Raw genomic sequence first — 353,198 nt, forward strand, 5'->3', positions numbered from 1 at the left:
CGGCAGCTGGTGACCTTGCCCAGCGTCTGCAGGCGGACGGTGTGCCCAGTCATGTCAGCTCAGACCTCCCAGTTCGCGTGCAGCTCGACCGGCCCGCGGAAGCCCCAGCCCCAGAAGTCGATCTCCTTGGTCTCGTCCCGCTCGAGGTTGGGGATGCTCTCGAAGAGCTCCTCGAGCCCGATCCGGCACACCTCGCTGGCGAAGTAGATGCCCGCACAGCCGTGCTTGCCGGCGCCGAAGGCCATGTGCGGGACGGGCGCGCGGTCGAGGTCGTAGTCCGACGGCGCGTCGTAGGCGTTCGCGTCGTGGTTGGCCGAGCCGTAGGACAGCATCACGACCGAGCCGGCCGGCAGGAAGGTGCCGGCGACAGTGGTGTCGACCTTGTTGACCCGGGCGACGGCCGACCAGATGGGCGAGGTCCAGCGCAGGCTCTCGGTGATGGCCCGGCGGATCAGCTTGGGGTCGTCGACGACCCGCTCGAACTGGTCGGGTCGGGTCCAGAGGCCGGCGATGGTCGAGGCCATCGCGTGCCCCGGCTCCTGCATGGCGCCGAGCAGGAAGACGAACACGGTCGGGTAGATCTTCTCCCGGTCCCGTGTCTGGCCCTCGGGCATGCCGTCGTGCAGCCAGTGGGACAGGGCGCTGTCGTCCGGCTCGACGGTCCACTTGTCCAGCAGCGGGTCGAGCACCGCCCGGATCTCGGCGCGCGCCTCGTCACCGGGGATGAAGCCGTCCGGGTTGGCGAACTCGCCGTTCTCGTCCACCGCCGCGTTGGTGAACGAGACGTTCAGCTTGTGGAACCACTCCCGCAGCTTGTCCGAGCTGACCGACTGCAGGCCCATGAGGTCACCCAGGGCGCGGACGCTCACCGGCTCGCAGAACTGGGCCACCAGGTCGGCGTGCCCGTCGTTCTCGAAGGCCTCCACGTACCGCTTGGCGATGGGGCGGACGAGCCTGTCGACGTACCGGTCGACCTCGCTGGGCTGCAGCGCCGGGTCGACCATCCCGCGGAGCTCGTCGTGCTCGGGGCCGTTGACGTTGAGCACCGCGGGGTGTCCGAAGGTGCGGCCGCCGGCCGGGCTGATCACGCCGTCCCAGATGTCGCTCTGCGACCCGATCTCCTGGCAGGCCGCCCTCGTCGAGGCGATGTGGAGGCCGAGCGCGGGGACGAAGGCCACCGGGGCCTCCTTGCGCAGCCGCTCGTAGAACGGGTACGGGTCCTTCTCGAGCTCGGCCATGGTGATCTCGGCGATCCAGGCGGGCGTCTCGGTCACTGCGGTCACGCGGGGGTTCCTCCTCGTACGTCGGCGTCGGTGCCGATGGGGTGGGGGTGGTGGGCCGTCGGCCCCGTGCAGGGCTGCGGCCTCCGGTCGCTGGGTGACCGGAGGCCGCAGCAGAACGGTCGGTCAGGCGCGCTCGAGCTCGAAGTCGTAGGTGGACTTCAGCGTGCCGTCGCCCTGGTCCTGGGGGTCGAGCACCAGCTCGGGCTTGACCGCTTCGGCGACGTCGCTCTCCAGGTACTCGCCACCCTGGAAGTACAGCTGGGTGGTGATCGGCCGGTGTCCGGGCGCGCGCACGATCAGGTGCAGGTGCGCCGGACGCCACGGGTGCCAGCCGGCGGCGGTGATCAGCTTGCCGGTCGGTCCGTCGGTCGGGATCTGGTACGGCGCGGGCTGGATCGTGCGGATCTCGAACCGGCCCTCCTCGTCGGTGGTGACGACGCCCCGCAGGTTGCCCTCGGGCAGGTGGGGGGCGAAGCCGGAGTAGTAGCCCTCGCTGTCGGCCTGCCAGATGTCGACCTCGGCGCCGCCCAGCGGGGTGCCGTCGACGTCGCGGACCTGGCCGGCGAAGACCAGCGGCGTCCCCTTCTCGTCGTCCCGCATCGGGAGCGTGGCCTTCGCGGGCAGCGGCTTCGCGTCCGGCAGGTAGTAGGGGCCGAGGATCGTGCCCTTGCTGCCCAGTTGGGCCTGTGAGGTGACGTCCTCGACGACGTGCTCGACGAAGACGTCGAGGAACAGCGGCCATTCGCCGCCCTCGCCGACCTCGATCAGCCACGCCTTGGCGGCCTGGAACTCCGGATAGGTCACCTTCTGCTCGCGGATCGCGTTGTGGACGCCTTCCAGGACGCTCCGGACGACGGCGCTGACGCGCTCGGGTGAGACGTCGGCGACCTCCTTCTGGACCGATCGGAACGCCTGGGTGGCGTTGGCGCCGGAACCGGCGGCGGTGGGGCTGTGCTCGACAGTGGTCACGGATCGCTCCTCGTTGAGTGGGTGCGGGCCGCTGAGCCCGCGGGGGTGGGCGGAGGGGGTCAGCGGCGGTTGCGGAAGTAGGAGACGTCGTCGTTGCCGATGAGGTCGGGCACCGTCCAGCCGTCGAGGTCGTACTCGGAGAGGCATTGCTCGGCCAGGCCCTTCATGGCGCCGGTGGTGCCCTGGGCCTCGGCGGCGAAGAGGAGTTCGGCCTTCACGCCCTCGTGGTTGCCGGAGTAGTTGCGCTCGTACAGCTCGTGCCGGCCGCCGAACTCGGTACCGACCGAGTCCCAGAGCGCCTTCATGAGCTTGACGCGGTCGACGGCCTCGATGCCGTTGGAGCCGCGCACGTACTTGTCCAGATAGGGCCGGATCTCGGGGGTCTTGAAGTCCAGCGAGTGCGAGTTCAGGTAGATCAGCCCGCTGGCGACGTCGGACTCGATGATCTCCTTCACCCGCGGATAGCCCTGGATCATGAACATCCGGTAGGTGAGGCCGTAGTCGAGCTTGGGCAGCATGGTGCCGCCGACCCACTCGTCGGGGTTGTGGATCATGGCGTCGCTCAGCGCCCAGAAGATGTTCCGCCAGCCGATGACCTCGCCGACGCGGGTCTGCACGCCGCGGAAGTCCTTGCTGCCGGTGATCTCCAGCGCCTTGAGCAGCAGGCCCGCGATGAAGTCGAGCTTGACGGCGAGGCGGGTGCAGCCGTGCAGGGTGAAGCGGGGGAGGAACCCGGACGCTGGGAAGAACCCGTTGATCTTCTCCACGTCGCCGTAGAGGAAGACGTTCTCCCACGGCACCAGGACCTTGTCGAAGATGAAGATCGTGTCGTTCTCGTCCATCCGGCTCGACAGCGGATAGTCGAACGGACTGCCCATCACCGCGGCCTGCTGGGTGTACGAGGCGCGGCAGATCAGCTTCACGCCCGGTGCGTCCATCGGCACCGTGCAGATGAGCGAGTACTCCTTCTTCTTGATCGGGAGTCCGTAGTGGGCGATGAAGTTGTAGTTGGTGATCGCCGAGCCGGTGGCCACGACCTTGGCCCCGGACACGATCAGTCCGGCGTCGGTCTCCTTCTCCACCTTCATGAAGACGTCGCCGACCTCGTCCGGCGGGAGGTTCCTGTCCACCGGCGGGTTGATGATCGCGTGGTTCCAGTAGAGGACCTTCTCCTGCGATTCCTTGTACCAGCGCTTCGCGTTGTCCTCGTAGGGCGCGTAGAACTCGCTGTTCGCGCCCAGGGTGCCGAGGAAGGCGGCCTTGTAGTCGGGGGCCCGGCCCATCCAGCCGTAGGACATCCGGGCCCAGGTCGCGATCGCCTCGCGGTCGGCGACCATGTCCTCGACCGAGTGCGGTGCGCGGAAGAACGGGTGGGTGACGCCGCCGCTCCCGGTGTCGGTCGGCGTCGTCACCTTGTCCTTGACGGCGGGGTCGTGCATCGAGTCGTAGAGCCGCGCGGTCATGCGGATCGGGTTGCGGAAGGCCGGGTGCGTGGTGACGTCCTCGACCCGCTCGCCGTAGATCCAGACCTCGCGGTCGTCGCGGAGGCTCTCGATGTACTCGTCGCCGGTCATGGGCCGGGTGGCCGTGGGGGCGTCCAGATCCGGGACGCCGTCGGCGGCACTGGTGGGGCCAACGACTTCGCGCTCTTGCTCGAGTGTCACGGGAGAACCCTTCTTCGTCGGTGGAGTCGGGTGACGCGGTGGTGCAGGGGCCGCGCGGAGCTCAGGAGGCGGCGCGGTGCTCGTGGGAGTGCAGCGGGGTGAAGGTGGTCGAGGCGTCGAACCACCCCAGCTCCGGGCAGTCCATGGACCCGGCCCAGTGGATGCCGGTCGCCGGGGCGGCCAGCTCGCGGAAGCGGCCGCTGAAGAAGACGAGGGGCTCCTCGTCGGCGACCTGGAGGTCGGCGACCTCGCCGATGACGATCAGGTGGTCGCCACCGTCATAGGTGCGCCAGGGCCGGCACGAGATGGTCGCCGCATTGCCCACGAGAACGGGGGCGGTCGGACCCTCGGCCCATTCCGGCTCCGGGGACTGCGGCCGGCCCGCGAAGTGCCACGCCGTGTCCAGCTGCGCCGAGGACAGGACGTTGACCGCGAACGGCGCGTCCTCCAGGTAGCCGCAGGCCTTCGACTGCCGGGTGAGCGTCACCTGGCACAGGGCCGGTTCGAGGGAGACGGCGGTGAACGCGTTGACGGTGGCCCCGTGGGGGAGGCCGTCGTCCTTGGCACAGGTGACCACGGTGACGCCGGTGGCGAAGCGGCCGAAGGCGTTGCGGATCGTTCGTGGGTCGAGCATCGGGGGATCTCCTCGTCGAGGTCGCCGGCCGTGCCTGCAGGTTGTCTACTGCCCGCTATGCGTACAATCTGATCGCAGCGCGTGCATGCAGTGTGCTGTGCGTCACCTGGCGCGTCAACCCCTCCGGTGCAGGAAGATGAGGCCGATGGCCATCGCAGACGACTCCACCGGCGAGTCCCCCCAGGTCGACCGCGATCACGTGCAGAGCCTGGAGCGTGGGATCGCCGTCCTGCTCGCCTTCGACGAGGAGCATCCCGAGCCGACGCTGGCCGAGCTGGCGCAGATCACCGGCTTCTCCCGCCCGGCGGTGCGGCGCTTCCTGATCACGCTGGAGCGGATGGGGTACGTGCGCGGGTCCGGGGGCCGCTGGTCGCTGACCCCGCGTGTGCTCGCGATCGGCCAGCACTACACGGCCTCGCACGCCCTCATCGAGCTGGCCCAGCCGCACCTGCTGCGCCTGGCGGAGGAGACCCACGAGTCGGCCTCGCTGGCGACGCTGGACGGCGACGACGTCGTCTACGTCGCCCGCGTGCCGGTGCGCCGGATCATGAGCATCAACGTCTCGGTGGGCACCCGTGTGCCGGCGCACGCGACGTCGATGGGCCGGGTGCTGCTGGCCTGGGCGCCCGTACCCGTGGTCGATTCGGTGCTCAACCGGCGGCCCCTGCGGCCGATCACTCCGCGGACGGTGACCGATCCGTCCGCCCTGCGCGCCGAGCTCGCCCGCGTCCGGGCCGACGGCTGGAGCATCGTCGACGAGGAGCTCGAGCTAGGCCTGCTGTCAGCGTCGGCCCCGGTGCGCGACCGCACCGGCCAGGTGGTCGCCGCGCTGGCATCCTCCACCTCCGCGGGCCGGTCGAGCCGCGGCGAGCTGGAGCGGAACGTCGTCCCGCTGCTGGTGGAGACCGCCGAGCGGATCACCGCCGACCTCGGCCGGCGCTGACGGCGGGGCCTGGCGACATGGCCGGATCTCGCCGGAAGGGGACGGCGGTGAGCGGGCCGCACGGCCCCGCCGCGATGGCTCATCTCGGAAGGGAACCCACGCAGACCTCGGTGGGCGTCGAAGCCGTGGCCGAGCCGCCCGCGGCGTGGGCACACCCCATGAATGGTGTGGCACACACGGTGTCACTGCTGAACGTCGGCTCCCCACGGTCCTCTACGCGGACGGTCGTCTCGGCGCGAAGATCAGCACGGCGGTCCGGGCGTCGTGGAGGTCGGAGCGACGCCCGCAGAGGCGTGTGCAAACCCGCGTCGATTCGTGTGCAACTCGAACGGGTCATCGCCATTCGTGGGCATGGACCTGCGGGTTTGCTTTTCGCCAGGCTCCCACTCCTTGACCAGGCCGTTTTCCCACCGGGAGAGCCGCCTGAGTCGTGGTGGTGCCGGCATGGGGGCCACTGGGGCAGCGTGGCGCGTTCGTGGTCAGCGATCGCGCCAACGCGCGGCTCGATCCAACGCCGCAAGACTGCGGTTGGATCGACCGAACGAGCGGCGAAGGTCTCCAGGTCGATGCACGCCTTGGGGCCGTACGCGATTCCCACGCCCCGTTGCACCATCGTCACGACCGAGTGCCAGTCGGTGACTTCGAGCCGGACGTCGCGATGCAGTCCCCGCTCCTCGACCCTCCTCCACGACGGCGAGGAAGTGCTCGAGCTGCCTCAGCTCCACGGCAGGACAGGTCGACGGAGGACGGCCACCGGAGACGGAGACGCCTGCGGATTCGCTGACCATCGTCGACCCGCACGATGAGTGACCGGCGGCCGCGGTCGACCGGCAGGCACGCCCTTCGCGGGGTGCTCGCCAGGGGTGCGTCCGCCGGTCACGCCCCGAGCATCGACGGCCAGCGCCTGCCGCGGTATGGGCGAAGTGTCACGATCAGCTGGACGGGGCGTCCGTCCTGCGCAGCAGATGGATGAGCTGCTGCTGCGATCCGACGCGCAGTTTGCGGAACACGGCCGAGAGATGGTTGCGCACCGTGCTGGGGCTCAGGAACAGCGACTCGGCGATCGCCGGCACCCGGTCACCGTTCATCAGCCGCATCACGATCTCCAACTCGCGCCCGGACAGCCGGCCCAGCCCCGGATCCGCAGGCAGTTCCGCGGCCATCCGTGACGCGGTGGCCGACCGCAGGACCTCGTCGAACTGCCACAACGCTTGTTTCATGCCCAGCGCGGAGGTCAGCGCGTCGGCGGATTCCTCGTCCACCAACGCGAAGGCGAAGCTCGGTGAGGGCTCCATCGGCAGCAGCAGCAGCAGCAGCAGCAGCTGGCAGCGGCTCGCGCGGAAGCCGAACAGCTGCGGGCGCACCGAGAGGCTCGTGCCCAGGCCGGTGTCGGCACCGCGCGCCAGCGCCTGCAACAGCGGCCGCGCATCGGGCGTATCGATAAGCCTGAACAGTGACTGGCCCACCACGTCTGCCGCTCGGTGGTCCAGCAGCGCGGCGACGTCCGTGCTGACGCGATCCACCGTCAGATGCGCATCGGTCGAGCCGACGACCGCCTCGGCGGTCGCTCCCTCCGGTCGCCGCAGCGCCTCTCCGATGGCCGCGGGGTCGGGCAGCAGTTTCGCGAGCGCGAACCTGCGTCTCTCCTGTCCGTCCACCACGCGGATCCACACGGTCACCGGGACCGTCCGGTCGCCGTGGTGAATGGTGCGCCGCGCCTCGTAGCCGTCCAGGCGCCCGGACACCATCAGGTCGAGCGCGCCGGTCGGCTCGTCGGCGGCGAAGTCCTCGAGGCTTCGGTCCACCGGCGAACCGCCGTCCGGGCACAACAGGCGTTCGGCCACACCGCTCGCGGCCAGGATCTGCTCGGACGGCACCGCGAGCAGCAACGAAGGCAACGGGCAGTTCGTCACCACGTCGAGCACCGCCTCGGGCGGTCCATCGCCGGCTGCGGGGAGCGACGGCCGTCTGCCGTCGGATCGGTGCACGACGACCACCTTTCGCGGGACGTCCCCTGCAGCATGGCACCTAGTCCGGACCAGCGGTGCCCGGCGTCGCGGCGGCGGGAAACGATCGTCTTGGTGCAGCAGCAGGCAGGGGAGACCCCGGCACCGTGGACAGCGAGGGTATGCACGAAGGGCTCGTCGCGGAGACGGCGATCAGAAACTCGCTGGTTGCAGTTGCGGTTGCAGTTGACGTCGTTCGCGGTTGTCCCCGGGTGGTCACGGCAGTCCGAACGTCCAGGTCAATGGCATTACGGAACCGCAGTGAACCGACCTGAACGCGAACATGACGGCCTGGCAGTGTGGGTCTGGGTTCGAGTCCCCTCAGCTCCACCCCGTTGACCAGGGCGTTCCTCCACCGGAGTGACGCCCTGAGTCGCTGCTGACATCCGTCCTTGACTGCCTCGCCACTTCTAACCATGTCAAGGACCGCCAGGAAGGCGTCGGCCCTCTCCGGGCAGATGGAACGGCCGGCAAGCCTGCCTCTCAACCAGGAGCAGCGCGGGACGGGACACCTACCCGGGCGAGTGTCCGGAGCATGGGCGGCCGGTGCCCGGCGACCTTCTCCAGCTGCTGCTGCAGCGCCCCATTGGGCGCCGCTCGGTGGCGTGGGCCGGGCGGGTTAGTCGCCGGTAGCGAGTTTCTGCAAGAGGCGCTGCAGGCTGGGGTGCAGTGCGGGGCGCCCCCGGAGCGACCGGTCTGATGCCCGCGGGAACGGCAGGTGGTCCGGCTCCGATGGGCGGGCGAGCAGGTATCCACTGGCGCTGTCCACGCCGAGGGCGCTCAGCGCCGCCAGTTGTGCTTCGGTCTCGACGCCCTCGGCGATGACGTGAGCGCCGGTGGCGTGAGCGAGGGTGACGATGCCGGCGAGTACGGCCTCGCCGCGGGCGGTCAACACGTCGGTGACGAACGACCGGTCGATCTTGATGACGTCGACCGGGAACTTGCTGAGCCGCGCGAGCGAGCTGTAGCCGGTGCCGAAGTCGTCGATGGCGACGTGCACCCCGAGGTTGCGGATGTCGCACAGGGCCTGGGTGAGGCTGTCTCTGTCGGCCAGTGTCGACTCGGTCACCTCGATGCCGAGGTGGAAGCCGGGCAGACCCACCCGGTTGAGGTGGGCGGCGATGCTGTCGGCCAGCCCCCGGTGGGCCAGTTGCTGTGGAGAGACGTTGATCCAGACACGCAGATCCGGAATGTGGGCCCAGCGCGCCGCCTGCTCGACGGCGCGTGCCAGCACCCACTCGCCGAGCTGGTGGATCAGGCCGGAGTCCTCGGCGACGGGGATGAAGTCCAGTGGCGGAATGAGGCCTCGTGTCGGGTGCTGCCAGCGGACCAGGGCCTCGACGTGGTTGATGCGCTCGCACCGCAGGTCGAAAGCCGGCTGGTAGACGAGGAACAAGTCGTCCCACTCGAGAGCCAGCCGCAGGTCGTGCTCGGTCTGCATCCGGCGCACCGTCTCCAGGTGCATCTGCTCGTCGAACCAGGCGGCCTGGTCCCTACCGGCGGCCTTCGCGCGGTAGACGGCGGCGTCGGCCTGCTGCAGCAGGTCGTCCAGGTCCGCCGCATCGTCGGTACGGGCGAGGCCGATGCTGACGGTGACGGTCAGCTGTGAACAGGATTCGATCGGTTGCCGGGCGACGGCGAGGATTTCCTCGGCCCTCCGGGTCGCCTCCTCGGGGGAGGCGTCGAAGAGGACGACCGCTTGGGCGTCGCCGCCGAATCGGCACACCAGGTCGGTCGGGCCTGCGAGTTCGTGCAGTCGTTGCCCGAAGGCGGTGAGCACTCGGTCGCCGACGCCGTGACCCAGGCTGTCGTTGACCAGCTTGAACTGGTCGAGGTCGATCAGCAGGACGGTGATCTGGGCCGTCGGCCACAGGGCCAGGTAGGCCTCGACCTGCTGCCGGAGACCGGCGCGGTTCAGCAGGCCGGTGAGGTCGTCATGGGTGGCCTGGTGTGCGAGGTCCAGCTGAGCCTGCTCGGCCACCTGACGCGCGGCCCGCTCGGCGTCGAGCGCCCGTTCCCGCTCCTGCTCCATGTTGTGTCGGTCGGTGATGTCGCGGAAGTAGACGCCCAGCCCTCCCCGGCGCAGCGGAAACACCCGTGTCTCGGACCAGAGGTTGGCGGCGCGGTAGAAGGCCTCGACCGTCAGAGGCCGTCTGCTGCGGGCGGTCTCGCGATAGGCGTCCTCGATCGGGGTGCCGAGCAGGTCGGGGAACCGCTCCCAGACGTTCCGCCCGACGACCTCGTCGCGGCGGACGTTCAGCCGCGCCTCGGCCTGCGCGTTGATGTAGGTGATCACCCAGTCCGGGTCCACCCCGATGTACATGTCGCTGAACGACTCAAGAATGTCGATCACTTCCAGCGCGGCCCGTCGCGACTCGGCCAGCGACTCGTAGGCACTGGTGAGCGGAGTAGGTGCCGCCGTGTCGGACATGCTCCCGCCATCGACGCCCTACTCGCGTCGCTGTAGCTGCACTGCCCCGTAGGAGTGACGAGAGGCCAAGGGGCGCGGTTTCCGCCGGCCCGCGGTACCGCCGAGTCCGGACGCGTCGTTCTTGCGGCGGCTCGCGCAGCCGTGAACTGGGCGGTGCCGGTAGCCCAACGCTGTCGGGAGCGACGCCATGACCTCATCGGCCCTGCCGGGTCATGCCGCTTCCTGCCCCGTTCGGAGCAGTCCTCCCGCGTAGATGCCGCGGGATTCCGGTCCCTGCCGGGCAAATGCATGACTGGCAGTGGGAGAGGAAACGGGGGCGGGACGCCTGCCGCCTACCGGTGCCCGAGCCCGGAGGGGTTGGAGACCGTCCCATCGGTCGCCGTCTCGTGCGGAAAGCATGGCGCCTTGCGCAGCAGAATCGGCGGAGGTGACTCGACGGGCCCTCGTTCGTCGGCCCACGCCCCTCTGCCGCTCGGAGTCACGTGCCGGCGAGCGCTCAGGCCGTGCCTTACGCGTGCCTTAAGCACCGGCCAAAGCCGGTGGTCAGCGGTCAACAGGGGGCAGCACCGTTAAGGCACGGAAGGGGCGGGACTGCCCCGCTGAGCTGCGCAGACAGGCATACGAGCTGGTCAGAACGTGGAGCGGGTGACCGGGATCGAACCGGCATGGCCAGCTTGGAAGGCTGGGGCTCTACCATTGAGCTACACCCGCGGAACGGTCGGAGAGAACGTGCGGGGGACCCCGTACTCTCCGCGAGAAGACCCACCAGATCGAGATGAGCGGGGCTTCCGGTCCGGCATGAGGGTAGCGCCCTCGTGACCCGAGGGCCGCAGGGGCGCCCGACGAGGCCCCGGATCCGCCCCCTACGTCCTGGTCTCGACGCCGACGTGGGCCGGCGAAGGGTCAGCCCGTCCCGTGCGGGAGCCCAACGGGCGGGCCCAGGCCGGCGACCGCCTCGACCAGCGGGACGGGCAGGTCGGCGTCCGGATCGCCGTTCCCCGTCGGGCCGCCCGCGGCGATCCAGTCCGCCAGGGCCTCGGCCCGCGGTGCCTCGTGGACGCCGGCGAGCCAGACCGTGCCGCCGCACCCCCCGGTCGCGCCGTCGCGGTGGGCGACCACGGCCACGGCGGCCAACGCGCAGGGGCCGAGGCAGCCGGCCGTGACGAGGACGCCCCCTGGGCTGCGGCGCACGGTCTCCTGTAGCTCGGCGACGCCGTCCTGCGTCCCGGCCAGCGCCCGCAGCGCGGAACACCGGTGCCCGACGCAGAGTGCCAGCAGCGGCCCGCCGGGGTCCCCGGCGGCCGGCGGTGGCTCGGCGCCTCGGCCCGTCACCGGAGCAGTCCTCGTTCGGCGGCCTTGCGGAGGCGGGCCGGGACGAGCTGCTCCACCCCGTCGACCCGGACCCGGACGAGCGGGACCGGCGTGGCCTTCCACTGCGCGCGGCGGGAGCGGGTCCTGGACCGCGACGTGCGCCGCTTGGGGACCGCCATCGGTCAGCCCCTCCGGCGGGCGCCGTAGCGCTGGTTGAAGCGCTCGACCCGGCCCGCGGTGTCGAGGACCCGCTGGTTGCCGGTCCAGAAGGGGTGCGAGGCCGCGCTGATGTCGACCACCACCAGCGGCAGGGTCTCGCCGTCCAGCTCGATGGTCTGGTCGGTGACCGCGGTGGACCGGGTGCGGTAGGTGGCGCCGCTGGCGGCGTCCCGGAAGACGACCGTGCGGTACTCCGGGTGGATGCCTGCGCGCATCAGGAGCGCTCCTCTCGGTTGGTCGCGGACGTGCTGCTGTCGTCGGCGGGGCCGGAGGCCTCGCACGGGTCCTCGTGCCAGCTGCCGAACGGGTCCCGGTACCGGCGCCACGCCTCGGGGCCGGCGGCCCACTCCTCGTCGGTCAGGACGGCGGCGTGCAGGGCGGCGGTGATCGCCAGGACCGGCTGCCGGTGGGTGAGGACGACCAGTTCGGTGTGCCGGTCGCCGTGGACGGGATCCCAGCGCAGCGCGGCGGACACCCGGCGCTGCGGGTCGACCGCCGACCAGGCCTCGTCGTCCAGCGTGGCCAGCCAGGGCCCGGCGTCCCCCATGCGGAGCCCGGGACCGGCGGACTCCAGCCACACCGCCCGGTCGTGCTGGCTGGCCAGCCACAGCCGGCCGCGGCTGCTCACCACCCCGTCGAGGAGGACGTCGAGCGCGTCGTGCAGCCGCCCGGGGTGCAGCGGCCGGTCGGGGCTGAAGCGGACCAGCTGCACGCCGCAGTCCTCGCCGCGCGGAGGCTCGCCCGCCAGCAGTGGATCGTGGGCGGAGGAGACCCGCCCGCGGCGGGCCGCCGGTCCCACGGCCGCCAGCAACCGGTCCGGGTGCAGGCGCAGGTCGGCGCGCGGCGCCGAGGGGACGAGCCGGTCGAGGACGGCGTCGAGCCGGGCACCGGCCCAGGCGTCGGCCGGCGGGCCGGCCAGCACGACGGCGTCGGCGCAGGCCACCTGTGCCAGGGCGACCTGGGCCAGCGTGCGCTCGTCGTCCGGTGTGGCGGCGAGCCCCCGGTCGCCGAGGTCGTCGCCGCTCGTGACGTCGTCCAGCCAGCTCGCCGCCTCGACCACCGCGAGGACGCCGTCCACCCGGACCCGGTCCCCGGCCGTCTCCGGCAGGCCGCGCGGCTCCTCGTCCAGCACGACGTCCCCGACGGCCCAGCAGAGGTGCTCGGTCTCGAGCGCGGGGTCCAGGTGCAGCACCACCCGGCTCACGTCGTCCCGGCGGGCGAGCCTGCGCAGCAGCGGCAGCAGGTCCAGCCGCAGCGTGCAGGACAGGCAGCCGTGCGCCAGTTCCACCGCGGTGGACCGTTCGACGACGCCGGTGCCGGTGCGCTCCCGCTCGGACCGCAGGACGACGCCCTCGCCCAGCCGGCTGACGTCGTGGTGGACGACCACGGTGCCGGGCCGGTCCAGGAACCTCGTGCCGACCTGGGCGCACAGGCGCCGGTGGAGGCCGGTGACGAGCACCAGGGGCGTGCGGTGGTCGGTCATGCCGTCAGCCTAGACGCAAACGACAATCGTTTCCATCTAGCGCCCAAAGATCACGAGCAGGGCCGGTGCCGGGGGAGGGGCGCGTCGCTCCCCGTCGCGCAGGCGCGATCATGGGGGAGTGGCCAGGGTGACCCGTCAACGCGATGCCGTCCGCACGATCTTCTCCAGGCTCAACGGCTTCCACAGCATCCAGGACGTGCACGCGCGGCTGCGCGAAGCCGGCGACGCGGTCGGGCTGACGACGGTCTACCGGGCGGTGCAGTCCCTCGCGGAGGACGGCGAGCTGGACTCCATCCGGACCGACTCCGGCGAGGCCCTCTACCGCCGGTGCAGCACCGAGCACCACCACCACCTCGTCTGCCGGGTGTGCGGACGCACCGTCGAGGTGGCGGGTCCGGCGGTGGAGCGGTGGGCGGGGCGGGTGGCCGAGGAGCACGGCTTCGCCGACCCCAGCCACACCGTGGAGATCTTCGGCACCTGCGCGGACTGCCACCGGGCCTCCCCGGAGCCGGACAGCGGGCGGGACGTCCGGCCCGGGGGAGGGGACTGACCCGGTCGCGGTCAGCGGGACCCGGGCACCCCGGCCGGCTCCGGCGTCAGCGACACCTCCCGGTCGCAGACGGCCCGGGCCAGGGCGCGGTCGTGGGTCACGAGCACCAGCCCGCACCCGGCCCGGTCGACCTGGTCCGTCAGGCAGCCGATCGTTTCCTGCTGGGTCGCCAGGTCCAGGCGCGAGGTCGGCTCGTCGGCGAAGAGCAGCAGCGGGTCCAGCAGCATCGCCCGGATGATCGCCAGCCGCTGCAGCTCGCCCCCGGACACCTGACCGGGGCGGCGCCGCAGCAAGGGCTCGCCGAGCCGCATCGCCGTCATGAGGTCCTCCAGGCGGCCGGGCTCCGGCCGGTGCCGGTGCAGGAGGTCCCGCAGGCCGGTGCCGATCGGGACCCGGGCGGGGAACGCCACGGCGGGGTCCTGGTAGAGCTTCTGCAGCCGGCCGCGAGCCAGCTCGGGTGCGTGCCGCACGCTGCCGCTGTCCGGCGCGAGCAGCCGGAGCAGCACGCCGCCGAGGGTGGTCTTGCCCGAGCCGCTGGGGCCGGTGAGCGCCAGGCGGTCGCCGCCGCGGATGGTCAGCGAGACGTCCGCGAACACGCTCCTGCCGTCGAAGCCCTTGCCCACGCCGTCGGCCGACACCAGCACGGGGGCGCCACCCGGGGACCCACCGGACCGGGGGCGTGCCGTCCACCGGCCGGGCTCGGCGGCCAGCAGCCGGCGGGTGTACGGGTGGGCCGGCCGGTCGAGCACCTCCTCCGCCGGTCCGCGCTCCACCACGCCGGCGTCGCGCATGACGAGGACGTCGCCGCCGAGCCGGCGCGCCAGGTCCAGGTCGTGGGTGATCGTCAGCAGCACCCCGCCGCCCTCGAGGTGGCGGCGCAGCAGGGCGGCGAGCGCGTCGCGGGCCGCGTCGTCCAGGCCCTTGGAGGGCTCGTCGGCGATGAGCACGCCGGCGCCGCCGATGGTCGCGGCGGCGAAGGCCACCCGCTGCGCCATGCCGCCGGACAGGGTGTGCGGGTGGGCCCGGGCCCAGCCACCGAGCCCGAGCGCGGCGAGCAGCTCGGCCGCGCGGCGCCGTCCCCCGCGCCGGTCGGAGCGGAAGCCGGGCGCGCCCTCGGCGACCTGCTCCCCGACGCGCATGGTCGGGTCCAGCGCCAGCACCGGCTCCTGCGGCAGCAGCGCCATGCGCCGTCCCCACAGGTGCCGGCGGTTCCCCCGCTCGGCCACGTCGTAGCCGGTGTCGTCCAGCCGCAGCCGCCCGCGGGCCTCCAGCTCGGGGGCGAGCGTGCCCATGACCGCGTGCGCGAGCAGCGACTTGCCCGAGCCGCTCTCGCCGACGATCGTCACGGCCCGGCCGGGCGGCAGACCGACGTCCGCGACGTCGACGAGCGGCCGCCCCGCCGAGGTCACCACGAGCTCCTCGACGTGCACGCTCACGAGCCGCCCTCCCTGCCGCGCAGGCCCAGCAGGCCGAGGAGGACGGCGACCAGGACCAGGACGGGGGCCAGGGACATCCACGGCGCCTCGTCGTAGAAGGGGAAGGCCTCGGTGACCATCTGGCCCAGCTCCGGGGTGGGCGGCGCGACGCCCACGCTGACGAACCCGAGGGTCGACAGCGCCAGGACCGACGTCCCGAGACCGAAGGTGGCCATCGTGGTCAGCAGCGGAGCGAGGTCCGGCCACAGGTGCCGGCGCAGCACGTGCACCGGTCCCAGGCCCAGCAGGCCCGCGGCCTCGACGGCCGGGCCGCCCAGCAGGACGGCGCTGCGGGCTCGGACGACCCGGAAGTACTCGACCCACTGGGCCAGCGCGAGGCCCGCGTAGAGGGGCCACAGGCCGCCGTCCGCGATCGCCGAGGCGACCAGGACGACGAGCAGGGCCGGCAGCGCGACGAACGCCTCCGACAGCCCGTGCAGCACGGTGTCGACGACCCCGCCGCGCCACGCCGCCAGGACGCCGGCGAGCGTGCCGACGAGGGCGGCGGTCGCGACGCAGGCCAGCGCCATGAGCAGCGACAGCCGGGTGGCGTGCGCGAGCCGGGACACGACGCTGCGGCCCAGGTGGTCGCGCCCCAGCGGCTCGGCGAGGCCGGGCGGCTGGAGGAAGCGGGACAGGTCCTGCGCCACCGGGTCCGGCCACACCCAGGGCCCGGCCACGGCGAAGAGCACCAGCAGCACCAGGACCGCCGCGGCGCACCGCTGGGTGCCCGACAGCCGTCCGACCGCCATCCGGGGGAGCGGAGGGCTGGCCGCCAGCGCGCTGCTCACGGGACCACCTCGCGGCGGCGGGGACGGGGGTCCAGCGCCAGCCCGGCCAGGTCGACCACGGTGTTCACCAGGACGACGAGCAGCGCGAGCGCCACCGCGGCCGCCTGGAGGACCGGGACGTCGCGCCAGAAGATGGCGTGCACCAGGGCGTGCCCGAGGCCCGGCCAGGCGAACAGGCTCTCGACGACGACGACGCCCTCGACGAGCAGCACCGCCTGCACCCCGAGGTAGGCGACCAGGGTCAGGCCGGCGTTGCGCAGCACGTGCCGGACCAGGACGGCGCGCCGGCGGAGCCCCTTGGTCTCGGCGAACGCGACGAACGCCGACCCGCCGATCTGCGCCACCGTGTCCCGCGTGACCCGCGCGAACAGCCCGGAGAGGCCGACGGCGAGCGTGGCCGCGGGCAGCACGACGCTCGACGCCGACCCGTGGCCGACCGCCGGCAGCCAGCCCAGGTGGACGGAGAACACGACGATCAGCAGCAGGCCGAGCAGGAACGGTGGCAGCGCCCGAGCGCCGGCGACCCACACCGTCGTCAGCCGGTCGAGCAGGCCACCGGGACGCCGGGCCGCCGCCGTGCCGACAGCGCCGCCGACGACGACGGCGAGCAGCAGCGCGACCGCCGCCAGTTGCAGGCTGCTCGCGACCGGCAGCGCCAGCTCCGCGCCCACGTCGCGGCCGGTCACCAGGGACGTGCCGAGGTCCAGGCGCAGCAGGTCGGCCCACCAGCGCAGCAGCTGCTGCCAGGCCGGTGCGTCCAGTCCCAGTTCCGCGCGCACGGCGTCGGCCGTCGCGGCGGTCACCCCGTCGTAGCCGTACCGGCCGGCGGCGATGCGCATGGCGACGTCCCCCGGCAGGGTCTGCACGACGGCGAAGCAGGCGGTCGACACCAGCACCGTGACCGAGACCGCCTGCACGCAGCGCTGGGCCAGCACGCGGCGGATGGCGGCGCGGCGCGCCAGGCGGCCCGGCCGCGCCCCGTCCCCGGCCGGCCCGGCCCCACCCGCCGACCCGACCTGCCGGGCCGCCGCTCGGAGCGGCACGCTCGTCACGAGGACCAGCTCAGCTCGTCCAGCCGCCACGACCGCTCCAGCGGGTCGAGCGTGAAGCCCTCGACGCGGTCGCTGACCACGGCGCTCTGCCGGTACCAGGCCACGGGGATGACGGGGAGCTGGGCCTGCAGGATGCCGGCGACCGCCTCCCGTCCGGCGTCCGCCGTCGCGCCGTCCGCGCCGCCGGCCAGGTCGGCGAGGGTCGAGGTGAGCGCCCGGTCGCTCCAGCCCATCGCGCCCCAGTCGGCCCCCTCGGGGCGGAAGTCGCCGAGCAGGGTCACGAGCGGGTCGGGGACCAGGGCGAAGTTGCGGGCGTACAGGGCGAGTTCCAGGGTGCCGTCCTGGTGCCCGGCGGGGATGTCGCTGGAGTTGCCGACCTGCACCTCGACCGCGACGCCCAGCTCCCCGAGCGCGTCCTGCACGGCCGTCGCGAGGACGGGCAGTTCCGGCCGGTCCGGGAACGTGCGCAGCGACACCTCGAACCGCTCGCCGTCGCGGGTCAGCACCCCGTCCGGGCCGGGCGTCCAGCCGGCCTCCGCGAGCAGCTCGCGGGCGGTCCGGGGGTCGTGCTCGAGCGCCGGCAGGCTCTCGTCGTGCCACTCCCGCAGCGACGGCGGGAACAGCTGGGTGGCGGCCATCTCGGGGTCGCGCAGCAGGGCCGCGGCCATCGCCTCGCGGTCCAGGCCGGCGCTGAGCGCCTGCCGCACCCGCACGTCACCGAGGACCTCGTGCCCGGCGTCGACCTTGAGCAGGATGCTCCGCGGCAGCGTCACCGAGGCGATCTGCACGCCGTCCGCCCCCTCGACCCGCTGACGGCTCACCGGGTCGATGCCGAAGGTGACGTCGGCCTGCCCGCTCTCGGCCATCAGCGCGCGGGACTCCGCACGGCCGACCGCCTGGTAGGAGATCCGTTCCACGTCGGGGCGGTCCCCGGTCCAGCCGTCGGAGGCCACGACGTCGATGACCGACGGCAGCTCGACCCGCTCGACGCGGTAGGGGCCCGAACCGATGACCTCCTCGACCCGGCCGTCCGCCCCGAACGAGGCCGGCGCGAGGACCTGCGTGCTGGTGTGGGCGAGCACCGCCGGCAACGGCGCGTACGGCCGGTCCAGCTCGATCCGGACGCCGCCGGGCTCGGCGGTCACCGCGCGCACCGGTGCGCCGGCCAGCGGGGAGGCCGGCTCGTCCCGCGCGGCGTCCAGGGCGGCCGTCACGGCCTCGGGGGTCACCTCGCTGCCGTCGTGGAAGACGGCGTCCGGCCGGAGGGTGAAGGTCCACGCGGTCCCGCCGTCCGACTCCTCCCACGCCGTCGCCAGGCCGGGCTCGAGACGGCCGTCTCCGTCGGCCTCGACCAGCGTCTCGGCGACCCCGAGCCGGGTGAAGAAGCCCTCGCTGGTCGCCGGGTCGAGGCCGTGCATCTCGAACGGGCCCACCACTCTCAGCACGTCCGCGTCCTGCGCCGGCCCGTCCGCTCCCGACGTCCCGGTGCAGCCGACCAGCAGCGCCGAGAGCACCGCCGAGCCCGTGAGCACCGACCTGTTGCCCGCCATCTCTCTCCTCCCGAAGGGTCCGCGCAGGCTAACAACAATGAAAACCGTTTTCAGATAGTGGGGTCGGCGGCACGCCTCCGGGCCGGGTGCCGGGGGGTGGGTCGGGCCGTCTCCGGACCCCGTGCGTCGGCGACCTCCCGCGGGCAGGCCGGCCGTCGGCGGCCCGCGTCGCGCCGACCGTTGTGGGGCGACACCTAGACTCGAGCCGCCACGGGGTGTGGCGCAGCTTGGTAGCGCACCCGCTTTGGGAGCGGGGGGCCGCAGGTTCAAATCCTGTCACCCCGACCGCCGTCGCGGCCCCGTCCCGCCGGACCGGCGCCTCCCCGGCTGTCTCTAGACTCGGGGGTCGATCCGGCGTCGTCCATCCTGCCCGGCGCCCCATCCCGTCTGTCGATCGAGGAGCACTGCCGCTGTGAAGAGCACCATCGAGGAACTGGGCCCCACGCGGGTCCGGATGGCGATCGAGGTGCCGTGGGGGGACCTGGACCACGCCTTCGGTGAGGTCTACAAGGAACTCGGCAAGCAGGTCCGCGTGCCCGGCTTCCGCCCCGGCAAGGTGCCCAACCGGGTCCTCGACCAGCGCATCGGCCGCCCGCTCGTGCTCGAGCAGGTCGTCCAGCACGCCATCCCCGAGGTCTACTCCGAGGTCGTGCGCGAGAACCAGGTCCGCGTCCTGGGCCAGCCCGACATCGAGGTGACCCGCCTCGACGACAACGACACCCTCGCCTTCACCGCCGAGGTCGACGTCGCGCCCAAGGTCGAGCTGCCCTCCCTCGACGAGCTCGCGGTCACCGTCGACGACGTCGAGGTCACCGACGAGGAGATCGACCAGCAGATCTCGGTCATGCGCGAGCGCTTCGGCATGCTCACCAACGTCGACCGGGCCGCCGAGGACGGCGACTTCGTCTCCATCGACCTCGAGGCCAGGCTCGGCGACGAGGTCCTCGAGGACGGCTCGACCACCGGCATGTCCTACGAGGTCGGCTCCGGCAACCTCATGGACGGCCTCGACGACGCCGTCCGCGGGCTGTCGGCCGAGGAGTCCACGACCTTCCAGACCGCGCTCCAGCAGGGCCCCAACGCCGGGGAGACGGCCGACGTCACCGTCACCGTCCGCTCGGTGAAGACCAAGGAGCTGCCGGAGCTGGACGACGAGTTCGCCTCCACCGCGAGTGAGTTCGACACCCTCGAGGAGCTGCGCGAGGACGTCCGCACCCGGCTGGCGCGCACCAAGGTGCTGCAGCAGGGCGCGCAGGCCCGCGACAAGCTGGTCGAGCACCTGCTGGAGACCGTCGAGGTGCCGATCCCGGAGAACCTGGTCGAGCGCGAGATCGAGTGGCGCAACCGGGCCATGCAGAACGAGCTGCAGCAGGCCGGGATGGACTGGGACAGCTTCCTGCAGATGTCCGGGGTCGAGAGCCAGGAGGCCTACGACGCCGACCAGCGCAAGAACATCGAGGAGGCGGTGCGCACCCAGTTCCTCCTGGACGCCGTCGCCGACGCCCGTGAGGTCACCGTCGACAACGAGGACCTCTCGGCGCAGATCATGGCCCAGGCCCAGCGCAACCGGATGAGCCCGGAGCAGTACGCCCAGCAGCTGCAGCAGGGCGGCAACATCGCCGAGTTCGTCGCCGACGTCCGCCGCACCAAGACCCTCGCCCAGCTGCTCGAGCAGACGACGATCACCGACGCCTCCGGCAACGTCGTCGACCTCGAGGCCCTGCGCCCGAAGACGGTGCAGGCCCCGGCCACGGCCGGGGACGACGCCGAGGACGACGTGACGGCCGCGGAGGACGACACCTCCACGGACGGCGCCGCCGAGGAGGCCCCGGACGCCGAGGTCGCCAACGCGGCCGCCGTCGAGGCCACCGAGGGCGCCACCACCGACACCGAGGACGTCACCAAGAGCTGAGCAAGGCCCCCGCCGCACGACCGACGCCGTCCCGCCCCACGCCCCGGGGAGGGGCGGCGTCGGTCGTCCGGGACCCGGCGCAGGGCCCACCCCGCTGCGCCGACGGCGAACACCCCCCGCGTCGGGACTGCCCCCTCCGGCGCGCGCGTTAGGGTCGTCGTAGGCCCGGACCGGCTCCGTGGGCACCGCTCCACCACGGCGTCCCGGCGCCGGCACCACTCCCGCCCAGCCAGACCGACTGCCCGACAGTCCAACGGAGGTCACCGCACCCGTGAGCACCAACCCGAACCCGGTGAGCGCGCCGCTGATGCGTGCCGCGGCCGGGGGGATGAACCTCAACGACTCGGTCTACGAGCGCCTGCTCCGCGAGCGCATCATCTTCCTCGGCAGCCAGGTCGACGACGTCATCGCCAACCAGCTCGCCGCCCAGATGCTGCTGCTGTCGGCGGAAGACCCCAAGCAGGACATCCACCTCTACATCAACTCGCCCGGTGGCTCCGTCAGCGCCGGCATGGCCATCTACGACACGATGCAGTTCATCGACTGCGATGTCGCCACCTACGGCATGGGCCTGGCCGCCTCGATGGGCCAGTTCCTGCTGACGGCCGGCACCGCGGGCAAGCGCTACGCCCTGCCGCACGCGCGGATCATGATGCACCAGCCGTCGGCCGGCGTCGGCGGCACCGCGGCCGACATCGCGATCCAGGCCGACCTGTTCCGCCGGACGAAGACCGAGCTCAACGAGCTGCAGGCGCAGCACACCGGTCAGACCGTCGAGCAGATCGAGAAGGACTCCGACCGCGACCGCTGGTTCACGGCGCAGGAGGCCCTCGAGTACGGGATGGTCGACCACGTGGTCAGCCGCGCGACGATGACCGACTCCACCAACCCGGTCGCCGACAACTGAGTCCGGAGGGACTGACGATGAGCTTCCAGATGCCCTCCAGCCGATACATCCTGCCCTCCTTCGTGGAGCGCACGAGCTACGGCATGAAGGAGTCCAACCCGTACAACAAGCTCTTCGAGGAGCGCATCATCTTCCTCGGGGTGCAGATCGACGACGCCTCGGCCAACGACGTGATGGCCCAGCTCATCACGCTCGAGTCGGCCGACCCGGACCGCGACATCACCATCTACATCAACTCGCCCGGTGGCTCCTTCACCTCGCTGATGGCCATCTACGACACGATGATGTTCGTCCGGCCCGACATCCAGACCGTGTGCATGGGCCAGGCCGCCTCGGCCGCCGCCGTCCTGCTCGCCGCCGGCACCCCCGGCAAGCGGCTCGCGCTGCCCTACTCCCGCGTGCTGATCCACCAGCCCTCGGGCGAGGCCGGCGGCCAGGTCTCCGACCTGGAGATCCACGCGGCGGAGATCGAGCGGGTCCGCAAGCAGATGGAGGAGATCCTGGCGCGGCACACCGGCCGGACGGCCGACCAGGTCCGTGCCGACATCGACCGGGACAAGATCCTGACCGCCGAGGAGGCCAAGGCCTACGGCATCGTCGACGAGGTCATCCAGAGCCGGAAGCTCAACGCGCTCCCGGGCTGACGCCCCATTCGGGACGGGTCGAGTGCGCGCGTGTCGGGCGCTCGACCCGTACCGTCGGGGGACGCGGGACGAATGAGGACCAGGCACCTCCGCGACCGGGCGAGTCATCGCCCTCCGAGGCCGGTGCCGGCAGGTACGGTCGGCGAACGTCCGATCCCCGGCCCGAGGTGCCGGGTGGAGGGCCTCGCCGACGAGCGGGGCCGAGCACGGGACACACGCACCAGTTCACAGGCAGGCACCTGATCCGGGAGCCTGATTCCCCCGAGGTGGAGGTCAGCAGGTGGCACGAATCGGTGAGAGCGGTGACCTGCTCAAGTGCTCGTTCTGCGGGAAGAGCCAGAAGCAGGTCAAGAAGCTCATCGCTGGCCCCGGGGTCTACATCTGCGACGAGTGCATCGACCTCTGCAACGAGATCATCGAGGAAGAGCTCTCGGAGTCGTCGGACCTGAAGTTCGACGAGCTGCCGAAGCCCAAGGAGATCCACGACTTCCTCGAGCAGTACGTCATCGGCCAGGACAAGGCCAAGCGTGCGCTCTCCGTCGCGGTCTACAACCACTACAAGCGGGTGCAGGCCGGCGGCGCGGGCAGCCGCGACGACTCCGTCGAGCTGGCCAAGTCCAACATCCTGCTGATGGGCCCGACCGGCTGCGGCAAGACCCACCTCGCGCAGACCCTGGCCCGGATGCTCAACGTCCCCTTCGCGATCGCCGACGCGACCGCCCTCACCGAGGCCGGCTACGTCGGGGAGGACGTCGAGAACATCCTGCTCAAGCTGATCCAGGCCGCCGACTACGACGTCAAGCGGGCCGAGACCGGCATCATCTACATCGACGAGGTCGACAAGATCGCCCGCAAGAGCGAGAACCCGTCGATCACCCGCGACGTCTCCGGCGAGGGCGTGCAGCAGGCGCTGCTGAAGATCCTCGAGGGGACGACGGCGTCGGTGCCCCCGCAGGGCGGTCGCAAGCACCCGCACCAGGAGTTCATCCAGATCGACACGACGAACGTGCTGTTCATCGTGGGCGGCGCCTTCGCCGGGCTGGAGAAGATCATCGAGCAGCGGGCCGGCAAGCAGGGCATCGGCTTCGGCTCGGAGATCCGCAGCAAGAAGGAGATCGACGAGGCCAACGCCTTCGCCGAGGTCATGCCCGAGGACCTGCTGAAGTTCGGCATGATCCCCGAGTTCATCGGCCGGCTCCCGGTGATCACCAGCGTCGAGAAGCTCGACCGCGACGCGCTGATGAACATCCTCACCGAGCCGAAGAACGCCCTGGTGCGCCAGTACCGGCGGCTGTTCGAGCTCGACGGGGTGGAGCTGGACTTCACCGACGACGCGCTCGAGTCGATCGCCGACCAGGCCATCCTCCGCGGCACCGGCGCCCGCGGCCTCCGCGCGATCATGGAGGAGGTGCTGCAGTCGGTGATGTACGACGTCCCCAGCCGGGACGACGTCGCCTCCGTGGTGATCACCCGGGAGGTCGTGCTGGAGCACGTCAACCCGACGATCGTGCCCCGCAAGCCCAACCGCGCCCCCCGCGAGAAGTCGGCCTAGCCCGTCGCACCGTCTGCGAGCCCGTCCCCTCCCCGGGGGCGGGCTCGCTGCGTTCCTGGCCCCCGGTGATGTGCACCTGTGGTGCGTTCGGGTGCCGCAGGTGCACCGGAAGCGCACATCACCTGAGGGCGAGCAGCGCCTCCCGCGCTCGGCAGACGCGCAGGATCTCGCGGCGACAGGCATCTGGCTCCCGCGTGAGCCGCCGGTAGCTGAAGCGCAGCACCACCCACCCCAGCGCAGCCAGGGCCACGTCCCGCCGGGTGTCGCGTTCCCGCGCCTCCGCACTGCCGTGGAAGGCAGCGCCGTCCAGCTCGACGGCCACCCTGAGCTCGGGCAGCGCGGCGTCCAGGTGGACGACCCCGGTGGGCAGGACGACGCGGTGCTGCTGGACGAAGGGCGGCATCCCCGGTCCCCGCAGGACCTCGCGCACGCCCCAGATCTCCAGCTCGCTCTGGCAACCCTGCTCGACGAGACCAGCCAGCGTCACGAGCTCTCGGTTGCCCGGCAGCGCCGGCCGGCGGGCTGCCTCGGTGCGCAGCTGCGCCACGCTCACCCGACGATCGCGGAGCGTCTCGATCACAGCGGCTCGTACCCGCTCCACGGTGCGGCGGGAACCGGACCGGCCGTGCGCCCAGCCCCACGTGTCGACGAGCGCCCGGGGGAGCGGCGTGACGGGGAGGGGGCCGAGCCGGTCGGTGACGAGGTCCTGCACCCGGTGGACGACGAGGCCCGGACTGCGCAGCGCGCGGCGGCCGGCCCGGACCGACACGTGCACCGAACCGACGTCCTCGACGACCCGCCACGCAGCCAGGGCCGAGCCGTGGCTGAGCGTCCCGCCGGTGGCGAGCACGCCGGCGAGTGCGCGGGTCGGCCACTCGTCCCAGCACCTCGGCGCGACGAGCACGCCCCGGTGCGGCCGCAGCAACCGGCCGTCGGCGACCCAACGGCCGACGGTGTGCCGGTCGACCAGCCCGGCCAGCTCGGATGTGCGGGCGACACCGTGGGGACCGAGCAGGGCGAGGAGGTCAGGTGCCACCCCGCCACCGTGGGTCTCGCGCCGGCCGAATGGGATCGGCGCACTGGTGCTGTGGAGCGCCGGCGCGCCTGTGGAGGCCGGGGTGATGTGCAGTTGTGGTGCATCCCGGGCTCAGACCGCGCCACGACCGCACAGCACCGCGCAGGCGGGGTCAGGACTCCGCGGGCGGGGCGAGGACGACGTCGACGGTGAGCTCGCCGTCGCTGCTGGGCACGATCGACAGCGAGCGGATGCGCCCGGCGTCGACCAGGTCGTCCCGCGCCGCCTCGACCAGCTCGGGCGAGGGCGCGGCCACGGTCGCCGACTCCACGTCGGCCCGCATGGACTGCTTGGCCTCCGACTTCGCCTTGCGCACCGCGGACAGCGCCTCGGCCGTGGCCGTGAGGACCACCCACTGCCCGTCGGCCGGAAGCTCGGCGGTCGTGGGCCAGGGGGCCTGGTGGATGGACCCGCTCTGCCACCAGGACCACACCTCCTCGGTGACGAACGGCAGCACCGGCGCCAGCAGGCGCAGCTGCACCGAGAGGGCCAGCGCGAGCGCGGCCTGGGCGGACTCCGCCTCGGGGCCGGTGCGGTACGCCCGCGACTTGACCAGCTCGACGTAGTCGTCGCAGAACGACCAGAAGAACTCCTCGGTCAGCTCCAGGGCCTTCGTGTAGTTGTAGGCCTCCATCGCCGCGGTGGCGTCGTCGACGACCGCGGCGAGCTCGTCGAAGAGCCCCTTGTCGATCGCCTGGGTGATCCGGCCGGCCGCCGTCGACAGGTCCACCGTCCCCGCGCCCAGTCCCAGCACGAACTTGCCGACGTTGAGGACCTTCATGGCCAGCCGGCGGCCGACCTTCATCTGCGCCTCGTCGAACGGCGAGTCCGCGCCCGGCCGGGCACCGGCGGCCCGCCAGCGCACCGCGTCGGTGCCGTAGCGCTCGAGCACGTCGATCGGCGTGACGACGTTCCCCTTCGACTTCGACATCTTCTTGCGGTCGGGGTCGACGACGAAGCCGGAGATCGTGGCGTGCGTCCACGGCACCGTGCCGTGCTCGAAGTGCGAGCGGACGACGGTGGAGAACAGCCAGGTGCGGATGATGTCGTGGGCCTGCGGGCGCTGGTCCATCGGGAAGACGTGCGCGAACAGCTCCGGGTCGGTGTCCCAGCCCGAGGCCACCTGCGGCGACAGCGACGACGTCGCCCAGGTGTCCATGACGTCGGGGTCGCCGATGAAGCCGCCGGGCTCCCCGCGCTGGTCCTCGGTGAAGCCGTCGGGCACGTCGGACGACGGGTCGACCGGCAGCGCCGACTCGGGGGCGAGCAGCGGCTCGTCGAACACCGGCTCGCCCGCGGGGTCCAGCCGGTACCAGACCGGGAACGGGACGCCGAAGAACCGCTGTCGGCTGATCAGCCAGTCGCCGTTGAGGCCCTCGACCCAGTTCTCGTAGCGGTGCCGCATGTGCTCGGGCACCCACTGGATCTCCCGACCGCGGGCGATCAGCGCGTCCCGCAGCTCGGGGGACCGGCCGCCGTTGCGGATGTACCACTGCCGCGTGGTGACGATCTCCAGCGGCCGCTCGCCCTTCTCGAAGAACTTCACCGGGTGGGTGATCGGCTTCGGCTCGCCCTCGAGGTCGCCGGACTCGCGCAGCATCTCAACGATCCGCTGCTGCGCGCTGAACACCGTCTTCCCGGCCAGCTCCGCGTAGGTCTCCGCCGGGACGCCGGACGGCGCGTCGGGCAGCAGCCGGCCGTCCCAGCCGACGATCGCGCGGGTGGGCAGCTGCAGCTCGCGCCACCAGGTGACGTCGTTGAGGTCGCCGAAGGTGCAGATCATCGCGATGCCCGAGCCCTTGTCCGGCTCGGCGAGGCGGTGCGCGACCACCGGCACCTCGACGTCGAACAGCGGCGTCCGCACCGTCGTCCCGAACAGCGGCTGGTACCGCTCGTCGTCGGGGTGGGCGACCAGCGCCACGCAGGCCGGGATCAGCTCGGGCCGGGTGGTCTCGATGAAGACGAGGCCGTCGGGCGAGTGGAACGAGATCCGGTGGTAGGCGCCCGGGCGCTCGCGGTCCTCGAGCTCGGCCTGCGCGACCGCCGTCCGGAAGGTGACGTCCCAGAGGGTCGGCGCCTCCTGGGCGTAGGCCTCGCCGCGGGCGAGGTTGTGCAGGAAGGCGCGCTGGGCGGTGGCGCGGGAGGTCTCGGAGATCGTCCGGTAGACGTTGGTCCAGTCCACCGACAGGCCCACCCGCCGCCACAGCTGCTCGTAGGCGGCCTCGTCCTCCTCGGTGAGCTGCATGCACAGCTCCACGAAGTTGCGCCGCGAGACCGGCACCTGCTCCTTGCCCGGCTCGGCCGGGGGCTGGAACCCCTCGTCGTAGGGGAGCGACGGGTCGCAGCGGACGCCGTAGTAGTTCTGCACCCGGCGCTCGGTGGGCAGGCCGTTGTCGTCCCAGCCCATCGGGTAGTAGACGTGCTTGCCGCGCATCCGCTGGTAGCGGGCGACGATGTCGGTGTGCGTGTAGCTGAACACGTGCCCGACGTGCAGCGACCCGCTCGCGGTCGGCGGCGGGGTGTCGATCGAGTACGTCTGCTCCCGCGGCGCCGACAGCGCGGCCGCGCGGTCGAAGGCGTAGGTGTCGGCCTCCGCCCAGCGGGCGGCCCACTTCTCCTCGAGCCCGTCCAGCGACGGCTTCTCCGGTACGCCGACCGACGCTCCCGGCGCCACGTCCATGGGTGCCTGCGGCACGGGGGCGTCCGGGGTGCGGGTGTCGGTGACCATGTACCTGAGTCTAGGAAGTGGGCGGCTGGCATCCTGGAGAGGATGAGCAGCGACCTGACCCGCGTCGAGGATGAGCTGCTGGCCCGCTGGCCGGAGACCCGCCTGGAGCCCTCGCTGGGCCGCATCTCCGCCCTGGTCGACCTGCTGGGCTCCCCGCACCGCGCCTACCCCGTCGTCCACGTGGCGGGCACCAACGGCAAGACGACGACGGCGCGGATGGTCGACGAGCTGCTGCGCGGCTTCGGCCTGCGGGTGGGCCGCTTCACCAGCCCGCACCTGCAGTCGGTGCGGGAGCGGATCGTGCTCGACGGCGAGCCGGTGAGCGCCGAGCGGTTCGTCGAGACCTACGACGACATCGCCCCCTACGTGCAGATGGTCGACGCCGCCGGCGAGCACCCGATGAGCTTCTTCGAGGTCATGGTCGGCATGGCCTACGCGACCTTCGCCGAGGCGCCGGTGGACGTCGCCGTCGTCGAGGTCGGCATGGGCGGCACCTGGGACGCCACCAACGTCGCCGACGCGCGGGTCGCCGTCGTCACGCCCGTGGCGCTGGACCACGCCGAGTACCTCGGGCCGGACGTCGGCACGATCGCCGGCGAGAAGGCCGGGATCGTCAAGCGCGACTCCGTCGCGGTGCTCGCCCGCCAGCAGCCGGCGGCCCTCGACGCGCTGGTCCGCCGCGCGGTCGAGGTGGAGGCCGTGGTGGCCCGCGAGGGCACCGAGTTCGGCGTGCTCGACCGGCGGGTCGCCGTCGGCGGTCAGCAGCTGCGGCTGCAGGGCCTGGGTGGCGAGTACGAGGAGCTGTTCCTCCCGCTCTTCGGCGCCCACCAGGCGCAGAACGCCGCCACCGCGCTCGCCGCCGTCGAGGCGTTCCTCGGCGCGGGCGCGGCCACCGGGCCGATCGACCAGGAGACCGTGCGCGCCGCGTTCGCCGCCGTCCGCTCGCCGGGCCGGCTGGAGCGCGTGCGCACCAGCCCGACGGTCCTGGTCGACGCCGCGCACAACCCCGCCGGCATGGCAGCGACCGTCGACGCGGTCCGCGAGTCCTTCGACTTCACCCGGCTGGTCGGGGTCGTCGGCGTCGTCCACGGCAAGGACGTCGCCGGGATGCTTGCCGCGCTGGAGGAGGTCTGCGCCGAACTGGTGGTCACCCAGAACGGCTCGCCGCGCGCGATGCCCGCCGACGAGCTGGGCGCGCTGGCCGTGGACGTCTTCGGTGCCGACCGGGTCAGCGTCTCGCCCCGGCTCCCCGAGGCCCTCACCGAGGCGATCGAGCTGGCCGAGGCCGGTCCGGACGACGCGCTCGGCGGCTCCGGCGTGCTGGTCACCGGCAGCGTCGTCACGGCGGGGGAGGCCCGCACCCTCATGGGCGGGACGCGGGCGTGACCGCCCCGGACCCGCAGCGGGCCGCGCGGGCGCTGCGCGGGTCCGCGGCCGCCGTGCTGGTGCTCGAGGGCATCGCCGTGCTGTTCGTGCCGCGGGGCATCGCGCAGACCGAGGAGGGGCTGGACGGCGTCCGGCTCACGCTGCTGCTCGTGCTGGCCGTCGTCCTCGTGCTGGCCAGCGGGCTGCAACGCCGTCCGCAGGGACTGCTGGTCGCCACCGCGCTGCAGGTGCCGCTGCTGCTGACCGGGCTGATCAACGGTGCGATGTGGATCGTCGGCGGCGTGTTCGTGCTCATCTGGCTGTACCTGCTGCAGATCCGCAAGGAGCTGCTGGGCTCGACGTTCGGCGACCCCGGTCCCCGGCAGGACGACGACGCCGGTACCGGCGCCGCGTAGGCTCCGCGCTCGTGTCCGAAGCCACCGCAGAACGCACCCTCGTCCTCGTCAAGCCCGACGGCGTCGCCCGTGGCCTGGTCGGCGAGGTGATCTCGCGCCTGGAGGCCAAGGGCCTGCGGCTGGTCGCCGCCGAGCTGCGCACGCTGATCCGCGAGACGGCCGAGACCCACTACGCGGAGCACCGCGAGCGGCCGTTCTTCGGCTCGCTGGTCGAGTTCATCACCAGCGGTCCGCTGATGGCGCTGGTGGTCGAGGGGCCGCGGGCGATCGAGGCGTTCCGCGCACTGGCCGGCGCGACCGACCCGGTGAAGGCCGCGCCCGGCACGATCCGCGGCGACTTCGCCCTCGAGGTGCAGAACAACATCGTCCACGGCTCCGACTCGCCCGAGTCCGCCGAGCGCGAGGTCAAGCTCTTCTTCCCCGACCTGGACTGAGTTCTCCCGACCTAGCGGGAGCCCAACCAGCCGACCAGGCCCACCGTGAGCAGGACGAACCCGGCCAGCAGGCTGCCCCACAGCAGCAGCTGCAGGCCGGTGCTCGGGCCACCGCCCGTGGCATCGAAGTAGTAGCCCGCGGCCGTCAGCCCGACCGCGGCCGCCGCGGTGACCAGGGCGCCGATGAGGCCGAGCGTCCGCGCCCTGCTGCTGTGGTCGCTGGTCATCTCGGTGTCCCGTCCCCGTGCCGATGAGGGAACGGATCCTGTCACCTCGGCGCAGGGAACTCGGCCCGCCGACCCGGCTACCCTGGACCGGTCATGAACGGTGAAACGCTGTACCCCCGCCTCGAACCGCTCCTCGCGCAGGTGCAGAAGCCGATCCAGTACGTCGGCGGTGAGCTGAACGCGCAGGTCAAGCCGTGGGAGGACGTCGCCGTCCACTGGGCGCTGATGTACCCCGACGCCTACGAGGTGGGGCTGCCCAACCAGGGCCTGATGATCCTGTACGAGGTGCTCAACGAGCGCCCCGACGCCCTGGCCGAGCGCACCTACGCCGTCTGGCCCGACCTCGCCGCCCTCATGCGCGAGCACGGCGTCGGCCAGTTCACCGTCGACTCCCACCGCGCGGTCGCCGACTTCGACCTGCTGGGCGTCAGCTTCGCCACCGAGCTCGGCTACACCAACCTGCTCGAGGCCCTCGACCTGGCCGGGGTGCCGCTGCACGCCGTGGACCGCGACGAGACCCACCCGGTCGTCGTGGCCGGCGGGCACGCCGCGTTCAACCCCGAGCCGGTCGCCGACTTCGTCGACTGCGCCGTCCTCGGCGACGGCGAGCAGGTCGTCGGCGACGTCACCGACGTGGTCGCGGCGTGGAAGCAGCAGGGCCGACCCGGCGGCCGCGTCGAGCTGCTGGCCCGCCTGGCCCGGGTCGACGGCGTCTACGTGCCGCGCTTCTACTCGGTCTCCTACGGTCCGGACGGCGCCATCGCGGCCGTGACCCGCACGCGGGACGACGTCCCCGCCCGGGTCGGCAAGCGCACCGTCATGGACCTCGACGAGTGGCCCTACCCGAAGACGCCGCTGGTGCCGCTGGCCGAGTCGGTGCACGAGCGGATGAGCGTGGAGATCTTCCGCGGCTGCACCCGCGGCTGCCGGTTCTGCCAGGCCGGGATGATCACCCGCCCGGTGCGGGAGCGGACCATCACCGGCATCGGCTCGATGGTCGACCAGGGACTGCGCGCCACCGGCTACGAGGAGGTCGGGCTGCTGTCGCTGTCCAGCGCCGACCACTCCGAGATCGGCCAGGTCGCCAAGGAGCTCGCCGACCGCTACGAGGGCACCAACACCGGGCTGTCCCTGCCGAGCACCCGCGTCGACGCGTTCAACGTGACGCTGGCCAACGAGCTGTCCCGCAACGGCCGCCGCTCCGGCCTGACCTTCGCCCCCGAGGGCGGCAGCGAGCGGATCCGCCGGGTGATCAACAAGACGGTGTCCAAGGACGACCTGGTCCGCACGGTGACGACGGCGTACGCCAACGGCTGGACGCAGGTGAAGCTCTACTTCATGTGCGGTCTGCCGACCGAGACCGACGAGGACGTGCTGGAGATCGCGGAGCTCGCGGTCGAGGTGATCCGCGCCGGCCGGGAGGCCAGCGGCCGCAAGGACATCCGCTGCACCGTCTCCATCGGCGGCTTCGTGCCCAAGCCGCACACGCCCTTCCAGTGGGCCGGGCAGGCCAGCGCCGAGACCATCGACTCCCGGCTCAGGCTGCTCCGGCAGGCCATCAACGCCGACCGCCGCATCGGCCGCTCCATCGGCCTGCGGTACCACGACGGCAAGCCCGGCGTGGTCGAGGGCCTGCTCTCCCGGGGCGACCGGCGGGTGGGCCGGGTCATCGAGCAGGTGTGGCGCGAGGGCGGCCGGTTCGACGGCTGGAGCGAGCACTTCTCCTTCGAGCGCTGGACCGCCGCCGCGGCCGCCGAGCTCACCCCGCTCGGCGTCGACCTCGACTGGTACACCACCCGCGAGCGCGGCCAGGACGAGGTCCTGCCCTGGGACCACCTGGACTCCGGGCTGGACAAGGAGTGGCTCTGGGACGACTGGCAGGAGGCGTTGAGCGAGGAGGAGGTCGCCGACTGCCGGTGGACCCCCTGCTACGACTGCGGCGTCTGCCCGACCAACGGCACCGAGATCCAGATCGGACCGACCGGGCGCAGCCTCCTCCCGCTGACCGTCGTCGGTCGCTGATGGCCCGCCAGCCCGACGGGCCGCCCCCGCCGCCCACGGTCCAGAAGCTGCGGCTGCGCTACGCCAAGCGCGGCCCGCTGCGCTTCGCCTCGCACCGCGACCTCGCCCGCGCGCTGGAGCGGGCGCTGCGCCGGGCACGGGTGCCCATGGCCTTCTCCGCGGGCTTCTCCCCGCACCCGAAGGTCTCCTACGTCGGCGCGGCCCCCACCGGGGCGGCCAGCGAGGCCGAGTACCTGGAGATCGGCCTGGCGCAGCGCTGCGACCCCGAGCAGGTCCGCGCCGCGCTGGACGCCTCGCTGCCCCCGGGCATCGACGTCCTCGAGTGCGTGGAGGCCGCCGAGGGCACCGGCTCCCTGGCCGACCGGATCGACGCCGCGGCCTGGCGCGTCGAGCTGCCGGGCGTGTCCCTCGCCGAGCTCGCCCCGGCCGTCGAGGCGCTGCTGGCCGCCGACGTGGTGGTGGTCGAGAAGCGCACCAAGAACGGCCTCCGGGACGTCGACGCGCGGGCCGCCGTGGTCGCCGCGTCGGCGGCCGAGGAGGCAGGTTGTGCCATACTGCACATGGTCGTCCGGCAGGTGACGCCCGCCGTTCGACCCGACGACGTGTTGGCCGCGCTGGTCGCCGTCGCCGACCTGCGCCCGCCGTCGCCCACCCGGGCCGTGCGTGAGGCGCAGGGCCGGCTCGACGACAGCGGCGCCGTGGCCGACCCACTCGGCCCGGACCGTGTCGCGGGCGCCCGCTGCCAGGGGGAGCCCGCCGCGGTCTGACCGGTGGGGCCGGGGGCCGCACGCCGTCGCGCGGCACGGCTGCCAGACGTGACGCACCCCGAGATCTCGTACCACCGCAGGACCCGCACCACCCGGCGCCCGGCCGCGGCTACCGCCGCCCGGGAGCTGGACCACAGACTTCGCGAGCCGAGCCTGCCGCCGCACCCGGCGCGGGCCCGGCCCGTCCGACACCGTGCTCCTGCGCGGCCGCCAGTCCTCTGCGATGGGCGCCCGGGAGCACCACACAGGAGGCGAGCCACCCGTGGCCGACCAGACAGACGACAGCACCACCACCCCGGCCGACGAGGGCCTCGACCCGGCGGCCCTGCCCGAGGGCGGCGCCCCGGCCGCCGAGGAGCTGCTCCAGGAGGCCGAGGCCGGCGAGGACGACGACGCCGGCGAGCAGGCGGCCGCCGAGGAGGGGCCCCCGGCCGGCGAGGCGGCCGCCGCGACCCCCGAGCCGGAGCCCGAGCCCGACGAGGCCCCGGTCTCCCCGTTCGGCGCCCAGTTCAGCTCCCCGGAGCCCACCGCGGTCATCGCCCGGCCCCGCCGCCGGGCCACCCGCCCGGCCGGCGCCGCCGACCCCGGCTCCTACACCCCCGTCGCGCCGGCGGTCCCCGCGCTGCCGGCCTTCGTCAGCTTCGTCGCGCCGACCGAGACCGACGTCCCGACCGCGCCGCGCCGCCGCAGCCGCCGGCCGGAGGCCGAGTCGCCCGGCGTCGAGGAGGCCGAGGTCGAGCCGACCGAGGACCTCGACGAGGAGGTCCCGGCGCCCCGGTCCCGGCGCAGCCGCTCCCGCCGCCGCGCCGCCAGCGAGGAGGCCCCTGCGGCAGCCGAGGACGCCGACACCGCCGAGTCCGACGAGGACCGGTCCGACGAGGACGGGACCGACGCCGAGGACACCGACGACAACGGGTCCGCGGCCAGCCGGCGCCGCCGCCGGGGCCGCCGCGGCCGGGGTCGCGGGCGCAGCGGCGAGGACGCCGCCGACACCGAGGACGAGGACTCGACCGACGAGGAGTCCGGCGACGAGCAGGACGCCGACGAGGACGCCGACGCCGACAGCGGCGAGGACACCGCCGAGGGCGACGAGGACGAGGGCGGCTCGAGCACCCGTCGCCGGCGCCGCCGCCGTCGTCGCGGGACCAGCGCGGAGAACGGGGACGCCGCCGCCGAGACCGACGACGACCGTCCCGAACGGGCCGGCCGCAACGGCCGCACCACCAGCGACGACGACGTCCGGGGCGTCACCGGCTCCACCCGGCTGGAGGCCAAGCGCCAGCGCCGCCGCGACGGCCGGGACAACGGCCGCCGTAGGGCGCCGATCCTCACCGAGAGCGAGTTCCTCGCCCGGCGCGAGGCGGTCGACCGCAAGATGGTCATCCGGCAGCGGGGCGAGCGCACGCAGATCGCCGTCCTCGAGGACGACGTGCTCGTCGAGCACTACGTGACCCAGGCCCAGGCGACGTCCTTCGCCGGCAACGTCTACCTCGGCCGGGTGCAGAACGTGCTGCCCAGCATGGAGGCGGCCTTCATCGACATCGGCAAGGGCCGCAACGCCGTCCTCTACGCCGGCGAGGTCAACTGGGACGCCGCGGGCCTCTCGGGCAAGCAGCGCTCGATCGAGACCGCCATGAAGTCCGGCGACAAGGTGCTGGTGCAGGTCACCAAGGACCCGATCGGCCACAAGGGCGCCCGGCTGACCCAGCAGGTCAACCTGCCCGGCCGGTTCCTGGTCTACGTGCCCGGCGGCTCGATGACCGGCATCAGCCGCAAGCTGCCCGACACCGAGCGGCAGCGGCTCAAGGACATCCTCAAGAAGATCGTCCCCGAGGACGCCGGCGTCATCATCCGCACCGCGGCCGAGGGTGCGTCGGAGGAGGAGCTGACCCGCGACGTCGCCCGGCTGCAGGCGCAGTGGGACGTCATCCAGAAGAAGGCCGACTCCTCCTCGAACGCCCCGGCGCTGCTCTACGGCGAGCCGGACCTGGCCATCCGGGTCATCCGCGACGTCTTCAACGAGGACTTCAAGGAGCTCGTCGTCCAGGGCGACGACGCCTGGGACACCGTCGAGGCCTACGTCGCGCACGTCTCCCCGGAGCTGGTCGGCCGGCTCTCCCGGTCCACCGGCGAGGGCGACGTCTTCCGCGACCTGCGCATCGACGAGCAGCTGGCCAAGGCGCTGGACCGCAAGGTGTGGCTGCCCTCGGGTGGCTCGCTGGTCATCGACCGCACCGAGGCGATGACCGTCGTCGACGTCAACACCGGCAAGTTCACCGGCTCCGGCGGCAACCTCGAGCAGACCGTCACGCGCAACAACATGGAGGCGGCCGAGGAGATCGTCCGCCAGCTCCGGCTGCGCGACATCGGCGGCATCATCGTCATCGACTTCATCGACATGGTGCTGGAGAGCAACCGCGACCTGGTGCTGCGGCGGCTGACCGAGTGCCTGGGCCGCGACCGCACCAAGCACCAGGTCGCCGAGGTCACCTCGCTCGGCCTGGTGCAGATGACCCGCAAGCGGGTCGGCCAGGGCCTGCTGGAGGTCTTCTCCGAGCCGTGCGAGCACTGCCGCGGCCGCGGCGTCATCGTCAACACCGACCCGGTGGACGAGAAGCGCCGCGGCGGCGGGAACGCCCCGTCCGGCAACGGCGGCGGCAAGCCGCGCGAGCAGCAGCGTGCCGAGAAGGCCCGCGACAACGGCGCCCGCCTGGCCGAGGACGCCGAGCCCGCGGTCGAGGCACCCGGTGAGGACGGGGCCGACGGCGAGGGGCAACGGTCCGGAGGCGGACGGCGCAGCCGCGGCCGGCGCAACCGCGGCCAGTCCGGCGAGGAGCGCGCCGCCGAGGACGCCGCCGTGCTCGCCGCGGCCGGCGGGCGGTCCGAGGACACCGCCGCCGAGGACACCGCCGCCGAGGACACCGCCGCCGAGGACACCGCCGTCGCGGACGCTGTGCCCGACGGGCCGGCCGACGAGCCCGACCAGCCGGACGCCGTGGTCCCGGAGCCGGCGCCCGAGCCCGCCGGCGAGCCCACCCCCCCGGGGCCGGCACCGGCGGACCAGGCGCTCGCCGAGCCGTCGCTCGCCGAGCCGGTGGACCGGGCCCTGTCGACCGGGACCGGGGCCACCGGGCGGGACGACGAGGAGGCCGTGCCCGCCGGTGCGGGCCCGGACGACCCCGGCCCGATGGACGTCGAGCCGGACGACGCCGAGCCGGCCGCGGCCGGAGGTCCGGTGGCGGGGGCCCAGCCGCCGGCCACCGACGACGCTGGCGAGCCCTCGGCGCCGGTCACCCGCCCGCGCCGCCGCCGGGCCGCCAGCCGCCCGGCGGGCCCGCCCGCGTCCTGATCCCCCCTGCAGGAACCCGCCGCGGCCCCGTCCAGGGGACCGCCCTGGGCTCGCGAAGGGTGGGGAGGACGGGGTCCTCCCCTTCCCCCGTTCGACCCGGCTCCGGCCGCTCGGGTACGCTGGTCGGGTTGCACCGCCCCGGTGCCGCGCACCTCCGGGTGCCGCCTGGGAGGCGGGCAGCCCGTCCAGCACCCGGCGCCCGACGTCCGGGCGCATGCAGGACACGACAGAGGCGATCGAGGAGTTCAGTGGTGTACGCAGTCGTCAAGGCCGGTGGCCGGCAGCACAAGGTCGCCGTGGGCGACCGGTTCACGGTCAACCGTCTCGTGGGTGAGGCGGGCGACTCCGTCACCCTCCCGGCCCTGCTCCTGGTCGACGGCGACACCGTCACCAGCGACGCGGAGACCCTGGCCGGGGTGACCGTGACCGGCGAGATCGTCGGCCACGGCAAGGGCCCGAAGATCCGCATCCACAAGTTCAAGAACAAGACCGGCTACCACAAGCGTCAGGGGCACCGTCAGCCCCTCACCGACGTCGTGGTCCGCGACATCACGAAGGGCTGACGCAGACATGGCACACAAGAAGGGCGCCTCGTCCTCCCGCAACGGCCGCGACTCGAACGCGCAGCGCCTCGGCGTCAAGCGCTTCGGGGGCCAGGTCGTGAAGGCCGGCGAGATCATCGTCCGCCAGCGCGGGACCCACTTCCACCCGGGCCTGGGCGTCGGCCGCGGCGGCGACGACACGCTGTTCGCGCTCGAGGCCGGTGCGGTCACCTTCGGCACGCGGCGGGGACGCAAGACCGTCTCCATCTCCGCGGTCGAGGCCTGAGCACTCGAACGAACCGCTTCACGAGCGCACGGGCCTCGGCCCGTGCGCTCGTGGCGTTCCAGGAGTAGCTGACACATGGCCGCTTTCGTCGACCGCGTGGTCGTGCACGTCTCCGCCGGCAACGGCGGGCACGGCGTGGCCTCGATCCACCGGGAGAAGTTCAAGCCGCTCGGCGGCCCCGACGGGGGCAACGGCGGCAACGGCGGGGACGTCGTCCTCGAGGTGGACCCCAGCGTGCACACGCTGCTGGACTTCCACCACCGCCCGCACCAGAAGGCCGGCAACGGCCGGCCCGGCGAGGGCAGCAACCGGCACGGCGCCCGCGGTGCGGACCGCGTCCTGCGGGTCCCCGCCGGCACCGTGGTCAGCACCCCCGACGGCCGGGTGGTCGCCGACCTCGTCGGCGCCGGCACCCGCGTCGTCCTGGCCTCCGGCGGCAAGGGCGGGCTGGGCAACGCCGCGCTGGCCAACTCCCGCCGCAAGGCCCCCGGCTTCGCGCTGCTGGGCGAGCCGGGCGAGGCGTTCGACGCGGTCATCGAGCTGAAGAGCATCGCCGACGTCGGCCTGGTCGGGTTCCCCTCGGCGGGCAAGTCCTCGCTGATCGCGGCCATGTCCGCCGCCCGCCCGAAGATCGCCGACTACCCGTTCACCACGCTGGTGCCCAACCTCGGCGTGGTCCGGGCCGGCGACACCGTCTTCACGATGGCCGACGTCCCCGGGCTGATCCCCGGCGCGTCCGAGGGCCGCGGGCTGGGCCTGGAGTTCCTCCGCCACATCGAGCGCTGCGCCGTCCTGGTGCACGTCGTCGACATGGCCACGATGGAGCCCGGCCGCGACCCCGAGAGCGACATCGAGGCGCTGCAGCACGAGCTGGCCCAGTACCGCGGGGACCTCGTCGACCGGCTGCGGGTCGCCGTCCTCAACAAGGTCGACGTCCCCGACGCGCGCGACCTGGTCGACCTGGTCCGCGAGCCGCTGGAGCAGCGCGGGCTGCGGGTGTTCCCGGTGAGCGCGGCGACCGGCGAGGGGCTGCGCGAGCTCGGCTTCGCGCTGGCCGCGGCCGTCGAGGAGTACCGCGCCGCGCTGCCCGAGCCCGAGCCGGTGCGGGTCACCCTGACCCCGCGGGCGGTCGACGACAGCGGCTTCACCGTCGAGCGCGACCCCGACGAGGGCTCGTTCACCGTGCGCGGCGTCAAGCCCGAGCGCTGGGTCCGCCAGACCGACTTCACCAACGACGAGGCGGTGGGCTTCCTCGCCGACCGGCTCAACCGGCTCGGCGTCGAGGACGCCCTGCAGGAGGCCGGCGCCCAGGAGGGCGACACCATCGTCATCGGCGACGTCGCCTTCGACTTCGTGCCGACGCTGCCGGCCGGCACGCTCAGCGTCGAGGAGTCCGCCGGCCTGGGTGGGCGGGGCACCGATTCCCGCATCGACGCCCCGCACCGGGTCCGCGCCGACGAGCGGCTGGCGGCCAAGAAGGCCCGCCGGGTGCCCTACGAGCTCAGCGAGGCGACGTACTCGGGGACGTGGACCGACGAGGACCTGCCCGACGGGGACGACGACGCATGAGCCCGCGCGCGGAGATCGCCGGCGCGCGCCGGGTCGTGGTCAAGGTCGGCTCGTCGTCGCTGACCAGCCTGCCGGCGGGCCTGGACGAGCAGCGGCTGACCGCGCTGGTCGACGTCCTGGGCGCGGTGCACGCCCAGGGCCGCGAGGTGGTGCTCGTCTCCTCGGGCGCGATCGCCGCCGGGCTGGCCCCGCTCGGGATCCCCGGCCGCCCCCGCGACCTCGCCACCGCCCAGGCCGCGGCCAGCGTCGGCCAGCTGCGGCTGGTGCAGACCTACGCCGACGCCTTCGCCCGGCACGACGTCACCGTCGGCCAGGTGCTGCTCACCGCCGACGACCTCACCCGGCGCAGCCACTACCGCAACGCCCAGCGCACGCTGGAGCGGCTGCTCACCCTCGGCGTCCTGCCGATCGTCAACGAGAACGACACGGTCGCCACCGAGGAGATCCGGTTCGGCGACAACGACCGGCTGGCCGCGCTGGTCGCCCACGTCGCCCGGGCCGACGCGCTGCTGCTGCTCTCCGACGTCGACGGCGTGTACGACGGCGACCCGCGCCAGGGCCCGGCCCAGCTGCTGGACACCGTCCGCGACCCGGCCGACCTCGGCGAGGTCACCCTCGGCACCGCCCGCCGCAACGGGGTGGGCACCGGCGGGATGGCCACCAAGGTGGAGGCCGCGCTGATCGCCGCGCACGCCGGCGTCCCCGTCGTCGTCACCTCCACCGCCCAGGCCGCCGCCGCGCTGGCCGGCGAGCAGGTCGGCACCCGCTTCGCGGTCATGGGGCCCCGGCCCCGTGCCCGCCAGTTCTGGCTGCGCTTCGCCACCCGCCCCCGCGGCCGGCTGGTCCTGGACGAGGGCGCGGTGCACGCGGTGCGCGAGCGGCACGCCTCGCTGCTGCCCGCCGGCATCACCGACGTGGTGGGGGAGTTCCTCGCCGACGACCCGGTCGAGCTGGTCGATCCCGACGGCGTCGTGGTGGCCCGTGGCCTGGTCGCCTACGACGCCCGGGAGCTGCCGCCGCTGCTGGGCCGCAGGACCAGCGAGCTGGACCCGGAGTACCAGCGGGAGATCGTGCACCGCGACGAGATGGTGCTGGTGAGGCGCCCGTCCCTGGGCTGAGAGACTGCACCGCGTGACGATCCGTCCCATCCGCGAGCTCGGTGACCCGGTCCTCCGCACGCCCGCCGACGAGGTGCGCAGCTTCGACAGGGAGCTCGCCGCGCTGGTCCGCGACCTGGAGGACACCGTCGCCGACCCCGGCCGGGCCGGCGTGGCCGCGCCGCAGATCGGCGTCGGGCTGCGGGCGTTCTCCTACAACGTCGACGGCGTCATCGGGCACCTGGTCAACCCGCGCATCGTGGAGCTGTCCGAGGAGACCCAGGACGGCGACGAGGGCTGCCTGTCGATCCCCGGCCTGTGGGCGCCCACCGTGCGGGCGATGCACGCCGTCGTCGAGGGCTTCGACGTGCACGGCGAGCCGGTGCGGCTGGAGGGCACCGGCCTGATGGCCCGCGCCCTGCAGCACGAGGTCGACCACCTCGACGGGAAGGTCTTCCTCGACCGGCTCACCGGCGAGGCCCGCAAGGCGGCCCTTCGGGCACTGCGGGACCGCTGACCGTGAGGGGCTTGCAGCCGGTCGCCCTGAGCGGCGAGCTGGTGGCGCTCGAGCCGCGCAACCGGCGGGTGCCCGACGGGTCGCTGCGGGACACCGCCGTCTCCTCGATCCCCGACACCGGGTGACCCGCCGTCCGCAGCGGCCCGGGGTACCGGCTCGCGCGGCACGCCGGCTGACCGCGCCGTAGCGTGCCCGCCGTGACCGACCTCGCCACCCGCGCCCGCACCCTCCTCGACCTGCACACCGCCCCGGAGATCCTCGTCCTCGCCAACGTGTGGGACGTCGTCTCCGCCCGGGTGGTCGCCGCGACCGACGGCGTGCGTGCCCTGGCGACCGCCAGTCACGGCATCGCCGCCACCTTCGGCTACGAGGACGGCGAGAACATCCCGCTCGACCTGCACCTGGACATGGTCGGCCGGATCGCCGCCGCGGTGGACCTGCCGGTGAGCATGGACATGGAGGCCGGCTACGGCGACGCCGGCGAGACCACCCGCCGGGCGATCGGGCTCGGCGTCGTCGGCGGCAACCTCGAGGACCAGATGAAGCCGCTGGACGAGGCCGTGGCCGCGGTCGAGGCGGTGCTGCGCGCCGGCCGGGACGCCGGCGTCGACTTCGTGCTCAACGCCCGCACCGACACCTTCGTCCGCGCGGCCGAGGGCGCCGACCGCGGCGAGCTCGTCGCGGAGGCGATCCGCCGCGGCCGGGCCTTCCTGGAAGCGGGCGCGCCGGTGGTGTTCGTGCCGCGGCTGGTCGACCGCGAGGAGATCGCCGCGGTGGTCGAGGGACTCGGGCGCGGGAAGCTCACGCTGATCAGCGTGCCCGGCGCCTCGCTGCCCGCCCGCGAGATGCAGGAGCTCGGCGTCGCCCGGGTCTCCACCGGGCCGTTCACCCAGCGGGTCGCGCTGACCGCGCTCCAGTACGCGGCCGCGGAGATGGTCGGCGGCGGCACGCTCCCGGCCGGGACCCGCGCCCTCAACTGAGCCGCGGCGCCACGGCTGGCCGGCCCGGCCATCAGGTCGACACTCGGAGCCATGACGCACGTCGACGTGCAGGAGGCCGAGACCGGGCTGTCCCAGCTCCTCGCCGCGGCCGAGCGCGGCGAGGAGGTCGTGATCGCGCGCGGCGCCGGCCGGTGGTGCGCCTCGTGCCGGTCGACGAACCGGCACCCCGGCCCGTCGGCTTCGTGGCGGGTCAGCTGCCCGAGACCTTCTCCGAACCGATCCCGGACGACGAACTGGCCCGGTGGGAGTGTCCTCCCTGCTGTTCGACACCCACGCCCTCCTCTGGGTCCTGCTCGACCCCGGACGCATCCCGGCCCAGACCCTCGCGACCGTGCGCGCGTCCGGCACCACCGTGTACGTCTCCGCGGCGAGCGCCTGGGAGATCGCCACGAAGCACCGGCTCGGCAGGCCGGAGGGGGCAGCCGCCGTGGTCAGCGGCTACCGGGAGCACCTCGACCGGCTGCGCGCGGAGGAGTTGCCCATCACGGGGCACCACGCGCTCACTGCCGGCTCGCTGCAGTGGTCCTACCGCGACCCCTTCGACCGGGTGATCGTCGCCCAGGCGGTGCTGGAGTCGCTCCCCGTCGTCACCAGTGACACCGCACTCGCGGAGTTCCCGGCGATCCGCACCCTCTGGTGAGCCGTGCGGGCAGGACCGGTGGCGTCCGCGTCGACCCGGGTGGTCAGGTCGGCCTCCCCGGTGCGCCGTCGCGGCGGCCTCGCGCCGCCTGCAGTCGATGGGCGCCCGCGCCCGACAGCCGGTCGAGCGCGGCCTCCCGCCCGGTCACCAGCAGCAGGAGCGCGGCGATCGGCCCTTCCACCGGGAGGCCGGACCCGACCGTCCAGTCGGCGTCGGTCGCGCTCAGCCGGAATCCCTGGAGCCGTCGCCGGGCGCGGAACGGGAAGCCGGTCCCCCAGACCCGCGTGGCGGCCGCGACGGCCGCGGCGACGGGCACCGGCCGGTCACGTCCCAGCGGGACGGCGATGTCCTGCCCGTGCACCAGGACGTCGATGAGCGGCTCGGTCGGGGTGACGAACGGGGCCGTGCGCCGCGAGCCGACCATCGCGCGGAGGCGTCGCGGGTACTCCGCGCGGGGCAGGGAGGCCGCGCGCAGGGCGGTGTCGCGGATCATCCGGTCGAAGCTGCCCCGCGCGCGGACCGCGCCGACGAGCGCGGCCCCCGGCCCCATGTGGGCGAGGGTGAGGTGGGCCGCGACGTCGCCGACCCGCCAGGCGTCGCACAGCGACGGTGCCGCCCACTCGGCGGGGGAGAGCTCGTCGAGCAGGTCGGCCAGGCCGGCGCGCTCCGCGTCGATGGTCCGCCACACCGCGTCGAGGTCCATGACTCCTCCACCCATCGGTACGATGTTCTGACCATTCCGTCAGAGAATCTGACCATCGTCAAGGGGGAACGTGGCCGATCAGGCAGCGGAGCGGCAGAACCTCGGCCTGCTCTGCTTCTACCCGCACCGGGCCCTGGAGTCGCGGCTGCTCGCGGCCCTGGTCGCCGCGGGGTACGACGACATCACCACCGCGCAGGGCCGCATCGCCGCCCGGATCGGCCCCGGTGGCACCCGGCTGACCGCGCTGGCCGAGCAGGCACTGGTGACCAAGCAGACCGCGGGCCACCTCGTCGACCAGCTCGAGAAGGCCGGTTACGTCCGCCGGGTGCCCGACCCCACCGACGCCCGCGCCCGGCTGGTGCAGATGGCCGGGCGCGGACTGGAGGTCGTCGCGGTGGCCCGCCGGGTCGAGGCCGAGGTGGAGGCCGAGTGGACGGCCCACCTGGGCGAGGAGGCCACCGCCCAGCTCCGCGCGGCCCTGGAGCGGCTGCGGGAGATCACCGACCCGTACCGCTGAGCTCAGCGCGCGGTGCAGCAGGCCGCGCAGGTGCCGAAGACCTCCAGCTGGTGCTGGACGTCGGCGAACCCGTGCTCGGCGGCGACGCGGGCGGCCCACCGCTCGACCGGCGGGTCCTCGACCTCGACGGTGCGCCCGCAGGAGCGGCACACCAGGTGGTGGTGGTGCACGGGGGAGCAGCGCCGGTAGCCGGCCTCGCCGTCGCTGCGCAGCACGTCGACCAGGCCGTCGTCCACCAGGGCCTGCAGCGCCCGGTAGACCGTCGCGAGGCCGACCGCGTCGCCCCGCTCGCGCAGGAGCGCGTGCAGCTCCTGCGCGGTGCGGAAGCCGTCGAGCTCGTCGAGCAGGGCCAGCACGGCGCTGCGCTGCCGCGTCTGGCGGCGGGGTGCCTCGGTCACGCGCGTCCCCCCGTCCCCGCCGGCGGCACGTGCTCGCCGTGCTCGTCGTAGTGCACGCCGGTACCGGTGCGGTGCGGCGCGTGCCGGTGGCCGTCGTGGTCGTAGTCGACGTGGTCGCCGTGCGGCACCGCCGGGTGGCCGCACCGGTCGCCGTGCTCGTGCGGGTGCGCGGCGTGCACCTCGGCACGGCGCCGGTGGCGGCGGCGGGCGGTCGCCTCGCGCAGCGCGACCGCCGCCGTGGCCAGCAGGAACAGCGCGATGGCCAGCAGCACGATGGTCCCGCCGGAGGGGGTGCCGGTGTAGTAGGAGGCCGTCGTCCCGGCGACGCTGGTGACCAGCCCGATGCCGCAGGCCAGGTACAGCGTCTGGCGGAAGCTGCGGGCCAGCTGCTGGGCGACCGCGCTCGGCACGATCATCAGCGCGCTGATCAGCAGCAGGCCGACGACGCGCATGGACAGCACGACGGTGGCCGCGACCAGCACGGCGAGGACGACGTTCAGCGCGAGCACCGGCAGGCCGACCGCGCGGGCGTACTCCTCGTCGTCGCTGACGGCGTAGAGCCGCTGGCCGAGCAGCCACACGACGCCCAGCACCACCACGGTGATGACGGCGAAGACCGCGACGTCCCCCGTGGTCGTGGTGGTGATGGCGCCGAACAGGTAGGCGTCGAGGTTGGTCGCCTGGCCGCGGGGGGCCAGGCCGAGCAGCACCACGCCGCCGGCGATGCCGCCGTAGAAGAGGACGGCGAGCGCGACGTCGCCGCTGGTGCGGCCGCGGGCGCGGACCAGCTCGATGAGGACCGCACCCAGCACGGCGGCGACCAGCGCCGTCCCGACCGGTGCGGTGGCGGTGAGGACGCCGACCGCGACGCCGGTGAGCGCCACGTGGCCGAGGCCGTCACCGAGCAGGGAGAGCCGGCGCTGCACCAGGAAGACACCGACCGCCGGGGCGACCAGGCCGACCATCAGCGAGGCCAGCAGCGCCCGCTGCATGAAGCCGTACTCGAGGACCTCCACGCTCACCGCACCCCGTCCGTCGTCACCCGCGGCTGGTCCTGGCGGTACCCGCGCGCCGGTGGCTGTCCCGTGCCCTCGGGGTGGTGGTGCCCACCGGTGACCTCCCCGGCGCCGGCCAGCGGCCCGTCGTAGGCGATCCGCCCGTGGTCGACGACGACCGCGCGGGTGAGCACGCCGGCCAGCGCGGCGGTCTCGTGGGTGACCACCAGCAGCGTGGTGCCGGTGGCCGAGACGTCGGCGAGGACGGCGGCCAGCGCGTCCTGGCTGGCGGCATCGACCCCGGCGGTCGGCTCGTCCATGACCAGCAGCTCGGGCTCGGCGGCCAGTGCGCGGGCGACCAGCACCCGGCGCTGCTGCCCGCCGGACAGCGAGGCGACCGGGTCGTCGAGCCGGTCGGCCAGCCCGACGGCGGCCACCGCGTCTCGCACCGCGGCCCGGTCGGCCGGGCGCAGCCGGCCGACCGGGCCCAGCCGGGCCAGCCGGCCGACGCCGACGACCTCGCGGACGGTGGCCGGCACCGCGCCGCTGACGGTGTGCCGCTGCGGCACGTAGCCGATCCGCCCGCGCTCGCGCGGGCGCCCGACAGGGGCGCCGAGCACCTCGACCTCGCCGCCGAGCACGGTGGCCAGGCCCAGCAGGCCCCGGGCCAGCGTGGTCTTGCCCGACCCGTTGGACCCGAGGACGGCCACCGCCTCGCCCTCGGCCACGGTGAGGTCGACGCCCTGGACGACGGCGGTGTCGCCGTAGCCGATCCGGGCGTCGCGGAGCCTGAGTGCGATCACGCGCCCTCCTCGCTGGCGCTCGTCGGCCGCGTTCCCGGCGATGCCGTGCCCACGCGTGAGCTCGCGAGCTCGCTCACGTGCAGGACTGGCCCTCCTGCAGGGTGGCCAGGTTGGCCCGCATGACCTCGAGGTAGTCACTGCCGGCCGACTCGTCGGTCAGCCCTTCCAGCGGGTCCAGCACGGCCGTCTGCGCGCCGGCCTCGGTGGCCACGGTCTCGGCGACGGCGGGGTCGACCAGGGTCTCGGTGTAGACGGTGGTCACCCCGCGCTCGCGGACCAGCTCGGTGATCTCCGCCTGCGCGGCCGGGCTCGGCTCCGCCGAGGGGCTCAGTCCGCTGATCCCGACCACCTCGAGACCGTAGCGGTCGGCGAGGTAGCCGAACGCGTCGTGGCCGGTGACCAGGGTGTCGACCGCGCAGTCGGCCAGGCCCGCCGACATCTCGGCGTCCAGGGCCTCCAGGTCGGCGCGCAGCGCGGCGGCGTTCTCCTCGTAGGTGGCCGCGCCGTCGGGGTCGGCCTCGGCCAGCCGCTCGGCCAGCGCGTCGCCGACCGAGGCCAGCCGGGTCGGGTCGAGCCAGAAGTGCGGGTCGAGCGCCTCGCCCTCCTCGCCCTCCTCGGCGTGCTCGGCGTGCTCCTCGGCGGTCTCTCCCTCGTGGCCGTGCTCCTCGGCGGTCAGGGAGAGGTCGGCGGCCTGCCCGGCGTCCCACGCGGTGTCGGCGGCCTCGTTCTGCGCGGCCTCGTCCAGCGCGGGCTGGAAGCCCTCCAGGTACACCAGCAGGTCGGCCTCGGAGACGGCGGCGACGTCCTGCGGGGCGAGCTCGAGGTCGTGGGCCTCCGCGCCGGGCGGGGTGAGCGAGGAGACGTCGACCCGGTCCCCGCCGACCCGCTGCGCCGCCCACTCCAGCGGGTAGAAGCCGGCGACGACGGTCAGCCCGTCCCCGCCGCTGCCCGCCGCGGCGGTCCCTCCGGTGCCGCCGCACCCGGCCAGCGCGAGGGCGGCCGCCGAGGCGGTCGCAGCGGTCACGGCACGGGTCGTCCAGGTGTTCATGGGAATCATTCTCACATGTGCGAGTCGGAATCGGGACAGGGGGAGGGCCGGCCCGCCCGCGTACCCTCTCGGGCGTGTCCGACGTCTCCGGCCTGCCGCTGATCGGGGCCGCGGCGCTGCGCGCCCGCGCCGCCGCCCGGGTGCTGCGCACCCTGCCCACCGACACCAAGGACGCCGCGCTGCGCGCCATGGCCGACGCCCTGGTCGAGCGCGCCGACGAGGTGCTCGCCGCCAACGCCGCCGACGTGGAGGCGGCCGAGGCCGACGGCACGTCCCCGGCGATCGTCGACCGGCTGCGGCTGGACCCCGGCCGCATCGCCGGCGTGGCCGACGCGCTGCGCCAGCTGGTCGCGCTGCCCGACCCGGTCGGCGACGTCGTCCGCGGGTCGACGCTGCCCAACGGCCTGCAGCTGCGCCAGGTCCGCGTGCCGCTCGGCGTGGTCGGCATCGTCTACGAGGCGCGGCCGAACGTGACCGTCGACGCGGCCGGCCTGTGCCTGAAGAGCGGCAACGCGGCACTGCTGCGCGGCTCGGCCTCGGCGTTCGGCACCAACACCGCGCTGGTCGCCGTCCTCACCGAGGCCGGGGAGAAGGCCGGGCTGCCGGCCGGCTCGGTCCAGCTGCTGCCGGCCGACCGCGCGTCGGTGGGCGAGCTGCTCAACGCCCGGGGCGTGGTCGACGTGGTGATCCCGCGCGGCGGGGCGTCGCTCATCCAGCGGGTGGTCCGCGAGGCGCGGGTGCCGGTCATCGAGACCGGCGAGGGCAACTGCCACGTCTACGTCGACGCCTCCGCCGACCCCGCGACCGCCGAGGCGATCGTGCTCAACGCCAAGACGCACCGGGTGAGCGTCTGCAACTCCGCCGAGACGCTGCTGGTGCACCGCGACGTGGCGTTCCTGCCGCGACTGCTGTCCGCGCTGGCCGACGCCGGCGTGACGCTGCACGGGGACGACGCCGCGCAGGCCACGCACGACGCCGTCGTCCCGGCCACCGACGAGGACTGGGCGACCGAGTACCTGTCGATGGACATGGCGGTGCGCGTGGTCGACGACCTGCCGGCCGCGCTGGACCACATCGAGCGGTGGGGGAGCGGGCACTCGGAGGCGATCGTCGCCGACTCCGCGCGCGCCATCGCCGACTTCACCGCCGGGGTGGACGCCGCCGCCGTGCTGGTCAACGCCTCGACCCGGTTCACCGACGGCGGGGAGTTCGGCTTCGGCGCCGAGATCGGCATCTCCACGCAGAAGCTGCACGCCCGCGGTCCCCTGGGCCTGCCGGAGCTGACCTCGACCACCTACGTCGTCACCGGCAGCGGCCACACCCGCCGCTGAGCCCCTCGAAGGAGCCGCATGCCCCGCCCGCCGTCGCAGTCCCCGCAGTTCTCCTCGGTCTCCGACGTCGGCAAGCGGCTGGCGGCGGCCGGCTACCTGCCCGACGCGCAGATCTCGACGACGGTCTTCCTCGCCGACCGGCTGGGCAAGCCGCTGCTGGTCGAGGGGCCGGCCGGCACGGGCAAGACCGAGCTGGCCAAGGCCCTGGCCGCGGCCACCGGCTCGGAGCTGATCCGGCTGCAGTGCTACGAGGGCCTGGACGAGGCGCGGGCGCTGTACGAGTGGAACTACAAGAAGCAGCTGCTGCGGATCCAGGCGGCGCAGGGCACCGACGGCGCCGACTGGGACTCCCTGCACGACGACGTCTTCGGGGAGGAGTTCCTGCTCGCCCGGCCGCTGCTGACCGCCATCCGGCGCAGCGAGCCGACCGTGCTGCTCATCGACGAGACCGACAAGGCCGACGTCGAGGTCGAGGGCCTGCTGCTGGAGGTGCTCAGCGACTTCCAGGTCACCATCCCCGAGCTCGGCACGGTCACCGCGGTCCGCCGTCCGATGGTGGTGCTGACCTCCAACGCCACCCGCGAGCTCTCCGAGGCGCTCAAGCGGCGCTGCCTGTACCTGGCGCTTGACTACCCGTCCGCCGAGCGGGAGCGGGAGATCGTGCTGTCCCGGGTGCCCGACCTCGCGCCCGGGCTGGCCGAGCAGCTGGTGCGCACCGTCCGCGCGCTGCGGGCCCTGGAGCTGAAGAAGTCGCCGTCGATCTCCGAGACCCTCGACTGGGCGCAGACCCTGCTCGAACTGGGGCTGGACACCCTCGACGAGCCGGCGGTCCGCTCGACGCTGGGCGTGGTGCTCAAGCACGCCAGCGACCAGGAGCGGGCCGCGGCCGAGCTGCGGCTGAACTGATGACGGCGGGGGTGGGCGGGCCGGCGAGCACCGCCGGGGGCCTGGCCGGCCACCTCGACGGCTTCGTCCGGGCGGTGCGCGACGCCGGCATCCCGGTCGGCATCAGCCAGGCCGTGGACGCCGCGGAGGTGCTCACCGCCGTCGACCTGCTCGACCGGGAGCAGTTGCGGCACGGCCTGGCCGCCGTGCTGCTGCAGCGTGCGGCGCAGCGGCCGGCCTACGACGTGCTGTTCGACCTGTGGTGGCCGCTGTCGGACCGGCCGGTGGCCCCGGGCTCGGCGGACGACGACGCGGTCCCGGGCGAGACCGGTGACTCGACCCTCGACCTGCCCGACGGTGCCGACCTGGCGCAGCTGATGCGCGAGGAGCTGTCCCGGCTGCTGCTCTCCGGCGACGAGGAGGCGCTGCGCCGCTTCGCCCGCGAGGCCGTCGACCAGCTCGGCCGGACCGCACCGGGACCCTCGGGCCAGTCGTACTTCAGCTACCGGGTGATGCGGGCGCTCTCGCCCGACACCCTGGTCGCCCAGCTGCTGGCCGGCCTGCTCGGGGAGGCCGAGCGCGGCGGGCTGGCCGAGCAGGTGGCCCGCCAGACGGTGCGCGAGCGGCTGGCGGCGTTCCGGGCGGCGGTGGAGGCCGAGGTCCGGCGGCGGACGGCGGCCGAGCGCGGGCGGGACAAGGTGGCGAAGAACGCCGTCCGCCCGCTGGCCGACCAGGTCGACTTCCTGCGCGCCCAGGCCGCCGACCTGGCCGAGCTGCGCCGGACCGTCGCCCCCCTGGCGCGGCGGCTGGCCGTGCGGCTCTCGGCCCGGCGGCGGCACGGCCGCGAGGGCCGGCTGGACTTCCGCAGGACCGTCCGCGCCTCGCTGGGCACCGGCGGCGTGCCCGTGGTGACCCACCACCGGCCGCGGACGGTGCACAAGCCGGAGCTCGTGGTGCTCTGCGACGTCAGCGGCTCGGTCGCCGGGTTCAGCCACTTCACGCTGATGCTGACCCAGGCGCTGCGCGAGCACTTCTCCGGCGTCCGCGCGTTCGCCTTCGTCGACTCCACCGACGAGGTGACCCGCTTCTTCCGTCCCGGGGTGGACGTCGCCGACGCGGTCGCGCGGATCGGCCGCGAGGCCGACGTCGTCGGCTTCGACGGGCACAGCGACTACGGGACGGCGTTCGAGGTGTTCGCCGACCGCTGGGCCTCGGCGGTCGGGCCGAAGACGTCGCTGCTGGTGCTCGGCGACGGGCGCACCAACTACCGCCCGCCGGGCCTGCCCGTCCTGGCCGACCTGGTCCGGCGCTCGCGGACCGCGCACTGGCTGAACCCCGAGCCGCGCCGGCTGTGGGGCAGCGGGGACTCCGCGGCCGACCGCTACGGCGAGGTCGTCGACATGGTGGAGTGCCGCAACGCCGCCCAGCTCGCCGACTTCGTCACCACGCTCTGAAGAAGGACCCTCCTGCTCCCCACCACTGGGGCCCCTGCAGGAGGGCCACGGGGTCCGGTCGGCTCCGGATACCCTCGATCGGTGGCGGGACGGCGGGTCGGGGTGATGGGCGGGACGTTCGACCCCGTCCACCACGGGCACCTCGTGGCGGCGAGCGAGGTCGCGGTGCTGTTCGGCCTCGACGAGGTCGTCTTCGTCCCGACCGGCCAGCCGTGGCAGAAGAGCGACCGCGCGGTGTCCCCGGCCGAGGACCGATACCTCATGACGGTCATCGCCACGGCGTCCAACCCGCGATTCTCGGTGAGCCGGGTCGACGTGGACCGCGGGGGGCCCACGTACACGATCGACACGCTCGAGGACCTGAAGCGCCAGCGACCGGACGACGAGCTGTTCTTCATCACCGGCGCGGACGCGCTCTCCCAGATCCTCACCTGGCGCGACGCCGACGCCTGCTTCGCCCTGGCGCACTTCGTCGGCGTGACCCGCCCCGGGTTCGACCTGGGCGCGGCCCACCTGCCCGAGGGCGCGGTCAGCCTGGTCGAGGTGCCGGCGCTGGCGATCAGCTCCAGCGACTGCCGCGGCCGGGTGGGCCGCGGGATGCCGGTCTGGTACCTGGTGCCCGACGGTGTCGTGCAGTACATCGAGAAGCGCGGGCTGTACCGCACTCCCGGCGGTCCCCGCCCCGCCGCCCGCGAGGGCGCCGACCGTGGTCTGCCCGCCGACCGCCCCACGTACGACCGGCCGCCGGCGACCGACGCCGCGACCGCGGGCCCGCCTCCCGAACCACCGACCACCGATCTCCAGGAGGTACCCCGATGACCGCCTCGACCGAGGCGCGGGAGACCGCACTGCTGGCCGCCCAGGCCGCCGCCGACAAGCTGGCGACCGACGTGGCCATCGTCGACGTCAGCGAGCGGCTGGCCATCACCGACGCGTTCGTGCTGGCCTCGGCGCCCAACGAGCGGCAGGTGCAGGCCATCGTCGACGAGGTCGAGGAGCGCCTCCGCGAGCACGGCGTCAAGCCGGTCCGCCGCGAGGGCGTCGCCGAGGCGCGCTGGGTGCTGCTGGACTTCGTCGACGTCGTCGTCCACGTCCAGCACGCCGAGGAGCGCGCCTACTACGCCCTCGAGCGGCTGTGGAAGGACTGCCCGACCATCCCGTTCGTCGACCGCTCCGCCCCTCCGGCCGGTGCGGACGGGGCGGCGGCCCCCGGCACCGCCGGCACGCCGTCGGCCGACGACGCCGGCCCGGCCGGCGCGGACCCCACGCCGGCGCCCGAGCCGTCCGGCGACGGCCCGGGGACGACCGGCAGGTGAGCGACCTCCCGGCGCTGCCGGTGCCCCGGCTCCTCCTGTGGCGGCACGGGCGCACGGAGTGGAACGCCGAGGGGCGCTTCCAGGGCCAGCTGGACCCGCCGCTGGACGAGGTGGGACGCCGCCAGGCCCGCGTCGCCGCCCCGCACCTGGCCGCCCCGCTGCCCGAGGGGACCGTCGTGGTCTCCAGCGACCTGGTCCGGGCGGCCGAGACGGCGGTCGCGCTCACCGACGTCCTCGGCGTGCCGCTGCGACTGGACCCCCGGCTGCGCGAGGTCGGCATGGGCTCCTGGGAGGGGCTGACCCGCCAGGAGGTGGCCGAGCGGCACCCCGACCAGTACGCCGACTGGCTCGCCGGGCGGCCGATCTCCGGTCGTGGCGGTGAGGAATCCGCCGACGTGCCGGTCCGCGCGCTGGCCGCGGTCGCCGAGCTGCCCGAGGCCCCGGCGGCCGTCGTCGTCACCCACGGTGGCACGTCCGCGCGGGTGATCGAGGCGCTGCTGGGGCTCGGCCCCGAGCACCGCCGCGTGTTCGGGCCGCTCGCCAACTGCGCGTGGAGCGAGCTCGCCGAGCAGAGCGGCCGGTGGCGGCTGCTGCGGCACAACACCTCGGCCCCCGAGCTGCCCGACGGCCCGGCTCCGTCGGCCCGCCGTCCGGACGCCGGGGCCAACCCCGAGGAGGGCGCGCCGGCCCCGGCCCAGGACGCCGACGCCCTGTGACCCCGGTCGACGAGCCGCCCCGGCCGCAGCCGGTGGCGGTGGTCACCGACTCGTCGGCCTACCTGCCGGCCCGGCTGGTCGAGCAGTACTCGGTCGAGGTGGTGCCGCTGTACGTCGTCATGGCCGGGCACTCCGGCCGCGAGGGCGACGACATCGGGCCGGCGGACGTCGCCCGCGCGCTCGGCACCCGCGGCCACCACGTCTCGACCTCCCGGCCGACGCCCGGGGACTTCGTCGCCGCCTACCGCCGGCGGCTGGCCGCGGGAGCCGAGCGGATCGTCTCGGTGCACCTGTCCGCCGAGCTCTCCGGGACGGTGGACGCCGCGCGGCTGGCCGCCGCGCAGGTCGGTGAGCACGTCGTGACCGTCGTCGACTCCCGTTCCGCCGCCATGGGCAACGGCTTCGCGGTCCTGGCCGCCGCCCGGGCGGCCGCCCGGGGGGAGGACATGGCGGCGGTGACTGCGGCCGCCCGGGACACCGCCGCCGCGACCCGCACGCTGTTCGTCGTCGACACCCTCGAGCACCTGCGCCGGGGCGGCCGGATCGGGCACGCCGCCTCGATGATCGGCACCGCGCTGTCGGTGAAGCCGGTCCTGCACGTCGCCGACGGCCGGGTGGTGCCCCTGGAGAAGGTGCGCACGTCGGCCCGGGCCCTGGTCCGCCTCGTCCAGCGCGGGGTGGAGGCCGCCGCCGGCCGGCCGGTCATGGTCGCGGTCCACCACCTCGCGGCACCCGAGCGGGCCGAGCGGCTGGCCGCCGATCTCGAGGAGCGCATCCCCGAGCTGCAGGAGTTGTACGTCAGCGAGCTGGGCGCCGCGATCGGCGCGCACGTGGGGCCGGGCGCCGTGGGACTGGTGGTGGCCCCGGCCGGGGCGTCGTCTCCGCCTCCCCCGGAGGCCGGGGAGCGGTAGGCGGTCGAGGGAGAGCACCGCGGCAGCCTGCCCCTCCCGCCCTGCTCGGCCCGTCCCGGTGTCCACAGCCGGGGCGTCCGTCCACAACCCGGCCGGCCACGGCCCGGCCCGGCCCCGGTGTCCCTAGCGTCGCGCCGGTGCGCCTCCCTCCCCGCCGCAGCGACGACGCAGACCTCATCCGGAACCGGCTGCGCACCCTGCTGCACGAGAGCCGCCCCGCCGGCTGGGTGCCCGACGAGCAGCCGGCCGACCCCGGGCCCGACGATCCCGACGACGAGCCCGACGACCACCCGGCCGACGACGGGCTGCCGGCACGCATGGGGCGGCACCGTGCTCCGGGCAGCGCCGTGCGCGTGGCGCCGGGACGGCGCGCGGTGTGGGGGCTGTGGGTCGCCGGTGTGCTCGCTGCACTCGTGGTCGTCGGCAGCACCTGGGCCGGCCGACCCCAGGTGGAACCCGCCCCGGTCGACCCGGCCCCTCCGGCGGCCCCGACCGCCGAGGCCCCCGCGGCCACGCCGTCCGTCGGGGTCGCGGCCGACACCGCCACGACGGTGGTCGTCTCGGTGGTCGGGCTGGTCGCCCGTCCCGGGCTGGTCACCCTGCCGGAGGGATCGCGGGTGGCCGACGCGGTGGCCGCCGCCGGTGGCCTGCTCCCGGACGCCGACCCGGCCTCGGTGAACCTGGCCGCGGTCGTGGCCGACGGCGAGCAGGTGGCGGTCGGCGTGCCCGGCGCGGGCACGGGCGGCGGAGTCGCGGGCGGGACGGCCGGTGCACCCGCGACGGGGCCGGTGGACCTCAACGCGGCCACCGCTGCCGACCTCGACGCGCTGCCCGGTATCGGGCCGGTGCTGGCCCAGCGGATCGTCGAGCACCGCGAGCGCAGCGGCCCCTTCCGCACCGTCGAGCAGTTGGACGACGTCCCGGGCATCGGCCCGACCACCTACGCCGAGCTCGCCGAGCTGGTGACCGTGTGAGCGCCGGGGCCGGACGGTGGTCGTGGGTGGACCTGCGGCTGGCGCCCGCGGCGGCGACGGTGTGGGCCACCACGCTCCTCGCGCCGCTCCTGCCGGTCCCGTTGCTGGCCGGTGCGGTGCCCGCCGCCGCGGTCACCGCGGTCTGGGTGTCCCGGCGCAGCCGCTCACCGGCGGCGGTCGTGCTGGTCGGGGTGCTCGCAGCGCTCGCGGTCACCTCGGCCACCGCCGCGTTGCGCGAGTCGGCACGCGAGGCCTCACCGCTGGTCGCGGCCGCGCAGGACCGGCGCACGGCCCAGCTGGACCTCGAGCTCGACGGCGATCCCACGCCGGTGCGCGGGGTGGGTCCGCCGCGGGTCGTCGTCGAGGCCACGGTCACCGCGATGGACGACGGCGGGACCCGCACCCGGCTGGAGGGCGCCGTGGTGGTGTTCGGGCCCGCTGAGGAGTGGCTCGGGCTGGTGCCGGGCCAGGCGCTGCGGGTCCGGGCATCCCTGTCCCCGGCCGGCGCGGACGAGGGTCTGGTGGCGCGGGTGTCCGCGCGGTCGCCACCGGCGCTGCTGGGCGACGCGCCGTGGGTGCAGCGTGCCGCCGGAGGGCTGCGCGAGGGGTTGCGCGACTCCGCCGTCGAGGTGCTCGGACCGCAGGCGGGCGGGTTGCTCCCCGGCCTCGTCGTCGGGGACACGCGGTCGATGGACCCGGTGCTCGTCGAGGACTTCCGGCGGGCGGGGCTGGCGCACCTGACGGCGGTGTCCGGCGCCAACGTGGCGATCGTGCTGGCCGGGGTGCTGGCGCCGCTGCGCCGCCGGGCGGTCGACCGGCGGGTGCAGGCGCTGGTCGCGGTGGTCGCGCTCGTCGGCTTCGTCGTCCTGGCCCGGCCCAGCGCCAGCGTGCTGCGTGCCGCGGCCATGGGCGCGGTCACGCTGCTGGCGCTGGCCACCGGCCGCTCGCGCGCGGCGCTGCCCGCGCTCGGCGCGGCCGTCGTCGTGCTGCTGCTCGCCGACCCGGGGCTGGCGCGCGACGCCGGATTCGCGCTCTCCGTGGCGGCGACCGCGGCGATCGTGCTGCTCGCGCCCGGCTGGTCGCGGCGGCTGCGCGAGCGGGGCTGGCCGTTGCCGCTGGCCGACGCGGTGGCGGTCGCCGCGGCCGCCGGCCTGGCCACCGCGCCGCTGGTGGCGGGGCTCTCCGGTCTGGTGAGCCCGGTGTCGCTGCCGGCCAACCTGCTCGCCGCACCCGCCGTCGCCCCGGCGACCGTCCTCGGGCTGCTGGCCGCGCTCACCCTGCCGGTCGCGCCACCGCTGGGTGACGCGCTGGTCCGGCTCGCGGGCTGGCCGGTGCGCTGGCTGGTCGTCGTGGCACAGCGGGCGGCGGCGCTGCCCGACGGTGCCACCGGGTGGCCGGCGGGCACGCGGGGCGCGGTGCTGCTGACCGCGCTGCTGCTCCTGGTCGGCTGGCTGCTGTGGCGCTTCCCCCGCGCACGGCCGCTGGCGCTGGCGGCACTGGTCGGCGTCGTCGTGCTCGGCTGGCCGCTGCGCCAGGTCACCCGCGGCTGGCCGCCGGAGCGGACCGTCCTGGTCGCCTGCGACGTCGGCCAGGGCGACGCGCTGGTGGTCCCGACCGGTCCGGGGGAGGGCGTGCTCGTCGACGCCGGGCCCGACGTCGGCCCGGTCGACCGCTGCCTGGACCGGCTCGGCATCGACACGCTGCCCCTGGTGCTCGTCACCCACCTCGACGCCGACCACGCCGGCGGGCTGGCCGGAGCGCTGTCCGGGCGGGAGGTGGGCGTCGTGGCCACCGGCACCCTCTCGCCCGCCGAGGACCGCGCGGTCCGCCTGGACGCCGACGCGCGGCGGGCCGGCGCGGAGCGGGCGGTGCTCGTCCCCGGCGACATACGGACGGTGGGGACCGCGACGATCGAGGTGCTCGCCCCGCCGCCGGAGATCGCCACGGCCGCGGTACCGGCCAACGACCTCTCCCTCGTGGTCCGGGTGACCCAGCGCGGGGTCCGCGTGCTGCTCACCGGTGACCTCAGCGGCGAGGCCGAGGCGCGCATCGTCGCCCGCGGGGTGGACCTGCAGGCCGACGTGCTCAAGGTGCCGCACCACGGCAGTGCCGACGCCGACCGGGGCTTCTTCGCCGCCACCGGCGCGCGGGTGGCGCTGGTCTCGGCCGGGCGGGACAACTCCTACGGGCACCCCACGGCGCGGGTGCTGGCCTGGCTCGCCCAGGAGGGCGCGCGGGTGCACCGCACCGACCGGGAGGGCGACCTGGCCGTGGCGGGGGACGCCGGCGGCTGGGGCGTCGCCGTCCGCGGCCCCGACGACGGCGTGTCCGCCGCGGGCCCGGTCGGCGCGCCCGCGGAGCCGGCGGTGGTCCGCGCGCGTCGACGGGAGCGTCGCTCCCGCGTGACACCATCGCGGTGTGGCCGCAGCACCCCCCGCACCGACCTCCCGCCTGCGTGCCGTGGTCGGCGAGGAGGAGCTGCTCCGCTCGCGCGCCGTGTCCGCCGTGCGCACCGCCGTCCTCGAGCGCCACCCCGACGCCGAGCTGCACGAGCTGCCGGCGCAGGGGCTCCCGGTCGGCCAGCTCGCCGACGTGCTGGCCCCCTCGCTGTTCGGCGGGCACCGCGTGGTCGTCGTGACCGGGGTGCACGAGGCCGCCGGCGCGCTCGTCGACGCGCTCACCGGCTACGCCAGGGAACCCGACCCGGACCTGACGCTCGTCGTCGTCCACAACGGTGGCAAGCGCAACGAGGCGCTGGTCAAGGCCTTCACGGCGGCGGGGGCCGCGGTCGACGACTGCCCGAAGGTCAGCTCGGTGGGCGACCGGATCGCCTTCGTGCGCAACGAGGTGCGGGCCGCCGGCGGCCGGATCACCGCCGACGCCGCGTCCTCGCTGGTCGAGGCGGTCGGCGCGGACCTGCGGCAGCTGTCCTCGGCCGCCTCGCAGCTGGTCTCGGACTTCGGCGGCGCCATCGACGCCGACGCGGTGGCCCGCTTCCACCGCGGGCAGGCCGAGGTCAGCGGCTTCACCGTCGCCGAGCGGGTGCTGGTGGGTGATCGGCAGGGCTCGCTGGAGATGCTGCGCTGGGCGCTGCAGCGGGGCGTCGCGCACGTGCTCATCGCCGACGCGATCGCCGACGGCGTGCGCACGGCGGCCCGGGTCTCCTCGGTCCGCAGCGCCAACCCCGGCGACCTGGCCCGCACGCTGAAGATGCCGCCGTGGAAGGTCAAGAAGGCCCAGTCGCAGGCGCGCGGCTGGAGCATCGAGGGGCTGCAGCAGGCGATCGGTGTGGCCGCCGAGCTCAACGCCGACGTCAAGGGCGCTGCGGCCAGTGCCGACTACGCGCTCGAACGGGCCATCCGCCGGATCGTCGCCATCCGCCGGGAGACCGGTCGCGGCGTCCGCGGCTGAGAGCGGGCCTGCTGCCCCCGCACCCGGCCTCCTCCAGGGGTCCTCGTCCCCCGTCCCACCGTGAACCTGCGGAGGGTGGGCAGGACGAGGTCCTCACCGGGGGGTCCTGCCGTCTGCGGGGGCCCACGGTCCGGGAACGCGACGAGCCCCCGTCCCGCAGGGGGAGGGGGCTCGCCGGACGGCCGCGCGGAGGCGGCCGGAGGTCAGCTGGAGAGGTCGGCCAGCCGCTTGGCCATGCCCGACTTGCGGTTCGCGGCCTGGTTCTTGTGGATGACGCCCTTGCTGGCGGCCTTGTCCAGCGCCTTGCTGGCCGTCTGCAGGGCGGTCGTCGCGGCGGCGGCGTCCCCGGCCTCGGCGGCGGTGCGGAAGCGGCGGACGGCCGTCTTCAGGGCGGACTTGACCGCGACGTTGCGCTGACGCGCCTTCTCGTTGGTCTTGATCCGCTTGAGCTGGGACTTGATGTTCGCCACGCGTGAGCCTCGGGTGTCTCTCGGGAGGGGAGTACTTCTGGACAGTGCGTCCGGACGGCGTGCGTCAGCGGACCGGTCTGCCAAGATACCAGCGTCGCCTGCCCGGCCCCAACCCGCGGGTACGCGCCCGGGCCCGGGCGTGCGCTGGACGGGGCGGCTGGCCGTGGGACGATGGGGGCACTGTGACGACTCCCGCCTACACCGACCCGGCCCGCATCCGGAACTTCTGCATCATCGCCCACATCGACCACGGCAAGTCGACGCTGGCCGACCGGATGCTCGAGGTCACCGGCCTCGTCGAGGGCCGTCACATGCGCGCCCAGTACCTCGACCGCATGGACATCGAGCGCGAGCGCGGCATCACCATCAAGGCCCAGAACGTGCGGCTGCCGTGGACCCCGCGGTCCGGAACGCACACCGGCACCGAGTACGTGCTCGACATGATCGACACCCCGGGCCACGTCGACTTCACCTACGAGGTGTCGCGGTCCCTGGCCGCCTGCGAGGGCGCGGTCCTCCTCGTCGACGCCGCCCAGGGCATCGAGGCGCAGACGCTGGCCAACCTGTACCTGGCGCTGGAGAACGACCTCACCATCATCCCGGTGCTGAACAAGATCGACCTGCCGGCCGCCCAGCCCGAGCGGTACGCCGAGGAGATCGCCCACATCATCGGCTGCGAGCCCGACGACGTCCTGCGGGTCAGCGGCAAGACCGGTGTGGGCGTGCCCGAGCTGCTCGACCGGATCGTCGAGGAGATCCCGGCCCCCACCGGCGAGGCCGAGTCGCCGGCCCGAGCGATGATCTTCGACTCCGTCTACGACATCTACCGCGGCGTCATCACCTACGTCCGCGTCGTCGACGGCCGGATCTCGGCCCGCGACAAGATCAAGATGATGTCGACCGGCGCCACCCACGAGCTGCTGGAGATCGGCGTCATCTCCCCGGAGCCCAAGCCGGTCGAGAGCCTCGGCATCGGCGAGGTCGGCTACTTCATCACCGGCGTCAAGGACGTCCGCCAGTCCCGCGTCGGCGACACCGTCACCCTGCAGCACAAGCCGGCCGCCGAGCCGATCGGCGGCTACAGCGACCCCAAGCCGATGGTCTACTCCGGCCTCTACCCGATCGACGGCAGCGAGTACCCGCTGCTGCGCGAGGCGCTGGACAAGCTGCTGCTCAACGACGCCGCGCTCACCTACGAGCCGGAGACCTCGGCCGCGCTCGGGTTCGGCTTCCGCGTCGGCTTCCTCGGCCTGCTGCACCTGGAGATCGTCCGCGAGCGGCTGGAGCGCGAGGCCGGCATCAGCCTCATCTCCACCGCGCCCAACGTCGTCTACCGGGTGGTCATGGAGGACCGCTCGGAGGTGATCGTGACCAACCCGAGCGACTGGCCCGAGGGCAAGATCGACACGGTCCACGAGCCGATCGTCAACGCCACGATCATCGCGCCCAGCGACTACACCGGCGCGATCATGGAGCTCTGCCAGAGCCGCCGCGGGCAGCTGGGCGGGATGGACTACCTGAGCGAGTCGCGGGTCGAGCTGCGGTACACGCTGCCCCTCGGCGAGATCATCTTCGACTTCTTCGACGCGCTGAAGTCGCGCACCCGCGGCTACGCGAGCCTCGACTACTCCGAGGCCGGCGAGCAGGAGTCGCAGCTGGTGAAGGTCGACATCCTGCTGCAGGGCGAGGCCGTCGACGCGTTCAGCGCGATCGTGCACAAGGACAAGGCCTACAGCTACGGCGTGATGATGGCCGGCAAGCTGCGCGAGCTCATCCCGCGGCAGCAGTTCGAGGTGCCGATCCAGGCCGCCGTCGGCTCCCGGGTCATCGCCCGCGAGACGGTCCGCGCCATCCGCAAGGACGTGCTGGCCAAGTGCTACGGCGGTGACATCACCCGCAAGCGGAAGCTGCTGGAGAAGCAGAAGGAGGGCAAGAAGCGGATGAAGATGGTCGGCCGCGTCGAGGTCCCCCAGGAGGCCTTCGTGGCCGCGCTCTCCACCAACGAGTCGACCGCCTCCGCGAAGAAGTGACGTCCGGACTCGTCACCGCGGTCTGCGTCTCCGGCGCCGACCTGCTGGCGGTGCCCGACCGTCGCCCGAACCGCAGCGGCATCGACAAGCGGCCGGTCGAGGGCCGGGTCGCCGTCCACCCGCTCGGCCTGGACGGCGACGTCCAGGTCAACCGCAAGCACCACGGCGGCGAGGGGCAGGCGGTCTACGCCTACGCGCAGGAGGACGCCGACTGGTGGGCCACCGAGCTGGACCGCGAGCTGCCGGCCGGCCGGTTCGGCGAGAACCTGCGGACGGCGGGCCTGGACCTCACCGGTGCCGTCCTCGGCGAGCGCTGGAGGGTCGGGACGACGCTGCTCGAGGTGAGCGCCAGCCGCACCCCGTGCGCCAACTTCGAGCGGTTCTGGGGCGTGCCGCAGCTGGTCAGGCGGTTCGCCGCGCACGGCGCGACCGGTGCCTACCTGCGGGTGCTCGAGACCGGGGACGTCGGCGCCGGTGACGCGGTCGAGGTCGTCTCCCGCCCCGACCACGGCGTCACCGTCGGCCTGCTGTTCCGGGCGACGACGACCCAGCGGCGCCGGCTGCCCGAGATCGCGCCGGCCCTGGAGCACCTGCCGCTCAAGGACCGGCCGAAGCTCGCGGCCCGGATCGAGCAGCGGCTCGCCGGCGCCTGAACCCTCCGGCGCCGCTCAGTGCAGCCACGGCGCGAAGGACAGGCCCACGACGAGCCGCTCGGGTGACTGCAGCCGGGCGACCGTCTGGCCCCACGGCTCGGTCCGCGCCCCGTGCAGGAGGAGGTGGCCGGCGGCCTCCAGCTCGGCCGCACCGCCGGCCACCGTGGCCTCGTCGGCGAGCTCGAACTCGATGCTGGCCTGCGGTACCGGACGGTCGGCCGGCCAGTCCGGCGTACCGAAGCAGGCCGCTGCGGCCTCGGCGAGCGGCCACACGCCGAAGTGCTTGCTGCCGCCGATGTGCTCGCTGGCCCAGTACTCGCCGTCGAGGCGTTCGAGCGGCAGTCCCAGGGCGTCGACGTAGAGGCGCCGGCTCTCCACCGGGTCCGGTGCGATGACGCTGACGCTGGCGACGAAGAGGATCTCCACGCCGGCACCGTCCCACCGGGGGGTGACAGGGCAGCCCATGCGAGGCCCCGCCGGAGCGCCGCGGTCAGGAGCCCAGCGCCGCGGTGACGTCGGCGCGCAGGACCCGCGGGTCCACGCCGCGGTCGAGCAGCACCTTCGTCGCCAGACCCTCGCCCTCCCGCAGCAGGCCGAGCGCGACGTGCCCGTCGGAGATGCGGTTGGACCGCAGCGCGATCGCCTCGCGCAGCGACAGCTCGAGGACCTTCTTCGCCCCGGCGGTGAACGGGATGTGTGCCGGGCTGCTGCGCCGGCGTCCACCGCCGGGCCGGTCCAGCGCGCCCGGGCCGAAGGTCGCCTCGACGACGTCCCGGACGGCGTCCAGGTCGATGCCGAGCGTGCGCAGGGCGTCGGCGTCCAGCCCGTCGCCGCCGGTGGCGGCGGCGACCGCTCCGGCGACCTCGTCGTGGTCGAGTCCGTGCCGGCGCAGGACGGCGGTCGTCGGGGTGTCCTGGCGCAGCAGCGCGAGCAGCAGGTGCTCGGTGCCGATGTACCCGTGACGGAGGCTGCGGGCCTCGTCCTGGGCGAGGACGACGACCTCGCGGGCCTCGGTCGTGAAGCGTTCGAACACGGTCAGTCCCTCCGCCGGAGCGGCCCACGGCCGCCTGCGTGCTTCTTGTGCACCGCCTGCCGCGTGACGTCGAGCTGCTGGGCGATCTGCTCCCACGTCCAGCCCTGCTCACGGGCGTTCGCCACCTGCAACGCCTCCAGCCGCTCCACCAGCGTGCGGAGCGCGCGGACCGCCTTCAGCCCGACCGCGGGGTCGCGACTGCTGGCGGCGGAGGCCACCTGTGCTGTGTCGGCCATGCCGTCAACTGTGGTTGACGGCATGGCCTCGTGTCAACCGTCGTTGACGCGCGGGGCCGAGTGGGCAGTCGGGGTCGCCGACACGCAACGGCGCGCCGTCGCCGGCGCCGGCAACTGCCCACTCGACGGCCGGAGGGCCCGCCCATCAGGCGACGGCGGCCTCGGTGCCGCCGGTCAGCCGCAGCAGGTCGGCGTACGTGAGGGCGAGCATCGTGTGGTGGTCGCCGCCGCCGGCCCAGAGCAGCGGGTGGGCGGCGAGGTCGACGTCGACCAGCGCGCGCAGCGGGGAGGGGTGGCCGGTGGGGGCCACGCCGCCGACCTCCTGGCCGGTGGCCGCGAGCACGGACTCCGGGGTCGCCCGGCGCACCCGCTGCGCACCGACCAGCGCCGCCACCTTCCCGGTGTCGACGCGGTGCGCCCCGCTGGCGAGCACCAGCAGCGGGGCGCCGTCGGCGTCGAAGACCAGGCTGTTGGCGATCGCGCCGACCGGGCAGCCGAGCGCCTCCGCCGCGGCGGCCGCGGTCGGGACGGGCCGGTCGAGGCGCCGCACCTCGGCGTCGACGCCGGCCTCGCGCAGCGCCGCGACCACCCGGTCGACCGGGCTCACGGCAGCGTGAAGACGATCTTCCCCGCCGTCCGCCCCTCGAGCATCCGCTCGAAGCCCTCCCGCGCCTGGGTCAGCGGCAGCTCGACGTCGATGACCGGGCGGACGCCGGTGGCGGTGCACATCCGCACGAGCGCCTCCAGCTCGTCGCGGGTGCCCATCGTGGAGCCGATGACCGACAGCTGGGTGAAGAAGACCCGGTTGAGCTCGGCGCCGGGGTTGGCGCCGGTGGTCGCGCCGGAGATGACGACGACGCCGCCCGGCTTGAGCGACTTGACGCTGTGGCTCCAGGTCGCCTCGCCGACGGTCTCCATGACGCCGTCCACGCGCTCGGGCAGCCGGGCACCGGTCTCGAACGCCTGGTCCGCACCGAGCTCGAGGGCGGCCTGCCGCTTCTCCTCGCTGCGGCCGGTCACCCACACGCGGAAGCCGGCGGCCTTGCCGAGCGCGACCAGCGCGGTGGCGACGCCGCCGCTGGCGCCCTGCACGAGCACGGTCTGGCCCGGCCGCAGCCCGGACTTCACGAAGAGCATCCGGTAGGCGGTCAGCCAGGCGGTGGGCAGGCAGGCGGCCTCGGCGAAGGAGAGCTCGGCCGGCTTGGGCAGCACGTTGCGCCGGGGGACGGCGACGCGCTCGGCCATCGTGCCCTGGTGCAGCTCCGAGAACAGGGTGCGCTTGGGGTCGAGCGTCTCGTCCCCGATCCAGTCCGGGGTCGCGACGACGCCGTGGACGACGACCTCGTTGCCGTCCTCGTCCAGGCCGGCGGCGTCGGTGCCCAGGATCATCGGCATCCGCTCCTGCGGCAGGCCGACGCCGCGCAGGCTGAACAGGTCGTGGTGGTTCAGCGAGACGGCCTTGACCTGTACCGTCGTCCAGCCGTCGGGCACCTCGGGATCCGGGCGCTCACCGACCTCCAGGACGGAGAGCGGGTCCTTCGGGGCGGGCGTCGAGACGAAGGCAGCGAGCATGCCCGCAAGCTAGCCGAGGTGCCGACCGGCGGCGACGGCAGACCGTGCACGCGGGGGTGGGCGGCGACCCCGGCGTCCGGGACCATGCGGGGGTCAGGGGTCCGGCCGACGGGAGACGGCGATGACCGTGCCGACACCACCGCAGCCCCCGCTCGTCGACGTGCGGAACGCCGAGATGGCCGAGGCCTGGAACGGGGCGGAGGGCGCGGACTGGGCGGTCCACGCCGACCGCTACGACGCGGCGTCGGCGGCCTTCGACCCGGCGCTGGCCGACGGTGCCCGGATCGCCGCGGCCGACCGGGTGCTCGACGTCGGCTGCGGTGCCGGGATCTCGACCCGCGCGGCCGCGCGCGCGGCGTCCGCGGGGCACGCGACCGGCATCGACCTCTCGGCACCCCTGCTCGCCGAGGCCCGCCGGCGCAGTGCCGCCGCCGGGCTGGGCAACACCACGTTCGTCCAGGGCGACGCCCAGGTGCACCCGTTCGAGCCCGGCGCCCACGACGTCGTCGTCAGCCGGTTCGGCGCGATGTTCTTCGGCGACCCGGTGGCGGGCTTCGCCAACCTCGCCCGGGCACTGCGGCCCGGCGGGCGGCTGGCCGTGCTGTCGTGGCAGGCGCTCGCCCGCAACGAGTGGCTGCTGACGATCCGCGGGGCGCTGGCCGCCGGCCGCCCGCTGCCCGAGCCCCCCGGGAACGCCCCCGGCCCCTTCGGCCTCGCCGACCCCGACCACGTCCGCCGCGTCCTGGCCGCCGCGGGGTTCGAGTCGGTCGACCTCGCCGGGATCCCCGGGACCGTCCGGCTGGGTGCCGACCCCGAGGACGCGTTCGGCTTCGTCAGCGGGCTGGGCCTGATCCGGGGGCTGCTCGGCGGGCTGGACGACGACGCCCGCCGGGCGGCGCTCGACGACCTGCGCGACCGGTTGGCCGCGCACGCCACCCCGGACGGCGTGCGGCTGGGTGCGTCCGCCTGGCTCACCACGGCCCGCCGGGTTCCCTGACGGCGCCCCGCCGGCCGAGTGGGCAGTGGTCGTCGGTGACACGCGCGGACGCGCCGTGCGGGACGACCGCAGCTGCTCTCCCGGCAGGCCCGCCCGCTCGACGCCCCCGGCCTCACCTCACGACGACGACGTACTCCTGCCGCGGGACGAACTCCCCGACCACGGGGGCGCCCGGCACCTCGCCGCCGAGCAGCAGCCCGCCGGACGTCTGCGCGTCGGCCAGCAGCAGGGCCTCCTCCTCGGAGACGGCGGACAGGTCGGTGTGCGGCCGCACCCAGTCCAGGTTGCGGCGGGTGCCGCCCGAGACGAAGCCCGCGGCCAGCGCCTCCCGGGCCCCGGACAGGTACGGCACCGCGGCGGCGTCGACCACCGCGGTCACCCCGCTGGCCCGCGCCATCTTGTAGAGGTGGCCGAGCAGGCCGAAGCCGGTGACGTCGGTGCCCGCCCGGATCCCGGCGGCGACCGCGGCGCGGCCGGCGTCCCGGTTGAGCGTCGTCATCGCCGCGACCGCCTCGCCGGACACCTCGCCGGTCGCCTTCATCCGGTTGTTCAGCACGCCGATGCCCAGCGGCTTGGTCAGCGACAGCGGCGTCCCGGCGACGGCGCCGGAGTTGGTGATGACGCGGTCGACGTCGACCACGCCGGTGACCGCCATGCCGTACTTGGGCTCGGGGTCGTCGATGGAGTGCCCGCCGCCGACGTGGCAGCCGGCCTCCTGCGCGGCCTCCAGCCCGCCGCGCAGCACCTCGGCGGCGAGCTCGGCGGGCAGCACGTCGCGCGGCCAGCCCAGCAGGTTGACCGCGACGACCGGGGTGCCGCCCATGGCGTAGACGTCGGAGAGCGCGTTGGTCGCCGCGATCCGGCCGAAGGTGTACGCGTCGTCGACGACCGGCGTGAAGAAGTCGGTGGTCAGCACGATGCCCTGGCCGCCGGCGATGCGGACGACGGCCGCGTCGTCGCCGTCGTCCAGCCCGATGACCAGCTCGGCGGCCGGGTCGGCGGGGCCGGCCGCGGTGAGGCCCGCGACCACGGCCTCCAGCTCGCCGGGCGGGATCTTGCAGGCGCAGCCGCCGCCGTGCGCGTACTGGGTGAGCCGGATCGTCGCTGGCGCGGTCGTCACCGCCCCACCGTAAGCTCCTCCGCGGAGGCGTCAGGGTGTCTGGTGGCCCCCGCGGCCTCTAAAGCCGACGTGGCCGAGCATCTCGGTCAGGCGGGTTCGATTCCCGTCCGCCTCCGCCACCTCCTCCCGCGCCGCGGGCCGCCGTCCCCCGGACGGCGGCCCGCCCGCGGTGACCTGCCCGGTCGGACAGTCGCGCACAACCCGGCGGGGGCCTACGGTTCCTGCGAGGGGACGTGACCCGCGTCACGTCCCCGAGGCGGTGCCGACCGGTCCGTGGTGCCGCTCCTGAGCCCAGGGAGGCCACGCATGACCGCACCACCGGAACCGGTCGGCACCGTCCACGTCGTCGACCCCTCGCCGCTGAACTGGCTGTTCATCACCTGGAACACGATGGAGGAGCCGATCCGCATCGACGAGGCCGGGCGGGTCGTCTACTCGCTCGCCGAGTCCTCGGAGTGGCTCGACGAGCGCACCCTGGAGCTCCAGCTCCGCCGTGGCGTGCGCTTCCAGGACGGCGAGCACTTCACCGCGCACAACATCAAGCAGAACTTCGACGAGATGCAGCGGTGGGCCGCGCCCCACCCGCCGGGCACCTGGCTGAACTTCCCGGCGCCGGAGTCCACCGCCGAGGTCGTGGACGACCACACCCTGCGCTTCTCCTTCCCCGGCCCCGACGGGCTGGCCATCGGCAAGTTCCGCGGCTTCCACATCGCCAGCTCGGCCTTCTGGAACGGCAAGGACGCCCCCGGCTTCGGGTACAAGAAGTTCGGCTCCGGTGAGGGCCACTGGTAGGTGATCGACGAGCCGGGCCCGTGGGGCACCGGTCCGTTCACCCTGGTCCAGGGTGCCTCGTCGATCACCACCCGTCCCGCGATCATGAGCGCGGCGCCCTTCCGGGCGTCCTCGATCATCGAGAGCGAGCAGCGCGACCCGCAGGTCGTGCTGGAGGCCAACCGCGACCACTGGAACCGCGCCGCGCGCGGTCCCCGGATCGAGCGCGCCGTCTTCCGCAACGACCTGACACCCGACGAGGCGCTGCGCCTGGTGTGCGACACCGAGGGCGAGGTCGACATCGTCACCGAGGTGTCCCCGGCCGACGCCCAGCGGGTGCTGGACTCCGCGCACGCACGGCTGGTGGTGTCCGACGCCAACCGGGTGCTGGTCGGCATCCTCAACCGCGGCAGCGACGCGCCGCTGCACGACGTCGAGGTGCGCCGGGCGCTGAACCGGGCCATCGACCGCGAGGCGGTCGTCGACCGGGGCCTGAACGGCTACGCCTCGGTCATCCCGGCCATGACGCCACCGTGGTGCAGCGGGTTCCCGGCGGGGGTGCAGCCGTACGAGCTCGACGCCGCGAGGGCGCGGGAGGCGTTCGCGCAGGCCGGCTGGCCGCCCCGCCGCCCGCTGCGGATCGCCACCCCGGAGTCCTTCGCGGCCATCGCGCACATCCTGGCGGCCGGCATCCGCTCCGCCCTCGACCTCATGGTCGAGGTGGTCGTGGTGCCGCCCGACCAGCTGCCGGCCGGCTCCCGCGCGCTGATCGAGAAGAAGCTCGACCTGCCGTGGGACGTGCTCCTGCACCCGTGGTTCGACCTGTCGTCGGAGGCGCCGCCGGCCGCGGTGCACCGGGAGTTCTTCGGCCTGGACGGCGCCTTCCGCGCCGGCCCACCGGACGACGGCTTCGACGCGCTGTTCGACGAGATGAAGGTGCAGCTGGACGGTGAGGCGCTGGTCGAGGTCGCCGAGCGGATCGACGCCTACGTGCACGACCAGGCGCTCGCACTGTTCATCTGCGCACCGCAGGCGCTGTACGCGGTCAACGAGCACGTCACCTTCTCGCCGTACAAGACCACCTTCGAGCTCGCCGAGGTCACCGTCGACGAGCAGCACTGGTCGGTCAGCGGCGGGCGCTCGGACACCGGCGGCGGGGACCTCGGCGACCGGACCGCCATCCGGCCGACGAGCGGCAAGCCGACCTTCTCGCAGGCCTCGGGGAACGCCTGCTGAACGCCTTGCCGCGGAGCCGGCCCGTCCGGTTCCGCGGCGGCCCCGCCTACCCTCGGCGCCGATGAGTCCCGACCCGCGGCGGCAGGTGCCCCGCACCGACGCGCTGCTCGCCGAGCCGCAGCTGGCCGCCGCCGCCGGCCGGCTGGGCCGCGACCTGGTCAAGGCCGCCGTCCAGGACGTGCAGCGGCGCATCCGGGACGGCGCCCTCGCCCCCGTCGGCGCGGTCGACGCCGTCCTGGGCGCGCTGCCGACGACGGCGAGCAGCCTGCGCCCGGTGCTCAACGCGACCGGCGTCCTGGTGCACACGAACCTGGGTCGCGCGCCGCTGTCCCCGGCTGCCGTCGAGGCGGTCGTCGCCGCCAGCGGCACCACCGACGTGGAGCTCGACCTGGGCACCGGCCGCCGCGGCCCCCGGGGGGAGGCGGCGCTGGCCGCGCTGCGGGACGCCGTCCCCGCCGCAGAGGCCGCACTGGTGGTCAACAACTGCGCCGCGGCGCTCGCCCTGGTCGCCACCGCGCTCGGCGGTGAGCTGGTCATCGCCCGCGGCGAGCTGGTCGAGATCGGCGACGGCTTCCGCATCCCCGAGCTGTTGGAGGCCACCGGCGCCCGGCTGCGCGAGGTGGGGACGACGAACCGCGTCGCGCTCGAGGACTACCGGCGCGCGCTGTCCGAGCACACCGGCGCGGTGCTCAAGGTGCACCCGTCGAACTTCGTCGTCCGCGGGTTCACCCGGGCGGTCGAGGTGGCCGAGCTCGCCGCCGGGCTGGCCGGGACCGGCCTCCCGCTGGTGGCCGACGTCGGCTCGGGGCTGCTGCGCCCGCACCCGGCGCTGCCCGGCGAGCCGGACCTGCAGACCACCCTCGCCGACGGCGCCGACCTGGTGCTGTGCAGCGGGGACAAGCTGCTCGGCGGGCCGCAGGCCGGGCTGGTGCTCGGCCGCGGCGATCTGGTGCAGCGGCTGCGGCGGCACCCGCTCTACCGGGCGTTCCGCGTGGACAAGACGACCCTCGCCGCGCTCGAGGCGACGCTGCGCGGCCCGCAGCCGCCGGTGCAGCAGATGCTCGCCGCCGACCTCGACAGCCTGCGCCGCCGCGCCGCCGCGCTCGCCGCCCGGCTGACCGCCGCCGGGCTCGACGCGGTCGCGGTCGACGCCGAGGCGCGCGTCGGCGGGGGAGGGGCGCCGGAGCACCCGCTGCCCAGCGCCGCGGTCTCGCTGCCCGCGGAGTTCGCGGTGCCGCTGCGCGCCGGCGCGCCGCCGGTGGTCGGGTACCTGGCCGGCGACCGCACCCTGCTCGACCTGCGCAGCCTGCCGCCGTCGGACGACGAGGCGCTGGGGAGCGCGGTGCTGGAGGTGGCCCGCCGGTGGACGTGATCGCGACCGCGGGCCACGTCGACCACGGCAAGTCCACGCTGGTCCGCGCGCTCACCGGCATGGAGCCCGACCGGTGGGAGGAGGAGCGCCGCCGCGGGCTGACCATCGACCTCGGCTTCGCCTGGACGACGCTGCCCTCGGGCCGCCGGCTCGCCGTCGTCGACGTCCCCGGGCACGAGCGGTTCGTCGGCAACATGCTGGCCGGCGTCGGCTCGGTGCCCGCCGCGCTGGTCGTCGTCGCGGCGGACGACGGCTGGTCGGCGCAGACCGCCGAGCACGTCGCCGTCCTCGACGCCCTCGGCGTGCGGCACGCGCTGCTCGCCGTGACCAAGGCCGACCTCGCCGACCCCGCGCCGGTGCTCGCCGACGTGCGCGACCGGCTGGCCGCCACGTCGTTGGGGACCGGGCCGCTCCGCGAGGTTCCCGGGGTGGCGGTCAGCGCCGCCACGGGCGCGGGTGTGCCCGAGGTCGTCGCCGCGCTCGAGGCGCTGCTGGCGGGGCTGCCCGCCCCCGACCGGGACGCGCCGGTGCGGCTGTGGATCGACCGCGCCTTCCCGGTCAAGGGCGCCGGCACGGTGGTCACCGGCACGCTGGCCGCCGGCCGCGTCGGTGCCGGCGACCGGCTGCAACTCGGCGGGCGGGAGGTCGGCGTCCGCGGCGTGCACGCGCTGGGGCAGCCGGTCGAGCGGGCCGAGGCCACCGCACGGGTGGCGCTCAACCTGCGCGGGGTCGCCGTCGAGGACCTGTCCCGCGGCGACGCGCTGCTCACGCCGGGCGCGTTCCGCTCGACCGCCGAGCTCGACGTGACCCTCGCCCGCGCCGTCGAGGACCGGTTGCCCGCCGAAGTCGTCGTGCACGTCGGCTCGGCGGCCGTCCCGGCCCGGCTGCGCCCCCTGGAGGGGGCGGCCGTCCGGCTGCGGCTGGCCACCCCGCTGCCGCTGCGGGTCGGCGACCGGCTGCTGCTGCGCGACCCCGGCGCCCGCCGGGTGCTCGGCGCCGACGTGCGGGACGTCGACCCGCCGGAGCTGCGCCGCCGCGGGGCCGCCCGCCTCCGGGCCGAGGAGCTGGCCGCCCAGCCGACCGGTCCGGCCGGCGCCGCGGCCGAGCTCGCCCGCCGCCGCTTCGTGCGGGCCGCGGACTTCGCCGCGATGGGCTGGCCGACCCCGGACGACGCCACGGCGGTGGGGCCCTGGCTGCTCGCCCCCGGGCTGGTCGAGGAGCTGGCCGGGAAGCTGCCCGCGGTCGTCGCCCGCTACCGGCAGCTGCGCCCGCTGGAACCGGGGCCGCCGGTGGCCGTCGTCCGCCGCGCGCTGGAGCTGCCGGACGACGAGCTGGTGCCGGCCGTCGTCCGTGCTCCGCTGGCCCTGCGCGAGGGCCGGGTGGCCGTCGCGACCGCCGGGCTGCCCGCGTGGGTGCAGCAGGCCGTCGACGCGATCCGCGCCCGGCTGGCCGCCGACCCGTTCGCCGCGCCCGACGCCGACGAGCTGCGCGCCGCGGGGCTCGGGCCGCGGGAGCTCGCGGCGGCCGTCCGCGACGGTCAGCTGGTGAAGGTCGCCGACGGGGTCTACCTGGCCCCCGGGGTCGAGGAGCAGGCGCGGGCCCGGCTGGCCGGCGTCCCGGCGCCGTTCACGCTCAGCCGGGCCCGCTCGGCGTGGGGCACCAGCCGGCGGGTCGCCGTCCCGCTGATGGAGTGGCTGGACGCGCGCGGGGTGACCGAGCGGCTGCCCGACGACACCCGCCGGCTGCGCTGACGACCTCTGTCAGCCGCCCGCCTGGCGCAGGAACACCTCGCGCTCGTCGCTGGCGTCCCCGGCGGGGACGGGGGAGGTGTCGACGCCCTCGACCGTGTCCTCGGGCCGCACGGGGTCGGGCAGGTGGCGGAACCGCTCGCGCCGGTCGTCGGGCTCGCTCATGCCGGGAGGGTCCTCCCGCGGACGGGCCGGGGCAAGGACCCGCCCGGCCGGTCCCGGGTGCTGCCCCGCCCCTCGTCCGGGCCGGGCCGGTCGCCGGCTCCGTGCTGTGGGTCCGGGACGCTCGTGCTCTGCCCACCGTGGTGGGCAGAGCACGAGCGTCCGCGGACCTCAGTCCGCCGCGGGCACCCAGCGGGCCGGGCGCTTCTCCCGGAACGCCGCGATGCCCTCCTGGCCCTCTGCGCTCGCGAAGAACCGTGCGGACAGCTCCAGCAGCTCCTCGGCCGAGCCGCGCAGCCCGCCGGCGCGCAGCAGGCGCTTGGTCTCGGCGAGCGCGGCCGGCGCCCCGGCGGCGAGCGCGGTGACCTGCGCGGCGACCGCGGCGTCCACCTCGTCGTCGGGCACGGCGAGGTCGACCAGCCCGCCGGCGGCCGCGGCGGCGGCGTCGAACACCTCGCCGGTCAGCATCAGCCGGTGCGCCGCGTGCGGCACCATCCGCGGCAGCACGACCGCCGAGATGACCGCCGGCACGATGCCCAGCCGCACCTCGGTGAACGCGAAGGTCGCCGAGCTCGCCGCGACGACGACGTCGCAGGCCGCCGCCAGCCCCACCCCGCCGGCGCGCGCCGGCCCGCGGAGGACGGCGACCACCGGTTTCGGCGAGCGCCACACCGTCTCCAGCAGCTCGGGCAGCTCGCGCACCCCCTGGTCACCGGCCGCGCCGCCGGCGGCCTCGGTGAGGTCCATCCCGGAGCAGAAGACCCGGCCGGTGTGGTCGAGCACGACCACCCGCACCGCGTCGTCGGCCAGCGCGCCGGCCAGCGCCTCGCGCACCTGCGCGCGCATCGCGCGGGACAGCGCGTTGCGGTTGGCGGGGGAGTCCAGCGTGAGGGTCGCGACCCCCCGGGACGTCGAGACCTGCAGCACCGTGTCGTCGCTCACGTGTCCTCCTCGCTGGCGCTCGTCGGCCGCGTTCGCGGCGCTGCTGTGCCCTCATGTGAGCTCGCGAGCTCGCTCACCACCGGGCATCCTGCCCGGCGCGGCACACTGGGGTCAGATGAACACCGTCCTGCCGCTGCTGGAGTCCCCGCCGCGGACCCTGCAGCTCCCCGACTCCGCCCGCGAGGGGCTGACCCGCACGCCCTTCGGGCTCTACGTGCACGTGCCCTTCTGCGCCACCCGCTGCGGCTACTGCGACTTCAACACCTACACCGCGGACGAGCTGGGACCCGGCGCCAGCCGCGCGGAGTACGCCGGCACCGCGATCGCCGAGCTGCGCCAGGCCGCCGAGACCCTCGGCCCGGACCTGCCCACGGTCTCCACCGTCTTCGTCGGCGGCGGCACCCCCACGCTGCTGCCCGCCGACGACCTGGCCGCCGTCCTCGCCGAGGTCCGGCGGCTCTTCCCGGTCGCCGACGGCGTCGAGGTCACGACGGAGGCCAACCCCGAGACGGTGACGCCGGCGTCGCTGGCGACCCTGCGCGCGGCGGGCTTCACCCGGATCAGCCTGGGCATGCAGTCCGCGGCCGAGCACGTGCTCGCCGTCCTCGACCGCCGGCACACCCCCGGCCGGGCCGTCGAGGCCGCGGGCGAGGCGCGCGCGGCCGGGTTCGAGCACGTCAACCTGGACCTGATCTACGGGACGCCGGGGGAGACCGACGCCGACTGGAGCGCCTCGCTGGACGCCGTCCTGGCCGCGCCGGTGGACCACGTCAGCGCCTACGCCCTCATCGTCGAGGAGGGCACCCGGCTGGCCCGCCGCATCGACCGCGGCGAGCTGCCGGTGCCCGACGACGACGTCCTCGCCGACCGCTACGAACAGGCCGACGCCACCCTGCGCGCCGCCGGCTTCGACTGGTACGAGGTGTCGAACTGGGCGACCAGCGGGGCCGCCCGCTGCCGGCACAACGAGCTCTACTGGGCCAACGCCAACTGGTGGGGCGTCGGCCCCGGCGCGCACAGCCACGTCGGCGGGCTGCGCTGGTGGAACGTCAAGCACCCCGCCGCCCACGCCGGCCGGCTGCTGCGCGGGGAGAGCCCGGTGCAGGACACCGAGCTGCTGGACGACGACGACCGCGCGCTGGAGACGGTGATGCTCGGCCTGCGGCTGCGCGAGGGGCTGCCGCTGACCGCGCTGTCGGAGGCCGGCCGCGCCCGCGCCGCCGACGCCGTCGTCCGTGGGCTGCTCGAGCCGGCCGCGCACGCCGCCGGCCGCGCCGTGCTCACCGACCGCGGCCGCCTGCTCGCCGACGCCCTGGTCCGCGACCTGACCGACTGACGCAGCTGCCTTTATCGCGATAATGGCGGCCTCGGGGCTGACGGATGTCAGGTCGGGGTCGCGACGTCCCGCACTACTGCGGGATCGGGCCGGGCCAGAGGCTGGTCCCGTGCCCACCCGAAGCGCTCTGGAGGTCCGCGACCTCACCGTCCGCTACGGCGACACCGTCGCCGTCGGCGGCCTCGACCTGCACCTGCGCACCGGCGAGACCGTCGCACTGCTCGGCCCCAACGGCGCCGGGAAGTCGACGGTGGTCAACGCCGTCCTCGGCCTGGTCCCGTCCACCGGCTCGGTGCTGGTGCTCGGCCGCACGCCCGCCGCGGCCGTCCGGGCCGGCTGCGTCGGCGCCATGCTGCAGCACGGCGGGCTGCCCGGCGAGGCCCGCGTCGGGGAGGTCGTCGAGCTGGTCCGGCGCAGCTTCGGGCGGGCCGGGCGAGCGATGGCGTGGCCGCTGGACGACCTCGTCGTCAACGCCGGCATCGAGGGCCTGCTCGGCCGCCCGGTCGACGCCCTCTCCGGCGGTCAGCGCCAGCGCGTGCTGCTCGCCCTCGCGCTGGCCGGCGGGCCACCGCTGCTGCTGCTCGACGAGCCCACCTCGGCCATGGACGTCGAGGGGCGCCGCGCCTTCTGGACGACGATGCGCCGGCTCGCCGACCGCGGCACCACCGTGGTCTTCGCCACCCACCACCTCGAGGAGGCCGACGCCGTCGCCGACCGCGTGGTCGTGGTCGCCGGCGGGCAGGTCGTCGCCGACGGCACCGCCGCACAGGTGAAGGCCGGCACCTCCGGGCGCACCGTCACCTTCACCGCCGCCGGGGGCGCCTTCGACGGCCTCCCCGGCGTGACCGCGACCGAGCGGTCCGGCGACCGGGTGGTCCTCACCACCGGCGACGTCGAGGCCACCCTCCGCGCGCTGCTGGCCGCCGGCCGGCGGCTGCCCGACCTCGACGTCCGTGGCGCCAGCCTGGAGGAGGCGGTGCTCTCCCTGACCAGCCGTCCCCGCACCCCGATCGGAGCCGACCGATGAGCACCCTGCTCGCCTTCCAGCTGCGCCGGGTCGGGCGCAACCGGCAGTTCCTGTTCTTCACGGTGCTGCTGCCGGCGCTGTTCACCGTCTTCTTCACGGAGGTCTTCGGCGCCCAGGCCGGCACCGGCAGCGCCTACCAGGAGTACGCGACCGGCTCGATGGTCGCGATGATGGCCTACGGCGGGATGGGGGCAGCCCTCGGTGCGACCATCCGGATCTCCTTCGACCGGGCCTCGGGCTGGCTGCGGCAGCTGCGGGTCACCCCCGTCCCGGCGTCGTCCGTCGTCGCCGTCGACGTGCTGGTCGGCGTGCTGCTGGTCCTGCCCGGCCTGGTCGTCGTCGCGCTGGTCGGCCGGTTCGTCAACGGCGTCCAGCTCGCCCTGCCGACCTGGGTGGCGCTGGTCGCGGTGCTCTGGCTGGGGTCGGGCGCCTTCGTCGCGCTCGGGTTGCTGATCGGCCATGCGCTCGAGGAGAAGGCGGCCGGCGCCGCGATCGGCGTCGTGGGCACCGTGCTGGCCGCGCTCGGCGGGTTGTGGGTGCCGGTCGAGCTGTTCCCCGGCGGGCTGCGGGTCCTCGCGCACGTGCTGCCGTCGTACTGGTACGCCGAGCTCGGCCGGGACGTCGTGGCCCTGGGGGCCCCGGCGCCGGGCACGGTGCTGGCCGTGGCCGCGTTCGCCGTGGCCGCCGCCGTCCTCACCGCCGCGGTCGTGCGACGCCGTCCGTCGCCCGCCGTCGCGGGCCGAGCGGGCTAGCGTCCCCGCCGTGGACCCCCGCCCCCGCTGGTACCGCATCGGCTGGGCGCTGCCCTGGCTGCTGTTCCAGGCGTTCCCGCTGGCCGACCTGGCCGGGACGCCCCGCCCGATGGCCGTCCGGGTGGTCGCCCTGGTGGGCCTGGTCGCCTTCACCGCGGTCTACCTCACGGTGTTCACCCGGATGTCGGGCCGCTGCGGCGTCCCCTGGCGGGCGCTGCTCACGGTGGCGGTGCTCGGCGTCGGGCTCGCCGTCTGGCTCGGCCCGGCCTGGTCGGGGCTGATGATCTACGTGTCGGCCGCGGCGGCGGCCGGGCTGCCCGAGCGCTGGGTGTGGCCGGCGGTGGTCGGCGCGGCCGGCGTGTGCACCGCGGTCGTCGCGACCGACGGCCTGCTGCGCGAGCTGGCCTTCCTTCCGGTGCTGTGCCTGCTCACCGCGTTCGCGCTGCGCGGCACCCGCCACCTGGTCTCGGTCAACGCCGAGCTCGCCGAGGCGCGCGAGGAGCTGGCCCGGTCGGCCGTCGCGGAGGAGCGGTTGCGCTTCGCCCGCGACCTGCACGACCTGCTGGGTCACAGCCTGTCGCTGATCGCGCTGAAGTCCGAGCTGGCCGGCCGGCTCGCCGAGTGCGACCCGGCCCGGGCGCGCACCGAGATGGCCGACGTCGAGGCCGCTGCCCGCCGGGCACTGGCCGAGGTCCGGGAGGCGGTCAGCGGCTACCGGCAGGTCGGCCTGGCGCCGGCGCTCGCGGAGGCCCGCACCGCGCTGTCCGCGGCCGGGACCACGCTGCGGGCGCCGTCCCCGGTGCCGGAGCTGCCCGGGCCGGTCGACGCCGTCCTCGGCTGGGTGGTGCGCGAGGCGACGACCAACACGCTGCGGCACAGCGGGGCCGGCGCGGTCACCGTCGAGCTGTCCCGCTGGGCCGGGGAGGTCGAGCTCACCGTGACCGACGACGGCCGCGGGCCGGGGGACGGCGCCGCGGGGTCGGGGCTCGCCGGGCTGGCCGAGCGGGTGGCCGGCGTCGGGGGCCGGCTGGAGCACGGCGTGGGGCCCGGCGGCGGCTTCCGGCTGGCCGCGCGGGTGCCGGTGCCGGCGGACGACCGGGTGGGTGCGCGGTGATCCGGGTGCTCATCGCCGAGGACCAGTCGATGGTCCGCGGGGCGCTGCGGGCGCTGCTGGAGCTGGAGGAGGACCTGGCGGTGGTCGCCGAGGTCGGCCGCGGCGACCAGGTGGTGGACGCCGCCCGCGAGCACTCCCCGGACGTCGCCCTGCTGGACATCGAGATGCCCGGCTGCGACGGCATCGAGGCGGCCCGGGCGCTGGCGGCCGCGGTGCCCGCCTGCCGGGCCGTCGTCCTCACCACCTTCGGCCGGCCAGGGTTCCTGCGCCGGGCCATGGAGGTCGGCGCCGCGGGCTTCCTGGTGAAGGACGCCCCGGTCGCCGAGCTGGCCCGGGCCATCCGCGCCGTCGTCGCCGGGGAGCGGGTGATCGACCGGGACCTGGCCGCCGCGGCGCTCGCGCTCGGTGCCACGCCGCTGTCCGCCCGCGAGGCCGACGTGCTGCGCGCGGCCGCGGACGGCGCGACCGTCGCGGACATCTCGCGGACGCTGTTCCTGTCCGAGGGCACGGTGCGCAACTACCTGTCCTCGGCGATCGGCAAGACCGGCGCGCGGACCCGGGTCGAGGCCGCGCGGGTGGCGGAGGAGAAGGGCTGGCTGTGACGGCCTCCCTGCAGGGGCCCCCCGCGAGCCTGCGAGTGGCGGGGGGCAGGGGGGTCCTTGCTCAGCGGCTGATGGCGGGGATGAGCGCGTCGAGGTCGAGCACCCGCACGTGGATGACGGTGCGCTGCTGCAGCGCGGCGCGCAGCGCGCGGTGCAGGCCGTCCTCGAGGTAGAGCTCGCCCTTCCACTGGACGGCGTGCGGGAACAGGTCGCCGTAGAAGGTGGAGTCCTCGGCGAGCAGGGTGTCCAGGGCCAGCTCGCGCTTGGTGGTGGTCAGCGTGTCGAGGCGCACCTGGCGCGGCGGGATCATGGCCCAGTCCCGCGGCGACAGCCCGTGGTCGGGGTAGGGCCGGCCGTCCCGGACCGCCTTGAAGATCAGGGGAACGCCCTCCGCTCTGTGCCGGTCCGTACGGGTTCCGAGCCGCCGCCAACCCTATCGGGCCGCCCCGGTCCCGCTACCGACCGCGGACACGCGGTCCCGGTCACACCGCCCGGCCGGCCCGGCCCGAGCTCCACGACGGGGGGCGCGACCGGTCGTATGCTGGCACTCAGCCCGTGCGAGTGCCAGGACGCGGTCCTGGTCCGGCCCGCGTGCGGGCCCGTCGACCGGTACGGGGAGGTGTCGCCGTGGCGCACGACGAGCGCCGCCTGCAGGTCCTGCGGGCCATCGTCCAGGACTACGTCTCGACCAACGACCCGGTGGGCAGCAAGGCCCTCGCCGAGCGGCACGACCTCGGCGTCTCGCCGGCCACCATCCGCAACGACATGGCCGTGCTCGAGGAGCAGGGCTACATCACCCAGCCGCACACCAGCGCCGGCCGCGTGCCCACCGACAAGGGCTACCGGCTCTTCGTCGACCGGCTCTCGGCGCTCAAGCCGCTCTCGGTCGCGGAGAAGCGGGCGATCGAGCGGTTCCTGGACGGCGCCCTCGACCTGCACGACATCCTCAGCCGCACGGTGCGGCTGCTGGCCCAGCTGACCCACCAGGTCGCCGTCGTCCAGTACCCGACGCTGTCGCGCAGCGCCGTCCGCCACCTCGAGGTGGTGCAGGTGGCCATCTCCCGGCTGCTGCTGGTGCTCATCACCGACACCGGCCGGGTGGAGCAGCGCCTGGTCGACTGCCCGGCCGACGTCGACCGCGACGACGTCGCCGACCTGCGCGCGCTGCTCAACCAGACCTTCGCCGGCGCGAAGCTCTCCGACGCCGCCGGCCTGGTGCCCGACCTGCTGGAGACCGCCCCGCCGAAGCTGCGCCGGCTGGTCGCCGGCGTCGGCGCCGCCCTCGTCGAGACGCTGGTCGAGCCGGGGGAGGACCGCCTGGTCGTCGGGGGGACGGCGAACCTCGCGCGGGTCGCCGTCGACTTCCCCGGCAGCCTGCGCCCGCTGCTGGAGGCGCTGGAGGAGCAGGTCGTCGTCCTCCGGCTGATCAGCGAGGTGGACACCGGCGGTGCCGTCCTGGTGCGGATCGGTGAGGAGAACGCGCACGAGGCGCTCTCCGGTGCATCGGTCGTCTCCGTGGGGTACGGCTCCGGCGACCGTGCGCTGGGCGGGCTGGGCATCGTCGGCCCGACCCGCATGGACTACCCGATGAACATGGCCGCGGTGCGAGCCGTGGCCCGCTACGTCGGCCAGATCCTGGCCGAGAGCTGAGGACAGAGACTTCTCGATGGCAACCGACTACTTCGCCGTGCTGGGCCTCTCCCGTGGAGCCAGTGACACGGACGTCAAGAAGGCCTACCGGCGGCTGGCCCGGGACCTGCACCCCGACGTCAACCCCGAGCCCGAGGCCAAGGAGCGCTTCCAGGAGGTCAGCCGCGCGTACCAGGCGCTGACCGACCCGGAGAAGCGGCGCATCGTCGACCTCGGCGGTGATCCCTTCGACAACGGCCAGGGGGCCGGTGCCGGCGGGTTCGGCGGGGCCGGCTTCGGCGGGCTCGGCGACATCATGGACGCCTTCTTCGGCGGCGGGGCGGCCACGCGCGGACCGCGCAGCCGGGTCCGGGCCGGCGGTGACGCGCTCATCCGGCTGGACCTCGACCTCGACGAGACGGTGTTCGGCACCACCAAGGACATCACCGTCGACACCGCCGTCCTCTGCGACGCCTGCACCGGTGCGGGCACCGCGCCGGGCACGCACCCGACCACCTGCGTGACCTGCTCCGGCCGCGGCGAGGTGCAGAGCGTGCAGCGCTCGTTCCTGGGCCAGGTCGTCGCCACCCGCCCGTGCCCGACCTGCGCCGGCACCGGCCAGGTCATCCCCGAGCCGTGCCCCAAGTGCGGCGCCGAGGGGCGGGTGCGGCAGCGCCGCACGATCCCGGTCAAGGTGCCGGCCGGCGTCGAGGACGGCATGCGGATCCGGCTCACCGGCCACGGCGAGGTGGGCCCCGGCGGCGGGCCCGCCGGCGACCTGTACGTGGAGATCGCCGAGCGGCCGCACGACGTGTTCACCCGGGACGGCGAGGACCTGCACTGCCGGGTCACGCTGCCGATGACCGCCGCGGCGCTGGGCACCACGCTGACCCTGCAGACCCTCGACGGCGAGGAGGAGGTCGACATCCGGCCGGGCACCCAGCCCGACAGCGTCATCACGCTGCGCGCCAAGGGCGCCCCCCGGCTGCGGGCCACCGGCCGGGGCAACCTGATGGTGCACGTGGAGGTCCAGACGCCGACCCGCCTGGACGCCGAGCAGGAGAAGCTGCTGCGCGAGCTCGCGGCGCTGCGCGGGGAGGACCGTCCGGCCGCGGCCGGCGCCGACGGCGGCCACGCCGGGATCTTCTCCCGGCTGTTCAAGTGACGTCCTCCTCGCCCGGCGGCGCCGTCCCCACCGACGACCGGCTGCCCGAGCTGGACGGCGCACCGCTGTTCCTCCTCGACGAGCTCCCCGACGCCGCCGACCTGCTGGTCGACGGCGCGGAGGGCCGGCACGCCGTCGACGTGCTGCGGCTGACCCCCGGCGAGCGGGTCCGCGTGGGCGACGGCCGCGGCACGGTCGCCGAGGGCGAGGTCGTCGCCGCCGGGCCGCAGGGGCTGCGGGTGCAGGTGTCCGCGCGCCACGAGGTGCCACCGCCGGCGCTGGAGCTGGTGCTGGTGCAGGCGCTGCCCAAGGGCGAGCGCGGGCCGCTGGCCGTGGAGCTGGCCACCGAGCTGGGCGTCGACCGGATCGTGCCGTGGGCGGCCTCCCGCTGCGTGACCCGCTGGCGGGAGGACCGGGCGGCCAAGGGCGTCGCCAAGTGGCGGGCCGCGGCGCGGGCGGCCAGCAAGCAGTCCCGCCGTCCCCGGGTGCCCGAGGTGACCGACGTGCTCACCACGCGGCAGGTGCTCGGCGAGCTGGCCGACGTCGACGTCGCGCTGGTGCTGCACGAGCAGGCCCGGCACCCGATGTCCCGCGTCGAGCTGCCCAGGACGGGCACGGTCGCCGTCATCGTCGGGCCCGAGGGCGGGCTCACCGACGGCGAGGTGGTCGCGCTGACCGCGGCCGGCGCCCGCCCGGTGCGGCTCGGCCCCGAGGTGCTGCGCACCTCGACCGCGGGTGCCGCCGCGCTCGCCGCGCTCTCGGCCCGCACCCGGTGGCGATGACCAGCGGCGCCTGGGTGATCAGGTGAGCTGATCGTCCGGCGTCCTGGCTCACCGTCGGGCGTGAGCCAGGACCCGCGAGGGTGATCCAGGACGGCGCCGACCCCCGGGCTGTGGTCGCCGTCCTGGCGCTGCGCGGTGGGGACGGCGGTCAGCGGGCGCGGGTCAGCGCCCGGTACGAGGCGTTCCACAGCCACTCCACCGGGCCGCGGGCGAAGCGGCGCAGCCAGAGGTGCGCGAACGCGACGACCACGGCGACGACCACCACGTACAGCGCCACGGTCGCCGGCACGCGGACGGCGGGGTCCAGCCGTGACGCCAGGCCGAGACCCCAGCCGTAGCAGAGCGCCGAGGCGACGACGTTCTGCAGCACGTAGCCGCTCAGGGCCATCCGTCCCACCTCGGCCAGCCGTCGTCCCACCGCGCCCGGTCGCTCGCGCCGGCCGACCACCTCCACCACGAGGGCCAGCAGGCCGAGGGCGACCAGCGGGGCGGTGCCGTACCGGGCGAGGACCAGCCCGGCCGGGCCGCCGAACACCCCGAGTGCGAGGTCGACCGGCAGCGCCACGGTGCCGACGACGAGCAGCCGGCGGCGCAGTGCCGCGCCTACGGGAGCGAGCGCGCCGGCCCGCAGCAGCCGGGCGCCCAGCAGGAACAGGGCCACCGACAGGGCCTGGATGAACACCGGCTCGATCCGGAACAGGACGGCGGCGTCCACCCGGAGCAGCACGAGGTCCCACCAGGACCCGTCGGCGTAGGGGTTCGGCTCGATCCCACCGGGAGCCGGCGGCGCCGGGGCGGCGGTCAGCGCCGCCGTTCCCAGGCCGAGCAGCAGGACGTGCACGCCGGCGGCCGCGAGCATCCAGGCGCGCTGGGCGCGCTCGCTCGTCGCGAGGAGGTAGGCGACCACGGCTCCGGTGACCGCGTAGCCCATGAGGACGTCGAACTCCACGACCAGCAGGTAGTGCACGACGCCGTCGAGGAACAGCAGGGCGGCACGGACCGTGTACCGCCCGGGCCAGCGCCGTCCCGCGCGCAGGGCCGACCGCCGCTGGATCTCCAGCCCGATGCCGAACAGCAGCGTGAGCAGCCCGAGGAACTTGCCCTGGGACAGCTGCTGCAGCAGGGCCTCGACCGCTGCCCATCCGGCGGGCGTGGTCGACGCGGTGTCCTCGAGGAGGTACCCGAGGAAGCCGCCGGGATCGGTGAAGATCCAGATGTTGGTGGCGAGCGTGCCGAGGATGGCCACGCCGCGGAGCACGTCGAGCGCCGCGATGCGCTCGGACGGCGCTGCCGGGGGCTGGGGAGTCGTGCGCTGCGTCGCGCTGGCGGACATGGTGGAGGAGCCTACCCATACGATCGTATGGTCGTCCAGGATGCGAGCATGGCGGACGTGACCGGGCCCTCGGACCGCCTCATCGACTGCGTGCTCGACCTGCTGGTCGCCGAGGGGTACGAGGGCATCAGCATCCGGCGGGTCGCCACGGCCGCCGGGGTCTCGATCGGCGCGGTGCAGCACCACTTCGCGACCAAGGACGCCCTGCTGGCCGCGGCGATGGTCCGGGTCTCCCGGCAGTTCCAGGAGCGGCTGGACCGGCGCATCGCACCCGGAGCCGGGCCCGCCGAGGTGCTGCGCGCGGTTGCCGACGAGCTGCTGAGCACCGGGGAGGAACGCCGGCCGGCGAGCGTCATCTGGCTGGTGCGCATGGCGCGCGCCGCCGTCCACGAGCCGACGGCCGCGGTGCACCGGCGCGAGTGGCAGCAGGTCGAGGACCTGCTCGCGCAGCTGATCGCCGCCGCGCGCCCCGACCTGGCGGAGCAGGCCGTCCGGGACGAGGCGACCGTGCTGCTCGCGCTGCTCGACGGGCTGGCCGGCGCGGTCGCCGTCGAGCCCGGCCGGGTGCCGGCGGAGCGGGCGGAGGCGCTGGTGGCCCGGCACCTGGACGCACTCGTGGCTCCGGTCAGCGCAGGGCGGCGCGGGCGCGGTCGCTGACCAGGTCGACCAGCCAGGTCAGGACGACGACCGCGGCGAGCACCGTGGTCACCGCGGCCCAGTCGAAGGTCGCCAGCTCCGAGGCCAGCAGCGCACCGAGCCCGCCGGCGCCGAGCAGCCCCACCAGCACCGTGTCGCGGATGGCCACCTCCCACCGGTACAGCGCGTACGCCAGCACCGGCCCGGCCGCCCGCGGCGCCACCCCGTACAACCACGCGGCCACCGGGCGGGCGCCCAGCGCGGTGAGCGCCGCCCGCGGCCGCGGGTCGAGCTCCTCGGTCGCCTCGGCCGCCAGCCGGCCGAGCACACCGAGCGTGTAGACGCCCAGCGCCAGCGCACCGGGCAGCACCCCGGGCAGCAGCACGAACAGCAGCACCAGCGCCCACACCGGCGGCGGCACCGCGCGCAGCAGGAGCAGCCCCCCGCGCAGCAGCGCACCCGCGATCCGCCGTCCCGCGGACGACCGCGCCGGCCGGGCCGCCGGACCGGCCAGCAGCACCGCCCCCAGCAGCGCGACGGCGATGGCGATCACCGACATCTGCACCGTGTCGACCGCCAGCGCGCCGACCGTGCGCAGCAGCCCGCCGTCGGTCGCCGGCGGCCAGGCGGCCCGCAGCACGTACGCGAGCTGCTCGGCGGTCCGCCCGGCGACCAGCGACGCCGGCGACAGCGCCAGGTACCAGACCGACCACCCGACCAGCAGCACGGTGCCCGCCACGGCGGTGGTCAGCAGCGGGTCCCGGCGGGTGGACGACGGCGGCGCGGCCAGCCGCCGGCGCACCGCCCGCCCGGCCACGTCGGCGACCAGGCACAGCGCGGCGAGGGCGTAGACCGCGCTCCACACCTGCTCCCAGCGCAGCGAGGCGAACGACAGCGCCAGCTGGTAGCCCAGCCCGCCGGCACCGACCATCCCGAGGACGACGGCCGAGCGGACCGCGCACTCCAGCCGGTAGAACGACCAGGACAGCAGCCCGCCCGCGGCCGGGGGCAGCAGCCCGTACAGCGCAGCGGCCGGCCGACCGGCGCCCGCGGCCAGCAGCGCCCGGTACGCCCCGCGCGGCACCTCGTCGACCAGGTCGGCGAACACCTTGGCGGTCCCGGCCCCGTAGGGGAGGCCGATCGCCAGCACCCCGACCCACGGGTCCAGCCCGAGCACGTTGACCAGCAGCAGCCCCCACACCGCCTCGTGCAGTCCCCGGGGGACGGCGAGCAGCCCGCGCGCGGCCAGCCAGCCGGCGCGGCGGCGTCCCCAGGTGGTGCGCGAGACGAGCACCGCACCGGCGGCACCGAGGACCAGCGCCAGCGCGGTGCCGGCCGCCGCGTAGGCGACCGTGACCAGCGCCGACCGGGTGAGGACGCCGAGGAACTCCGCGTCGACCGCCGGGGAGAGCGCCGCCGACGCGAACCGGCCGAACTGCGCCGTCCCGGCGGGGTTGAGCACGTCGCCGGTGACCAGCCCGGCGCCGGCCAGCGACCAGAGCAGCACCGCGAGGGCACCCAGGCCCCACGCCCAGCGCCGGCGGTCGCGCCGCAGCCGCGGCGGTGCCGCCGGCGGCCGGTCGAGCGTCGTCGTCACGGCACGGTCCGGTAGAGCTCCGCCAGGTCGGCCGCGGTCAGCGCGGTCACCGGGGAGTCGAGCACCACCCGGCCCCCGGCCAGCCCGACCACCCGGTCGCAGTGCCGCCGCACCAGCCCGGGGTCGTGCAGCGCGGCGACCAGCGCGCCGCCGCGGGCCAGGGTCGGCTCGCCGAGCAGCGCCAGCGCGCGGTCGGCGAGCACCGGGTCCAGCGCGGACGCCGGCTCGTCGGCCAGCACCAGGTCCGGGCGCTGCACCAGCAGCCGGGCGATCGCCACCCGCTGCCGCTGACCGCCGGAGAGCTGCTCGGTGCGCTCGAACGCCCGGTCGGCCAGGCCCACCTGCTCCAGGGCGGCCAGCACCTCCGGCAGGCCCTGCGGCCGGAGCAGCGACCAGGCCGCCCGCGCCGCCGACCACCCCGCCAGCCGGCCGGCGTTGACGTCGTGCACCACGCGGAGCCGCCCGACCAGCTCCAGCGACTGGTGGACGGTGCCGACCCGGGCCCGCACCCGCCGGTCCGCGGTCGAGGCGCCGAGCACCCGCACCGAGCCGGACGTGGGCGGCACCGACCCGTTGGCCACCGCGAGCAGCGTCGACTTCCCGGCCCCCGACGCGCCGACCAGGGCGACCCGCTCGCCGGGACCCACCTCGAGGTCGACCCCGGCCAGCGCCGTCGTCCCGCCGTACCGGACCGTGACGCCGTCCAACCGCAGGACGGCGGTCAGCTGACCAGCCCCAGGTCGCGGCCGATCTGCTCGATGCGGTCGTGGTCGGAGGTCTGCACCGGGACGAACGAACCCGCACCGAACAGGTCCAGCACGGGGTCGCCGGGCGGCAGGCCGGTGAAGAAGGCGAGCAGCCGGTCGGCCAGGTCCGGGACCCCGGTGCTCGCGGCGGCCCGCGGGTTCAGCAGCCAGTGGTAGTCGGCGTACGGCGGGGTCTCGGAGTGCAGGACGACGGCCGGGTCGACCGCACCCTCCTCGCTGCGCGCCCGCCAGACCTGCGCGTTGAGGGCGCCGGCCTGGTAGCTGCCGGAGGCCACCAGGGCGAGCGTGGCGTCGTGTGAGCCGGAGAAGCCGGGGCCGCCGGGGAAGCCCTGCGGGTCGACGCCGGCCTCGCGCAGGAACCACGCGGGCATCAGCCGCCCGGAGGTGGAGGTCTCGCTGCCGTAGGTGAACCGCAGCGGGGCGAGCGCGGTGAGGTCGGACGACGGCGCGACCCCGGTGGCCGCGTGGACGACGAACACCGAGGTGAAGGCCCGGTCGATGTCGCGCTGGGCGACGGGGACCGCGCCGGGGGTCTGCAGCCGGGCCTGGACGCCGGTGAGCCCGCCGAACCAGACCAGGTCCAGGTCGCCGGTGCGGAAGAGGGAGACGGCGGCGGCGTAGTCGGTGACCGGCGCGTACCCGACCTCGAGGTCGAGCCCGGTGGACACCGCCTCGGCGACGGTCCCGTACAGCCGCTGCAGGACCTCGGGGTCCTGGTCGGGGATGGCGCCGATGCGCAGCGGGGCTGACCCGGCGGGGGAGGCGGTGGGACGGCCGCAACCGGTGAGTGCGGCGCCGAGGGCGGCACCGGCGGCGAGGAACGTGCGGCGGGAGACGGGGCGGATCAGGTTCTCGGGGCCACCCGACCGGGCGACGCGGCGGATCCCCACTACGTCCTGCAGCGGGGCTGGGGAGCGGACACAGGGGACCTCCGGGGGGCGGGGACGGGCCCCCATCCTGTACCGGTCCCGGCGGCGACGCGTCCGTGGCCCGGCCCAGGTCACGTTCTGGGCACGGCGCTCCCGCCCCATGACGGACGACCGCCCGCGGGTGCTTACTGTGTCGGCTGCCACCGGCCGCCCGGACACGGCCGGCCACACGACGCCCGCCGCGAGGGGCCGGGTCCCCGGCCGTCCGCGGGGCACGCGAGCCACCCGGGCCGGTGCGGCCGTCGTGCACGACCAGGGGAGAGACATGCGCGTTCCGCTCAGCACCGCCGCCGCTGCCACCGCGGCGGTCTTCCTGCTCGCCTCCTGCGGCTCCGGCGAGGGGGGTGGCGGCGGTACGGCCGCCTCGGGCGAGCTCTCCGGTGAGGGGACCGGGGACTCCTGCACCATCGAGGGCGAGGTGCCGATCGGCGCCGTGCTCAGCCTGACCGGCGCCGCGGCCAGCTACGGCGAGTCCCAGCAGCGCGGCCTGGAGCTGGCCGCCGCGCAGCTGGCCGAGAAGGGCGGGGTCACCTACGACCTGAGGATCGAGGACGACCAGACCGACCCGCGGCAGGGCATCACGCTGTTCGACCAGTTCGTGTCCGACGGCGTGAGCCTGATCATCGGCCCCACGCTGTCCAACGCCGCGGTGCAGGCCGACCCCATCGCCCAGGAGGCCGGCGTCCCGGTGCTCGGCATCTCCAACACCGCGGCCGGCGTCACCGAGATCGGCGACTACATCTTCCGGAACTCGCTCACGGAGCAGGCGGTGATCCCGCAGACCATCGCCACCGCCACCGAGGAGTTCGGCCTGCAGGACGTCGTCGTGATGTACAGCAACGACGACGCCTTCACCGAGTCCGGGTACGAGGCCTTCACCGCCGCGCTGGAGGAGGAGGGCGTCACGGTGAGCGAGACGATCACCTTCTCCAAGGCCGACACCGACTTCCGCGCCCTGCTCACCCAGGCCCAGCAGAGCGAGCCCGACGCGATCGTCGTCTCGGCGCTGATCGAGGCCGCGATCCCGCTGGTCACCCAGGCCCGCGAGCTCGGCATCGACGTGCCGATCATCGGCGGCAACGGGTTCAACAACCCGCGGCTGATGGCCGACGCGGGCCAGGCGGCCGAGGGCGTCGTCGTCGGTGCCGCCTGGAACTCCGCCTCCGACAACCCGGAGAACCAGGCCTTCCTCGAGGCCTACGAGGCCGCGTACAGCGCCCAGCCCGACCAGTTCGCCGCCCAGGCGTACACCGGCCTGATGCTCGTCGACCAGGCCGTCCGCGCGAACTGCGCCGCCGACCGCGAGAGCATCAAGGCGGCGCTGGGCGAGCTGGAGGACGTCCCCACGGTGCTCGGTGAGTTCTCCATCGACGAGAACCGGGACGCCGTCCACCCGGCCGTCGTGCAGGTCGTCCGCGACGGGTCGTTCGCCGTCCTGGAGTGACCCGGCGTCCCCCTCCGGTCGGTGGACCGGCCGGAGGGGGTTCCCGGCACCTCCCGCGGACGGCCGGTACCCGAACACACGAATCAGGCAGGGACGGCTGTGCAGCAGCTCCTCAACGGCATCTTCATCGGTTCGATCTACGCGCTGTTCGCCATCGGCTTCACCCTGGTCTTCGGGATCCTGGACCGGCTGAACCTGGCGCACCCCGCGGTGTTCGCCGCCTCGGCCTTCGTGGGCATCGAGCTGGTCGAGCGGGGCGGGCTGTCGCTGTGGGCGGCGCTGCCCGTCGTGTTCGTCTTCGGCGCGGTGCTCGGCCTGGTGATCGAGCGGCTGGCGTTCCGTCCCCTCAAGGGCCGCGCCGACGCCCACTTCGCCGGGCTGATCTCCTCGATCGCCCTGGCGGGGATGCTGATCGCCCTGCTGCAGTGGCGCTACGGCCCGGACACCCGCCGGTTCCCCGCCGGGTCGTTCCCCGAGACCCGCTTCGAGGTCGCCGGCGCGCAGGTGACCCTGGCGCAGGTGGTCATCCTCGCCGTCTCCCTCGCCCTCATGGTCGGGCTGACGTACATGGTCACCCGGACCCGCCTGGGCCGTGGCATGCGCGCCGTCGCGGAGAACCCGACCGCCGCCCGGGTGCTCGGCGTCGACGTCGACCGGATCACCGCCGTCACCTTCGCCATCTCCTCGGCGCTGGGCGCGGTCGCCGGCGTGCTGTTCGCCATCAACGTGAACACCGCCCAGCTCGGCATGGGCTCGGCCATCGAGCTCAAGGGGCTGGCCGTGATCATCGTCGGCGGCATGGGCTCGCTGCCCGGGGCGCTCATCGGCGGGCTCGTGCTGGGGCTGGCCGAGGTCTTCGCCGTCCAGTACATCGGGTCGTCCTGGCGCGACGTGATCGCCTTCGGCCTGCTGTTCCTGATCCTGCTGGTGCGCCCGCAGGGGCTGCTCGGCGCCCGGAAGGTGCGGGAGGTCTGATGCTCGCCGAGTACGCCACCACGCTGACCTTCATCGCCCTCGGCGCGATCTTCGCCTACTCCTTCTACGCCGTCCTGATCGCCGGGCAGCTGAGCCTCGGCCAGGCCGGCTTCGCCGCCATGGCGGCGTTCTCCGCCGCCACCCTGGCCCCGAGCGGGGACGACGTCGGCGACGTGCCCGCGCTGCTGACCGCCGTCGTCATCGGCATGGCCGTCGGTGCCCTCGGCGCCGTCGTGCTGGGCCTGCCGACGATGCACCTGCGAGGGGTCTTCCTCGCCATCGCCACGCTCGGGTTCGCCGAGGCGGTGCGCGTCGTGCTGCTCAACCTGGAGTGGACCGGCGGCGCGCAGGGGCTCGCGGTGCCGCGCATCCTCACCGTCGGGATGGCCTGGACGGCGCTGGCCGTCGTCGCGTACTGGTTCTGGCGGATGGGCCGCTCCCGGTACGGCCGGGCGCTCGAGGCGATCCGCGAGGACGAGCTCGCCGCCCGGTCCATGGGCATCGACGTGGGCCGCCACCGGCTCGCCGCCTTCGTCACCTCCGGTGCCGTGGCCGGCCTGTACGGCGTGCTGTTCGCCTACTACGTCCGGCTGATCGCACCCAACGACTTCGACTTCACCGCGGCCGTGGACGGCCTGGTCACCGCCGTCGTCGGCGGCTCCACGATGTTCCTCGGCCCGGTCCTGGGCAGCGGGTTCCAGACGATGGTCCCCGAGATCCAGCGGGCGGTCGGGGTGGAGGCGGGCTGGATCCGCCCCTTCCTCGCCGGCCTGCTGCTGCTCGTCGTGATCCTCTTCCTGCCGGGCGGGCTGACCAGCCTGGTCCCCCGGCGCACCCGCGTCCCGTCGTCCGGGGACGGGGACGGGGGCGGGGACGGGGCCACCGCGACGCGGCTGGCCGCCCGCCGGCACCCCGCCGCCGGCGAGACGGTGGTCAGCCTGACCGGGCTGGCCAAGGAGTACGGCGGGGTGCACGCCGTCCGGGGCGTCGACCTGGAGGTCCGCGGCGGCGAGGTGGTGGGGCTGATCGGCCCGAACGGCGCCGGCAAGACCACCCTGGTGAACATGATCAGCGGCCTGGTGCCGCCCAGCTCGGGCAGCGCCACGGTCCTGGGGACGACGATCGGGCGGACCCCCGTGCACCAGGTCGCGGCGGCGGGGGTCAGCCGCACCTTCCAGCACTCCAAGCTGTTCAACCGGTTGTCCGCGCTGGAGAACGTGCTCGTGGGCGCGCACCTGGTCAGCCGCCCGACCTTCCTCCGCCGCCTGCTGTGGCTGCCCTCGGCCCGGCGCGACGAACAGGCCGCCCTCGAGCACGCGGCCCGCTGCCTGCGGCGGGTGGGGCTCGGCGACCTGGCCGGCAACCGGGCGTCGTCGCTGTCCTACGGCGACCAGCGCCGGCTGGAGATCGCCCGCGCGCTCGCCGCCGAGCCCTCGCTGCTCATCCTCGACGAGCCGGCCGCCGGCATGAACCACGTCGAGGCGGGACGGCTGTCCGAGCTCATCCGGTCGCTGGCCCGCGACGGGCTGACGATCCTGTTCATCGAGCACAACGTCGGCATGGTCCTGGAGACCTGCACGCGGGTCGTCGTCCTCGACTTCGGCGAGGTCATCGCCAGCGGGACCCCGGCGGAGATCGCCGCGAACCCGGTCGTGATCGAGGCCTACCTCGGCACGGCCGACGACGAGCCGAGCGGTCGGTCGGTCGCCGACGGCACCCTGGCCGACCCCACCGGCGGCAGCGGTGCCGTGGCCGCCCCGGGCGCGGTCACCAACGTGGACCCGAGCGCGGCCGGCACGCTCGACCTCCCGGACACCACCCCGAGGAACGCGCCATGAGCACCCCCATCCTGAGCGTGGAGGACCTGCGGGTCGGCTACGGGCGGGTCGAGGCCGTCCGCGGGGTCTCCTTCGCCGTCGAGCAGGGCTCGCTGGTCACCCTCGTCGGCGCCAACGGCGCGGGGAAGTCCTCGGTCATCAACGCGGTCTCCGGCATGCTGCGCCCGTCGGGCGGCCGGATCACCTTCGAGGGGCGCGACGTGACCCGGACGCCGGCCCACAAGCTGGTGGGCCGCGGGCTGGTGCAGGTCCCCGAGGGGCGGCAGATCCTGGCCACGCTCACCATCGAGGAGAACCTCCGGATGGGCGCGTGGCACACCGGCGGGACCGCCCAGCGGTCGATCGACGCGATGTACGACCGCTTCCCCGTGCTGGCCGAGCGCCGGGCGCTGCCGGCCGGCGCGCTCTCCGGCGGCGAGCAGCAGATGCTCGCCATCGCCCGGGCCCTGGTCGCGTCGCCGACGGTGGTGCTCATGGACGAGCCGTCGATGGGTCTGGCTCCCAAGATCGTCGACGAGGTCTTCCGGGTGATCGAGGAGATCCGCGCGTCGGGCACCACCGTGGTGCTCGTCGAGCAGAACGCCCGCCGGGCGCTGCGCGCCGCCGACCACGGCTACGTGCTGCAGAGCGGCGAGGTCGTGCACTCCGGCCCGGCGGCCGGGCTGCTCGCCGACGAGCGCATCGTGCAGGCCTACCTGGGGGTCGAGACCCCGCCCGGCCGGCGGTGACGCGTCGGGTCGCCCGGCCGGTGCGCTCTATCGTCGGCGCGTGACCGACTGCCTGTTCTGCCGCATGGTCGCGGGCGAGATCCCCGCCGACGTCGTGCACGAGACCGACCGGACGCTGGCCTTCCGGGACATCAACCCGCAGGCGCCCACCCACGTCCTCGTGGTCCCCAAGGCGCACCACCCGACGGCGGCCGCGCTGGCGCAGGCCGACCCGGACCTGCTCGGCGCCGTCGTCCGGGCGGCGGGCGACGTGGCCGTCCAGGAGGGGTTGGTGACCGAGGACGGCGTGGCGCCGGGCTACCGGGTGGTCACCAACACCGGCCCGGCGGCCGGGCAGACCGTGCACCACGTGCACCTGCACGTCCTGGGCGGCCGCGACCTGCGCTGGCCGCCCGGCTGAGAGGGTCCGGTGCGCCGCCTGCGCCCGGTCCCCGCGGCCGTCCGTTCCGCCCCGTCGGCTGCAGCCCGGGAGCGGGAACGCAGCCCGCGCCTGGTGCCGGATCCCCGACGATCCGGCCGAGATCCGGGCCGGGCCGGTGAGCTCGTCAGCCCGTCGTGGCCCGGGCCGTCGGTCGTGGTCCCGTAGCGATGAGTTCCGGCCGGGTCGGGGGTCCGTCCTGGTGTCGTAGGGCGTCGTACGACGCCGCCCGGCACGAGACACCAGGGAGGACGTCATGACGACCACGCCGAGGAACCCGACCACCGCGCTCCCCGGCCGCCCGCCCGTCGTCGACCTCGCCACCTGGCAGGCCGCCCGGGCCGAGCTCCTGGTCCGCGAGAAGGCCCACACCCGTGGGGGCGACGCCCTCGCCGCGGCCCGCCGCCGGCTGCCGATGGTGGAGCTCGACGGGTCGGTCGAGGTCGTCGGACCTGATGGCCCGGTCCCGTTCCTGGACCTGTTCCAGGGTCGCGACGAGCTCGTGGTCTACCACTCGATGTGGCACGACGGCGCGCCGCACCAGGGGCAGTGCGAGGGATGCACCTTCAACGTCTGGCAGATGCGGGACACCGTCTACCTCAACGCCCGCGGTGTCTCGTTCGCCGTCCTGACCTCGGGACGCTGGGAGGAAGTGGCTCCCTACGTCGAGTTCATGGGCTACACCCAGCCCTGGTACTCGGTGCGCGGCGTGGAGGCGCCGATCGCCACCGCAGAGGGGCACATCGTCTGCTACCTGCGCGACGGCGACCGCGTGTTCCTCACCTACTCCACGACGGGCCGCGGCAACGAGCCGGCCGACGGGACCCTCGGTCTCCTCGACATGACGCCCTACGGCCGCGGCGAGGCGTGGGAGGACAAGCCCGAGGGCTGGCCCGAGGGGCGCGACGCGTGCTGGTACTGGCGTTCGGACGCGGACGGGAACGCCACCTGGGGCCCGACCAGCCGGCCCGTGCCGCAGTGGACCCGACCCGGCGCGACGCCCGTGGAGACCCTCGGCCGGCAGGGCCCCCACCACTGACGGGCCATCGTCGACAGCGTCGGCGGAGGTGTCCGGTACCGCCCGGTCATGCCTCGGTGGGCGGGGGTCCGCCGGCGTCAGCGCGGGTTGCGGCGGGCGATCGAGCCGGTCAGCGCGGCCGCGAACGACGTCCACGCCGCGTACGGCAGCAGCGCGGCGCCGGCCCGGGCGTCCCGGACCCAGGTCCGCCGCACCAGGTCGGCGGTCGAGGCGGCCAGGACCGCGGCCTCGGCGGTGGCCAGCGCCGGGCGCCGCGCGCGGAAGAACACCCACGTCCACCCCGCGTTGAGCACCAGGTTGGCGCCGTAGGCCCGCAGGTACCCGCGCCGTCCCCGCTCACCGGCACCGAGCGCCCGGCCGCCGGCGACGGCGAGCAGGGCGTACAGCGCCGTCCACGCCGGCCCGAAGGCGGCCGCGGGCGGCCTCCACGGCGGCTTGTCGAGGTCGCCGTACCAGCGGGTGCCGGTCGCCGTGCCGATCCCGCCGAGCACGGCGGTGGCGGCCACGGCCGCCGAGGTCAGGGCGTACGGGGAGCGGTCGGCCATGCGGACCCGGTACCCGCCACCGGCGTCTGCCAGGCTCCGGCCATGACCGAGACCGCGCCCGTGCGCATCGAGCGGGACGGCGACGTCGCCGTCGTCGTCCTGGACAACCCGCCGCTGAACCTCTTCGACGCCCCGGTGTTCGACGCCGTCGAGGCGGTCGCCGACGAGCTGGTCCGGCTGACCGACCCGGCCGACCCCGCGCGGGCGCGGGCGGTGCTGGTCGAGGCCCGCGGCAGGGTGGTCTCCGGCGGGGTCGACGTGACCGTCTTCCGCGACATCGCCGAGGGTCCCGAGCCCACCGAGCGCGGCGCCGACCTCTGGCGGCGGCTGCTGCGGGTGGCCCAGACCTTCGAGGACCTCCCGGTGCCCACCGTCTTCGCCGCGCACGGGCTGACCCTCACCGCCGCCTTCGAGCTGGCGCTGGCCTGCGACGTGCTGCTCGCCGCGGAGCGCGCGTCGTTCGGGCTGGTGGAGATCGTCGTCGGGCTGACCCCGTCGATGGGCGGGCCGCAGCGGCTGGCCGAGCGCGCCGGCTCGGCCCGCGCCAAGGAGTTCGTGTTCACCGGCGAGCGCTACCCGGCCGCCGTCCTGGAGCGGTGGGACGTGGTCAACCGCGTGTTCCCCGACGACGGCTTCGCCGAGGCCGCCCGCGCCTACGCCCGCCAAGTGGCGGCCGGCCCGACCGTGGCCCACGCGGCGACCAAGCGGCTGGTCACCACCGCCGTCCGGCAGGGCGCGCGGGCCGCCGACGACCTGGTGCCCGACGTCTCCGGCGCGCTGTTCGGGACCGAGGACCTGCGCGGCGCGGTGCGCTCCTTCCTCGCCGACGGCCCCGGGAAGGCGACCTACTCGGGCAGGTGAGCGGCCGCCGCCGGCGGCGGTTCCGGCACCCGGCGCGCGGGTAGACTCGAGGGCGTCCGCACCTCCTCTCGCAGGAAGGCAGGGTCGAGGGTTCTTGCCCGACTCGTCCCCGAACGTCCCCGTGCCCGGAGCCCCCTCGTCCCGTGAGGCCTCGGCGCAAGCCGCCGCCGCGGACGGGCACCCCGGTTCCCCCGCCCCCTCCGCCACCGGCCTCGGGGACTCCGCCCCGGCCGCCGTCCGGACCACCATCACCGTGCCCGAGTCGGTGTCGATGGTCGCCCTGCTCGGCTCCGGCGACGAGCTGCTGCGCCTGGTCGAGAACGAGGTCGACACCGACGTCCACGTGCGCGGCAACGAGATCGCGGTGACCGGCCTGCCGGCCGACAACGCCTTCGCCGTCGCGGTGTTCGACGAGCTGATCGCGCTGCTCGGCACCGGCCAGGCGCTGCGCCCGGACTCGGTGCGCCGGGTCATCGGGATGCTGCGCGCCGGCGGCTCCGAGCGCCCGGCCGACGTCCTGAGCCTGGACATCATCAGCCGCCGCGGGCGCACGATCCGGCCCAAGACGCTGAACCAGAAGCGCTACGTCGACGCGATCGACACCCACACCATCGTCTTCGGCATCGGCCCGGCCGGTACCGGCAAGACCTATCTGGCGATGGCCAAGGCCGTGCAGGCGCTGCAGACCAAGCAGGTCAACCGGATCATCCTCACCCGCCCGGCCGTCGAGGCCGGCGAGCGGCTGGGCTACCTGCCCGGCACGCTCAGCGAGAAGATCGACCCCTACCTGCGGCCGCTGTACGACGCGCTTCACGACATGGTCGACCCGGAATCGATTCCTCGATTAATGCAATCGGGAACAATTGAAGTCGCGCCATTGGCGTATATGCGTGGCAGAACGCTCAATGATGCATTCGTCATCCTCGACGAGGCGCAGAACACCACCGCCGAGCAGATGAAGATGTTCCTCACCCGGCTCGGCTTCGGGTCCAAGATCGTGGTCACCGGCGACGTCACCCAGGTCGACCTGCCCGGTGGCGCGCAGAGCGGGCTGCGGATCGTGCGAGACATCCTCGACGGCATCGAGGACGTGAAGTTCATGAGCCTCACCAGCGCCGACGTCGTCCGGCACCGCCTGGTCGGCGACATCGTCGACGCCTACGAGCGCTGGGACACCGCCAACAACCAGCGGCCGGCCCCCGCCAGCCAGCAGGCGGCGCGCCCCGCGCGACCGCGCCGTCAGGGGAGCTGAGCGCCGTGCCCGTCGAGGTCGCCAACGAGTCCGAGATCGCGGTCGACGAGTCCTCCCTCGCCGCCATCTGCACCTACGTGCTGGGCGAGATGGGCGTCAACCCGATGGCCGAGCTGTCGGTGCTGTGCGTCGACCCGGACTACATGAGCACGCTGCACGAGCGCTGGATGGGGGAGAAGGGGCCGACCGACGTCCTGGCCTTCCCCATGGACGAGCTGGACACCGGCCGTCCCGACGAGCCCGAGCCCGGCCCGGCCCTGCTCGGGGACGTCGTGCTGTGCCCCTCCGTGGCGATCAAGCAGGCCCGCGCCGCCGGCCACACGATGGACGACGAGCTGATCCTGCTCGCCACGCACGGCGTGCTGCACCTGCTGGGCTACGACCACATGGAGCCGGCGGAGGAGAAGGAGATGTTCGGTCTCCAGTCCTCGCTGCTGGAGGGCTGGCGGGCCGCGCCGCGGGCGCCGATGACCGGTGAACCGGTCGAGCGGGGGCCGGTCGACCGATGACCTCCGGCGAGATCACCCTCCTGGTGATCGCCGTGTGCCTGATCCCGCTCGCCGGCCTGTTCGGCGCGATGGACGCCGCCCTGCAGCGGGTGTCCAAGGCCCGCGTGGACGAGCTGCGGCGGGACGGCGTCAAGCGCGCCGCCGTGCTCTCCGACGTCGTGGCCGAGCGGGCCCGGCACGTGGCGCTGCTGCTCCTGCTGCGGATCGGCTGCGAGATGGTGGCCGCCACGCTGGTCGCGGTCATCCTCTTCCGGATCTGGGGCGGCGGCTGGCAGCCGGTGCTCACCGCGGCCGGGGTGATGACCGTCGTCAGCTACGTGCTGGTGGGTGTCGGCCCGCGCACGCTGGGCCGGCAGCACGCCTACGGGACGGCGCTGGCCGGGGCCGGCGTCGTGCGGCTGCTGGGCCGGGTGCTCGGGCCTGTGGCCACGCTGCTCATCCTGGTCGGCAACGCGCTCACCCCGGGCCGCGGCTTCCGCGACGGCCCGTTCTCCTCCGAGGTCGAGCTGCGCGAGCTGGTCGACATGGCCGAGGAGCGCGGCGTCGTCGAGTCCGGCGAGCGCAACATGATCCACTCGGTGTTCGAGCTGGGCGACACCATCGCCCGCGAGGTCATGGTGCCGCGCACCGACGTGGTCTGGATCGAGCGGACCAAGACCCTGCGCCAGGCGCTGGCGCTGGCCATGCGCAGCGGGTTCAGCCGCATCCCGGTCATCGGCGAGAACGTCGACGACGTGGTCGGGGTCATCTACCTCAAGGACCTCATCCGCCGGACCCAGGGCGGGCAGGACCCGAAGAACACCCTGAAGGTCGAGGACCTCATGCGTCCGCCGACGTTCGTGCCGGAGTCCAAGCCGGTGGACGAGCTGCTGCGCGACATGCAGGCCCAGCGCATCCACATCGCGATCGTCGTCGACGAGTACGGCGGGTTCGCCGGGCTGGTGACGATCGAGGACATCCTCGAGGAGATCGTCGGCGAGATCGCCGACGAGCACGACCGCTTCCAGCGCCCGCCGGTCGAGGAGCTGCCCGACGGCTCGGTGCGGATCACCGCCCGGCTGCCCGTCCAGGACCTCGCCGAGCTGTTCCCCGAGGTCGAACTGCCCGAGGACGACGACGTCGAGACCGTCGGCGGGCTGCTCGCCCGCGAGCTCGGCGTGGTGCCCATCGAGGGCTCGCAGGCCCGGGTCGCCGGGCTGGAGCTGGTCGCCGAGAGCACCGGCGGACGGCGCAACCGGATCGACACCATCCTGGTCTGCCGGGTGCCCGAGACGGAGGAGCCCACCGAGGGGGAGGAGCCGCAGACGAACGGGGGGACCGCCTCTGGCGCCACCGCCTCCGGCGCCACCCGCGTCGAGGAGCCGGCCGGCGCCGTGGAAGGCTGACTCCACGTGAGTGGACTGCAGCCCGAGGACGCCAAGCTCGTCACCCTGGCCCGCTCCGCGCGCGGCCGCACCGGCGCCCCGGAGGGTGCCGCGGTCCGCGACACCGACGGCCGCACCTACCTCGCCGCCACGGTGACGCTGCCCTCGCTGCAGCTCTCCGCGCTGCAGGCCGCCGTCGCCGCCGCCGTCTCCAGCGGGGTCGAGGGCCTGGAGGCCGCGGCCGTCGTCTCGGCCGCCGACGCCGTCGAGGAGGCCGGGCTGGCCGCCGTCCACGACCTGACGCCATCGGCGCCGGTCGTCCTCGCCGGCCCGGACGGGACGGTCCGCAGCACCGTCTGACCTACGCTGCCGCCGTGGCCGCCGTCGACCTCGTCCTCGCCCTCCTCGTGCTGTTGATGCCGTGGATCGCTCTCGCCGCCGCGCTGGCCCCGGCGGTGTTCATGGGCGCGGAGCGCCGGTGGTCGGCCGTGGGTGTGGCGCTGTGGCTGGTGGCTGCGGCGCTCGCCGTCGGCTGGTTCCTCGCCACGATCGTGGAGATGGACCGGGTCGACGCAGCCGGTACGGGCGGGAACGCGTTCAGCGAGGTCGGCTGGCTGCTGGGGGCCGTGACGACCGCGATCGCCTCGATCGTCCTGGCCGCGCGCCGGCCGCGGTCCCGGCCGCCGGCCGCGTAGTCCCGGGAACGCACAGCGGCCCGCTGCCCGGCTCCCGGCTACAGCGGCCGGCCCAGGGCCCGGGCGAAGGCCCCCGGATCGCGCACCCACACGCTGAGGGCCTGGTCGGCGGTGCCGTCGTCCGACCGGTGCAGGACGGCGACCCGCGTGCGCCCCGGCCACCAGCCGCCCCGGCGCTGCGGCGCGGGCCAGTCCTCCGGCGGGCGCCCGCGGCGCACCTCGCGGACCTGGATCAGCGGGACGACGCGCGACGGGTCGCCGCGGGTGCCGGCGACGTCGAAGGACAGCCCGTGGTCGGACACCGTCGTCCGGCTGGTGTTCAGCAGCAGGACGACGGCGCCGGCCGCCAGCGCCAGGGGCAGCTCGTCGCGCACCGCCGGCCAGCCGCCGCCCCAGCCGAAGAAGGCCAGCCAGACACCGACGAGCGCGAGGGTGAACGCGACGGCGACCGGGCCCGGCGGGCGGTACTCCCAGTGGCGCAGCGGCGCCGGGACGGTGGTCGCCGAGCGCTTCGGTCCCCAGCCCGCGACGAACCGGTGCGCGCGGACCTGCTCGGCGTGCAGCCTGCGCTCACGGGCCACCGCGGCCCGCGCCGCGTCCGGTCCACCGCGTCCTCGCCCTGCCACGCACGTGATCCTCCCAGCCGTCCCGGGCGGCACGGGCGACGCGGAGGTGTCGGCGCCGGGTGGGAGGATGGGCGCCGTGACCCCACCGGACCAGCCGCCGTACCGCAGCGGTTTCGCCTGTCTGGTGGGCCGCCCCAACGCCGGCAAGACCACGCTGACCAACGCGCTGGTCGGCGAGAAGGTCGGCATCGTCAGCAACCGCCCGCAGACCACGCGGCACGCCATCCGCGGCGTCGTCCACCGGCCGGGCGGGCAGCTGGTGCTCGTCGACACCCCGGGCCTGCACAAGCCCAGGAGCCTGCTGGGCCGCCGGCTCAACGACGTCGTCCGCGACACGCTGTCCGACGTCGACGTCGTCGTCCTCTGCGTGCCGGCCGACCAGCCCGTCGGCACCGGTGACCGGTTCATCGCCCGCCAGCTGCGCGAGGTCAGGGCGCCCGTGGTGGTCGTGGTGACCAAGACCGACGCCGCGTCGAAGAAGCAGGTCGCCGAGCAGCTGCTGGCCGCCAGCCAGCTGGTCGAGGCCGCCGAGGTGGTGCCGGTCAGCGCGGTGCGCGGCGACCAGGTCGAGCTGCTGGAGGACCTGCTGGTCGGCCTGCTGCCCGAGGGCCCGCCGCTGTACCCGGAGGAGCAGACCACCGACGAGGACGTCGAGCGGCAGCTCGCCGAGCTGGTGCGCGAGGCGGCGCTGGAGAAGGTGTTCCAGGAGGTGCCGCACTCCCTCGCCGTCACGATCGAGGAGATGACCCGCCGGCCCGACCCCAAGCGGGACGGCGGCGAGCTGGTCGAGGTGCACGCGCTGCTGCACGTCGAGCGGCCCAGCCAGAAGCCGATGCTGCTGGGCAGGGGCGGTTCGATCGTCAAGGCGATCGGCACCGAGGCCCGGCAGGGGATGGAGGTGCTGCTCGGCGCCCGGGTGCACCTGGACCTGCACGTGACGGTGCTCGGCGAGTGGCAGGACGACCCGAAGAAGCTCAACAGGCTGGGCTACTGACGTGAGCACCACGCCGAAGTCGCTGTACCGCGACGAGGGGATCGTGCTGCGCACGCAGAAGCTGGGCGAGGCCGACCGGATCGTCACGGTGCTCACCCGCCGGCACGGGAAGGTGCGGGCGGTGGCGAAGGGCGTGCGCCGCACCAAGAGCAAGTTCGGCGCCCGGCTGGAGCCGTTCAGCCACGTCGACCTGCAGTTCTACACGGGCCGCAACCTGGACATCGTCAACCAGGCGGAGTCGATCCAGTCCTACGGCCAGACGATCGCCGGCGACTACCCGGCCTACACCTCCGGTACCGCGGTGCTGGAGACCGCCGACCGGCTGGCCGCCGAGGAGAAGGAGCCCTCGCTGCGGCTGTTCCTGCTGGTCGTCGGGGCGCTGCGGGCGCTGTCCGAGCGCACCCACCCGGCCGGCCTGGTGCTCGACGCCTTCCTGCTGCGCGCCATGTCGGTCGCCGGGTGGGAGCCGGCGCTGGGCGGCTGCGCCCGCTGCGGCGAGGAGGGCCCGCACCGGCACTTCTCCGTACCGGCCGGTGGGATGGTGTGCCCGCCCTGCCGCCCCACCGGCTCGGCGATGCCGAACCCGGCCACCATCGAGCTGCTCGACGCGCTGCTCACCGGCGACTGGGACGCCGCCGAGGCCAGCCAGGGCACCAACCGCCGCGAGGGCAGCGGGCTGGTCGCCGCGCTGCTGCAGTGGCACCTGGAGCGCGGGCTGCGCTCGCTGCCGCTGGTCGACCGGTCCGATCCGACGGCACCACGCCGGGAAGCAGGTCTGCTGAGTGAGGCGTGAGGTGAAGGCCCCCAACCCGCACCCGTCGGGGGCCCGCCCGCCGCAGCTGCCGCCGGACAAGGTGCCCGGTCACGTGGCGATCGTGATGGACGGCAACGGCCGCTGGGCCAAGGCGCGTGGCCTGCCGCGCACCGCCGGGCACGAGGCGGGGGAGTCCTCGCTGTTCGACTGCGTCGAGGGCGCCATCGAGCTGGGCGTGCAGGCGATCAGCGCCTACGCCTTCTCCACCGAGAACTGGCGGCGCAGCCCCGACGAGGTGCGCTTCCTCATGGGCTTCAACCGCGACGTGATCCGCCGCCGCCGCGACGAGATGCACGAGCTCGGGGTGCGGGTGCGCTGGGCCGGCCGCCGTCCCCGGCTGTGGCGCAGCGTGATCAAGGAGCTCGAGGTCGCCGAGGAGCTCACCCGCGACAACGACGTCCTCACGCTGACCATGTGCGTCAACTACGGCGGCCGAGCCGAGATCGCCGACGCCGCGGCCGCCATCGCCCGCGAGGTCGCCGCCGGCCGCCTCAAGCCGGGCGAGGTCGACGAGGACACCGTCGCCCGGTTCCTCGACGAGCCGGACATGCCCGACGTCGACCTGTTCGTGCGCAGCTCCGGGGAGAACCGCACCAGCAACTTCCTGCTGTGGCAGTCGGCCTATGCCGAGTTCGTCTTCCTCGACACGCTGTGGCCCGACTTCGACCGCCGGCACCTGTGGGCGGCGTGCGAGGAGTACGCGTCCCGCCAGCGCCGCTTCGGCACCGCCTGATGACAGCCGCGGGAGCATCGCAGCGAGCGCCGGCGAGCGAGGAGCGGACCGGGGCGCGGGATCAGGCCGAGGGGGTGGCAGGACCGTGTTCGCGGTGACCCGGCTGCGGGTGCCGGAGGACGACGTCCCCGCGTTCACCGCGGCCGCTGGCGTGCTGCTGACCGCCCTCGCCGCGCGACCCGGCCACCGGGACGGCGAGCTGGGGCGGTGCGCCGACGACCCCGGGCTGTGGGCGCTGGTCACCCGGTGGGACGGCGTCGGCGCCTACCGCCGGGCGCTGTCGGCCGCCGAGGTGAAGATCGCCGGCGCCCCGGTGTGGGTGCACGCCCTCGACGAGCCGGGCGTCTACCTCCCCCTGTAGCGCCCCTCAGCCGCCGAAGAGGTTCTCCAGCTGCGCGCGGAAGGTGAGGACCGACAGCGTGCCGAACAGCAGGACCGCCCACACCAGCGCGCCCAGCCGGACCCCGCGCACCCGGATCGGCGCGGGCAGCAGCCGCCGGTTGACCAGGATCAGCAGGCCCGCGTAGACGAACATCATGAACCCGCCGACCACGGCGGAGATGACCAGCAGCACGAGCGGCTGGGAGAAGCCGGCCAGCAGCACGACGATGCCGATGGCGATCAGCCCCCACACCAGGCCGGCGTAGACCCGGCTCTCGTTGGCGTCCCGGGCGTACGAGGTCTTGATGACGTCGGCGGCCAGGCGGCTGGTGTAGTCCACGATCCCCAGCGCGGCGGCGAACAGCGCGAAGGCGCCGATCGCCCAGAAGAAGTACTGGAACCACGAGCCGACCCGCTCGCCGAGCACCTCGCCCTCGGTCTGGATGAAGCCGATGTCGTTGGCGACGTCGCCGCGGCCGAACACCGTCGAGTACGCCAGCAGCGAGGTGAACACGATCGTGATGAACGTGATCAGCACGAAGGTGCTCAGCTGCTCGATGTTGGCGAACCGCCACCAGCCGCGCCACCGGCGCAGGTTGTCCGGGGTCGGCGCGAACACGTAACCCGTGCTCGGCACCGCCTCCGGCTCGCCGGTGATCGGGCTGACCAGCCGGGGCACGTAGCTGCCCATGCCGAAGCCCTTGTCGCGGATCCAGTTGGACTGCACCAGGTTCTGCCCACCCCCGCCGCCGGCGAAGGCCAGGGCCCCGAGCAGCAGGGCGAAGCCGAGCTCCTCGACCGGGATGCGCGGCCGGGTGACGACCTGGGGCAGGTCCGCCCACGCCGAGGCGCCGATGGCGACGACCGCGGCGACGGCGAACAGGACGATCACCGCGGCGACCTTGAGCATCTGCGCGCGCTCGAGGGCGACGTAGACGACCGGCGCCAGCGTGAGGATGAGCCCGATCGCCAGCAGCATGCCGATCGCGATCCAGCGCGGCTCGCCGCCGAACAGGTAGGTGACCAGCGTGGCCGAGCTGGTGGCCCACCCCGGCCACAGGTTGGCGAAGTAGGTGAGCAGCGCGAAGACCAGGCCCCAGTGCCGCCAGAACCGGCTGAAGCCGGTGAGCGCGGTCTCGCCGGTGGCCAGCGTGTACCGCTCGATCTCCATGTTGAGGAAGTACTGGGTGACCAGCCCGACCAGGGCCGCCCACACGAAGACCAGCCCCACCTGCGAGGCGATGTAGGGGTAGAGGACGAACTCCCCGGAGGCCAGCCCGACGCCCGCGGCGATGATGCCCGGGCCGATCAGCCGCCCGTAGCGGCGCGGGTCCTCGGGCATGTCGCGCACCTGGGGGCGGGGGTGGTGCCGGGTGGGGAAGGCGTCGGCGACGTCCTCCACCGGCATGCCGTCGGCGGCTCCCGCCCGGTCCGACCTGGCCATGGGACCTCCTCGGGCGCGCCCGGCTCCGGGACCACCGGCCGGTCGCGCCGCTCGTCGTCGAGTGTCCCCACTGTGCCCGCGGGGGGACGGCGACGCGAGCCATCCCGCCCGCGCCCCCTCCTGCGGTGCCGGTCGCCGTGCCCGACACGCCGGGCGGGGTGGCTGCCGGACGCGTGACCGTGCCCCTCCTGGGCACACCTGGACCCGGCCGGTGACACCGCCGAGCCGGCGGGAGACCACGGAGGACGCCCGATGAGCGAGCCCAGGCGGGACGAGGCGGCCGCGCCGCCGCCGTCCGCGGACCCCACCGTGCAGGTCCAGCCCCCGCCGGTGCCCGGCCGGGCGGTGCGGGCCCAGCTCGCGGCGGGGGAGATCGCGACGCCTCCCGTGCGCCCGGACGAGCCGACCGTCACGCTCGACGGGCCGGCGCCGGCGGACCCGGGTCGCACGCAGGAGCTCGACGTGCCCGCCCGCGTCCAGGTCACGGTGGGCCCGCGCCCGCGCCCCCGGCGTCGCTGGCGCACCTGGCCGTGGATCGTCGCCGTCGTCCTGGCGCTGGTCGTCCTCGGCGCCGTCCTGGTGACCATGCTGTGGCGGGGCGCGACCATCGACAGCGACGTCGACCTCGTGGGTCGGGCCGGTGGGGCGACCGGGACCTCGGCCGGACCGGGCGGCGGCTGAGCCGGCGGGCACGGGCCAACTACCGTGGACGGGTCAACCCGCCGACCGCCAGCCGGATGGAGCCCCGCGCCGTGAGCGACAGCCCCGCCAAGCACGACCCCGCACGCCTGGACAAGGTGGTGAACCTCTGCAAGCGCCGGGGGTTCGTCTTCCCCTCCGGTGAGATCTACGGCGGCACCCGCTCCGCCTGGGACTACGGCCCCCTGGGCACCGAGCTCAAGGAGAACATCAAGCGACAGTGGTGGCGGACCGTCGTCCAGGGCCGCGACGACATCGTCGGCCTGGACTCCTCGGTGGTCCTGCCGCGCCAGGTGTGGGTGGCCTCGGGCCACGTCGGTGTCTTCACCGACCCGCTCACCGAGTGCCAGAGCTGCCACAAGCGGTTCCGGGCCGACCACCTCGAGGAGGACTTCGAGGCGCGCAAGGGCCGGCTGCCCGAGAACGGCCTCGCCGACATCAGCTGCCCGAACTGCGGCACCAAGGGCGCCTGGACCGAGCCGCGCGACTTCAACATGATGCTGAAGACGTACCTCGGCCCGGTCGAGGACGAGTCCGGCCTGCACTACCTGCGCCCGGAGACCGCCCAGGGCATCTTCGTGAACTTCGCCAACGTGATGGGTGCGGCGCGGAAGAAGCCGCCGTTCGGCATCGGCCAGATCGGCAAGTCGTTCCGCAACGAGATCACCCCCGGCAACTTCATCTTCCGGACGCGCGAGTTCGAGCAGATGGAGATGGAGTTCTTCGTCGAGCCCGGCACCGACGAGCAGTGGCACCAGTACTGGATCGACGAGCGCACCCGCTGGTACACCGACCTGGGCATCGACCCCGCGAACCTGCGGCACTACGAGCACCCGAAGGAGAAGCTGTCGCACTACTCGACGCGCACCGTCGACATCGAGTACCGCTTCGGCTTCCAGGGCTCGGAGTGGGGTGAGCTGGAGGGCATCGCCAACCGCACCGACTTCGACCTGAAGACGCACTCGGAGCACTCCGGCGCCGACCTCACCTACTTCGACCAGGGCACCAACACCCGCTGGACGCCGTACGTCATCGAGCCGGCAGCGGGCCTCACCCGCTCGCTGATGGCCTTCCTCGTCGAGGCCTACACCGAGGACGAGGCGCCCAACGCCAAGGGCGGCGTCGACACCCGCACGGTGCTGCGGCTGGACCCGCGGCTGGCGCCGGTCAAGGCCGCCGTCCTCCCGCTGTCGCGCAACGCCGACCTCTCACCCAAGGCGCGTGACCTGGCGGCGGAGCTGCGGCAGAGCTGGAACGTCGACTTCGACGACGCCGGCGCGATCGGCCGCCGGTACCGGCGGCAGGACGAGATCGGGACGCCGTTCTGCCTCACCGTCGACTTCGACACCCTCACCGACGACGCGGTGACCGTCCGCGAGCGCGACTCGATGAGCCAGGAGCGCGTCGGGCTGGGCCAGGTCGAGACCTACCTGAAGACCCGGCTGCCCGTCTGCTGAGCCCGACGGTGTGCGCTGGTGCGCAGTTCCACGACCGCGAACTGCGCACCGGCGCACACCGTCGGCGGGTCAGTCCGCCCCGAACACCCGGCCGGCCGCCTCTGCACCCGCTCGAGGTGGGCGTACAGCGCGCCGCCGGGGTGGTCGACGGACTCGGCGCCGCGCTCCCGCAGGAGGTCGGCGAGCCGCTGCTCGGCCGTCACGGGGGCGCGACCGTATCGGGCGGGGCAGGGTGACCCACCTCGCCACCTACCCTGGACCCCGTGAGCAGCAGCGTCCTCGAGCGGCCGTCGTCCCCCGCGACCGGCCCCGCTCCGCTGCACCTGGGCCCGCTCACCGTCGACCCCGCCGTGGTGCTCGCCCCGATGGCCGGCATCACCAACCCGGCGTTCCGCACGCTGTGCCGTGAGTTCGGGGCGGGCCTCTACGTCTGCGAGATGATCACCACGCGGGCGCTGGTCGAGCGCAACGAGAAGACGCTGCAGATGGTGCGCGCGACCCCCGACGAGGAAGACGCCTTCTCCGTCCAGCTCTACGGCGTCGACCCGGCCACGGTCGGCCGCGCGGTGGAGATGCTCGTCGACGAGGGCGTCGCCGGCACCCGCCCGGCGCACGTCGACCTGAACTTCGGCTGCCCGGTGCCCAAGGTGACCCGCAAGGGCGGGGGCTCGGCGCTGCCGTGGCGGCGGGTGCTGTTCCGCGACATCGTGCGCGCCGCCGTGGGGGCCGCGCGCGACGTGCCGGTCACCGTGAAGACCCGCATCGGCATCGACGCCGACCACGTCACCTACCTCGACGCGGGGCGGATCGCCCAGGACGAGGGCGCCGCGGCGATCACCCTGCACGGGCGCACCGCCGACCAGCTCTACAGCGGCACCGCCGACTGGGCGCCGATCGCGCGGCTGGTCGAGGCCGTCGACATCCCGGTGCTCGGCAACGGCGACGTCTGGGAGGCCGACGACGCGCTGCGGATGGTCGCCGAGACCGGCTGCGCCGGCGTCGTCGTCGGGCGGGGCTGCCTGGGCCGGCCGTGGCTGTTCGGCGACCTGGCCGCCGCGTTCGCCGGGGAGACCCGCCGCGCGCTGCCGACGCTGCGCGAGGTCGCCGCCGTCATGCACCGGCACGCCACCCTGCTCTCCGCGGAGCAGGGCGAGCGGCACGGCTGCACCGACTTCCGCAAGCACGTCGCCTGGTACCTCAAGGGGTTCTCGGTCGGCTCCGACGTCCGCCGCGCGCTGGCCATGGTGAGCGGCCTCGACGAGCTGGCCGAGCTGCTGGCCGGCATCCCCGACCAGCCCTACCCGACCGCGGTGCTCGGCGGGCCCCGGGGGCGCACCAGCCCGCCGCGGCCGGTGGCGCTGCCCGAGGGCTGGCTGGCCGACCGTGACGACCCCCGACCGCCGGCCGGGGCCGAACTGCTCGTGAGCGGCGGGTGAGTGCCGTGACGACCGCGAGCACGACGGTCGAGGGAGCACCGCAGCGAGCGCGAGCGAGCGAGGAGCGGATCGAGACCGGAGTCGAGCCGTGAGCTCAGACCCCTACCTGTACGACGACGACCCGGCGCCGCTGCACACGGGCACCCCGCGGCCGGCGCGGGCGCTGATCCTGGCGGTCATCGGCGGCACCGTCGCCGTCGCCGTCGGCATGGCCGTCGGCCTGCCCCTGGTCAAGGGCAGCCCCGAGGAGCAGGCCCGGGAGGTCACCGGCGTCTTCCTCGCCGCGCTGGCCCAGGACGACGTGGAGACCGCCTACGGCCTGCTCTGCCAGGAGGAGCGGACCCGGGTGGCGCCGCAGGCGCTGCCCACCGAGTACGCCCCCGGCGGCGCCGGCGAGGTCACCGGCACGATCGCCGACCAGGTGGGCGGCGCGCCGGTCCAGCGGGTGGAGGTCACCTGGAGCGACGGCAGCACGTCGGTCCTCACCGTGGTGAGCGAGCAGGGCGCCCGGGTCTGCGGGACCTCCGCCGGCTGACGGAGGACCCCCTCGCAGGGCGCCGTTCCAGTACGTCACCGGGGCTGGCGCGTCCCCGCCCGGTGGGCCACCATCGCTGTCTGGTCCCGAACGGACGTATGAGACGTCTGGTACCCGGCACGGCCCGGGACCGTGCTCGCCGGGGCGGCGCACGGGGGTCCCCGGGGCGCCGTCCCGGCAGGCACTGAGCGGCCGGCGGACGAGCGCGGAGGTGCACGGTGGGCAGTGGGACCGGGACGGTATGGGTCTACGACTTCAGCGAGGGCAACAGGGACCAGAAGGACCTGCTGGGCGGCAAGGGCGCCAACCTGGCCGAGATGACCAACCTCGGGCTGCCCGTGCCGCCCGGGTTCACGATCACCACCGACGCCTGCCGGCACTACCTCGAGCACGGCAGCACGCCGCCGGACCTCGCCGACCAGGTGACCGAGCACCTGACGGCGCTGGAGAAGGCGATGGGCAAGACCCTCGGTGACCCGGCGGACCCGCTGCTGGTGTCCGTGCGCTCCGGCGCGGCCGCGTCGATGCCCGGGATGATGGAGACGGTCCTCAACGTCGGCCTCAACGACGAGTCGGTGCGCGGGCTGGCCGCCCAGTCCGGCAGCGAGCGCTTCGCGTGGGACTCCTACCGCCGGCTGATCCAGATGTTCGGCAAGACCGTCCTCGGTATCGACGGCGAATCGTTCGAGCACGCCCTCGACGAGGCCAAGCGCGAGCAGGGCACCGAGTCCGACCTGGACCTGGATGCCGAGCACCTCGAGGACGTCGTCCGCCGGTTCGAGGCGATCGTGCGCGAGCAGTGCGGCCGGGACTTCCCGCAGGACCCGCGCGAGCAGATGGACCTGGCGATCAACGCCGTCTTCGACTCCTGGAACGCCGAGCGGGCGATCCTCTACCGGCGCCGGGAGCGCATCCCCGGGGACGCCGGCACCGCGGTCAACGTCTGCGCGATGGTCTTCGGCAACCTCGGTGCCGACTCGGGCACCGGTGTGGCGTTCACCCGCGACCCGGGCAGCGGCGAGCAGGGCGTGTACGGCGACTACCTGCAGAACGCGCAGGGCGAGGACGTCGTCGCCGGCATCCGCAACACGGTGCCGCTGGCCGAGCTGGCGCGGATCGACGAGGGCGCCTACCGCGAGCTCATGTCGATCATGGGCGCCCTGGAGTCGCACTACCGCGACCTGTGCGACATCGAGTTCACCGTCGAGCGCGGGAAGCTGTGGATGCTGCAGACCCGCGTCGGCAAGCGGACGGCGGGCGCGGCCTTCCGGATCGCCACCCAGCTGGTCGACGAGGGCCTCATCGACATGGACGAGGCGGTCCGGCGGGTCACCGGTGACCAGCTCGCCCAGCTGATGTTCCCGCGGTTCGTCTCCGGCGGGGACGCCAGGCAGCTCACCCAGGGGATGAACGCCTCGCCCGGCGCCGCCGTCGGCAAGGCGGTGTTCTCCTCCGAGACCGCCGTCCAGTGGGCCGACCGGGGCGAGCAGGTCGTGCTGGTCCGCCGGGAGACCAACCCCGACGACCTCTCCGGGATGATCGCCGCCGAGGGCGTCCTGACCAGCCGCGGCGGCAAGACCTCGCACGCCGCGGTCGTCGCCCGGGGGATGGGCAAGACCTGCGTGTGCGGCGCCGAGGAGCTGCAGGTCGACACGAAGAACCGCCGCTTCACCGCCCCCGGGGGCGTCACCGTCGAGGAGGGCGACGTCGTCTCCATCGACGGCTCCACCGGCAAGGTCTGGCTGGGCGAGGTGCCGGTCGAGGCCTCCGCCGTCGTCCGCTACTTCGAGGGCGAGATCGACCCGGACTCCGCCGCAGCCGATGAGCTGGTGCGCAGCGTGCACCGCATCCTCACCCACGCCGACGAGGTGCGGCGGATGGACGTGCGGACCAACGCCGACACCCCCGAGGACTCCGCCCGGGCCCGGCGGTTCGGCGCCCACGGCATCGGGCTGTGCCGGACCGAGCACATGTTCCTCGGCGACCGGCGGCAGCTGGTGGAGAAGCTGATCCTGGCCGAGGACGACGAGGGCAAGCAGCAGGCCCTCGACGGTCTGGCGCCGCTGCAGAGGCAGGACTTCCTGGAGATCTTCGAGGCGATGGACGGGCTGCCGGTGACCGTGCGGCTGCTCGACCCGCCGCTGCACGAGTTCCTCCCCGACCTCACCGACCTGTCGGTGCGGGTGGCCGTCGCCGAGGCCCAGGGGCACCCGGACGAGGCCAACCTGCGGCTGCTGGCCGCCGTCCGCCGGCTGCACGAGCAGAACCCGATGCTCGGGCTGCGCGGGGTGCGGCTCGGCCTGGTGGTGCAGGGCCTGTTCGCGATGCAGGTGCGGGCCATCGCCGAGGCGGCCTGCGAGCGGAAGAAGGCCGGTGGCGACCCGCGGCCGGAGATCATGATCCCGCTGGTCGGGGCGGTGCAGGAACTGGAGGCCATCCGCGAGGAGTCCGAGCAGGTGCTCGGCCAGGTGTTCGAGGAGTGCGGCGTCGAGCTCGACGTCCTCATCGGCACGATGATCGAGGTGCCGCGCGCCGCGCTGACCGCCGCGGAACTCGCGCAGTCGGCGGAGTTCTTCTCCTTCGGCACCAACGACCTCACCCAGATGACCTGGGGCTTCTCCCGGGACGACGTCGAGGCCGCGTTCTTCCACGCGTACCTGGACAAGGGCATCTTCGGCGTCTCGCCGTTCGAGTCGCTGGACCGGCCCGGCGTCGGCCGGCTGGTGCAGGTCGCCGTGGAGGAGGGCCGGTCCGCGCGGCCGGAGCTCAAGCTGGGCGTCTGCGGCGAGCACGGCGGCGATCCGGAGTCCGTGCACTTCTTCCACGAGGTGGGGCTGCACTACGTGTCCTGCTCGCCGTTCCGCGTGCCGGTGGCCCGGCTGGAGGCGGGCCGGGCCGCGCTGGGGGCGGAGCACACCGGGTCCTGAGGAAGGCCTCCCCGCAGGCGCGGGGCGGGCCCCGCGAGGGGCCGAGGGGTGGTCCGGCACACCCCTCCCGGCGTCCCCGGACCGACGGAGCCGCGTGGTACCCATGACGGGTGGGTGTGCGCGCGGGGAGCCTGGTCGGTCGGGTGGTCGGCGCCTTCGCGCTCTCCGTCGTCCTGCTGGTCGTCTCGACCGCGACGGCGATCTGGTGGACGGCGCGGCAGGACTCGCGGCCGTCGTCCGACGCGATCGTGGTGCTGGGGTCGGCGCAGTACAACGGCGTCCCGTCGTCCATCTTCGAGGCACGGCTGGAGCACGCGCTCGCGCTGTACGAGAACGGCGTCGCGCCGGTGGTGGTGACCGTGGGCGGCAAGGCCGACGGCGACATGTTCACCGAGGCGGAGTCCGGCCGCGCCTACCTCGCCGAGGCCGGGGTGTCCGAGGACGCCCTGCTCGCGGTCGAGCAGGGCGTGGACACGCTGGAGAGCATGCGTGCCGTCGGCACCGCCTTCGCCGAGCGCGGCTGGGACTCCGCGGTGCTGGTCACCGATCCCTGGCACGCGATGCGGGCCGAGCGGATGGCCGAGGACGCCGGCATCTCCGCCGAGAGCTCGCCGACCCGGCAGGGCCCGGCCGTGCAGACCCGCGCCACGCAGTTCCGCTACATCCTGCGGGAGACTGCTGCCTACCTGCTCTACCGCGCGACCGGCGAGAGCATCGCCGGGGCGCCGGGGATCGGGTGAGGGACGTGCCCGTGCTCGTCCTGGGCGAGGCCGGGTCGGCCGGCTGCGAGAAGGGCGTCTCGCCCGTGCTGCGTGACGACGTCGTCGTCGCCACCGTGCGGGCGTCGAACTGGGAGGAGGCGGCCACGGCCGTCGTGGAGAACCGCGAGTGGGTGCTCGCGCGGGCCGGCCGGGAACCGACCGGCCGGGCAGCTCACGACCCCGAGGGGACGGCGCGGCTGCGCGCCCGGCAGACCTCGTGGTGGACGGGCAGCCGGGACGTCGACCTCGACGGCATGCGGGTGCAGGCCGCCGCGGCGGGGGCCGCCTGATGGCCGGGCGAGGGCGCATCCGGGCCGCCGACATCGCGCTGGTCCGCGAGCGGTCGAAGATCGACGAGATCGTCGGCGACCACCTGCAGCTCAAGCGGGCGGGCGGCGGCAGCCTGAAGGGGCTCTGCCCGTTCCACGACGAGAAGTCGCCGTCCTTCCACGTCACCCCGTCGAGGAACCTCTTCCACTGCTTCGGTTGCGGAGTGGGTGGAGACGTCATCTCCTTCATCCAGCAGATCGACCACCTCTCCTTCACCGAGGCCGTCGAGCTGCTGGCCGGGCGGGCCAACGTCGAGCTGCACTACGAGGACGACGGCGGCCGCCCGACGGGGGCGCCGTCCCGGGAGCAGGCCGGGCAGCGGGCCCGGTTGGTGGCGGCCAACACCGCGGCCGCGGCCTTCTACGCCGAGCAGCTGGGCACACCCGACGCCGCGCCGGCCCGGCAGTTCCTGGCCGACCGCGGCTTCGACCGGCAGGTGGCGCTCGACTTCGGCTGCGGTTTCGCCCCCGGTGGCTGGGACGGGCTGACCCGGCACCTGCGCGCCATGGGGTTCACCCAGCAGGAGCTGGTCACCGGCGGGCTGGCCAAGGAGTCCAGCCGCGGCACGCTGATCGACCGCTTCCACCGCCGGCTGGTCTGGCCGATCCGCGACATCACCGGCGACGTCATCGGCTTCGGCGCCCGCAAGCTGTTGGACGACGACCCGGGCCCCAAGTACCTCAACACCCCCGAGACGCCGCTCTACAAGAAGAGCACCGTGCTCTACGGCATCGACCGGGCCAAGCGCGACATCGCCCGCCGCCACCAGGCCGTCGTCGTCGAGGGCTACACCGACGTGATGGCCTGCCACCTGGCCGGGGTCACCACCGCCGTGGCCTCCTGCGGCACCGCGTTCGGCCCCGAGCACATCGGCGTGCTGCGCCGGCTGCTCATGGACCAGGACGAGTTCCGCGGCGAGGTCGTCTACACCTTCGACGGCGACGCCGCCGGGCAGGCCGCGGCGATGAAGACCTTCGCCGAGGACCAGCGGTTCGTCGGGCAGACCTTCGTCGCCGTCGAGCCCGACGGCCGCGACCCCTGCGAGCTGCGGCAGGCGCACGGCGACGCCGCCGTCCGCGACCTGGTGGGCCGGCGGACGCCGCTGATCGCGTTCGTCCTCAAGACGACGCTGGCCGGCTACGACCTCGACACCGTCGAGGGCCGCGTGGCCGCGCTGGAGAAGACCGCGCCGCTGGTCGCGCAGATCAAGGACCACGCGCTGCGCCCTGCCTATGCCCGCCAGCTGGCCGGGATGATCGGCAACACCGACGAGTCCGAGGTGCTCGATCGGGTCCGCCGGATCACCGGCGACACCGGTGGGCCACCGCAGCGCGGCCGGGCCCGGACGCCGCAGAAGAGCCCGGACGACGTCGCGGTCGAGGTGGAGCGCGAGGCGGTCAAGGCCGCACTGCAGAGCCCGGAGCTCGCCGGGCCGTCGTTCGACGCGATCCCGGCCGAGGCCTACACCGACCCCGACTACGCGGCGGTGGCCGCGGCCGTCGCCGCCGCCGGGGGAGCGGCCGCCGCGCGGGTCACCGGCGCGGAGTGGCTGGACGAGCTGGCCGCGCACTGCACCCGGGACAGCGCCACCGCGCTGCTCACCGCACTCGCCGTCGAGCCGATGCGCTCGGTGGGCGAGGCCGACTCGGTGTACGTCAACGCGGTGCTGGCCCGGCTGGAGGAGATGCACGTCAACCGGCTGGCCGTCGCGCTCAAGGGCCGGCTGCAGCGGATGAACCCGGTCGAGGCCGGCGACGAGTACATGAAGGCGTTCGGCCAACTCATGGCGCTCGAGCAGCAGGCGATCTCGCTGCGCAAGCGGGCGATGGGCGGGCTCGGGTGAGGCTGCTCGAGCGGGTGCGCCAGCGGTTCGCCCGGCCGCCGGAGCCGGTGCGCGCGGTGGTGCAGGCCTCGGCCGACCCCGACGAGCGGGTGCTGGCCTGGGGTGCCCTGGTGCGCGAGGAGGGCTGGCTGGTCGCGACGTCCCGCGGGCTGCGCCGCGTGCCGGCCGGCCTGCCGCTGCCGGAGGCCGGTGGGGTCGGCGTCCTGCCGTGGCACGAGGTCGGCACGGCCCGGTGGACGGCGACCGGCGACGGCGGGGGCCGCTTCGAGGTGACCCCGCTGACCGAGGTCGAGCCCGGGGTGCAGGCGCGACTGCCGGTGGAGCGGTACGCCCTCAGCGACGCGGGGGGCCTGCCGCCCGTCGTCCGCCGGCGGGTGGACCAGACGGTGGTCGCCAGCCGGCGCGCGCCGCTGCCCGGCGGGGGAGGGGTGCTGCTGGTGGCGCGGCGGCTGCCGGGTCAGGCCGCGCGGGAGTGGACCGTCGTGTTCGACGAGGACGCCGACCGCACCGATCCCGCCGCGCGGGAGTCCGCGCGGCAGAAGCTGGCCGAGGCGGTCGCAGCAGACCAGCCGGACTAGCCGGCCGCGACCCGCCCGGGCTCAGAGCCCGCCGGTGGTGTCCGGCGGCGGCAGCGGGGTGTCCGAGGACGACGTGCCGGCGGCCGAGCGGGCGCGGGGGACCGGGCCGGACGTCGCCGTCCCGTTGCCGGAGCTGCCGAGGCCGACCCGGGCCTTGGCCGAGTTCAGCACGCCGTCGGCGCGGGCCTGCGCCATGCCGGCCAGGCCCTGCAGCTGCGGGTTGTCCTTGGCCTGCTCCCAGGCGCGCCTGATCTGCTCGTAGCGCTCCGTGCCGGCCTTGGCGCCGAGTACGTACCCGGCACCGAAGCCGACGAGGAAGGACAGCTTCGCCACGGGGAACCTCCTGGTGGAACGCTGGACGATGGGTGATCACGGTAGCCGGGTGGGCACCGGACGCGCGACGTGAAGGGTCCTCCGCGGCCGCGCAGGGGGCGTGGGGTAGCCTCGTGCCTGCCGCGCGGGCCAGCCCGCCGATCCCCCGTAGCTCAATTGGCAGAGCATGCGACTGTTAATCGCAGGGTTATTGGTTCGAGTCCAATCGGGGGAGCAACAGAAGGCCCATGACCAGCACATGTGCTGGTCATGGGCCTTTGTCGTCAGCGGGGAGGGGGCATATCCCCGGTGATCCCCGGCTTGGTCGCCGCTACGGCCCGATGACCAGTTTCCCTGACACGAAGCGGGCGCGGTCGGCGAAGCTGCAGCGAGGCGGTTCGTCGAGGCCCACATCTCGCTCAACCGTCAACACGACCCGGACGCGCTCCGCGCTGTCGATGCCTCTGGGCGTGGTTGGCGGGGATCCCGCCGTGATGTCCGCAGGCGGGGACCCCGTGGACATCGGCGTCCACCCCGACTGTCGAGAGTGCCCGCCGCTCGATCGACGGTAGGGCGAGCAGGTCGTAGAAGTCGCCGCGATCGGGTGGAGCTGCGCCTCGACCGGCGGCGGGCCGGCGCGGTCCTGCGATCAGGTGGTCGACCGAGGCGCCGGTGAACCCAGCGCCGGTACTGAACAGCTCGGTGTAGGCGCCCTCAGGGTCTGTACATCGCCGCCTGCACGACCTGGCCCGTGTCGAGCACTCGACGCTGTCCTGACGGGGGACACGGAGGTCTGTCCTCGCACGTGGCAGCCAGTCGCCGTGAGCACCAGGCGGCGCCGTCCAGGCCGGTCACCGATGTCTGCCGGCGGTCCGTGGGCGTTGTGGTCGACGAAGGCGGTCATCGCGGGGATACGGCCGGATCTGTCTTCCGTCACGTGGAAGGGGTGTACACCCTGAGCGGTGACCTCGGTCACCCTTCCCTCGGACGTCGCCGATCGTCGGCGAAGCCCCCTCACGGAGGAGCGAGGCATGGCGTCAGGGAGTTTCGAGAGCGACACCGCCCGGGAGGAGCAGCTGCTCGACGCAGGCCGCGACGACAGGCCGGTCGCCCCCTACCAGGCCCTGTGGGCGGTGCTGTTGCTCGGCTGGGTGGTCAGCTACGCGGACCGGACGGTCACCGGCCCGGTCATCGCCTGGATGATCCAGAACGAGTCGGGGTTCATCGGGGACGCGTCCAACCCGGCGACGGTGGGTGGCCTGGTCGGCTCGATGTTCTTCCTGGGCTACATGCTCACCCAGTACCCGGGTGGGCGGCTCGGTGACCGGTTCGGTCACCGCGAGATGATCATCGTCTCGCTGCTCGCGGCCGGCGTCCTGACGATCGTATCCGGCCTGGTGGCCGGGCTCGTGGCGTTCGTCGCGGCCCGCGTGCTGACCGGCCTGGGGGAGGGAGTGTTCTACTCCAACGACCGGACCCTGATCATCACGCACACCCCAGCGGCCAAGCGGACGCTCGGTCTGGGCGTCGTCATCGTCGGCCTCTCGGTGGGCCTGACGGTCGGGATCATCGCCACGCCGCTGCTGATCGCGTGGGGCGAGTCGCTGGGGATGGGCGACGGTGCCTGGCGACTGCCGTTCCTCGTGTTCGCCGCGTTCACGTTCGTGGTGGCGGCGGTGGCGTTCGTCTTCTTCCGGGGGAAGCTCGGCGGGGCGCTGCGGCTCGGGCCGCCGTTCCTGCGCCTGCTGCTGTTCTCCACGCCGACCTTCCTGGTCATCGTCGGCCTCTTCCTGCTGGCCGAGACGTTCCAGTGGCCGGAGTGGCTGACCGCGACCATCGCGTCGGTCATCGCGCTCGTGTACATCGCGATCATCGTGCGCAGCGTCAAGCAGTCCGGTCGCGGCGCGGCCCTGCTCAACCGGAACATGTGGCTGATCTACATCGCCTACATCGCGATCCTGTGGAACCTGTGGTTCTTCAGCTTCTGGTCGGTGCAGATCGTTCGGGAGGCAGCGGAGAGCAGTCTGCTGGCCGCCGCGCTGACCGCCGCCTTCAATGCCGGTGCCGGGATCCTCGGCTTCCCCGTCGGCGGCTGGCTCGCCGACCGCGCCGTCCGCAGCGGCCGCGGCCGCAAGCCACTCGCACTGGTCTGCACCGCCGTCTACTCGGTGCTCGTGCTCCTCTTCGGCTGGAGCATCTCGGGCGGAGAGGGTGACCAGCTGCCCTCGCTGGCCCTCCTCGGGCTGCTGCTGTTCAGCTCCGGCGTGTTCTTCAACGCGCTGCAGCCGATCGTGCAGGGCATGACCGGCGACCTGGTGCCCGCCAGCGAGCGCGGCTCGGCCTTCGGCATGCTCAACCTGGTCTCGGAGATCGGCGCCGTGCTCAGCCCGGTGGTCAGCGGCATCCTCCGCGACGCGACCGGGAGCTGGGCTCCCGGGGTCTACCTCGCCGCCGGGATCATGATCGTCTCCTTCTTCCTCTACGCGATGGTCCGGGAGGCACCGGCCCACCACGAGGACCCCATCCCCGCCTGAACGTCTCCCCGACCCGTCCGAGACCTCCGAAGGAACTCCGAACATGACCGGTTCGACCTCGCCCGCCTCCATCGGCCGCCCGACCGGGCACGCCGGGTTCCGCTCGTTCCCGCTCAACGCCTGGTACGCGGCGGCGTGGGACCACGAGGTGGGGCGCAACCTGCTGCCCAAGACGATCGCCAACCGGCCGGTCGTCCTCTACCGGACCACCGGCGGTCGTCCGGTCGCGCTGGCCGACGCCTGCTGGCACCGGCTGGCGCCCCTGTCGATGGGCAAGCTGCGCGGCGAGGACGAGATCATGTGCGGCTACCACGGCATCTGCTACGACCCCGACGGCCGGGCCACGTTCATGCCGGCGCAGGAGACGATCAACCCCAGCGCCACGGTGCACTCCTTCCCGGTGGTGGAGCGGCACCGCTACGTGTGGATCTGGCCGGGCGACCCGGCGCTGGCCGACCCGGCGCTGGTGCCCGACCTGTACTGGAACGAGCACCCCGACTGGGCCGGCGACGGCAAGACCATCCGCGTCAACTGCAGCTACCAGCTGATCGTCGACAACCTCATGGACCTCACCCACGAGCAGTTCGTGCACGGGTCGAGCATCGGCCACGATGCACTGTCGGAGTCGGAGTTCACCGTGACCCACACCGACCGGACGGTGGCGGTGACCAAGTGGATGCTGGGCATCGAGCCGCCGCCGTTCTGGAAGCGCAACCTGCAGGACCGCTTCCCCGACTACGACGAGCCGGTCGACCGCTGGCAGATCATCCACTACACCGCGCCGTCGACCATCGCGATCGACGTGGGCGTGGCCAAGGCCGGTACCGGTGCACCCGAGGGCGACCGCAGCCAGGGGGTCACCGGCACGGTGATCAACACGATGACGCCGGAGACCGACAACACCTGCCACTACCTGTGGGCCTTCGCCCGCGACTGGTGTCTGGACAAGCAGGTGATCACCACCCGGCTGCGCGAGGGCGTGTCCAACGTCTTCTTCGAGGACGAGCAGATGCTCGAGGCCCAGCAGCGGGGGATCGAGGCCAACCCGGACTACGACTTCTACAACCTCAACATCGACGCGGGCAGCATGTGGACCCGCCGCATCGTGCAACGCATGATCGACGCCGAGCTCGGTTCGGACGTCGGTGCGGTGAGCGACGAGGCCGGGCACGCCGCCGCCGCGATGACCGAGGTCACCGGCGCGGCCAACGCCGAGCTGCCGGGCGACGGCGGAACCGGTCAGGCAGCGGAGGTGGCCGGCGGGGTGGCCCGGCACCGGGAGCAGCCCACGGCCGGCCTCATGGGCCGCGGACTGTAGCGGGAGCGGTCGACATGGCAGCCACGAGCGCCAAGCGGTGGCGGAGGGCGCGGGTGATCGACGTCCGCGAGGTAGCCCAGCACGTCCGGCGGATCGTCCTCGAGCCCGAGCGGCTCGAGGCGCCCGCGCCCCCCGGCAGCCACATCGACATCGGGGTCTACGTCAACGGTCGCGCCGACGTCCGCTCGTACTCCGTCGTGGGCATGAGCGGCTACGGCACCGAGCTGGTCCTCGGTGTGCAGCTGGCCCGGCAGAGCCGAGGTGGCTCGGCCTACATGCACAACCTGCGGCGGGGACAGGAGGTGTCGATCACCCAGCCGCTGCAGAACTTCCCGCTCAACTATGGCAAGCCCGGCTACGTCCTGGCCGCCGGAGGCATCGGCATCACCGCCATGGTGGCCATGGGCAAGGCGCTCAAGGCCCGCGGCGCGGACTACCGCTTCGTCTACGGCGCCCGGTCGCGGGACCTCATGGCATTCCTCGACGAGCTGGTCCCCGAGCACGGTGACTGCCTCGACCTGCGGGTCGACGACGAGGGGAGCTCCCTCGACGTCGCCGAGCTCGTCGCCGGCGTCCCCGTCGGTGGGGAGCTGTACGTCTGCGGGCCCACGCCGATGCTCGACGCGATCAGGTCGGCCTGGGCCCGGGCCGGACGGCGCCCGGCCGACCTGCGGTTCGAGACGTTCGGCAGCAGCGGCCGGTTCGCCCCCGAGGCGTTCACCGTGCGCATCCCGCGGCTGGGCCTGGAGACCCTCGTGCCGCACGACGTGTCGATGCTCGAGGCGCTGGAGGCGTGCGGTGCGGACATGATGTTCGACTGCCGCCGCGGCGAGTGCGGTCTGTGCGAGGTCAAGGTCCTCGACGTCGACGGCGTCATCGACCACCGCGACGTCTTCCTCAGCGACGACCAGCACCGGGCGGGCGACCGGCTGCAGTGCTGCGTCTCCCGCGTGGTCAGCGCCCGCACCGGGGGGCTGGCCGGCGGTGACGGGCGGCCGGCGGTCGTCTCCATCGACGTCCCGTGACCAGCGGCCTCCGTGCCGGACCGCTGCAGCCCCGGCGGACGGCGGGCGGCAAGCTGCTCGCCGTCCTCGACGCCTTCACGCGGGACCGGCCGGCGCTCACGCTGTCGGAGATCGCCCGGGCGGTCGGCGTGCCGCTGTCGACCGCCCACCGCCTGGTCGGAGAGCTGTGCGCGTGGGGCGGCGTCGAGCGCGACGAGGACGGCCGCTACCGCGTGGGCCTGCGGGTGTGGGAGCTGGGCGCCCTCGCGCCACGCGGGCTGGGGCTGCGCGAGGCGGCGCTGCCGTTCATGGAGGACCTCTACGAGGTCACCCACGAGAACGTGCAGCTGGCCGTGCGCGACGGCACCGAGCTGGTCTTCGTCGAGCGGATCGCCGGGCGGTCGGCCGTCGGCGTGCTCACCCGGGTCGGCGGGCGCTTCGCCCTGCCGCCGACCGGGGTGGGCCTGGTGCTGCTGGCCCATGCCCCGCTCGAGGTCCAGGAGGAGGTACTCGCCCGCCCCCCGGTGGGGTACACGCGGCACACGATCACCGACCCGGGACAGCTGCGCCGCGCCCTCGCCGAGGTCCGCCGCAGCGGGGTGGCGATCAGCGACCGACAGGTGACCGGCGATGCGGTGTCGGTCGCCGCGCCGGTCGAGGTCCGCGGCACTGTCGTCGCCGCGCTGTCCATCGTGGTCCGCGGCAATTCGGCGTCTGCCGTCCGCCCCTACATCCCCGGGGTCCGGGCCGCCGCCCGCGGCATCGGGCGCACATTGGCCTCGACTTCCTGACCGGCGCCCCCAGCAGCCGGGGCGGTCCCCGCCCGTCTCCCGAGCCGATCCCTGGTGGCCCGCGCCTGCTCCTCCCAACGCCCACCTCGACCACCACGTGGGTGCGTCCGGGATCGTCTGCCCTCGTCCGCCGGCTCTCACATCACGGCTGAGCTGCACAGACGGACTCGGGTGGACCACCGTGGACCCGCGGCCGACGACTGGGGGTCAGGAGGTCGCGTACGGGCACCGCGGTGGACCGCGGTGGACGATCCCGGACGAGAGACGATGGTGGTCGAGCACCACCCATCCGGCCTGGATTGCTGCCACCGGAGGCCGGACGGAGGGACACCCCCGCAGGATCCCCTGCCGAGCTGGCAGGCGTGCGGCCTCTTCGACACCGAGCACCTCGCCGAGCTCGGCGCCTTCCAGCTGGTTCCCGGTGCTCCGATCGACCGAGCGGGTTGGCCGACGTCATCGAGGACCGCGACGTCTGCAGCGCGCAGTGGCCCGGGGGAGTGTGCCCTCGGGCTGGTGGTCGAGCGCTGGGCGCCGAACCAGGTTCCTCCCGACCGTGGGCACGAGGCGCAGGTCATCGCGGACGGCTTCGGCCTGGGAGAGCGGCGGGGTCGAGTGGGGGGATCGCGGTGTTGCCATCAGCAACCTGGGCAGCGAGGAGGCCGTTCGTGACGCCGGGCCAGGCGACATCTCGTGACGATCCGGACCTCCATCGAGGTCGACGGCGACGGGACGGCATGGCCCGAGAACTCATCGACCTGGTGGACGACGCCGTGAGCCGGCTGCCGAGCCAGGAGCCTGCGGCAGAAGGCCCCCACCGAGGGTCGGATCGGCGCGACGGCCGCTCAGGTCCTGGCCCTGCGAGGGTGCATCAGCCGCTCCATCTCTGTGGCGGCCCGCTGCTTCTCCTTGTGCTCGCTGCGCTTGACCTTGACGGCCTTGCCCGACTTCTTCGCGGAGTGGTTGTCGTGGGGCGACTTGTCGGCCATGGGAGTTCTCCTCGTCGACGGCCAGAACGGCTTCTGCCTACATCTCGTGGCGCGGCCACGCCAGACTGTCCGCCGCGTCCCTCTCGGCTCACGGCATGACTCCCCCCGGATGAGCGTGCCCCCCCGGTCCGGGCCTGCCGGTCGGGCACCGCGACGCCGCCGTCCGCGGGCACGCAGCGTTCGGCCACACGGACCGACCGGTCGAGGACGCCGACCGGGTGACCGGCGGTCGATGCAGGTCCCACTGCGCGGATCAGCCGTCCTCCAGGGTGGCATGGTTCCCTGCCGGTCCCACCGGATTCGGCGCCAGGCGGTCTGCAGTCGACGGCCTGCCGAGTCGGGACGTTCCGCGCGATGGATGCTGTCCGGGTGCCTGCCGTCAAGCGCCTCCCGTCACGAGCCTTGCTGCTCACCGAGCCGCCGCGGGCGGCACTGGACCTCGCCGCCCTCGCGGCTGTCTGGCCGCTGCTCGCGACTGCCCGCCGCGGTGACGGCCACCCGGTGCTGGTGCTGCCGGGGCTGATGACCGGCGACCCCGCCACCCTGGTGCTGCGGACCGCGCTGCGCGCCCTGGGCCATGACGTGTCCGGCTGGAGCCTGGGCACCAACCGGGGCCCGACGGGCCGCGTCGTCCACACGCTGCGCGCACGACTCGAGCAGTTGCACCGGACCTCGGGACGGCGGGTCAGCCTGGTCGGCTGGAGTCTCGGCGGGCTCTACGCGCAGGAACTGGCCAGAGCCGCGCCGGGCAGCGTCCGCGGACTGGTCACCCTAGGCACGCCGGTGGTGCGATGGGCTCCCTGGGTCCGCACCGCCTCGAGGGTCGTCGACGGCGGCACCCGCCTCCTCGGCGGGGCGCCGGCGCTGCCCCGGGCCTGGGCCGAGCGCGGCTCCCTGCGCGTGCCCGCGACGTCGGTCTACACGCGGGCCGACGGCATCGTGCACTGGTCGTCGTGTCGGTACGAGGTCCGTTCCCGGCGGGAGAACGTGGAGGTGCGCGGCAGCCACCTCGGCCTGGCCTGCAACCCGGCGGTGCTGTGGCTGCTGGCCGACCGGCTGGGGATGGCCGAGGGCGCTTGGTCACCGTTCCGCCCCCCGCCCGGACTGAGCCTGCTCTTCGCCCGCCGTCGATGACACGGGCAGGCCCAGTCGAGGTCGTCGCCAAACGGCGGCGTGGGACACCCGATCCGGTCGACCCGGTGCCGGCATGACCCCTGGTCACCTGCGTGGGATCCGCTGCCGCTCGTGCTCGACCGTTTGCGCAGGTCGAGCACGAGGAGCGTGCAGCGCCACGATGTCTTCGCCGTCGACGGACCGGACGGCGGTCTCCTGATCGTTCGGCCGCCGCGGTGGGCGACGACGCCAGAACCTGGCACCGATGCGCGCGGCAGGCACCGAACCGGTCCTCGCCGAGCGGAGCAGGCGGGCTGCGCGTGCCTCGGAGCGGGTCATCGCCTCCGAGGGACGTCCATGCATCTCCAGTTCATCCGATACTGCCGTCGTCGGCCATCGTGCGCCGTCGCCGCCACGCGGCTCATTTGCCGCTGCGCCCTGCGCAACCAGCGAGGACCAAGGCCATCCGTAGAGCGAGAGATCACATCGCAGGGGTTGGTGGTTCGAGTGCAAGCAGGGGAGCACGACCGCAGGTCGTAGCCCTGTGCGGGCTCGGTCGTCGATGGTGGTCCATGGGGAACCCATGGACCAACCGCCCGGGTCGCAGGCGTGAACGCCCGGGACCGATCGCGCGGCGCAGCCGTCCACAGGGGCTTACCGGCACGGCCCGTCCGGTCAGCCGACCGGACGACGAGCCCCGGCCGGAGGGACCCGGGCAGCCCGCGGACCGGCCGGTCCGGCGGGAACCCCACCAGGTGACCGAGGCCGAGAGGCGGACGGCGGGGGGCGGAGGTCTCGACGTGGTCCGAGCGAGCCGCGGCGCCGCGTGAGCGCGCGCCGCAGCCTCCAGCCGCAGACCGACGGGTCCGGAGGGACCTCCGGCTCTCGCGGGGTGGACGGACGACGGTGTCCGCTCGCAGGGAGCCGCACGACGCTCGAGGGAGGCCACCGACCGGCGGCGCGACCGCGCGGTCGGGTGGCCCGAGCCAGAGGGAGGTCGCCGTGACCGAGACCCATCCGCCCTACCCGGTGCGGGTCGACGCGTCGATGGACGCGCCGCTGTCGCGCTGGCTGTGGCTGGTCAAGTGGTTCCTGCTCATCCCGCACTACGTCGTCCTGGCGTTCCTCTGGGTCGCCTTCATGGTGCTGACCGTGGTCGCCTGGTTCGCGATCCTCGTCACCGGCCGCTACCCCCGGGCGTTGTTCGACTTCGACGTCGGGGTGCTCCGCTGGAGCTGGCGCGTGCACTACTACGGCTACGGCGCGCTCGGCACCGACCGGTACCCGCCGTTCACCCTCGCCGACGTGCCGGACTACCCGGCGCGGCTGGACGTGCCGTATCCCGAACGGCTGTCCCGCGGCCTGGTGCTGGTGAAGTCCTGGCTGCTGGCGCTCCCGCACCTGCTGGTGGTCGCCCTGTTCGCCGGCGGGGGCCTGTGGATCAGCACGTCCTCGACGGCCGATGCCGGCGTCTGGGACGACGGCTGGGGCGCCGGTGGACTGGTCGGCCTGCTCGTCCTGATCGCCGGTGTCGTGCTGCTCTTCTCCGGCCGTTACCCGCAGCCGGTCTACGACTTCGTGCTGGGCATGGACCGCTGGGTGCTGCGGGTGGCGGCCTACGTGGCGCTGATGACCGACCGCTACCCGCCGTTCCGGATGGACATGGGCGGCGCCGACCCCGGCTCCCGTCCCGTGGGCCCGAGCGGGCCGCTGCCGGCCGGCCCCGCGGCTGCGCCCGTTCCGACCGGGGCGGTCGCGCCCCAGCCACCCCGGTACGACTCCGCGGAGCGCTGGACCGCCGGCCGGGTCGTGGCGGTCGTGGCCGGTGCCGTGCTGCTCCTGGCCGCCACCGGCCCGCTCGTCGGCGGGATCGGGCTGGCCTGGGCCGACACGGCGCAGCGCGAGGACGGTCACGTGTGGTCCGCGACCGACACCCTCTCCACCAGCGGTCACGCGCTCACCGTCGACGACATCACCCTGGACACCGCCGGGGAGGAGTGGGTGGTCGACGAGGTGATCGGCGACGTCCGCGTCGAGGCGACTGCGGTCGACCCGTCGACCGGCGTGTTCGTCGGGGTGGCCCGGGCCGCCGACGTCGACCGGTACCTGGCCGGGGTCGCGCACCGGCAGGTCGACGAGCTCGACCCGGATGCCGGGTCCGGCACCACCGGGGAGATCCGCGGCGGCCCGCCGGCGAGCCCCCCGGGACAGCAGGACTTCTGGGCCGCCCGGACGGAGGGGACGGGCACGCAGACCCTGCGGTGGACGCCGACGGACGGCGACTGGACGGTCGTGGTGATGCGCGCCGACGGGTCGGCCGGGGTGGACGTCGATGCGCGCGCCGGCGTCACCGTGCCCGCGTTGACCTGGATCTGGGTCGCGCTGCTGGTGGTCGGCGGTGTGCTCGCCGTCGCGGGGGCACTGCTCGTCGGCCTCGCCGTCCACCGCGCCCGGCCCGCCCCGCCCGGGCCGGCGCCCACGCGGTACGGCCCGCCACCATGGCCCGCTGCCGGCCCGGCCGCACGACCGCCGGCGCCGCGACCGGCACCGGCCGACGCGCCCCCGGTCGGCACGAACCCGGGGACCGACCGGTGACGCGCCGCTACCGGCTGCGATCGCCGTCAGCGGACCTCGAGCTGCGCGGGGTGGCCGTGCGGGCCGCGGCGGCGGGCGCGCTGGCCACCGGCGCGCTGGCGGCCGGTGCGTTCGCCGTCGGTGCCCTCGCGGTCGGGGCGCTGGCCGTCGGCCGGTTGGCCCTCGGGCGGGCCGACGTGCAGGACCTGCACATCGCACGCCTGCACGTCGGCGAGCTGACGCTGGACCAGCCGCTGCGCGGCCCGGAGGTGGCCGGCGCGGCGGCGGGCTGACCGGCCGTGGCCTCCACCCGCCCGGGGGCAGGACGGGACCGGCCCCGGCCGGCGGCCCCCGGCGGACGCCGGTCCGGGCACCCCGGGCTCCGGTGGAGGTGCCCTGGTTAGGCTGAGCCGGCGTACACCGCAGGCAACACGCCATCCGTCGGCCGAGGAACGGTCCGTGTGTCGAGTGAACTAGGGCTCCAGGACACCAACGGCATCCTCCGGCAGCCGTGGATCCGACCCGAGCGCACGAGCGCCGGCCTGGGGTGGGGCAGCCAGTACCTGTCCGTCCAGCGCGAGCGCCCGTACCAGGAGTCGTTCCAGGCCGCGCGCACCCACCTGGTGATCCTCCACCTGGACGGGCCGGTCACCGTGCGCCGCAGGAGGGGGAGGCTGAGCCGCTCCCGGACGGTCCCGGCGGGCGGACTGTTCATCCAGCCGGCGGGCCGGGACCTGACCGTCGAGCTCGGCGGCCCGCTGAGCACCGTGCACCTCTACCTCACCGACGACCTGGTCCAGGACGCCGCCGGGTCGGACGAGCCGGTGGAGCTGGGGGAGGAGCTCGGCACGAGCGACCGGCTGCTCGAACAGCTGGTGCTCTCGATGGACGAGACGCTCCGCCGCTGGGAGCCCGCAGCCCGCACCTACCTCGACCAGCTCGGCAGCATGGTCGCCGCGCAGCTGGTGCGACGGCACGGTGCCGGGGCCGGCTCCGGGGACGACCGGCCCGCCGGCGGGCTGGGGGACCGGCAGCTGGCGGCCGTGCGGGCGGTCATGGAGGAGCGGCTGGCCGAGCCGCTCTCGCTGGCCGACCTGGCCGCGGTCGCCGGGTTGAGCGTCAGCCAGTTCAGCCGGCGGTTCAAGGCGCGCACCGGCCTCGCGCCGCACCGGTTCCTCCTCGGTCTCCGCGTCGACCAGGCGGTCCGGTTGCTGCGCAGCGACGGGGCCTCGATCGCCGACATCGCCGTCCGGTGCGGGTTCTCCCACCAGGAGCACCTGACCCGGGTCATGCGGGCGCGGCTCGACACCACCCCCGGGGCCGTCCGGCGCGGTTGCTGAGCGGGCCGTCCCTCGTCCGACCGCGCGATCCGTGCAGGAAGACGGCCGGATCGTGCAGGCGTGCGGGTCGTGGCGCGCCGCACACTCGGAGCCGACGTGACCCGAGCCCCGAGGAGAGGCACCCATGGCAGACCTCGACACCGACGTCCTGGTCGTCGGCAGCGGACCGGCCGGTTCCGCGGCCGCACTGGCCCTGGCGACCTACGGCGTCCGGACGACCGTGATCACCAAGTACGGGCGGCTGGCCGACACCCCCCGGGCGCACATCACGAACCAGCGCACCATGGAGGCGCTGCGCGACCTCGGCGTCGAGGAGGAGGTGATGGCCGAGGCCGTTCCGCAGGAGCTGATGGGCAACCTCGTCTACTGCACCTCGATCGCCGGTGAGGAGCTCGGCCGGCTGCACGCCTGGGGCACCCGGCCCGACCGGCTGGCCGACTACACCGCGGCCAGCCCGTCGCGGATCTGCGACATGCCGCAGGACCTGATGGAGCCGGTGCTGCTGCACAACGCCCAGTCCCGCGGGGCGAGGGTCCGCTTCGACACCGAGTACCTGTCGCTGCAGCAGGACGACGACGGCGTCACCGTGCAGGTGCGCGACCGGCTACGGGGTGACGAGTACGAGATCCGGGCGAGGTACGTGATCGGCGCGGACGGCGGCCGCAGCCAGGTGGCCGAGGACATCGGCCTCCCCCTGCGGGGCCGGATGGGAGTCGGCGGCAGCATCAACATCGTCTTCGAGGCCGACCTGTCCCACCTGGTCGCCGACCGCCCGTCGGTCCTGTACTGGGTGCTGCAGCCGGGCGCCGACGTCGGCGGCATCGGCGCCGGCCTGGTGCGCATGGTGCGGCCCTGGCACAGGTGGCTGATCGTCTGGGGCTACGACATCGACGGCCCGGCGCCGGACCTGACCGAGGAGTTCGCGCTCTCCATCGTGCGCAAGCTCGTCGGTGACGACTCGGTCAAGGTGTCGATCACCTCCAGCTCGGCGTGGACGGTCAACCACGTGTACGCCGAGCGGTACTCCGCCGGCCGGGTGTTCTGCGCCGGCGACGCCGTGCACCGGCACCCGCCGTCGAACGGCCTGGGCTCCAACACCTCGATCCAGGACGCCTACAACCTGGCCTGGAAGCTCGCCGCCGTCGTCAGGGGGCAGGCGGGTCCGGGGCTGCTGGACACCTACTCGGCCGAGCGGGCGCCGGTGGGCAGGCAGATCGTCGACCGGGCCAACCAGAGCATCGGCGAGACCGCCCGGATCTTCGACGCCCTCGGGCTGCTGGACACCGAGGACCCCGAGCTGATGGTCGAGCACATGGCCGCCCGCAAGCAGGCGACGCCCGAGGCGGAGAAGCAGCGCGCGGCCCTGCGCGAGGCGATCGCGTTCAAGGACTACGAGTTCAACTGCCACGGGGTGGAGATGGACCAGCGCTACGAGTCCGCCGCGGTGGTGCCGGACGGCACCCCGCCGGAGCAGCCGGTCCGCGACCCGGAGCTCTACTCCCACGCCACCTCGCGCCCCGGCGCCAAGCTGCCGCACGCCTGGCTGACCACCGACCACCGCCGCCAGGTCTCCACCCTCGACCTCGGTGGGCACGGCCGGTTCACCGTGTTCACCGGCATCGGTGGGGACGGCTGGGTGCGCGCCGCGGCCGCGGTGGGGGAGCGGCTGGGCATCGACGTCGCCGCCGTCGTCATCGGCCCCGGTCAGGAGCACGACGACCTGTACGGCGACTGGGCGCGGGTCCGCGGCATCGACGACGGCGGCGTGCTGCTCACCCGACCGGACAACCACGTCGCCTTCCGCCAGGCCGGCGGCGCGTCCGACGCCGAGGCCGAGGCGGCGCTGGAGCGCGCGCTGCGCACCGTGCTGGACCGGGTCGAGGAGGTGCGGGCGTGAGCGACCGGCAGCTGTTCACCGAGAAGGGCTCGGCCGAGGTCGTGGCCGCGAGCTTCGCGAACACCCCCGACCCGCGGCTGAAGACGGTGCTGACCTCGCTGGTCCACCACCTGCACGCCTTCGTCAAGGACGTCGAGCTGACCGAGGAGGAGTGGGGGTCCGCGATCGACTTCCTCACACGCACCGGGCACATGAGCGACGACGTGCGGCAGGAGTTCATCCTGCTCTCCGACGTCCTGGGCGTCTCGATGCTGGTCGAGACCATCAACCACCGCACCGGGGGCACCTCGACGGAGTCGACGGTGCTCGGGCCCTTCCACATGGTCGAGTCGCCGCCGCGGCAGCTGGGCGACGACATCGCGCTGGACGGCAAGGGCACGCCGTGCCTGGTGTCCGGGCGGGTGACCGGTCCGGACGGCGAGCCGCTGGCGGGGGCGTCGGTGGACGTGTGGCAGACCAACGAGGACGGCTTCTACGACGTCCAGCAGCCCGGCATCCAGCCGGCGGGCAACCTGCGCGGGCTGTTCACCGCCGACGACGACGGCCGGTTCTGGTTCCGCTCGGTCGTGCCGCGGTACTACCCGATCCCCGACGACGGGCCGGTCGGCCGGCTGCTGGCCGCCACCGGCCGGCACCCCTACCGGCCGGCGCACCTGCACTTCATCGTCGCCGCTCCGGGCCATCGGCCGGTGACCACGCACGTGTTCGTCGCCGACAGCCCCTACCTGGACTCCGACGCGGTGTTCGGGGTCAAGGAGAGCCTGATCCGGGACGTGCCGGAGGTCGACGACCCGGCGCGCGCGGCGGAGGTCGGGCTGGCCAACCCGTTCCGGACGCTGACCTTCGACCTGACGCTGCTGCGGGCCGACCAGGCCCCGCCGGCCGCCCAACCGGCGCAGGCGCAGCCGACCGTGGTACGGGGCGCGCCCTCGTGATCGGGCCGTTCACCCACACCGCGCTGCCCATGCGGGTCGTCTTCGGCCCCGGCTCCCTGGCCGCGCTGCCCGACGAGGTCGACCGGCTCGGCCTGCAGCGGGTCCTGGTGCTGTGCTCCCCGGAGCAGCAGGCCACCGGCGAGCAGGTCGCCGCCGCACTGGGCGCGCGGGCCGCCGGGGTGCTGGCCGAGGCCCGGATGCACGTGCCCGTCGAGGTCGCCCACCGGGCCCGCGAGCTGGCCGCCGAGCTGGGCGCCGACGGCTGCGTGGCGGTCGGCGGCGGGTCGGCGATCGGGCTGGGCAAGGCGATCGCGCTGGAGCACGGCCTGCCGGTGGTCGCCGTCCCGACCACCTACGCCGGCTCGGAGATGACGCCGGTGTGGGGGCTGACCGAGGGCGGGGTGAAGCGCACCGGCCGCGACCTCCGGGTGCTGCCCGCGAGCGTGCTCTACGACCCGGAGCTGACGCTGACCCTGCCCGCGCAGCTGTCGGCCACCAGCGGGGTCAACGCGATCGCGCACGCCGTCGAGGGGCTGTACGCCCCCGACGCGACGCCGATCGTCTCGCTGATGGCCGAGGAGGGCGCCCGGGCGCTGGCCGCCGCCCTGCCGCGGGTGGTCGCCGACGGCACCGACCTCGACGCCCGCGGCGAGGCCCAGTACGGCGCCTGGCTGTGCGGGGCGGTGCTGGGTGCGACCACCATGTCGCTGCACCACAAGCTGTGCCACGCCCTCGGCGGCACCCTGGACCTGCCGCACGCGCCGACGCACACCGTCGTGCTGCCGCACGCGCTGGCGTACAACCAGCCGGCTGCGCCGGACGCGGTCGCCGCGCTGTCCCGGGCCCTCGGCGGCGTCCCCGACCCGGCCCGCGAGCTGTGGGAGCTCGCCGGCCGGCTCGGCGCGCCCCGGTCGCTGGCCGAGCTCGGCATGCGGGAGGAGGAGGTCCCGCGCATCGCCGAGCCGGCCGTCGCCGCCCCCTACGCCAACCCGCGGCCGGTCACCAGGGAGGGCGTCGAGCGCCTGCTGCACGCCGCGTGGGCGGGCGAGCTCCCCGAGGCCCTGCGGCGCTGAGGGTCGGAGGCGGGCGCTCGACGGTCACGTCACGGGTTGGTGTCCACGGCCGGCTGCGGCTGGTCCGCGACCGAGCACCCACCGGCGCGCCCGGTCGGCCGGGATCGCGACCAGCCGCTCCAGCGGTCCCTGGCCCACCCACCGGTTCCACAGCACGGCGAAGACCACGGCGCCGGCCACGAGACCCAGCCACAGCGCGAGCAGGTCGTCGGTCGGCACGATGGCCAGCACGACCGCGTGCGTGGCGTAGACGGTCAGGGTCATGGACCCGGCCAGCGCCACCGGTCGCAGCAGGCGCTGCGGGGGACGCAGCCGGCACACCAGCAGCACCGCGCCGAGGACCGCGATCGCCGACCCGAGGGTGCTCAGCATGTCCAGCGGCGTCCCCGAGTGGTGCGTGCGCGACGCCAGCCACCACCAGGAGTCGACCAGGTCCCCGTCCCACACGACCTCGGCCGCGGTCGTCCCCGGCTCCGACGCCGCGAGCAGGCGCTGCAGGCCGCCGAGGCGGGACACGAGCAGCCACGAGGCGGACCACGCGGCGACCGCCAGCGCCAGCCCACCGGCCAGCAGGCGGACGGCGACGGTCCGCGAGGACAGGTCCAGGCGCCCGATGGCCAGCCCCACGCAGACGTAGGCGGTGTAGGTCACCGCGGGGAAGGTCCCGGTGACGAGCACCAGGAGGAGCAGGTCGACCGGGTCGGTGATCGGCGAGGTCAGCGTCGGCAGCGGGTCGAACTCGTCCTCCAGGCCGAGGCTCCCCGCGGCCATCAGCAGCAGCGGACCCACCACGACGAGCGCCCCGGCGATGCCGACCAGCGTGCGCGGGCGGAGGCCGACGAGCGGGATGGCGAGCAGGAAGAAGGCGCCGTAGTAGGTCAGGATCATCCCGACCGAGTCGGGCGAGACGTAGCCCAGCGCGAGGCCCAGGGTGCCGATGAGCACCGCGCGGACGGCGATGTTCGCCCGGGCGGCCCGCCGGGCCGGACCCCGCACCGGGCGGGGACCCCCCGAGATGAAGGCCAGGCTGATGCCGGCGACCATCACGAACAGCGTCGCCGCCCGTCCGGTGAGCGTCATCCCGGTCAGGGTCAGCCGGCCGTCGTCGTCGAAGACCTCCCAGACGTTGGTCGCCAGCATCGCGATCAGGGCGATCCCGCGGGTGACGTCGACGCCCAGGGACCGGTCCTTCGCGGGGCCGGTGACCGGGGTGGCCGCAGCCGTGCCGGGAGAGCTGGTGTGCGCGGCGAGCATCGGGAACCGCCTGTCCGTCCGAGGGTCGCGCCATCCTGGCCGCGGCGGCGCGGCGGCGAGGTGGTCCGCTTCCCCCGCTTCCCGGATTTTTGCCATCTCCTTGCCCGCACCACGGGCCACCGTGGCGCGACAGCGACCGGGCCACCGGGCAGGCTGGGTGGCGTGAAGGTGCTGCTGCCCGACTCCCTGCCGCTCGACCCGACGCTGCCCGAGGGGGTCGAGGCGGTGCGCTACGACGCGACCGCCCCGGTGCCCGACGAGCACCTCGACGCCGAGGTGCTGGTGGTGTGGGGCAGCTCGACCGGCGACCTGCGCGCCGTCGCCGGCCGGATGCCGCGGCTGCGCTGGATCCAGACCCTCGCGGCCGGGCCGGACGCCGTCCTCGCCGCGGGCTTCCCCGACGGCGTGCTGGTCACCTCCGGTCAGGGCCTGCACGACCGGCCGGTCACCGAGCACGCCCTGGCCCTGGTCCTCGCGCTGCTGCGCCGGCTGCCGGCCGCGCTCGCCGCCCAGGCCGGGCACCGCTGGGCCGACGAGCTCGGCGGGCTCCAGCCGCTGCACCCCGAGGGCGCGGTGACCACCCTGCTCGACGCGCGCGTGCTGGTCTGGGGCTTCGGCAGCATCGGGCAGACCCTGGCTCCGCTGCTGCAGGCCCTCGGCGCGCAGGTGCGCGGGGTGGGGCGCAGCGCGGGGGAGCGGGCCGGCTTCCCCGTCGTCGCGGAGGACCAGCTGGAGGCGGAGCTGCGGCAGACCGACGTCCTGGTCATGATCCTGCCCGCCACCGAGGCCACGACCCACGCGCTGGACGCCGGCCGGCTCGCCGCGCTCCCGCCGCACGCGCTGGTGGTCAACGTCGGCCGGGGCGCCACCGTCGACGAGCCGGCCCTCGTGGCCGCCCTGCGCCAGGGGGACGTCGCGGGTGCCGCCCTCGACGTCACCGAGGTGGAGCCGCTGCCGGTCGACTCCCCGCTGTGGGACGCGCCGAACCTGCTGCTGACCCCGCACGCGGCCGGCGGCCGGCCGGTGGGCGCCGACGAGCTGGTCGCCGCCAACCTCGCGGCGCTGCTGGCCGGCCGCGAGCTGCGCAACGTCGTCGAGCGCTGAGACGCGGCGCGGCCCGCCTCCCCGGGGAGGCGGGCCGCGCCGTGCGACGAGGGGTCGGCGCCCGACGGCGCCCGATGACCCCTCGTGCAGGCTCCGTCCTCGAACGCGAGGCGATCGGGCAGCGGGAGTCGCGCGCCGCGAGGTCCCGCCGGACCAGCCCGGCTAGAAGACCCCGTACCCGGACAGGACGGCGTAGGCGCCGGCAGCGTCGTCCGCAGTGTCCAGGATCTCCTTGATGATCTCTCCGACGCGGGGCCGGGGCGCGTGGAAGTGCAGGATCTCGATCGCCCGGGCGGCCGGCACGTAGTCGGCGGGCACCTGCTCCTGCCAGAACTCCATGCGGGAGCTGGGCTTCCAGAAGATGCCCTTGCCGTCGACGCCGTAGGTCTGCGGTGACGTCCGGTGCAGGAAGTTGCCGCCCTCGTCCGTGACCCAGGCGATGACCCCACCGGTGAAGCCGACGATCCAGTTGTCCGACCACGTCCGGGTCGAGGCCCAGAGCATCCCGTCCTGGTTGACGGTCACGTCGGTCTCCATGTAGTGCGCCGCGCCGGTGATGTCGGGACTGGTCACCCGCCGGTTGAGGGCGGGCCGGGGGACGTCCCGGACGCCGCCGATGTCCCGGAAGTCCGACGACCTCAGCCGTCCGGGACCGCCGGACCGGCTGACCGCCCCGTCGTCGTCCTGGGCAGGGCTCGTCCGGACCGGCGAGCGCGTGGTGCGCCGGCCGTCACCGTCGCCGACCCTCCGTCTCAGCTGCGCCAGCTCCTGCTGGAGCTGCTGCAGATCGGTGGCGACGTCCTCCTCCAGGACGGCGGACGTCGTACGACCCCGCGACGACTGCGAGCCGCCGAGGTCCGCGGCGGCCGCGGACGGCTGCCTCTGCTCCAGGTCCTCCGCCCTCACGCGGTCGTCGCGTTCCTCCGAGCGCGACCGGGACGACCGGCCCTGGTCACGTTCGACGTCGCGGTCCAGCACGCGGTCGTCCCGATCGTTGCCCAACCTGACCATCCCGCACCTCCACGGTGGCTACCGACTGACCGTCTCTCCACGTCGTGCCGCAGCAGCACCCCGGTCGCTGCCGGCGATGATCGATCGACGGGGCACGCGCTTCCCGAGCGTGAACGGACGCCGCAGCTCGAACTCGCGGTCGGGTCGCCCGTCGACGAGGTACACCGGCGACTGGGTGGGCGGCATGCCCGCCACGATCGCGTCGTGGAAGCTCCGGTGGCCGCCACGGAAACGCCCTCGACGCCACGCCTGGACCAGGCGGCCGGTGAACAGTCCGTTGTCGTCGCCGTCCTGGGCGAGCTGGTTCTCCGCACAGGCACCGAAGTAGATGAGGCTGGCGGCCATCGACCGTCGGCGCGCGTACCGCTCCTGCAGTGCGCGGTACTCGTCGTAGTTGGCCTGCTGCGTCTGTTCCTCGGTCTCCTCCGGCAGTGCCCGCTGGCGCGCCCGTGGTCCCGGTCGCAGCCGCTGCAGCACCTCGCGGACGGCGTCGTCGTACTCCTGGGAGCCGCCGGCCACCGCTCCCGCGACGAGGAGGTCGGCCGCGATGCCGAAGGACTCCAGCAGCCGGCCGACCAGCAGCTCCAGGGCTCCCTGCTCGTCCGGGCTCCCGGGTGCGAGCCCGAACGACGGATCCGGGACCAGGAGGTCGTCCAGCGACTCGTCCGGGTCCGCGGTGGAGTCGCCTCGGATCGACCGGAAGGTGGTCTGCCCGAGAGTGTCGTAGTAGGCGCTCTTCAGCCGGGATCGCGTGGTGCCACCGGCATGGCACAGGTCGAAGCAGGTGAAGACCTCCACGCCGGGCGAGAAGTTGCAGAACAGGTCGTGCACCTCGTCGTCCAGGACCTCCCTGTCGAACAGGCACACCGTCTCGTCCCGCCGGTCCCGCTCCTGCCGGTCGCTGGAGAACGGCCGCAGCTGTCCGCCGTGGCTGGACACGGAGACGACCACCATGTCGCCTTCGGTCAGCGTGTCGGCGGCGTCCTCCAACCACCTCCGGAAGGCATCGCTCGTCGCCTGCTCGTCGACCAGCACGGTGACGTCGAAGTCCTCGTCACTCGCGATGTCGGCCATGGCGTCGGCGTCGTTGACGCAGCCGTAGAGCTCGGGCGGCGGCGGGACGTAGCCCTCTCCGACGTAGTTGACGCCGAGGTGGAGGGAGAGGCCCCGGGGGCCCCGTCGCGTGCCGCGCGTCGCCCGATCGCCCTGGTCCTGCCCGCGGCGTCCCCCGGAGCTCGCCCGCGCATCCGACGTCTCGGTCGAGCGGGGCGTGGTCCCGGCGTCCGGCCGGGTGTCCGGAGCCCCCTCGACGGCGTTGGGCGCCGATGCCGGACCTGGGTCCACCGCGGTGTCGGCCCCTGTGTCCCGGTCGACGTCTGCATCGCGCTCGGAACGGCCCATCGTGACTCACTCCTCGCAGCTGCGCTGCCGCAGGGGCGCCCCGCGTCAGCGGCCCACCCTCCACGCCGGAGCACCGGGTGACGGTCATCCAAGACCAGTGGCCGTCACCCACCCGTCACGCCTGCGTCACCGGTACGTGGACCCCCCACCCGAACCGCGGCGCGGCCCGCCTCCCCGGGGGAGACGGGCCGCGCCGTGCGTGCGGGAGCCGGTCAGCGCCCGGCGGCGCCGACCGACTCCGGCTGCTCGGTCCGCGCCGGCGGGGCGTGCCGCTCCAGCGCGGCACCCTCGACGTCCAGGGTCGGCAGCCAGCGCAGCCAGCGCGGCAGCCACCACGCCGTGTCCCCGAGCAGGGCCAGTGCCGCGGGCACCAGCACCATCCGGACGACGAAGGCGTCGAAGGCGATGCCCGCGGCCAGCGCGAAGGCGATCGACTTGATCGTCGCGTCGCCAGAGGGCACGAACCCGGCGAACACCGAGAACATGATCAGCGCGGCCGCGACGACGACCGGGGCCGCCTGGCGGAAGCCGGTGCGGATCGCCTCCAGCGGCGAGGCGCCGTGGCTGTGCGCCTCGTGCATCCGCGACACCAGGAAGATCTGGTAGTCCATCGCCAGCCCGAACAGGATGCCGATCACCAGGATCGGCGTGAGGCTGATCAGCGGGCCGGTGCCCTCGAGGTTGACCAGGCCGGCCAGCCAGCCCCACTGGAACACCGCGACGGTGGCGCCGAGCGCCGCCCCGACGGTCAGCACGAAGCCCAGGACGCCGACCAGCGGCACCAGCAGCGAGCGGAAGACCAGCACCAGCAGCACGAGCGCCAGGCCCACGACCAGCGCCAGGTACACCGGCAGCGCGGCGTCCAGGCTGGCGGCGACGTCCACGCTCACCGCGGTCGCGCCGGTGACCGAGGTGTCGGCGCCGTCGGCGTCGGCCAGCAGGTCGCGCAGGTCGGCCACCAGCTGCTCGGTGGCCGGGTCGGTCGGGCCGGACCGCGGGATGACGCTCAGCAGCGCGGCGGTGCCGTCGGCGTTCGGCACCGGCGGGGTCACGAGGGCGACGTCGTCCAGACCGGTCACCTGACCGGCGGCCGCGGTCGCGGCCGGCACCGCGCGGTCGCCCTCGAAGAGCACGGTGAGCGGGCCGCCGAAGCCCTCGCCGAAGCCGTCGGCGAGCAGCTCGTCGGCGCGGGCCTGCGAGCTGTCCTCCGGCGGGGTCTGCACGAGCGTGGTCTGCATCGAGAAGAACGGCACGGAGACGGCGCCGAGGGCCACGACGGCCAGCAGCAGGGCCACGACGCGGTGGCGGGTCACCGTGGTGACCCAGCCGGCCAGGAAGCCCGGCCCGGCCGCGTGGTGGGTGTGCGCCTGGCCGCGCTGCCGCTTCGGCAGTACGCGGAGCCCCAGGAAGCCCAGTGCGGCCGGCACCAGGGTGAGCGCGACGAGCACGGCGACGACGATGGTCGCTGCCGCGGCCAGGCCCATCTGGGTGAGGAACGGGATGCCGGCGACGAACAGGCCGGTCAGCGCGATGACGACGGTGAGCCCGGCGGTGACGACCGCGGAGCCGGCCGTGCCGACGGCGGTGGTGATGGCGGTGCCGACGTCGGCGCCCCGGCGGAGCTCCTGGCGGAACCGGTTGACGATGAACAGCGCGTAGTCGATGCCGACGGCCAGCCCCAGCATCGCGGCCAGGACCGGGGTGGTCGAGGACAGCTCGGTGTAGCCGGTGGCGATCGTGATGCCGAGGACGCCGATGCCGACGCCGACCAGCGCGGTCAGCAGGTTCATCCCGGCCACGACCAGCGAGCCGTAGGTGACCGCGAGGACCACCAGCGCGACGACCACACCGATGACCTCGGCCGGACCGCCGATGTGCGGGGGTGCCTGGACCGCCTGGCCGGTGACCTCGACGGTGAGCGCGCCGTCCCCGGCGTCCTCGACGACGGCGGTCAGTGCGTCCTGCTGCGCGGGGGTCACCTCGCCGACCGGGGCCCCGTAGGTGACGGTGCTGTACCCGGTGGTGAGCTCGGCGTTCACCGACGGGGCCGCCGGGTCCAGCGGGTCGCTGGCCGACGCGACGCCGGGCAGCTCGCCGAGCTCGGCCACCAGCGCGCCGATGGCCGCGGCGTTCTGCGGGTCGGCCAGCGTCGAGCCCTCCGGGGCGGCCACCACGACTTGCGCGGTGGCGCCGCCCGCGGCACCGAACTCCTCGCTGATCCGCTCCAGCGCGGTGGTGGACTCCTGGCCGGGGATGGCGAAGCTGTCCGACGTCTCACCGGCCAGGGTCACCGCCCCCACGCCGCCGCCGACGAGCAGCACCAGCCAGACGAGGACGACGGCCGTGCGGTGCCGGTGCGAGAACGCACCGAGCCGGGACAACAGAAGAGCCATGGGGGATCAGGCCTCCACCTGGTCGGGGTCGGGGAGAGCCGCGCCGGGTCGGCGGTGACCGAGCGCGTCGAAGCAGGTGGCGACGATGTGCTGCCGCCACGCGGTGGTCCGGTCCTGCGCGTGTGCGGCGAGGGTGAGGACGGCGAGCGCGGCGAGGGCGCCGACGACCCGGACCGCGCGTGGCGGCTCCAGGACCTCGGGGTCCACGCCGAAGGCCCGCAGCACCAGGTCGGTGACGGCGGACTCCGGTTCGGCGTCCAGGTCGGTCACCGGGGCCAGCATCAGCGCGACCAGCCCGGGGTGCGCGAGCGCCACGTCGACCAGGACCTCCAGGGCCCGCAGGTCGCGGGCCGGCCCCGGGGGCAGGTCGCCCAGCTGGTCGAGCACCCGCCGGCCGAGCGTGGCGGCCTGGCCGAGCACCGCCTCGTGCAGCGCGTCCTTGCTCGGGTAGTGGTGCAGCAGGCCGGTCTTGGACAGCCCGACCGCGTCGGCGACGTCCTGCACGGAGGTCTTCGCGTAGCCGCGGCGGGCGAACAGGGCGGCGGCGCGGTCGAGGATGCCCTCGTCCACCAGCTGCCGGAACGGTCGGGTCACGTCGGAGGACGGTACGGCGTCACCGACCGATCCGGTCGGTAACGGGACCAGATCGGTCGGTGTGTTGGCTCACCACCCCCGTGGTGTGCACCGATCGCGGTCCCCGGGGGGTGTGCCGGGTGCACCGCGCCGCCTGCGGGGGGCGCCGCGGCCTACTGGTCCCCTGAGCAGCGCTGAGTCCCAAAGTGAGACAGGTGCCCCGCTCCGCAACGGGTGCTGACGTCCCTAGCGTCATCGGCCATCGACGTGACCGCGGTCACATCGGACCGGCCGCGTCCGCGGCCGCGACGCAGGCACCCCCTGAGGAGCGACGTGAAGCGACTGACGGCACTCGGCATCTCCATCGGCGTCCTCGCCGGCCTGTTCACCTGGTTCGCCGGCACGGTGACCCAACTCGGGTCGTGGCAGTCCCCGTTCGTCGTCTGGGTCGGCTTCGCCGCCTGGGCCTGCTTCTACGCCGTCGGCGGCGGGACCGCCGGCCTGGTCAAGACCGCCGCCTCCAACGTCAGCGGTGTGGTCTGGGGCTGGCTGATCGTGTGGGCGGCCGGTCAGGTCGTGGCCGGCTCGGCGGCCGTCCTCGGCCTGTTCGTGGCGCTCGCGGCCTTCGGCATGTGCGTCCAGGCCGGGTGGCCGCCGCTGGCGTTCATCCCGGGTGCCTTCATCGGCGCGGCGAGCTTCTTCGGCACCGGGGCGCTGTTCTGGTCGACGGTGGTCTCCCTGCTGGTCGGGGTGCTGCTCGCGTACGCCTCCGAGCGGCTGGGCGACGTGGTCGAGAAGGCGCTGGGCGGACGCCGTGGCCGGCACGTCGGGCAGCGCCCCGCCGTCGCCTGACGACCTCCTGTCGCGACGACCTCCGTACCGCCTGGCCCGGCCCGTCCGGCCGGGCCACGCGGCGGATGCGGGTGGTCACCTGGGCCACCGGCCCGGCGTCTGGGACGCTCGTCTCCCACCCCGACCCCTGAGGAGCGCCTGTGTTCAGCAAGGTCCTGGTCGCCAACCGTGGCGAGATCGCGGTGCGGGCGTTCCGCGCGGCCTACGAGCTGGGAGCCGCCACCGTCGCCGTCTTCCCGTGGGAGGACCGCAACTCGGTGCACCGGCTCAAGGCCGACGAGAGCTACCAGATCGGCGAGGAGGGCCACCCGGTCCGTGCCTACCTCTCGGTGGACGAGGTCGTCGGCGCGGCACGGCGGGCCGGGGCGGACGCCGTCTACCCCGGCTACGGGTTCCTCTCGGAGAACCCGGAGCTGGCCGAGGCGTGCGCGCAGGCGGGGATCACCTTCGTCGGCCCGCCGGCGTCGGTGCTGGAGCTGACCGGCAACAAGGCGCGCGCGATCGCCGCGGCCCGGGACGCCGGGCTGCCGGTGCTGGCCTCGACCGAGCCCAGCGCCGACCTGGACACCCTGCTCGCCGCGGCCGAGGAGCTGCCGTTCCCGGTGTTCGTCAAGGCGGTCGCCGGCGGCGGTGGGCGCGGCATGCGGCGGGTGGCGGAAGCGGCGGAGCTGGCCGGCGCGGTGCAGGCGGCGATGCGGGAGGCGGAGTCGGCGTTCGGCGACCCCACGGTCTTCCTGGAGCAGGCCGTCGTCGAGCCGCGGCACATCGAGGTGCAGATCCTGGCCGACGGTGCCGGGAACGTCGTCCACCTCTTCGAGCGGGACTGCTCGGTGCAGCGCCGGCACCAGAAGGTGGTCGAGCTGGCCCCGGCGCCGAACCTCGACCCCGCGCTGCGCGAGCGGATCTGCGCCGACGCGGTCGCCTTCGCCCGGGCCATCGGCTACGTCAACGCCGGCACGGTGGAGTTCCTGCTCGACCGCGAGGGTCGGCACGTCTTCATCGAGATGAACCCGCGGATCCAGGTCGAGCACACGGTCACCGAGGAGGTCACCGACGTCGACCTGGTGCAGTCCCAGCTGCGGATCGCCTTGGGGGAGACCCTCGCCGACCTGGGCCTGTCGCAGGACACCATCGTGCTGCGGGGGGCGGCGCTGCAGTGCCGGATCACCACCGAGGACCCGGCCAACGGGTTCCGCCCGGACACCGGCCGGATCACCGCCTACCGCTCGCCCGGCGGCGCCGGGGTCCGGCTGGACGGCGGCTCGTCGCTGGGCGCGGAGGTCGGCGCGCACTTCGACTCGATGCTGGTGAAGCTGACCTGCCGCGGGCGCGACTTCGGCGTCGCCGTGGCCCGGGCCCGGCGGGCGGTCGCCGAGTTCCGCATCCGCGGCGTGGCCACCAACATCCCGTTCCTGCAGGCGCTGCTCGACGACCCGGACTTCGCCGCCGGGCGGGTCACGACCTCGTTCATCGAGCAGCGGCCGCACCTGCTGACCGCGCGCAGCTCCGCCGACCGCGGCACCCGGCTGCTCACCTACCTGGCCGACGTCACCGTCAACCAGCCGCACGGCGAGCGCCCGCACCTGGTCGACCCGGTCGAGAAGCTGCCCCGCGTCGACCTGGGCGCCGCGCCGCCGGACGGCTCCCGCCAGCGGCTGCTCGACCTGGGCCCGGAGGGGTTCGCCGCGCAGCTGCGCGCGCAGACGGCGCTGGCGGTCACCGACACCACCTTCCGCGACGCCCACCAGTCCCTGCTGGCCACCCGGGTGCGCACCAAGGACCTGCTCGCCGTCGCCGGGCACGTCGCCCGCACGGCGCCGCAGCTGTTCAGCCTGGAGGCCTGGGGCGGGGCGACCTACGACGTCGCGCTGCGCTTCCTGCACGAGGACCCGTGGGACCGGCTCGCGGCGCTGCGCGAGGCGGTGCCCAACCTCTGCCTGCAGATGCTGCTGCGCGGCCGCAACACGGTGGGTTACACGCCCTACCCCGAGCAGGTCACGACGACGTTCGTCGAGGAGGCCGCGCGCACGGGGATCGACGTGTTCCGGGTCTTCGACGCGCTCAACGACGTCGCCCAGATGCGCCCGGCGATCGACGCCGTCCGGGGGACCGGGACGGCGGTCGCGGAGGTGGCGCTGTGCTACACCGGCGACCTCTCCGACCCCGGCGAGACCCTCTACACGCTCGACTACTACCTGCGGCTGGCCGAGCAGATCGTCGAGGCCGGCGCGCACGTGCTGGCGATCAAGGACATGGCCGGCCTGCTCCGCCCGCCGGCCGCGGCCACTCTGGTCCGGGCGCTGCGCGAGCGGTTCGACCTGCCGGTGCACCTGCACACCCACGACACCGCCGGCGGCCAGCTGGCCACCCTGCTCGCCGCCTGGTCCGCCGGGGTCGACGCCGTGGACGGCGCGGTCGCCTCCATGGCCGGGACGACGAGCCAGCCGCCGCTGTCGGCGATCGTCGCCGCGACCGACGCCACCGAGCGGGCCACCGGCCTGGACCTCGCCGCGGTCAACGACCTGGAGCCCTACTGGGAGGCGGTGCGCCGGGTCTACGCGCCGTTCGAGTCGGGGCTGCCCGCGCCGACCGGGCGGGTCTACACCCACGAGATCCCCGGCGGGCAGCTGTCCAACCTGCGCCAGCAGGCCATCGCCCTGGGGCTGGGCCAGCGCTTCGAGGAGGTCGAGGACGCCTACGCCGCCGCCGACCGGTTGCTGGGCCGGCTGGTCAAGGTCACCCCGTCGTCCAAGGTCGTCGGCGACCTCGCCCTGCAGCTGGTCGGCTCCGGCGTGAGCGTCGAGGACTTCGCCGCCGAGCCCGGCAAGTACGACCTGCCCGACTCGGTCATCGGCTTCCTGCGCGGCGAGCTGGGCGACCCGCCGGGGGGCTGGCCCGAGCCCTTCCGCACCCGTGCGCTGGAGGGACGCCGACCCGCCGAGCCGCCGGCCGAGCTGTCCGCCGACGACGAGCGCGGGCTGGCCGAGCAGCCGCGGGCGACGCTCAACCGGCTGCTCTTCCCGGGGCCCACCCGCGAGTACGAGGCGCACGTCGACTCCTACGGCGACGTCTCCGTGCTGCCCACCAAGGAGTTCCTCTACGGGCTGCGCTCCGGCGTCGAGCACAGCATCGAGCTGGAGCCCGGCGTCACCCTGCTCATGGGGATCGAGGCCGTCGGCGACCCCGACGAGCGCGGCATGCGCACCGTCATGTGCACCCTCAACGGGCAGCTGCGGCCGGTCTCGGTGCGCGACCGTTCCGTCGACGCGCAGGTCAAGGCCGCGGAGAAGGCCGACCGCAACCAGCCCGGCCAGGTCGCCGCGCCGTTCGCCGGGGTCGTGACCGTCAAGGTCGCCGAGGGCGACACCGTCGAGACCGGCCAGCCGATCGCCACCATCGAGGCCATGAAGATGGAGGCCGCGATCACCGCCCCGGTGGCCGGCACGGTGCAGCGGCTCGCCATCGGCGAGATCCAGCAGGTCGAGGGCGGTGACCTGCTCCTCGTCCTGTCCTGAGGGAGGACCGTGTGGGTCCGGCCGGCACGACGGCGTCGCGTCGTCGGGCCGCCACCGTGCGTGATCGCGTGCCCGGGGTGTCGCGATCCGCCCGGACCCGGTAGTTCAGCTACGCCGCGGGGCGGGCACAGGAACCACCACGCAGCCGCGTACGCCCGAACGGGCGTGCAGGCGCTGCGCCGACCGCCGCAGCGGACGGGCGACTCCCGACGTCCGCCGGTGGGGCCCTCCGGGGCCGACGGGAGTGGGGGAGACCCCCTCGGCAGCACGGGGACGGAGCGCGGTGTGACCACGGTCGACAGGGGACGGCAGACCCTGGGTGGCCGCTACGAGCTGCAGGAGCTCATCGCCACCGGCGGCATGGGGCAGGTCTGGCGCGGCCGGGACACGATGCTGGACCGGCTGGTCGCGGTGAAGGTGCTGCGCAGCGAGTACGCCGACGACCCGACCTTCCTCGCCCGGTTCCGCGCCGAGGCCCGGCACGCCGCGGCCCTGAGCCACCCCAACATCGCCGCCGTCCTCGACTACGGCGAGGGGACGGCGGAGGACACCGGCGAGCACCTCGCCTACCTGGTGATGGAGCTGGTGGACGGCGCGCCGCTGTCGGCGCTGCTCGCCGAGGAGGGGGCGCTGGAGCCCGGCGCGGCGCTGTCCGTGCTGTCCCAGGCCGCCGCCGGTCTGGCGGAGGCCCACCGCGCCGGCGTGATCCACCGCGACGTCAAGCCGGCGAACATCCTGGTCGGCACCGACGGCAACGTGAAGCTCACCGACTTCGGCATCGCCTGCTCCGCGGAGAGCGTGCCGCTGACCCGCACCGGCCAGGTCATCGGCACGGCCAAGTACATGTCGCCCGAGCAGGCCGCAGGCGAGCGCGTCGGCCCGGCCAGCGACGTCTACGCGCTCGGCCTGGTCGGTTACGAGTCGCTGACCGGTCATCCCGCCTTCGACGGCACCAACCCGGTGACCGTCGCGCTCAAGCACGTGCGCGAGGACCCCGAGCCGTTGCCCGCCGAGCTGCCGCCCGACGTCCGGCACCTCATCGACGCCGCGCTGACCAAGGACCCGCAGGAGCGTCTCCCCGACGGGGACGCGTTCCTGCACGCGATCGAGGAGACGGTCCACCCCTCGCTGGCAGCCGCGCCGCCGACCCGGCCGATCGCCCCGGCGGCCGTGGCCGCGGTGGTGCCGTCGGCGGTGCGCGACGTCCCGGCCGCCACGCCGCCGCGCCCCCACGACGACGACCGCGGCGCCCGCCGCCGGCTGCTGCTGCTGGCCCTGGCCGTGCTCGCGGTCGTGCTGCTCGGCGGCGGCGTGGTCGCGCTGCTCGGCGGCGGTGGTGACGACGGCACCGCGGCCGCCGCGCCACCGGCGTCGGAGTCGGCACCGGCTGCCGGGTCGGAGGCGGGGATCGTGCTGACCGCCGAGGACTACCTGGGCCGTCCCGTCGAGGAGGTCGCCGCCGAGCTGGCAGCGCTCGGGCTGACCGTGGGCCAGCGGTCGGAGGTCGCTGCGGACGCTGACCCGGGCACCGTCACCGCGCTCGACCCGTCCGGCACCGAGCTGCGGTCGGGGGACCAGGTGGAACTCACCGTCGCGGCCGCGCCGCCGCCTCCCGCCGCGGAGGAGGAGGCCGTACCGGCCGAGGACGCTCCGGCTCGCACCTCCGAGGACACCACTCCGGCCGAGGAACCCACTCCCGCCGAGGACTCCGCGCCGGCCGAGGACCCCGCGCCGGCCGAGGACCCCGCGCCGGTGGAGGACGTCGCGCCGGCGGAGGACCCCGCGCCGGCCGAGGAGTCTGCTGCGGCCGAGGAGTCCGCTGCGGCCGAGGACTCCTCGCCGGCCGAGGGATCCGTCCCGGCCGAGGGGTCCGCTGCGGCTGAGGAGCCCGCGCCGGCGGAGAGCTCCCCTCCGGCGGAGGACTCTGCTCCGGCGGAGGACTCTGCTCCGGCGGAGGACCCCGGGCCGGCGGAGGACCCCGCTCCGGCTCCCACGTCGCCCTCCGGGGACGCGACCACCGGAGCGCCCGAGCCCTCCGCGCAGCCGACCGCGCCGCCCTCGACGACGGATGGCGGCTCGTCTCGCTCCGGGGGAGCCGCAGCGGGCCGGGGAACCGGCACCTCCGGGAGCAGCCCGGCCACCGGGAGCGGCGGCACCGGCAGCACGGCGCCGACCGGGACGGGCTCGTCGGGCGCCCCCCCGACCACCTGACGCACGGCACCGCGGCCGGGTCGCGAGCCGGCCCCGAGCCGATGAGTGCGGGCCCCGTGAGCCGTCTCCCCTCCGAGGACGTAACCCACTGGAGGAGCACATGGTCATCGTCGCGGGACACATCGTCGTCGACCCGGCGCAGCGGGAGGCCTACCTGGCCGACTGCGTCGCGGTCGTCGAGGCGGCCCGGCGCGCCCCGGGCTGCCTCGACTTCGCCATCTGTGCCGACCTCGTGGAGCCGGGCCGCATCGCCGTCCTCGAGCGCTGGGAGACGCAGGCGGACGTCGAGGCCTTCCGCGGCAGCGGGCCCAGCGACGAGCAGAGCACCGCGATGCTCTCCGCGTCGGTGGCCGAGTACGACGTCGCAGCCGTCCGGTCGCTGACCTGACACGGCGGGTCGGTCTCGGCACCGGCTGACGTGCCGTGTGGACCAGGAGGGCGGCGGATCGTCGTCCGGGGGTGTCGGCGTCGAGCCCGTCGTCTCCGGCGGTCCCGGTCCCGCTTCCCGCACCACCCGACCACCCGGGATGCGACCAGTGATGGCGCAGCAGCGGACCGCTCTCGAGGAACTGTTGGTCGACTGGTCGGTCGGCCAGCCGCTGCTGCACCACGACCCGGACGCAGGTACGGGGTGCGACACTTTCCGGCCTGTTGACCAGCGACGACACCTGTTCTGCGAGGGCGGGTCGGCTGCGAGGGGACGGCCGGACGATCGCCGGGTACGGCACGCACGTGGACGTGCGCAGGTTGGTGCTGGGCGATTGGAACCCCGTGGTGCGGGACGGCATCGACGTCCTGCGGCTCCTGATGCTCGGGGGTGCCGTCGCGTACGCCGTCGCCGGTCGTCCGGGCGCGGCATCGCTGCTCGCCGCGCTGGGAGCGGTGACGGTGGTCGCGCGGGTGGTCAACCTGCCCCGCGTGTACGACCTGTGCCTGACGGCGGGGATGGCCCTGCAGGGGTTCGGTGAGACGTTCGGGCTCTACGACGAGTTCGTGCGGTTCGACGACCTCGTGCACTTCACGTTGCCCATGCTCACCGCGCCGGTGGTCTACATCGCCCTGGCCCGGCTCGACGTCGTCCCCGACCCCCGCGACGAGACCCACCTGCAGCACTACGTGGGCATCGCCGTCGTGACCGCGGCCCTGGGCATCTCGATCGGGGCGCTCTGGGAGATCTACGAGTGGCGTTCCGACGCGTGGCTCGGCACCGCGCTGTCCGAGGGGAACGACGACACCAACGGCGACCTGGTGCGCGACACGCTCGGGTCGCTCGTCGGCGCTGCTCTGCTGGTCGTCTGGGCCCGCTTCGGCTGGGGCTCGGTGCGCCGGATCCCCGGGGTGAACACCCACGAGGACGTCAGCGCCTGAGCCCCCGTCAGCCGACGATGCCCACGGTCGGCTTCCCCGGGCCGGTCCGCTCCTCGCTCGCTGGCGCTCGCTGCGATGCTCCCGGCCGTGTCAGCCGACGAGGACGACGACCAGCGTGCGTGGCCCGTGCACGCCCTCGACGCGCTGCAGCTCGATGTCGCTCGTGGCCGACGGGCCGCTCACCATCGTCAGCGGCGCGTTCGGGTCCAGCCGCGGCAGCGCCTCGGGGACCCCGCCGACCACCTGCGCGGCCTCCACCACGCAGACCAGGCAGTCCGGCAGCAGCGAGATTGCCCGGCGCCCGGACAGCGGGCCGCCGTCCAGCACGAGCGTGCCCGTCTCGGCGATGGCCACCGCAATCCCGGTGAGCGTGGCCGAGAACGCGGCGAGCTCCACGGCCGGGCGGCCGTCGTCCTCGGTCGCGCCGTCCGGCCGCCAGCCGGCGGGCACCCCCGGCGCGACGACGACCGAGGCGGCCTCCCAGCCGGCACCGAGGCCGGTGTCGAGGGCGGCGGCCACGGTGGGCCCGACCTCGTCCGGGCCACAGCGCAGCACCGAGGCCTTGTAGTCCTCCAGGCGGTCGACCAGGACGTCGAGCAGCGTCGCGGCCGGGCGGTCGTCGGTCGCGCGGTAGTCGCGGGGGATCGCCACGTCGGGACGGCGCTCGCCCAGCGCGGTGCGGATCCGGCCGAGCACCTCCTCGCGCGCGCCGGTCATCGGAGCCCTCCGGCACTCTCGCGCGGTTGCACCCGCGATCGCGCCGATGCACCGGCGCGACAGTGGCAGCAGCAGCGTGGCAGTGGAGTCATCGTCGTCCTCCGTGCTCCCGCGCCCAGGCCTGCGTGAACGTCTGCTTCGGCGGGGCCGGCAGGTCACGGCTGCGGGTCCACCCTGAGACGGGTGGGGGCAGCGCGGCCGGCATCGTGGGCTTCCCGCGGGCCAGGAACCGGCCCAGGCCGGCCACCCGCTGGGTCAGGTGCCACAGCCGCGGGTTCGACATCGCCTTCGCCAGCACGCGGAAGGCCGCCGCCTCGGGGGTGACCTTCTCCTGCGCCTCGACGTGCTCGGCGCGCAGGTGCACCAGGATCGAGGGGATGTCGATCGCCACCGGGCAGGCGTCGTAGCAGGCGCCGCACAGCGACGAGGCGTACGGCAGCGAGGCGTTGTCCTCGACGCCGGTCAGCTGCGGGGAGAGCACCGCACCGATCGGGCCGGGGTAGACCGAGCCGTAGGCGTGCCCGCCGGTCCGCTCGTACACCGGGCAGACGTTGAGGCAGGCCGAGCACCGGATGCAGTGCAGCGCCTCGCGGCCCACCTCGTCGGCGAGCACCGCCGTCCGCCCGTTGTCGAGCAGCACCAGGTGGAACTCCTGCGGGCCGTCGCCGGGGGTGACCCCGGTCCACATCGACGTGTAGGGGTTCATCCGCTCGCCGGTGGAGGACCGGGGGAGCAGCTGCAGGAAGACCTCGAGGTCGCGCCAGGTCGGCACGAGCTTCTCGATGCCCATGACGGTGATCAGCGTCTGCGGCAGGGTCAGGCACATCCGGCCGTTGCCCTCGGACTCGACGACGGCGAGGGTGCCGGTCTCGGCGACGGCGAAGTTCGCGCCGCTGATCGCCACCCGGGCGCGCAGGAACCGCTCCCGCAGGTGCTTGCGCGCGGCCATGGCCAGCCGGCGCGGCTCGTCGGTCAGCTCAGGGTCGACGCCCTGCATGGTGCGCAGGAAGATCTCCCGGATCTCGGCCCGGTTCTTGTGGATGGCCGGCACCAGGATGTGCGAGGGCTTGTCGTCGCCCAGCTGCACGATCAGCTCGGCGAGGTCGGTCTCGTGCGCGGTGATCCCGGCGTCCTCGAGCGCCTCGTTGAGGCCGATCTCCTGGGTGGCCATCGACTTGACCTTGACCACCTCGTCCGCGCCGGTGGCCTGCACCAGCCGGGTGACGATCGCGTTGGCCTCGTCGGCGTCGCGGGCCCAGTGCACCACACCGCCGCGGGCGGTGACCTGGCGCTCCAGCTCCACCAGGTGCTCGTCGAGGCGGGCCATGGTGGCGGTCTTGACCGCCTTGCCGGCCTGGCGCAGCTGCTCCCAGTCGGGCACCTCGCCGACCACGTTCGCCCGCTTGCGGCGGATGGTGCTCGTCGCGTGGCCGAGGTTGGCCCGCAGCTGGCCGTCGCGCAGCGCGGTGCGGGCGGCCTCGGGGAACGACTGGTCGCCGCGCAGGTGCCCGACCCCGCGGGGGGCGGTGGGCAGGCCGAGGAACGTCGTCCCCGACCGGGGGGCGCCCGGCGCCAGTGGCGTCACGTCGGTGCGCAGGTCGCGCTCAGGGGCGGTGGTCATGCGGGCACCGCCGGCTTCGTCGTCTGGTTGGGGGTCACGGCGTCCTCCGTCGAGGCGAGGATCTCGGCCAGGTGCACGGTGCGGGTGCCCGAGCGCAGCCGGGACAGCCCGCCGCCGATGTGCATCAGGCAGGAGGCGTCACCGGCGGTGCACACCTCCGCGTGCGTCGACAGCACGTTGGCCATCTTGTCGGTCAGCATCGCGGTCGAGGTGTCGGCGTTCTTGACCGCGAACGTGCCGCCGAAGCCGCAGCAGGACTCCGCATCGGGCAGCTCGACCAGCGTCAGGCCGCGGACGGCGCGCAGCAGCTGCAGCGGCCGGTCGCCGACCCGCAGCAGCCGCAGCGAGTGGCAGGTCGGGTGGTAGGTGACCCGGTGCGGGTAGTAGGCGCCGACGTCGGTCACGCCGAGGACGTCGACCAGGAACTGGGAGAGCTCGTAGGTCCGCTCGGCCAGCGACTCGGCCTCCGCGGCCAGCCCGTCCTCGCCCGCGCGGCGCAGCACCATGGCCTGCTGGTGGTGGATCGAGGCCACGCAGGACCCGGACGGCGCGACCACCGCCTCCGCGCCGGCGAAGGCGCGCACGTGGTTGGCCACGATCGGCACCGCCTCGCGCCGGTAGCCGGTGTTGACGTGCATCTGCCCGCAGCAGGCCTGCCCCGGCGGGACGACGACCTCGTGGCCCAGGCGCTCCAGCAGCCTGGCCGTGGCCATCGCGACCTGCGGCACCACCGTGTCCACCAGACACGTGGCGAACAGTGCCACCTTCATGCGGCTCCCTCCCGGTCGGCCGCGACGTCGCGGCGCACCATGCTCGACTCCCGGACGACGAGCACCGGCTCGAACACCGGCTGCTCGTGCCGGTGGCCCGCCCGCCCCTCGTCCAGCAGCAGTTCCGCCGCGCGCCGCCCGAGCTCCTGCCGCGGCTTGCGCACCGAGCTGAGCGGCACGGCGGCGGCCGCGGCGAAGTCGATGTCGTCGTAGCCCACGATGGCGAACTCGCCGGGCACCTGCACGCCGTGGCGCACCATCTCCTGCAGCACAGCGAGGGCGAGCAGGTCGTTGGCGCACACCGCGGCCGTCGGTCGGCGCGCCGCGGGCAGCCCGATGACCCGGGCGGCGGCGTCCCGCCCGCCGGCGACGCTCAGCTCGTCGGGGGACAGCACGGTCAGCTCGGCGTCGGGGACCCCGCGCACCGCCGAGACCACGCCCGCGTGCCGCTCCTGCACCTGGGGGAGGGCGGCGTGCCCGCCGACGAAGGCGATCCGCCGGTGGCCGCGCTCGAGCAGGTGCTCGGCGGCCAGCCGCCCGCCCAGGACGTCGTCGGTCGCCACGGCGCACTGGTCGGCGTCCGGTGCCCGCCGGTCGACCAGCACCACCGGGACGCCGCGGTCGCGCAGCGACGCCAGCTGCGGGGCGAGCTCGGCGGTCGGGGTGATCAGCACGCCGTGCACCCGCTGCTCGGCCAGCAGGCCCAGGTGCGCGGCCTCCTTCTCCGGCCGGTCGTCGGAGTTGCACAGCACCATCGCCAGGCCGGCCGCGTTGACGACGTCCTCCACCCCGCGGGCGACGTCGGTGAAGAACGGGTTGGCGATGTCGAGCACCACCAGGCCGACGGTGCGGCTGGAGCCGGCGCGCAGCTGGCGGGCCGACTCGTTGCGGACGAAGCCGAGCGCGGTGATCGCGTCGAGGACGCGGGTGCGGGTGGCCTCGCTGACCACGTCGGGCCGGTTGAGGACGTTGCTCACCGTGCCGACCGACACCCCGGCCCGGCCGGCGACGTCGCGGATGCTCGCGGTCAGGTCCCCTCCTCGGTCGAGGTCCAGTGTCCGGCACCACATCGTCGGGCACAGCGTGAAACGTGTCAAACCGCCTTTAGCGCGATAAAGGCGTGGGTTCGGGAACGAGGGCGCGTGACCGTTGACACGTTCCACGGCTCTCCGTATGGTCTCCGCCACACCACGTCTGAATCGTTTCATGGAAGGTGGTCGCCGTGGGGGAGAGCCCGCGCAGCCCCGCTCCGGGAGCCGTCGTCCTGGCCCTCGAGGACGTCGGCAAGTCCTTCGGCGCGGTCGCCGCCCTGCGCGGGGCGCAGCTCGAGCTGCGCGCCGGCGAGGCCCACGCGCTGGTCGGCGAGAACGGCGCCGGCAAGTCGACGCTGGTGAAGGTCCTCGCCGGCGTGCACGGCCCGGACACCGGCCGCGTGCTGCTCGACGGGCAGCCCGTGCACCTGGACGGCCCGGCCGCCGCGCGCGCCGCCGGCATCGCGGTCATCTACCAGGAGCCGACGCTGTTCCCCGACCTCTCGGTCGCGGAGAACATCTTCATGGGCCGCCAGCCGCTCGGCAGCGGGCGACGGATCGACCGCAGGGAGCTGCACGCCCGCTGCGCGGCGCTGTTCGAGCGGCTCGGCGTCCGGCTGGACCCCGAGCGCCCGGCCCGCGGGCTGTCCATCGCCGACCAGCAGATGGTGGAGATCGCCAAGGCGCTGTCCTTCGACGCCCGCGTGCTGGTCATGGACGAGCCGACCGCGGCGCTGTCCGGCGTCGAGGTCGAGCGGCTGTTCACCGTGGCCCGCGCGCTGCGGGACGGCGGCGCCGCGGTCCTGTTCATCTCGCACCGGTTCGAGGAGGTCTTCGACCTCTGCGACCGGATCACCGTCATGCGCGACGGCCAGTGGGTCGCCACCGAGGACGCCGCCGACCTCACCGTCGACCAGGTGGTCCGGCTGATGGTCGGCCGGGACGTCTCCTCGCTGTTCCCCAAGCAGGACGTCGAGCCCGGCGAGGTGGTGCTGTCGGTCCGCGGGCTGACCCGCCGCGGCGTGTTCTCCGACGTCTCCTTCGACGTCCGCGCCGGCGAGATCGTCGCGCTCGCCGGCCTGGTCGGCGCCGGCCGGAGCGAGGTGGTGCGGGCGGTCTTCGGCGTCGATCCCTACGACGAGGGCAGCGTGGAGGTGGCCGGCCGCGCGCTGCGCCCGGGCCGCCCCGCCGCCGCGATGGCCGCCGGCATCGCCCTGGTGCCCGAGGACCGCCGCCAGCAGGGCCTGGTCATGGAGCTCTCCGTCGAGCGCAACGCCACGCTGACCCGGCGCTGGCAGCTGGCCAAGGGGGGCCTGCTGTCCTCCCGTGCCGAGCGGGCCACCGCCGCCGAGTGGTCGAGGAAGCTGCAGGTCAAGGCCGGGAGGCTGGCCGACCCGGTCTCCACGCTGTCGGGCGGCAACCAGCAGAAGGTCGTGCTCGCCAAGTGGCTGTCGACCGAGCCCCGGGTGCTGATCGTCGACGAGCCCACCCGCGGCATCGACGTCGGCACCAAGGCCGAGGTGCACCGGCTGCTGTCCCAGCTCGCCGCCGACGGCCTGGCCGTCGTGATGGTGTCCAGCGAACTCCCGGAGGTGCTCGGCATGGCCGACCGCGTCCTCGTCATGCACGAGGGCCGCCTCGTCGACGACATCCCCCGCGCCCGCGCCGACGAGGGCAGCGTGATGCTCGCGGCCACCGGGCAGGGCCGGACGACGGCCGTGGCCCCGTGAGCGAGCGCGCGGGCTCACCCGTGGACACCGCGCGCCCGACCGCCACCCCCACCCCGGCGGCGCCCCCGACCGAGCGACCGGGCCGCGGCGCCGCCCTGGTCCACCGGCTGGTCGTCGTCCGCGAGCTGGGCATCCTCGCCGCGCTGCTGCTGCTGGTCGTGGTCACGGTGGTCGCCAACCCGCGGTTCCTGTCCGGGCAGAACGTCCGCGACCTGCTGATCTCCGCCTCGATCCTCACGGTGCTGGCGGCCGGGCAGACGGTCGTGGTCGTCACCCGCAACGTCGACCTGTCGGTCGGGTCGACCCTGGGGCTGTCGGCGTACGCGACCGGCACGCTGCTGGTCACCGCCCCGGGCACGCCGGTGCCGGTCGCCGTCCTCGCCGGCGTCGTCGTCGGCGCGCTGTGCGGCCTGCTCAACGGCGTGATCGTCGCGGTCGCGAAGGTGCCCTCGCTGGTGGTCACCCTCGGGACGCTGTACGCCTTCCGCGGCATCGACTCGCTGTGGGCCAGCCAGAGCGGGCGGCTGCAGATCAACGCCGCCGACCTGCCGGACGGCTTCAAGGCGATCGCCGGGGCCCGGGTGCTCGGCATCCCGGTGCTCTTCCTGGTCGCCGTGGTCGTCGTCGTGGCGGTCGGCTTCGTCCTGCGCAGCTACCGCAGCGGCCGCGAGCTGTACGGCATCGGCAGCGACCCGGACGCCGCGCGACTCTCCGGCATCCCGGTGGGACGGCGGGTGCTCGCGGCGTTCGTGGTCAGCGGCGCGCTCGCCGGGCTGGCCGGGGTCATGTACGCCGCCCGCTTCCAGACGCTGGACGCCACCGCCGGCACCGGCCAGGAGCTGTTCGTGGTCGCGGCCGCCGTCGTCGGTGGGGTGGCGATCTTCGGCGGCAGCGGCTCGGTCTACGGCGCGGCGCTCGGCGCGCTGCTGCTCACCACCATCGGCGCGGCGCTGCCGCAGCTGGGGCTCGACCCGTTCTGGCGGGAGGCCGCCGTCGGCGCGCTGATCCTCGCCGCCATCGTGCTCGACCGGTCGCTGTCCCTGCGGCTGGCCCGCCGCCTGCGAGGGAGGAACCTCCGTGGCAGTTGACACTCCTCCCGCGACGCCGGCCGGGCAGGCGGGCGCGCAGCGGCCCCCGGCGGCGTCCCGGCTGCGCCTGCTCGGCAGCGGCGACGCGGTCATCACGTTCGTGCTGGTGCTGTTCCTGCTCGTGGCCGCGCTGTCGGTGGAGGGCTTCGCGTCGGCCCGCAACACCGGCTTCCTGCTGCTGGACGTCGTCGTCATCGTGCTCATCGCGCTGCCGCTGACCCTGGTCATCGTCACCGGGGAGATCGACCTGTCGGTGGCCAGCACCGTCGGGCTGTCCAGCGCGGTCATGGGCCAGCTGTGGTTCGCCGGGCTGCCGCTGGAGACGGTCATCCCGCTGTGCCTGCTGCTCGGCGCGGTGCTCGGCGCGGTCAACGGGTTCTTCGTCACCCGGCTCGGACTGCCCTCGCTGGCGGTCACCATCGGCACCCTGGCCCTGTACCGCGGGCTGGCCTTCGTCGTCCTCGGCGACCGGGCGGTCGCGGACTTCCCGCGCTCCTGGACCACCTGGGCGATCAGCACCATCGGCGGCACCGGCATCCCGGTGGTCGTCGTCCCGCTGCTGGTCCTGGTGCTGGTCACCGCCGTGGTGCTGCACGCGACGCCGGTCGGCCGCTCGCTGTACGCGATGGGCAACAGCGAGGACGCCGCCCGGTTCAGCGGGATCGACGTCGGCCGCACCAAGTTCTGGCTGTTCGTCGTCACCGGCGTGGTCAGCGCGCTCGGCGGCGTCTACTGGACCCTGCGCTACGGCAGCGCCCGCGCCGACAACGCGCAGGGCCTGGAGCTGCAGGTCATCGCGGCGATCCTGCTCGGCGGGGTGTCGATCTTCGGCGGCCGCGGCGGGCTGCTCGGCGTGCTGGCCGGGGCCCTGCTGCTGGGCTCGGTGCGCAACGCGCTGCAGCTGGAGAACGTCCCCGCCGACGTGCTCAACATCGTCACCGGCGGCCTGCTCGTCGTCGCCGTCGTCGCCCCGCAGGTCGCCGGGTGGGTCCGCAGCCGGACCCGCCCCCGGCCCGCCGGCCCGCCGAACGCACCACCTGCGCGTCCAGCCCCGGACACGCGCCCGTCGACCGACCCGGCCGTCCAGGTGCCGGCTGACCAGAGAGGGAACCGATGACCAGCTTCCTGACCCGCCGCCGCCTGCAGGGCGGGGTGACCGGGTTCGCCGTCGCCGCCCTGGTGCTCACCACCGCTGCCTGCGGCGGGACCACCCGCGGCGAGGAGGAGACCACGGCCGGCGGCGACGCCGCCGCCAGCGCCAACCCGGATGCGGAGATCCCCGAGGGCCTGGCGGTGGGCTTCCTGCCCAAGCAGGTCAACAACCCGTACTTCTCGGTGGCCTCGGCCGGCGCGGAGGCCGCGACGGGGGAGTTCAGCGGCGAGTACACCGAGACCGGGCCGTCGGAGGCCAGCGCCTCCTCGCAGGTCAGCTACATCAACACGCTGAGCCAGCAGGGCACCGACGTCATCCTCACCTCGGCCAACGACCCCAACGCCATCTGCAGCGCGCTGGACCAGGCGCGCTCGGCCGGGTCCAGCGTGGTCACCTTCGACTCCGACACCGATCCCGAGTGCCGCGACGTCTTCATCAACCAGGCGACCACCGAGGGCATCGCCCAGACCCAGGTCGACCTGATCGCCGAGCAGACCGGCGGGCAGGGCCAGGTGGCCATCCTGTCGGCGACGGCCAACGCGACCAACCAGAACACCTGGATCGCGGCGATGGAGGAGTACGCCGCGGCGGAGCACCCGGGCCTGGAGTTCGTGGCCACCGTCTACGGCGACGACGAGGACGAGAAGTCCTTCCAGGAGACCCAGGGCCTGCTGCAGACCTACCCCGACCTCGCCGGGATCATCTCGCCGACCACGGTGGGCATCGCCGCCGCGGCCCGCTACCTGTCCGGCTCGGAGTTCAAGGGCCAGGTGGCGCTGACCGGCCTGGGGACGCCGAACCAGATGCGCGAGTACGTGCAGGACGGCACCGTGCAGTCCTTCGCGCTGTGGAACCCCGAGGACCTCGGCTACCTGGCCGCGTACGCCGGCGCCGCGCTGGCCGCGGGCCAGATCACCGGCGCCGAGGGCGAGACCTTCGAGGCCGGCGAGCTGGGTGAGTACACCGTCGGCGCGGACGGCGTCGTCGTCCTCGGCGACCCGACCGTCTTCACCGCGGAGAACATCGGCGACTTCGACTTCTGAGCCGCCGTCCCTGCCGCCGCCGGTCGCACCCGGCCGGCGGCGGCAGGGACCCCGCCCCGAGAGGAACGCACCACCGTGCCCCGCGTCTGCTTCACCCTCCAGGTCCGGCCCGACCGGCTGGCCGAGTACCGGGAACGCCACGCCGCCGTCTGGCCCGACATGCTCCGCGCCCTGCGCGACGCCGGGTGGCGGGACTACCAGCTCTTCCTGCGCGACGACGGCCTGCTCGTCGGGGTCGTGGAGACCGACGACAGTGCCGGCGGTCTGGCCGCCGCCCAGGCCGCCGTGGACGCCACCGAGGTGAGCGCCCGCTGGGAGGCGGAGATGGCCCCGTTCTTCGCGACCGGCGACGGCCGCGGCAAGTCCACGCTCGACCTCGTCTTCGACCTGGACGCCCAGCTCACGGCGGCCGACGAGCACACCACGCAAGGAGAACCCCGATGACCGACCTCCGCTCCGGCGCCCTCGCCGCGCTGGCCGAGCAGACCATCGAGCTGCCCTCCTGGGCGTTCGGCAACTCCGGCACCCGGTTCAAGGTCTTCGGCCAGCCGGGCGTCGCCCGGGACCCGTTCGAGAAGCTGGAGGACGCCGCCCAGGTGCACCGCTACACCGGCGTCGCGCCGCGGGTGTCGCTGCACATCCCGTGGGACCTCGTCGACGACTTCGGCAAGCTCGCCGCCCACGCCCGCGACCTGGGGGTGCAGATCGGCGCGATCAACTCGAACCTCTTCCAGGACGACGAGTACAAGCTCGGCTCGCTGACGCACGCCGACCCCGCCGTCCGCCGCCGGGCGGTCGAGCACCACGCGCAGTGCATCGAGGTCATGCGCCAGACCGGCTCGACCGACCTGAAGATCTGGCTGCCCGACGGCACCAACTACCCCGGCCAGGACGACCTGCGCGCCCGCCAGGACCGGCTCGCGGACTCGCTGCAGCAGGTCTACGCGATGCTCGACCCGAGCATGCGGATCCTGCTCGAGTACAAGTTCTTCGAGCCCTACTTCTACGCGATGGACATCCCCGACTGGGGCACCTCGCTGGTGCACTGCCTGGCGCTGGGGGAGCAGGCCACCGTCGTCCTCGACACCGGCCACCACGCGCCGGGCACCAACATCGAGTTCATCGTCGTGCAGCTGCTGCGCCTGGGCCGGCTCGGCGCCTTCGACTTCAACTCCCGCAACTACGCCGACGACGACCTCATCGTCGGCTCGGCCGACCCGTTCCAGCTCTTCCGGATCATGAACGAGATCGTCGCCGCCGACGCACTCCTGGGCGCGGGCGTGAACTTCATGCTCGACCAGTGCCACAACATCGAGCCGAAGATCCCCGGCCAGATCCGCTCGGTGCTGAACGTCCAGGAGGCGACGGCGAAGGCGCTGCTCGTCGACCGGGAGGCGCTGGCCGCGGCCCAGCAGGACGGGAACGTGCTCGGCGCCCACGGCGTGCTGATGGACGCCTACTCGACCGACGTCCGGCCGCTGCTCGCCGAGCTGCGCGGGTCTCAGGGCCTGGACCCCGACCCCTACGCCGCCTACGCCCGCTCCGGCCACCAGGAGCGCATCGCCCGCGAGCGCGTCGGCGGCCAGCAGGCCGGCTGGGGCGCCTGAAAAAGGACCCCGTCCTCCCCACCCTTCGCTCCGCTCAGGGCGGGCCCCTGGACGGGGCCACCGCTCGTACTTCTTGGAGGAATCGAACGTGAGCAACCCCGTGGTCAGCGAGCTGATCGCCCGCAGCAACCGGCTCGGCGCCGACTCGCGCAACACCAACTACGCCGGCGGCAACACCTCCGCCAAGGGCAGCGAGATCGACCCGGTCACCGGCCGGCCGGTCGAGCTGGTCTGGGTCAAGGGCTCCGGCGGTGACCTGGGCACCCTGACCGAGTCCGGCCTGGCCGTGCTGCGGCTGGACCGGCTCCGCTCCCTGGTCGACGTCTACCCCGGCGTCGACCGCGAGGACGAGATGGTCGCCGCGTTCGACTACTGCCTGCACGGCCGCGGCGGCGCGGCGCCGTCCATCGACACCGCCATGCACGGCCTGGTCACCGCCCCGCACGTCGACCACCTGCACCCCGACTCCGGCATCGCGCTGGCCACCGCCGCCGACGGCGAGGCGCTCACCCGCGAGTGCTTCGGCGACCGGGTGGTCTGGGTGCCGTGGCGCCGTCCGGGCTTCCAGCTCGGCCTGGACATCGCCGCGGTCGCCGAGAAGAACCCGCAGGCGATCGGGTGCGTCCTCGGCGGGCACGGCATCACCGCCTGGGGCGCGACGAGCGAGGAGTGCGAGGCCCACAGCCTGGAGATCATCCGGACGGCGGAGCGCTTCCTCGCCGAGCGCGGCGCGGCGGAGCCCTTCGGCCCGGTCGTCCCCGGGTTCGAGGCGCTGCCGCCGGCCGAGCGCCGGCACAAGGCGGCGCTGCTCGCGCCGATGATCCGCGGGCTGGTCTCGACCGACAGGCCGCAGGTCGGCCACTTCACCGACGCCGACGTCGTCCTGGAGTTCCTCTCGCGGGAGAAGCTGCAGCCGCTGGCCGCGCTGGGCACCTCCTGCCCGGACCACTTCCTGCGCACCAAGGTCCGCCCGCTGGTGGTCGACCTGCCGGCGACCGCGTCCACCGACGAGGTGGTGCGGCGGCTCAGGGAGCTGCACGAGGAGTACCGCGCCGAGTACGCCGCCTACTACGCCCGGCACGCCGGCCCGGACAGCCCGCCGATGCGCGGCGCCGACCCGGCGATCGTGCTGGTGCCCGGCGTCGGCATGTTCAGCTTCGGCGCGAACAAGCAGACCGCGCGGGTGGCCGGCGAGTTCTACGTCAACGCGGTCAACGTGATGCGCGGCGCCGAGGCGGTCTCCAGCTACGCGCCGATCGACGAGGGCGAGAAGTTCCGCATCGAGTACTGGGCGCTGGAGGAGGCCAAGCTGCAGCGGATGCCGGAGCCGAAGCCGCTGGCCACCCGGGTCGCCCTGGTGACCGGTGCGGCCAGCGGGATCGGCAAGGCCATCGCGCACCGGCTGGCGGCCGAGGGCGCCTGCGTCGTCGTCGCCGACCTGGACCTGGCCAAGGCGCAGGACGCCGCCGCGGAGATCGGCAGCACCGACGTCGCCGTGGGCGTGGCGGCCGACGTGTCCGATGCCGAGGCGGTGGCCGAGGCGTTCCGCGCCGCGGTGCTGGCGTTCGGCGGCGTCGACCTGGTGGTCAACAACGCCGGGCTGTCGATCTCCAAGCCGCTGCTGGAGACCACCGAGGCCGACTGGGACCTGCAGCACGACGTCATGGCCAAGGGCAGCTTCCTGGTGTCCCGGGAGGCCGCGCGGATCATGATCGAGCAGGGTCTCGGCGGGGACGTCGTCTACATCTCCTCGAAGAACTCGCTGTTCGCCGGGCCGAACAACATCGCCTACGGCGCCACCAAGGCCGACCAGGCCCACCAGGTGCGGCTGCTGGCCGCCGAGCTCGGCCCGCACCAGATCCGGGTCAACGGCATCAACCCCGACGGCGTCGTCCGCGGGTCGGGCATCTTCGCCGGCGGCTGGGGCGCCTCGCGGGCCGCGGTCTACGGGGTGGAGGAGGAGGAGCTCGGCGAGTTCTACGCCCAGCGGACGCTGCTCAAGCGCGAGGTGCTGCCCGACCACGTGGCCGACGCGGTCTTCGCGCTGACCGGCGGGGACCTCACCCGGACGACGGGCCTGCACGTCCCGGTCGACAGCGGCGTCGCCGCCGCCTTCCTCCGCTGACATGGGAGCCTTTATCGCGATAAAGGCGGACTCATGAGCCACGAGCTGACCCTCGCCGCCGTCGACCTGGGCGCCTCCAGCGGCCGGGTGATGGCCGCGCGGGTCGGCCCGGACCGCCTCGACCTGACCGAGGTGCACCGCTTCGCCAACCGGCCGGTGCGCACCGGCGGCACGCTGCACTGGGACGTGCTGTCCCTCCACGCCGGCGTGCTCGACGGGCTGCGCGCCGCCGGCCGGGTGGACGGCGGGCACCTCCACGGGGTGGGCATCGACAGCTGGGCGGTGGACGTCGGCCTGCTCGACGCCGACGGCGCGCTGCTGGGCAACCCGGTGCACTACCGCGACGCCCGGCACGCGACCGCGGTGCCGGCGGTGCACGCCGTCGTCCCGCCCGAGGAGCTCTACCGGGTCAGCGGGCTGCAGCACCTGCCGTTCAACACCGTCTTCCAGCTGGCCGCCATGAGGGGGACGGCGCAGTTCGCGGCCGCGCGGACGGCGCTGCTGGTCCCGGACCTGCTGGCGTACTGGCTCACCGGCGCCGTCGGGGCCGAGGTCACCAACGCCTCCACCACCGGACTGCTCGACGCCACGACCCGGGAGTGGTCGTGGGACCTGGTCGACCGGCTCGGGCTCGACCGGGGGCTGCTGGCGCCGCTGCGCCAGCCGGGGGAGCGGCTCGGCGAGCTGCGCGACGACGTCCTGGCCGAGACCGGGCTGACCGGGCCGGTGCCGCTGGTCGCGGTGGGGTCGCACGACACCGCCTCGGCCGTGGTCGGCGTCCCGGCGTCCACCGACCGGTTCGCCTACGTCTCGTGCGGCACCTGGTCGCTGGTCGGGGTGGAGCTGGAGAAGCCGGTGCTCACCGAGGCCAGCCGCGCGGCCGGGTTCACCAACGAGCTCGGCGTCGACGGCACGGTGCGCTACCTGCGCAACGTCATGGGGCTGTGGCTGCTGCAGGAGTCGCAGCGCACGTGGACCGCCGCCGGGCTGCCCGCCGACCTGCCCGACCTGCTCGCCGCGGCGGCGCAGGTGCCGGCCTTCACCGCGCTGGTGGACCCCGACGACCCCCGGTTCCTCCCGCCCGGCGACGTGCCGGCGCGGATCGCGCAGGTCTGCGCCGAGACCGGGCAGACCGCGCCTCCGGGCCAGGCGGGAACCGTGCGCTGCATCCTGGACAGCCTGGCGCTGGCCTACCGGCGCACCGTCCGGCGGGCCGCCGCGCTGTCCGGGCGCGAGGTCGAGGTGGTGCACCTGGTCGGCGGGGGAGCCCGCAACACCCTGCTGTGCCAGCTCACCGCCGACGCCTGCGGGCTGCCGGTGCTGGCCGGGCCGGTGGAGGCGGCGGCCCTGGGCAACGTGCTGGTCCAGGCCCGCGGGCTGGGCGCGCTGTCCGGTGGGCTGCCGGAGCTGCGGGCCCTGCTCCGGCAGACCCAGGACGCCCAGCTGTACCTGCCGACGCCGGGCACGGGCGCCGCGTGGGACGCCGCGGAGGCGCGGCTGCGCTGAGCCGCACCGGTCAGGGCTCGACGGTGACCTTGATGGCCTCGCCCTTCGCCACGATGTCGAACGCCTCGAGGACCCGGTCGAGCGGCAGGTGCACCGTGATCAGGTCCTTGACCGGGACCTCGCCGCTGGCGATGTACTCCAGCGCCCGCTTGTTGTGCGACGGGGCCGACCCGTTCGCACCCATGATCATCAGCTCGCGGTAGTGCACGAGGTTGGAGTCGCACTGGATGAAGGGGTTGGTCTTGGGCAGCCCGCCGAAGAAGGAGATGCGCCCGCGCCGCGCCGCCATCCGGATCGCCTGCTCCTGGGCGACGTTGGCGGCCGTCGCGGTGATGACGACGTCGGCCCCTCGGCCGTCGGTGAGCTCCTTGACCCGCTCGACGACGTCGACCTCGCGGCCGTTGATCACCTCGTCCGGCTCGACCGCCTTGGCCGACATCGCCAGCCGGTCGGCGAGCACGTCGATGAGGAAGACCCGGCTGGCGCCGTTGGCCCGGGCGAGCCGCGTGTGCAGGCAGCCGATGGGTCCGGCGCCGAAGACGACGACCGTGTCGCCCTCGCCCACGTGGACGAGCTCCTGGGCGTTGATGGCGCAGGCGAACGGCTCGGCCGCCGAGGCCTCGTCGAAGCCGATGTTGTCGGGGATCCGGTTGAGCCCGTCGACCTTCAGGACCTGCCGGGGCACGATCATGTACTCCGCGAAGCCGCCGTCGTACTGGTAGCCGATCGACGTCTGGTTCTCGCAGACCGCCATCCAGCCCTTGCGGCACTCGTAGCACTCGCCGCAGGGCACCGCGGCGATGACCTGCGCACGGTCACCGACCGACCAGCCGCTGACGTCCGCCCCGACCTCGACCACCTCGCCGGCGACCTCGTGGCCGATGATCCGCGGCGGGCTCAGGTTCTGGTGGCCGTTGTGCAGGATCTTCACGTCGGTGCCGCAGGTCGAGCAGTTGCGGACCCGCAGCTTGACCTCGTCCGGGCCGCACTCGGGCTCGGGGGCGTCCTCGATCCGGACGTCCTCGGGCGCGTAGAACCGCAAGACCTTCATCTGTCCCCATCTCGTCGTCGCATCGCCGGTCTCACTCGTCGTTGACCGCGTGCAGGAGCGCGTAGACCTCTTCGGCGGAGGCGGCGGCGATCAGCTTCTGCACCTCGTCCTCGTCGGAGAAGACGATGGCGATCTTGTTGAGGATCTCCAGGTGGCCACCTTCGACCCCGGCGACACCGACGGCGAAGCGGACCTCGTTGCCGTCCCAGTCGATCGGGGAGTCGTAGCGGACCACCGAGAGCGCCGACCGGCGGATGGTGTCCTTGGACTCGTTGGTGCCGTGCGGGATGGCCAGGTAGTTGCCCATGTAGGTGGACACCGACCGCTCGCGCTCGAACATGGCGTCCACGTAGGCGGGGGTCACCGCGCCGGCGTCGACCAGGATCTGGCCGGCCTCGCGGATCGCGTCGTCCTTGGTCGTCGCCGTGCCCGGCACCCGGACCTGCGAGGGGCCGAGGATGTCGCTCACGGTGTGCCCTCCCCGTCCGCCGCGCGGCTCACTGCTGGGCCCCCGACTCGTGCGCGTTGGTCACCTTCAGCTCCTCGACGATCGCGTCGTACTGCGGGCTGTTGAGGAAGTTGTCGACCGAGACGTGCTCGGCCGACGGTGACATCCCCCGGGCCCGCGGGGTGAGGTCCTGGTGGGTGACGACGAGGTCGACGTCGTCGGTCAGGTTGGCGATCGCCTGGTTGGTCACGGTGACGTCGGAGAACCCGGCTTTTTTGATCTTGTTCCGCAGGACGGAGGCGCCCATCGCGCTGGAGCCCATGCCGGCGTCGCAGGCGAAGACGATGTGGTGGACCGGCGTGCGGCGCGCCGCCGCCTCGATGGCCTCCCCACCGGCCGCCGCGCTGGGCTGCGCCTCCCCGGCCGGGCCGGCCAGCACGTCGGAGACCGAGCTCTTCCTGCCCTTCATGGCCTCCATCGAGGCGGTGGCCTCGCCGAGGTCACCGGTCCTGCGGCGGTTGAGCCTGAGCAGCAGGGCGCACACGAGGAAGGACGTCGCCGCGGACAGCAGCACGGCCAGGACCACGCCGACGAAGCTGCTCCCCGGGGTCTGCGCCAGGACGGCGATGATCGAGCCGGGCGCGGCCGGTGCACGCAGGCCGGCGTCGAAGACCGTCAGCGTCCCGATGCCCACCATCCCGCCGGCGATCGTGCCCAGCAGCAGGATCGGCAGCATCAGCACGTACGGGAAGTAGATCTCGTGGATGCCGCCGAAGAAGTGGATGATCGCCGCGGCCGGCGCGGTGCTGCGGGCCATCCCGGTGCCCACGACCATCCACGCCAGCAGGACGCCCAGGCCCGGCCCGGGGTTGGCCTCGAGCAGGAACAGGATCGACTGGCCGTTCTCCGCGGACTGCTGGACGCCCAGCGGGGTGAGCACGCCGTGGTTGATGGCGTTGTTGAGGAAGAGCACCTTGGCCGGCTCGATGAGGATGCTGGCCAGCGGGAGCAGGTTGTTCTCGACGAGCCAGTCGACGCCGTTGCCGAGCCACGTCGACACGGTCTCGACGACCGGGCCGAAGGTGAAGTAGCCGACGACGGCGAGTGCGGCGGAGGCGATGCCGGCGGAGAAGTTGTTCACCAGCATCTCGAAGCCCGGCTTGATCTTGCCGTCCCACAGCCGGTCGAGCTGCTTCATCACCCAGGCCGCGAGCGGTCCCATGATCAGCGCGCCGAGGAACATCGGTTGCTCGGTGCTGACGATGACGCCCATGGTGGCCACGGCGGCGACCACACCACCGCGCAGGCCGTGCACCATCCGGCCGCCCTGGATGGCGATCAGCAGGGGCAGCAGGTACCGGATCATCGGCCCGACCAGGCCGGTGTGCGGGTCGCCGTTCTCGTCGACGCCGAACCCGCCGAGCCCCGCGACCGGGGTCCAGCCGGTCTCGATGAACAGCGCCGTGATGAAGCCCCAGGCGATGAAGGCGGCGATGTTCGGCATGATCATCCCGGAGAGGAACGTGCCGAACTTCTGCACCGCCACGCGGGCGCCGGAGCCCGTGGCCGGAGTTCCTGCCGGTGTCTCTGCTGCTGCGGTCACGGTCTGCCTCAGCTCTCCCGTCGATGACCGCGGGACAGGTGCGTCCCCGTTCCCGCAGCCGGGCACTCAGTCGTGGCGACGAGTGTCGTGAGTCACAGCCGATGCCGTCAATGCTGGGTGCGAAGATGGGCGCATCGCGCTCATCTGAGCAGGAGGTCGGCATGGTCAGCCAGCTCGCCGGTCCTGCGTCGCTGGTGCTCTCGGCTTCGGTGGCGCGCCGCTACTTCCTCGACGGGCGCTCGAAGACCGAGATCGCCGAGGAGTTCGGGCTCAGCAGGTTCAAGGTCGCGCGGCTCATCGAGACCGCCCGCGCCACCGGGCTCGTCCGGATCGAGATCGGGCACCGGGGGCTGATCGACGTCGACCTGTCCGCGCGGGTCCAGGACGCGTTCGGCCTGGAGCACGCCGTCGTCGTCGACGCACCGGAGGGCTCGACCGACGACGTCCGCAGGCAGCTCGGCCAGGTCGCCGCCGAGCTGCTCGCCGAGATCACCGGCCCCGACGACGTGCTCGGCGTGGCGTGGTCCCGCTCGGTCGGCGCCATGGCCCGGGCGCTGCCCCGGCTGGCTGCCGTCCCGGTCGTCCAGCTCACCGGGGCGATCACCCTGCCCGACGGTGACGAGACCTCGATCGACGTCGTCCGTGACGTCGCGCGGGCGGCCGGCGGGCCGGCCTACGTCTTCTACGCGCCGTTCGCGCTCCCCGACGCCGCGACCGCGCAGGCTCTCCGCCGGCAGCGGGAGGTCGCCCTGGCCTTCGCGCAGCTGCCCCGCGTCACCAAGGCCGTCGTCGGCGTGGGGCTCTGGGCCCCCGGCCGATCGACGCTCTACGACACCGCCCGCGAGGCCGACCGGGCGCAGCTGACCCGGCGGGGGGTGTGCGCGGAGGTCTCCGGGGTCTTCCTCACCGCCGACGGCGAGCCGGTCCACGCCGGTCTGAGCGAGCGGACCATCGGCATCGACGCCGAGCAGATGCGTGCGATCCCCGAGGTCATCGCCATCCCGTACGGCGTCGAGAAGGTCGCGGCGGGGCGGGCCGCGCTGCGCAGCGGGCTGGTGCACGGCCTGGTCACGCACCGCGCGTTCGCCCAGGCCCTGCTCGACGGGTGAGCGCGGACGTGGCCGGTCCCGAGGTCCCCCTGCCCGGCGGGGTGGCCAACCGCGGGCTCGTCGTCCGGGTCGGCGACACCGTCCGCCGTCCGGTGCGGCGCACCAGCCCGGCCGCCCACGCGCTGCTCCGCCACCTCGAGGAGGTCGGTTTCGCGGGGGCGCCACGGTTCCTGGGCGTGGACGAGCAGGGGCGCGAGGTCCTGAGCTACGTGCCGGGGACGGCCGTCCTCCCGCCGTACCCGGCGTGGGCGCTCACCGACGAGGCGCTCGTGAGCGTGGCCGAGCTGCTGCGCTCCTACCACTCCGCCGTGGCCGGCTTCGACCCGGCGCCGCACGCCTGGCCGGCCTCCCTGCCGGCCGCGTTCCGCGGTGAGCTGGTGGGGCACAACGACCTCAACCTGGACAACGTCGTCTTCAGGGACGGACGGGCGGTCGCGCTCATCGACTTCGACCTGGCCGGCCCCGGCTCGCGGGTCTGGGACCTCGCGTGCGCCGCACGCCTCTGGGCGCCGGTGCGACCGGACGCGACCATCCGTGACACCCGGCGCGGCCGCGGCTTCCGCCGCCTGCGGCTGTTCCTGGACGCCTACGGGGCCGACGGCGCCGACCGGCGCCGCATCCCCGGCGCCCTCCAGCAGAACCAGGAGTGGTTCTGCGTGCTCATCGAGCGCTACGCCGCGGCCGGGCACGCGGCCTTCCTCGAGTACTCCCGCTCGGACCTGCGCATGCAGGCCGACGCCTACCGGGACTGGCTGGCCGACGTGGCGCCGGCGCTGACGGCGTCCCTCTCGTGATCCGCGGGCGTCAGGAGCCCGTACGCCGGTGCTCGATCGCCTCGAGCACCGTCTTGCGGCCCCGGCCCAGCTCGCGCTCGGCCTGCTCGGCGCGGTCGAGCTGGGAGTCCCCGGACATCCGGCCCACCCGCCTGCGCGCCTCGGCCGCGTCGACGTCGAGGAGCTCGGCGGCCTTGCGGGCCTCCTTCGCCGCCTCGGTGTTGGCGACGTGCTGCTCCTCGCCGTCCTTCTTCCGGCGGTCGGTGGCCCGCTTCTCCTCGTCGCTGAGCAGCTGCCAGGCGGCGTCGGGGAGGTAGCGCGACGTGCCGTCGGAGCCGCGGGCCCGGTCGTCGCCGTCGGCGGTGTGCCACTCCTGCTCGGTCCACTCGTGCAGGTGGCGCTGCGCGGCGGTGCGCTCGCCCTCGTGCCGGTAGCCGCCACCGTGCGCCTCGTACTCGTGGGTGAGCAGCTGGCTCTTGCGGGCACTCCACTGGCCGGGCTCACCGCCCTTGTCGCCCGCCTTGATCTCCTCCTTGAGCCGCGCGCGCAGCTCCGGGTGCGTGTAGTCCGCCGCGTAGTCCTCCGCCGACTTCCCGCTCATGCGGGGGGAGCTACCCACGGTGTAGCCGCTCCACCCACGCCGGTGAGCACCCGGGTGACCGCGGGGGAGGGGCGCAGCTCCACCGGCCGCCCGGCCAGCTCGGCGGCCTCGACGTGGTCCAGCAGCAGCTCGCGCCCGGGCTCGGACAGCGAGGTCACCGAGCGGGCGTCGATCCGGTCGACCCGTGCCGGCTCGCGGCCGTAGCGGCGCCAGAAGGAGTCGACGGCGGCGGCGTCGACCGCACCGGCGAGGCAGAGCAGCCGCCCCCCGGTGGTGTTCAGCAGGCGGACGACGCCGCGCCTGGTGACGGGGCTGTCGGAGGGCTGCGGGGTCACCGCCCCAGTGTGCGGCGGCGGACGACGGTCGGCTCCCGTGCGCGCGGGTAGGCCCCCGGCATGGACGCGGGCACAGCGGCACGGGCCGAGCCGGACGGTCGGGAGGCAGAGGGCCTGGCCCGCCGGCTGGACCGGCCGATGAGCGTGCTCGGGCTGGTGTTCGTGCTCGTCGTCCTCGCGCAGGGGCTCGCCCGCGAGGCCTGGCTGGTCACCACGCTGACCGTCGTCGGCTGGGTGCTGTGGGCGGTGTTCGTCGCGGAGTTCGCGCTGCGCGCGTACCGGGCGCCCGACCGGCGGCGGTTCTGGGCGCGCAACTGGTGGCAGCTGGTGTTCCTCGCCGTCCCGTTCCTGCGGTTCGTCCGGGCGCTGTCGGTCCTGCGGGTGGCGCGGGTCGGCGGGATCCTGTCCGCCGCCGTCCGGGGCTCGCGGTCGGCCGGCCGGCTGCTGACCGGGCGGGTCGGCTGGCTCGCCGCAGTGACCGGCGTCGTCGTCCTGGCCGTGAGCCAGCTGCTCTACGTCACCGGCGACCACGACGCCTACGCGACGGCGCTGCACCAGACGGCGCTGGCCACGATCACCGGCGAGCCGTTGGCCGCCGGCGGCGGGCTCGCGCGCGTCGTCGAGGTCGTGCTGGCCGTCTACTCGGTGGCGGTCTTCGCCACGCTGGCCGGCGCGCTGGGCGCCTTCTTCCTCGAGCGCGGTCCCGACCGGTCCGGGCCGGCACAGCCCTGACCTCCGCTGTTCACCCGGAGGGGGTACCCAGAGCCCCGTTCGCGACATAGCGTGCTGACGCACTGACTCGTCGTCGACCGAGGAGACACCCCCCGATGAGCCACCGTCCCCTGACGGCTGCCAGCGCCACCGCGTGCCTGGCCGTCCTCGCCCTCGCGACCGCCGCCCCCGCCGCGGCCGGTCCCCAGCGGGGGAACTCCGCGGAGGAGGCCGGCCCCCCGCCGGTCGAGGTCCAGCTGCTCGCCTTCAACGACTTCCACGGTGCCCTCGAGCCGCCGTCCGGCTCCGGCGGTCGGGTCGGCACCACTGACGCCGGCGGCCTGGCGTACTTCGCCACCCACCTGCAGCAGCAGGAGGCGGAGAACCGCAACACGCTCACGATCAGCAACGGCGACCTGGTCGGCGGCAGCCCGTTCCTCTCGGCGCTGTTCCGGGACGAGCCCACCGTCGACGCGATGGACGCACTCGGCCTGGACATCGCCACGGTCGGCAACCACGAGTTCGACGAGGGCGTTCCCGAGCTGCGCCGGGTCATCGAGGGCGGGGCCTGCCACCCGACGGACGGCTGCCTGGACGGCGACGGCTACGACGGCTCGGACGCCGACTGGCTGGCCGCCAACGTGGTCGACCGGGAGGACCAGGGCCCGATCCTGCCGCCGTACGAGGTCCGCAAGGTCCAGGGCGTCGAGGTCGGCGTCATCGGCGCGGTCCTCGAGGGCACCCCCGCCATCGTCTCCGCGGCGGGCATCGCCGACGTCCGGTTCCTCGACGAGGTCGAGACGATCAACCGGTACGTCGCGGAGCTGCGCGAGCAGGGCGTCGAGACGATCGTCGTCTCGCTGCACGAGGGCGGCTCGGCCGGTACCGACGTCAACGGCTGCACCACCCCGGCCGGCCCCGCGTTCGACATCACCCGCGCGATCGACGACGCCGTTGACGTCGTGCTGACCGGTCACTCGCACAGCGGGTACGTCTGCGAGGGCGCGAACGAGGTGGACGGCAAGCTGGTCACCCAGGCGCTGTCCAACGGCCGGCTGCTCACCGACGTCGACCTGTCCATCGACCGCCGCACCGGCGACGTCCTCACCGCGAGCGCCGAGAACGTCGTCGTGACCCGGGACGTCACCCCGGACGCGGCGGCCCAGCAGCTCATCGACCGGTACGCCGCGATCGCCCAGCCGATCGCGAACGAGCCGGTCGGGGCGGTCACCGCGGACGTCCTGCGGGCCCAGGAGACGCTGCTCCCGAACCTGCCCGGGGAGTCCCCGCTGGGCAACCTGATCGCCGACTCGCAGCTGGCGGCCACGGACGACGAGGCCGGCGCGGTCGCGGCGTTCATGAACCCCGGTGGGGTGCGGACCGACCTGCTCCACGCCCCGTCGGTCGGTGAGGCCCCCGGGGTGGTGACCTACGGCGAGGCCTTCGCCGTCCAGCCGTTCAACAACCTGCTCACCACGCTCGACCTCACCGGCGCCCAGCTGTACGCGCTGCTGGACCAGCAGTTCGCGGTGAACCGCGTGCTGCAGCCCTCGGCCAGCGTCGAGTACACGGTCGACCCCGCGGCTCGGCGCGTGGTGCCCGGCTCGCTCACGATCGACGGCACGGCGGTCGACACGGCCGCGACCTACCGGATCACGGTGAACAACTTCCTCGCCGGTGGCGGGGACGGCTTCACCGTGCTGACCCAGGGCACCAACGCGGTGAACCAGCCCGGCTTCGACATCGACGCGTTCATCGCGTACCTGTCCGGGGAGCCGGTGGCCCCGCCGGCGACCGACCGGATCACCGTCGGCGGCTGACCCGGCACACCCTGCGGCGGGCGTCGCCGGTCCTCGTGACCGGCGGCGCCCGCCGTCGCATGTCGGCGGCCGCGTCCGCGTCGGCGAGGATGGTGGCATGGAGAGCCGCGTCGACGTCGCAGACCCCGGGACGGCGGAGCGCTTCGGCGCCGAGGTGCAGGCGGCCGCCCGCCGGCTGGCCGGGGTGGCCGAGCGGACGCCCCTGCAGCGCAACGCCCGGCTGTCGGCGGCGACCGGGGCGGACGTCTGGTTCAAGCGGGAGGACCTGCAGGTCGGCCGCTCGTACAAGATCCGCGGTGCCTACAACACGATCAGCCAGCTCGACGGCGACCGGCAGGCCGCCGGGGTCGTCTGCGCCAGCGCCGGCAACCACGGGCAGGGCGTCGCCTTCGCCTGCCGCGCGCTGGGTGTGCACGGCTCGGTGTTCGTCCCCGGGACGACGCCCCGCCAGAAGCGCGACCGGATCGCGGCGCTCGGCGGGGAGGTGGTCGACCTGGTCGTCACCGGGGACTCCTACGACGAGGCGGCCGCCGCGGCGCTGGCCCACGCGCGGGACACCGGCGCGACGCTGGTCCCCGCGTTCGACGCCGTCCCCACCGTCGTCGGGCAGGCGACCGTCGCGCTGGAGTTCCTCGAGCAGCTCCCCGTCCCGCCGGACGTGGTCGTCCTGCCCGTGGGCGGCGGCGGGCTGCTGGCCGGCTGCGCGACCTGGCTGCGGCTGCACAGCCCCGGCACCCGTGTCGTCGGTGTCGAGCCGGCGGGGGCGGCGAGCATGGCCGCGGCGCTGGCCGCGGGCGGGCCGGTCGAGCTGCCGGCGCTGGACACCTTCGTCGACGGCGCCGCCGTCCGCCGCGTCGGCGGGGTGACCTTCCCGCTCGTGCGCGACTCCGGCGCCGGGCTGGTCGCGGTGCCGGAGGGGCAGATCTGCACCGAGATGCTCGAGCTCTACCAGGTGGACGGCGTCATCGCCGAGCCCGCCGGGGCGCTGGCGAGCGCCGCGCTGACCGGTGGGCTGGTGCCCGTGGAGCCGGGGCAGACCGTGGTGTGCCTGCTGTCGGGCGGCAACAACGACGTCAGCCGCTACGGCGAGGTGGTCGAGCGCTCGCTGGTGCACCGCGGGCTCAAGCACTACTTCCTCATCGAGTTCCCGCAGGAGCCCGGGGCGCTGCGGCGCTTCCTCGACGAGGTGCTCGGTCCGGACGACGACATCGTGCTGTTCGAGTACGTCAAGCGCGACAACCGGGAGACCGGCGCCGCGCTCACCGGGATCGAGCTCGGCAGCGCGGCGGACTTCCCGGCGCTGCTCGCCCGGATCGAGGCCAGCCCGCTGCGCATCCAGCACGTCGAGCCGGGGACGACGGCCTACCGCTTCCTCGTCTGAGGACGGGCGCCGGGTTCCACCCTCCCCGGCTGTTGACCTGCACGTTCGTCTTGTCGTTGTCACTGTTCGAACGTATGATCGAACACATGGACGGCGGGACGGAGACCAGCACAGTCGGTGCTGTCGTGGCGCCCACGGTGGGGTGGGCGTGCGGGCCGTTGGGTGCGGTGCAGGCCGCCGCGCGGGAGATCGCGCGGTTGACGGCGGTGCAGGCGCGGGCGGTGGCGGCGTTCGCCGCCTCGCGGCCGGCGTCGGTGGACCGTCAGCAGGGTGAGCGGGGTGCGATGTCGGCGGAGCGGTGGGCCGCGCGGTCCGATCTGCTTCGTGCTGTCAGTGAGTGGGCGACGCCGGAGCTGGCGATCGCGGTGAACCTGACCCAGCCGGCCGCCGAGGCGCTGCTGGTCGAGTCATTGACCCTGGTGCACCGGCTGCCGGGGACGCTGGCGGCGTTGGAGTCGGGGGTGGTGCACCGCGGGCACCTGTGGCACCTGATCGACAAGGTCGCCCCGGTGGCTGATGACATCCTGCGGGCGGAGATCGAGGCCGACCTGCTGGCCTGGCTGGCCCGGCGCAACCGGGTGACCTCCCCGGCGCAGCTGGGGGACAAGGCCCGGCGGGTGGTGGCCCGGCGGGACGCCGCGGCGGCGGCGCGGCGGCTGGCCAAGGCGATGCAGGAGCGCGGGGTGTACCTGCGGCCGGAGCGCGCCGAGGGGATGGCCGCGGTCACCGTGGTGTGCATGATGCCGGAGGCGCGGGCGCTGCAGGCGGCGCTGAGCAGCTACGCCGACGCGCTGGCCGACGAGGACGGCGGTGCGCGGCGGACGCGGGGGCAGCGGATGGTCGACGCGCTGCTGGACCTGGTGCTGCGCCCGGGGGAGACCGAGCTGCCGCCGGTGCGGGTGCTGCTGAGCGTGGTGGCCTCGATGGGCACCCTGCTGGGCGGGGACGCCCCGGGTGAGGTCGACGGGCAGCTGATTCCGGCGGAGATGGTCCGCCGGCTGGTGCACGGCCTGGCCGGCCGCGGCCTGCTGCCGGCGGACGACGCGCGGGCTCTGGCCGACCCGACCGACCCGGCGGACCCCGCTGGTGAGGTGGCGGCGCCGTCCCCGTCCTGCGGTGCGGCCGTTCCGGGCGGCGCGGAGGTGGCCTGGCAGGAGGCCGAGCAGGCCCAACTGGCCGCCTGGTGGGACCAGGTGGAGGCCCGGCTGCTGGCCGGCGGGCTGGACGAGCCCGACTGGCCACCGGATGACCTGTCCGGGCAGCGCTGGGTGCACGCCGCCTTCGATCCCGACGCGGACGGGCTGGACTCGCTCGGCGACCTCGGCGACCTCGGCGATCCCGGCGGGGCGCCGGACACGGAGCCGCCGCTGTCGGGCTCGGGGCCACCGCCGGCCAGCTCGACACCGCCCGAACGGTGTCCGGCCGGTGGCTGGTGGGCGGCCGCGGACCGGGCGGTCGACGACGCCGGCGCCGCGGTGCACGCCGCCGGGCTGGCCCTCGGGCACGCCCGGCGCAGCGTGCGCACCGCCCGGGCCGCGGCGGTCGCGGAGGAGGCCGGCTGGCGGGCCGGCCCCGGCGGGCGGGTGGACGCCGCCCCCGACGCCCTCACCGCCCTGGCCGCCGCAGCGGATGGGCAGCGCCAGGCGCTGGCCGAGCTGCTGGCCGCCACCGCCGGGGGTGGGCTGGCCGACCGGCCGCGGATCGTGCTCGCCGACGCGGTCAGCGGCGCCTTCCGCGCCCTGACCGACCTGCCCGCGCTGCGCCGGGCCGGGCACTGCGGCGCCGCCGCCTGCCGCCGCGCCCCCGAGGCCTGCGGCCACGACCTCACCGGGCGCCCGGGGCTGCGCGGCGCCGGCCCCACCGGCGCCTACCGGCCGTCCGCGGCGCTGGACCGCCACGTGCGGGCGCGGGACCGGCGCTGCCGGTTCCCCGGCTGCCGCCGCCCGGTGCCGCGCGCCGGGGAGCTGGACCACGCCCGCCCGCACGCCGCCGGCGGGGCGACCGCCGCGGCGAACCTGGCCGGCTACTGCACCGGGGACCACCGCGGCAAACACCAGGCCCCCGGCTGGACCCACGTCCTGGGCCCCGACGGCACCCTGACCGTCACCACCCCCACCGGCCTCACCGCCGTCACCGAACCCCCGCCCTACTGACCAGAGGCGCGGACGGGCGGTGGGCAGGGCGACTGCCACGGTGGGGCCCATGGCGAGCGAGGTGACGACCCGGCCCCTCACCGAGGACGATCGCGAGCTGCTGCGGACGGCGACCCTCGCCAACCTCAACTGGACCGGCGAGGCCCGCTTCGGCCCCCGCGACCTCGATGAGCGACCCGACCTCCGCCACTACACCGGGTTCCGGCCGGAACGGGGTGACCTCGGCCTGGTCGCCGAGCGGGACGGGCAGAGCGTCGGCGTGGTGTGGGTGCTGTTCCTCGACGCCCACGACCCGGGCTACGGCTTCGTCGCCGACGGCGTCCCGGAGCTCAGCATCTGGGTGGCGCCGGGCGCCCGCGGCCGGGGCCTGGGTGGTGAGCTGCTGCGGGCGGCGCTCGACGAGGCCCGCCGGCGGGGCGTCGAGCGGGTGAGCCTGAGCGTCGAGGCCGGGAACCCGGCCGTGCACCTCTACCGCCGGTCCGGGTTCCGGCCCGTGCTCGGCGCCGCCGAGGGGACCTCCGCCGTCGACCTGTGAGCCGGGCTCAGCCCCAGTCGACCCGCCGGGCCAGCGCCCGTAGTCGCTCGCCGAGCACCGGGTCCAGCGAGGCGGCCCAGGCCACCCGACCGAGGACGTGGCCGCGGAAGGTCGCCGGGTCGTGGTCCCGGACCTGCGAGGTCCAGCCGTGCCGCGCGCAGTTGTGCAGCAGCGCGCGCAGCGCGTCCCGCTCCGTCCGGGACAGCGTCGGCCGGGTGTTGACGACGGCCCCCAGCACCCGCTGCCGGGAAGCGGCGCGGGCGACGCGGGTCTTGGCCGGGGCCACCCGGAACCCTCTTCCGCGGCGACCTCGGTGACCGCCGCGACGAGCCGGCCGGAACCGATGCGCCGGTCGCCGCTGAATGTGAGGTCGTCGACGTACCGGGTGTAGCGGGCGCCGAAGGCGCCGGCCAGGCCGGCCAGTCGGCGATCGAGCCGGAAGCAGACGAGGTTGGCCAGCGCCGGTGACGTCGGCGCGCCCTGCGGCAGGTGGGGCACGGCCAGCCGCTCACCGAGCCGCCGGTGCCGCTCCCGCTCGTCGGCGCCGGCCGGCACCGGCAGCGCCCGCCACACCGACGCGGGCGCCGTCGTCGTCACCAGGGCGGTGACCAGGTGGGCGACCGGTTCCGGCAGCCCCGCCGTCCCCTGCAGCAGGCCCCACACCCGCTGTGCCGAGATCGACGCGAAGAACGCCTCCAGGTCCATGCCGAGCACCACCGCGCGTCCGGCGTGCGGCTCGGCCGCCGTCCGCACCGACCGGCCGGGTACGCAGCCGTGCGCGGCGTCGTGCACGGGGACCGGCGCGAGCACGTGCCGCAGCAGCCGCCGCTGGGCCTCCTTGAGCCGCGGCTTGGGCTCGGCGAGCAGCCGCAGCCGGCCGCGGCGCTCGACGGCGTGCCAGCGGTAGTGCCGCAGCGGCTCGTGGACGGTGCGCTCCAGCCCCCTCGCATCGGCGAACCAGGCGAGCTCGCCCTGGTCGACGTCGAGCAGCCGCGCCAGTGCCCCGGCGTCCGGCAGCGGGGCTGGTCCGGAGCGGTCGCGCACCACGGTGGTGGCGACCGGCCGCCGGTGGACGACGCGCCGCGGCGGGCCCATCCGCTCCCAGCCCTGCGTGGTCCGCACTAACAGGGCCAGCTCCCGCGGCCGGTCGGCCGGTGGGCGCAGGTAGGCGGCGAGCACCTCGTCGACCAGCATGCCGATCCAGCGCGGCGCCCGGGCGTACCCCAGCGCGACGGCGACCCGGCGCACCATCGCGCGCCGCGACCAGGGTCCGGCCAGCAGCGCTGTGGCGATGCCGGAGGCGGTCAGGTGCCCGCGGGCGCGGGCCGTCACCGGGGTGCGCGGCGGGGGAGGCAGCCGCTCCCTGAGGGAGTCGCCACGACGTGCGCGGAGCGCACATGCTGGCGGGTGACGCCGTACCCGGCTCGCTGCGCTGCCCCGGGGTTGCCCCGGGGAGACCGGCTGACGCCGGTCGTCCTGCCCTCCCCGCCGCGCACGGGCGCCACCGTAGCGGCGGCCACGGCATCCGTGCTGCTCACGGACGGGCGACGGCCCGTCCCCGCCGGGCCGGACGCGCCCGAGGACGTCAGGCGGGTGTCAGGTCGGTGCGGTGCAGCACCCGCCCGCCGATGTCCCGCAGTTCCACGGTCATGACGCCGCTGTCGCCGTCGATGCGCACGTGCCCGAGGAACTGGGACGAGTCGTTGGGCTCCTCGCCCGCCCGCGCGCCGGTCCTCGAGAAGACCACCCGGGGACCGAACGTCGCGTCCAGCTCGCTGGGCCCGAACGTGCCGGCGTGCAGCGGACCGGAGACGAACTCCCAGAACGGGTCGAAGTCGGTGGTGGAGGCGCGCTCGGGCGAGTAGTGGTGGGCGGCGGTGTAGTGGACGTCGGCGGTCAGCCACACCACGTTGCGGACGCCGTGCCGCTTGAGGTCCGACAGGAGCCGGGCGATCTCCAGCTCGCGCCCCGCGGGCGAGCCCGGGTCGCGGTTGGCGATGCCCTCTTGGGCGACCTCGCCGTCGGGGACGACCAGCCCGATCGGCATGTCGGAGGCGACGACCTTCCACAGCGCCCGCGACGTCCGCAGCTGCCGGCTGACCCGGGCCAGCTGGTCCTCGCCGAGGATGCGCGTGCCCGGGCCGTCCGGGGCCAGGTTCTCGGTGTTCGGCCCGCGGTGGGTGCGCAGGTCGAGGGCGACGACGTCCACCAGCGGCCCGTACGACAGGGCGCGCTGGACCCGGTCGCCGCCCAGGGGCGTGTACTCCGTGAACGCCTGCCGGCCGCGGGCGGCCAGCGTGTCGACGTCCCTGACGGTGTACCGCTCGTCGGTCAGGACCTCACCCGGGTACCAGTTGTTGGTGACCTCGTGGTCGTCCCACTGCACGAGCAGTGGCACCTCGGCGGCCATCGCCCGCACGTTGGCGTCGAGCAGGTTGTAGCGGTACTGCCCACGGAACTCGTCCAGGGTCTCGGCGACCTTGCTCTTCTCCGGCGTGACGACGTTGCGCCAGACCGAGCCGTCGGGCAGGACGACGCGCTCCTGCAGCGGCCCGTCGGCGTAGACGTTGTCGCCCGAGTGCAGGAAGAAGTCCGGCTGCAGGCGACGGACGGCCTCGAACCCGGTCATGCCACCGCTGTCGGGGTTGATGCCCCACCCCTGGCCGGCGACGTCCCCGGACCAGGCGAAGGTGACGTCCCGCCGGTCACGCGGGGCCGTGCGCAGCCGGCCGACCACCGGCTCGCTGTCCTGCCCGTCGGCGTCGAAGCGCACCCGGTAGAACAGCTCGGTGCCGGCCGGCAGCCCGTCCAGGTGCACCTTGCCGGCGTGGTCGGTGTCCGGCCCGACGTCGACCTGCCACCGTCCGCGGACCCGGCGGGAGTCGGCCGTCGCCACGACCTCGACGAGCATCCGGGCGGGGCGGTCGGTCTTGGACCAGACCACCGCCGAGCGTGCCGTGACGTCACCGCTCTGCACGCCCCACCGCACCTCGGGTCGCGACCGGACGAGCGCCGGGGCGCCGAGCGCGGACGGCGCCGGGCCTCCGAGGGCCCCGAGCCCGGCGCCCGCGCCGAGGACGGCGGCGCCCTGCAGCAGCCGCCGGCGGGACAGGCCGCTCGCGGCCGGGGGAGGGGTGTGGGACACGGCGGGCTCCGTTCTCAGGGGTGTTCGGGTCGGAGCCCACGCTGGTGTCCGGGCCGGACGCCGGGACGACGCGGCGGTGCACGGCCCGGGAGCACCGGGTGAACACGGCGCCCTGGCCGCAGGGTCCTGGAGCCGGTCCGGCCGGGGGGAACGCCGTCCCCGCCTCGCCGCGCTGGAGTCCCCGGCGACATCCCCAGCGGGACCACGGGCGGTTGACAGGTGCGTCACAGGTTCGGTGCCGACCCTGTCCTGTGACGGCCGGACCCACCGGCCCGCCCTCGAGGAGCCCACGTGCGCAAGAAGCTGGTCGTCGCCGCAACCGCCGGCGCCCTGACCCTGACCGGGCTGGCCGTCGCCGTACCGGCCGTCGCGGCCACCGACGACACCGACGGCACGTCGACGTCCGTCGTCGACCGGATCAAGGACGCGCTCTCCGGCCTGGTGGACGACGGGTCGATCACCCAGGACCAGGCCGACGAGGTGGCCAGCACGCTCGACGAGGCCGGCTTCGGCCGGCACGGCGGCCACGGCGGCTGGTTCGGCCTCGAGACCGCCGCCGAGACGCTGGGCATGACCGAGGACGAGCTGCGCACCGCGCTCGACGCGGAGGGAGCCACGCTCGCCTCGGTCGCCGGGGAGCAGGGCGTCGCCGTCGAGGCGCTCGTCGACGCGCTCGTCACCGCCAAGCAGGAGCGCATCGCGCAGGCGGTCGAGGAGGGCATGCCCCAGGAGGTGGCCGACGAGCGGCTGGCCGACCTGGAGCAGCAGGTCACCGAGTGGGTCGACTCGACCCGCGAGGACCGCCCCTGGGGTGGCGGTCCTGGTGGCTGGTGGGGCGGGCCCGACGACGACTGACCCGGGCGGGCGCCGTGCCCCGTGCGGGGCGGCGCCCGCCTGACCGGCGGGGTGGACGGCCCGGCCGGGCAGAGGTTAGCCTCGCCTTACCCCCGCGGACGGCGCGGGTGCACGAGCGAGGGGAGCCCGCGTGGGGCTGCGACTGCCGGTCGGGGACGTGACCGTCCTGCTGGGCCCGACCGTGGCCCGCCGTCGCGTGATGGCCGCGCTGGACGACGACAGCGGGCGCTGCGGCTCCGGGCACTCGGCCGTCGGCGTGCACCGCGTGGCCGCCCGCGCCGGCGACGACGTGCACCGGCGCATCGAGGCGGTCGAGGCCGCCCGCGAGGCGGCGGCCACGATCGTGCTGGTCGACCGGCTCACCGACGGGCTCTCGTCACCGGACCGGCGGGCCGTCCTTGCGGCGCTGCGGTCGGTGGCCACCGGCGGTCGCGCGGTCCTGGTGGACGACGCCGACCCGGTGGCGGCGCTCGCCGTGGCCGACGGCACGCTGCGGATCGACCCGGCCGGCGGACTGTCGGCCGGGCCCGTGGTGGACCAGGGGTACCTGGACTACCTGGCTTCGTAGGTGAGGCAGTCGGCGGCGTCGGTCCCCGGCCCGACGCGCACGCCGGAGGCGTGGCACTCGAGCTTGTCGTTGTGCACGCAGTCCGCGCGGTGACAGGCGCCGACCAGCCCGTTGCGGTCGAGGCCGCCACGGAAGCTGATCTCCACGAAGGTGCCGCAGTGGGCGTGGTCGCCACCCACCGTGATCGCGCCGGCGTGACAGTTGTGCTCGGCGTTGTACGAGCAGCTGCTGACGGCGCAGTCCTGCACCTGGGGCATGTCCTGGAGAGAGGTCATGGGTCCAGGCTGGCACGCCCCGGGTGGACCCGCCAGCCAGCTGAGGCTTGCCTGATGCGCTGGTCAGCGGCTCGGGACCGGTCGTTCCTCACAGCGATCCCACAGCTGTCCCACCACCGGTACCGAGGCTCGGCAGGGACCATGGGAGGCCGGACTGGGAGGAGGTGACCGCGCGTGGTCGTGCAGACCGGAACGGTCGCCACCGGCGCCCCCGGCCCCCGGAGGGCGGCCCGGGGCGGCGTGCTCGTGGTCGTCGGCGGGCTGCCGGGCAGCGGCAAGACGACGTTGCTGCGCCGGCTGACGGCCGAGGGGAGGCCCGGCGTCGTCGGCCTGGACTCCGAGGACGTCGCCGCCCGCCTCCACGACGCCGGCCTGCGCGTGCCCTACCGCCTGGTCCGGCCGCTGGTGCACGCCTGGCACCGCGTGCGGGTGCTGTGGGTCGTCGCCGGCCCCGCGCCGGTCGTCGTCCTCACCGACCCGTGGACCCGGCCGGGGTGGCGGGCCGTCGTCCTGCGCGCGGCCCGGTGGGCCGGCCGCTCGGTGCGACTGGTGCTCCTCGACGCCCCGCGGGAGCTCGCCGAGAGCGGGCAGACCGCCCGCGGCCGGGGGGTGCCGGCGCAGTCCATGCACCGGCACGCCACCCGCTGGAGCGCGCTGCTGCGTGACGTCGAGAGCGGCACCGGACCCGCCGCGGTGACCGTCGTGGACCGGCTGCGGGCAGACCGGCTCACGGTCGCCGACCTGCTGGACCGGGAGCCCGGGGACCTGCGGTCCTGACCGGCCCGACGGGAGGCGCGCGTCGGGGGCCCCTCGTGTGACAGACCTGTGACGAACGGGCACCCGGGGGGACCATCCGGGCGGACCGGGGCAGCTCCCGTCCGTCCCCGACCGGCTCCGGCCGCGACGTCCGGCCGCAGTGAGGAGTGCCCCGTGCCCACCGCGCCGTCCCCTCCTGCCCCGATCGACATCGGGACGCGGGGCTGACCGCCGTGTCGACGACGCAGAGCCTCATCGGTGCCCTGGTCGCCGCGGTGCTCCTCGCCGCGCTGCACCTGGCCGCACCGCACGTCCGCCGGCTGCCGTTCGTGCCCGAGCGGGCCACCGCCTCGTTCGCCGGCGGGCTGGCCGTGGCCTACGTGTTCCTGCACCTGCTGCCCGAGATCGCCGAGGGGAACGAGGCCGTCGGCGAGGTGCTCGCCGAGCAGCTGGAGCCGACCCCGCTGACCGACCTCGGCATCTTCCTGGTCGCGCTGGCCGGCTTCGCCGCGTTCTACGGGTTGCAGCGGCTGGCCGACCGGCGGGCGCCCGCGCCGTCGCGCACGGCCGTCCCGGTCGGCGGCGGGGGAGCGGGGGAGGCGGCCGCGGCGGGGAGCGAGCCCGAGCCGCCGGGGGTGTACTGGCTGCACCTGGGCTCGTTCATGGTCTACAACGGCCTGATCACCTACACGATGGCGCTGCGGCTGCGGACCGGCATCGCCTTCGCCGTGCTGTTCACCATCGCGATGGGGCTGCACTTCGTCCTCACCGACCGGTCGCTGGAGGAGCACTACCCGCGGCGCTTCGCCCGGTCCGGCCGGCTGCTGCTCGCCGGGGCGCTGCTGGCCGGCTGGTTGCTCGACGTGTTCTTCGCACCCACCAGCACCGTCGTCGTCGCGCTGCTCACCGCCCTGCTCGGCGGGTCGATCCTGCTCAACGTCTTCAAGGAGGAGCTGCCCGCCACCGGGCGGTCCAGCTACCGGTGGTTCCTCGCGGGGCTGGTCCTCTACGCGGGGCTGCTGACCCTGGTCACCGCCGCGGGGGACTGAGCGGGCCCTCGGGCAGGTGCAGCAGCACCAGCCGGCCACCCGCGGCAGCGACCCGCTCCCGCAACCCGCGCACCACCCGCAGCCCGAGGTCGTCGGCCGCCTCGAGGTCGCGCAGGTCGAGCACCACCCGGGTGCGGCCGACCGTCCGCAGCGCCTGCACGGTCGCGGTCAGCAGACCGGCGCTGCGCGGTGTCAGGTGCCCACCCACCCGGATGGACCCGCTGCGGCCGTCGACGACCTGGCAGAAGGGCGCGGTGGCGACGTCCACGAGCTCGACCGCCCCTCCCGTCGCCTCTCGCGCACACCGGCGTGCGCCCCTGCACCCACCGTGCCAGGACGGCGGGCCCCGTGGCCGCGGCCGCACCGGATCGTCACGGACCCGTCGCATCCCCGCAGCCCGGCAGGACGACGTCCGGCCTTTCCGGAATGGCGTTGTCAAGACCATTCCGCGCAGAGCGCAAGAAATCAGCCATCAGCGATACCCGGCCATTCTGCGGGGCGTGTCCCCGCCGTTCTGGACAGGATCCGGGTGCACGAGGAGTCCATTCCTGGAGAGGGCGGGAGCCATGCGCGGGAACGACCGGGTCAGCGGGAGCAGCAACGGGGTGGGGGGTCTGCAGGACGCCGTCTTCGAGCGGTTGCTGCGGGAGCGGGTCGTCGTCCTGGGCAGCCAGGTCGACGACGAGGTCGCCAACCGGCTGTGCGCGCAGGTGCTGCTGCTGGCGGCCGAGGACCCCCGGCGCGACATCCACCTCTACGTCAACTCACCCGGCGGCTCGGTGGACGCCGGGCTGGCCGTCTACGACACGATGCAGTTCGTCGACTGCGACGTCGCCACCTACGGGTTCGGGATGGCCGCCTCGATGGGGCAGTTCCTGCTGACCGCCGGCACCCCCGGGAAGCGGTACGTGCTGCCGCACACGCGGGTGCTCATGCACCAGCCCTCGGGCGGGGTCGGCGGCACGCAGGCCGACATCGCCATCCAGGCCGAGCAGATCCGGCTGCTCAAGCGCACCGTCAACCAGCTGCAGGCCGCGCACACCGGTCAGCGCGCCGAGCAGATCGAGCGGGACTCCGACCGCGACCGCTGGTTCACCCCGGAGGAGGCGCGGGACTACGGCCTGGTGGACCACGTCCTCAGCCGCGCCGACGCGCTGCCCGGCGGCGGTCCCGGTGCGCCCACCCGCGGGTGAGCCGGTCGTAGGGTCGCGTCCGTGATGCCGCCCGTCGCCGACCCCGCCTGGCTGCGCGCGCACCGCGAGGAGGTGGTCCTCGCCGACGTCCGCTGGTACCTCGACGGCCGCTCCGGCCGGGCCGCGTACGACGCCGGGCACCTGCCCGGTGCGGTGTTCGTCGACCTCGACCGGTGGCTGGCGGCGCCCGGTGGCCCGGCCGGGGGCCGCCACCCGCTGCCCGACCCGGCGGTGTTCGCCCAGGGGATGGCCGCCCTCGGCATCGGGGACGGCGACACGGTGGTGGCCTACGACGACGCCGGCGGGGTGGTCGCCGCGCGGCTGGTGTGGATGCTCCGGGTCACCGGGCACCAGGCGGCGCTGCTCGACGGCGGGCTGGCCGCCGGGGACGGCCCGCTGGAGCGGGTCGCGCCCGACCCGGCGCCGGCGGTCTTTACCCCGCGGCCCTGGCCGGCCGAGCGGCTGGCCGACGTCGCGGACGCCGTCGACCCGGCGGCGGTGGTGCTCGACGCCCGCGACCCCGAGCGGTACCGCGGCGACCGCGAGCCGGTCGACCCGCGGGCCGGGCACGTGCCCGGCGCGGTGAACGTGCCCTGCCGGGCCAACCTGGACGCCAGCGGCCGCTTCCGGCCGGTCGAGGAGCTGCGCCGCACCTTCGCCGCGGCCGGCGTCACGGGCGACAGCGACGTGGTGTCCTACTGCGGTTCCGGGGTCACGGCCTGCCACAACCTCCTCGCCCTGGAGCTGGCCGGCCTGCCAGAGGGCCGGCTCTACCCCGGCTCCTGGTCGCAGTACAGCGCCGACCCCGACCGGCCGGTGGCCGTGGGGGACCGGCCGGGCTGACCGCAGCCGGTCAGGGGGTGACGGTCACCGGGGTCCCCGGGCGCGGCAGCGGCACGGACACGGGTGCGGCGATCCCGTGGACGTCGGCGGGCTGGGGTCGGCCGAACAGGTAGCCCTGCGCGTGCGAGCAGGCCAGCCGCTCCAGGACGGCGTGCTGCTCCTCGGTCTCCACGCCCTCCGCGACGACCTCCAGGTGCAGGCTGCGGGCGAGCTCGATGATCGAGGCCACCAGCGTCGTGGACCGGCCGCCGGAGCCGAGGTCCTGGACGAAGCTGCGGTCGATCTTCACCACGTCCGCGGGCAGTCGGCGCAGGTAGGACAGGCTCGAGTAGCCGGTGCCGAAGTCGTCGATCGCGATGCGGACGCCGAGCGTGCGCAACGCCCGGAGGGTGTCCACCACCGCCTCCACGTCGTCGATGAGCACGCCCTCGGTCACCTCGAGGGTCAGCTGGCCGGCGGGCAGCCCGCTGGCGTCCAGCGCCGTTCGGACGGTCGACACGACGTCGTCGTCGACCAGCTGGCGGGGGGAGAGGTTGACCGCGACGTCGATCCGCCGGCCGGCCTCCCGCGACCACTGCGCGGCCTGGCGGGTGGCCTCGGTGAGCACCCACCGGCCGATCTCGACGATGGCACCGCTCTCCTCGGCCAGCGGGATGAACTCCATCGGCGGCACCAGCCCGCGGGTGGGGTGCTGCCAGCGCAGCAGCGCCTCGTAGCCGGTCGTCGAGCCCCCGGTCAGCTCGACGGTCGGCTGGTAGTGGACGGTGAGCTGGCCCCCGGCGACGGCGGAGTCGAGGTCGGAGATCAGCTCGGCCTTGACCTGCGCGGCCCGCTCCATCCCCTCGGCGTAGACGACCACGCGGTTCTTGCCCGCGGACTTGGCCAGGTACATCGCCAGGTCGGCGTTGCGCAGCAGCGTGCCGGCGGACCGGTCCGCGGCGGTGGTGGAGTCGGCGACGCCGATGCTCACCCGCACGTGGATCGCCCGCCCGTCGATGACGACCGGGTCGGCCAGCGCGCTCAGCGCCCGTTCGCCGACCTCCGCGGCCGTGCGGGCGGACCCGGCGACCACGACGGCGAACTCGTCGCCACCCAGCCGGGCCACCTGGTCGACCGACCGCACGCAGCCCTGGAGCCGCCGGCTGACGGTGGTCAGCAGCTGGTCGCCCACCGCGTGTCCGCGGGAGTCGTTGACGTCCTTGAAGTCGTCGAGGTCGAGGAACAGGACGCTGGTCGGCCCCGCGCGCCGGGCCAGCATCCGGCCGGTGGTCTCCAGCAGCAGGGTGCGGTTGGCGAGGCCGGTCAGCGGGTCGCGCAGCCCCTGCTGCTCGTTGAGCCGCCACGCCGCGAGGTGGGCGAGGCTCGCGGCCAGCACGAAGACCCCGTGCACCAGGGCCCAGGTCCACGGCGCGTGCTGCGCGCTGCCGTGCCCGAAGACCGCGTGCGGGAACAGCGTGCCGACGAGCCCGTGGTGGCCCAGGACGACGATCAGCGCCATCCCGAAGGGCACCCAGTTCTGGTACAGCGCCGCGAGCCCGATCATGACGAAGAAGTGGAAGTGCGCCTCGGTCAGCCCCTCCATCAGGTACACCAGCGTCACCGACGCGGCGAGCAGGCTGGCGGTGGCCGCGGCCGAGCGCAGCCCGCGGCCGGAGCCGGGCAGCGCGGCGAAGGTCAGCGGACAGGCGACCGCGACGGCGAGCAGCACCGCGGTCAGCGGCGTCCGGCCGGTCAGCAGCGCCATGACGCCGAGGCCCGCGGCCTGCGCGGCGGCCACCCACAGCACCGCGCGGTGCCGCCGGTGCCACACCTCCTCGGGGAGGTGCCGTCCCTCGGGCAGGGCCGTCGCCAGCCGGTCGTGCAGTGCGCGCAGCATGCCGGTGTCCTCGACCCCGGGGCCGCCCACCTGCAGCCCGGGGTTGCCGCCCTCACCCGAGCGGGTGAGGGGAGCGGTCCCGGACGAGTAGGCCACCCGGGGCCCGCGCCCGTTGCGCGGGCGAGGGCCCGCGGCCCATCCTGCACCCGTCCGTCCCTCGAGCGGAGACCCGCGTGGACCACCTCGACGTGCTCGCCGACGCGGCGGAGAACCTGTACCCGGCGCGGATGCAGATGGCGCTGTCCCTCGGCTGGCACATCGTCTTCGCCTGCTTCGGCATCGCCTTCCCGCTGATCACGGTGGTCACCGAGTGGCGTGGCCACCGGCGCGGGGACGCCGAGCTGCTCGGGCTGGCCCGCACCTGGGCGAAGGCGATGGGCATCCTGTTCGCGGCCGGTGCGGTGTCGGGCACCCTGCTGTCCTTCGAGATGGGCATCCTCTGGCCGGGCCTCATGGACCGCTTCGGCGAGGTCTACGGCTTCCCGTTCGTGCTGGAGGGGTTCGCCTTCTTCATCGAGGCGATCTTCGTCGGCGTCTACCTCTTCGGCTGGGACCGGCTCTCGCCGCGGGCCCACGTGCTCAGCGCCGTCCCGATGATCGTGTCCGGCATGGCCGGGGCGTTCTTCGTCGTCGCGGCCAACGCGTGGATGAACAACCCGACCGGCTTCCGGCTCGACGCGCAGGGCCGGGTGGTCGACGCGCAGCCGTGGGCGGCGATGTTCGGCCCGTCCACCTGGCCGCAGGTGGTGCACATGCTGCTGGCGGCCTACATGGTCACCGGCTTCACCGTCGCGTCGGTGTACGCCGTCGGCGTGCTGCGCGGTCGCCGGGAGCGGCGCCACCGGCTGGGCCTGGTCATCCCGCTGGCGTTCGCCGCCGCGGTGACCCCCGTGCAGATCGGCGTGGGCGACTGGATCGCCAACACCGTCGCCGACAACCAGCCGGTGAAGCTCGCCGCGATGGAGGGGCAGTACGAGACCACCGCCGGGGCGCCGCTCTCGATCGGCGGCTGGTACAGCGACGGGGAGATGCGCGGGGCGCTGGAGATCCCCAACGGGCTCTCCCTGCTGGTGCACCACGACCCCGACGGCGTCGTCCTGGGGCTGGAGGAGGTCCCGCCCGACGAGCGCCCACCGGTCAACGTCGTGCACCTGGCCTTCGACACCATGGTCGGGCTCGGCTCGGCGCTGCTGCTGCTGGCGGTGTGGTGCGGCTGGGCCTGGTGGCGCCGCCGCCGGCTGCCCGGGTCGCGGTGGTTCCTGCGGGCGGTCGCCGCCTCCGGCGTCGCGGCGGTGGTGGCGATGGAGGCCGGCTGGGTGGTCACCGAGGTGGGCCGGCAGCCGTGGGTCGTGTACGGCCTGCTGCGCACCGCCGACGCGGTGAGCCCCGCCCCCGGGCTCTGGCTCGGCTTCTACGGGGTGCTGGCCGTCTACACCGTGCTGACCGCGCTCACCGTGTACGTGCTGCGGCGGCTGGCCTCCCGCCCCGGCACCTCCGCCCCGCAGGAGGTGGACGCCGAGCCGCCCGACCGGGGGACCGGACAGGTGGCCCTCCGGTGACGCTGGCCGAGGTCGTGCTCGCCGTCATGTTCGTCGGGCTGGTCGCCTACGGGCTGTTCGGCGGTGCGGACTTCGGGGCGGGCATCTGGGACCTGCTGGCCGGCGGCACCCGGCGCGGCGCCCGCCAGCGCGAGCTCATCGAGCACTCCATCGCGCCGGTGTGGGAGGCCAACCACGTCTGGCTGATCTTCGTGCTCGTCGTCCTCTGGACGGCGTTCTCCGGGGCGTTCGCCGCCGTTGTGACCACGCTGTACGTGCCGCTGACGCTGGCCGCGTTCGGGATGATCGCCCGCGGGGCGGCGTTCGCCTTCCGGAAGAGCACGACCACGCTCGGCATGCGCCGGGCGCTGGGTGCGGCGTTCGCGTTCTCCTCGCTGGCCACCCCCTACTTCCTCGGCAGCGTCGTCGGCGCCGTGGCCTCGGGCCGGGTCCCGGCCGGCATCGCCGCCGGCGACGTCGTGACGAGCTGGGTCAACCCGACGTCCGCGCTGGGCGGCGTGCTCGCCGTCCTGGTCTGCGCCTACCTGGCGGCGGTCTTCCTCTGCGCCGACGCCCGCCGCGAGGGAGCCGAGGACCTGGTGCGGCAGTTCCGCGCCCGCGCCCTGGGGACGGCGGCCGTGACCGGCGCGGTCGGCCTCGCCGGGCTGTTCGTGCTGCGCGCCGACGCCCCGCTGCTGTTCGACGGGCTGACCGGGCGGGCGGCGCCGGTGGTGGTGCTCTCCGTGGTCGCGGGCGTCGCCGCGCTGGGACTGCTGTGGACCCGCCGCTACGGCGCGGCGCGGGCCGCGTCGGCGCTGGCGGTGACCGCGATCCTGGTCGGCTGGGCGGTCGCCCAGTACCCGTACGTGCTGGTGCCCGAGGTGACCATCGAGGAGGCCGCGGTCGGCCGGTCGACCCTCGTCGCGATGCTGGTCGCCCTCGGCGCCGGCGCGGTCGTCCTGGTGCCCTCGCTGGTCTACCTGTACGTGCTGTTCCAGCGGGCGCCGACGGGGACGGCCGCCCACCCCGGCTCCTGACCGCGCTCGCACCGGTCTCGACTGGCCGACCGGGGACGGCTCGGTCAGGGTCGGAGGGGCCGGGGAGCCGTCCCCGACCCGACGGGTGGCCACCGCGCCGCCCGGAGCCCGAGGAGGCCCACCGATGCGAGCAATGGTCTACCGGGGGCCGTACAAGGTGCGGGTCGAGGACAAGGACGTCCCGGCCGTCGAGCACCCCAACGACGCGATCGTGCGGGTCACGCTGGCCGCCATCTGCGGCTCGGACCTGCACCTCTACCACGGCCTCATGCCGGACACCCGGATCGGGCACACGTTCGGCCACGAGTTCATCGGCGTCGTCGAGCAGGTCGGGTCCTCGGTGGAGGACCTGCAGGTCGGCGACCGGGTGATGGTGCCGTTCAACATCTCCTGCGGCAGCTGCTGGTTCTGCGCCCGGGGCCTGTACTCCAACTGCCACAACGTCAACCCCAACGCCACCGCCGTCGGCGGCATCTACGGCTACTCGCACACCACCGGCGGCTACGACGGCGGCCAGGCCCAGTACGTCCGCGTGCCGTTCGCCGACGTCGGTCCGGTGCGGATCCCCGACTGGATGCACGACGAGGACGCCGTCCTGCTGACCGACGCCGCCGCGACCGGCTACTTCGGCGCCCAGCTCGGCGACATCGTCGAGGGCGACACGGTCGTCGTCCTCGGTGCCGGGCCGGTCGGCCTGATCGCCGCCCAGTCGTCGTGGCTGATGGGCGCGGGCCGGGTGATCGTCGTCGACCACCTGCAGGAGCGGCTGGCCAAGGCGCGGAGCATGGCGTACGCCGAGACGCTGGACTACGACGAGTACGACGACATCGTGGTCGAGCTGAAAAAGCAGACCGACTTCCTCGGCGCCGACGTCGTCATCGACGCGGTCGGCGCGGAGGCCGACGGCAACCTGCTGCAGCACGTCGCCGGGGCGAAGCTCAAGCTGCAGGGCGGCTCACCGGTCGCGCTGAACTGGGCGATCGACGGGGTGCGCAAGGGCGGCACCGTCTCCGTCGTCGGCGCCTACGGGCCGATCCCCAACGCGGTGAAGTTCGGCGACGCGCTCAACAAGGGGCTCACCCTGCGGATGAACCAGACGCCGGTGAAGCGCCAGTGGCCGCGGATGTTCGAGCACGTGCGCAACGGCCACCTGACGCCCCGGGAGATGGTCACCCACCGGTTCCCGCTGGAGCACGTCGCGGAGGCCTACCACGTGTTCTCCGCCAAGCTCGACGGCTGCATCAAGCCGCTGATCCTGCCCGACGCGGCCTGAGGGGAGCGACCGTGACCGATCCCGACATCCCGAGTGCCTACGTCCGGGACAAGCGCACCCCGCCGCCGACCCGCGAGGAGCTGCGGGCCCGGATCCCCGGCTGGGGCGCCGACCTCGACCCCGCTGACCGGCCCTCGCACCCGAAGCTGCAGTACCCGGCGGACACCGGGGCGCACTGGGACTTCCCGGAGCGGCAGCCGGAGCGGCAGCCGCGGGAGCGGTCGGTCGAGCACGCCTTCGTGACGCCGGTCTTCGGCACCGCCCAGCCGCTGAGGGGGCTGTCGGGCGTGGTGCGCCGGTTCGCCTACGAGCGGTTCAGCGAGGGCCGGCTGGCGCACTGGGTGCTGCTGGTCGCCGGTGACCGGATCGACGCCTGGGGGAGCCACCTGCGCTCGTTCGCCACCCTGCGCCCGGACGTGCCGGCGACGGGAGTGCGCGGCGAGCTCGCCCACGGCGGGCTGCGCTCGCGGCGCGGACGCAGCGACGCCCGGCACCACCTGATCGACCCGGTCGTCGTGGCCGGGCCGTGGGTGGCCGGCGCCGCGGTGACGTACACCGGCGTCCGCCGGGTGGTGCGCGCACTGCGCCGCTGAACGGCCCGCGCCGGCGCAGGTGCCTCCCGCGCGCGGAAGGCACCCTGCCGCCTCACCCCTATTGTGGAACCGGATCAAGCAGAACCGGGTTCCGGCCGACTCCGTTCCCATGTCCCAGTGCCCGACGAGCACGTCGCTGCCCGACGGCGCCTACGAGGCGTTGTTCACGCACGGCATCGACGGCTTCCTGCTCGCCTCCCCGGAGGGGGAGATCCTCCGGGCGAACCCGCGGGCGTGCGAGCTGCTGGGCCGGTCCGAGGCGGAGCTGATCGAGGTCGGGCGCGCCGGGCTCGTCGACCGCCGGGACCCCCGGTGGGTCGAGGCCGTCGAGCGCCGCGGCCGGGACGGCGCCTACCGCGGGGTGCTGCGCCTGCGGCGCGGCGACGGCTCGACCTTCCCGGCCGAGGTGAGCACGGCGCTGCTGCCGGGTGGGGACACCCCGCTGGCCTACGTCTCCTTCCGGGACATGACCGCGGCGGAGGCCGAGGCGGCCCGGACGGCGGAGAGCCGGCGGGCGGCGGCCGAGGTCGTGGACAGCCTGGAGTCGTTCAGCGACATGTACTTCGGCGTGGACGCGGACTGGCGGATCACGTACATCAACGCACAGGCCGAGGCCCGGTTGGGCGTCTCGCGGGACGACGTCGTCGGCCGGGACCTGTGGCAGCACTTCCCCGACCTGCTCGGGACGCCCTTCGAGGAGGCGTACCGCGAGGCCGTGCGGACGAGGCGGCCGGTGACGGTGGAGGCCTGCTATGCCGCCGCTGACCTGTGGGCCGAGACGCGGGTGTTCCCCCTGCGCCGGGGCGGGCTCGGGGTCTACTTCCGGGACGTCGGCGAGCGGCGGGCCATGGAGCAGGAGCGGGAACGGCTGCTGACCGCCGAGCGCCGGGCGCGCACCGACGCCGAGCGGGCGCAGCACGACCTCGCCCACCGGGCCACCCACGACGACCTCACCGGGCTGCCCAACCGCACCGGCCTCGTGCAGCAGGTCGGCGCGGTCCTCGACCGGTGGCCGGTCGCCGGGATGACCCTGCTGTTCATCGACCTCGACCGCTTCAAGCTCGTCAACGACAGCCTGGGCCACGCAGCCGGTGACGCGCTGCTCGCGGTCGCCGCGAGCCGTCTGGCCGAGCTGGCCGGCTCCACCGAGCTGGTCGCCCGCTTCGGCGGCGACGAGTTCGTCATGGCGATGTTCGACGCCTCCGTCGTGGCTGCCGACCGGATGGCCGCCGCGGTCATCGCGGCACTCTCCGAGCCGGTGGAGACCGGCGCGCGCCTGGCGGTCACCGCCAGCGTGGGCATGGCGTCGTCGGCGGTGCCGGCCGACCTGGACACGCTGCTGCGGGAGGCCGATGCGGCGATGCACCGGGCGAAGGACGGCGGCGGCGGGCGGGCGGCCTGGTTCGACGAGCAGATGCACCTGCAGTCGGTGCACCGGGTGCGGACCGAGCGCGACCTGCGCCTGGCGCTCGAGCGCGACGAGCTGTTCCTGGAGTACCAGCCGGCGTTCGACCTGCGCTTCGAGCGGATCACGCACGTGGAGGCGCTGGTCCGCTGGCGGCACCCGGAGCGCGGCGTCGTCCCGCCGCTGGAGTTCGTCCCGGTCGCCGAGGAGGCCGGGCTGATCGGCCGGTTGGGCGAGTGGGTCCTGGGGCGCGTCGTCGAGCAGGCGACCCGGTGGGCGCACGTCCCCGGCCTGCGGGTCTGGGTCAACGTCTCCCCACGGCAGCTGGCCGACGGCCGGATGCCGGACGTCCTGGCCACCCACCTCGCCCGGGCCGGGCTGGGCGCCGACCGGCTGGGCATCGAGGTCACCGAGTCGACCTTCGCCGACTCCTCCTGCATGGCGGCCGTCCTGGAGGAGGTCCGGGCGCTGGGTGTCGCGGTCGCGATCGACGACTTCGGCACCGGCTACAGCTCGCTGGCCCGGCTCGGCGACCTGCCGGTCGACGTCATCAAGATCGACCGGTCGTTCGTGCAGGACCTGGGGACGGCGCGCGGCGAGGCGGTGCTGTCCAGCATCGTCACCCTCGCCCACGCGCTGGACGCCGAGGTCATCGCCGAGGGGGTCGAGACGCTGGAGCAGCTGCGCGCGCTCAGCGTGCTCGGAGCCGACTCGGCCAGCGGGTTCCTGCTGGCCCGGCCGGCGGCCCCTGAGCACCTCCCGATGGTCCTCGCGGACCCCGCATCGGCGCGCCCGCAGCTGCACCCCTCGGTGGCGCGGGTGCCGCGCGAGCTGCGGGTGCACTGACCCGGGCAGCCAGCCGACTCCCAGCCGGCGTCCATTCCGCGCACGGCCGGTGCGCCTCCGCGAACCGCACGACGCGCAGCCACGACGGCGACCGTGCCCTCGTGCTCCGCCGGCCGACGGCGTGCCGTCCCGCCTCAGTCCTCGTGAGGCGCGGCCGGGCCGCCGAGCGACCCGATCGGGACCGACAGCTCCGGGAGCTGCGGGCACACCCAGACGGCGAGGCCGGAGCCGGTGACGTCGACCCGCAGGGGGTGGGGATGACGGGGGCACGGGGGCCAGGCGCCGTGCAGCTCCTCGATGACGTCGTCCTGGACGGCGTCGGCCAGGTGGCAGGCCGCCTCCTCCCCGTCCGCCATCGACGGCAGTCCGCGGCCGGTGTGCGCGGTCTCCAGCCACACCTCGGGGAAGGGCAACGGCCGGCGGGGCCGGACCGGCGGGCGGCCGTCGACGAAGACCCCGCCGACCGCCACGGGGCCGGGTGCGGACCACTCCTCCTCGTCCTCGTGCACCGTCACCCGCCAGCGGAGGTCGAGGCCGGTGGTGGCCTCGACGTCCCGCAGGACCCGCGCCGCCACGGGCTCCCAGAACCGTCGGACGGCGGGGAGCTGCTCCCGCCAGGCCGCCATCGCCCGCCGGTCGCGCTCGAGCACGCGCCCGGGGCCGCCCCGACGGTGGAAGGCGGCCCACTCGTCGATCTCCTCGAACAGCTGCTCGGGGTCGGAGACGTCGGGGTGGGAGCCGGCCACGCAGACGCGCCGATCGCCGTACTCGGCCCAGAGGCCGCCCCACTCGGCCGTGAGCCGACATGCGTCGGTCAGGCCGCGCTCCTCCTGCAACCGGCCGGCAGCGCTCGCCAGCGCCTGCTCCCAGCGAGCCCGCTCGGCCGGGTCCGGCCAGGCTCCGCCGGCGTCGCGGCCTCCTGCGGTCACGGCGACATCCTGACCCACGGAGCCGCAGGGCTCCGCAGGTGTGCTCGGCGGCAACTGCCCGGCTGGGAGATGGTGGGGACCGTGTGCGAGGGGAGGCACGGATGAGAACGGTCGCGATCGCCTGTCAGGGCGGCGGCAGCCACACGGCGTTCACCGGCGGTGTGCTGCAACGTCTGCTGGCCGACGAGGACCACAGGGTCGTGGGGCTGTCCGGCACCTCGGGTGGCGCCGTCTGCGCCCTGCTGGCGTGGTACGGCCTGCTGATCGGCGGCGCGGCCGAGGCCGGCCGGTTGCTCGAGCGCTTCTGGGAGGACAACGCGGCCACCACGCTGGGCGACAAGGCGGCGAACGCCTGGCTGGTCGGCCTGGCCCGGCTGGAGGGGCGGGTGACGCTCCCGACGGTGAGCCCCTACGCCTATCCGGGGTTCGCCGGCGCCGCCTTCACCGACCTGCTGACCCGCCACGTCGACGTGGACCGGCTGGCCCGGCTGCAGGAGTCCCCGCCCGAGGACCAGCCGCTGCTGCTCGTCGGCGCCGTGGACGTCCTCAGCGGCGACGTCAAGGCCTTCTCCAGCCGGCGCCGGGAGATCACGGTGAACGCCGTGCTGGCCTCGGCCGCCGTCCCGCTGCTCTTCCGCGCCGTCGAGGAGCGGGGCCGGCTCTACTGGGACGGGCTGTTCAGCCAGAACCCGCCGGTGCGCGAGCTGCCCGACGCCGGCCCGGAGGAGATCTGGGTGGTCCGGGTCAACCCGCGCGCCCGGGCCACCGAGCCGAAGACGGTGGGTGACATCGCCGACCGGCGGAACGAGCTCGCCGGCAACCTCTCGCTGGAGCAGGAGCTGTTCTTCATCCGCAAGGTCAACGAGTGGGCGGACCGTCTCGGCGACCCGTACCGGCGCATCGAGATCCGCGAGGTCACCCTCGACCTCGACCTGGACCTGCCCAGCAAGCTGGACCGCAGGCCCGCGTTCCTCCGCCGGCTGTTCGATGCGGGGCGGGAGGAAGCGGAGGAGTTCCTGGCCCGGCTGCCCGGCTGACGGCCGTGCCGGCACGGCCGCACCGGGATCCCGTCCCCGTGCACCGCGCCGGCCGGCGTCCGGGGCTACCGGACCAGGCGCAGTGCCGGTGCGGCGGGGGCGCTGTGGGCGGGCGCTGCCGATCCGCCGGGGAGGACGGCGAGCGGTGGACGGACGCTTGCCAGGCGTCGTCCACCGAGCCTGGCCCGAAGCGACACGTTCGCGTAGCCGTCGGGCAGCCGGTGGCACTCGTGATGGGTGTGCGGCGACGTCGCGGACGCGGCCGGGTGCTGCGCCAGGTGGACGTAGTCGATGCTGTCCGCGGGGTCGTACGTCCTCACCTCGTCCTCGCCTCCTCCCCGACCGGCCGGTGCGGCGGACGCGGTCTGCGATGGCGGCACCGCTGGTGTGATCCGGACAGGCACAGCATGGCGGTGGGGTACGACAGGACGTCGATCCGACGCGGACCCGCCCGGCACGTCGACGGCCGGCCGCGCCGGGTCGGGGGTGCGCCGATGGGACCGGTGGGCGCCCACGCGTCGAGCCGGGTGTCGGCACGTCCCCCGGCCGCGCTCAGCGCGCGGCGAGCGCGGCGCCCATCTGCTCGACGGCCTGCGCCAGCACCGGTCGCGGGGTCGCGAGGTTGAGCCGCACGTGGTCGGACCCTGCGCCGCCGCACAGCAGGCCATCGATCAGCGCCACCCCGGCCCGCTCGAGGAAGAACGCGCCCGGCTCGGCCAGGCCGAGCTCCCGGCAGTCCAGCCAGGCCAGGTAGGTGCCCTCGGGCGGGGTGTACCCGACGCCGGGCAGGTGCTCGGCCACCAGCTCGGCCAGCAGCCGGCGGTTGCCGTCGAGGTAGCCCAGGACGCCGTCCAGCCAGCCGGCGCCGCCGGTGTAGGCGGCCGTGTTCGCGACGACCCCGAGCGTGGACGCGCCGTGCTCGGCGTGCAGTCCCACCCGGGACCACACCTCGGCGTCGGCGGAGTTCGACAGCACCAGCTGGGCGCACTTGAGGCCCGGCAGGTTCCACGCCTTGGACGCCGAGGTCGCGGTCACCGCGTGCCCGGCCGTGACGTCGTCCAGCGACGCGTAGGGCACGTGCCGGGAACCGGGGAACACCAGCGGCGCGTGGATCTCGTCGGAGAACACCCGCCCGCCGTGCCGGTCGACCACCTCGGCGACCGCGGTCATCTCCGCCGGCTCCAGCACCCGGCCGATCGGGTTGTGCGGGTTGCACAGCACCAGCAGGTGCCCACCGGCGCGGTAGGCGGCGTCCAGCGCGTCGAGGTCGTAGCCGTACCGGTCGCCGTCGCGGGCCATCGGCACCTCGATCACCTCGCGGCCGAGCACCGCCGGCAGGGTGAGGAAGGGCATGTACGCCGGCGTCGGCAGGATCACCGGGCTGCCCGGGCGGGAGAAGTGCTCGACCGCGGCGGCCATGCCCGCCAGGACGTCGGCCAGCGGGCGCACCCGCTCCGGCGGTACCGCCCAGCCGTACCGGTCCCGCGACCAGGCGGCGTACGCCTCGGACATCCCGGCCAGCAGTGCCGGCGGGAGGTAGCCGAGCGCTCCGCCGTCCACCGCCGCGTGCAGCGCCTGGGTGACCGCCGGCGCCGTCCCGAAGTCCATCTCCGCGACGAACGACCCGATCGCCCCGGGGAACAGCGACCACTTCAGCCCGCCGCGCCGCCGCAGCTCCTCGACGGTCAGCCCGTCGAACCCGGCGTCAGGCACCGGTGGCCCGGGCCAGCAGCTGGGCCAGGTGCAGGCCCTCGCGCCCGGCCAGCTGGTCGAGCTGGGTCCGGCAGGAGAACCCGTCGGCCAGCACGACGGCGTCCGGCCCGGCGGCGCGGACGGCGGGCAGCAGCTGCTGCTCGGCGATCGTCACCGACACGTCGTGGTGCCCGCGCTCGACGCCCCAGTTGCCGGCCAGCCCGCAGCAGCCGCCGATCCGGGTGACCGTCGCGCCGGCCTCCCGCAGCAGCCGCTCGTCGGTCGCCCACCCGAGCACGGCGTGGTGGTGGCAGTGCGGCTGCGCGACGACCTCCGTCCCGGCCAGTGACGGCGGCGTCCACCCCGGGGTCTCCCGCAGCAGCTCGGCCAGCGTCCGGGTGCCCGCGGCGACCCGCTCGGCGGCCGGCCCGCCCACCAGTTCCAGCGCCTCGTGCCGCAGCACCGCGGTGCAGGAGGGTTCCACGCCCACCACCGGGATCCCGTCGTCCACCAGCGGGGCGAGCAGCTCGACGGTGCGGCCCAGGGTGCGGCGCGCGGCGTCCAGCTGGCCGGTGGTGATCCAGGTGAGCCCGCAGCAGGCCTCGGCGGGCGGGACCTGCACCCGGTACCCGGCGTCCTCCAGCACCGCGACCGTGGCCACGGCGACCGCGGGGTCGAAGTGGTCGGTGAACGAGTCGACCCACAACGCGACCGGCCGACCTCCGGTCCGGGGTGGCCGCTCCGCCCACCAGGCGCGGAAGGTCTGCCGCGCGAACGCCGGCAGCGACCGGCGCTGGTCGACACCGGCGCCCCACTTCGCCAGCCGGCCGCCCAGCCGCGAGCCGGTGACCGCGTTGGCCACCCGGGGCACGCGGGCGGCGACGTCGGCCCAGCGGGGCAGCCAGCCCAGCGTGTAGTGCGAGCGCGGGCGGAGCCGCCGCCGGTAGCTCTGGTGCAGCACCTCGGCCTTGTAGGAGGCCATGTCGACGCCGGTCGGGCAGTCGCGCGAGCAGCCCTTGCACGACAGGCACAGGTCCAGGGCGTCGTGCACCTCGGGCGATCGCCAGTCCCGCACCGGGCCGCCGGGCGCGAGCATCTCCTGCAGCACCCGGGCCCGGCCGCGGGTGGTGTCCTTCTCCTCCCGCGTCGCCGGCCACGACGGGCACATCACCCCGCCGGTGGCCTGCAGGTCCGCCCGGCACTTGCCGACGCCGGTGCAGCGGTGCACCGCGGCCGAGAAGTCGCCGCCGTCGTGCCGGTAGGCCAGGGCCAGGTCGTGCGTCCGGCGCGGCGCGGCAGCCATCCGGATGTCGTCCTCGACCCGCGCCGGGCGCACCAGCACGCCGGGGTTGAGCACGTCGGCCGGGTCGAACAGGCCCTTGACCCGCTCGAAGAGACCCAGCACGTGCGGGGAGTACATGTGCGGGAGCAGCTCGCTGCGGGCCCGACCGTCACCGTGCTCGCCGGACACCGAGCCGCCGAAGCGGGCCACCAGGGCGGCGGCGTCCTGCACGAAGGCGCGGTAGGCCTCGCGGCCGCGGTCGGGCTCGCGGTCGAACGGGAAGTCGATCCGCCCGTGCACGCAGCCGTCGCCGAAGTGGCCGTAGGGGACGCACTGCAGCCCGTGCCCGTCCAGCAGCGCCTCGAACTCGCGCAGGTAGGAGCCCAGCTGCTCGACCGGCACCGCGGCGTCCTCCCAGCCGGCGTGCGCGGGCCTCCCGTCGGAGGTGCGGGCGGCCAGGCCCGCGCCGTCCTCGCGGATCCGCCAGATCGCCGCGGCCTCGGCGATGTCGGTGACCACCAGGGAGTCCAGCGCCCCGGCGTCGGTCAGCACGCCCCGCGCCTTGGCCTCGATCTCGGCCACGGTCTCGCCGGTCAGCTCGACGATCAGCCAGCCGTCGCCGCGGGGCAGGTCGGGCACCACCGCCGCGGGGACGTCGCGCAGCCGCTGCACGATCCGCTGGTCCAGGCCCTCGACGGCGGTCGGCGCGTGCGGCAGCAGCGCGGGGGTGGCGTCGGCGGCCTCGGCCATCGACGGGTAGCCGAGCACGACCAGGCCGCGGAACGGGGCGTCGGTGACCAGCCGCACGGTCGCGCCGAGCACCACGGCGAGCGTGCCCTCGCTGCCGACGAGGGCGCGGGCGACGTCGAAGTCGCGCTCGGGCAGCAGGTGCTCCAGCGAGTAGCCCGACACCTGCCGGCCGAAGCGGCCCAGCTCGGTGCGGATCGCGGCCAGCTCGCCGTCCACCAGGCGCCGCAGCTCGCCGAGTACTCCGTTCTCGTCCGCCTTTGTCGCGATATTGGCGGTCGGTGGGCCGAGCCGCAGCCGCTCGCCGGCACCGGTGACCACGTCCAGGCCCACCACGTTGTCCGACGTCCGGCCGTAGCCCAGGGCGCGCGAGCCGCAGGCGTTGTTGCCGATCATCCCGCCGACGGTGCAGCGGTTGTGCGTGCTCGGGTCCGGGCCGAAGCGCAACCCGTACGGCCGGGCCGCGGTCTGCAGGGCCGCCTGGACGACCCCCGGGTCGACGGTCGCCGTCCGCGCCTCGGGATCGATCGCGTGCACCCGCGACAGGTACCGGCTGGTGTCCACGACGACGCCGGTGCCGACCGCGTTGCCGGCGATCGACGTCCCGGCGCCGCGCGCGGTCAGCGGCACCCCGAGCTCGCGGCAGACGGCGAGGGTGGCCTCGATCTCGTCGGGGTGCCGCGGCCGGACCACCGCCTGCGGCAGCACCCGGTACAGCGAGGCGTCGGAGGCGTACAGCGCCCGGGCCAGTCCGGAGTCGTCGACGTCGCCGACCCCGGCGCGGCGCAGAGCCGCCAGGAGGTCGGCGTCCGGATCGCTGGTGCGGGCCATGGGGCTCCTCGTGCCGCGGGTCGGTGCCTCCTCCTTGTACACCGCGCGGGCACCTCACCGGCACGGCGGACCCGGACCGGGCCGCCTCTGCTCGGTGACCGCCCCGGTGGGGAGCGTGATCCCCGGCCGCGTGTCCCCGTCCGGCCCGGCGACACGCGGCGTCGCAGCGGGATCCGCGGACCGGGCCCCCGATCCTCGGTCGCCATGACGGGCTGGCGCGCACTCCTCGAGGTCGAGATCCCGATCGTCACCGCCGCGACCCGGCTGGACTTCCTGAGCCGGCGGGACAGCGCCGCGGCGGTCGCGCAGCCCGCCGTCCGCCCCTCGCACTCCTGGACCGACCACCTGCACGGGCAGGTCGAGCCGCTGGACCTCGAGGAGTCCCTGGAGCTGCTCGACCTCGGCATCGGGGTCGCCCGGCGGGCCTACGACGCGCAGCACCGGGGCATCCGCGCCGCGCTGCGCGCCGGGGCGTCGTGGCAACGGATCGGCGCGCTCCTCGGCACCACCGCGCTGACCGCCTGGAACGGCCACCAGCGGTGGATCGAGGAGCAGGTCGAGCTCTTCGAGGCCACCGGCCGGGACGGGCTGGACGACGTCGGCGCGGTCGAGGCGCTGGAGCTGGCCGGCGAGCGCCCGGTGGTCCTCGGCCACGTCAGGCGCGTCGGCCCCTGACCTCCGGGTACACCGGTCGGCGGCTCAGTCCTCGAGCACCCACACCGCGCTGTCCGGCGGGAGGGCGACCGTGCCACCGGAGCGGCGGACCGCCGCGGTGGAGGCGAGCAGCACCTGACCCGGGCAGCCGGCGAGCACCGTCTCGCTGCCCATGTTGACCACGCAGCGCACCGCCTCGCCGCCGCCGACGGACCGGATGGTCAGCACGTCGCCGCGGGTGGTCACCGTCGCCGAGCCCGAGGCGAAGGCCGGGTGGGCCTTGCGCAGCGCCAGCGCGCGCCGGTGCAGCGTCAGCGTCGACCCGCCCTGGGCGGTCTGCACCGAGACGGCGTAGCGGCCCCAGTCGGCCGGGATCGGCAGCCACGGCTCGGCCGCGCCCTCGGGGGAGAAGCCGACGCCCTCGGCGGGGTTCCACGGCATCGGCACCCGGCAGCCGTCGCGGCCGGCGCGGGCACCGCCGCTGCGGTGGAAGATCGGGTCCTGCTTCGCCTCGTCGGGCACGTGCGCCTGCGGCAGGCCCAGCTCGTCGCCGGCGTACAGGTACGCCGACCCCGGCAGCGCCAGCGTCAGCAGTGCCGCGGCACGGGCCCGCGCGGTGCCGAGCTCGCCGCCGCCGAAGCGGGTGACCTGCCGCTCCTTGTCGTGGTTGCCCAGCACCCAGGACACCGGCGCGCCGACCCGGCCGTAGGCGTCCAGCGCGCTCGCGATCGCCTCGGCGAACGGCGCGACCGCCCACGGGGACTTGAGCAGCCGGAACGACAGCGCCTGGTGCAGCTCGTCGGGGCGGGAGTACTGCGCGACCTCGTCGAGGTCGGCCAGGCAGACCTCGCCGACCAGCATCGTGTCCGGGTACTCGTCGCAGATCGACCGCCAGCGGCGCCACACGTCGTGCACCTCGGGCTGGTTCCAGGTCATCGCCTGCTCCGGGCCGTGCCCGAAGAGCGTGGGGGAGTAGCTGCCGGGGTTGTCCCGCAGACCGGCGTCCTTGTAGAGGCCGTAGGCGACGTCGACCCGGAAGCCGCTCACGCCCCGGTCCAGCCAGAAGCGCAGGGTCCGCTCGAAGTCCGCGGCCACGGCCGGGTCGCGCCAGTTGAGGTCGGGCTGCTCGGGGGCGAACAGGTGCAGGTACCAGCGGCCGTCCGGGGTGCGCGACCAGGCCGGCCCGCCGAAGAGCGAGCGCCAGTTGTTCGGCGGCTCCTCCGACGGCGGGGCGAAGTGGTAGCGCGCGGCCTCGGGGGAGTCCGGGTCGGCCAGCGCGGCCTGGAACCACGGGTGCTGGTCCGAGCTGTGGTTGGGGACGACGTCCAGCACGACCTTCAGGCCCAGCCGGCGGGCGTCGTCCACCAGGGCCTCGAGGTCGGACACGTCGCCGTAGTCGGGGTCGACCGCGCGGTAGTCGACGACGTCGTAGCCGCCGTCCGCACCGCCCGAGGGGTAGTGCGGGTTGATCCACACCGCGTCGACGCCGAGCCACGCGAGGTAGGGCAGCCGCTGCCGCAGCCCGCGCAGGTCGCCGGTCCCGTCGCCGTCGCTGTCGGCGAACGAGCGCAGGTACACCTGGTAGACCACCGCGTCGCGCCACCAGGGGGCGGGCGCGACTGCGGGGGCGACCCGGCGCTGGGTCTGGGTCCTCGCGAGGGAGAGGCGGCGTGCCATGCCGCCACCATCGGCGGATCCGGGCGCCAGGTTGTGCAGCAGGTCCCACGAAGTGGTGAGGCGCCGATGGCAGATCCCGCCAAGCGCGCAGCTCGCCTGTGACGGACGGGGAGCGAGTGGTGCGGTGGCCCTGGCGCCCTCAGTCCCGCGGGCGCCGGCGGATCCTCGACCCGAGCCAGGTGAGCGGGTCGTACCGGCGGTCCACCACCCGCTCCTTGAGCGGGATGATCCCGTTGTCGGTCAGGTGGATGCCCTCAGGGCAGACCTCGCTGCAGCACTTGGTGATGTTGCAGTAGCCGAGGCCGAACTCCTCCTGGGCGGCGTCCCGCCGGTCGACGACGTCGAGCGGGTGCATGTCCAGCTCGGCGAGCCGGATGAGGAAGCGCGGCCCGGCGAAGGCGGCCTGGTTCTCCTCGTGGTCCCGGATGACGTGGCAGGTGTCCTGGCACAGCCAGCACTCGATGCACTTGCGGAACTCCTGGGGCCGGTCGACGTCGACCTGCTGCATCCGGTGGTTGCCGTCGGGGTCGCGGGGTCGAGGGCTGAACGCCGGGATCCGCGCGGCCTTCTCGTAGTTGTAGGAGACGTCGGTGACCAGGTCGCGGATGACCGGGAAGGTCCGCAGCGGGGTGACCGTGACCGTCTCGTCCTCGGCGAAGGTGCTCATCCGGGTCAGGCACATCAGCCGCGGCCGCCCGTTGACCTCCGCGCTGCAGGACCCGCACTTGCCGGCCTTGCAGTTCCACCGGACGGCGAGGTCGCCGGCCTGGGTGGCCTGCAGGCGGTGGATGACGTCGAGCACGACCTCGCCCTCGTTGACCGGGACGGTGAACGTCTGCAGCCCTCCGCCGGAGGCGTCACCCCGCCAGACGCGGAACGTGGCGTCGTAGCCGCCCCCGCCCCCGCCACCGGCTCCGCCGCCCCGGCCCTCGTCGGTGCCGCCGATGCTCGGTTCCCCGGGCTCGGTCACGGTTGCTCCTCGAAGACCTCGGCCAGCTCCGGGGGCATCTGCGGGAGCGGCTGCCGGGCCAGCGTGACCGTGCCGTCCGGCGCCTGCCCGCAGACGAGGTTGGTGCGCCCCCACTCGGGGTCGGCGGCGGGGAAGTCGTCGCGGGTGTGCCCGCCGCGGCTCTCCTCGCGGGCGAGCGCCGCCCGCGCGATGCACTCGCTGACCGCCAGCAGGTGGGGCAGGTCCAGCGCCAGGTGCCAGCCGGGGTTGTACTGCCGGTGGCCCTCCACCGACAGCGCCGCCACCCGCTCCCGCAGGGCGGCGATCCGCTCCAGCGCCCGCTCCATCTCCGGGGCGGTGCGGATGATGCCGACCAGGTCGTGCATCGTCTGCTGCAGCTCGGACTGCACCGCGTACGGGTTCTCCCCGCCCTCCCGCTCGAACGGCGCCAGGGCCGCCCGCGCGGCCTCGGCGAGCGCCTCCTCGGCCAGCGCGACGGCGCCGGCCCGCTTGCCCGCGTGCTCGGCGGCGGCCGCACCGGCGCGCCGGCCGAAGACCAGCAGGTCCGACAGCGAGTTGCCGCCCAGCCGGTTGGACCCGTGCATGCCGCCGGCGACCTCGCCTGCCGCGAACAGCCCGGGCACCGACGCCGCGGCGGTGTCCGGGTCGACCTCGACGCCGCCCATCACGTAGTGGCAGGTGGGGCCGACCTCCATCGCCTCGGCGGTGATGTCGACGTCGGCCAGCTCCTTGAACTGGTGGTACATCGACGGCAGCCGCCGGCGGACGTAGTCGGCGGGGCGCCGGCTGGCGATGTCCAGGAACACCCCGCCGTGCGGGGAGCCACGGCCGGCCTTGACCTCGCTGTTGATCGCGCGGGCGACCTCGTCGCGGGGCAGCAGCTCGGGCGGACGCCGGTTGTTCCTCTTGTCGGCGTACCAGCGGTCGGCCTCGTCCTCGGTCTCCGCCGTCTCCTTGCGGAAGAAGTCGGGGATGTAGTCGAACATGAACCGGTTGCCGGCCGAGTTCCGCAGGACGCCGCCGTCGCCCCGGACGCTCTCGGTCACCAGGATCCCGCGCACCGACGGCGGCCACACCATCCCGGTGGGGTGGAACTGGACGAACTCCATGTTGACCAGCCCGGCGCCGGCGGCCAGCGCCAGGGAGTGCCCGTCGCCGGTGTACTCCCACGAGTTCGAGGTGACCTTGTAGGCCTTGCCGATCCCGCCGGTGGCCAGCACGACCGACGGCGCCTCCCAGGCGACGAACCGGCCCGACTCGCGCCAGTAGCCGAACGCGCCGGTGATGCCCTCCGGATCGGTGAGCAGCCGGGTGACCGTGCACTCCATGTACACGTCGACACCGAGGGCGACGGTGCGCTGCTGCAGGGTGCGGATCAGCTCCAGCCCGGTGCGGTCGCCGACGTGCGCCAGGCGGGCGTAGCGGTGGCCGCCGAAGTCGCGCTGGCTGATCAGCCCGTCGGGGGTGCGGTCGAACAGCGCGCCCCAGTCCTCGAGCTCGCGCACGCGGTCGGGCGCCTCCTGCGCGTGCAGCTGGGCCATCCGCCAGTGGTTGAGCATCTTCCCGCCGCGCATGGTGTCCCGGAAGTGCACCCGCCAGTCGTCCTCCGGGTAGGCGTTGCCCATCGCCGCGGCGATGCCGCCCTCGGCCATGACGGTGTGCGCCTTGCCGAGCAGGGACTTGCAGACGACGGCCGTGCGCGCCCCGGCCTCGTGCGCGGCGATCGCGGCCCGCAGGCCCGCGCCGCCGGCTCCCACGACGACGACGTCGTAGCCGTGCCTCTCGAGCTCCATCAGAAGGGCTCCGTCATCAGAAGAAGCGGGGGTCGGAGATCGTGCCGGTGGCCAGCAGGAACACGTACAGGTCGGCGAGCGCCACGCTGGCCAGTGACGCCCACGCGTACTGCATGTGGCGGGCGTTGAGCCGGGAGACCGCAGTCCAGGCGCGGTAGCGCAGCGGGGCCTTCGAGAAGGAGTTGAGCCGGCCGCCGACGATGTGCCGGCACGAGTGGCACGACAGCGAGTAGAGGAACAGCAGGACCGCGTTGACCAGCAGGACCACCGTGCCGAGCCCCATGTGCCCCCACTCGCCGGTCTCGTCGCGGAAGGCGAGGACGACGTCGTAGAAGAGCACCACGTTGATGACCAGCGCCGCGTAGAGGAAGTAGCGGTGCAGGTTCTGCCCGACCAGGGGGAAGCGGGTCTCACCGGTGTAGCGCCGGTGCGGTTCGGCGACCGCGCAGGCCGGCGGGGAGAGCCAGAAGGACCGGTAGTAGGCCTTCCGGTAGTAGTAGCAGGTCAGCCGGATGCCCAGCGGGAAGACCAGGATGTAGATGGCCGGGGAGATCCAGGTCGGGCCGGTGAACAGCTCGGGGAAGGTGTCGCCCTCGCAGGCCGTGGTGAGGCACGGTGAGTAGAACGGCGAGACGTAGGGCTCGGAGAAGTAGTGGGCGTCCTGGAACGCCCGGAAGCTGGAGTAGGCGACGAAGGCCACCAGCACGAGCACCGTCAGCAGCGGCTGCAGCCACCACCGGTCCGTGCGCAGGGTGCGCGCCGCGATGGCCGCACGCCGCGGGGTGGGCCCGCCGCCGCGTCCCGGGGAGGTCGCCCCGGCCCCGCGCGCCGCGGTGGTCGTCACCGGACGGTGCGGCCGGAGCCGGTGGCCTCGTCGTCATAGGCGTCGCCCCACGTGACGGCCGACGAGCCCGGGGTGCCGGGGGCCGTGCGCGCCGCGCCGCACAGGAGGGCGAGGTCGTCGCGCAGCCGGGCGACGTCGACCCTCAGCCGGCGCGCGTCCACCGTGTCCCCGAAGTGCCGGGTGAGCGGGCTGCACGCCGCCTCGAGTTCGTCGACGGCCCGGTGGGCCGCCGCCACGTCCTGCTCCAGGGACATCGCTGCCTCCAGGTGCCGGTTCCACCGCCGCGGGGCGGTGCACGGAAGTCGACCACGGACGCGCGCCCGGCGGAAGGACTTCGGCGGCGGGCGGCGCGGGCGGCCTAGCATCGCGGCCGTGCGGCCCTTCCTCCTGCTGGCCTCGCGACCCGAGGACGAGGCTGCGGACGACGAGTACGCCGCGTTCCTGCGGGCGACCGGTCTCGACGAGCCCCAGCTGCGCCGCGTCCGGCTGGAGGCCGGGCCGCTGCCGCCGCTGGACCTCGACGACTACGCCGGGGTGTTCCTCGGCGGCGGGCCGTTCAACTCCAGCGACCCCGCCGAGGACAAGTCCGCCGTCCAGCACCGCGTCGAGGCGGACCTGTCGGCGCTGCTCGACGAGGTCGTCGCCCGCGACGTGCCCTTCCTCGGCGCCTGCTACGGCATCGGCACCCTCGGCGTCCACCAGGGCGGCGTGATCGACCGCACCCACGGCGAGCCGATCTCCTGCGTGCCGGTCGCCCTGACCGACGAGGGGCGGGCCGACCCGCTGCTGGCCGGCATGCCGGAGGTCTTCGACGCGCTCGTCGGGCACAAGGAGGCCTGCCGCGTGCTGCCGTCCTCGGCGACGCTGCTGGCCACCTCGCCCGGCTGCCCGGTGCAGATGTTCCGGGTCGGCCGCAACGTCTACGCCACCCAGTTCCACCCCGAGCTCGACGTCGGCGGCGTGGTGACCCGGGTGCGGGTCTACCAGCACGCCGGCTACTTCCCGCCCGCCGAGATGGACGAGCTCATCACCCGGGTCAGCCAGGCCGTGGTCACCGAGCCGAGCCGGGTCCTCGCCAACTTCGTCGCCCGGTACGGCTGAGCCGGTGACCCGGGGACCGGTCGTGCCGGACGGCGGCCTGCGCATGGGGACGCCGCAGGGCCGGTGGGTGCTGCTCGCGACCGTGCTGGGCTCCAGCCTGGCGCTGCTGGACGCCACCGTGGTCAACGTGGCGCTGGAGCGCATCGGCACCGAGTTCGGTGCCGGGTTCTCCGCCCTGCAGTGGACGGTGAACGCCTACACCCTGACCCTGGCCGCGCTGATCCTCATGGGCGGCTCGCTGGGCGACCGGTTCGGCCGCCGGCGGCTGTTCGTCATCGGCACCGTGTGGTTCGCCGCGGCGTCCCTGCTGTGCGGTGTGGCGCCGGACGTCGAGACCCTGATCGCGGCGCGGGCGCTGCAGGGCGTCGGCGGCGCGCTGCTCACGCCGGGCAGCCTGGCGCTGATCTCGGCGTCCTTCTCCGGCGCCGACCGGGCCGCGGCCGTCGGCGCCTGGTCGGGCCTGGGCGGGGTGGCCGGTGCGGTCGGGCCGTTCGTCGGCGGCTGGCTGGTGGCCGTCGACTGGCGGCTGGTGTTCCTGGTCAACCTGCCGCTCGCCGCGGTGGTCGTGGCCGTGGCGCTGCGGCACGTGCCGGAGTCGCGTGACCCGGAGGCCGCCCACCACCTGGACTGGCCGGGGACGGTGCTCGTCGTCGCGGGGCTCGGCGCGCTGACCTACGGCCTGACCGCCGCGGGGGAGCCCGGCCGCGGACCCGGGGTCTGGGCGTGGGTCGCCGCCGGGCTGGTCGCGCTGGCCGCCTTCGCCGTCGTCCAGCGGCGCTCGCCGGCCCCGCTGGTGCCCCCGGTGCTGTTCGCCTCCCGGCAGTTCACCGCCGCCAACGCCGTCACCCTGCTCGTCTACGCCGCGCTGGGGGTGGTCTTCGTGCTGCTGGTGCTGCACCTGCAGGTGGTCGCCGGTCTCGACCCGCTGCCGGCCGGGACCGCCCTGCTGCCCGTGACGGCGCTGATGCTGCTGTTCTCCGCGCGGGTCGGCGCGCTGGCCCAGCGCACCGGACCCCGGCCGCTGCTCACCGCCGGCCCCCTGCTGGCCGCCGCGGGGGTGCTGCTGATGGCCCGGATCGGCCCGGGCGCCTCCTACCTGCTCGAGGTGCTGCCCGCGACGGCGGTGTTCGGGGCGGGCCTCACGCTGCTCGTGGCGCCGCTGACCGCCACGGTCCTGGACTCCGCGCCCGACCGGCTGGCCGGGGCCGCGTCGGGGGTGAACAACGCCGTCGCCCGGGCCGCCGGGCTGCTCGCCGTGGCCGTGGTCCCGGCCCTGGCCGGTCTCAGCGGCGTCGAGGTCACCGACCCGGCCGCGTTCGCGAACGGGTTCCGGACGGCGATGCTGCTCTGCGCCGGCCTGCTGGGAACCGGCGCGGTCGTGGCCGTGCTGCTGGTGCGCCGGCCGCTGGCGACGGCGGAACCCGGACCCGACCGGCGGCTGCCCATCGAGGAGTGCGCCAACTGCGGCGTCGGCGGGCCGCCGGTGCACCCGGCGACACGGGAGGGGTGGTCGCGGTGAGTGTCACCCAGCAGTCGACGTCGGGCGGGTCCGGGCTGCTCGCCCGGGTGGCGCCGCTGCGGCGGCGGCTGCGCACCGAGGCCGGCGGCGCCGGGCTGCTGCTGGCCGCCACGCTGGTCGCGCTGCTGTGGGCCAACTCGCCGTTCGGCGACGGCTACGACGCCTTCTGGCACACCGAGTTCGCCGTCCGGTTCGCCGGCGCCGAGCTCGCCCTGGACCTGCAGCACTGGGTCAACGACGGCCTGATGGTGTTCTTCTTCTTCGTCGTCGGGCTGGAGATCAAGCGCGAGCTCGTGATGGGTGAGCTCACCGACCGGCGGCGCGCCGCGGTGCCCGCGGTCGCGGCGGTCACCGGCCTGGCGGTGCCCGCACTGGTCTACGTCGCGTTCACCCTCGGCGACGAGGCGGCCGCGGCGTGGGGCGTGGTGATCTCCACCGACACCGCGTTCCTGCTCGGCCTGCTCGCGCTGGTCGGGCCGGCCTGCCCGGCGCAGCTGCGGCTGTTCCTGCTCACCCTGGCCATCGCCGACGACGTCGGCGCGCTGACCGTGATCGCGCTGTTCTACACCGACGACCTCGCCCTCGGCCCGCTCGCCGTGGCCGTGGTGGGGCTGGCCCTGATGGTCGGCCTGCGCTACCTGAACGTCTGGCGCGGGCCGGCGTACCTGGTGCTCGGCGTCGCGGTGTGGGTGGCCATGTACCTCTCCGGCGTCCACCCCACCCTGGCCGGGGTGGTCATCGCGCTGTTCACGCCGGCCTACCCGGCACGCCGGGAGGAGGTGGAGGACGCCGCCCGGCGCACGCGGGCCTACCAGCAGTCGCCCAACCCGGAGTTCGCCCGCGCCGCCCGGCTGTCGATCGACCGGTCGGTGTCGGCCAGCGAGCGGCTGCAGCAGCTGTGGCAGCCGTGGACCAGCTTCGTCATCGTCCCGGTGTTCGCCCTGGCCAACGCCGGCGTGCCGCTGACCGGGGAGACGCTGCGGACCGCCGCCACCTCGCCGGTCACCCTCGGCGTCGTCGCCGGGCTGGTGCTCGGCAAGCTGCTCGGCATCCTGCTGGGCACCGGCCTCGCGGTCCGGCTGCGGCTCGGTGCGCTGGCGCCCGGGCTCACCTGGGAGCAGCTGGCCGGCGGGGCGGCGCTGTCGGGCCTCGGCTTCACCATCTCGCTGTTCATCGTCGACCTCGCCTTCGACGACGAGTCGCTGGCCGACCAGGCGCGGGTCGGCGTCCTGGCCGCCTCGCTGCTGGCCGCGCTGCTGGGCTGGGCGTTGTTCCGGCTGGCCGACCGCCGGCGGCCGGCCGGCGCCGGTGCCCGGCCGGTGCTGCTCGACCCGCCGGTCGACCCCGCCCGCGACCACGTCCGGGGGCGGGCGGACGCGCCGTTGACCCTGGTCGAGTACGGCGACTTCGAGTGCCCGTTCTGCGGCCGCGCCACCGGGACGGTCGAGGAGCTGCGGGCCCGCTTCGGCGACCGGCTGCGCTACGTCTTCCGGCACGTGCCGCTGACCGACGTCCACCCGCACGCGCGGCTGGCCGCCGAGGCCGCCGAGGCCGCCGGTGCGCAGGGCCGGTTCTGGGAGATGCACGACCGGCTGTTCGCGGGCCAGGACCGGTTGCTGCCGAGCCACCTGCTCGACCACGCCGTGACGCTGGGCCTGGACGTGCAGCGCTTCGCCCGCGACCTGGGGTCGGGCCGGTACGCCCGCCGGGTGGAGGAGGACGTGGAGTCCGCCGAGGCCAGCGGCGTCGAGGGCACGCCGACCTTCTTCGTCAACGGACGGCGGCACACCGGGCCGTTCGACACCGGGTCCCTCACCGCGGTCCTGCTCGCGGAGGCCGGCGACGGCCCGGCCGCCCCGGCGTCGGGAGGCGTGCGCAGCCCGGCGCTGCCGGTGCTCGGACCCCGGCGGAGCGAGGGGCAGCGCGCCCCGGTCGGGGAGGTGCCGTCGGTCCCCGCCGACCTGCCGGAGACCCCGGACCGGGACGGCGCCTTCCCGCGGCTGACCGATGCCCAGCTCGCCGTGGTGCAGCGCTTCGGGTCGCGCCGGCGGGTCGAGCCCGGCGACACCCTGTTCCGGGAGGGCGACCCCGGCTACGACTTCCAGGTCGTGCTGTCCGGTGCGGTCGCCGTCGTGGAGGACCTCGGCCGGGCCGACCAGCGGGTCATCTCGGTGCACGGGGAGCGGCGCTTCCTGGGGGAGCTCGACCTGTTCGACCCCGACCCGGTCTCGCTCACCGCGCTGGTCATCCGCCCCGGGGAGGTCCTGAGCGTGCCGGACGGCCGGATGCACGAGGTCTTCACCGCCGACCACGAGCTCAAGGAGCTGGTGCTGCGGGCGTTCCTGGTCCGCCGCTCCCTGCTGCTCCAGCTCGCCGCCGACCTGCGCATCGTCGGCCGGGTCGGCTCGCCGGACAGCCGCCGGCTGCAGGACTTCGCCCGCCGCCGCAGTCTCGACGCGGTGTTCGTCGACCTGGACGCCACCGGGGACGGTGCGGCGCTGCTGGCCGAGCTCGGGGTGTCCGAGGACGACCTGCCGGTGGTGGTGTGGCGGCGCGGGGAGGTGCTGCGCAACCCGACCGACGACGAGGTGTCCGCAGCCGTCGAGGCGCTGGACTGAAGAAGGTGCCCTCCCGCAGGGTCCGACCGCTCGCGAGCCCGCGGCGGGACCCTGCAGGGGGCCGTTCCAGCACGTCACCAGGCTCCTGGGAGGCCTTCACGGGCGGGCCGGCGCGCGAGGGACCGCGGTGCTGTTCGCGGACCATCTCGAGGCGCGGAGGCGGCGGCGACCAGTCGCGGACCGGGTCGTCACGTCCTCCTTCGACCTGCTCAGCGCCCGGACGCGACGGGGCTGGCGGTCGCCGGCACGGACAGCCGCCCCGGGCCGGACCGTGGCGGGAGGCCGACCGGCCGAGCGGAGAGGACCAGGCGCCCGTGCCGGCCGGTGTGCGAGGGGTCAGGCCCGCACGGGCGCCGGGTGGTCGTCGTCCAGGACGTGCCGGCCCAGGCGCAGCCGGACCAGCACCCGCTCCAGGTCCGGGGACGCGCCGCGGATCGTCAGCCGCCGGCCGTGCCGCAGCATGCGGCGGTAGGCCGCGCCGATCGCCCGCAGCCCGGTGTGGTCGGTCACCGTGAGGGCGGTGACGTCGAGCACCCAGTGGCGCTGCTCGCTGAGCAGCAGCCCGGACACCACGGTGTGCAGCGTGCGGATGCTCCGGGAGTCGAGCCGACCGGCCGCCCGCAGGTGGCCACCGGCGACGTCGACCTCGACGGAGAGGGGCGCGCGGGGGTCAGGGACGGATCTGGCCGGGGGAGTCGGTGGGAGCGGCAAGCGATCACCTCGGGGCGCGAGCACGAGGCGCGCGAGCCGGTGGGCGTGCTGCGGGTCGATCGACGGGCCGGTGTCCGACCCACGCCGAGGCCGAGCGGAACAGCGGCGTCCCGCCGACGGTCCCGCGACTCCGGGAGCGCTCCGTCAGTCGCCGGTGGGCGGCAGCAGCCGCGGCACGAACACCTCGTCGATCGGGCGCGGGCCGACGTACTGGCGGCAGGTGCAGGGCACCCACTGGTGGCCCGACCAGCGGCCGCGCTTGTCGTAGGTGTCGCGGCGCAGCTCGGCGTAGCAGGTGTTGGTCTCGGTGTCGTGCTGGCTCAGCGTGTGGCCGCACCCGCACAGCGGCGCGGCCGCCGCCGGGGGAGTGGGCTTGCGGCGGCTGATCCGGCCGCCGAGGAAGCCGGCCGCGAGCAGTGCCGCGCCGACCAGCAGGCTGACAGGTTCCACCGATCCACCCCTCCCGAGAGCGTTCCCCGACGGTAACGCGGGAGGGGGCGGCGGGGTGCCTCACTCCCTGTGCTTCCCCCGGCCGCTGACGGCGTCGCGCAGGTGGTCGAGGAGGCTGGCGACCGGCCCGGCGACGGTGCGGACGAGACCCTCGTTCGGCGTCATCGGGTGCGGCCGGGTGGGCGCCATCGCCTTGACCCGCTCGACGTCCTGCGCCATCTCCACCAGCTGCTCGCGGGTGAACGTCGCCCGCAGCTCGGTGAACATCCGGCTCTCCTCGTGCTCGACGTGGGAGCGGATCTCGCGGATCAGCGTCGCCACCTCGGTGTCGAACTGCGGGTCCTCGGGGTCCATCCGCTCGAGGCGCTTCATGGTCTCCTCGGCCTCGGCGTGCTCGTGCTTGGAGTTCTCGGCCTCCTCGCGGTCGACCTGCTCCTCGACCCTGGGGTAGACCCGGGTCTCCTCGGCGACGGAGTGCTTGACCAGCCCGATGGTCACCTCGTCGACCAGCTCGCGCTTGCGCCGCAGGACCTCGGGGTCGGTCTGCCCGAGCAAGCCCTCCAGCTCGGTGAAGATGCGGTCGAACTCGCGGTGGTCGGCGCTGAGCAGGTCCACCACGTCGCGCTGGCTGTCGGTCTCGGTCACGGCTGGCTCCTGGGGTGCGGGGACGCTCCGTGGGTTCCCCGTGCCGGGCGCGCGCACACGCCGCGACGCCGTCCGCCGGAACGGGGTCGGCGCGTTTCCCGACCTGTGAGCTGGGGCACAACTCGGTCGTGCAGTCCTACGCCGTGGGGTTCGCCCGCCCTGATCGTTGGTCACCGGGTCGGCCGACCGAGCAGACCAGGCCGTGGCACGCCGTCGAGGCACACCGGCCGCCGTCCGAGCTGGACGGGGAGGTGGAGCTGGCCGTGTGCGGGGCGATCGTGCAGGTGTGGGGGTCCCAGGAGTGGCAGCGGGTCGGCGCCGGGCGGACGGCGTGCCCGGAGTGCCGCGAGCTGACCTCCGTGCAGCGGTCGCTCAGCCGGATCGGCTGAGCGACCGGTCCCTCAGCGGCGGTCGGGTCGCCGTCCGCTGATCGCCGACAAGCCGGTGATCTCCCGGCCGACGATGAGCGCCTGCACCGAGTCGGTGCCCTCGAACGTGAAGACCGCCTCCATGTCGGCGTGGTGGCGGGCCACGTGGTGGTCGATGAGGATGCCGTCGCCGCCGAGGATGTCGCGGGCGTCGGCCACGATCGCCCGCGCCTTGGCGGCGTGGTTCATCTTGGCCAGCGAGGCCATCGCGGCGGTCATCCGCCCCGCGTCGGCGAGCTTGGACAGCCGCCAGCACATCAGCTGCATCGCGGTGATCTCCGCCAGCATCCGGGCGAGCTTGTCCTGCACCAGCTGGTAGCCGGCGATCGGCTGGCCGAACTGCTCGCGCTGCAGCGCGTGTGCCAGGGCCAGCTCGTAGGAGGCGGTGGCCAGCCCGAGTGCCCGCCAGGCGACGGTGTAGCGGGTGCGGTCCAGCACCTGGGAGACGTCCTTGAACGAGTGGCAGTTGGCCAGCCGGTTCTCCGCCGGCACCCGGACGTCGGTCAGCGTGATCTCGGCCTGCCACACCGCGCGCAGGGCCGTCTTGCCGGTCATGACGCGGGCCTCGTAACCCGGGGTCCCCTTGTCGACGACGTAGCCGCCGACGGCGCCGTCCTCGCCGCGGGCCCAGATGAGGACGTGGTCGGCGATCGTGCCGTTGCCGATCCACTTCTTCGCACCCGTGAGCACGAAGCCGTCGCCGTCGCGGCGGGCGGAGGTCTCCAGGCCGACGGCGTCCGAGCCGTGCGCGGGCTCGGTGAGGCCGAAGGCGCCGATCTTCTCCAGCCGCGCCATGGCGGGCAGGTACCGCTCGCGCTGCTCCTCGTCGCCGAGCATCGCGATGGACTGCATCGCCAGGAAGCTGTGCACGCCGTTGAAGGTGCCCACGCTGCCGTCGGCGCGGGCGAGCTCGGCGGCAACCAGGCCGGCCGCGACGTTGCTCATCCCCGGGCAGCCGTAGCCCTCAATGGTGCCGCCGGCGATGCCGAGCTCGGCCAGCTTGGGCACCAGCTCGAAGGGGAACTCCGCGCGCTCCCAGTAGTCGTTGATCCGCGGGGTGACCTCCTTCTCGCAGAAGGCGCGCACCCGGTCGCGGATCTCGATCTCCTCCGGCTCGAGGAGCTCCTCCAGGTCGTAGAAGTCCGGGCTCGTCTCGGTCATGGAACCGACGCTACGACCGCATCGGCCGCGACGCCCGGCCGACGGGGACGACGGTGTCCGAGCACGCCGAGCCGCACGACCTCGGGGGTCGTGCGGCTCGGCGTCGGGTGTTCGGGAGCGCGGTCAGGCTGCCGCGTCGAGTCGGGGTCCGGTGCGGATCTGGGTGCCGTCGGGTCGCCAGGTGCGCCATCGGCCGTCGGGTCGCCGCTCGACCCGGAAGCCGTGGTGGACCTTCGTGTGGTGCCGCTCGCACAGCAGCGCGGAGTTCTCCAGGCTGGTCTCGCCGCCGTCGATCCAGGCGAGCAGGTGGTGCACGTCGCACCAGGAGGTCGGCGCCCCGCAGCCGCTGAAGACGCAGCCGCCGTCGCGGACCTCCGCGGCCCGGCGCAGGTGGGGTGGCACCAGGCGCAGGGTGCGGCCGTGGTCCAGCGGCATCCCGTCGGGTCCCATCACGATCCGGGTGATCTGGCTGTCGCAGGCCAGCCAGCGGGCCCGGGCCGCGGAGATGGCCGCGCCGCAGCCCAGCTCGCCGGCGCCGGGGTGGGTGCCGGGCCCGAACAGGTCCTCGGCGTCGATCTTCACGATGACCTGCGGCTTGTGCCCGCGCAGCACCGGCAGCCGGCCGGCGGCCAGGGCGGTGTCACACAGCTGCACCAGCGCATCGGCGAGCTGCTGGGACCGGGTCCGCTCATCCCCGGCGCACCGGCCGGCCTGCACCACCGCCTCCAGCGCGGTCTGCAGCCGCTCTCCGCCCACGGCGTCCAGGTCGAACCGGCCGGTGACCGACCCGTCGGCGTGCTTCACGATCACCAGCCGGCGGCCCTCGGTGGGATCGGGCTCGAGGCCGTCGGCGTCCAGCCGGTCCAGGTAGTGCCGCACCGCCTTGGCCACATCGGCGCACGGCCGGGTCACCGCCACCTCGGTGAGCACCGCGTCCACCGCGGCCAGGTCCACGCCCTGCTCGGCGGCCAGCGCCAGGGCCGCCGGCTCGGCCACCCGGCCCAGCACCGCGGCCTGCTCGCCGGTCACCGCACCGGCGGCGAACGCCGCCGCCATCCCCGGCAGGTGCACCAGCGCCCGCCCGGCCCGCACCACCCGCGCGGCCTGGGCATCGGACAGGTGACCGTGCCCGCGCAGCCAGGAGCCCATCGTCTTGAGCCCGTCGTGCTCGGCGGCGCCGGACACCTCGCACTCCCGCACCGTGCGTGCCACCTCCGCGGCGATCCGGTTCTGGGCCACCAGCAGCGGACGCAGCCGCTCCAGCAGCGCCGGGCCGAACAACGGGGCCAGGTCCTCGCCGGCAAGGGCGTCGAGGGAGGCCAACAGCTCGTCCACGACACCTCCCACCGGTTCGATCAGGTGTTCGAAGTCTAGCCGACGAACAGGTCTCGATCAAGACGAATCCGCAGCTCAGGGGCTTGTCCACAGGTGTCGCAGGGGTCTTGACACTGCTGGGTGGCGTGCCGAGGCAGCAAGGCGCGGCGCGGGTCAAGAAGGGCGTGCAGAAGCGCGCGTCGAGGTCCACGGAACGTGCCGGCGGTCATCCGTCGTCCTCACCCCGGGGCGGTAGCCGCAGGCCGGCGTCCCGCCGCTGCGTGATCACGTCCGCTAGGTTGCCCCGGTCGTCGTCGGGGAGGTGGCAGGTGCCGTTCCTGGTCGCGCGCCTGGCGCGCCTGCTGCGCGTCCGGCTGCCCGGGTGGCGGCTGCCGCTGGCCGTCGCGGTGTTCGTCTTCCTCACCAGCTGGGCGGCCATGGCACTGGTCGAGCCGGCGGAGACCGGCATCGCGGCGCCGGGCACCTACTGGTGGTACTTCGTCGTCACCGCGGCCACCGTCGGCTACGGCGACGTCTACCCGGCCTCGACCGCGGGCCGGGTCGTGGGCGCCTACGTCATCGTCGGCGGCATCGTCACGCTCACGCTGCTCTTCACGCAGCTGTCCGCCGCGCTGCAGACGGTGAGGGGCAAGAGACTGAGGGGGCTGGTCGGACTGGACCTGACCGACCACGTCGTGCTCCTCGGCTACACGCCGGGGCGGACGTCGCGCATCGTCGCCGAGCTGACCGCGGAGGGCGGGACGCCGCTGGTGCTCTGCGCGACCGACGACGTCCCCGAGGACCCGCTGCCCGAGCGGCTGGACGTGCAGTTCGTCCGCGGCGACCTCGCCTCCGCCGACGTCATGGCCCGCGCCAACGCGGCCCACGCGCGGACAGCGGTCGTCGACGTCGGCGACGACAACGAGGCCCTGGCCGTCGCGCTGGCCGTCACCCACGCCAACCGCGACGTGCACCTGGTCGTGGCGCTGCGCGACCTCGGCCGGCTGGAGACGCTGCGCTACGTGCACCCGGACGTCCAGGCGGTGCAGTGGCACATGCCGTTCCTGCTCACCGAGGAGGCCAACGACCCGGGCATCGCGCAGGTCTACAGCGACCTGATGACCAGCGGCGGGCACGGCAACACGTACTCCACCCGGGTGCCCGGCGACTTCGCGCAGCGCACCTTCGGCGACTGCCAGACCTGGTTCGGGCGCACGTTCGGCGCCACGGTCCTGGCGCTCCGGACGGAGGGCCGGCTGGTGGTCAGCCCCGCCTGGGACACCCCGGTCCCCGCAGGCGCCACGCTCTACTACGTCGCCGGACGGCGGATCGAGCCCGCCCGGCTGCGCGGCGCCCGCTGAACCTCACCGTCCCAGCAGGCCGCGGAGGTAGGCCGCCTGGCCGAGGTGCTGGAAGTCGTCGGAGAGCACGCTGACCAGCCGGACGCCGAGGGTGACCGGCGGGTCCCACCGCGTGTCGACGACGCGGTCGAGGTCGTCGTCGGACAGCCCCTCCAGGAAGTCCGCCGTCCGGGCGTGCACCGCCTGCGAGTAGCCCAGCAGCAGCTCGGCCGAGGGCACCCGGACGGCGTCGACCTCGGCGTCGCCCATCCCGAAGCCGGTGGCCGCGTCGTCCACCGGCAGGCCGAAGCGGCCGGCCCAGCCGTCCGCCGTCCACACCTGCTCGGTGCCCGCGACGTCCGCGACGTGGTCGTCCTGCACCCGCAGCAGGTGCCAGACCAGCCAGCCGATCGGGTTCGCGCCGGGCTGCACCCGGTGGGCGAGGTCGTCGGGGCCGAGCCCGTCGACGGTACCGGCCAGGGTCTCGGCGACCTGCTCGTAGGCGTAGGTGAGGACGTCGCGGGAGCGCACGGGTCACTCGCCACCCGTGGCGGCCTCGGAGGGCGCGGGCTCGCTCTGCGCCTCCAGGTCGGCGGCCTGCTCGGGCGTCTCCATCTCCATGGCGATGTCGCGCGGCTGGGGCGTGTCGGCGGACGGCGTCGTCATGGGGGGAGCCTGCCCCACGACGGCGCGGTCCGCGTCAGGACCAGCCGAGCAGGTAACCGGCGAGGACCACCAGGCCGGCGACCACGGCGAGCACCACGAGCAGCACCACCAGCACCGGGACGACGACCCAGCGGCGGCGGAACCGGAACCGGGGCCGCTGATCCGCCCGCGCCGCCACCGCCCGCTCCCGCTCCTGGGCCGCCGCCCGCTCCCTGGCCACGGCCTGCTCCTGCGCCGCGGCGCTCTCCTGGGCCGCGGCCTCCTCCCGCGCCGTGGCCTGCGCCCGCCGTTCGCGCCGCCGCTCGGCCAGGTGACGGGCCTGGTCGCGGGCGTCGCGGGCCACGGTGCCGAGGACGGTCGCCGAGGCGGCGACCAGGGCCCGCAGGTCCGCGGCGTCGATCCGCTCCACCCGGTCCTGCCGCACCTCGTCGACCTGCTGCGGGGGCTCCGGCTGCCGCGCCGCCGGCCCGGGCGACCAGGGCGCGGGCTGCGCCTCGTCGAGCGCGGCCTGCAGCTGCCGGCACGCCTGCTGCGCCGTCGTCCGCTGCGCCGGGTCCTTGGTCAGCAGTCCGCGCAGCACCGGCTCGAGCGGGCCGGCGTGCGGAGCCGGCGGCGCCTCCTCGGTGACCACCGCCATGAGCGTGGCCATCGGCTCGCCGCGGGCGAAGGCCGGGTGCCCCTCCAGCGCGGTCCACAGGGTGGCGCCCAGCGACCACAGGTCGACGGCCGGGCCGGGCGGCTGGCCGTTGGCGCGCTCGGGCGCCATGTAGGACGGCGAGCCGATGATCGCGCCGGTCGTGGTGATCGTCGGGTCGCCGGTGGCCGTCGCGATGCCGAAGTCGGTGAGGCAGGCCCGCCCGTCGTCGGCGACCAGCACGTTGGCCGGCTTCACGTCGCGGTGCACGACCCCCGCCTCGTGCGCGGCGGTCAGCCCGGCCAGCACGTCGAGCCCGATCCGCGCCACGGCCGGCCACGGCAGCGGGCCCTGGCCGTCGATCACCTCCTGCAGGCTGCGGGCCTGCACGAGCTCCATGACCAGCCAGGGCCGGCCGTCCTCCTCCACCACGTCGTAGACCGAGGTGACCGACGGGTGGTCCAGCCGGGCGGCGGTGCGGGCCTCGCGCATCGTGCGCTCGCGCAGCAGGCGGCGCTCCTCGTCGGACAGGTGCAGCGCGAAGGTGACCTCCTTGACCGCCACCGGCCGCTCCAGCCGCAGGTCGGTGGCCAGCCACACGACACCCATGCCGCCGCGGCCCAGGACCTCGCGGAGCGCGTAGCGCCCGGCCAGCAGGCGGTCGTCGGACGCCGGCTCGGCAGTCATGCGCGGACGGTACGCCCCGACGGGCGCCGGTGCGGTCCGCAGCGCGCCCCGGAGTGCGCCCGGGGCGTCGGCCGGCGGCTCCACCCCGCGGTCGAGAGGGCGGCGGACCGCGACGGAGGACCTTGTCGCAGGCAGGCCGCCCGGACCATGATCGAGCCGCCCGTGGAGGCACCGGGCCCCACGGCCGGCGGTGCGAGGAGGCCGTCATGAGCGAGCAGGCCGAACGGGTCGACCGACCCCAGGCGGGCGGACCACGGGTGGTGGTCGGGGTCGACGGGTCGGCGGGGGCACGGGCCGCGTTGCGGTTCGCCATCGAGGACGCCGTCCGCCGCGACGTGCCCGTCGAGGCGGTCATCGCCCACCGTCCCCCCGAGGCGTGGATGGACTTCGACGCGCTCGGCGGCTTCGACCAGGAGCGCGCCGAGGCCGACGCGGTGCAGCGGGCCGAGACGCTCATCGCCGAGGTGCTCCGCGACGTCCCGGAGCCGCACCCGGTCATCCACGTGACGGCGGTCCTCGGCGCGGCGGCCGACGCGCTGATCCGGGAGTCGGCCGGCGCGGACCTGCTGGTGGTCGGTAGCCGGGGCCACGGCGGGTTCTCCAGCATGCTGCTCGGCTCCACGAGCATGCACTGCGCCCTGCACGCGCCGTGCCCGGTGACCGTCGTCCACTCGCCCGAGTCGCACCGAGAGCGGTTGCACCTGCGCCGCCGCCAGGGCGGGGAGCAGGTACGCGCCCGGAGGCGGCGCTTCCGGGGGGCCACGGCCGACTTCAGCGGCCCCTGACGAACGGCTCCCTGCGGGGGTCCCGCCGCGAGCGCGGTGACGTGCTGGAACGGCCCCGCGTCAGTAGAAGGACCCCCTCCTCCCCACCACTCGCGAGCTCGCGGCGGTACCCGGGAGGGGGCCGAGGGGCGAGGGACGGGGGGTCCTCTTTCAGTCCGGGGAGCCCAGCCAGCGGCGCAGCACGTCGTCCTCCCGGCGCAGCACCACCATGGCCAGCTCCCGGACGGCGGCCTCGGCTTGCCGTCCGACCACCGGCGCGTCGACCTCGGCCTCGCCGGTGACCGTCGACCGGGTGCCCTGCGGTGTCGGGCGCAGCCGGCGCTCGCCGCGCACGGCCGCCGTCCGGCCGAGGATGCGCGTCTCCACCTGGAGCACGCCGCGGTGCCCGCCGTCGCCGTCGGCGGTCCAGCTGCGCCGGTCGGCGACGGCCACCTCGCGGCCGACGAAGCGGGTGAACACCGCCGGGATGCCGAGGGTGGGGACGACGAGCTGCAGCGTGGTGCGCGGGCTGCCGTCGGCCGGGTCGCTGTCCACCGACTCGATCCGGGCGCCCAGGGCCTGCGCGTAGTCGCGCAGGAAGGCCTCGTCGGTGAGGACGCCGAGGACGTCGTCCGGACCGGCCGGGAACGTGGTGGTGTGGTCGATGGGCACGGGACATCCTGCGCCGCCGGACGCCGTCCCCGCGACCGGGCCCCCGGCGCCCCGGGCCCTCGTGCACCGGCGGGTTGCGCCGGTACGGTCCGGCCCTGCCGGCCCGGCTGCACGCCTACCTCGGCCACGCCGACGCCCCCGCCGCGCTGCGCTGGCTCGAGGCGGTCGGCTTCGCGACGGTCCGCCGGCAGGACGGCGCCGACGGGTCGGTGCAGCACGCCGAGGTGCGCCTGGGCGACGCCGTCGTCATGGTCGCCAGCGACGACGGCCCGTACGCGACCCCGCCGCTGGTCGGCCGCTCGACGGGGCGGGGCCTGTACCTGCTCGTCGAGGACGTCGACGCGATCCACGCCCGGGCGCTGGCCGCCGGCGGACCGAGGTCTTCGCGCCCGAGGACACCGAGCGGGGCACCCGGCGCGCCCGGGTCCTCGACCGGCCGGCGTGGCGGTCCCGGCCGGCCCGGCCGGCTCGACGACACCCGGGCGCGGCTCCACGTCGCGCCGCGCCGCACGGGTGGCCACGAGCGTCGGCGAGGCCGCCGAGGGACGGCGGGCCGACCCGTGGCGGCAGCCGGGGAGTGCCCCGGAGGTCAGCCGGGGGCGCCGTCGGCGAGGCTGACCGCGCCGCGCATGAACTGCCCGCGGGTGATCGCCCGGTCGACCTCCTCGACCACCGTCTCGACCAGCCAGCGCGCCGGACCGGCGTGCTCCAGCAGCTCCTCGCCCGCGCGCTCCCGCGGCCCGTCGAGCAGGCCGAGCGTGCTGCCGACGGCGGCGAGCGCGGCGTCGGCCGGCGTCCACGGCTCCGACCGCGGCTGCAGCAGCCGCTCGTCGGCCTGCGTGCGGTCGGCCCGGGCGTCGGTGTAGCGGGTCCCGAGCAGCCGGCGGCGGACGCTCCACGAGCCGCGGCGCAGGTGCTCGGCGGCGAGGTCGCGCTGGTCGACCGGCCCGGCGCGCAGCAGGTCGGTCAGCGACGACGCCCCGTCGGCCAGCAGCCGGTCGGCGGGGGCGAAGCCGGTGGGCGGGTCGTCGAACTCGACGGCGTCCTCGGTGTCGCGGACCCGGTCGCGCAGCGCGAGGTCGACCAGCAGGGTGCCGCGCACGGCCAGCGCCGTGACCAGGTCGTCGGTCAGCCGTCCCCGGTCCAGCGCGAGGGCGGCGAGCCGCATCGACACCGAGTCGTCCCAGCCGTCGCCCACCCGCGCATCCTGGCGCGGACCGGCCCCGCCGCGCGACGGGCCGGCGTCCCGCCCGCCGCACTAGCGTGCGGGCCGTGCCCACGACTGCCGACGACCTGCTCACCGGGGAGCTGCGCGCCCTGCTCGCCTTCGCGGCCGGTGCCCGGCACCCCGACGGCGGGTTCGGCCACCTGGCCGCGGACGGGTCCCTGCTCGCCGACCAGCCGCGCGCGACCTACGGGACCGCGCGGATGACCCACGTGTTCGGCCTCGCCGCGATGCTCGGCAGCCCGGGCGCCGAGGAGCTCGCCGCGCACGGCGTCGCCGCGCTGACCGGGCCGTTCCACGATCCCGAGCACGGTGGCTGGGTCGCGTCGCTGGGGCCGGCCGGGGACGAGGCCGACGACACCAAGGCCGCCTACGTGCACGCGTTCGTGGTGCTGGCGGGTGCGAGCGCCGCGACCGCGGGGGTGCCCGGCGGCCGGGCGCTGCTGGACGAGGCGCTCGCCGTCTGGGACCGGCACTTCTGGGACGACGCGGCCGGGATGGCCGTGGAGGAGTGGGACGCCGGCTGGACGACCTGCGCGGACTACCGCGGCATCAACGCCAACATGCACGGCGTCGAGGCCGTGCTGGCGGCCGCCGACGCGCTGGATGCGCTGGGGGAGGGGGCACCCGGGCAGCTGCGCTCCCGCGTCGCCCGGGTGGTCGAGCGCGTCGTGCACGGCTGGGCGCGGGAGCGCGACTGGCGGCTGCCGGAGCACTTCGACGCCGCCTGGCGGGTGCTGCCCGAGTACAACGCCGACCGGCCCTCGGACCCCTTCCGGCCCTACGGGGTCACCGTCGGCCACCAGCTGGAGTGGTCCCGCCTGGCGCTGCACACCCGCGCGGTGCTCGGCGACGACGCACCGGGCTGGCTGCTGCCCGACGCCGTCGGCCTCTACCGCGCGGCGGTCGACCGCGGCTGGGCCGTCGACGGGCACGACGGGTTCGTCTACACCCTGGACTGGGCCGACCGGCCGGTGGTCACCGCGCGCATGCACTGGGTGCTCGCCGAGGCGATCGGCGCGGCCGCCGTCCTCGGTGCGGTCACCGGCGACCCCGGCTACGCGCAGGACCTGGAGCGGTGGGAGCAGCACGCCACCGACCGGTTCCGGGACCCCGTGCACGGCGGCTGGCACCACGAGCTCACGCCCGAGGGCGACGTCGGGACGACGACCTGGACCGGCAAGCCCGACGCCTACCACGTGGCCCAGGCGCTGCTCCTGCCGCGCACCCCGGTGCGGGGCAGCATCGCCGCGGGGGTGCGGGCCGCGCTGGGCGGCTGATCCTCACCCGACGACGAGCACGTCCGCGAACCCCGCCGAGTGCCGGCTGGTGAAGGGGTAGCTGCCGGGCTCCGACGGCGCCAGGAAGGTCGTCAGGGTCCGCCCGGGGACGACGACGTCGAACGAGCCGTCGTCCGCGGTCAGGCTGACCTCGGTGGCCGAGCCGTTGTGCAGGGTCACCCGCGACCCCGGGGCGACCGCGGAGGAGACGTGGAACCGCGTCCCGTCGACCAGCACGGTGACCGAGAGGTCCCCGTGGTCGTGGCCGGACATGTCGTCGACCGCGGCGGCACCCGGTTCGGGGGCTGCCGTGCCCGTGGTCGCCTCGCCCGGGGTCGCCGTCGCCGCTGCCGGGACGGCGGCGGCCGCCGGGGGCGGGGAGGCGGCCAGCGCCACGGCCAGGGCGACCGTGGCGAGCATGACCGCGGCCTCGACGGCCGCGAACCGCCGGAAGGCCCCCGGGCGGCCCGACCGCAGCCGGGGCAGCGCGGAACGGCGGTGCCGCCGGCCGAGGACGCCGAGGACGACCAGGGCGGCGGTCTTGCCGAGGAGCAGCCACCCGTACCCGCTGCCCAGGACGGTGTCGACCGGGAGCGACCCGCCGAGGACCAGCCAGGCGGCGAGCACCCCTGACGTCCCCGCGGCCGCGAAGCAGACCAGCGCCAGCGCGCTGAAGCGGCCCACCGCCCCGGCCAGGCCGTCCGCGGACCGGCCGTGCACGAGCAGCGCCAGCAGGCCACCGACCCACAGGGACGCCGCGACCACGTGCACGCTGAGGTTGGTCACCGCGAGGACGTGGTCCTCGGCCGCCGAGGAGTGGCCGGTCAGGACCGCGGGCATGACCAGGCCGCAGACCGCCGCGGCGAGCAGCAGGGCGGCCGGCACCGACCCGGCACACCGGCGGGCGGTGAGGGCGACGACGACGGTGGCGACGAGCACGACCACCGCGCTGCGCCCGGCGGGCAGGTCGGTGGCGAAGACCCGCAGCGACGACGCCGTCACGGCGGTGGGCGCGACGCCGACCAGCTGCGCCACGGTCAGCAGGGCACCGGCCACGGTCGCGGCGGCCCAGCCCAGTGCCCACCGCGACGCCGCCCGCAGCGCCCGGCGGGACGCCTGGGGCAGCGAGCGGCCGGAGCCGGGCAGCAGGACCGCGGCGAACAGCAGCGTGCCGACGGTGCCGACGGCGGCGATCCGCCCGGCCAGCGTGGCGACCGGCAGGCCCCAGGAGACCAGCGGCCCGGCCTGCGCCAGGCCCGCGGCGGCCTCGGCCGGGCGGCCACCGCCCAGCAGCAGGGCGAGCACGAGCACCCCGAGCAGCCCGGCGACCGCAGCGACCACGACGGGGACGGCGCTCGTCCGGACGGGCGGACGGGGGAGGGACGCCTCGACGACGGAGGTGGGTGCCATGCCGCTCACGCCCGGCGGCGGGAGCGGAGGACGACGAGGCCGGCGGCGAGGACGACCGCGGCCGCACCCGCCGCGATCCACCCGGCACCGGAGGACGACGACCCGACCGGCCGCGCCGCGGCGGCCTCGCTGGGTGCCGCCGCCTCGGGCGCCGGTGCGGGATCCGCCGCGCTCCCGGCCACGGTGAAGGCGGCCGTGCCCGACAGCGGGTGGCCGTCGGAGGAGGTCACCCGCCACGCGACGGTGTAGGCCCCGGCGGGCAGGCCGTCGGCCAGCGGCTGGACGACGGTGCTGCCGCGCAGCTCGGGCTCGCCCTGCGACACGACCGCGCCGTCGGGTGCGGTGACGACCACCTGGGTGCCCAGGCCCTGCGGCGGGCCGCTCAGCTGCAGCTCGACCTGCGCCGGCGGGGTGGTCAGCGTCGCGTCGTCCGCAGGTGTCGTGGCGACCAGCGCGTCGTGCGCCAGGGCGGCCGGCGTCCCCACGCCCAGCAGGGCGAGGACGGCGGCGGCGAGCACGACCGTCGTCCGGCCGAGGGCGCGCAGGGCGGCAGCGGGTCGTCGCGACATGCCAGGAGTTCGCACCCAGCCGCCGTCCCGGATTGCCGTCGTGCCTGGTCGGCGGGCCGTCACACGATCGTCATGGAGTGCGGGTGAACCGGTTCGTCCCCCCAGCGCGAAGACGGTGCGTGGACGGCGACGGGATCGGCTTCGCAGCCGGGGGGACCCCGACGTCCGAGGGCGCTTCCCCGCCCTGACCTCACGAGGTGGGCGCTCCCGCGTCCACCTGCTCCACCGGCGCCGGTCCCCGACCGCCGCCGGACACCCCGCCTCCCCGGCGGAGGTGCTGCACCCGACTCGAGGAGGAGTCCCTTGCGCAAGGCATTCGCACTTCCCACCGTCGCCATCGCGGCCGCGGCGTTCCCGCTCCTGACCATGTCCCCGGCCCTGGCCGACCACGACGGCAGCTACCAGGCCGACCTCGGTGCGCTCAACGCCTCCGGCGTCTCCGGCACCGGCATGGTGACCCTCTCCGGTGACCAGGCGACGGTGATGATCGAGGCCAGCGGCCTGGTGCCCGGTGCGCCGCACGCGCAGCACTTCCACATCGGCGCCCAGGGCACCTGCCCCACCGACGCCGACGACGAGGACGGTGACGGCTTCGTCAGCGTCACCGAGGGCGCGCCCTACTACGGCGCCATCGGCTCCTCGCTGACCACCGAGGGCGACACGAGTCCGGACAGCGGCCTGGCCGTCGACCGGTTCCCGACCGCCGAGGGCGGCACCATCAGCTACGAGCGGACCTTCACCGTCACCGAGGACGTCCAGAAGGCCTTCGCCGCGGGCACCGCCGTGCTCGTGCTCCACGGTGTCGACAAGGACGGCAGCGGCACCTACGACGGTGACGTCGTGAGCGACCTCGACCCGTCGCTGCCGATGGAGGCGACCGCTCCGGCCGCCTGTGGCGCCTTCGAGGAGGCCCAGATGGGCACCGCTCCGAACGGTGGCGCGGAGACCGGTGCCGGCGGCACCGCGGGCATCGAGCAGCAGGCGGCGATCGGCGTCGGGGCCCTGGCCCTCGCCGGTGCGGCCGGTGCCGGTGCCCTGGCCTACCGCCGTCGTCAGGCCGGCGAGCAGGCCTGATCCGACCGTCCGTGCCGCGCGGGGAGCCCGTCTCCCCGCGCGGCACGGACGCCGTCCGTCGCGGCCCTGATCCCGCCGCCCCCGCACCGACCCCGGAGGCTCCCGTGACCGACCCGTCCCCCCGCCGGCGCACCGCACGAGGCTGGGCGCTGCTGGCCGTCGCCCTCGTCGCCGTCGCCGCCGTCGCGCTGGGTGTGGCGCTCACCGGTCAGCAGGAGCCCCCGCAGCCCGCGGCCGCCGCCGCTACGGCTGAGACCACCACTCCCCGGACGTCGGACGCCGTCCCGCCGCCGAGCGAAGCTCCCGCCCCTGTACCCACGGAGGAGGCCGTCGCCGCCCCGGTGTCGGTCGCGATCCCGGCCATCGACGTCGAGAGCGACCTGATGCGGCTGGGCCTCAACGGCGACGGCACCGTCGAGGTGCCGCCGCTCACCGAGGACGACCAGGCCGGCTGGTACGAGGGCGGCCCGGCCCCCGGCGCGGTCGGCCCCGCGGTGGTCCTCGGCCACGTCGACTCGCAGGAGTGGGGCCCGGGCATCTTCTTCGACCTCGGCGCCCTCCAGGCCGGGGACGAGATCGCCGTGACCCGCGAGGACGGCTCGGTGGCCACCTTCGCCGTCGACCGCGTCGAGCGGCACCGCAAGGACGACTTCCCGACCATCGAGGTCTACGGCAACACCGACGACGCCCAGCTGCGCCTCATCACCTGCGGCGGCGACTTCGACTCGGGCGCCCGCAGCTACGAGGACAACGTCATCGTCTTCGCCTCGCTGGTCGGCACCTCGGCCACCTGAGCCGCGGCGTCCCCACGCAGGCCGGGTAGGCGACACGCGCTGCTGCGATGCTCGCGTGCAGAGGGCGTCGCGCGTCGGGCCTCGCTCCCCGGCCTGGCGGCGACGGGTACCGAGGCCCCCGGCGGTCACCACAGCGCCGCGTCGACCGCATCCTCGTCGGCTCGCGCCTTGCAGGCGGGGTGCACGTGCCGGCGGTGGTACGCGGTCTCGGTGGGCGGCTGGTCGGACAGCCACAGGTGGTCACCGCACCAGCTGCACAGCGAGCGACGGTGCTCCCGGTGGGCGACCCACCAGATGCCGGCCGCCCGGCAGCGGTCGAGCAGCGCGGTGAGCACCAGGGTGTCGCGGCGCACGGTGGTACTCCCCCCAGCACGTTGCTATGCGTGACGGTATCGTATCTGCGGGTGATGCGCGTACGTCCTGCAGCGGTGCGTCCCGGTATGGGGGGCAGTCGGCACGGGGACGTGCACGCCGTAGCCGTCGCGGTCGATGCCACCCTGTACGAGCCGCAGGGCTGCGCCGTCGCGCACCTGCTCGATCCGGTTGGGGCGATCGGGTGGCTCGGTCTGGAGCAGGGGGTCCGGAGCCCGTCGGTGGTGCCAGCCCACCGCGCGTCCGATCTCGTCGGTCGCGGTCACCAGAGGCGGCGATGCGCTTCGGCGATCCGCGGCACGGCCCTCGGCGTCCACCGCCAGCACGGCCGATGCCGCTGCTCCGCCACGCTCAGCTCCGCGTGGCGTGAGTGTCGAGGCTCATCCGGGACAGCGCTCGGCCATCGACCGCAACGGCGTCGAGGCCCACCCGGTGCTCGGCGGGCGAGCACCAGGCGGAGCAGCCCACAGGACCGGTGGGGCGGGTGGGGCTCGAACCCACGACCCAGGGATTGTGGGGGCGCTCAGGCGGCCTGGCGGCTCACGCCGCTGGCCTGCGGATTCGGCCGTTCTCGCAGCTCAGGCGGCACGTTGGATGTTCGCCCGGCTCGGGCTTGATCGCCGCTGATCGCGGCGGCTCGTCGGGTGCGGCGTTGGGTGGCGTCGTGGGCGGGCGCGCGGCGGGGGCGGACCGGGGTCCACCGCCGACCAGCAGTCCGCTTCGAGAGAACACGGGCGCCAGTGCACCGCGTCGTCCCTACGGTCGACCCATGACCGAAACCAACCGCACTGAGAGCCTGAAGGTGGCGGAACGACGGCTTCAGGCTTCCCAACTCGCCTCAGATGTCGAGGCGCTGACCGATCTTCTCGACGACGCACTGCTCTTCACGGGTCCCGATGGAAGCCTCTTCACCAAAGACGACGACCTCGACGCGCATCGCAGCAGGCAGCAGGTGCTGAGTCGGGTCGAGGAGTCTGAGTTGCAGGCGTTGGTTGTCGGCTCCACCGGGGTGACCTGGTTCTTGGGAACCCTGGAGGGCACGGTGGGCGGTCAGCCGTTCGCGGCTCGGATGCGGTACACCCGAACCTGGGTCTCGGACCACCGGGGAGGCTGGCGCATCATCGCGGCCCACGCGTCGGCGGTGAACGAGTAGGGCGTTCTACTTCCCTCGATCAGATGGGGCCTGCGCCTCGATGCCCCGAGATTCGAGGCGAAGAGGGGAGGTGCCCCTGGGACGAACCGCCAGGCACTCCCAGGGGCACCGGTCCATGGAGTGGAACGGACGCCCGGGAGGGCGGCGGCTCACCTCCCGGGCGTCCAGCGCATGGACCTAGCCGGCCTGCTGTTCGTCTGGCTGAGCGGGCTGCTCCGGCAGGCCCAGGCGGTGCGCCATACGCTCCCGAGTGGTCAGCCCGCCCCACATACTTCGCCGCCCAGCCCGAGACCGCTCCCGCCTGGTTCCGCGCCCTCACCGACCCGGCTGTCGGGGCCGCTCTCCGCGCCCTGTACGCCGACCCCGCCAGCCCTTGGACAGTTGCCGCGCTGGCCGACCAAGCTCACCCGTCACGCGCCAGCTTCGCTCGCCGCTTCACCGCGCAGCTCGGCACCGGACCACTGAGCTACCTGACTGACTGGCGGATGGCCCTCGCCCGCGAGCGTCTCCGCGACACCGATGACGGCCTCGCCATGATCGCCCACACACTGGGCTACGCCTCGGAGTTCTCCTCCCAGACCTTCAAGCGTCACCACGACATCGCACCAGGCCGCTGGTGCGCCACCGCCCGAGGCATCGCATGACGCTGCTTCCGGCGCCGCGGACCTGCCCGGCGACGCGGTGCGGCTGCACCGCCCGTGCTTGCGCCGTCCGGGAGCCCAACGGTCTGCGGCGCATCCACGCGGCCGGGCATGCAGATGCGGTCGTGTCTTGCAGGGGATCGCTTACCCGGACGCCGCCGTCAGGCTCTGCGACCGATCTCGTGGACGAGGTCGGGGACGGCGCACGTCCGGAACAGAAAAGGGGGCGGCGTCGAGTTCTACAGCCGCTCTTGTGTCGGGCTGCGCGAGGGATTCACGCCGGTTGGCCGGTGTCCCCCTGCGGTGCCGACCACGGAGAAGCGGGACCTGCGACCGGGCCTGGGACTTCCGGTAGGGGACCGGCTACTGAGGCTGGTGTCGGGCTGAGGCTGCGCGGTGTCGCCGGGCGTAGGAGACGGTGACTGCGGCAAGTAGCGGACCCCAGGCGACCAGCGGCAAGTACAGGAGGCCAACCACGTTCGCTCCCGCCGGCGTCATGTCGGGGTGCGGGGTGTCCCACCAGAACAGCAACTCAGTCCACAGGAGAATGAGGGCCACGGCGCCTGCCGATGCGGCCACGATGACCAGTCTCGTGCGGACGGGACGCCCCCCGAGGCGTGGCACCCAGCGAGGTATGACGTCACCCCACGGCTGTACCAGGCCGAGGGTGAGGAGGGCAGCCACTTCGCTGAGCACGCTGAGCACCACCAGGTAGATCCAGCCTGATCCGGCGACGTCGAGGTCGATCAGGCCCTGCTCGGTGAACCCACCCGAGAACCCGAGGACGAGGGATAGCCGCCAGAGGGCGGACGGCAGGGGTGTCAGCGCCGCAGCATGCGCGGCCACGAGTGCCCATCGGGGAGCGGGTGCCGGTGCTGGCCCGACGCCCAAGACGCCTGCTGCGGAGGTCACATGCCAGGACACTAGGGCCGCGGCGTAGAGACCACGTGGATGTCGCTGCAAGGCCGCGCATGACACCCCCTCGCACGGTCCTGCTGGGACGGTCGGGAGGCACCGAAGTCTGACGGCTCCTTGTCGAAGCGTCCCGGTAGCCGAACGCGCACCGGACGGTGTGGGCGCCCTCGACCGGCAAGCCGATGATCACCGCAAGGGGATCGCCGACCGGGAGGTCGTGACCCTGGTCGCTGAGGCCTCGGACGTCGCCGCAACGGTTTCGCCGCGCGAGACCCTCTTTGCCGACTGCCGACTGCCGACTGCCGTCGACGTCTGGCTTCGGGCGGCAAGCGCTATCGGTCCCGGACCAAAGTTGCCGGTATGACCACCGGGACGTCGTCACTGCGTCGGTGGCTCGCGCACATGCCGATCCCGCGAGAGCGGCAGCACCAGCAAGACCAGCGTCGTGACGACGGCGAAGACGACCGGGGCCACTCGGTTGCCGAGCCAGTCGGCCACGACGCCGGCGAGGAAGCCGCCGAGTGGCTGTACGCGTACGCGTGCGAGTCCTGCTTGGTCGGGTCTTCTTGCGTGAATCAGCCGTGGACCGGGTCGTAATAGCGGATACCGCGTTTGATCAGGCCGGTGGCGGTGTCGGTGTGGCCACCGCCGTACTGGTAGGGCTGGGGTTAGGGTGGATGAACGTAGTGTCGAATCGTGAAGATCCAGCGATGCGCTACAACAATGGGTCGAAGATGTCCTCGTGGATGATCCGACCTTCAGTGGTCATCCACTCCTGGAAGCTCTCGGGAGGCCATTCGTTGGGATCGTCGACGGGGAGTGGCAGGTCGGGCACGAGGGTGATCTGGAGCCCCGCCGTGAATTCTCGCCCGGCTGGATGGAAGTGGGCAAGTTCCTCTCCTGGGGCTAGTCGGTAGTCGTGACGACTGATGACTGTCACCCACTGAGCCTCCGGCCACGATCGCTGTTCGTCGGTCTGCTCGCCCTGGCCCTCGACGTGCCCTAGACCGATGAGTGTGCCGGTTCTCTCTCCCAGGAGATCCTCGTACTCCTGGAAGGCGCGCCGAAGCGCCGAGTTGATGGACTCGAGTCCTACGAGGTCACCCTCGGACCAGGCAGCCATCTCGGCTGCGTGACGATCCAGCGCCGCGCTTAGATCGACATGGGCTTGTCGTAGCCTCGCCGGCCAATCCGCGGCAAGCCAACCCTCTCGCTCAACCAATGTGCACCGTCCGCCACTCTTGGCTCCCTGGACGCCGATAATCTACGTGCGCCCTGTCTCCGAGCCCACACGGCCCTCGGCCCTGGCACTCATACCCCTTCTGTTCCAACCGCTCCGTCCAACGTCGCTGCGCCTGAACTGCGGCGCGCTGGCTCCTGACCGGGACTCGAAGCGGTGCGGCGGCTCGGGCAGCCTGACTGGTTGCCGCCCCTGCGCGAGGGGCGATCATGCTGGCCCCACGGAGCAACACCGCTGCGAGCAGGAGCGCCGGGGGGATATCGCCGTTTGGGTCGTTCAAGGAGACTGGGTCGCCGGCGACATATATGTAGTCGTGCGCTTCTTGGCCGGTGGGGTCGGGTTGGGTGAAGCGGCCGTGGGTCGGGTCGTAGTAGCGGACACCGAGCTTGATCAGGCCGGTGGTGGTGTCGGTGTGGCCACCGCCGTACTGGTAGGGCTGGGTGAGGGTGCCGGTGCTGGCGCGCAGGACCCCGTAGGCGCTGTAGGTGTAGCTGGCGGCGACGGTGCCGTTGGTGGTGACCATGGCGCGCACGGAGTCGACCTGGTCGGTGAATGGGTAGTAGCTGGTCGCCGAGGCGGGGGTGTTGGTGGGGCCTTGCCGGATGGCGATCAGGGCTCCGTCGGGGTCGCGGAGGGTCCAGGTGGAGGTGCCTTCCGTTGCCGACCACGCGGGGGCGGGGGACAGCGGGCTGGGCTGGAACGTGGTGTTGCCGGCGGCGACGCGCTCGAGGTTGCCGGTACCGGCGTAGCGGGAGGTGACCGCGGCGCCGCCGGCGGGGGTTGTGGTGACGGCCTGGTTACGGTCGTTGTAGGTGACGGTGCGCCCGGGGTTGGCCTTGGCGGTGGTCTGGTTGCCGTTGCCGTCGTAGGTGAACCCGGTGCCGGTCAGGGTCCCGGTAGAGCCCAGGCCGGTGGCCGAGGTCATCTGGTTGGCGCCGTCGTAGGTGGCGGCGATGGCCGGGCTGGCGCTGGTGCAGGTGGCGCCGGGCAGGGTGTAGTAAGCGGTCCGGTTCCCGGCCGGGTCGTAGCAGAACGCCTCGTAGTCGGTGGTCGTGCCACCGGAGCTCGGGGTGGTGTTGGCGACGGTGAGCCGGTCGAGGGCGTCGTAGGTGTGGGTTGTCTTCCGGGCGGTGACCGCGTCGGTGACCGAGGTGACCAGGCCGGTGTCCTTGCCCGGGTTGCTGGCCGACGCCGGCAGCGTGGCGTCGGCCCAGCTCAGGGTCAGATCCAGGCGGGTGGCGCCGGCGGCGACGCCCTTGATCTGGGTGGGCCGCCCGGAGCCGTCCAGGGTCCAGGTCTGGGTCGCCTCGCCGGGGTAGCGCACGGCGGTGCGCCGCCCGTCGTCGTCGACGGCGAACAGGATGCACTTGGTGGACGCGGCGCCGGGGGTGGCGTAGGTCTGGCTGGTGCAGTCCCCGCCGGGTTCGGTGATCGCGGTCAGTTGGTTGGCCGGGTTGTAGGTGTAGCGGACCTGGCCGCCGGCGTCGGCGTAGCTGGTCATCCGGCCGAGGGAGTCGTAGTCGAACTCGATGGGGCCCTCGGGGCTGCGGATGCCCTCGATGCGGTCGACCAGCTGCGGGTGGCGGTTGTACTGGGTGGCGCGGGTGCGGGTGCCGGCGGGGTCGTACTCGGTGAGCTCGCGCAGTGGCCCGTCGCCGGTGATGTAGCTGGACTCGCTGGACTTGTCGTGGTGCTGGACGTAGGTGCGCCGGTTGAGGGCGTCGTAGCCGTAGACGGTCTTCTGGCCCTTGCCGTCGGTGAGGGTCTCCAGCCGGGAGAGTGTGTCGTAGGTGAAGGTCTGGATGCCGCGCCCGGTGGTGGTCTGCCCGGCGGCGTCGGTGCCCGGCGGGATGAGCGTGGTCAGCTGACCGAGGTTGTCGTAGCGGTAGGCGGTGCGGTGCGCGGTGGTGGTCGCCGCCGAGGTGCCGGCGGTGTAGAGGGCGTCGCGCTCCTCGCACAGCACCCCGGTCTTGGTCGCGGTGACCGCCCCGTTGACCGTGGGACCGCAGTTGACCGTGCCGCCGTAGGCCGGGTCGGTGTCGCCCTGGTACAGGTAGCGCACGGTGGTGCCGCCTTGGGTGACTGCGCTGGTCTCCCCGCGGGTGTTGTAGGTGTAGCCGGTGGTGTTGCCGCGGGCGTCGGTGGAGCTGATCGGGTCATAAAGGCGGGCGCCGGTGCCGTAGGTGTGGGCCATGCCCGCGCCGGTGGGGGTCCGGGTGTTGGCCAGGGTGAAGGTCTCGGGGTTGTAGGTGCTGGTGGTCGTGGCCGCGCCACCGCCGGCTGCCGGGGTGGCGAAGGTCGTGGTGGCGGTGTCGTCGTTGGGCGTGTATGTGGCGTCCCGGTGCTTGCCGCGGGCGTCGGTGACCCGCCCGACCCGGCCGCGCCCGTCGGAGGTGTAGGTGGTGGTGTTGTCGTTGGGGTCGCGCACCTCGGTGCGGGTGGCAGGCGTGCCGGTGGAACGGTCGGTGGTGCCGTAGCTGAAGGTCCAGGTCGGCCCGGTGCCGGCGGCGGTGTCGGTGACGCGGGTCAGCCGGGTGATCCGCCCGCGGTCGTCGTAGGCCAGCGTGGTGCGCTTGCCTTCGGGGGTGGTGATCGAGGTGACCCGGTGGGCGGCGTCGTAGCCGTAGCGGACGTGGCCGCCGGCGGCGTCGGTGAAGAGGGCCAGCTCGTTGTTGGCGTTGGTCTCGTAGAACACCGAGCGGTTGGCCCAGTCGGTGGCCGCGGTGTTCCAGTACCCGGGGTTGGTGACGGCCACGGTGCGCCCGCGGGTGTCGGTGATCGACCGCAGGATCCGGGTGTCGCTGTAGGGCAGCGTGGCGGCGGCGTCGTAGGTGAAGGTGAGCGCGTTGCCGTTGCGGTCGGTCACCTTGGACAGCCCGTAGGTGGCCCCGCCGATGCCGGTGAAGGTCTGCACGACCTTGCTGCTACGGGCGGTGAGCGTCCAGGTGCCGTTCGGCCCGGTGGCCAGGTCGGCGTCCAGGCCCATCGGGCGGGTGTAGGAGCCGTCCAGGGCGCGGTGGAAGACGTGCAGCGCGCCGCTGCCGTCCCGGTAGGACACCGCCCAGGGCTGGACGGTCAGGCGCACGCCGCCGGCACCGCCGGTGGAGGTGGTCCAGCCGTGGCCCAGTGGGCCGAGGAAGTCGGTGGCCAGGCTGTTGGAGGTGTGGCCGATCTGCAGGTCCAGGCCCACCCCGGACAGGGAGAACTCGCCGGTGCTGACCGCGGCGTTGCCGTTGGCCGGGTTGACCGAGACGCTGGTGCGGTCGGTGAGGTCCAGCTGCACCGCGGCGCTGTCGGCCTTGCGGGCGCCGGTGCGCGGCTGCCAATCCACGTACAGCGAGGGCGCGGCGGTTGAGGTGGGGGCCGACAGCTGCAGGCGCTGTCCGCCGGAGGCGGCGGTGGTCTTCTCCAGGGAGAACCCGTGGTGGGCGGCGGTGCCCTCCACCCAGCGGGAGACCAGCTCGCCGACCTCGATGTTCTGGTAGGTGCCGTTCGGGGTCAGCGTCGCCCGGCCGGCCGCCTGCGGTGCCCGGTCCCCGCCGGGGGTGGTCCAGGCGGTGGTGCCGTTGCGGGTGTTCCAGGTCGCGGCGTTGGTCCAGGCGGCGGTCACCTCGCGGACGTCGACCGAGGAGGCCACGGCACCGGTGGTGGCGGTGACGTGCAGGTTCAGGTGCGCGCGCTGCACCTGGTTGTCGGCCGGTACCACGGTGAGCAGCTCGTCGAAGCGCAGCAGCGCCCGCTCGGCGGTGCCGTCGGTGGAGTTCCACGACACCGGCAGCGCCGAGCCCGCGCAGGCCGCGGTGGTTGCGGCCGCGGAGCGGATGGAGCAGCCCAGCATCGGCGAGGGGTACTCGATGGTCGGGTCGACCACCACCGGGAAGGCCCGGGCGGGGTCGGCCAGCCAGGCCCGGTCCGGGGTCAGGGTCAGCCGCCAGCGCCCCCGCCCGGCTTCGGCCAGGTCGACGGTGACGTCGTCGGAGTGCGCGCCGGCCGCGTCGTCCATGAACGGCGCGGGGATGACGAACACCGCCCGGTCGTCGGCGTCGACCACGGTGACCACGTCGTCGGTCTCCACCGCGTGCAGCCCGCGGCCGGCGGCCAGCTCGAAGGAGACCGCCCCATCGGCGCCGAGCGAGGCGACCGCGGCCGAGGAGTCCAGCACGATGGACTCCTTCACCCCGTCGGCCTGCGCCTCATAGGTCACGTCCACCCCGGCGCCGACCGCGTCGGGATAGACCACCTCGGCGCCGTCGACCTTCCCGGCGCCGGCGGCCGGCGCGGTGCGGTCCTCGGCGAGTTCCAGCGACACGCGCCGCTGCGGATCGGCGACATCGACCACCTGCACCGCGCCGGCGGCCAGGGTGGCCGGGAAAGTGGCGGTGAACCGGTTGGCGGCGTTCGCCCAGCCGCCGTCGGCGTCCCGCCCGGTGGCCACCAGATCGTTGTCGACCGGCACCCACTCGCCGTCGGCGTTCTGGAAGTTCAGCGACCCGGTCGACAGCTGGGTGCTCAGCACCCCGCTGACCGGGTCCTGCACGGTGCGCGAGGTGCGGGTGCGCAACCCGGGCACCTCCACCGGGTCGGTCTTCCCCGGGCCGGCCTGCCGCTGGGCGGCCGCGGCCGCCCAGCGGTCCTCGTCGCGCGGATAGGGCGTCCCCTTGGGCCCCTGTGGGCCGGGCCCGCGGTCCTCACCCGCCCCAGCAGGTGCCGGCGCGTCCGGTGCGGCACTAGCCGGCGGCGCACCCGCTACGCCGATGGTTAGCGTGGCGGCCAGCAGCACGCCCAGCGGCTTGGCACGCCACGTGGGCAGGACGACGGAGGCAGGACGAACGGGCACGAGAACCTCACCAGCGGACACGACGAGCCGAGCAGGACGGAGAAGCGGAGAAACCGAGTGCTCAGCGCCCGGCCATGGCGCTGTGATCACGCACGCTGACAGCGACGCAGGGTAGTGTCAAGATCGCTCTCTGTGACGGACGGGTTCGGTCACCCAGTCAGGTGAAGGCGCGCCAGGATCCCCGCCCTTGACCCGCAGTGCGCCCGGCAAGGCTGGACGACAGCGATGCTCCGGTTCCAGTGCGGTGTCGGTTCGGCCTGACCTACCTTGACGATGTCCCCGCCGTCCTGCATCAGGGCTTCATCAGTAGCTGGTAAGCCGCCGCCTCCCAGCAAAGTGCGTGGTGCAGTTGCCCGGTGCCGCCGTAGCGGTACGAAAGGTTTCTGGAGAGATCGATCGGCACTGCAAAGCATCCTGGTCGCGCAGGAGGCGAACGGTGCAGGCCCGGTGCTTCTCCCGCATACCTATTGATCCCGCCGTCAACGGTTCGCGGCTGACCAGGTCAACGGCACAGGGCAAGCTGTCGCTTATGGCCCTGTCCCGCGATGAAGCACTGGCCTTGCTCAGCTCTCCTCAGTCAGCGCAACGGCGGCGGGGAGCCAAGCGTCTGCGCACTCTGGGTGACCCCTCGACGGCTGCTGCGGTCCGTGTAGCCCTACAACGTGAGCTGCAAGACGAGCGAACGTGGGAAACGCAGTACCAACTCGTGATGGCCCTGGGAGCCGCCGGAGACAGCAGCGACGTCGTCTGGCTCAAAGACCTAGCGGGGGAGCCGCGAGATGCCACAATGATCAACTGCGCCCTCGGAGACGCCATCGTCCGCCTAGGGCACAGTCAGTCGACCGCTGACGAGCCAGTCATGTGGTGCCAGCGGCAGAGCATCGACCTCTTAGATGAAGGCGCCCAGCGGGCGACCGCCCTCCTGAAGCTGGTACCGAGGGACCCCACCGTAAACGAACTGATCAGCAAGGCGGAGTCGCGCCTGTGGGACCCCGAACACCCGCACGACCTCCTCGGGCTATGGGTGGTTATCGCAGCAGCTGGCTGGCGAGGTGAACGCGTTGACGTCTTTCTTGACCGCTGCCTGTATGACCGCCGAGACGAGGTTGCCAAGGCCGCCAGCGAAGCGCAGCAAGGGCGGTACATGAAGATGAGTTATCTGTGAGCGACCGTCGGGCTGGGGAGGACAGGCCAGACAACGGGCCAACCGTCCGGAGCAAGATCGACGATCAGGCGCCTCAGCCGCTGCTGATGGCGCATGCGCTCTCAGCAGCTCCGGTAGGGCCATGGACCGGTCCCGGGGACAACGAGCCGTCCCCGACGTCGGGTAGGCACGGCTATCAACGGTTGCACTCCACGAGTCAGAGGGTTGGAGCGGGTCGAGTCCCTCGGACTCCGCGCGTCGACGAGAGCGCAGTCCTGGACCTGTGGGTCTACGTCAGCTCGGAGACCGCCGTTGAGGCATAGGCGCCCTTGGGGACGTCCCGATCGGCCAACGGCTACCGGCGCAGTTGGCGCCGATGGGATAAGCACCAAGCGCCGTCCGGCAGGGGATCGGTCAGCGGGACAGTCGAGCGCGTCGCGGAACCAGCGGACACTCCTGCACGAAGGCGATGCGCTGCTGACGCCGGCGCCGTAGGCAGGATCGGCCACCACGTTCGACCCGGCCGCCGAGCTGCGCATCGGCGGCTGCCTGGCGATCGTCGCGATCGAGCACGAGTTGATCGACCCGGAGCTGGCCCCCAGCCGCTCACGCCATGACCTCTTGGCCGCGCGCACGCGTGCTGGGAGGCTCGTGGTCTCGGACGGGAGTCGGCCATGTCCTGGATCTCTGCTTGCTTTGGCCTCCGCGCCTACGTCAGCCACACTTGCAGCAAGCGGCATGCGCACCGAACCCTGGAGCAGGAGCTGGCCGCCTACGCCACCCCTGCCGACCGCGACGAGCTGGCTGCCCTGATCGCCGGGCGTGGCTACACCGACTGCGAGGCAGCTGACGTGCTGACCGGGCAGGCGTACGTGGACATGCTCCGCGACAGCAATCCTCCGTTCTGGCCGTTCACGAGTTCCGCGAGCTCCCCGGAGTTCCGGTCAGGTGCTCGCTGAGCCGCTTCGCTCGTGCATGAAAAGGTGACGAGTACTCAGCCGACGCAACTCGCCGGGCGTCCCGCAAGAGGAACGCCGACCGGGAACACCGCTGGACAGAGCACGTGTCGCTCAGCCGCTGTCCCGTAGGACCCGCCCGATGAACCTTCCCGCAGGGGGAGGGCAACCGGGACACCCTGCTGGCTCGGCTGAGCCGAGTCGTCCGCCAGCCGCCTGATGCCCACACCACCGTGTCACGAGAGGCTGCGCCGGGACGCGAACCGGTGGATCGCCGAGTTCGTTGTCATCAGTACAAACAACAGGGCAGACGGCATCCTGGTTACAGTTGACAATCGCCATGAACGACCAACAAGAAGACACCTACGGCGACTTCTTACCCGTACCGTCCAACGCCTGCCGCTAACCTTCAAGCGTTCACTCAAGAACGGCACACATGCTACCCATAGCGGTAGTTCGGGCCCCGCTTCGCGGGGGTCGCTGCCGTTCCTGGGGGTGACGTGTTGGTCATTGTTGAGTGGCGCTGACAATGCACGGCGGAATGAAGGTCTACGCCGGGGCTCCTTCGGCGGCCCGGCACTATGTGGAAGCGAGCCGGGGCCGGGCCGATGACTACTACTTGACCGAGGGGACCGGCATCGCGCGCCGCTACTCCGCCGGCAGCGGGCCGGTGCAGGAGCTCGCCGCGCTGGCCGAGGACGGCTACGAGGCATGGGTGGCCGGCCTGGACCCCGACACCGGGACGGCCCGGGGGCGGCTGCGCACCGACGACCGAGCGGTGCGGTTCGTCGAGGTGGTTGTCAGGCGGTATGCAGCTGGTCGAAGACGCCGGCCTCGGCCCACTCGCGCATCCGGCGCCAGCAGGTCCAGCCCGACCCGTAGCCGAGCCCGGTCGGCAGCTTGGCCCAGCCGATGCCGGTGGAGAGCACGAAGGCGATGCCCTCCAGCACATCCCGATCTGCCGTGCGGGGCCGGCCGGTTCGGCCGTGGATGGCTGGTCGTCGGAGCGGGATCAGCGGCTTGGCCAGTGCCCACAACTCGTCACCGATCAGCCGCGGCGGGGAAGACGCCGGCGACGACATGCCCGGCACCCTGCGCCGACGTGGGCAGACCGACCAGAGCCTCACGACCTACTTTCGCAACGTCTTCTTAGGCAGATCACGAGAGAGTGGCCTCATCGCAGCCGTCGTAAGGGGTTGGAAGGCTTCATCAATTTCGGGGGGTCGCCGGATGGCTTACAGCGAGCACCGCCAGCACGCCAGAGAACTCTGCTCCGCCACGCTCAGCTCGCTCGTCGAGAGAGCGTCGAGGACCAGCCGAAACAACCGTCAACCATCAACCGCAACAGCGTCAAGCCTCACCCGACGCTCGTTCGTCAAGCATCAGGCGAAGCAACACACACAGTGTGTGGGGCGGGTGGGGCTCGAACCCACGACCCAGGGATTATGAGTCCCATGCTCTGACCGGCTGAGCTACCGCCCCGCGACAGCCAAGCCTGCCAGATCGCCGGGAACGGTCAGGACGCGGTGCTGATGGCGTCGATCGCCATGCGGGCCTGCTCGTGGAGCGCGCCGGAGTTCGGCGCGGCCCCGGCCACCCCGGCTACCCCGGCCACCTCGGCCGCCGCGGCCTGCCCCTCCTCGCTCACCACGTAGGGCATGAGGTCCGCGGTCAGCTGGTCCTCGTAGGCGGTGCAGCCGACGTGGTAGCTGACCAGCACGATGGGGTACTCACCGGACTCGGCCGTCGTCCGGTCCAGCTCCAGGGCGAGGTCTTACGGTGCCCTCGCTGCCGGCGACGGCGGCGCCCCGCCGGGGTTCCCCTGGGCCGCCTCGCCACCGGGGACCGGCCAGTTGCCGTCCGGCTCTTAGAAGATGTTGCAGAAGTAGGTAGTCGGGCTCTGTTCCGTCTTGGTGGCTCGGCGCAGGCTGCCGGGCATGTTGTCGCCGGCGTCTTCCCCGCCGCCCCGGCTGATCAGCGACGAGCTGTGGGCGCTGTTCGAGCCGGTGATCCCGGCGCAGCCGCCCGCGGTGCACGGGCGCACCGGCCGGCCCCGGGTCTCAGACCGGGACGTGCTCGAGGGCATTGCCTTCGTGCTCTCCACCGGCATCGGCTGGACCAAGCTGCCGGCCGAGCTGGGCTACGGGTCGGGTTGGACCTGCTGGCGGCGGATGCGCGAGTGGGCCGAGGCCGGCGTGTTCGACCGGGTGCACCAGGCGGTGCTCGACCGCCTCGGCCAGGAGGGCGAACTGGACTGGTCGCGGGCCAGCCTGGACTCGGTCAGCGTCCGGGCGAAAAGGGGGGTGACCTGACCGGCCGCAACCCGACCGACCGGGGCAAGGCCGGCAGCAAGTACCACCTGCTCGTCGACGCGCACGGGCTGCCGCTCAACGTGCTGGTCTCGGCCGCGAACCGGCACGACAGCCTGTTCGTCGAACCGATCCTGGACTCGATGCCGGCCATCAGGATCGGTGGCCGCGGCCATCCCCGCCGGCGGCCACTCAAGCTGCACGGGGACAAGGGCTATGACAACCCGCGGGTACGCCGCTACCTGCGCCGCCGGGGCATCACCGCGCGCATCTCCCGCATCGGGGTCGACTCCAGCACCCGGCTCGGTCGACACCGTTGGGTGGTCGAGCGCGCCCTCGGCTGGCTGCTGTCCTACAAACGCCTCGCGCTGCGCTACGACCGCACCGCCGCGACCATCACCGCGCTGGCCCGCCTGGCCGTCACCCTGATCTGCGCTCGACGCCTACCGACGAACTAATGCAACGTCTTCTTAAGGCCAGGCCTCACCGGACGCGGCGGCCAGGTACTCGGTGGAGTTCTCGGTGGTGCCCGACTCGTCGGAGCGGTCCACCGGGGTGATCGGCAGGTCGGGCAGCGTTCCGCCCGGGGTCGTCCGCGGCGACCGCGGGGCCGTCCCAGGTGGTGATCTGCTGGTCGAAGATTCCGGCCAGCACCGCGGGGGAGAGGTTCAGGTCCTCGACGCCGGGGACATCGTGGACCACCGCGATCGGCGAGATGTGGTTCGGCAGCTCGAACACCTCGCCGCAGCGCGTCCGGCTGTACGGCGGATCAGCCCGCCGTCCCCCCTTGCTTCGCGGCCTGCTGCCTGCTGGCACTGACGCCCACGAGGGACCTCCTGAGGTCCTCGCCGACCACGATCTCGCGACCGCGCTCGTCCGGCGGGACGTACTGCGACAGCGCTCCTGCGCGCCCGCCACGGCGGCGACCCCGACCGCAGCGACGACCTTCACGCGCCCCTCCTGCCGTCGGGCCCGCGTCATCCGCGAGCGCTCAGGCCGACAGCAGGTGCCGCTCCCATGCAGCCTCGAGATGACCCGGCACGGGATCGGCTCCCGCGCAAGACCCCTGTGGACGGCGTGCTGCACCGTCCCCAACCACCCCGATGGATGCCCACCGTGTGCGACGTCACAGCGCGGGATCGCGGCGACGGGGTGTGAAGGGGCGGAACACCGGGAAATCGGCGTCCGCGCTGGTCGTCCCGCCCGTCTCGCCCGTCCCAGCCGTCACCGTTCCGCAGTCGGACGCTGACGCCGTGTAGTGAATGCGAGCCGCGGAGACAAGGCGGCGCCCCGGCTGCGTTATCCGATCGTGACCGGACGCCGGGAGCCGGTGTAGGTTTCCCGACGGCCCTGCCGGGCTCAGCTCCTCGGGAACCGAGGGCCTCGGCACGGCCCCGCCGAACCGCCGACGTCCCACCCGGGGCCGACGCGGACCGGGGACCCACCGTTCCACTGGGGTGAGTCCTGCCTGCGCTTGGGGAGCGCAGGCGGGTAGGGCGCCGTCCGGCCCGAACCCGTCAGCTAACTCGGTAGGCGGTCGCGAGGATGGGAGAACAGTCGCCTTGGCGACCCTGCACCGCCAGAACACCGTGGTCCGTTGCGCCACGTTCCCCCGTAGCCGCCTGAGCGCCGGTCGCCGGGCCGTCGTCGTCGCCGCCGCGGTCGCCGGGCTCCTCGCCGGCGCCCCCGTCGTCGCGGGCGCCGCTCCCGCCCCCGCCGCCTCCGAGCAGGCCTCGCTCGCCGAGCGGGTCGAGCAGATCGAGGCGCAGGTGAAGGCCGCCGAGGAACAGCTGCAGCGGATGACCGTCGAGGCCGAGGCCGCCGCCGACGCCGCCCTGGTCGCCCGCGCCCAGCTCGCCCAGGGCCAGGCGGAGGCCGAGCGCACCGCCGCGGAGCTGGCCGCCGCGCAGGCCGACGTCGCCGGGGCCGAGGAGGACATCGCCGAGCTCGGCCGCGAGGCCTACATGGGCGCCGACAACCGCTACGGCGACCTCGAGCTGGTGCTCGACGCGGAGAGCCCCACCGAGCTGCTGCAGCAGGCCGCGACCGTGGAGCAGCTGGGCGACCACCGCGCCGGCCGGCTGCAGGAGTTCCTCACCGTCCAGGCGCGGGTCGAGGAGGCCGACCGCGCCGCCAAGGCCGCCGTCGCGCAGCTCGGCGAGCTCGCCCGCAAGGCCGACGAGGCCGAGCGGGCCGCCAACGAGCACCTCGCCCGGGCGCAGGCCGACTACGACGCCCGTGCGGCGGAGAAGGCCCGCCTCGACGAGGAGCTCCGGCTGGCCGGCGAGCGCCTGCTCGCCTCCCAGGGCGCCGCCGACGCCGCCGCCGCGTGGAGCGCCCGCCAGGCCCAGCAGCAGCAGTCGCTGGCCAGCGCGTCGGGCACCTCCGGGATGCCGACCGCCGGCCGGGTCACCTCCTGCTACGGCCCCCGCTGGGGGACCATGCACCAGGGCGTCGACATCGCCGCCCCCATCGGCACCCCGATCTACGTCCCGCAGGACGGCGTCGTGCTGCAGGCCGGCCCCGCGAGCGGCTTCGGGCAGGCCGTCTACGTCCAGCACGGCGACGGGCAGATCACCCTCTACGGGCACGTGAACCAGTTCTTCGTCAGCGCCGGCCAGGTCGTCCAGGCCGGCGACCACATCGCCGACGTCGGCAACAAGGGCCAGTCCACCGGCCCGCACCTGCACTTCGAGGTGCACCAGGGCGGCCTGTACGCCAGCCGGGTCGACCCGATGCCGTGGCTGCAGGCGCAGGGCATCTCGCTGGGCGGCGCCTGCTGAGGCTGAACCGATCTCCACCTACCGACGGCCGCCGGGGTACGCCCCCGGCGGCCGTCGGTGCGTCTACCGCCGCCCGCGGAACCGGCCGAGCAGGCCGCCCACGCCGCCCAGCGTCTGCGCCGCCAGGGTCAGGATCGGCCCGCCCGGGATGCCGGGTGCCGACTGCACGATCGGTGCCAGGGCCATCAGCCCGCCGAGCTCGTGCACCCGCAGCCGCCGCCGGGCCAGCGCCAGCACCGGGTTCACCCGCCCCGAGGCCGCCTCCAGCAGGAGGTCGGCCGGCGCCTCCACCGCCGTCCCGCGGACGTCGCCGGCCGGCGTCCGCCGGACGGTCCAGCCGCGGTCGTCGGCGGCGAAGGTCCAGCCGCCCTCGGGCGTCGCCAGCGTCGCGCCACCCGTCACCCCCTCGCGGGCCGCCAGCGCGCCGGTCACGTCGGCCAGCGCGGCCAGCCCCGACCGCAGGACCGGCGGCGGGGGAGCGGGTGCGCCGCACGGCGCCAGGTCCAGCCCGTGCACGGCGAGCTCGTAGGCCTGCCCGAGGACGACGCTGAGCAGCGGCAGCCGCCCGACCACCGCGACCGCCGGTGCGGTGTCCAGCTCCACCGGCTCCCCGGTCAGGTAGCCGTCGGTGGCGTCGCGGTTGCGCCGCAGGGCCGCCAGCACCTCCTCGCGCGACGCGCTCCGGTGCGCCGCGGTCACCCGCGCGTTGGTCGCGTCGACGTCCGGCGGCGTCCCCACCCCGCCCGACCGCGCCGAGGCCACCAGGTCGGGCAGCGCGGCGTGGTCGTCCCACAGGCCAAGGTGCACGCAGACCTCGTGGGCGCGCCAGCCGGGCAGCCGGGTCGGCCGGTCGAGGTCCACGGCCGCGGCCTGCTCGAGGAACGCGTCCCACGCCCCGAGCACCATCGGCCCGACCACGTCGCGCCCCGCGTCGGCCATGCCCTGGTGCCGCGCGAGAGACGCCATGTCCGCCTCCTACCCCGGCCGGGCAGGGGCAGGCGTGGCGTCGGTCTCGCACGACACCCTCGCAGGGGTGAGGCGGGTCAACCTGGACCGACTCCACGACGATGGTTGGTCCATGGACGACAGGCCGGCCGGCGACCGCCGCCGCACCCCGAGCGGCGGGGCGCGCGGTCGGTGGACCGTCCTGCGCGCAGCCCTGTACCGCCAGCTGGCCGCCGACGACGACCGGGCCGCCTACTGGGTCCGCCACGTGCGGCTGGGCGTCGCGCTCACCGAGTTCTCCGCCCTGGCCGTCGTCGGGTACGCGCTGCTGACCCCGGGCACCGCCCAGCGCACCGCCGTCCTCGTGGGCCTGGCCGGCGCGGCGGTCCTGGCGGCGCCGCTGCTGCTCGTGCTCCCCGTCGGGCGGATGGTGCGCGACCGCCGGGGGAGCCTGCTCTTCTACTGCTGGAGCCTCGCGGTCACCGGCCTGGTCGCGGTCGGCTCGCGGGTCGACGGCGGCGCCTCGAGCCCGCTGTTCGCCCTGCTGTTCATCACCCTGGGCTTCATGGCCGTCGCCTACCCGCCGTGGGGCGTCGTGGCGATGGGCGGCGTGATGAACGGCGCCTACCTGGTCTGCGTCGCCGGCAGCGGCCTGGACTCGTCGGCCGCGTTCATCGGGGTCGTGATGGCCGTCTACACGGTGCTCTGCGCCATGGCCTCGGCCAACCAGTGGGAGGCCTACGACCGCCAGCAGCTGCTGCTGCGCACCTCCGAGGTGCTGGCCGCCACCGACCCGCTCACCGGCTGCCTCAACCGGCGGGCCTTCCTCGACCGGCTCGACCGCGCCGCCGCCGGTACCGACGGGGACTGGGTGGTGTGCCTGGTCGACCTGGACGGGTTCAAGGCCGTCAACGACCTCAGCGGCCACGCCGCGGGGGACGCCGTCCTGCAGGCGGTCACCGCCGCGCTGACCGGCGTGGTGCGCGAGACCGACACGGTCGCCAGGCTCGGCGGTGATGAGTTCGCCGTGCTGGCCGAGGCGACCGAGGACGACGGCGAGCGGCTCGCCGCCCGGCTGCGGGACGCCGTGGCGGTCGTCGGCGCCGGCTCCGGCGTGACCGCGAGCGTCGGCCTCACCGTCGTCCGGCCCGGGAACGAGGGGTCCGAGGTGCTGCACCGGGCCGACCAGGCGATGTACCGGGCCAAGGGCGCCGGCGGGAACCGGGTGACCGCGCTCGCCGGCTGAGCCCGCGGCCTGTGGACACCGGGCGCCCGACCCGCATCGCGCTCACGCACAGTGAGCGGAATGCGGTACGACTCCGTTCGGGTGGTGACCGTCCGTGGGTCGCCGGGGGAGATCCTGTGGACGGCCTGTGGGGGGACGGTGGATGCACCCACCGCGGGCGCGACCCCGTGGGGTGCCCGCTGACCAGCGCGGTCGGGCAGCGGTCGTGACCGCCCCGTCACACCGGACCCAACTGCCCCGCCCGCACTGGCGCGATGGGGTGACCATCGTGCACACTGTCCTCGGGCCCCCTGGTCCCAGATCGCCGAACACAGCCTGTCACCGAATCGATCGTCCGTTGGGGAAGACGAGACCGATCGAGTCGATGGAGGTGCCCCGTGCAGCGACGGTCTACCCAGGGTGTCGTCTTCGTGCACGCGTGCCCGAAGGCGCTCTGCCAGCACGTCGAGTGGGCGCTCGAGCGCGTCATCGGCGCGCCGGTCTCCCTGTCGTGGGCCGACCAGCCCGCGGCACACGGCTCGTTCCGGGCCGAGGTCGCCTGGACCGGTGCCCCCGGGACGGGCGCCAAGCTGGTCGCCGCGCTCCGCGCGTGGCCGATGCTGCGCTTCGAGGTGACCGAAGAGGCCAGCTACGGCAACGACGGCGAGCGCATGTCGTACGTGCCCGGCCACGGCGTCTTCCGCGCGCCCACGAGCGCCAACGGCGACATCGTGGTGAGCGAGCAGCAGCTGCGCTCGCTCGCGGCCTCGGCCACCTCCATCGAGGCGTTCCGGCACGGGGTCGACGAGCTGCTCGGCGCCGCCTGGGACGCCGACCTCGAGGTCTACCGGCACGCCGGCGACGGCAGCCCGGTCACCTGGCTCCACCAGGTCGTCTAGAGAAGGGACCCCCTGCCCCCACAGTGACAGGACCCCGTCGACCTCACCCCTCGCACGCTCGGGGCGAGCTTCCGGACGGGGCCAGCGGCGGGACCCTGCAGGGGGCCAGATCACGATCCGACCACGACGGCAGCGCGACCTGCGCCTTCCCGTCGTAGGCTCTCAGACGGGTCGTCCGGACGTCGTCGGGGAAGCGGCGTCCGGACGACCATCTCCCTGCCACAGGCAGGTGGCCCCGCTGCAGGGCTCCGCCGCGAGCTCGCGAGTGGTGGGGGCAGCGGGGTCCTCCTGCTACAGCGGGATGTTGCCGTGCGCCCCGCGGCCCGACGGCGCGCCCGCCAGCGCGGCGACCAGCCGCCGCCGGGTCTGCGCCGGTTGCACCACCTCGTCGACGACCCCGATCTCCAGCGCCCGGTTCACCCCGCCGGCGATCCGCTCGTGCTCGGCGGCCAGCCGGGCGTGCAGCGCCTCGCGCTCGGCGGGCGGGACGGCGGCCAGCTTCTTGCGGTGCAGGATGCCGACCGCGGCCTTGGCGCCCATGACCGCGACCTCGGCCCCCGGCCAGGCGAAGACCGCCGTCGCACCGAGCGAGCGGGCGTTCATCGCGATGTAGGCCCCGCCGTACGACTTGCGGGTCACCAGAGTCACCCGCGGCACCACGGCCTCGGCGAAGGCGTGCAGCAGCTTGGCGCCGCGGCGCACCACGCCGTCCCACTCCTGGCCGACGCCGGGCAGGTAACCGGGCACGTCGACGAGCACCACCAGCGGGACGCCGAACGCGTCGCACATCCGCACGAAGCGGGCCGCCTTCTCCGCCGACGCCGAGTCCAGGCAGCCGCCCAGCCGCAGCGGGTTGTTGGCGACGACCCCGACGGTCCGGCCCGCCAGCCGGCCCAGCGCGGTCACGATGTTCGGCGCCCACCGTGGGTGCAGCTCCAGCGCTGGGCCGTCGAGCACGGCGGCCACCAGCGGCTTGACGTCGTAGGCGCGGTTGGTCTGCTCGGGGAGCAGGGCGCGCAGGTCGACGTCCGGCTCCCGCTCGGCCGGGGCGAAGGTGCCCTGGGCGGCCAGCAGGTCCACCGCCTGCCCGGCGGTCTCCAGCGCCTCCTGCTCCGAGTCGGTCACCACGTGCACGACGCCGCTGCGCCGGCCGTGGGTGTCCGGCCCGCCGAGGCTCTCCATGTCCACGTCCTCGCCGGTCACCGAGCGGACGACGTCCGGGCCGGTGACGAACACCCGGCCGGCCGGCCCCATGATGACCAGGTCGGTGAGCGCCGGGCCGTAGGCGGCCCCGCCGGCCGCCGGGCCCAGCACGACGGAGATCTGCGGGATGCGCCCGGAGGCGCGGACCATCGCCTCGAACACCTCGCCCACGGCGTGCAGCGCGGTGACGCCCTCGGCCAGCCGGGCGCCGCCGGAGTGCCAGATGCCGACGACCGGGGACCGCTCGCGCAGCGCGGTGTCGATGGCGTCGACGATGTGCCGGCAGCCGTCGAGGCCCATGGCGCCGCCCATGACCGTGGCGTCGGTGCAGAACGCGATCGCCCGGGTTCCCCGGACGGTCCCCCGGGCCGCCATGACCCCCGAGGTGTCGCGGGGCACCAGCAGCGACATCGAGCCGGGGTCGAAGAACCGTGCCAGCCGGTCCTCGGGGTCGCGCGGGTCGGAGGCGGGCAGGGGAGGAGCGGCGTGCAGCGTGGTCATGGGACCTCTCCGGGCCGGACGCGGGCGTGCGGGTGAAGGGCCCCGTGCCGCCACCGCTCGCAGGCTCGTGGCGGGACCCTGCAGGGGGCCGACGGACGGGGTCCGCTCTCAGGGGGTGGTGAACACCAGCGCGATGTTGTGGCCGCCGAAGCCGAAGGAGTCGTTGACCGCGGCGGTGAGCTGGGCGCGCCGCGGCTCGCGGCGCACGATGTCGAGGGACTGGACGGCCGCGTCGTCGTCCGGGTCGTCGAGGTTGGCGGTGGCCGGCACGAGTTGCTCGCGTAGCGCGAGGATCGTGAAGACCGACTCCAGCGCCCCGGCCGCGCCGAGCAGGTGGCCGGTCTGGCTCTTGGTCGCCGTCACGAGGGTGTGCTCGCCGACCGTGTTGAGGATGGCCGCGGCCTCCGCGGTGTCACCCACCGGCGTGGAGGTGGCGTGCGCGTTGACGTGGCCGATGTCGGCGGCGGTGAGCCCGGCGTCGCGCACGGCGGCCGCGATCGCCCGGCCGGCGCCCTCGCCCTCGGGGTGCGGGGCGACCAGGTCGTAGCCGTCGGCGGTGCCGCCGGCGCCGGCCAGCCGGGCGTGGATGCGTGCCCCACGGGCCCGGGCGGCGTCCCCGCGCTCGAGCACCAGCGCCGCCGCGCCCTCACCGAGGACGAAGCCGTCGCGGGCCTTGTCGAACGGCCGGGAGGCGCGCTCGGGCTCGTCGTTGCGGGTGCTCATCGCGCGCATCGCAGCGAAGCCGGCCATCGGCAGCGGGTGCACGCAGGCCTCCGCGCCGCCGACCAGCACGACGTCGGCCCGGTCGAACCGCAGCAGGTCCAGGCCCCAGCGGATCGCTTCGGCGCCGGAGGCGCAGGCGCTGACCGGGGCGTGCACCCCGCCCTTGGCGCCGACCGCCAGCCCGACCGCGGCGGCGGGGCCGTTGGGCATGAGCATCGGGATGGTGAAGGGAGACACCCGCTTGGGGCCCTTCTCCTCCAGGACGTCGTCCTGGCCGAGCAGGGTGAGCGCGCCGCCGATGCCGGTGCCGAAGACGACGGCGACCCGCTCGGGGGCGACGCCGGCCTCGGCCGCACCGGACTCGCGCCAGGCCTCCTCGGCGGCGATCACGGCCACCTGCTGGCTGCGGTCCAGCCGGCGGGCGCGGACGCGGTCGATCTGGCCGGCCGGGTCGGTGTCCAGCCGGGCGACGAGCTGGGCCGGGAAGTCCTTGGCCCAGTCGTCGGTGATCCGGCTGACCCCCGACCGCCCGGCCAGCAGCGCGTCCCACGTGCTGGCGACGTCGCTACCGAGCGGCGTGGTGGCACCGAGGCCGGTGACGACGACGTCGCCGACGGACGTGCTCATGACGGGTTCCTCCTGGGACGGGCGGCCGGGGGGCCGGAGTGGTCGACCGGTGGTGCGGTCAGGCCTTGTTCTTCTGGATGTAGCTCATGGCGTCGCCGACGGTCTTGATGTTGGCCAGCTCGTCGTCGGGGATGGCGACGCCGAACTTGTCCTCGACCGCCGTGGCGATCTCGACCATCGACAGGGAGTCGACGTCGAGGTCCTCGGTGAACGACTTCTCCGGGGTGGCGTCGGCAGGCGCGACGCCCGCGACCTCCTCCAGGATCTCGGCCAGACCGGTCTGGATGTCCTCGCTCACGCGGGGTCCTCTCTCTCGGGTGGGGCGGGGTGCTCCCGCCGTCGGGCCCCTGTGGCCCGGGGGTGTGTGGGGCCGGTCAGGGCAGGACGACGACCTGACCGGCGAAGGTGAGCCCGGCGCCGTACCCGAGGAGCAGGGCGACGTCACCGCTCTTGGCCTCGCCGGACTCCAGCAGTGCGCTCAGCGCCAGCGGGACCGAGGCGGAGGAGGTGTTGCCCGACCGGACGATGTCGCGGGCGATCACGGTGCGCTCGGGGAGTCCGAGCCGCCGGGCCATCAGCTCGATGATCCGCAGGTTGGCCTGGTGCGGGGCGAAGACGTCGATGTCGTCGGGGCCGACGCCGGCCCGCCGCATCGCCTCGCCGAGGGTGTCGGTCAGCCGGGTGGTGGCCCAGCGGTACACCGCCTGGCCGGCCATGCTCATCGCCTTCTCGCCCTCGGGGATGGCGATCGCCTCGGACTGGTCGCCGTCGCTGCCCCACACGACCGGCCCGACGCCGGGGGTCTGCGACCGGCCGAGGACGGCGGCTCCCGCGCCGTCGGCGAAGATCACCGCGGTCGAGCGGTCGGTGAGGTCGGTGTAGTCGGTCAGCCGCTCGCCGCCGATCACCAGCACGTTGCGGGCCGAGCCGCTGCGGATCGAGTCCGCGGCCGAGCCGAGCGCGTAGCACCAGCCCGCGCAGCCGGCGTTGACGTCGAAGGCGCCGGGCCGCTTCGCGCCGAGCCGGTGGGCGACCTCGGGCGCCAGGCCCGGGATCGGCCGCGGCAGGCTGGCCGAGGCGAGCAGGACCAGGTCCAGCTCGGCGGCGTCCAGGCCGCTGGCCGCCAGCGCCTTGCCGCCCGCGGCGACGCTCATCTCCAGCAGCGTCTCGTCCGGCTCGGCCCAGCGGCGCTCGGCGATGCCCACCCGCGCCTGGATCCACTCGTCGTTGGTGTCCATCGTCTGCGCGAGCTCGTCGTTGGTCACCCGCCGGCGTGGGCGGTAGCTGCCGAAGCCGAGGATCTGCGCGCCGGGTGCCCCGGCGGTGAGCGTGATGGCGGTCATGACTGCACCTCCGGGTAGAGCCGCGCGATGGGGTCCCCCGCGTCGACGAGATCGCCGTCCTGCACCAGCCACTCGGCGAGCACGCCGTCGTAGCCGGCCGACACGTCGGCCTCCCCGCGGCGGCTGCGGACGCAGCCCAGCGGGGTGCCGGCCGGCAGGTGGGTGCCCTCGGCGACCGCGGCCGGGCTGACCGTCCCGCGGGCAGGGGAGACGACGACCCGCCAGTCGGGCAGGTGGTCGGGTTCGGGGCGGCCGCGCTCGGCCTCGATGAGGGCGCGGGCGCGGTCGAGGTCGGCCGGGCCGCTCACGGCCAGCAGCTCGACCTCGGCACCCTTCCACTCGCGCTTGGCCAGGCCGGTCAGCGCGCCGGCCGGCGGCAGCTCGAGCACCGCGGTCACGCCGAGCTCGCGCAGGGTCGCCAGGCACGCGTCGAAGCGCACCGGGCTGGTGACCTGGCTGACCAGCCGGGAGAGCACCTCGGCGCCGGTGGTCACCGCGGCGCCGTCGGCGTTGGACAGCAGCAGCCGGCTGGGCTCGGCCGGGCGCAGGCCGCCGACCAGGCCCTCCAGCTCGGTGCGGGCCGGCGCCATGTACTCGGTGTGGAAGGCGCCGGCGACCGACAGCGGCACCACCCGGGCCTTGGCCGGCGGGTCGGCCCTGAGCGCGGCCAGGCCGTCGAGCGGGCCGGCGGCCACGACCTGCCCGCCGCCGTTCATGTTGGCCGCGGTCAGCCCGTGCTCGCCCAGCGCGGCGGCGACCTCGTCGGGGTCGCCGCCCAGGACGGCGGACATGCCGGTCGGCGTCCGCGCGCACGCGGCGGCCATCGCCCGGCCGCGGACGGCGGTGAGCGCGATCGCCGCCTCGACGCTGAGCACGCCGGCCAGGGCGGCCGCGGTCAGCTCGCCGACGCTGTGCCCGGTGATGGCGACGTCCCGCCCGGTGTGCGGCGTGTGGGCCACCGGGCCGGGCAGGCCGCCGAGCTCGCGGGCGACGAACAGGCTCATCGCGACGACCAGCGGCTGGGTGACCGCGGTGTCCTTGATGGCCTCGGCGTCACCGGTGGTGCCCAGGGAGAGCAGGTCGGCGTCGGCGATCGCCCCGGCCCAGCGGAAGAAGGACTCGGCCCCGGGGAGCTCGAGCCACTCGGTCAGCATCCCGGGCTTCTGGGCACCCTGTCCGGGGGCGAGGACGGCCAGCACCTGCTCACCGTGTCAGACAACGGGAGGTGACGCGGTGGCGAACGGCACGAAAGGACACCGCTGCTCTTTGGAGGATCCCTACAACAGGACCGGGTTGCAGCGGGGTGTCAGCGGGTCCACGTGGTGGGAACCGTACGGTGCGGGCGGTCCTCAGTGCCAGAGCGAGCGGTCCTGGTCGAGTGCGGCGAGGGCGAGGGCGACCTGCACGGTCCAGGCGCCGCGCGGGTCGGTGACCGCCACCCCGGTGATCTCGGTGGCCCGCTTCAGCCGGTACCGGACGGTGTTCGGGTGCACGAACAGCGCCCGCGCACTGGCCTCCAGGTTGCCCCCGCTGGCGAGCACCGCGCGCACCGTCTCCAGCACCTCGCCGCCGGCGGCCTGCAGCGGCAGCGCGATCCGCTCCTGCAGCGTGGCGCGGGCGCTCGGGTCGCCGTCCAGCGCCCGCTCGGGGAGCAGCGCGTCGGCCGCGACCGGCCGGGGGGCGGCCGGCCAGGCGCGCGCCGCGCGGAGCCCGGCCAGCGCGGCGGCCGCCGAGTCGCCGGCCCGGCCGAGGGTGTCGACCAGCGGTCCGGCCACGACCGGGCCGGGCCCGAACTCGTCGCTCACCCGCTCGGCCGCCGACCGCATGTCCGGGGACCCGCCGAGGACGACGACCAGCTGGTCGGCGTGCACCCCGACGAGGGCCTCGCAGCCGCTCTGCCGCGCCGCCCGCCGGGCCGCGCCGTGCGCGTCGCGGTCCCCGGGGGCGGCACCGACCAGCACCAGGACCGGGCTGGTCGCCGCCCACCCGAGCGCCGAGGCCCGGCCGGACAGCTCCTCGGGGTGCTCCCCGCGGACCAGCGAGTCGACGAGCAGGGCCTCCAGCCGGGCGTCCCAGGCCCCGCGGCTCTCGGCGAAGGTGGCGTAGACGTGCGCGGTGGCGAACGCGACCTCGCGGCTGTACTGCAGCACCGCCAGCCGCAGCACGTCGGCGTCCCCGGGCTCGGCGACGGTGCCGACGAAGTCGTCCATCACCTCGACGGTCACCCGCACCAGGTCCACGGTGTGCTTCAGGGGGACCACGCGGGCCAGCTCGCGCGGCGCGGCGCCGAACACCTCGCCGGTCAGCCGGGGCGGCCGTTCGGGGCTGCGGCACCACTCGACGAAGGAGGCCAGCCCGGCCTGGGCCACGAGCATCACCCAGGACCGCTGGTCCGCCGGCATGGCGCGGAACCAGGGCAGCTCGTCGTCCATCCGCGCGACCGCCCGCGTGGCCAGCGACCCGGACGCGCGCTCGAGCCGTCGCAGCGTCGCTGCGGACGGCGGGCGCCTGCTGACCCGGTCGGACACCTGGTCAGCGTGGCACGCGGGGCGCCGTCGGGGAGAGTGGAGGTGTGGACGTGCTGCAGCGGAACCCCGGGAGGGCGACGGTCCGGCGGGCGGCCGCCGCGGTCGGTGCGGGCCTGGCCGTCCTGCTCGCCCTCGGTGCCGGCGTGCTGGCCGGCTGGGCGCCGCAGCTCGGGCTCGACGGGGCGGTCAGCCGTGCGCTCTACGCAGGCGACGACCGCTCCGCCCTCACCCACGCCGTCCTGGAGGTGCTGACCGCGCCGGGTGCCGCCTGGTTCCGCGTGGTCGTCTCGCTGCCGGTGCTGTTCTGGCTGGGCACCCGGAAGGCGTGGCGGACGGCGGGCTGGGTGGTCACCGCCAACGTGCTCGCCGGGCCGGTGACGGCGCTGCTCAAGGAGGGGTTCGGGCGGGTGCGCCCGGCGTTCGAGAACGGCGGGGCGCTGTCGGACGGCCTGAGCTACCCCAGCGGGCACTCCTCGGGCATCGCCACCCTGGTCACCATCGCACTGGTGCTCTTCTGGCCGCGGTGGACGGCCCGGCGGCGGCGCGTCGCGGTCGCCGCGGGCCTGGCCCTCGTCGTCCTCGTGGGGCTGACCCGCATGTGGCTGGGCGTGCACTTCCTCTCCGACGTCGTCGGCGGGTGGGCGACGGGCGTGGCCTGGACGCTCCTGGTCGCGCTGGCCTTCGACGCGCTGCCCGGCGGCCGGGGCGCGCTGCCGGGGGAGGAGGGACCGTGAGTGGACAGGGCCGTGAGCATCGCAGCGAGGAACGAGCGAGGAGCGGAGCGGCCAGCGGGAGCGAACCAGGAGGCACCGTGGACGGGCTGGTCTCCGACGTGGTGCTCGAGCCGGACGACGGCTCGCTCGGCCCGCTGCTGCGGATGGCCGACGACCGCCTCGAGCCGGGCAACGGCTACGGCCGGCACCCGCACCGCGCCGTCGACGTCGTCGCCGTGGTGCTGTCCGGCTGGTTGCGGCACGGGTGGGGGGACGGCACGGTGATCGCGGCCGGTGACGTCGCCGTCCTGCGCGCCGGCACCGGTCTGCAGCACGACGAGGTGGCCGGGGACGGCGGCGCGCACGTGCTGCAGACGTACCTGCGCAGCGCGCGTCCGGACGCCGGGCCCGCGCACGAGGTGCACCGCAACGCGGACGGCTGGGTGGACCTCGACCGGCCCGACGCCCGGCTGTGGGTGGAGACGGTCGCGGGCGGGACGACGACGACCGTGCCGCCCGGGCTGCTCGTGCTGGCCGGCCCCGGCGGCGTCCGCGTCGAGCAGCAGGCCGGCGGCCCGGTGGCCGGTCCGGGGACCGCGGTGGTGTGGCAGCTGGAGACGGCCCGGCCGGCCTGGGCCTCCGACTGAGGGTGGACGCCGCCGGCCCCTTCGGCGACGACCACGGGGTCCGCGGGGCGACGCGCCGCGAGTGGCCGGCGTGTCGCCACCGCAGGTCCGTGATCGTCGCCGGCGGGCCGACCCGGCCGGCCTGGGCCCGCTGGTTGCCCCTGGGGGAGAGTGGGCCGCATGCCGATCCCCGCCGACCTGCTGGCCGCCGCCCGAGCCGACGCCGACCGCACCGTGGACCTGCGCCGGCGGCTGCACCGGCACCCCGAGATCGGCCTGCAGCTGCCGCGCACGCAGGCCACCGTGGCCGACGAGCTGGCCGCGCTGCCGGTCGAGCTGTCGGCGGGGACGAGCACGACCTCGCTGGTCGGCGTCCTCCGCGGCGCCCGCCCGGGCCCGACCTACCTGCTGCGCGCCGACATGGACGCGCTGCCGGTGCAGGAGGACACCGGCCTGCCGTTCACCTCCGAGGTGCCCGGCGCGATGCACGCCTGCGGGCACGACCTGCACGTCGCGATGCTGCTGGGCGCCGCGCGCCTGCTGGCCGAGCGGCGGGACGAGATCGCCGGCCAGGTGGTGCTCATGCTGCAGCCGGGCGAGGAGGGCTTCCACGGGGCGCGGTACATGCTCGAGGAGGGCCTGCTGGACGCCGTCCCCGAGGCGCCGGTCGCGGGGGCGTTCGCGCTGCACGTCTTCGCCAACCAGCCCAGCGGGGTGGTCAGCGTGCGGCCGGGCCCGATGATGGCCGCCGCCGACCACTGGGAGGTGACCGTGCGCGGCCGGGGCGGGCACGCCTCGATGCCGCACGCCGCCGCCGACCCGGTGCCGGTCGCCGCGGAGATCGTGCTGGCGCTGCAGTCGATGGTCACCCGCCGCGTGCCGGTGTTCGACCCCGCGGTGGTGACCGTGGCGAACCTGGCCGCCGGCTCCACCGACAACGTCATCCCCGACACCGCCTACCTGCAGGGCACGATCCGGACCCTGTCGCCGGAGCGCCGGGCCGACGTCGTCGCCTCGGTGCGCCGGGTGGCCACCCACGTGGCCGCCGCGCACGGCATGGAGGTCGGCTTCGTCCACCGGGAGGGCTACCCGGTCACCACCAACGACCCGGGGGTGGCCGCCCGGGTACGGGAGCTCGCCGGCGAGCTGCTCGGGCGGGAGCGCAGCGTGGCCGCGGACGAGCCGTTGATGGGCGCCGAGGACTTCGCCTACGTGCTGCACCGGGTGCCCGGCGCGATGGCGTTCCTGGGCGCCTGCCCGCCGGGGGCCGACCCCGCGACGGCGGCCGGCAACCACTCGAACCTGGTGGTCTTCGACGAGGCGGCGCTGCCGGCCGGGGCCGCGCTGTACGCCGCGATGGCGCTGGACGCCCTGGCCTGAGCGCCGGCCGGACCGGGCCGGCACCTCGGCCGCGCAGGCCCGGGAGGGGGTGCCGCCCGCGCCGCCGTGCCCGTGGGCACGCCGGGCGGGAACTCGCGAGGGGCGGGCGTACGGCACCCCGCCGCCGCCGACGGCCACCACGCAGCGGTCGTCGGCGGCGGCGGGGAGGTGTCCCGGTCCCGCTCAGGTGGCGGGGCTGGGGTCCGACCGCTCTTCCGCGGGCGCGGCCTGCACGTCGCGGATCTGGTACTTCTCCACCGCCTGGCGGACGACGTCGCGCTCGACCTCGCCGCGGTCGGCCAGCGAGGCCAGCACCCGGACGACGACCGACTCGGCGTCGACGTGGAAGTGCCGGCGCAGCGCCGGGCGGGTGTCGGAGAGGCCGAACCCGTCGGTGCCCAGCGTCGACATCCCGCCGGGGACGTAGGGCGCGATCAGGTCGGGCACCGCGCGCATCCAGTCCGACACCGCCACGACCGGACCCTCGGCGTCGGCCAGCTTCTGGGTGACGAACGGCGTCTGAGGCTCCTCCTCCGGGTGCAGCAGGTTGTGCTCCTCGACCGCGTCGGCCTGCCGCCGCAGCTCGTTCCACGACGTCACCGACCACACGTCGGCCGACACGTCCCAGTCCTGCGCGAGCAGCTCCTGCGCTCGCAGGGCCCACGGCACCGCGACGCCCGAGGCCAGCACCTGCGCCTTCTTGCCGCCACCGGAGCCCTGCGCGTACCGGTACATGCCGGCCAGCAGGCCCTGCACGTCGAGGTCCTCGGGCTCGGCCGGCTGCTGGAACGGCTCGTTGTAGATCGTCAGGTAGTACATGACGTCGGGCGAGCGGTGGCCGCCCAGCGGGGCGCCCGGGTCGTCGCCGTACATGCGGGCCAGGGCGTCCTTGGTGATGTGCCCGACCTCGTAGGAGAACGCGGGGTCGTAGCAGACGACGGCCGGGTTGGTGTGCGCCAGCAGCAGCGAGTGGCCGTCCTCGTGCTGGAGGCCCTCGCCGTTGAGCGTCGTCCGGCCGGCGGTGGCGCCGAGGACGAAGCCGCGGGTCATCTGGTCGGCGGCCGCCCAGAACGAGTCGCCGGTCCGCTGGAACCCGAACATCGAGTAGAAGATGTAGATCGGGATCATCGGCTCGCCGTGCGTGGCGTACGAGGTGCCGACGGCGGTGAACGACGCCGTGGAGCCGGCCTCGTTGATGCCCTCGTGCAGGATCTGGCCCTGCTCGGACTCCTTGTAGGCCAGCATCAGCTCGCGGTCGACCGAGGTGTAGCGCTGGCCGGCCGGGTTGTAGATCTTCTGCGACGGGAAGAGGGAGTCCATCCCGAACGTGCGGGCCTCGTCCGGGATGATCGGCACGAAGCGCGGGCCGAGCTCCTTGTCCTTGAGCAGCTCCTTGAGCAGGCGGACGAACGCCATCGTGGTGGCGACCTCCTGCTTGCCCGAGCCGCGCCGGAGGACGTCGAGGGCCTTGTCCTCGGGCGCCTTGAGCGTCTTGAACTCCGACCGGCGCCGGGGCACCGCGCCGCCCAGCTGCCGGCGCCGATCGAGCATGTACTGCATCTCGTCGGAGTCGGGGTCGGGCTTGTAGTACGGCGGCAGGGTCTTGTCGAGCTGCTCGTCGGGGATGGGCAGGTAGAGCCGGTCCCGGAACGCGGCGAGGTCCTCGGCGGTCAGCTTCTTCATCTGGTGCGTGGAGTTGCGGCCCTCGAAGTGGCTGCCCAGCGTCCAGCCCTTGATGGTCTTGGCGAGGATGACCGTGGGCTGGCCCTTGTGCTCCACCGCCGCCTTGAACGCCGCGAAGACCTTGCGGTAGTCGTGCCCGCCGCGGGAGAGGTTCCAGATCTCCTTGTCGCTCATGTTCTCCACGAGCTTGCGGGTGCGCGTGTCACGGCCGAAGAAGTGCTCGCGGACGAAGGCGCCGTCCTCCGCCTTGTAGGTCTGGTAGTCGCCGTCCGGCGTCTGGTTCATCAGGTTGACCAGCGCGCCGTCGCGGTCGGCGGCCAGCAGCGGGTCCCACTCCCGGCCCCAGATCACCTTGACGACGTTCCAGCCGGCGCCGCGGAAGAAGCTCTCCAGCTCCTGGATGACCTTGCCGTTGCCCCGCACGGGGCCGTCGAGCCGCTGCAGGTTGCAGTTGATGACGAAGGTGAGGTTGTCCAGCTCCTCGCGGGCGGCCAGACCGATCACGCCGAGCGACTCGGGCTCGTCCATCTCGCCGTCGCCGAGGAACGCCCACACGTGCTGGTCGGAGGTGTCCTTGATGCCGCGCGCGTGCAGGTAGCGGTTGAACCGTGCCTGGTAGACCGCGTTCATCGGGCCGAGACCCATCGAGACGGTGGGGAACTCCCAGAACTCCGGCATCAACCGCGGGTGCGGGTAGCTCGACAGGCCCCCGCCCGGGTGGCTGACCTCCTGGCGGAAGCCGTCCAGCTGCTGCTCGGTCAGCCGGCCCTCGAGGAAGGCGCGGGCGTAGATGCCGGGGGAGGCGTGGCCCTGGAACCAGATCTGGTCGCCGCCGCCGGGGTGGTCCTTGCCGCGGAAGAAGTGGTTGAAGCCGACCTCGTACAGGGACGCCGAGGAGGCGTAGGAGGAGATGTGGCCCCCGACGCCGATCCCCGGCCGCTGCGCGCGGTGGACCATGATCGCGGCGTTCCACCGGATGTAGGCGCGGATCCGGCGCTCGACGTCCTCGTCGCCGGGGAACCACGGCTCCCGCTCCGGCGGGATGGTGTTGATGTAGTCGGTGCTGCGCAGGCCGGGCACGCCCACCTGCTGCTGGCGGCTGCGCTCCAGCATGCGGAGCATCAGGTAGCGGGCGCGGCCGCGACCGGCGTGGTCGACGACGGCGTCCAGCGATTCCAACCACTCGCCGGTCTCGTCGGGATCGGTGTCGACCAGCTGACTGGGGAGCCCGTCGGTGATGACCGCGCGGGCCCGGGCCGTGTCGGCGTCGCGGGCGGGATCGCCGCCCGGCTGCTGCGGAGCGCTCATGGGCACATCGTCCCCCGCGGGTGGGGTGCGCGTCACGCGCACCGCCCACCTGTCGGGACGGCGGCCGCCCGGATCGCACTTCGAGCGGTTGCACCTCACCAGGCATGCCCTACGCTTCCGCCATCGCCGGCAGGCGCCCCCGGACGACCCGGGGCGGGGAGGACCGGTGCGGACGGGACGGGGTGACATGGCCGGGCTGCGGGGGAACGCTCCCGCTCGGCGTGCCCTGCCCCGCAGCCGTCCGCCGCACCCCGCGCACCCGGCCGCCCGACCCACTCCTACGACACCCCACCGGCGCGGGCACGACCGTGCCTCCCGGTCAGCAGCATCGAAACCCATGGAGGAACAGCAGGGATGAGCGTCGACTCGGGCAGCGCCAGCATGGCGGCCCGGCTGGGCATCAAGCCGGGCATGGTCGTGCAGGAGCTCGGCTGGGACGAGGACGCCGACGAGGACCTGCGGGACTCCATCGTCGAGGTCAGTGGCAGCGAGATGGTCGACGAGGACACCGACGAGGTGGCCGACGTCGTCCTGCTGTGGTGGCGTGAGGACGACGGCGACCTGTTCGACGCGCTGACCGACGCGATCACCTCGCTGGCCGACGACGGCGTCGTCTGGCTGCTGGTCCCCAAGTCGGGCCGGCCGGGCCACGTCGAGCCCGGCGACGTCACCGAGGTCGCGCCCACCGCCGGGCTGAGCCAGACCAGCAGCGTCTCGGCGGCCAAGGACTGGTCCGGCATCCGTCTGGTCACCCCAAAGGCGGCCCGCAGCCGCCGGTGAAGGCCCCCCTCGCCCCCCACGCCTCGCAGGCTCGGCGCGGGCCCCTGCGAGGGGGCCGTTCCAGCACGTCACCGGGGGCAGTTCCAGCGCGTCACCTCCGTGCGGCACGATCGGGCGCATGAGCCTCTCCGTCGGTGACACCGCCCCCGAGTTCAGCCTGCCCGACCAGGACCGCCAGGTCGTCTCGCTGGCGGACCTGCGCGGGACGCCGGTCCTGCTGGTCTTCTACCCGTTCGCCTTCTCCGGGATCTGCACCGGCGAGCTGTGCCAGCTGCGCGACGAGCTCTCGACCTACACCGACGCGGGCGTCCGCGTGCTGGCCGTGAGCACCGACCCGGCCCCGGCCCTCAAGGCGTGGAAGGCGCAGGAGGGCTTCGACTTCGCGCTGCTGTCGGACTTCTGGCCGCACGGCGAGGTCGCGCAGGCCTACGGCGTCTTCCACGAGAAGGCCGGCATGGCCGTGCGCGGCACCTTCCTCGTCGACGCCGAGGGCCGGATCGCGTTCACCGAGGTCAACGGCCCCGGCGACGCCCGGGTGCAGTCCGGCTGGAAGGACGCCGTGGCCGCTCTCGCCGCCTGAGCAGGAGACCGCGCGCCCGGGCACCTACCCTGGGCGCGCGGGGCGCGTAGCTCAGCGGGAGAGCTCTCGCCTTACAAGCGAGCGGTCGCCGGTTCGATCCCGGCCGCGCCCACCCCCCGTGACCGGCCGGCAACCGTCGGAGCCCGTCGAGTGGGGAGTCGCGGTCACTTCCGCCCGGCGGTGACGACTGCACCCCGCCACTCGCTGCGGGGTCGTCGTCCTCAGGCCGCCGCGACGTCCGCGAGCGGGCCGGGGACGTCGGGCCGCGGGAACGCCGGGCGCAGGAACGCCGGCGGTCGGAACGGCGCCCAGGTGCCTGCGGGCTGGGCCAGCCGATCGGCGATGGCCCACAGCGCGGCCGGGTGGTGGCCGATGCCCAGGTGGCTGGCCACCACCGCGATGTTCTCCGAGCGCTCGCCGGGGGTCTCCAGGCAGGTCTGCCAGTGCACGATGCCGTCGTAGTGCGAGTAGATCGACGTGGTGGGCACGGGCAGCGGCGAGCCGTCGGCCTCCAGCGGCAGCGAGCGGTGCTCGACGTGCAGGTGCGAGTAGCGGTCGAAGGCGCGGCTCGCGCGGCTCTGGCTGTGCCGGGTCATCCGGAACGGGCTGCCCAGGGTGACCACCTGGCGCACCGAGTCCGGCGTCCGGCGGGCCAGGTCGCGGGCGAAGATGCCGCCCAGGCTCCAGCCGACCAGCGACAGGGGTCGGCCGTAGCGGTCGCTGAGGTCGTCGACGCGGTCGCGCATCCCCGCCACGCAGGCGGCGGTCGGGCCGATGTTGCGGCCCAGCCGCCAGCCGTGGACGCGGTAGCCCAGCCGGCGCAGCGTCGCACGCAGCACCCGCGTCGACGTGTCGTCGGCCAGCAGCCCCGGCAGCACGAGCACCGGGTGCCCGTCGCCGTGCGGCAGCCGCGGCATCAGCGGGCGGGCAGCCAGGTACAGCCCGAAGTCGGCCACCGCCCGCCCCGGCTCGCTCAGGTAGAGGGGCAGCGCCGGTCCATCGCCTCGCGTCACGTCGTCCTCCTCGTCAGCCGGCCGTCGTGGGCGGCTGGTGCGCCGCGGTACCCACGGGGCGACGTCCCCGACACGCCCCGGGACGTCGCCTGCGGTGTACATCGGCAGTCTGACTGTGGTGTGTGACACATTCCCGGCCGTCCCACCCGGAGGTGGGGCGGTGCGCCGGGCGTGGTTCCGTACCGGCATGGACGCCGACACCCGCGCCGGGAGCGACCCCGGCCGCACCCGCACCGTGGACATCGACGGCCCGGTGCACCACGTCGACTTCGGTGGCCGGGAGGACGGGCCGACCGTCGTCCTGGTGCACGGGCTGGGCGGCTCGCACCTCAACTGGGACCTGTTCGCGCCGCTGCTGACCCCGCACGCGCGGGTGCACGCCCTGGACCTCCCCGGCTTCGGCCGCAGCGAGCCGGGGGAGCGGACCGCGAACGTTCGGGACAACGTGCTGGTGCTCGACCGCTTCATCCGCGAGGTGACCGGCGGCCCGGTGGTGCTGGTGGGCAACTCGATGGGCGGGATGATCTCCGTGCTGGAGGCCCAGCGCTCGCCGGCCGAGGTGAGCGGCCTGGTGCTGCTGGACGCGGCGCTGCCCGGCCCACGAGGGCGCCCCGACCCCCGGGTCGCGGCGGCGTTCGCGCTCTACGCCCTGCCCGGCGCGGGGCAGCGCTACCTGGCCACCCGGCGCCGCCGGCTCGGCGCACGCGGCACGGTCCGCGAGATGCTCCAGCTGTGCGGCGTCGACCCCGACGCCGTCCCGCCGGAGCTGATCGACCGCTCGGTCGCCCTGGTCGACGGGCGGCGCGACGTGGCCAGCATGGACCGGGCGTTCCTCACCGCGGCCCGCTCGCTGCTCCTGCTGCTGGCCGACCCGCGGCTGCTGCGCCGGGCGATGGCGGGCATCGCCGTCCCGGTGCTGCTGGTGCACGGCGAGCGCGACCGCCTGGTGCCCGTCTCGGTCGCCCGCGACGTCGCCCGGCGGCACCCCGACTGGCGCTACGTGGAGCTCCCCGGTGTCGGGCACGTGCCGCAGCTGCAGTGCCCGGAGCTGCTGGCCGAGCACGTCCTGGGCTGGCTGTCGTCGGTGACCCGGACGCCGTAGCTCAGCGCAGGGTCGCGCGCAGCGCCTCCCAGCCGGTGTGGCGCGGGCGCCAGCCCAACTGCTGCTCGGCCTTCGTGGTGTCCATGATCACCGGGCGGCTGGCCGCCTCCACCCACTCGGCGACCGGCGGCAGGAACGGCAGCCGGGCCACCGCGCGGGCGGCCAGCTGGGCGGGTGCGGCGGGCACCGGGATGGGCAGCGCGCCGAACTCCCGGGCCACGTCGGCCAGGTTCAGCACGCCGTCCCCGGCGATGTTGTAGGCCCCGGGCGGGCCGGCGCCGACGACGCACAGCTGCAGCGCGCGGCCGACGTCGTCCTCGTGCACGACCTGCAGCTGCAGCTCGGGCGTGACCAGCGGGACGGTGACCGGCAGCCGCCGCGGGCGGCCGAACAGCCGGCGGCCGAGGGGCGCCAGCGGTCCGGGCAGCACGTCCTTGGCGCCGACCGCGTTCGGGCCGAGCACGATCGGCGGGCGCAGCAGGTACAGCGCGAGGCCCGGGGCGGTGGCGGTCTCGGCGTCCAGCAGCTGCTCGACCTCGGCCTTCTCCTGGGCGTAGAACAGCCGGGAGGCCGGGCGCACCGGCCAGTCCTCGGTGATCCGCTCCGGGTTGTCGGGGTGCCAGCCGTAGGCGGCGACCGACGAGGCGTAGACGAAGCGTCGGGCGCCGGCGGCCGCCGCGGCGCGGAAGACGTTGAGCGTGCCGTCGACGTTGATCGCCCGGGTGGTCTCGCGGGAGGCGTTACCGGTGATCAGGAACGCCAGGTGCACCACGACGTCGGCGCCGGCGAAGGCCTCCTGCAGGGCGCTCGGGTCGCGGACGTCCCCGCGCCGGTACTCCATCTTGGTCCAGCCCCGCTCGGCGGGGTCGAACGGACGGCGGGCGATGCCGACGATCCGCTCCACCCGGTCGTCGGCCTGCAGGAGCGGGACCAGCCCCGCGCCGAAGGTCCCCGTGGGACCGGTGACGGCGACGGTCAGATCGGGTTCAGGGACGGGCAACCTCTTGGTCTCCCAACTCGCTGGCCCCGTCCCGGGTCCCGCCCTGAGCCTGCGAAGGGTGGGGAGGACGGGGTCCTCCTTCAGGTGGCGGCGGCGGAGGGGGTCGCCGCCCGCGCCGCCTCGAGCAGCTCGCCCACGCCCGTGCAGATCCCGCGGGAGAGGACGTCGACGTCGGGGAAGGCGTCGAAGTCGGCGTTGATCCCGAAGGTCATGGTGCCGAGGTAGGAGAAGATCCCGATCGACACCCGGGTGCCGCCGGCGATCGGCACGTAGGCGTGGGCGGACTCCATGCGGCGGCCCAGCACGTACAGCGGCACGCGCGGCCCGGGGACGTTCGTGGTCACGGCCTGGTACCAGAGGTTGGAGGCGGCCACGGCCGCGCGCACGCCCAGGGCGAGCAGCGTGGGGGCCACGAAGTCGCCCATCGCGATGATCGAGCGCGCGTCGACCGTCTGCAGCAGCTTCTTGTGCTCGTTCATCTGCCGGCGGATGGAGGTCAGCCGGGCGACCGGGTCGGGCTCGCTGACGGGCAGGTCGACGAAGACCGCGGAGATCTGGTTGTCCAGCTGCCCGCGCTGGCCGGGCTGGCGCACCGAGACCGGGACCATCGAGCGGACGACCAGCCCCTCGCGCAGCGAGCCGCGCCGCTCCAGCAGGTCGCGGAAGCCGCGCGTGATGGCGGCCAGCACGACGTCGTTGACGGTGCCGCCGAACGCCGTCCGGACCTGGCGCAGGTCCTGGAAGTCGGCGTCGGCCCAGGCCCAGCGCCGGTGCGGGCCGATCGGCCCGTTGAGCGAGCGGGCGGTCGGAGTGGCCAGCTTGCGCGCCGTCCTGGGCATGGTGGCGCCCAGTGACCGGCCGAGCTGCACGACGCTGCGGCCGGCGCCCTTCACGCCCTCCGTGCCGGACAGCCGGGTCAGCTCGCGCAGCGGGTGGGTGACGGCGTCCTGCACGGCGCCGGCGACGACCTCGACGGACGACGGGCTGCGCTGCGGCGTCCAGTCCTGCGGGTCGCTGTGCGTGGCGTCGGGGGTCAGGTCGAACATCAGCTGCATCAGGTCGGTGCCGGCGATGCCGTCGACCATGCAGTGGTGCACCTTGGAGATCAGCCCCCACCGCCCGTCCTCGAGGCCCTCGACCAGCCAGAGCTCCCACAGCGGCTTGGCCAGGTCCAGGCGCTGGCCGAGGACGCGGCCGGCCAGGTTGCGCAGCTGCTCCTCACCGCCCGGGGTCGGCACCGCGGTGTGCCGGACGTGGTACAGGATCTGGAAGTGCGGGTCGTCGACCCACAGCGGCCGGCCCAGGTTCAGCGGCACGGTGCGCACCCGCTGCCGGTAGCGGGGGACCAGCGGCAGCTTGCTGAGCAGCAGCCGCACCACGTCGCCGTAGGAGGGGGCCGGTCCCTCGAACACGGCCACCGAGCCCACGTGCAACGGCGTGTTCTCGCTCTCGGCGTAGAAGAACCCGGCGTCGGTCGGACTCATGCGGTCCACGATCAGCTCCCTCCGTGCCCCCGTCGCTCCTGACGGGTCGCCGTGCCGCCCCTACCCGACCACGTGGTGCCGGTCACGTCCACCGCTGGGTCACCCGGTGCGGCGCGCGTCTGGCAGCGCGGCCTCGACGCGGTCCAGCAGCCGCAGGAACGCCGCGTCCACGACCGCGGTGCGGGTCAGGTTGACGCTGTGCCCGGCGCCGTCGACGACGACCAGCTCGGCCGCCGCCCCGATCTCCTCGGCCAGCCGCCGGCCGTGTCCCACGGGGGTGAGCCGGTCGTGCGTGGCGGCGACGACGGTGACCGGTACGCGGGCGATCACCGGCAGCGCCGCGGACTCGTCGTGGTCGAGGAAGGTGGCGTAGAACGCCATGGTCACCGGCAGCGGCGTCTGCTCGAGCAGGTCCTGCACCCTGCGGACGTCGTCCGGCGCCGCGTCGTCCCGCCCGAAGAGGTACCGCCGGATGTAGAGCCGGCCGATCCGGGTGCCCCGCTTCCGGTGGCGCTCCAGGGTCGGGGCGAGCGCCTGCAGCAGCCAGAGGTAGAGCGGCAGCAGGTGCAGCCGGCGCAGGATCCGGACGGTGAGGCCGACGACCCCGTGGCTGGCCAGCCCACCGGCCGAGGTGGCCAGCAGGAACACGCCGGCGACGCGGGTGCCGAACAGCTCGGGCCGCTGGCGGGCCAGCGCCATGACGCTCATCCCGCCCATCGAGTGGCCGGCCAGCACGACCGGACCCTCGGGCACGACGGCGTCGAGCACCTGGCCCAGGTCGCGGCCGGTGCGGTCGATGGTGGCCCGGGTCAGCGGCGTCCAGCCCGAGCGGCCGTGCCCGCGCTGGTCCCACAGCACCAGCCGGGCGCGGGACCGCAGGGCCTGCCGTTGCAGGTCCCACTCGCCGAGCCGGGCGGTGAAGCCGTGGCTGAGGACGACGGTGAGCGGGGCGCGCTCGTCCCCGTCGACCTCCACGTGCAGGTCGACGCTGTCGTCGGTGCGGACGGTGAGCTCTCGGGATGCCACCCCGCCATCCTCGCCCGGACGCCGTCGGGTCACTCGTCGGCGACGGCCGTGCCGGGACGGCGGCCGGGCGCGGCGTCGCGGACCAGCCGGCGGGCGGCGTCCACCTCGCGGGCGACCGGCGCGAGGACGCCGTCGGCGTGGATCTCGGCGTCGTCCGGCGCCCGGTGGGCGCGGATGTCCTCCTCCAGCTCGCGGATGGCCCGGCGCAGCACCGCGACCTGGGCGAGGTCCGGCGCGGGTTCGCCGTGCCGGGTGGCGATGACGGCCTCGGTGACGGCGTCCGACGTCCGCTCCAGCTGCACGATGACCGGCCAGAAGGCGGCGGCACGGGTGCTGACCGGCGGCGGCTCGGCGAGCCGGCGCTGCAGCTGGGTGTGCAGCTCGGTGAGCGCCCGGTAGCTGCGGCGGCGGGCACGGCGCCGCTCGGCGGGGCTGCCGGTGAAGGCGGCCTCGACGAACTCGTCGAGCGCGTGCGCGGCGTCGCGCAGGGCCTCGTCCAGCGGTGCCCGCCAGGTCTGCGGCCACAGCAGGTAGCCGAAGACCAGCACGATCGCGCAGCCGATGAGGGTGTCGAGCAGCCGCGCGCCGACCAGGCCCGGCCCGCCGGGCAGGGCGAGGTCGAGCAGCAGGATGACCACCGGGGTCTGGAAGACGGAGAACAGCCCGAAGTTGGCCGCGCGGCCCCACGGGAGCAGCGCCGCGGCGCCGGCCATCGCGACGATCACCCAGCCGTTGCGCGGCAGCACCGACAGCAGCAGCGAGCCGATGAGGACGCCGACCAGCGTGCCCGCGCCGCGCTGGACCGCACGGGTGAACACCGAGCCGAAGTCGGGCTTGAGCACGATCGCGACGGTGAGCAGCACCCAGTAGGGCCGCTCGATGGGCAGGTACTGGCGGGCGATCTCGGCGATCGTCATGCACAGCGCCAGCCGGACGGCGAACCCACGGGTGTCGGCGCTGCCGAGGGTGCGGTCGGAGAGCTCGCGCAGCCGGGACCGCCAGTCCGGCCGCAGCGGGGGCACCGCGGCGCCGGCCCGTTCCTGGGGGTCGCCGACGACGTTCCACGCCAGGCGCAGCCCGTGGCGCACCGCCCGCCGGGTGGGCGCGCCCTGCTCCAGGTGCTCGGGCCGCTCGTCGGGGAGGGGTCGCGTGCCGGTGACCGCGGCGGCGAGCGCGTGGACGGCGCCGACGTCCTGCGGGTCGGCGGGCACCCCGGCGCGGGCGGTGGCGACCGTGCCCTCGACCAGCGGGGCGGCCGCGTTGAGGATCCCGGCCAGCTCGGAGAGCTCGCGGCTGCGGCCGGCGGTGCGGCTGCGCGAGCGGATGACCCGGTCGTAGGCGTCGTTGAGCGCGGTGGTCAGCTCCCGGCGGGCCTCCTCGGCCCGGGGTGTCCCGGCCGCGGCGAGCAGCTCCCCGATGCGGGTGAAGACGGTCGCGACCGCCGTCCGGTCGGGGTCGCTGGGCTCGGTGGCGTACTGCACCAGCGTGGTCAGCGTGGCCCAGGCCGCGCCGGCGACGAAGCAGCCGACCTCGGCGGCGGGGGACAGCGGGGTCACCAGCCCGGAGGCCAGCGCGGTGTAGACGAGCAGCTGCAGCGCGCCGAGGGACAGGGCGGCGTTGACCGCGCTGACGAACGCGGCCAGTGCGGCGGCGAGCGCGATGACCACGACCGGCAGCCAGCCACCGCCGGAGGCGAACTGGCCGACGAGCAGCCCGATGCCGCCGAAGAGGGTCGCCGCGGCGGTGCGGCGCAGCCGGTCGCGCAGCGGCCCGCCCTGCGGGGCGAGGCTGCCCGCGAGCGCGCCGGTGGTGGCGAAGACGCCGGCGCCGAGCACCGGCCCCGGGTCGATCCCGCCCTCGACGGCGACCGCCACGGCCAGCGGCGCGGGCACCGTCACGGCGAAGCGGACGACGTCCCGCCAGGGCACCGGGGGAGGCGTCGTGCGCACCAGCTCCTCGAGCCAGGCCGGTGCACGCAACCCCCGCTCCACCACGGTGCCCGAGCTTTCCACCCCGCCGCTCCGGGATGCTGGTGGCGTGACCGACGTCGCTGCCGTGCGGGTCGCCTCGGCCGACGACCTGCGGGCGCTGCCGGCCGTCGAGGACGCGGCCGACGAGCTGTTCCGGTCGCTGGGCGTGCTCGACCTGCCGCCCGCGGCGTCGCGTGCGGAGGCCTGGCGGGTGCTGGTCGTGGGGCGGCCGGTGGCGGGCTTCGCCGTCCTCGAGCGGGTGGACGGCGACGTGCACCTCGAGCAGCTCTCGGTGCACCCGTCGGCGATGCGGCGTGGCTCCGGGACTGCGCTGCTCACCGCCGCCGTGGACCTCGCCCGATCGGCCGGTGCCCGCCGCGTCACGCTGCTGACCTACGCCGACGTGCCGTGGAACGCGCCGTTCTACGCGAGGCGCGGGTGGGCGGTGACCGACGACCTCGGCCCGTCGCTGCGGGAGCTGGTCGCGAGCGAGGTGGAGCTGCGGCTCGCCCGGCACGGCCGACGCGTCGTGATGGCGCGCCCGGTGTAGCGCCGGATGTGGCGAGATCGACGTTGTCGTGGCCATCAGCCGCTGATCGCCACGAGATCGTCGATCTCGCGGCGGGTCGGCCTGCCTACGCTGCCGCGGTGACCGTGACACTCGGGGAGGTCGTCGCCGCTCTCGAGGCGCGCTACGACCCGGCGCTGGCCGAGGACTGGGACGCCGTCGGGCTGGTCTGCGGCGACCCCGACGAGCCGGTTGCGCGTGTGCTGTTCGCCGTCGACCCGGTGGCCGCTGTCGTCGACGAAGTGGTGGGGACCGGCGCGCAGCTGCTGGTCACCCACCACCCGCTGTTCCTCACCGCCGTCCACGGCGTGCCGGCCGACGACCCCAAGGGCCGCCTCGTGCACCGGCTCGTCCGGCACGGCGCGGGCCTGTTCGTCGCGCACACCAACGCCGACCGGGCGCCCGGCACCGGTGTCAACGACGCCCTCGCCGACGCCCTCGGACTGCAGGGCACCGCCCCGCTCCAGCCGGTGCCCACCGACGCCCGCGCCGGGCTCGGCCGGATCGGTCGCCTCGCCGAGCCGGTTCCCCTCGCGGGGTTCGTCGAGCTCGTCGCCGCGGCCCTGCCCGGGACGGTGGGCGGCGTCCGTGCCGCCGGCGACCCGTCCCGCCGCGTCGAGACCGTCGCCGTCTGCGGCGGCAGCGGCGGCTCCCTGCTCCCCGCAGCCGCGGCAGCCGGCGCCGACGTCCTGCTCACCAGCGACCTGCGGCACCACCCGGTGTCGGAGTCCCAGGAGGTCCCCGGCCCCGCCCTGTGCGACGTCGCGCACTTCGCCTCCGAGTGGCCCTGGCTGCCCGTCGCGGCCGACGCCCTCGCCCGGGACCTCTCCGGCCGGGTCGAGGTCGCCGTGTCCCGGCGGCGCACCGACCCGTGGACGGCGCACGCCGCGACCCGGGAGCGGCCGGGGAGCCCGCCGCCCGCAGGTAGGTTGAGCGGGTGAAGGCCGACCACTTCGACCAGCAGAAGCTCCTGGCCCTCGCCGCCGAGGACATCGCCCTCGGGCAGCTGGCCCACCGCCGGCGCACCCTCCCCGAGAACGCCGCCGTCGAGTCCGCGACCGAGAGGGAGCGCGAGCTGTCCGCCGCCGTGGTCCGCGCCGAGACCGGGGTGCGCGACCTGCAGCGGGAGGTCGGCCGTCTGGAGGGCGACGTCGAGACGGTGCGCGCGCGGGTCACCCGCGACCAGGGGCTGCTCGACTCCGGCAGCGTCTCCGCCAAGCAGATGACCGACCTCCAGCACGAGATGCAGTCACTGGCCCGGCGCAAGTCCGACCTGGAGGACCAGGAGCTCGAGCTCATGGAGCAGCTCGAGACCGCCGAGGCCGCGCTGGCCGGGGCGCGGTCGGGCCACGAGGCGGTGCAGGCCGAGCTGGAGCGCGCCCGGCAGCTGCGCGACGACGCCCTCGCCGACATCGCCGACGGGACGGCGCAGCACGAGACCGCCCGCGCCGAGGCCGCCGCCCGCATCCCGGGTGACCTGCTGGCCCTCTACGAGCGGGTCCGCACCCAGACCGGTGGCACCGGCGCCGCGGTGCTCAAGGCCCGCCAGTGCCAGGGCTGCCGCATCGAGCTGAACGGCCGCGAGCTGGCCGCCGTCCGCAACGCCGACCCGCACGAGGTGGTGCGGTGCGAGAACTGCGGCCGGATCCTGGTCCGGACGGCGGAGAGCGGGCTGTGAAGACGAGGGGCGAGGGAGCATCGCCGCGTGCTGGGGGCACCTCCCGCTTGCGGGGGACAGCGACCGAGGAGCGGATCGAGTCCGGAGTCGAACGGGGTGCGCTGTGAGCCGCCGGTTCGTGGTCGAGGCGGACGGCGGCTCGCGGGGCAACCCCGGGCCGGCCGGCTACGGCGCGCTCGTCCGCGACGCCACCACCGGCACGGTGCTCGCCGAGCGGGCGGAGTCGGTGGGCCGGGCGACCAACAACGTCGCCGAGTACGGCGGGCTGGTCGCCGGGCTGCAGGCCGCGCTCGACCTCGACCCGACCGCCGACGTCGAGGTGCGGATGGACTCCAAGCTCGTCGTCGAGCAGATGTCGGGTCGCTGGAAGGTCAAGCACCCCGACATGCAGAAGCTGGCGCTGCAGGCCCGACAGATCGCCCGGCAGCTGGGCAGCGTCCGCTACACCTGGGTGCCGCGCGCGCAGAACGGCGCGGCCGACGCGCTGGCCAACAGCGCGATGGACGGCCGGCCGGTCCACCGCGACCTGGCCGCCGAACCCACCACCGTGCCCGACGACGTCCAGCCGGTGCCCCCCCGGCCGCCGGCCGTCACCACCGTCACGCACCTGCTGCGGCACGGCCGCACCGAGCACACGCCCGAGCGTCGGTACAGCGGCCGCAACGAGCTGCCGCTGTCGGCCACCGGCCGCGCGGAGGCCGAGGCGGCGGCGGTCCGGGCGAAGGAGCTCGGCATCGACGTCATCGTGGCCTCACCGCTGCGCCGCGCCCGCGAGACCGCCGAGGTCGTCGGCGCCGTCCTCGGCCTCCCGGTCCTGTACGACGACGACCTGGTCGAGCTGGACTTCGGCGACCTCGAGGGGCTCACCGCCGACGAGGCGCTCCAGCGGCACCCGCTGGCCGCCCGCCGCTTCGCCGAGGACATCACCGTGCCCGCGCCGGGCGGCGAGTCGATCACCCAGGTCAGCGACCGCGTCGCCCGCGCCCGGGCCCGCGTCCTGCGCGGCCACGCCGGCAGGACGGTGCTCGTCGTCGCCCACGTGACGCCGATCAAGCTGCTGCTCGCCGCCGGTCTCGACGTCCCCGACGAGGTCGTGCACCGGGTGTTCCTGGAGGCCGCGTCGTTCAGCACGGTCGCCTGGCGCTCCGACGGGCGGGCCGCCGTCCGGTTGGTCAACGACACCGGCCACCTGCGGTGACCGCCGGCCCGGCCACGGACGACGACGTCCGCCGGCTCGGCCGGCTGGACGACGGGACCCGGGACGGGGTCGCCGCGGCCACGGAACCGGGACGGCGCTGCTCGACGCGGCACACCGCATCCTCGCCGTCCTCGCTCAGCCGGTGGCCGAGCTGAGCGTTGCGGACGCCAACCCGCGCGCCCGGGCCCTGCACGAGCGCCTCGGCTACCGCGTCACCGGGCGTGGTGCCGATCCGGGGCCCGCCGGGCCGGAGTCGTGGACCCGGATGCGCCGCGATCCGGCCGGCGTGCAGGAAGGTGTGCGGGTCGGCGGGTGTTGAGTCGAGTGCCCCGCGCCACAGCCGCCGTCCGGCGCGGGGGACCATGTGGCCGCACCCCACCCAGCCGAGGAGCTCCGTGACCGCCACCATCGCGCCCGCCACCCCCGCCGTCGCCGGTGACGAGCGCACGCTCTCGCCGGCCGAGTACGAGACGTGGGCGGCCGAGGTCCGGCGGCTGGCCGAGGAGCGCGGCGCGGTGATCCTGGCGCACAACTACCAGGTCCCCGAGATCCAGGACGTCGCCCACTTCACCGGGGACTCGCTGTACCTGTCCCGGGTCGCGGCGCAGACCGACGCCCGCGAGATCGTCTTCTGCGGCGTCCACTTCATGGCCGAGACGGCGAAGATCCTCTCGCCGGACAAGACCGTGCTGCTGCCCGACCACGCCGCCGGCTGCTCGCTGGCCGACTCGATCACCGCCGAGCAGCTGCGCGAGTGGAAGGCCGAGCACCCCGGCGCCGTCGTGGTCAGCTACGTGAACACCACCGCGGCGGTGAAGGCCGAGACCGACATCTGCTGCACCTCGTCGAACGCGGCCGACATCGTCCGCTCGATCCCCGCGGACCGGGAGATCCTCTTCTGCCCCGACCAGTTCCTGGGCGCGCACGTCAAGCGGGTGACCGGGCGGGACGACGTCCACGTGTGGGCGGGGGAGTGCCACGTGCACGCCGGCATCAGCCCGTCCGACGTCCGCGCGCAGGTCGCCGCGCACCCGGACGCCGAGATCCTGGTGCACCCCGAGTGCGGGTGCACCACCTCGGTGCTCGACCTGGTCAGCCACGGCGACCTGCCCGCCGACCGGACGCGGGTGCTCTCGACCGGCGGCATGGTCGAGCAGGCCGCGACCACGAAGGCGCCGCAGGTGCTGGTGGCCACCGAGGTCGGCATCCTGCACCAGCTGCGGGCGCTCAACAGCGGGACGCAGTTCATCCCGATGAACGAGCGCGCCGCCTGCCGCTACATGAAGATGATCACGCCCGCCAAGCTGCTGCAGACGCTGCGCACCGGCGAGGGCGCGGTGGACGTCGACCCCGGCACCGCCGCCCGGGCCCGCCGTGCGGTCGAGGCGATGATCGCGATCGGGGAGCCCGGCCGCGGCGGCGAGTAGAAGGACCCCCCTGCCCCCGCCACTCGCAGGCTCGCGGCGGGACCCTGCAGGGGAGCCGATCCTCAGCGGAGGACGTCGGCGGAGATGTCGGTGACGATCGCCCGGAAGGTGCTGGTGTCGACCTCGTCGTCCACGGTGACGCGGACGATGTCGGACACCTGCTGCTGGGACGTCGGGGCGACGGCCGCCGCGCGGGCGGCGGCGATGAGGTGCAGCCGCTGGACGCGGGCCTCGGGGCACTCGCGGGCGGTCCGGACCGGGGAGAGTCGGTTCTCGCGCATGCCCCGACGCTAGGCAGGACGGCGGGCCGCGGCGGGAGGCGTGAGGCGTGTCCGGCGCAGGGTGGACCCCTCCGTCACACCCGCCCCGCCCGCCAGGTGCGTCCCGCGTCACACCCGCAGCAGCTGCTGCGCCGTCCCCTCCCGGTCCAGCCACGCGTCCACCTGGCCGGCCGGCAGCGGCGGCGAGTGCAGGTACCCCTGGCTCTCGTCGCAGCCGAGCCGGGCCAGGTGGGCCAGCGTGGCGGCGTGCTCGACCCCCTCGGCGACGATCCGCAGGCCCAGCCGGTGGGCGAGGGCGATCGTGCTGGCCACGATGGCCTCGGTGCGCGGGTCGGTGAGCAGGTCCGCGGTGAACGACCGGTCCAGCTTCAGCTCGGCCACGGGCAGGTCGCGCAGGTAGGACAGCGACGAGTAGCCGGTCCCGAAGTCGTCGATGCTGACGGTGACGCCGAGGTCGGCGAGCCGGCCGACGACGGCCAGGCTGCGCTCGGGGTCGCCGAGCAGCACGCTCTCGGTGACCTCGAGGACGAGCTGCTCCGGCGGCACGCCCGAGCCGCGGAGGAGGTCGGCGAGCCGGTCGGGCAGGTCGGTGTCGAGCAGGTTGCTGGCCGACAGGTTGACCGACACCCGCAGGTCGCGGCCGGTTGCCCGCCAGGCGGCGGCCTGGGCGACGGCCTGCCGCAGCACCTCGTCGGTGAGCGCACCCATCAGCCCGTGCACCTCGGCCAGGGGCAGGAACTCCATCGGGCCGAGCAGGCCGCGGACCGGGTGCTGCCAGCGGACCAGGGCTTCCACACCGACGACCCACCCGGTGCCGACGTCGACCTGCGGCTGGTGGTGCAGGACCAGCTGGCCGGTGGTGAGGGCGGTGCGCAGCTCCTCGACCAGGACGAGGTGGCGGCTGGTCTCGGCGTGCCGGGTGCTGTCGTAGACGGCCACGCCGGTGCCGGAGCGCTTGGCGGCGTACATGGCCGTGTCCGCCTGCTGGAGCAGCAGCTCGACCGGGCTCCCGCCGTCCTCTGGCAGCGGCGCGCCGCCGGCCCGGTGGGCCACCCCGATGCTGGCGGCGACGTGCACGGACATGCCGCCGACGGAGAAGGGCTCGGCGAGCTGCAGGGACAGCCGCCGGCCCAGCGCGGCGGCGGCCTCGTCCGGTCGCGCACCGACCTCGAGCGGTGCGACGACGGCGAACTCGTCGCCGCCCAGGCGGCCGAGCAGGTCGCCGCTGCGCAGCAGGGGCTGCAGCCGTGCGGCCACCAGCCGGAGCAGCTGGTCGCCGGCGGAGTGACCGAGGCCGTCGTTGACCTCCTTGAACTTGTCCAGGTCCAGCAGGGCCAGCGCCATGGGCACCTGCTCGTCGGCCAGCTCCCGCACGCGGCGCAGCACCGCCCGGCGGTTGGCCGCACGGGTCAGCTCGTCGGTGAGGGCCTCGCGGCGGGTGACCGCCAGCAGCGCCAGCTCCCGGACGTTCATGAGCAGTCGCACGCCCGCGCCGATGATGGCCAGGGCAGCGCAGCAGGCTGCGACGGTGGGGCCGCGCTCGATGAACAACGCGACCGTCGACGCCGCGATGACGACGAAGGCCCCGATCGTCGACGCCGCCGGGTCGGCGGCGCGGGGCGCGCTGCGGGCCGGACGCAGTGCGGCGGCGAGGCCGAGGAGGGCCGCAGCGGCCGGGTCGGCCACCGCGACCCACCCGGCGGGCGTCCCGCCGCCGAGCACGGTCGCCGCGTCCCCGGCCAGTCCCACGCCCACGGCGGCCGCCACCAGCCACGGCCGGGGGTCGTGCCGCATGGCCGCCAGGCCCAGGACGGACAGCACGGTGCCGAGCAGGACGAACCCGGTGGCGACCTGGGCGAGCAGGGGCTGCAGCTCCCACCACGGCGCAGTGGCCAGGGGTGACCCCGCCCGTGTCACCGCGATGTTCAGGAGGGCCACGGCGGCGAGCACGGCCGAGACGCCGTTGAGGATGTCGTTCGGGTCGGCCAGCTGGCCGCTGGAGCGGTTCCACCGGACCAGGCCGGCGTGGACGAGGGGGAAGGTCAGCACGGGAGCCCAGGTCACGGGTAGGGGCGCCACGTCGCGGGTGGCGTCGGCCAGGCTCAGGACACCACTGGCGACCACCGCGGCGGAGAAGACGACGGAGGCGAGGGCGAGCCGGCCCCAGACGACCCGCTCCTGCGGCAGGGTGCGGGCCCGCCACACGAGCAGCGCGCAGAACGCGCCCTGCAGGACCAGGACGGGGACGACGGTGGCCGGGGTGAGCCGGTCGGCGTCCACGACCGAGGCCGGTCCGAGGACCACCACGGCCGCCAGCGCGGTCAGCGGCAGGGGGACGGCGACCAGCACCACCCACCAGGGTGTCCCGGGCAGGAGCCGGGAGCGCACGCGGACCGTCATGCCAGGGTGATCGTGCGTCCGGCGACCCGGCTGAACGCCGATCACCCCAACGGGGCGGCCGCCGGTCAGATCCGGGTGAACAGGTACACCGACACCGCGATGCCGAAGGCGACGATGAACACCCGCAGCGGCGTGGCCGGGATCCGGGTGGCGATGCGGGCGCCGAGGAAGCCGCCGAGCAGGCTGGCCGGGGCGGCGACGGCGACGACCTGCCAGGCGACCGGGCCGAACAGGCCGAAGACGACCACCGTGACGGTGGCGGTGACCGCCGACAGCGCGGACTTCAGCGCGTTGGCCAGCTTCAGCCGGTGCAGGCCCACCCCGAGGACGCCGACCAGGATCACGCCCAACGCGCCGCCGAAGTAGCCGCCGTAGACGGTCGCCAGGAACAGCGCGACGTACAGCCACACCGGGTCGCGCCGCGGGCCGCCCTCCTCGGCCTTCCTGAGGCGCCTGGTGAGCAGCGGCTGGACGGCCAGCAGCAGGCTGGCCAGCAGGACCAGCACGGGGACGACGACGTCGAAGGCCGCCGTCGGCGTGGTGAGCAGCAGGACGCTGCCCGCGACACCACCGAGCAGGGCGACCAGCCCGAAGCGGACCAGCCGGCCGCGCTGCCCGGCGTACTCCGACCGGAAGCCGACGACGCCACCGAGGTAGCCCGGCCACTGGGCGATCGAGTTGGTGACGTTGGCGGCCACGGTGCCCAGCCCGAGCGCGACCAGGGTGGGGAAGAGGATCAGCGACCCGCCGCCGGCCACGGAGTTGACGGCACCGGCGAGCAGGGCGACGCCTGCGGCGATGGCCAGGTCGAGGGCGGACACGAGCGGCGAGCCTACGGTGACCGCGTGGGGCTCACACGGGCGGCGGCGGGGTTGGCGGCGGCACTGGGCGGTTCGGGGGTGCTGCACCTGGTCCGGCCGCGGACCTTCGAGTGGCTGGTGCCGCCGGAGCTGGGCGACGCCCGGCGCTGGGTGCACGCCAGCGGGGTCGCCGAGATCGCCACGGCCGGGCTGATGGCGGTGCCGGCGACGCGGCGGGCCGGGGGCTGGGCCGCCGCGGCGCTGCTGGCGGCCTTCGTGCCGGCGCACCTGCACACGTTCCGGGTGGTGCCGCGGCGGCCGTTGCCCATGACGATCGCCGCCGTCCGGCTGCCGCTGCAGGTGCCGCTCATCCGCATCGCGCTGGGGGTCGCCCGGGGCGGCGGCCGCTAACGGACCCGGCGCCGGTGCAGCTCGTGCACCTCCTCGTCCAGGCCCGGCACCGGACCGTCGACGGGCACGTCCGGCGCGATCTGCGTGATCGGCAGCGGGCGGACCGGCGCCGGCCCCAGGCCGAGCTCGGCAAGCCAGCCGGCCGTCTGCACCCCCGAGCTCGCGTAGACGATGCGGCCCAGCCCCACCCAGGCGTGCGCGGCGGCGCACATGGGGCAGTGCTCGCCGGAGGTGTAGACGGTGGCCCGGGACCGGTCGGCCGGGGACAGGTGCTCGGCGGCCCAGCGGGCGATCGCGAACTCCGGGTGCTGCGTGGCGTCGCCGGAGGCCACGTGGTTGTGGTCCTCGAACAGCACCTGCCCGTCGGGGTCCACGAGCACCGACCCGAAGGGCTCGTCCCCGGCGTCGAGCGCCGCGCGGGCGAGCTCGATGCAGCGGCGGAGGTGGGCGAGGTCCGCGTCGTCGACCATGCGGCCCATCCTGCGGTGCGGGCGCCGGCCTCGCCGTCCGTCGTCCCCCGGGAGCAGACTGCGGCCATGCCGTCCCTCCCCATGCCCGACGACTGGCAGCGCGCCCTGGTCGTGGCCGCGCACCCCGACGACATCGAGTACGGGGCGGCCGCGGCCGTCGCCGTCTGGACGGCGGCCGGCAAGGAGGTGCACTACCTGCTGGCCACCCGCGGTGAGGCCGGCATCGCCGGGATGTCGCCAGCCGAGGCGGGCCCGCTGCGCGAGGAGGAGGAGCGCCGTTCGGCGGCCGTCGTGGGGGTGTCGGAGGTGGAGTTCCTCGACCACCGGGACGGCGTGCTGGAGGCCGGGGTGGCGCTGCGCCGCGACCTGGCCGCCGCGATCCGCCGGCACCGGCCGGAGCTGCTGCTCACCATGTACGGCGGCCCGACGTGGACCCCGCCCGGGATCAGCCCGGGCTACCTGAACTCCGCCGACCACCGGGCGCTCACCCAGAGCGTGCTCGACGCGGTCGCCGACGCCGGCAACGAGTGGATCTTCCCGGAGCTGACCGAGGAGCCGTGGTCCGGCGTCACGTACGTCGCCGTCCACACGATCGACCCCGAGCCGCCGCACGTGATGGACGTCAGCTCCGGGGTGGAGAAGGCGGTGGCGTCGCTGACCGAGCACCGCCGCTACCTCGAGGCGCTGTCGGAGGAGCCGGTCGAGGAGCAGGCACGTCGACAGATCGACATGGCGACGCTGACCGACGACGGCGACCGCCGGGTCGGCTTCGCCCTCTACTGGGGCTGACGACGCACCTCTAGACTGGTCGGCACGACGGACGAGTCGGCCGGGCGGTCGCGTCGGTGGGGGAGACCCCGTCGCCGAGGAACGTCCGGGCTCCACAGGGCAGGGTGGTCGCTAACGGCGACCCGGGGTGACCCGCGGGACAGTGCCACAGAGAACAGACCGCCGGCGGTACGCCGTCGGTGAGGGTGAAACGGTGGTGTAAGAGACCACCAGCGCGCCGGGTGACCGGCGCGGCTCGGTAAACCCCACCCGGAGCAAGGTCGAGAGGGACGGCGGACTGGAACTGCAGGACGCCGTCCTGCGCAGGCGTTCGAGGGCTGCCCGCCCGATGCCTGCGGGTGGACCGCTGGAGCCTGCCGGCAACGGCAGGCCTAGATGGATGACCGCCCATCGGGATGCCGTGAGGTACCCGTGGACAGAACCCGGCGTACAGGCCGACTCGTCCGTCGCCCGCCCCCGAACTGCGGGAACGCGGTCAGGGGCGGGTGTCAGTCCGCACGGGTCCGCAACTCGTCGTCCGAGGGCCGCGTCCGACGCCGGTCGGGGCTTCGGTCGCGCTCGAGATGCAGGCGCAGCCAGCGTTGCTCGCACGGCACAGCGCGGTGCCGGGCGACGACCGGCAGGTCCGATGAGATCGTCCGCGTCCGCCGGTCAGAGCTCCCGTACCGCGTCGTGGACCAGGAGGACGCATGCGGAAGATCGTCGTGCACATGATGCTGTCGCTGGACGGCTACTTCGAGGGGCCGGACCGCGACCTGAGCTGGCACCACGTCGACGAGGAGCTGCACGCGCACTTCAACGAGCAGCTGGCGACCAACAGCGCCTTCGTGGAGGGCCGGATCTCCTACGAGCTCATGGAAGCGGTCTGGCCGACCGCCGACCAGGACCCGGACTCCCCGCCGACCATGCGCGAGTTCGCCGGCATCTGGCGGGCGGTGCCGAAGATCGTGTTCTCCCGCACGCTGCGGGAGGTCGGCCCCAACGCCACGCTGCGGGCAGAGGTGGACCCCGACGAGATCCGCGCACTGAAGCAGCAGCCCGGCGGGGACATGACGCTCGGCGGGGTCGACCTGGCCGGGACCTTCCGCCGACTGGACCTGGTCGACGAGTACCGGCTCTACGTCAACCCGGTCGTCATCGGCCGCGGGCGACGGCTGTTCGAGACCGCCGACCACCCGACCGACCTGGAGCTGGTGGAGACCCGGCGGTTCGGCAACGGTGTCGTCCTGCTGCGCTACGCCGTCCGACGGCCCTAGCCGTCACCTCGAGTGGTCCGAGCGAGACGACCGCGGCCCGCGTCCGGGCGGAACACGCTCGACGACCCATTGCGGCGTGGGGTCGGGGCTGGACGATGCACCCGTGACCGAGGACCCTTTGGCGCCCGACGTCATCGGCCAGCCCCCCGACGTTGCTGCGCGTTCCTGCTTCGAGCGCGGTCTGGAGTTGCAGGTCGAGGACGCCGAGTGGTCCTCCTCGTACTGGGGGCAGGGGCAGCCGTGGCGAGTGACCTGGCAGTCGCCGGGACCCGGCGAACGGATGGCATCGCCCGCGGTCGTGGTCCGCGTGAGCTTGCGTGAGCCTCCCGATGAGGCAGGCCGGCGCCGGCCCCGCATCAGCTGACCGGGACGGGCCGCCGGTCGCCCCAGCCCGTGTCGGTGTGCGCACGGTGCCGCTCGCCGCTCGCCGCTCGCCGCTCGCCGCCCGGCGCCCGAGCCCGGGTCACCGGTCCGAGAACGTCCACAACTCGCTGATGGGCCGCAACCCGGGGATGCTGTGCCCGGAACTCCGGCCGCAAGGGGGGTGACGGTGGACTTGCACAGTCGTCCGTCGGTCCGGCCCGGTCCCGTGCGTCGCCGAGCCACGTCCCGGCGACGGCCACCTGCACGACGGCCTCCGCGGGGACCGTGTCCCGTCGTCTCCCGCGGAGGACCTCCGGCCTGTCGTCCGGCCGGCTCGACCGCCGGAGGGTTCCCGGCCCTGTGCCGGAGCCATCCGGGACCCCACCAGATCCTGTAGACGCGAAGGGGATGAGCCTTGTCCAGGTCCCACCAGGAAGCCGCTGTCCCGCCGGGGTCGCGCACGCCCATCGTCAAGGTCGTCGGCGCCAGCCTCGTCGGGACCACCGTGGAGTGGTACGACTTCTTCCTCTACGGCTCGGCCGCCGCGCTGGTCTTCAACACCCTGTTCTTCCCCGACTTCGACCCGCTCGTCGGCACGCTGCTCGCCTTCGCCACCTACGCCGTGGGCTTCGCGGCCCGGCCCATCGGCGGCGTCGTCTTCGGGCACTTCGGCGACAAGGTCGGCCGCAAGCAGATGCTGGTCATCACGCTGATGCTGATGGGCGGCGCGACGTTCCTCATCGGCCTGCTGCCGACCTACGGGGCGATCGGCGTCTGGGCGCCCATCCTGCTGATCCTGCTCCGGCTGGTGCAGGGCTTCGCCCTCGGTGGCGAGTGGGGCGGGGCGGTGCTGATGGCCGCCGAGTACGGGACGCCGGAGCGACGCGGGTACTGGGCCTCCTGGCCGCAGGCCGGTGCGCCGGCGGGCAACCTCCTCGCCGTCGCCGTCCTCGCGCTGGTCGCGGCGTTCACCACTGAACAGCAGTTCGAGTCCTGGGGGTGGCGCATCCCGTTCCTGCTCAGCGCGGTGCTGGTGGGCGTGGGTCTGTGGATCCGGGTCTCGATCGAGGAGTCGCCGGTCTTCCGGGCCGCCCGCGAGCAGTCCGCCAAGGCCGAGGAGGCTCCCAAGCTGCCCGTCGTCCAGGTCCTGCGCGACTACCCCCGCGAGATCATCCTGGCCATCGGCGCGCGCCTGGCGGAGAACATCGGCTACTACATCTTCACGGCTTTCGCGCTCAGCTATGCCACCCAGCAGCTCGGCGTCCCGCAGGGCACGGCGCTGAACGCGGCGCTCATCGCCTCCGCGATCCACTTCGCCGCCATCCCGACCATGGGGGCACTCTCCGACCGGTTCGGCCGCCGGCCGGTCTACCTCGTCGGTGCGGTCGGCGTGGGGGTCTGGGGGTTCGTCTTCTTCCGCATGTACGACACCCAGTCGTTCGTGCTGCTGGCGCTCGCCGGCACCATCGCCCTGGTCTTCCACGGCGCGATGTACGGGCCGCAGGCGTCCTTCTTCTCCGAGCTGTTCTCCACCCAGGTGCGCTACAGCGGCCTGTCGGTGGCCGGTCAGGTGTCCTCCATCGTGGCGGGCAGCCTGGCACCCGTCATCGCCACGGCACTGCTGATCGAGTACGGCAGTTCGGTGCCGATCTCGCTGTACCTCGCCGGTGCCGCGGTGCTCACGGTGATCGCCGTCCTGCTCAGCCGGGAGACCGCGCGCAGCGACCTGACGCGGGACCCCGCCGCCGATCGGGCGACGGCCGGCGCAGGCCGGCGCTGAGCCCCGCCGTCCGGTGCGGCGCAACGAGGTCATCTCCGCCGACGCCGCGGCGCGAACCGTCGTCGACGGCGACACCGTCGCCACCGGCGGGTTCGTCGGCGTCGGGTTCGCCGAAGAGCCGACGCTCGCGCTGGAACGGCGGTTCGAGGCCACCGGCTCGCCGCGGGACCTCACCCTGGTCCACGCGGCGGGCCAGGGCGACGGCGGCACGCGCGGGCTGGACCACATCGGTGCCGACGGCATGTGCGCCGGGTCGTCGGTGGGCACTGGGGGCTCGTACCGAGCCTCGGGGTGCTCGCGCTCGACGACCGCATCGAGGCGTACTGCCGGCCGCGGGACGTGATCAGCCACCTCTTCCGGGAGATCGCCGGCGGGCGCCCGGGCGTGGGGGGAGGAGCACCTCCTTTTCTCCCGCGCAGCCGGTGCACGTGGCCCTGCTCCGCGGGCCTGTGCGCGACGGACGCGGCGGCCCGGACGCGGCGGAGCCCTTGTCCGCCATGGTCCGGAGCAACGAGGAGCGCTTCTTCCTCTCCTCCAACCGCTACTCGACCACCGCGTTCTCCTGCCGCCAGTTGGGCCGGGAGTTCACCGGGCACGACCTCTACCCCGACCTCAGCGAGCACCCTCGCTGAGCACGTCGTCCACCCCGCCTCGGTGGCGGAGCAGCCAGCAGGACGGGACGACGACGAGGACGGCGCCGGACGCGCCCCCGGAGGCAGGTGCTCAGGAGTTCTGCCGTGTCCCGTCCTCGGGAGCGCTGACGGCCTTGACCATCGATCTGATCTGCAGGCCGGCCGCGGCGGCTGCGACAGCCGCGATCGCGGAACGGAGCAGACGGTGCCTGCGACTCATGGCAGCCTCCCGGAACGGCGGTGTGCCCGATCTCTACTCCGGTGGCTCGATCGGCTCAACGGCCCGTCAGGTCCGGGGACGCCGCGCACGCGGTGCGTCCCAGGTCGGTCCCGGTCACCCTCCGAGCGTGTTCCGGCGAGGGGTCGACTGGAGTTGGCGGGGGAGATCGGCTGGTAGCTCGCCTCGACGACCTTGCTGATCGTCCTGGTGGTCGAGGAGTCGGGCTACTGGCGGCTCATCTGGCTGGCGGTGCTCGTCATCGATGCGGCCGTGGTCGGCTACCGGGTCAGGCGCATGTCTCGACGGCTCCGATCGGCGCAGTCCCGCGCATGAGGGGTCCCCCCCAGAGGCCGCCTTCCGGGAGACCCGGCGCTGCAGCCGTTCAGCACCGCCGACAGCCGGCTCGAGTCCGCACAGAGTCCGCACGTGGTCCGCGAACTGCCGTCAGCGACCCACCCGTCCGAGCTCGACGGCACAGGTCGGCACCCGTGTCCACCGCCGGTCGACGCTGGCCGATCGTCCGTCGACACTCCCCGGCGGACAGACCGGCTGGTTCGCCGTCCGTGGCTGGTCGACGCCCCGGTCGGTCAGCGGGGGCGCGTCTCCGGCGAGCGCCCGGTCAGGAGACGCGTCGTCTGGACGGGTCCCCGGACTCGAACAGCGCGCCCCTCGCCGGTCCGCCGACTGGTGGTCGCCCGCGCCGAGGGGCGAGGGCGCGCAGCTGGTCTGCGCTGAGGGAGCAGCCGCGCGGACAGTCGAACTCGACGGGTCGTCCGTCCACCCAACCGACAGCCGCCGCCCGTCGACAGCTCGGGCAGTCCTCCCAGGTGACCCGCTCACTCGGTTCCATCTCGTTGCCTTCCCGTGCCGTGTGTCGATGCGCGCGTCGTCGCGGACCGGTGCTCACCAGCGCCGCAGCTGGGTCCGGAGGGCGTCCGCGAGACACGACGCGCACCCGTCCGTCCGCCTCGGAGCCCGGGGTCAGGACGTCGAGCTCCCTGCCGCCTGGGCGCGCCACCACGAGCGCCGGGCGCCCGGGGCCGAGTCCGGTGCTCCGGCGCAGCGACGGATCTGGTGGGCGATGACGTGGGCGACGCTGATCTCGCTCCAGCGCGCCCCCGTGGGGGTGCGGAGACCCTCGGCGTCGAGCGTGGCCGCGATGGCGGCCACGGATGCGCCGTCCTGGTGGAGCGCGAGCAGTCGCTGGAGCCAGTGCGAGACGTTCCCACCCCGCTTGACGCGCTTCGGTGTCCTGGCCGCCGCTGTGCGACCGCGCCCTGCGGTGACCGGACGCGTCCACGTCCGCCTCCCCATGAGAGCGGGGAGGGGGACGGCCGGACCCCAGAACCAGCCCTGCGCGGTGGCGCACCCGAGTCCCTGGAGGAGCGCCACCTGCTCGGTCGTCTCGACACCCTCGGCGACCACGCCGACCCCCACGGCCCGGGCGAGGTCGACGATCCACGCGACGATGGCCAGGGCGTCCCGCTGCTCAGCGATGTCCGCGACGAAGCTGCGGTCGATCTTCAGCGCGGAGATGGGGAGGTCCCGCAGGTAGGCCAGCGAGCTGTACCCCGTGCCGAAGTCGTCCATCGCGACCCGGACACCGTGCTCCCGGAGGCCCCGCAGCAGCGCCACCGCCCCGTCGGTGTCCTGCATGATCGCGGTCTCGGTTATCTCGAGGACCAGCCGGCCGGCGGGCAGGCCGGACTCCTCGGTCCAGCCGATCAGGTCCTCGAGGACGCCGGCGTCGGTCAGGCTGGCGGCTGACAGGTTGACGGCGAGGTAGGCGTCCTCGGGCACGACCCCCGCCCGGCGCAGCCGGGCCATGTCGTGCACGGCGCGCCGGATGACCCACCGGTCGAGCTCCGGAGCCAGCCCGCTGAGCTCGGCGACGGTGACGAATGGGTGACACCTCACCGCGCACCGGGTGCGTCCAGCGAGCCAGGGCCTCCAGGCCGACGACGGCCCCCGACCGCAGGTCCACGATGGGCTGGTACTCGAGGTGGACCGCCTCGTCCGCCAGCGCCGTACGGAGATCGGTGGCCAGCGCGTACCGGTGTTCTGCGTCCTCGTCGCGCCTGGCCTCGAAGACGTGCACCCGGCCGCGGCCGGCGCTCTTCCCGGCGTGCACGGCCGTGTCGGCGTGGCGCAGCAGGTCCGTCGCCGGGACCGCCGCGTGCGCCGGGGCGACGACGACGCCGATGGACGCCGTGACGTGCACCGGGGTGTCGTCGACCGGGGTGGGCTGGGCCACCGCGTCGAGGAGACGGCGCGCCAGCGCGCGGGCCTGGTGCTCGTCGGTGTCCTCGCAGATGACCGCGAACTCGTCGTCACCGCAGCGGGCGACGGTCTGGTGGCAGGGCACGGCCGCCCGCAGGCGCGCGCCGACCTCGGCCAGCACCAGGTCACCGACGTCGTGCCCCCGTGAGGCGTTGACCATCCTGAAGTGGTCCAGGTCGACCATCAGGACGGCGGTCGAGCGGTCGGTCCGCGCCAGCGCACGCGTGAGCCGGTCGAGGAGCTGGGAGCGGTCCGGTTGCCGCCCCGGTCCGTCCTGGAGCGCGGCTGCCTGCGGGTGCTGCCTCGCCCGGGGGCCGTAGGTCAGGTCGGCCACCGCCACGTCGGCGCGGACGAACACCAGCTGGCCGGCGTCCGCGCTCGCGCCGGCCAGCACCGACCAGGACGTGGGCACGTCGACGAGGGAGCCGTCGGCGTGCCGGAGCCAGAAGGTCGCGGACCCGGACGCGGCGCCGCCGCGCGCCACGCGCAGGACGTACTGCAGCAGCGCCTCGGAGGAGGGGTGCAGCAGCTCGCGCGCCGGGACGCCGGACACCTCGCCGAGCGACCGGCCCGACAACCGGGCGAGCGCGGCGCCGGCCGTGAGCACCGTGCCGGACAGCGAGCACGAGAACAGGGCGCTCGGGACCTCGTCGGCGCCGGTCCCCCTGTCGCAGGGGTGCGGGTGCCCGTCGGCCGCCACGGCCCCGATCGGCACTGTTGCTCCGTGCTGTGCCCTGGCCACCTGGCTGCTCCTGAGCTGGGGAAGAGGCGGTGCGCGGCTGCGCACCGGCCGTCCTCAGCGTGTGCCAGGAGGCCGGACCCCTACCAGATGCGCCTGTGCCAACCGCCTGGTGCGCTTGCACTAGCACCCACATCCGGCCGATCGGGCAGTGCGGGCGGCGGCACCCGAGCCTGCGGGCGGAGCCCTGACCCGACCGACAGCGGGGCGCCGGCCGGGCTCAGATGCCCTCGACCAGGCCCTCTCGGACGGCGATCGACAGGACCTCGAGCTTGGAGTGCGCGCCGAGCTTGGCCGAGAGGTTGGCCACGTGGTTCCGGACGGTGTGCACGCTGATCGTCAGCTGCTCGGCGATGTCGGCGTTGGACAACCCCCGCGCCAGCAGGTCGAGGATCTCGCGTTCCCGCTCGGTCAGCTCGGCCCTGCCGCCGCCGCTCTGCCTGCGCAGCCGCGGCAGGAGCCGGGTGAGCAGCTTGGCGCTGACCACGGACTCACCCTGGGCAGCGGCCCGTACGCCGTCGATCACGTCGTCCAGCCGCTGGGTCTTGGCGATGAACCCGGCAGCGCCGGCCTCCATGGCGGCGACGAGGAGGCGATCGGAGGTCGTGGCGGTGAGCACCACGATCTTCGCGGAGGGCCGGATGGCGTGCAGGTCCGCGATCGCGCCCACGCCGTCGCCGTCGGGCAGCCGGTGGTCCAGGAGGACGACGTCCGGGGCGGTGGACGCCATCAGGTCACGTGCCTCGGCGATCGACGCCCCCTGTCCGACGACGAGCAGGTCGGGCTCCGCCTGCAGCGCCTGCGCCAGGCTGGCGGCGAACATCTGGTGGTCGTCCACGACCAGGACCCGGACCGTGGGGGGCGAGGACCCACCTGACGTGTCCGGCCACACCACGTTCCGAGTCTGACACGCACCGCACCTGGTGCGCGCGCACTAGACCAGCGGTGCCCTCGCATCACGACAACGGTCGGGGCGTACGCGACCGTGCTCCTGTGCTGACCCCAGTCCGCGGTGAGATCACCGTCGTCATCGCCGATGACGACCACCGCATCGGGGCCGCCGCGGCTGCGCTCCTGGACCAGGAGCCGGACTTCCGGGTCGTCGGGACGGCGGCCACCGGCGACGACGCGGTGACGCTCGTCCGCGACGTCCGAGCGGCACTCGTCCTGACCGACGTGCGGATGCCGGGCGGCGGACCGGACCTGGTCCGCCGACTGGTCGCGCTGCCCCATCGGCCGGTCGTCGCCGGGCTGTCAGCGCAGGCGGACCCGGCGACGTGGACGCGCGTGCTGGCGGCCGGCGGATCCGCCTACCTGCTCAAGGGGACCGTCGCCGACGACCTGCCCGCGCTGCTGCGCCGGTGCGTGCAGGGCCACCTGGTCGTGGGCGTGCCCGGCGCGGCCGACCTGGTCCGCCGGCTGGTCTCCGCCTAGCCGCGTTCCCGTCGGCAGGTCTCCGCGCCCCCCTGCGCCGGGCACGGGGAGGAAGAACGACACGGCGGTGCCGACTCCGCGCGGGCCGGGCCCGGACCGCCACCAGCCGCCGGACGCCAGCGCCCGGTCCCGCATCGCCACGACACCGGAGTGGCGGCGCCCCGAGCGTGCCGACGCCGTGGCGTCCACGCCCGTGCCGTCGTCCACGACCTGCACCTCCACGCCGTGCCCGGTGGCGTCGACGGTGACGCGGACGTGGCGCGCCCGTGCGTGCTTGCGGGCATTGACCATCGCCTCGCGGGCGATCCGGTACGCGGAGACCCGCACCTGCTGCGGGAGGTCGGCCCGCCCCCGCTCCTCGACGGACCACGCGACGTCGCTGTCCTCGAAGACCTGACCCGCCGCATCACACAACCCGTCGGTGAGCGACGCGTCGAGGACCGGCGTCTCCAGTTCGAAGAGCAGGTGGCGCAACCGGACGCTCGCGCCGTGGACGGCGTCCATCACGGTCTCGACCCCGGCGGCCTCCTCGGGCGCGTGGTGGCGCAGCCGGTTGCGGAGGGCGCCCAGGCGCAGGTCGACGGCCGCCAGCGCCTGGACGGAGTCGTCGTGGACGTCGGCGGCGATGCGGGCGCGCTCGTCGTCCTGGGCCTCGACGAGGCGCTCGCTGAGCGCGCGCTGGCGGGCCTCGGTGAGTGCCCGCAGCTCCTGGAACGTCAGGGCCGTGCGCCCGACCATGAGCACGCCGGCGCCCAGCCCCAGGACCGCGGCGACGGGGCTGATCGCGGAGATGCTGCCGTGGAACAGCAGCCCGAGCACGGCGAGACCGCACACGCCGGGGAGGACGAGGACGGTGACCCCTTCCAGGTCCACGGTCCGGGACTCCGTCGAGTGCAGGGACGCCAGCGCCGCGCCGGCCAGCAGCAGGCGGGCCAGGAGCCATCCCAGGTCGACCGGCTCACCCCCGACGTAGGCGTCCCTGGCCACCAGGCCCGCGTAGACCGCGTCGGTCACGAAGAAGGTCACGAACGACGCGCAGAGCAGCCACCAGGACCGGCCGGCGCCCCGGCCGAGGATGGCGAGCGCCGCGACCGCCAGGGCGAGGAGCAGCAGGTCGGCGAACGGGTAGGCGGCGGTCAGCGTCGTGACGCCGTCCTGCTCGAGGGGCACGTCCGCCCCCTCGACGTAGTTCTCCGCCAAGGCCGCGGCCGTCAGGCCGGCGATCAGCCCGTCCAGGGAGAGGCTGGACGGCATCCTGCGCGCCCGGCTGCGCAGTCTCAAGACCAGCCCGATGGCGAGCAGCGTGTAGAAGAGCAGCCACCCCGCATCCGCCCACGAGGGGCTCGGGATCGGGTCGAGGTACTGGTAGTACGCGAAGTAGGTGGTGCTCGCACCGAAGGCCGCGACCAGGCCCGCCGTCATGAACAGCCAGGCCGCCCGGTCCCTGCGGTCGAGGACGCAGCGGAGCGCGAGCACGAGGATGACCAGGCCGTCGACGGTCATGTTCAGCCACCCGTCGATGGCCGACCGGTAGCCCGGCGCCGGGCGGATCCCCGGCAGGAGGGTGACCGCGTAGACCGTGCCCAGCGCGAGCATCAGCCAGGCGGTCACCCGGATGAGCGAGCCGGTGGAGTGCGGCACGTCGCCTCCCGCGTCTGACCCCTGGTCGAGCTGCACACCAGAGGGACGGCGGCCGCCGCGCTGCTCCGCGGCGGGTCCCGACGTCGCCTCCTGGAGGCGGCGGCCAGGACTATAGGCGCTGCGGCTGGGTGATCACCCGGTGCGCGAGTGGCCGGAGGGCCGCTCGTCGGGGACCACGGGAGCCGGCGGACCGGCGACGGCGTCACGGCTCCAGTCGGCGCTCGTCCCCGGTCCGCCACTCGAGCACGATGATGCTGGCGTCGTCCTGCAGGTGGTCGGCCTGGTGGGCCAGGACGTGCCGCATCAGCCGCCGCACGGTCTCCGGGGCGGGGTCCCCGGCGGCGCTGGCGCGGTGCACGAAGTCGGCCAGCCGCTCCTCGCCGAAGAACTCGCCCGCCGGCGACCGCGCCTCGACGATGCCGTCGGTGTAGAGGATGACGCGGTCGCCGGGGCGCAGCTGGGTCTCGCATACGTCGGGCTTGCGCAGCTGCAGGCCGAGCGGGGGGTGCGGCTTGCACGGACCGGGGACGAGCAGCCCGCCGTCGCGGACGATCAGCGGGTGGGGGTGACCCGCGTTGACCCACCGCAGCTGGCCGGTGTCCAGGTGCAGGCGCGCGATGGCCGCGGTGGCGAACCGGCTGCCGCTGAACTCGCCGGCGATCACGTCGTTCACCGCCGCGGCGACGTCCGGCAGGTCGCGCATCTCGCGGCGGGCGTGGCGGTAGGCGCCCACCGCGGTGGAGGCCAGGACGGCGGCCGGCAGCCCGTGGCCGACGGCGTCCAGCACCATGAGGTCGACGGTGGGCCCGTTGACCGCGTAGTCGAACGTGTCGCCACCGATGTCGTAGGCCGGCTCCAGCGCGCCGGAGATCACGACCCGGTCGGAGGCGAAGGTCAGCGGCGGCAGCAGATCCCACTGGATCTCGGCGGCCAGGCTCATGGTCCGCCGCCGGCGCAACTGGGCGAAGATGTCGGTGTAGTTGTCGTTGACGACGACGAGTTCGGCGACGAGCCCGACAAGCGCCCGCATCTCGTCCTCGACGGTCGCCGTGGCCGTGTCGACGACGATCTCCACGACCCCCAGCCGCTCGACGCCGTCCAGCAGCGGCACCCACAGGCGCCTGGTCCGCGAGTGCGCCGGCGACCACACCACCTCCACCTGACGGAACGCCCGTCCGGCCAGCGAACCCTCGACACTCAGCTCCTGCCGGGGTGGCACGCCCTCGCCACGGAGCGGCTGCAGCAGCACCTGCTCGTAGTCGACGAGGTAGATGACGATCTCGCGGGCACCCAGCCTCCGCCCGTGCGCGGCGACGACGGCGGAGAGCTGGTCGGGCGCGAGCAGGTGGACGTCGCGCAGCAACGCCCGCAGCGGGTCACCGGTCCCGGCGAGGTCAGGGGAGGACACGACCGGGTCCGGTGCCCAGAACGCCCGGGTCCACACCGGCCGGGCGCCGGTGGCCCGGTGCCGGGATCGGGAACAGCAGCGGCCGTCGGTGCGCTGACCACGGGGTGAGTGTCGCGTCTGCTGCCACCGTGTCCTTCGACGACCGCTTCGCCCGGGAGCTGCCGGAGATGGCGGTGTCCTGGCAGGCCGACGAGGCGCCGGACCCGCGCCTGCTCGTGCTGAACGACGGGCTGGCCACCGAGCTCGGCCTCGACCCCGCCTCGCTGCGCAGCCCCGAGGGCGTGCGAATGCTGGTCGGCACCGCCGTCCCCGGCGGTGCGAAGCCGGTGGCGCAGGCCTACGCCGGGCACCAGTTCGGCGGCTTCGTCCCACGGCTCGGCGACGGCCGGGCGCTGCTGCTCGGCGAGCTGGTGGACGCCGAGGGCCGGCCGCGCGACCTGCACCTCAAGGGGTCGGGCCGCACACCGTTCTCCCGCGGCGGCGACGGGCTGGCCGCGGTCGGTCCGATGCTGCGCGAGTACGTGATCAGCGAGGCCATGCACGCCCTGGGCATCCCGACCACCCGCTCCCTCGCCGTGGTGGCGACCGGCCGCGCCGTGCGCCGGGAGACCCTGCTGCCCGGCGCCGTGCTGGCCCGCGTCGCGAGCAGCCACCTGCGCGTCGGCAGCTTCCAGTACGCCGCGGCCACGGGGGACGTCGACCTGCTGCGCCGCCTCGCCGACCACGCGATCGCCCGGCACCACTCACAGGCCGCCGACGCCGACAACCGGTACCTGGCGCTGTTCGAGGCCGTCGTCGCGGCGCAGGCGTCGCTCGTGGCGCGGTGGGTGCTCGTCGGCTTCGTGCACGGGGTGATGAACACCGACAACACGACGATCTCCGGCGAGACGATCGACTACGGTCCCTGCGCGTTCATGGAGGGCTACGACCCGGCGACGGTCTACAGCTCGATCGACCACGGCGGGCGCTACGCCTACGGCAACCAGCCGATCGTCATGGAGTGGAACCTCGCGCGGTTCGCCGAGGCGCTGCTGCCGCTGCTCGCCGAGGACCAGGAGCAGGCCGTCGCCCTCGCGGTGGAGGCGCTCGGCCGGTTCCGCCCGGAGTACAACGCGGCCTGGACGGCGGGCATGCGCGCCAAGCTCGGCCTGCCCGAGGGCCTGGACGACGAGGTCGCCGCGTCGCTCGTCGACGACCTGCTGACGCTGATGGCGCAGAGCCGCGTCGACCTCACCAGCTTCTTCCGCTCCCTCGGCACCGCTGCCCGGGGGGACGCCGAGCCCGCCCGGCTCGTGGTGCTGGACCTCGCGGCGTTCGACGGCTGGCTGGAGCGGTGGCGGGCACTGGCACCGGACGCCGAGGTGATGGACCGGACCAACCCCGTCTACGTCCCGCGCAACCAGCTGGTCGAGGAGGCGCTCGACGCCGCGACCGCCGGCGACCTGGCCCCGTTCGAGCGCCTGCTGGAGGTCGTGGCCCGGCCCTTCGACGAGCGGCCCGGTCTGGAGCGCTACACGACCCCGGCCCCGGAGGGCGCCGGCCCGTACCGCACCTTCTGCGGCACCTGAGGCACGCCGCCCGCTGCGGTGGCGCACGACCGCGCCGGGGGCGACGGCACCTCCGGCGGGATCTCCCCGGAGGTGCCGTCGGCCCGTTCAGGAGGCGCAGGCTCCGGCTACCCGTGGTCCGCCACGGTCACCGCGCGAGGCCCGTGCCGACCGGTCAGCCGTGGCGGTGGCCGTGGCCGCCGTTCCTGCCGTGGTCCTTCTTGCCGTGGTCCTTCTTGCCGTGGTCGTCCTCGTCGTGGTCGTCGGCGTCGGCGTCGACCTCGTCCAGCTCACCGCACGCGACGGGGAGCTCGGCCTCCAGGGGCGCGCCCAGCGCGGTGATCGGCTCGGCGTCGTACGTCCCGTCGTCGTCCAGGTCCTCGCCGTGGATGACGATGTGCAGGTCGTCGAGCTCGTCGAGGACGTCGTCCGGCACGTCGAGGAGGACGCGCTGGTAGCTCAGCGTGCCGTCCTCGTCCGCCACGGGCGCACGGTCGAGGGCGAGCCCGGAGTCCGCACTCGTGTCACCCTCCGCGCTGAAGGTGACCAGGATCGGGCCGTAGGCCGGCAGCCCGTCGGCGGTCTCGATCAGCCGGTCGTCCACCCCGCCGGCCCTGAACCGCGGGCCGGGGCACTCGTTCTCCGCCTCCAGCTCGCCGTGGATGTGCATGAGGTGCGGCAGCAGCGGGCTGAGCCCCCAGGCCTCCACCTCCACCTTGAGCTCGCCGTCCACCTCGACCAGCTCCGCATGGCCGTTCACGTCGGACCCGCTGTCGGCCTTCGGGTGGTGGGGCACGGGGTCCAGGCGGGCCTGGTACGTCGCGGCGTCCCACCCGTCGTCGTACTGGCGGTCCGATCCGAGCGCCGGGGTGGCGAGGGCCGGCAGCAGGGCCGCGCCGGCCAGGACGCTGAAGAGTGCTCGATTGCGCATGGTGTTCCTCTCGGGAGGCGGTCGGCCGAGCCACCACGGCTCGACGACGCCTCCTGTTCGGGCCCAGGTGAGGCGCGGTTCAGCCGCTCGGGTCCCCTGACCTGGGTTCCTGCTGCGGTGCGGCGTGTCCGCGCTGGATGTGACGTGGGCGACAGCAGGGCGTGGGGTCGCCCCGTGTGGCCGGAGCTCCGCGGCCGTTTGCCAGGTCAGCAACGATCCTTGCCGTCGGATGACTCGCGGTCGCACAGTCGTCGTGGAGGTGGTCACGGTGACCGGAGAGCTGGGGAACGGGTACGACGTCGTGGTGGTCGGCGGGGGCGCGGCCGGGCTGAACGGGGCGCTGGTGCTGGCGCGCTCGCGGCGCTCCGTCGTGGTGCTGGACGCGGGTGCCCCGCGGAACGCGCCCGCGGCGGGCGTGCACGGGCTGCTCGCCCGCGAGGGCATGCGACCCGGTGAGCTGCTGGAGCGCGGGCGGGCCGAGGTCCGCTCCTACGGCGGCCAGGTGGTGGACGGCGAGGTCGCCACGGTCGCGCGGGACGGCGACGGGTTCACGGTCGGGCTGGCCGACGGGCGCAGCACGCGCGCGCGGCGGCTGCTGGTGACCACCGGGCTGGTCGACGAGCTGCCCGACGTCCCCGGGCTGCGCGAGCGGTGGGGCCGCGACGTGCTGCACTGCCCGTACTGCCACGGCTGGGAGGTGCGCGACCGGGCGATCGGCGTGCTGGCCAACGGTCCCATGGCGGTGCACCAGGCGCTGCTGTTCCGCCAGCTCAGCCCCGACGTCACCCTGTTCGCCCACACCCACCCGGCGCCGGCCGGTGAGCAGGCCGAGCAGCTCGCCGCCCTCGGGATCCCGGTGGTGACCGGCGAGGTGGCGTCGCTGGTGGTCGACGGCGACCGCGTCACCGGCGTGCGGCTGGCCGACGGCACGGTGGTGGCCCGCGAGGCGGTCGCCGTCCAGTCGCGCATGGTCGCCCGCGCCGGCTTCCTCGCCGGCCTCGGGCTCGACCCCCTGCCGCACCCCTCGGGGATGGGCGAGCACCTGCCCGCCGACCCCACCGGGCGCACCGCCGTCCCCGGCGTGTGGGTCGCCGGCAACGTCACCGACCTGTCCGCCCAGGTGGGCGCCGCCGCCGCGGCCGGCGCGACGGCCGGCGCCCAGGTCAACTACGACCTCGTGGTCGAGGACACCGCCCGCGCCGTCGCCGCCGCACGCGAGCCGGTGGAGGTCTGAGCGACGGATGGGGCCGACCAGGAATGTCCGGTCGCCGTCCCGCCTTGCCCCCTGACATCCGGCCAGCGTGGGCCGCTCGCACACCGCCTGACCGACAGGGACACCCGTGACAGACCTGCAGGACCGCGCCGCTCCGGCGACGCTCGTACCGACGACCGCGGACGCGCCGCCCAACCGGGCACTGCTCGCCCTCCTCCTCGGCGCCTTCGTCGCCGTGGGGCCGCTGACCATCGACATGTACCTCCCGGCGCTGCCGACCATCACCGCGGAGCTGGAGACGACGTCGGCGATGGTCCAGCTGACCCTCACCGGCACGCTCGTCGGCCTGGCCATCGGGCAGCTGGTCCTCGGGCCGCTGTCCGACGCGTTCGGCCGGCGCGGTCCGCTGCTGGCCGGCACGGCGCTGTACGTGGTGGCGTCCCTGCTCGTCCTGGTCGCCCCGACCATCGAGGTCCTCGGCGTGCTGCGCGTGCTCCAGGGCGTGGGCACGGCGGCCGGTGCGGTGGTCGCCATGGCGATCGTGCGCGACCTGTTCACCGGACGGGCCGCGGCCACCATGCTGTCGCGGCTGTTCCTCGTGCTCGGGGCCGCGCCGGTGCTGGCGCCGACCCTCGGCGGGGAGCTGCTGCGGTTCACCAGCTGGCGCGGCATCTTCGCCGTCCTCGCGGTCTACGGCCTGCTGCTGCTCGCCGTGGGCTGGTTCTTCCTGCGCGAGACGCTGCCGCCGGCCCGCCGCAGCACCGCCGGCCTCGGCGGCACGCTGCGCACCTACCGGCGGCTGCTGCGCGACCGCACGCTCGTCGGCCTGGTGCTGGTCGCCGGGCTGACCATGGCCGGGCTGTTCAGCTACGTCTCCGGCTCCTCCTTCGTCTTCCAGCGCCAGTTCGGCCTCGACGAGCAGGAGTTCGGCATGCTGTTCGGCGCCGGTGCCGTCTGGCTGATCGCCGCGACCCAGCTCAACCCGGTCGTGCTCCGGCGCTGGGCCCCGGCCCAGGTGCTCGTCGCGGGCGTCGTGGGCGGTGCGCTCTCGGGCGCGGTCATGCTGGTGCTCGCCCTGACCGGCACCGGCGGCCTGCCGGGCGTCGTCGTCCCGCTGTGGGCCATGCTCTTCGCCTCCGGCCTGGCGCTGCCCAACGCGCCGGCCCTGGCGCTGTCCCGGCACGGCGACTCCGCCGGCGCGGCCGCGGCGCTGCTGGGCGCGGTCCAGTTCGGCGTCGGCGCCGCGGTCTCCCCGGTCGTCGGGCTGCTGGGCAACGACGCGGCGGCGATGGGCACGGTCATCCTCGTCGCCCTGTCGCTGGCCATCGTGGTGCTGGTGGCCGTCGTCCGGCCGTGGCAGCTGACCGACGTCGAGGAGCCGGCGCCGGCCCGCTGACCGGACGGGCCGGGCCTGCCCGAGCGGCCGGTTGACGACCGGCGGGTCCGGCGGCCACGGTCGCCGGGTGAGCGACAGCCGGGGAGTCCTCGACCGCCGCGGGCTGGGCGTGCTGACGGCCAGCCACGTCGTCGACGACCTCTACCAGGGAGCAGTGCCCGCGCTGCTGCCCTTCCTGGTGCTGGAGCGGGGGTACACCTACGCGGCCGCGACCGGCATCACCCTGGCCGCCACGGTCCTGTCGTCGGTGGTGCAGCCGGCGTTCGGCGTCCTGGTCGACCGGCGGCCGCTGCCCTGGCTGACCCCTGTCGGGCTGCTGGTGGCCGGCGTCGGCATCGGGCTGGCCGGGGTCGGCGGCTCCTACTGGTGGACCTGGGCGGCGGTGGCCCTCTCCGGCCTCGGCGTGGCCGCCTACCACCCGGCCGCGGCCCGGGCGGCCCGCGCCGCCGCGGGTGCCTCCGCGCAGGGGATGAGCTGGTTCGCCGTCGGCGGCAACGCCGGACTGGCCCTGGGGCCGGTCGTGGTCACCCCGGTGCTGCTGGCCTACGGCGTGGCCGGGACGCCGCTGCTCGCCCTGCCGGCGCTGGTCATGGCCGCCGTCCTGCTGGCCCTCGGCCGGCGGGCCCGCAGCCGTCCGCGACCGGCAGGCGGGGGAGGGGGTGCCTCCCTCCGGGACGACGACTGGCGGTCGTTCGGCTGGCTCGCCGGGCTCGTGGTGATCCGCTCGGTCCTCTACTTCGGGGTGTCGTCGCTGGTGGCGCTGTACGTCATCGACCGCTTCGGCGTTACGGCCTCGGCCGGCTCCGCGGCGCTGACCACGTTCCTCGCGGTCGGGGCACTGGGCACCTTCGCCGGCGGCTGGCTGGCCGACCGGTGGGGCCGGGTCCCGGCGATCCGGCTCGGCTACGCCGTCGCCGTCCCCGGTCTGGTGCTGCTCGTCGCCGCGCCGTCCTGGCCGGTGGCCCTGGCCGCCGCCGTCCTGCTGGGTGTCGGGCTCTACCTGCCCTTCTCCGTGCAGACGACGCTGGGGCAGGAGTACCTGCCGAACCGGATCGGCACCGCCTCCGGCGTCACCCTGGGCCTGGCCGTGTCGGCCGGTGGCGCCGCGACGCCGCTGTTCGGGCTGCTGGCCGACGCGCACGGCCTGGTGTGGTCGCTGGCGGCGCTCCTGCCGCTGCCCCTGCTCGCCCTGCTCATCACCCTGCGGCTGCCGCCCGGCCTGGTCAGCACGCCGGCCCGCCGGGACGAGCGCCGGGAGTCCCCGCCGGAGCACGCTTCCCGGCACCGCTGAGGTCGAGCGTGGAGGGAGTTCAGTCATCGTCGATCGCGGCGGGGCGAGCCGGTGACGTCGACCCGGCTACAGGGGGGCGAGCGCACATCGTCCGGCGATAGACCGAGAACTGTCGTACCCCGAACGTATGTTCGGGTCGTGGCGGTGGTGGCAGAGCAGCAGACCCCTCTGGAGGGGCTGTTGGTCGACTGGTTGGTCGACCAGCCGCTGCTGGGTGCCCGCCTCCCGGTGTCGATGCTGACCCGAGCGCAGAAGGCCGCCGAGCTGCAGCGGGTGATCTCCGCCCGGGCGATGGCGGCGGCGTACGAGGCCGAGCTGGTGCTGGGGCTGGCCGACGACAGCCCCGACACGTTGGATCCGCCGCCCGGGCATCCGGGTGCGCGGAAGGGGTCGTGGGCTGCGGACACCGAGCTGCCCGGGGTGAGTGAGTTCTTCCCGGCCGAGCTGGCGGTGGTGCTCAACTGCGGGCGGGGCACCGCCGCGCACCTGGCGCACCGCGCGTGGGTGTACCGGGAGAGCCTGCCGGCCACCTGGGCCGCCCTGTCCGACGGTGTGCTGGACGAGGCGCGGGCCAAGGTGCTGGTCGACGTGCTGGCGCACACCTCCCCGGCGATCGCCCGGGTGATCGAGTCCCGGCTGCTGCCCGAGGCGGCCGGCCTGTCGACCGGCCGGCTGCGGGCCCGGGCGCTGGCGCTGCTGCTGGAGCTCGACGCCGCCGCGGTCGACAAGCGGCGCACGGACGCGCGCCGGCAGGCCGACGTGCGCTCCTACGCCTCGCACCTGGAGGGCATGTCCACGCTGGCCGCGGACCTGCCGACGCCGGTGTCCGAGGAGTGCTTCTCGATGGTCGACCAGCTGGCCGCCCTGCTCAAGGCCGACGGCGATCCCCGCCCGATCGGCGAGCTGCGCGCGGAGGTGCTGGCGGACCTGATCCGCCGGCCGTGGGACACCAGCCGACCGGCGGTCACCGCACGGCTGGACATCACCGCGGACCTGGCGAGCCTGGCCGGGCGCTCCGGCGCCGCGGGTGAGGTGAACGGACAGCCGATCACTGCCGCCCACCTCCGTGAGCTGCTGGAAGAACTGGGCGCCCTGGGGCTGCGGGCGCCGCAGCATGGGTCGCTGGCGTTCGCGCTCACCGACGCCGAGGGCCGGCTGCTGGCCACGGCCACGCCGGCGCAGCTGGCCCGCTTGGTCCGCCGCGGCTGCCGGGACCACCCCGACCGCGACTGCGGCTGCCCCGTATTGGGCGCGCCGCCGGCCACCGAGGCCTACACGCCCACCGCCGCCCAGGACGCCTTCGTCAGCACCCGCGACCGCGCCTGCCGCTTCCCGAACTGCGGGCAACGGGTCGGCTGGACCGACCGCGACCACGTCCTCCCGCACGCCGACGGCGGCGAGACCGACTGCGCCAACCTGTGCTGCCTGTGCCGCTCCCACCACCGGCTCAAGACCTTCGCCCGCGGCTGGCGGTTCACCATGACCCCCGACGGCACCCTGACCGTCACCACCCCCTCCGGGGTCACCCGCACCACCCGACCACCCGGCACGCGCGCCCGGGTACCGGAACCGCCGCAGACCACCGGCTCCCCGCCGACGCGGGCCGCCCCGGACGACGAGCCACCCTTCTGACCCCCGGCTCGACGATGCGCGGAACGAACGGCGCACCGCTGTCGGTCCTGGAGTGCGGGCGCCCTGTCGACGGGGCCGCTCGCCTCGGAGTCCGCCCGTGTGACCCACCCGAGAGCGGCGACTGGCCAGCCCATCACGGGTTCCGGAACCGGCGCGAGCCGCAGTCGCCTGATCGAGTGACCACGGCGGTCACCCGGAGCGAGGGCCGGAGGTCGCCCCTAGCTTCCGGCTCATGACCTCCCCGAAGCGCCGCCTGCTGGGTCCCGTCCTCGCCGGGCTCACCGTCCTCGCCGCGGCCACCGCGTGCGCCGAGCAGCCGGCGGGGGGCGAGGCCGCGGCGCCGTCCTCGTCGAGCACGGCGCCGTCGTCCAGCGAGGCGCCCGAGGAGCTCAGCACCCAGGACGAGCTCGCCGCGGGGCTGCTGCCGGCCGACGCGTTCGGGCCCGAGGCCAACGTCGTCACCGTCGACGTCCGCCAGGTGGCCACCGGCGCGGCCGGCGGGCTGCCGCAGGGCGCGACCGTGACGCCGCCGGAGTGCGGTCAGAACCTGGGTGCCACGACGGTCACGCCGGAGGACTTCGGCGCCATCGTGGCCCAGACGGCGACCGCCCCGGACGCCGTCACCGTGGAGGTCCTGGCCGAGGCCGAGCAGCCGCAGGAGGCCGGGCCGCGGTTCGACCAGCTGGTCGAGCAGTGCCCGAAGGTGACCGTCGAGGCCCCCGACGGCACCACCATCACCGTCGACTTCGCGCTCCTGGAGGTCCCCGAGCTGGGCGACGCGAGCGGCGGGGTGCGCCTCACCACCGCCGTGTCGGCGCCCGACGGCACGCAGCTGACCGTGCCCTCGCTCCTGGCGGTCGCCACCGACGGTCCGCGGACGGTGTTCCTGCAGCGCACCGGCACCGGCTCCGAGCCGCTCGACGAGGCCGCCTTCACCGACCTCCTCGAGCAGGCGTTCCGGACCCAGCAGGACGCCTGACCGCGTCGTGGACGCCGCGCGGAAGCGGACCACCGCGGCCCGCGTGCACCTCGTGGCCTTCGCCGCCTGGGTCGGCACCTGGGTCGTCAGCGTGGTCGCGGCCGGCGGCCGGACGACGATCGTGGCCGACACGCCGCCGGAGTACGTGGCCCTGGCCGTGCTCTTCGCCAGCTGCGTCGTCACCGTCACCAGCGCCGTGGTCGCCCGGCTGGACGTCGGCGGGACACGCGCGACCACCGGGCCGCTCATGGCGACCGCCGCGATGCTCGGCCTGATGCTCCCCTCCGCGGTGCGGCGCATCGGCGGGCCGCGCGGGGAGCGGCCGGAGGGGCGCGACCACCCGACGGGGTGAGCGCTCCCGGGCCAGCGGGCCTGGGCGTGCCATCGTCCCTGCGTGCTCGTCGTCCTGGCCGTCGTCGCCCTGGTTCCCGGCGCGGCCGCGGGGGTGCTGGTCAACCGGGCCGCCGGCCGCTTCCCGTGGCCGGCCGGGACGAGTGCTCGCGAGCTGGTGGCGCCCGGGCCGGTCGCCGTCCGGCCGCCGGTGGTCGAGGCGCTGACCGCGCTGCTCGCCGTCCTCACCGTGCTGCGGTTCGGTGCCTCCTGGGAGCTGCCCGCCTTCCTGCTCCTGGTCGTGGCCGGTGTGCTGCTGACCGTCGTCGACCTGCGGCACCGGCTGCTGCCCAACCGGGTCGTGCTGCCCGCGCTGGTCGCCGGTGCGGCGCTCCTGCTCGTGCCTGCCGTGGCCGGCGGCGCGTGGGACGCGCTGCTGCGGGCGGTGCTCGGCGCGGCGACGCTGTTCGCGGTGTACCTGGCGCTGGCGCTGGTCTCGCCGGGGGGACTCGGCATGGGTGACGTCAAGCTCGCCGCGCTCCTGGGGCTGTACCTGGGCTGGCTCGGCTGGCCGGTGGTCGTCCTCGGCGCGCTGGCCGGCTTCGTCGTCCAGGCGGTGGTCGCGCTGGCCCTGCTGGCCACCCGGCGGATCGGGCTGCGCGGCGAGCTGCCGTTCGGCCCGGCCATGCTCGCCGGCGCCGCCCTGGTGATCGGCGGGACCGCGCTGCTGCCCTGAGGCGGTCACCGCGAGTGACGGCGGCGGTGGGCGTTCACCCGGGCGGGCGGACGGTGTCGGCCGACCGGGTGGACGGGGCTCAAGCGGGCAAGCCGATCTCTCGACACCCCCTGGCAAGTGCTGCGACGCCGGGTCACCCCCGACCCGGACCGGTCGGCACCGTCCTCCAGGGAGTCCCCGTGCTGAACCTCGTCACCAACCCGCTCGCCACGGTCGTCACGCTCTACTCGTTCGTCGAGGAGCGCCTCAAGCGCGAGGAGAAGGGCGCGACCGCCGTCGAGTACGGCCTCATGGTCGGCCTGATCGCCGTCGTCATCATCGCCGCGGTCGTCCTGCTCGGGAAGAACCTCGACGCCCTGTTCGACACCATCGGCACCAAGCTGGGCTCCACCGCCACCACCGGCACCGGCACGACTCCCGCCACCTGAGCACTCGCATCTTCCACGGCGCAGCGGCCCCGTCCCCCCGGGGCCGCTGCGCCGCGCCGTACCCGGACGACTACTGCGGAGGAGGTGGGGGACAGATGCGCACCCGACTGCGCGACGAGCACGGCGCGAGCGCCGTCGAATTCGCGATGATCGTGCCGCTGCTGCTCGTCCTGGTGCTCGGCATCGCCGAGTTCGGGCACGCGTTCCAGGTGCAGGGCACGCTGTCCGCCGCCGCCCGCGAGGGTGCCCGTGTCATGGCCCTGCAGAACGACCCGGCCGCGGCGCGCAGGGCCGTCCGCGATGCCAGCCCCACGCTCGACCCCCTGGTCGCCAACGCGCAGATCACCGTCACGCCGCAGACCGGCTGCCCGACGTCCAGCACGACGACCCAGAACGTACGGGTGACCGTCGCCTACCCGATGCCGTTCCTCACCGACTTCTTCGGCGCGCGCATCGACCTGACCGGGACGGGGGTCATGCGGTGCAACGGCTGACCTCCCGGATCCGGCGGCGGCTGGCCGGGGAGCACGGCGCCGCGGCGGTGCTCCTGGCCCTGCTGCTGGTGCCGATCCTCGGGTTCACCGCGATCGCGGTCGACGTCGGCGCGCTCTACGCGGAGCGCACCCGGTTGCAGACCGCGGCCGATGCCGCGGCCCTCGCCGTCGCCCGTGACTGCGCCCGTGGCGCCTGCGGCGACATGCGGGCCACGGCGCAGGGCATGGTCGACGCCAACCTCGGCGACGCCTCCGCCGCCCCGCCGGTGCTCGCCAGCGACCCGCTCCGCGTGACCGTCACCGGCAGCACGCCCACCGAGCACTGGTTCGCACCGGTCATCGGCCACGAGTCGACGCAGGTGAGGGCGACCGCGACCGTCGCCTGGGGCGCGCCCGACGCCGGGACGGCGATGCTGCCGCTGATCTTCTCCTGGTGCGAGTTCAAGGCCCAGACCGGCGGCGGCCTGCCCTCGACCACCACCGAGCGCACCATCGAGCTGCCGAAGAAGTCCGACACCGGGTGCACCGGGCCCTCCGACATGTTCGTGCCCGGCGGCTTCGGCTGGCTGACCACCGACGGTGGCGGCACCACCTGCCGGGCCACGAGCCGGGTCGGCGGCCGGTTCACCTCCGAGCCGGGCAACAACCCGTCCCGGGGCTGCGAGACCGACGACGTGGCCGCGCTGGTGGGCCGCACCGTGCTGCTGCCGATCTTCGACGAGGCGGGCGGCACCGGCAGCAGCGCCTGGTACCACGTCTACGGCTACGCCGCGTTCACGATCACCGCGTACCACTTCGGCGGCCAGTACGACGCCGGCAAGCCGTGCAAGGGCGAGGACCGCTGCATCCGCGGCTACTTCACCCGCTTCGTCGACGCCGGCAACTCCTTCTCCTACGGCCCTGGTGCGCCCTCCCTGGGCGCCTGGGTCCTCCGACTCGTCCGATAGGGGCCCCTCGTGAGACGCCGACTGCTCGCCGTCCTCGCGGCGCTGCTCCTCGCCGCCACCGGCGCCGTGGTCCTGCTGGCCTACGTGCGCGGTGCCGACGCCCGCGCCCTGGCCGGGGTGCAGACCGTGGCCGTCCTCGTGGTCGACCAGCCGGTCGCCGAGGGGACGCCGGGAGAGGACCTGGCCGGCCTGGTCCGCACCGAGCAGGTGCCGGTCAAGGCCGCCGTCCCGGGCGGGGTCACCGACCTCGACGCGCTGGCCGGGCAGGTCGCCACCGTCGACCTCCAGCCGGGCGAGCAGCTGCTGGCCGCCCGCTTCGCCGCACCGGACGACCTCGGGGTGCCCGGCACGGTCGCCCCACCCGAGGGGGCGTCGGAGGTGAGCATCCTGCTCGAGCCGCAGCGCGCGGTCGGCGGCCGGCTCGCGGCCGGGGACACCGTCGGCGTGCACGTCTCCCTCGAGGGGCAGACGCACGTCGTCCTCAACCGCGTCCTGGTCACCCAGGTCCAGGGCGCGCCGGCGCCGGCCGAGGGCGAGGGGACGGAGACCGCGTCCTCCGGCGGGGCGGCGCCCACGAACAGCCTCATGGTCACCCTCGGGCTGCGCCCCGAGCAGACCGAGGCCGTCGTCTTCGGCATGGAGCACGGCACGGTCTGGCTCTCCCTCGAGCCCGAGGGTGTCGACCTCGAGGGCACCGAGGTCCTCACCCCCGGGAACATCTACGAGAAGGACTTCTCATGAGTCGTGTGGTGCTCGGCGCAGCCGACGAGGAGCTCGTCCTGCGCGTCAAGGAGGCGACCGAGGGCGACGTGCACGTGCTGCCGGCCGGCCGGCTGCCCGCCGACCCGGCGCGGCTGTTCGAGCAGCTGGTGGACGGCGAGCTGCCCGACGTCCTGCTGATCGGCCCGGGGGCGGCGCCGGACGCGGTGCTCACCCTCGCCTCCCGGCTCGACGTGCAGAGCCCCGGGATCACCGTGGTGCTCATGGCCGAGGCCTCTCCGCAGATGTGGCAGGCGGCGATGCGCTCCGGCATCCGCGACCTGCTCTCGCCCAACGCCGACGTCCTCACCATCCGGGAGGCCGTCGAGCGGGCCGGTGCCGCCGCGGCCGGACGGCGGCGGGTGCTGCGCCCGGTCGAGGAGACCGCCCGCTACACCGGCCGGGTGATCACGGTGGCCTCGCCGAAGGGCGGCGTCGGCAAGACCACCGTCTCGACCAACCTGGCGATCGGGCTGACCGCGGCCGCACCCCAGTCGACGGTGCTGGTCGACCTCGACGTCCAGTTCGGCGACGTCGCCTCCGCCCTCGGCCTGGTCCCCGAGTACGCGCTGCCCGACGTCGCCCACGGCCCGGCGGCCGAGGACACGATGGTCCTCAAGACGTTCCTCACCCAGCACCCCAGCGGCCTGTACGCGGTGTGCGGCGCGGAGTCCCCGGCCGCCGGGGACACGGTGACCGCCGCCGACGTCACGCGGCTGCTGACCTCGCTGGCCCGCGAGTTCCGCTACGTCGTCGTCGACACCGCGCCGGGGCTGTCGGAGCAGACGCTCGCCGCCCTCGACCGCGCCACCGACGTGGTCATGGTGACCAGCATGGACGTCCCCGGCGTCCGCGGGCTGCGCAAGGAGCTCGACGTGCTCCGCGAGCTATGCATGATCCCGGCCGGCCGGCACGTGGTCATGAACCTCGCCGACGCCAAGGGCGGGCTCTCGGTGCGCGACGTCGAGACGGCGATCGGCACCGGTGTGGACGTCGTCGTCCCGCGCTCGGCCGCCGTGCCGGTGTCGACCAACCAGGGGGTGCCGATCGTCGCCGGCGGCCGCAAGGACCCGGCGGCCAAGGAGCTGCGCCGCCTGGTGTCCCGGTTCGCCGCCACCCCGATCGTGCGACCGGGCCGGTACCGGGCCAAGCACCGGGCGGCGTCGTGAACCTCTCCTCGCGCCTCGCCGTCGCCCAGGGGCGGCACTCCGCCCCGGAGACCCCAGCGCCGACGCCGGTCCCGGTGCCCCGGCCGGTCCCCCCGGTGGCCGGCACGCCACCCACCGACGCGCTGGCCAAGCTCAAGGACCGGGTCGCCAAGGCGCTGTTCGAGCGCATGGGCAACCGGATGAACGACCCCTCGCTGTCCGAGGAGGCGCTGCGCACGATCGTGCTCGGCGAGCTCGACGAGGTGGTCGAGGAGGAGCGGGTCCCGCTCTCGACCGAGGAGCGGGCGCGGCTGACCGCCGAGCTGGCCGACGACGTCCTCGGCTACGGCCCGCTGCAGCGGCTGCTCGACGACCCGACCGTCACCGAGATCATGTGCAACGGCCCGGACGCGGTCTACGTCGAGCAGGAGGGCCGGCTGGTCCGCACCGGCGCGCGGTTCACCTCCGAGGAGCACCTGCGCCGGGTCATCGACCGGATCGTGTCGAAGGTGGGACGGCGGATCGACGAGTCCTCGCCGCTGGTCGACGCGCGCCTGGCCGATGGCTCCCGGGTCAACGCGATCATCCCGCCGCTGGCCTTCAGCGGGTCGACGCTGACCATCCGCAAGTTCGCCAAGGACCCGTTCGGCGTCGACGACCTGATCGGCTTCGGCACCCTGTCGCCGGAGATGGCCGAGCTGCTGCGCGCCTGCGTCGAGGCCCGGCTGAACATCATCGTCTCCGGCGGCACCGGCACGGGGAAGACGACGCTGCTCAACGTGCTGTCCTCGTTCATCCCGGACGGCGAGCGGATCGTCACCATCGAGGACGCCGTCGAGCTGCAGCTGCAGCAGGACCACGTCGTCCGGCTGGAGTCGCGCCCGCCCAACATCGAGGGCCGCGGCGCGATCACCATCCGCGACCTGGTGCGCAACTCGCTGCGGATGCGCCCCGACCGGATCGTGGTCGGGGAGTGCCGCGGCGGGGAGTCGCTGGACATGCTGCAGGCGATGAACACCGGCCACGACGGCTCGCTGTCGACGGTGCACGCCAACTCCCCGCGCGACGCGATCGCCCGGCTGGAGACCCTGGTGCTGATGGCCGGCATGGACCTGCCGCTGCGCGCCATCCGCGAGCAGATCGCCTCGGCCGTGGACGTCGTCGTCCAGCTGACCCGGCTGCGCGACGGCACCCGCCGGGTCACCCACGTGACCGAGGTGCAGGGCATGGAGGGCGAGACGGTCACCCTGCAGGACGCGTTCCTGTTCGACTACTCCGCCGGCGTCGACGCCGCCGGCCGGTTCCTCGGCAAGCCGGTGCCCACCGGTGTGCGGCCGCGGTTCACCGACCGCTTCGACGAGCTCGGCATCAAGGTCTCGCCGCGGGTCTTCGGGACCGTCGAGCCGCGGCGGGGGTGGGCCTGATGCTGCTCGCCGCCGGGCTGCTCGCGGTGACCGGCGCGCTGCTGCTGCTCGCGTTCGTCGTCCTCCCGGCCGGGCCGCGGCGGGTGCCGCTGTCCCGCCTGGACCCCACGGTGGCGCCACCGGCGTCCGCGCTCGCCGGGGCCTCGGCCGCGGCCGGCGCCGCGGTGGAGCGGGTGCTGGCCCGGCGCGGGCTGGTGGCCCGCGGTGCGGCCGCACTGGAGCGGGCCGGGGTGGCGATGGCCCTGCCGGACGTCGTCCTGCTGGTCGGCCTGGCCGCCGTCGTCCTCGGCGCGCTCGGCTTCCTGCTCGGCGGGGTGCTGCTCGCCCTGCCGCTCGCGGCGCTGGCCCCGCTGGGCACCAAGGTGCTGCTCGGGCTGAGGCGCGGACGGCGGCAGGTGGCCTTCGCCGACCAGCTCGACGACTCGCTGCAGCTGATGGCCTCGAGCCTCCGGGCGGGGCACAGCCTGCTGCGCGCGGTGGACGCGGTCTCCACGGAGGCCGCCTCGCCCACGTCGGAGGAGTTCGCCCGCATCGTCAACGAGACCCGGGTGGGCCGCGACCTCGGCGACGCCCTCGAGGAGGTGGCCGAGCGGACCGCCAGCGACGACTTCCGCTGGGTCGCCCAGGCGATCGGCATCCACCGCGAGGTCGGCGGCAACCTGGCCGAGGTGCTGGACACCGTCGGGCACACCATCCGGGAGCGCAACGCGATCCGCCGGCAGGTCAAGGCGCTGTCGGCCGAGGGCAAGCTGTCGGCGGTCGTGCTGATGAGCCTGCCGTTCGGCATCGTCGGGTTCCTGTCCGTGACCAACCCCGCCTACCTCGCCGGCTTCACCGAGGGCCTCGCCGGCTACCTGATGATCGCGACGGTCGTCGTGCTGCTCACGGTCGGCGGGCTGTGGCTCAAGAAGACCGTGGCGATCCGGTTCTGATGGTCCCCGCCCCCGTGCTCGCGGCCGCGCTGGCCGTCGCCCTCGCCGTCCCGCTGCTGGGCTGGGCCCTGCTCGCCCGCCCGCAGGACGCCGCCGCCCGGGCCCGGGCCAACCTCACCCGCGGCCTGGAGCTGCCGGGTGCGGCCACCGCCCGCTCGCGGCCGCGGCTGCTGCCGCGGCTGGCCCGCGCCCTGACCCCCGCCGGCACCGTGGCCCGGCTCAACCGGCTGGCCGGCGCCGCGGGCCGCCCCGCGGAGTGGCCGGTGCCCCGGCTGGTGGCCGCCAAGCTGGTGCTCGCGGTCGTCGCCGCGGCACTCGGCCTCCTGGTGGTGGCGGCGAGGCCCGGTCCGCTGACCGTGCTGATGGCCGTCGTCGTCACCGGCGTGACCTACGTCGTCCCCGAGCTGCTGCTCCACTCGCGCGGGCAGGAGCGGCAGCAGGCGATCGCCCTCGAGCTCGCCGACACCCTGGACCAGATGACCATCGCGGTGGAGGCCGGGCTCGGCTTCGAGGCGGCGATGGCCCGGGCCGGGCGCAACGGCCGGGGCCCGCTGGCCGAGGAGCTGGTGCGCACACTGCAGGACATCGCCGTCGGCCAGCCCCGCCGGGAGGCCTACCTGGCGCTGGCCGAGCGGGCCGCGGTGACCGACCTGCGCCGGTTCATCCGCGCGGTGGTGCAGGCCGACGCGTACGGCGTCTCGATCGCCGACGTGCTGCGCACCCAGGCGGCGGAGATGCGGCTCAAGCGGCGCCAGCGGGCCGAGGAGAAGGCGATGCAGATCCCGGTGAAGGTGATCTTCCCGCTGATCCTGTGCATCCTCCCGACGCTGTTCATCGTGCTGCTGGGCCCCGCCGTCCTGGACATCGCGGCCGCCTTCAGCGGGGAGTGAGCCCGGGCGAGATCGCCGAGCCCACCGAGCCATGCGAACTCGTGGCCATCAGGCGCTGATGGCCACGAGTTCGCATGACTCGGGATCGGGGACCCGCGAGCGCGCGTCTGATCGTGGCCACCACCCACGCAGGTCGGCCCACCAGGTCGGCGGAGGTGAAGCGCAGCACCACCCAGCCGGCGAGCACCAGACGGTTCTGCCGGCGGAGGTCGTCGACGAAGACGCGGCGCTCGCGGTGTCCGTCGCCGTCGAACTCGATCAGCACCCTGCGCTCCGGCCAGGCCAGGTCCACGCGGCCGAGAAACTCCCCGTGCCCTCCGCGGACGACGTGCTGGAGCACCGGCGGCGGCAGCGCGGCCTCGTGGACGATCCAGCGCAGCACCGACTCCATCGGGGAGCCGGCCAGCGGGTCGGCCACCGCCAGGACCTCGCGAGCGGTGCGGACGCCGCGCTGTCCCCGCGACGCGTCGAGCACCCGCTGGAACGCCTCGGGCGGGTACCCGCGCGCGAGCATCTGGTCGGTCACGGCCAACAGCGCAGCGGCCGGCAGCCGGGCGGCGAGGTCCCGCCACGTGCGTCCGGGTGAGGTCAGGGCGACGCCACCGCGCCGGGCGACCTGCCACTCCGGCAGGACCGCGCAGTGCACCTGGCGGTCGGCACGCGACCGGATGCGCGTCGCGGGGGGAACCGTGAGGTGCACACGCCCGTCGTCCCGCACCAGTGGGATCTGCAGCCCCCACGACCAGGCCGCTGTCCGGTGGCTGATCACCGCCGAGGGTGGAGCGCCCAGGAGGACGGCCGTGACGCGGGTGCCGACGTCGTCCGCCGTCGTGGCGGGCAGATAGGTGTTCCGGGAGCTGCGGACGACCTCGAGGTGCCGCAGCTGCCAGTCGGTCACCCCGTCGGCGCGGGCGCCCGCCCTGTCGGTCGGTCGGGTGACGCGGGGTGGGACGGGCGGCGTGGGCACCTGCGGACCATGCCGCGGGACGGCGTCATCCCGCTGACGTCGTCCACAGGGGCACCGAGTCATGCGAACTCGGGGCGATCAGGCGCTGACGGCCACGAGTTCGCATGACTCGGCGACTCGGCGGGTCGGCGGCTCGGCGGGGGGCCAGCTGCCTCAGCGGGGCTGGGCCGGGTTGGTCGGGTCGCCCTGGGACGGCGGGTTGATCTTCGGGCCGGTCGTCGCCTCGGACGCCTTCGACCCGCCCGCGGCGTGCACCGGGTCGTCGGCGGCCGCGGCTGCGGGGTCGCCGCCGGAGGGCTGGGCGCCCTCGCGCAGCGCGGTGAGGCGGTTCTCCATGATCGTCACCACCTGCAGCCGGTCGGCGTGCGCGCGCTCGTACTCCAGCAGCGTCTGCAGGCCGGTGGCGTCCAGGGTGCGGATCCGCGACGCCAGCCCCTCCACGGGGAGGTGGTCGTAGTCGGGCAGCGGCAGTCGGTCGTGCTCGGTCATGGCCGACCGCCTACCCCCGGCCCGCCCGGTCGACACCGGGTGTGAGGGCACGGGGGGTGGGTAGGCGGCGGAGGCGGGACAGGCCGCGGTTGCGGGCCCCGCCGACGAACCCCCAGCGATCGAGGAGTGGTCCCACCCCCATGGACGTGTCCTTCCTGGCGCCGGTCTTCAGCGCCGCCGGGCCCTACGCCACGGTGTGCGCCGACGTCACGCACACCACCGAGAACGCCGACACCGAGCTGGACCTGCGGGTCCGCGCCATCGCCGAGGAACTGACCGGGCAGGGCGCGCCGGAGGCGGTCGTCGAGGCCGTCCGCGGCCGCCTGCTCGAGGGCAACGAGGGTGGGGACGCCGGGAGGCTGCGCGGTCGCGCCCTGGTCGTGGCCGCCGACGGCTCCGTCGTCCTCGACGAGGTGCTCGCCGACGTCCCGCGCGACCCGGTCGTCACCTGGTCCCCGCAACCGGACGTGCTGCCGGTGCTGCGGCAGCTCGCTGCGCGGGTGCCGCACGTCGTCGTCGTCACCGACCGGGTCGGCGCCGACCTCTCGGTCGCCTCGATGGCCGGCCGGCCGGGGGAGGAGGAGCAGGTCGAGGGCGACACCTTCCACATGCGGAAGGTGAAGGTCGGCGGCTGGGCGCACAACACCTACATGCACACCGCCGAGAACCAGTGGGAGGAGAACGCGGGCCGGGTCGCCGAGGAGATCGCCTCGCTGGCCCGGCGGCTGCCGCTGCGGTTCGTCCTCGTGGCCGGTGACGTCCGGGCCCGGCAGATCCTCACCGACAAGGCCGACGGCGTCTGGAAGGACCTCGTCGTGACCATGGACGAGGGCGGCCGTGCGGCCGGCGCCGACCGCGAGGTGGTCGATCGGCGGGCCGCGGAGCTGGTCGCCGAGCACGAGGCCCACGAGGAGGCCGACGCGGTCGAGAAGATCCAGTCCGCCGCGGCGCACGGCCTGGCCGTGACCGGCACCGCGTCCGTCGTCGAGGCGCTGCGCAAGAGCCAGGTGGAGACCCTCGTGCTCGCCGACCGGCCGGACGACGGGGAACTGCTCGTCGGGCCCTCGCCGCTGCTGCTCGGCACCGAGCAGGGCGACATGGAGGCCCTCGGCGTCCAGGAGGTGCACCCGGTGCCCGCCGACCGGGCACTGCTCGCCGCGGCGGTGGCCAGCGACGCCGGCGTCGTCGTCGTCCCCCGGTCGGCGATGCCCGGGGACATCCCGGTCGCCGCGATCCTCCGCTACACCGACGACTCCACCCCCAAGGCCCAGTGAGGAGCCCCCTGATGTCCGATCCGCACCAGCCCGCCACCGCACCCGGCACGTCGACCGGTGACGTCGAGCGCCGCGCGGCGATCGCCGAGGCCCTCGGCAAGGAGGTCTGGCCGGCCGACCGTGACGCGCTCGTGGCCAAGGCCCAGGAGGGCAACGCCCCCGACCGCGTGCTGTCCGACCTGCGCCGGCTGCCGTCCGGTGAGCGGTTCGACAACGTGCAGGACGTCGCCCGCGCGCTGGGCCTCGGCACCGAGCAGCAGCGGTTCTGAGATGACCACGCACAAGGAGCCCAGCCCCGAGGCGCTGGCCAATGTCACCGAGCAGAACGTCGAGACCCGCTCGCACCCGGTGTTGCCGGAGGAGGAGCAGGCCATCGCCGACACCGGCCTGGAGGAGACGGCGGCCGAGCTGATCCTGGCCGAGTCCGAGGAGCGGACCCTCCACCCCGACCCGGACGACGCCCAGGGCGCGCACCGCACGTCCGCCGACACCGCGGACCTGCCCTGAGCACTCCGCACGAGCACGCCGTCCAGCTGCGCTGGTCGGACCCGGACTCCCTCGGTTGGAGGTCGATTACCTGCGCCAGCTGTACTACCGGGTGGGCGAGCGGCTCTGCGTGCGCAGCGCGGTGACGCGGCTGGGCACCAGGTCGTTCACCGTCCGGCAGGAGCTCGTGCAGGACGACGCGGTCGCCATCCGCGCGGACCTCGTCATGGTGCTGTTCGACTTCGCCGGCGACACCAGCCGGCCGATGTCCGACGCCGAGCGCACCCACTGGAGCCGGTTCCTGACGTGACCTCCTTCGCCGGGTTCGAGGAGCGGTGGGTCGACGGGGCGGACGGCGTCCGGCTGCGGGTGCGGGTCGGCGGCGAGGGCCCGCCCGTCGTCCTGCTGCACGGGCACCCGCGCACGCACACCACCTGGCACCGGGTTGCCCCGCTGCTGGCCGCGGCCGGGCACTCCGTCATCTGCCCGGACCTGCGCGGCTACGGCCGCTCGTCGAAGCCGCCGACCACCGAGAACCACGCGCCGTACTCGAAGCGCGCCATGGCCCGCGACGTGGTCGCGCTGATGCAAGGCCTCGGGCACGAGCGCTTCGCCGTCGTGGGCCACGACCGGGGCAGCTACGTCGCGCTGCGCACCGCCCTGGACCACCCCGGCGCCGTCACCCACCTCGCCGTCCTGGACTGCATCCCGATCGTGGAGCACCTCGACCGCGCCGACGCCCGTTTCGCCACCGCCTGGTGGCACTGGTTCTTCTTCGCCCAGCCCGACAAGCCGGAGCGGGCCATCGGCGCCGACCCCGACGCCTGGTACGGCGGTGACCCCGCCGTGATGGGGGAGGAGAACCACGCCGACTTCCGGGCCGCGGTGCACGACCCGGCCACCGTGCGGGCGATGCTCGAGGACTACCGGGCCGGGCTCGGTGTCGACCGGGCCGCCGAGGAGGCCGACCGGGCGGCGGGACGGCGGGTCACCTGCCCGACCCTGGTGCTCTGGTCGACCCGCGACGACCTGGAGGAGCTGCACGGCGACCCGCGGGCGATCTGGGCGGGGTGGACGAGCGACCTGCGCGGCGGCGGGCGCATCGACAGCGGTCACCACATGGCGGAGGAAGCCCCCGACGAGCTGGCGGCGGCCCTGGTCCCGTTCCTCGCGAGCTGATCAGGGGTAGGACGGCGGCATGCCGAAGACGACGAAGAGCGGGGACGCCAAGGCCGACGAGATCCCCAGCACCCTGCAGCGCTCGGAGGAGAAGGCGCAGCGCACCTTCGCCAAGGCCCACGACTCCGCGATGGACTCCTACGACGACGAGCAGCGCGCCAACCAGGTCGCCTGGTCCGCGGTCAAGCACACGCACGAGAAGGTCGGCGACCACTGGGAGCCGAAGGACCACAAGGGTCCCAGCGACGCCCAGGCCGAGGGCGGCCGGGACACGGACCGGGAGACCAAGGGTGGCGTCGACGCGAACGCCACCAAGGAGCACCTGATGGACGTCGCCAAGCGGTTGGACGTCTCCGGCCGCTCGACGATGACCAAGGACGAGCTGGTCGACGCCATCCAGAAGGCCAACGACCGCGAGACACGCAGGGCGCGGTCGTGAGCCGGACCGGACGACTCCCTCAGGCCGGTCTACCGGCGTCCTGCGTCTGACCGGGTCGCGCCAGAGGCCCCTCCGGCCCCTCTCCCGGCGGTTCGTCGCCGGTGGAGACCCTCAGGGACAGCAGCTCGCGCTGGGGGCGGAGAGTCACCGCAGCCCGGTCAGCCGGGTGGCCGGCGCGGGCCGGGCGAGCTGCTGATTCAGGCGATCAGGCGGCGCCCGTCGTCCTGACCCGAGCGCCTGTCCGTTGCCTTTCGCGCGCGAAAGGCACCCTCACGTGCTGGGGATGAGCAGCAGCTCGGTCTGCCGGTCGCCGAGATAGCGCACACCGTCGTCGGTGAGGGCGACGCCCTCCTCCAGCGCCATCCGCACCGGCTGGTCGCCCCACTCGGGCACCGGCACCCGGACGCACAGCTCGAGGGCGTAGACGGTGTCCGGGTGCAGCACCCGGTCACCGGCACCGGGGACGCCGCGCTGGTCGTCCCACAGCCCGATCGCCGGGCCCGCCCCGTGCCCGTGGACGCCGACGGGGTGCGAGTAGACGTCGCCGTCGATGCCCTCGGCCGCCGCCGCGCACCGGGCCGCGGTGAGGACCTGGTTGCCGGTCCGGCCGGGGACGAGCTCCGCCGTGGTGAGGTCCTGCATCCGGTTGCCGATGGACAGCGCGCGCCGCAGACCCGCCGGGGCCTCGGTCTCGCCGTGGCGGAGCACGTAGCCGTTGCGCTGGTTGTCGGTCTTGAGTCCGAGGCTGGACAGCCCGACGTCGCAGTGCACCAGGTCACCCGGCTCCACCGGCACGTCGTAGCGGACGGCGGGCAGCAGGGCGCCCTGCTCGCGCAGCGGGGGCACCCCCGCGCGCTGGACGTCGACCACCGGGTGGAACCACGGCTCGACGCCCAGGTCGGTCAGCCGCTGCCGGATCCACCAGGCCAGGTCGGTCGCGGTCGAGACCCCGGCGGTCAGGACGGCGGGGGAGAAGGCCTCCTCGACCACCTCGCGCGCCAGCCGGTTGAGCCCGTCGAGCGCGGCGATCTCCTCGGGCAGCCGGGTCTCCAGCCAGCCGACCGCCAGCTCCTCGGCCGACACCAGCCGGTCCGCCCACGGCCCCAGCGCCTCGGTGACCAGCCGGTGCTCGGTGTGCGAGAGCCCGTCGGCCAGGGCGAAGTCGGCGGAGACGTCGATGCCGATCCGGCGGGGCGCGGCCTGCTCGACGATCCGGCGCACCTCGGCCCACTGGGACCGCTCCGCGGTGAGCCGCCCGTCGCCGTCCGGGGACCAGGCCGGCAGGAACTGGCCGACCGGGTAGCGGGAGACCGCCGCCGCGGTGACGCCGTCGTCGCTGCGGTGCAGCGCCAGGATCGTGCGGCGGCGGGCCGACAGCCAGGTCGCCGGCAGCAGGGTGGCCAGCACCGGGTCCTCGTTGTACTCGCGGCCGACGACCAGCCACAGGTCGATGCCCGCGGCGTCCATCAGCCCGGGCAGCAGGTCGAGCAGCCGCTGGGTCAGCCACCGGTCGCGGACGTCGGCCTGCGCACGGAGCGGCAGCGGGACCGTCCGGGTCGGGTCCGGCGCGACGAGCGTCATGCGAACAGGGAAGCAGAGAACCGGCGTCCCCACCGGTCGAGCGGCCTCTCTCAGGCGGCGTCGTGGTCGGCCGGCGGGAGGCTGTCGGCGTGCCGCCCGGCGCGCTGCCGGGGCAGCACGGCGGCCACCCGGTTGCGGCCGGCCTGCTTGGCCTCGTACATGGCCGCGTCGGCGCGGTCGACCAACCGCCACATCGCGTCCCCGGCGTCCTCGCCGTCCACGGGGCGGGCCAGCGCGATGCCGATCGAGGCGGTCACCGAGTGGCCGTCGTCCGTGCGGCTGGAGGACACCGCCGTCCGCAGCCGCTCGGCCAGCTGGTGGGCCTCTGCCGGGTCGCTCACCAGGCCCAGCACGATCAGCTCCTCCCCGCCGATGCGGGCCAGCACGTCGCTGGGGCGCACGCCGGCCGACAGCGACGCCGCCACCGCGCGGAGGACGGCGTCCCCCGCGGCGTGCCCGTAGGCGTCGTTGAGCTGCTTGAAGTGGTCGAGGTCCAGCACCATCGCGGCCACCCGGGACCCCTCGCGCCGGGCCTGCCGCCACACCCGCGGGGCCTGCTCGACGAGGAAGCGCCGGTTGGACAGCCCGGTGAGCGGGTCCTGGTGGGACAGCGCCTGGGTGGCCTCCAGCAGCCGCTGCACCCGGCGGCGGAGCACGTAGACGCCGAAGGCGGCCGCGTTCAGCACGCCGGAGTTCACGCCCACCTGGACGGCGAGGCCCAGGGCGCTGTCGTAGCTGCCCCACATGGCCAGCAGGCAGGCCACCACGGTGGCCACCATGTTCACGCCCAGCATCACCGGGCCGAGGAACCAGGCGGCGACGAAGGCCGCGAACAGCAGCATCAGCGGTGTGGCGTACCGGACCGGGTCCTCGATGCACATCGCGACGACGACGTAGACCAGGTCGCCGAGCAGCACCAGGCCGAAGGTCTCCCACCTGCCGACCCGCCGGAAGAAGGCCAGCCACCCGCCCAGGGCCATGAGCAGCACCATCGTGGCGCCGTAGACCACGACCGGGGCGCCCTCACGGAGCACCCCGTCGACGAACAGGTTCACCAGGCCCATGGCGGCGCCCAGGAACAGCAGCCCGGCGAGGGTCAGGGCGGCCACGTGGCGCTCCACCCCGCGGCCGGCCGCCAGGTCGGCGGCCAGCGGCCGTGTGTCGGTGCCATTGCGTCCCCACCCGGTCACACCGGGCAGCATGCCGTACACAGCGCGTTCACAGGGAGCCCCGGAACGTCCTGGTCCCAGGCGTCCCAGTGGCCGGGACGGGTCGACGCCGCAGCGACCCGGTGCCAGGGTGACGGCCGTGTCCCATCCCGAACCGGGCCTGGTCGTCGTCCGCACCCTGGCCGAGCACCCGCTGGTCGACGCCGCCGGCGCGGCGCTGCGCATGGTCGCGCCCGGCTCGGAGACCGCCGGCCGGTTCGGCCTGGTCGAGTACCACCTGCAGCCGGGCGCTCCGGGGGCCCTGCCGCACTACCACCAGACCTTCTCCGAGTCGTTCTACGTGCTCTCCGGCGAGCTCACGCTGTACGCGGACGGCGCCTGGCGACCCTGCTCGGCGGGGGACTTCGCCCTGGTCCACGAGCGCGGGGTGCACGGCTTCCGCAACGACGGGGACGAGCCGGCGGCCTTCCTCATCCTCTTCACGCCCGGCATCGCGCGGGAGCAGTTCTTCGCCGAGACGGCCGAGCTGCGCCGCAGCGGGCGGACGCCCACGCCCGAGGAGATGACCGCCTTCTACGCCCGGCACGACCAGGTGATGGTCGACGTCTGAGCCTCAGCCCGTCCGACGCACCCGCACCCTGAGGTACCGGTCGGAGGAGAAGAGGCCCCGGACCGGGTCGTCGGGTGTGACCGTCACGGTCACCGAGCCGGCCGGCGGGACGTCGACCTCGACCGGAGGACTGCCGGTCCAGTCGATCCTCGCCTGCACGCTGTGCCGGCCTGCCGGGACGTCGAGGCGCAGGTCCTCGCCCCGACGGAGCCGCCCGGCCACCCGCCCGTCGACGAGCACCTCGTACCGCCGCAGCCGGTCCTGGTACCAGCCGGCGGGACGGGAGACGACGAGCGCGCCCGATCCGCTCGTGCCGGATGCCCCGCTGAGCGGCACGTCGTCGCGGCCCTGCCGGTCCTCCACGCGCCGACGCCCGGCGTCGCGACCCAGCAACAGGGTGGCCGGCACCAGCAGCACGGTCAGGACGAGGAACACGACGCTGAGGTCGTAGGTGCCCTCGTGCTCCCAGAAGGCGACCGCCATGACGAGCCCGAGAACCGCGCCCAGGACGCCGATGAGTCCGTAGCGGTGCACCCCGCTCCCCCCACCGCCTGAGCGCACGCCCGGAACCTACGGAGACGGGCGGTGGACGGCCAGGTCGTCCACCCGATCCGGCTACCCCGGAGGACCTGGCACCGAGCGGGAGGCGGCGGCGTTTGACCGTCCGGGAGTCGGCCTACCCCTACCGTGACGTGCGGGCGGACCGTGCGGAGGAGGGGACGACATGGCGCAGGGACCGTGGTTCTGGTGCCTCAAGCACAACACCGTCGAGGACCGGGACGGCTGCGCCGAACGGCACCGCCTCGGCCCCTACGAGACCCGTGCCGAGGCCGAGCACGCACTGCAGACGGTGGCCGAGCGCGAGCAGCGGCTCACCGAGGAGGACCGCCGCTGGCAGAACGAGTGAGGGAGGACCACCTTCCCCACGCCTCGCCGGCGCAGGCGGAGGTCCCCTGGAGGGTGACCGTCCCGGTCCGTCACCAGGGCATGATCGGCGGCGATGACGCCGGGCGGTCCGGCGCGCGGGAGGTGGGGCGTGAGCGACGTGCGCTCGGTGGAGGACCTGGTCGTGGGCGTGCTGGGCGGCACCGGTCCGCAGGGACGCGGGCTCGCCGTCCGCCTGGCCGCGGCCGGTCAGCGGGTGCTGCTGGGCTCGCGCGACGCCGAGCGGGCCGGTGAGGTGGCCGCGCAGGTCGCCGAGCGCGCCGGCGCCGCGGCCGACGGTGGCGAGGTGTCGGTGACCGGCGGCTCCAACGTGGACGTCGCCGGTGCGGCCGACCTGGTGATCGTCGCCGTCCCCTACGCCGGGCACGCCGACACCCTGGCCGGGCTGGCCACCCCGCTGGCGGGCAAGGTCGTCGTCGACTGCGTCGTCCCCATGGCCTTCGACGAGCTGGGCGCCTACGTGCTCGACGTCCCCGAGGGCTCGGCGGCCCAGCAGGCCGCCGCGCTGCTGCCCGACTCGCACGTGGTCGGCGCCTTCCACCACCTGTCGGCGCGCCTGCTGGAGGACCTCTCCAAGCCCACCCTGGACGGCGACGTGATGGTGGTCGGGGACGTCCGCGAGGCCACCGACACCGTGCAGGCCCTCGCCGGGCGGCTCCCGGGCATGCGCGGCATCTACGCCGGGCGGCTGCGCAACGCCCGCCAGGTGGAGGCGCTGACCATCAACCTGGTGTCGGTCAACCGCCGGTACAAGGCGCACGCCGGCATCCGCGTCACCGACGTCTGAGCTGGCTCATCGCCGGCGTTCCTCGTGCCGTGCCGGTACTGCAGGCCCGGCAGTCCGCGAGGAGCGCCGGCAGTGCGGGCTCACCGGCCGGCGACCGCTGCCAGGTGCGGGACGAGCTCGACCGGGGGCGGCATGGCGGCCATCTCGGCGGCGACCTCGCCGGCCGAGGTCCGGAGCGCCGGGTCGGACACCAGCCGGTCCAGCAGGGCGCGGTTGACGTCGCCGAGGTCGGCCGCCAGGCCCGCGCCGCGCGCGGCCACGAGGTCGGCGTTCACCCGGCGGTCGCCCGCGCCGCGGACGACGAGCTGCGGCAGCCCGGCCGCGAGCGCGGTCAGCACGGTGCCGGCGCCGCCGTGGTGGACCACGCCCGCGGCGGCCGGGAACACCTCGGGGAACGGCAGCCAGTCCGTCGTCCGCACGCCGGGCGGCAGCGGGCGGCGGGTCACCCAGCGGTCGGGGCGGACCAGCACGACGTCGAGGTCGCTGCCGGCCGCCGCGGCGACGACCGTGGTCATGAGCCGGTCGCGGCGCGGGTCGGCCACGGTGCTGCGGCTGACCAGCAGCCGCGGACGCTCGCCGGGTTGGGCGTAGGCGGGGTCGAAGGGGCGGTCCGGGGCCTCGGGAACGAACCGCATCGGCCGGCCCGAGCGGGGGCCGACCAGGCTCGGGGGCGCGGTGCTCAGCACCTCCGCCGGCGCCGGGAGGTCCGCAAGGCCACGGGCGGGTCGGTAGGTGGCGCCGGCCGCGGCGAGCAGCTCCCGCGCGTCGAAGAGGTTGCCCTCGACCAGCACCGCCGGGACGCCGTGGCGCGCGGCGACCTCCGCGCCGGCCACCGCCAGCGGCTCGTGGACGACGAGGTCGGGACGCACCCGGTCGGCGTGCGCGAGGACCCCGTCGGCCATCCGGACGCCCACCGCACCGAAGAGGAGCCCCACGCCGCGGGTGCCGCCGCGGCCGGCCATGTCGCGGCGGGCCAGGCGCGGGTGGCGCGCCATGACCCGCAGGAACAGCGGCCCGGTCCGCAGGTCCGGGGCGACGTCGGTGGGGTCCAGCTCCGGCGGGCAGACACCGAGGCCGTCACCGGAGGTCGCGACGGTCACAGCGTGCCCGGCGTCCCGCAGCGCCCGGGCGAGCGGGACGAGCGGGAGGACGTGCCCGGTGAGGGGCGAGGCGACGACGAGGACGCGCACCCGCCCAGCCTGGTCCGTCGGGCCGCCCGCGTCACCCAGCGGAGGCGCGCCGCGGTCAGCCGGCCAGCAGGGCGATGCCCACGAGCACCGCGACCACGGTGAGGACGACGGCCACCTCGAGCAGGGTGCGGTGCCGGTCCCACCACGGCATCTCGTAGACCCGGCGCCACGCCAGCTCGCCGGGGGTGAGGTCGTCGTCGAGGACGGTCACGGGGACCGCGCTGGCGTGGGCGATCTCGCGCAACCAGTCGAGGCCCCAGGGCTCGCCCGACAGGCGGAGCAGGGGCCGGCGGCGGTCGTCGAGGAGGAGGAGCAGGCCGGTCGGCGGGTCGCCGCGCTCGTGGAAGCCGGGCATCAGCAGCGCGCTGGCGATGTCGCCGCGGGGGACGCTGCGCGTGCGGCCGGTCAGGCCGCGCCGCTGCACGGCGGAGTCGCTCACCCGCACCCGCCCGACGGCGAGCCAGGCCGCGCGCTGCAGGGCGACCAGCAGGACGGCGGCGAGGAGCGCGAGGACGAGTCCAGGACCGCCGCCCGCGGCACTGACGACGAGCGCGGCCAGCGCGAGGAGGGGGCCGATCAGTCGCCCCGGGGAGCGCAGGGCCCGTCGGCAGGTGCCGAGCGAGGGGCGGAACTCCTGCCGGCCTCCGACTGGGCGCGGCTCGGTCACGGCTGCGGACGGTAGGCGGCCGGTCGTCGTCCGCACCACCGGCGTCACCGGCCCGAGTGAGCAGGTGCGGTCGGCCGCGGCGGCGTGTCCGTGCGTGTCGGCGACCGCAACTGCGCACTCGGCGGCGCGGCTACTCGAAGGAGTGCTCGGGGCCCGGGAAGACGCCGGTGCGCACCTCGTCGGCGTACTCCCGCGCCGCCCGCAGCAGCTCGCCGCGGAGGTCGGCGTACTTCTTCACGAAGCGCGGCACCCGGCCGGTGGTCAGCCCGGCCATGTCCGGCCAGACGAGCACCTGCGCGTCGCAGTCGACGCCGGCCCCGATGCCGATGGTCGGGATGGCCAGCTCCTTGGTCACCTGCGCCGCGATCTCGGCGGGCACCATCTCCAGGACGACGGCGAACGCGCCGGACTCCTGGGCGGAGTGCGCGTCGGCCAGCAGCTGGTCGGCCCCCGCGCCCCGGCCCTGCACCCGGTAGCCGCCGAGGGCGTGCTCGCTCTGCGGCGTGAACCCGATGTGCGCCATGACCGGGATGCCGTTCTCGGTCAGCATCCGGGTCTGCGCGGCGACCCGCACGCCTCCCTCGAGCTTGACCGCCTGCGCGCCGCCCTCCTTCATCATCCGGACGGCGGTGGCGAACGCCTGCTGCGGCGATCCCTCGTAGCTGCCGAAGGGCAGGTCGGCCACGATCAGCGCCCGCTTGGTCGAGCGGGTGACCGCCTTGGTCATCCCCAGGATGTCCTCGACGGTGACCGGCACGGTGGAGGTGTGCCCGAGGACGACGTTGCCCGAGGAGTCGCCCACCAGCATCACCGGGATGCCGGCCTCCTCGAAGACGGCGGCGCTGAGCGTGTCGTAGGCGGTGAGCATCGCCCACTTCTCGCCACGCTCCTTGGCCTGCTGCAGGTGGTGCACCCGCACCCGGACGGTGGACTTCCCGCCGTAGAGAACCGGTTCGCTCATGCTTCCTCCTCGCTGGCGCCCGTCGGCAGCACGAGCGACGCTGCTCTGCCCTCTGACGACCTCGCGAGCTCGGTCATCGGTGTGATGCCGCTCCCTCGCGGACGGTCGGCAGCGTCTCCCGCCACCGGTTGGTGACGGGCAGCCGCCTGTCGCGTCCGAACGCCTTCAGGCTGATCTTCGTTCCCGGTGCCGACTGCCGGCGCTTGAACTCCGCCGCGTCGACGAGCCGGAGCACGCGCGCCACCACCTCGGGGTCGTGGCCCCGCTCGAGCAGCTCGGCCATCCCGAGGTCGCGGTCGACGTAGTCGGCGACCACCGCGTCGAGCTCCTCGTAGGAGGGCAGCGAGTCGGTGTCCACCTGGCCGGGCGCGAGCTCCGCGGACGGCGGCTTCTCGATCGAGTTGGCCGGGATCGGCTCGGTCTCGCCGCGCCCCCGCGCGTACTCGTTCCGCCACCGGGCCAGGGCCCACACCAGCGTCTTCGGCACGTCCTTGATCGGTGCGAACCCGCCCGCCGAGTCGCCGTAGAGCGTCGAGTAGCCGACGGCGATCTCGCTCTTGTTCCCCGTGGTGAGCAGCAGGTGCCCGTGCTGGTTGGACAGCCCCATCAGCAGCGTGCCGCGGACCCGGGCCTGCAGGTTCTCCGCGGCCACCCCGGTGAGCTCCACCGACGAGTGGTAGGCGTCGACCATCGGCGCGATCGGGACGACGGTGTAGTGCAGCCCGGTCCGGTCCGCGAGGTCCTCGGCGTCGGCCAGGGAGTGCTCGCTGGACCACTTCGACGGCAGGCCCACGCCGTACACCCGGTCGGCGCCCAGCGCGTCGACGGCCAGCGCCGCGCAGACGGCCGAGTCGATGCCGCCGGACAGGCCCAGCACCACCGAGGGCATGCCGTTCTTGTCGATGAAGTCGCGCAGGCCCAGGACCAGGGCCCGCCACACCTCCTCGTGGTCGTCCAGCGGCTCGGCCACCGACGCCGGTCGCGGCTCGAACGCCGGCACCGGCTCCTCGGACAGCACGTGCCGGGTGACCGTCATCGGCCCGATCCGGCCCGCGCGCCGCTCGGGCACGGCCGACGGGTCGATCCGCAGGTCCACGCACATCAGGTGCTCGACGAACTGCGGCGCCCGGCCGAGCAGCTCGCCGTCCGCGGCGACGGCCAGCGAGTCGCCGTCGAAGACCAGCTCGTCCTGGCCGCCCACCTGGTTGCAGTAGACGACGGTGGCCCGCGCCTCGGCGGCCCGCCGGCGGACCAGCGGCAGCCGCAGGTCGTCCTTGGCCCGCTCGTACGGCGAGGCGTTGGGGGAGACGACCAGGTCCACGCCGGCCTGCCCGGCCACCCCGCACGGCCCGCCCTCGACCCAGAGGTCCTCGCAGACGGTCAGCGCGACGTCCACGCCGTGCAGCCGCACGACCGGCAGCTCGGTGCCCGGCACGAAGTAGCGCGCCTCGTCGAAGACGCCGTAGTTGGGCAGGTGCCGCTTGTGGTAGCGGACGACCACCTCGCCGCCGTGCAGCAGGGCCGCGGCGTTGCGGGGCGCGCCGCGCCGCGGGTTGGCGTCGGCCGGCCGGTCGTCGTCCCCGGGCATCGACTCGGCCGGCGCCGGGCCGGGGCCCTCCGTGTGCGCCAGGTAGCCGACGACGACGGCGGTGCCGCCCAGACCCCGCTCGGCGAGGTCGGCAGCCAGGTCGACGAGCGCGGTCTCGCTGGCGCGGGCGAAGGACTCGCGGAGCACGAGGTCCTCGGCGGGGTACCCGGTCAGGGTCATCTCGGGGAAGACGACGACGTGGGCACCGGCCGCGGCCGCGTCGGCCGTCCAGCGGGTCACCAGCTCGGCGTTGCCGGTGATGTCGCCGACGCGGGTGTCGACCTGGGCCAGGGCCACTCTGAGCTGCACGGGTTCGCTCACGCGCCCATCCTCGTCGCCGCACGTGGTCCCCGGCCAGACGGGGGCTGGCCCGGTGATCACGCAGCCCCTAGCCTCGGCCGCATGACCCTCCGCTCGACCCTGCGACGGTCGGCGGCGGGCGCCTACGCCGTGATCGGCGTCGTCGCCGCGCTCGCGCCCGCCCGGGTGCCGGGCGTCTTCGGCGGTACCGCCGGCACGCCGGAGGCCCGCACCGAGGTCCGCGCGGTGTACGCGGGCATCCCGCTGGCCCTCGCGGGCTCTCTCGCGGCGGCGTCGGGCTCGGCACCGGGGGACGACGCCGTCCTGCGCACGGTGGGCGCCGCGAGTGCCGGGATGGCCGCGGCCCGGCTCGCGGGGTGCGTGGCCGAGCGCCGGCTCGCCCCCTGGCCGACCGGCGCCTACCTCGTCCTGGAGGCCGCGCTGGCCGTGGCGCTCGGCGTGGCCACCCGGGCCGGGACGGCCCGTGGCCCCCTGCAGGGTCCCACCGCGAGCCTGTGAGCGGTGGGGGGCAGGGGGTCTTCTTCAGCCGGCGGACACCGGCGGGGCCGTCGGACGCGGGACGGGCAGCCCGTCGACCCCGGCCGGCGTCCCGGCCTCGGACGCCGGGGGAGTGGCGTGCTCCAGGAAGCGGAGCAGCTCGACCGGGAACGGCAGGACGACCGTCGAGTTCTTCTCCGCGGCCACCTCGACCATGGTCTGCAGCAGGCGCAGCTGCAGCGCGGCCGGCTGGGTGGCCATCACCGAGGCGGCCTGCGCCAGCTTCTGCGAGGCCTGCAGCTCGCCCTCGGCGGTGATCACCCGGGAGCGGCGTTCCCGCTCCGCCTCGGCCTGACGGGACATCGAGCGCTTCATCGAGTCCGGGAGCGCGACGTCCTTGATGTCGACGCGGTCGATGTGCACGCCCCAGTCGACCGCGGGGCTGTCCATCATCAGCTCCAGGCCCTGGTTGAGCCGCTCGCGGTTGGACAGCAGGTCGTCGAGCTCGCTCTTGCCGATGACCGACCGCAGGGACGCCTGGGCGACCTGGCCGATCGCGGCCTGGTAGTTCTGCACGTCCACGACCACCCGGACCGGGTCGTAGACCCGCCAGTAGACGACGGCGTCGACCTTCACGGTGACGTTGTCGCGGGTGATCCCCTCCTGCGCCGGCACCGGCATGGTGACGATCTGCATGTTGACCTTGTGCATCCGGTCGATGCCCGGCGCGATGAGGGCCAGGCCGGGCGGGCGGGCGTCGCCGTGCAGCCGGCCGAAGCGCAGGACCACCCCCCGCTGGTACTGGGTCACCACCCGGACGCTCGCGCTCACGAGCACCAGCAGCCCGAGGACCGCGACGACGAGCAGTGCGAGAACGACGTCCATCTCGCCCTCCGCCAACGGCGCCGCGGCCGGACGCGGGATCGTGCCCGTGGCCGCGTCGCCCTCGTGATGGCGATCACATGCTAGATCCACGCGGGCTGCCCGGGGCGCCCCGCGGCAACGGCGCGGGGTGCCGGCCCGGGCGTGCGCTGGTGTCGTCGTGCGCCGGACGTCCCCGCGGCGCGCAGCGCCGCAGCCGGCCGGGGCGCTGCGCGGCTACCCGGAGGCCCACCGGTGGGCCGCCGGTGGTGACGATCCGGTCCCGCGGGGGACCACGGCGACCGGGCCCGCAGCCACGTCGATGACGGCGCGGCCCACCGAGCCGAACAGGGTGGCGAGCCCTCCCCTCGACCCCCGTGAACCGACGACGACGAGTGCGGCGTCGGCTGAGCCGGTCACCAGGGCCGACACCGGATCGCGGCGCACCACCTCGGTGGTGACCGGCACGTCCGGGTACAGCTCGCGCCACCGCGCGACGGCGCCGTCCACGAGCGCGTGCGCCCCGGACTCGGTGGTCACGAGCGGAGCGGTCACGGCCTCCAGGTCCGCAGGGCAGTCGGCGGTCCAGGCGTGGACGGCGGTGACGGGGATGCCGCGCCGCGCGGCGGCCCGGAAGGCGAAGCCGATGGCGGCGTCGGAGTGCTCCAGGCCGTCGATCCCCACGACGACGCGAGGGGGGAGGCGGTCCGCGCCCGCGTCGCGCGACGGGTGCACCACCGTCACGGGGCAGCAGGCGGACGTCGCCACCCGCAGGTGGAGCGGCGCCTGCACGAGGCCGTGCCTCCGCGCCCGGCGTCGGGCGCCCAGCACGAGCAGGTGGGCGCCCCGGCTCTCGCGGAGCAGGACCCGGTGGGGGGAGCCCCGGACGACGCTCGCGGAGGCACGGACCCCCGGGGCGACCGACCGGACCCGTGCCAGTGCGACATCGAGGAGCTGCGCGGCGGCCGCCTGCTGTGCGGACAGGCAATCGGCGGTGAGGGCCACGCCGAACGGATCCACCACCGCCATCGGCAGGTGGTACGCGTGCACGATCCGCAACGGGCGTCTCTGGCCGGCTGCTTCCGCGGCTGCCCAGTCGAGGGCCGACGCACCACTGCCGTCGGCGCCCACGCCGACGACGACGGGAGCGGACAGCCGCTGGAGCCGGGTCACGGCAGGGAGGACGGCGCGGGTGAAGGCCTCGTCCGCCAGCAGTGCCGACTCGAGCTCGTGCACGGTCCGACGTTCGGAGTCACTGAGCACGAGCGTCTCCTCGAGGCGATCCGCACCGGCGGATGCATCGTAACGCGATACTCCGACCTGGAAAACCGCTTCTCGAGCGGTGGTCCCGTGGTCGAATGGGGCGTGGTCCCGGAGGACGACGCACCGGCCGGTGCGCCACTGACCAAGCAGGAGTTCGAGGCGCTGGCGCGCTTCCGGTTCGGGATCCGCCGCTACCTGCGCTTCAGCGAGGAGACCGTGCGGCGGCACGGGCTGACTCCGCAGCAGTACCAGCTGCTCCTCGCGCTCAAGGGCTTCCCCGACCGGGAGTGGGCCACGGTCCGGGAGCTGGCCGAGCGCCTGCAGCTGCGCCATCACAGCGTCGTCGAGCTGGTCGACCGGGCCCAGGGCCAGGATCTCGTCGCACGGGCGGCCAATCCCGATGACGCCCGCTCCGTCCGGATCCTGCTGACCGCGCAGGGCGAGGAGGTGCTGGGTCGGCTCAGCGCCCTGCACCGGGACGAGCTGCGCCGTCTCGACACGACGCTGACCCCGCCGAACTGGGGCGACGTCCCCGCGGCCGACTCCGGGACTGTTTGAACAACGCTCGTTGGTTCTAGAATCGTTGCGTGGATCCCCGCGTGGCCCAGGTCGCCGCCGTCGCCGCGCTGGCCGAGCCCACCCGGCGCCGGCTGTACGACCACGTCGTCCGCCAGCCGGAGCCGGTCGGGCGGGACGAGGTGGCTGCCGCCCTGGGCGTCCCCCGGGCGACGGTGGCCTTCCACCTCGACCGGCTCGTGGCCGACGGCCTGCTCGACGTGCACTACCAGCGCCGGACCGGGCGGAGCGGCCCGGGCGCCGGGCGTCCCGCGAAGCTCTACCGGCGGTCGGAGTGCTCGGTGGCCGTCTCGCTGCCGGAGCGCCACTACGACCTGGCCGGTGAGCTCCTCGCCGAGGCCGTGACCGAGGCCGAGCGATCGGGCGAGCGGCCGGCGGCCGTCCTGCACCGGCGCGCCTACGGACGAGGGCGGGAGCTCGGGGTCGCCGTCGACGGGGCCGGGGGCCGGGAGGCCGTGCTGCGCGTGCTGGAGGCCCACGGGTACGAGCCGCGGATCGGGGAGGGCGGCGTCGCCCTCGCCAACTGCCCGTTCCACGACCTGGCGCGCGGGCGCACCGAGCTGGTCTGCGGCATGAACCTGCGGCTCCTCGAGGGCCTGCTGGACGGCGTCGGGTTCAGCGGTCTGACCGCCCGTCTGCAGCCCGCCCCCGGTGCCTGCTGCGTGCGCATGGACGGCGGCGATCCGTCTCCCGGGAGCGGTGCGCCGGACGGTTGACAGGCCTGTGGTCCAGGTCTCTACTGGTAATCAGCTTTGCTTTTAGAGGAGGTCGGCATGGCCACCCACCTGACCCACCCCTCCGCCGACCCCGGCCGGCAGGCGCTCCTCCTGCGGACCGGCTCCGCCGTCGCGCCGATCGCCTCCGGCCTGGACGAGTGCGCGGACGTGCTGACCGGCTGGCCGGGCCACGCGCCGTCCCACGGCGCCCGGGACCGGTCGTGACCGCGCCCGAGCCGGCGGACCCGGCCGCCCCCGTGGACCGTCCCCCGGCCCTCCGGGTCGTCCGGGAGAGCAGGGCGGTGGACCTGCCCGCGACCGAGCAGGCGGTCGACCAGCTCCTGCGGGCGCTGGGCCGCGACCCGGCTGATCCGCACCTGGCCGAGACGCCTCGGCGGGTCGCCTCCGCCTACGCCGAGCTGCTGTCGGCTCCGCAGTTCGACCTGACCACCTTCCCCGACGAGGAGGGCTACGACGAGCTGGTCATCGCCCGGGGGATCCCGCTGCAGTCCCTGTGCGAGCACCACCTGCTGCCCTTCTCCGGGGTGGCCCACGTCGGCTACCTGCCGGGAGAGCGGATCCTCGGCCTGTCGAAGCTCGCCCGGGTCCTCGAGCTGTTCGCCCGCGACCTGCAGGTCCAGGAGCGGCTGACCCAGCAGGTGGCCGACTGGCTGCAGGAGCACCTCGCGCCGCGCAGGGTCGGTGTGGTCGTCGAGGCCGAGCACCTGTGCATGTCCCTGCGCGGGGTGCGGGCCACCGGCACCCGCACCGTCACCTCCGCGCTGCACGGCGTGCTGCGTTCGGACGTGCGCTCCCGGGCCGAGTTCTTCGCGCTCACCGGAACCACCTGACCCGTCCCGAGGGGAGACCCCGTGCCCATCCAGGATCCGTTCGTCGTCGTCGGTGCCGGACTGGCCGGCGCCAAGGCCGCCGAGACGCTGCGGGAGGAGGGGTTCGACGGGCCGGTCGTGCTCGTCGGCGCAGAACCCGAGCGGCCCTACGAGCGGCCGCCGCTGTCCAAGCAGTACCTGCTCGACCGCGCCGGCCGCGACAGTGCGTTCGTCCACGACGCCGGGTGGTACGCCGACCAGGACGTCGAGCTGCGCACCGGCGTCCGGGCCACCCGGCTGGACCCGGCCGCGCACCGGCTGACCCTGGACACGGGGGAGGAGATCGCCTACGCGCGGCTGCTGCTGGCCACCGGGGCCTCGGCCCGACGGCTCCCGGTGCCCGGCGCCGAGCTCGACGGCGTCCGGTACCTGCGCACCCTGGCCGACGCCGACCGGTTGAAGGCCGACCTCGCCGACGGCGGACGGCAGCTCGTGATCGTGGGTGCGGGCTGGATCGGGCTCGAGGTCGCGGCTGCCGCCCGCTCCCACGGCAACGCGGTGACCGTCGTCGAACCGCAACCCACGCCGCTGCACGCGGTGCTGGGTCAGCAGATGGGGGAGGTCTTCGCCCGCCTGCACCGGCAGCACGGCGTCGACGTGTTCACCGACACGACCGTGCGCGAGATCCGCGGAGCCGACGGCCGGGCCGCCTCGGTGGTGACCGACCGGCACGCGGGGCTGCCCGCCGACCTGGTCGTCGTCGGCATCGGTGCCGTACCGCACACCCACCTGGCGGCGTCGGCGGGCCTGGAGGTCGACAACGGTGTGGTCACCGACCACGCGCTGCGGACCTCCGCGCCGGACGTGTTCGCCGCAGGTGACGTGGCGGCGTCCTTCCGCCCGCTCTACGGCCGGCACGTCCGCGTCGAGCACTGGGCCAACGCGCTGCACGGCGGTCCGGCCGCGGCGCGGTCCATGCTCGGGCAGGACGTCGTCTTCGACCGGGTCCCCTACTTCTTCACCGACCAGTACGAGCTCGGCATGGAGTACTCGGGGCTCGCCGGTCCCGGCGACACGGTCGTCTGCCGCGGGGACCCCGACCGCGGGCCGTTCATCGCCTTCTGGATGGCCGACGGTCGCGTGACCGCCGGCATGAACGTGGACGTCTGGGACGTCACCGCGCCCATCCAGCAGCTGATCCGGTCGCGGCGGCAGGTCCAGCCGGCCAGGCTCGCCGACCCGGACACCCCGCTGGAGCTGCTCGCGGGATAGGCCCCGGGCGTGCCGGGGTGCCGTCGTTCCCGCGCAGGAGGCAGGCTGGAGGCGACGTCACACCCCGGAAACGACTGGACGCGATCATGCCGAGCATGGACCGACAGCAGGAGTTCGTCCTGCGCACCCTCGAGGAACGCGACATCCGCTTCGTGCGGCTGTGGTTCACCGACGTCTCCGGGTACCTCAAGGCCGTGGCCGTGGCCCCCGCCGAGATCGAGGCCGCCTTCGCGGAGGGCATCGGCTTCGACGGCTCGGCCATCGAGGGCTTCGCGCGGGTCTACGAGTCCGACATGCTCGCCAAGCCCGACCCCGGCACCTTCCAGGTGATGCCGTCGGCCAAGGGCGGCTCCAGCGACACCGCGCGGATGTTCTGCGACCTCACCACCCCCGACGGCTCGCCGTCCTGGGCCGACCCCCGGCACGTGCTGCGCCGGGCGCTGTCGAAGGCCGCCGAGATGGGCTTCACCTTCTACACCCACCCCGAGGTCGAGTTCTTCCTGCTCAAGGACCAGCCCGGCGACGGCAGCCCGCCCGAGCCCGCCGACAACGGCGGCTACTTCGACCTGTCCACGCACAACGTCGCCCACGACTTCCGCCGCGAGGCGGTCTTCGCCCTGGAGGCGATGGGCATCTCGGTGGAGTTCAGCCACCACGAGGTCGCGCCGGGCCAGCAGGAGATCGACCTGCGCTACGCCGACGCGCTGTCGATGGCCGACAACATCATGACGCTGCGGCACGTCGTCCGTGAGGTCGCGCTCGCCCAGCAGGTGCACGCCACGTTCATGCCCAAGCCGTTCACCGACCTGGCCGGCTCGGCGATGCACACCCACCTGTCGCTGTTCGAGGGCGACCGCAACGCCTTCCACGACCCGGCCGACCCGATGCGGCTGTCGGCCACCGGCAAGCAGTTCATCGCCGGACTGCTCGTCCACGCCCGGGAGTACACGGCCGTCACCAACCAGACGGTGAACTCCTACCGGCGGCTGCTGGCCGGCACCGAGGCGCCGACCGCGGCCACCTGGGGCCGGGCCAACCGGTCGGCGCTGGTCCGGCTGCCCTCCTACAAGCCGAACAAGGGCCAGTCGGCGCGGGTCGAGGTGCGCTCGCCTGACTCCGCGTGCAACCCCTACCTCACCTTCGCCGTCCTGCTGGCCGCCGGGCTGCGCGGCATCGAGAAGGGCTACGAGCTCCCGCCGGAGGCCGAGGACGACGTCTGGTCGCTCACCGACACCGAGCGCCGCGCCGCCGGCTACGAGGACCTCCCGGTCTCCCTCGGCGAGGCGCTCACCGCGATGCAGGGCAGCGAACTGGTCGCCGAGGCCCTGGGCGAGCACGTCTTCGAGTTCTTCCTGCGCAACAAGTGGGCCGAGTTCAACGCCTACCGGCAGAACGTGACCCCCTGGGAGCTCAAGCGCTACCTCCCCGGCCTCTGAGTGCCTTTATCGCGATAATGGCGGTGAGCGGGGGATGGTGGGCTGCGCGAACTACGCTCGGCGCCGTGTCCGGCCAGCTTGCCCGCCTGCTCGTCGTCGTCCCCTCGGAGACCGATCCGCCCGCCCGGCTCGGGGCGTGGCTGGCGCAGGCCGGACTGGAGCTCGACGAGCGCCGGCCCGGAGCCGGCGACGACCTGCCCGCGACGCTCGACGAGTTCGACGGACTGCTCGTCCTGGGCGGGCCGCAGTCGGCGATGGACGACGAGGCGACCAGCCCGGAGCTCGTCGGCGTCCGCCGGCTGCTGGCGCAGGCGCTCGAGGCCGACGTCCCCACCCTGGCCGTCTGCCTGGGCGCGCAGCTGCTCGCCGAGGTCGGGGGCGGGCGGGTGCGGAAGGGGGTCGACGGGCCGGAGGTCGGCGCCACCCTCGTCGCCAAGCGCGACGCCGCCGACCGCGACCCGCTGTTCGGCCCGCTGCCGATGACCCCGGACGTCATCCAGTTCCACCACGACGAGATCGCCGAGCTGCCCCGCGGGGCGACCCTGCTGGCCAGCAACCCGGCCTATCCCCACCAGGCCTTCCGCGTGGGCCGGCGCGTCTACGGCGTGCAGTTCCACATCGAGACGACGCCGGAGATCGTCGAGGAGTGGGCCACCCGCGACGTCGTGGGCGTGGCCGCCAGCCCCTTCGACCGGGAGACCATCTGCGCCCGCGCCGCCGCGGTGCACCCGGACCTGGAGGAGGTGTGGGCGCCGTTCGCCGGCCGGTTCGCCGAGCTGGTGCGCACCACCGCCCGGACCGGAGCCGGTGCGGCGTGACCAGCGCGCCGGAGGTCCCGCGCCGGGCCGTCGTCCGGCTGGTGCGGTTCGGGTTCGTCGACGGCGAGCGGGCCGCCCGCCTGCTGTCCGAGCCCGCGATGGGGCTGTGGGACCTCGAGCGCAACGAGCCCGCCGACCCCGAGGCCGGCCCGGTCGTCTCCGCGCTGGCCCGCACCGGCGACCCCGACCTCGCCGTCCGCTCGCTGCGCCGGCTGGTCGAGTCCCTCGACGCCGCCGACCCCGGCGGCGGGTCGGCCGCCGCGCTGCTGGCCCGGCTGCGCGGCTCGGCGCTGCTGCGCTCCCGGCTGCTCGCCGTGCTGGGCGCCAGCTCCGGCCTGGCCGACCACCTGGCGGCCAACCCCGGCGACTGGACCGTCCTCGACAGTGACGGCAGCGGCCCGACCCGGCCCACGCCGCAGGCGCTGGAGCGGCAGATGCTGGTCGCCGTCGGCGCCGACTCCGACGACCCGCCGTGGGGGGTGCGGCTGGGCAGGGCGGCGCCGGACGCGGGCCCACAGCGCGTCGCCGACCTCCGGCTGGCCTACCGGCGGGCCATCCTCTCGGTCGCCGGCCGCGACCTCGGCGAGGGCCTGGCCGCCGAGGACGTCGCCGCCGAGCTGGCCGACATCGCCGGCGCCGTCCTCACCGCGGGGCTCGCGCTGGCCGTCGCCGAGCAGCCCGCCGACGCCGCGCCCTGCCGGCTGGCGGTGATCGCGCTGGGGAAGACCGGTGGCCGGGAGCTCAACTACGTCAGCGACGTCGACGTCGTCTTCGTCGCCGAGCCGGTCGACCCGTCCGGCCGGACCGGTTCGGAGGTCGACGCCGGCCCCGCGGTGAAGAGCGCGACCCGCGTGGCCGCGGCGCTGATGCGGATCTGCCACGAGGCGGCCTGGGAGGTCGACGCGGCGCTGCGCCCCGAGGGCAAGGCCGGTGCGCTGGTGCGCACGCTGGCCAACCACGCGGCCTACTACCGCAGCTGGGCGAGCACCTGGGAGTTCCAGGCGCTGCTGAAGATGCGTCCGGTCGCCGGCGACCCCGACCTCGGCCGGGCCTACGTCGAGGAGCTGTTCCCGCTGGTCTGGGAGGCCGGCGAGCGGCCCGGCTTCGTCGCCGAGGTGCAGGCCATGCGCCGGCGGGTGCTGGACAACATCCCCCCGGCCCAGGCCGAGCGCGAGCTCAAGCTCGGCCGCGGCGGGCTGCGCGACGTCGAGTTCGCCGTCCAGCTGCTGCAGCTGGTGCACGGCCGGGTCGACGTCCGGCTGCGGGTGGGCGGCACCCTGCCGGCGCTGCACGCGCTGCGCGCCGGCGGCTACGTCGGCCGGGAGGACGCCGACACCCTCATCGCCTCCTACCGGTTCCTGCGCACCGTGGAGCACCGGCTCCAGCTGCTCCGGCTGCGCCGCACCCACCTGCTGCCCACCGACGAGCAGCAGCTGCGCTGGCTGGCCCGCTCGCTGGGCTACAAGCCCGACCACCGCGGGGACGCCGTCGCCGTGCTGGACGCCGAGCTGTCGCTGCACACCCGCGAGGTGCGCCGGCTGCACGAGAAGCTCTTCTACCGGCCGCTGCTGTCGGCGGTGGCGAAGGTGCCGCCGGAGGCCGCGCAGCTGGGCTCCAAGGCCGCCGGGGACTGGTTGCGCGCCCTCGGCTTCGCCGACCCCGACGGCGCGCTGCGGCACATGGCCGCGCTCACCGGCGGGGTGTCCCGGTCGGCGTCGATGCAGAAGTACCTGCTGCCGGTGGTGCTGCAGACCCTCGCCGACTGCGCGGACCCCGACGCCGGCCTGCTGGCCTACCGCAAGGTCAGCGAGGCCCTCGGCGGCAACCAGTGGTACCTGCGGCTGCTGCGTGACGAGGGGCAGGTCGCCGAGCGGCTGGCCGCGCTGCTGGGCTCCAGCCAGTACCTCGCCGCGCTGCTGACCCGCACGCCCGAGGCGCTGCGGATCCTCGCCGACGACGACGAGCTGCGCCCGCGCACCGCCGAGGCGCTGACCCGGGCGTGGCGGCAGGCGGCCGGGCGCGCCGCGGACCCCACCGCCGGCATCCGGGTACTCCGCGGGCTGCGCCGGCACGAGCTGCTGCGGGTCGCCGCCGCCGACCTGCTGGGCCTGCTGGACGTCGAGCAGGTCGGGCGGGCGCTCACCGACATCGCCGTCGCCATGCTGCAGGTCGGCCTGGACGTCGCGATCCGGGCGCACGCCGCCGAGGCCGGCACCGCACCCGGCGACCTGCCGACCGATCTCGCCGTCATCGGCTTGGGCCGGCTCGGCGGCGGCGAGATGGCCTACGGCTCGGACGCCGACGTGCTGTTCGTGCACCGGCCGAAGCAGGGTGCGGAGGACGGGAAGGCGACCGCGGCGGCCAACGCCGTGGCGCACACGCTGCGCCGGCTGCTCGGCGAGCCGGCGCCCGACCCCGCCTTCGAGGTGGACGCCGACCTGCGGCCGGAGGGCCGGCAGGGCGCGCTGGTGCGCTCGCTGGACTCCTACCGCGAGTACTACGACCGCTGGATGTCGGTCTGGGAGGTGCAGGCGCTGCTGCGCGCCGTGCCGGTGGCCGGCGACGAGGCCCTCGGGACGGCGTTCACCGAGCTGGTCGACCCGATCCGCTACCCGGCCGGCGGGATCTCCGCCGAGCAGGTCGCCGAGATCCGCCGGATCAAGGCCCGGGTCGAGCGCGAGCGGCTGCCGCGCGGCGCGGACCCCACGACGCACACCAAGCTCGGCCGCGGTGGTCTGGCCGACGTCGAGTGGACCGTCCAGCTGCTGCAGCTCGAGCACGCCGCGGAGCGCCCGCAGCTGCGGGTGACCTCGACCGTGGCGGCGCTGACCGCGCTGCGCGAGGCCGGGCTGCTCACCGGCGACCAGGCCGGGGCGCTGCAGCGGGCGTGGGAGCTGGCCAGCCGGGCCCGCAACGCGGTCTTCCTCGTCCGCGGCCGGCCGAGCGACCAGCTGCCCCGTCCGGGCGTCGAGCTGGGCGGCGTCGCGCGGGCCAGCGGCTACGGCCCCGACGCCGACCCCGGCCAGTTCCTCGACGACTACCGGCGGGCCACCCGGCAGGCGCGCGGCGTCGTGGAGCAGGTCTTCTACGGCCAGCCGCCGACCGGCTCCTGACCGATGGGTGTGCCGACCGCCCCGCCGGGGCAGGGGAGGGGGGTGTCGCAGCCCGCCGCCGCTCCCGACCCGATCGAGGACCCCGCCCCGTCCACCGCGGGCGGTGCCACCATCACGCCCTACCGCGACGGGCCGCTCATCGTCCGCGGCGACTTCCGGCTGCTCGACCAGGACGGCGCCGAGATCGACCCGGGCCGCGAGACGATCGCGCTGTGCCGCTGCGGCAAGTCCGGCATCAAGCCCTTCTGCGACGGCTCGCACAAGCGGGCCGGGTTCTCGGCCCCGAGCGCGCCGAGCCGGCCGCGCCCGGCCGCCCGGATCCTGCGGCAGGGTCCCGAGGGGGACCCCGCTCGCTAGCCCGGGGACGGCCCCCTGCAGGGTCCCGCCGCGAGCCTGCGAGTGGTGGGGGGCAGGGGGTCCTCTTTCAGGCGGCGACCGGAGCCCGCCCGCGCAGCGCTGAGCCGCCGGACTCCCAGGCGCCCAGCAGGTGGGCGGCGGCCAGCCCGTCCATCGCCAGCGAGCACGCGGCCCCGAAGAGCACGTCGGCGGCCAGCTCGGGCTCCTCGGCGACCAGCGAGCCGCACATGTCCACCGAGGCGATCTGCTCGTGGACGGCGTCGGCCTCGACGTGCTCGTCGTAGAAGACCGTCGTCGCCCCGCGGAAGCCCAGCCGGCGCAACCCGGCCGAGTAGCGGCGGGAGGGCTCGGAGGAGGTCATCTCCACGCAGGCCAGGTGGCCGAGCGCGGCGCCCCGCCAGCGGCGGTGCAGACCGAACAGCGACATGGTGTTGACCGAGGCGAAGGCGGCAGCGGGGGCGTCGTCCCAGAGGGCGCCGTAGCCGGCGTCCAGATCGAGGTCGCGCATCATCCCGGCGAACAGCTCGCTGTGCATCCGCTCCGGGGCGCCGCCGCCGTACTCGTCGGCCTGGATCTCCACCATCGCGGCCTTGGTCCGCCCCGACAGCCGGGGGACGGCGAAGGTGTGCGGGTCGGCCTCCTTGAGGTGGTACACCGACCGCAGCGTGAGGTACTCCCGCCACTGCTCCAGCGACCCGGTGCGCGACATGTACGACGACAGCGAGGGGCCGTCGTCGGCGGCGATCAGGGCGGTGAGCTGCCGGTCGACCGGCTCGTCGGTCACCGCGAGGTCGCCGACCAGGCCGCGCAGCGCCGCGGTGTGCGCCCGCTCCAGGTGCGCGCGCAGGCGCAGCAGGTCCGGATCCCACTCCCAGTCCTCGTCGACGCCGTCGAAGCCGCGGTAGTGCAGCTCGTAGCAGATCGCGAGGGCGAGCTGGAGGTCGTCGTCGGTGAGCGGGTCGGTCGCGGCGGCCGCCGTCCGCTCCGCCAGCTCGGCGGTCGCGGGCGACAGCGTGCCGGCGCTGAGGTCGGTGCACAGGGCGTCGGTCAGGGGGCCCCGGGGCTCGGGCAGGCGCATCCCCCGCCCATGCCCACGACCGGCCCGTTCGATGCGTGTGCGCGTGCAACGTCGCCCGTGGGTAGGACCTGGGCATGAGCACGAGCCCGGCCGGCCGCGTCGTCCTGGTCACCGGCGGCAGCGCCGGCATCGGCCGCAGCACCGTCGCCCGGCTGTCCCGCGACGGCGCGCGGGTGGTGACCTGCGCCCGCGGCGGCGACCGGCTGGAGCGGGCCGTCGGCGGGCTGCCCGGGGTCAGCACGGTCGTGGCCGACGTCGCCGACGGGGCCGACCGCGCGCGGCTGCTCGACCGGGTCCTCGACGAGCACGGCCGGCTCGACGCCGTCGTCCTCAACGCCGGGCTGGGCTGGGCCGGCCTGGTCGAGGACATGCCCGGCGACGCCGTCGAGCGGCTGATCGGGCTCAACCTGACCGGTGTCGTGGAGCTCACCCGGATCGCCCTGCCGCACCTGCTGGACGCCGCCGCCCGCCGGGGGCGGGCCGACGTCGTCACCGTCGCCTCGGTCGCGGCGTGGTCTCAGGTGCCGCCCCTGACGGTCTACTCGGCGACCAAGGCCGGGGTGCAGGGCTTCGTCACGGGGCTGCGGCGGGAGGTGACCGCCCGGGGCGTGCGGGTGCACACCGTCAACCCCGGCCCGGTGTCCACCGAGTGGCTGGCCCGCGGGCACGGCTCCCCGCCGGCGTCGGACGCCGACGCCCGGGGCCGGCTCTCCCGCGGGATCCGCCCGGACCGGGTCGCCGACCAGATCGCCCGCTGCCTGACCTCGCCGTGGTCGCGCACGGTCGCCGTCCCCCGCTGGACGGGCCTGGCCCGGCTGGGCGAGGTGCCGCCGGTGGACCGGCTGCTGGACCTGGTGCTCTCCCGGCAGGCCCACCGGATCCGACGGGTCGCCGCGCGGTCGGTGGAGCGGCGCACCGGCTGACCCGGCCGCCGCCGTCGCGTTTCGGGAGGACTGCCCGCTGGGCAGGGGGAGGGGGTCCGTGCACCCGACCGGGAGGACGCCGAGACCGTGCGCCACCTCCGCGCAACCGCCGCCGTTGCCCCGCTGCTGGCCCTGGCCGCCTGCGCCTCCCCGGCCTCCGGGGCGGCTCCGCAGGCGGCCGCCGTCGCGCAGCCCGTGTCGGTCGCGCAGCCGCAGGACGACGGCACCTCCTGCACCGGCCCCGGCGGCTACCGGGTCGAGCTGCCCCCCGGCTGGTCGACCAACGACGCCGGCGTGCTGCCCGCCTGCAGCTGGTTCGGGCCCGGCGAGGTCGTCGTCCCCGAAGCCTCGGACGTCCGGACCGCCCCCGTCACCCTGCAGCTGCTGGACGCCCCGCTCGCCGAGGCCGCCGGCCCGGTGCCCGACGAGGTGGCCCGCACGGAGCTGGTGGTGGGCGGGCGCGAGGCCGTGCGGATCGAGCAGGTCACCACGCTGGGGCTGTACCCGGAGGGCACCCGCATCACGACGTGGGCGGTCGACCTCGGCGGGCGCACCCTGCTGGCCGACGCCGTCGAGCTGCCCCGGGTCGACCACGAGAGCGCGGTGGCGGCCCTCGACGCCATGGTGGAGGGCCTGCAGACCACCGCCGTCTGAGCCCGGTCCACCGACGCGCCCGCGACTCACCGTTCCCTGTTCGTCACCCACCTCGTGCACAGTGCTCGTCAGACCGAACGGTGGGACGAGGAGGGGCGATGGACTTCCTGCAGCCGTCGTCGTGGGACGAGGCGCTCGCGCTGCGGGCCGAGCGGCCCGACGCGCTGCCGATCAGCGGCGGCACCGACGTGATGGTCGAGCTGAACTTCGACCGCCGCCGTCCCGGGGCGCTGCTGGACCTCACACGGGTCGGCGAGCTCCGGGAGTGGTCGCTCGACGGCGGGACGGTGCGGCTGGGCGCCGGAGTCCCGTACGCGCGGGTGATCACCGAGCTGGGCGCGCAGCTGCCCGGCCTGGCGATGGCCTCGCGCACCGTCGGCTCGCCGCAGATCCGGGTGCGCGGCACCGTGGGCGGCAACCTCGGGTCGGCGTCCCCGGCCGGTGACGCGCACCCGCCGCTGCTGGCCGCCGGCGCGGAGGTGGAGGTGGCGTCGGCCGCCAGGGGTCCCCGCCGCGTCCCGGTGGCGGAGTTCTTCACCGGGGTCAAGCGCAACGCCCTCGAGCCCGACGAGCTGATCGCCGCGGTCCTCGTGCGCACCGCGCGCGGACCGCAGCAGTTCTGCAAGGTCGGCACCCGCAACGCGATGGTGATCTCGGTGTCGGCGTTCGCACTCGCCCTGCACCCCGACCGGCAGGCGGTCGGCACCGGCATCGGGTCGGCCGCACCCACCCCGCGGCGCGCTCCCGAGGCCGAGGAGTTCCTCGCCGGCGCGCTGGACTGGGCCGCCCGCAGCCCGCTGCCCGACGGCCTGGCGCGGGCCTTCGGCGAGCGGGTCGCCGCCGCGGCCTCGCCGATCGACGACGTCCGGGGGACGGCGGCCTACCGGCGGCACTCGCTCGCGGTGCTGGCCCGCCGCGCCGTCACCTGGGCCTGGGACGACCTGAGGAGGGCCGCCTGATGCGCGTCACCACCACCGTCAACGGCACCGAGCGCACCGCCGACGACGTCTGGCCGGGGGAGAGCCTGCTGTACCTGCTGCGCGAGCGGCTGGGCCTGCCCGGCGCGAAGAACGCCTGCGAGCAGGGCGAGTGCGGCTCGTGCACCGTCTACCTGGACGGCGAGCCGGTGTGCGCGTGCCTGGTCGCCGCCGGTCAGGCGATCGGCCGCGAGGTCACCACCGTCGAGGGCCTGGCCGACGGCGAGGCGCTGCACCCGGTGCAGGAGGCCTTCGTCGACGCCGGCGCCGTGCAGTGCGGGTTCTGCACCCCCGGGCTGGTCGTCGCAGCGCACGACCTGCTGGCCCGCGTGCCGCAGCCGTCGGACCCCGAGATCCGCGAGGCGCTGGCCGGCAACCTGTGCCGCTGCACCGGCTACGAGAAGATCCTCGACGCCGTCCGGCTCGCGGCCGACCGGCAGGCGACGCGATGACCACCACCGAGACCGGGGCCCGGACGACCGGCCGGATCGGCGACAGCGCCCAGCGCCCCGACGGCACGCTCAAGGTCACCGGCGAGTTCGCCTACGCCAGCGACCTGTGGCACGACGACATGGTCTGGGGCGTCACGCTGCGCAGCCCGCACCCGCACGCCCGCATCCGGCGCATCGACGTCACCGAGGCGCTCACGGTGCCCGGCGTCAGCGCCGTCCTCACCGCCGACGACGTGCCCGGCGAGAACGCCTACGGCCTCGAGCACGCCGACCAGCCGGTGCTGGCCGGGGAGTTCGTCCGGTTCGAGGGCGAGCCGGTGGCGCTGGTCGCCGCCGACCACCCGGAGACCGCGCGCCGGGCGGCGGCGCGGATCCGGGTCGACTACGAGGTGCTGCCCGCGCTCACCGACGCCCGCCGCGCGCTGGACGACGACGCGCCGCGGGTGCACCCCGGCGGCAACCTGGTCCGCCACCTGCGGCTCCGGCGCGGCGACCCGGCCCCGGTCGCCCCGGTCGTGGTGAGCCTCGACTTCGAGGTCGGCATGCAGGACCAGGCGTTCCTCGGGCCGGAGTCCGGGCTCGCCGTCCCGGCCGAGGACGGCGGTGTCGACCTCTACGTCGCCACCCAGTGGCTGCACGTCGACCAGCGGCAGATCTGCCTCGCGCTGGGCATGCCGCCCGAGAAGGTGCGGCTCACGCTGGCCGGCGTCGGCGGCGCGTTCGGCGGCCGGGAGGACCTCTCGGTGCACGTGCACGCCTGCCTGCTGGCGCTGCGCACCGGCAGGCCGGTGAAGATGAGCTACGGCCGGGAGGAGTCCTTCTACGGCCACGTGCACCGGCACCCGGCGACGATGACCTACGAGTTCGGCGCGGAGCGCGACGGCACCCTGGTCTACGCGAAGGCCCACGTGCTGCTCGACGGCGGCGCCTACGCCTCCTCGACCGCAGCGGTCGTCGGCAACGCGGGCACCCTGGGGCTGGGCCCCTACCGCTTCCCGTCGGTGGCGGTGGACGCCTACGGGGTGTTCACCCACAACCCGCCGTGCGGGGCGATGCGCGGCTTCGGCTGCGTGCAGGCCGCGTTCGCGCACGAGGCGTTGATGGACGAGCTCGCCGCCGCCGTCGGGGTCGACCCGGTGGAGATCCGCCGGCGCAACGGCGTCCAGGAGGGCGACCGCAACATCACCGGCCAGGTCATCGACTCCGCCGCCCCCGTCGCCGAGCTGCTGCAGCGGGTGGCCGACCTGCCGCTGCCCCCGCCGCTGGAGACCTCCGACCTGCGGAACCTGCCCGGCGCGGTCGGCAACACCACCCACGGCGAGGGCGTCCGCCGCGGCGTCGGCTACTCGGTCACCTACAAGAACGTCGGCTTCTCCGAGGGCTTCGACGACTACTCCACCGCCCGGGTGCGGCTGCAGCTGACCGGCGGCGAGGCGGTGGCCACCGTGCACACCGCCGCGGCCGAGGTCGGCCAGGGGCTGGTCACCGTGCAGCAGCAGATCGCCCGCACCGAGCTCGGCGTGGAGCGGGTGGTCGTCGTCCCGGCGGACACCGCGGTCGGCTCGGCCGGGTCGACGTCGGCGTCCCGGCAGACCTACGTCACCGGCGGGGCGGTCAAGGCCGCCTGCGAGGCGGTGCGGACGGCGGTGCTGCAGCGCGCCGCGGTCGCGCTCGGCCGCCCGGTCGCCGGCCTCGCGCTGGACGGCGACAAGGTCGTCGGCGCCGGCGGCGAGGTGCTCGCCGGGCTGGCCGACGTCCTCGGGGACGACGCGGTGGAGGAGACCGTCGAGTGGCGGCACCGGCCCACCCACGCGATCGACCCCCAGACCGGCCAGGGCGACGCGCACGTGCAGTTCGCGTTCTCCGCGCACCGCGCGGTGGTCGACGTCGACACCGAGCTGGGCCTGGTCAAGGTGGTCGCCCTGGACACCGCGCAGGACGTCGGCAGGGCGATCAACCCCGACGCGGTCGTCGGCCAGATCCACGGCGGGTCCGCGCAGGGCATGGGCCTGGCGCTCATGGAGGAGGTGGTGGTGACCGACGGCCACGTGCGCAACCCGTCGTTCACCGACTACCTGCTGCCGACCATCCTCGACATGCCGCCGATGAAGGTGGAGGTGCTGGAGTACGCCGACCCGCACGCGCCCTACGGCGTCCGCGGGGTGGGGGAGCCGCCGACCATCTCCTCGGGCCCGGCGGTCGCCGCCGCGGTGCGCGCCGCCTGCGGGAAGCCGCTGCGCCGGGTGCCCATCCGCCCGGAGCACATCACGGGGGTGTGACCCGGTCGCCGCCCGCGGGGGCGGCGGCGGGTCGCCGTCGGCCCAGGAAGCGCTGCAGCGCCGCCACGACCCGCTCGGGCGGCAGGTCGCGGGTGATGACCACGAGGGACGACGCCCGCGGGCCGTCCCAGCGCGGCAGGTGCCGCGGCGGGTGGACGACGTGCTGGACGGCGTCGAGGACGACCGGTTCGTCGCCGCCGGTGTCCAGGAGCGCCTTCATCCGCAGGATGCGGTCGCCGTGGGCGTGCAGCAGCGCCGAGACCCACACGGCGAAGGCGGCCCAGTCGACCGGGCCGTCGAGCGTCACGGAGGTGGACGCGACGCCGGAGAGGTGTCGGTCCGCCGGGAGCGGGGGAACCGCTGCGGCGGCTGGAACGGACCTCGTGGCGGCGAGGTCGATCTCGGCGCGGGACACGACGGGCGCCGCGGGGTTGAGTCGCCTCAGACGCGCGGCGAGCTCGCGGGCGGCCGCAGCGGTCACCAGGTCCGTCTTCGTCAGCACCAGCAGATCGGCGCACACCACCTGCTGCAGCCACTCCGCGCCCTGGTCGGCGTCCCGCGCGACGGCCTGGGCGTCGACGGTGACGACCACCCGGTCGACGGCGAAGTGGTGGCGCAGCGTGGGAGAGGCCAGCAGGGTCGCGACCACCGGGGCGGGATCGGCCAGACCGGTCGTCTCCAGCAGGACGCGGCGGACCGGGTCGACGTGTCCGGCCTCCTCCGTGGCGAGGAGCTCGTGCAGTGCGGACTCGACGTCCGAACGGGTGGCGCAGCAGACGCAGCCGCCGGGCAGCACCACGGTCCGCTCGTCGACGTGGCGCAGTTGGTGGTGGTCGAGCCCGATCTCGCCCAGCTCGTTGACCAGCACCGCGGTCGAACGCAGGTCGGGGCGGGTCAGCAGGTCCCGCAGCAGCGTGGTCTTCCCGCTGCCGAGGGCACCGGAGACGACCGTCAGCGGCCGCACGCCGGCCACGCTCACGGCGCGTCCCCGGTCTCCAGCGGGTCGACCGGCCGGCCGCGCATCCGCTCGGCCTCTCCCCAGAGCGACCCGAGGTCGCGGACGAGCACCGTGCGCCCCCGGCCGTTGGCCAGCTGGTAGCCGCGGCCGCGCCACTCGCTCACGGTCAGACCGGTGCCCACGAGGAGAGTCCGCACGGCCTGCAGCCGCTCGTGGCGGTGGCGGGCGGTGCCCGCCCCCGGGCCCCGGTCGCTCCAGTGGTCCTGCGGGGAGAGGTCCCCGCACAGTCCGCACATCGTCCACCTCGTCGTCGGTCGCGCGTGGAAGCCGCCGGCCCGGCCTGTTCGCTCACAGGCCGGGCCGGCGGGGTCGTGCCCTCAGAGGTCCTCGCGGCTCACCGCGATGTCCGAGCCGGCCGGGACACGGCGCAGGCCCGTGGCCTCGTCGTAGGCCCACTCCTGACCGGCGCTGGTGCCGAGGTACTCGTCGGAGAAGCCCGAGGTGATCTCGGCCTGCGGGTGGCGCGGGACGATCCAGAACCGCATCAGCAGCAGGTAGACCAGGAAGCCGACCGGGAGGCCGACGAGGTAGGCGTACTCGAGCTGCCACAGGGCCAGGCCGCCGGCCACCACCCAGGCGATGAGCCCGGCCGGGTTGACGCCGCCGCTGAACCGGAACTGCCCGTTCGCCTGGTACAGCGCCGGGACGTTCAGCCGCCGCCGCCGCACCACGTAGTAGTCGGCGATCATGATGCCGCCGACTGCCGAGAGCAGCGCGCCGTAGTAGCCGAGGAAGGTGAACAGGTTGTTCAGGATGAGCCAGGGGAAGGCCAGGGTGCCCACGACGCCGGCGAGCGCGACGCCCCACTTGTAGGCCAGGTGGGGCGCCCCGGCGTTGACGAAGGTGAGCGCCGCCGGGATGAGGTTGGCCGCGTTGTTGGTCGACCACTGGGCCAGGATCACCAGCGCCAGCAGCACCACGAGGGTGAAGCCGGAGCTCTGACCCTGGATGACCGTGATCGGGTTCCAGTCGCCGGCCGCGATGAACGACACCGCGCCGATGAGCGCGACGAACGTCTGGGTCACCGGCAGCGCCACGAACTGGGCGACGAAGACGTTCTTGTTCCGCCGGGCGAAGCTCCGCGCGCCGCTCTCGGTCTTCACGAACCGGGTCAGGTTCGGGATGTCGACCGCGAGGGCCGACCAGAACGCCATGTTGGCGACGAAGAGGCTGAACGCGGAGATCGGCGTGTCCCCGGCGAAGGTCCAGATGTTCTGCCCCTGCGTGCGGGCGAGGTCCTCGAGGGTGAAGTACATCCACACCGACACCGCGATGATCGCGGGTGCGGCGACCGCGGCGAGCCGCTCGACGGCCTTGATCCCCATGGCGGTGTTGACGATCTGCACCAGCCCGAAGACGACGTACCAGAGGAACCACGCGCTGAAGCCGGTGAAGTACTCGACGATCCCGTTGATGGCGAGGGCACCCAGGTAGGTCTGGATGCCGAACCAGATGGCGGCGACGATGCCGCGGGAGACCGCCGGCAGGTGTGTGCCCAGGGTGCCGAAGGGCGCTCGCAGGTACACCGCGAAGGACAGGCCGTGCTCGGTCCCGATGTCCGCCGTGAGCGTCATGACCACCGCGAGGGCCGCGTTGGCCAGCAGGATGGTGAGCAGCACGACGGGCAGGGGCAGCCCGGCGACGCCGTTCGCGCCCAGCTGGAAGGTGGCGATGATGACCGCCATCCCGATCCAGATCCAGACGAATCCCAGGGCGCCGATGGTCCGGTGGCGCAACCGGACCGGGAGGATCGACTCCTCCAGCAGGTGGTTCCGCGGGCGCCGGTCGGCACCCGTCCGGGGGTCGGACGCAGTGGTCATGGGTTCTCCTCGGTGAGAGCTGCGGATGGCCGGGTCAGCCGTTGTGCGGCGAACGGCGGATGAAGTCGTCGGCGATCTCGTCGAAGGTGGCCCAGCGGACGCCCTCGTGGCCGTTGATGTGCTCGATGAGCCGCTCCAGCATCAGGAGGACCTGCGGCCGCCCCGAGACGTCGGGGTGGATCGTCATCGTGAAGACGGCGTAGTCGTTCTCGCGGTACACCCAGTCGAACTGGTCGCGCCACATCTCCTCGAGGTGGCGGGGGTTGACGAACCCGTGGCTGTTCGGGCTGGACTTGACGAACATCATCGGCGGCAGGTCGTCGAGGTACCAGTTCGCCGGGATCTCCACCAGCTCGGTCTCCCGGCCGCGCACCAGCGGCTGCATCCAGGTCTCGGCCGGCTGCGAGTAGTCGATCTTCGTCCAGCTGTCGCCGACCCGGACGTAGTAGGGCTCGAAGTCCCGGTGCATCAGCGAGTGGTCGTACTTGATGCCGTTCTCGAGCAGCAGCTCGTTGGTGACCGGGCTGAACTCCCACCAGGGTGCGACGTAGCCGGTCGGCCGCCTGCCGCTGACCTTCTCGGCCAGGTCGATGCTGCGCAGGAGGACCGTCTCCTCCTGCTGGCGGGTCATCGCGATCGGGTTCTCGTGGGAGTAGCCGTGGATCCCGAGCTCGTGACCGCCGTCGATGACCATGCGGGTCTGGTCGGGGAACGTCTCCATCGAGTGGCCGGGGACGAACCACGTCGTCCGCAGGTCGTTGCGGCGGAAGAGCTCCAGCAACCGGGGTGTGCCGACCTCGCCGGCGAACAGGCCGCGCGAGATGTCGTCGGGCGAGTCCTCCCCGCCGTACGAGCCGAGCCAGCCGGCGACGGCGTCGACGTCCACGCCGAACGCCACGAAGATCTCCTTGGGCATGTCCTGTCCTCTCGTCTGGGGGTGCTGGGGGATGGGGTGGTGCCGATCAGGGGTTCACGTACGGCTGCAAGACCTCGGCGGCGCGGTCGGCGTCGCCGCCCGCGGCCAGCGCGAGGGTGAGCAGCAGCCGCGCCTTGGGGGCTCGGAGGTCCCCGGCGAGCAGAGCTCCGGCGGCGGCCAGGTCGGCGCCACCGCCGGCGCCGTACACGGGGCTGACCGAGCCGGCGTGGCAGCGCGAGGTGACGAGCACGAGCAGCCCGTCCGCGAGGGCCTTCTCGGTCTCCGACAGGACCGCGGGCGTGACGTTCCCGGCTCCGAAGGCGTCGAGGACGATGCCGCGGGCCCCAGCCTCCCGGGCGGCTCGGACGAACGTGCCGTCAGCACCCAGGTGCAGGGGGACGACGTCCACCCGGGGCCACTCGCCGTCGAGGGCGTCGAGGTCGAAGGCCGGTCGCCGGCGCGGCACGGCGACGAGCCGCACGGCCTCGGCGTCCACTCGGCCCAGCTGTCCACCGTCAGGAGCGGCGAACGCGTCCACTGCGAGGGAGTGCACCTTGGTGACCTGCCGGGCGGACAGCACCCGCCCGGCCATGGCGACGACGACGCCGATGTCCCGGGCGGCGGGGTCGCAGGCGAGGCGGACGGCGTCGCGCAGGTTGCGGGGGCCGTCGGCATCGGTCGCCTCGGCGTTGCGCTGGGCGCCCGTCACGACCACCGGCTGGGGACCCCCGTGCGCCAGGTCGAGGAACCAGGCCGTCTCCTCCATCGTGTCGGTGCCGTGCGTGACCACGACGCCGTCGGCGTCGGCGGCAGCGGCACGGACCCGGCGGGCGAGTTCCCGGACGTCATCGAGGCCGAGCCGGTAGCTGCCCAGGCGGAAGACGTCCTCCACCCGGACGTCGACGTCCTCGATCGGCAGCAGGGCGCGCAGCAGGTCGTCCCCGCTGTCGGCGGCGACCACGCGCCCGTCGGGATCGGGGCGGGACGCGATCGTCCCGCCCGTCGTCAGGACGCGCACCAACGGCATCACAGGTCTCCTCGGCCGGCCGGAGTGACGGCAGTCACTGCGCAATCGATTGCGCGGACGCTAGTGCAATCGATTGCGACGGGTCAAGGGGGAAGGGTAGGAATAGCGTGTGACCGTGGGGGGCCCGGAGAACTTCGAACGCGTGACGTTGCGTGACGTCGCCCGGCTGGCAGGCGTCCACGTCTCCACGGTCTCCCGTGTCCTGCGGCGCCGGGGGCACGGCTCCGACGCCGCCCAGCGGATCCGCCGGATCGCCGACGAGCTCGGCTATCGACCGGACCCGTACGCGGCGAGCCTGCGGACCCAGCGCACCAGCACCTTCGGGGTGCTGGTCCCGGCGCTGACCGACCTCGTGCTCGCCACCATCTACGACGCGATCGAGCAGACGGCCAAGGAGCGCGGCTACGACACGTTCGTGGCCAACACCCGGGACGACCTGGACGAGCAGCGCAGGCGGGTCGACCTGCTGCTGGACCGCAGGGTCGACGGGCTGATCCTGGGAGACGCCCGGCTGGACAGCACGTTCGTCGACGAGCTCGCCGCGCGCGACGTCCCGTTCGTCCTGACCAGTCGCCGGCATGGGGAGCACCCCTCCGTGACCTGCGACGACGAGCTCGGGGGACGCCTCGCTGCCCAGCACCTGCTCGACCTCGGGCACCGGCGGGTGGCGGTCGTGGCAGGTGAGCCCTACGCCAGCACCGGACGAGATCGCACCCGCGGGTTCCTCGACGTGTGCCGGGAGAGCGGGGTGCGCGTGCCGGCCACCCGGGTGGTGCACAGCCGCTTCGACGTCGCGGGCGGGCGGGACGCCGCGGAACGGCTGCTCGCCGCGCGGACACCGCCGACAGCGGTCTTCGCGGTCAACGACTTCGCCGCCATCGGCGTCATGGGGGCGCTGCGCGACCACGGCTTGCGCGTGGGGGAGGACGCGGCGGTCGTCGGCTACAACGACGTACCGATCGCTCGGGAGCTCCCGATCCCGCTCAGCACGGTGCGCAGCCCGCTGCGGGAGATGGGGGAGCAGGCCGTGACCGCGCTCTGCGCCCGGCTGGAAGGCCAGGAGATCGGGGCGGTCAGGCTGGCGCCCGAGATGATCCGGCGGGCCTCGAGCGTCCCCGTCCGGGACTAGGTCGGGCGCCCCGCGCAGCGACACCGGGTGGGCAGGGATCGACGTGTCACCGGGTCCGATGCGTCCACCGGCGCGCAGCGGGGTCCGGTCGTCGCCACGGAGTGCACGGCGACGCGCCGTCCGCCAGGCTCGACGGCATGACCGACACCTCCGGGCCGCCGTTCCGCGCCGACCACGTCGGCAGCCTCCTGCGCCCGCAGCGCCTGCTCGACGCCCGCGCCCGCGCCGCCGCCGGGGAGGTGGACGCGGCCGAGCTGCGCGACATCGAGGACGAGGCGATCGCCGACGTCGTCCGGCTCCAGGGGGACGTCGGCCTGCGCACCGCCACCGACGGGGAGTTCCGCCGGGCCTCGTGGCACATGGACTTCATCTACGCGATCGACGGCATCACCAAGGTGACCGGCGAGGACATCGTCGTCCACTTCAGGAACGCCGACGGGACGATCGACTTCACCCCGGCCGGGCTGCACGTCGACGGGCCGCTGTCCATCGACGAGCCGATCTTCGGGGCGGACTTCGCGTACCTGCAGCGCGTCGTCTCCGAGCGGCAGACGGCGAAGCTGACGATCCCCTCGCCGTCGATGGTCCACTACCGCGGCGGTGCCGCGGCGATCGACCCGGCCGTCTACCCGGACGAGGACTCGTTCTGGGACGCGCTGTCGGCGGCCTACGCCTCCCAGGTGCGCGGCATCGCCGCGGCCGGCTGCACCTACCTGCAGCTGGACGACACCAGCCTGGCCTACCTCAACGACCCGGCCCAGCGTGCCGAGCTGGCCGCGCAGGGGCGGGACGCCGAGCACCAGCACGAGCGCTACATCCGGCAGATCAACGCCGCGCTGGCCGGCCGGCCCGACGGGCTGACGGTGACCACCCACATGTGCCGCGGCAACTTCCGCTCCTCATGGGTCGCCGAGGGCGGCTACGACTTCGTCGCCGAGGCGCTGTTCGGCGAGCTGGAGGTCGACGGCTTCTTCCTGGAGTACGACGACGCCCGGTCCGGCGGGTTCGAGCCGCTGCGCTTCGTGCCGCCGGGCAAGCGGGTGATGCTCGGGCTGGTCACCACCAAGCGCCCGGAGCTGGAGAGCAAGGACGCCCTCAAGCGCCGGATCGACGAGGCCGCCCGGTACGTGCCGCTCGAGCAGCTGGCCCTGTCCCCGCAGTGCGGCTTCTCCTCGACGGTGGAGGGCAACGCGCTCACCCGCGACGAGCAGGTCGCCAAGCTGGCCCTCGTCGTGGAGACCGCCCAGGAGGTCTGGGGGGACGACTGAGGGGTCACGGGCCGGTCACGACCCGCTGCCGGGCCCGCCCCCTGCTGGTGGGGCGGGCCCGGGGCTTGACATGCTCCCTGTCGTATCTGGGCAGTGTCGTCCGGACGCTGCCTCGTCCCGCAGGGAGGGCGCGTGTCCACCACCGTCAGCAGAGCCGACACCGACGGTCCACCTCCGGGAGGAGTGGGCCGCCGCATGTCGGTGCGTTCGATCGCCGTCTGGGTCGCGGTGGCCCTGGTCGGCGCCCTGTCGTGGACCGTGCTCGCGCTGGCCCGTGGCGAGTCGGTGTCGGCGCTGTGGATGCTGTTCGCCGCGCTGTGCTCCTACGCCATCGCCTACCGCTTCTACGCCCGCTTCATCGCCTACAAGGCGCTGCGCGTGGACGACCGCCGGGCCACCCCGGCGGAGCGGCTGCAGAACGGCCGGGACTTCGACGTCACCGACCGGCGGGTGCTCTTCGGCCACCACTTCGCCGCGATCGCCGGCGCCGGCCCGCTGGTGGGCCCGGTGCTCGCCGCGCAGATGGGCTACCTGCCCGGCACGATCTGGATCGTCGTCGGCGTCATCTTCGCCGGTGCCGTGCAGGACATGGTCGTCATGTTCTTCTCGATGCGCCGCAACGGGAAGAGCCTGGGCCAGATGGTCCGCGAGGAGATCGGCATCGTCGGCGGCATCGCCGCGCTGATCGCCGTCTTCGCGATCATGATCCTGATCCTCGCGGTGCTCGCGCTCATCGTGGTCAACGCACTCGCCGAGTCGCCGTGGGGCGTCTTCTCCATCGCGCTGACCATCCCGATCGCGCTGTTCATGGGGGTCTACCTGCGGGTGCTGCGGCCCGGCCGGGTGCTCGAGGCCACCGGCATCGGCGTCGTCCTGCTGCTGCTGGCCATCGTCGGCGGCGGCTGGATCGAGAACACCGCGCTCGCCGAGTCCCTGACGCTGTCCAAGGAGACGCTGGTCCTCGCGCTGGTGGTCTACGGGTTCGTCGCCTCGGTGCTGCCGGTCTGGCTCCTGCTGACCCCGCGCGACTACCTGTCGACCTTCATGAAGATCGGCGTGATCGTGCTGCTGGCGATCGGGCTGCTGATCGCCCGGCCGGTCATCCAGGCCGACGCCGTCAGCCAGTTCGCGCTGCCGGGCACCGGGCCGGTGTTCGCCGGGTCGCTCTTCCCGTTCGTCTTCATCACCATCGCCTGCGGCGCGCTGTCGGGATTCCACGCGCTGATCTCGTCCGGGACGACGCCGAAGATGGTGGCCAAGGAGAGCCAGGTCCGCCTGATCGGCTACGGCGGCATGCTGATGGAGTCCTTCGTGGCCATCAGCGCGCTGATCGCCGCGGTGGTCATCGACCAGGGCCTGTACTACGCGATGAACGCCCCCGCCGGAGCGACCGGGGGCACCCCGGAGACCGCGGCGGCGTTCGTCAACGGTCTCGGCTTCGACACCACGGCCCAGGACCTCGCCGCCGCCTCGGCGGCGATCCAGGAGGACACGCTGGTGTCGCGCACCGGCGGCGCGCCGACCCTGGCCGTCGGTATCGCGCAGATCCTCAGCACCGCCTTCGGCGGCGGAGGGGCAGCGTTCTGGTACCACTTCGCGATCATGTTCGAGGCGCTGTTCATCCTGACCGCCGTCGACGCCGGCACCCGCGTGGGCCGGTTCATGCTGCAGGACACGGTCGGCAACGTGTGGAAGAAGTTCGGCGACCTGTCGTGGCGGCCGGGCACCATCATCGCCAGCGCCGTCGTCGTCGGTCTCTGGGGCGGCATGCTCTACATCGGGGTCACCGACCCGCTGGGCGGCGTCAACCAGCTGTTCCCGCTGTTCGGCATCGCCAACCAGCTCCTGGCGGGCATCGCCCTCACGCTCGCGACGGTGCTGATGATCAAGCACGGGAAGCTCAAGTACGCCTGGATCACGGCCGTGCCCCTGGCGTGGGCACTGACCACGACGCTGACCGCCAGCTTCCAGAAGGTCTTCTCCGGCGACCCGCGGGTCGGCTACTTCACCCAGCGGCAGCTGTACGCGGACGCCCTGGCGAACGGCGAGCTGCTGGCGCCCGCGCAGGACGTCGGGCAGATGCAGCAGGTCATCACGAACTCCACGGTGAACGGGGTGCTGCAGGCGGCCTTCGCGCTCCTGACCCTGGTCGTGCTCGGCAACGCCCTGGTGGTCATCGCGCGGGCCATCCGGGCGCGTGGTCCGGTGCCCACGACCGAGGAGCCCGCGGTGCCGTCGGACATCGTCGAGCCCTCCGGCCTGTTCGCCACGCCGGAGGAGAAGGCGGCCATCGCCGAGCACGAGCGGCTGGTGGGCGCGGGTGCCCGGGGTCACGGCACCTTCACGTCGGAAGGGCCGCCACGGTGAGCACCGCCGGCGCGTTCGCCGGGCGTGCCTGGCGGGGGGTGCGCTGGTACCTGCGGGAGTGGAGCGGTGAGGCCCGCTGGGACGACTACCTCCGCTCCTGCGCCCAGCACGGGCACGAGCCGATGAGCCGGCGCGAGTTCGAGCGGCGCCGGGCCGACGAGGCCGAGCGCAACCCGGTGAGCCGCTGCTGCTGACCGGCGTCCGACCGCGGCTCCGGTCCCCGAGAGGGGGCCGGGGCCGCGTCGCGTCCGGGCATCCGCGACCCGCTCGCCCCACGCGGCCCACCCGTGCGTGCCGGCGGTCCACACGCGAGCCGCGGCTGCCGAGGGGGAGGACACGTTGCCGTGGCCCCGTGGGCCCGACCGAGAGGTGGCACCCGTGTCCGTGCCCTCGTCGCCCGACCGTGCCGGCCGTCTCGCCGAGCTGCGCACCGGGATGTCCCTGCTCGCCAGCGCGGCCGCCGACCTCGGCGTGGGCCGCCAGCCCGAGGTGCGGGTGCTGCGCGACGGCCGGCTCTGGCTCGCCGAGCTGGGGACGGCGGTGACCGCGGCCGACGTGTACCAGGCCGCCCGCGGGCTGGTGGCCGCCCAGCTCGACGCCATCGCCGCGGTCTCCGACCAGCCGGTCGAGGACCACGCGCTCGCCTGGCTGGTCACCCTGCAGACCAACGAGGTCATCGCCGCCATCGAAGACACCGACCTGGCCGACGACGCCGCCTGAGGACGCACCGCGGCCCCCGTCCTCGGGTGCGAGGACGGGGCCCTTCCGCGCGGTCCCAGCGGCCCAACCCTTATCGGCAACGCTGCAGCTGGCTGTGGGTCAGGACCAGGGTCGGCGCGACTCGGCTCACCGGGGCAGAGCTTGCACGGCGCTGAGCGCCTGGACGGCGGCCTCGTCGGGCGGGAAGACGGGGTAAAGAGCCCGCTCAATGACCCCCGACCGGATGATCATGGTAAGGCGGCGCAGCAGCCGCATGCCGTCCACCTCGAAGGTCGGCAGGTTCAGTGCGCGGGTCAGCCGCAGCTCGGCGTCGCTGAGCAGGCTGTAGGGCAGGTGCAGCCGCGTGGCGACTTCGTGCTGGTAGTCGGGATCCTGGGTCGACAGGCCGAACACCTGTACTCCGAGGGTCTCGAACTGAGCGGCCAGGTCGCGGAAGGCGCATGCCTGCGGGGTGCAGCCGCGAGCTCCGGGAATCTCATCCCAGCCGGCGGGCGGGTCGACCCCGGGGCGGCCGGTGCGCGGATAGGCGAAGACCACCAGGCGCCGGTCGGTGCTGAGCCGGCGCAGGTCGACTACGCCACCGGTCGTCGCCGGCAGCGTCAGCGGCGGCAGTACCGATCCGGGCAGGTGATCGGTGGCACCATCATCGACCGGCGTAGGTAGGTGCGCGGGTAGCGCGGTGGGATCATGGCTCATGACCTGAATCCTCTTTGCCGGAACGTAAGGCCGTCCCTATCGGCGCAGCGCGCACCCCGATCCTGCTCACCACGCCACCGTAGGCAGGTCAGCCTCCATGAGGGGCCGCCGACCCGTCCGTCTGCTTCGGCGGGCGAGATCACAACCGGCTGCCTGGCGTGGTGGCGGACGCAGTCGCCGGCATGGGCGACGCCTCTGGGCTCCGCCGCCGAGAGGCGCCGGCGCGGGTCACCAACAGCAGGCCGACTAGGACGACACCGGCTCCGCTCAGCTCAGCGGCGCTGGGCTGCTCACCGAGCACCGCCCAAACCGTGACCAGGCCCACGACCGGTACGAGGAGGGAGAAGGGCGCCACGGTGCTCGCCGGATGGGTGCGCAGCAGAGAGGTCCAGATGCCGAATCCGACGAGCGTGGCCAGCACGACCAGGTAGGCCAGCGCCGCGACGCCGCCCCACGTCAGGCCGGTCATCGCGGACCGGGCGGCGCCTGGTCCCTCGACGAGCAGGGACAGCCCGAGCAGCGGCAGCGGGGGTACGAGGCTGGCCCACACCACCAGCGCCAGGCCGCTGCGCGGGCGGGCGCGACGGATGGCCACGTTGCCCACGCCCCAGCTGGCGGCCGCGCCGAGCACCAGCAGCAACGCCACCAGCGGCACGGTGGCCGTGCGGCCGAGGGCGATCACCGCCAGTCCCACGGCGGCGACGGCGATGCCCAGCAGCTGAGCGCGCCGTGGGCGCTCCCCGAGCAGCACGGCGCCGACCAGCACGGTGAACAGGGCCTGGGCCTGCAGAACCAGCGAAGCCAGCCCGGCGGGCATCCCGGCGCCCATTCCGACGAACAGCAGCCCGAACTGACCCGCACCGAGGAACAAGCCCACCACGACGACGCCTCCGGCGCCGACCCCCGGACGCCCGACGAAGAACACCGCGGGCACCGCCACAAGCGCGAAGCGCAGGGCAGCAAACAGCAGCGGAGGGAATTGGTCCAGCCCGAGGTCGATGACGACGAAGTTCACGCCCCAGATCACGGCCACCAACACGGCGAGGACCACATCCCGGAAAGGCACCGGATCACCCTGGACGCCGCGAAGGAATCAGTCCATCTCCTTGTTCCGACCCTTACCCGTAAGCTCCGCTGCATGATCGACGTCCGGCGGCTACGGGTGCTGCGCGAACTCGCCGACCACGGCACCATCGTGGCCGCCGCCGGCGCGTTGCACCTGACGCCCTCGGCGGTCTCTCAGCAGCTGACCGCGCTGGCCCGGGAGACCGGTGTCGCGCTCCTCGAACCCGACGGGCGCCGCCTCCGGCTGACCGACGCCGCGCACGTCCTGCTCCAGCACGCCCACGTCGTCTTCGCCCAGCTAGAGCAGGCCGAAGCCGACCTCGCCCGCCACGCCGCCGGCCACCGGAGCAGCCTCCGCATCGGTGCCTTCCCCACCGCGCTAGCGCAGCTTGTCGCCCCGGTGGTCGCCGCGCTGCGCCACGCGGACGAGCTCTTGAGCGTGCAGGCCGTCGAGACCGACGAGCCCGCCTGCTTCGCGCAGCTCGCCGGCGGCGAGCTCGACATCGTCGTCTCCGTCGAGACGTCCGGAGCGCCCCAGCAAGACGACCCGCGCCTGCATCGCACCCCACTCCTCGCCGACGTCCTGGACGCCGTCCTCCCCGCCGACCACCGGTACGCCGGTGCCACTGCCGTGGCGCTGGAGGATCTGGCAGCAGATGCTTGGATCCTCGCCCTGCCCGGATCTTCCTGCGAGGAGATCACCCGGGTCGCGTGCGCCACCGCGGGCTTTACTCCCCGCTCCACTCACAGCACGAACGACTGGACGGCAACTGGCGCGCTGCTCGCTGCCGCAGGGGCCGTGACCCTGGTGCCACGGCTGGCCCAGCCGCTCCTGCCCGCTGGCCTCGTCGTCGTACCGCTCGCCGGCGCCAGCCCAACCCGACACCTGTTCGCCGCGACCCGCCGCGGCGCCTCCACCGCGCCGGTCACCGCCCGTGCGCTCAACCTCCTCGCCGAGACCGCTGCGAGCCTGCGCAGGATTGCCAGCACCTGCGGATGACGGCCTATCGGCTCTTCACCACCTCCGGCGCAACGCGGCTTCACGCCTGCGGTTCCACTCGCCACCTCGGCGTCCTCGGGACCGGCGATCCAGCCAGAACCGCACCTGCGGCCGGAGTTCACACGCCTTCATCCTGGCCGACGTCACCGGACCTGCCCCGCAGCCCGTATCTTGCCCGAGGAACGCGCACTGGACGCCTCGCAGCAGGTCGCTCAGCACGCCAGGTGATCACCGCAAGGGGATCCCTGTCCGGCGACGGCTGACTGAGGTGTCCGACCTGTCCCTGAGGGCGGCTTTAGAGACATGTCCGCGTCATCCAGTAGAGAGCGAGGCCGCCGCTAGCAGTTGAGGTCTTGTTCCTCGAACTCCTCGCGAGGAAGGCTGTCGCCGAAGACGTAGACCTCGCCAGGCTGCTGACCGTCTCAAGGTGACTTGGCATCTCGCAGTTGCAGTCGGCACCAGATGCGCGAGGTTCGGCGGCGTACAAGGGGCCTGACTGAAGACGTGTGCAGGTCCCTTTGAGGTGGTGCGGGTCCTACTGGGTGATGTCGCGGTAGATCTGGACGCCGTTGACCATGTCGATCCCGACCCCACCGTTCTCGGGGTTGTATGCCGCTCGGATCTGAGCGTCCCGGTCGTGGGGCATGCGTGTCCTGTCGGCGCGAGCGAGCGCCGCTCGAAGGGCGGTTGCGTCCAGGTCCGTGCAGTACACGGGCGAGCCTGGCTGCATGCGCCAGGAATCGGCCAGGGTTCCCGCGTCGACAGCCTCGAACCCAGTGTCCTCGACCAGTTGCATGACGACCTTCTTGTCCTCCGGGTCATCTCCGGCCACAGGTAGCGCCACCCGGTCGGACTGCCCGGGAGCGCGCCCCTTGAGGGAGAGGCTGCGGGAGAAGATCGTGTTCCACGCCTTGAGCACAGGGCGGCCGATCTGCCGGCTGAGCCAGGTGCTGGTGGAGGCCGCGTCGTCCACTCCTTCGATGACGCCAGCAAGTGGGTAGTAGTTGGACATCTCGACGATGATCGTCGAAGCGGGTGCCCGGCGAAGGGTTTGCCCCAGCCCGGGAATCGCCGCGAACGGGATGGACAGCACAACGACGTCGGCCTGCGCCACGGCGTCGTCAACCGTGGCCGCACGCGCTTGGAGGTCTGCGGCCAGCTCGTGGAGGGACTCCGGGCCCCGGGAGTTGGCCAGGATGACGTCGTGGTCGGCAACTGCGAGTGCTCGTGCGAGTTCGCTGCCGATGTTCCCGGTTCCGATGACTGCGATGTCCACAGTGCTGCTCCTTGCTTCTGCCGGGTCGAGACCGGCGCTTGGGGTGGTCTGGCGACGTTCGGGACGACAGGCGCCCCGGACACCGCCGCTCTGGCACCCTACGCCGTTGGTGACAGTAGCTGTCAAAGTTGCTAGGTGCTAGCATTTGTGACATGGCCGGTACGGGAGTTCGTGAGGTCGCGCGGCGCGCCGTCCACGCCGAGATCACCTCGGCCGCGGAGTTCCTCTTCCGGGAGCAGGGCTACGACGCAACCACGGTCGACCAGATCGCCGAACGCGTGGGCATGTCCCAACGGACGTTCTTCCGGCACGTCGGAACCAAGGAGGACCTGGTCCTGGCCGAGTTCGACCGGCAGTCGGAGCGCATGGTGGCAGACCTGCAGTCGCGCCCGGCCGGGGAGGACCCGTGGACATCCCTGCGGCACGCCTTTGAGGTCGTCGTCGGCCAACGCGAAGACCCGACCGTCCGCGAGCGAGCCAAGCTGATGATGTCGATCGTCGAGACCAGCGGCACCCTTCGCGCCGCGTACTTCGACCGGATGGACCTCGTCCAGCGTCAACTCGTCGATGTCCTCCTGGGACGTGCCCACAACACTGAAAGTCGCGTCATCATGCGCGCCCTCGTCGGTGCCGCCTTCGCTGCACTCCACGCCGTCAGCGAGAACTGCGACCTCGACGACGGGCCAGACACCTTCGCCGCCGACCTCGACCAAGTCCTTGCTCGACTGGCGCCCGCCGTCGTCTGACGCACAGATCCTGCGAGGAATGGGGCCTTGCTCACTGCGTCTTCTATGTGCCAGCCAGGCCGAACAGGAGGCAAGGCGCCAAGACCCATGCGCCAACTCGGCGCTGTGCGTTCAAGGTCACGCGACCATCATGTGGCCTGAACGATGCCAGAGCCGGAACTGCAGAGCGGTGTCCCAAAGTGGGCCGCTCAAGGACGCCCCGGTTACTGCGGCAGGCGGAGGTCCCAGGCCTCCTCGTAGGCCGAGACGAGCCAGCCGTCGCAGCGGTCGACGGGTGGCTCGCGAGACCGCCGACGAGGCGGGTGACGCCGTGCTCTCCGACGCTCTCGCGAGCGGAGGATCTGTGACACGACGGATGCGAGCAGCGCCCACCCCTCGGATGATGCCAGCATGCCGACCACCGCCAGCTTCCCGTCGCCGGCCGACGGGCTCGCCATCGCCACGTACGAATGGGACGACGTCACGGGCGGCCCCGTCGGGGTGGTCCAGCTGGTGCACGGGTTGGCCGAGCACGGGCCCCGCTACGACCGGTTCGCCCGGGCCTTGAACGCGGCCGGGTTCCTGGTGTCGGCCGCCGACAACCGTGGCCACGGAGCGTCGGTGTCCGAGGATGTCCCGCTGGGCAGCTTCGGCGCGGCCGGGGTCGACGGCTTCGTGGCCGACATCGGCGCGCACGCGCGCCTGCTGGCCTCGCAGCATCCGGACGTGCCGCTGTTCGCCTTCGCCCACTCGCTCGGCTCGATGGGCATGCAGATCGCACTCCTGGCCGAGCCGGTCCGCTACGGCGGCGTGGTGCTCAGCGGCTCGACGACCCTCGACGGCCTCGGCGGCGTCCTCGCCGGCCTACCCGCCGACCAGCCGGGGCTGGCCGCGTTCAACGCCGGCTTCGAGCCGCGCACCGGCTTCGAATGGCTCAGCCGCGACCCCGCAGAGGTCGACGCGTACGTGGCCGACCCGCTGTGCGGGTTCCCCACCGAGGACGCGATCATCGGCGGCGTCCTAGGGCAGGCCGAGCGCACCGCCGAGCCGTCGCAGATCCGGCCGGACCTGCCGCTCCTGCTGATCTCCGGCGACCGGGACCCGGTCGGCGGCCCGGGCGGGAGCAATGTCATGGCACTGGCCGACCGCTACCGCTCGGCCGGACTCACCGACGTCACGGCCACTCTGTACCCCGAGGCCCGGCACGAACTGGTCAACGAGACCATCCGCGACGAGGTCACCGCCGACGTCATCGGCTGGCTCCGGGCGCACCTGCCGGGGTGACGAGCCTGGTGGCTCCCTATGAACACGACCGACTTGAGTGCGCGGCCGGGACTTGACGTCGCACTTGCATTTTGCAAGTGTCGCCCGCATGAGCCTCTTCATCACCTGCCCGGTCGAGAGCGTCGAGCGCGCGACCGCCTTCTACACCGCCCTCGGCTGGACCCTCAACGCCGAGATGTCCGATCACAACGTGTCGTGCTTCGCGATCGCGCCCGAGCAGTACGTCATGCTCGGCAGCCGCGAGATGTACGCGAGCGTCGGCGGCGTCGAGGAGCTGGTCGGTGGACCCCACACGCCCTCCAAGGTCACGGTCTCGTTCGACCTCGGCAGCCGCGTAGCGGTCGACGAGCTCACCGAGCGCGCCGGCGCCGCAGGCGGGCGGATCGGTGACACCGACGACTACCCCTTCATGTACCAGCGCCAGTTCGACGACCTCGACGGCTACCACTACTCGCCGTTCTGGATGAAGCCGGACGCCGATCCGAGCGCGTGAGCGACCTCGCCGCGGCCCTCGAGATTGTCGGAGCCCGGTGGGCACTGCTCATCGTGGAGCGGCTGCTCGACGGGCCGCAGCGATACGGCGATCTGCAGCGCGACCTCGGAGTGCCCACGAACATGCTCGCGACCCGCCTGCGCCAACTCGAAGCGGCCGGCGTACTGACCCGTCTGCCGCTCCGGCACAACACCCGGGCCTACGCGCTGACCGATCGCGGGCTTGCCTTACGCGAGGCGATCGTCGCGCTCGCACGCTGGGGCGCCGAGCAGGCCTAGGTGTGGCGCGGAGTCACGACGCGCTACAGGGGCTCAGCCCCGTTGCGGGGCCTGTCTCATAGTGGGCCGCTTCGGGACACCCGGCCTGGGACACTCCGCCGGTGCCCATGACGCATGAGGCGGGTGATCGGCGGGATCTCGAACGTCTGGCGCTCGCGGAGTGGCCGGGGCAAGCCGGTGTCCGAGTCCAGTCGGTGACTGTTGTGGGCGACCGCGCCGAGGTCGCTCTCGACGTGAACGGCAACTACGACTACTGGGTGTACTACCAGCGGGACGGCAACGGCTGGCAGGAGCCGGCGTCCGGCAACGGACCGATGACCGACTGGCAGAACACAAGCGTCATTCAGTGGTGAGTCGTCGCCGCCCGAGCCGTGCCCCGTGAGGTGTCCCCAAGTAGGCCGCTATGGGCGACTCGCGACACGGCTGGACCACCGACGACCTGCAGCCCTGTCCCGCAAGCCGAACCCCGTTACGGCCGCGGCCGCCTGGCCCCGTTGAGCGACGCGTGTCATCTCGTAGTAGACGGCTGACCGGGGCGCCGGTGCCAGCACTGACCAGCTGGAGCACGAGGAGCAGCCCTTTGCGCCGATGAGATCGAGCGGTCCGCCCAGTCCGACCGGTACGAGCATCAGCCGTGACACCAGCAGATGGGAGATCGCGATGTCCTTCCAGGCCTACCTCGACACCATCGAGGCCAAGACCGGCCTCACTCCTCGCGAGCTGCTCGCCATCGCCGCTGAGCGCGGCTTAGACGGTCCGGACACCAAGGCGGGCGCCGTGGCCGAGTGGCTCAAGGCCGACTACGGACTCGGCCGCGGTCATGCCATGGCGTTGTTCCACGTCATCAGGAACGGGCCGGGCATCGACAGCAAGCACGTCGGCAGCAGTGGGCCCCACCGGGACGAGACCGATGTGCTGTGGCTGGACGGTGTTGCCACCAAGCCGCCCGGCGGGACCGTCGGCACAGCAAGTTGACCCACAGGACGCCAAGGACCCCGGCGCCGTCCCGCACGAGGAACCCGCTACGGCGACGCTCGGGCGGGCCAGAGCAGCAGCCAGCCACTGTCCGCGGAGGATCCCCAAGCGGTGACAGTCGGGCATCCGCGACTGGTGGTCGGCCCTCCTGGGCCTCTAACTTCGGTATTTGTGTGTGACTCGGTTGTGCAGCCCGTGGATCTGCAGACAGTTCGGGCGTCCTATGACCGGGTAGCCGACAACTACGTCGCGATGAATGTCGGGGATCTGGCGCCGGCCACGTGGCTGCGTGCCGCCCTCGGAGCGTTCGCCGAGGATGTCCGCGCCCTCGGGCCGGTGCTCGACGTCGGCTGTGGCCCGGGAACGGTCACCGCCCACCTCGCGGGGCTGGGAATCGACGTCTCCGGCGTCGACCTGTCGCCGCGGATGATCGCGCACGCCCGCCGGCTGCACCCTGAGCTGCGGTTCGCCGTCGCCTCCGCCACCGACCTCGACCTGGCCGAGGCATCGCTCGGTGGCGTCCTGGGCTGGTGGTCGCTGTTCAACCTGCCCCGCGAGGTGCTGCCCGACGTGCTCGCCTCATTCGCCCGGGCGCTGGTTCCCGGTGGGCAGCTCCTGCTGGGAACGCACGCAGGCGACGGCGACATCGAGCGCACCGAGGTCTACGGCATGCCTGTCACCTGGACGACCCATCTGTGGCTGCCCGAGCAACTGACCGCCCTGCTTGCCGAGACCGGCCTCCAGCCGGTTGCCGAGCTGCGGCTGCCTCCGACTCCTGCGGCTGCCTCGGCCCCCGCTCTGCCGGCCCAGGTGGTCCTCGCTGCTCGGCGGCCGAGCTGACCTCATCCGAATGGGGACTGGGTCGATCACCAATCCTCTGCGGGACGCGGCCGGCTCACCGACCAGGCGGCCTCTGGTGCGTCGGTAGCCGTTCCTCTTGCGGCCACGCAGTCTTCGCTTCCAAGGCGCGCCCGGGCAGCGCTCGAAGTCCCGTGCCGCGTAGCCTCCGCTCGACTGGACCGGGCTGCCGCCATAGAGAAGTCGAGACGGTGCGAGGTCTGGGTCAGGATCCGCCCTGGTCTTGTCGTGCCACTTCTGCCTGGTGTGCCCCGCGTTCCGTGGAGTCGCTTGGCTGGACTTCATGCCACGGTCATGGATGGTCGGTTCTCGAACTCTATGGGGGTGAGCCAGCCGA

332 protein-coding genes, 6 tRNA genes, 1 other RNA gene, 6 pseudogenes and 1 riboswitch (1 of these 346 cut by a window edge) are annotated in these 353,198 nt (G+C 74.5%); of the genes and pseudogenes, 213 read left to right on the forward strand and 132 right to left on the reverse strand.

The window, feature by feature from the left end; all coding sequences use genetic code 11:
* The 5 genes from BLR12_RS14015 to BLR12_RS14035 all read right to left on the reverse strand — a co-directional run.
* Nucleotides 1-53, reverse strand: partial view of an NADH:ubiquinone reductase (Na(+)-transporting) subunit F gene (locus tag BLR12_RS14015; protein WP_091379140.1) — the 5' portion only. Its footprint begins 997 nt before the window's first position; 53 of the gene's 1,050 nt are visible here — the first part of the coding sequence; it begins with the start codon at nt 51-53; its stop codon lies beyond the left edge, outside the window.
* Nucleotides 54-59: 6 nt separating this feature from the next.
* Nucleotides 60-1,283, reverse strand: a complete 1,224-nt coding sequence (locus tag BLR12_RS14020) for a cytochrome P450 (protein ID WP_218120669.1) — start codon at nt 1,281-1,283, stop codon at nt 60-62.
* Between the two features lie 123 nt (nt 1,284-1,406).
* Nucleotides 1,407-2,252 carry a catechol 1,2-dioxygenase gene (gene catA, locus BLR12_RS14025; protein ID WP_176832517.1) on the reverse strand — a complete coding sequence of 282 codons (846 nt, stop codon included), beginning with the start codon at nt 2,250-2,252 and terminating at the stop codon, nt 1,407-1,409.
* Nucleotides 2,253-2,311: 59 nt separating this feature from the next.
* Nucleotides 2,312-3,916, reverse strand: a complete 1,605-nt coding sequence (locus BLR12_RS14030; RefSeq protein WP_199580149.1) for a 4-hydroxyphenylacetate 3-hydroxylase family protein — start codon at nt 3,914-3,916, stop codon at nt 2,312-2,314.
* 61 nt (nt 3,917-3,977) lie between these two features.
* Nucleotides 3,978-4,550 carry a flavin reductase family protein gene (locus BLR12_RS14035; protein ID WP_091379150.1) on the reverse strand — a complete coding sequence of 191 codons (573 nt, stop codon included), beginning with the start codon at nt 4,548-4,550 and terminating at the stop codon, nt 3,978-3,980.
* A 145-nt stretch (nt 4,551-4,695) separates the two neighbouring features.
* On the opposite strand from BLR12_RS14035, the gene BLR12_RS14040 reads away from it, so the two are divergent.
* Complete coding sequence (locus tag BLR12_RS14040) at nt 4,696-5,493, forward strand: IclR family transcriptional regulator domain-containing protein (protein WP_218120670.1); 798 nt, start codon at nt 4,696-4,698, stop codon at nt 5,491-5,493.
* Nucleotides 5,494-6,425: 932 nt separating this feature from the next.
* Here BLR12_RS14040 and BLR12_RS14045 read toward each other — a convergent pair.
* The 7 genes from BLR12_RS14045 to mrf form a co-directional block, all read right to left on the reverse strand.
* Nucleotides 6,426-7,418, reverse strand: coding sequence for a helix-turn-helix transcriptional regulator (locus BLR12_RS14045; RefSeq protein ID WP_091379154.1), 993 nt, complete (start codon nt 7,416-7,418; stop codon nt 6,426-6,428).
* Nucleotides 7,419-8,118: 700 nt separating this feature from the next.
* On the reverse strand, nt 8,119-9,930 hold the full coding sequence (locus BLR12_RS14050; RefSeq protein WP_091379157.1) for a putative bifunctional diguanylate cyclase/phosphodiesterase: 1,812 nt from the start codon (nt 9,928-9,930) through the stop codon (nt 8,119-8,121).
* 637 nt (nt 9,931-10,567) lie between these two features.
* Nucleotides 10,568-10,641: transfer RNA gene (locus BLR12_RS14055), tRNA-Gly, on the reverse strand.
* Nucleotides 10,642-10,833: 192 nt separating this feature from the next.
* Nucleotides 10,834-11,262, reverse strand: coding sequence for a hypothetical protein (locus BLR12_RS14060; protein ID WP_091379158.1), 429 nt, complete (start codon nt 11,260-11,262; stop codon nt 10,834-10,836).
* Nucleotides 11,259-11,420, reverse strand: coding sequence for a 50S ribosomal protein L32 (gene rpmF, locus BLR12_RS14065; RefSeq protein WP_091379160.1), 162 nt, complete (start codon nt 11,418-11,420; stop codon nt 11,259-11,261). The genes BLR12_RS14060 and rpmF overlap by 4 nt, the downstream gene beginning before the upstream one ends.
* 3 nt (nt 11,421-11,423) lie before the next feature.
* Nucleotides 11,424-11,675, reverse strand: coding sequence for a type B 50S ribosomal protein L31 (locus BLR12_RS14070; protein ID WP_091379163.1), 252 nt, complete (start codon nt 11,673-11,675; stop codon nt 11,424-11,426).
* Complete coding sequence (gene mrf, locus BLR12_RS14075; RefSeq protein ID WP_091379165.1) at nt 11,675-12,943, reverse strand: ribosome hibernation factor-recruiting GTPase MRF; 1,269 nt, start codon at nt 12,941-12,943, stop codon at nt 11,675-11,677. The genes BLR12_RS14070 and mrf overlap by 1 nt, the downstream gene beginning before the upstream one ends.
* Before the next feature lie 127 nt (nt 12,944-13,070).
* On the opposite strand from mrf, the gene BLR12_RS14080 reads away from it, so the two are divergent.
* Nucleotides 13,071-13,493 (forward strand): Fur family transcriptional regulator, encoded by a 423-nt coding sequence (locus BLR12_RS14080; protein ID WP_304440648.1) that lies wholly within the window; start codon nt 13,071-13,073, stop codon nt 13,491-13,493.
* An 11-nt stretch (nt 13,494-13,504) separates the two neighbouring features.
* Here the strand turns inward: BLR12_RS14080 and BLR12_RS14085 are convergent, their stop codons facing one another.
* From BLR12_RS14085 to BLR12_RS14100, 4 genes are read right to left on the reverse strand one after another with little or no spacing between them, the layout of a single operon-like run.
* On the reverse strand, nt 13,505-14,929 hold the full coding sequence (locus BLR12_RS14085) for an ABC transporter ATP-binding protein (RefSeq protein WP_091379170.1): 1,425 nt from the start codon (nt 14,927-14,929) through the stop codon (nt 13,505-13,507).
* Entirely contained in the window at nt 14,926-15,759 is an 834-nt protein-coding gene (locus tag BLR12_RS14090) for an ABC transporter permease (RefSeq protein WP_218120671.1), read from the reverse strand. Before BLR12_RS14090 ends, BLR12_RS14085 begins: the two co-directional genes overlap by 4 nt.
* Nucleotides 15,756-16,802 carry an ABC transporter permease gene (locus tag BLR12_RS14095; RefSeq protein WP_218120672.1) on the reverse strand — a complete coding sequence of 349 codons (1,047 nt, stop codon included), beginning with the start codon at nt 16,800-16,802 and terminating at the stop codon, nt 15,756-15,758. Before BLR12_RS14095 ends, BLR12_RS14090 begins: the two co-directional genes overlap by 4 nt.
* 5 nt (nt 16,803-16,807) lie before the next feature.
* A complete protein-coding gene (locus BLR12_RS14100) occupies nt 16,808-18,361 on the reverse strand; it encodes an ABC transporter substrate-binding protein (protein WP_091379172.1) in 1,554 nt (517 codons plus the stop codon).
* Nucleotides 18,362-18,572: 211 nt separating this feature from the next.
* On the opposite strand from BLR12_RS14100, the gene BLR12_RS14105 reads away from it, so the two are divergent.
* The 5 genes from BLR12_RS14105 to clpX all read left to right on the forward strand — a co-directional run bounded on the left by BLR12_RS14105 (nt 18,573) and on the right by clpX (nt 23,376).
* Nucleotides 18,573-18,646 (forward strand) — tRNA-Pro (locus BLR12_RS14105).
* 127 nt (nt 18,647-18,773) lie between these two features.
* Nucleotides 18,774-20,273, forward strand: coding sequence for a trigger factor (tig, locus tag BLR12_RS14110; protein WP_091379175.1), 1,500 nt, complete (start codon nt 18,774-18,776; stop codon nt 20,271-20,273).
* 307 nt (nt 20,274-20,580) lie between these two features.
* Nucleotides 20,581-21,180 carry an ATP-dependent Clp protease proteolytic subunit gene (locus BLR12_RS14115; RefSeq protein WP_091379933.1) on the forward strand — a complete coding sequence of 200 codons (600 nt, stop codon included), beginning with the start codon at nt 20,581-20,583 and terminating at the stop codon, nt 21,178-21,180.
* A gap of 17 nt (nt 21,181-21,197) precedes the next feature.
* Nucleotides 21,198-21,824, forward strand: coding sequence for an ATP-dependent Clp protease proteolytic subunit (locus tag BLR12_RS14120; protein WP_091379177.1), 627 nt, complete (start codon nt 21,198-21,200; stop codon nt 21,822-21,824).
* A 280-nt stretch (nt 21,825-22,104) separates the two neighbouring features.
* Nucleotides 22,105-23,376: an ATP-dependent Clp protease ATP-binding subunit ClpX gene (clpX, locus tag BLR12_RS14125; protein ID WP_091379180.1), complete on the forward strand. Its 1,272-nt coding sequence runs from the start codon at nt 22,105-22,107 to the stop codon at nt 23,374-23,376.
* Nucleotides 23,377-23,494: 118 nt separating this feature from the next.
* On the opposite strand, the gene BLR12_RS14130 is transcribed toward clpX, so the two are convergent.
* A complete protein-coding gene (locus BLR12_RS14130; RefSeq protein WP_091379182.1) occupies nt 23,495-24,412 on the reverse strand; it encodes a DUF559 domain-containing protein in 918 nt (305 codons plus the stop codon).
* A gap of 151 nt (nt 24,413-24,563) precedes the next feature.
* Nucleotides 24,564-27,179 (reverse strand): valine--tRNA ligase, encoded by a 2,616-nt coding sequence (valS, locus tag BLR12_RS14135; protein ID WP_091379185.1) that lies wholly within the window; start codon nt 27,177-27,179, stop codon nt 24,564-24,566.
* A 42-nt stretch (nt 27,180-27,221) separates the two neighbouring features.
* Here valS and BLR12_RS14140 point away from each other — a divergent pair, with 42 nt between their 5' ends.
* The 3 genes from BLR12_RS14140 to ndk are packed head-to-tail and all read left to right on the forward strand — an operon-like array spanning nt 27,222 to nt 29,394.
* Nucleotides 27,222-28,565, forward strand: a complete 1,344-nt coding sequence (locus BLR12_RS14140; protein ID WP_091379188.1) for a bifunctional tetrahydrofolate synthase/dihydrofolate synthase — start codon at nt 27,222-27,224, stop codon at nt 28,563-28,565.
* Nucleotides 28,562-28,960, forward strand: coding sequence for a DUF4233 domain-containing protein (locus tag BLR12_RS14145; protein ID WP_091379191.1), 399 nt, complete (start codon nt 28,562-28,564; stop codon nt 28,958-28,960). The genes BLR12_RS14140 and BLR12_RS14145 overlap by 4 nt, the downstream gene beginning before the upstream one ends.
* An 11-nt stretch (nt 28,961-28,971) precedes the next feature.
* Nucleotides 28,972-29,394, forward strand: coding sequence for a nucleoside-diphosphate kinase (gene ndk / locus BLR12_RS14150; RefSeq protein WP_091379192.1), 423 nt, complete (start codon nt 28,972-28,974; stop codon nt 29,392-29,394).
* An 11-nt stretch (nt 29,395-29,405) separates the two neighbouring features.
* Here the strand turns inward: ndk and BLR12_RS14155 are convergent, their stop codons facing one another.
* A complete protein-coding gene (locus BLR12_RS14155) occupies nt 29,406-29,621 on the reverse strand; it encodes a hypothetical protein (RefSeq protein ID WP_091379195.1) in 216 nt (71 codons plus the stop codon).
* 93 nt (nt 29,622-29,714) lie between these two features.
* Between BLR12_RS14155 and BLR12_RS14160 the strand changes: the two genes are divergently transcribed.
* The 10 genes from BLR12_RS14160 to BLR12_RS14210 all read left to right on the forward strand — a co-directional run bounded on the left by BLR12_RS14160 (nt 29,715) and on the right by BLR12_RS14210 (nt 41,411).
* Nucleotides 29,715-31,643: a TIGR03960 family B12-binding radical SAM protein gene (locus BLR12_RS14160; protein ID WP_091379196.1), complete on the forward strand. Its 1,929-nt coding sequence runs from the start codon at nt 29,715-29,717 to the stop codon at nt 31,641-31,643.
* Nucleotides 31,643-32,410: a TIGR03936 family radical SAM-associated protein gene (locus BLR12_RS14165; RefSeq protein ID WP_091379199.1), complete on the forward strand. Its 768-nt coding sequence runs from the start codon at nt 31,643-31,645 to the stop codon at nt 32,408-32,410. Before BLR12_RS14160 ends, BLR12_RS14165 begins: the two co-directional genes overlap by 1 nt.
* 262 nt (nt 32,411-32,672) lie before the next feature.
* Nucleotides 32,673-35,759 (forward strand): Rne/Rng family ribonuclease, encoded by a 3,087-nt coding sequence (locus tag BLR12_RS14170; protein ID WP_091379200.1) that lies wholly within the window; start codon nt 32,673-32,675, stop codon nt 35,757-35,759.
* 251 nt (nt 35,760-36,010) lie between these two features.
* The gene (gene rplU, locus BLR12_RS14175) at nt 36,011-36,322 is read left to right on the forward strand and encodes a 50S ribosomal protein L21 (protein ID WP_012947747.1); all 312 of its coding nucleotides are present in this window, start codon (nt 36,011-36,013) and stop codon (nt 36,320-36,322) included.
* Between the two features lie 7 nt (nt 36,323-36,329).
* Entirely contained in the window at nt 36,330-36,587 is a 258-nt protein-coding gene (gene rpmA / locus BLR12_RS14180; RefSeq protein WP_091379203.1) for a 50S ribosomal protein L27, read from the forward strand.
* Between the two features lie 75 nt (nt 36,588-36,662).
* Nucleotides 36,663-38,156: a GTPase ObgE gene (obgE, locus tag BLR12_RS14185; RefSeq protein ID WP_091379206.1), complete on the forward strand. Its 1,494-nt coding sequence runs from the start codon at nt 36,663-36,665 to the stop codon at nt 38,154-38,156.
* Nucleotides 38,153-39,274 carry a glutamate 5-kinase gene (gene proB, locus BLR12_RS14190; protein WP_091379207.1) on the forward strand — a complete coding sequence of 374 codons (1,122 nt, stop codon included), beginning with the start codon at nt 38,153-38,155 and terminating at the stop codon, nt 39,272-39,274. Before obgE ends, proB begins: the two co-directional genes overlap by 4 nt.
* A gap of 13 nt (nt 39,275-39,287) precedes the next feature.
* On the forward strand, nt 39,288-39,770 hold the full coding sequence (gene def, locus BLR12_RS14195; protein WP_091379210.1) for a peptide deformylase: 483 nt from the start codon (nt 39,288-39,290) through the stop codon (nt 39,768-39,770).
* A 197-nt stretch (nt 39,771-39,967) separates the two neighbouring features.
* Nucleotides 39,968-40,750, forward strand: a complete 783-nt coding sequence (locus BLR12_RS14200) for an isocitrate lyase/PEP mutase family protein (RefSeq protein ID WP_091379935.1) — start codon at nt 39,968-39,970, stop codon at nt 40,748-40,750.
* 262 nt (nt 40,751-41,012) lie between these two features.
* Entirely contained in the window at nt 41,013-41,411 is a 399-nt protein-coding gene (locus tag BLR12_RS14210; protein ID WP_255363499.1) for a type II toxin-antitoxin system VapC family toxin, read from the forward strand.
* Nucleotides 41,412-41,454: 43 nt separating this feature from the next.
* Here BLR12_RS14210 and BLR12_RS14215 read toward each other — a convergent pair whose 3' ends face one another.
* Nucleotides 41,455-42,114, reverse strand: coding sequence for a maleylpyruvate isomerase family mycothiol-dependent enzyme (locus tag BLR12_RS14215; RefSeq protein WP_091379215.1), 660 nt, complete (start codon nt 42,112-42,114; stop codon nt 41,455-41,457).
* Between the two features lie 70 nt (nt 42,115-42,184).
* Between BLR12_RS14215 and BLR12_RS14220 the strand changes: the two genes are divergently transcribed.
* Entirely contained in the window at nt 42,185-42,631 is a 447-nt protein-coding gene (locus BLR12_RS14220; RefSeq protein ID WP_091379218.1) for a MarR family winged helix-turn-helix transcriptional regulator, read from the forward strand.
* A 2-nt stretch (nt 42,632-42,633) separates the two neighbouring features.
* Here the strand turns inward: BLR12_RS14220 and BLR12_RS14225 are convergent, their stop codons facing one another.
* From BLR12_RS14225 to BLR12_RS14240, 4 genes are all read right to left on the reverse strand, one after another.
* Nucleotides 42,634-43,029 (reverse strand): Fur family transcriptional regulator, encoded by a 396-nt coding sequence (locus BLR12_RS14225; RefSeq protein WP_091379220.1) that lies wholly within the window; start codon nt 43,027-43,029, stop codon nt 42,634-42,636.
* Nucleotides 43,026-44,051 carry a metal ABC transporter permease gene (locus BLR12_RS14230; protein WP_255363500.1) on the reverse strand — a complete coding sequence of 342 codons (1,026 nt, stop codon included), beginning with the start codon at nt 44,049-44,051 and terminating at the stop codon, nt 43,026-43,028. The genes BLR12_RS14225 and BLR12_RS14230 overlap by 4 nt, the downstream gene beginning before the upstream one ends.
* Nucleotides 44,048-44,827 (reverse strand): metal ABC transporter ATP-binding protein, encoded by a 780-nt coding sequence (locus BLR12_RS14235; RefSeq protein ID WP_091379226.1) that lies wholly within the window; start codon nt 44,825-44,827, stop codon nt 44,048-44,050. The genes BLR12_RS14230 and BLR12_RS14235 overlap by 4 nt, the downstream gene beginning before the upstream one ends.
* Before the next feature lie 73 nt (nt 44,828-44,900).
* Nucleotides 44,901-45,875: a metal ABC transporter substrate-binding protein gene (locus tag BLR12_RS14240; RefSeq protein WP_091379229.1), complete on the reverse strand. Its 975-nt coding sequence runs from the start codon at nt 45,873-45,875 to the stop codon at nt 44,901-44,903.
* 74 nt (nt 45,876-45,949) lie between these two features.
* Between BLR12_RS14240 and BLR12_RS14245 the strand changes: the two genes are divergently transcribed.
* The 10 genes and pseudogenes from BLR12_RS14245 (at nt 45,950) to holA (ending at nt 56,873) form a co-directional block, all read left to right on the forward strand.
* Nucleotides 45,950-47,206, forward strand: coding sequence for a glutamate-5-semialdehyde dehydrogenase (locus BLR12_RS14245; protein ID WP_218120673.1), 1,257 nt, complete (start codon nt 45,950-45,952; stop codon nt 47,204-47,206).
* An 18-nt stretch (nt 47,207-47,224) separates the two neighbouring features.
* A complete protein-coding gene (locus BLR12_RS14250; RefSeq protein ID WP_091379232.1) occupies nt 47,225-48,112 on the forward strand; it encodes an AAA family ATPase in 888 nt (295 codons plus the stop codon).
* Complete coding sequence (locus tag BLR12_RS14255; RefSeq protein WP_176832518.1) at nt 48,112-49,545, forward strand: vWA domain-containing protein; 1,434 nt, start codon at nt 48,112-48,114, stop codon at nt 49,543-49,545. The genes BLR12_RS14250 and BLR12_RS14255 overlap by 1 nt, the downstream gene beginning before the upstream one ends.
* 81 nt (nt 49,546-49,626) lie before the next feature.
* Nucleotides 49,627-50,364 (forward strand): nicotinate-nucleotide adenylyltransferase, encoded by a 738-nt coding sequence (nadD, locus tag BLR12_RS14260; protein ID WP_255363501.1) that lies wholly within the window; start codon nt 49,627-49,629, stop codon nt 50,362-50,364.
* Complete coding sequence (rsfS, locus tag BLR12_RS14265; protein WP_091379238.1) at nt 50,361-50,861, forward strand: ribosome silencing factor; 501 nt, start codon at nt 50,361-50,363, stop codon at nt 50,859-50,861. Before nadD ends, rsfS begins: the two co-directional genes overlap by 4 nt.
* Complete coding sequence (locus BLR12_RS14270; RefSeq protein ID WP_091379240.1) at nt 50,858-51,577, forward strand: histidine phosphatase family protein; 720 nt, start codon at nt 50,858-50,860, stop codon at nt 51,575-51,577. Before rsfS ends, BLR12_RS14270 begins: the two co-directional genes overlap by 4 nt.
* Complete coding sequence (locus BLR12_RS14275; RefSeq protein ID WP_091379243.1) at nt 51,574-52,488, forward strand: DegV family protein; 915 nt, start codon at nt 51,574-51,576, stop codon at nt 52,486-52,488. Before BLR12_RS14270 ends, BLR12_RS14275 begins: the two co-directional genes overlap by 4 nt.
* Before the next feature lie 137 nt (nt 52,489-52,625).
* Nucleotides 52,626-53,462 (forward strand): ComEA family DNA-binding protein, encoded by an 837-nt coding sequence (locus BLR12_RS25550; RefSeq protein ID WP_091379246.1) that lies wholly within the window; start codon nt 52,626-52,628, stop codon nt 53,460-53,462.
* A 380-nt stretch (nt 53,463-53,842) separates the two neighbouring features.
* A pseudogene (locus tag BLR12_RS25665) lies at nt 53,843-55,570 on the forward strand (ComEC/Rec2 family competence protein); the annotation flags it as partial.
* Nucleotides 55,571-55,967: 397 nt separating this feature from the next.
* Nucleotides 55,968-56,873, forward strand: coding sequence for a DNA polymerase III subunit delta (gene holA, locus BLR12_RS25670; protein ID WP_369803447.1), 906 nt, complete (start codon nt 55,968-55,970; stop codon nt 56,871-56,873).
* 203 nt (nt 56,874-57,076) lie between these two features.
* Here holA and rpsT read toward each other — a convergent pair whose 3' ends face one another.
* On the reverse strand, nt 57,077-57,343 hold the full coding sequence (gene rpsT / locus BLR12_RS14290) for a 30S ribosomal protein S20 (RefSeq protein ID WP_091379251.1): 267 nt from the start codon (nt 57,341-57,343) through the stop codon (nt 57,077-57,079).
* 182 nt (nt 57,344-57,525) lie between these two features.
* Here rpsT and lepA point away from each other — a divergent pair, with 182 nt between their 5' ends.
* Both lepA and BLR12_RS14300 read left to right on the forward strand, forming a co-directional pair.
* Nucleotides 57,526-59,373, forward strand: coding sequence for a translation elongation factor 4 (lepA, locus tag BLR12_RS14295; RefSeq protein ID WP_091379253.1), 1,848 nt, complete (start codon nt 57,526-57,528; stop codon nt 59,371-59,373).
* Complete coding sequence (locus BLR12_RS14300) at nt 59,370-60,026, forward strand: MOSC domain-containing protein (RefSeq protein ID WP_091379256.1); 657 nt, start codon at nt 59,370-59,372, stop codon at nt 60,024-60,026. The genes lepA and BLR12_RS14300 overlap by 4 nt, the downstream gene beginning before the upstream one ends.
* Nucleotides 60,027-60,041: 15 nt before the next feature.
* On the opposite strand, the gene BLR12_RS14305 is transcribed toward BLR12_RS14300, so the two are convergent.
* From BLR12_RS14305 to BLR12_RS14325, 5 genes are all read right to left on the reverse strand, one after another.
* The gene (locus tag BLR12_RS14305; protein WP_091379258.1) at nt 60,042-60,452 is read right to left on the reverse strand and encodes a VOC family protein; all 411 of its coding nucleotides are present in this window, start codon (nt 60,450-60,452) and stop codon (nt 60,042-60,044) included.
* Nucleotides 60,453-60,516: 64 nt separating this feature from the next.
* Complete coding sequence (locus BLR12_RS14310) at nt 60,517-61,059, reverse strand: Clp protease N-terminal domain-containing protein (RefSeq protein ID WP_091379261.1); 543 nt, start codon at nt 61,057-61,059, stop codon at nt 60,517-60,519.
* 2 nt (nt 61,060-61,061) lie between these two features.
* On the reverse strand, nt 61,062-61,295 hold the full coding sequence (locus tag BLR12_RS14315) for a helix-turn-helix domain-containing protein (protein WP_091379264.1): 234 nt from the start codon (nt 61,293-61,295) through the stop codon (nt 61,062-61,064).
* 145 nt (nt 61,296-61,440) lie between these two features.
* Nucleotides 61,441-61,902 (reverse strand): YbaK/EbsC family protein, encoded by a 462-nt coding sequence (locus tag BLR12_RS14320; protein ID WP_091379267.1) that lies wholly within the window; start codon nt 61,900-61,902, stop codon nt 61,441-61,443.
* Nucleotides 61,899-62,867: a zinc-binding dehydrogenase gene (locus tag BLR12_RS14325; RefSeq protein WP_091379269.1), complete on the reverse strand. Its 969-nt coding sequence runs from the start codon at nt 62,865-62,867 to the stop codon at nt 61,899-61,901. Before BLR12_RS14325 ends, BLR12_RS14320 begins: the two co-directional genes overlap by 4 nt.
* 121 nt (nt 62,868-62,988) lie before the next feature.
* Here BLR12_RS14325 and BLR12_RS14330 point away from each other — a divergent pair, with 121 nt between their 5' ends.
* Entirely contained in the window at nt 62,989-63,864 is an 876-nt protein-coding gene (locus BLR12_RS14330) for a class I SAM-dependent methyltransferase (protein WP_218120674.1), read from the forward strand.
* Between the two features lie 112 nt (nt 63,865-63,976).
* Here BLR12_RS14330 and selD read toward each other — a convergent pair whose 3' ends face one another.
* Nucleotides 63,977-64,984, reverse strand: a complete 1,008-nt coding sequence (gene selD, locus BLR12_RS14335; protein WP_091379272.1) for a selenide, water dikinase SelD — start codon at nt 64,982-64,984, stop codon at nt 63,977-63,979.
* A 23-nt stretch (nt 64,985-65,007) separates the two neighbouring features.
* On the opposite strand from selD, the gene BLR12_RS24570 reads away from it, so the two are divergent.
* The 5 genes from BLR12_RS24570 to selB all read left to right on the forward strand — a co-directional run bounded on the left by BLR12_RS24570 (nt 65,008) and on the right by selB (nt 70,114).
* Nucleotides 65,008-65,103 (forward strand) — tRNA-OTHER (locus BLR12_RS24570).
* A 187-nt stretch (nt 65,104-65,290) separates the two neighbouring features.
* Nucleotides 65,291-65,776: an ABC transporter substrate-binding protein gene (locus tag BLR12_RS14340; protein WP_091379275.1), complete on the forward strand. Its 486-nt coding sequence runs from the start codon at nt 65,291-65,293 to the stop codon at nt 65,774-65,776.
* Entirely contained in the window at nt 65,777-66,991 is a 1,215-nt protein-coding gene (locus BLR12_RS14345) for an ABC transporter substrate-binding protein (protein ID WP_091379278.1), read from the forward strand.
* A 61-nt stretch (nt 66,992-67,052) separates the two neighbouring features.
* The gene (gene selA, locus BLR12_RS14350; RefSeq protein WP_091379280.1) at nt 67,053-68,363 is read left to right on the forward strand and encodes an L-seryl-tRNA(Sec) selenium transferase; all 1,311 of its coding nucleotides are present in this window, start codon (nt 67,053-67,055) and stop codon (nt 68,361-68,363) included.
* The gene (gene selB, locus BLR12_RS14355) at nt 68,354-70,114 is read left to right on the forward strand and encodes a selenocysteine-specific translation elongation factor (protein ID WP_091379283.1); all 1,761 of its coding nucleotides are present in this window, start codon (nt 68,354-68,356) and stop codon (nt 70,112-70,114) included. Before selA ends, selB begins: the two co-directional genes overlap by 10 nt.
* Before the next feature lie 9 nt (nt 70,115-70,123).
* Here selB and BLR12_RS24575 read toward each other — a convergent pair whose 3' ends face one another.
* Both BLR12_RS24575 and BLR12_RS14360 read right to left on the reverse strand, forming a co-directional pair.
* Nucleotides 70,124-70,276 (reverse strand): hypothetical protein, encoded by a 153-nt coding sequence (locus BLR12_RS24575; protein WP_176832519.1) that lies wholly within the window; start codon nt 70,274-70,276, stop codon nt 70,124-70,126.
* A gap of 168 nt (nt 70,277-70,444) precedes the next feature.
* Nucleotides 70,445-71,215 carry an enoyl-CoA hydratase-related protein gene (locus tag BLR12_RS14360; protein WP_091379286.1) on the reverse strand — a complete coding sequence of 257 codons (771 nt, stop codon included), beginning with the start codon at nt 71,213-71,215 and terminating at the stop codon, nt 70,445-70,447.
* 115 nt (nt 71,216-71,330) lie between these two features.
* Here BLR12_RS14360 and hemW point away from each other — a divergent pair, with 115 nt between their 5' ends.
* The 5 genes from hemW to BLR12_RS14385 all read left to right on the forward strand — a co-directional run bounded on the left by hemW (nt 71,331) and on the right by BLR12_RS14385 (nt 76,046).
* Complete coding sequence (hemW, locus tag BLR12_RS14365; RefSeq protein ID WP_091379289.1) at nt 71,331-72,551, forward strand: radical SAM family heme chaperone HemW; 1,221 nt, start codon at nt 71,331-71,333, stop codon at nt 72,549-72,551.
* Between the two features lie 109 nt (nt 72,552-72,660).
* Complete coding sequence (locus BLR12_RS14370; protein WP_255363503.1) at nt 72,661-73,578, forward strand: ATP-binding cassette domain-containing protein; 918 nt, start codon at nt 72,661-72,663, stop codon at nt 73,576-73,578.
* Nucleotides 73,575-74,330 carry an ABC transporter permease gene (locus BLR12_RS14375; protein ID WP_091379296.1) on the forward strand — a complete coding sequence of 252 codons (756 nt, stop codon included), beginning with the start codon at nt 73,575-73,577 and terminating at the stop codon, nt 74,328-74,330. The genes BLR12_RS14370 and BLR12_RS14375 overlap by 4 nt, the downstream gene beginning before the upstream one ends.
* 10 nt (nt 74,331-74,340) lie before the next feature.
* Nucleotides 74,341-75,444 (forward strand): sensor histidine kinase, encoded by a 1,104-nt coding sequence (locus tag BLR12_RS14380; protein WP_091379299.1) that lies wholly within the window; start codon nt 74,341-74,343, stop codon nt 75,442-75,444.
* Nucleotides 75,441-76,046 carry a response regulator transcription factor gene (locus tag BLR12_RS14385; protein WP_091379302.1) on the forward strand — a complete coding sequence of 202 codons (606 nt, stop codon included), beginning with the start codon at nt 75,441-75,443 and terminating at the stop codon, nt 76,044-76,046. The genes BLR12_RS14380 and BLR12_RS14385 overlap by 4 nt, the downstream gene beginning before the upstream one ends.
* Before the next feature lie 61 nt (nt 76,047-76,107).
* Here BLR12_RS14385 and BLR12_RS14390 read toward each other — a convergent pair whose 3' ends face one another.
* Nucleotides 76,108-76,425, reverse strand: a complete 318-nt coding sequence (locus BLR12_RS14390) for a type II toxin-antitoxin system VapB family antitoxin (protein WP_091379304.1) — start codon at nt 76,423-76,425, stop codon at nt 76,108-76,110.
* Between the two features lie 248 nt (nt 76,426-76,673).
* On the opposite strand from BLR12_RS14390, the gene hrcA reads away from it, so the two are divergent.
* The 3 genes from hrcA to BLR12_RS14405 are packed head-to-tail and all read left to right on the forward strand — an operon-like array spanning nt 76,674 to nt 79,622.
* Entirely contained in the window at nt 76,674-77,696 is a 1,023-nt protein-coding gene (gene hrcA / locus BLR12_RS14395) for a heat-inducible transcriptional repressor HrcA (RefSeq protein WP_091379307.1), read from the forward strand.
* A 16-nt stretch (nt 77,697-77,712) separates the two neighbouring features.
* Nucleotides 77,713-78,840: a molecular chaperone DnaJ gene (gene dnaJ, locus BLR12_RS14400; RefSeq protein ID WP_091379310.1), complete on the forward strand. Its 1,128-nt coding sequence runs from the start codon at nt 77,713-77,715 to the stop codon at nt 78,838-78,840.
* Nucleotides 78,837-79,622 carry a 16S rRNA (uracil(1498)-N(3))-methyltransferase gene (locus tag BLR12_RS14405; protein ID WP_218120675.1) on the forward strand — a complete coding sequence of 262 codons (786 nt, stop codon included), beginning with the start codon at nt 78,837-78,839 and terminating at the stop codon, nt 79,620-79,622. Before dnaJ ends, BLR12_RS14405 begins: the two co-directional genes overlap by 4 nt.
* Before the next feature lie 148 nt (nt 79,623-79,770).
* On the opposite strand, the gene BLR12_RS14410 is transcribed toward BLR12_RS14405, so the two are convergent.
* Nucleotides 79,771-80,955: a DUF418 domain-containing protein gene (locus BLR12_RS14410; protein WP_091379313.1), complete on the reverse strand. Its 1,185-nt coding sequence runs from the start codon at nt 80,953-80,955 to the stop codon at nt 79,771-79,773.
* Between the two features lie 57 nt (nt 80,956-81,012).
* Here BLR12_RS14410 and BLR12_RS14415 point away from each other — a divergent pair, with 57 nt between their 5' ends.
* A complete protein-coding gene (locus tag BLR12_RS14415) occupies nt 81,013-81,612 on the forward strand; it encodes a TetR/AcrR family transcriptional regulator (protein WP_218120676.1) in 600 nt (199 codons plus the stop codon).
* On the opposite strand, the gene BLR12_RS14420 is transcribed toward BLR12_RS14415, so the two are convergent.
* The 3 genes from BLR12_RS14420 to BLR12_RS14430 are packed head-to-tail and all read right to left on the reverse strand — an operon-like array spanning nt 81,581 to nt 84,845.
* On the reverse strand, nt 81,581-83,188 hold the full coding sequence (locus BLR12_RS14420; RefSeq protein WP_091379317.1) for a PhnE/PtxC family ABC transporter permease: 1,608 nt from the start codon (nt 83,186-83,188) through the stop codon (nt 81,581-81,583). The two genes, BLR12_RS14415 and BLR12_RS14420, sit on opposite strands and share 32 nt — an antisense overlap.
* Nucleotides 83,185-83,895 (reverse strand): phosphonate ABC transporter ATP-binding protein, encoded by a 711-nt coding sequence (locus BLR12_RS14425; protein WP_255363504.1) that lies wholly within the window; start codon nt 83,893-83,895, stop codon nt 83,185-83,187. Before BLR12_RS14425 ends, BLR12_RS14420 begins: the two co-directional genes overlap by 4 nt.
* A 14-nt stretch (nt 83,896-83,909) precedes the next feature.
* The gene (locus BLR12_RS14430; protein WP_091379319.1) at nt 83,910-84,845 is read right to left on the reverse strand and encodes a putative selenate ABC transporter substrate-binding protein; all 936 of its coding nucleotides are present in this window, start codon (nt 84,843-84,845) and stop codon (nt 83,910-83,912) included.
* A gap of 304 nt (nt 84,846-85,149) precedes the next feature.
* On the opposite strand from BLR12_RS14430, the gene BLR12_RS14435 reads away from it, so the two are divergent.
* From BLR12_RS14435 to BLR12_RS14460, 6 genes are all read left to right on the forward strand, one after another.
* Entirely contained in the window at nt 85,150-86,328 is a 1,179-nt protein-coding gene (locus BLR12_RS14435) for an ABC transporter substrate-binding protein (RefSeq protein WP_091379322.1), read from the forward strand.
* Between the two features lie 99 nt (nt 86,329-86,427).
* Entirely contained in the window at nt 86,428-87,303 is an 876-nt protein-coding gene (locus BLR12_RS14440; protein ID WP_091379323.1) for a branched-chain amino acid ABC transporter permease, read from the forward strand.
* A complete protein-coding gene (locus tag BLR12_RS14445; protein ID WP_091379326.1) occupies nt 87,303-89,141 on the forward strand; it encodes a branched-chain amino acid ABC transporter ATP-binding protein/permease in 1,839 nt (612 codons plus the stop codon). Before BLR12_RS14440 ends, BLR12_RS14445 begins: the two co-directional genes overlap by 1 nt.
* Entirely contained in the window at nt 89,138-89,869 is a 732-nt protein-coding gene (locus BLR12_RS14450) for an ABC transporter ATP-binding protein (RefSeq protein WP_091379328.1), read from the forward strand. Before BLR12_RS14445 ends, BLR12_RS14450 begins: the two co-directional genes overlap by 4 nt.
* A gap of 40 nt (nt 89,870-89,909) precedes the next feature.
* A complete protein-coding gene (locus BLR12_RS14455; RefSeq protein ID WP_255363505.1) occupies nt 89,910-90,269 on the forward strand; it encodes a histidine triad nucleotide-binding protein in 360 nt (119 codons plus the stop codon).
* Between the two features lie 274 nt (nt 90,270-90,543).
* Complete coding sequence (locus BLR12_RS14460; RefSeq protein WP_091379330.1) at nt 90,544-91,326, forward strand: DUF899 family protein; 783 nt, start codon at nt 90,544-90,546, stop codon at nt 91,324-91,326.
* 77 nt (nt 91,327-91,403) lie between these two features.
* On the opposite strand, the gene BLR12_RS14465 is transcribed toward BLR12_RS14460, so the two are convergent.
* Nucleotides 91,404-91,871 carry a TspO/MBR family protein gene (locus BLR12_RS14465; RefSeq protein ID WP_091379333.1) on the reverse strand — a complete coding sequence of 156 codons (468 nt, stop codon included), beginning with the start codon at nt 91,869-91,871 and terminating at the stop codon, nt 91,404-91,406.
* A 42-nt stretch (nt 91,872-91,913) separates the two neighbouring features.
* On the opposite strand from BLR12_RS14465, the gene BLR12_RS14470 reads away from it, so the two are divergent.
* From BLR12_RS14470 to BLR12_RS14495, 6 genes are all read left to right on the forward strand, one after another.
* The gene (locus BLR12_RS14470) at nt 91,914-92,732 is read left to right on the forward strand and encodes an enoyl-CoA hydratase/isomerase family protein (protein ID WP_091379335.1); all 819 of its coding nucleotides are present in this window, start codon (nt 91,914-91,916) and stop codon (nt 92,730-92,732) included.
* Between the two features lie 271 nt (nt 92,733-93,003).
* Complete coding sequence (locus BLR12_RS14475) at nt 93,004-93,984, forward strand: PhoH family protein (protein ID WP_369803455.1); 981 nt, start codon at nt 93,004-93,006, stop codon at nt 93,982-93,984.
* 5 nt (nt 93,985-93,989) lie between these two features.
* Entirely contained in the window at nt 93,990-94,493 is a 504-nt protein-coding gene (gene ybeY / locus BLR12_RS14480; protein ID WP_091379341.1) for an rRNA maturation RNase YbeY, read from the forward strand.
* On the forward strand, nt 94,490-95,878 hold the full coding sequence (locus BLR12_RS14485) for a hemolysin family protein (protein WP_091379344.1): 1,389 nt from the start codon (nt 94,490-94,492) through the stop codon (nt 95,876-95,878). Before ybeY ends, BLR12_RS14485 begins: the two co-directional genes overlap by 4 nt.
* A gap of 6 nt (nt 95,879-95,884) precedes the next feature.
* Nucleotides 95,885-96,217 carry a cytidine deaminase gene (locus tag BLR12_RS14490; protein ID WP_091379347.1) on the forward strand — a complete coding sequence of 111 codons (333 nt, stop codon included), beginning with the start codon at nt 95,885-95,887 and terminating at the stop codon, nt 96,215-96,217.
* A gap of 14 nt (nt 96,218-96,231) precedes the next feature.
* Nucleotides 96,232-96,552, forward strand: a complete 321-nt coding sequence (locus BLR12_RS14495) for a hypothetical protein (RefSeq protein WP_091379348.1) — start codon at nt 96,232-96,234, stop codon at nt 96,550-96,552.
* Between the two features lie 38 nt (nt 96,553-96,590).
* On the opposite strand, the gene BLR12_RS14500 is transcribed toward BLR12_RS14495, so the two are convergent.
* On the reverse strand, nt 96,591-97,178 hold the full coding sequence (locus BLR12_RS14500) for a hypothetical protein (protein ID WP_143018779.1): 588 nt from the start codon (nt 97,176-97,178) through the stop codon (nt 96,591-96,593).
* Nucleotides 97,179-97,245: 67 nt separating this feature from the next.
* Between BLR12_RS14500 and era the strand changes: the two genes are divergently transcribed.
* The 4 genes from era to BLR12_RS14520 all read left to right on the forward strand — a co-directional run bounded on the left by era (nt 97,246) and on the right by BLR12_RS14520 (nt 100,080).
* Nucleotides 97,246-98,172, forward strand: a complete 927-nt coding sequence (gene era, locus BLR12_RS14505; protein ID WP_091379354.1) for a GTPase Era — start codon at nt 97,246-97,248, stop codon at nt 98,170-98,172.
* Between the two features lies 1 nt (nt 98,173).
* Nucleotides 98,174-98,965, forward strand: a complete 792-nt coding sequence (gene recO / locus BLR12_RS14510) for a DNA repair protein RecO (protein ID WP_091379357.1) — start codon at nt 98,174-98,176, stop codon at nt 98,963-98,965.
* Complete coding sequence (locus BLR12_RS14515) at nt 98,955-99,719, forward strand: isoprenyl transferase (RefSeq protein WP_091379359.1); 765 nt, start codon at nt 98,955-98,957, stop codon at nt 99,717-99,719. Before recO ends, BLR12_RS14515 begins: the two co-directional genes overlap by 11 nt.
* Nucleotides 99,720-99,813: 94 nt before the next feature.
* Nucleotides 99,814-100,080 (forward strand): antibiotic biosynthesis monooxygenase family protein, encoded by a 267-nt coding sequence (locus BLR12_RS14520; protein WP_255363507.1) that lies wholly within the window; start codon nt 99,814-99,816, stop codon nt 100,078-100,080.
* 6 nt (nt 100,081-100,086) lie between these two features.
* On the opposite strand, the gene BLR12_RS14525 is transcribed toward BLR12_RS14520, so the two are convergent.
* Complete coding sequence (locus tag BLR12_RS14525) at nt 100,087-101,544, reverse strand: Nramp family divalent metal transporter (protein WP_255363508.1); 1,458 nt, start codon at nt 101,542-101,544, stop codon at nt 100,087-100,089.
* Nucleotides 101,545-101,796: 252 nt separating this feature from the next.
* Between BLR12_RS14525 and BLR12_RS14530 the strand changes: the two genes are divergently transcribed.
* The 9 genes from BLR12_RS14530 (at nt 101,797) to BLR12_RS14570 (ending at nt 112,110) form a co-directional block, all read left to right on the forward strand.
* A complete protein-coding gene (locus tag BLR12_RS14530; RefSeq protein ID WP_091379365.1) occupies nt 101,797-102,225 on the forward strand; it encodes a hypothetical protein in 429 nt (142 codons plus the stop codon).
* A 56-nt stretch (nt 102,226-102,281) separates the two neighbouring features.
* Nucleotides 102,282-103,700, forward strand: a complete 1,419-nt coding sequence (locus BLR12_RS14535; RefSeq protein ID WP_091379369.1) for a glycine--tRNA ligase — start codon at nt 102,282-102,284, stop codon at nt 103,698-103,700.
* 263 nt (nt 103,701-103,963) lie between these two features.
* The gene (gene dusB / locus BLR12_RS14540) at nt 103,964-105,136 is read left to right on the forward strand and encodes a tRNA dihydrouridine synthase DusB (protein WP_091379372.1); all 1,173 of its coding nucleotides are present in this window, start codon (nt 103,964-103,966) and stop codon (nt 105,134-105,136) included.
* Between the two features lie 88 nt (nt 105,137-105,224).
* Entirely contained in the window at nt 105,225-105,671 is a 447-nt protein-coding gene (locus tag BLR12_RS14545) for a hypothetical protein (protein WP_091379374.1), read from the forward strand.
* A gap of 218 nt (nt 105,672-105,889) precedes the next feature.
* Nucleotides 105,890-108,598, forward strand: coding sequence for a pyruvate, phosphate dikinase (gene ppdK / locus BLR12_RS14550; protein ID WP_091379376.1), 2,709 nt, complete (start codon nt 105,890-105,892; stop codon nt 108,596-108,598).
* 110 nt (nt 108,599-108,708) lie between these two features.
* Complete coding sequence (locus tag BLR12_RS14555) at nt 108,709-109,338, forward strand: YdcF family protein (RefSeq protein WP_255363509.1); 630 nt, start codon at nt 108,709-108,711, stop codon at nt 109,336-109,338.
* A 5-nt stretch (nt 109,339-109,343) separates the two neighbouring features.
* Nucleotides 109,344-109,649: a hypothetical protein gene (locus BLR12_RS14560; RefSeq protein ID WP_176832522.1), complete on the forward strand. Its 306-nt coding sequence runs from the start codon at nt 109,344-109,346 to the stop codon at nt 109,647-109,649.
* Nucleotides 109,649-111,532: a DNA primase gene (dnaG, locus tag BLR12_RS14565; RefSeq protein ID WP_091379382.1), complete on the forward strand. Its 1,884-nt coding sequence runs from the start codon at nt 109,649-109,651 to the stop codon at nt 111,530-111,532. The genes BLR12_RS14560 and dnaG overlap by 1 nt, the downstream gene beginning before the upstream one ends.
* Nucleotides 111,529-112,110: a hypothetical protein gene (locus BLR12_RS14570; protein WP_091379385.1), complete on the forward strand. Its 582-nt coding sequence runs from the start codon at nt 111,529-111,531 to the stop codon at nt 112,108-112,110. The genes dnaG and BLR12_RS14570 overlap by 4 nt, the downstream gene beginning before the upstream one ends.
* Nucleotides 112,111-112,131: 21 nt before the next feature.
* On the opposite strand, the gene BLR12_RS25250 is transcribed toward BLR12_RS14570, so the two are convergent.
* Nucleotides 112,132-112,443, reverse strand: a complete 312-nt coding sequence (locus BLR12_RS25250) for a hypothetical protein (protein ID WP_091379388.1) — start codon at nt 112,441-112,443, stop codon at nt 112,132-112,134.
* A 141-nt stretch (nt 112,444-112,584) separates the two neighbouring features.
* On the opposite strand from BLR12_RS25250, the gene BLR12_RS14580 reads away from it, so the two are divergent.
* The 5 genes from BLR12_RS14580 to BLR12_RS14600 all read left to right on the forward strand — a co-directional run bounded on the left by BLR12_RS14580 (nt 112,585) and on the right by BLR12_RS14600 (nt 118,069).
* Nucleotides 112,585-112,657 (forward strand) — tRNA-Asn (locus tag BLR12_RS14580).
* A 796-nt stretch (nt 112,658-113,453) separates the two neighbouring features.
* A complete protein-coding gene (locus BLR12_RS14585) occupies nt 113,454-114,956 on the forward strand; it encodes an MFS transporter (protein ID WP_091379390.1) in 1,503 nt (500 codons plus the stop codon).
* Nucleotides 114,957-114,999: 43 nt separating this feature from the next.
* Nucleotides 115,000-116,274 carry an aromatic ring-hydroxylating dioxygenase subunit alpha gene (locus BLR12_RS14590; protein ID WP_091379394.1) on the forward strand — a complete coding sequence of 425 codons (1,275 nt, stop codon included), beginning with the start codon at nt 115,000-115,002 and terminating at the stop codon, nt 116,272-116,274.
* A gap of 14 nt (nt 116,275-116,288) precedes the next feature.
* Nucleotides 116,289-117,299 carry a PDR/VanB family oxidoreductase gene (locus BLR12_RS14595; RefSeq protein WP_091379398.1) on the forward strand — a complete coding sequence of 337 codons (1,011 nt, stop codon included), beginning with the start codon at nt 116,289-116,291 and terminating at the stop codon, nt 117,297-117,299.
* Nucleotides 117,296-118,069 (forward strand): IclR family transcriptional regulator, encoded by a 774-nt coding sequence (locus tag BLR12_RS14600; RefSeq protein WP_091379402.1) that lies wholly within the window; start codon nt 117,296-117,298, stop codon nt 118,067-118,069. The genes BLR12_RS14595 and BLR12_RS14600 overlap by 4 nt, the downstream gene beginning before the upstream one ends.
* Nucleotides 118,070-118,911: 842 nt before the next feature.
* On the opposite strand, the gene BLR12_RS24580 is transcribed toward BLR12_RS14600, so the two are convergent.
* Nucleotides 118,912-119,055: a hypothetical protein gene (locus tag BLR12_RS24580; protein WP_176832523.1), complete on the reverse strand. Its 144-nt coding sequence runs from the start codon at nt 119,053-119,055 to the stop codon at nt 118,912-118,914.
* A 402-nt stretch (nt 119,056-119,457) separates the two neighbouring features.
* On the opposite strand from BLR12_RS24580, the gene BLR12_RS14605 reads away from it, so the two are divergent.
* The 7 genes from BLR12_RS14605 to BLR12_RS14635 all read left to right on the forward strand — a co-directional run bounded on the left by BLR12_RS14605 (nt 119,458) and on the right by BLR12_RS14635 (nt 127,987).
* Nucleotides 119,458-120,189: an esterase/lipase family protein gene (locus BLR12_RS14605; protein ID WP_255363510.1), complete on the forward strand. Its 732-nt coding sequence runs from the start codon at nt 119,458-119,460 to the stop codon at nt 120,187-120,189.
* A 981-nt stretch (nt 120,190-121,170) separates the two neighbouring features.
* Complete coding sequence (locus tag BLR12_RS25255) at nt 121,171-122,763, forward strand: DUF4389 domain-containing protein (protein WP_255363511.1); 1,593 nt, start codon at nt 121,171-121,173, stop codon at nt 122,761-122,763.
* Nucleotides 122,760-123,035 (forward strand): hypothetical protein, encoded by a 276-nt coding sequence (locus tag BLR12_RS14615; RefSeq protein ID WP_218120677.1) that lies wholly within the window; start codon nt 122,760-122,762, stop codon nt 123,033-123,035. The genes BLR12_RS25255 and BLR12_RS14615 overlap by 4 nt, the downstream gene beginning before the upstream one ends.
* A 168-nt stretch (nt 123,036-123,203) precedes the next feature.
* Complete coding sequence (locus tag BLR12_RS14620; protein ID WP_218120678.1) at nt 123,204-124,082, forward strand: helix-turn-helix domain-containing protein; 879 nt, start codon at nt 123,204-123,206, stop codon at nt 124,080-124,082.
* A gap of 124 nt (nt 124,083-124,206) precedes the next feature.
* Nucleotides 124,207-125,979, forward strand: a complete 1,773-nt coding sequence (locus BLR12_RS14625) for an FAD-dependent oxidoreductase (protein WP_091379407.1) — start codon at nt 124,207-124,209, stop codon at nt 125,977-125,979.
* The gene (locus BLR12_RS14630; RefSeq protein WP_091379410.1) at nt 125,976-126,914 is read left to right on the forward strand and encodes an intradiol ring-cleavage dioxygenase; all 939 of its coding nucleotides are present in this window, start codon (nt 125,976-125,978) and stop codon (nt 126,912-126,914) included. The genes BLR12_RS14625 and BLR12_RS14630 overlap by 4 nt, the downstream gene beginning before the upstream one ends.
* Entirely contained in the window at nt 126,911-127,987 is a 1,077-nt protein-coding gene (locus BLR12_RS14635; protein WP_218120679.1) for a maleylacetate reductase, read from the forward strand. Before BLR12_RS14630 ends, BLR12_RS14635 begins: the two co-directional genes overlap by 4 nt.
* A gap of 24 nt (nt 127,988-128,011) precedes the next feature.
* Here the strand turns inward: BLR12_RS14635 and BLR12_RS14640 are convergent, their stop codons facing one another.
* Nucleotides 128,012-129,241 carry a DUF418 domain-containing protein gene (locus tag BLR12_RS14640; RefSeq protein ID WP_176832524.1) on the reverse strand — a complete coding sequence of 410 codons (1,230 nt, stop codon included), beginning with the start codon at nt 129,239-129,241 and terminating at the stop codon, nt 128,012-128,014.
* A gap of 162 nt (nt 129,242-129,403) precedes the next feature.
* Here BLR12_RS14640 and BLR12_RS14645 point away from each other — a divergent pair, with 162 nt between their 5' ends.
* Nucleotides 129,404-130,345 (forward strand): phosphoglycerate dehydrogenase, encoded by a 942-nt coding sequence (locus tag BLR12_RS14645; RefSeq protein ID WP_091379415.1) that lies wholly within the window; start codon nt 129,404-129,406, stop codon nt 130,343-130,345.
* A gap of 162 nt (nt 130,346-130,507) precedes the next feature.
* Here BLR12_RS14645 and BLR12_RS14650 read toward each other — a convergent pair whose 3' ends face one another.
* From BLR12_RS14650 to BLR12_RS14665, 4 genes are all read right to left on the reverse strand, one after another.
* The gene (locus tag BLR12_RS14650; RefSeq protein ID WP_143018780.1) at nt 130,508-131,251 is read right to left on the reverse strand and encodes a hypothetical protein; all 744 of its coding nucleotides are present in this window, start codon (nt 131,249-131,251) and stop codon (nt 130,508-130,510) included.
* Between the two features lie 123 nt (nt 131,252-131,374).
* Nucleotides 131,375-132,757 (reverse strand): caspase family protein, encoded by a 1,383-nt coding sequence (locus BLR12_RS14655; protein WP_091379420.1) that lies wholly within the window; start codon nt 132,755-132,757, stop codon nt 131,375-131,377.
* Between the two features lie 212 nt (nt 132,758-132,969).
* Nucleotides 132,970-135,150, reverse strand: a complete 2,181-nt coding sequence (locus tag BLR12_RS14660; protein WP_091379422.1) for an MMPL family transporter — start codon at nt 135,148-135,150, stop codon at nt 132,970-132,972.
* Nucleotides 135,151-135,156: 6 nt separating this feature from the next.
* Complete coding sequence (locus BLR12_RS14665; RefSeq protein ID WP_091379425.1) at nt 135,157-135,744, reverse strand: TetR/AcrR family transcriptional regulator; 588 nt, start codon at nt 135,742-135,744, stop codon at nt 135,157-135,159.
* 312 nt (nt 135,745-136,056) lie between these two features.
* Here BLR12_RS14665 and BLR12_RS14670 point away from each other — a divergent pair, with 312 nt between their 5' ends.
* From BLR12_RS14670 to BLR12_RS14690, 5 genes are all read left to right on the forward strand, one after another.
* Nucleotides 136,057-136,575: a DUF1097 domain-containing protein gene (locus BLR12_RS14670; RefSeq protein WP_176832525.1), complete on the forward strand. Its 519-nt coding sequence runs from the start codon at nt 136,057-136,059 to the stop codon at nt 136,573-136,575.
* Between the two features lie 140 nt (nt 136,576-136,715).
* On the forward strand, nt 136,716-140,090 hold the full coding sequence (locus tag BLR12_RS14675; protein WP_091379431.1) for a pyruvate carboxylase: 3,375 nt from the start codon (nt 136,716-136,718) through the stop codon (nt 140,088-140,090).
* Nucleotides 140,091-140,375: 285 nt separating this feature from the next.
* On the forward strand, nt 140,376-142,301 hold the full coding sequence (locus BLR12_RS14680; protein WP_255363512.1) for a protein kinase domain-containing protein: 1,926 nt from the start codon (nt 140,376-140,378) through the stop codon (nt 142,299-142,301).
* A gap of 100 nt (nt 142,302-142,401) precedes the next feature.
* On the forward strand, nt 142,402-142,689 hold the full coding sequence (locus BLR12_RS14685; protein ID WP_091379433.1) for a putative quinol monooxygenase: 288 nt from the start codon (nt 142,402-142,404) through the stop codon (nt 142,687-142,689).
* 344 nt (nt 142,690-143,033) lie between these two features.
* A complete protein-coding gene (locus BLR12_RS14690; RefSeq protein WP_143018781.1) occupies nt 143,034-143,669 on the forward strand; it encodes a DUF2238 domain-containing protein in 636 nt (211 codons plus the stop codon).
* A gap of 90 nt (nt 143,670-143,759) precedes the next feature.
* Here the strand turns inward: BLR12_RS14690 and BLR12_RS14695 are convergent, their stop codons facing one another.
* The 4 genes from BLR12_RS14695 to BLR12_RS14710 form a co-directional block, all read right to left on the reverse strand.
* Nucleotides 143,760-144,386, reverse strand: coding sequence for a LutC/YkgG family protein (locus BLR12_RS14695; protein WP_091379439.1), 627 nt, complete (start codon nt 144,384-144,386; stop codon nt 143,760-143,762).
* 88 nt (nt 144,387-144,474) lie between these two features.
* Complete coding sequence (locus BLR12_RS14700; protein WP_218120680.1) at nt 144,475-146,007, reverse strand: LutB/LldF family L-lactate oxidation iron-sulfur protein; 1,533 nt, start codon at nt 146,005-146,007, stop codon at nt 144,475-144,477.
* Nucleotides 146,004-146,777: a (Fe-S)-binding protein gene (locus tag BLR12_RS14705; RefSeq protein WP_091379442.1), complete on the reverse strand. Its 774-nt coding sequence runs from the start codon at nt 146,775-146,777 to the stop codon at nt 146,004-146,006. The genes BLR12_RS14700 and BLR12_RS14705 overlap by 4 nt, the downstream gene beginning before the upstream one ends.
* Complete coding sequence (locus tag BLR12_RS14710) at nt 146,774-147,847, reverse strand: LacI family DNA-binding transcriptional regulator (protein WP_091379445.1); 1,074 nt, start codon at nt 147,845-147,847, stop codon at nt 146,774-146,776. Before BLR12_RS14710 ends, BLR12_RS14705 begins: the two co-directional genes overlap by 4 nt.
* A gap of 152 nt (nt 147,848-147,999) precedes the next feature.
* Here BLR12_RS14710 and BLR12_RS14715 point away from each other — a divergent pair, with 152 nt between their 5' ends.
* The 8 genes from BLR12_RS14715 to BLR12_RS14750 all read left to right on the forward strand — a co-directional run bounded on the left by BLR12_RS14715 (nt 148,000) and on the right by BLR12_RS14750 (nt 158,060).
* Complete coding sequence (locus BLR12_RS14715; protein ID WP_091379448.1) at nt 148,000-149,538, forward strand: sugar ABC transporter ATP-binding protein; 1,539 nt, start codon at nt 148,000-148,002, stop codon at nt 149,536-149,538.
* A complete protein-coding gene (locus BLR12_RS14720; protein WP_218120681.1) occupies nt 149,535-150,626 on the forward strand; it encodes an ABC transporter permease in 1,092 nt (363 codons plus the stop codon). The genes BLR12_RS14715 and BLR12_RS14720 overlap by 4 nt, the downstream gene beginning before the upstream one ends.
* On the forward strand, nt 150,616-151,743 hold the full coding sequence (locus BLR12_RS14725; protein ID WP_218120682.1) for an ABC transporter permease: 1,128 nt from the start codon (nt 150,616-150,618) through the stop codon (nt 151,741-151,743). The genes BLR12_RS14720 and BLR12_RS14725 overlap by 11 nt, the downstream gene beginning before the upstream one ends.
* Complete coding sequence (gene rhaS / locus BLR12_RS14730) at nt 151,740-152,822, forward strand: rhamnose ABC transporter substrate-binding protein (protein WP_091379451.1); 1,083 nt, start codon at nt 151,740-151,742, stop codon at nt 152,820-152,822. Before BLR12_RS14725 ends, rhaS begins: the two co-directional genes overlap by 4 nt.
* A gap of 75 nt (nt 152,823-152,897) precedes the next feature.
* The gene (locus BLR12_RS14735; protein WP_091379454.1) at nt 152,898-153,266 is read left to right on the forward strand and encodes an L-rhamnose mutarotase; all 369 of its coding nucleotides are present in this window, start codon (nt 152,898-152,900) and stop codon (nt 153,264-153,266) included.
* Complete coding sequence (gene rhaI, locus BLR12_RS14740) at nt 153,263-154,429, forward strand: L-rhamnose isomerase (RefSeq protein ID WP_091379456.1); 1,167 nt, start codon at nt 153,263-153,265, stop codon at nt 154,427-154,429. The genes BLR12_RS14735 and rhaI overlap by 4 nt, the downstream gene beginning before the upstream one ends.
* A gap of 88 nt (nt 154,430-154,517) precedes the next feature.
* Nucleotides 154,518-156,554 (forward strand): bifunctional aldolase/short-chain dehydrogenase, encoded by a 2,037-nt coding sequence (locus BLR12_RS14745; RefSeq protein ID WP_091379458.1) that lies wholly within the window; start codon nt 154,518-154,520, stop codon nt 156,552-156,554.
* Between the two features lie 33 nt (nt 156,555-156,587).
* Complete coding sequence (locus tag BLR12_RS14750) at nt 156,588-158,060, forward strand: rhamnulokinase (RefSeq protein WP_091379461.1); 1,473 nt, start codon at nt 156,588-156,590, stop codon at nt 158,058-158,060.
* 10 nt (nt 158,061-158,070) lie between these two features.
* On the opposite strand, the gene BLR12_RS14755 is transcribed toward BLR12_RS14750, so the two are convergent.
* Genes BLR12_RS14755 through BLR12_RS14765 form a run of 3 tightly spaced genes read right to left on the reverse strand, consistent with a single transcriptional unit; the run spans nt 158,071 to nt 161,105 of the window.
* Nucleotides 158,071-159,111: a zinc-dependent dehydrogenase gene (locus BLR12_RS14755; protein ID WP_091379463.1), complete on the reverse strand. Its 1,041-nt coding sequence runs from the start codon at nt 159,109-159,111 to the stop codon at nt 158,071-158,073.
* Nucleotides 159,112-159,142: 31 nt separating this feature from the next.
* The gene (locus BLR12_RS14760; RefSeq protein WP_091379466.1) at nt 159,143-159,580 is read right to left on the reverse strand and encodes a PTS mannitol transporter subunit IIA; all 438 of its coding nucleotides are present in this window, start codon (nt 159,578-159,580) and stop codon (nt 159,143-159,145) included.
* 28 nt (nt 159,581-159,608) lie between these two features.
* Nucleotides 159,609-161,105 carry a PTS mannitol transporter subunit IIBC gene (locus BLR12_RS14765; RefSeq protein ID WP_218120684.1) on the reverse strand — a complete coding sequence of 499 codons (1,497 nt, stop codon included), beginning with the start codon at nt 161,103-161,105 and terminating at the stop codon, nt 159,609-159,611.
* Nucleotides 161,106-161,323: 218 nt separating this feature from the next.
* Between BLR12_RS14765 and BLR12_RS14770 the strand changes: the two genes are divergently transcribed.
* Both BLR12_RS14770 and BLR12_RS14775 read left to right on the forward strand, forming a co-directional pair.
* Nucleotides 161,324-162,271, forward strand: coding sequence for a sugar-binding transcriptional regulator (locus tag BLR12_RS14770; RefSeq protein WP_218120685.1), 948 nt, complete (start codon nt 161,324-161,326; stop codon nt 162,269-162,271).
* Nucleotides 162,268-163,065 (forward strand): phosphotransferase, encoded by a 798-nt coding sequence (locus BLR12_RS14775; protein ID WP_255363513.1) that lies wholly within the window; start codon nt 162,268-162,270, stop codon nt 163,063-163,065. Before BLR12_RS14770 ends, BLR12_RS14775 begins: the two co-directional genes overlap by 4 nt.
* 10 nt (nt 163,066-163,075) lie before the next feature.
* Here the strand turns inward: BLR12_RS14775 and BLR12_RS14780 are convergent, their stop codons facing one another.
* Together BLR12_RS14780 and BLR12_RS14785 are read right to left on the reverse strand one after the other, a co-directional pair.
* Entirely contained in the window at nt 163,076-163,645 is a 570-nt protein-coding gene (locus BLR12_RS14780; protein ID WP_091379471.1) for a hypothetical protein, read from the reverse strand.
* Nucleotides 163,642-163,980, reverse strand: coding sequence for a hypothetical protein (locus BLR12_RS14785; protein ID WP_091379473.1), 339 nt, complete (start codon nt 163,978-163,980; stop codon nt 163,642-163,644). The genes BLR12_RS14780 and BLR12_RS14785 overlap by 4 nt, the downstream gene beginning before the upstream one ends.
* Nucleotides 163,981-164,040: 60 nt before the next feature.
* On the opposite strand from BLR12_RS14785, the gene BLR12_RS14790 reads away from it, so the two are divergent.
* The 5 genes from BLR12_RS14790 (at nt 164,041) to BLR12_RS14810 (ending at nt 170,580) form a co-directional block, all read left to right on the forward strand.
* Nucleotides 164,041-164,712 carry a hypothetical protein gene (locus BLR12_RS14790; protein WP_091379476.1) on the forward strand — a complete coding sequence of 224 codons (672 nt, stop codon included), beginning with the start codon at nt 164,041-164,043 and terminating at the stop codon, nt 164,710-164,712.
* A 95-nt stretch (nt 164,713-164,807) separates the two neighbouring features.
* The gene (locus BLR12_RS14795) at nt 164,808-166,511 is read left to right on the forward strand and encodes a bifunctional metallophosphatase/5'-nucleotidase (protein WP_091379478.1); all 1,704 of its coding nucleotides are present in this window, start codon (nt 164,808-164,810) and stop codon (nt 166,509-166,511) included.
* 97 nt (nt 166,512-166,608) lie between these two features.
* Nucleotides 166,609-167,892 (forward strand): threonine ammonia-lyase IlvA, encoded by a 1,284-nt coding sequence (gene ilvA, locus BLR12_RS14800; RefSeq protein ID WP_091379480.1) that lies wholly within the window; start codon nt 166,609-166,611, stop codon nt 167,890-167,892.
* 125 nt (nt 167,893-168,017) lie between these two features.
* The gene (locus BLR12_RS14805; RefSeq protein WP_255363514.1) at nt 168,018-170,045 is read left to right on the forward strand and encodes a 13E12 repeat family protein; all 2,028 of its coding nucleotides are present in this window, start codon (nt 168,018-168,020) and stop codon (nt 170,043-170,045) included.
* A 49-nt stretch (nt 170,046-170,094) separates the two neighbouring features.
* A complete protein-coding gene (locus BLR12_RS14810) occupies nt 170,095-170,580 on the forward strand; it encodes a GNAT family N-acetyltransferase (protein ID WP_091379486.1) in 486 nt (161 codons plus the stop codon).
* Between the two features lie 7 nt (nt 170,581-170,587).
* Here BLR12_RS14810 and BLR12_RS14815 read toward each other — a convergent pair whose 3' ends face one another.
* The 3 genes and pseudogenes from BLR12_RS14815 to BLR12_RS14825 form a co-directional block, all read right to left on the reverse strand.
* Nucleotides 170,588-170,866 (reverse strand): hypothetical protein, encoded by a 279-nt coding sequence (locus BLR12_RS14815; RefSeq protein ID WP_091379488.1) that lies wholly within the window; start codon nt 170,864-170,866, stop codon nt 170,588-170,590.
* A 29-nt stretch (nt 170,867-170,895) separates the two neighbouring features.
* Nucleotides 170,896-171,831, reverse strand: a pseudogene (locus BLR12_RS25675) (reverse transcriptase family protein); the annotation flags it as partial.
* A gap of 334 nt (nt 171,832-172,165) precedes the next feature.
* Entirely contained in the window at nt 172,166-173,725 is a 1,560-nt protein-coding gene (locus BLR12_RS14825) for an alkaline phosphatase D family protein (protein WP_218120686.1), read from the reverse strand.
* Nucleotides 173,726-174,016: 291 nt separating this feature from the next.
* On the opposite strand from BLR12_RS14825, the gene BLR12_RS14830 reads away from it, so the two are divergent.
* Together BLR12_RS14830 and BLR12_RS14835 are read left to right on the forward strand one after the other, a co-directional pair.
* Nucleotides 174,017-174,580, forward strand: coding sequence for a hypothetical protein (locus BLR12_RS14830; RefSeq protein WP_091379490.1), 564 nt, complete (start codon nt 174,017-174,019; stop codon nt 174,578-174,580).
* A 130-nt stretch (nt 174,581-174,710) separates the two neighbouring features.
* Nucleotides 174,711-175,148, forward strand: coding sequence for a hypothetical protein (locus BLR12_RS14835; RefSeq protein WP_091379493.1), 438 nt, complete (start codon nt 174,711-174,713; stop codon nt 175,146-175,148).
* On the opposite strand, the gene BLR12_RS14840 is transcribed toward BLR12_RS14835, so the two are convergent.
* On the reverse strand, nt 175,133-175,423 hold the full coding sequence (locus BLR12_RS14840) for a DUF1540 domain-containing protein (RefSeq protein WP_091379496.1): 291 nt from the start codon (nt 175,421-175,423) through the stop codon (nt 175,133-175,135). The genes BLR12_RS14835 and BLR12_RS14840 overlap by 16 nt on opposite strands.
* Nucleotides 175,424-175,597: 174 nt before the next feature.
* Between BLR12_RS14840 and BLR12_RS14845 the strand changes: the two genes are divergently transcribed.
* Together BLR12_RS14845 and BLR12_RS14850 are read left to right on the forward strand one after the other, a co-directional pair.
* On the forward strand, nt 175,598-176,200 hold the full coding sequence (locus BLR12_RS14845; protein ID WP_091379498.1) for an AAA family ATPase: 603 nt from the start codon (nt 175,598-175,600) through the stop codon (nt 176,198-176,200).
* A gap of 212 nt (nt 176,201-176,412) precedes the next feature.
* The gene (locus BLR12_RS14850; protein WP_091379501.1) at nt 176,413-177,228 is read left to right on the forward strand and encodes a hypothetical protein; all 816 of its coding nucleotides are present in this window, start codon (nt 176,413-176,415) and stop codon (nt 177,226-177,228) included.
* Here the strand turns inward: BLR12_RS14850 and BLR12_RS24585 are convergent.
* Nucleotides 177,209-177,496, reverse strand: coding sequence for an STAS domain-containing protein (locus tag BLR12_RS24585; RefSeq protein ID WP_091379503.1), 288 nt, complete (start codon nt 177,494-177,496; stop codon nt 177,209-177,211). The two genes, BLR12_RS14850 and BLR12_RS24585, sit on opposite strands and share 20 nt — an antisense overlap.
* 298 nt (nt 177,497-177,794) lie before the next feature.
* Here BLR12_RS24585 and BLR12_RS14860 point away from each other — a divergent pair, with 298 nt between their 5' ends.
* Together BLR12_RS14860 and BLR12_RS14865 are read left to right on the forward strand one after the other, a co-directional pair.
* Entirely contained in the window at nt 177,795-178,421 is a 627-nt protein-coding gene (locus BLR12_RS14860) for a ClpP family protease (protein WP_091379505.1), read from the forward strand.
* A 24-nt stretch (nt 178,422-178,445) separates the two neighbouring features.
* Entirely contained in the window at nt 178,446-179,264 is an 819-nt protein-coding gene (locus BLR12_RS14865) for a sulfurtransferase (RefSeq protein WP_091379508.1), read from the forward strand.
* Between the two features lie 10 nt (nt 179,265-179,274).
* Here BLR12_RS14865 and BLR12_RS14870 read toward each other — a convergent pair whose 3' ends face one another.
* Entirely contained in the window at nt 179,275-181,236 is a 1,962-nt protein-coding gene (locus BLR12_RS14870; RefSeq protein ID WP_255363515.1) for a putative bifunctional diguanylate cyclase/phosphodiesterase, read from the reverse strand.
* A gap of 77 nt (nt 181,237-181,313) precedes the next feature.
* On the opposite strand from BLR12_RS14870, the gene BLR12_RS14875 reads away from it, so the two are divergent.
* The 5 genes from BLR12_RS14875 (at nt 181,314) to BLR12_RS14895 (ending at nt 187,832) form a co-directional block, all read left to right on the forward strand.
* Nucleotides 181,314-182,699, forward strand: coding sequence for a cytochrome ubiquinol oxidase subunit I (locus BLR12_RS14875; protein ID WP_218120687.1), 1,386 nt, complete (start codon nt 181,314-181,316; stop codon nt 182,697-182,699).
* Nucleotides 182,696-183,715 (forward strand): cytochrome d ubiquinol oxidase subunit II, encoded by a 1,020-nt coding sequence (locus BLR12_RS14880; RefSeq protein ID WP_091379511.1) that lies wholly within the window; start codon nt 182,696-182,698, stop codon nt 183,713-183,715. Before BLR12_RS14875 ends, BLR12_RS14880 begins: the two co-directional genes overlap by 4 nt.
* A gap of 124 nt (nt 183,716-183,839) precedes the next feature.
* Complete coding sequence (locus tag BLR12_RS14885; RefSeq protein WP_091379514.1) at nt 183,840-184,988, forward strand: zinc-dependent alcohol dehydrogenase; 1,149 nt, start codon at nt 183,840-183,842, stop codon at nt 184,986-184,988.
* 11 nt (nt 184,989-184,999) lie between these two features.
* A complete protein-coding gene (locus tag BLR12_RS14890) occupies nt 185,000-185,581 on the forward strand; it encodes a hypothetical protein (RefSeq protein WP_091379517.1) in 582 nt (193 codons plus the stop codon).
* Nucleotides 185,582-185,690: 109 nt separating this feature from the next.
* The gene (locus BLR12_RS14895; RefSeq protein ID WP_091379519.1) at nt 185,691-187,832 is read left to right on the forward strand and encodes a putative bifunctional diguanylate cyclase/phosphodiesterase; all 2,142 of its coding nucleotides are present in this window, start codon (nt 185,691-185,693) and stop codon (nt 187,830-187,832) included.
* Nucleotides 187,833-187,966: 134 nt separating this feature from the next.
* On the opposite strand, the gene BLR12_RS14900 is transcribed toward BLR12_RS14895, so the two are convergent.
* The gene (locus BLR12_RS14900) at nt 187,967-188,761 is read right to left on the reverse strand and encodes a hypothetical protein (protein ID WP_091379522.1); all 795 of its coding nucleotides are present in this window, start codon (nt 188,759-188,761) and stop codon (nt 187,967-187,969) included.
* 101 nt (nt 188,762-188,862) lie between these two features.
* Between BLR12_RS14900 and BLR12_RS14905 the strand changes: the two genes are divergently transcribed.
* Nucleotides 188,863-189,798 carry a patatin-like phospholipase family protein gene (locus BLR12_RS14905; protein ID WP_091379525.1) on the forward strand — a complete coding sequence of 312 codons (936 nt, stop codon included), beginning with the start codon at nt 188,863-188,865 and terminating at the stop codon, nt 189,796-189,798.
* A gap of 552 nt (nt 189,799-190,350) precedes the next feature.
* Here BLR12_RS14905 and BLR12_RS14915 read toward each other — a convergent pair.
* Together BLR12_RS14915 and BLR12_RS14920 are read right to left on the reverse strand one after the other, a co-directional pair.
* Nucleotides 190,351-191,511 (reverse strand): MalY/PatB family protein, encoded by a 1,161-nt coding sequence (locus BLR12_RS14915; protein ID WP_091379531.1) that lies wholly within the window; start codon nt 191,509-191,511, stop codon nt 190,351-190,353.
* Entirely contained in the window at nt 191,504-194,350 is a 2,847-nt protein-coding gene (locus BLR12_RS14920; protein WP_091379534.1) for an FAD-binding and (Fe-S)-binding domain-containing protein, read from the reverse strand. The genes BLR12_RS14915 and BLR12_RS14920 overlap by 8 nt, the downstream gene beginning before the upstream one ends.
* 204 nt (nt 194,351-194,554) lie before the next feature.
* Between BLR12_RS14920 and BLR12_RS14925 the strand changes: the two genes are divergently transcribed.
* Nucleotides 194,555-195,025 carry a hypothetical protein gene (locus tag BLR12_RS14925; RefSeq protein ID WP_091379538.1) on the forward strand — a complete coding sequence of 157 codons (471 nt, stop codon included), beginning with the start codon at nt 194,555-194,557 and terminating at the stop codon, nt 195,023-195,025.
* A 24-nt stretch (nt 195,026-195,049) separates the two neighbouring features.
* Here BLR12_RS14925 and BLR12_RS14930 read toward each other — a convergent pair whose 3' ends face one another.
* From BLR12_RS14930 to BLR12_RS14950, 5 genes are all read right to left on the reverse strand, one after another.
* Nucleotides 195,050-196,681 carry a glycoside hydrolase family 13 protein gene (locus BLR12_RS14930; protein ID WP_091379541.1) on the reverse strand — a complete coding sequence of 544 codons (1,632 nt, stop codon included), beginning with the start codon at nt 196,679-196,681 and terminating at the stop codon, nt 195,050-195,052.
* A gap of 139 nt (nt 196,682-196,820) precedes the next feature.
* Nucleotides 196,821-197,651: a succinate dehydrogenase/fumarate reductase iron-sulfur subunit gene (locus BLR12_RS14935; protein ID WP_255363516.1), complete on the reverse strand. Its 831-nt coding sequence runs from the start codon at nt 197,649-197,651 to the stop codon at nt 196,821-196,823.
* Complete coding sequence (locus BLR12_RS14940) at nt 197,648-199,444, reverse strand: fumarate reductase/succinate dehydrogenase flavoprotein subunit (RefSeq protein ID WP_176832526.1); 1,797 nt, start codon at nt 199,442-199,444, stop codon at nt 197,648-197,650. Before BLR12_RS14940 ends, BLR12_RS14935 begins: the two co-directional genes overlap by 4 nt.
* A gap of 16 nt (nt 199,445-199,460) precedes the next feature.
* Entirely contained in the window at nt 199,461-200,288 is an 828-nt protein-coding gene (locus tag BLR12_RS14945; RefSeq protein WP_091379544.1) for a hypothetical protein, read from the reverse strand.
* Complete coding sequence (locus BLR12_RS14950; protein WP_091379547.1) at nt 200,285-200,542, reverse strand: hypothetical protein; 258 nt, start codon at nt 200,540-200,542, stop codon at nt 200,285-200,287. The genes BLR12_RS14945 and BLR12_RS14950 overlap by 4 nt, the downstream gene beginning before the upstream one ends.
* Before the next feature lie 118 nt (nt 200,543-200,660).
* Between BLR12_RS14950 and BLR12_RS14955 the strand changes: the two genes are divergently transcribed.
* Genes BLR12_RS14955 through nhaA form a run of 3 tightly spaced genes read left to right on the forward strand, consistent with a single transcriptional unit; the run spans nt 200,661 to nt 205,526 of the window.
* Nucleotides 200,661-201,389: a glutamine amidotransferase gene (locus BLR12_RS14955; protein WP_091379550.1), complete on the forward strand. Its 729-nt coding sequence runs from the start codon at nt 200,661-200,663 to the stop codon at nt 201,387-201,389.
* Between the two features lie 4 nt (nt 201,390-201,393).
* Nucleotides 201,394-202,908, forward strand: a complete 1,515-nt coding sequence (locus tag BLR12_RS14960) for an MFS transporter (protein WP_255363517.1) — start codon at nt 201,394-201,396, stop codon at nt 202,906-202,908.
* Nucleotides 202,905-205,526: a Na+/H+ antiporter NhaA gene (gene nhaA, locus BLR12_RS14965; protein WP_143018783.1), complete on the forward strand. Its 2,622-nt coding sequence runs from the start codon at nt 202,905-202,907 to the stop codon at nt 205,524-205,526. Before BLR12_RS14960 ends, nhaA begins: the two co-directional genes overlap by 4 nt.
* Nucleotides 205,527-205,862: 336 nt before the next feature.
* On the opposite strand, the gene BLR12_RS14970 is transcribed toward nhaA, so the two are convergent.
* The 3 genes from BLR12_RS14970 to BLR12_RS14980 all read right to left on the reverse strand — a co-directional run bounded on the left by BLR12_RS14970 (nt 205,863) and on the right by BLR12_RS14980 (nt 207,332).
* Entirely contained in the window at nt 205,863-206,237 is a 375-nt protein-coding gene (locus BLR12_RS14970; RefSeq protein WP_176832527.1) for an STAS domain-containing protein, read from the reverse strand.
* Nucleotides 206,238-206,381: 144 nt separating this feature from the next.
* The gene (locus BLR12_RS14975) at nt 206,382-206,687 is read right to left on the reverse strand and encodes a hypothetical protein (RefSeq protein ID WP_091379560.1); all 306 of its coding nucleotides are present in this window, start codon (nt 206,685-206,687) and stop codon (nt 206,382-206,384) included.
* Between the two features lie 60 nt (nt 206,688-206,747).
* Nucleotides 206,748-207,332, reverse strand: a complete 585-nt coding sequence (locus BLR12_RS14980) for a hemerythrin domain-containing protein (protein ID WP_176832528.1) — start codon at nt 207,330-207,332, stop codon at nt 206,748-206,750.
* A 128-nt stretch (nt 207,333-207,460) separates the two neighbouring features.
* Here BLR12_RS14980 and BLR12_RS14985 point away from each other — a divergent pair, with 128 nt between their 5' ends.
* On the forward strand, nt 207,461-207,721 hold the full coding sequence (locus BLR12_RS14985; protein WP_091380004.1) for a hypothetical protein: 261 nt from the start codon (nt 207,461-207,463) through the stop codon (nt 207,719-207,721).
* A 12-nt stretch (nt 207,722-207,733) separates the two neighbouring features.
* Here BLR12_RS14985 and BLR12_RS14990 read toward each other — a convergent pair whose 3' ends face one another.
* Both BLR12_RS14990 and BLR12_RS14995 read right to left on the reverse strand, forming a co-directional pair.
* On the reverse strand, nt 207,734-208,921 hold the full coding sequence (locus BLR12_RS14990; RefSeq protein WP_091379565.1) for an acyl-CoA dehydrogenase family protein: 1,188 nt from the start codon (nt 208,919-208,921) through the stop codon (nt 207,734-207,736).
* Between the two features lie 123 nt (nt 208,922-209,044).
* Nucleotides 209,045-210,256, reverse strand: a complete 1,212-nt coding sequence (locus tag BLR12_RS14995; RefSeq protein WP_091379567.1) for an HNH endonuclease signature motif containing protein — start codon at nt 210,254-210,256, stop codon at nt 209,045-209,047.
* Between the two features lie 308 nt (nt 210,257-210,564).
* Here BLR12_RS14995 and BLR12_RS15000 point away from each other — a divergent pair, with 308 nt between their 5' ends.
* Complete coding sequence (locus tag BLR12_RS15000) at nt 210,565-211,596, forward strand: ion channel (protein WP_091379570.1); 1,032 nt, start codon at nt 210,565-210,567, stop codon at nt 211,594-211,596.
* Between the two features lie 3 nt (nt 211,597-211,599).
* Here BLR12_RS15000 and BLR12_RS15005 read toward each other — a convergent pair whose 3' ends face one another.
* From BLR12_RS15005 to BLR12_RS15010, 3 genes are read right to left on the reverse strand one after another with little or no spacing between them, the layout of a single operon-like run.
* Nucleotides 211,600-212,106 (reverse strand): mycothiol transferase, encoded by a 507-nt coding sequence (locus BLR12_RS15005; protein ID WP_091379573.1) that lies wholly within the window; start codon nt 212,104-212,106, stop codon nt 211,600-211,602.
* A gap of 3 nt (nt 212,107-212,109) precedes the next feature.
* Nucleotides 212,110-212,241 (reverse strand): hypothetical protein, encoded by a 132-nt coding sequence (locus BLR12_RS25260; protein ID WP_255363518.1) that lies wholly within the window; start codon nt 212,239-212,241, stop codon nt 212,110-212,112.
* 34 nt (nt 212,242-212,275) lie between these two features.
* Nucleotides 212,276-213,562, reverse strand: a complete 1,287-nt coding sequence (locus tag BLR12_RS15010) for a serine/threonine-protein kinase (RefSeq protein ID WP_091380007.1) — start codon at nt 213,560-213,562, stop codon at nt 212,276-212,278.
* 206 nt (nt 213,563-213,768) lie between these two features.
* On the opposite strand from BLR12_RS15010, the gene BLR12_RS15015 reads away from it, so the two are divergent.
* Nucleotides 213,769-214,347, forward strand: a complete 579-nt coding sequence (locus BLR12_RS15015; protein ID WP_091379574.1) for a universal stress protein — start codon at nt 213,769-213,771, stop codon at nt 214,345-214,347.
* Nucleotides 214,348-214,497: 150 nt separating this feature from the next.
* Here the strand turns inward: BLR12_RS15015 and BLR12_RS15020 are convergent, their stop codons facing one another.
* Together BLR12_RS15020 and BLR12_RS24075 are read right to left on the reverse strand one after the other, a co-directional pair.
* A complete protein-coding gene (locus BLR12_RS15020) occupies nt 214,498-214,998 on the reverse strand; it encodes a DUF2505 domain-containing protein (protein ID WP_091379577.1) in 501 nt (166 codons plus the stop codon).
* A gap of 589 nt (nt 214,999-215,587) precedes the next feature.
* Nucleotides 215,588-216,196, reverse strand: a complete 609-nt coding sequence (locus BLR12_RS24075; protein ID WP_143018784.1) for a hypothetical protein — start codon at nt 216,194-216,196, stop codon at nt 215,588-215,590.
* Nucleotides 216,197-216,270: 74 nt separating this feature from the next.
* Here BLR12_RS24075 and BLR12_RS15030 point away from each other — a divergent pair, with 74 nt between their 5' ends.
* Complete coding sequence (locus BLR12_RS15030; protein ID WP_255363519.1) at nt 216,271-217,503, forward strand: AGE family epimerase/isomerase; 1,233 nt, start codon at nt 216,271-216,273, stop codon at nt 217,501-217,503.
* A 3-nt stretch (nt 217,504-217,506) separates the two neighbouring features.
* Here the strand turns inward: BLR12_RS15030 and BLR12_RS15035 are convergent, their stop codons facing one another.
* Both BLR12_RS15035 and BLR12_RS15040 read right to left on the reverse strand, forming a co-directional pair.
* Nucleotides 217,507-218,913 carry a CopD family protein gene (locus BLR12_RS15035; protein ID WP_091379579.1) on the reverse strand — a complete coding sequence of 469 codons (1,407 nt, stop codon included), beginning with the start codon at nt 218,911-218,913 and terminating at the stop codon, nt 217,507-217,509.
* Between the two features lie 5 nt (nt 218,914-218,918).
* Nucleotides 218,919-219,482, reverse strand: coding sequence for a copper resistance CopC family protein (locus tag BLR12_RS15040; RefSeq protein ID WP_091379581.1), 564 nt, complete (start codon nt 219,480-219,482; stop codon nt 218,919-218,921).
* Between the two features lie 303 nt (nt 219,483-219,785).
* On the opposite strand from BLR12_RS15040, the gene BLR12_RS15045 reads away from it, so the two are divergent.
* Together BLR12_RS15045 and BLR12_RS15050 are read left to right on the forward strand one after the other, a co-directional pair.
* Nucleotides 219,786-220,556 (forward strand): hypothetical protein, encoded by a 771-nt coding sequence (locus BLR12_RS15045; protein WP_091379584.1) that lies wholly within the window; start codon nt 219,786-219,788, stop codon nt 220,554-220,556.
* A 104-nt stretch (nt 220,557-220,660) separates the two neighbouring features.
* Complete coding sequence (locus BLR12_RS15050; protein WP_091379587.1) at nt 220,661-221,350, forward strand: class F sortase; 690 nt, start codon at nt 220,661-220,663, stop codon at nt 221,348-221,350.
* 125 nt (nt 221,351-221,475) lie between these two features.
* On the opposite strand, the gene BLR12_RS15055 is transcribed toward BLR12_RS15050, so the two are convergent.
* Nucleotides 221,476-221,703, reverse strand: a complete 228-nt coding sequence (locus BLR12_RS15055; RefSeq protein ID WP_091379589.1) for a hypothetical protein — start codon at nt 221,701-221,703, stop codon at nt 221,476-221,478.
* Nucleotides 221,704-222,491: 788 nt separating this feature from the next.
* On the opposite strand from BLR12_RS15055, the gene BLR12_RS15060 reads away from it, so the two are divergent.
* Together BLR12_RS15060 and BLR12_RS25680 are read left to right on the forward strand one after the other, a co-directional pair.
* Nucleotides 222,492-222,875, forward strand: a complete 384-nt coding sequence (locus BLR12_RS15060) for a nuclear transport factor 2 family protein (RefSeq protein WP_091379591.1) — start codon at nt 222,492-222,494, stop codon at nt 222,873-222,875.
* A 23-nt stretch (nt 222,876-222,898) separates the two neighbouring features.
* Nucleotides 222,899-223,519, forward strand: a complete 621-nt coding sequence (locus BLR12_RS25680; protein WP_091379594.1) for a helix-turn-helix transcriptional regulator — start codon at nt 222,899-222,901, stop codon at nt 223,517-223,519.
* A gap of 360 nt (nt 223,520-223,879) precedes the next feature.
* On the opposite strand, the gene BLR12_RS15070 is transcribed toward BLR12_RS25680, so the two are convergent.
* From BLR12_RS15070 to BLR12_RS25555, 3 genes are all read right to left on the reverse strand, one after another.
* Nucleotides 223,880-224,362 (reverse strand): hypothetical protein, encoded by a 483-nt coding sequence (locus BLR12_RS15070; RefSeq protein ID WP_218120688.1) that lies wholly within the window; start codon nt 224,360-224,362, stop codon nt 223,880-223,882.
* Nucleotides 224,363-225,146: 784 nt separating this feature from the next.
* Complete coding sequence (locus tag BLR12_RS15085) at nt 225,147-225,554, reverse strand: hypothetical protein (protein WP_091379601.1); 408 nt, start codon at nt 225,552-225,554, stop codon at nt 225,147-225,149.
* A 91-nt stretch (nt 225,555-225,645) separates the two neighbouring features.
* On the reverse strand, nt 225,646-230,508 hold the full coding sequence (locus BLR12_RS25555) for an RHS repeat-associated core domain-containing protein (protein WP_143018785.1): 4,863 nt from the start codon (nt 230,506-230,508) through the stop codon (nt 225,646-225,648).
* A gap of 709 nt (nt 230,509-231,217) precedes the next feature.
* On the opposite strand from BLR12_RS25555, the gene BLR12_RS24880 reads away from it, so the two are divergent.
* From BLR12_RS24880 to BLR12_RS25275, 3 genes and pseudogenes are all read left to right on the forward strand, one after another.
* The gene (locus BLR12_RS24880; protein ID WP_143018786.1) at nt 231,218-231,673 is read left to right on the forward strand and encodes a hypothetical protein; all 456 of its coding nucleotides are present in this window, start codon (nt 231,218-231,220) and stop codon (nt 231,671-231,673) included.
* Nucleotides 231,674-232,326: 653 nt separating this feature from the next.
* Complete coding sequence (locus BLR12_RS15100) at nt 232,327-232,611, forward strand: hypothetical protein (RefSeq protein ID WP_091379610.1); 285 nt, start codon at nt 232,327-232,329, stop codon at nt 232,609-232,611.
* A gap of 526 nt (nt 232,612-233,137) precedes the next feature.
* Nucleotides 233,138-233,410, forward strand: a pseudogene (locus tag BLR12_RS25275) (hypothetical protein); the annotation flags it as partial.
* 1 nt (nt 233,411) lies between these two features.
* On the opposite strand, the pseudogene BLR12_RS15110 reads toward BLR12_RS25275, so the two are convergent.
* From BLR12_RS15110 to BLR12_RS24595, 3 genes and pseudogenes are all read right to left on the reverse strand, one after another.
* Nucleotides 233,412-233,690: pseudogene (locus tag BLR12_RS15110) on the reverse strand (transposase); the annotation flags it as partial.
* 326 nt (nt 233,691-234,016) lie between these two features.
* A tRNA-Ile gene (locus tag BLR12_RS15115) sits at nt 234,017-234,090 on the reverse strand.
* Between the two features lie 34 nt (nt 234,091-234,124).
* Nucleotides 234,125-234,328: a hypothetical protein gene (locus BLR12_RS24595; protein ID WP_176832530.1), complete on the reverse strand. Its 204-nt coding sequence runs from the start codon at nt 234,326-234,328 to the stop codon at nt 234,125-234,127.
* A gap of 217 nt (nt 234,329-234,545) precedes the next feature.
* Between BLR12_RS24595 and BLR12_RS15125 the strand changes: the two genes are divergently transcribed.
* Both BLR12_RS15125 and BLR12_RS15135 read left to right on the forward strand, forming a co-directional pair.
* Nucleotides 234,546-235,375, forward strand: a protein-coding gene (locus BLR12_RS15125; protein ID WP_369803451.1) for an IS5 family transposase whose coding sequence is annotated in 2 segments (ribosomal slippage) — nt 234,546-234,902 and nt 234,905-235,375 — 828 coding nt in all. Because the reading frame shifts where the segments join, the coding sequence is not laid out codon by codon here.
* A gap of 927 nt (nt 235,376-236,302) precedes the next feature.
* Nucleotides 236,303-236,468: riboswitch (cyclic di-AMP (ydaO/yuaA leader) on the forward strand.
* A gap of 11 nt (nt 236,469-236,479) precedes the next feature.
* On the forward strand, nt 236,480-237,700 hold the full coding sequence (locus tag BLR12_RS15135; RefSeq protein ID WP_091379612.1) for a M23 family metallopeptidase: 1,221 nt from the start codon (nt 236,480-236,482) through the stop codon (nt 237,698-237,700).
* A 63-nt stretch (nt 237,701-237,763) separates the two neighbouring features.
* Here BLR12_RS15135 and BLR12_RS15140 read toward each other — a convergent pair whose 3' ends face one another.
* Nucleotides 237,764-238,666 (reverse strand): maleylpyruvate isomerase N-terminal domain-containing protein, encoded by a 903-nt coding sequence (locus BLR12_RS15140; RefSeq protein WP_091380019.1) that lies wholly within the window; start codon nt 238,664-238,666, stop codon nt 237,764-237,766.
* A gap of 112 nt (nt 238,667-238,778) precedes the next feature.
* Here BLR12_RS15140 and BLR12_RS25560 point away from each other — a divergent pair, with 112 nt between their 5' ends.
* Both BLR12_RS25560 and BLR12_RS15150 read left to right on the forward strand, forming a co-directional pair.
* Nucleotides 238,779-239,891 carry a GGDEF domain-containing protein gene (locus BLR12_RS25560; protein WP_218120689.1) on the forward strand — a complete coding sequence of 371 codons (1,113 nt, stop codon included), beginning with the start codon at nt 238,779-238,781 and terminating at the stop codon, nt 239,889-239,891.
* Nucleotides 239,892-240,268: 377 nt separating this feature from the next.
* Nucleotides 240,269-240,769 (forward strand): DUF3145 domain-containing protein, encoded by a 501-nt coding sequence (locus BLR12_RS15150; protein ID WP_091379618.1) that lies wholly within the window; start codon nt 240,269-240,271, stop codon nt 240,767-240,769.
* Between the two features lie 291 nt (nt 240,770-241,060).
* On the opposite strand, the gene BLR12_RS15155 is transcribed toward BLR12_RS15150, so the two are convergent.
* The 6 genes from BLR12_RS15155 to BLR12_RS15180 form a co-directional block, all read right to left on the reverse strand.
* Complete coding sequence (locus BLR12_RS15155) at nt 241,061-242,473, reverse strand: acyl-CoA carboxylase subunit beta (protein ID WP_091379620.1); 1,413 nt, start codon at nt 242,471-242,473, stop codon at nt 241,061-241,063.
* Nucleotides 242,474-242,581: 108 nt separating this feature from the next.
* Complete coding sequence (locus BLR12_RS15160; RefSeq protein WP_091379623.1) at nt 242,582-243,823, reverse strand: beta-ketoacyl-[acyl-carrier-protein] synthase family protein; 1,242 nt, start codon at nt 243,821-243,823, stop codon at nt 242,582-242,584.
* 58 nt (nt 243,824-243,881) lie between these two features.
* The gene (locus BLR12_RS15165) at nt 243,882-244,121 is read right to left on the reverse strand and encodes an acyl carrier protein (protein WP_012949533.1); all 240 of its coding nucleotides are present in this window, start codon (nt 244,119-244,121) and stop codon (nt 243,882-243,884) included.
* A gap of 76 nt (nt 244,122-244,197) precedes the next feature.
* Nucleotides 244,198-245,166: a beta-ketoacyl-ACP synthase III gene (locus BLR12_RS15170; protein WP_091379625.1), complete on the reverse strand. Its 969-nt coding sequence runs from the start codon at nt 245,164-245,166 to the stop codon at nt 244,198-244,200.
* The gene (locus tag BLR12_RS15175) at nt 245,163-246,365 is read right to left on the reverse strand and encodes an acyltransferase domain-containing protein (RefSeq protein ID WP_091379628.1); all 1,203 of its coding nucleotides are present in this window, start codon (nt 246,363-246,365) and stop codon (nt 245,163-245,165) included. Before BLR12_RS15175 ends, BLR12_RS15170 begins: the two co-directional genes overlap by 4 nt.
* Nucleotides 246,366-246,515: 150 nt before the next feature.
* Nucleotides 246,516-247,694 (reverse strand): PucR family transcriptional regulator, encoded by a 1,179-nt coding sequence (locus BLR12_RS15180; RefSeq protein ID WP_091379629.1) that lies wholly within the window; start codon nt 247,692-247,694, stop codon nt 246,516-246,518.
* A 50-nt stretch (nt 247,695-247,744) separates the two neighbouring features.
* Between BLR12_RS15180 and BLR12_RS15185 the strand changes: the two genes are divergently transcribed.
* The 3 genes from BLR12_RS15185 to BLR12_RS15195 all read left to right on the forward strand — a co-directional run bounded on the left by BLR12_RS15185 (nt 247,745) and on the right by BLR12_RS15195 (nt 250,413).
* A complete protein-coding gene (locus tag BLR12_RS15185) occupies nt 247,745-248,428 on the forward strand; it encodes a phosphatase PAP2 family protein (RefSeq protein WP_255363520.1) in 684 nt (227 codons plus the stop codon).
* A gap of 77 nt (nt 248,429-248,505) precedes the next feature.
* Complete coding sequence (locus BLR12_RS15190; protein WP_255363521.1) at nt 248,506-249,054, forward strand: pirin family protein; 549 nt, start codon at nt 248,506-248,508, stop codon at nt 249,052-249,054.
* A gap of 159 nt (nt 249,055-249,213) precedes the next feature.
* Nucleotides 249,214-250,413 (forward strand): M20 metallopeptidase family protein, encoded by a 1,200-nt coding sequence (locus BLR12_RS15195; RefSeq protein WP_091379632.1) that lies wholly within the window; start codon nt 249,214-249,216, stop codon nt 250,411-250,413.
* Nucleotides 250,414-250,596: 183 nt separating this feature from the next.
* On the opposite strand, the gene aceE is transcribed toward BLR12_RS15195, so the two are convergent.
* Nucleotides 250,597-253,404 (reverse strand): pyruvate dehydrogenase (acetyl-transferring), homodimeric type, encoded by a 2,808-nt coding sequence (gene aceE, locus BLR12_RS15200; protein ID WP_091379635.1) that lies wholly within the window; start codon nt 253,402-253,404, stop codon nt 250,597-250,599.
* A gap of 354 nt (nt 253,405-253,758) precedes the next feature.
* On the opposite strand from aceE, the gene BLR12_RS15205 reads away from it, so the two are divergent.
* From BLR12_RS15205 to BLR12_RS15215, 3 genes are all read left to right on the forward strand, one after another.
* Complete coding sequence (locus BLR12_RS15205) at nt 253,759-254,184, forward strand: DUF3052 domain-containing protein (protein ID WP_012949524.1); 426 nt, start codon at nt 253,759-253,761, stop codon at nt 254,182-254,184.
* 118 nt (nt 254,185-254,302) lie between these two features.
* Nucleotides 254,303-254,764, forward strand: a complete 462-nt coding sequence (locus tag BLR12_RS15210) for a peroxiredoxin (protein WP_091379637.1) — start codon at nt 254,303-254,305, stop codon at nt 254,762-254,764.
* 40 nt (nt 254,765-254,804) lie between these two features.
* A tRNA-Val gene (locus BLR12_RS15215) sits at nt 254,805-254,876 on the forward strand.
* 109 nt (nt 254,877-254,985) lie between these two features.
* On the opposite strand, the gene BLR12_RS15220 is transcribed toward BLR12_RS15215, so the two are convergent.
* Entirely contained in the window at nt 254,986-255,777 is a 792-nt protein-coding gene (locus tag BLR12_RS15220) for an esterase/lipase family protein (RefSeq protein WP_176832531.1), read from the reverse strand.
* 187 nt (nt 255,778-255,964) lie between these two features.
* Here BLR12_RS15220 and BLR12_RS15225 point away from each other — a divergent pair, with 187 nt between their 5' ends.
* A complete protein-coding gene (locus BLR12_RS15225; protein WP_091380029.1) occupies nt 255,965-256,879 on the forward strand; it encodes an alpha/beta fold hydrolase in 915 nt (304 codons plus the stop codon).
* A 1-nt stretch (nt 256,880) separates the two neighbouring features.
* On the opposite strand, the gene BLR12_RS15230 is transcribed toward BLR12_RS15225, so the two are convergent.
* The 4 genes from BLR12_RS15230 to BLR12_RS15245 form a co-directional block, all read right to left on the reverse strand.
* Entirely contained in the window at nt 256,881-257,879 is a 999-nt protein-coding gene (locus BLR12_RS15230) for an NAD-dependent epimerase/dehydratase family protein (RefSeq protein ID WP_091379639.1), read from the reverse strand.
* A gap of 80 nt (nt 257,880-257,959) precedes the next feature.
* Entirely contained in the window at nt 257,960-259,363 is a 1,404-nt protein-coding gene (locus tag BLR12_RS15235; RefSeq protein WP_255363522.1) for a WS/DGAT/MGAT family O-acyltransferase, read from the reverse strand.
* Nucleotides 259,364-259,462: 99 nt separating this feature from the next.
* Entirely contained in the window at nt 259,463-260,389 is a 927-nt protein-coding gene (locus BLR12_RS15240) for an alpha/beta fold hydrolase (RefSeq protein WP_091379644.1), read from the reverse strand.
* A 29-nt stretch (nt 260,390-260,418) separates the two neighbouring features.
* Nucleotides 260,419-262,401 carry an FUSC family protein gene (locus tag BLR12_RS15245; protein ID WP_091379647.1) on the reverse strand — a complete coding sequence of 661 codons (1,983 nt, stop codon included), beginning with the start codon at nt 262,399-262,401 and terminating at the stop codon, nt 260,419-260,421.
* A 25-nt stretch (nt 262,402-262,426) separates the two neighbouring features.
* On the opposite strand from BLR12_RS15245, the gene BLR12_RS15250 reads away from it, so the two are divergent.
* The 6 genes from BLR12_RS15250 (at nt 262,427) to nadA (ending at nt 267,230) form a co-directional block, all read left to right on the forward strand.
* A complete protein-coding gene (locus tag BLR12_RS15250; protein WP_091379650.1) occupies nt 262,427-262,909 on the forward strand; it encodes a GNAT family N-acetyltransferase in 483 nt (160 codons plus the stop codon).
* A gap of 98 nt (nt 262,910-263,007) precedes the next feature.
* Complete coding sequence (locus tag BLR12_RS15255) at nt 263,008-263,868, forward strand: Nif3-like dinuclear metal center hexameric protein (protein ID WP_091379652.1); 861 nt, start codon at nt 263,008-263,010, stop codon at nt 263,866-263,868.
* Nucleotides 263,865-264,605 (forward strand): zinc ribbon domain-containing protein, encoded by a 741-nt coding sequence (locus BLR12_RS15260; RefSeq protein WP_091379654.1) that lies wholly within the window; start codon nt 263,865-263,867, stop codon nt 264,603-264,605. Before BLR12_RS15255 ends, BLR12_RS15260 begins: the two co-directional genes overlap by 4 nt.
* Nucleotides 264,606-264,708: 103 nt before the next feature.
* Nucleotides 264,709-265,803 carry a bifunctional RNase H/acid phosphatase gene (locus BLR12_RS15265; RefSeq protein WP_091379657.1) on the forward strand — a complete coding sequence of 365 codons (1,095 nt, stop codon included), beginning with the start codon at nt 264,709-264,711 and terminating at the stop codon, nt 265,801-265,803.
* A gap of 142 nt (nt 265,804-265,945) precedes the next feature.
* The gene (locus BLR12_RS24600; protein ID WP_176832532.1) at nt 265,946-266,122 is read left to right on the forward strand and encodes a hypothetical protein; all 177 of its coding nucleotides are present in this window, start codon (nt 265,946-265,948) and stop codon (nt 266,120-266,122) included.
* A gap of 76 nt (nt 266,123-266,198) precedes the next feature.
* Entirely contained in the window at nt 266,199-267,230 is a 1,032-nt protein-coding gene (nadA, locus tag BLR12_RS15270; RefSeq protein ID WP_255363523.1) for a quinolinate synthase NadA, read from the forward strand.
* 62 nt (nt 267,231-267,292) lie between these two features.
* Here the strand turns inward: nadA and BLR12_RS15275 are convergent, their stop codons facing one another.
* From BLR12_RS15275 to BLR12_RS15285, 3 genes are all read right to left on the reverse strand, one after another.
* Nucleotides 267,293-267,511: a hypothetical protein gene (locus BLR12_RS15275; RefSeq protein WP_091379658.1), complete on the reverse strand. Its 219-nt coding sequence runs from the start codon at nt 267,509-267,511 to the stop codon at nt 267,293-267,295.
* 108 nt (nt 267,512-267,619) lie between these two features.
* The gene (locus tag BLR12_RS15280) at nt 267,620-269,911 is read right to left on the reverse strand and encodes a putative bifunctional diguanylate cyclase/phosphodiesterase (protein WP_091379661.1); all 2,292 of its coding nucleotides are present in this window, start codon (nt 269,909-269,911) and stop codon (nt 267,620-267,622) included.
* A 65-nt stretch (nt 269,912-269,976) separates the two neighbouring features.
* Entirely contained in the window at nt 269,977-270,732 is a 756-nt protein-coding gene (locus tag BLR12_RS15285) for a sulfite exporter TauE/SafE family protein (RefSeq protein ID WP_091379663.1), read from the reverse strand.
* A gap of 24 nt (nt 270,733-270,756) precedes the next feature.
* Between BLR12_RS15285 and BLR12_RS15290 the strand changes: the two genes are divergently transcribed.
* Entirely contained in the window at nt 270,757-271,122 is a 366-nt protein-coding gene (locus BLR12_RS15290; RefSeq protein ID WP_176832533.1) for a DoxX family protein, read from the forward strand.
* On the opposite strand, the gene BLR12_RS15295 is transcribed toward BLR12_RS15290, so the two are convergent.
* Nucleotides 271,119-271,592, reverse strand: coding sequence for a nucleoside deaminase (locus tag BLR12_RS15295; RefSeq protein ID WP_091380037.1), 474 nt, complete (start codon nt 271,590-271,592; stop codon nt 271,119-271,121). The two genes, BLR12_RS15290 and BLR12_RS15295, sit on opposite strands and share 4 nt — an antisense overlap.
* A 66-nt stretch (nt 271,593-271,658) precedes the next feature.
* Between BLR12_RS15295 and BLR12_RS15300 the strand changes: the two genes are divergently transcribed.
* The 8 genes from BLR12_RS15300 to BLR12_RS24605 all read left to right on the forward strand — a co-directional run bounded on the left by BLR12_RS15300 (nt 271,659) and on the right by BLR12_RS24605 (nt 276,965).
* Complete coding sequence (locus BLR12_RS15300; protein WP_091380040.1) at nt 271,659-272,381, forward strand: PIG-L deacetylase family protein; 723 nt, start codon at nt 271,659-271,661, stop codon at nt 272,379-272,381.
* Nucleotides 272,382-272,413: 32 nt separating this feature from the next.
* Nucleotides 272,414-272,827, forward strand: an RNA gene (rnpB, locus tag BLR12_RS15305) — RNase P RNA component class A.
* A 243-nt stretch (nt 272,828-273,070) separates the two neighbouring features.
* Nucleotides 273,071-273,637 (forward strand): dihydrofolate reductase family protein, encoded by a 567-nt coding sequence (locus BLR12_RS15310; protein WP_091379665.1) that lies wholly within the window; start codon nt 273,071-273,073, stop codon nt 273,635-273,637.
* 103 nt (nt 273,638-273,740) lie between these two features.
* Complete coding sequence (locus tag BLR12_RS15315) at nt 273,741-274,001, forward strand: PASTA domain-containing protein (protein WP_143018787.1); 261 nt, start codon at nt 273,741-273,743, stop codon at nt 273,999-274,001.
* 414 nt (nt 274,002-274,415) lie between these two features.
* Nucleotides 274,416-275,780 (forward strand): MFS transporter, encoded by a 1,365-nt coding sequence (locus BLR12_RS15320; RefSeq protein ID WP_091379671.1) that lies wholly within the window; start codon nt 274,416-274,418, stop codon nt 275,778-275,780.
* A 13-nt stretch (nt 275,781-275,793) separates the two neighbouring features.
* Nucleotides 275,794-276,123, forward strand: coding sequence for a hypothetical protein (locus BLR12_RS15325; protein WP_091379674.1), 330 nt, complete (start codon nt 275,794-275,796; stop codon nt 276,121-276,123).
* 154 nt (nt 276,124-276,277) lie between these two features.
* On the forward strand, nt 276,278-276,412 hold the full coding sequence (locus tag BLR12_RS25285; protein ID WP_255363524.1) for a hypothetical protein: 135 nt from the start codon (nt 276,278-276,280) through the stop codon (nt 276,410-276,412).
* A gap of 412 nt (nt 276,413-276,824) precedes the next feature.
* Nucleotides 276,825-276,965 carry a hypothetical protein gene (locus BLR12_RS24605; RefSeq protein ID WP_176832534.1) on the forward strand — a complete coding sequence of 47 codons (141 nt, stop codon included), beginning with the start codon at nt 276,825-276,827 and terminating at the stop codon, nt 276,963-276,965.
* A 648-nt stretch (nt 276,966-277,613) separates the two neighbouring features.
* Here the strand turns inward: BLR12_RS24605 and BLR12_RS25685 are convergent.
* A pseudogene (locus BLR12_RS25685) lies at nt 277,614-279,699 on the reverse strand (EAL domain-containing protein).
* A 172-nt stretch (nt 279,700-279,871) separates the two neighbouring features.
* Nucleotides 279,872-280,489, reverse strand: a complete 618-nt coding sequence (locus tag BLR12_RS24610) for a response regulator (RefSeq protein WP_091379683.1) — start codon at nt 280,487-280,489, stop codon at nt 279,872-279,874.
* A gap of 155 nt (nt 280,490-280,644) precedes the next feature.
* On the opposite strand from BLR12_RS24610, the gene BLR12_RS25295 reads away from it, so the two are divergent.
* Nucleotides 280,645-281,085 carry a response regulator gene (locus BLR12_RS25295; protein ID WP_255363526.1) on the forward strand — a complete coding sequence of 147 codons (441 nt, stop codon included), beginning with the start codon at nt 280,645-280,647 and terminating at the stop codon, nt 281,083-281,085.
* Between the two features lie 54 nt (nt 281,086-281,139).
* Here BLR12_RS25295 and BLR12_RS25690 read toward each other — a convergent pair.
* Both BLR12_RS25690 and BLR12_RS15360 read right to left on the reverse strand, forming a co-directional pair.
* A pseudogene (locus tag BLR12_RS25690) lies at nt 281,140-282,681 on the reverse strand (sensor histidine kinase); the annotation flags it as partial.
* A 247-nt stretch (nt 282,682-282,928) separates the two neighbouring features.
* Complete coding sequence (locus tag BLR12_RS15360; RefSeq protein ID WP_091380046.1) at nt 282,929-284,134, reverse strand: PP2C family protein-serine/threonine phosphatase; 1,206 nt, start codon at nt 284,132-284,134, stop codon at nt 282,929-282,931.
* A gap of 128 nt (nt 284,135-284,262) precedes the next feature.
* Here BLR12_RS15360 and BLR12_RS15365 point away from each other — a divergent pair, with 128 nt between their 5' ends.
* Entirely contained in the window at nt 284,263-285,702 is a 1,440-nt protein-coding gene (locus tag BLR12_RS15365; protein WP_255363527.1) for a protein adenylyltransferase SelO, read from the forward strand.
* A gap of 154 nt (nt 285,703-285,856) precedes the next feature.
* Here BLR12_RS15365 and BLR12_RS15370 read toward each other — a convergent pair whose 3' ends face one another.
* On the reverse strand, nt 285,857-286,612 hold the full coding sequence (locus tag BLR12_RS15370; protein ID WP_091379692.1) for a hypothetical protein: 756 nt from the start codon (nt 286,610-286,612) through the stop codon (nt 285,857-285,859).
* 268 nt (nt 286,613-286,880) lie between these two features.
* On the opposite strand from BLR12_RS15370, the gene BLR12_RS15375 reads away from it, so the two are divergent.
* The 15 genes from BLR12_RS15375 to BLR12_RS15445 all read left to right on the forward strand — a co-directional run bounded on the left by BLR12_RS15375 (nt 286,881) and on the right by BLR12_RS15445 (nt 301,211).
* On the forward strand, nt 286,881-287,846 hold the full coding sequence (locus tag BLR12_RS15375) for an NAD(P)/FAD-dependent oxidoreductase (RefSeq protein ID WP_176832536.1): 966 nt from the start codon (nt 286,881-286,883) through the stop codon (nt 287,844-287,846).
* A 106-nt stretch (nt 287,847-287,952) separates the two neighbouring features.
* The gene (locus BLR12_RS15380; protein ID WP_176832537.1) at nt 287,953-289,221 is read left to right on the forward strand and encodes a multidrug effflux MFS transporter; all 1,269 of its coding nucleotides are present in this window, start codon (nt 287,953-287,955) and stop codon (nt 289,219-289,221) included.
* A gap of 67 nt (nt 289,222-289,288) precedes the next feature.
* On the forward strand, nt 289,289-290,512 hold the full coding sequence (locus BLR12_RS15385; RefSeq protein ID WP_091379698.1) for an MFS transporter: 1,224 nt from the start codon (nt 289,289-289,291) through the stop codon (nt 290,510-290,512).
* A gap of 138 nt (nt 290,513-290,650) precedes the next feature.
* Nucleotides 290,651-292,144, forward strand: coding sequence for an HNH endonuclease signature motif containing protein (locus BLR12_RS15390; protein WP_255363529.1), 1,494 nt, complete (start codon nt 290,651-290,653; stop codon nt 292,142-292,144).
* A gap of 232 nt (nt 292,145-292,376) precedes the next feature.
* Nucleotides 292,377-293,123, forward strand: a complete 747-nt coding sequence (locus BLR12_RS15395; protein WP_091379701.1) for a hypothetical protein — start codon at nt 292,377-292,379, stop codon at nt 293,121-293,123.
* A 7-nt stretch (nt 293,124-293,130) separates the two neighbouring features.
* Nucleotides 293,131-293,475 carry a hypothetical protein gene (locus BLR12_RS15400; RefSeq protein WP_091379703.1) on the forward strand — a complete coding sequence of 115 codons (345 nt, stop codon included), beginning with the start codon at nt 293,131-293,133 and terminating at the stop codon, nt 293,473-293,475.
* Nucleotides 293,476-293,517: 42 nt separating this feature from the next.
* Nucleotides 293,518-294,189 (forward strand): prepilin peptidase, encoded by a 672-nt coding sequence (locus tag BLR12_RS15405; protein WP_091379706.1) that lies wholly within the window; start codon nt 293,518-293,520, stop codon nt 294,187-294,189.
* A gap of 179 nt (nt 294,190-294,368) precedes the next feature.
* Nucleotides 294,369-294,617 (forward strand): Flp family type IVb pilin, encoded by a 249-nt coding sequence (locus BLR12_RS15410; protein WP_091379709.1) that lies wholly within the window; start codon nt 294,369-294,371, stop codon nt 294,615-294,617.
* A 95-nt stretch (nt 294,618-294,712) separates the two neighbouring features.
* Nucleotides 294,713-295,111 carry a TadE/TadG family type IV pilus assembly protein gene (locus BLR12_RS15415; protein ID WP_091379712.1) on the forward strand — a complete coding sequence of 133 codons (399 nt, stop codon included), beginning with the start codon at nt 294,713-294,715 and terminating at the stop codon, nt 295,109-295,111.
* Complete coding sequence (locus BLR12_RS15420) at nt 295,099-296,058, forward strand: pilus assembly protein TadG-related protein (RefSeq protein ID WP_255363530.1); 960 nt, start codon at nt 295,099-295,101, stop codon at nt 296,056-296,058. The genes BLR12_RS15415 and BLR12_RS15420 overlap by 13 nt, the downstream gene beginning before the upstream one ends.
* Nucleotides 296,059-296,067: 9 nt before the next feature.
* Nucleotides 296,068-296,799 carry a Flp pilus assembly protein CpaB gene (locus BLR12_RS15425; protein WP_091379715.1) on the forward strand — a complete coding sequence of 244 codons (732 nt, stop codon included), beginning with the start codon at nt 296,068-296,070 and terminating at the stop codon, nt 296,797-296,799.
* On the forward strand, nt 296,796-297,986 hold the full coding sequence (locus BLR12_RS15430; RefSeq protein ID WP_091379717.1) for an AAA family ATPase: 1,191 nt from the start codon (nt 296,796-296,798) through the stop codon (nt 297,984-297,986). The genes BLR12_RS15425 and BLR12_RS15430 overlap by 4 nt, the downstream gene beginning before the upstream one ends.
* Complete coding sequence (locus BLR12_RS15435) at nt 297,983-299,389, forward strand: CpaF family protein (protein ID WP_091379720.1); 1,407 nt, start codon at nt 297,983-297,985, stop codon at nt 299,387-299,389. Before BLR12_RS15430 ends, BLR12_RS15435 begins: the two co-directional genes overlap by 4 nt.
* Nucleotides 299,389-300,321, forward strand: coding sequence for a type II secretion system F family protein (locus BLR12_RS15440; RefSeq protein ID WP_091380058.1), 933 nt, complete (start codon nt 299,389-299,391; stop codon nt 300,319-300,321). Before BLR12_RS15435 ends, BLR12_RS15440 begins: the two co-directional genes overlap by 1 nt.
* Complete coding sequence (locus BLR12_RS15445) at nt 300,321-301,211, forward strand: type II secretion system F family protein (RefSeq protein ID WP_091379723.1); 891 nt, start codon at nt 300,321-300,323, stop codon at nt 301,209-301,211. Before BLR12_RS15440 ends, BLR12_RS15445 begins: the two co-directional genes overlap by 1 nt.
* On the opposite strand, the gene BLR12_RS15450 is transcribed toward BLR12_RS15445, so the two are convergent.
* Nucleotides 301,198-302,178 (reverse strand): endonuclease domain-containing protein, encoded by a 981-nt coding sequence (locus tag BLR12_RS15450; RefSeq protein ID WP_176832538.1) that lies wholly within the window; start codon nt 302,176-302,178, stop codon nt 301,198-301,200. The genes BLR12_RS15445 and BLR12_RS15450 overlap by 14 nt on opposite strands.
* Before the next feature lie 153 nt (nt 302,179-302,331).
* The gene (locus tag BLR12_RS15455; protein WP_091379727.1) at nt 302,332-302,667 is read right to left on the reverse strand and encodes a DUF8129 domain-containing protein; all 336 of its coding nucleotides are present in this window, start codon (nt 302,665-302,667) and stop codon (nt 302,332-302,334) included.
* 140 nt (nt 302,668-302,807) lie between these two features.
* Here BLR12_RS15455 and BLR12_RS15460 point away from each other — a divergent pair, with 140 nt between their 5' ends.
* From BLR12_RS15460 to BLR12_RS15485, 6 genes are read left to right on the forward strand one after another with little or no spacing between them, the layout of a single operon-like run.
* Nucleotides 302,808-303,941: a baeRF2 domain-containing protein gene (locus tag BLR12_RS15460; protein WP_091379730.1), complete on the forward strand. Its 1,134-nt coding sequence runs from the start codon at nt 302,808-302,810 to the stop codon at nt 303,939-303,941.
* Nucleotides 303,942-303,952: 11 nt separating this feature from the next.
* Nucleotides 303,953-304,210 (forward strand): DUF2795 domain-containing protein, encoded by a 258-nt coding sequence (locus BLR12_RS15465; RefSeq protein ID WP_091379733.1) that lies wholly within the window; start codon nt 303,953-303,955, stop codon nt 304,208-304,210.
* 1 nt (nt 304,211) lies between these two features.
* Nucleotides 304,212-304,448 carry a hypothetical protein gene (locus BLR12_RS15470; protein WP_091379736.1) on the forward strand — a complete coding sequence of 79 codons (237 nt, stop codon included), beginning with the start codon at nt 304,212-304,214 and terminating at the stop codon, nt 304,446-304,448.
* Nucleotides 304,449-304,503: 55 nt separating this feature from the next.
* Complete coding sequence (locus tag BLR12_RS15475) at nt 304,504-304,737, forward strand: acyl-CoA thioesterase (RefSeq protein ID WP_255363532.1); 234 nt, start codon at nt 304,504-304,506, stop codon at nt 304,735-304,737.
* Nucleotides 304,734-305,606 (forward strand): alpha/beta fold hydrolase, encoded by an 873-nt coding sequence (locus tag BLR12_RS15480; protein WP_091379740.1) that lies wholly within the window; start codon nt 304,734-304,736, stop codon nt 305,604-305,606. Before BLR12_RS15475 ends, BLR12_RS15480 begins: the two co-directional genes overlap by 4 nt.
* Before the next feature lie 19 nt (nt 305,607-305,625).
* Nucleotides 305,626-306,045 (forward strand): ChaB family protein, encoded by a 420-nt coding sequence (locus tag BLR12_RS15485; protein WP_091379743.1) that lies wholly within the window; start codon nt 305,626-305,628, stop codon nt 306,043-306,045.
* 270 nt (nt 306,046-306,315) lie between these two features.
* Here the strand turns inward: BLR12_RS15485 and BLR12_RS15490 are convergent, their stop codons facing one another.
* Complete coding sequence (locus BLR12_RS15490) at nt 306,316-307,626, reverse strand: M24 family metallopeptidase (RefSeq protein WP_091379744.1); 1,311 nt, start codon at nt 307,624-307,626, stop codon at nt 306,316-306,318.
* Nucleotides 307,627-307,676: 50 nt separating this feature from the next.
* A complete protein-coding gene (locus tag BLR12_RS15495) occupies nt 307,677-308,816 on the reverse strand; it encodes a GGDEF domain-containing protein (protein ID WP_255363533.1) in 1,140 nt (379 codons plus the stop codon).
* A gap of 118 nt (nt 308,817-308,934) precedes the next feature.
* On the opposite strand from BLR12_RS15495, the gene BLR12_RS15500 reads away from it, so the two are divergent.
* Nucleotides 308,935-309,405 carry a cupin domain-containing protein gene (locus BLR12_RS15500; RefSeq protein ID WP_091380062.1) on the forward strand — a complete coding sequence of 157 codons (471 nt, stop codon included), beginning with the start codon at nt 308,935-308,937 and terminating at the stop codon, nt 309,403-309,405.
* A 3-nt stretch (nt 309,406-309,408) separates the two neighbouring features.
* Here BLR12_RS15500 and BLR12_RS15505 read toward each other — a convergent pair whose 3' ends face one another.
* Nucleotides 309,409-309,939 (reverse strand): hypothetical protein, encoded by a 531-nt coding sequence (locus BLR12_RS15505; RefSeq protein ID WP_091379747.1) that lies wholly within the window; start codon nt 309,937-309,939, stop codon nt 309,409-309,411.
* A 190-nt stretch (nt 309,940-310,129) separates the two neighbouring features.
* Here BLR12_RS15505 and BLR12_RS15510 point away from each other — a divergent pair, with 190 nt between their 5' ends.
* Both BLR12_RS15510 and npdG read left to right on the forward strand, forming a co-directional pair.
* Nucleotides 310,130-310,312 carry a hypothetical protein gene (locus BLR12_RS15510; RefSeq protein WP_091379749.1) on the forward strand — a complete coding sequence of 61 codons (183 nt, stop codon included), beginning with the start codon at nt 310,130-310,132 and terminating at the stop codon, nt 310,310-310,312.
* Between the two features lie 129 nt (nt 310,313-310,441).
* Entirely contained in the window at nt 310,442-311,137 is a 696-nt protein-coding gene (npdG, locus tag BLR12_RS15515; protein ID WP_091379752.1) for an NADPH-dependent F420 reductase, read from the forward strand.
* An 80-nt stretch (nt 311,138-311,217) separates the two neighbouring features.
* Here npdG and BLR12_RS15520 read toward each other — a convergent pair whose 3' ends face one another.
* From BLR12_RS15520 to BLR12_RS15535, 4 genes are all read right to left on the reverse strand, one after another.
* Complete coding sequence (locus BLR12_RS15520) at nt 311,218-312,327, reverse strand: glycosyltransferase (RefSeq protein WP_091379755.1); 1,110 nt, start codon at nt 312,325-312,327, stop codon at nt 311,218-311,220.
* A gap of 55 nt (nt 312,328-312,382) precedes the next feature.
* Nucleotides 312,383-312,994 carry a hypothetical protein gene (locus tag BLR12_RS15525; RefSeq protein ID WP_091379757.1) on the reverse strand — a complete coding sequence of 204 codons (612 nt, stop codon included), beginning with the start codon at nt 312,992-312,994 and terminating at the stop codon, nt 312,383-312,385.
* A 130-nt stretch (nt 312,995-313,124) separates the two neighbouring features.
* On the reverse strand, nt 313,125-313,955 hold the full coding sequence (gene panB / locus BLR12_RS15530) for a 3-methyl-2-oxobutanoate hydroxymethyltransferase (protein ID WP_091379759.1): 831 nt from the start codon (nt 313,953-313,955) through the stop codon (nt 313,125-313,127).
* A gap of 73 nt (nt 313,956-314,028) precedes the next feature.
* On the reverse strand, nt 314,029-315,864 hold the full coding sequence (locus BLR12_RS15535) for an NAD+ synthase (protein ID WP_091379762.1): 1,836 nt from the start codon (nt 315,862-315,864) through the stop codon (nt 314,029-314,031).
* An 81-nt stretch (nt 315,865-315,945) separates the two neighbouring features.
* Between BLR12_RS15535 and BLR12_RS15540 the strand changes: the two genes are divergently transcribed.
* Nucleotides 315,946-316,362, forward strand: a complete 417-nt coding sequence (locus BLR12_RS15540) for a DUF4345 family protein (RefSeq protein ID WP_091379764.1) — start codon at nt 315,946-315,948, stop codon at nt 316,360-316,362.
* A gap of 24 nt (nt 316,363-316,386) precedes the next feature.
* Here the strand turns inward: BLR12_RS15540 and BLR12_RS15545 are convergent, their stop codons facing one another.
* Both BLR12_RS15545 and BLR12_RS15550 read right to left on the reverse strand, forming a co-directional pair.
* Nucleotides 316,387-317,226 (reverse strand): slipin family protein, encoded by an 840-nt coding sequence (locus BLR12_RS15545; RefSeq protein ID WP_091379767.1) that lies wholly within the window; start codon nt 317,224-317,226, stop codon nt 316,387-316,389.
* Nucleotides 317,227-317,439: 213 nt separating this feature from the next.
* Entirely contained in the window at nt 317,440-318,438 is a 999-nt protein-coding gene (locus BLR12_RS15550; RefSeq protein WP_176832540.1) for a universal stress protein, read from the reverse strand.
* Between the two features lie 114 nt (nt 318,439-318,552).
* Between BLR12_RS15550 and BLR12_RS24085 the strand changes: the two genes are divergently transcribed.
* The 9 genes from BLR12_RS24085 to BLR12_RS15585 all read left to right on the forward strand — a co-directional run bounded on the left by BLR12_RS24085 (nt 318,553) and on the right by BLR12_RS15585 (nt 327,583).
* Nucleotides 318,553-319,023 (forward strand): MarR family winged helix-turn-helix transcriptional regulator, encoded by a 471-nt coding sequence (locus tag BLR12_RS24085; RefSeq protein ID WP_255363534.1) that lies wholly within the window; start codon nt 318,553-318,555, stop codon nt 319,021-319,023.
* 29 nt (nt 319,024-319,052) lie between these two features.
* Nucleotides 319,053-319,757: a helix-turn-helix transcriptional regulator gene (locus BLR12_RS15555; protein WP_218120690.1), complete on the forward strand. Its 705-nt coding sequence runs from the start codon at nt 319,053-319,055 to the stop codon at nt 319,755-319,757.
* A 57-nt stretch (nt 319,758-319,814) separates the two neighbouring features.
* The gene (locus BLR12_RS24615) at nt 319,815-319,982 is read left to right on the forward strand and encodes a hypothetical protein (protein ID WP_176832541.1); all 168 of its coding nucleotides are present in this window, start codon (nt 319,815-319,817) and stop codon (nt 319,980-319,982) included.
* Between the two features lie 32 nt (nt 319,983-320,014).
* The gene (gene folE, locus BLR12_RS15560; RefSeq protein ID WP_091380066.1) at nt 320,015-320,608 is read left to right on the forward strand and encodes a GTP cyclohydrolase I FolE; all 594 of its coding nucleotides are present in this window, start codon (nt 320,015-320,017) and stop codon (nt 320,606-320,608) included.
* Between the two features lie 21 nt (nt 320,609-320,629).
* Nucleotides 320,630-321,859, forward strand: coding sequence for an NAD(P)/FAD-dependent oxidoreductase (locus tag BLR12_RS15565; protein ID WP_091379774.1), 1,230 nt, complete (start codon nt 320,630-320,632; stop codon nt 321,857-321,859).
* A gap of 95 nt (nt 321,860-321,954) precedes the next feature.
* The gene (locus BLR12_RS15570; RefSeq protein ID WP_091380069.1) at nt 321,955-323,295 is read left to right on the forward strand and encodes a glutamine synthetase family protein; all 1,341 of its coding nucleotides are present in this window, start codon (nt 321,955-321,957) and stop codon (nt 323,293-323,295) included.
* Nucleotides 323,296-323,360: 65 nt separating this feature from the next.
* The gene (locus tag BLR12_RS15575) at nt 323,361-324,113 is read left to right on the forward strand and encodes a type 1 glutamine amidotransferase (protein ID WP_255363536.1); all 753 of its coding nucleotides are present in this window, start codon (nt 323,361-323,363) and stop codon (nt 324,111-324,113) included.
* Complete coding sequence (locus BLR12_RS15580) at nt 324,110-327,226, forward strand: bifunctional [glutamine synthetase] adenylyltransferase/[glutamine synthetase]-adenylyl-L-tyrosine phosphorylase (RefSeq protein WP_091379780.1); 3,117 nt, start codon at nt 324,110-324,112, stop codon at nt 327,224-327,226. The genes BLR12_RS15575 and BLR12_RS15580 overlap by 4 nt, the downstream gene beginning before the upstream one ends.
* Before the next feature lie 42 nt (nt 327,227-327,268).
* Nucleotides 327,269-327,583 (forward strand): CDGSH iron-sulfur domain-containing protein, encoded by a 315-nt coding sequence (locus tag BLR12_RS15585; RefSeq protein ID WP_255363537.1) that lies wholly within the window; start codon nt 327,269-327,271, stop codon nt 327,581-327,583.
* A 67-nt stretch (nt 327,584-327,650) separates the two neighbouring features.
* Here BLR12_RS15585 and BLR12_RS15590 read toward each other — a convergent pair whose 3' ends face one another.
* Complete coding sequence (locus BLR12_RS15590) at nt 327,651-328,661, reverse strand: iron-containing redox enzyme family protein (protein ID WP_091379783.1); 1,011 nt, start codon at nt 328,659-328,661, stop codon at nt 327,651-327,653.
* Between the two features lie 74 nt (nt 328,662-328,735).
* Here BLR12_RS15590 and BLR12_RS15595 point away from each other — a divergent pair, with 74 nt between their 5' ends.
* The 5 genes from BLR12_RS15595 (at nt 328,736) to pucD (ending at nt 333,946) form a co-directional block, all read left to right on the forward strand.
* A complete protein-coding gene (locus BLR12_RS15595; protein ID WP_091379785.1) occupies nt 328,736-329,584 on the forward strand; it encodes an SDR family oxidoreductase in 849 nt (282 codons plus the stop codon).
* Between the two features lie 87 nt (nt 329,585-329,671).
* The gene (locus tag BLR12_RS15600) at nt 329,672-330,238 is read left to right on the forward strand and encodes a hypothetical protein (RefSeq protein WP_091379787.1); all 567 of its coding nucleotides are present in this window, start codon (nt 329,672-329,674) and stop codon (nt 330,236-330,238) included.
* Nucleotides 330,239-330,336: 98 nt separating this feature from the next.
* Nucleotides 330,337-331,197 carry an FAD binding domain-containing protein gene (locus BLR12_RS15605; RefSeq protein WP_091379790.1) on the forward strand — a complete coding sequence of 287 codons (861 nt, stop codon included), beginning with the start codon at nt 330,337-330,339 and terminating at the stop codon, nt 331,195-331,197.
* Nucleotides 331,197-331,667, forward strand: coding sequence for a (2Fe-2S)-binding protein (locus tag BLR12_RS15610; protein WP_091379792.1), 471 nt, complete (start codon nt 331,197-331,199; stop codon nt 331,665-331,667). Before BLR12_RS15605 ends, BLR12_RS15610 begins: the two co-directional genes overlap by 1 nt.
* Nucleotides 331,664-333,946 (forward strand): xanthine dehydrogenase subunit D, encoded by a 2,283-nt coding sequence (gene pucD, locus BLR12_RS15615; protein ID WP_091379795.1) that lies wholly within the window; start codon nt 331,664-331,666, stop codon nt 333,944-333,946. The genes BLR12_RS15610 and pucD overlap by 4 nt, the downstream gene beginning before the upstream one ends.
* Here the strand turns inward: pucD and BLR12_RS15620 are convergent.
* The 5 genes from BLR12_RS15620 to BLR12_RS15635 all read right to left on the reverse strand — a co-directional run bounded on the left by BLR12_RS15620 (nt 333,933) and on the right by BLR12_RS15635 (nt 338,727).
* Entirely contained in the window at nt 333,933-334,925 is a 993-nt protein-coding gene (locus tag BLR12_RS15620; protein ID WP_218120692.1) for a CobW family GTP-binding protein, read from the reverse strand. The genes pucD and BLR12_RS15620 overlap by 14 nt on opposite strands.
* Nucleotides 334,922-335,200 carry a P-II family nitrogen regulator gene (locus tag BLR12_RS24620; protein ID WP_176832542.1) on the reverse strand — a complete coding sequence of 93 codons (279 nt, stop codon included), beginning with the start codon at nt 335,198-335,200 and terminating at the stop codon, nt 334,922-334,924. The genes BLR12_RS15620 and BLR12_RS24620 overlap by 4 nt, the downstream gene beginning before the upstream one ends.
* 81 nt (nt 335,201-335,281) lie before the next feature.
* Nucleotides 335,282-336,784 (reverse strand): NCS1 family transporter, encoded by a 1,503-nt coding sequence (locus tag BLR12_RS15625; protein ID WP_091379798.1) that lies wholly within the window; start codon nt 336,782-336,784, stop codon nt 335,282-335,284.
* Nucleotides 336,785-336,818: 34 nt separating this feature from the next.
* Nucleotides 336,819-337,700: a polysaccharide deacetylase family protein gene (locus BLR12_RS15630; RefSeq protein ID WP_091379801.1), complete on the reverse strand. Its 882-nt coding sequence runs from the start codon at nt 337,698-337,700 to the stop codon at nt 336,819-336,821.
* A gap of 46 nt (nt 337,701-337,746) precedes the next feature.
* On the reverse strand, nt 337,747-338,727 hold the full coding sequence (locus BLR12_RS15635; protein ID WP_091380078.1) for an asparaginase: 981 nt from the start codon (nt 338,725-338,727) through the stop codon (nt 337,747-337,749).
* 115 nt (nt 338,728-338,842) lie between these two features.
* On the opposite strand from BLR12_RS15635, the gene BLR12_RS15640 reads away from it, so the two are divergent.
* The 5 genes from BLR12_RS15640 (at nt 338,843) to BLR12_RS15660 (ending at nt 344,211) form a co-directional block, all read left to right on the forward strand.
* A complete protein-coding gene (locus tag BLR12_RS15640) occupies nt 338,843-339,856 on the forward strand; it encodes a LacI family DNA-binding transcriptional regulator (RefSeq protein WP_091380081.1) in 1,014 nt (337 codons plus the stop codon).
* Nucleotides 339,857-339,993: 137 nt separating this feature from the next.
* A complete protein-coding gene (locus BLR12_RS15645) occupies nt 339,994-341,124 on the forward strand; it encodes a 5-methyltetrahydropteroyltriglutamate--homocysteine S-methyltransferase (RefSeq protein WP_091380084.1) in 1,131 nt (376 codons plus the stop codon).
* 195 nt (nt 341,125-341,319) lie between these two features.
* The gene (locus BLR12_RS15650) at nt 341,320-343,491 is read left to right on the forward strand and encodes a carbon starvation CstA family protein (RefSeq protein WP_091379803.1); all 2,172 of its coding nucleotides are present in this window, start codon (nt 341,320-341,322) and stop codon (nt 343,489-343,491) included.
* Complete coding sequence (locus BLR12_RS15655) at nt 343,488-343,685, forward strand: YbdD/YjiX family protein (protein WP_091379806.1); 198 nt, start codon at nt 343,488-343,490, stop codon at nt 343,683-343,685. Before BLR12_RS15650 ends, BLR12_RS15655 begins: the two co-directional genes overlap by 4 nt.
* Before the next feature lie 184 nt (nt 343,686-343,869).
* Nucleotides 343,870-344,211 (forward strand): hypothetical protein, encoded by a 342-nt coding sequence (locus tag BLR12_RS15660; RefSeq protein ID WP_091380086.1) that lies wholly within the window; start codon nt 343,870-343,872, stop codon nt 344,209-344,211.
* 126 nt (nt 344,212-344,337) lie between these two features.
* On the opposite strand, the gene BLR12_RS15665 is transcribed toward BLR12_RS15660, so the two are convergent.
* Both BLR12_RS15665 and BLR12_RS15670 read right to left on the reverse strand, forming a co-directional pair.
* On the reverse strand, nt 344,338-344,907 hold the full coding sequence (locus BLR12_RS15665) for a peroxiredoxin (protein WP_091379808.1): 570 nt from the start codon (nt 344,905-344,907) through the stop codon (nt 344,338-344,340).
* 139 nt (nt 344,908-345,046) lie between these two features.
* The gene (locus BLR12_RS15670; protein ID WP_176832543.1) at nt 345,047-345,922 is read right to left on the reverse strand and encodes an EamA family transporter; all 876 of its coding nucleotides are present in this window, start codon (nt 345,920-345,922) and stop codon (nt 345,047-345,049) included.
* Between BLR12_RS15670 and BLR12_RS15675 the strand changes: the two genes are divergently transcribed.
* Nucleotides 345,887-346,972: a LysR family transcriptional regulator gene (locus tag BLR12_RS15675; protein ID WP_218120693.1), complete on the forward strand. Its 1,086-nt coding sequence runs from the start codon at nt 345,887-345,889 to the stop codon at nt 346,970-346,972. The genes BLR12_RS15670 and BLR12_RS15675 overlap by 36 nt on opposite strands.
* Nucleotides 346,973-347,507: 535 nt before the next feature.
* On the opposite strand, the gene BLR12_RS15680 is transcribed toward BLR12_RS15675, so the two are convergent.
* The gene (locus BLR12_RS15680; RefSeq protein WP_091379817.1) at nt 347,508-348,374 is read right to left on the reverse strand and encodes an NADPH-dependent F420 reductase; all 867 of its coding nucleotides are present in this window, start codon (nt 348,372-348,374) and stop codon (nt 347,508-347,510) included.
* A gap of 26 nt (nt 348,375-348,400) precedes the next feature.
* Here BLR12_RS15680 and BLR12_RS15685 point away from each other — a divergent pair, with 26 nt between their 5' ends.
* The 7 genes from BLR12_RS15685 to BLR12_RS15710 all read left to right on the forward strand — a co-directional run bounded on the left by BLR12_RS15685 (nt 348,401) and on the right by BLR12_RS15710 (nt 352,843).
* A complete protein-coding gene (locus tag BLR12_RS15685; RefSeq protein ID WP_091379820.1) occupies nt 348,401-348,994 on the forward strand; it encodes a TetR/AcrR family transcriptional regulator in 594 nt (197 codons plus the stop codon).
* Between the two features lie 390 nt (nt 348,995-349,384).
* Entirely contained in the window at nt 349,385-350,257 is an 873-nt protein-coding gene (locus BLR12_RS15690; RefSeq protein ID WP_091379822.1) for an alpha/beta fold hydrolase, read from the forward strand.
* Between the two features lie 88 nt (nt 350,258-350,345).
* On the forward strand, nt 350,346-350,750 hold the full coding sequence (locus BLR12_RS15695) for a VOC family protein (RefSeq protein ID WP_091379825.1): 405 nt from the start codon (nt 350,346-350,348) through the stop codon (nt 350,748-350,750).
* Nucleotides 350,747-351,028, forward strand: a complete 282-nt coding sequence (locus BLR12_RS15700; protein WP_091379828.1) for a winged helix-turn-helix transcriptional regulator — start codon at nt 350,747-350,749, stop codon at nt 351,026-351,028. The genes BLR12_RS15695 and BLR12_RS15700 overlap by 4 nt, the downstream gene beginning before the upstream one ends.
* Before the next feature lie 101 nt (nt 351,029-351,129).
* The gene (locus tag BLR12_RS24090; protein ID WP_143018790.1) at nt 351,130-351,381 is read left to right on the forward strand and encodes a hypothetical protein; all 252 of its coding nucleotides are present in this window, start codon (nt 351,130-351,132) and stop codon (nt 351,379-351,381) included.
* A 307-nt stretch (nt 351,382-351,688) separates the two neighbouring features.
* Nucleotides 351,689-352,003 (forward strand): DUF4287 domain-containing protein, encoded by a 315-nt coding sequence (locus BLR12_RS15705; RefSeq protein WP_091380089.1) that lies wholly within the window; start codon nt 351,689-351,691, stop codon nt 352,001-352,003.
* Between the two features lie 111 nt (nt 352,004-352,114).
* Entirely contained in the window at nt 352,115-352,843 is a 729-nt protein-coding gene (locus BLR12_RS15710) for a class I SAM-dependent DNA methyltransferase (RefSeq protein ID WP_255363538.1), read from the forward strand.
* Nucleotides 352,844-353,198 lie beyond the last annotated feature (355 nt).

The organism is Geodermatophilus sp. DSM 45219, from assembly GCF_900104025.1.
GTDB lineage: Bacteria > Actinomycetota > Actinomycetes > Mycobacteriales > Geodermatophilaceae > Geodermatophilus.

Coding starts and splice junctions, on each gene's coding strand:
- BLR12_RS15605 (WP_091379790.1), top strand. CDS start 330,337: ATGGACTTCCTGCAGCCGTCGTCGTGGGACGAGGCGCTCGCGCTGCGG.
- BLR12_RS25560 (WP_218120689.1), top strand. CDS start 238,779: ATGGACGACAGGCCGGCCGGCGACCGCCGCCGCACCCCGAGCGGCGGG.
- BLR12_RS14660 (WP_091379422.1), bottom strand. CDS start 135,150: ATGGCTCTTCTGTTGTCCCGGCTCGGTGCGTTCTCGCACCGGCACCGC.
- selA (WP_091379280.1), top strand. CDS start 67,053: ATGAGTCCCGACCCGCGGCGGCAGGTGCCCCGCACCGACGCGCTGCTC.
- BLR12_RS14115 (WP_091379933.1), top strand. CDS start 20,581: ATGCGTGCCGCGGCCGGGGGGATGAACCTCAACGACTCGGTCTACGAG.
- BLR12_RS15460 (WP_091379730.1), top strand. CDS start 302,808: ATGGACGTGTCCTTCCTGGCGCCGGTCTTCAGCGCCGCCGGGCCCTAC.
- BLR12_RS15275 (WP_091379658.1), bottom strand. CDS start 267,511: ATGCGCGAGAACCGACTCTCCCCGGTCCGGACCGCCCGCGAGTGCCCC.
- rhaI (WP_091379456.1), top strand. CDS start 153,263: ATGACCGACCTCCGCTCCGGCGCCCTCGCCGCGCTGGCCGAGCAGACC.
- BLR12_RS15085 (WP_091379601.1), bottom strand. CDS start 225,554: ATGGCTGCCTGGTCCGAGGGTGACCTCGTAGGACTCGAGTCCATCAAC.
- rpmF (WP_091379160.1), bottom strand. CDS start 11,420: ATGGCGGTCCCCAAGCGGCGCACGTCGCGGTCCAGGACCCGCTCCCGC.
- BLR12_RS15430 (WP_091379717.1), top strand. CDS start 296,796: ATGAGTCGTGTGGTGCTCGGCGCAGCCGACGAGGAGCTCGTCCTGCGC.
- BLR12_RS14685 (WP_091379433.1), top strand. CDS start 142,402: ATGGTCATCGTCGCGGGACACATCGTCGTCGACCCGGCGCAGCGGGAG.
- BLR12_RS15485 (WP_091379743.1), top strand. CDS start 305,626: ATGCCGAAGACGACGAAGAGCGGGGACGCCAAGGCCGACGAGATCCCC.
- BLR12_RS15225 (WP_091380029.1), top strand. CDS start 255,965: ATGGACGCCGACACCCGCGCCGGGAGCGACCCCGGCCGCACCCGCACC.
- BLR12_RS24575 (WP_176832519.1), bottom strand. CDS start 70,276: ATGAGCGAGCCCGACGACCGGCGCGAGCGGTTCCGCCACCTGCCCGAC.
- BLR12_RS14530 (WP_091379365.1), top strand. CDS start 101,797: ATGAGCGAGCCCAGGCGGGACGAGGCGGCCGCGCCGCCGCCGTCCGCG.
- BLR12_RS14525 (WP_255363508.1), bottom strand. CDS start 101,544: ATGGCCAGGTCGGACCGGGCGGGAGCCGCCGACGGCATGCCGGTGGAG.
- BLR12_RS15630 (WP_091379801.1), bottom strand. CDS start 337,700: ATGCCCAAGGAGATCTTCGTGGCGTTCGGCGTGGACGTCGACGCCGTC.
- BLR12_RS15415 (WP_091379712.1), top strand. CDS start 294,713: ATGCGCACCCGACTGCGCGACGAGCACGGCGCGAGCGCCGTCGAATTC.
- BLR12_RS14445 (WP_091379326.1), top strand. CDS start 87,303: ATGCTCGCCGAGTACGCCACCACGCTGACCTTCATCGCCCTCGGCGCG.
- BLR12_RS14470 (WP_091379335.1), top strand. CDS start 91,914: ATGACCGAGACCGCGCCCGTGCGCATCGAGCGGGACGGCGACGTCGCC.
- obgE (WP_091379206.1), top strand. CDS start 36,663: ATGGCCGCTTTCGTCGACCGCGTGGTCGTGCACGTCTCCGCCGGCAAC.
- BLR12_RS14325 (WP_091379269.1), bottom strand. CDS start 62,867: ATGCTCGCTGCCTTCGTCTCGACGCCCGCCCCGAAGGACCCGCTCTCC.
- BLR12_RS14340 (WP_091379275.1), top strand. CDS start 65,291: ATGACCGCACCACCGGAACCGGTCGGCACCGTCCACGTCGTCGACCCC.
- BLR12_RS14035 (WP_091379150.1), bottom strand. CDS start 4,550: ATGCTCGACCCACGAACGATCCGCAACGCCTTCGGCCGCTTCGCCACC.
- BLR12_RS14070 (WP_091379163.1), bottom strand. CDS start 11,675: ATGCGCGCAGGCATCCACCCGGAGTACCGCACGGTCGTCTTCCGGGAC.
- BLR12_RS15470 (WP_091379736.1), top strand. CDS start 304,212: ATGACCACGCACAAGGAGCCCAGCCCCGAGGCGCTGGCCAATGTCACC.
- BLR12_RS14790 (WP_091379476.1), top strand. CDS start 164,041: ATGGACGCGGGCACAGCGGCACGGGCCGAGCCGGACGGTCGGGAGGCA.
- BLR12_RS15545 (WP_091379767.1), bottom strand. CDS start 317,226: ATGGACGTCGTTCTCGCACTGCTCGTCGTCGCGGTCCTCGGGCTGCTG.
- BLR12_RS14120 (WP_091379177.1), top strand. CDS start 21,198: ATGAGCTTCCAGATGCCCTCCAGCCGATACATCCTGCCCTCCTTCGTG.
- BLR12_RS15590 (WP_091379783.1), bottom strand. CDS start 328,661: ATGCGCCTGCCCGAGCCCCGGGGCCCCCTGACCGACGCCCTGTGCACC.
- BLR12_RS15040 (WP_091379581.1), bottom strand. CDS start 219,482: ATGTCGCGACGACCCGCTGCCGCCCTGCGCGCCCTCGGCCGGACGACG.
- BLR12_RS14535 (WP_091379369.1), top strand. CDS start 102,282: ATGGAGCCCCGCGCCGTGAGCGACAGCCCCGCCAAGCACGACCCCGCA.
- proB (WP_091379207.1), top strand. CDS start 38,153: ATGAGCCCGCGCGCGGAGATCGCCGGCGCGCGCCGGGTCGTGGTCAAG.
- era (WP_091379354.1), top strand. CDS start 97,246: ATGGGCGCCGTGACCCCACCGGACCAGCCGCCGTACCGCAGCGGTTTC.
- BLR12_RS15395 (WP_091379701.1), top strand. CDS start 292,377: ATGACCTCCCCGAAGCGCCGCCTGCTGGGTCCCGTCCTCGCCGGGCTC.
- BLR12_RS14315 (WP_091379264.1), bottom strand. CDS start 61,295: ATGGCCGACACAGCACAGGTGGCCTCCGCCGCCAGCAGTCGCGACCCC.
- BLR12_RS14050 (WP_091379157.1), bottom strand. CDS start 9,930: ATGTCCGACACGGCGGCACCTACTCCGCTCACCAGTGCCTACGAGTCG.
- BLR12_RS14460 (WP_091379330.1), top strand. CDS start 90,544: ATGACGACCACGCCGAGGAACCCGACCACCGCGCTCCCCGGCCGCCCG.
- BLR12_RS15015 (WP_091379574.1), top strand. CDS start 213,769: ATGAGCGAGCAGGCCGAACGGGTCGACCGACCCCAGGCGGGCGGACCA.
- BLR12_RS15170 (WP_091379625.1), bottom strand. CDS start 245,166: ATGACCGCCATCACGCTCACCGCCGGGGCACCCGGCGCGCAGATCCTC.
- mrf (WP_091379165.1), bottom strand. CDS start 12,943: ATGACCGACCACCGCACGCCCCTGGTGCTCGTCACCGGCCTCCACCGG.
- BLR12_RS25285 (WP_255363524.1), top strand. CDS start 276,278: ATGGTCCGGAGCAACGAGGAGCGCTTCTTCCTCTCCTCCAACCGCTAC.
- rpmA (WP_091379203.1), top strand. CDS start 36,330: ATGGCACACAAGAAGGGCGCCTCGTCCTCCCGCAACGGCCGCGACTCG.
- BLR12_RS14215 (WP_091379215.1), bottom strand. CDS start 42,114: ATGGACCTCGACGCGGTGTGGCGGACCATCGACGCGGAGCGCGCCGGC.
- rsfS (WP_091379238.1), top strand. CDS start 50,361: ATGACCGCCTCGACCGAGGCGCGGGAGACCGCACTGCTGGCCGCCCAG.
- BLR12_RS15370 (WP_091379692.1), bottom strand. CDS start 286,612: ATGCGCAATCGAGCACTCTTCAGCGTCCTGGCCGGCGCGGCCCTGCTG.
- BLR12_RS14100 (WP_091379172.1), bottom strand. CDS start 18,361: ATGGCGGGCAACAGGTCGGTGCTCACGGGCTCGGCGGTGCTCTCGGCG.
- BLR12_RS14885 (WP_091379514.1), top strand. CDS start 183,840: ATGCGAGCAATGGTCTACCGGGGGCCGTACAAGGTGCGGGTCGAGGAC.
- BLR12_RS15705 (WP_091380089.1), top strand. CDS start 351,689: ATGTCCTTCCAGGCCTACCTCGACACCATCGAGGCCAAGACCGGCCTC.
- BLR12_RS25680 (WP_091379594.1), top strand. CDS start 222,899: ATGGGGCCTGCGCCTCGATGCCCCGAGATTCGAGGCGAAGAGGGGAGG.
- BLR12_RS15205 (WP_012949524.1), top strand. CDS start 253,759: ATGAGCGTCGACTCGGGCAGCGCCAGCATGGCGGCCCGGCTGGGCATC.
- BLR12_RS24615 (WP_176832541.1), top strand. CDS start 319,815: ATGGCCACCCACCTGACCCACCCCTCCGCCGACCCCGGCCGGCAGGCG.
- BLR12_RS15690 (WP_091379822.1), top strand. CDS start 349,385: ATGCCGACCACCGCCAGCTTCCCGTCGCCGGCCGACGGGCTCGCCATC.
- BLR12_RS14795 (WP_091379478.1), top strand. CDS start 164,808: ATGAGCCACCGTCCCCTGACGGCTGCCAGCGCCACCGCGTGCCTGGCC.
- BLR12_RS14930 (WP_091379541.1), bottom strand. CDS start 196,681: ATGGCACGCCGCCTCTCCCTCGCGAGGACCCAGACCCAGCGCCGGGTC.
- BLR12_RS14710 (WP_091379445.1), bottom strand. CDS start 147,847: ATGTGGTGCCGGACACTGGACCTCGACCGAGGAGGGGACCTGACCGCG.
- BLR12_RS14925 (WP_091379538.1), top strand. CDS start 194,555: ATGACGGGCTGGCGCGCACTCCTCGAGGTCGAGATCCCGATCGTCACC.
- BLR12_RS14595 (WP_091379398.1), top strand. CDS start 116,289: ATGGCAGCCACGAGCGCCAAGCGGTGGCGGAGGGCGCGGGTGATCGAC.
- BLR12_RS15010 (WP_091380007.1), bottom strand. CDS start 213,562: ATGACTGCCGAGCCGGCGTCCGACGACCGCCTGCTGGCCGGGCGCTAC.
- BLR12_RS14705 (WP_091379442.1), bottom strand. CDS start 146,777: ATGAAGGTGGCACTGTTCGCCACGTGTCTGGTGGACACGGTGGTGCCG.
- ilvA (WP_091379480.1), top strand. CDS start 166,609: ATGGAGAGCCGCGTCGACGTCGCAGACCCCGGGACGGCGGAGCGCTTC.
- BLR12_RS24580 (WP_176832523.1), bottom strand. CDS start 119,055: ATGGCCGACAAGTCGCCCCACGACAACCACTCCGCGAAGAAGTCGGGC.
- BLR12_RS14990 (WP_091379565.1), bottom strand. CDS start 208,921: ATGACCGAGACGAGCCCGGACTTCTACGACCTGGAGGAGCTCCTCGAG.
- BLR12_RS14920 (WP_091379534.1), bottom strand. CDS start 194,350: ATGGCCCGCACCAGCGATCCGGACGCCGACCTCCTGGCGGCTCTGCGC.
- BLR12_RS15510 (WP_091379749.1), top strand. CDS start 310,130: ATGGCGCAGGGACCGTGGTTCTGGTGCCTCAAGCACAACACCGTCGAG.
- BLR12_RS15440 (WP_091380058.1), top strand. CDS start 299,389: ATGCTGCTCGCCGCCGGGCTGCTCGCGGTGACCGGCGCGCTGCTGCTG.
- BLR12_RS15195 (WP_091379632.1), top strand. CDS start 249,214: ATGCCGATCCCCGCCGACCTGCTGGCCGCCGCCCGAGCCGACGCCGAC.
- BLR12_RS14450 (WP_091379328.1), top strand. CDS start 89,138: ATGAGCACCCCCATCCTGAGCGTGGAGGACCTGCGGGTCGGCTACGGG.
- BLR12_RS25260 (WP_255363518.1), bottom strand. CDS start 212,241: ATGACGACGCCGTCCGCCGACACGCCCCAGCCGCGCGACATCGCCATG.
- BLR12_RS15035 (WP_091379579.1), bottom strand. CDS start 218,913: ATGGCACCCACCTCCGTCGTCGAGGCGTCCCTCCCCCGTCCGCCCGTC.
- aceE (WP_091379635.1), bottom strand. CDS start 253,404: ATGAGCGCTCCGCAGCAGCCGGGCGGCGATCCCGCCCGCGACGCCGAC.
- BLR12_RS14950 (WP_091379547.1), bottom strand. CDS start 200,542: ATGTCCCTGGAGCAGGACGTGGCGGCGGCCCACCGGGCCGTCGACGAA.
- BLR12_RS15595 (WP_091379785.1), top strand. CDS start 328,736: ATGAGCACGAGCCCGGCCGGCCGCGTCGTCCTGGTCACCGGCGGCAGC.
- BLR12_RS15310 (WP_091379665.1), top strand. CDS start 273,071: ATGCGGAAGATCGTCGTGCACATGATGCTGTCGCTGGACGGCTACTTC.
- BLR12_RS14700 (WP_218120680.1), bottom strand. CDS start 146,007: ATGACCACCGCCCCTGAGCGCGACCTGCGCACCGACGTGACGCCACTG.
- BLR12_RS14590 (WP_091379394.1), top strand. CDS start 115,000: ATGACCGGTTCGACCTCGCCCGCCTCCATCGGCCGCCCGACCGGGCAC.
- BLR12_RS15210 (WP_091379637.1), top strand. CDS start 254,303: ATGAGCCTCTCCGTCGGTGACACCGCCCCCGAGTTCAGCCTGCCCGAC.
- dnaJ (WP_091379310.1), top strand. CDS start 77,713: ATGGCAACCGACTACTTCGCCGTGCTGGGCCTCTCCCGTGGAGCCAGT.
- BLR12_RS15295 (WP_091380037.1), bottom strand. CDS start 271,592: ATGGTCGACGACGCGGACCTCGCCCACCTCCGCCGCTGCATCGAGCTC.
- BLR12_RS14475 (WP_369803455.1), top strand. CDS start 93,004: ATGGTCGCCCTGCTCGGCTCCGGCGACGAGCTGCTGCGCCTGGTCGAG.
- BLR12_RS15155 (WP_091379620.1), bottom strand. CDS start 242,473: ATGACCACGCTGCACGCCGCTCCTCCCCTGCCCGCCTCCGACCCGCGC.
- BLR12_RS14375 (WP_091379296.1), top strand. CDS start 73,575: ATGAGCACCCTGCTCGCCTTCCAGCTGCGCCGGGTCGGGCGCAACCGG.
- BLR12_RS15625 (WP_091379798.1), bottom strand. CDS start 336,784: ATGACCACTGCGTCCGACCCCCGGACGGGTGCCGACCGGCGCCCGCGG.
- BLR12_RS15140 (WP_091380019.1), bottom strand. CDS start 238,666: ATGGCGTCTCTCGCGCGGCACCAGGGCATGGCCGACGCGGGGCGCGAC.
- BLR12_RS15280 (WP_091379661.1), bottom strand. CDS start 269,911: ATGACGGTCCGCGTGCGCTCCCGGCTCCTGCCCGGGACACCCTGGTGG.
- rhaS (WP_091379451.1), top strand. CDS start 151,740: ATGACCAGCTTCCTGACCCGCCGCCGCCTGCAGGGCGGGGTGACCGGG.
- BLR12_RS14240 (WP_091379229.1), bottom strand. CDS start 45,875: ATGAACACCTGGACGACCCGTGCCGTGACCGCTGCGACCGCCTCGGCG.
- BLR12_RS14810 (WP_091379486.1), top strand. CDS start 170,095: ATGGCGAGCGAGGTGACGACCCGGCCCCTCACCGAGGACGATCGCGAG.
- BLR12_RS14695 (WP_091379439.1), bottom strand. CDS start 144,386: ATGACCGGCGCGCGCGAGGAGGTGCTCGGCCGGATCCGCACCGCGCTG.
- BLR12_RS15445 (WP_091379723.1), top strand. CDS start 300,321: ATGGTCCCCGCCCCCGTGCTCGCGGCCGCGCTGGCCGTCGCCCTCGCC.
- BLR12_RS14865 (WP_091379508.1), top strand. CDS start 178,446: ATGCCGCCCGTCGCCGACCCCGCCTGGCTGCGCGCGCACCGCGAGGAG.
- BLR12_RS14755 (WP_091379463.1), bottom strand. CDS start 159,111: ATGAAGGTCTTGCGGTTCTACGCGCCCGAGGACGTCCGGATCGAGGAC.
- BLR12_RS15300 (WP_091380040.1), top strand. CDS start 271,659: ATGCCGTCCCTCCCCATGCCCGACGACTGGCAGCGCGCCCTGGTCGTG.
- BLR12_RS15465 (WP_091379733.1), top strand. CDS start 303,953: ATGTCCGATCCGCACCAGCCCGCCACCGCACCCGGCACGTCGACCGGT.
- BLR12_RS14165 (WP_091379199.1), top strand. CDS start 31,643: ATGGCCCGCCAGCCCGACGGGCCGCCCCCGCCGCCCACGGTCCAGAAG.
- BLR12_RS15100 (WP_091379610.1), top strand. CDS start 232,327: ATGTCCTGGATCTCTGCTTGCTTTGGCCTCCGCGCCTACGTCAGCCAC.
- BLR12_RS14895 (WP_091379519.1), top strand. CDS start 185,691: ATGTCCCAGTGCCCGACGAGCACGTCGCTGCCCGACGGCGCCTACGAG.
- BLR12_RS15665 (WP_091379808.1), bottom strand. CDS start 344,907: ATGAGCCATGATCCCACCGCGCTACCCGCGCACCTACCTACGCCGGTC.
- BLR12_RS15645 (WP_091380084.1), top strand. CDS start 339,994: ATGACCGACACCTCCGGGCCGCCGTTCCGCGCCGACCACGTCGGCAGC.
- BLR12_RS14330 (WP_218120674.1), top strand. CDS start 62,989: ATGACCGTGCCGACACCACCGCAGCCCCCGCTCGTCGACGTGCGGAAC.
- BLR12_RS15540 (WP_091379764.1), top strand. CDS start 315,946: ATGACCCTCCGCTCGACCCTGCGACGGTCGGCGGCGGGCGCCTACGCC.
- BLR12_RS15635 (WP_091380078.1), bottom strand. CDS start 338,727: ATGCCGTTGGTGCGCGTCCTGACGACGGGCGGGACGATCGCGTCCCGC.
- BLR12_RS14905 (WP_091379525.1), top strand. CDS start 188,863: ATGAGAACGGTCGCGATCGCCTGTCAGGGCGGCGGCAGCCACACGGCG.
- BLR12_RS15650 (WP_091379803.1), top strand. CDS start 341,320: ATGTCGGTGCGTTCGATCGCCGTCTGGGTCGCGGTGGCCCTGGTCGGC.
- pucD (WP_091379795.1), top strand. CDS start 331,664: ATGACCACCACCGAGACCGGGGCCCGGACGACCGGCCGGATCGGCGAC.
- BLR12_RS14585 (WP_091379390.1), top strand. CDS start 113,454: ATGGCGTCAGGGAGTTTCGAGAGCGACACCGCCCGGGAGGAGCAGCTG.
- BLR12_RS15695 (WP_091379825.1), top strand. CDS start 350,346: ATGAGCCTCTTCATCACCTGCCCGGTCGAGAGCGTCGAGCGCGCGACC.
- BLR12_RS24880 (WP_143018786.1), top strand. CDS start 231,218: ATGGCCCTGGGAGCCGCCGGAGACAGCAGCGACGTCGTCTGGCTCAAA.
- BLR12_RS24620 (WP_176832542.1), bottom strand. CDS start 335,200: ATGTGCGGACTGTGCGGGGACCTCTCCCCGCAGGACCACTGGAGCGAC.
- BLR12_RS14770 (WP_218120685.1), top strand. CDS start 161,324: ATGGTCAGCCAGCTCGCCGGTCCTGCGTCGCTGGTGCTCTCGGCTTCG.
- BLR12_RS14625 (WP_091379407.1), top strand. CDS start 124,207: ATGGCAGACCTCGACACCGACGTCCTGGTCGTCGGCAGCGGACCGGCC.
- BLR12_RS14040 (WP_218120670.1), top strand. CDS start 4,696: ATGGCCATCGCAGACGACTCCACCGGCGAGTCCCCCCAGGTCGACCGC.
- BLR12_RS14140 (WP_091379188.1), top strand. CDS start 27,222: ATGAGCAGCGACCTGACCCGCGTCGAGGATGAGCTGCTGGCCCGCTGG.
- BLR12_RS14160 (WP_091379196.1), top strand. CDS start 29,715: ATGAACGGTGAAACGCTGTACCCCCGCCTCGAACCGCTCCTCGCGCAG.
- BLR12_RS15610 (WP_091379792.1), top strand. CDS start 331,197: ATGCGCGTCACCACCACCGTCAACGGCACCGAGCGCACCGCCGACGAC.
- BLR12_RS14940 (WP_176832526.1), bottom strand. CDS start 199,444: ATGGAGCTCGAGAGGCACGGCTACGACGTCGTCGTCGTGGGAGCCGGC.
- BLR12_RS15570 (WP_091380069.1), top strand. CDS start 321,955: ATGGACCGACAGCAGGAGTTCGTCCTGCGCACCCTCGAGGAACGCGAC.
- BLR12_RS15160 (WP_091379623.1), bottom strand. CDS start 243,823: ATGAGCACGTCCGTCGGCGACGTCGTCGTCACCGGCCTCGGTGCCACC.
- dnaG (WP_091379382.1), top strand. CDS start 109,649: ATGGCCGGGCGAGGGCGCATCCGGGCCGCCGACATCGCGCTGGTCCGC.
- BLR12_RS14780 (WP_091379471.1), bottom strand. CDS start 163,645: ATGAGCGGGAAGTCGGCGGAGGACTACGCGGCGGACTACACGCACCCG.
- BLR12_RS14435 (WP_091379322.1), top strand. CDS start 85,150: ATGCGCGTTCCGCTCAGCACCGCCGCCGCTGCCACCGCGGCGGTCTTC.
- panB (WP_091379759.1), bottom strand. CDS start 313,955: ATGAGCGAACCGGTTCTCTACGGCGGGAAGTCCACCGTCCGGGTGCGG.
- BLR12_RS15455 (WP_091379727.1), bottom strand. CDS start 302,667: ATGACCGAGCACGACCGACTGCCGCTGCCCGACTACGACCACCTCCCC.
- BLR12_RS14155 (WP_091379195.1), bottom strand. CDS start 29,621: ATGACCAGCGACCACAGCAGCAGGGCGCGGACGCTCGGCCTCATCGGC.
- BLR12_RS15235 (WP_255363522.1), bottom strand. CDS start 259,363: ATGAGTCCGACCGACGCCGGGTTCTTCTACGCCGAGAGCGAGAACACG.
- BLR12_RS14485 (WP_091379344.1), top strand. CDS start 94,490: ATGACCTCCGGCGAGATCACCCTCCTGGTGATCGCCGTGTGCCTGATC.
- BLR12_RS14250 (WP_091379232.1), top strand. CDS start 47,225: ATGCCCCGCCCGCCGTCGCAGTCCCCGCAGTTCTCCTCGGTCTCCGAC.
- hemW (WP_091379289.1), top strand. CDS start 71,331: ATGAACACCGTCCTGCCGCTGCTGGAGTCCCCGCCGCGGACCCTGCAG.
- BLR12_RS14655 (WP_091379420.1), bottom strand. CDS start 132,757: ATGGGCCGTTCCGAGCGCGATGCAGACGTCGACCGGGACACAGGGGCC.
- valS (WP_091379185.1), bottom strand. CDS start 27,179: ATGGTCACCGACACCCGCACCCCGGACGCCCCCGTGCCGCAGGCACCC.
- BLR12_RS14860 (WP_091379505.1), top strand. CDS start 177,795: ATGCGCGGGAACGACCGGGTCAGCGGGAGCAGCAACGGGGTGGGGGGT.
- BLR12_RS14465 (WP_091379333.1), bottom strand. CDS start 91,871: ATGGCCGACCGCTCCCCGTACGCCCTGACCTCGGCGGCCGTGGCCGCC.
- BLR12_RS14255 (WP_176832518.1), top strand. CDS start 48,112: ATGACGGCGGGGGTGGGCGGGCCGGCGAGCACCGCCGGGGGCCTGGCC.
- BLR12_RS14750 (WP_091379461.1), top strand. CDS start 156,588: ATGAGCCACGAGCTGACCCTCGCCGCCGTCGACCTGGGCGCCTCCAGC.
- BLR12_RS14410 (WP_091379313.1), bottom strand. CDS start 80,955: ATGTCCGCCAGCGCGACGCAGCGCACGACTCCCCAGCCCCCGGCAGCG.
- BLR12_RS15060 (WP_091379591.1), top strand. CDS start 222,492: ATGACCGAAACCAACCGCACTGAGAGCCTGAAGGTGGCGGAACGACGG.
- BLR12_RS15685 (WP_091379820.1), top strand. CDS start 348,401: ATGGCCGGTACGGGAGTTCGTGAGGTCGCGCGGCGCGCCGTCCACGCC.
- BLR12_RS15490 (WP_091379744.1), bottom strand. CDS start 307,626: ATGACGCTCGTCGCGCCGGACCCGACCCGGACGGTCCCGCTGCCGCTC.
- BLR12_RS14840 (WP_091379496.1), bottom strand. CDS start 175,423: ATGACCTCTCTCCAGGACATGCCCCAGGTGCAGGACTGCGCCGTCAGC.
- BLR12_RS14640 (WP_176832524.1), bottom strand. CDS start 129,241: ATGCTCGCCGCGCACACCAGCTCTCCCGGCACGGCTGCGGCCACCCCG.